The sequence below is a fragment of the Marinobacter sp. V032 genome, assembly GCF_052645435.1.
The window spans coordinates 113,040-569,230 of sequence record NZ_JBQXYE010000001.1 but is presented as its reverse complement, the minus strand read 5'-3'; the positions used below and the strand labels follow the sequence as shown (position 1 = coordinate 569,230).

422 protein-coding genes, 2 tRNA genes and 1 pseudogene (2 of these 425 cut by a window edge) are annotated in these 456,191 nt (G+C 56.9%); 246 read left to right on the top strand and 179 right to left on the bottom strand.

Annotation, left to right across the window (positions count from 1 at the left end; genetic code table 11):
• Both ACUN9X_RS02655 and ACUN9X_RS02650 read left to right on the top strand, forming a co-directional pair.
• On the top strand, positions 1-590 hold the 3' portion of the coding sequence (locus ACUN9X_RS02655) for a flagellar motor protein MotB (RefSeq protein ID WP_260039215.1). Its footprint begins 259 nt before the window's first position; only the last 590 of its 849 coding nucleotides appear in the window; its start codon lies off the left edge, out of view; its stop codon occupies positions 588-590.
• A gap of 188 nt (positions 591-778) precedes the next feature.
• Positions 779-1,096: a PA4642 family protein gene (locus ACUN9X_RS02650; protein ID WP_260039216.1), complete on the top strand. Its 318-nt coding sequence runs from the start codon at positions 779-781 to the stop codon at positions 1,094-1,096.
• A gap of 5 nt (positions 1,097-1,101) precedes the next feature.
• Here the strand turns inward: ACUN9X_RS02650 and ACUN9X_RS02645 are convergent, their stop codons facing one another.
• On the bottom strand, positions 1,102-1,653 hold the full coding sequence (locus tag ACUN9X_RS02645) for a gamma carbonic anhydrase family protein (protein WP_260039218.1): 552 nt from the start codon (positions 1,651-1,653) through the stop codon (positions 1,102-1,104).
• Positions 1,654-1,844: 191 nt separating this feature from the next.
• Between ACUN9X_RS02645 and prlC the strand changes: the two genes are divergently transcribed.
• Entirely contained in the window at positions 1,845-3,890 is a 2,046-nt protein-coding gene (gene prlC, locus ACUN9X_RS02640; protein ID WP_445472109.1) for an oligopeptidase A, read from the top strand.
• A gap of 58 nt (positions 3,891-3,948) precedes the next feature.
• Positions 3,949-4,212 (top strand): YheV family putative zinc ribbon protein, encoded by a 264-nt coding sequence (locus tag ACUN9X_RS02635; protein ID WP_445472108.1) that lies wholly within the window; start codon positions 3,949-3,951, stop codon positions 4,210-4,212.
• A 36-nt stretch (positions 4,213-4,248) separates the two neighbouring features.
• Here the strand turns inward: ACUN9X_RS02635 and ACUN9X_RS02630 are convergent, their stop codons facing one another.
• From ACUN9X_RS02630 to ACUN9X_RS02590, 9 genes are all read right to left on the bottom strand, one after another.
• On the bottom strand, positions 4,249-5,574 hold the full coding sequence (locus tag ACUN9X_RS02630) for a Na+/H+ antiporter family protein (RefSeq protein ID WP_445472107.1): 1,326 nt from the start codon (positions 5,572-5,574) through the stop codon (positions 4,249-4,251).
• Positions 5,575-5,708: 134 nt separating this feature from the next.
• A complete protein-coding gene (locus ACUN9X_RS02625) occupies positions 5,709-5,927 on the bottom strand; it encodes a DUF1653 domain-containing protein (protein WP_445472106.1) in 219 nt (72 codons plus the stop codon).
• A 107-nt stretch (positions 5,928-6,034) separates the two neighbouring features.
• On the bottom strand, positions 6,035-6,421 hold the full coding sequence (locus ACUN9X_RS02620) for a DoxX family protein (RefSeq protein ID WP_260039231.1): 387 nt from the start codon (positions 6,419-6,421) through the stop codon (positions 6,035-6,037).
• Positions 6,422-6,525: 104 nt separating this feature from the next.
• A complete protein-coding gene (locus ACUN9X_RS02615) occupies positions 6,526-6,939 on the bottom strand; it encodes a group I truncated hemoglobin (protein ID WP_347710216.1) in 414 nt (137 codons plus the stop codon).
• A 17-nt stretch (positions 6,940-6,956) separates the two neighbouring features.
• Positions 6,957-7,775, bottom strand: coding sequence for a DUF3034 family protein (locus ACUN9X_RS02610; RefSeq protein WP_260039273.1), 819 nt, complete (start codon positions 7,773-7,775; stop codon positions 6,957-6,959).
• Between the two features lie 95 nt (positions 7,776-7,870).
• Positions 7,871-10,228, bottom strand: coding sequence for a putative bifunctional diguanylate cyclase/phosphodiesterase (locus ACUN9X_RS02605; protein WP_445472105.1), 2,358 nt, complete (start codon positions 10,226-10,228; stop codon positions 7,871-7,873).
• Positions 10,225-10,893: a methylamine utilization protein gene (locus ACUN9X_RS02600; RefSeq protein WP_260039236.1), complete on the bottom strand. Its 669-nt coding sequence runs from the start codon at positions 10,891-10,893 to the stop codon at positions 10,225-10,227. The genes ACUN9X_RS02605 and ACUN9X_RS02600 overlap by 4 nt, the downstream gene beginning before the upstream one ends.
• A gap of 201 nt (positions 10,894-11,094) precedes the next feature.
• Positions 11,095-11,742 carry a hypothetical protein gene (locus ACUN9X_RS02595; RefSeq protein WP_260039238.1) on the bottom strand — a complete coding sequence of 216 codons (648 nt, stop codon included), beginning with the start codon at positions 11,740-11,742 and terminating at the stop codon, positions 11,095-11,097.
• Positions 11,743-11,917: 175 nt separating this feature from the next.
• A complete protein-coding gene (locus ACUN9X_RS02590) occupies positions 11,918-13,216 on the bottom strand; it encodes an MATE family efflux transporter (RefSeq protein WP_445473168.1) in 1,299 nt (432 codons plus the stop codon).
• A gap of 440 nt (positions 13,217-13,656) precedes the next feature.
• On the opposite strand from ACUN9X_RS02590, the gene coxB reads away from it, so the two are divergent.
• From coxB to ACUN9X_RS02570, 4 genes are all read left to right on the top strand, one after another.
• Positions 13,657-14,784, top strand: a complete 1,128-nt coding sequence (gene coxB, locus ACUN9X_RS02585) for a cytochrome c oxidase subunit II (RefSeq protein WP_445472104.1) — start codon at positions 13,657-13,659, stop codon at positions 14,782-14,784.
• A 115-nt stretch (positions 14,785-14,899) separates the two neighbouring features.
• The gene (gene ctaD, locus ACUN9X_RS02580) at positions 14,900-16,495 is read left to right on the top strand and encodes a cytochrome c oxidase subunit I (RefSeq protein ID WP_445472103.1); all 1,596 of its coding nucleotides are present in this window, start codon (positions 14,900-14,902) and stop codon (positions 16,493-16,495) included.
• Positions 16,496-16,522: 27 nt separating this feature from the next.
• Complete coding sequence (locus ACUN9X_RS02575) at positions 16,523-17,116, top strand: cytochrome c oxidase assembly protein (protein WP_260039275.1); 594 nt, start codon at positions 16,523-16,525, stop codon at positions 17,114-17,116.
• A 16-nt stretch (positions 17,117-17,132) separates the two neighbouring features.
• Positions 17,133-18,020 carry a cytochrome c oxidase subunit 3 gene (locus ACUN9X_RS02570; RefSeq protein ID WP_260039243.1) on the top strand — a complete coding sequence of 296 codons (888 nt, stop codon included), beginning with the start codon at positions 17,133-17,135 and terminating at the stop codon, positions 18,018-18,020.
• Positions 18,021-18,029: 9 nt separating this feature from the next.
• Here ACUN9X_RS02570 and ACUN9X_RS02565 read toward each other — a convergent pair whose 3' ends face one another.
• Positions 18,030-18,233 (bottom strand): twin transmembrane helix small protein, encoded by a 204-nt coding sequence (locus ACUN9X_RS02565; RefSeq protein ID WP_260039245.1) that lies wholly within the window; start codon positions 18,231-18,233, stop codon positions 18,030-18,032.
• Between the two features lie 50 nt (positions 18,234-18,283).
• Here ACUN9X_RS02565 and ACUN9X_RS02560 point away from each other — a divergent pair, with 50 nt between their 5' ends.
• The 6 genes from ACUN9X_RS02560 to ACUN9X_RS02535 all read left to right on the top strand — a co-directional run bounded on the left by ACUN9X_RS02560 (position 18,284) and on the right by ACUN9X_RS02535 (position 23,658).
• The gene (locus tag ACUN9X_RS02560) at positions 18,284-19,045 is read left to right on the top strand and encodes an SURF1 family protein (protein ID WP_445472102.1); all 762 of its coding nucleotides are present in this window, start codon (positions 18,284-18,286) and stop codon (positions 19,043-19,045) included.
• Positions 19,038-19,667 (top strand): hypothetical protein, encoded by a 630-nt coding sequence (locus tag ACUN9X_RS02555; protein WP_445472101.1) that lies wholly within the window; start codon positions 19,038-19,040, stop codon positions 19,665-19,667. Before ACUN9X_RS02560 ends, ACUN9X_RS02555 begins: the two co-directional genes overlap by 8 nt.
• 2 nt (positions 19,668-19,669) lie before the next feature.
• Positions 19,670-20,755 carry a COX15/CtaA family protein gene (locus ACUN9X_RS02550; RefSeq protein WP_260039249.1) on the top strand — a complete coding sequence of 362 codons (1,086 nt, stop codon included), beginning with the start codon at positions 19,670-19,672 and terminating at the stop codon, positions 20,753-20,755.
• Positions 20,752-21,657, top strand: coding sequence for a heme o synthase (gene cyoE, locus ACUN9X_RS02545; RefSeq protein WP_445472100.1), 906 nt, complete (start codon positions 20,752-20,754; stop codon positions 21,655-21,657). Before ACUN9X_RS02550 ends, cyoE begins: the two co-directional genes overlap by 4 nt.
• Before the next feature lie 14 nt (positions 21,658-21,671).
• The gene (locus tag ACUN9X_RS02540) at positions 21,672-22,367 is read left to right on the top strand and encodes an SCO family protein (RefSeq protein ID WP_260039252.1); all 696 of its coding nucleotides are present in this window, start codon (positions 21,672-21,674) and stop codon (positions 22,365-22,367) included.
• Between the two features lie 85 nt (positions 22,368-22,452).
• A complete protein-coding gene (locus tag ACUN9X_RS02535; RefSeq protein ID WP_260039253.1) occupies positions 22,453-23,658 on the top strand; it encodes a YbfB/YjiJ family MFS transporter in 1,206 nt (401 codons plus the stop codon).
• On the opposite strand, the gene ACUN9X_RS02530 is transcribed toward ACUN9X_RS02535, so the two are convergent.
• Positions 23,655-24,299 (bottom strand): TetR family transcriptional regulator, encoded by a 645-nt coding sequence (locus tag ACUN9X_RS02530; protein WP_260039255.1) that lies wholly within the window; start codon positions 24,297-24,299, stop codon positions 23,655-23,657. The genes ACUN9X_RS02535 and ACUN9X_RS02530 overlap by 4 nt on opposite strands.
• A 151-nt stretch (positions 24,300-24,450) precedes the next feature.
• On the opposite strand from ACUN9X_RS02530, the gene ACUN9X_RS02525 reads away from it, so the two are divergent.
• The 12 genes from ACUN9X_RS02525 (at position 24,451) to ACUN9X_RS02470 (ending at position 38,033) form a co-directional block, all read left to right on the top strand.
• Positions 24,451-25,641 carry an efflux RND transporter periplasmic adaptor subunit gene (locus tag ACUN9X_RS02525; protein WP_445472099.1) on the top strand — a complete coding sequence of 397 codons (1,191 nt, stop codon included), beginning with the start codon at positions 24,451-24,453 and terminating at the stop codon, positions 25,639-25,641.
• 4 nt (positions 25,642-25,645) lie between these two features.
• Entirely contained in the window at positions 25,646-28,819 is a 3,174-nt protein-coding gene (locus ACUN9X_RS02520) for an efflux RND transporter permease subunit (RefSeq protein WP_445472098.1), read from the top strand.
• A 145-nt stretch (positions 28,820-28,964) separates the two neighbouring features.
• On the top strand, positions 28,965-29,789 hold the full coding sequence (locus tag ACUN9X_RS02515) for a MipA/OmpV family protein (RefSeq protein ID WP_445472097.1): 825 nt from the start codon (positions 28,965-28,967) through the stop codon (positions 29,787-29,789).
• A gap of 101 nt (positions 29,790-29,890) precedes the next feature.
• Positions 29,891-30,892, top strand: coding sequence for a lipid A deacylase LpxR family protein (locus ACUN9X_RS02510; RefSeq protein ID WP_445472096.1), 1,002 nt, complete (start codon positions 29,891-29,893; stop codon positions 30,890-30,892).
• A 57-nt stretch (positions 30,893-30,949) separates the two neighbouring features.
• A complete protein-coding gene (gene hrpB / locus ACUN9X_RS02505) occupies positions 30,950-33,433 on the top strand; it encodes an ATP-dependent helicase HrpB (RefSeq protein ID WP_445473167.1) in 2,484 nt (827 codons plus the stop codon).
• Positions 33,434-33,641: 208 nt separating this feature from the next.
• A complete protein-coding gene (locus tag ACUN9X_RS02500) occupies positions 33,642-34,091 on the top strand; it encodes a hypothetical protein (RefSeq protein WP_445472095.1) in 450 nt (149 codons plus the stop codon).
• A 151-nt stretch (positions 34,092-34,242) separates the two neighbouring features.
• On the top strand, positions 34,243-34,569 hold the full coding sequence (locus tag ACUN9X_RS02495; RefSeq protein WP_445472094.1) for a DUF2834 domain-containing protein: 327 nt from the start codon (positions 34,243-34,245) through the stop codon (positions 34,567-34,569).
• A gap of 81 nt (positions 34,570-34,650) precedes the next feature.
• Positions 34,651-35,289, top strand: a complete 639-nt coding sequence (locus ACUN9X_RS02490; RefSeq protein WP_445472093.1) for a glutathione S-transferase family protein — start codon at positions 34,651-34,653, stop codon at positions 35,287-35,289.
• Between the two features lie 95 nt (positions 35,290-35,384).
• Complete coding sequence (locus ACUN9X_RS02485) at positions 35,385-35,936, top strand: YdeI/OmpD-associated family protein (protein ID WP_445472092.1); 552 nt, start codon at positions 35,385-35,387, stop codon at positions 35,934-35,936.
• A gap of 97 nt (positions 35,937-36,033) precedes the next feature.
• A complete protein-coding gene (locus ACUN9X_RS02480; RefSeq protein WP_445472091.1) occupies positions 36,034-36,378 on the top strand; it encodes a hypothetical protein in 345 nt (114 codons plus the stop codon).
• A gap of 124 nt (positions 36,379-36,502) precedes the next feature.
• Positions 36,503-36,943, top strand: a complete 441-nt coding sequence (locus ACUN9X_RS02475) for a GNAT family N-acetyltransferase (protein ID WP_445472090.1) — start codon at positions 36,503-36,505, stop codon at positions 36,941-36,943.
• A gap of 124 nt (positions 36,944-37,067) precedes the next feature.
• Positions 37,068-38,033, top strand: coding sequence for a zinc-binding metallopeptidase family protein (locus ACUN9X_RS02470; protein WP_260037324.1), 966 nt, complete (start codon positions 37,068-37,070; stop codon positions 38,031-38,033).
• Positions 38,034-38,099: 66 nt separating this feature from the next.
• On the opposite strand, the gene ACUN9X_RS02465 is transcribed toward ACUN9X_RS02470, so the two are convergent.
• Positions 38,100-38,600, bottom strand: coding sequence for a lactoylglutathione lyase family protein (locus ACUN9X_RS02465; RefSeq protein WP_445472089.1), 501 nt, complete (start codon positions 38,598-38,600; stop codon positions 38,100-38,102).
• Positions 38,601-38,694: 94 nt separating this feature from the next.
• Between ACUN9X_RS02465 and ACUN9X_RS02460 the strand changes: the two genes are divergently transcribed.
• Both ACUN9X_RS02460 and ACUN9X_RS02455 read left to right on the top strand, forming a co-directional pair.
• Entirely contained in the window at positions 38,695-39,564 is an 870-nt protein-coding gene (locus ACUN9X_RS02460) for a LysR family transcriptional regulator (protein WP_445472088.1), read from the top strand.
• A gap of 150 nt (positions 39,565-39,714) precedes the next feature.
• Positions 39,715-40,098 (top strand): DUF2750 domain-containing protein, encoded by a 384-nt coding sequence (locus ACUN9X_RS02455; protein WP_260037322.1) that lies wholly within the window; start codon positions 39,715-39,717, stop codon positions 40,096-40,098.
• Between the two features lie 56 nt (positions 40,099-40,154).
• Here the strand turns inward: ACUN9X_RS02455 and ltaE are convergent, their stop codons facing one another.
• The 4 genes from ltaE to ACUN9X_RS02435 all read right to left on the bottom strand — a co-directional run bounded on the left by ltaE (position 40,155) and on the right by ACUN9X_RS02435 (position 44,697).
• Complete coding sequence (gene ltaE, locus ACUN9X_RS02450) at positions 40,155-41,168, bottom strand: low-specificity L-threonine aldolase (protein ID WP_445472087.1); 1,014 nt, start codon at positions 41,166-41,168, stop codon at positions 40,155-40,157.
• A gap of 97 nt (positions 41,169-41,265) precedes the next feature.
• Positions 41,266-41,904 (bottom strand): Vgb family protein, encoded by a 639-nt coding sequence (locus ACUN9X_RS02445; RefSeq protein ID WP_445472086.1) that lies wholly within the window; start codon positions 41,902-41,904, stop codon positions 41,266-41,268.
• Between the two features lie 36 nt (positions 41,905-41,940).
• Entirely contained in the window at positions 41,941-43,161 is a 1,221-nt protein-coding gene (locus ACUN9X_RS02440; protein WP_445472085.1) for a helix-turn-helix domain-containing protein, read from the bottom strand.
• A gap of 111 nt (positions 43,162-43,272) precedes the next feature.
• Positions 43,273-44,697, bottom strand: a complete 1,425-nt coding sequence (locus ACUN9X_RS02435; RefSeq protein ID WP_445472084.1) for a sodium/glutamate symporter — start codon at positions 44,695-44,697, stop codon at positions 43,273-43,275.
• A gap of 535 nt (positions 44,698-45,232) precedes the next feature.
• Between ACUN9X_RS02435 and ACUN9X_RS02430 the strand changes: the two genes are divergently transcribed.
• The 8 genes from ACUN9X_RS02430 (at position 45,233) to ACUN9X_RS02395 (ending at position 53,527) form a co-directional block, all read left to right on the top strand.
• The gene (locus tag ACUN9X_RS02430; RefSeq protein WP_445472083.1) at positions 45,233-46,240 is read left to right on the top strand and encodes an HAD family hydrolase; all 1,008 of its coding nucleotides are present in this window, start codon (positions 45,233-45,235) and stop codon (positions 46,238-46,240) included.
• 220 nt (positions 46,241-46,460) lie between these two features.
• Positions 46,461-47,498, top strand: coding sequence for a thiosulfate ABC transporter substrate-binding protein CysP (cysP, locus tag ACUN9X_RS02425; protein WP_260037313.1), 1,038 nt, complete (start codon positions 46,461-46,463; stop codon positions 47,496-47,498).
• Positions 47,499-47,615: 117 nt separating this feature from the next.
• Complete coding sequence (gene cysT, locus ACUN9X_RS02420) at positions 47,616-48,488, top strand: sulfate ABC transporter permease subunit CysT (protein ID WP_445472082.1); 873 nt, start codon at positions 47,616-47,618, stop codon at positions 48,486-48,488.
• A gap of 3 nt (positions 48,489-48,491) precedes the next feature.
• Positions 48,492-49,322 (top strand): sulfate ABC transporter permease subunit CysW, encoded by an 831-nt coding sequence (gene cysW, locus ACUN9X_RS02415; protein WP_445472081.1) that lies wholly within the window; start codon positions 48,492-48,494, stop codon positions 49,320-49,322.
• A 9-nt stretch (positions 49,323-49,331) separates the two neighbouring features.
• Complete coding sequence (locus ACUN9X_RS02410; protein WP_260037310.1) at positions 49,332-50,432, top strand: sulfate/molybdate ABC transporter ATP-binding protein; 1,101 nt, start codon at positions 49,332-49,334, stop codon at positions 50,430-50,432.
• A gap of 212 nt (positions 50,433-50,644) precedes the next feature.
• Positions 50,645-51,655: a DctP family TRAP transporter solute-binding subunit gene (locus tag ACUN9X_RS02405; RefSeq protein ID WP_445472080.1), complete on the top strand. Its 1,011-nt coding sequence runs from the start codon at positions 50,645-50,647 to the stop codon at positions 51,653-51,655.
• 83 nt (positions 51,656-51,738) lie between these two features.
• Complete coding sequence (locus ACUN9X_RS02400; RefSeq protein ID WP_445472079.1) at positions 51,739-52,233, top strand: TRAP transporter small permease; 495 nt, start codon at positions 51,739-51,741, stop codon at positions 52,231-52,233.
• Positions 52,223-53,527, top strand: a complete 1,305-nt coding sequence (locus ACUN9X_RS02395) for a TRAP transporter large permease (RefSeq protein ID WP_445472078.1) — start codon at positions 52,223-52,225, stop codon at positions 53,525-53,527. Before ACUN9X_RS02400 ends, ACUN9X_RS02395 begins: the two co-directional genes overlap by 11 nt.
• A gap of 100 nt (positions 53,528-53,627) precedes the next feature.
• On the opposite strand, the gene ACUN9X_RS02390 is transcribed toward ACUN9X_RS02395, so the two are convergent.
• Together ACUN9X_RS02390 and ACUN9X_RS02385 are read right to left on the bottom strand one after the other, a co-directional pair.
• Positions 53,628-53,804, bottom strand: coding sequence for a DUF2897 family protein (locus ACUN9X_RS02390; protein ID WP_260037304.1), 177 nt, complete (start codon positions 53,802-53,804; stop codon positions 53,628-53,630).
• A 149-nt stretch (positions 53,805-53,953) separates the two neighbouring features.
• A complete protein-coding gene (locus ACUN9X_RS02385) occupies positions 53,954-55,246 on the bottom strand; it encodes a hypothetical protein (RefSeq protein WP_445472077.1) in 1,293 nt (430 codons plus the stop codon).
• Positions 55,247-55,569: 323 nt separating this feature from the next.
• On the opposite strand from ACUN9X_RS02385, the gene ACUN9X_RS02380 reads away from it, so the two are divergent.
• A complete protein-coding gene (locus tag ACUN9X_RS02380) occupies positions 55,570-57,933 on the top strand; it encodes a lactonase family protein (RefSeq protein WP_445472076.1) in 2,364 nt (787 codons plus the stop codon).
• A 6-nt stretch (positions 57,934-57,939) separates the two neighbouring features.
• Here ACUN9X_RS02380 and ACUN9X_RS02375 read toward each other — a convergent pair whose 3' ends face one another.
• Complete coding sequence (locus ACUN9X_RS02375; protein ID WP_260037299.1) at positions 57,940-58,746, bottom strand: hypothetical protein; 807 nt, start codon at positions 58,744-58,746, stop codon at positions 57,940-57,942.
• A 263-nt stretch (positions 58,747-59,009) separates the two neighbouring features.
• Here ACUN9X_RS02375 and ACUN9X_RS02370 point away from each other — a divergent pair, with 263 nt between their 5' ends.
• Positions 59,010-59,228 carry a hypothetical protein gene (locus tag ACUN9X_RS02370; RefSeq protein ID WP_260037298.1) on the top strand — a complete coding sequence of 73 codons (219 nt, stop codon included), beginning with the start codon at positions 59,010-59,012 and terminating at the stop codon, positions 59,226-59,228.
• Positions 59,229-59,267: 39 nt separating this feature from the next.
• Positions 59,268-60,491 (top strand): BamA/TamA family outer membrane protein, encoded by a 1,224-nt coding sequence (locus tag ACUN9X_RS02365; RefSeq protein ID WP_445472075.1) that lies wholly within the window; start codon positions 59,268-59,270, stop codon positions 60,489-60,491.
• 75 nt (positions 60,492-60,566) lie between these two features.
• On the opposite strand, the gene ACUN9X_RS02360 is transcribed toward ACUN9X_RS02365, so the two are convergent.
• Both ACUN9X_RS02360 and ACUN9X_RS02355 read right to left on the bottom strand, forming a co-directional pair.
• Positions 60,567-60,950 carry a diacylglycerol kinase gene (locus tag ACUN9X_RS02360; RefSeq protein WP_260037296.1) on the bottom strand — a complete coding sequence of 128 codons (384 nt, stop codon included), beginning with the start codon at positions 60,948-60,950 and terminating at the stop codon, positions 60,567-60,569.
• Positions 60,947-61,561: a phosphoribosyltransferase gene (locus tag ACUN9X_RS02355; RefSeq protein WP_445472074.1), complete on the bottom strand. Its 615-nt coding sequence runs from the start codon at positions 61,559-61,561 to the stop codon at positions 60,947-60,949. Before ACUN9X_RS02355 ends, ACUN9X_RS02360 begins: the two co-directional genes overlap by 4 nt.
• Positions 61,562-61,762: 201 nt before the next feature.
• Here ACUN9X_RS02355 and ACUN9X_RS02350 point away from each other — a divergent pair, with 201 nt between their 5' ends.
• Positions 61,763-62,329 (top strand): phosphoribosyltransferase, encoded by a 567-nt coding sequence (locus ACUN9X_RS02350; RefSeq protein WP_260037293.1) that lies wholly within the window; start codon positions 61,763-61,765, stop codon positions 62,327-62,329.
• 95 nt (positions 62,330-62,424) lie between these two features.
• Here ACUN9X_RS02350 and ACUN9X_RS02345 read toward each other — a convergent pair whose 3' ends face one another.
• The gene (locus tag ACUN9X_RS02345; protein ID WP_260037291.1) at positions 62,425-62,631 is read right to left on the bottom strand and encodes a cold-shock protein; all 207 of its coding nucleotides are present in this window, start codon (positions 62,629-62,631) and stop codon (positions 62,425-62,427) included.
• A 320-nt stretch (positions 62,632-62,951) separates the two neighbouring features.
• Here ACUN9X_RS02345 and ACUN9X_RS02340 point away from each other — a divergent pair, with 320 nt between their 5' ends.
• The 7 genes from ACUN9X_RS02340 to ACUN9X_RS02310 all read left to right on the top strand — a co-directional run bounded on the left by ACUN9X_RS02340 (position 62,952) and on the right by ACUN9X_RS02310 (position 68,084).
• On the top strand, positions 62,952-64,211 hold the full coding sequence (locus tag ACUN9X_RS02340) for a DUF2254 domain-containing protein (protein WP_445472073.1): 1,260 nt from the start codon (positions 62,952-62,954) through the stop codon (positions 64,209-64,211).
• A gap of 116 nt (positions 64,212-64,327) precedes the next feature.
• Positions 64,328-64,717: a nuclear transport factor 2 family protein gene (locus ACUN9X_RS02335; RefSeq protein WP_260037288.1), complete on the top strand. Its 390-nt coding sequence runs from the start codon at positions 64,328-64,330 to the stop codon at positions 64,715-64,717.
• A 328-nt stretch (positions 64,718-65,045) separates the two neighbouring features.
• Positions 65,046-65,642: a PEP-CTERM sorting domain-containing protein gene (locus ACUN9X_RS02330; protein ID WP_260037286.1), complete on the top strand. Its 597-nt coding sequence runs from the start codon at positions 65,046-65,048 to the stop codon at positions 65,640-65,642.
• 163 nt (positions 65,643-65,805) lie between these two features.
• Entirely contained in the window at positions 65,806-66,009 is a 204-nt protein-coding gene (locus ACUN9X_RS02325) for a hypothetical protein (RefSeq protein ID WP_445472072.1), read from the top strand.
• 137 nt (positions 66,010-66,146) lie between these two features.
• On the top strand, positions 66,147-66,539 hold the full coding sequence (locus ACUN9X_RS02320) for an acyl-CoA thioesterase (RefSeq protein ID WP_260037282.1): 393 nt from the start codon (positions 66,147-66,149) through the stop codon (positions 66,537-66,539).
• 43 nt (positions 66,540-66,582) lie between these two features.
• On the top strand, positions 66,583-67,437 hold the full coding sequence (locus ACUN9X_RS02315; protein ID WP_445472071.1) for a putative RNA methyltransferase: 855 nt from the start codon (positions 66,583-66,585) through the stop codon (positions 67,435-67,437).
• Between the two features lie 89 nt (positions 67,438-67,526).
• A complete protein-coding gene (locus ACUN9X_RS02310; protein WP_445472070.1) occupies positions 67,527-68,084 on the top strand; it encodes a C40 family peptidase in 558 nt (185 codons plus the stop codon).
• A 26-nt stretch (positions 68,085-68,110) separates the two neighbouring features.
• On the opposite strand, the gene ACUN9X_RS02305 is transcribed toward ACUN9X_RS02310, so the two are convergent.
• On the bottom strand, positions 68,111-69,202 hold the full coding sequence (locus ACUN9X_RS02305) for a transporter substrate-binding domain-containing protein (protein ID WP_445472069.1): 1,092 nt from the start codon (positions 69,200-69,202) through the stop codon (positions 68,111-68,113).
• Positions 69,203-69,491: 289 nt separating this feature from the next.
• Here ACUN9X_RS02305 and ACUN9X_RS02300 point away from each other — a divergent pair, with 289 nt between their 5' ends.
• The gene (locus ACUN9X_RS02300; RefSeq protein ID WP_445472068.1) at positions 69,492-71,285 is read left to right on the top strand and encodes a DUF4153 domain-containing protein; all 1,794 of its coding nucleotides are present in this window, start codon (positions 69,492-69,494) and stop codon (positions 71,283-71,285) included.
• A 30-nt stretch (positions 71,286-71,315) separates the two neighbouring features.
• Here ACUN9X_RS02300 and ACUN9X_RS02295 read toward each other — a convergent pair whose 3' ends face one another.
• Positions 71,316-72,173, bottom strand: a complete 858-nt coding sequence (locus ACUN9X_RS02295) for a PA4780 family RIO1-like protein kinase (protein ID WP_445472067.1) — start codon at positions 72,171-72,173, stop codon at positions 71,316-71,318.
• A gap of 197 nt (positions 72,174-72,370) precedes the next feature.
• Between ACUN9X_RS02295 and ACUN9X_RS02290 the strand changes: the two genes are divergently transcribed.
• The 6 genes from ACUN9X_RS02290 (at position 72,371) to ACUN9X_RS02265 (ending at position 79,381) form a co-directional block, all read left to right on the top strand.
• Positions 72,371-73,048 carry a FadR/GntR family transcriptional regulator gene (locus ACUN9X_RS02290; protein ID WP_260037273.1) on the top strand — a complete coding sequence of 226 codons (678 nt, stop codon included), beginning with the start codon at positions 72,371-72,373 and terminating at the stop codon, positions 73,046-73,048.
• Entirely contained in the window at positions 73,048-74,022 is a 975-nt protein-coding gene (locus ACUN9X_RS02285; RefSeq protein ID WP_445472066.1) for a bile acid:sodium symporter family protein, read from the top strand. The genes ACUN9X_RS02290 and ACUN9X_RS02285 overlap by 1 nt, the downstream gene beginning before the upstream one ends.
• A gap of 321 nt (positions 74,023-74,343) precedes the next feature.
• Entirely contained in the window at positions 74,344-75,369 is a 1,026-nt protein-coding gene (locus tag ACUN9X_RS02280; RefSeq protein WP_445472065.1) for a helix-turn-helix domain-containing protein, read from the top strand.
• 470 nt (positions 75,370-75,839) lie between these two features.
• A complete protein-coding gene (locus tag ACUN9X_RS02275; protein ID WP_260037269.1) occupies positions 75,840-77,654 on the top strand; it encodes a choice-of-anchor D domain-containing protein in 1,815 nt (604 codons plus the stop codon).
• Positions 77,655-77,760: 106 nt separating this feature from the next.
• Positions 77,761-78,567 carry a DUF6160 family protein gene (locus ACUN9X_RS02270; RefSeq protein ID WP_260037267.1) on the top strand — a complete coding sequence of 269 codons (807 nt, stop codon included), beginning with the start codon at positions 77,761-77,763 and terminating at the stop codon, positions 78,565-78,567.
• 55 nt (positions 78,568-78,622) lie between these two features.
• Positions 78,623-79,381, top strand: a complete 759-nt coding sequence (locus ACUN9X_RS02265) for a DUF1294 domain-containing protein (protein ID WP_445472064.1) — start codon at positions 78,623-78,625, stop codon at positions 79,379-79,381.
• On the opposite strand, the gene ACUN9X_RS02260 is transcribed toward ACUN9X_RS02265, so the two are convergent.
• Positions 79,314-80,747, bottom strand: a complete 1,434-nt coding sequence (locus ACUN9X_RS02260; protein ID WP_445472063.1) for an MFS transporter — start codon at positions 80,745-80,747, stop codon at positions 79,314-79,316. The genes ACUN9X_RS02265 and ACUN9X_RS02260 overlap by 68 nt on opposite strands.
• 204 nt (positions 80,748-80,951) lie before the next feature.
• Here ACUN9X_RS02260 and ACUN9X_RS02255 point away from each other — a divergent pair, with 204 nt between their 5' ends.
• The 12 genes from ACUN9X_RS02255 to ACUN9X_RS02200 all read left to right on the top strand — a co-directional run bounded on the left by ACUN9X_RS02255 (position 80,952) and on the right by ACUN9X_RS02200 (position 89,926).
• Positions 80,952-81,494 carry a DUF2058 domain-containing protein gene (locus ACUN9X_RS02255; RefSeq protein WP_260037264.1) on the top strand — a complete coding sequence of 181 codons (543 nt, stop codon included), beginning with the start codon at positions 80,952-80,954 and terminating at the stop codon, positions 81,492-81,494.
• 217 nt (positions 81,495-81,711) lie between these two features.
• A complete protein-coding gene (locus ACUN9X_RS02250; RefSeq protein ID WP_260037263.1) occupies positions 81,712-82,236 on the top strand; it encodes a MarR family winged helix-turn-helix transcriptional regulator in 525 nt (174 codons plus the stop codon).
• A complete protein-coding gene (locus ACUN9X_RS02245; protein WP_445472062.1) occupies positions 82,233-83,297 on the top strand; it encodes an HlyD family secretion protein in 1,065 nt (354 codons plus the stop codon). The genes ACUN9X_RS02250 and ACUN9X_RS02245 overlap by 4 nt, the downstream gene beginning before the upstream one ends.
• Before the next feature lie 34 nt (positions 83,298-83,331).
• Positions 83,332-84,363 carry a DUF2955 domain-containing protein gene (locus tag ACUN9X_RS02240; RefSeq protein ID WP_445473166.1) on the top strand — a complete coding sequence of 344 codons (1,032 nt, stop codon included), beginning with the start codon at positions 83,332-83,334 and terminating at the stop codon, positions 84,361-84,363.
• An 82-nt stretch (positions 84,364-84,445) separates the two neighbouring features.
• Positions 84,446-85,150 carry a monofunctional biosynthetic peptidoglycan transglycosylase gene (gene mtgA, locus ACUN9X_RS02235; RefSeq protein WP_260037260.1) on the top strand — a complete coding sequence of 235 codons (705 nt, stop codon included), beginning with the start codon at positions 84,446-84,448 and terminating at the stop codon, positions 85,148-85,150.
• A 3-nt stretch (positions 85,151-85,153) separates the two neighbouring features.
• Positions 85,154-85,573, top strand: a complete 420-nt coding sequence (locus tag ACUN9X_RS02230; RefSeq protein ID WP_445472061.1) for a GNAT family acetyltransferase — start codon at positions 85,154-85,156, stop codon at positions 85,571-85,573.
• A 45-nt stretch (positions 85,574-85,618) separates the two neighbouring features.
• A complete protein-coding gene (gene arfB, locus ACUN9X_RS02225) occupies positions 85,619-86,032 on the top strand; it encodes an alternative ribosome rescue aminoacyl-tRNA hydrolase ArfB (protein ID WP_445472060.1) in 414 nt (137 codons plus the stop codon).
• Positions 86,033-86,146: 114 nt separating this feature from the next.
• Positions 86,147-86,983, top strand: coding sequence for a YbaY family lipoprotein (locus ACUN9X_RS02220; protein ID WP_445472059.1), 837 nt, complete (start codon positions 86,147-86,149; stop codon positions 86,981-86,983).
• 27 nt (positions 86,984-87,010) lie between these two features.
• Entirely contained in the window at positions 87,011-87,991 is a 981-nt protein-coding gene (locus ACUN9X_RS02215) for a hypothetical protein (RefSeq protein WP_445472058.1), read from the top strand.
• A gap of 113 nt (positions 87,992-88,104) precedes the next feature.
• Positions 88,105-89,004 carry an aspartyl/asparaginyl beta-hydroxylase domain-containing protein gene (locus ACUN9X_RS02210; protein ID WP_445472057.1) on the top strand — a complete coding sequence of 300 codons (900 nt, stop codon included), beginning with the start codon at positions 88,105-88,107 and terminating at the stop codon, positions 89,002-89,004.
• Between the two features lie 68 nt (positions 89,005-89,072).
• Complete coding sequence (locus tag ACUN9X_RS02205) at positions 89,073-89,588, top strand: shikimate kinase (protein ID WP_260037378.1); 516 nt, start codon at positions 89,073-89,075, stop codon at positions 89,586-89,588.
• Positions 89,585-89,926: a hypothetical protein gene (locus ACUN9X_RS02200; RefSeq protein ID WP_445472056.1), complete on the top strand. Its 342-nt coding sequence runs from the start codon at positions 89,585-89,587 to the stop codon at positions 89,924-89,926. Before ACUN9X_RS02205 ends, ACUN9X_RS02200 begins: the two co-directional genes overlap by 4 nt.
• 37 nt (positions 89,927-89,963) lie before the next feature.
• Here ACUN9X_RS02200 and ACUN9X_RS02195 read toward each other — a convergent pair whose 3' ends face one another.
• The 3 genes from ACUN9X_RS02195 to ACUN9X_RS02185 form a co-directional block, all read right to left on the bottom strand.
• Positions 89,964-92,075: a 3-hydroxybutyrate oligomer hydrolase family protein gene (locus ACUN9X_RS02195; protein WP_445472055.1), complete on the bottom strand. Its 2,112-nt coding sequence runs from the start codon at positions 92,073-92,075 to the stop codon at positions 89,964-89,966.
• A gap of 109 nt (positions 92,076-92,184) precedes the next feature.
• Positions 92,185-93,876 carry an extracellular catalytic domain type 1 short-chain-length polyhydroxyalkanoate depolymerase gene (locus ACUN9X_RS02190; RefSeq protein WP_445472054.1) on the bottom strand — a complete coding sequence of 564 codons (1,692 nt, stop codon included), beginning with the start codon at positions 93,874-93,876 and terminating at the stop codon, positions 92,185-92,187.
• A 362-nt stretch (positions 93,877-94,238) separates the two neighbouring features.
• Positions 94,239-95,609, bottom strand: a complete 1,371-nt coding sequence (locus tag ACUN9X_RS02185) for a sodium:solute symporter family transporter (protein ID WP_445472053.1) — start codon at positions 95,607-95,609, stop codon at positions 94,239-94,241.
• A gap of 262 nt (positions 95,610-95,871) precedes the next feature.
• Between ACUN9X_RS02185 and ACUN9X_RS02180 the strand changes: the two genes are divergently transcribed.
• Positions 95,872-96,300 carry a potassium channel family protein gene (locus ACUN9X_RS02180; RefSeq protein WP_445473165.1) on the top strand — a complete coding sequence of 143 codons (429 nt, stop codon included), beginning with the start codon at positions 95,872-95,874 and terminating at the stop codon, positions 96,298-96,300.
• Between the two features lie 3 nt (positions 96,301-96,303).
• On the opposite strand, the gene ACUN9X_RS02175 is transcribed toward ACUN9X_RS02180, so the two are convergent.
• Positions 96,304-97,527 (bottom strand): methyl-accepting chemotaxis protein, encoded by a 1,224-nt coding sequence (locus tag ACUN9X_RS02175; protein ID WP_445472052.1) that lies wholly within the window; start codon positions 97,525-97,527, stop codon positions 96,304-96,306.
• A gap of 164 nt (positions 97,528-97,691) precedes the next feature.
• On the bottom strand, positions 97,692-99,182 hold the full coding sequence (locus ACUN9X_RS02170; protein WP_445472051.1) for a flavin-containing monooxygenase: 1,491 nt from the start codon (positions 99,180-99,182) through the stop codon (positions 97,692-97,694).
• A gap of 227 nt (positions 99,183-99,409) precedes the next feature.
• Here ACUN9X_RS02170 and rrtA point away from each other — a divergent pair, with 227 nt between their 5' ends.
• Positions 99,410-100,003, top strand: coding sequence for a rhombosortase (rrtA, locus tag ACUN9X_RS02165; RefSeq protein WP_445472050.1), 594 nt, complete (start codon positions 99,410-99,412; stop codon positions 100,001-100,003).
• A 2-nt stretch (positions 100,004-100,005) separates the two neighbouring features.
• Here the strand turns inward: rrtA and ACUN9X_RS02160 are convergent, their stop codons facing one another.
• Entirely contained in the window at positions 100,006-101,448 is a 1,443-nt protein-coding gene (locus ACUN9X_RS02160) for a hypothetical protein (protein ID WP_445472049.1), read from the bottom strand.
• 253 nt (positions 101,449-101,701) lie between these two features.
• Between ACUN9X_RS02160 and trxC the strand changes: the two genes are divergently transcribed.
• Together trxC and ACUN9X_RS02150 are read left to right on the top strand one after the other, a co-directional pair.
• Positions 101,702-102,139: a thioredoxin TrxC gene (trxC, locus tag ACUN9X_RS02155; RefSeq protein WP_445472048.1), complete on the top strand. Its 438-nt coding sequence runs from the start codon at positions 101,702-101,704 to the stop codon at positions 102,137-102,139.
• Positions 102,140-102,171: 32 nt separating this feature from the next.
• Positions 102,172-102,765, top strand: coding sequence for an exopolysaccharide biosynthesis protein (locus tag ACUN9X_RS02150; RefSeq protein ID WP_445472047.1), 594 nt, complete (start codon positions 102,172-102,174; stop codon positions 102,763-102,765).
• A gap of 22 nt (positions 102,766-102,787) precedes the next feature.
• On the opposite strand, the gene ACUN9X_RS02145 is transcribed toward ACUN9X_RS02150, so the two are convergent.
• Together ACUN9X_RS02145 and ACUN9X_RS02140 are read right to left on the bottom strand one after the other, a co-directional pair.
• Positions 102,788-103,849: an acyltransferase family protein gene (locus ACUN9X_RS02145; protein ID WP_445472046.1), complete on the bottom strand. Its 1,062-nt coding sequence runs from the start codon at positions 103,847-103,849 to the stop codon at positions 102,788-102,790.
• 137 nt (positions 103,850-103,986) lie between these two features.
• Positions 103,987-104,868: a DMT family transporter gene (locus ACUN9X_RS02140; RefSeq protein ID WP_445472045.1), complete on the bottom strand. Its 882-nt coding sequence runs from the start codon at positions 104,866-104,868 to the stop codon at positions 103,987-103,989.
• 129 nt (positions 104,869-104,997) lie between these two features.
• Between ACUN9X_RS02140 and ACUN9X_RS02135 the strand changes: the two genes are divergently transcribed.
• The 3 genes from ACUN9X_RS02135 to ACUN9X_RS02125 all read left to right on the top strand — a co-directional run bounded on the left by ACUN9X_RS02135 (position 104,998) and on the right by ACUN9X_RS02125 (position 107,444).
• The gene (locus ACUN9X_RS02135) at positions 104,998-105,966 is read left to right on the top strand and encodes a LysR family transcriptional regulator (RefSeq protein ID WP_445473164.1); all 969 of its coding nucleotides are present in this window, start codon (positions 104,998-105,000) and stop codon (positions 105,964-105,966) included.
• A gap of 103 nt (positions 105,967-106,069) precedes the next feature.
• Positions 106,070-107,158: a bifunctional DNA-binding transcriptional regulator/O6-methylguanine-DNA methyltransferase Ada gene (ada, locus tag ACUN9X_RS02130; RefSeq protein WP_445472044.1), complete on the top strand. Its 1,089-nt coding sequence runs from the start codon at positions 106,070-106,072 to the stop codon at positions 107,156-107,158.
• A gap of 82 nt (positions 107,159-107,240) precedes the next feature.
• Entirely contained in the window at positions 107,241-107,444 is a 204-nt protein-coding gene (locus tag ACUN9X_RS02125) for a DUF3185 family protein (RefSeq protein WP_260037236.1), read from the top strand.
• A gap of 33 nt (positions 107,445-107,477) precedes the next feature.
• Here the strand turns inward: ACUN9X_RS02125 and ACUN9X_RS02120 are convergent, their stop codons facing one another.
• Both ACUN9X_RS02120 and ACUN9X_RS02115 read right to left on the bottom strand, forming a co-directional pair.
• Positions 107,478-107,987 carry an MOSC domain-containing protein gene (locus ACUN9X_RS02120; RefSeq protein ID WP_445472043.1) on the bottom strand — a complete coding sequence of 170 codons (510 nt, stop codon included), beginning with the start codon at positions 107,985-107,987 and terminating at the stop codon, positions 107,478-107,480.
• Positions 107,984-108,370 (bottom strand): MerR family transcriptional regulator, encoded by a 387-nt coding sequence (locus ACUN9X_RS02115; protein WP_445472042.1) that lies wholly within the window; start codon positions 108,368-108,370, stop codon positions 107,984-107,986. The genes ACUN9X_RS02120 and ACUN9X_RS02115 overlap by 4 nt, the downstream gene beginning before the upstream one ends.
• Before the next feature lie 93 nt (positions 108,371-108,463).
• Between ACUN9X_RS02115 and ACUN9X_RS02110 the strand changes: the two genes are divergently transcribed.
• The 4 genes from ACUN9X_RS02110 to ACUN9X_RS02095 all read left to right on the top strand — a co-directional run bounded on the left by ACUN9X_RS02110 (position 108,464) and on the right by ACUN9X_RS02095 (position 112,679).
• Positions 108,464-109,498 (top strand): SDR family oxidoreductase, encoded by a 1,035-nt coding sequence (locus ACUN9X_RS02110; RefSeq protein ID WP_445472041.1) that lies wholly within the window; start codon positions 108,464-108,466, stop codon positions 109,496-109,498.
• Between the two features lie 188 nt (positions 109,499-109,686).
• On the top strand, positions 109,687-110,862 hold the full coding sequence (locus ACUN9X_RS02105) for a type III PLP-dependent enzyme (protein WP_260037230.1): 1,176 nt from the start codon (positions 109,687-109,689) through the stop codon (positions 110,860-110,862).
• Between the two features lie 89 nt (positions 110,863-110,951).
• Positions 110,952-111,884: a DUF4124 domain-containing protein gene (locus tag ACUN9X_RS02100; RefSeq protein WP_445472040.1), complete on the top strand. Its 933-nt coding sequence runs from the start codon at positions 110,952-110,954 to the stop codon at positions 111,882-111,884.
• Positions 111,885-111,938: 54 nt separating this feature from the next.
• The gene (locus ACUN9X_RS02095; RefSeq protein ID WP_445473163.1) at positions 111,939-112,679 is read left to right on the top strand and encodes a TerC family protein; all 741 of its coding nucleotides are present in this window, start codon (positions 111,939-111,941) and stop codon (positions 112,677-112,679) included.
• A gap of 76 nt (positions 112,680-112,755) precedes the next feature.
• Here ACUN9X_RS02095 and ACUN9X_RS02090 read toward each other — a convergent pair whose 3' ends face one another.
• The 10 genes from ACUN9X_RS02090 to ACUN9X_RS02045 form a co-directional block, all read right to left on the bottom strand.
• Positions 112,756-114,828, bottom strand: a complete 2,073-nt coding sequence (locus ACUN9X_RS02090; protein ID WP_260037225.1) for a TonB-dependent siderophore receptor — start codon at positions 114,826-114,828, stop codon at positions 112,756-112,758.
• Positions 114,829-115,147: 319 nt separating this feature from the next.
• On the bottom strand, positions 115,148-115,540 hold the full coding sequence (locus ACUN9X_RS02085; RefSeq protein WP_260037224.1) for an ectoine synthase: 393 nt from the start codon (positions 115,538-115,540) through the stop codon (positions 115,148-115,150).
• Between the two features lie 87 nt (positions 115,541-115,627).
• The gene (locus ACUN9X_RS02080) at positions 115,628-117,067 is read right to left on the bottom strand and encodes a GTPase/DUF3482 domain-containing protein (RefSeq protein WP_260037222.1); all 1,440 of its coding nucleotides are present in this window, start codon (positions 117,065-117,067) and stop codon (positions 115,628-115,630) included.
• Positions 117,060-118,469 carry a DUF2868 domain-containing protein gene (locus tag ACUN9X_RS02075; protein ID WP_445472039.1) on the bottom strand — a complete coding sequence of 470 codons (1,410 nt, stop codon included), beginning with the start codon at positions 118,467-118,469 and terminating at the stop codon, positions 117,060-117,062. Before ACUN9X_RS02075 ends, ACUN9X_RS02080 begins: the two co-directional genes overlap by 8 nt.
• 72 nt (positions 118,470-118,541) lie before the next feature.
• Positions 118,542-119,090 (bottom strand): DUF1415 domain-containing protein, encoded by a 549-nt coding sequence (locus ACUN9X_RS02070; RefSeq protein ID WP_260037218.1) that lies wholly within the window; start codon positions 119,088-119,090, stop codon positions 118,542-118,544.
• A gap of 74 nt (positions 119,091-119,164) precedes the next feature.
• Positions 119,165-119,983 carry a hypothetical protein gene (locus ACUN9X_RS02065; RefSeq protein WP_260037216.1) on the bottom strand — a complete coding sequence of 273 codons (819 nt, stop codon included), beginning with the start codon at positions 119,981-119,983 and terminating at the stop codon, positions 119,165-119,167.
• Positions 119,983-120,435: a hypothetical protein gene (locus tag ACUN9X_RS02060; RefSeq protein WP_260037215.1), complete on the bottom strand. Its 453-nt coding sequence runs from the start codon at positions 120,433-120,435 to the stop codon at positions 119,983-119,985. The genes ACUN9X_RS02065 and ACUN9X_RS02060 overlap by 1 nt, the downstream gene beginning before the upstream one ends.
• A gap of 24 nt (positions 120,436-120,459) precedes the next feature.
• Positions 120,460-121,704 carry a hypothetical protein gene (locus ACUN9X_RS02055; protein WP_445472038.1) on the bottom strand — a complete coding sequence of 415 codons (1,245 nt, stop codon included), beginning with the start codon at positions 121,702-121,704 and terminating at the stop codon, positions 120,460-120,462.
• Positions 121,661-122,302, bottom strand: coding sequence for a penicillin-binding protein activator LpoB (locus ACUN9X_RS02050; RefSeq protein WP_260037212.1), 642 nt, complete (start codon positions 122,300-122,302; stop codon positions 121,661-121,663). Before ACUN9X_RS02050 ends, ACUN9X_RS02055 begins: the two co-directional genes overlap by 44 nt.
• Positions 122,303-122,359: 57 nt before the next feature.
• On the bottom strand, positions 122,360-123,562 hold the full coding sequence (locus ACUN9X_RS02045) for a hypothetical protein (protein WP_445472037.1): 1,203 nt from the start codon (positions 123,560-123,562) through the stop codon (positions 122,360-122,362).
• Between the two features lie 265 nt (positions 123,563-123,827).
• Here ACUN9X_RS02045 and ACUN9X_RS02040 point away from each other — a divergent pair, with 265 nt between their 5' ends.
• Entirely contained in the window at positions 123,828-124,187 is a 360-nt protein-coding gene (locus tag ACUN9X_RS02040) for a DUF6164 family protein (protein ID WP_445472036.1), read from the top strand.
• A gap of 37 nt (positions 124,188-124,224) precedes the next feature.
• On the opposite strand, the gene ACUN9X_RS02035 is transcribed toward ACUN9X_RS02040, so the two are convergent.
• The gene (locus ACUN9X_RS02035; protein WP_445472035.1) at positions 124,225-125,103 is read right to left on the bottom strand and encodes an alpha/beta hydrolase fold domain-containing protein; all 879 of its coding nucleotides are present in this window, start codon (positions 125,101-125,103) and stop codon (positions 124,225-124,227) included.
• A 195-nt stretch (positions 125,104-125,298) separates the two neighbouring features.
• On the opposite strand from ACUN9X_RS02035, the gene ACUN9X_RS02030 reads away from it, so the two are divergent.
• Together ACUN9X_RS02030 and ACUN9X_RS02025 are read left to right on the top strand one after the other, a co-directional pair.
• Positions 125,299-126,336: a CNNM domain-containing protein gene (locus ACUN9X_RS02030; protein ID WP_260037205.1), complete on the top strand. Its 1,038-nt coding sequence runs from the start codon at positions 125,299-125,301 to the stop codon at positions 126,334-126,336.
• Positions 126,337-126,492: 156 nt separating this feature from the next.
• Complete coding sequence (locus ACUN9X_RS02025) at positions 126,493-128,061, top strand: sensor domain-containing diguanylate cyclase (RefSeq protein WP_445472034.1); 1,569 nt, start codon at positions 126,493-126,495, stop codon at positions 128,059-128,061.
• Here the strand turns inward: ACUN9X_RS02025 and ACUN9X_RS02020 are convergent.
• Positions 128,022-128,846, bottom strand: a complete 825-nt coding sequence (locus ACUN9X_RS02020; protein ID WP_445472033.1) for a M90 family metallopeptidase — start codon at positions 128,844-128,846, stop codon at positions 128,022-128,024. The genes ACUN9X_RS02025 and ACUN9X_RS02020 overlap by 40 nt on opposite strands.
• A gap of 183 nt (positions 128,847-129,029) precedes the next feature.
• Between ACUN9X_RS02020 and ACUN9X_RS02015 the strand changes: the two genes are divergently transcribed.
• The gene (locus ACUN9X_RS02015; RefSeq protein ID WP_445472032.1) at positions 129,030-130,319 is read left to right on the top strand and encodes a serine hydrolase domain-containing protein; all 1,290 of its coding nucleotides are present in this window, start codon (positions 129,030-129,032) and stop codon (positions 130,317-130,319) included.
• A 6-nt stretch (positions 130,320-130,325) separates the two neighbouring features.
• Here ACUN9X_RS02015 and ACUN9X_RS02010 read toward each other — a convergent pair whose 3' ends face one another.
• A complete protein-coding gene (locus ACUN9X_RS02010; RefSeq protein ID WP_347710200.1) occupies positions 130,326-130,670 on the bottom strand; it encodes a hypothetical protein in 345 nt (114 codons plus the stop codon).
• A 298-nt stretch (positions 130,671-130,968) separates the two neighbouring features.
• Here ACUN9X_RS02010 and ACUN9X_RS02005 point away from each other — a divergent pair, with 298 nt between their 5' ends.
• Entirely contained in the window at positions 130,969-131,262 is a 294-nt protein-coding gene (locus tag ACUN9X_RS02005; RefSeq protein ID WP_260037195.1) for a hypothetical protein, read from the top strand.
• Positions 131,263-131,310: 48 nt separating this feature from the next.
• Here the strand turns inward: ACUN9X_RS02005 and ACUN9X_RS02000 are convergent, their stop codons facing one another.
• Positions 131,311-132,276: a hypothetical protein gene (locus ACUN9X_RS02000; RefSeq protein ID WP_445472031.1), complete on the bottom strand. Its 966-nt coding sequence runs from the start codon at positions 132,274-132,276 to the stop codon at positions 131,311-131,313.
• Positions 132,277-132,442: 166 nt separating this feature from the next.
• On the opposite strand from ACUN9X_RS02000, the gene ACUN9X_RS01995 reads away from it, so the two are divergent.
• The 3 genes from ACUN9X_RS01995 to ACUN9X_RS01985 are packed head-to-tail and all read left to right on the top strand — an operon-like array spanning position 132,443 to position 136,998.
• Positions 132,443-136,003 (top strand): response regulator, encoded by a 3,561-nt coding sequence (locus ACUN9X_RS01995; RefSeq protein WP_445472030.1) that lies wholly within the window; start codon positions 132,443-132,445, stop codon positions 136,001-136,003.
• Between the two features lie 5 nt (positions 136,004-136,008).
• Positions 136,009-136,539 carry a hypothetical protein gene (locus tag ACUN9X_RS01990; RefSeq protein WP_260037192.1) on the top strand — a complete coding sequence of 177 codons (531 nt, stop codon included), beginning with the start codon at positions 136,009-136,011 and terminating at the stop codon, positions 136,537-136,539.
• Positions 136,540-136,584: 45 nt separating this feature from the next.
• Positions 136,585-136,998, top strand: coding sequence for a response regulator (locus tag ACUN9X_RS01985; RefSeq protein ID WP_445472029.1), 414 nt, complete (start codon positions 136,585-136,587; stop codon positions 136,996-136,998).
• 120 nt (positions 136,999-137,118) lie between these two features.
• On the opposite strand, the gene ACUN9X_RS01980 is transcribed toward ACUN9X_RS01985, so the two are convergent.
• Positions 137,119-137,388 carry a hypothetical protein gene (locus tag ACUN9X_RS01980; RefSeq protein WP_260037189.1) on the bottom strand — a complete coding sequence of 90 codons (270 nt, stop codon included), beginning with the start codon at positions 137,386-137,388 and terminating at the stop codon, positions 137,119-137,121.
• Between the two features lie 973 nt (positions 137,389-138,361).
• Between ACUN9X_RS01980 and ACUN9X_RS01975 the strand changes: the two genes are divergently transcribed.
• Complete coding sequence (locus ACUN9X_RS01975; protein WP_445472028.1) at positions 138,362-138,607, top strand: hypothetical protein; 246 nt, start codon at positions 138,362-138,364, stop codon at positions 138,605-138,607.
• A gap of 35 nt (positions 138,608-138,642) precedes the next feature.
• Here ACUN9X_RS01975 and ACUN9X_RS01970 read toward each other — a convergent pair whose 3' ends face one another.
• Entirely contained in the window at positions 138,643-139,176 is a 534-nt protein-coding gene (locus ACUN9X_RS01970; RefSeq protein ID WP_260037185.1) for a 3'-5' exonuclease, read from the bottom strand.
• A gap of 168 nt (positions 139,177-139,344) precedes the next feature.
• On the opposite strand from ACUN9X_RS01970, the gene queC reads away from it, so the two are divergent.
• Both queC and queE read left to right on the top strand, forming a co-directional pair.
• Positions 139,345-140,010: a 7-cyano-7-deazaguanine synthase QueC gene (gene queC / locus ACUN9X_RS01965; protein WP_445472027.1), complete on the top strand. Its 666-nt coding sequence runs from the start codon at positions 139,345-139,347 to the stop codon at positions 140,008-140,010.
• Positions 140,010-140,681, top strand: coding sequence for a 7-carboxy-7-deazaguanine synthase (gene queE, locus ACUN9X_RS01960; protein WP_445472026.1), 672 nt, complete (start codon positions 140,010-140,012; stop codon positions 140,679-140,681). Before queC ends, queE begins: the two co-directional genes overlap by 1 nt.
• 27 nt (positions 140,682-140,708) lie before the next feature.
• On the opposite strand, the gene yfbR is transcribed toward queE, so the two are convergent.
• The 5 genes from yfbR to proV form a co-directional block, all read right to left on the bottom strand.
• A complete protein-coding gene (yfbR, locus tag ACUN9X_RS01955; protein WP_445472025.1) occupies positions 140,709-141,305 on the bottom strand; it encodes a 5'-deoxynucleotidase in 597 nt (198 codons plus the stop codon).
• Positions 141,306-141,335: 30 nt separating this feature from the next.
• Positions 141,336-144,317 carry a DUF748 domain-containing protein gene (locus ACUN9X_RS01950; RefSeq protein WP_445472024.1) on the bottom strand — a complete coding sequence of 994 codons (2,982 nt, stop codon included), beginning with the start codon at positions 144,315-144,317 and terminating at the stop codon, positions 141,336-141,338.
• A 237-nt stretch (positions 144,318-144,554) separates the two neighbouring features.
• Positions 144,555-145,544: a glycine betaine/L-proline ABC transporter substrate-binding protein ProX gene (gene proX, locus ACUN9X_RS01945; protein WP_445472023.1), complete on the bottom strand. Its 990-nt coding sequence runs from the start codon at positions 145,542-145,544 to the stop codon at positions 144,555-144,557.
• A 36-nt stretch (positions 145,545-145,580) separates the two neighbouring features.
• Positions 145,581-146,714, bottom strand: a complete 1,134-nt coding sequence (gene proW, locus ACUN9X_RS01940) for a glycine betaine/L-proline ABC transporter permease ProW (protein WP_445472022.1) — start codon at positions 146,712-146,714, stop codon at positions 145,581-145,583.
• A 2-nt stretch (positions 146,715-146,716) separates the two neighbouring features.
• On the bottom strand, positions 146,717-147,907 hold the full coding sequence (gene proV, locus ACUN9X_RS01935) for a glycine betaine/L-proline ABC transporter ATP-binding protein ProV (protein WP_445472021.1): 1,191 nt from the start codon (positions 147,905-147,907) through the stop codon (positions 146,717-146,719).
• 354 nt (positions 147,908-148,261) lie between these two features.
• On the opposite strand from proV, the gene pdxH reads away from it, so the two are divergent.
• The 4 genes from pdxH to ACUN9X_RS01915 all read left to right on the top strand — a co-directional run bounded on the left by pdxH (position 148,262) and on the right by ACUN9X_RS01915 (position 150,384).
• Positions 148,262-148,897 (top strand): pyridoxamine 5'-phosphate oxidase, encoded by a 636-nt coding sequence (gene pdxH / locus ACUN9X_RS01930; RefSeq protein ID WP_445472020.1) that lies wholly within the window; start codon positions 148,262-148,264, stop codon positions 148,895-148,897.
• A gap of 43 nt (positions 148,898-148,940) precedes the next feature.
• Positions 148,941-149,546, top strand: a complete 606-nt coding sequence (locus ACUN9X_RS01925) for a DNA-3-methyladenine glycosylase I (protein ID WP_445472019.1) — start codon at positions 148,941-148,943, stop codon at positions 149,544-149,546.
• Positions 149,547-149,614: 68 nt separating this feature from the next.
• The gene (locus tag ACUN9X_RS01920) at positions 149,615-149,941 is read left to right on the top strand and encodes a DUF6482 family protein (RefSeq protein ID WP_260037169.1); all 327 of its coding nucleotides are present in this window, start codon (positions 149,615-149,617) and stop codon (positions 149,939-149,941) included.
• The gene (locus tag ACUN9X_RS01915; RefSeq protein ID WP_260037168.1) at positions 149,938-150,384 is read left to right on the top strand and encodes a DUF3429 domain-containing protein; all 447 of its coding nucleotides are present in this window, start codon (positions 149,938-149,940) and stop codon (positions 150,382-150,384) included. Before ACUN9X_RS01920 ends, ACUN9X_RS01915 begins: the two co-directional genes overlap by 4 nt.
• Before the next feature lie 216 nt (positions 150,385-150,600).
• Here ACUN9X_RS01915 and ACUN9X_RS01910 read toward each other — a convergent pair whose 3' ends face one another.
• From ACUN9X_RS01910 to ACUN9X_RS01880, 7 genes are all read right to left on the bottom strand, one after another.
• Positions 150,601-152,043, bottom strand: coding sequence for an aspartate kinase (locus tag ACUN9X_RS01910; protein ID WP_445472018.1), 1,443 nt, complete (start codon positions 152,041-152,043; stop codon positions 150,601-150,603).
• Between the two features lie 112 nt (positions 152,044-152,155).
• Positions 152,156-153,424, bottom strand: coding sequence for a diaminobutyrate--2-oxoglutarate transaminase (gene ectB / locus ACUN9X_RS01905; RefSeq protein WP_260037165.1), 1,269 nt, complete (start codon positions 153,422-153,424; stop codon positions 152,156-152,158).
• A 135-nt stretch (positions 153,425-153,559) separates the two neighbouring features.
• Complete coding sequence (gene ectA, locus ACUN9X_RS01900) at positions 153,560-154,081, bottom strand: diaminobutyrate acetyltransferase (RefSeq protein ID WP_260037164.1); 522 nt, start codon at positions 154,079-154,081, stop codon at positions 153,560-153,562.
• Positions 154,082-154,383: 302 nt separating this feature from the next.
• Positions 154,384-155,328, bottom strand: coding sequence for a hypothetical protein (locus tag ACUN9X_RS01895; RefSeq protein WP_445472017.1), 945 nt, complete (start codon positions 155,326-155,328; stop codon positions 154,384-154,386).
• The gene (locus ACUN9X_RS01890; protein WP_445472016.1) at positions 155,325-156,728 is read right to left on the bottom strand and encodes a sodium:solute symporter family transporter; all 1,404 of its coding nucleotides are present in this window, start codon (positions 156,726-156,728) and stop codon (positions 155,325-155,327) included. Before ACUN9X_RS01890 ends, ACUN9X_RS01895 begins: the two co-directional genes overlap by 4 nt.
• 39 nt (positions 156,729-156,767) lie before the next feature.
• On the bottom strand, positions 156,768-157,730 hold the full coding sequence (locus ACUN9X_RS01885; RefSeq protein ID WP_445472015.1) for a radical SAM protein: 963 nt from the start codon (positions 157,728-157,730) through the stop codon (positions 156,768-156,770).
• Positions 157,731-157,732: 2 nt separating this feature from the next.
• Complete coding sequence (locus tag ACUN9X_RS01880; protein WP_445472014.1) at positions 157,733-158,557, bottom strand: DUF547 domain-containing protein; 825 nt, start codon at positions 158,555-158,557, stop codon at positions 157,733-157,735.
• A gap of 237 nt (positions 158,558-158,794) precedes the next feature.
• On the opposite strand from ACUN9X_RS01880, the gene ACUN9X_RS01875 reads away from it, so the two are divergent.
• The 6 genes from ACUN9X_RS01875 (at position 158,795) to ACUN9X_RS01850 (ending at position 164,247) form a co-directional block, all read left to right on the top strand.
• Complete coding sequence (locus ACUN9X_RS01875) at positions 158,795-159,427, top strand: RNA polymerase sigma factor (RefSeq protein WP_260037155.1); 633 nt, start codon at positions 158,795-158,797, stop codon at positions 159,425-159,427.
• On the top strand, positions 159,421-159,672 hold the full coding sequence (locus ACUN9X_RS01870) for an anti-sigma factor family protein (protein ID WP_260037153.1): 252 nt from the start codon (positions 159,421-159,423) through the stop codon (positions 159,670-159,672). Before ACUN9X_RS01875 ends, ACUN9X_RS01870 begins: the two co-directional genes overlap by 7 nt.
• Before the next feature lie 373 nt (positions 159,673-160,045).
• Positions 160,046-161,071 carry an amino acid ABC transporter substrate-binding protein gene (locus ACUN9X_RS01865; RefSeq protein WP_260037152.1) on the top strand — a complete coding sequence of 342 codons (1,026 nt, stop codon included), beginning with the start codon at positions 160,046-160,048 and terminating at the stop codon, positions 161,069-161,071.
• A gap of 96 nt (positions 161,072-161,167) precedes the next feature.
• Positions 161,168-162,349, top strand: a complete 1,182-nt coding sequence (locus tag ACUN9X_RS01860; RefSeq protein WP_445472013.1) for an amino acid ABC transporter permease — start codon at positions 161,168-161,170, stop codon at positions 162,347-162,349.
• The gene (locus ACUN9X_RS01855) at positions 162,346-163,431 is read left to right on the top strand and encodes an amino acid ABC transporter permease (RefSeq protein WP_260037149.1); all 1,086 of its coding nucleotides are present in this window, start codon (positions 162,346-162,348) and stop codon (positions 163,429-163,431) included. Before ACUN9X_RS01860 ends, ACUN9X_RS01855 begins: the two co-directional genes overlap by 4 nt.
• Before the next feature lie 105 nt (positions 163,432-163,536).
• Positions 163,537-164,247: an amino acid ABC transporter ATP-binding protein gene (locus tag ACUN9X_RS01850; protein WP_445473162.1), complete on the top strand. Its 711-nt coding sequence runs from the start codon at positions 163,537-163,539 to the stop codon at positions 164,245-164,247.
• Positions 164,248-164,324: 77 nt separating this feature from the next.
• Here ACUN9X_RS01850 and ACUN9X_RS01845 read toward each other — a convergent pair whose 3' ends face one another.
• The gene (locus ACUN9X_RS01845) at positions 164,325-164,948 is read right to left on the bottom strand and encodes a YbhB/YbcL family Raf kinase inhibitor-like protein (RefSeq protein WP_445472012.1); all 624 of its coding nucleotides are present in this window, start codon (positions 164,946-164,948) and stop codon (positions 164,325-164,327) included.
• A gap of 295 nt (positions 164,949-165,243) precedes the next feature.
• Positions 165,244-165,798: a carboxymuconolactone decarboxylase family protein gene (locus ACUN9X_RS01840; protein WP_260037146.1), complete on the bottom strand. Its 555-nt coding sequence runs from the start codon at positions 165,796-165,798 to the stop codon at positions 165,244-165,246.
• Positions 165,799-165,966: 168 nt separating this feature from the next.
• On the opposite strand from ACUN9X_RS01840, the gene ACUN9X_RS01835 reads away from it, so the two are divergent.
• The 3 genes from ACUN9X_RS01835 (at position 165,967) to ACUN9X_RS01825 (ending at position 169,096) form a co-directional block, all read left to right on the top strand.
• Positions 165,967-166,587 carry a TetR/AcrR family transcriptional regulator gene (locus ACUN9X_RS01835; RefSeq protein ID WP_260037145.1) on the top strand — a complete coding sequence of 207 codons (621 nt, stop codon included), beginning with the start codon at positions 165,967-165,969 and terminating at the stop codon, positions 166,585-166,587.
• A 150-nt stretch (positions 166,588-166,737) separates the two neighbouring features.
• A complete protein-coding gene (locus ACUN9X_RS01830; protein ID WP_445472011.1) occupies positions 166,738-168,063 on the top strand; it encodes an NAD(P)/FAD-dependent oxidoreductase in 1,326 nt (441 codons plus the stop codon).
• A gap of 94 nt (positions 168,064-168,157) precedes the next feature.
• Complete coding sequence (locus ACUN9X_RS01825; RefSeq protein ID WP_445472010.1) at positions 168,158-169,096, top strand: sterol desaturase family protein; 939 nt, start codon at positions 168,158-168,160, stop codon at positions 169,094-169,096.
• Here ACUN9X_RS01825 and ACUN9X_RS01820 read toward each other — a convergent pair.
• Positions 169,062-169,135: transfer RNA gene (locus ACUN9X_RS01820), tRNA-Gly, on the bottom strand. The two genes, ACUN9X_RS01825 and ACUN9X_RS01820, sit on opposite strands and share 35 nt — an antisense overlap.
• Positions 169,136-169,310: 175 nt before the next feature.
• Here ACUN9X_RS01820 and ACUN9X_RS01815 point away from each other — a divergent pair.
• From ACUN9X_RS01815 to ACUN9X_RS01795, 5 genes are all read left to right on the top strand, one after another.
• The gene (locus ACUN9X_RS01815) at positions 169,311-172,055 is read left to right on the top strand and encodes a sensor domain-containing diguanylate cyclase (protein WP_260037140.1); all 2,745 of its coding nucleotides are present in this window, start codon (positions 169,311-169,313) and stop codon (positions 172,053-172,055) included.
• Between the two features lie 119 nt (positions 172,056-172,174).
• Positions 172,175-173,905: a potassium/proton antiporter gene (locus ACUN9X_RS01810; RefSeq protein WP_445472009.1), complete on the top strand. Its 1,731-nt coding sequence runs from the start codon at positions 172,175-172,177 to the stop codon at positions 173,903-173,905.
• Positions 173,906-173,949: 44 nt separating this feature from the next.
• Positions 173,950-174,933 (top strand): CobW family GTP-binding protein, encoded by a 984-nt coding sequence (locus ACUN9X_RS01805; RefSeq protein WP_260037136.1) that lies wholly within the window; start codon positions 173,950-173,952, stop codon positions 174,931-174,933.
• 86 nt (positions 174,934-175,019) lie between these two features.
• Positions 175,020-175,577, top strand: a complete 558-nt coding sequence (locus tag ACUN9X_RS01800; protein ID WP_260037134.1) for a L,D-transpeptidase family protein — start codon at positions 175,020-175,022, stop codon at positions 175,575-175,577.
• 208 nt (positions 175,578-175,785) lie between these two features.
• Positions 175,786-176,070: an Lpp/OprI family alanine-zipper lipoprotein gene (locus ACUN9X_RS01795; protein WP_260037133.1), complete on the top strand. Its 285-nt coding sequence runs from the start codon at positions 175,786-175,788 to the stop codon at positions 176,068-176,070.
• Between the two features lie 123 nt (positions 176,071-176,193).
• Here ACUN9X_RS01795 and ACUN9X_RS01790 read toward each other — a convergent pair whose 3' ends face one another.
• Positions 176,194-177,243 carry a L,D-transpeptidase family protein gene (locus tag ACUN9X_RS01790; RefSeq protein ID WP_445472008.1) on the bottom strand — a complete coding sequence of 350 codons (1,050 nt, stop codon included), beginning with the start codon at positions 177,241-177,243 and terminating at the stop codon, positions 176,194-176,196.
• 294 nt (positions 177,244-177,537) lie between these two features.
• On the opposite strand from ACUN9X_RS01790, the gene ACUN9X_RS01785 reads away from it, so the two are divergent.
• Complete coding sequence (locus tag ACUN9X_RS01785; RefSeq protein ID WP_260037131.1) at positions 177,538-178,470, top strand: mechanosensitive ion channel family protein; 933 nt, start codon at positions 177,538-177,540, stop codon at positions 178,468-178,470.
• A gap of 54 nt (positions 178,471-178,524) precedes the next feature.
• On the opposite strand, the gene ACUN9X_RS01780 is transcribed toward ACUN9X_RS01785, so the two are convergent.
• A complete protein-coding gene (locus ACUN9X_RS01780) occupies positions 178,525-179,103 on the bottom strand; it encodes a TMEM165/GDT1 family protein (protein WP_260037130.1) in 579 nt (192 codons plus the stop codon).
• Positions 179,104-179,521: 418 nt separating this feature from the next.
• Between ACUN9X_RS01780 and ACUN9X_RS01775 the strand changes: the two genes are divergently transcribed.
• Genes ACUN9X_RS01775 through fhuB form a run of 4 tightly spaced genes read left to right on the top strand, consistent with a single transcriptional unit; the run spans position 179,522 to position 184,011 of the window.
• Entirely contained in the window at positions 179,522-180,298 is a 777-nt protein-coding gene (locus ACUN9X_RS01775) for a siderophore ferric iron reductase (protein WP_445472007.1), read from the top strand.
• Complete coding sequence (locus ACUN9X_RS01770; RefSeq protein ID WP_260037127.1) at positions 180,282-181,049, top strand: ABC transporter ATP-binding protein; 768 nt, start codon at positions 180,282-180,284, stop codon at positions 181,047-181,049. Before ACUN9X_RS01775 ends, ACUN9X_RS01770 begins: the two co-directional genes overlap by 17 nt.
• 17 nt (positions 181,050-181,066) lie before the next feature.
• On the top strand, positions 181,067-181,987 hold the full coding sequence (locus ACUN9X_RS01765) for an ABC transporter substrate-binding protein (RefSeq protein ID WP_445472006.1): 921 nt from the start codon (positions 181,067-181,069) through the stop codon (positions 181,985-181,987).
• A gap of 14 nt (positions 181,988-182,001) precedes the next feature.
• The gene (fhuB, locus tag ACUN9X_RS01760) at positions 182,002-184,011 is read left to right on the top strand and encodes a Fe(3+)-hydroxamate ABC transporter permease FhuB (RefSeq protein WP_260037123.1); all 2,010 of its coding nucleotides are present in this window, start codon (positions 182,002-182,004) and stop codon (positions 184,009-184,011) included.
• 54 nt (positions 184,012-184,065) lie between these two features.
• Here the strand turns inward: fhuB and ACUN9X_RS01755 are convergent, their stop codons facing one another.
• A complete protein-coding gene (locus ACUN9X_RS01755; RefSeq protein ID WP_260037121.1) occupies positions 184,066-184,497 on the bottom strand; it encodes a MarR family transcriptional regulator in 432 nt (143 codons plus the stop codon).
• Positions 184,498-184,677: 180 nt separating this feature from the next.
• Between ACUN9X_RS01755 and ACUN9X_RS01750 the strand changes: the two genes are divergently transcribed.
• Positions 184,678-184,890 carry a DUF3565 domain-containing protein gene (locus tag ACUN9X_RS01750; protein WP_260037119.1) on the top strand — a complete coding sequence of 71 codons (213 nt, stop codon included), beginning with the start codon at positions 184,678-184,680 and terminating at the stop codon, positions 184,888-184,890.
• A 38-nt stretch (positions 184,891-184,928) separates the two neighbouring features.
• Here ACUN9X_RS01750 and ACUN9X_RS01745 read toward each other — a convergent pair whose 3' ends face one another.
• Positions 184,929-186,215: an MFS transporter gene (locus tag ACUN9X_RS01745; RefSeq protein ID WP_260037118.1), complete on the bottom strand. Its 1,287-nt coding sequence runs from the start codon at positions 186,213-186,215 to the stop codon at positions 184,929-184,931.
• A 345-nt stretch (positions 186,216-186,560) separates the two neighbouring features.
• Between ACUN9X_RS01745 and ACUN9X_RS01740 the strand changes: the two genes are divergently transcribed.
• Positions 186,561-187,424 carry a helix-turn-helix transcriptional regulator gene (locus ACUN9X_RS01740; RefSeq protein ID WP_445472005.1) on the top strand — a complete coding sequence of 288 codons (864 nt, stop codon included), beginning with the start codon at positions 186,561-186,563 and terminating at the stop codon, positions 187,422-187,424.
• 20 nt (positions 187,425-187,444) lie between these two features.
• Here ACUN9X_RS01740 and ACUN9X_RS01735 read toward each other — a convergent pair whose 3' ends face one another.
• A complete protein-coding gene (locus ACUN9X_RS01735) occupies positions 187,445-187,852 on the bottom strand; it encodes a hypothetical protein (protein WP_260037115.1) in 408 nt (135 codons plus the stop codon).
• A 76-nt stretch (positions 187,853-187,928) separates the two neighbouring features.
• On the opposite strand from ACUN9X_RS01735, the gene ACUN9X_RS01730 reads away from it, so the two are divergent.
• The 6 genes from ACUN9X_RS01730 (at position 187,929) to ACUN9X_RS01705 (ending at position 195,044) form a co-directional block, all read left to right on the top strand.
• On the top strand, positions 187,929-189,659 hold the full coding sequence (locus tag ACUN9X_RS01730; protein ID WP_445472004.1) for an ExeM/NucH family extracellular endonuclease: 1,731 nt from the start codon (positions 187,929-187,931) through the stop codon (positions 189,657-189,659).
• A gap of 112 nt (positions 189,660-189,771) precedes the next feature.
• Positions 189,772-190,695: an alpha/beta fold hydrolase gene (locus ACUN9X_RS01725; protein ID WP_260037111.1), complete on the top strand. Its 924-nt coding sequence runs from the start codon at positions 189,772-189,774 to the stop codon at positions 190,693-190,695.
• A 130-nt stretch (positions 190,696-190,825) separates the two neighbouring features.
• Positions 190,826-191,896 carry an AraC family transcriptional regulator ligand-binding domain-containing protein gene (locus ACUN9X_RS01720; protein WP_445472003.1) on the top strand — a complete coding sequence of 357 codons (1,071 nt, stop codon included), beginning with the start codon at positions 190,826-190,828 and terminating at the stop codon, positions 191,894-191,896.
• 155 nt (positions 191,897-192,051) lie between these two features.
• Positions 192,052-192,645: an ATP-dependent zinc protease family protein gene (locus ACUN9X_RS01715; RefSeq protein ID WP_260037108.1), complete on the top strand. Its 594-nt coding sequence runs from the start codon at positions 192,052-192,054 to the stop codon at positions 192,643-192,645.
• Positions 192,646-192,972: 327 nt separating this feature from the next.
• Positions 192,973-193,788 carry an SDR family NAD(P)-dependent oxidoreductase gene (locus tag ACUN9X_RS01710; RefSeq protein WP_445472002.1) on the top strand — a complete coding sequence of 272 codons (816 nt, stop codon included), beginning with the start codon at positions 192,973-192,975 and terminating at the stop codon, positions 193,786-193,788.
• 131 nt (positions 193,789-193,919) lie between these two features.
• Positions 193,920-195,044, top strand: coding sequence for a GGDEF domain-containing protein (locus ACUN9X_RS01705; RefSeq protein ID WP_260037106.1), 1,125 nt, complete (start codon positions 193,920-193,922; stop codon positions 195,042-195,044).
• A 9-nt stretch (positions 195,045-195,053) separates the two neighbouring features.
• Here ACUN9X_RS01705 and ACUN9X_RS01700 read toward each other — a convergent pair whose 3' ends face one another.
• Positions 195,054-195,629 (bottom strand): DJ-1/PfpI family protein, encoded by a 576-nt coding sequence (locus ACUN9X_RS01700; RefSeq protein ID WP_260037104.1) that lies wholly within the window; start codon positions 195,627-195,629, stop codon positions 195,054-195,056.
• A 159-nt stretch (positions 195,630-195,788) separates the two neighbouring features.
• Positions 195,789-196,682: a metal-dependent hydrolase gene (locus ACUN9X_RS01695; RefSeq protein ID WP_260037102.1), complete on the bottom strand. Its 894-nt coding sequence runs from the start codon at positions 196,680-196,682 to the stop codon at positions 195,789-195,791.
• Between the two features lie 280 nt (positions 196,683-196,962).
• Between ACUN9X_RS01695 and ACUN9X_RS01690 the strand changes: the two genes are divergently transcribed.
• Together ACUN9X_RS01690 and ACUN9X_RS01685 are read left to right on the top strand one after the other, a co-directional pair.
• A complete protein-coding gene (locus ACUN9X_RS01690) occupies positions 196,963-198,069 on the top strand; it encodes a helix-turn-helix domain-containing protein (RefSeq protein ID WP_445472001.1) in 1,107 nt (368 codons plus the stop codon).
• 78 nt (positions 198,070-198,147) lie between these two features.
• Positions 198,148-198,549 carry an NINE protein gene (locus ACUN9X_RS01685; RefSeq protein ID WP_445472000.1) on the top strand — a complete coding sequence of 134 codons (402 nt, stop codon included), beginning with the start codon at positions 198,148-198,150 and terminating at the stop codon, positions 198,547-198,549.
• A gap of 65 nt (positions 198,550-198,614) precedes the next feature.
• Here the strand turns inward: ACUN9X_RS01685 and nirD are convergent, their stop codons facing one another.
• From nirD to ACUN9X_RS01645, 8 genes are all read right to left on the bottom strand, one after another.
• The gene (nirD, locus tag ACUN9X_RS01680; protein WP_445471999.1) at positions 198,615-198,980 is read right to left on the bottom strand and encodes a nitrite reductase small subunit NirD; all 366 of its coding nucleotides are present in this window, start codon (positions 198,978-198,980) and stop codon (positions 198,615-198,617) included.
• 59 nt (positions 198,981-199,039) lie between these two features.
• Positions 199,040-201,556 carry a nitrite reductase large subunit NirB gene (nirB, locus tag ACUN9X_RS01675; RefSeq protein WP_445471998.1) on the bottom strand — a complete coding sequence of 839 codons (2,517 nt, stop codon included), beginning with the start codon at positions 201,554-201,556 and terminating at the stop codon, positions 199,040-199,042.
• 26 nt (positions 201,557-201,582) lie between these two features.
• Positions 201,583-202,794, bottom strand: coding sequence for an NAD(P)/FAD-dependent oxidoreductase (locus ACUN9X_RS01670; RefSeq protein WP_445471997.1), 1,212 nt, complete (start codon positions 202,792-202,794; stop codon positions 201,583-201,585).
• A gap of 257 nt (positions 202,795-203,051) precedes the next feature.
• Positions 203,052-203,987 (bottom strand): ABC transporter ATP-binding protein, encoded by a 936-nt coding sequence (locus tag ACUN9X_RS01665; RefSeq protein WP_445471996.1) that lies wholly within the window; start codon positions 203,985-203,987, stop codon positions 203,052-203,054.
• 82 nt (positions 203,988-204,069) lie between these two features.
• The gene (locus tag ACUN9X_RS01660; RefSeq protein ID WP_445471995.1) at positions 204,070-205,047 is read right to left on the bottom strand and encodes an ABC transporter permease; all 978 of its coding nucleotides are present in this window, start codon (positions 205,045-205,047) and stop codon (positions 204,070-204,072) included.
• A gap of 28 nt (positions 205,048-205,075) precedes the next feature.
• Entirely contained in the window at positions 205,076-206,443 is a 1,368-nt protein-coding gene (locus tag ACUN9X_RS01655) for a CmpA/NrtA family ABC transporter substrate-binding protein (protein WP_445471994.1), read from the bottom strand.
• Between the two features lie 314 nt (positions 206,444-206,757).
• Complete coding sequence (locus ACUN9X_RS01650; protein ID WP_445471993.1) at positions 206,758-207,888, bottom strand: ABC transporter substrate-binding protein; 1,131 nt, start codon at positions 207,886-207,888, stop codon at positions 206,758-206,760.
• 84 nt (positions 207,889-207,972) lie between these two features.
• Entirely contained in the window at positions 207,973-208,599 is a 627-nt protein-coding gene (locus ACUN9X_RS01645; RefSeq protein ID WP_445471992.1) for an ANTAR domain-containing response regulator, read from the bottom strand.
• A 436-nt stretch (positions 208,600-209,035) separates the two neighbouring features.
• On the opposite strand from ACUN9X_RS01645, the gene ACUN9X_RS01640 reads away from it, so the two are divergent.
• Positions 209,036-211,744 carry a nitrate reductase gene (locus tag ACUN9X_RS01640; RefSeq protein WP_445471991.1) on the top strand — a complete coding sequence of 903 codons (2,709 nt, stop codon included), beginning with the start codon at positions 209,036-209,038 and terminating at the stop codon, positions 211,742-211,744.
• On the opposite strand, the gene ACUN9X_RS01635 is transcribed toward ACUN9X_RS01640, so the two are convergent.
• A complete protein-coding gene (locus ACUN9X_RS01635) occupies positions 211,738-212,451 on the bottom strand; it encodes a hypothetical protein (RefSeq protein WP_260037086.1) in 714 nt (237 codons plus the stop codon). The two genes, ACUN9X_RS01640 and ACUN9X_RS01635, sit on opposite strands and share 7 nt — an antisense overlap.
• 165 nt (positions 212,452-212,616) lie before the next feature.
• On the opposite strand from ACUN9X_RS01635, the gene ACUN9X_RS01630 reads away from it, so the two are divergent.
• On the top strand, positions 212,617-213,825 hold the full coding sequence (locus ACUN9X_RS01630; protein ID WP_445471990.1) for an endo alpha-1,4 polygalactosaminidase: 1,209 nt from the start codon (positions 212,617-212,619) through the stop codon (positions 213,823-213,825).
• A 47-nt stretch (positions 213,826-213,872) separates the two neighbouring features.
• On the opposite strand, the gene ACUN9X_RS01625 is transcribed toward ACUN9X_RS01630, so the two are convergent.
• Positions 213,873-214,571: a DUF3592 domain-containing protein gene (locus tag ACUN9X_RS01625; protein WP_445471989.1), complete on the bottom strand. Its 699-nt coding sequence runs from the start codon at positions 214,569-214,571 to the stop codon at positions 213,873-213,875.
• 267 nt (positions 214,572-214,838) lie between these two features.
• On the opposite strand from ACUN9X_RS01625, the gene ACUN9X_RS01620 reads away from it, so the two are divergent.
• Positions 214,839-215,765 carry a formylglycine-generating enzyme family protein gene (locus ACUN9X_RS01620; RefSeq protein WP_445471988.1) on the top strand — a complete coding sequence of 309 codons (927 nt, stop codon included), beginning with the start codon at positions 214,839-214,841 and terminating at the stop codon, positions 215,763-215,765.
• 4 nt (positions 215,766-215,769) lie between these two features.
• On the opposite strand, the gene ACUN9X_RS01615 is transcribed toward ACUN9X_RS01620, so the two are convergent.
• The 9 genes and pseudogenes from ACUN9X_RS01615 to ACUN9X_RS01575 form a co-directional block, all read right to left on the bottom strand.
• The gene (locus ACUN9X_RS01615) at positions 215,770-218,217 is read right to left on the bottom strand and encodes a LysM peptidoglycan-binding domain-containing protein (protein ID WP_445471987.1); all 2,448 of its coding nucleotides are present in this window, start codon (positions 218,215-218,217) and stop codon (positions 215,770-215,772) included.
• Positions 218,204-219,259: a DUF4123 domain-containing protein gene (locus ACUN9X_RS01610; RefSeq protein ID WP_445471986.1), complete on the bottom strand. Its 1,056-nt coding sequence runs from the start codon at positions 219,257-219,259 to the stop codon at positions 218,204-218,206. Before ACUN9X_RS01610 ends, ACUN9X_RS01615 begins: the two co-directional genes overlap by 14 nt.
• 376 nt (positions 219,260-219,635) lie before the next feature.
• Complete coding sequence (locus ACUN9X_RS01605; protein WP_445471985.1) at positions 219,636-220,028, bottom strand: hypothetical protein; 393 nt, start codon at positions 220,026-220,028, stop codon at positions 219,636-219,638.
• Positions 220,029-221,142: 1,114 nt separating this feature from the next.
• Positions 221,143-223,239 (bottom strand): annotated as a pseudogene (locus ACUN9X_RS01600) (type VI secretion system Vgr family protein); the annotation flags it as partial.
• 273 nt (positions 223,240-223,512) lie between these two features.
• On the bottom strand, positions 223,513-224,031 hold the full coding sequence (locus tag ACUN9X_RS01595; RefSeq protein ID WP_260037079.1) for an Hcp family type VI secretion system effector: 519 nt from the start codon (positions 224,029-224,031) through the stop codon (positions 223,513-223,515).
• A gap of 209 nt (positions 224,032-224,240) precedes the next feature.
• A complete protein-coding gene (locus ACUN9X_RS01590; protein WP_445471984.1) occupies positions 224,241-225,014 on the bottom strand; it encodes an energy transducer TonB in 774 nt (257 codons plus the stop codon).
• A complete protein-coding gene (locus ACUN9X_RS01585; RefSeq protein ID WP_445471983.1) occupies positions 225,011-225,424 on the bottom strand; it encodes an ExbD/TolR family protein in 414 nt (137 codons plus the stop codon). Before ACUN9X_RS01585 ends, ACUN9X_RS01590 begins: the two co-directional genes overlap by 4 nt.
• 6 nt (positions 225,425-225,430) lie before the next feature.
• The gene (locus ACUN9X_RS01580) at positions 225,431-225,838 is read right to left on the bottom strand and encodes an ExbD/TolR family protein (RefSeq protein ID WP_445471982.1); all 408 of its coding nucleotides are present in this window, start codon (positions 225,836-225,838) and stop codon (positions 225,431-225,433) included.
• Positions 225,825-226,613, bottom strand: coding sequence for a MotA/TolQ/ExbB proton channel family protein (locus tag ACUN9X_RS01575; protein WP_445471981.1), 789 nt, complete (start codon positions 226,611-226,613; stop codon positions 225,825-225,827). Before ACUN9X_RS01575 ends, ACUN9X_RS01580 begins: the two co-directional genes overlap by 14 nt.
• A gap of 182 nt (positions 226,614-226,795) precedes the next feature.
• Between ACUN9X_RS01575 and ACUN9X_RS01570 the strand changes: the two genes are divergently transcribed.
• Positions 226,796-229,159 carry a diguanylate cyclase gene (locus tag ACUN9X_RS01570; RefSeq protein ID WP_445471980.1) on the top strand — a complete coding sequence of 788 codons (2,364 nt, stop codon included), beginning with the start codon at positions 226,796-226,798 and terminating at the stop codon, positions 229,157-229,159.
• A gap of 12 nt (positions 229,160-229,171) precedes the next feature.
• Here the strand turns inward: ACUN9X_RS01570 and ACUN9X_RS01565 are convergent, their stop codons facing one another.
• Positions 229,172-229,462, bottom strand: a complete 291-nt coding sequence (locus tag ACUN9X_RS01565) for a ferritin family protein (protein WP_260037070.1) — start codon at positions 229,460-229,462, stop codon at positions 229,172-229,174.
• Positions 229,463-229,613: 151 nt separating this feature from the next.
• Here ACUN9X_RS01565 and ACUN9X_RS01560 point away from each other — a divergent pair, with 151 nt between their 5' ends.
• Positions 229,614-230,522, top strand: coding sequence for a DMT family transporter (locus ACUN9X_RS01560; RefSeq protein ID WP_260037068.1), 909 nt, complete (start codon positions 229,614-229,616; stop codon positions 230,520-230,522).
• On the opposite strand, the gene ACUN9X_RS01555 is transcribed toward ACUN9X_RS01560, so the two are convergent.
• Both ACUN9X_RS01555 and ACUN9X_RS01550 read right to left on the bottom strand, forming a co-directional pair.
• Positions 230,499-231,266, bottom strand: coding sequence for a sulfite exporter TauE/SafE family protein (locus tag ACUN9X_RS01555; RefSeq protein ID WP_445471979.1), 768 nt, complete (start codon positions 231,264-231,266; stop codon positions 230,499-230,501). The two genes, ACUN9X_RS01560 and ACUN9X_RS01555, sit on opposite strands and share 24 nt — an antisense overlap.
• 50 nt (positions 231,267-231,316) lie before the next feature.
• Complete coding sequence (locus ACUN9X_RS01550) at positions 231,317-232,468, bottom strand: lytic transglycosylase domain-containing protein (protein WP_260037065.1); 1,152 nt, start codon at positions 232,466-232,468, stop codon at positions 231,317-231,319.
• Positions 232,469-232,690: 222 nt separating this feature from the next.
• Between ACUN9X_RS01550 and ACUN9X_RS01545 the strand changes: the two genes are divergently transcribed.
• Positions 232,691-234,172 (top strand): amidase, encoded by a 1,482-nt coding sequence (locus ACUN9X_RS01545; protein WP_445471978.1) that lies wholly within the window; start codon positions 232,691-232,693, stop codon positions 234,170-234,172.
• Between the two features lie 242 nt (positions 234,173-234,414).
• Entirely contained in the window at positions 234,415-235,035 is a 621-nt protein-coding gene (locus ACUN9X_RS01540; RefSeq protein ID WP_260037061.1) for a hypothetical protein, read from the top strand.
• Between the two features lie 85 nt (positions 235,036-235,120).
• Here ACUN9X_RS01540 and ACUN9X_RS01535 read toward each other — a convergent pair whose 3' ends face one another.
• The 4 genes from ACUN9X_RS01535 to ACUN9X_RS01520 are packed head-to-tail and all read right to left on the bottom strand — an operon-like array spanning position 235,121 to position 239,243.
• Positions 235,121-236,248, bottom strand: coding sequence for a HupE/UreJ family protein (locus ACUN9X_RS01535; protein ID WP_260037059.1), 1,128 nt, complete (start codon positions 236,246-236,248; stop codon positions 235,121-235,123).
• The gene (locus ACUN9X_RS01530) at positions 236,245-237,474 is read right to left on the bottom strand and encodes a tetratricopeptide repeat protein (protein ID WP_260037057.1); all 1,230 of its coding nucleotides are present in this window, start codon (positions 237,472-237,474) and stop codon (positions 236,245-236,247) included. Before ACUN9X_RS01530 ends, ACUN9X_RS01535 begins: the two co-directional genes overlap by 4 nt.
• Positions 237,443-237,700: a hypothetical protein gene (locus ACUN9X_RS01525; protein WP_260037055.1), complete on the bottom strand. Its 258-nt coding sequence runs from the start codon at positions 237,698-237,700 to the stop codon at positions 237,443-237,445. The genes ACUN9X_RS01530 and ACUN9X_RS01525 overlap by 32 nt, the downstream gene beginning before the upstream one ends.
• Positions 237,701-237,710: 10 nt before the next feature.
• Positions 237,711-239,243 carry a DUF4331 domain-containing protein gene (locus tag ACUN9X_RS01520; protein WP_445471977.1) on the bottom strand — a complete coding sequence of 511 codons (1,533 nt, stop codon included), beginning with the start codon at positions 239,241-239,243 and terminating at the stop codon, positions 237,711-237,713.
• A 213-nt stretch (positions 239,244-239,456) separates the two neighbouring features.
• On the opposite strand from ACUN9X_RS01520, the gene ACUN9X_RS01515 reads away from it, so the two are divergent.
• From ACUN9X_RS01515 to ACUN9X_RS01495, 5 genes are all read left to right on the top strand, one after another.
• Complete coding sequence (locus tag ACUN9X_RS01515) at positions 239,457-240,011, top strand: sigma-70 family RNA polymerase sigma factor (RefSeq protein ID WP_260037052.1); 555 nt, start codon at positions 239,457-239,459, stop codon at positions 240,009-240,011.
• On the top strand, positions 240,008-240,712 hold the full coding sequence (locus ACUN9X_RS01510) for an anti-sigma factor (RefSeq protein ID WP_445471976.1): 705 nt from the start codon (positions 240,008-240,010) through the stop codon (positions 240,710-240,712). The genes ACUN9X_RS01515 and ACUN9X_RS01510 overlap by 4 nt, the downstream gene beginning before the upstream one ends.
• A 195-nt stretch (positions 240,713-240,907) precedes the next feature.
• On the top strand, positions 240,908-241,915 hold the full coding sequence (locus ACUN9X_RS01505; RefSeq protein WP_445471975.1) for a methionine ABC transporter ATP-binding protein: 1,008 nt from the start codon (positions 240,908-240,910) through the stop codon (positions 241,913-241,915).
• Positions 241,915-242,580: a methionine ABC transporter permease gene (locus ACUN9X_RS01500; protein WP_260037365.1), complete on the top strand. Its 666-nt coding sequence runs from the start codon at positions 241,915-241,917 to the stop codon at positions 242,578-242,580. The genes ACUN9X_RS01505 and ACUN9X_RS01500 overlap by 1 nt, the downstream gene beginning before the upstream one ends.
• A gap of 122 nt (positions 242,581-242,702) precedes the next feature.
• Positions 242,703-243,488 (top strand): MetQ/NlpA family ABC transporter substrate-binding protein, encoded by a 786-nt coding sequence (locus ACUN9X_RS01495; protein WP_445471974.1) that lies wholly within the window; start codon positions 242,703-242,705, stop codon positions 243,486-243,488.
• A gap of 108 nt (positions 243,489-243,596) precedes the next feature.
• Here ACUN9X_RS01495 and ACUN9X_RS01490 read toward each other — a convergent pair whose 3' ends face one another.
• Together ACUN9X_RS01490 and ACUN9X_RS01485 are read right to left on the bottom strand one after the other, a co-directional pair.
• On the bottom strand, positions 243,597-244,250 hold the full coding sequence (locus tag ACUN9X_RS01490) for a peroxiredoxin (RefSeq protein WP_445471973.1): 654 nt from the start codon (positions 244,248-244,250) through the stop codon (positions 243,597-243,599).
• A 206-nt stretch (positions 244,251-244,456) separates the two neighbouring features.
• A complete protein-coding gene (locus ACUN9X_RS01485) occupies positions 244,457-245,818 on the bottom strand; it encodes an alanine/glycine:cation symporter family protein (RefSeq protein ID WP_260037046.1) in 1,362 nt (453 codons plus the stop codon).
• Between the two features lie 312 nt (positions 245,819-246,130).
• Between ACUN9X_RS01485 and ACUN9X_RS01480 the strand changes: the two genes are divergently transcribed.
• A complete protein-coding gene (locus tag ACUN9X_RS01480) occupies positions 246,131-247,051 on the top strand; it encodes an alpha/beta fold hydrolase (protein ID WP_445471972.1) in 921 nt (306 codons plus the stop codon).
• Between the two features lie 7 nt (positions 247,052-247,058).
• Here ACUN9X_RS01480 and ACUN9X_RS01475 read toward each other — a convergent pair whose 3' ends face one another.
• On the bottom strand, positions 247,059-247,499 hold the full coding sequence (locus ACUN9X_RS01475) for a VOC family protein (RefSeq protein WP_445471971.1): 441 nt from the start codon (positions 247,497-247,499) through the stop codon (positions 247,059-247,061).
• A gap of 207 nt (positions 247,500-247,706) precedes the next feature.
• The gene (locus ACUN9X_RS01470) at positions 247,707-247,868 is read right to left on the bottom strand and encodes a hypothetical protein (protein WP_260037042.1); all 162 of its coding nucleotides are present in this window, start codon (positions 247,866-247,868) and stop codon (positions 247,707-247,709) included.
• A gap of 447 nt (positions 247,869-248,315) precedes the next feature.
• Here ACUN9X_RS01470 and ACUN9X_RS01465 point away from each other — a divergent pair, with 447 nt between their 5' ends.
• The 4 genes from ACUN9X_RS01465 to ACUN9X_RS01450 all read left to right on the top strand — a co-directional run bounded on the left by ACUN9X_RS01465 (position 248,316) and on the right by ACUN9X_RS01450 (position 253,259).
• A complete protein-coding gene (locus ACUN9X_RS01465; RefSeq protein WP_260037040.1) occupies positions 248,316-248,747 on the top strand; it encodes a CBS domain-containing protein in 432 nt (143 codons plus the stop codon).
• Positions 248,748-248,972: 225 nt separating this feature from the next.
• Positions 248,973-250,085, top strand: a complete 1,113-nt coding sequence (locus tag ACUN9X_RS01460) for an S-(hydroxymethyl)glutathione dehydrogenase/class III alcohol dehydrogenase (protein ID WP_260037362.1) — start codon at positions 248,973-248,975, stop codon at positions 250,083-250,085.
• Positions 250,086-250,188: 103 nt separating this feature from the next.
• Positions 250,189-251,025 (top strand): S-formylglutathione hydrolase, encoded by an 837-nt coding sequence (gene fghA, locus ACUN9X_RS01455; protein ID WP_445471970.1) that lies wholly within the window; start codon positions 250,189-250,191, stop codon positions 251,023-251,025.
• A 149-nt stretch (positions 251,026-251,174) separates the two neighbouring features.
• Positions 251,175-253,259, top strand: a complete 2,085-nt coding sequence (locus ACUN9X_RS01450; RefSeq protein ID WP_445471969.1) for a bifunctional metallophosphatase/5'-nucleotidase — start codon at positions 251,175-251,177, stop codon at positions 253,257-253,259.
• 35 nt (positions 253,260-253,294) lie between these two features.
• On the opposite strand, the gene ACUN9X_RS01445 is transcribed toward ACUN9X_RS01450, so the two are convergent.
• The 4 genes from ACUN9X_RS01445 to ACUN9X_RS01430 all read right to left on the bottom strand — a co-directional run bounded on the left by ACUN9X_RS01445 (position 253,295) and on the right by ACUN9X_RS01430 (position 256,317).
• On the bottom strand, positions 253,295-254,194 hold the full coding sequence (locus tag ACUN9X_RS01445) for a DUF6279 family lipoprotein (RefSeq protein WP_445471968.1): 900 nt from the start codon (positions 254,192-254,194) through the stop codon (positions 253,295-253,297).
• A gap of 58 nt (positions 254,195-254,252) precedes the next feature.
• Positions 254,253-254,933 (bottom strand): type 1 glutamine amidotransferase domain-containing protein, encoded by a 681-nt coding sequence (locus tag ACUN9X_RS01440; protein WP_445471967.1) that lies wholly within the window; start codon positions 254,931-254,933, stop codon positions 254,253-254,255.
• A gap of 66 nt (positions 254,934-254,999) precedes the next feature.
• Positions 255,000-255,854, bottom strand: coding sequence for a phosphotransferase (locus ACUN9X_RS01435; protein ID WP_445471966.1), 855 nt, complete (start codon positions 255,852-255,854; stop codon positions 255,000-255,002).
• Between the two features lie 4 nt (positions 255,855-255,858).
• Complete coding sequence (locus tag ACUN9X_RS01430; protein WP_445471965.1) at positions 255,859-256,317, bottom strand: acyl-CoA thioesterase; 459 nt, start codon at positions 256,315-256,317, stop codon at positions 255,859-255,861.
• A 229-nt stretch (positions 256,318-256,546) separates the two neighbouring features.
• On the opposite strand from ACUN9X_RS01430, the gene ACUN9X_RS01425 reads away from it, so the two are divergent.
• Entirely contained in the window at positions 256,547-257,584 is a 1,038-nt protein-coding gene (locus ACUN9X_RS01425) for a GGDEF domain-containing protein (RefSeq protein WP_445471964.1), read from the top strand.
• Here the strand turns inward: ACUN9X_RS01425 and ACUN9X_RS01420 are convergent.
• Entirely contained in the window at positions 257,511-258,911 is a 1,401-nt protein-coding gene (locus ACUN9X_RS01420; protein WP_260037026.1) for an MATE family efflux transporter, read from the bottom strand. The two genes, ACUN9X_RS01425 and ACUN9X_RS01420, sit on opposite strands and share 74 nt — an antisense overlap.
• Positions 258,912-259,126: 215 nt before the next feature.
• Between ACUN9X_RS01420 and ACUN9X_RS01415 the strand changes: the two genes are divergently transcribed.
• The 7 genes from ACUN9X_RS01415 (at position 259,127) to msrA (ending at position 266,166) form a co-directional block, all read left to right on the top strand.
• Positions 259,127-260,038 carry an alpha/beta fold hydrolase gene (locus ACUN9X_RS01415; RefSeq protein WP_445471963.1) on the top strand — a complete coding sequence of 304 codons (912 nt, stop codon included), beginning with the start codon at positions 259,127-259,129 and terminating at the stop codon, positions 260,036-260,038.
• Positions 260,039-260,201: 163 nt separating this feature from the next.
• Positions 260,202-260,927: a GTP cyclohydrolase I FolE gene (folE, locus tag ACUN9X_RS01410; protein WP_260037023.1), complete on the top strand. Its 726-nt coding sequence runs from the start codon at positions 260,202-260,204 to the stop codon at positions 260,925-260,927.
• 52 nt (positions 260,928-260,979) lie between these two features.
• Positions 260,980-261,858 (top strand): DMT family transporter, encoded by an 879-nt coding sequence (locus ACUN9X_RS01405; protein ID WP_260037022.1) that lies wholly within the window; start codon positions 260,980-260,982, stop codon positions 261,856-261,858.
• Between the two features lie 276 nt (positions 261,859-262,134).
• Positions 262,135-262,497, top strand: coding sequence for a pentapeptide MXKDX repeat protein (locus ACUN9X_RS01400; protein ID WP_445471962.1), 363 nt, complete (start codon positions 262,135-262,137; stop codon positions 262,495-262,497).
• A gap of 98 nt (positions 262,498-262,595) precedes the next feature.
• Positions 262,596-263,300, top strand: coding sequence for a response regulator transcription factor (locus ACUN9X_RS01395; protein ID WP_260037019.1), 705 nt, complete (start codon positions 262,596-262,598; stop codon positions 263,298-263,300).
• Positions 263,301-263,304: 4 nt separating this feature from the next.
• Complete coding sequence (locus tag ACUN9X_RS01390; RefSeq protein WP_445471961.1) at positions 263,305-264,795, top strand: sensor histidine kinase; 1,491 nt, start codon at positions 263,305-263,307, stop codon at positions 264,793-264,795.
• Positions 264,796-264,996: 201 nt separating this feature from the next.
• Positions 264,997-266,166 carry a peptide-methionine (S)-S-oxide reductase MsrA gene (gene msrA, locus ACUN9X_RS01385; protein WP_445471960.1) on the top strand — a complete coding sequence of 390 codons (1,170 nt, stop codon included), beginning with the start codon at positions 264,997-264,999 and terminating at the stop codon, positions 266,164-266,166.
• A gap of 106 nt (positions 266,167-266,272) precedes the next feature.
• Here msrA and ACUN9X_RS01380 read toward each other — a convergent pair whose 3' ends face one another.
• From ACUN9X_RS01380 to ACUN9X_RS01365, 4 genes are all read right to left on the bottom strand, one after another.
• Positions 266,273-267,583: a TRAP transporter large permease gene (locus tag ACUN9X_RS01380; protein ID WP_260037013.1), complete on the bottom strand. Its 1,311-nt coding sequence runs from the start codon at positions 267,581-267,583 to the stop codon at positions 266,273-266,275.
• Positions 267,580-268,122, bottom strand: a complete 543-nt coding sequence (locus ACUN9X_RS01375) for a TRAP transporter small permease subunit (protein WP_260037012.1) — start codon at positions 268,120-268,122, stop codon at positions 267,580-267,582. The genes ACUN9X_RS01380 and ACUN9X_RS01375 overlap by 4 nt, the downstream gene beginning before the upstream one ends.
• A gap of 90 nt (positions 268,123-268,212) precedes the next feature.
• A complete protein-coding gene (gene dctP, locus ACUN9X_RS01370) occupies positions 268,213-269,259 on the bottom strand; it encodes a TRAP transporter substrate-binding protein DctP (RefSeq protein WP_260037010.1) in 1,047 nt (348 codons plus the stop codon).
• A gap of 279 nt (positions 269,260-269,538) precedes the next feature.
• Positions 269,539-270,993: an amidase gene (locus tag ACUN9X_RS01365; RefSeq protein ID WP_445471959.1), complete on the bottom strand. Its 1,455-nt coding sequence runs from the start codon at positions 270,991-270,993 to the stop codon at positions 269,539-269,541.
• A gap of 152 nt (positions 270,994-271,145) precedes the next feature.
• Between ACUN9X_RS01365 and ACUN9X_RS01360 the strand changes: the two genes are divergently transcribed.
• Positions 271,146-271,886 (top strand): enoyl-CoA hydratase-related protein, encoded by a 741-nt coding sequence (locus tag ACUN9X_RS01360; protein ID WP_260037006.1) that lies wholly within the window; start codon positions 271,146-271,148, stop codon positions 271,884-271,886.
• A 47-nt stretch (positions 271,887-271,933) separates the two neighbouring features.
• Here ACUN9X_RS01360 and ACUN9X_RS01355 read toward each other — a convergent pair whose 3' ends face one another.
• On the bottom strand, positions 271,934-273,529 hold the full coding sequence (locus tag ACUN9X_RS01355) for a class I adenylate-forming enzyme family protein (protein ID WP_445471958.1): 1,596 nt from the start codon (positions 273,527-273,529) through the stop codon (positions 271,934-271,936).
• Positions 273,530-273,728: 199 nt separating this feature from the next.
• Here ACUN9X_RS01355 and ACUN9X_RS01350 point away from each other — a divergent pair, with 199 nt between their 5' ends.
• From ACUN9X_RS01350 to ACUN9X_RS01295, 12 genes are all read left to right on the top strand, one after another.
• Positions 273,729-274,514, top strand: coding sequence for an SDR family NAD(P)-dependent oxidoreductase (locus tag ACUN9X_RS01350; RefSeq protein WP_260037002.1), 786 nt, complete (start codon positions 273,729-273,731; stop codon positions 274,512-274,514).
• Positions 274,514-274,960: a PaaI family thioesterase gene (locus tag ACUN9X_RS01345; protein WP_260037000.1), complete on the top strand. Its 447-nt coding sequence runs from the start codon at positions 274,514-274,516 to the stop codon at positions 274,958-274,960. The genes ACUN9X_RS01350 and ACUN9X_RS01345 overlap by 1 nt, the downstream gene beginning before the upstream one ends.
• Before the next feature lie 106 nt (positions 274,961-275,066).
• Entirely contained in the window at positions 275,067-276,290 is a 1,224-nt protein-coding gene (locus ACUN9X_RS01340) for an acyl-CoA dehydrogenase family protein (RefSeq protein WP_260036999.1), read from the top strand.
• Positions 276,291-276,304: 14 nt separating this feature from the next.
• Positions 276,305-277,072 carry an SDR family NAD(P)-dependent oxidoreductase gene (locus tag ACUN9X_RS01335; protein ID WP_445471957.1) on the top strand — a complete coding sequence of 256 codons (768 nt, stop codon included), beginning with the start codon at positions 276,305-276,307 and terminating at the stop codon, positions 277,070-277,072.
• Between the two features lie 7 nt (positions 277,073-277,079).
• Positions 277,080-278,153: a phosphotransferase gene (locus ACUN9X_RS01330; protein WP_445473161.1), complete on the top strand. Its 1,074-nt coding sequence runs from the start codon at positions 277,080-277,082 to the stop codon at positions 278,151-278,153.
• The gene (gene surE / locus ACUN9X_RS01325; RefSeq protein WP_445471956.1) at positions 278,150-278,932 is read left to right on the top strand and encodes a 5'/3'-nucleotidase SurE; all 783 of its coding nucleotides are present in this window, start codon (positions 278,150-278,152) and stop codon (positions 278,930-278,932) included. The genes ACUN9X_RS01330 and surE overlap by 4 nt, the downstream gene beginning before the upstream one ends.
• A gap of 47 nt (positions 278,933-278,979) precedes the next feature.
• On the top strand, positions 278,980-280,644 hold the full coding sequence (locus tag ACUN9X_RS01320; RefSeq protein WP_445471955.1) for a long-chain fatty acid--CoA ligase: 1,665 nt from the start codon (positions 278,980-278,982) through the stop codon (positions 280,642-280,644).
• Positions 280,645-280,960: 316 nt separating this feature from the next.
• Positions 280,961-281,824, top strand: a complete 864-nt coding sequence (locus tag ACUN9X_RS01315; RefSeq protein WP_260036992.1) for a branched-chain amino acid ABC transporter permease — start codon at positions 280,961-280,963, stop codon at positions 281,822-281,824.
• A 2-nt stretch (positions 281,825-281,826) separates the two neighbouring features.
• A complete protein-coding gene (locus ACUN9X_RS01310; RefSeq protein WP_445471954.1) occupies positions 281,827-282,870 on the top strand; it encodes a branched-chain amino acid ABC transporter permease in 1,044 nt (347 codons plus the stop codon).
• Entirely contained in the window at positions 282,863-283,630 is a 768-nt protein-coding gene (locus tag ACUN9X_RS01305) for an ABC transporter ATP-binding protein (RefSeq protein WP_445471953.1), read from the top strand. Before ACUN9X_RS01310 ends, ACUN9X_RS01305 begins: the two co-directional genes overlap by 8 nt.
• Positions 283,617-284,324: an ABC transporter ATP-binding protein gene (locus ACUN9X_RS01300; RefSeq protein ID WP_260036987.1), complete on the top strand. Its 708-nt coding sequence runs from the start codon at positions 283,617-283,619 to the stop codon at positions 284,322-284,324. The genes ACUN9X_RS01305 and ACUN9X_RS01300 overlap by 14 nt, the downstream gene beginning before the upstream one ends.
• A gap of 60 nt (positions 284,325-284,384) precedes the next feature.
• Entirely contained in the window at positions 284,385-285,533 is a 1,149-nt protein-coding gene (locus ACUN9X_RS01295; RefSeq protein ID WP_445471952.1) for an ABC transporter substrate-binding protein, read from the top strand.
• A gap of 93 nt (positions 285,534-285,626) precedes the next feature.
• Here ACUN9X_RS01295 and ACUN9X_RS01290 read toward each other — a convergent pair whose 3' ends face one another.
• From ACUN9X_RS01290 to ACUN9X_RS01280, 3 genes are all read right to left on the bottom strand, one after another.
• A complete protein-coding gene (locus tag ACUN9X_RS01290; RefSeq protein WP_445471951.1) occupies positions 285,627-286,082 on the bottom strand; it encodes a MaoC family dehydratase in 456 nt (151 codons plus the stop codon).
• A 185-nt stretch (positions 286,083-286,267) separates the two neighbouring features.
• Positions 286,268-287,413 (bottom strand): acyl-CoA dehydrogenase family protein, encoded by a 1,146-nt coding sequence (locus ACUN9X_RS01285; protein WP_445471950.1) that lies wholly within the window; start codon positions 287,411-287,413, stop codon positions 286,268-286,270.
• A 9-nt stretch (positions 287,414-287,422) separates the two neighbouring features.
• Complete coding sequence (locus ACUN9X_RS01280; RefSeq protein WP_260036979.1) at positions 287,423-288,619, bottom strand: acyl-CoA dehydrogenase family protein; 1,197 nt, start codon at positions 288,617-288,619, stop codon at positions 287,423-287,425.
• Between the two features lie 353 nt (positions 288,620-288,972).
• On the opposite strand from ACUN9X_RS01280, the gene ACUN9X_RS01275 reads away from it, so the two are divergent.
• Positions 288,973-290,271, top strand: coding sequence for a DcaP family trimeric outer membrane transporter (locus ACUN9X_RS01275; protein WP_445471949.1), 1,299 nt, complete (start codon positions 288,973-288,975; stop codon positions 290,269-290,271).
• A 134-nt stretch (positions 290,272-290,405) separates the two neighbouring features.
• On the opposite strand, the gene modC is transcribed toward ACUN9X_RS01275, so the two are convergent.
• From modC to ACUN9X_RS01255, 4 genes are all read right to left on the bottom strand, one after another.
• Positions 290,406-291,500 (bottom strand): molybdenum ABC transporter ATP-binding protein, encoded by a 1,095-nt coding sequence (gene modC, locus ACUN9X_RS01270; RefSeq protein ID WP_445471948.1) that lies wholly within the window; start codon positions 291,498-291,500, stop codon positions 290,406-290,408.
• Positions 291,497-292,195 carry a molybdate ABC transporter permease subunit gene (gene modB / locus ACUN9X_RS01265; RefSeq protein ID WP_445471947.1) on the bottom strand — a complete coding sequence of 233 codons (699 nt, stop codon included), beginning with the start codon at positions 292,193-292,195 and terminating at the stop codon, positions 291,497-291,499. Before modB ends, modC begins: the two co-directional genes overlap by 4 nt.
• 17 nt (positions 292,196-292,212) lie before the next feature.
• Positions 292,213-292,992 carry a molybdate ABC transporter substrate-binding protein gene (gene modA / locus ACUN9X_RS01260; RefSeq protein ID WP_445471946.1) on the bottom strand — a complete coding sequence of 260 codons (780 nt, stop codon included), beginning with the start codon at positions 292,990-292,992 and terminating at the stop codon, positions 292,213-292,215.
• A gap of 294 nt (positions 292,993-293,286) precedes the next feature.
• The gene (locus ACUN9X_RS01255; RefSeq protein ID WP_445471945.1) at positions 293,287-294,492 is read right to left on the bottom strand and encodes a 3-oxoadipyl-CoA thiolase; all 1,206 of its coding nucleotides are present in this window, start codon (positions 294,490-294,492) and stop codon (positions 293,287-293,289) included.
• A 233-nt stretch (positions 294,493-294,725) separates the two neighbouring features.
• Between ACUN9X_RS01255 and ACUN9X_RS01250 the strand changes: the two genes are divergently transcribed.
• The 8 genes from ACUN9X_RS01250 (at position 294,726) to ACUN9X_RS01215 (ending at position 305,734) form a co-directional block, all read left to right on the top strand.
• The gene (locus tag ACUN9X_RS01250; protein ID WP_260036969.1) at positions 294,726-296,072 is read left to right on the top strand and encodes a hypothetical protein; all 1,347 of its coding nucleotides are present in this window, start codon (positions 294,726-294,728) and stop codon (positions 296,070-296,072) included.
• Positions 296,073-296,436: 364 nt separating this feature from the next.
• The gene (locus ACUN9X_RS01245) at positions 296,437-297,210 is read left to right on the top strand and encodes an IclR family transcriptional regulator (RefSeq protein ID WP_260037359.1); all 774 of its coding nucleotides are present in this window, start codon (positions 296,437-296,439) and stop codon (positions 297,208-297,210) included.
• A 264-nt stretch (positions 297,211-297,474) separates the two neighbouring features.
• Entirely contained in the window at positions 297,475-299,568 is a 2,094-nt protein-coding gene (locus ACUN9X_RS01240) for a 3-hydroxyacyl-CoA dehydrogenase NAD-binding domain-containing protein (protein WP_445471944.1), read from the top strand.
• Between the two features lie 98 nt (positions 299,569-299,666).
• Positions 299,667-300,851, top strand: a complete 1,185-nt coding sequence (locus ACUN9X_RS01235; protein WP_445471943.1) for an acetyl-CoA C-acyltransferase — start codon at positions 299,667-299,669, stop codon at positions 300,849-300,851.
• A gap of 14 nt (positions 300,852-300,865) precedes the next feature.
• Positions 300,866-302,668: an acyl-CoA dehydrogenase gene (locus ACUN9X_RS01230; protein WP_445471942.1), complete on the top strand. Its 1,803-nt coding sequence runs from the start codon at positions 300,866-300,868 to the stop codon at positions 302,666-302,668.
• A gap of 37 nt (positions 302,669-302,705) precedes the next feature.
• On the top strand, positions 302,706-303,815 hold the full coding sequence (locus ACUN9X_RS01225) for a zinc-binding dehydrogenase (protein WP_445471941.1): 1,110 nt from the start codon (positions 302,706-302,708) through the stop codon (positions 303,813-303,815).
• 44 nt (positions 303,816-303,859) lie between these two features.
• Complete coding sequence (locus tag ACUN9X_RS01220; RefSeq protein ID WP_260036960.1) at positions 303,860-305,275, top strand: aldehyde dehydrogenase family protein; 1,416 nt, start codon at positions 303,860-303,862, stop codon at positions 305,273-305,275.
• A gap of 27 nt (positions 305,276-305,302) precedes the next feature.
• On the top strand, positions 305,303-305,734 hold the full coding sequence (locus ACUN9X_RS01215; RefSeq protein ID WP_260036958.1) for a hotdog fold thioesterase: 432 nt from the start codon (positions 305,303-305,305) through the stop codon (positions 305,732-305,734).
• A 98-nt stretch (positions 305,735-305,832) separates the two neighbouring features.
• Here the strand turns inward: ACUN9X_RS01215 and ACUN9X_RS01210 are convergent, their stop codons facing one another.
• A complete protein-coding gene (locus ACUN9X_RS01210) occupies positions 305,833-306,447 on the bottom strand; it encodes a QsdR family transcriptional regulator (RefSeq protein WP_260036956.1) in 615 nt (204 codons plus the stop codon).
• 148 nt (positions 306,448-306,595) lie between these two features.
• On the opposite strand from ACUN9X_RS01210, the gene ACUN9X_RS01205 reads away from it, so the two are divergent.
• The 4 genes from ACUN9X_RS01205 to ACUN9X_RS01190 all read left to right on the top strand — a co-directional run bounded on the left by ACUN9X_RS01205 (position 306,596) and on the right by ACUN9X_RS01190 (position 311,008).
• A complete protein-coding gene (locus tag ACUN9X_RS01205; RefSeq protein WP_260036955.1) occupies positions 306,596-308,188 on the top strand; it encodes a GGDEF domain-containing protein in 1,593 nt (530 codons plus the stop codon).
• A 168-nt stretch (positions 308,189-308,356) separates the two neighbouring features.
• Positions 308,357-309,337 carry an NAD(P)H-dependent flavin oxidoreductase gene (locus ACUN9X_RS01200; RefSeq protein WP_445471940.1) on the top strand — a complete coding sequence of 327 codons (981 nt, stop codon included), beginning with the start codon at positions 308,357-308,359 and terminating at the stop codon, positions 309,335-309,337.
• 17 nt (positions 309,338-309,354) lie between these two features.
• Positions 309,355-310,263, top strand: a complete 909-nt coding sequence (locus ACUN9X_RS01195) for an SMP-30/gluconolactonase/LRE family protein (protein ID WP_445471939.1) — start codon at positions 309,355-309,357, stop codon at positions 310,261-310,263.
• Positions 310,264-310,384: 121 nt separating this feature from the next.
• Positions 310,385-311,008 (top strand): outer membrane beta-barrel protein, encoded by a 624-nt coding sequence (locus ACUN9X_RS01190; RefSeq protein WP_445471938.1) that lies wholly within the window; start codon positions 310,385-310,387, stop codon positions 311,006-311,008.
• Positions 311,009-311,061: 53 nt separating this feature from the next.
• Here the strand turns inward: ACUN9X_RS01190 and ACUN9X_RS01185 are convergent, their stop codons facing one another.
• The 3 genes from ACUN9X_RS01185 to ccoM all read right to left on the bottom strand — a co-directional run bounded on the left by ACUN9X_RS01185 (position 311,062) and on the right by ccoM (position 313,633).
• The gene (locus ACUN9X_RS01185; protein WP_445471937.1) at positions 311,062-312,750 is read right to left on the bottom strand and encodes a phytoene desaturase family protein; all 1,689 of its coding nucleotides are present in this window, start codon (positions 312,748-312,750) and stop codon (positions 311,062-311,064) included.
• 80 nt (positions 312,751-312,830) lie between these two features.
• Positions 312,831-313,418, bottom strand: a complete 588-nt coding sequence (locus ACUN9X_RS01180) for a tRNA-uridine aminocarboxypropyltransferase (protein WP_445471936.1) — start codon at positions 313,416-313,418, stop codon at positions 312,831-312,833.
• A gap of 104 nt (positions 313,419-313,522) precedes the next feature.
• Entirely contained in the window at positions 313,523-313,633 is a 111-nt protein-coding gene (ccoM, locus tag ACUN9X_RS01175) for a cytochrome c oxidase subunit CcoM (RefSeq protein WP_279307060.1), read from the bottom strand.
• A 248-nt stretch (positions 313,634-313,881) separates the two neighbouring features.
• Between ccoM and ACUN9X_RS01170 the strand changes: the two genes are divergently transcribed.
• On the top strand, positions 313,882-314,793 hold the full coding sequence (locus ACUN9X_RS01170; protein ID WP_445471935.1) for a cation diffusion facilitator family transporter: 912 nt from the start codon (positions 313,882-313,884) through the stop codon (positions 314,791-314,793).
• Between the two features lie 81 nt (positions 314,794-314,874).
• On the top strand, positions 314,875-315,195 hold the full coding sequence (locus tag ACUN9X_RS01165) for a potassium channel family protein (RefSeq protein WP_445471934.1): 321 nt from the start codon (positions 314,875-314,877) through the stop codon (positions 315,193-315,195).
• 18 nt (positions 315,196-315,213) lie between these two features.
• On the opposite strand, the gene ACUN9X_RS01160 is transcribed toward ACUN9X_RS01165, so the two are convergent.
• Positions 315,214-317,001, bottom strand: coding sequence for a mechanosensitive ion channel family protein (locus ACUN9X_RS01160; RefSeq protein WP_445471933.1), 1,788 nt, complete (start codon positions 316,999-317,001; stop codon positions 315,214-315,216).
• Positions 317,002-317,304: 303 nt separating this feature from the next.
• Between ACUN9X_RS01160 and ACUN9X_RS01155 the strand changes: the two genes are divergently transcribed.
• Positions 317,305-318,990: a methyl-accepting chemotaxis protein gene (locus ACUN9X_RS01155; RefSeq protein ID WP_260036941.1), complete on the top strand. Its 1,686-nt coding sequence runs from the start codon at positions 317,305-317,307 to the stop codon at positions 318,988-318,990.
• Positions 318,991-319,331: 341 nt separating this feature from the next.
• The gene (locus ACUN9X_RS01150; RefSeq protein WP_445471932.1) at positions 319,332-320,399 is read left to right on the top strand and encodes a BMP family ABC transporter substrate-binding protein; all 1,068 of its coding nucleotides are present in this window, start codon (positions 319,332-319,334) and stop codon (positions 320,397-320,399) included.
• Between the two features lie 118 nt (positions 320,400-320,517).
• Here the strand turns inward: ACUN9X_RS01150 and ACUN9X_RS01145 are convergent, their stop codons facing one another.
• A complete protein-coding gene (locus ACUN9X_RS01145; protein ID WP_445471931.1) occupies positions 320,518-321,882 on the bottom strand; it encodes an amidohydrolase family protein in 1,365 nt (454 codons plus the stop codon).
• Between the two features lie 725 nt (positions 321,883-322,607).
• Here ACUN9X_RS01145 and ACUN9X_RS01140 point away from each other — a divergent pair.
• A complete protein-coding gene (locus ACUN9X_RS01140) occupies positions 322,608-323,627 on the top strand; it encodes an ABC transporter substrate-binding protein (protein WP_445471930.1) in 1,020 nt (339 codons plus the stop codon).
• Positions 323,628-323,631: 4 nt separating this feature from the next.
• Positions 323,632-324,627, top strand: coding sequence for an isopenicillin N synthase family dioxygenase (locus ACUN9X_RS01135; protein WP_445471929.1), 996 nt, complete (start codon positions 323,632-323,634; stop codon positions 324,625-324,627).
• A gap of 117 nt (positions 324,628-324,744) precedes the next feature.
• Here ACUN9X_RS01135 and ACUN9X_RS01130 read toward each other — a convergent pair whose 3' ends face one another.
• The 7 genes from ACUN9X_RS01130 to xdhA are packed head-to-tail and all read right to left on the bottom strand — an operon-like array spanning position 324,745 to position 332,921.
• On the bottom strand, positions 324,745-325,953 hold the full coding sequence (locus ACUN9X_RS01130; RefSeq protein ID WP_445471928.1) for a urate hydroxylase PuuD: 1,209 nt from the start codon (positions 325,951-325,953) through the stop codon (positions 324,745-324,747).
• The gene (gene guaD / locus ACUN9X_RS01125; RefSeq protein ID WP_445471927.1) at positions 325,934-327,325 is read right to left on the bottom strand and encodes a guanine deaminase; all 1,392 of its coding nucleotides are present in this window, start codon (positions 327,323-327,325) and stop codon (positions 325,934-325,936) included. The genes ACUN9X_RS01130 and guaD overlap by 20 nt, the downstream gene beginning before the upstream one ends.
• Entirely contained in the window at positions 327,325-327,666 is a 342-nt protein-coding gene (gene uraH / locus ACUN9X_RS01120; protein WP_445471926.1) for a hydroxyisourate hydrolase, read from the bottom strand. Before uraH ends, guaD begins: the two co-directional genes overlap by 1 nt.
• Entirely contained in the window at positions 327,663-328,163 is a 501-nt protein-coding gene (gene uraD / locus ACUN9X_RS01115; protein WP_260036930.1) for a 2-oxo-4-hydroxy-4-carboxy-5-ureidoimidazoline decarboxylase, read from the bottom strand. Before uraD ends, uraH begins: the two co-directional genes overlap by 4 nt.
• Positions 328,164-329,042: a xanthine dehydrogenase accessory protein XdhC gene (gene xdhC / locus ACUN9X_RS01110; RefSeq protein WP_445471925.1), complete on the bottom strand. Its 879-nt coding sequence runs from the start codon at positions 329,040-329,042 to the stop codon at positions 328,164-328,166.
• Positions 329,027-331,405 (bottom strand): xanthine dehydrogenase molybdopterin binding subunit, encoded by a 2,379-nt coding sequence (xdhB, locus tag ACUN9X_RS01105; protein WP_445471924.1) that lies wholly within the window; start codon positions 331,403-331,405, stop codon positions 329,027-329,029. Before xdhB ends, xdhC begins: the two co-directional genes overlap by 16 nt.
• Positions 331,398-332,921, bottom strand: a complete 1,524-nt coding sequence (gene xdhA / locus ACUN9X_RS01100; protein WP_445471923.1) for a xanthine dehydrogenase small subunit — start codon at positions 332,919-332,921, stop codon at positions 331,398-331,400. Before xdhA ends, xdhB begins: the two co-directional genes overlap by 8 nt.
• Positions 332,922-333,196: 275 nt before the next feature.
• On the opposite strand from xdhA, the gene ACUN9X_RS01095 reads away from it, so the two are divergent.
• The 10 genes from ACUN9X_RS01095 to ACUN9X_RS01050 all read left to right on the top strand — a co-directional run bounded on the left by ACUN9X_RS01095 (position 333,197) and on the right by ACUN9X_RS01050 (position 343,233).
• Complete coding sequence (locus ACUN9X_RS01095) at positions 333,197-334,741, top strand: ABC transporter ATP-binding protein (RefSeq protein WP_260036923.1); 1,545 nt, start codon at positions 333,197-333,199, stop codon at positions 334,739-334,741.
• Positions 334,725-335,846, top strand: a complete 1,122-nt coding sequence (locus ACUN9X_RS01090; RefSeq protein WP_260037358.1) for an ABC transporter permease — start codon at positions 334,725-334,727, stop codon at positions 335,844-335,846. The genes ACUN9X_RS01095 and ACUN9X_RS01090 overlap by 17 nt, the downstream gene beginning before the upstream one ends.
• 1 nt (position 335,847) lies before the next feature.
• On the top strand, positions 335,848-336,774 hold the full coding sequence (locus ACUN9X_RS01085) for an ABC transporter permease (protein ID WP_260036921.1): 927 nt from the start codon (positions 335,848-335,850) through the stop codon (positions 336,772-336,774).
• A gap of 147 nt (positions 336,775-336,921) precedes the next feature.
• Positions 336,922-337,701 carry an outer membrane protein OmpK gene (locus ACUN9X_RS01080; RefSeq protein ID WP_260036920.1) on the top strand — a complete coding sequence of 260 codons (780 nt, stop codon included), beginning with the start codon at positions 336,922-336,924 and terminating at the stop codon, positions 337,699-337,701.
• A gap of 57 nt (positions 337,702-337,758) precedes the next feature.
• A complete protein-coding gene (locus tag ACUN9X_RS01075; protein ID WP_260036919.1) occupies positions 337,759-338,445 on the top strand; it encodes a TetR/AcrR family transcriptional regulator in 687 nt (228 codons plus the stop codon).
• Positions 338,446-338,447: 2 nt separating this feature from the next.
• Positions 338,448-339,374 carry an allantoinase PuuE gene (puuE, locus tag ACUN9X_RS01070; protein ID WP_260037356.1) on the top strand — a complete coding sequence of 309 codons (927 nt, stop codon included), beginning with the start codon at positions 338,448-338,450 and terminating at the stop codon, positions 339,372-339,374.
• A 34-nt stretch (positions 339,375-339,408) separates the two neighbouring features.
• A complete protein-coding gene (alc, locus tag ACUN9X_RS01065) occupies positions 339,409-340,425 on the top strand; it encodes an allantoicase (RefSeq protein ID WP_260036918.1) in 1,017 nt (338 codons plus the stop codon).
• Entirely contained in the window at positions 340,422-340,913 is a 492-nt protein-coding gene (locus tag ACUN9X_RS01060; protein WP_260036917.1) for an ureidoglycolate lyase, read from the top strand. The genes alc and ACUN9X_RS01060 overlap by 4 nt, the downstream gene beginning before the upstream one ends.
• Before the next feature lie 7 nt (positions 340,914-340,920).
• The gene (locus ACUN9X_RS01055) at positions 340,921-342,270 is read left to right on the top strand and encodes an amidohydrolase family protein (protein WP_260036915.1); all 1,350 of its coding nucleotides are present in this window, start codon (positions 340,921-340,923) and stop codon (positions 342,268-342,270) included.
• Between the two features lie 9 nt (positions 342,271-342,279).
• The gene (locus tag ACUN9X_RS01050) at positions 342,280-343,233 is read left to right on the top strand and encodes an isopenicillin N synthase family dioxygenase (RefSeq protein ID WP_260036914.1); all 954 of its coding nucleotides are present in this window, start codon (positions 342,280-342,282) and stop codon (positions 343,231-343,233) included.
• Between the two features lie 7 nt (positions 343,234-343,240).
• On the opposite strand, the gene ACUN9X_RS01045 is transcribed toward ACUN9X_RS01050, so the two are convergent.
• A complete protein-coding gene (locus tag ACUN9X_RS01045) occupies positions 343,241-344,212 on the bottom strand; it encodes an ornithine cyclodeaminase family protein (RefSeq protein ID WP_260036913.1) in 972 nt (323 codons plus the stop codon).
• 335 nt (positions 344,213-344,547) lie between these two features.
• Between ACUN9X_RS01045 and ACUN9X_RS01040 the strand changes: the two genes are divergently transcribed.
• Positions 344,548-344,727, top strand: coding sequence for a DUF1127 domain-containing protein (locus ACUN9X_RS01040; RefSeq protein WP_260036912.1), 180 nt, complete (start codon positions 344,548-344,550; stop codon positions 344,725-344,727).
• 220 nt (positions 344,728-344,947) lie between these two features.
• Here ACUN9X_RS01040 and ACUN9X_RS01035 read toward each other — a convergent pair whose 3' ends face one another.
• Positions 344,948-345,772 carry a DUF3750 domain-containing protein gene (locus tag ACUN9X_RS01035; protein WP_260036910.1) on the bottom strand — a complete coding sequence of 275 codons (825 nt, stop codon included), beginning with the start codon at positions 345,770-345,772 and terminating at the stop codon, positions 344,948-344,950.
• Between the two features lie 195 nt (positions 345,773-345,967).
• Positions 345,968-346,615, bottom strand: a complete 648-nt coding sequence (locus ACUN9X_RS01030; protein WP_260036908.1) for a DUF642 domain-containing protein — start codon at positions 346,613-346,615, stop codon at positions 345,968-345,970.
• Positions 346,616-346,882: 267 nt separating this feature from the next.
• Between ACUN9X_RS01030 and mltF the strand changes: the two genes are divergently transcribed.
• Both mltF and ACUN9X_RS01020 read left to right on the top strand, forming a co-directional pair.
• Complete coding sequence (gene mltF, locus ACUN9X_RS01025; RefSeq protein ID WP_260036906.1) at positions 346,883-348,292, top strand: membrane-bound lytic murein transglycosylase MltF; 1,410 nt, start codon at positions 346,883-346,885, stop codon at positions 348,290-348,292.
• Positions 348,285-348,482, top strand: coding sequence for a hypothetical protein (locus ACUN9X_RS01020; protein WP_260036905.1), 198 nt, complete (start codon positions 348,285-348,287; stop codon positions 348,480-348,482). Before mltF ends, ACUN9X_RS01020 begins: the two co-directional genes overlap by 8 nt.
• Here the strand turns inward: ACUN9X_RS01020 and ACUN9X_RS01015 are convergent.
• A complete protein-coding gene (locus tag ACUN9X_RS01015; RefSeq protein ID WP_260036903.1) occupies positions 348,479-349,429 on the bottom strand; it encodes an HAD-IIA family hydrolase in 951 nt (316 codons plus the stop codon). The genes ACUN9X_RS01020 and ACUN9X_RS01015 overlap by 4 nt on opposite strands.
• A gap of 539 nt (positions 349,430-349,968) precedes the next feature.
• On the opposite strand from ACUN9X_RS01015, the gene dctP (ACUN9X_RS01010) reads away from it, so the two are divergent.
• The 15 genes from dctP (ACUN9X_RS01010) (at position 349,969) to ACUN9X_RS00940 (ending at position 364,715) form a co-directional block, all read left to right on the top strand.
• A complete protein-coding gene (gene dctP, locus ACUN9X_RS01010; RefSeq protein ID WP_260036901.1) occupies positions 349,969-351,090 on the top strand; it encodes a TRAP transporter substrate-binding protein DctP in 1,122 nt (373 codons plus the stop codon).
• Positions 351,091-351,179: 89 nt separating this feature from the next.
• Positions 351,180-351,884, top strand: coding sequence for a TRAP transporter small permease subunit (locus ACUN9X_RS01005; RefSeq protein WP_260036899.1), 705 nt, complete (start codon positions 351,180-351,182; stop codon positions 351,882-351,884).
• Entirely contained in the window at positions 351,881-353,419 is a 1,539-nt protein-coding gene (locus ACUN9X_RS01000; RefSeq protein WP_260036898.1) for a TRAP transporter large permease, read from the top strand. Before ACUN9X_RS01005 ends, ACUN9X_RS01000 begins: the two co-directional genes overlap by 4 nt.
• Before the next feature lie 99 nt (positions 353,420-353,518).
• Positions 353,519-353,944 carry a GlcG/HbpS family heme-binding protein gene (locus tag ACUN9X_RS00995; protein ID WP_260036897.1) on the top strand — a complete coding sequence of 142 codons (426 nt, stop codon included), beginning with the start codon at positions 353,519-353,521 and terminating at the stop codon, positions 353,942-353,944.
• A 66-nt stretch (positions 353,945-354,010) separates the two neighbouring features.
• The gene (locus ACUN9X_RS00990) at positions 354,011-355,462 is read left to right on the top strand and encodes an FAD-linked oxidase C-terminal domain-containing protein (RefSeq protein WP_445473160.1); all 1,452 of its coding nucleotides are present in this window, start codon (positions 354,011-354,013) and stop codon (positions 355,460-355,462) included.
• A 1-nt stretch (position 355,463) separates the two neighbouring features.
• Complete coding sequence (gene glcE, locus ACUN9X_RS00985) at positions 355,464-356,546, top strand: glycolate oxidase subunit GlcE (RefSeq protein ID WP_445471922.1); 1,083 nt, start codon at positions 355,464-355,466, stop codon at positions 356,544-356,546.
• 10 nt (positions 356,547-356,556) lie between these two features.
• Complete coding sequence (gene glcF, locus ACUN9X_RS00980; protein ID WP_260036892.1) at positions 356,557-357,792, top strand: glycolate oxidase subunit GlcF; 1,236 nt, start codon at positions 356,557-356,559, stop codon at positions 357,790-357,792.
• A gap of 144 nt (positions 357,793-357,936) precedes the next feature.
• Complete coding sequence (locus ACUN9X_RS00975) at positions 357,937-358,830, top strand: bile acid:sodium symporter family protein (protein ID WP_445471921.1); 894 nt, start codon at positions 357,937-357,939, stop codon at positions 358,828-358,830.
• Positions 358,831-359,089: 259 nt separating this feature from the next.
• Positions 359,090-359,953, top strand: coding sequence for an SMODS domain-containing nucleotidyltransferase (locus ACUN9X_RS00970; RefSeq protein WP_445471920.1), 864 nt, complete (start codon positions 359,090-359,092; stop codon positions 359,951-359,953).
• A complete protein-coding gene (locus tag ACUN9X_RS00965) occupies positions 359,946-360,764 on the top strand; it encodes a hypothetical protein (RefSeq protein ID WP_445471919.1) in 819 nt (272 codons plus the stop codon). Before ACUN9X_RS00970 ends, ACUN9X_RS00965 begins: the two co-directional genes overlap by 8 nt.
• A 144-nt stretch (positions 360,765-360,908) precedes the next feature.
• Positions 360,909-362,480 carry a transposase gene (locus ACUN9X_RS00960; protein WP_445471918.1) on the top strand — a complete coding sequence of 524 codons (1,572 nt, stop codon included), beginning with the start codon at positions 360,909-360,911 and terminating at the stop codon, positions 362,478-362,480.
• 155 nt (positions 362,481-362,635) lie between these two features.
• Positions 362,636-363,322 carry a hypothetical protein gene (locus tag ACUN9X_RS00955; RefSeq protein ID WP_445471917.1) on the top strand — a complete coding sequence of 229 codons (687 nt, stop codon included), beginning with the start codon at positions 362,636-362,638 and terminating at the stop codon, positions 363,320-363,322.
• Between the two features lie 91 nt (positions 363,323-363,413).
• Positions 363,414-363,791 (top strand): hypothetical protein, encoded by a 378-nt coding sequence (locus ACUN9X_RS00950; RefSeq protein ID WP_445471916.1) that lies wholly within the window; start codon positions 363,414-363,416, stop codon positions 363,789-363,791.
• Between the two features lie 183 nt (positions 363,792-363,974).
• A complete protein-coding gene (locus ACUN9X_RS00945) occupies positions 363,975-364,328 on the top strand; it encodes a DUF1428 domain-containing protein (protein ID WP_260036882.1) in 354 nt (117 codons plus the stop codon).
• Positions 364,329-364,463: 135 nt separating this feature from the next.
• Positions 364,464-364,715: a hypothetical protein gene (locus ACUN9X_RS00940; RefSeq protein ID WP_260036881.1), complete on the top strand. Its 252-nt coding sequence runs from the start codon at positions 364,464-364,466 to the stop codon at positions 364,713-364,715.
• 51 nt (positions 364,716-364,766) lie between these two features.
• On the opposite strand, the gene ACUN9X_RS00935 is transcribed toward ACUN9X_RS00940, so the two are convergent.
• Complete coding sequence (locus ACUN9X_RS00935) at positions 364,767-365,021, bottom strand: hypothetical protein (protein ID WP_445471915.1); 255 nt, start codon at positions 365,019-365,021, stop codon at positions 364,767-364,769.
• A 234-nt stretch (positions 365,022-365,255) separates the two neighbouring features.
• On the opposite strand from ACUN9X_RS00935, the gene ACUN9X_RS00930 reads away from it, so the two are divergent.
• Positions 365,256-366,221 carry a LysR family transcriptional regulator gene (locus ACUN9X_RS00930; RefSeq protein ID WP_445471914.1) on the top strand — a complete coding sequence of 322 codons (966 nt, stop codon included), beginning with the start codon at positions 365,256-365,258 and terminating at the stop codon, positions 366,219-366,221.
• A gap of 15 nt (positions 366,222-366,236) precedes the next feature.
• Here the strand turns inward: ACUN9X_RS00930 and ACUN9X_RS00925 are convergent, their stop codons facing one another.
• From ACUN9X_RS00925 to ACUN9X_RS00910, 4 genes are all read right to left on the bottom strand, one after another.
• On the bottom strand, positions 366,237-366,878 hold the full coding sequence (locus tag ACUN9X_RS00925) for a TetR family transcriptional regulator (protein WP_445471913.1): 642 nt from the start codon (positions 366,876-366,878) through the stop codon (positions 366,237-366,239).
• 13 nt (positions 366,879-366,891) lie between these two features.
• Positions 366,892-367,653, bottom strand: a complete 762-nt coding sequence (locus tag ACUN9X_RS00920; RefSeq protein WP_445471912.1) for an SDR family NAD(P)-dependent oxidoreductase — start codon at positions 367,651-367,653, stop codon at positions 366,892-366,894.
• A gap of 105 nt (positions 367,654-367,758) precedes the next feature.
• Positions 367,759-368,994 carry a response regulator gene (locus ACUN9X_RS00915; RefSeq protein WP_445471911.1) on the bottom strand — a complete coding sequence of 412 codons (1,236 nt, stop codon included), beginning with the start codon at positions 368,992-368,994 and terminating at the stop codon, positions 367,759-367,761.
• Positions 368,995-369,155: 161 nt separating this feature from the next.
• On the bottom strand, positions 369,156-371,405 hold the full coding sequence (locus tag ACUN9X_RS00910) for an NADP-dependent isocitrate dehydrogenase (protein WP_260036875.1): 2,250 nt from the start codon (positions 371,403-371,405) through the stop codon (positions 369,156-369,158).
• Positions 371,406-371,983: 578 nt separating this feature from the next.
• Here ACUN9X_RS00910 and ACUN9X_RS00905 point away from each other — a divergent pair.
• The 7 genes from ACUN9X_RS00905 (at position 371,984) to ACUN9X_RS00875 (ending at position 381,679) form a co-directional block, all read left to right on the top strand.
• Positions 371,984-372,448: an META domain-containing protein gene (locus ACUN9X_RS00905; protein ID WP_260036874.1), complete on the top strand. Its 465-nt coding sequence runs from the start codon at positions 371,984-371,986 to the stop codon at positions 372,446-372,448.
• A gap of 86 nt (positions 372,449-372,534) precedes the next feature.
• A complete protein-coding gene (locus ACUN9X_RS00900; protein ID WP_445471910.1) occupies positions 372,535-374,496 on the top strand; it encodes an ATP-binding protein in 1,962 nt (653 codons plus the stop codon).
• Positions 374,497-374,723: 227 nt separating this feature from the next.
• Positions 374,724-375,707, top strand: coding sequence for a TAXI family TRAP transporter solute-binding subunit (locus tag ACUN9X_RS00895; RefSeq protein ID WP_260036872.1), 984 nt, complete (start codon positions 374,724-374,726; stop codon positions 375,705-375,707).
• Between the two features lie 96 nt (positions 375,708-375,803).
• A complete protein-coding gene (locus tag ACUN9X_RS00890) occupies positions 375,804-377,987 on the top strand; it encodes a TRAP transporter permease (RefSeq protein WP_445471909.1) in 2,184 nt (727 codons plus the stop codon).
• Between the two features lie 95 nt (positions 377,988-378,082).
• Positions 378,083-379,921 carry a sensor histidine kinase gene (locus tag ACUN9X_RS00885; RefSeq protein ID WP_445471908.1) on the top strand — a complete coding sequence of 613 codons (1,839 nt, stop codon included), beginning with the start codon at positions 378,083-378,085 and terminating at the stop codon, positions 379,919-379,921.
• Complete coding sequence (locus ACUN9X_RS00880; protein ID WP_445471907.1) at positions 379,918-381,270, top strand: sigma-54-dependent transcriptional regulator; 1,353 nt, start codon at positions 379,918-379,920, stop codon at positions 381,268-381,270. Before ACUN9X_RS00885 ends, ACUN9X_RS00880 begins: the two co-directional genes overlap by 4 nt.
• 112 nt (positions 381,271-381,382) lie before the next feature.
• The gene (locus tag ACUN9X_RS00875) at positions 381,383-381,679 is read left to right on the top strand and encodes a YebG family protein (RefSeq protein WP_445471906.1); all 297 of its coding nucleotides are present in this window, start codon (positions 381,383-381,385) and stop codon (positions 381,677-381,679) included.
• 25 nt (positions 381,680-381,704) lie between these two features.
• Here ACUN9X_RS00875 and ACUN9X_RS00870 read toward each other — a convergent pair whose 3' ends face one another.
• Positions 381,705-382,247, bottom strand: a complete 543-nt coding sequence (locus tag ACUN9X_RS00870; protein WP_445471905.1) for a YaeQ family protein — start codon at positions 382,245-382,247, stop codon at positions 381,705-381,707.
• A gap of 168 nt (positions 382,248-382,415) precedes the next feature.
• Here ACUN9X_RS00870 and ACUN9X_RS00865 point away from each other — a divergent pair, with 168 nt between their 5' ends.
• Together ACUN9X_RS00865 and ACUN9X_RS00860 are read left to right on the top strand one after the other, a co-directional pair.
• Positions 382,416-383,207: an SDR family oxidoreductase gene (locus ACUN9X_RS00865; protein WP_260036864.1), complete on the top strand. Its 792-nt coding sequence runs from the start codon at positions 382,416-382,418 to the stop codon at positions 383,205-383,207.
• Positions 383,208-383,264: 57 nt separating this feature from the next.
• Positions 383,265-383,828: a nucleoside 2-deoxyribosyltransferase gene (locus ACUN9X_RS00860; protein ID WP_445471904.1), complete on the top strand. Its 564-nt coding sequence runs from the start codon at positions 383,265-383,267 to the stop codon at positions 383,826-383,828.
• 60 nt (positions 383,829-383,888) lie between these two features.
• Here the strand turns inward: ACUN9X_RS00860 and ACUN9X_RS00855 are convergent, their stop codons facing one another.
• On the bottom strand, positions 383,889-384,830 hold the full coding sequence (locus tag ACUN9X_RS00855; protein WP_445471903.1) for a ketopantoate reductase family protein: 942 nt from the start codon (positions 384,828-384,830) through the stop codon (positions 383,889-383,891).
• Between the two features lie 443 nt (positions 384,831-385,273).
• Between ACUN9X_RS00855 and ACUN9X_RS00850 the strand changes: the two genes are divergently transcribed.
• Positions 385,274-386,782 (top strand): BCCT family transporter, encoded by a 1,509-nt coding sequence (locus tag ACUN9X_RS00850; RefSeq protein ID WP_445473159.1) that lies wholly within the window; start codon positions 385,274-385,276, stop codon positions 386,780-386,782.
• Positions 386,783-386,871: 89 nt separating this feature from the next.
• Here ACUN9X_RS00850 and ACUN9X_RS00845 read toward each other — a convergent pair whose 3' ends face one another.
• Positions 386,872-388,284 (bottom strand): alanine/glycine:cation symporter family protein, encoded by a 1,413-nt coding sequence (locus tag ACUN9X_RS00845; RefSeq protein ID WP_260036859.1) that lies wholly within the window; start codon positions 388,282-388,284, stop codon positions 386,872-386,874.
• Positions 388,285-388,501: 217 nt separating this feature from the next.
• Between ACUN9X_RS00845 and ACUN9X_RS00840 the strand changes: the two genes are divergently transcribed.
• Positions 388,502-388,870 carry a gamma-glutamylcyclotransferase family protein gene (locus tag ACUN9X_RS00840; RefSeq protein WP_445471902.1) on the top strand — a complete coding sequence of 123 codons (369 nt, stop codon included), beginning with the start codon at positions 388,502-388,504 and terminating at the stop codon, positions 388,868-388,870.
• 5 nt (positions 388,871-388,875) lie between these two features.
• On the opposite strand, the gene ACUN9X_RS00835 is transcribed toward ACUN9X_RS00840, so the two are convergent.
• Positions 388,876-389,853 (bottom strand): ribonuclease Z, encoded by a 978-nt coding sequence (locus tag ACUN9X_RS00835; protein ID WP_445471901.1) that lies wholly within the window; start codon positions 389,851-389,853, stop codon positions 388,876-388,878.
• A 22-nt stretch (positions 389,854-389,875) separates the two neighbouring features.
• Entirely contained in the window at positions 389,876-391,339 is a 1,464-nt protein-coding gene (locus ACUN9X_RS00830) for a patatin-like phospholipase family protein (protein WP_260036856.1), read from the bottom strand.
• A 114-nt stretch (positions 391,340-391,453) separates the two neighbouring features.
• Between ACUN9X_RS00830 and ACUN9X_RS00825 the strand changes: the two genes are divergently transcribed.
• Positions 391,454-391,669, top strand: a complete 216-nt coding sequence (locus ACUN9X_RS00825; protein ID WP_445471900.1) for a hypothetical protein — start codon at positions 391,454-391,456, stop codon at positions 391,667-391,669.
• A gap of 67 nt (positions 391,670-391,736) precedes the next feature.
• On the opposite strand, the gene ACUN9X_RS00820 is transcribed toward ACUN9X_RS00825, so the two are convergent.
• The 5 genes from ACUN9X_RS00820 to ACUN9X_RS00800 are packed head-to-tail and all read right to left on the bottom strand — an operon-like array spanning position 391,737 to position 396,876.
• A complete protein-coding gene (locus ACUN9X_RS00820; RefSeq protein WP_445471899.1) occupies positions 391,737-392,744 on the bottom strand; it encodes an aldose 1-epimerase in 1,008 nt (335 codons plus the stop codon).
• Positions 392,745-392,755: 11 nt separating this feature from the next.
• Complete coding sequence (locus ACUN9X_RS00815) at positions 392,756-393,391, bottom strand: 2-dehydro-3-deoxy-6-phosphogalactonate aldolase (protein ID WP_445471898.1); 636 nt, start codon at positions 393,389-393,391, stop codon at positions 392,756-392,758.
• Between the two features lie 32 nt (positions 393,392-393,423).
• Complete coding sequence (locus ACUN9X_RS00810) at positions 393,424-394,386, bottom strand: 2-dehydro-3-deoxygalactonokinase (protein ID WP_445471897.1); 963 nt, start codon at positions 394,384-394,386, stop codon at positions 393,424-393,426.
• The gene (locus ACUN9X_RS00805; protein WP_445471896.1) at positions 394,383-395,147 is read right to left on the bottom strand and encodes an SDR family NAD(P)-dependent oxidoreductase; all 765 of its coding nucleotides are present in this window, start codon (positions 395,145-395,147) and stop codon (positions 394,383-394,385) included. The genes ACUN9X_RS00810 and ACUN9X_RS00805 overlap by 4 nt, the downstream gene beginning before the upstream one ends.
• A gap of 1 nt (position 395,148) precedes the next feature.
• Complete coding sequence (locus tag ACUN9X_RS00800) at positions 395,149-396,876, bottom strand: IlvD/Edd family dehydratase (RefSeq protein WP_445471895.1); 1,728 nt, start codon at positions 396,874-396,876, stop codon at positions 395,149-395,151.
• Between the two features lie 268 nt (positions 396,877-397,144).
• Between ACUN9X_RS00800 and ACUN9X_RS00795 the strand changes: the two genes are divergently transcribed.
• The 4 genes from ACUN9X_RS00795 (at position 397,145) to ACUN9X_RS00780 (ending at position 401,661) form a co-directional block, all read left to right on the top strand.
• Positions 397,145-397,930, top strand: coding sequence for an IclR family transcriptional regulator (locus ACUN9X_RS00795; protein WP_445471894.1), 786 nt, complete (start codon positions 397,145-397,147; stop codon positions 397,928-397,930).
• 16 nt (positions 397,931-397,946) lie between these two features.
• Complete coding sequence (locus tag ACUN9X_RS00790; RefSeq protein WP_445471893.1) at positions 397,947-398,834, top strand: SMP-30/gluconolactonase/LRE family protein; 888 nt, start codon at positions 397,947-397,949, stop codon at positions 398,832-398,834.
• Between the two features lie 152 nt (positions 398,835-398,986).
• Positions 398,987-400,582 carry a solute:sodium symporter family transporter gene (locus tag ACUN9X_RS00785; protein WP_445471892.1) on the top strand — a complete coding sequence of 532 codons (1,596 nt, stop codon included), beginning with the start codon at positions 398,987-398,989 and terminating at the stop codon, positions 400,580-400,582.
• A gap of 233 nt (positions 400,583-400,815) precedes the next feature.
• Positions 400,816-401,661 carry a hypothetical protein gene (locus ACUN9X_RS00780; protein ID WP_445471891.1) on the top strand — a complete coding sequence of 282 codons (846 nt, stop codon included), beginning with the start codon at positions 400,816-400,818 and terminating at the stop codon, positions 401,659-401,661.
• 69 nt (positions 401,662-401,730) lie between these two features.
• Here ACUN9X_RS00780 and ACUN9X_RS00775 read toward each other — a convergent pair whose 3' ends face one another.
• The 6 genes from ACUN9X_RS00775 to ACUN9X_RS00750 all read right to left on the bottom strand — a co-directional run bounded on the left by ACUN9X_RS00775 (position 401,731) and on the right by ACUN9X_RS00750 (position 407,478).
• Positions 401,731-402,168, bottom strand: a complete 438-nt coding sequence (locus tag ACUN9X_RS00775) for an Rrf2 family transcriptional regulator (protein ID WP_445471890.1) — start codon at positions 402,166-402,168, stop codon at positions 401,731-401,733.
• A gap of 94 nt (positions 402,169-402,262) precedes the next feature.
• Positions 402,263-402,478, bottom strand: a complete 216-nt coding sequence (locus ACUN9X_RS00770; RefSeq protein WP_445471889.1) for a hypothetical protein — start codon at positions 402,476-402,478, stop codon at positions 402,263-402,265.
• 207 nt (positions 402,479-402,685) lie between these two features.
• Positions 402,686-403,867 (bottom strand): NO-inducible flavohemoprotein, encoded by a 1,182-nt coding sequence (gene hmpA / locus ACUN9X_RS00765; protein WP_445471888.1) that lies wholly within the window; start codon positions 403,865-403,867, stop codon positions 402,686-402,688.
• Between the two features lie 121 nt (positions 403,868-403,988).
• Positions 403,989-404,972, bottom strand: coding sequence for a hypothetical protein (locus ACUN9X_RS00760; RefSeq protein WP_445471887.1), 984 nt, complete (start codon positions 404,970-404,972; stop codon positions 403,989-403,991).
• A gap of 228 nt (positions 404,973-405,200) precedes the next feature.
• Positions 405,201-406,262, bottom strand: a complete 1,062-nt coding sequence (locus ACUN9X_RS00755) for a hypothetical protein (protein ID WP_445471886.1) — start codon at positions 406,260-406,262, stop codon at positions 405,201-405,203.
• A gap of 100 nt (positions 406,263-406,362) precedes the next feature.
• Positions 406,363-407,478: a hypothetical protein gene (locus ACUN9X_RS00750; protein ID WP_445471885.1), complete on the bottom strand. Its 1,116-nt coding sequence runs from the start codon at positions 407,476-407,478 to the stop codon at positions 406,363-406,365.
• A 383-nt stretch (positions 407,479-407,861) separates the two neighbouring features.
• On the opposite strand from ACUN9X_RS00750, the gene ACUN9X_RS00745 reads away from it, so the two are divergent.
• On the top strand, positions 407,862-409,604 hold the full coding sequence (locus ACUN9X_RS00745; protein WP_445471884.1) for a 7TM diverse intracellular signaling domain-containing protein: 1,743 nt from the start codon (positions 407,862-407,864) through the stop codon (positions 409,602-409,604).
• Positions 409,605-409,736: 132 nt separating this feature from the next.
• Here ACUN9X_RS00745 and ACUN9X_RS00740 read toward each other — a convergent pair.
• Positions 409,737-409,813: transfer RNA gene (locus tag ACUN9X_RS00740), tRNA-Arg, on the bottom strand.
• 200 nt (positions 409,814-410,013) lie between these two features.
• On the opposite strand from ACUN9X_RS00740, the gene ACUN9X_RS00735 reads away from it, so the two are divergent.
• The 4 genes from ACUN9X_RS00735 (at position 410,014) to ACUN9X_RS00720 (ending at position 414,247) form a co-directional block, all read left to right on the top strand.
• Positions 410,014-410,220, top strand: coding sequence for a bacterioferritin-associated ferredoxin (locus ACUN9X_RS00735; protein WP_260036845.1), 207 nt, complete (start codon positions 410,014-410,016; stop codon positions 410,218-410,220).
• Between the two features lie 144 nt (positions 410,221-410,364).
• The gene (gene bfr / locus ACUN9X_RS00730) at positions 410,365-410,841 is read left to right on the top strand and encodes a bacterioferritin (RefSeq protein WP_445471883.1); all 477 of its coding nucleotides are present in this window, start codon (positions 410,365-410,367) and stop codon (positions 410,839-410,841) included.
• 514 nt (positions 410,842-411,355) lie between these two features.
• Positions 411,356-412,822: a mannose-1-phosphate guanylyltransferase/mannose-6-phosphate isomerase gene (locus tag ACUN9X_RS00725; protein ID WP_445471882.1), complete on the top strand. Its 1,467-nt coding sequence runs from the start codon at positions 411,356-411,358 to the stop codon at positions 412,820-412,822.
• Positions 412,823-412,882: 60 nt separating this feature from the next.
• Positions 412,883-414,247: a phosphomannomutase gene (locus ACUN9X_RS00720; protein ID WP_445471881.1), complete on the top strand. Its 1,365-nt coding sequence runs from the start codon at positions 412,883-412,885 to the stop codon at positions 414,245-414,247.
• 76 nt (positions 414,248-414,323) lie between these two features.
• On the opposite strand, the gene ACUN9X_RS00715 is transcribed toward ACUN9X_RS00720, so the two are convergent.
• Both ACUN9X_RS00715 and ACUN9X_RS00710 read right to left on the bottom strand, forming a co-directional pair.
• Positions 414,324-415,439: a phospholipase A gene (locus ACUN9X_RS00715; RefSeq protein ID WP_445471880.1), complete on the bottom strand. Its 1,116-nt coding sequence runs from the start codon at positions 415,437-415,439 to the stop codon at positions 414,324-414,326.
• Positions 415,440-415,477: 38 nt separating this feature from the next.
• Positions 415,478-415,804: a hypothetical protein gene (locus ACUN9X_RS00710; protein WP_445471879.1), complete on the bottom strand. Its 327-nt coding sequence runs from the start codon at positions 415,802-415,804 to the stop codon at positions 415,478-415,480.
• Between the two features lie 181 nt (positions 415,805-415,985).
• On the opposite strand from ACUN9X_RS00710, the gene ACUN9X_RS00705 reads away from it, so the two are divergent.
• The gene (locus ACUN9X_RS00705) at positions 415,986-416,402 is read left to right on the top strand and encodes a c-type cytochrome (protein WP_445471878.1); all 417 of its coding nucleotides are present in this window, start codon (positions 415,986-415,988) and stop codon (positions 416,400-416,402) included.
• A 78-nt stretch (positions 416,403-416,480) separates the two neighbouring features.
• On the opposite strand, the gene rep is transcribed toward ACUN9X_RS00705, so the two are convergent.
• Positions 416,481-418,499 (bottom strand): DNA helicase Rep, encoded by a 2,019-nt coding sequence (gene rep / locus ACUN9X_RS00700; RefSeq protein WP_260036834.1) that lies wholly within the window; start codon positions 418,497-418,499, stop codon positions 416,481-416,483.
• A gap of 299 nt (positions 418,500-418,798) precedes the next feature.
• Between rep and ACUN9X_RS00695 the strand changes: the two genes are divergently transcribed.
• From ACUN9X_RS00695 to rmf, 4 genes are all read left to right on the top strand, one after another.
• A complete protein-coding gene (locus ACUN9X_RS00695; RefSeq protein WP_445471877.1) occupies positions 418,799-420,544 on the top strand; it encodes a putative bifunctional diguanylate cyclase/phosphodiesterase in 1,746 nt (581 codons plus the stop codon).
• A 146-nt stretch (positions 420,545-420,690) separates the two neighbouring features.
• Complete coding sequence (locus ACUN9X_RS00690; RefSeq protein ID WP_445473158.1) at positions 420,691-423,048, top strand: Tex family protein; 2,358 nt, start codon at positions 420,691-420,693, stop codon at positions 423,046-423,048.
• A 67-nt stretch (positions 423,049-423,115) separates the two neighbouring features.
• Entirely contained in the window at positions 423,116-424,675 is a 1,560-nt protein-coding gene (gshA, locus tag ACUN9X_RS00685) for a glutamate--cysteine ligase (RefSeq protein ID WP_445471876.1), read from the top strand.
• A gap of 170 nt (positions 424,676-424,845) precedes the next feature.
• The gene (gene rmf / locus ACUN9X_RS00680; protein ID WP_260036829.1) at positions 424,846-425,052 is read left to right on the top strand and encodes a ribosome modulation factor; all 207 of its coding nucleotides are present in this window, start codon (positions 424,846-424,848) and stop codon (positions 425,050-425,052) included.
• A gap of 72 nt (positions 425,053-425,124) precedes the next feature.
• Here the strand turns inward: rmf and ACUN9X_RS00675 are convergent, their stop codons facing one another.
• Positions 425,125-425,568 carry a flagellar basal body-associated FliL family protein gene (locus ACUN9X_RS00675; RefSeq protein WP_445471875.1) on the bottom strand — a complete coding sequence of 148 codons (444 nt, stop codon included), beginning with the start codon at positions 425,566-425,568 and terminating at the stop codon, positions 425,125-425,127.
• A gap of 188 nt (positions 425,569-425,756) precedes the next feature.
• Between ACUN9X_RS00675 and ACUN9X_RS00670 the strand changes: the two genes are divergently transcribed.
• Both ACUN9X_RS00670 and rsd read left to right on the top strand, forming a co-directional pair.
• On the top strand, positions 425,757-426,269 hold the full coding sequence (locus ACUN9X_RS00670; protein ID WP_445471874.1) for a disulfide bond formation protein B: 513 nt from the start codon (positions 425,757-425,759) through the stop codon (positions 426,267-426,269).
• A 79-nt stretch (positions 426,270-426,348) separates the two neighbouring features.
• The gene (gene rsd / locus ACUN9X_RS00665; protein ID WP_260036823.1) at positions 426,349-426,831 is read left to right on the top strand and encodes a sigma D regulator; all 483 of its coding nucleotides are present in this window, start codon (positions 426,349-426,351) and stop codon (positions 426,829-426,831) included.
• Positions 426,832-426,968: 137 nt separating this feature from the next.
• Here rsd and ACUN9X_RS00660 read toward each other — a convergent pair whose 3' ends face one another.
• The 3 genes from ACUN9X_RS00660 to ACUN9X_RS00650 all read right to left on the bottom strand — a co-directional run bounded on the left by ACUN9X_RS00660 (position 426,969) and on the right by ACUN9X_RS00650 (position 428,821).
• Positions 426,969-427,703 carry an FKBP-type peptidyl-prolyl cis-trans isomerase gene (locus ACUN9X_RS00660; protein WP_260036821.1) on the bottom strand — a complete coding sequence of 245 codons (735 nt, stop codon included), beginning with the start codon at positions 427,701-427,703 and terminating at the stop codon, positions 426,969-426,971.
• A 201-nt stretch (positions 427,704-427,904) separates the two neighbouring features.
• On the bottom strand, positions 427,905-428,288 hold the full coding sequence (locus tag ACUN9X_RS00655) for a DUF4124 domain-containing protein (RefSeq protein WP_347710196.1): 384 nt from the start codon (positions 428,286-428,288) through the stop codon (positions 427,905-427,907).
• Positions 428,285-428,821, bottom strand: coding sequence for a DUF2390 domain-containing protein (locus tag ACUN9X_RS00650; protein WP_260036819.1), 537 nt, complete (start codon positions 428,819-428,821; stop codon positions 428,285-428,287). The genes ACUN9X_RS00655 and ACUN9X_RS00650 overlap by 4 nt, the downstream gene beginning before the upstream one ends.
• A gap of 67 nt (positions 428,822-428,888) precedes the next feature.
• On the opposite strand from ACUN9X_RS00650, the gene ACUN9X_RS00645 reads away from it, so the two are divergent.
• Positions 428,889-430,841 (top strand): ATP-binding cassette domain-containing protein, encoded by a 1,953-nt coding sequence (locus ACUN9X_RS00645; protein WP_260036817.1) that lies wholly within the window; start codon positions 428,889-428,891, stop codon positions 430,839-430,841.
• Between the two features lie 19 nt (positions 430,842-430,860).
• On the opposite strand, the gene ppx is transcribed toward ACUN9X_RS00645, so the two are convergent.
• On the bottom strand, positions 430,861-432,369 hold the full coding sequence (ppx, locus tag ACUN9X_RS00640) for an exopolyphosphatase (RefSeq protein ID WP_260036815.1): 1,509 nt from the start codon (positions 432,367-432,369) through the stop codon (positions 430,861-430,863).
• Positions 432,370-432,703: 334 nt separating this feature from the next.
• Between ppx and trxA the strand changes: the two genes are divergently transcribed.
• Entirely contained in the window at positions 432,704-433,030 is a 327-nt protein-coding gene (gene trxA, locus ACUN9X_RS00635) for a thioredoxin TrxA (protein ID WP_260036813.1), read from the top strand.
• 152 nt (positions 433,031-433,182) lie between these two features.
• Positions 433,183-433,767 (top strand): molybdenum cofactor guanylyltransferase MobA, encoded by a 585-nt coding sequence (gene mobA, locus ACUN9X_RS00630; protein ID WP_260036811.1) that lies wholly within the window; start codon positions 433,183-433,185, stop codon positions 433,765-433,767.
• A 6-nt stretch (positions 433,768-433,773) separates the two neighbouring features.
• Here mobA and moaE read toward each other — a convergent pair whose 3' ends face one another.
• The 4 genes from moaE to moaB are packed head-to-tail and all read right to left on the bottom strand — an operon-like array spanning position 433,774 to position 436,334.
• Positions 433,774-434,271: a molybdopterin synthase catalytic subunit MoaE gene (gene moaE / locus ACUN9X_RS00625; protein ID WP_260036810.1), complete on the bottom strand. Its 498-nt coding sequence runs from the start codon at positions 434,269-434,271 to the stop codon at positions 433,774-433,776.
• 1 nt (position 434,272) lies between these two features.
• Positions 434,273-434,548 carry a molybdopterin converting factor subunit 1 gene (gene moaD / locus ACUN9X_RS00620; RefSeq protein WP_260036809.1) on the bottom strand — a complete coding sequence of 92 codons (276 nt, stop codon included), beginning with the start codon at positions 434,546-434,548 and terminating at the stop codon, positions 434,273-434,275.
• A gap of 2 nt (positions 434,549-434,550) precedes the next feature.
• A complete protein-coding gene (locus ACUN9X_RS00615) occupies positions 434,551-435,765 on the bottom strand; it encodes a molybdopterin molybdotransferase MoeA (RefSeq protein WP_260036807.1) in 1,215 nt (404 codons plus the stop codon).
• Positions 435,762-436,334, bottom strand: a complete 573-nt coding sequence (gene moaB, locus ACUN9X_RS00610) for a molybdenum cofactor biosynthesis protein B (RefSeq protein ID WP_260036806.1) — start codon at positions 436,332-436,334, stop codon at positions 435,762-435,764. The genes ACUN9X_RS00615 and moaB overlap by 4 nt, the downstream gene beginning before the upstream one ends.
• A gap of 348 nt (positions 436,335-436,682) precedes the next feature.
• Here moaB and rho point away from each other — a divergent pair, with 348 nt between their 5' ends.
• The 3 genes from rho (at position 436,683) to ACUN9X_RS00595 (ending at position 440,561) form a co-directional block, all read left to right on the top strand.
• Positions 436,683-437,945 (top strand): transcription termination factor Rho, encoded by a 1,263-nt coding sequence (gene rho, locus ACUN9X_RS00605; protein ID WP_260036804.1) that lies wholly within the window; start codon positions 436,683-436,685, stop codon positions 437,943-437,945.
• A 134-nt stretch (positions 437,946-438,079) separates the two neighbouring features.
• Positions 438,080-439,552 carry a 4-hydroxy-3-polyprenylbenzoate decarboxylase gene (gene ubiD, locus ACUN9X_RS00600; RefSeq protein WP_445471873.1) on the top strand — a complete coding sequence of 491 codons (1,473 nt, stop codon included), beginning with the start codon at positions 438,080-438,082 and terminating at the stop codon, positions 439,550-439,552.
• Complete coding sequence (locus ACUN9X_RS00595) at positions 439,542-440,561, top strand: 2Fe-2S iron-sulfur cluster-binding protein (RefSeq protein WP_445471872.1); 1,020 nt, start codon at positions 439,542-439,544, stop codon at positions 440,559-440,561. The genes ubiD and ACUN9X_RS00595 overlap by 11 nt, the downstream gene beginning before the upstream one ends.
• A gap of 52 nt (positions 440,562-440,613) precedes the next feature.
• Here the strand turns inward: ACUN9X_RS00595 and ACUN9X_RS00590 are convergent, their stop codons facing one another.
• The 6 genes from ACUN9X_RS00590 to ACUN9X_RS00565 all read right to left on the bottom strand — a co-directional run bounded on the left by ACUN9X_RS00590 (position 440,614) and on the right by ACUN9X_RS00565 (position 446,712).
• Positions 440,614-441,852 carry a heme biosynthesis HemY N-terminal domain-containing protein gene (locus ACUN9X_RS00590; protein ID WP_445471871.1) on the bottom strand — a complete coding sequence of 413 codons (1,239 nt, stop codon included), beginning with the start codon at positions 441,850-441,852 and terminating at the stop codon, positions 440,614-440,616.
• A complete protein-coding gene (locus ACUN9X_RS00585; protein ID WP_445471870.1) occupies positions 441,849-442,988 on the bottom strand; it encodes a uroporphyrinogen-III C-methyltransferase in 1,140 nt (379 codons plus the stop codon). Before ACUN9X_RS00585 ends, ACUN9X_RS00590 begins: the two co-directional genes overlap by 4 nt.
• 54 nt (positions 442,989-443,042) lie before the next feature.
• Entirely contained in the window at positions 443,043-443,840 is a 798-nt protein-coding gene (locus ACUN9X_RS00580; RefSeq protein ID WP_260036797.1) for a uroporphyrinogen-III synthase, read from the bottom strand.
• Positions 443,821-444,762: a hydroxymethylbilane synthase gene (hemC, locus tag ACUN9X_RS00575; protein ID WP_445471869.1), complete on the bottom strand. Its 942-nt coding sequence runs from the start codon at positions 444,760-444,762 to the stop codon at positions 443,821-443,823. Before hemC ends, ACUN9X_RS00580 begins: the two co-directional genes overlap by 20 nt.
• Before the next feature lie 101 nt (positions 444,763-444,863).
• Positions 444,864-445,604 (bottom strand): LytR/AlgR family response regulator transcription factor, encoded by a 741-nt coding sequence (locus ACUN9X_RS00570; RefSeq protein WP_260036794.1) that lies wholly within the window; start codon positions 445,602-445,604, stop codon positions 444,864-444,866.
• Positions 445,605-445,647: 43 nt separating this feature from the next.
• Positions 445,648-446,712, bottom strand: a complete 1,065-nt coding sequence (locus ACUN9X_RS00565; RefSeq protein ID WP_445471868.1) for a sensor histidine kinase — start codon at positions 446,710-446,712, stop codon at positions 445,648-445,650.
• Between the two features lie 134 nt (positions 446,713-446,846).
• On the opposite strand from ACUN9X_RS00565, the gene argH reads away from it, so the two are divergent.
• Positions 446,847-448,265 (top strand): argininosuccinate lyase, encoded by a 1,419-nt coding sequence (argH, locus tag ACUN9X_RS00560; RefSeq protein WP_445471867.1) that lies wholly within the window; start codon positions 446,847-446,849, stop codon positions 448,263-448,265.
• A gap of 30 nt (positions 448,266-448,295) precedes the next feature.
• Here argH and ACUN9X_RS00555 read toward each other — a convergent pair whose 3' ends face one another.
• A complete protein-coding gene (locus ACUN9X_RS00555; protein WP_445471866.1) occupies positions 448,296-450,740 on the bottom strand; it encodes an EAL domain-containing protein in 2,445 nt (814 codons plus the stop codon).
• A 147-nt stretch (positions 450,741-450,887) separates the two neighbouring features.
• On the opposite strand from ACUN9X_RS00555, the gene ACUN9X_RS00550 reads away from it, so the two are divergent.
• The 4 genes from ACUN9X_RS00550 to dapF all read left to right on the top strand — a co-directional run.
• A complete protein-coding gene (locus ACUN9X_RS00550) occupies positions 450,888-453,752 on the top strand; it encodes a class I adenylate cyclase (protein WP_445471865.1) in 2,865 nt (954 codons plus the stop codon).
• A 117-nt stretch (positions 453,753-453,869) separates the two neighbouring features.
• On the top strand, positions 453,870-454,040 hold the full coding sequence (gene lptM / locus ACUN9X_RS00545) for an LPS translocon maturation chaperone LptM (RefSeq protein WP_260036789.1): 171 nt from the start codon (positions 453,870-453,872) through the stop codon (positions 454,038-454,040).
• Between the two features lie 11 nt (positions 454,041-454,051).
• On the top strand, positions 454,052-455,302 hold the full coding sequence (lysA, locus tag ACUN9X_RS00540) for a diaminopimelate decarboxylase (protein WP_445471864.1): 1,251 nt from the start codon (positions 454,052-454,054) through the stop codon (positions 455,300-455,302).
• A gap of 5 nt (positions 455,303-455,307) precedes the next feature.
• A protein-coding gene (gene dapF / locus ACUN9X_RS00535) for a diaminopimelate epimerase (RefSeq protein WP_445471862.1) crosses the window boundary here: on the top strand, positions 455,308-456,191 show its 5' portion. 67 nt of this gene lie beyond the right edge of the window; only the first 884 of its 951 coding nucleotides appear in the window; the start codon lies at positions 455,308-455,310; the stop codon falls past the right edge of the window.

Genomic DNA, 456,191 nt, shown 5'->3' with positions numbered 1-456,191 from the left:
TCGCATCACCGACGCCTGCCCCGATTCCAGCGTCGACGCCGGATCTGATCGACGATTCGCCTCGCGGTGGCGATGACGTCACAACGGTGCCGCAAGGCATTACCCAGCTGGCCAGCAGGCTGATCAGCGAACTGGAAAGCGAAGTCGCAAGTGAAGCCCTCAATGTCAGTTACGACACTCACCGGGTGGTGATCCGCTTTGCCGAGGATGCGACCTTCCAATCCGGTCGTGCGGAACTGAAACCTGAGATGGGGTCGATCATTGGTCGTGTCGTGGATGTCCTGGCCCAGTGTCAGGGGGATGTGGTGGTTGCCGGCTATACCGACGACCGACCGATAGTCAGTGATCGCTATCGATCCAACTGGGATCTTTCGGCGGCGCGAGCGGTATCCGTTGTACACGAGCTGGTGCTGAACCGCACCGTACCTGCGGATCGGGTGGTGGCTGCGGGGCGCGCTGAAACCAACCCGCTGGTGCCCAATGATTCACCGGAAAACCGCGCCCGCAACCGACGTGTCGAAATCAGTGTGCGTGATCCCCAATGCAATGGCGCGGATCCAGATTTTCAGCCAATCGAAGTGATGCCCTGAACGAGCTACGGAGTGCAGCATGCGCCTTATGACTGAGCTGAAGGCGCTCATGCCCTATTCATATAACACCCGGCGGACAACATCGTTATACTGACGCCCTTTCTCAAAGCCGGCCTCGACCTTGAGTCCTGCGCCAGGCAATGCCGGATTGCGGCAAATAATCACGAACTGAGTTGATGAGGGTAACTATGAGCGGACCGGATAAGCCAAAGGTCATCGGGGAAGAGTGGAGCGACGAGCGGGTCAAGAGCTTCCTGTTCATTACCCCCTATGACAAGAAACTGAACCCGGACTATCAGGTTCTCATTAAAGCCTATCAGGCCATGCGAGCGGGTGATTTCGACCGGTTTCTGGCCTTTTTCACTGAAGCCGGTCGTGACCTGAACGCGCTGGGCACGGATGGCCAGACCATGCTTGATCATGTGTCCGAGCATCGCCGCAGTGGGGATTACCTCGAAGCACTGAAGAAGTATGGCGCCCAATCCGCCGCGACCAGCCAGGCATAACGCCATCAGCTTTCTGAATGACTGGCGTCGATACGGTACTCGTCTTTCAGCCGAACGTAGTTCGAAGCGGTGTAACTGAAGAAGCTGCGCTCTTTATCACTGAGCGCACGCGCCTGGCGGGCCGGGCTGCCGACATACAGGTAGCCTGATTCCAGCGTTTTACCCGGTGGCACCAGACAGCCGGCCCCGACGATCACCTCGTCCTCCACCACTGCGCCATCCATGATAATGGATCCCATGCCCACCAGAACCCGGCTACCAATCGTGCAGCCATGAAGCAGCGCCTTGTGGCCGACCGTTACGTCGTCGCCCAGCGTGAGCGGCCAGCCGTCAGGGTTAAAGTCGCTGGCATGGGTGATGTGCAGTACCGAGCCATCCTGAATACTGCAGCGCGCGCCAATCCGGATCTGGTGCATATCGCCGCGAATGACCGTCAGGGGCCAGACCGAACAGTCATCGCCCAAAACCACGTCGCCAATCACCACAGCACTGGGATCAATCCACACCCGATCACCTGTTTTTGGGGTCACCCCCTTGTGAGATCGCAATTGCGCCATTACATAGTTCCTATAGTCTATGACCGTGTTGTTATAAACGGATATAAAGGCCGTTTAATCTGTTGCGTGTCGCCACCGCGTATTATTGACGGCAATGTGAAGACAAGTATGGCAGGCTCGCCCTGTTTTAAGCGACACCTGACACGGACGAAGATGCAACCAAAGACGCGACTAACCCCATGAGGAGCGCCATGAACAACCCCTTGCTGAGTAATGATTTGCTGCCCCGCTTTGAACACGTGCGGACCGAACACATGGAAACCGCGATAGATCAGATCCTCAGCGATAACCGCATGCAGATCCAGCAGCTCGCGACGCAGGAACAGCCAACCTGGGATACGCTCGTGCAGCCAATGCAGTCACTGGATGACAGGCTCAATAACGCCTGGTCGGTGATTTCGCACCTTAATGGGGTGATGAACAATGACGAGCTGCGCGAAGTCTACAAGCGTTGCCTCGCCAAGCTCACGGAATACGGTACCGAACTGAGCCAGAACTCGACCCTGTGTGATGCCTATAAAAAGGTGTCTGAAGACGATGCTTTCAGCTCGCTGAGCGAAGCCCAGCAAAAAGCCATTCACAATACCCTGCGCGACTTCCATCTGGGCGGCGTTGACTTGCCTGAAGGTCAGAAGCGTCAGTATGCCGACTTGTCCCGTGAGTTGTCCGAGCTCACCAGCCGTTTCAGTGACAATGTACTGGATGCCACCCAGCACTGGTTCAAGCACATCACCAATGCCGAAGAGCTCAAGGGCTTACCGGAATCGGCACTTGATGGCGCTCGCCAGGCTGCTCAACAGCGTGATCTGGACGGCTACGCGATCACGCTTGATTTCCCCAGCTTCCACCCCGTCATGACCTACTGTGACAACGCCGCATTGCGCCGCGAAGTCTACGAGGCGTTTGTGACGCGGGCATCGGATGTGGGGCCGGATGGCGGCACCTGGGACAACACCCCGGTGATGGCCGAAATTCTCAAGCGCCGGCACCAGATGGCCCAGTTGCTGGGGTTTGAAAACTACGCCGAACGTTCGCTGGCCACCAAGATGGCCCGCAGTCCGGCCGAAGTCATGGCATTTCTGGAAGAGTTGGCGCAAAAATCCCGGCCCATGGCCGAGCAGGAATTTGCCGACCTGAAAGCCTTTGCGAAGGAACACAGTGGTGTCGATACGCTGGAAGCCTGGGACATTGGCTACTACAGCGAGAAAATGAGCCAGGACCGTTACGATATTTCACCGGAAACCCTGCGTCCCTGGTTCCCGGTAAACCGTGTGGTTGACGGTCTGTTCGCGGTCACCGAACGGTTGTTCGACCTGAACATCGAGCAGGTGGAGGACGCTGAAACCTGGCACCCTGACGTCAAGGCTTACCGTATCAGCCGCAGCGGCGAAGCGATCGCTTACTTCTACCTTGACCTGTTCGCCCGCAAAGGCAAGCGTGGTGGTGCCTGGATGGCCGATTGCCGGGTGCGCTGGCGTAACCTGCGGGGCACGCTCCAGTTGCCGGTAGCGTTTCTGACCTGCAACTTCACTCCGCCGGTGGGTGACAAACTCGCTCTGCTGACTCATGACGAGGTCACTACCTTGTTCCATGAGTTCGGTCATGGCCTGCACCACATGCTGACCAAGGTCGAAGTCGCGGACGTGTCCGGTATCAACGGCGTGGCCTGGGATGCAGTCGAGCTGCCCAGCCAGTTCCTCGAAAACTGGTGCTGGAACCCCGAATCACTGAACCTGATCGCCCGGCACCACGAGACCGGCGAGCCGCTGCCGCAGGATTTGCTGGACAAGCTTTTGGCAGCAAAGAACTTCCAGGCCGGTATGCAGATGGTGCGTCAGCTGGAGTTCTCGATCTTCGACTTCAGGCTGCATTCGGAGTTCAAGCCGGTCAGCCCGGTTAACCCGCTGGATATGCACCGCGAGGTACGGTCTGAAATCGCGGTTACCGAGACGCCGGAGTTCAACCGTTTCCCGAACGCCTTCTCGCACATCTTTGCGGGTGGATACGCGGCCGGTTATTACAGCTACAAGTGGGCTGAAGTGCTGGCGGCCGATGCCTTCTCACTGTTCGAGGAGCATGGCATCTTCGATCCGGAGACTGGCCGTTCTTTCCTGGAGAATATTCTCGAGCGCGGTGGTTCGCAGGAACCGATGGAGCTGTTCAAGGCGTTCCGCGGCCGTGAACCCGCTGTCGACGCCCTGTTGCGGCAGTGCGGGATCGTCACCCAAGCCGCCTGATCGGCAACTTGATAAGGCGGTAGCACAACCGTGCTGCCGTCACTGAACTGGAGAAATGATGGGCAGGCCCAAGCGATTTATAGCCGGCGCCGTGTGTCCCCGCTGCGGCGAGATGGACAAAATTATGATGTATTCGACGGACGAAGGACAGTTCCGCGAGTGCGTTGCCTGCGGGTTTGAGGACAAGCAGTCGGAAGAGAGCGACACGTCGGGTGAACTCACCACCCGCGTCAATCAGCGCAAAAACGAAGACGACCACACGGTGAAACAGGTGGTGTTTTTTAAATCCGCCGCAGACGATGACGAGGAGTCCCAGCACTGAGCCGCATGACATGCGGCCCAGAGAGTCTTTATCGGGTCAGAGCACCATCGCTGCAATCCAGCCAAACACCAGCAGTGGCAGGTTGTAGTGCAGGAAAGTCGGCACCACCGTATCCCAGATATGGTTGTGCTGGCCGTCAGCGTTCAGACCTGCGGTCGGCCCAAGCGTGGAGTCGGAGGCCGGTGAGCCGGCGTCGCCCAGGGCACCTGCGGTGCCAACCAACGCAATAATCGCCAGTGGGCTGAAGCCCAGTTGCAGTGCCAGCGGCACGTAGATGGCCGCAATAATGGGTATGGTCGAGAACGACGAGCCTATCCCCATGGTAATCAGCAGCCCCACCACCAGCATCAACAGCGCAGCCAGTGCCTGGCTGTCGCCGATAGCGCCAACCGAACTTTCCACCAGCGAGCGGATATCACCGGTTTCCCGCATCACTTCGGCAAAGCCGGAGGCGGCAATCATGATAAAGCCGATCATCGCCAGCATTTTCATGCCTTCGGTGAACAGGTCATCGGCTTCTTTCCACTTCACAACGCCGGAGACGTTGAACAACACAAAGCCGGCCAGAGCACCGAGAATCATCGAGTCCAGGGTCAATTGGACAACGAAGGCCACGACGATCGCGGCCAGTGCCATGATCAGTGTCCACTTGGTGTAGCGGATGTCGACGCGCTCTGTGCTCTCAATGACGCTCAGATCATATTCCCGCTCGCCGCGGTAACTGAAAAACACCGCAATCAACAGGCCGATGAGCATGCCCAGCGCCGGCAGCGCCATGGCTTGCATCACGTGCAGCCCTTCAACACTGACCCCGTTGGTCTCAATTTTGGCCAGCAGGATCTCGTGCAGGTAAATCCCGCCAAAGCCGATCGGCAGAAACATGTAGGGCGTGATCAGGCCGAAGGTCAGCACACAGGCCACCAGCCGACGGTCCAGCTTCAGCCGCGCCATGACATAAAGCAGTGGCGGCACAACCAGCGGAATAAACGCGATGTGGATGGGCAGCACGTTCTGGGAGGAAATGGCGATTGCCAGCAACAGACCGATCATCATGAACTTGATGGCTGTGCTGCTGCCGCCGGCGCTGTCCTGACGCCCGACAATGGCCAGTGCCCTGTCGGCCAGCGCGTGGGCCAGGCCGGATTTGCCGATAGCAACGGCGAAGGCACCGAGAGTGGCATATGACAGCGCCACCGTGGCGCCGCCACCGAGGCCGTTGTTAAATGCCGCGATGGTTTCATCCAGCGAGAGACCGCTGATCAGGCCGCCGGCCACCGCGCCGATGATCAGTGACACAACGACGTGGATACGACAAAGACTGAGAATCAACATGATGCCAACGGCGGCAACAACAGCGTTCATAGCGCACTCCGGAGTATTCTGGGGGTCGGAAAAGCGCGCTAATGTGCAGTAAATGGCCAGCGGAGTCAAAACGAAAGCCGGGAACCCCGGTAAGCTACTGAATTCCGGTCATGCCGGCTGGCGGCGGGGTGGGGTCAGTCGTCGATAAAGCTGAATCGGGGAACGGTTTCGCCGGCTACTTCGACGGTTTCGCGGAACATCTCAAGCGGCCTTACCCAAATGCTGTAATCACCATAGAGACACCGGTAGACCACCATTTTCTCTTCAGTTTCACTGTGACGGGCAACGCCAATCACTTCGTAGTCTTTGCCTTTGTAATGCCGGTAGCGACCGGGCTTTACAGGTTGGGCCATCAGGGAGTCTCCTTTTGCGGCTCAAACGCCGGGATGCAGGACAGTGTAGTTGCCGTTTGCCTGACATGCCGGCGCAGTGATGCATTCCGGCATGTCAGGCTGTCAGATCAGGAGTGGAGTTTGTAGCGGCCCGGCCCGAGGAAAACTACGGCCAGTGCAATAAACAGAAAGAAGCCTTGCAGCTCCAGCGCCCAACCGCCATTACCCGACAGCGACATCAGCTGATTGGCGTGCACCAGGGCTATGGCGACCACCATGTTGACCACCACAATCAGCGCTCCGATTTTGGTCTGGTAGCCCAGAATCAGCATCAGCGGCGCGATGACTTCGCCAATGTAGACACCGTAAGCCAGCACTGCGGGCAGGCCGTGGCTCACCAGTTGCGACTCGATGAAGCCAATGCCATTGAACAGCTTTGAGATTCCGTGGAATAACAACAGGCCACCCAGTGTCAGGCGGACGATCAGTTTGCCAAGGTCGGCGTTTTCCAGCATGGCGAGATTCCTTTGTAGTGGTTTTGCAGATGGCCCGAGAGCTTAGCGATTCTGACGGCCGGGTCAATTAATCTGATGCCGGGCGAGCGTCACGCGGCTGCCAATCAATGGCCCACGATGTCACCATGCATCGGCGCCAACAGCGATAGCAGCTCATTTTGGGCACCCACCGGAATATCATTCTTTTCCATCGCCAGAATCAGGTCCTCGACCAGTGCGTTGAACCCGGTTTCCGAGATATCGAGACCGGTATGGGCCTCACGCATATCCCGACCGGTGTAGGCACAGGGCCCGCCGCTGATATTGCAGACCTGGTCCGTCAGATGCTGATGTAACTGGGCAATGTCGACGCCCTTGAACTGTTTGGCGATGCGGGGGTCATCCACAATGCGGTACAGCATGTCTTCGACAATGGTTGCGATTCCCTGTCGTTCTCCAAGCGCTTCATACAGGCTGGCTTTTTCTGCGGCGGGTGCGGGGTGATAACCGATCAGCAGTGCGAACAGCATCACGAGCATTGAAAGTGTCCTCATCGTTAAAAGCTGCCCTGTATTGAAAGGTAGGCTCCCTGTTGGTCATCAAGGCCGGCGACGCTGCCGAGATTTACCCAGGCCGCTGTCACCGACAGGCTGCGGCTGGGTACCCAGGCAACAAAGACGTCGTACCAGTCGTCTTCTTCTGCGAATCCCAGATTGTCCGGCTTCTGGCGGTATTCCACACCGGCCAGCCAGCTGCGGTTGAAAAACAGGCCGGCACTGCCTTCGAAGACGGCCTCGTAGCTGTTATTGCGATCACCACCGAAGCCCAGTAGCCCGCCTTGGTTGGCCTTGGTGCCGCGAACTAGGCCATTCACCAGAATATTGCGGTCGAAAAGAGCGGACAGAAAAACCTTCGATCCGGCCAGGTAGACATCGGTGCCGCTATCATCTTTGGCACCGACAGCGGAAGGCACGTCAAAGGTGCGGTTGCGTTTGTGCTGAATCCCCAGCGACCATTGGCCGAAGCGGTTGTAGAGCACGTCACCGTAGAGGCGAATCTTGGCGCTGAAAATGTCCTGCTGCAGGTCATCCTGATTCAGCGCAGCGCCCAGCGTGTCCAGGTCGAGTGTCTGGCGGGCGACGCTCAGTTCGATCCGGTTGTGATAGTTCAGCGATGCCGCCATCACGTCCAGAGTGTAGTCGTCGACCGGTGCATGAGACAGCGCGACCGAGCCGCCCCATTCGGTATCGCTGGCATAGCCGCTGAGCACTGCCATCGGGACCAGTCCACCGCCGGCACTGCCTTCTATTGTGGTGACGCCGCCGGTGGCCCATAACCTGCTGCCCGGCTCTGCCTGTGCGGCCATGCTACTCATCAGCAGCAGTGTCGATATCGCCAACCGAGTTTTCAATGCGCATGCTCCATCATGTTCAAGGCCATCATCAAAGTGGACTGACGGTGCCAGTCGGTTTACTGGATCAGCGGCGCTGCGGCCAGCAACCCGCCAGACTTCTGCTGGAACTCGACATGCCAGTCCACCAGACCCTCGGGTGACATGGGACGGCCGAGAAAATAGCCCTGCGCCATTTCACAGCCCCAGCTTTGCAAGAGTCGCCAGCTGTCTTCGTTTTCAATGCCCTCGGCAACCACTGTCAGACCGAGGCCGTGGGCCATATCCACTGTCGATTTGACGATTAGTTGATCCTGGGGCGTTGAGTCCAGCTTCATTACAAATGACTTGTCGATCTTGAGTTCCTGCACCGGCAATTGGCGCATCTGCGCCAGCGATGAATAGCCGGTACCAAAATCATCTACAGACAGCTTAGCTCCCAACTGGCGCAAGCGCTCAAGTGTTCGGGCGGATGCCTGCATATCGACCATGGCGGCGGTTTCTGTAATTTCGAATGTCAGCATGTTGAGCGGCCGTGGCCAGTCAGCAAAAATGGTGCTGATCAGCGCCGGCAGGTTGGCATTGGTCAGGTCTAGTGTGGACAGGTTGATGGCCACGCCGATTCTGGGCATGCCCCGGCCATACCACTCGCGGCCGTCGCGTTCGACGCTGCGAATGATGTAGTCCGTTAATTGGTGGATCTGTCCGGAACGCTCCGCCAGCTGGATAAATTCTTCCGGATTCAGAAAGCCCAGCTCCGGGTGTTGCCAGCGCACCAGCGCCTCGACCTGGGTCAGGGTTGCGGTATCGAAGCGAATCTTCGGCTGATACACCATCCGGATTTCCCGGTTGGCCATCGCCGGCTGCAGGTCGCGAATGATCCGCAGTTCGCGTAAGTGGTGTTCTTCGCCGCCCTCCAGGTAGGTTGCTGTGCGGGTTTCGTGCTTGCGGGCACGCTCAAGGGTGAGGCTGGTGCGCCGTCGTACGTCATCGACGGTGTGAGCGTGCTTCGGCAGCTCCAGTAATGCGGCAGCGAGCTCAACGGAAACCGGCGTATCCTTGATCGTGACGGCGCTCTCGAGCGCGGCGCGCAACTTGGCAAGGGTCTCGCGAATGGTTGTTTCGTCTGTGTCAGGGGCCACCACCATGAACTCGTTACCCCCTGTCCGGGCGAGCATCTGGTGAGGCGGCAAAGTGCCGCGCAAGCGCAGCCCGGAGGCAATCAACACATTGTCGCCGAACTCGAACCCCAGCGTTTCGCTGATTTCCTTGAGACCCGTGATACTTAGCGTGAGCAACCAGCCCTGCTGGTTATTGGCGAGCTGCTGCCTGACCTGTCGCTCCATTGCCCGGCGATTGGGTAGCCCGGTGAGGGAATCGTGGTTGGCGTCGTGGCGGATCCGGTGCTCCCGGTGGCTTATGCGTTGCTGCATCGAGACCAGCGACTGCTCCAGTGTTTTCAGCTCGCCCCGTGTACGGATACCGGGGGGCGCTGCCGCTTTACCATCACCGATGGAGCCGGCGAAACCGGCCAGCTCCAGTACCGGCCGGCCCAGTGCACGGGCCAGAGCCAAGGCGATCAGACCAGCCACCGTCAGAGCGCCGATGACCACCCACAACAGATCAAACGCCAGTCGATAGTAGGCCGACAGCGCCGTCTTTCGATCGAGCAACAGTAGCGCCTGAACCGGCGTCGTATCCTGGCCCCCAAGCTGCGCGATGCGAATGAAATAGCGTTGGTTACCGATCATGCCGGTGGTGGCGGGCATGACGTCTGCAGACCCCATAGCCTGCTCGAGCGTAACAGTATGGCCGTATATTGAAGGTGCGCCGGTGCCATTGCTGGTAGATCGGAAAATAACATCGACGCCGGTGAGGCGGCTGATGGTTTCGGCGAAGCGATCATCGAGCGACTGCCCCATCACCAGCCAGGCCCTCAGCCCCGGCGCTTGAACCGGCACCATCAAGGCCTGGAAGGCCTGATCATTCCAGTTTATCAGTGCGGTGGCGGCGCCGGTGCGGTTGGCTTCTTCCATCAATTGAGGAAACGGCAGCGCGCTGCCCGGTGGCAGCCCCTGCAGATTAGCCAAAATATGGCCGTTGCGGTCGGTGACGATAGCCAGCGGTGAGTTGAAACGCTGGCTATGGTTCTCCAGCATGCTGCGCATGGTGGGTTCGTCCTGGGTCGCAATGGCCGACTTGAAGCCGAAATCCTCAACCAGCACATTCAGTGAAGTAAACAGAATCGCGGCGCGGCGAGCCAATACTTCCTGAACAACGTCCCCTGCCACATTGAGGCGTTCGTGGGCGCGGCTTTCCTCTTCCTGAAAAGCAGACACCATAAACGCAGCCGCAATACTGAAACTGGTGCCCAGCACCAGCGCCAGCATGGCCGTCAACAGACGGCCGCGAAATCCGACCCGACGCCCTGCAATCATTGAGCGTTAAACCGCTTCTGCAAGTCGGAGAACGGATTCTTGCTGGCGGCCGGTGCGGTCACGTCAAGCGCAATCGTGGCAGCGGTCTGGTCTGCAGGCTCGATACTGATGGTTTTCATGGTGCGGTTGTCGGTCATCGTCTCGTGCCAGACCTGAATTGTGCCAGAGTCTGACAGGCTTACCTCCGCCTGCCCGTCATCGCCGGTGACAGCGGTTTGGGCTGCATCGGTGACGACAATAAAGGCTCGCATCTGGTCGTGAATGTTGCAGCCAAGTTCGACGACACCGGTTTTATCGAATAGCACCGGAGCCTCCGGTCGGTCGGCGAACAGTTCCAGATTGAAGGGTTTCGCCGGTGAGAACGAGTAAACGTGATGCTGGGTGTTGTCGTGGTTGGGAAAATCGACCGAAGTGCCCTTTGGAATGGTCACCAGGTGTGGCACAAACTGACGGTTCTCCTGGGCTACTGCAACCGGCTCCGTCAAGGGGGGCTGGAGTGTCTCGCCAGCGACAGCCACGACTGCATTGGCCAGCGGCTCGCCAGTGGCTGCGTCGGTGACTGTCAGCGTAATCGCCTGTGTGACGCCGGAAGCTCCTGTGAATAGCAGCAGTGCCAGCGTGGCGCGCAGGCGGATTGAGTGCGGTGCAGAAAACAGGCTTGTCATAAATGGCTGCTCGAAATACGGGTTGAAGGCTGCACGGCGCTGTCAGTATCCGTTATTGCCTGCGTTGCGGTTAAATCAGCCTGAAACAGTCCATGTTTTCTATTTACATAGCATTTGAACATTATACGTAGTGTGGTTCTGTATCAGTCCTGTTGTTTTTATAGACTTTTACATTAGTGTCCGGCCTCTACAAATCACTTGTTAAAGACCGGAGTTGAGCGAAAAGCGGATCTGGTTTCTCACCAGCAGTTTTTGCCAGTATTCACGCATCCAGTCCCATGCGGCGTCTCTTGCTTTGTCGACAAATGGCGACAAGTTGAGTTCGTAGTAATCCGGCGAGCCGGCAATCTGAATGACCGTGATGGCAATGGATTGGTCCAGTTCGTTGGCAAAAGGCTCTCCTACCAGATGGTGAGCCAGCAGGTTGGCCTGCGTGGCCTTCAGATCCACCAGTTCGCTGTTACGAAAACTGTGATTGTTCTCGTACATTTCTTCCATCAGCCGATGGCACAGGTACGCCTTGATCAGTAGCCCGTCCAGCCCGTCATACTGGCTCAGTAGCACAGAGGGCTGGGTGAAATAATGGATAGCAGCGGCTATGAAAGGCGCGAACAGCGCCTCGGCGCCGGCTTCTTTGGCGCAGGTTTCAACACAGTCGATCAATCGCGGTGCCATTTCGATATATTCCACCGCGAACTGGAACAGGCAGGTTGCCGGTTCGCCTCCGCTGACGGAAATACTATCGGGCAGGTTTTGGGCACGATCGTCCATCTGCTTCAGGAAGACCCCTGAACGGGCTTCCTGTCGGCGGGCCTGCTCAACAATGTGAAGGACAGCTGACGGTGTCATCTTTGAAACTGCTCGTACCGTTCCAGAATAAGGTTGCAAGACGCCTCCCAACTTCGTGCAGGCGGGATATAGCGGCGCCTGATAACCCATAGAGACTCGAAACCATGACTACAGAAATCAATTTCAGTGTAGTTGAGAATTTCGGCCGGCGAGGCAAAGGTCCCGTCTCTAATTGTTAAGTCTGGTTAATTCCGGTAGTGGGATTGCTCCGGGTGAACCAGCGATCGTGACGGCTGTGGCGGAAGAACAGCCAGCCCATGCCGGCTGCCCGGGCCAGCATCAGGCTCAGCATCGCAAACCAGAGCCCATGATTGCCCCAGCTCTGGGTGAGCCACCAGACGGGCAAAAACACGCCGATGGTGGCAAGCAGCATGGTGTTCTGCATGTCGCGGGTGCGGGTGGCGCCAATAAAGATGCCATCCAGCAGAAAGCCCCAGACGGCTGCGAACGGCATGGCCCAGATCCAGGGTATATAGACCTTGGCGGTGACAACCACCTCCGGAATGCTGGTCAACAGGCTGATGATCAGGTCGCCACCGACGACGAAAATAAAGGTGAACAGCAATGCCCCCCATAACGACCAGCGCAGTGCTGTTCGGCAGACCTCGCCAAACTGCTCCCGGTGTCTCTGACCAATGGCTTCGCCCACCAGGGCTTCAGCCGCGTTGGCAAAGCCATCCAGGCCATTGGATATCAGCATCAGAAACGTAATCAGCACCGCATTGGCGGCCAGCACGGTGTCACCCTGCTGGGCTCCCTGAGCCGTGAAGAAGGCAATTGATAGTAGCAGGAGCACCGTGCGCACCAGGATGTATCGGTTGACCTGCAGGATTGCGAGGTAGTCGGCTATCACGCCCAGAAGCTGGCGATCAAAGCGCAGGTCGAGTGGCCGTCTGCGCCACACCAGCCAGAGCCCCAGGCCGGTAGCGGAGTATTCAGCCATCACTGTTGCCACGGCAACCCCCTGACTGTTCCAGCCCCAGACGGTAACAAACAGAATATCGAGCACCATGTTAAGACTGTTGGCCAGTATCAGCATCAACATGGGACCGCGAGGATACTGGGTGCCAATCAGCCAACCCACCAATGTGTACTGACAGAGCACCGCCGGCGCGCTCCAGATTCGGATACTGGCGTATTCGCTCGCCAATCGGGTGACATCCTCACTTGCGCCCATCAGGCTCAGGCCAATTCGGATCAACGGCTGTTGCAGCAGGATAAGGCCCAGGCCAATAGCGGTGGCCATCAGCAGTGAACGCACCAGCAAAGCACTCTGGGCGAAAGCATCACGGCGTCCGAATGCCTGTGCCGCAAGGCCGGTAGTGCCCATCCGCATGAAGCCGAAGGTCCAGTAAAGAATACTGAACAGGTTACCGCCTATCGCCACCGCGCCCAGGTATTCGGGACTTTCAAGATGGCCCAGCACAGCGGTGTCCACCAGACCGAGCAGCGGCACGGTAATGTTGGTCAGCATCAGGGGCCAGGCCAGTTGCCAGAGCCGGTAGTCCAGTGCGTTAATCCGCAAAACACGAGCCTCTAATTAGTTGGTTATGCTAACCGGGAATAAAACGATATTTTTAATGCGTCTAAATTTTAAGCAATCTTTTGAGACTTTTCTCAACCTCTGTCTATACTGACCCTTGGAGTCATCGAATAAGCCCTGAAGTATCGTTAGCTTACAGGATCTTCCCTGACTTCTTATCCGTGAAAAGACTTCCAGCTCAATGTTGCGCGTACGTGCGAGGTCGCGCAAACCGGAGGGCAAGGGAAGCAACGCTTCCCACAGGAAGTGTCACGCAGAACATGCAGGCCGCCCACGCAGGCAAGGTCGTGTATCGTGTGCCCAAAGCTCACGGAACACGGCTTCAGGCGAGGTCGTGTCGACGACAAGAACAAACTCTGTGGAGACACGGTATGCGCAAGAAGGCATTGCGAGTCGGTTCCCTGATGGCCGGACTCACGCTGTCTCAGTTGGCTCTGGCCGACTGGGAAGTCAACATGACCCCCGGGGTCACCGGCGTAAGCCGCGATATTTTTGGTCTTCATATGACCATCTTCTGGATCTGCGTTGCCATCGGCATCGTGGTATTCGGGGTGATGTTCTGGTCGATCTTTGCCCACCGAAAATCCAGAGGCTACAAGCCCGCCAATTTCCATGAGCATACCTGGGTGGAAATTCTCTGGACCATTATTCCGCTTGCCATACTGGTTGTCATGGCGATTCCGGCCACCATCACGCTGCTTGATATGTACAACACCGATGAGTCGGAAGTGGATATCAAGGTCACCGGTTATCAGTGGAAGTGGCGTTACGATTTCATCAACGAAGAGTTTGGCTATTTCTCGACACTGTCGACCCCGCGTGACGAAATCTATAACCGTGCCGAGAAGAACGAAAACTACCTGCTTGAAGTGGATAAGCCGCTGGTGTTGCCTGTTGGCAGAAAAGTGCGTTTCCTGATGACCGCCAACGACGTCATCCATTCCTGGTGGGTGCCGGCGCTGGGCGTCAAGAAAGACGCGATTCCCGGTTTTATCAATGAGACCTGGACCCGTATCGACGAGCCCGGTATTTACCGCGGCCAGTGTACGGAGCTATGCGGTAAGGATCACGGCTTTATGCCGATTGTGGTGAAAGCGGTGCCGCAGGAGGAATACGACGAGTGGGTAGCGGAACAGGTCGCGATGGCCGAAAAGGAACGGGAGCTCACCAGCAAGGACTGGACACTTGAAGAGCTGATGGCGCGCGGCGAAAAAGCCTACGACACCACTTGTGCCGCCTGTCACCAGCAGGACGGTTCCGGTTCACCGCCGGCATTCCCGGCTCTCAAGGGCAGCGCTGTGGCCACCGGACCGGTTGAGGAGCACATGGATATCGTGGTCAACGGTGTCTCCGGCACAGCGATGCAGGCTTTCGGAAAGCAGCTGAGCGAAGTGGATCTGGCGGCAATCATCACCTACGAGCGGAATGCCTGGGGTAATGACACTGGCGAAATGGTGACGCCCAAGCAGATTCTCGACTACAAAAACGCGCAGCAGTAACCGGCAGTGTGGATAACAATTGAATCAGGAGGCCACAGACAGAACCGGTTTCTGTTTGTGGTCCGGACGACATTAAACGCCAAGAATAACAACAGGCGGCTTACGGGGGTTCACCATGAGTGCGGTCATTGATACCCACGATCACAGTCACGACCAGGACCATCACCACGGTCCGGCGAAGGGCTTCAAGCGTTGGTTGCTGACAACCAACCACAAAGATATCGGGACTATGTACCTGATATTCAGTTTCACCATGTTCCTGCTGGGCGGCACCATGGCGATGGTGATCCGGGCCGAGCTGTTTCAGCCCGGGCTGCAGATTGTCGAGCCGGCCTTCTTTAACCAGATGACCACCATGCACGGCCTGATCATGGTGTTTGGCGCGGTGATGCCGGCCTTCGTTGGCCTGGCAAACTGGATGATTCCGTTGATGGTTGGTGCGCCCGACATGGCGCTGCCGCGAATGAACAACTGGAGTTTCTGGATTCTGCCAGCCGCGTTTGCGCTGCTGATCTCAACCCTGTTCATGTCGGGTGGTGCCCCCAACTTCGGCTGGACCTTCTACGCGCCGCTGTCGACGACCTATGGGCCGCCGAGTACCACCTTCTTTATTTTCGCCATCCACATGATGGGGATTTCCTCGATCATGGGCGCCATCAACGTGATCGCGACCATTCTTAACCTGCGGGCGCCGGGCATGACCCTGATGAAAATGCCCCTGTTTGTCTGGACCTGGCTCATCACAGCCTTCCTGCTGATTGCGGTTATGCCGGTTCTGGCCGGTGTGGTCACCATGATGCTGATGGATATCAACTTTGGTACCAGTTTCTTTAACGCCGCGGGCGGTGGGGATCCGGTGCTGTTCCAGCATGTGTTCTGGTTCTTCGGTCATCCCGAGGTGTACATCATGATCCTGCCGGCGTTCGGTGCCGTGTCCGAGATCATTCCTGCATTTTCACGCAAGCGCCTGTTCGGTTATGCCTCGATGGTGTACGCAGTAGGTGCGATAGCCCTGCTGTCATTCGTGGTCTGGGCCCACCATATGTTTACCGTGGGCATGCCGGTGGCCGGTGAAATCTTCTTTATGTACTGCACCATGCTGATCGCCGTGCCGACAGGGGTGAAGGTCTTCAACTGGGTTGCCACCATGTTCCGTGGTTCAATGACCTTTGAAGCGCCCATGCTGTTCTCCATTGCCTTCGTCATCCTGTTTACCATTGGTGGTTTCTCCGGTTTGATGTTGGCCATCGCTCCGGCTGATTTCCAGTATCACGACACCTACTTTGTCGTAGCTCACTTCCACTACGTGCTGGTGCCAGGTGCTATCTTCGGTATCTTCGCCTCGGCCTATTACTGGTTGCCCAAGTGGACCGGCAACATGTACGACGAAACGCTGGCCAAGACCCACTTCTGGATGTCATTTATTGGTATGAACCTGGCCTTCTTCCCGATGCATTTCCTGGGGCTGGCGGGCATGCCAAGGCGGATACCCGATTACGCGCTGCAGTTTGCCGATTTCAATATGGTCTCGAGCATCGGCGCGTTTATGTTTGGCAGCACCCAGTTGCTGTTCCTGTTCATCGTGGTGAAGTGCGCACGGGGCGGCGAAAAAGCCGCCGCCAAACCCTGGGATGGTGCAGAGGGACTGGAATGGACGGTGCCTTCGCCGGCGCCTTACCACACCTTCTCAACACCGCCTGAAGTCAAATAGAGCAGCGCGGCGCGCCGGAGGCTAATGATGACGACGGCAAAACGGTCCAACACCAAGGTAGTCGGCTGGTGTATTGCGGGGGTGTTCGGCATGTTCGCCTTCGGTTTCGCGCTGGTCCCGCTGTACAACGTGTTCTGCGACATTACGGGGATCAACGGTAAAACCGGTGGGCGCTATGAAGGAACCACAACCGCTGAGGCGGATATGAGCCGGACGGTTAAAGTCCAGTTCATCGCCCAGAACGGTCCCCATATGCCCTGGACGTTCCGGCCAGCGCAAACCAGTATCACGGTGCATCCCGGCGAATCGACTCATGTCACCTTCGTCGCGCAGAACAACACCGGTAGGGGAATGACCGCCCAGGCGGTACCAAGTCTGGCGCCTTCAGAAGGCGTGCTGTTTTTCCACAAAACCGAGTGCTTCTGCTTCAACCAGCAGACACTGGCAGCCGGCGAGTCTATTGATATGCCGCTCGTTTTTATCGTGGATCGCGATCTGCCCGAAGAGATCCACACCCTGACCCTGTCCTACACGCTATACGATCAGGAACGGATGGGAGAAGAACCGAAAGACGCAAAACAAGTCAGCACAACGACAACAAAAATGACGAATAACGGATAAGCCGTCGGAGGCTGCCATGGCAACAGAGCAGACATATTACGTTCCGGAACAGAGCAAATGGCCGATTATTGCCACCGTCGGCTTGCTGGTCACCATGTACGGCCTCGGTTCCATTATGGTGGATGGCTCAGCGGGCGAATCCACCACCACGGCCTGGGTGATATTCATGATCGGGTCGCTGATCATGGCCTACATGTTGTTTGGCTGGTTTGGCAGTGTGATCAAGGAAAGTCGCGACGGCTTGTACAGCCCGCAGATGGACCGCTCCTTCCGCTGGGGGATGAGCTGGTTTATTTTCTCGGAAGTCATGTTCTTCGCCGCATTCTTCGGGGCCCTGTTTTACGCCCGGACCTTCGCCATACCCTGGCTCGGTGGCGAAGGCGACCGTGGCAGCAGCAACATGCTGTGGGAAGGGTTTCAGGCAACCTGGCCGCTGCTGCAGAATCCGGATGCGGAGGCCTTTCCGGCCCCCTCTGGCGTGATTGATCCCTGGCACCTGCCGCTGGTGAACACCATTTTGCTGGTGACGTCATCGTTCACCGTAACGGTGGCGCACCACGCGCTCAAGAAAGACAACCGCGTTCGTCTCAAAATCTGGCTGGCGGCGACCATTGTGTTGGCCATCGCCTTCGTCGCCTTTCAGGCCGAAGAATACGTCGATGCCTACACCAATCTTGATCTGACCCTGCAATCAGGGATTTACGGCAGCACCTTCTTCATGTTGACCGGCTTTCACGGCGCGCACGTTATTCTGGGAACGCTGATGCTCACCATCATGCTGATCAGAATCACCAAGGGGCACTTTACTCCGGAGAAGCACTTCGGGTTTGAGGCGGCCAGCTGGTACTGGCACTTTGTGGATGTGGTTTGGCTGGGGCTGTTTGTATTCGTCTACATCCTCTAACGAATGCGGCTATGGCGTGGGGTTAAGGGATATATCTCCATGCCACATGGCGATAATGATCAACGCCACCAGCGCCAGGCTGAGACCAACCCGGACAATAAGCGAATTGAGCACCCGGGTTGATTTGCCTTCGTCTTTAATCAAAAAAAACAGACCGCTGAACAAGCTCACGACGACCGCCAGTAGCAGGATTACTATCAACACTTTCAGCATGGCTACCACTCCGCAACTCAATATCCGCAATGAGGTCACTATAGCAAAGCATGTCTGAGGGGACAGTACCAAAGCGGGTAGTACGACAATGGCGCCCGGACTGGCGTTTATGGTTGTTTGCAGGGATATTTTTCCCGTTGCTGGTCGGGCTGGGCAGCTGGCAGATCAGCCGTGCACACGACAAGGAAAAACTGCTGACGCAGTGGGAGCAGCAGCTCGATTCTCTTCCCTGGGCCACTGCCGTCAGTCGCGGGATAACCCCCGGCCAACCCGTTCAACTCGAAGGGCGATATCGCGCAGGTCATGACTGGCTCTTGGATAACCGGACCCGCAATGGGCAAAATGGCTACGAAGTTCTCACTGTTTTTGATCCGGTTGCGGGACCGCCGGTGCTGATCAACCGGGGTTGGGTTGCAGCGCCACGCTTGCGGCGCGATCTACCGGAGATCACAACGCCGTCCGAATCCGTTATTGTCACGGCCCGTGCGGCTGCCTACCCGACGCCACCTGTTCTCGCGGAAACCCCGGATGAAGCCGGCTGGCCAAGGCGGGTACAATCTTTGAAGCCGAATGTTGTCCAGCGCGAGGTGCCAGGCGCGACCGACATACTGCTGAAACTCGAGGGTGATGATCAGCCGGGCGCCTATAGTGCTGACTGGACACCCGATTTCATGGGGCCCGCAACGCATTACGGTTACGCCGTGCAATGGTTCTCGCTGGCGGCCGTATTGACTGTACTGACACTCATCGCCAGTTTTCGTAAGCCAGAACAACAAAAAATGGATCAACAGGATGACCAACACAATGGCTGAACAGCGTTCAACAGACGGCGGAAGATCATCTGATGCGCCAACACCGGCGCAGGTCCGACGCGGTCGTCGTACTGCACTGCTACTGTTTGCAGTTGGCTTTGGTCCACTGGTTCTCGCCACCGTGATGTACTACACCGGCTGGTTGAATCCCGAGGGCATTAGCAGTAACGGAATCCTGGTGGAGCCGCCTGTTCCGGTGTCGTCACTGGCACTGACGGAAGCGGACGGCCAGCCGTTTGCAGATCGCTTCGGACCGGATGTCGAAGCGCCGACCTGGATGATGGTAGTGGCTGCGGGCGATTGTCAGCAGGATTGTGAACAACTGATTTATCTGGCCCGACAAGTGAACATCGCGTTGGGCAAGAACCAGGAGCGCATGCGGCGGGCAGCTTATCTGAAAACGCCACCAGCGGATCTTTCCGGTTACCCGGAAATGCCGTTGTTGCGCTCCGGAGCGACCGGCCCTGAAAGCTGGCCGGGCGGCATCAGTATTGAACAGACGCCGCAACTGTATGTAATTGATCCGTTTGGCAATATCATGCTCCGGTATGGTTCGGAGTACGAAGGCAAAGCCATTCTGAAAGATCTTAAACACCTGATGAAACTGTCACAGATAGGTTAACGATGACCGAAACACAGGCGCGAGCAGCACAGCATCGTCGATTCATGGGCCGGCTGGCACTGATCGCGACGTTGCTGACGGTGGTTGTGGTAATGCTGGGCGCCTGGACGCGACTGGTTCATGCCGGCCTGGGATGCCCCGACTGGCCCACCTGCTACGGTTTCCTCAGCGTGCCGCAATCAACCGAACATATTGCGATCGCAGAAGCCCGTTTCCCGGAAGCGCCGGTGGATACCACCAAGGGCTGGCCGGAAATGATCCATCGCTATGCGGCGGCATCATTGGGCATGCTGGTGTTTGCGATAGCCGGCTATGCCGTTTGGCATCGCCGGGAGAAACTGCCGCTGAAGCTGCCGTTGTTTATTGCCGGCTTTGTGGTGCTGCAGGGGGCGTTCGGGATGTGGACGGTCACCCTCAAGTTGTGGCCCCAGGTGGTGTCGCTTCATCTGCTGGGTGGTTTTACCACGCTCAGTCTGTTGTGCCTGCTGGCTTTGCGCCTGCGAGGCAAGGTGCTACAACCGGATGTAGCCAAAGCAAGGGCGCTGGCCCGTTTCCGTCCTTGGTTGTTCGGTGGTTTGGCTCTGGTGATTATGCAGATTGGTCTGGGTGCCTGGACCACGTCCAACTATGCTGCGGTGGCCTGCACCGATTTGCCGACCTGTCAGGGCCAGTGGTGGCCCGATATGGATTTCCGCCACGGTTTTGATGTGACTCAGGCAGTGGGCCCCAATTATCTGGGCGGCCAGCTCAATGCTGATGGCCGGGTGGCGATCCATGTCAGTCACAGAATCGGGGCAATGACCGTTCTGTTGTATCTGGGGGCGTTACTGGTATTGCTCTGGCGACAGGCCCGTCAGACATCCATCGGCCCTTGGGTATTGCTCAGTGGCGGCGTATTGTTGACGCAGGTGATGTTGGGAATGGCGAATATCCTGTTTCACATTCCATTGGGCGTTGCGGTGGCGCACAATGCGCTCGGCGCCGGTCTGCTGCTGACCGTGATCAATCTTTTATGGCGCCTGCACCCGCTTCGGCTACCGCGCCGCGCCCCCGCCGGGCAAACACTCGATCAGGAGGTTCCTGCATGACCGATACGACTCACAACGGCGCTGCTTCGGTTTCCCAGCCAGTCACATGGCGAGATTACCTGGAGTTGACCAAGCCCAAGGTGGTCGCATTGATGATGCTGACAACCGTTATCGGCATGCTGTTGGCACGCCCCGGAATTCCCCACTGGACGGTATTTGTGTTCGGTAATATGGGGATCGCCTTCCTGGCGGGCGCGGCTGCCGTGGTCAACCACGTGGTGGATCACAAAATCGATACCATCATGGCCCGTACCCGCAAACGTCCGGTTGCGACTGGCAAGGTATCCTCGGTCGAGGCGCTTGTTTTCGCCCTTTCACTGGCCCTTGCCGGCATGCTGGTGCTGGTGTGGCAGGTGAATGCCCTGACCGCCTGGCTGACGCTGGCGTCACTGGTGGGGTATGCCGGTGTCTATACCCTGTTCCTCAAGCGCGCCACACCGCAGAACATCGTAATCGGCGGCATTGCCGGCGCCATGCCGCCGCTGTTGGGCTGGACTGCCGTCACCAATCAGGTTGAAGGACATGCGCTGTTGCTGGTGCTGATCATTTTCGCCTGGACGCCCCCGCATTTCTGGGCGCTGGCGATTCACCGCAAGGAAGAGTATGCCAAGGCCGGTATTCCGATGCTGCCGGTCACCCACGGTGAGCGCTACACCAAGCTGCACATTCTGCTCTACACCCTGATTCTGCTGGCCGCGACCTTGTTGCCGTTCGTCACCGGCATGTCCGGCGGCATCTATCTGGTGGGCGCGGTGGTTTTGGGGCTGCGTTTTCTGCATTATTCGATTCGTCTTATCCGGGAAGACAACCGCAAGCTTGCGATGGATACGTTTAAATATTCCATCAGCTATCTGATGCTGTTGTTTGTCTTCCTGCTGGTTGATCATTACGTCTATTTCTAGATCGCGAGGAACGCATGGCTCAGACACCACCGGGAACGTCGAAACGCGCCATCCGGCGCACACTGATCATTCTGATTATGGTGGTGGCGGCCGTCATTGGCATGATGGTGGCCCGGCAGGTGCTGCTGGTTCCGGAGGCCGAGGCGCCAGAGCCGGCGCCCGATCTGAGCACTCTGAATGCCTACGTCTACGACGAAGCACGTCCGATAACCCCGTTCACGCTGACCGATGATCAGGGCAATACGGTCCACGAAGATGCGCTCAAGGGGCACTGGACCTTCGCCTTTATCGGCTATACCTATTGCCCGGATATTTGCCCCGCTACCCTGTCGATGCTGAACCGTGCAGACAAGGCTATCCCTGATGACCTGCCCGATCCGGCGTACCTGCTGATTTCCGGTGATCCGGAGCGGGATACCCCCGAGCGCCTGGAGGAATACCTCAATTTCTTCGGTGAGCCGTTTATGGGCTTAACCGGTGATATCGATACCCTGCGCGCGCTGGCGCAAGACCTGAATGGGGTATTTGTTCACCGTGAAGGGGCCAATGGCGAGGTGTTGGTGGATCACAGTGCCCATATCGCATTGATTAACCCTGAGGGCAAAATGACGGCTATCCTGCAGCCGCCGTTCAAGCCTGAAGCGGTCGCTGAAATCTTCGAAAAGATTTATGCCTGGGCGCTGGAAAATCGCCAGCGCACATCATCCTGATACCGGGTCGGTAGTATCGCTACTTTTAAACCCAGCGCCGGGTGCTAGACTTGCGGGCCGATTGAATAACCAACACAGGTTCTCCATGGCAGCCCCCACCCCTTCAAAAGCATCGTCCCGTGAATTGTTGATGGTGATCGCCGCCGGCGCGGCCATCCTGTTGGTGGTGCATACCCTTGGGCGGTTCATCTACACCCCGCTATTACCCTATCTGGTAGATGACGGCCTGGTGAACGCCCAGCAGGGCGCAGCGCTCGCCACCTGGAATTATCTCGGTTACCTGATGGGCGCGATTCTGGCGATCCGCTGGCATCGGGTTGATCACATCCGCTTCATGTTGCCGCTGGCCCTGTGTGTCCACGTCATCACCACCTTATTGCAAACCCAGATTGAAAATGTGGCAGTGCTGGACACCGTGCGCTGGCTCAATGGTGTGGCGAACGGAACAGTGTTTGTGCAGGCACCTGCGCTGATTCTGGAATGGCTGGTGCTGCGTAATCGCGCTTCGCTGAGCGGGTTGGTGTATCTGGGTGTAGGCCTGGGGTTGCTGGTTTCGAGCGCTCTGGTGTCGTTTACGGCGTCGTGGCTGAGCGGTCCTGATCGCTGGTGGCCTGCTGCCCTGCTGTCCATACCGCTGGCCTGGTGGGGCTGGCATCGCCTGAGCAAACTGGATGTGCCGGTCAGGCAACAAAACGACGATGGCACGGATATCGTCAAAACACCCCTGTTTGATCGCGCCAGCACCCCCTTGTTCCTGTCATACGCTGGCGCCGGACTGGGCTACATCCTGCCGATGACGTTCCTGCCGCTGCTGGCCAAAATGCAGCTCCCGGCCGGTGACTGGCTGATTGACGGCTCCTGGCTGATCGTGGCGCTGGTGACCATTCCTTCGGCCTACATCTGGAATCATCTGGGCGCCCGGATCGGCGATGTGCTCGCGATTCGGATCAACTATGGTATTCAGTTGCTAGGGGTGCTGGCCGCAGTGGTGTGGCCGGGGCCTGTGGGTATCGTGCTGTGTGCCGCACTGGTTGGCAGCACCTTTCTGGGGACTGTGCTGCTTACCCAGCGACTCGCCCGGGCATTGCATCCGCATCAGGGGCCGCGATTGTCGGCGGCGACAGTCGCACTCTATGCCTTCGCGCAGATGGCGGGGCCCTGGTTGGCCAAGCAGTGGCTGGATGTTGGCGGCACGCTGGAAAGCGCATTCTGGATTGGTGTGGGGGCGTTGGTCTGGGGGCTGTTCTTCGTCTGTCTGGTGCCGCGACCGGAAGACTGGCACCAGCGTTAGTGCGAGGCGCCTCCGCTTTTGCTGAAGCAGCAGGGCAGAGAGTAAAAGTAGGTTTCGATCGCCCGCTCGGATTCCTGTTCCATGTCAAACGAGTCGGGCAGCAACAGCCACATATAAATCAGACCGGTAAGCTGAACGTGCAGATGCACGATGGCCCGGTCGATCTCCAGGTCCGCCGGCAACTGGCCCCGCCGAATCGCATTCTGCATGATCGTGCTCAGCCGGGCGGCCCCTTCGACAAAGTTTTGCCGGTGACGAGTCCCCAGTGGCTCGTTGGCTTCAATCAGCTCACACTTCTGAAAAATGATCTCGCAAACCCGGCGGCGGCGTTTGTCGCGTGCAATTTCCCGCGTAATGAACAACAAAAAGGACTTCAGCCGACCCAAAGGGTCGGGGGCTTCTGGGTCTTCGACCATGGATCGCATCATGTCGAGTGGCATTTCCTGCCGGCTGATCATGGCCTCGAAAATGTCGTGCTTGTTCTTGAAGTGCCAGTAAATTGCGCCACGGGTGACGCCGGCTTCGTTGGCGATGTCGTTAAGCGAGGTGCTGGAAACGCCTTTGGCGTGGAAGACCGTCTCGGCAGCATCAATAAGCTGTTCCCGGGTTTTATTTGCGTCTTCTTTCGTGCGGCGCGCCATCACTGCTCCTACTATTAATGATCATACTTTTGTCACTATACATACATTCTAGAATGTATGTATGATTGCAGTCATCCCTTTTGTGTTGCCCCCGGTTTTGGCTGAAGTGCTCCGGCCTGACCTGCACCTGTTGATATAGAGGTTTCTGCCCATGCGATATGCCTTCCTGCCCCCCTTGATCACGCTGACTTTGGCAGCCCTGCTGGCAGGTTGCAGTGATTCTGAAGCGCCAGCCCAGAGTGGCGGTGCTCGCCCTGCTCCGGAAGCCGGCTACATCACCATCGAGCCTGAAGCCTTTACGCTGGTAAACGAGTTGCCGGGCCGTACATCGCCTTATCAGGTGGCTGAAGTCCGGCCCCAGGTCACCGGTATTCTGGAAAAGCGGTTGTTTAACGAAGGCAACACCGTAGAAGCCGGCGATGCCCTTTACCAGATTGATGACAAGCTCTATCAGGCCTCACTGGCGAGCGCCAAGGCAGATCTGGCCTCGACACAGGCAACCCTCAAGACCGCGCAGCTGAAGTCGGATCGCTACGAAAAACTGATCAAAAGCGGCGCAGTGAGTCAGCAGGATCTGGATGAAGTGCGTTCATCCCTGAGTGAAAACCAGGCCCGGGTTGCGGCGGGAAAAGCCGCGGTGCAAACGGCCACGATCAACCTTGAGTACACCACCATCAAGGCGCCGATCAGCGGTCGTATCGGGCGCTCGGCAGTGACAGCCGGTGCGCTGGTAACCGCTAATCAGGCCACCTCACTGGTCACCATTCGTCAGCTTGATCCCATTTATGTGGATCTGACTCAGTCCTACGCTGATATGCAGGCACTGCGTAATTCAATGGAGCAGGGTCAGCTCGAAACCCTGGGTGAAGATAAGGCGGCCGTTACCCTGGTCGATGAAAACGGCAAAACCTACGACCAGAAAGGCACCTTGCAGTTCTCCGAATTTTCGGTCGACGAAAACACCGGTTCTGTCACCTTGCGGGCGCTGTTTCCCAATCCGAATGGTGAATTGCTTCCCGGCATGTTCGTACGCGCGCGATTGCCTCAGGGTGAACAGCAACAGGCTATTCTGGTGCCGCAGCGGGGGATTTCCCGCGATCCCAGTGGCCAGGCTACAGCAATGGTCATCGGCGAAGGCGATAAGGTTGAAAAGCGTAAGGTCGTGACCGAGAAAGCAGTCGGCAATCGCTGGCTGATTCGTGACGGACTGGCAAAAGGCGATCGCCTGATTGTGGATGGCCTGCAGAAGATCGGCCCGGGCGCACAGGTAAAGCCGGTTGATGTGAACGCGCAAAAGACCGGGACCGATTCGTCCGCACCGGCAGACGCAGGGCAGGGCTGATCTGATGGCGCATTTTTTTATCGACCGACCGATCTTTGCCTGGGTTATCGCCATCATCATGATGATGGCCGGTGGCCTGGCGATTTATTCCCTTCCGGTGGAGCAGTATCCTACCGTTGCGCCGCCTGAAGTCAGCATATCGGCGAACTATCCCGGTGCTTCGTCCGAAGCGGTGGAAGACTCGGTAACCCAGGTGATCGAGCAGGAAATGAACGGTATCGACAACCTGCTCTACATGGCCTCGACCAGTGATTCCTCGGGCAACGCCTCGGTGACACTGACCTTCGCCGCAGGCACCGATCCGGATATTGCCCAGGTACAGGTGCAGAACAAGCTGCAACTGGCAACGCCCCGCCTGCCGCAGGTTGTGCAGCAACAAGGTGTGCAGGTAACCAAATCATCTGACAGCTTTTTGATGGTGGCGGCTTTTACCGACAAAAACGAAACCATGACAAGGGCTGACCTGTCGGACTATGTCGCCGCCAACATTCAGGATGCTATCAGTCGAACCCAGGGCGTGGGCCAGGTGCAATTGTTCGGTGCCCAGTATTCGATGCGAATCTGGCTTAACCCGAACAAACTGACCGAGTTCAACCTCACTCCGGCGGACGCGATCGGCGCGATCCAGGTTCAGAACAATCAGGTCGCCGGTGGCCAGTTGGGGGGGACGCCCTCAGTCGACGATCAGCAACTGAATGCGTCCATCGTGGTCCAGACCCTGATGGAAACGCCGGAAGAGTTCGGCAACATTCTGCTGAAAGTCACAGCTGATGGCTCAAAGGTGCTGTTGAAAGACGTCGCGCGCATCGAGCTGGGTGCCGAGAACTACGCGGTACAGGGCCGCTTTAACGGCCAGCCGGCGGCGGGTCTGGGGATCAACCTGGCGACCGGTGCGAACGCGCTGGACACAGGCAACGCCATCCGCGCCCGTATCGACGAGCTCAGTGCCTATTTCCCGGAAGGGATGCAGGTGAGCTACCCCTACGACACCACGCCGTTCGTCAGAATCTCGATTGAAGAAGTGGCAAAGACCCTGTTTGAAGGCATCATCCTGGTGTTCCTGGTCATGTACCTGTTCCTCCAGAACTTCCGGGCTACGCTGATTCCGACCATCGCGGTGCCGGTGGTTCTGCTGGGCACTTTCGGTGTTCTGTTCGCCTTCGGTTTCACAGTGAACACCTTGACGATGTTCGGCATGGTGCTCGCCATCGGCTTGCTGGTGGATGATGCGATTGTCGTAGTTGAGAACGTTGAACGGGTAATGTCTGAAGAGGGGCTGGGGCCGGTAGAGGCCACCCGTAAATCCATGAGCCAGATTACCGGCGCACTGGTTGGCATCGCGCTGGTGCTGTCGGCAGTGTTTATTCCCATGGCCTTCTTCCCCGGCTCAACCGGCGCTATCTACCGCCAGTTCTCGATCACCATTGTGTCGGCGATGGTGCTGTCGGTACTGACGGCGATGATCCTGACGCCGGCCCTGTGCGCCACCATGCTCAAGCCACACAAGGGCGACCACCACACCAAGGGTGGGTTCTTTGGCTGGTTTAACCGCAGCTTTGAGAGCGCCAGCGGACGCTATCAGGGGCGGGTGGAAAAAATCCTCGGACGTCGTGGCCGCTACCTGTTCATGTATCTGCTGATAGTGCTGGCGCTGGGCTACAGCTTTATGCGTCTGCCCACCGCCTTCCTGCCGGATGAAGATCAGGGGATTCTGCTGGCCCAGGTCCAGTTGCCGGTGGGGTCTACCCAGGAGCAGACCATCGACGTGCTCAAGAAAATGGAGCATCACTTCCTGGTAGAAGAATCCGACGTTGTGGAGTCGATGTTCTCGGTAGCAGGCTTCAGTTTTGCAGGCCAGGGCCAGAACTCCGGCCTCGCCTTTGTGCGTCTGAAAGACTGGGAGGATCGGGATCTGACCGAGGATGGCGTCGGTGCCATTATCGGCCGGGCCATGGGTGCTTTTTCGCAGGTGCGTGAGGCCATCATTTTTGCCCTCAACCCGCCGTCGATTCCGGCGCTGGGTGTCGCCAGTGGTTTCAACTTCCAGCTACAGGACCGGGCGGGTCAGGGGCACGACGCACTGGTTGAAGCGCGCAACACCCTGTTGGGCAAGGCCAACCAGGATCCGGCGATGGTGCAGGTGCGCTACAACGGCCTGCCCGATGCCCCGCAATACCGGCTGGATGTAGACCGCCAGAAAGCCAAGGCAATGGGCGTTTCGCTGGAAGACATCAACACCACGTTGGCGGTGGCCTGGGGTTCCAGCTACGTCAACGATTTTGTTGATCGCGGCCGGATCAAGCGGGTGTATATGCAGGCCGATGCACCCTACCGAATGCTGCCGAACGACATCAACAACTGGTATGTCCGTAACGGTGAGGGCGATATGGTGCCATTCTCCAGTTTCTCCACGGGCGAGTGGACTTATGGCCCGCAGCAGCTTCAACGCTATAACGGCGTCTCATCGGTGAATATTCAGGGCAACGCCGCACCGGGGTTCAGTACCGGTGACGCAATGAATGCGTTGGAGCAACTGACCCGCGACTTGCCTGAAGGTTTCGGCTTCGAATGGACCGGCCTCTCCTATCAGGAGCGTGAGTCCGGCAACCAGGCGCCCGCGCTCTACGCCCTGTCGTTGATGATCGTCTTCCTGTGTCTGGCAGCCCTGTACGAGAGCTGGTCGATCCCGTTTGCGGTGTTGCTGGTGGTGCCTCTGGGGGTTCTCGGTGCGGTACTGGCGGCCACCATGCGCGGTCTGGATAACGATGTCTTCTTCCAGGTGGGCCTGCTGACCACCATCGGCCTGTCAGCGAAGAACGCGATCCTGATCGCCGAATTTGCATTGGAGCTTGAACAAAAAGGCCGGGGCCTGCTCAAGGCCACTCTGGAAGCGGTGCATATGAGGTTGCGGCCGATCCTGATGACCTCCCTCGCCTTCATGCTGGGCGTCACGCCACTGATGATCAGCACAGGCGCGGGGTCTGGTGCGCGTAACGCCATCGGTACCGGGGTATTTGGCGGTATGTTGACGGCCACGGTGCTGGCGATCTTCTTCATCCCGCTGTTCTACGTGGTGGTGCGGCGGATTTCGGGGGTGCCGCTGGTCAATGACAGTGATCACGACAACAGCGACCATCAGGACGTACCCGTTCTGGACGATCCGGCCCGGCGATCGTAATCACAATGCCCGCCTTGCCATGCCCCGGCGGGCAGTCGACATCCGCCCCGCAATGCCGGGGCGGCCTCTTTAATACAATTTGAATACGCGTCGTATAACCTCGGACATCGGGTGTTTGGATACGTGAACAAGTAAGGATAGGGTAATGATATTACGTAATTGGATGCCGCTGGCGCTGGTGGCAAGCGTCTGTCTCATGACCGGCACTGCGGCCGCCCAGAGCGAAGATGCCGACAATGAAAAACCCCGTGCCAGCAAATCATCCCAGAGCGCCAGCGCTGAAGATGACTGGCAGGTGATGGCCGGATTGGGTGTTGGTATTGCCCCGGAATATCGCGGTGCTGACAGCTATGCCGCCATACCGCTTCCCTATTTCAGCGTGAGCAAAGGGCGTTTTTTTGCGGATATACTCAGAGGCATCGGCTGGAAGGTCATCCAGACTGAAAACTGGACCCTCGCACCGACCATCTCCTATGCCCGCGGCCGGGACAACGAAGGCGCGATCAGTGCCTTTGATGATGTCAGCGACAGCGCTATGGCCGGCGTGTTACTCAACTGGCAGTCGGGCCACTGGGAGCTGGATTCCGATCTGGCCACCCCTGTCACTGGCGATCTCGAAGGTTGGCGCCTGCGGAGCTACGTCCGCTACCGTGCCCGCATAACCGAGCGTCTGAGCTATGCCATCGGACCCGGCGCAACCTGGGCTGACAGCGACTGGAACGACTCGCTCTACGGTGTTTCGGCAGCGGATGCCGCGCGATCAGGCCTCGACGCCTACCGTGCGGACGACAGCCACTTCAGAACCAGTCTGAACGGTCGTCTCAGTTATTACCTCACCCGCAAGCTCAACGTCTCGCTGATCGCCCGCTACAGCCGGCTCTACGGTGACGCGGCAGACAGCCCGATCGTCAAAGACGTGGGCGACGCCAATCAGTTGTTTGGCAGTGTGCTGGCAACGTACAAGTTCTAATCATTTGCCTGTGCCCAACCGGGCAGCGGTGCTCCAATACAGATAGCCGCTGCCTGCCCCGAATCTGAAAATATGATGTGACATCGGAACCATTTGCCCCTATGAGTCAATCGTCCTCTGCGTTACGCGCAGGCATTTTCTTTTTTCTGGTGGGGGCTCATACGGTGCAGGCCGACACGCTCAACCTGTCCTGGGACAATGACCTGCTGGCGGCTTCGGACAAAGGCTATACCAATGGCCTACGTTTCTCTTACCTGACGGAAGCGGCCAGCGGCGGCCCTGACCGCTGTCATCTATGCCTGGCAGACCATGCGAGCGAGGGGTTGGCATGGCTGCCCGGCATTGGCGACGTCGGTAACCATCACGGGGTCGCTTTCAGCCTGAGTCAGTTGATGTTTACTCCCGAAAACATTGAGGCGACGACGCCCCAATATGATGACACTCCCTATGCGGGCTATCTGTCAGGCGTTGCCATGCTCTGGAGCTGGAATGATCGGAGCATTACCGGTTACGGCTTAATCGTCGGCGTAGTGGGCCCGGAATCCGGCGCCGAAAATGCCCAGAAGTGGGCGCATAAACTCACGGGTAGCGATAACCCCAAAGGCTGGGACAATCAGCTCGGCAACGATGCCATTGGCGGTATCCAGGCATTACACGCCGAGCGACTGCTCCGCGCCACCAGTGCTGATGACTTTACTTCCGAAATAACCTGGGGCACCGGCGTGCGCTTGTCCAACTTCATCACCAATGCCGAACTGGGCGTCGCATGGCGTATAGGCACCCATCTGCCCCACAATTTCATTCCCGACTATTCCGGTGCATCATCAACCATCGGCTTACCGGGTGCGACAGACGCGACTGCTGCCGGCTGGTCTTTGTTTGCCGGGCTGGGCACGGAGTGGGTGCCCTACTCCTATCTGGATGACCGCTCAGGCCCCTACACGTTCGAACAAAGGCCATTTGTAGGATATGCGGGTATTGGTGTTGGCTGGCATTTTCCGGGCTTCCAGGCTGCCTTCACGCTGAAGGCCTCCACCAGCCCTGATAAAACCAGCAAAGAGGCGTTACGCTTTGGCACTCTATCGGCCAACTGGCAGCTTTAACGCTTCATACTGACAGTGCACTAGGCGTTGGCGTCGTTTCCCGGCATCATCGTGACCATGCTACCGATCGACGCCCTGTTACCCGACCTGCTCACCACCCTCGCCGACCACACCACCGTGCTGTTGCAGGCGCCACCGGGGGCCGGTAAAACCACTCGTGTGCCACTTGCCCTGCTGGGTGCAAACTGGCGCGGCGATGGCCGCATTCTGATGCTGGAACCGCGCCGTATCGCCGCCCGTGCGGCAGCCACCTTCATGGCGAAGCAACTGGGTGAGAAGCCTGGCGAAACCGTCGGCTACCGCACCCGGCTGGATACCCGCGTATCAGCCCGCACCCGCATTGAAGTCGTCACCGAAGGTATCCTGACCCGGATGATCCAGCAGGACCCGGCGCTGGAAGACTATGCCGCCATCCTGTTTGACGAATTCCACGAGCGGTCTTTGCAGGCGGATCTGGGCCTGGCGCTGGTACGGGAATCCCAGCAGGCCCTGCGGGATGATCTGCGCGTCGTCGTCATGTCCGCCACGCTGGACACCGCGCCCCTGGCCAAATTGCTCGACGACGCGCCAGTGCTCACCAGCGAAGGCCGCGCCTACCCGGTCGACGTGCACTATCGGCCGTTACCGCCGTCATCCCATCGGCCACCCCGGTTACCGGATCACGTGGTTGCAGTGATCCGCGAGGCGCTGGCGGCTCAAACGGGCTCAATCCTCACTTTTCTACCCGGCGCGGGCGAAATCCGGCTGGTGGAGCGCCTGATTCGCCCCCATTTGCCACCCAACACCCACCTGACACCACTTTATGGCCAGTTGAAAGGTGAAGAGCAGGACCGCGCCATCCAGCCTGCACCGGAAGGCCAGCGCAAAATCGTACTGGCCACTGCCATCGCCGAAACCAGCCTGACCATCGATGGCGTGCGGGTTGTGATCGATGCAGGCCAGGCACGCCGTGCCGTGTTCGACCCCAACAGCGGCATGACCCGCCTGACCACCGGCCGGCTCTCCCAGGCCGCCGCCGAACAGCGCAAAGGGCGCGCGGGCCGAATCGAACCGGGTGTCTGCTATCGGCTGTGGAGTGAGTCCGAACAGCAAGGTCTCGCGGCCTTCACCGCGCCGGTAATCCTCGAAGCCGATCTGGCACCGCTGGCGCTGGAACTGGCGCAATGGGGCGCGCGTGATCCGGCAGATCTGGAATGGCTCAATCCGCCGCCGTCTGCTCACTGGGCCCAGGCCGTGACGCTGTTGCAATGGCTAGACCTGCTGGATAACGAAGGTGCGATCACCGAACACGGCCGGGCCGCACGGGAGCTGGGTATTCATCCGAGACTGGCGCACATGGTGCTGCTGGGACGCGAAATGGGGTATCCGGTGACGGCTGCCCGCTTGGCCGCCTTGCTGGGCGAGCGGGATTTTCTCGGCCCCCATGCCGGCGCTGATATGACGCACCGGCTGCAACTGCTGACCGGCGAGTACCGTGCCCCCAATCTCGATCGGGGCCGGCTCGATGCACTGAAGCATGCAGTCGATAAACTACTGCCAGACCGCAAAGCCCAAGACCGGGACGATAGCCTTCCCGCCGGACGTTTGTTAGCGCTCGCATACCCGGATCGCATTGCGCGGCGACGCCCCGGTGATGCCAGCCGTTATCAGCTGAGTAATGGCCGTGGCGCGCGTTTGCGAGATGAAGACGGGCTCGGCCAAAGCCCCTGGCTGGTGGCCGCCGAACTTGATGGCCAGACCCGCGAATCGCAAATTTACCTTGCAGCATCTGTGGATCTGGCAGAACTGGAAACCGATCTCGCAGCCCACATCACCCTCACCGACGACGCCCGCTGGGATGACGCCCGCGGCACCGTCACCGCTCAACGGGTAAAACGCCTCGGCGCACTTATACTCGAACAAAAAGCGTTGCCTGACCCTGGTCCGGAACAAATCCAGCTCGGCCTGCTCACCGCCGTGCGGGAAAAAGGCATCCACAGCCTTCCCTGGACCGACACCGCCCGCCAGTGGTGTGCCCGCGTACAGCACATGCGCACCCTTGAACCGGAACACTGGCCCGACACCCGCGAACACGCCCTGCTCGAAACTGTCGAAAACTGGCTGGCCCCATACCTCGCCGGCGTCCGTAACTGGAAAGGGCTGCAACAGATCAACCTGCATGACGCACTCAACACCCTGCTGGATTACCCCCGCCAACAGACCCTGAACCGTGAACTGCCTACCACTCTGGAAATCCCGACAGGCCAACGTGTCACGCTGGACTACACTACCGACAATGGCCCGGTACTATCGACCAAACTCCAGACCCTGTTCGGCTGGACCGAAACACCCAAACTGGCAAACGGACGCCTGCCCGTCGTCATCCACCTGCTGTCCCCGGCTCAACGCCCTCTGGCGGTAACGGCAGATCTCGCAAGCTTCTGGACGCAAGCCTACCCGGAAGTAAGGAAGGAACAACGCGGGCGGTATCCAAAACACCCGTGGCCGGAAGATCCGCTAACGGCGGAGGCGAAGGTGGGTACCAAGAAATCGGGACGATGAGCACTACCGTCATAGTGCGGTTGTTTATACAGTGTTATTGAAAGAGCAAATAATAGAGGCAGCGCGATTGCAGGATGGTGATGCCTGATATTCGTAAGTTGTTGTTTGAAAAATAAGAAAGATGGCGTTCGATGTTTGTCAGTAATAATGAAGCGGTCAGGTTTGTGCAATATCGAAGCGTTCTATCTAACCACTGTTAAGCACAAAAATGGATATAGAGACAGTTTCCCATCTAATAGAAGGTTACCTACTTGCGCTTAGAAGATTGAGTGGGAATCGGTGCGACTTTTGGTCGCTAACTACACCGCTGAAAGATGATGTTGAGAACAGCTTGAAGGCCTATTTTTCAGGTATCGATGCGGAGACAACGATTATCGGCAAAACCGCAATTGGATACGCCGAGCTTGAAACTCATCTGGATCAACATCTTTTCTCAAGGCTAGAAGGCGGTGAGGAAATCCATCGCGAGCTTTTTGGTTGGGACATTGTTGAGTTCATCCAAATGTCCTATCGAGAACTAGAGCCGGAAATTGATCCTCTGCGCTCGCGGCAAGCAATGTGTTTTGATGTTAGTTCGCGATTCTATGGCGAGCATTTTTACCTTGCCGTTCCGGTCAAGGAAACAGTCTTGATCATCGGTCTAGGTGCACGAGCTTAACAAGGCCATCAAATTCGCTATGCACTTCCCCCACTTCAATAGACACGCATCGATAACTGCGCGCTTGGATGTGTTTTGTATTGCGATCGAAGCTCAAAAACTTAAAAAACGCGTCAATTAGGGCGTGGATATCCCCCAATCAAGGAAGATTATGAGAGTCTCGAAGTTCCCGCTGATTATTCTGTGCCTGTTTATGGGCTTCACCTTTTGGGTTATGGCAGGCGCAGAGCAGTCGCTCTTGGCGTTTGGCTTCCAGCTGATGTCCAGTCCGGACACCGCTCAGGTTGTCATTGATCTCTATATCCTCGCCGTCTTGGCCTGTGTCTGGATGTACCAGGATGCGAAAAACCGAGGCAAAGGCTTGGGTTATCTTGTGCCATTTTTCATTGTGACAGCGGTGTTTGTTTCTGCAGGGCCGCTGCTATATTTAGTGCTGCGCGGTGAACGGAATGCTGAAGCTGCAACCAGCAACATATAACAAACTACAAAAGTGGATTTAAGGATGGTGGGGCGTATGCCCAGCATTGGATACGTCGCTGCCTGGAAATGGTGACACTGAATGGCGGATTTAATTCTCACTACTTTTGATTGGGTTCCGGAACTGCCGAGGGGCTATGTGCGCGACATGCGTGTGCGCTGGGCACTGGAAGAGGCTGGACTCGACTATCGCGTCGAGAGCGTGCCGTTCGGCGACAGGGGTGCGGAACATTTTGCGCATCAACCTTTCGGACAAGTCCCTTGGCTGACCAATGGCGACCGGTCCATCTTCGAAAGCGGCGCGATTCTGCTTCACTTGGGTGAGCGCAGTGACGCGTTGATGCCTGCCGATCGGAGTGCGCGCACAGAAGTGATCGAGTGGCTCTTCGCGGCGCTCAATTCTGTCGAGGCGGCAAGCCTGCCCTGGACTATATTCAAGTTCTCTGGCGACGTCACTGAAACGCCGGGGCGGGCGCATCTGGACGAGTTTCTCAAGGCCAGGCTCCGGCACATGGAGACGGTTTTGGCAGGCCGCGAATGGCTAACCCCAACTTTCTCCATCGCCGATATAATGATGGCTGACGTTCTGCGCCTGATCGACCGCTTTGAGGGTCTGCTGGAATACGCTGCTTGTCGTGACTATGTTGAGCGCGCTACGTCTCGCCCGGCTTTTCAGAAAGCGTATGCAGACCAGATGGCGCACTTCGCTGCGGCAGACTGAGAGTGACGATGTCTGTGCGAGGCCGATGGACGGCAGGGCTTCCTTGTCGGGCAGATGTTGAATCCAGCACCCCCGGATTTCTGAGGTGGAATAAAATGACGCAGAACGACACGAAATCCAGCTTTGATGCAAAATTGCTTCGCCCTGCTAACCCGGGCGACGATGCCTCGTGGGCCTTTGTGGTTCTACCTGAAGGTGCAAGCGCCAAGCTTCCCCGGCGAGGTCGAACAAGCGTAGAGGGCACGATTAACGGCCATGGTTTTCAGGCGACACTCGAGCCCGACGGTCAGCTCAGTCACTGGCTGCGGGTAGACGGCGCGCTACTCGAAGCAGCCGGTGTGAAAGTAGGTGATGTGGCGACGTTTGAGATCATGCCGGTGGAGCAGGAACCCGAACCTGAAGTACCGGCTGACCTGCTAGAGGCGTTAGCAGCGTCGCCAGAGGCTCGGGCGGTCTGGGATGATACAACGACCATCGCACGTCTGGACTGGATACATTGGGTCACTTCAGCCAAGCAACTCAAGACCCGTGACAAGCGAATTGGCGATGCCTGTGACATGCTGGCATCGGGCAAGCGGCGAGTGTGCTGTTTCGATCCCTCGGGTTACTACAGCAAAGCCCTTAAAGCACCCAAGGCGGCGGATTAAGCTCAACCGCTATGCGCTGGTCGTATCAATCAGAAACCCGAGCGGATATTTTTCGAAGGCACGCCCCGTTCAGCATTTAGCCCACAGAGAAGAGAATATGACGAATCAGATTAACAGCGAAAGCGCGGAACAGATCGGGCGGCCAATCATCGAGCGCATTATCAAAGCGCATTCAGATGCAGATTACGGCCAGCTTGTTGAGCTCATTCCCGACATGGAAGGGAAGTTACTGGAGGAAGAATTTATAGAGGCGGCGACAAGCCTGGAACCCCTGGGCACGGTCGCGTCGATTGAATACCTGGGGCATTTCAGTAAGGTGAAAGAGCACCTTGTGCTCTGGCGAGTCCGATACGAACTGGCGGAAGAGGATGTGCTCTGGCACCTGTATCTCTCAGATAATGAAGGTGAAATTAAGGCCGTCGGCTTGTTTTTTGATCTCTAGAGATGCTTTTTAGCAGGTATGCCCAGGCGAGTGCCAATGCGTGACCCTCGATTCTGCTGGAAGGCAACGATTCGAGACAGGCTTTTACCTGCATCCAACAGTATCAACAGGCAGTACCGACCCCATGCGTTACACCCTTCGACAGTCGCGTGCAGACGACATTGACTGGCTCTATGAATTGAACTGTGCGGCTTACCGTGAAGTTGTGGTGCGTCAGTTTGGTGGCTGGGATGACGCCTTACAGCGGCAGATCTTCTTCTCCAGATGGCAGGAGCCACGTGCAGCCCGGATCATTCAATCCGGAACGGAACGAATCGGTGTTCTGATTCTGGAGCAACGCGACGATTACGATTGGCTTCAGGAGATCCAGATCAGCCCGTATCACCAGGGCCAGGGTTTGGGATCGTCACTGTTGCGCGAATTGATTGCCGATGCGCGCTCACGAGGCGTGCCGGTTCGCCTCCAGGTGCTGCACGCTAACGAGGGTGCGCGGCGTTTATACGAGCGCTTGGGCTTTGTGGTGATACAGAAACTGGACAACCATCACCTGATGGAAATCGCATAGTGGCGACCTGTTCGCGATAACCGGGCGGCACCGGTTTCAGAATCGTCACCGATTTACGTTTCTAATAGGCCGATAGAGGCGTAGTGTCGGTAGTCGGTTTCCTTATCTGACAGAAGGCCTTTGTATGCGTGTCTTCGCCAATCCCGTTGGTTCTGGTTCACTTTGGTTCGACAACCTGGCTACTGCCGACGGCACTCCTGTGGCTTACGATCCTCAGGCTCGGGCTTTTCTTCCCATGCCGCCTTTCTGCGCGAACCGTGAGGTGATCGGCTGCAACTGGATCGCGCCGGAACAAGGCGCGTTCTGCCGCTCCTGTGCAATGACAGCGCTGGCCCCGGACCCTTCGATTCCCGATGCGATTCCCAACTGGGCCAATACAGAAGCCGCCAAACGGTGGGCGCTGGATAATCTCGGGCGCTGGCACTGGTTCCGTCCCGAAGATCCCGGCGTTCGCCCGGTCTTTCACATGCTGGCGGAAGGTGAGACGCCGGTGTTTATGGGCCATGCCCAGGGCGTTGTAACTATCAGTGTGGCCGAAGCTGAACCCGTGCTGCGCACTACGCGCCGCCAGGCACTTCACGAGCCCTACCGGACCATGATCGGTCATATGCGTCATGAAGTGGCCCACATGCTCTGGTGGCGGTTGAGTTTGCGCGACGATTTCCTCGACAGCTTCCGTGCCATGTTCGGCGACGAGCGTGCGGACTACACGGCGGCTCTCAAGCAACACTATGAAAATGGTCCGCCGCCCAACTGGAACCAGAACTTCCTGACCAGCTATGCCTCCACACACCCGCACGAAGACTGGGCCGAAACAGCCGCGCACATACTGCACCTGACGGATATCAGCGACAGTTTCGTGGCAGCGGGTCTGACTTCGCCAGAACTGCCCAGTCAAAACTGGGATCCCTATTCGGAACCGGATGCCGAGCGGCTGATACAAGTTGCCGCCACACTGGCGGTGGGGATCAATCACGTTAATCGCGCGATGGGGTTGTCGGATCTATACCCCTTCGTGCTGTCGGACGTTGCGCGCCGCAAGCTCGCCTTTGTGCATGACTGGCTGCGCCGGGGCGCCCAGGGGCGATGATGCAATGAGAAGGGGCGGACCGCTTGTGCCCGCCCCTGACCGGATAAACGCCGGTTGGCTTCAGCCTTAGTAGGCGCCCTCGCTGTATACCAGCTCGTAGCTGTGGCTGTAGATCTCCAGAATATTGCCGAACGGGTCTTCCATGTAAATCATGCGGTAGGGCTTCTCGCCGGGATAGTAATAGCGAGGCTTCTCCATCCGCTTTTTGCCGCCGGCTGCCACAATGCGCTCGGCCAGTTCTTCGACGTTGGGGTCTTGTACACAGAAGTGGAATACGCCGGTTTTCCAGTACTCAAAGTTGTTCTCGGGGTTTTCCTGGTTCTTGAACTCAAAGAGCTCAATGCCAATCCGGTCGCCGGTAGACAGGTGGGCGATACGGAAATTGCCCCAGCCTGCCCCGAACACGTCAGTGCACATTTCCCCAATGGGGCTGTCGTCTTCAATGACGTCGGTGGGTGCCATGATCAGGTACCAGCCCATCACTTCCGTATAGAACTCAACGGCTTTTTCCAGGTTGGGCACTGAAATGCCAATGTGTGAGAAGTTTCTCGGGTAGACGTTGCTCATAACCTTTCCTCCTGTATTAACGTTGAAGTCAGGTTACAAAGACTTGATGATTACGTAAAATTATCGTTTGTCATGTTAATGAGTATATTTTGTTATGATCAATCCGGTTTTGCTGCGCAGTTTTTGCACGCTTGTTGAAGTCGGGCATTTCACTCGTACTGCAGAGCGCCTGTTTATGACGCAATCTGGCGTCAGCCAGCATGTACGCAAGCTCGAACAGCTGCTGGGGCGACCGTTGCTGGTACGGCAGGGCAAGCAGTTCACACTCACGGATGCCGGTGAGCGCCTGTACCGTGAGGCGCGGCAAATCATCCGGTCATTGTCAGATCTTGAGCAGCGGGTTGGAGACGATCCGCCATATGAGGGGGCCGTGCGGGTGATGTCGCCGGGCAGTGTGGGCCTCAAGCTGTATCCCCATCTACTGGCGCTGCAGCAACAGCATCCGAAACTGACGATCGATTACCGGTTTGCACCGAACGCCGATGTGGAAAAAGCCATCGCCGGTGACAGCGTGGATATCGGGTTCATGACAAGTCTCTCCACTGTAGATGAAGTGAACTGTCAGCCCATCGCCCGGGAAGCGCTGTTTCTGGTGACGCCGTCGACAGTGAGAAACCCGGATTGGGAGACGTTGTTGCGGCTAGGGTTCATCGATCACCCTGACGGCGCCCATCATGCTGCCTTGTTGCTCGGCGCGAATTATCCCGAGTTCCAGCACAGTAACCTGTTTGCCAGGAAGGGCTTTTCCAACCAGATCAGCCTGATTCTCGAACCGGTGAGTATGGGGATGGGGTTTACGGTATTGCCAGCCCACGCAGTCGATGCATTTCCGAAACCGGAACTGATTACATGCCATCAGCTCCCTCATCCGGTCAGCGAAACGTTGTATCTCGGTATTAACCGCAACAGGTTCACGCCTGGCAGGGTGAATACGGTGATTGCCGAGGCCCGAAGGTGGCTTTAGTGTGTTGTTGTGTTCAGCGGGCGCGCCAGACGAGACACTGACGCCGCTAGCGAATAGGATAGCGGTCTACCCTGCCGATGGCATTGATCAGGCGTTGAGTCCACCAAATGCCACAGCGGCGAGGCAAAAATTCGATAAGCGAGTTAAACCATGAGTGATGACCAGCTACAAAGTGTGCTCGAATTGAATGGCGAAGAACGCTACGACTATTTTCTGAGCGAAGTCGCCGAAGATCGTGAGATCTGGATACTGGTAAATGCCGAAAACCGCTTCCTGAAAATCGTATCGGAAGACGGTGATGTTGAGTATCTGCCAGTTTGGCCACGCTCGGAGTTTGCTCTGGACTATGCCGAAGGTGCGGGGGACTTGAAGCCAAAGAGCATTTCCCTGCCGGAGTTCTTCAAGAAATGGGTGCCCGGGCTTGAGAGCGATGGTCTGGAAGTTGGTGTATTCCCGGGGCTGGACAAGACCCTGTGGATAACAGAGCCATCAGAACTGAAGAATGACCTGCAGGATGAAATGTCCCCGATGTGAGGGCCTGGCTCGCCCTGCTTTGGTCAGCCTGTTTCGAGGGGCGTCGTTACCGAGGATTATGCGCCTGAATAAAACTGTTTGATGGCGACAACGAGCTGATCGACGTCTTGTCGGCTTATATCCCGGTGGGTCACAAACCGAATTGGATCGCCCGCCGTGATCAGGATGCCCTGCCCGGCCAGCGCGTCACGTAATGCCACGGCGTGACCGGATCGGCAGCGGGCGTAGATGATGTTGGTCTGGGTTAAGGCCGGGTTGATGTCCAGCTGCGGAAGGTCGGCCAGGCAGGCCGTCAGGTACTCGGCGTTGTCGTGATCTTCATGCAATCTCAGTGGCCCCTGTTCCAGCGCGATGCGCCCTGCTGCCGCCAGAATGCCCGCCTGACGCATACCGCCGCCGAGCATCTTGCGCAGGCGTGTGGCCCGCTTGATAAATGCTTCCGAACCCAACAGCAGTGAGCCTACCGGCGCGCCCAACCCTTTTGACAGGCAGACGCTCACCGAGTCGTAGTGCTGGGTTATCTCCGTGACATCACAGCCGGTTTTGACTGCTGCGTTAAAGACCCGGGCGCCATCAAGGTGCAATAGAAGCTGATGATCGTCGCAAAAGGCACGTGCCTTTTGCTGGTAATCCAGCGACAGCACTTTTCCGCCGATGGTGTTTTCCAGTGATAGCAGGCGGGTCATGGCGAAATGGAAGTCGTCGGCCTTGATGGCGGCGCGCGCCTTGTTCAGGTCGATGCTGCCATCGGGCTCGTTCTCAATAGGCTGCGGTTGAACACTGCCGAGCACCGCCGCGCCGCCGCCTTCGTAGCGGTAGTTGTGAGCGGATTGGCCACACAGGTACTCGTCGCCACGACCACAGTGGCTCATGATGGCCAGGAGGTTGGCCTGGGTGCCGGTTGCGGTAAACAGTGCAGATTCAAAGCCGAACCTGTCAGCGGCGTAGGCTTCCAGGCCGTTGACGGTCGGGTCGTCGCCATACACATCATCGCCGACTTCCGCGCTGGCCATCGCCTGGCGCATGGCCTGTGTGGGGCGGGTAACGGTGTCACTGCGAAAATCGATCATGGTGGCGGCGCCTTTTGAGTCACGAGATGCACTCTATTCTACAGGGCGCCGCCAGGCAGGGAATGGGGTGAGCTGAAACGACCGTGAACTTACCGGGCTAACCGGTTCTTCCAGGCCGACGAACGACTCTCAGCTTGCCACTGCCGCCACCGCCGCAGAAGAATCGGTCGCCGCCGTTGGACTCCAGCCCGGAAACTCCCACGCCGGCTGGCAGGGTGATACTTTCCAATACTTCGCCGGTATCCTGCCTGATGTGCCTCAAGTCACTCTCGCTGTTTTCCCAGGTGCCGTGCCAGAGCTCACCATCAACCCAGGTCACGCCGGTTACAAAACGGTCGGAGTCCAGGGTGTTGAGCACCTTTCCGGTTTCCGGATCCAGCTGCTGGATATTGCGGTTTTCGTAGCCGCCCACCCAAAGCGCGCCTTCGGCCCAGGCAAGGCCTGAACAGGCCTCACCGGGTGCCGGGATAGTGGCAATCACCTGGCCGTTATCCGGGTTAATCTTCTGGATGCGATCGCCGGCGATCTGGAACAGGTGTCGGCCATCGAAAGCCGTGCCGGCATTGGCGGTTACGTTGAGCGATCTGACGGTTTTGCCACTCTCCGGATCAAGGGCGTTGAGCTTGTCTCCCGACGCAAACCAGACATGCTGGCCGTCAAAGCTCACGCCATGCACGGCATCGGCTTCATTGAATGGCCCGTATTCGCACAGAATCTCTGCTGCTGTTTGTTTCATGTTCGTCTCCCGGTTGATGGACTGCATGGACCAAGTCTAGCCATCGGGCAAAAGGCCAGGGAGTAACAAAGTTGTCGTGAATCCCGGAACCGGGGTCGCCATCCAGCAGCGGGCTCTCCCCTGGCCGAACGATTGCACCTTGCCTGCTTCCACGAGCGCATCAAGTGCACGTTGCACCGTGCGTTGGCTGACTCCAAGGGCAACCGCAATAGCCGAGCTGGGCCATGAGTCGCCGTCAGCCAGCAGCGCGAGCAAGGCGCCATGTCGTTCATCAACGGGCCGGGCCAGCACGGCAACGTCGATGTTCTGGTGAGGCTCGATGATAAAGCCAGTGCTGGTGGCGTTGATTCCGGCCAGCGGGCTGATGGCTTTGCGGAGTCGGCCAATTTCGACTCGCAAGCGGGCTCGATGAGAGTCTTCGCCGCCTTTCAACCTGAAGACCTGGGCGATAAGCGTGTCCCGGGACACGTCATGGGGCCAGGCCTCGGCCAGCGTGCGCGCAAGGGTAAAAAGAACCGGCCGGGTGGTAAGCGAAATGGTGCTGCTCTGATTTCGCACGGCATAGCGACATGCGTCGACGATGAGGGTTTTTGATGCCACCAGGGCTTCGACGTCTTCAAGCAAAAGGAGGCGTTGGGTGCCACGGGACATCAGTCTTGCTGCGGGAGAGGTCAGTAAGCCTTGAGTGCTTTCAACTTCGGCTGCGAGCGAGGGAATGCCGGCCTGGCCTGCGCTGCTCCGCGCGCGGGCGAGCGCCGCGCGTGCGGTGTCGGTTTGCAAACGTCGTATCGCGATTCCGGCGATGACCAGCTCATGTGCCGTTTTGAGCGCTGGCGGAAAGCCCGCGGGGTTAACGCTGCAAAGTGCGTGCTCGGCGTCGTCAAGACGCCCGATCAGGAGCAGGCGCCGTATTTCGAGATGGCGAGCATGGGCGGCATTAATCGAGTCGCCGTGGTGCTCAAGTGTTTGCCATGCAGAGGTGAGTGTCTCGGCGGGCCAGCTCAGATCTCGGGAAACCAGTGCGATTTCCGCCTCGGCAACCCGGCATCGTGCGCGGGAGACTGCCCGCTTTGGGCCGAAGGCGCGGGCGGCACGCTTTAGCAGCCCCTTGGCCCGAACGAGATCGCCAAGCTGTGCCATGGCAATACCCCGAAGGGCGAGGCCTGGTGCGTCGCCCCGCAGGGCGACAAAATTAAGCGCATCCAGCGGTTTGCCCTGAGCCAGCGCCTGTGCTGCCGTTGCGATAATCGGATCCATCGGTGCCCGGTGACTCCTTTTTACTCTCACCGAACACCCTTTGTCCGGAAGCCTTTTCAGAATAGCTGACGCGCCAGCGTTGGGGTGCTTTCAGGCATCATCGCTTAGCCCCTACTCTTTTAGTTTGCCGAAATAGAGCAGTCCCGAGCCGATACCGAGCACCACCAGCGCCAGCATCACGCCGAACAGCGGCCAGGGCCCGAAGTTGTAGATAACGGGCAAGGCGATGCCGGTGATGAGGCCACCACCGAAGAAGGGCTCGAACACCATCTGTTTGTAGCCAAAGGCCTCGTAGGCCGGGGTCTTGTTGTCGGGATCTGCGATTTTCATCAGGATCAGACCGGTTGCCGTGACCCCCATGGATTGGCCAATGTCACCGATGCCGCGCTCGAACCAGTATTTCGGGATAACGCGCGGGGCAAGCCAAAGAAACAGGCACACGTTCCAGGCAATGCCGGCAACGCCCAGCAGAATGAAAGGCATGAGGTTGGATGCGATGACCGCCAGCGACAGACTGGCAATTGCCGCGGCAATCAGGATGTCCAGAGCAAGCCCCTGAATGCGGACCATGGTGGCGCGATCAAGCAAATCGTTCTTGTCGAAACGTGTGAGCAACTGCTGCACGACCAGGCCACCGATCATGGCCAGCGGAAACAGCGGCACCGCCCCCAGCAGCTCGATACCATTCTCACCGCTGCCCCAGGTATGTTTCTCAATCCAGACCAACCCTTCAAGGATGCCAATGCCCACCAGTATGGCCATGGCAATGAAGGCGAAGTGCAGGGTCAGAGGTTCAATGGATTCTGATCGAACGGTCATGCCGCCGGTGGCTACAGGGCGGTCCTCTTTGTCCACAAGTCCGCGCTGCTGGCTGGGGGGAATCGTGCCGACATTTTTATCCAAGACGGCGCTTTTGCCGTTGCGTACGCCCCAGTTGATCAAAATGATGCCGCCGACAATACCGGAGATAACGCCAACGGTGGCCATGCCAACCGCGAGGTCTGCGCCTTCGGGGAAATTCAGGTCGGTGAAGACTTCCTGCAGACCCGCCGCAGTGCCGTGTCCGCCCTCAAAGCCAATCTCGATGAGTGCACCGGCCATCAAGGGCAGGCCGAAAAAGGGCGTCAGGATAAGTGCGGCGATCAGAATCCCGATCACGTATTGGCCCGCACCCAGCGAGACACCAAAGGCGAGCTGCGGTCCGGCGAGGTTCCAGACGTGTTTCCATTTCGGTAGCGGCACGCCCAATAGCAGGGTGGCAAACACCACGTTGATCAGCAGGCCCGGCAGCTCACTCCAGAGCTCGAGCATGGATTCCGGTATCGCGCCCTGGGCCAGCGCTGCATCCGGCCCTGCGGTTGAACGAACGACCAGGCCCAATACGCCGGGACCCAACAGCAAGCCGATTGCACCGGCAAGAATGGAGGCCGGCAGGAAAAGCTTCTGCGCGGGCCGCCAGTGCATGCGTACCCATTTGCCCAGAAACAGCAATACGGCGAGTATCAGGAGGGCGAAACCAATCTGGTCAGCGGTCATCGGGTCACCTTTTCAGCCATTTGTGAATGCGGCGGGCGAAAGCCTGGCTGCCCGGGATGTTTGCTCTGGGTATTTCGTTTGTATTCGTGGACGGCTACATATTGGAGAGTTGTTGCGCTGTCGGAAGCAGAGCGCAGGCCGATCTCTCTGGCTATGTTGTTAATCTATATAAGATTATAAGAAGAAACTCAAGATCTTCTCCTCAGTTGGTAGTCTTTCTCTTCCGCTGTCTATACTGGTTGTGTTGGCGTTTCATGACATCGTGTCGTGTCGTCGTTTTGCCCGTCAGCAGGACGCCACTCATTCACTTTAGCTGCGTGGTTCAAGAGGGATTCTGCTCATGGATATTCATCTTCTTATTCCACATCGCTGCATCGGTAATGCCGCTGTTGCGGTCCTGCTGGCGGCCGACGTATCAGAAGCTGTTGTCGCCGAATCCATTCTGTAACGAGAATTGGACTACATTTAAAAGTCGACGCACGCACGGGCACTCAAAGCAGTGTTTCTGAATTTAAAACAGTGGAGGTTCTCCCAAATGAGAAAACAATGGATCCGCTTGATCGCCGTTCTGGCGCTGTTCACTGTGAGTGCTCTGGCCTCGGCTGAGAATGATCCGTTGCCATCATGGAATGAAGGGCAGACGAAGACCTCGATTGTCGATTTTGTCCAACGCGTGACGGATAAAAACTCATCAGATTTTGTGCCGGCTGAAGCCCGTATCGTGACGCTGGACAACGACGGTACGCTCTGGGCGGAGCAGCCGGTTTATTTCCAGGTCTACTATGCGCTGGATCGGCTTCGCGAAATGGCGCCGAATCATCCCGAGTGGAAAACCACAGAACCGTTCAAAAGCGCACTTGCTGCTAATGCCAAGGGTTTGAAAGCCACTGGTATGGAAGGTGTGACGGAAGCCCTGCTGACGGCCCACTCGGACATCTCTGGTGAGGCATTCAAGGCGTCGGTAAGTGAATGGTTGGCGACGGCCAGGCACCCCACCAGGAACATGGCCTACAACCGAATGGTCTATCAGCCCATGCTTGAATTGTTGGATTACCTCCGCGCCAATGACTTTAAAACCTATATTGTGTCTGGCGGTGGCATCGATTTTATTCGGGCGTTTGCGGAAGAGACTTACGGCATTCCTCCTGAGCAGGTTGTTGGCACCACGAGCGATGCCCGATATGACATGCAGAATGGGGTGCCCAGGATCATCAAGACCGGGAAAATGGTGTTGGTGGACGACAAAGAAGGCAAACCTGTGGGTATCTATCGTCATATCGGTCGCCGGCCCATCATGGCGGTAGGCAATTCTGATGGCGATCTGCAGATGCTGGAGTACACCACGATTCCCCGGGAAACCGGGGACAAGACTGCCCGTTTGGGCGTGTTACTGCATCACACCGATGCCGAGCGGGAATGGGCCTATGACCGGGACTCCGCCATAGGTAAATTCGACAAGGGGCTTGAAGAAGCACCGGGGCGAGGATGGGTCGTCATTGATATGAAAAAGGACTGGAAGCAGGTATTTCCTGACAGCAAATGATGTGCAGCTCCGATAAATGAAAAGCGCTTGATCTTGTCCCTGAGCAGGGCATTCTACGCCAGCGTGATGCCCTTGCTCCTGCCTTTATAACTGTTGGTTTCAACGACAGTCTCAAATGGTCTACACCCCCCTATTGTTGTTTTTAGTTCGTTCGCTTATTTTATGGTTCTAAACTAACGATATTTTATTCTCATTTCGAATATAGGATCTTCTGGCCGCTATGTTGAACTCTTCGCTGTCTGCAAGTCGCACCCGTAAGGGGCTTTGGGTCGGTGCTCTGGCGCTGGCTTTTTCACTGTTTACCGGTCCGGCGTCGGCTCAGGATCGCGAGATGCTGAATTCATCCTACGATATTGCCCGTGAACTGTTCGCCGACTACAACGAACTGTTCGCCAAACACTGGCAGGAAGAGGCCGGCGAGACGGTCAATATCAAGCAGTCCCACGCCGGTTCGTCCAAGCAGGCTCGTGCGATCATGCAGGGCCTGAGCGCTGACGTGGTGACCTACAATCAGGTTACGGACGTCAACGTACTGGCTGAACGTGGCAAGTTGATCCCTGAAGACTGGGCATCACGCCTGCCAAACAACAGTTCCCCCTACTACTCCACCATGGCGTTTCTGGTACGCGATGGTAACCCCAAGAATATCCACAACTGGGATGACCTGGTGCGGGAAGGTGTCGAGCTGATCATGCCCAATCCGAAGACCTCCGGTAACGGCCGCTACACGTATCTTGCGGCGCTCGGATACGCACAGGAAAAGTACGGTGACGATCAGGAAAAAATCGATGCGTTCATGAGTGAGCTGCTGGGCCACGTGAAGGTTTTCGACTCCGGTGGCCGCGGCGCAACCACGACCTTTGTTGAGCGTGGTCTGGGCGATGTTCTGCTGACTTTCGAGTCCGAGGTCAATAATATCCCTGCCCTCAACCCGAGCAAGAACCTGCAGGTTGTGGTGCCCAAAGTGAGCTTCCTGGCCGAGTTCCCGGTGGCTTGGATCGATAAGAATATCGAGAAAAATGGTACCGAAAAGCTGGCCAAAGAGTACCTCCAGTACCTCTACTCTGAAGACGCACAGCGCCTGCTGGCCGGCTTCAACTATCGTGTCCACAACGAGACGGTAAAAGCCGAGAATGCGGACAAGTTCCCTGAAGTGAAGTTGCTTTCGATCAAGGAAATTGCCGGTAGCTGGGACAATGCGATGAAGACCCATTTCGCCAGCGGTGGTAAGCTCGACCAGCTTCAGCGCCAGCGTTAAGGAGTGCAGCCTCTGATCAGGTCCATTGGCGATTCTGGCTTTCAGGGGAAATGCCTCCGGGCAAGGTCTCAAGACTTGCAGAATCGCCAATAGACTTGATCACAGGCTTCTTAGTTAATGTCTACCACTGACACCTCCGGGCGCCCGGCCAAACGGCTGAGCGCTTCGGGTACCAAACGCGTATTGCCGGGGTTCGGTCTGAGCCTCGGCATTTCGCTCTTCTTCATCAGCCTTGTTCTATTGCTGCCGATCACCGGTTTGGTGATCCGGGCGGGTGGTATGGGCTGGGAGCAGTTCTGGTTCGTTGTGACTGACCCACGTGTGGTGGCGTCCTACAAAGTCACGGCGCTCGCGGCACTGGCGGCTTCGCTGTTCAACTGTGTATTCGGCCTGCTGATGGCCTGGGTGTTGGTGCGCTATGAATTCCCCGGCAAGCGCTTTCTGGATGCCATCATGGATCTGCCGTTTGCGCTGCCGACAGCCGTGGCCGGTATCACCCTGGCGACGCTCTTCTCCGAGAATGGCTGGTATGGCCAGCTCCTGTCGCAAATAGGAATTGAGGTCGCATTTACGCCATTGGGTATTGTGATCGCCATGGCGTTTACCAGCGTTCCTTTTGTGGTGCGCACTGTTCAGCCCGTGCTGGAAGAACTTGCCCCGGAAGACGAGGAAGCTGCCGTGAGTCTGGGCGCCTCCGACGCCACGGTGTTCCGCCGTATCCTGTTTCCCACACTCTGGCCGGCGATCGTCACGGGTGGCGCCTTGTCATTCGCCCGTAGTCTGGGGGAGTACGGCGCGGTGATCTTTATTGCCGGCAACTCGCCCTACGTCAGCGAAGTCATCAGCCTGATGATTTTTGTTCGGCTTGAGGAATACGACTTTCCTGCAGCCAGCGCGATTGCCGCGGTGGTCATGGTGACGTCGTTGATATTGCTGCTTGTCATCAACGTCTGGCAGGGGCGCTATCTCAAGCGCCTGAACGGAGGCTAGCGCATGGCCACTCCCAAACATCGTCGCGTTGGCGACAGCCCAATGGTACGCCGCCTGCTGATCGGCACCGCTGTTTTGCTGACGGTCCTGCTGCTGTTTATGCCACTGGTGCTGATCTTTGTTCAGGCGCTTTCCGAGGGCTGGACGGGCTACGCAGGCAACATCCTTGATGATTACACACTGGATGCCATCGGCCTGACGCTGGTGGTTGCCCTGATGACCGTGCCGCTGAATATGGTGTTCGGGGTTTTCCTCGCCTGGCTGGTGACCCGTTTCCGGTTCCCTGGCCGCAAGGTGCTGACCACTTTAATCGATATCCCCTTTGCCGTGTCGCCGGTGGTGGCCGGGCTTCTCTATCTGTTGTTGTACGGCAGTAACGGCTGGGCCGGTCAGTGGCTGGGTGAGTATGATATTCAGCTGATGTTCTCCTGGCCGGGCATCGTCATGGTGACGGTTTTTGTAACCTGCCCGTTTGTTGCGCGTGAGCTGATTCCGCTCATGCAGCAGCAAGGCAGTGAGGAGGAAGAGGCCGGTGTTGTTCTGGGCGCCTCTGGCTGGCAGTTGTTCCGCCGCATTACCCTGCCCAATATTCGCTGGGCGTTGCTTTACGGCGTGATCCTGACCAATGCCCGGGCGGTTGGCGAGTTTGGTGCGGTGTCGGTGGTATCCGGCAATATCCGTGGAGAGACCAACACCCTGCCTTTGCACGTTGAACTGCTGTATCAGGATTACAACATCGTGGGCGCCTTCGCTGCGGCGTCCCTGCTGGCTGCTATCGCACTGCTGACACTCGTTGCCAAAGCTATTGTGGAGTGGCGCCAGAGCCGCGTTTAAGGATTGTCCATGAGTATCGAAGTTCAGGGTATCAACAAGTTTTTTGACACGTTCCAGGCGCTGCACGATATCGACCTGACGATTCCCGATGGTCAGCTGACAGCATTGCTGGGGCCTTCCGGGTCCGGTAAGACGACCTTGCTGCGCATTATCGCCGGGCTCGAAAACCCTGAGCAGGGCCGCGTGCTGTTCAATGGCCGCGATGTCACGCAGCTGCATGTGCGCGACCGCCGGGTCGGGTTTGTGTTTCAGCACTATGCGCTGTTCCGCCATATGACCGTGGCACAGAATGTGGCTTTCGGGTTGGACGTGCTACCGCGCAAGGAGCGTCCGTCCAAGCCCGAAATTCGCAAGCGGGTGGCCGATCTGCTTGAGATGGTGCAGCTGGACCATCTGGCCGGTCGCTATCCTGTCCAGTTGTCCGGCGGCCAGAAACAGCGTATTGCCCTGGCCCGTGCGATGGCTATGCGCCCGGAGATACTCCTGCTGGACGAACCCTTTGGCGCGTTGGATGCCAAGGTTCGAAAAGACCTGCGCCGCTGGTTACGTAACCTGCATGACGAGCTGCATTTCACCAGCGTATTTGTCACCCACGATCAGGAAGAAGCGCTGGAATTGTCGGATCAGGTCGTGGTGATGAGTAATGGGCGCATCGAGCAGATGGACTCACCGCTGGAACTCTACGCCCGGCCTGACAGCCGCTTTGTATTCGAGTTTCTCGGCCAGGTGAACGTCCTGAGCGGCAAGATCAGCGAAGGCACTATCCGTCAGGGCAATGCCTGGGTGCGGTTGCCGGACAGCTGCGACAATGACGACGCCCAGCTTTACCTGCGCCCCCATGAAGTCCGCCTGACCCAGGCGCCCACTGAAGAGGCGCATCTGCCGTTCCAGATAGAAGCGATCAGCGTCATTGGCGCTGAAGTGCGTATCGAACTGAAACCGGACGGCTGGGCCTGCGATGAACTCTGGGAAGTCGGCATCAGCCACACCGAGTTCAATGCCCGCAGACCCCAGCGCGGCGATCGCTGCTATGCCGTGCCGGAAGTCGGGCACCTGTTCTGCGATCATCAGGCTGTGCCAAAGACACTGGACTGGTCTGTGGCGCGCTAACCAGGCAGCGCTCGCCTGCCGCATATTCAGTGTGCCCGGTGACCTGGCTTCTTCGCCGGGTCATCTCCTTAAATATGTGATTATCATATAAACAACAACGGCTTAGCCGTTACGCTTTGCGTCGCGACAGACCCCCTCCTATAATCGCTTGTTGCCGCTGTTTTTATCTACCGCGCAGTGGCCTGGATCCCCCCAATAAAAAGGATAACGAGATGTTGAAACGCTGCACGTTTATGGCTGCTGCTGCCGCTACCCTGCTGTTCAGTTCTGCGACCTTTGCCCAGTACAAAGATGAGTACACGGTGTCGACCGTGCTGCCCTCAGCATTCCCCTGGGGACAGGCGGCGGATAAATGGGTCGAGCTGGTAAAAGAGCGCTCAGAAGGGCGCATCAACATGAAGGTTTACAGCAATTCCCAGCTGGTTTCGGGGGATCAGACCAAAGAATTCTCGGCGATGCGTTCCGGTCTGATTGATATGGCGGTTGGCTCCACCATCAACTGGTCGCCTCAGGTGCCGGAGCTGAATCTTTTCTCGTTGCCTTTCCTGATGCCGGATAATGCCGCAATCGATGCGATCACTCAGGGTGACGCCGGTGAAGCGATCTTCGCTGCCATCAAAAAGCGCGGTGTGACTCCCCTGGCCTGGGGTGAAAACGGGTTCCGCGAGCTGTCCAACTCCAAACGCGAGATCAAGGCACCGGCTGATCTCGACGGCCTGAAGATTCGTGTGGTGGGTTCGCCACTGTTTCAGGACACCTTTACCGCGCTGGGCGCCAACCCGACCCAGATGAGTTGGGCCGATGCCAAGCCTGCGCTGACTACCGGTGCAGTGGATGGCCAGGAAAACCCGCTGTCAGTGTTTGATGTGGCGCGTATTGATCAGGTGGGCCAGAAGTACCTGACCCAGTGGCATTACATGGCCGATCCGCTGGTCTTTGCCATCAGCAACCGTGTCTGGGGGCAGTTCAGCCCGGAAGACCAGAAATTGCTGAAACAGGCGGCTATTGATGCCGGTAAGTGGGAAATCGAAAAATCCCGTTCTGAGCTGGCGGATACGTTGGCTGCCATCAAGGAGCGCGGTGTAAAGGTGACGGATCTGACCCAGGCGCAGCACGATGCGTTTGTTGAAGCGACTCAGTCCGTATACGGGAAATGGACCCCTCGTATTGGTGAAGATCTGGTCAAGCAGGCTCAGGACGCTGTTGCTAACCGTCAGCAGTAACCCCTGCTGCTTGTTGTTCAGAACGCCCACCGGTAAAGGCGGGCGTTCTGCCTCACAGCATGCCATTGTGAACCGGAGTAACCATGTCGTCCCGACCCCCGAAGTGCCGGCCTGAAGCCTGGCTGGCCTCCCTCGCCCTTATTGCAATCTGTATCATCAGCCTGGGCAATGTCATTGTCCGTTATGCCACCGATGCCTCATTTGCCTTCACCGAAGAGTTTTCAGTGTTCTTTCTGGTGCTGCTTACCTTCGCCGGTGCCGCTGTGGCCGCGCGCCGCAACCAGCATATTCGGATTGAGCTGATCGAACACCACCTGCCGCCCGGGGCCCGCAAGGTAGTGTTTGTACTCCAGTGGCTGGTGGGGATGCTCGTGTTTGGCATCACGGTCTGGTACGGCAGCACCTTCGCTCTGCAGGAGTATGACTGGGAGTCGTTGTCGCCCGGCCTGGGGTTGCCAAACTGGATGTACGTCATCTGGCTGCCGTTCTTGTCGGTCGCCATCATGATTCGTATGACCCAGAACCTGATTGATCGTCTGCGGGGCAAGGAAGAGCCGGAGGTGGTTCATGAGTCCTGATCTGTTGATGATCGGCAGCTTCCTGGTAGCCCTTATGCTGGGGGTGCCGGTGGCCGTTGCGCTGGGGCTGGGTGGCGCTGTTGGCATTTTCGCGGGGCTGTCGCCCGATATGCTGGCGACCTTTGGTACCAATACCTACAACAGTGTCGCCAAGTATCCGTTGATTGCGATTCCGCTGTTTATCCTGACGGGGCTGATTTTCGAGCGTGCAGGCGTGGCAGCCAGCCTGGTGCGGTTCGCCCAGGCGATTATCGGGCCACGTCACGGTGGGCTGACCGTCGTCGCCGTGCTGGTGTGTCTCATTATGGGTGGCATGAGTGGCTCGGGCCCGGCGGATGCTGCGGCAGTGGCGATGGTGATGTTGCCAAGCATGCGTAAGGCGGGCTATCCCCAGCCTTTTTCGGCGACGCTGATTGCCGCTTCGTCCTCTACCGCTATTCTGATTCCGCCCTCTATCGCGCTGATTCTCTACTCTATTGTGGTGCCCGGTGTCGATTTACGGGCGTTGTTCGCTGCGGGTGTCTTTCCCGGCATTCTTGCGGGCGTCTCATTGCTGGCGCCGGCACTCTACTTTGCCCGTAAATACCGCTGGGAAGACCCGGAAACAGTGGAGCGACCACCACTCTGGCCGAGCTTCAAGGCTGCGATACCGGCGTTGTTTGCACCGGTGATCATATTGGGCGGGCTGCGCTCCGGGTTGTTCACACCGACAGAGGCCGCTGTGGTGGCCGTGGCCTACGGCGTTATCGTCGGCAGTCTGATCTATCGCAATCTGAGTATTCGTGACCTGTTTGATCTGATGACCGAAGCCGCGGTGACGTCCGGCGTGGTGATGTTGATTATCGCGCTGGCCGGCATTTTCGCCTGGGCGGGCACCACTCTGGGCACCTTCCAGCATCTGGCCGATGCCCTGCTGTCGTTATCAGACAATGGCTGGGTGCTACTGGGGCTGGTGATGGTACTGGTGCTGATTGCCGGCATGTTGCTGGACGCCATATCGATCTATCTGATTCTGATCCCGATTGTGTTGCCGCTGATGAATCACTTCGGCTGGAACCCGGTCTGGTTCGGTATCCTGCTGGCGATGAATATCGCCATCGGCCAGTTCACGCCACCGGTCGCCGTTAACCTGATGGTCACCACCCGTATTGCCAATATCCGGTTGGAACACACGCTCGGCTGGGCGTTGGTGTTTATTGCGGCAATGGGCGTCAGTTTGCTGTTGGTGATGCTGTTGCCCGGTATAGCGCTCTGGCTGCCGGACAAGCTGGGATACGTGGTCGGGAAGTGGTAACAGCGGTGTGCAAGCGTGCCCGTGAACCGGGCCGCTGAAACACGTCCTGGCAGGATTGAAACATCGCTCAGTGGGCGCCCGGATTATCGGGCGTCAATGCTCACCACTCCTTGTCTTCCGCGGCCTCTTCCGCTTCGACTTCGGCCTTGCGGGCCTGAATCTTCTTCATCTTCTCTTTGGAAATTTTCATGCTGCCGGCGTTGTCGCGCAGGATGAACAGCATGCCGACGATCAGCACCATCGCAAGTATGACGAATACCCATCCGATAATTGGCATAACGTGCTCCCTGAAAGGTTGGGTTTCCTCCATAGTGAACCAGTCAGCGCCGGGTCAGCAACCGGATTTCTCTGAAATCCGGGCTCAGGGTATATAAACGTCAAAGGATGCGCAGCAGCGTCTGCGGGGCCTCTCTGGCTTGAACAGGGTTACCGCAGGGTGACGGTTTTCACTTCACCCAGGGCAACGGGAACGACCATGTTGCCGCCGTGAAGCTGACGCTTGAGCTGCAGGGTCTGGCCCTCTACGCCTTCGATGCGTCCCTTGAGCACACGGCCACTGTTCAATCTGATCGTCACATCCCGGTATAGATGCTGGTCCAGATTGGCTAGGGCAAGTTGCCCGGCCGGCCGGGCTGAGGCTTTACCGGTCTTGGTGCTGCCGGTGCTGGCCTGAGGCGGCTGCTTTTGCGTAGCGCTCTCAATTACCTGCGTGTCGGTATCGGCAAGGGCCTGTTCGCTTGGTGCGATGCTCACGGGCTGCATGCCGGTCACTTCGGTACCCATTTTCGGGTTCAGCCGCCCGCTCAGATAAACCGGATCAGGACTGAGGTAATTGCTGCCGAGATCCAGTGCCGGGAAGGGCTCCATCTCGAATGTCAGGGTGCTGCCGGGGTTGGTCGCGTAATCGCGATAGATATCCACAAGACTGTCGCTCGGTTCCAGTCCAAGGTTGTGCCAGGCGTCGAGCCAGGCAGCCAGGTGGTGCTCGCGGTAAGCGGCGGTATCCATTCCTGTTTCATCGGCACAAAACGCCAGGCTGCGTTCAAGATAGCCCAGGTCTTCTATCCGGATGGTGGCGTTGGTGAGCTGTGAGGCCTTGGCCAGATCACCGCCAGCCATACCCGCAATGCTCGGCGCGTATGGCAGTCGCGAGGTCATTTCCAGATCAACCGCCATCTGGTCGCGCGAGATCACGTCAAGCGTCAGCACGAGGCGGTTATCGCCTTTCGCCAACTGGTACCCCATTTTCATATCAAGGGTGAGCATGTCGTAGCCCATATCCTTGAGGTCACTGCGATCAAAGAACCGGCGTTCACCGCAGCCTGCGGTATCGAGGCGGCTCATGGGATTCGCTTGCCCGGCATTGTTGAACAGGGCAGCATCCGCCAGCAGGCCTTCTACAGACACTGCAAGGTGCTCGGGGATTTCGTTGTTTTTAAAGGTGTCTTCAAGCGTTAGCAGTTGCCACAGGCTGCCGGTGATCAGTGCAATTTTGTCCGCATGGATTGCCTGACCTGCAGGCGATGTGAACTGCACGTCACTAATTTCAATATCGCCCGACAGGGTCGTCGAGACATCGCTGTAATCGAACTGCGCATGGCCTCTCATTGCCCGCTTGGCGGCATCGAGCCCATCGGCTACCGAACTGGATATTTTGTATTGTGCAGTCGCAAGACCGGCGACCAGAAGGACGACAAGAACAATCAGAAGGCGCTTCATAAAATTCCCTTTTACAGCAGTCCATTTCGGAACAGGGGTGATGGACACTAGCCCGCCTGAAAGAAGCGGATGAGCGGGATATTACCTTAACGCTATGTAATGTTTAAAGCGGCGATCGCCAATTACGTGCGGGAGGCACGCTTATCGCTGCGCGCACTTGTGGGCGCATCCGGAGGCCGGATACCTTTCGTGAGCTACACTGTACAGAGCGCCGGCACCCTGCCGGATGGCAACAGGCGCGAACTGACCGGGCACCGGTCCTGACCCTTTTGTGCGCTTATAAAGATACTCTCAGACCAGACAATGTGAATCAGAGGCGAGTTATGCTTGAGAACATCCGAAATCTGCCGTTTTCGATTATCCATCGGTCCGGCACCAAATCCTGGTTTGGTCTTGGCCTGGCGTTGTCTGTGGGATTGGGGCTTTCAGGTTGTAGCAGTGACGGCGATGGCGATGCATCCACCCGATTCACGGTAGGAGGCGACGTATCCGGGCTGGACGGTATGCTGGTGCTGCAGAACAACGACAAGGATGATCTGAGCCTGACTGCGGATGGCGGGTTTATCTTCTCTGAAGCGCTGGCAAAAGATGCCAGTTACGCGGTCACCATCAAGACCCAGCCTGCCGGCCAACGCTGCACGGTCAGCCAGGGTAGCGGAACACTGACGGCCAATGTGACCGATGTGGCGGTTGCCTGCGTGACCCCTGTGGCGTCTGCTGCTTACGTCACCAACAACACCGATGGCACGGTCAGTACCTTTAGTGCTGACGCCACAACCGGTGCGTTAACCGGGACAGGATCGGCGATTGCGGCGGGCGCCTTGCCGCAAGCTATTGCGGTGGAGCCGACGGGGCGGTTTGCTTATGTCGCGAATACTAACGATCCGATCCGGACGTTTGCGATAGATTCGGATACGGGTGCGTTGACGAAAGTTGACGACTTAAATCCGACGGGAAACCAGCCCAAAGCGGTTGCAGTGGACCCGTCAGGGCACTTTGCCTACATGGCGAATGCCACGAGCAACAATATAAGCATCTACAGCATTGATGGGGATACCGGAACACTTACAAGCGTCGGATCGCCCGTTCCAACCGGATCTTCGCCCAGTTCGGTTGCTGTGGATGCCAGCGGGCGCTTTGTTTATGTTACAAACCGCGGTAGCAACATGTTGAGTGTCTACAAGCGAGATCCGGCCGACGGTACTTTGACCCCTGTTCCTGATTCGCCTTACTTGACTGGCGGGCTTCCGGCTGCAGTGGCTGTTGATCCGGGTAGCCAGTTTGTCTATGTGGCCAACAACGGCTCAAACGATGTCAGTATTTATAAGATTGAGCCGATTACCGGCACGTTGACGGTTTTTGCCGGGCTGACGTTTCCAGCCAGATCAGACCCCACCGGAATTGCAGTGGATCCGACCGGTCGTTTCGTCTACGTCACCAATGGCGGCGACAGTAGTATCAGCCAATACACCATTGATCCTGTAGACGGTGAGCTGGCCGAAATTGGCGTGCTGACGAACATCGGCCTGAACCCTGATGCCGTGTCGGTCGATCCGAGCGGTCGTTTTGTCTATGTGGTCAATCGTGGTGGCGACACGATCGGTACGTTTAGCGTCGATCAGACAACCGGTGCGCTCTCGGTGGCGGGCACTGCAGTAGCCGCCGGCGACGGCCCGAATTCAATAGGCCTCAGCCCTCTGAAGCGCTTCGTTTACACCGCAAACAGTGACGACGACAGCGTCTCCGTTTATGCCAGCGATGCAGCCAGCGGGGCACTTACATTCATGGGCAAGACCGAGGTGGGTGATGAGCCCGGCTCGGTAGCCGTATCATCGACCGGGCGTTTTGCCTACGTTGCCAACAGTGATGACGATACGGTAGCGGCCTACACGGTGGATCGGGTCAACGGTAACCTGACGGCCGTAGGAATGGCGATACCGACGGGTTCCCATCCCCAGGCAGTGACCTTTCATCCGGACAATCAGGTAATTTATCTGGCGAACCGGGATGAGAATACGGTGGCAGCCTACAAAATTGATGACGTGGGCGCTTTGACTGCGCTGGGCTCAGCTCTGGCGACTGGACCGTTGCCTTCGGCTATTGCCGTCAGCCCTGACGGATCAACCGTTTATGTAGCGAATAGCGGCGGGTTAGGGGGTGTGTCAGTGTTTAAGGTTGTGGCAACGACCGGTCAGCTGGCATTTTTTAGGAGTGCTTCGACAGGCTCGGATCCCCAATCGATTACAGTAGATCCCACAGGGCGTTTTGCTTACGTGGCAAATTCAGGTTCCAACAATGTCACCGTTTATCGAATCAATGCGGCAAACGGCGACCTGACATTCCAGACGCCTCCGGTAACCACAGGCGCGAGCCCGCAATCCATCACCATGGATCTCACAGGCCGTTTTGCTTATGTGGCCAACAAAGACAGCAATTCGATCAGCACGTTCAGTATTGCCCAGGACACAGGTTATCTGACCGTAACCGGGAGTCCGGTACCCACGGGGCGTGAACCGGTTGCGATTCGGCTCGATGCGACAGGTCGCTATGCCTATGTGACCAATAGTGGTGACGACACCATCAGCACCTACAGCGTCGATTTGGAGACGGGTGCCCTGACTGAGGTGGGAGATCCGGTTGCGACAGGGCGGGAGCCGGCAGGGTTGAGCCTGACAGGCTCCCGCTAAAAGGGATCAGTTCAGGAACTGCATGTTGAAGCCCAGAAAAATCTGCCATTCCGGTTGGCCGGGGCCATCATCGGCAACCGAGAACTGGGGTTCGACAAACAGGTTATAGACGGTTTTATCCTGCTTGAAGACCTGGCCGACACCCACACCCAACGGCATGCTGTAATTGCCGTTCTCGAGGTTATACAGCCATATCGGCGCGGCCCTCAGATAAGTGCCGCCGCCGAGCTGGTAGAACGCAAAGGGCTGGAAAGCCGCCGAGTTAACATCTTCCCGGTCGTCTTCACCGGCAAAACTCTCCTGCCAGGTCAGCAGGTAGCCGTACTGGAAGGTCGGTGAACTGGCATTGAACAGCACGTTCGCGACGCCACCCGACCATTTTTCGCTACCCAGCTCATCCTTGCCGGCGGTGGGCGCAGTGATTTGCGGACCAAAGCCGAAACTGACCGCCGGGTTGCCGGTATCGAACAGGTAGGCGGCAAACATGTTCAAATCACCGATACCGGTTTCCTTGTCGCCATCCGGTGCAGTGGGGAAAGAGTTGATCGGCAGGGATGCACGGAATATCCAGTCAGTGTCGGAGACCGAAAAGGGCTTGGCGAATCGAAGCCAGGCCTGATTGGCGGACTCGTCTGACTCGGTCAGGTCACCGATATAATAATCCTGGATGTTGAAGGCGGTCATGTCGGCCAGCGGGTTGTTGGCCTGTGCTGCGGCATTACCGGCCTGCTGGTCTTGTGCGAAGGCAGCATGATGCGACAGAAGCGCACACCCGCCGAGTAACAGTGAACGTGTCAACGCTGGTGCTTTCATACCCTGTTCCTTTCTTTTAAGAGACCCGGGAATTGTGAATGTGAGGCCGTTCTGATGGGATCTGATGCCCTTGTTCAGCAAAGCGATAGCCTGTTAAACCGGTGTTTCAGGCGTATTTTCAAGTGTCAGGTAATGAATTCGGACATACGGAAAATATAGGTGAGGGTTGAGAGTAGTGCCAATCCGCAATGTCCTTCTATAGTGTTAGTGAACCGCCGGGCGGCTTGGAGCGCCGGTGTATTGTCAGATTCGAGGGCTGACCCATGAACCAATGGCTGGTCGACAATGGTGTGCCGGATGTCAGGGATGGTCTGACCCGCACGGAAAGACTTGTGTTGACGGTACTGCACGAGACGCAGCAGGAGCGCAACGGGCGGTCCGTGCCCACCGCCATGCTCTATGGTCGGGTGCTTGAACACATCAACCTGAGTGAAGCGGAGCTGCACGTCACACTCAACCGGCTGGGTGTAAGAAAGTTCTGATCTGTGCCGGGGCTGGCGGGCAACAGGGAGAAACCGGGGATGAACGGAAAGATGAACCGAAAGCAGGGCAAACGAACCGGATGGGCCACTCTTGGCCTGGCCCTTATGGCTATATCGTGGTCCGTTATGGCAACGGCTTCTTTCTTTGAAGACTACATGATTGATGAGCAGGACGGCATGCTGGACGCCAGTCGCTTCCTGTCGGAGGTTCCGGCGGGGTTTCTGCCAGTCCCCATACTGATTACGGAGCCCGCGGTGGGCGCCGGTCTCGGTGTAGCCGGAGTTTTCTTTCATGAGTCAGACCAGCAGGCAACAGCCAAGGGCGCCGGCAAAGGCGCGGTGCTCCCTGAAAATATCTCAGTGATTGGGCTGGGCGGCACCCGCAACGGCACCAAAGGGGTCGGTCTGGGCCACATGGGGTTCTGGCTGGATGACAGTCTGCGTTACCGGGGATTCGTTCTGTACGGTGACATCAACCTTGATTTCTACTCGCTGGCCGATCGCCAACTCAATCGGCCTATAGAGCTCAATATCAAGGGCCCGGCTGTGATTCAGGAACTCAAGGCCCGAATGGGGAGCAGCGACTGGTTTGTCGGGGCCCGCCAGGTCTACCGCAAGGTTGAAAGCGAGCTCGAAAGCAGGATTACACTACCGAATCCGACGCTGGACGATCGCATAAATGCCTTTCTTCAGAATCAGCTAGGCCGGGATTCCGTAACATCCGGTCTGGGGTTGCTGGCAGAGTACGACACGCGGGATAACCCGCTGGACCCGCAGGCAGGCTACAACCACCACTTCAATTACGTGATATTCGATGATGCTATCGGAAGCGATGTGAATTACGACAGCTACCAGTGGGTGGGGCTGAATTACTGGAAGCTGTCAGATAGCTGGAACCTGGGGCTGCGCCTTCAATATGACGGCGTCTCAGCCGACGGCGATGAAGAGCTGCCACCCTATGTTCCGCCTTCTGTCGATCTGCGCGGGGTGCCTGTTAACCGTTATCAGGGGCGAGCCGTCGCCGTTGCCGAGGTTGAGTTGACCTGGCGCTTCTCCCGACGCTGGAGCGTGAACACCTTCACCGGCGGTGGTCGGGCCGCAGACAGCTTCGGAGATCTGCACGACGATGCCCAGTCGGCCAATAGTGTCGGTGCAGGCTTTCGCTATCTGATCGCCAGCCGGTACGGCCTCCATATGGGGGCGGATATTGCGCGGGGGCCTGAGGATACTGCTTTCTATATTCAGGCAGGCGCGGCTTGGTAAGTCATCAAGGCGCCGGTTCGGATTGCGATTTGGCACGTGGCTTGCGAATCCGGCCGCTGCTTTGAATGCTGCTGATCAGATCAGAATAACGAACCAGCAGACCGAAATAATGGCCAGCCCGACAAACTGGGCGGCGCTGCCCATATCCTTGGCGTGTTTTGACAGCGGATGCAGCTCCATGGACACCCGGTCCACCAGGTTTTCGATAGCCGAGTTCAGCAATTCAATGGCCAGTGACAGCAAGGGGGCTGAAATAAGAATGGCGCGCTCAGCCGGGGTGACGTCAAGCCCGCAGGCAATCGGGATCAGAATCACGTTGATCAGAACCAGCTGCCGGAATGCGGCCTCGTTGATAAATGCCGCCTTGAACCCCTGCATGGAATAACGGGTGGAATTGAGAATCCGGGCCAGGCCCTTGCCGCCTTTGAGGGTGTGAGCAGAATTGTGTTTGGATTTCATTTCTTGTTTGCTACCACGCTGTCCAGAATCGGGCCCAAAAACGGCTTGTGGGCACTGATCTCTTCCCGGCTGAGGCCGTTCAGCTCGTAGGGGAACACCAGCCAATCGTCAGAAGTATGCAGGCAGTAGTCGGGATTCAGGCCTGTTTTGTTGGCGCCGGGCCGCTGATAAAGAGTGGCGATACGGGTATCTGTCGGCATGTTGCGTTTCAGTTGTTCGTTCAGTCGCTTCAGAACAGCAGCGACGCTGAAGCCGGTGCTGAACACATCATCGACAATGAGCAGGCGATCGCTCTGGTTCAGGTTATCCAGCAGATAGTGGGTGCCATGAACCCGGATGTTGGCTTCAGGTGAAGCGACCATGGCGTCGTAATCGTCCATGCCCCGATAGGAGGTGCGCAGCGCGATGTGGTCAGTGGCAACGCCAAGTGTTTGCAGGCATTCCTGAACATAGATGCCAATGGTGCTGCCCCCACGCCAGAGGCCGACGATAAAGTTGGGTCGAAAACCGCTCTCGTAGACCTGAACCCCGAGTCGGAAGGCATCTTCAATCAGTTCCTTTTCGTCGAGAAACCGCCGGGTACGGGTGAAGGAATCGGAAGTATCGGTCATGAGGCTGCCAGACTGTAGTTGAGTTTGCGTCCCCTGTTTGATGGGACAGCCGGTTTAGTGGGATTATAACGCGATTGAACCTGTGCCGGCTCGTATGCCAGCGGCCTGTTGCCGTTTTCAGCGTCTGTTGCGGGCGCAATCGTCGCCGTCATTAAAGCGCGTCACGTTCCAATACATGACCTCCAAAACAGTAGTGATCTTATGGCCGATAAACAATACATCAGTGCGCAGAGTTTGCTTGAAGATGCCTTCCGGCTGGGAGCGCAGGTACTGAACTCCGGCTTTCGCCCGACTTTCATGATAGCGGTCTGGCGAGGGGGAGCCCCTGTCGGTATTGCTGTGCAGGAGTTTCTGGATTATCACGGTGTGCATACTGATCACATTGCGATCCGGACGTCGTCTTATCATGGCATCGATCAGCAAAGCCGGACAGTGCGGGTTCACGGCCTCAACTATCTGGTGAAGCATGTGACCCATGAGGATTCACTGCTGATTGTGGATGACGTGTTCGATACCGGGCGTTCAGTTGAGGCGATTATCGGCGAGCTGAAACAGCGGGCCAGGTTGAATACTCCGAATGATATTCGGGTCGCGGTGCCCTATTACAAACCGGATCGAAACGAGGTGGGATGGGCGCCGGAATATTATGTCCACGATACGGCAGCCTGGCTGAAATACCCGCACTCGATGGAAGGTCTGACCGCTGAAGAAATCGCCCACCACCGGCCTGAACTCTACAGTATTCTGGCACCGCATCTGGCGTCGTGAACCAAGGTGGCAGGCGCGTCATTGCCTGCCGTCACTTTATTACAGGCAATAAAAAAGGGCAGCCTAAGCTGCCCTTCTTACGTGCTGTCTGTTAATTACAGAGCAACTACGTTTTCCGCCTGAGGACCTTTCTGGCCGTCAGTTACGGTGAATTCTACTTGCTGGCCTTCTGCCAGAGTTTTGAAGCCGTCACCCTGGATAGCGCTGAAGTGAACAAAAACGTCAGGGCCGCTTTCGCGAGTGATAAAGCCAAAGCCTTTTGCTTCGTTGAAGAACTTAACAGTGCCGGTAGTAGTAGACATAATAAACTTCCTGATCTCATAACTTTTAAATGCCGCCAGATCATCGACATGATGGCTGGTCAGCGTTGTGCGGAAACAAAAAACACGCGGAATCAAAAACAGGACGGTGCACTACTAACTACAACTGAGAGACGTCTTATTCGTGAACGGCTTTGCTAGATCTTTCCAACGACGATTACTTTACAACGAAGTGTGTCTGTTTGCCAAACTTATTTGTGTAGGCAGTTACCGGCATAACACGCTTATACTCCAAAGCGTGTGCTGACGATCGGAAATAGCGACCTGATCGTGTGATTTTCCGGTGTTTTCAAGGGGGTCTTATGCCGGGTATTGAGTCTCTGGATCGGTTGCGGTTTCTGGTGAATCGGGTACGGGAGCGGCTGTGGGTCAAGCCGTTGGTCAGTTCGCTGCTGTCGGTGGGAGCGGTGTTTCTTGCCAAGTCTGCTGATTATAGCGGGCTGGGGGATCTGATGCCGGTGATGACCCAGGATTCGGTCGAAACACTGCTGTCGGTGATGGCTTCCAGCATGCTGGTTATCGCAACACTGGCGGTAGCGTCCATGGTATCGGCTTATGCCTCAGCCAGTAACACCGCAACGCCTCGATCATTCCGGCTGATTATCGCGGATGACGTCTCACAGAACGCGCTGTCGATTTTTATCGGTGCGTTTATTTTCAGCATCGTCGCCCTGACTGCGGCAAAGAATAACTACTATGCCAACGCGGGTCTGTTCACGCTGTTTGTAATGACCGGGTTGGTGTTTGTTGTAGTCGTACTGACCTTTGTGCGATGGGTGGACCGTATCGCCCGGCTTGGTCGCATCGGCGCGACCATCGAGTCAGTTGAAAGTGCAACCGAAGCGGCATTGCGGCATTACCGCGAGATGCCGCGCACCGCGCATCGAGGGCCGGAAAGCGATAATGGCATCGAGATCACGGCAACCGCAGTCGGGTACGTCCAGCATGTGGATCTGGCAGCGCTGCAGGCTTATGCCGAAGAACAGAACGGCAGCGTGCGGGTGCTGACGCTGCCCGGCACCCTGCTGATGCCGGGGCGGGTGATGGCGTGCGTCAGTCATGTGTCGAATGTAGACGACGCCCGTGTTCGGGAGGCCTTTGCTGTCGGCAGTCAACGTCGCTTTGACGACGACCCCCGTTTCGGACTGGTGGTGCTGTCGGAGATTGCCAGTCGGGCCTTGTCTCCTGCGGTCAATGATCCCGGCACCGGTATTGATATCCTCACCCGACTTGCCGGACTGTTTCAGCTGTGGTGTGAAGAACCGGACGAACGCAGTGACGATGCGCCGGATTACAGCCGCGTGTCGATGCCGGAGATTGATGTGCGTGATATGTTCGATGATGCGTTTGGCGCGATCGCCCGGGATGGCGCCGGCATGGTGGAAGTCTGCCAGCGATTGCAGAAAGTGCTGGGGCATCTGGCAGGTTCCGGGCTTGCGGATGTGCGCGATGCGGCGATTGCCCATCAGCGTCTGGCGCTTAAATACGCCGAGAGCGGGCTGGTGCTGGAGGAAGATCTGGAGCGGGTACGGCAAGCAGGTGGCGATAGCTTGCAGGAATAATCCTGAACACGGGTTTTGCGTGAGTTGGCGAAACCCGGTAGCTTTCTGTTTTTAACGGCGCTCTGCCTCGGTGCACAAGGCGGGCGCTTTCATACCCGTTTGCAGAGTGATAGCCGATGATTGAAACAACAATAAAGCAATGGCATGCCCTGGTTGATGCCAAAGACCCCAAAGCACTGGATGATCTGCTGGCAGAGAATGTGGTGTTCCATTCGCCGGTCGTTCACACCCCCCAGCAAGGTAAAGCCATCACCCGAACTTACCTGATGGCGGCACTGTACACACTCAACAATGAGCACTTCCGTTACGAGCGCGAGATCCTTGACGGTCACAATGCCATGCTGGAATTCACCACAGAGCTGGATGGTATCAAACTCAATGGTGTCGATATTATTCATTGCGATGCCGAAGGCCGGATTGATGACTTCAAAGTTATGGTGCGTCCGCTCAAGGCTGTCAACAAGATCCACGAGATGATGGGTGCGATGCTGGAGAAGTTGAAGTAACCCCCAGTTTTTCTGACGAGGGCCTGACTCCTGTTCTGGAGTGAGGCCACTTGCCCTGCACCACTTTGGGCCCCCGAAATGGATGCCGCAAAGCCGTCGTTACCGCTCCATTCCTTATCAAAGCGTTATTTTTATTACCTTAAGTGATGAGTGTTCGCGGGAAAATGTCAGCTAAATTTACAGCTCGACATCTTCTCGGCGAGGCCCTGTTTTCATTCATATGAAAAGTAAGGACTTTAAAAGTTGGCCTTTTAAATGCAGTGGAAATCAGTGGAGCTGCACTTGCAGTCGCAGAGCTTCCATAACGGAACTGATTGGAGGCATTACAATGAAAAAATCACTATTGGCTATGACTCTGGCGCTGGGGATGACTGGCGCAGGAAGCGCATCTGCGCTGATGATCGAGACAGATGGTACGTCAGTTGCGGGGCAAATTGGCCCTGTTACTCTCAACAGTGTCTTCACCAGCACGAACTTTGATGGCTTTTACAAGGGCAACCTGTCCAGCGGCGTTGGTATGCTGAAGGTTGAGTTTTTGGGTAAAGAAGCCGGCTACGTCAACACATTTGAAATGGATGGCCAGTCGCTTTCAACCGAAAGCACGGTGGGCGATACCATCTACGTCAACAATGCGGTTGCGGGCTTGCTGAACTTTATCATTCAGATTAACAGTGGCGCGGGTTCGGTTGCGAACGGATCCAATAATAACCATACCTCCGCGGGTACTCCTGATTTCTGGCTGGGCTACGACCCACTCGGCAATGGTGTACTGCTGGCGCTGGATGACGGTGGTGCAAACCCCGACGATGACAACCACGATGACCTGGTACTCCGTATTACAGAAGTACCGGAGCCTTCCACTCTGGCACTGATCGGGCTTGGTCTGGTAGGTGCTGGTGTTGCGGCGCGCCGTCGTAAAGTTTGAATAGCCCGTTGTATAGGGACAAAGGCCTGTTGCTCATCGCGATGGGCCTTTTTTTGTGCCCTTTTTTGACCCCAATCAACCTTCCTAATGCCCTCGTTTCTTGACGTTGCTGCCGTTCTGCCGCTAGAACAATAGCAGGTACCGCAAATGGTGAGGCACGCACATGAAGTGGATTATTCTGATTATTGTGGTGGTGGCTTTTGGTTTCTGGTTATCCCGTGGGCGCCAGAAAAATGCCCCTTCTGATCCAGACGCCAAAACCGTCGAACAAAAGGATTACTACCTGTCACCGGAAGAAGAAAACGAACGTCGCAACACCTCAGACGTGCAGGAGCAGAGCCAGCGTGATGACGATAAAAGGAACTAGCGTCTCTGCAATTGAATGCCCCGGGAGCACAGTTTCGACCAGAGTCGACTTGGCCTGATGGGGCTCTTGGCGTTATGTTGCTTGCCCCGAGGCGGGTCAGGCGATCCGCTGCTTTACTCGTCAACAGAGGCTAGCGGATGTTTTCACTGACAATTGAGCCGCGTTTTAATGACACGGATGCCCTGGGGCACATCAGCAATACGGCATTTCCCGTCTGGTTTGAGCAGGCCCGGACGCCGGTTTTTGAGCTCTTCCACCCGACTTTGACGATGCACGACTGGCCGCTGATTCTGGCGCGAATGGAAGTGGATCTGAAAGCACAGACGTATTGGTCAAAGCCGGTCGAAATCCGCACCTGGCTGGGGAAGATCGGCAACGCCTCGGCCCAGGTACTGCAGGAAGCCTGGCAAGGCGATAGTCTGGTGGCAAAGGGAATCGCCACGCTGGTGTATTTCGATTACAAAGCCGAACGGTCAATGCCGATTCCGGATGCAATTCGTGAGAAACTCGCGCCGCATCTGGCAGAATGAGGCCGGCTCGCTTCATCCATTTCCTCTTCAGGAACCCGCCTGCATGACGATTTCCGCTTTTAATCATCTGGCTTGCCCGCTGGATGGTGGCCCGTTACTGAGACAGGACGCGAACTGGACCTGCGCAGCAGGCCACAGTTTTGACATCGCCCGCCAGGGCTACGTGCATCTGCTACCGGTGCAGAAAAAACGGTCGCTTGATCCCGGCGACAGCAAGGTGATGGTGGCGGCCCGACAACGGTTCCTGAATGCCGGTTTTTATCAGCCGATAGCTGATGCCGTGACCGCAGCGACCCTCGAAGCTTTGCCGGCGTCTGCCAGTTGTCTGGATGCCGGCTGTGGCGAAGGCTATTACCTGCGCCGACTGGCTGCGGCGGTTCCGGATGAGCAAACGCTGGCGCTGCTGGGCGTGGATATTTCCAAGTGGGCAGTACTGGCGGCGGCCAAGCAGGACAAACGGCCGGGCTGGACCGTGGGTAGCAATGCCAACCTGCCGGTTCAATCGGCAACGTTGGATCGCGTGTTGAGCATGTTTGGCTTTCCGGTATACGCCGAGTTTGCAAGAGCTATCAAGCCTGGCGGTATGCTGATCGAAGTCGATGCGGGCCCAGATCACCTGCGCCAATTGCGGGAGATCGTCTATCCCAGCCTCAAGCCTGAGCGCGCCGAGGAACGGGCGGCGCCTGCCGGCTTTACTGGCCTGCCGCCACAAACAGTAAACTTCCCGCTTGAAATCAATGGTGCCGAACAGGTTGCCGACCTGCTGGCGATGACGCCCCATGGCTATCGCGCCAGTGCGGAAGGGCGTGAAAAGGTAGCGGCTCTGTCTGCCTTGTCGGTAACTGTGGACGTGCGCATTCGCCGCTGGGTCCGCGACGATCAGGTCACTTCAGAATAGTATATAAAACGACCAATAATTAACCTGACAATCAGATCCTTGGGGCATAAAGTACAGGTAAATTCTGAATACTGAACCGGTTGTACCCCATGCGCTGGCTGATGCTCCCTTCACACATCGAAATTTCCTCCATTTGGGCCTTGCTCCACCTCCCGCATCGTCAGTTACGTTATCTGGGGCTGTTGGTATTGGTAGCACTGGGACTGGCGGGTTGTGCGAGCAGCCAGTCGGTTGATCGCACCTATACGCCGCCCGGGCCAATCGAGGACCCGCAAGACGCGGCGACGGCTGATCAACTCTGGCAAGTATTCGAGCGCTATCAGGGCGCGCCCTACGAGTATGGTGGCATGTCAGCCGATGGCTTTGACTGCTCCGGTTTTATTGTGACGGCCTATCAGGAGGCGCTGGGGCGGCAGTTGCCCCGCACAACCGGCATGATGCTGAGGGCGGGGATTCCGGTGGATCGCCGCCAGGTGCGGCCGGGCGATCTGGTGTTTTTCCGGATTGAGGGCAAAGAGCAGCATGCGGGAATCTACATGGGCGACAACCGCTTTATCCATGCCTCAACGTCGGTCGGTGTTACGCAGTCGCAACTGAACGGCTACTACTGGCGCGACCGGTTTTCCCAGGTGCGGCGTTTCGAATAACGCCTACCCGGGCACCCTGTGATGTTTTACTCGTTGCCCAGATACTTGTCGACAATGCCTTTCCAGGCAGCGGACTCTGTGACTTCAAGCACTTTCTCTGAAACCGGCCCCCTGAGCGGGCTGCCTTCCGGCATCGCCAGTGCGTAGAGTTGTTGCTGAAAGGTGCCGGGCAGAATCGTTAGGTGATCGCCCTGTTGCTGATTCCGGTATTGCATCAGTGCACGATCATAGACAGCGGCATCGGTTTCACCCCTGGCGGTGGATTCCAGCGCGGCGCTCAGATCCGGGTAGAGCGTATGCCGCACTCTGTTCTCTTGCAGATACTCTTCGCTTGCGGTCTTGGCGATGGTGGCCACGTTGGCACCGGGCAGATCCCGTGGGCCCTGAATCTGGTTTTGCAGATTGCTGACGGTCAGTGACGAGGTGATGGCGGCGGTGAAACTGGCGACCATTATCAATCCGGCAAACATCCAGACCAGCCCTACCAGGCGCCCTGCCAGGGTAACCGGGGCCTTGTCACCGTAGCCAACGGTCGTCATGGTCACCGCTGCCCACCAGAAGCTCGATCCAATGCCCTGCGCCGCACTGCCGCCGAACTGCTCGGGGTTACGCTTGCGCTCAAACAGCCAGACCGCAAATCCGACGGCCAGCAACAGGCCTGCCAGCCCGGCAATCACACTCACAAAACGCCAGCTGAGTAGCGCACCCAGACTGCTGAGCAGGCTGGGATCTTTGACCTTGGGCACGGCGATCGACAGACCGGTCTGGTAAAACGGGTGGCTGAAATCGAACCGGGTTTCGCGGGCGGATGTCATGGTCAGGGCGCCGACCGCCACATCAATGTCACCGTTCTCGACGCTTTTCAGCAGTTCCTGAAATGACAGGGGCACCAGTTCAAAATCGCGACCCAGCCCGGCGGCCACCTGGCGCCAGAGATCCACGCTGATGCCTTCCCACTCACCGTTTCCGGCTTTCATGACAAACGGTGGCACTGGCGTAATGCCCACTCTCAGGGTTTGATCCTGGGCCGATGCCAGGGAACTGAAGATCAGAATGAACGTGATAGCGAGCAGCTGCAGTGATCGGGCTACGGGGCTTTTAGCGATAGAACGAGGCATGGGAATAGTGAGGCCCGGATGTTAACCGGCTCCTGTGTGGTGGCTTTTTGTTAGCAATCTGAAGTAATAACGATACGGTGGTCGCAAGGGTGTTGCAAAAATGCGCCAATCTCCCCGTTATATGGGGGGTTACGTAGCAAATGCCGGAAATGATGAAAACCCGTCGATGATTCCCGTCTGTACCTGCATGGCGCCGCCGATTACTATGACGACGACCTGATGAGCAGGATGAAATGGCTCGGCATTGGATAATTCCGGCATCGAAAACTTGGCAATGGACAGCACTAAAGTGAATGACTCAGCAAACCCCCGCCTTGATAACGCCACCCGTTACGGCATCGTTGGTATTGCCTTGCTTCAGGGCATGGTGCTCTATGGCTTGTACTGGACGATAGATCACGACATTTGGCCCGCGACAGACCCCAGTTGGCTCACCTCGTTGTATACGGTTGCGATCGCCTTGCCATTATTTTTCTACCTCGGCATGGAGCGACTACGGGACTACCGAAACCTCATCGTGCTGCTGCCACTAACCGGGTTGTTGTTCTGGATGGGGTGGCACCTGAGTTGGGTGTTATACGGTGTGGGCGACCAGTCGGTGACCTCTGGACCTCATTTCATGGTGTTCATTCCCGGGCTGGGTGTCGGGCTTTTTATTCTGGCGCTTTTCTTCCGCGTCTGGTGCATAGGCGGTCGTGAACGATTTGGTTATGAAACGCTGCTTGAACACTCCTGGCAGCATGCGTTGATGTTGGCAATGGCAGGGTTGTTTTTGCTGGTGTTCTGGCTGCTTTTGTTTCTCTGGGGAGCCTTGTTTAACGTCATCGGGATTTCGTATTTCCAGGATCTGTTTGAAGAGGCGCTCTTTATCTATCCCGCCACGGCCTTGGTTGGCGGTTGGGGGTTGGTGCTGATCCGCGAGCGCATCCGGGTTATGACGACGATGCGAACCCTGTGTGAAGCGCTTATCTCCGCACTGTTGCCTCTGGTGGCGCTAATTGTGGTGCTGTTTCTGGGCGCGTTGCCTTTTACCGGGCTGGAAAAGATCTGGCAGACCGGAAAGGCCGGTTTCCTGATGATGTCATTGGCGGTGGTATTCCTGTTTTTCTTTAACGCGGTACTGAGCAACAACGCCCGTTTTTCGGATAAATCACGTGGTGTGCGGGGGCTGGTCATGGCAGCACTCGTCATTCTGCCGGTTTACACCGCGCTGGCGGCCTGGGCGCTTTGTCTGCGGGTGGATCAATACGGATTAACCTATGATCGCCTCTGGGCCGGCGTTATCCAGTTACTGATGGCCAGCTTCATTCTGACCTACAGCGTGTTGATCGTGCTGAGGCAAGCTCGCGCCGTGACGGCTATCCGTGAGGCGAACAAGTGGCTGGCGATCGTGGTTGCGGTTGTGCTGATTCTGGTCAACACACCGGTGTGGGACTTGCGAAGCTGGTCAGCTAGTAATCAGGTGGAGCGATTGATTAATGGCGAGGTGACACCCGCTGATTTTGATTATGACTACCTGCGATTTTCGCTGGGTAGCTACGGCGTGCAGGCGCTGAAGGAGCTGCAAACCTCGGACTTTGTCAAAGAGCACCCGCAGGTGTCAGACCGGATCAGCGCAAGCCTGAAACAGAAAAACCGCTGGCACAAAGAGCCGATGGTCGACAAGAACGACCGCGCGGCGGTTGTGGACATGTTAAGGCGCATACCCGGTGATCTGGCTCTACCTGCAGCACTGGTGGACAGGGTCTCGGAGAGCATGCCTGCATGCTTGAACGTGCCAGGCAACTGCTGGATTGGTCAGGCTCGTTCGCAAGAGGGCGTGAGCTATTGGCTGGTTTTCACACAACATTATGCTCACTACGTTTCCGGCAATGCATTTGTGCAACACAGCAACGTTTGGCAAATGGCGGGCGATCTTGCGACCCCCGGCTGCCTTGGAGACCGTAAAATCACCCTTACTGACAGCATGGTATTTGAGCCCGTACCCGGGCCCTTTGTCGCGTTCAGGTCTGGAGGCTGCTTCTATCGGGTCGACGCCAATGCCGAGTATCTTGGCTTGCAGGCACCCTTACGGGCGAATTGAATCGCGCTCGCTTGATGACGACTGTCGACTTCAGTCGTCATCCTCATCGCCCCGCATCCGTTCCAGCCGTTCTGATTCCTCTTCTTTGGCGGCATCAATCACCGCGAGCAGCTCGTCGACGTTGGCGCTTTCGGTGTTGTGTTCAAAGCAACCGGTCAGCCTGGTTTCGGCGTGCAGGTCGCCGGCTTCGTACAACGCCCAGATTTCCTTGCCGTAGTCGGTGTTGAGCAGTTCGGGCGCAAAGCGGCCGAAGTAACGGCGCATGTTATCGACGTCCCGCTCGAGCATGCGTTCAGCGTTGTTGTTACCCGAGGCATTGACGGCCTGAGGCAAATCGATGATGACCGGGCCCTCTGCGTCGACCAATACGTTGAATTCCGACAGGTCGCCGTGAATCAGGCCGGCGTCGAGCATACGTACCACATCGGCAATGACTTTGGCGTGGTATTCCCGGGCCACTTCAGGCGTGAGCGTCACATCGTCCAGGCGCGGAGCGGCTTTGCCTTCGGCATCTGCAACCAGTTCCATCAGTAACACGCCATCCACGAATCCCTGAGGCTCAGGAACGCGTACGCCAGCAGAGGCTAGCCGGTAGAGGGCATCAACCTCGGCGTTGAGCCAGGCGTTTTCCTGCTCCTTCTGGCCATAGCGGGTTTTCTTGCTCATGGCCCGGGCGCGGCGGCTGTTACGTACCTTGCGGCCTTCCTGATATTCCACCGCCTGTTTGAAGCTGCGCTTCTGGGCTTCTTTAAAAACCTTGGCACAACGGATCGTGTCGCCACAGCGCACGACGTAAACCTGTGCTTCCTTGCCGCTCATCAGCTGATAAAGCACGGCATCGACCATGCCATCATCGACAAGAGGCTGTAATCGCTTCGGTATTTTCATAGAACCCTGATAGTGGCCCGTGGCCGTCTGAAGTGTCCGGCTCGGGCCGGTGCGATGGTGCAATGTTAACCGATCGTGTCGCCCTTGGCGTCGAAACCGTGTGGGATTCAGCACAATTCCGGATTTTCTTGCGGAAGTGCCTTTGACGGGTTTTCTAATTCATGGGATGATCCTATCTAAATTCATGGGATGATCATATGAATACACAAAAAATAGCCCGCCGCTCGCTGGTAGACAGTGCAATCGATCAGTTAAGGGCAACGGTTGAATCAGGTGAATGGCCGGTTGGTGAGCGTATTCCCAATGAGAGTCGACTCTCCGAGTTGCTGGGCGTAGGTCGTAATACCGTCCGTGAAGCGGTGCGTGTGCTGGTACATGCCGGCTTGCTGGAAACCCTTCAGGGGGACGGCACCTATGTTCGGGCACGTCTGGATCCGGCAGAGACCATGCGGCGTATCGAGCGCTCGGCTCTGCGGGACCAGTTGGAAATGCGGATTACCCTGGAAGCGGAAGCGGCTCGCCTCGCGGCCTTGCGTCGTGATCAGGATGATCTCGATGAACTGCGCGCAGCGCTGGCTGCCCGGGCGGCGGCTGGAGACGATATTGATGAGCGTATTGCCCAGGATGAGCGTTTCCATGTGGCGATTGCCGAGGCGTCGCACAATCATGCGTTGATGGCGATGTACGCGTATTTCCGCAGCGCCGTTTCGGCGACGATCGAACGCACCGAACGGGATGCGGATCTGCCCGAGCCGTCCCACGCTGATCACGAGTATCTGCTGGCAACCATCATCATGGGAGATGCCGAGGCTGCATTTCGCGTCGCCCGCACCATGCTGATGCCGGCTCTGGACGCGTTGTCGGAGGCCATGTGATGCGTATTCGTCTCGATCCGTTCACGCTGATCCTGCTGGGTGCGGTGGTATTGGCGTCAGTTTTGCCGGCCCAGGGCAGTATTGCCCGTGTGTTGGGTGTGGTGGCTTCTGCGGGGGTTGCCTTGCTGTTTTTTATTCATGGTGCGGCCCTGTCGCGGGAGCAGATTCGGGCCGGCTCGACCCATTGGCGACTGCATCTTTTGATCGCATCGCTCACGTTTGTTGTATTCCCGCTGGTGGTCTTGCCCATCGGTGCGCTGGCGCCGGTTTTGATTCCGGAAGATCTGGCGCTGGGCTTTCTGTATCTGGGGGTGCTGCCCTCGGCGGTTTCCTCTTCCATTGCATTTACCGCGATGGCTAAGGGTAATGTTCCTGCGGCGATCTGCAGCGCTGCCGCCTCGAATGTGTTCGGCATGATGCTGACGCCGCTGTTGCTGGTGCTGCTGGTCAGTACCACCGGCGACGGAGGCTTTGATGTGCTGGGTGCTTTGCGGGATATCGTGCTGCAACTGCTGTTGCCGTTTGCGATCGGCCATCTGTTGAGGCCAAAGCTGGGTCCCTGGCTGGATCGTCACCCCGGATTCTCGTCTCGCTACGATCAGGGGGTCATTCTGTTGATCGTCTATGTCGCCTTTTCCCAGTCAGTGGTGGGAGGACTGTGGGACCAGTTGCCGGTGACGGCGATTCTGATTGCAATCGCACTGTGTCTGTTGCTGCTGGGGCTGGTGATTGGCCTCGCCATGATCTTGTCGAGACGCCTGAAGTTGCCGCTTGATGATGAGATTGCGGCTGTGTTTTGCGGTTCGAAAAAGAGTCTGGCATCGGGGTTGCCCATGGCGAAGGTGCTGTTCGCCGGTCATCCCGGTTTCGGTATGATCGTGCTGCCCATCATGTGCTACAACCAGATTCAGATCATTGTTGGCGCAGTGCTCGCACGGCGCTACTTGAAGCACGCATCACGCCTCAGGGGCTGACCGCTTCTCAGGCCGGCAAGTCCGTTGGGCTTGCCGGCTTCCTTCCTGCATGCCTGCCCTGTCGTACTTTTAGTTGTGTCGCTTAAGGCGCGTGATGAAAAGTGCCGAAACGCGAACCCCGTCTTGTCATTTTCGGCCATAACGCCATTTGTGGGATGCCATTTCAAAACGTCCGATTACTGGGTGCCTATATTCTGAAATGGGTGTTGTAGTACCCGCTTAGAACGCGGAGTCGTTGGCAGTGGCTTCGTGAAATGCCGACTATTGGTGCGCACAAGCAGTGGTGCGCGAGTCGGGACTCTCGCCTCATGGATGATTGAAATGGGTCAGTCTGAACACTTGGCTTACGACATGCCGTTGGTGTCAGCCCGCTATGCGCGCCGATTTGTGCGCTTTATGGGCGGCAAGGGAATTGGGCAACAAACGTTGCTGGATGGCAGCGGTCTTGATGACGCGGTGTTGAATAATCCGGATGCGTTTCTGTCGATGAAGCAGGTAACGGCGATTCTCAAACAAGCGGACTGGCTGGTTCAGGACGAGCGCGCCGCATTCCAGTTCGGCCAGGAGCTGAACCTGCCCGCCCATGGCCTTGTCGGCTATGCTTTTCTGGGGCAGCGGGATCCGAAGAAACTGATTCATGCCATTGTGCAGTACCTGCGGGTCAGTTTGCCGATTATGGACATCGAGCTGACCTCCCAGGGTGAGGGAATGGCAATCCGCCTGCATGACACCTGGCGGCTCGGGCCACTTCGGGCGTTTATGTCCAAAATCTACATGGGCAGCATCTACGCGTTGTCCCTGCCTTTGTGCCGTCACTTCATATTCGAATTTGATTTCCCGACCGCTCGCCCTGTCAGTGACTGGAATGCGTTGGTGTCAGATTCGGAAATGCATTTTGATAAGGCGCATACGCAGGTGTTAATGCCGCTTTCCGGACGAAAGGTGCCGGAGGACGATGTGGGGCTGGCCTATGCGATAGCCCGCACCCGACTTGAGGAGCAGCTCAAATCAGCAATCCACGGTGAACTGGTCACGCAGGTCCGGGAGCAGATCATCAATAATCCCGGCCGCGGCAGCTCGCTGGAAAAGATAGCGATGAGATTGGGTATGAGTACCCGGTCCGTCCGCAATCATCTGGTCGAGTCCGGGTATTCGTTTCGGGAGATTCGCAACGATATCCGCGAAACCTTTGCCACTCTGTATCTGACGGACACCTCGGTTGCCCTCGATGTGATCGCCGACAAGCTCGGATTCAGTGACCAGGCCAGTTTCACTCGCGCTTATCGGTCGTGGACGGGTAAAACACCTGGCGACGTCCGCCGCAACGGTCCCGCACAATCCTCCTGATCAGGACGCACGCTGTCGTTGGCGGCTCTTCCTGATCGCTTCGGGCAATTCCTTACTGTATACAGCTGTACTCTTCTATTTGTTTGTGTCGAGCTCAAGCTGCCCCTTTATTTTTTTGATCAAAAATTGTCCATAGGGGCCATTATCGCGATATATCGCTGCTTTGTAAGACAGTTTCCCAGTTTATGAAGGGCTTCACGAAATTTGAATTAGGCGCACAGTTGTTCCTTTTTTATCAAAAATATTGCCGATAAAGGCAATGACCTCCTTGTGTATTCGGACGCTTAATGGATACAGACCCTCATCGGCATGCCGGTGCTGGTCGTCGAGGTTCACCATCTGTTCCTGACGAATGCGGATGGCGCCTTTCAGATGACAAGGAAAGTCGCAAGATCGATATTTACTCACGCTGTCGATGATGTCTGCGAATCCTATAAAAACACAAAAAGCTTTTTGTAGAGGACGACAACATGAGTTCGACGAAAAACAACCGGAACGCACGTACATTGCGTTCGGCCATCGCCGGTACGGCGCTCTTGGCTGCGAGTGGGGTGGCTTCCGCTGCGCCTGTTTCCCTGAATCTGGATTTCGTATGTCCCTTGCCATTGATTGGCAACCAGCCCATTTCAGCCCAGATCAGCGCAGATTTCCCGCCTGAAGCGCAAGTTGGCGACACGTTTGGACCGTTTGCCATTGAGGCAACCACTACAGTCAACAATGACTCCCGGCTAGGCCTGAAGCTGGTGGGCTCTGCCACGATCGAAGGGTCTGCGACAAACCTGTCGACCGTCCGCACCGCAGGCCGTGATCTGCCACTGGATGTACCTCTGACAATTCCTCAAAGCCCGATTCCGGATGCTGAAGGTCCGTTTACTGTTCCCGCTTCAGGTGAAGCACCGGCAGTGACCTTTACCATGGCAGACGTAGGTCAGGGCACGGTAACCGTTGATGACCTGACCCTGAACATGGTGGCACGGACGGCTGACGGCGCTATCGCCCCGCCGCCAATTGGTGAATTCACCGCCGACTGTACGTTGGTTGAAGGCCAGAACAACGTATTGCACACCTTTGAGGTCACAGGCGAAGCCGTACCTGATCCTGAAATCAGTGTGGGCGCTGAGAATGTCGATTTCGGCAAGATTACGTCAGGCACCAGTGCTGAAGAAGTCATCACTGTTTCCAACACCGGCGGCGCCGATTTGGGCATCAACGCGATCACCCTGAGCGGTGCCAACGCGGATGCATTCATGCAGACCAACGACTGCACCACTGTTGCACCGGGCGAAAGCTGTGGCGTTACCGTGACCTACATCGCAAGCGGTGAAGGCGTAAGCAGCGCGGCATTGGCAATTGAATCAACCGATCCGGCGACACCTTCTGTTGAAGTCGCGCTGACCGGCGAAAGCATCATCACGCCAGTACCTGAAATCAGCCTGGACGCGACTGAAGTCAGCTTCGGCAAGATCGACGTGGGTACAAGCGCTGATCGCCAGGTCACGGTTACCAACGCAGGCGGTGCTGCTCTGACCATCAACGCTATCAGCCTGTCCGGCGACAACGCGGGTGATTTCTTCCAGACCAACGACTGCTCTACTGTTGCCGCTGAAGGCAGCTGTACCGTTTCACTTACCTACACGGCGAATGCAGAAGGTGCCAGCAACGCGGTACTGAGCATCGAATCTGATGACCCTGAAGCTGCAACTGTTGAAGTGGCACTGTCTGGCGAAGGCAAAAGCAATGACACTGGCGGTGGCGTTGACTTCCTGCTGGATCTCCAGGGCACAACCGGTATTGCTGCCTCTGATAGCTCCCTGCCACTGAGCGGCACCATCGATGCTGTGCTGGAACTGGCCACCGGCATGTTCACTGCTGATCTGGCGCTGGATGACACGGAAGGTTCCTTCCGGGTAATCAAGTTCTTCAAGCGCTTGAAAGCCACTGCCCAGGTTAACTTTGAGCAGACCCAGCAGACCACCGGCACACTGGTTAACGGTGTTCTGACCGCTGACTCGCAGATGTACATCAACATCCCCAAGGTCACCGTGAAACTGTTCGGCTTCAAACTGCCGATTGGTGGTGGCTCTGAGTGCCGCACCATGGATCCGGTGAACATCTCGCTGAAGACACCAGAAGGCGAGAGCTTCGCACCGCTTGAAGGCGGCAAGGTGGTCGGTACTTACGATCTGCCTGCACTGTCTAACTGTGGTCCTCTGACCGATATCCTCAACCACTACATGGCAGGACCGGGCAACACCATTGACCTGGATCTGACCCCTAACCTCTAACGCTGATGAACTCGCGGGTGCTTCTCCTCTGGAGGAGCGCCCGCTCTAACGGCCGTTGTGGTCTGACGGCAAAGCAGTACTGCAACAAACGGAAAGGACTATAACAATGAAAAGCCTGAAAAAATCACTGCTGATGCTGGCGATTTCCGGGATGCCTCTGATGGCACAAGCGGAACTCAAGGCACTCGACGACTCCTCGATGGGCAGCATTACCGGCCAGGCCGGTGTCACCATTGAACTGGAGACCAAAGTTAACATCGGCGAGGTTCGCTACATCGATGAAGGCACACTCGCAATCAGCGACGTGTTCATCGGTGGTGCAAACCGCGACGATATGTTCCAGGAACTGGGGTTTGCCATTCCAAGCAGCGCCAGCGACCTGATCGATAACATCAAGATCAATATTGACGTACTGGCGGATGGCGATGCGGTCATTCAGGTACTGCCGCTATACGGCTCACCGATCGACTTCGCGGTCCGCACCGGTGCCTGGGAATTGCGTGGCAACACCGACAGCACAACGGTGATGGATAATCTGTCTGTTGAGGGTATTTTCGGTTCGATGATGGTGACCGTCGATACCGCAACCGACAAGATGAACATCAATACCCGCTTTGCGATCGATGATCTGGATGTGGATGTACCGTTCATGGCGGTCGGTATCCGCGATCTTGAACTGACCGGCGCAGGTTACGACGATAACCCGAACGTGGTCAGCGTGTTCGCACTGGCGGATTTTGATGTCTACAAGGCGCCCAATGCGGCAGGCAATGACAGCCTGGCGGTCGATATCGATACCTTCAATGCCGACATGAACATCGGTGGCGTGTTGATCGGTGGTACATCCATCGGCTCGATCGCCCTGGATGACATGTCGATCCAGAACACACAGATGCGGATTTACGGTCACTGATCACCCGCGATCTGAACGCAGGCCCTTGTCATTTTCGAATGGCAGGGGCTTTTTTATGGGTGATTGTTTACACTTTTCTGCCCCACAAATAAGACGTTGGCAGGCGGGTATGCGGGTAAAAGGAACACTGGTGCAGTGGCACGGTGAAAAAGGTTTCGGGTTTGCGGCGCCAGTTAGCGGCAGCGATAAAATATTCGTCCACGTAACCGATTTTGAGAACCGGTCACGGCGGCAGCCGCACAAGGGCATGAGCATCAGTTACGTTGCCGGTCGCGACAAACATGGGCGTCCCTGCGCGACGGCAGTTCAAATCAATGGCGACCGCTCGCCTGCCCGCCCTTCACGACGCCCGGCTTCACTTGCCCTGCCGGCTGCTGCAATGTGGGCGATTGTTGTGGCCGGAGCCTGGCTGGAGGGCAAGCTCCCGCTGATTATTCCCCTGTTTTATCTTGCTGCGAGCGTCGTGACGTTCTGCGTTTACGCCTGGGACAAGCGTGCTGCCCGCCGCGATGCCTGGCGTATCCAGGAAAATACCCTGCACATCCTTGCACTTATCGGCGGCTGGCCCGGCGCGGCCCTCGCGCACCAGCTGCTACGGCATAAATCCAGCAAGCGCGCCTTCCGCAATGTGTTCTGGCTGACGGTTATAGTGAACTGCGCCGGCCTGATCTGGCTGCTATTACCGGATGGCGCTGCATGGATGAATCTCGTGATAGCGAAAGCTCATCTCGACTTTGATCTGCCCGTTATTCTGTTTCGGTTGCAGGAGCTGTGGTCGCAATTGATGGGCTTACTGGCCGGCGTTGTGCGATAAGGAGCGCAAGGAATCCCATAAACGCCAGAGTCGACAGCATGATGACCCCGGTGCGCACGCCTGCAACGCCTCCGCCGCTACTGCTCCAGGCAAAAGCGGCCAACGCCGGGCCAAGGGTTGAGCCGGCCATTCGGGTCACGCTGGCGACGCCGCTGGCGGTGCCGGTCTGATCCCGCGGTGCTGATTCCAGAATGGCTGACATGACAGGCGCATTGAAAATCGCCATTCCGATGCCGGCAACCGCCGCGCGCCACACCAGGTCCAGCGTGGTGGCCTCTGCAGTCAGGGTCGCAAGCGTCAGCAATCCGGCTGTTGTCAGCAGTGCGCCGATAGCGGCCACGTTCAAGGCACCAAAACGATCGGCAAACATACCTGCAATGGGCGACATGACGGCTGACGCGACCACAAATCCCAGCATGGCGTAGCTCAGCACCTCCGGACTACGCTGCATCACCTCAGCAACGAAGAAAGGCAGCGAAAAGGCCATCAAGCCGATGTTGGCCGCAATCAACATCAGCGCCAGCGCCGGCAAGCCGAAGCGTGGCTGCATCAGCAGGCAGACTACCGGTCGGGCGGAACCAAGCCGGGCCCAGGCTACCAGCAGCCCAAGCGCCAGTATGGTGAGGCCAGCGGCGAAAGACGGCTGCTCCTGAAGTTGCTCAATACCGATCAGCAAGGCCGTCATCGCGGCCCCAATCAGCAGCCCTTCAAGAAGCATGGTGCGGGTGATGGCTGGCAACGCCGGACGTGGCGCCGGTGCTGCACTGCGCAGCGTATGAAAACCAAGCGCCAGCACCAGCCCGATCAAAGGCAACTTGATCAGAAACACTGCCCGCCAGCCCCAGTGCTCGGCTACCAAGCCGCCGAGAGGCGCCAGTGCGACACTGCCCAGCATCATGATCGAGGAGATAATAGCGATTGCTTGCCCACGTTGCGCAGGTTTCACTGTGGTCGCGACAACCGGCATATAAACGGCAAGGTAAAACGACGCAGCCAGCCCCTGCAGCACCCGTGCGGTCATCAGCATCGCAAACGAGGAGGCCAGCGAAACCAGAATGCTGAACAGCCCGAACCCGAACAGTGACAGCAGAAACACCCGCCGCACATCGGCGCGGTCGGCCCAGCGGCCAGCGGGAATCGCAATGGCAATGAGCGGCAGCGTGAATGAAAGCAAGACCCAGGCAGTGGCACTTGATGGCATTTTGAGTTCAGCGCTGATCAAAGGCAGCGCGAAGGCACTCAGCGTCAGTTCGCTGGCAATAATCAAAGTAGCCAGGGCCAGAGTGACCACCGCACTCCAGCGGGTATGGGTGATAACCGGCGTTTTGTTGCTATCGGCCGAAGCGGTGGGTGTCGTGTGAGCCATTATCCGGTTCCTTGAACGTATCTGGGGCAGCCTCCGGGCGTGCGCCGCGACAAAGAGAATAGCAGACCGCCTGAGCGACTTTCGCTAAACCGCGCCACAGCCTGACGCAGCGGATCAAATTCTCAAAGAACCCCGTGTTGGCGTTGCCATTGGCGGCGTCGATTGTCGATAATGCGATCAGATGAATTTTCTCTGAGGCGAAAGATGGCGAAATCTCTGCAGGAACAGTTACTCCAGGCCGGTCTGGCGGATGAAAAAAAGGCCAAGCAGGTCAAGCAGGAGAAACACAAGGCCCGGAAACAAAAGCGGCCTGTGGATGCCGACGCCGAGGCCCGGCGCCAGGCGGCGGAAAAGGCGCGTGCTGACAAGGTGGCCCGCGATCGCGAAATGAACCAGCAGCGTCTGGCCGAACAGCGTCGGCAGGAGCATCGCGCTCAGGTAAAGCAAATGGTCGAGCAGCACGGCATCAGCCGGGGGGACGGTGACACGCCCTATCAGTTTGTTGTCGACAAGAAAGTGCACAAGATTTATGTGAATGCGGAGCAGGGTGAGCACCTGTCCCGTGGCCGTTTGGCGATTGTTGTGCTGGGAGAAGACAGCTTCCACGTGGTGCCCGGCAATGTTGCCGACAAAATCCGTCAGCGGGAAACTGAAATCCCGGTGATCCAGCATGAACCATCGTCCAGCGAGATTGATGAAGATGATCCCTATGCGGATTATCAGATTCCCGATGATCTGATGTGGTAACTCCCCTCAGGTTCCTCATAAAACGCCCTTCGGGGCGTTTTTTTGTGTCTCTCGTCCCTTCTTCAGAGACCGTGACCGCCACAGGCGGTGGCTGGTAAGTAGAATTACCTAACCATAGGTAGCTGGCTAATCAAATGTCAATCTGTAAAATGGCTGATTAAATTAGCCTGCTAAATAAATAGCGGATGCCATCCCATTGCCAACAGGGAGTCGCCCCGTGTCACCGCACGACCCAGCCACACCGTCTGTCGAACCTTTTCTCTCGCTGCATCAATCACTGAAGCCGTCGCTTGGGGCCGCCCTTGGTCGGGTCCACCGGCTGTGGCGGGATGCAATAACCGCCGCCGTGGCGCCGCTCGGGATGACGGAAAGCCGCTGGGCAGTGATGGTTCATCTCGCCAAGATCGGTGAAGGCGCAACCCAACAGGCGCTGGCAAAGGCGCTGTGTATCGAGATGCCGTCGCTGACCCGCACGCTTAATCAACTTGAACAGCAGGCACTGATCGAGCGCCGCCGCGATCCCGAAGACGGCCGGGCTCATCGGCTCTGGTTTACCCCTGAGGGCAAGCAGGTTGTCGTGCAACTGGAAGATCGCATTCACGGCGTTCGCTTCGATATTTACGACGGGTTGTCGGATATCCAGCTGGATGCTTTTGCTGAAGTGTTGATTCATATGGAGGCCAACCTGCGGGAGCATTTGCAGATCCCGGGTCTGGATAACGGGGAGAGCGGCACCCAATGACACCGGATCAGAGTTTTGCCCGCTGGGTACACGTCTCTCTTGTTGTATTTGCCATCCTGTTTGGCTACTTCCTGATTGCCGATATGTGGATGCCTGTTACGCCGCAATCCCGCGTTATGCATTCGGTTGTCCGGGTGGCGCCGCAGGTTAGCGGACAGGTCACGGCAGTCCATGTACGCGACAATCAGCATGTGAAGGCAGGTGATGTCCTGTTTACGTTGAATCAGGCGCCCTTTGAACTGGCTGTCAGCAAGGCTGAGTTGGCGCTGGAAGAAGCAAAAATGCAGAACGACCAGATGGATGCGTCCATTGCCGCTGCGGAGGCCGGTGTGGTGGCTGCCAAAGTGGATGCCGCCGAGATGTCGCGAGAGCTCAAACGGCTGGGCCACCTTTTGGGCCGGCACAGCGTTTCCCAGCAACAGTATGACCAGACCCGGGCGAGATCCCACGCTGCTGACGCAACAGTGCAACAGGCTCAGGCGCAGTTGCATCAGCTGAAGGTTCAGCGTGGCCAGTCCGATGACAGCAATCTGCGGTTGCGACAGGCCCGCAACGCGCTGGAGAGTGCCCGGCTGAATCTGGGGTACACCCGCGTGCTGGCAGATGCGGATGGCACCCTGTCCAACCTGCAGGTCAAACCGGGTACTTTTGCCCAGGCGGGTGTTTCCATCGCGGCGTTGGTGGAGGATGAGGCAGACGTCATTGCCGACTTTCGTGAGAAATCCCTGTCTCGCGTGACCGTGGGCGATTCCGCCGCAGTCGTATTCGATGCGCTGCCTGGGGATGTTTTCCAGGCTCGGGTGGAAGCCGTCGATGCAGGCACCCGTCAGGGCCAGTTGGCTGCGGACGGCACGCTGGCATCACCCGAGGCCACCGATCGCTGGGTGCGGGATGCCCAGCGCCAAAGGCTGCACCTGTCACTGAACGACGACGCTGAGGTGCTTGAGCGTCTGCCGTCGGGTGCTCGGGCGACTGTACAACTCTACCCTGCCGATGGTCTGGCGGGTTGGTTGGGTGCGCTGCAGATCCATGCGATCAGCCTGATTCACTACGTTTATTAAGGCTGCTGGCATGCCCCGCTTTTATCCCATCCTGATGGTTCGCAAGCGTGAGCTTAATGGCAATGATCTGCGCCAGTGTCTGCGGATTGCCTTTGGTGGCACGCTCGGCTTTATGCTGTGCAAGATCATGGGCTGGAACTACGGTGCATTCTTCACCGTTACGCCGATACTGCTGCTGGGGCTGGTGCCGAGGCTCAACGGCCATGTGATTCGCCAGTTTCTCGCCAACATGACGTTGGTCAGTGTGGCCGTTCTGTTACTGCAGGGACTGTTTGGTGACAAGCCGATCCCCATGACGCTGGTGGTGATCGCGCTCTTTGCCCTGCTGTTTCGGGAGATGGCCCGTGGCCCTAACTTCCTGTTCGGGGCGATGTCGATCGTTAACCTGTCGATGCAAATGCACTTTGCCAGTTATCCGCAGGCCGATGTGTTCGATATCGTCACCTCCAACATGATGGCGGTGCTGCTGACTCTTTTTATTGCCGGTCTGATGCAGAGTCTGTTTCCCGATGTAGAGCCGCGCCAACCCCGGCAAATGCCGAAGAAGCCCCTGTCCAACCAGCGCCATGAAGTAATTCTGGCGACCACCGTGGCCACCCTGTCGTTCGTCGGATTTCAGGTGATGGACCTTCAGGGGTCGCTGTCCGCCCAGGTGGCGACCATTCTGGTACTGTTCCCGATGAACTGGAAAGGTGCCGGGCCTGCCGGCTGGAATCGCGCTATCGGTACGCTGGTAGGCTGTAACTTCGGGCTCCTGATTCAGTTTGTTTTGATGAACCATTTCAGTGTGTTGCCGTTTATCGCGCTGGGCCTGTGGTTGAGTCTGATGCTGTTTGCCCGCTACCACATGCTTGAAGGCGGCATGTCCGCGGCCGGTTTCAGTGCCTTGACGACCATGGCAATTCTGTTCGGGCAGTATGTGTCGCCGCAGCAGGATCTGATCTACAGCGATCTGTATCGCTTCAGTTCGCTGGCGGTTGCGGTATTGCTGGCATTGATGGCGGTGTACCTGATGCATCATTTGCTTAACCGGTTCCAGAGTACCCGTCTGCAGCCGTTGAGTTAGATTTATCAGATGATTAATTCGCCGAACCAATAGGTTATGGTATGTCGTATTCTGGACTGTCACTTTTAACCGGGGCGCTGGCGTGGCGAAGACATCACGAACGAAATCCATACTCAAGGGACTGGCCTGGATACTGGGCGGTCTGCTGCTCTTCGTGGCGGCGATTATCCTCCTTTTCCGTTTCGTAGATCCGCCCACCTCGGCATTTATCATCGCCGACCGCTTGCAGCACCCTGAACGGGCGCCCCGGCAGCAGTGGGTGGATATCGACGCTATTTCCCCCTGGATGCCACTGGCGGTAATTGCCAGTGAAGATCAGCGCTTCCTGACCCACTGGGGCCTGGATATGAATGCGATCGCCGCCGCGGTTGAGGATTATCAAAGGGGTGATTCGTTGCGCGGTGCCAGCACCATTTCCCAGCAAACGGCCAAGAACCTGTTTCTGTGGAATGGCCGCCAGTTTGTCCGCAAAGGACTGGAGGCGGGGCTGACGCTTGGTCTGGAAGCCCTCTGGTCAAAACGCCGGATTATGGAGGTGTACCTCAATATTGCGGAATTCGGGAATGGCATTTTTGGTGTTGAAGCCGCAAGCCAGGCCTACTTCGGAGTGAGTGCCCGCTACCTTTCCCCTGGCCAGGCAGCCCGCCTGGCTGCGGTCTTGCCCAACCCCAAAGTGATGAATGCCGCAAAGCCCAGCGGCTATGTCTGGGAACGGGTGGACTGGATTACCCGCCAAATGTATCAACTGGGCGGCACTCGTTATGTACGTTCGCTGACGGGACGCTAGCCAATGGATATTCGCGGTTTTCAGGTTGAAGAGCAGGATCAGGTCGTTACGCTGTGGCGGGCCTGTGGTCTGGTTGTGCCGCACAATGATCCGGACAAGGATATCCGGCGCAAGCTGGAGGTCGATCCGGATCTGTTCCTGGTCGGTACGCTGGACGGTCAAGTCGTGGCGTCAGTGATGGGTGGTTATGAAGGGCACCGTGGCTGGATCAACTACCTGGCGGTGTCGCCGGATCATCAACGTAAGGGGTTCGGGCGTCAGATGATGGCCGCAATCGAGCGCGCAATTGCAGCCAGAGGCTGCCCCAAAATCAATTTGCAGGTGCGTGAAGGAAACGACCAGGTGGTCGCCTTCTACAAGGCGTTGGGATATTTCCCAGACCATGCCATCTGCCTGGGCAAAAGGATCGAACATGATGTGTAAGCGCTGCGCTTTCGACGCGGTATGTGGCCACAAGGCGAGCGTGCTGTGCTGAGTATTTCCAATGCCGTCTCGATACCGGACGAAGAAATTGAGCTGACTGCGATCCGCGCCCAGGGTGCGGGCGGACAGAATGTAAACAAAACCTCATCGGCCATTCACTTGCGCTTCGACGTGGTGTCGTCCTCGCTGCCTGAGTTCTACAAACAGCAGCTGCTGAAACTCAATGATCAGCGCATCAGCAAGGAAGGGGTAATCATTATCAAGGCGCAGCAGCATCGTACCCAGGAGAAAAACCGGGACGACGCCCTGAGCCGGCTCGGCGATATGATCAAGGGAGCTGTGGTGTTCGAAAAACCACGGCGACCAACGCGCCCCAGTAAAAATGCCCGACGCAAACGAACGGACAAAAAGAAGCAGCGCGGCAGAACGAAGCAGCTGCGGGGCAAAGTCTCCGATTGACGGGAGTGTCGTCAAAAAGAAACTGAAAATACCGACTGCGGCTGTAACTCAACCGTTCGAATGCTATTTTTATCTGAAGATACTGAAACAAACTCAACCGGGAGTAGCCACATCATGCAAAGGATTTATCGCATTGCGACGCTGGGAATACTGTTTTTACTGTCAGGCATGCTGGCAGGCTGCGCCGGTTTCGGAGGCGGTATGGAGGAGAGCAGAATTGAGGGCAGCGTCTGGTACAAGGAGCGGATGATGATTCCGCCCGATGCCACGGTGACCGTATCGCTGGAAGATGTCTCCCGTGCGGATGCACCCTCGGTGACCATTGCCAGCAAGGAGTTCAAGCCTGAAGGTGGTCCTCCGTATGCGTTTTCCCTTGCCTACGATGCGGACCGTATCCTGAAGCGCAATCGCTATAGCCTGCGCGCCAAGATCATGCGTGATAACAAACTCCTGTTCATCAGCACCCAGGCGGTGCCTGCCTTTGCCAATGATTCGGGCACACCGGTCAAGATTCTCGTATCGCGGGTCAATGCCTCGATCAGCAGTGATAACGGCCCCGGCGGCGTATCAGCTGCCGCAGCAGCGCCTGGCCAGGTGAAAATGACCGAAACCTTCTGGAAACTCGTGGAGCTGAACGGTAACGCCATCAAGAATGACGTCGGTGTTCGTGCCAAAGAGATCAATATTGTGCTGCACGAGGAAGGCACCCGTGCGGTAGGCTTTGCCGGCTGCAATAATTTCAGCGGCAGCTATACCCTGAGCGGTAACGATATAAGCTTTGGAGCGCTGATCTCGACCCAGATGGCCTGCCTTGCGGGTATGGATGTTGAAGACAGCTACCTGAAAATGCTTCAGGAAACCACGCACTTCAAACAGGAGCGCGGTGTGCTGACCTTCTTCAATGACAGTGATGAGGCTGTTCTGAAATATAACGCTGATGACATGATGTAAGCCCTGAGCGGATCGCGGAGCAACGCTATGGCGCAGGCCACGGAAGGCATTCTGAACATTACCAACGGCGACTGTGCTGTTGAGATCATGAGCAGCGCCAGCCTGCCAGGGCGTTATCTGCCCTGGCGGGATATCCTGCACGAGGGGCCTGTGCCCGCTGGCTTGACGCTTGAGGCCTTGTCCGATGTGCGTGCGGCCGCGATCGCCGGGCGTGGCTGGGGCGACGGCGAGGCTATCCGTACAAGCTTCGCGGAGCGGGACGCAATCCTGCGGAACGCGGGGCACTATCAGAAGATCCGTCTCTGGTTTGAGCACGATCTGTACGACCAGTTGCAGCTTCTGCAGTTGCTTGCCTGGTTTGCGGAGCATCCCGACGAGGTGACGGCACTCAGCCTCATCTGCACGGATCAGTACCTTGGGTTAACGACGCCTGCGAGCCTGACGGCTCTGCTGGCATTTGAGGCACCGGTGACGGCGGACCAGCTTGCACTTGGCTCTGATGCCTGGGCAGCATTCTGCGCGGATTCACCTGAGCCTTGGGCCGGTTTGCTGCAGCGTGATACTTCGGCTCTGCCCTTTCTTGAAGGCACCGTCCGGCGCCTGCTGGAAGAATACCCGGATCCCCGCACAGGCTTGCCTCGCACGGCTTACCAGGCCTTGTGCCTGATTGCTCAGGGGGAGCAGGGTTTCAGCCAACTATTCTCCGAATATCAGCGCACTGAATCCCGGCGCTTCATGGGTGATCTGGGTTTTTGGGGACTACTGGTTGATATGACCCGCGCCGCATTGCCTTTGCTTACAGTGGGTGACCGATTGCTTCCCAGCTCCATTCTGGCGGATCAGCCTTTTATGCTCACTGAGTTTGGTCGAGCCGTGGTGGCCGGCCGGGATACGGCACTGAACCGTGTGCTGCCTGATCGTTGGCTGGGTGGCGTTCATCTCACAGCGGATAATAGCTGGTGCTGGGACAGCGCCGCGCAGCAGTTATCCCGCTGTGATCCGTCCTGATGAGATTTGGCGGAGCGGCATACTTCGGTTTTTCGCTACGGACGGTGAGTAGTGTGCTAATCAATAATGTAGGGATTGTTGGCTGGTAAAGGTGTTAAGGACGATTAATCACCATGGGTCTGATAATTCTCGCTATTTTTATTCTCTGTGCCCTCTATGTGCAGCACCGGGGTGTTGTTCAGCATGCGAAACTGAGCCGCAAACTCACCGATCATTCGAATTTTCTGGCACCGCTGAACTGTCTTTTTTACGCGACCTCAAAGCAGCCGAATACGCCGTTTATTGATGTGGCCTCCTTCCCGCAGCTTAAGGTGCTGCAGGATCACTGGGAGATCATCCGTGATGAAGCGATCGGCCTCAATGATGCCGCCGCCATCAAGGCATCAGACGATCTGGATGATCTGGGCTTCAACTCGTTTTTTAAAACCGGCTGGAAGCGCTTTTACCTGAAATGGTACGGCGCCACTCTGCACTCGGCCAACCAGCTGTGTCCCCGCACGGTGGCATTGATAGAGGGTATTCCCGATGTCAAAGGTGCGATGTTCGCCATGCTGCCACCGGGGGCGCGTCTGGTGATTCATCGGGATCCCTATGCCGGGTCACTGCGCTATCATCTGGGGCTGGTGACGCCCGATTCGCAGGACTGCTATATCAGTGTTGATGGCCAGCGCTATCACTGGCGAGATGGTGAGGCGGTCATGTTTGACGAGACCTTCCTGCATTATGCTGAGAACAGAACGGACTGTAATCGGATTGTGCTGTTTCTGGATGTCAGACGCCCGGTAAAATTACGTCTGGTGGATGGCATAAACCGGGCATTTTCCCGTCTTGTCATGTCGGCCACCGCGACCAAGAACACAGACGGTGATAAGGTCGGCGCGCTCAACCGGCTATTTGGTTCTGTATACCGGGTCCGGACGCTGGGCAAGAAAATAAAGCGCTACAACCGCACCCTTTACTATGCACTGCAATATGGCCTGTATGCGCTTCTGATTTATCTGATTTTCTTCTGATGCTCTGTGGGCCAGTTGCAGGCTGACAGGCGGGAGGTATTCCCCTGACTAACATTGTGCTGATTGGCATGCCCGGCTCCGGTAAAAGCACGGTGGGCGTGTTGCTTGCCAAGCGTATTGCCCGCAATTTTGTCGATACAGACCTGTTGATTCAGGCGGCGGAAGGCCGGAGCCTGCAGGAGATCGTCAACTCCGAAGGCTATGCCGCGCTCCGTGGGATTGAAGAGCGGGTGCTATGCGAGGTCGAGCTGGATCATCATGTCATCGCCACCGGCGGAAGCGCGGTATACAGTGATAAGGCCATGCGCCATCTGAACGCCCGTGGCCAGGTTGTCTTTCTCAACGTCACGCTTGATACGGTTAAAACGCGGATCGGCGATTTCAGCCTTCGGGGCATCTCAAAGCGCCCGGATCAAACCCTCGACGATCTGTTTGACGAGCGATATGCGCTCTATACCCGGTACGCGGATATCACCATCGATTGTGATCGGCTCAGCCACGATCAGGCCTGCGATGAAATAGAAGCAGCACTCAAGCGGGTAGCAGACGCCAATAACCGATCGGACAAGGACAATAGCCAATGAAAGCAGTCACCATGACTTTGCGTGCGGTAATGATTGCCACCTGTCTGGCCGTGGTGTCGGCCTGCCAGAGTGTACCGAGCAACAATGAGGAAATCGGCGAAATGGTGCAGGCGGTCGAGGCGGCAATTGATGCGCCAGAGCAGTCCGCCTCACTGCGCACGATTGTGGAATATGGCACCGACAGCCGCTACTACGTGATGATTCGCGGCTGGCTGGTGCAGGAACTCAAAGGCGTCGAAAGCCAGCGGGATGTAACCCGTGATCCGACCCTCAAATCCCAGTTTGAAGTCAAAGCCGCCTTCCTCCAAACGGCCATTCGCCGAATTGATCTGGAGTAGGCCGCCAACAGGGCTGGCGGCCTATTGAGTCGAGCCTCTAATCAGGAATGCGAACCTCACCGGCTTCGAAGGTGATGCGGTCTGCCGCATCAGGTGAGGACGCGATTGGCGGTACATTCGCCGCTGTCAGTGCCGGCGCGCCAGTGCCGCGAGGTGTGGTACGCACGACCTGACTGGGCGGTAGCGCACTACCTTGTTTCAGGTGGTCGTACATCAGATCCAGTGCCTGAATGTAATACCGGTGCAGCGGGACATAGCGCGCATCAAAGCCGGGAAACGCATTGAACGCGTCCAGGTGATGGGCGTTAAGCACCTCGTAGTAACGCAGGCCGCTACTGCCGCCTTCAATCTTCTGATTCAGCCCGTAGTAGGGCCGTGAGGTGTGATTGATGGGCAGTATGGCGTCGGCACGACCGGTGACGACAATCGCCGGCTTGCCCTGCAGGTCACCGGTAGCTCTCACCTTTTCAATACCATCCGCAATCCTTGTCGCGTTGGCGGCAGCAGTACCTGACAGGGCCGCTCTGGATACCGCATCCCTGTTCTGAGCAAGACTGCGCAGGCAAAGCAAAGCGTCCAGGCCATAGTCCTGCAGGCCGCTGCTGGGCGACGTGCTGAGCGAAAGATTGGTCGGCATGCCGGTCGCATCATCGAACACCAGATTCACGCCTGCGGTGGGCGGGATGCCGTTGCTGGCGGAAAACAGCGCGGCTTCCTGCGTGGCCGACAGCGGCATAACGCTGCCATCACTGGCGTTGGTCGCCGCAAAGCTGAGCCCGCACAAGCGGTCCTCGACACCGAACCGGCCGTAAGCGTTGGCGTAGGTCATCGCAATACTCTGGGCGACATTGGCACCGAAGTGGCTGGGGGCGACCAGATTCTGCTCCGGCTGAATGCCGTAATCCTGCTCCAGAATGCGCTGGGCGTCGGCGGCGCGGGCATCAAGGTCGGCACCGGTCACCAGCCCTTTGGCGGCGAGCGCTGCGCAGGCGTTTTCATTGGCGGGCACATTGTTGAGCGCTGCGTTAAACGGCGCATCATCCCGCACATTCGGCGCCCGGTTGGCGCAGCCCTGATAAACCGCAATCGCAGTGGTGTAGTCAAACAGGCTGCGGCTGTGACCGGTAATTGCCGGCTGGCTGCCCTGACGAATCGACAGGCTGCTGTCCACTACTGGATTGACGTTGGGCTCGGATACGGCAACGCCGTCGATCAGGCCTTCGCTATCCTGCTCCGCTGCCCGCACCGAGGCACCGCCGCCGTTGGATACGGATGAGGCAATCACCAGTGTGTTGGCCGGTGTTACGGTTATTTTGTGCCCGCCCTCGGGTGTCTCCTCGCCAAACTGTTCGTTGAGCACGTAGAAACCGAACTGGATGGACTGCAGCACATGCTGCCCCCAATCGGCTTCAGGATTCACCTTTGAATGGGCGTGCTTGAACGCAAAACGGTCGGGAGTGGCAGTATTGAACGCCGCCCTCTCGGCTGCACTGAGATCGCTACGGAACTGCACCGGCTCACGGGTATCCATAGTCAGTGTGCCGTCGATCCGCTGGGTCGTGCCGGTCGCCATATTATCTGCGCCGGTGCCGCTGCCCTTGTCAGTATAGACCACAGCGCAGCCCTTTTTCAGCCCCCACTCGCCGGCCGTGCCAATAGCACCGTAAATCCCCCGTGAACCGGACGATGGCGCGGTGACCATGCAGGCATTTGCGGGATCAAAACTGTCGGGAATCTGAACCATCGCGGTGACGGGTACGCTTTCGTTGTCGCCAACCGTCATAAAGGCGAGGTATTCATCACCAGCGACGCGGCCTTCACTGTCCTGAGCATCCACCTGTGGACCAAAAAGGGTGCCATAGCCACCGTTTGTAGAGGTATCCACCAGCGCCCGGTAGTTGTTGTAGATCGCCAGCGTACGCAACTCTTCTGGCGAAGGATTTAGCGGATCGGCAAATGCAGGTGCAGCCCCGGCCAGACCACTGGCACCGAGCCCTGCGGTTAGCAAGTCATTGCTGCTGCCATCGTACCGGTTGTGGTGTACCTCGCCGCTGAGGAACGCGGGCGGTTGGTTGAGTGCCGCATTGTCGTCGTCTTTATCACTGTCATTGCAGGCGCTCAGACCGAGGGTCGAGGCCGTTATGAACAAATATAAAAGCGTCCTTTGCATGGTTTAGTCTCCGGAATATTGTTGTTATTGGACGGTTGTTAAAACACCACACCCGCGAGAAAAGGACACGGGTGTGGTGAGATTCAGGTTATGGGCACTGACCGACGCGATACTCCCCGGGTGCCGCCTCGTAGACCCAGTTGTAGCCGCCGGATATAGCGCCCAGCGCATCGTCACCACCGACGGTGAAATATCCCATCTGGTAATAGGCGCGGTTGGCGTTCTGGTGCTGAAGGTTGCTGCCGTACCACTCTTCGCATGGCTGACCACCCCCATTATTGCCACCGCCAGTGCGGCATGCCTCAGGCTCTGCCGCGTACCAGGTGCCGGGCTCGCCTTCATGCAGAGTGACGGATGACCAGGTGTCGTAGGATGCCCCTATGTCCTGCCGGTCAGTCAACGAAAGTGCGCGCAAGTTGAAGCTGCCACCTTTCTCGGCACGTCCTGCTGTGACGTGAGCACTGGGCGACGCAATTTCGGTGGCACAGGACGCTGTGGGTGCGGACGGATCGGTTACCCGGACCGTGCGCGTGCGGGCCACTGTATTGCTATCGGAGTCAGTTGCGGTGTACTGGCAGGTGTAATCTCCTGTCTGAGAAGTGTCGACTGAGCTGCAATCAGCGTTGACGCTGAGATTGCCGTCTTCAGGATCGGTTGCGGTTGCGCCGGGATCGCTGAAACTCTGGTCCAGTGTCAGATCGAGTGGGTTGTCGCCCAGCACGGTTATTGTCGGCTGGCCATTGCTGACGGAGCCAGTGCGGCTGTGGCGGTTGAAGAAATCCCAGATAATATCCGGATAGCTGGGCCCGGCCCTTACGGCCCATGGACCTTCGCTGCCGTTAACACCACCGACCCAGAAGTGGCCGTGGTTTGTATCGGTTGAATTGGCCGTATTGATCGGACCGTCAAAGAAAACGGTTTCAACCACCGAACGACCGTCGCCATTGCCGTAGACGGTGTGCACACACTGGTAGTCATTCTGATAGGCGGGCGAGCAGTCGGACTCGCTCTGGCGCGCTGTGATCGGAGTGTCATGGCTGCTGTCTCCAAACACCCGCAAATGGGCATCGCGGATATTGCGGCCCGCGGGCTGCACTACTGTGCAGTCGTTTTCACTTTGCAGCACCATCATTGGAATGGGGTAACTGTCGTTCAGCTCCTGTTCAATGTCGCTGGCGACACGGCTGACACCGTGAAACGTCGCACTGCCCGGACATTGGCCGGACAATGATACTGAGCTGGCATCTTCGCCATAGGGGAGGCCGGAAGCCGACGCAGCGGCAGCCCAGTATTCGTTGTGCGTAATGGCGGCTACCTCTGCCATTGCGCCACCCGATGACAAGCCTGTGATGTAGCGTCGATCAGCGTCCACGCTGTATTGGCTTTCAATGGCCTGGCCGATCCGTACGAGATCCTGTGGCTCGCCGGCACCCTCATGACGATGCTGGTCGAACCAGAATCCCCAACAGTTCTGGTTTCTAAGGCCGTCGTAGCTGGTAATGAAAGGCGTAACCAGGATGAATCCATACTGGTCGGCTGCAGCTTGCAACCCCCATTCATTCATGACGTTGGCCTGGGTCTGGCTGCAACCATGCAGGGCCATCACCATGGGCGCAGGTGTTGTTAGATTGTCAGGTACATACACTTGGTATTGACGGTCGCGGGATCCGGACTGGCTCCCCGCTGCAAGGGTATCGGAGGTAAGCGTCCCGGCATGGGACGGGTTGGTTATGGCGAGCAATGCCATGGCTATGATCGCAAGAGTGACTCGGATCGACATGTTTTTCTTCCTGTGATTGTTTTTGTATGGAACGCCGGCGCCGTTAAGGCTTGATACTGTTGACCGGTAATAAACCGAAGCGGATCTTGTGCCAGTTTAATAAAGCGTTTTAAAACAATTGGTTGTTACTGTTCTTTGGATGGCTTGTATAAAAAGTATCCGGAATTCCGGACAGTCGGCATCTACAGAGCTGATAAACGATGAGGCCGGGAGGCCCGGTAGCGGGAGGACAAGGAGGTATCTGTGACGTGTATGAAAAACTGTACAGTGTCCGAAATAGTGGACGGTTGGCGTGAGAGTGCCGTCAAAATCGGACCGGGTCCGCGACGGATGATGTCGCTATGACCCGGTAATCCTGGAGTTTAGCGCTTTTTGGGTGCCACCAGCGCAACAGCAACGCTGACAAGAGTCGATGCGCACAGAGCGCCCAGATAAGGCGCAAGCGTGGGAATGCCGCCGGGGAAACTGGCAGCTTCAAGCCCGGCCATCATGCTACCCGTGCTCACTGCGCCGGGCAGTACTGCGCCCACAAGCCCTGCCAGTGCGCCGGCAACCGCCGCCGGTGTTGTCATTCTTGACCAGAGTCCCAGCAATACCGGAATGACCGCCGTGGCGCACAGCAAGTCCGCGATCAGAAACAGACGTAGTACCGAGTACCCCTGCAAGGCAATCAGTACGACCGGAATCATCAGCAGGCAGGTGAACCAGCGGGCAGACGTTAGTGACAGGCCCTGCTTTTCGGTCACCGCCAGGGACGCCAGCGCGTTCTGTAATGTGTCGACCGATGACGCCACCAGGCAAAGCGCCAGCACCAGTGCGACTATCCCGAGCCAAGCCGGTGCCTGTGTCAGCAACGCAAAGAACGGGATTGGCGGTGTGCCGATGTCGTCCAGGCTCAGTGATGCTGCAATGCCCAGGGCGCCCACCAGTGCGACGACCAATACGGTAACGCCGCCGCCCAGCATAGCGCCCCGGCCCAGCGCAGCGTCGTCTTCGGCGGCCCAGAGTCGTTGCCAATAGCCTTGATGGAACAGGTTGGCGGCGGTCACGGCAATCACCAGCGTCAGCGCAACGCTCAGCGAGGCGGTCACAGGAATATCCGGCAGTTTGGCCGCATCGAATGCATTGGGGAGCTGCGGTAAAGCAACGAAGGCCACCACAACAAGCAACGCCAGCAACAGCAACGCCTGCCAACGATCGGTTTCAAGGCTGGCTCGCAGTCCGCCCCAGGCGGTGTAGATCAACGTGGTCACAGCGACAGCGATAACCGCGATATTGCCGTTAAGATCGGACAACAGGTTGGTAATGGCGCCGATAGCGGTCAGTTCTGCTGTCAAGAAGCAGAGCATATAAAGGACAGAGATGATCGCCACCCAGCGGCGTACGCCGTTGCCGTAGCAGGCCTGGGCAAACTCACCAATGCTGCGTCCTTCGGGCAGGTATCGGCGAATAGCCGGGCCACAAAAGGCGAACACAATAAACGGCAGCGCCGCGCCGATGGCATAGCCGGCAAGGGCGACCGGGCCGACCAGTGCGCCCACTTCCGGCGGCGCAAACAGAATCCAGGCCCCCATGCCGGAGGCAAGAAAAGACAAGCCAATGGCCTGGGCACCCTGGCTGTTGCGGGCGGTGATGTAGTCATCCAGACCGCCGTCAGCCAGACGGGCCCGCAAGCCGAGCCAGGTAAAGAGAATAAGAGCGCCTGCCAGCGCAAGCGAGGCTGTTACTATCATGTCGCACTTCCTCCGCCGGTGTTAACCGGATCAGGTTCCAGGGTTTAGGGCGGATGGCCGATCGATGCCACCGCCGCATTCTCAGACCTGCGTTAAGCAGGACTCCCCTGGCGACGTTAATGGGATTGTTTTGGTGTGAGCCATAGTGCCACAGCCCTGAATCAATGACGACGGTGAGGCCGGACACAGGTTGGTCTAAACTGGGGGCGGATAACGACAGAGTTTTCACGATCAGGCGAGGCAGCTAAACCGAATGCATTCAATTTTCACTATTTTCGCCGTTACCGGTCTGGTGGCCTCGCTGGCTATTCTGGTGCATTACCTGTGCCTGTCGTGGCTGTCACGATTGCTGGCCCGCATGGATATGTTCCATCGTTTTCGTATCGTAATTGGCGTATTTGGCACTCTTTTCGCGCATCTTGTTGAGGTTTGGATGTTCGCGCTGGCGTATTACTGGATGCACCACACACCAAACTGGGGCTATTTCGAAGGCAACTTTGCCGGCACCTTGCTGGACTGCTCCTATTTCTCGATCACGACCTTTACCACCCTGGGATTCGGTGACATCGAACCCCACGGAGCCTTGCGCTACCTCACCGGCATCGAAGCCCTGACCGGACTGGTACTGATCACCTGGACGGCGTCATTCCTGTTCCTTGAAATGCAGCGCCGCTGGAACGTCAAACGCTAGCGCCTATTGATCCACCGACACCTGTGCGGCGACAGTTTCCAGCTCGGCAATCAGCGCCTTCAGGCGCTGGCTCATGCTGGCACTGTCGACCAGCTGGTCCACCATGCTCTGGGTTGTTTCACGGATACTCTGGATGTCGTGCTGGACTGCATCTGTAGCAGCCGTTTGATCGGCTGATACGCGGGCAATGTCCTGATTGGTGTCATCAATCTGCTGCACGACGGCATTGATTTCCTGCAGCGCGATCGTGCCGGCATCGGCTTCCTCCACGCAGCGGGAAGCATCGGCGGAGCTGGCGTTCATCTGCTCAACTGCTGATCCCATGGTGGCGAGCAGGCGATCGATGGTGCCCTGAATCTGCTCGGTTGAATCCTGAACCCGGCGCGCCAGGTTGCGTACCTCGTCGGCGACGACTGCAAATCCGCGCCCCTGCTCGCCGGCTCTGGCGGCTTCGATGGCCGCGTTGAGCGCCAGCAGGTTGGTCTGTTCGGCGATGCCCTGAATCTCCGTCACCGTGCTTCCGATTTCACGGCTGTTTTCGGCCAGCGCCTCGACGCTGCTGGCAGACTGGGCAATGACTTCAGCCAGCTTTTGAATAGAGTTTGATGTGCGCGCGACCCGATCTCGGCCGGTCGTAGCCGCCAGTCGCGCCTCGCGGGACAGTTCCTTGGCGTTATCCGCCTGGCTGGCGATCCCCTGAAACCCGGTCAACATGGCGTCAACGGCATCCGCTGAGCGATCAGTTCCCTGCTGCTGGCGTTTCAGTTCATCGCGGCTGCGTTCGGTGGCAGCGGTTAATGCGGTGACTTCCGCTTCCAGCCTGTGGATGGCATCTTTCATGCTCAGCACAGCATGCCCGGTCCGCCCTTGCATGGCGTTGAAAGCTTCCGCCATCTCGCCGATCTCATCGGTGGAATCAACATCGGCCCGCAGGCTGAGATTACCGGTGCGCTGCACGTCGACCATGGTGTTCTTGAGGCGGTGTATATGCCGCTCGATAAAGCTGATCAGCAACTGGGAACCAGCCATTTCGAGCAGCATGAGCACGAGCACGATGCCGGCAAAGCCGCCGGCGTGCTCCGCAAAGGCGGCCTCAAAGGTCTCGCCGGTGGCGGCTGCAATCTCGCTTATGGCGTAGCCGGCCAGAACGACCAGTACGGTGAAAACAACAATATTGAGCAGCCAGAACTTGTACTTCAGCCTGGCGTTTTTGAGCAGAGTCATCATGGTGGTCGTGCAAATCCCTGAAAATGAAGGCATGGCGAACAAATGCCACGCTAATTATCAGTAAGATAGCACTGCGAGCGTCAGCGTGCTTTGCCTTGAGTCAAAACAGGTGGCGTTTGACGATGTTTTGCTTTGTGTTGCCAAACCCCGCCTGTCAGGACAACTCAGGCCTGTTGGTCGGCCACCTGTGTGGCGGGTTCGCCAGCCCGCCCAAAGGTCATCGCGCCGTCGGCAACCCGGCCAAACCGCATATTCACCAGATCCAGCAGGTAGTTCTGATACAGCTTCCAGGGCTTGCGATCGCCCTGTTTTGGCAGGTGGGCCTCGGCTCGGTGAACATAGCCCGAATCCAGGTCAAGAAAAGGCTCCTGCTCCACATCGGCGCTGACCACCGGTGTACAGTAATCAAAGCCCTGCTTATCCATGAAATTGATCAGCCGGCACACATACTCGCTGGTGAGATCGGCCTTGAGGGTCCATGACGCATTGGTGTAGCCAACGACTAACGCCAGGTTGGGTATATCGCTGAGCATCAGGCCTTTGTAAGTCATGGTCTCGGCGGGCTTGATCTGTTGACCGTCAACCTGCAAGTCCGCACCGCCAAGGGTGACCAGATTCAATCCTGTGGCCGATACGATAATGTCGGCTTCCAGCGTTTCGCCTGACTTGAGGCGGATGCCCTGTTCAGTGAATGCTTCGATATGGTCTGTCACGACCGATGCATCGCCGTGACGCAGCGCCTTGAACAGGTCGCCGTTGGGTACGATACACAGGCGTTGATCCCAGGGGTTATAGCTGGGGTTGAAATGGGTGTCGATGTCGAAATCCGGCCCCAGCTGGGCGCGCAGGTGTTTGCGCAGCAGTTTGCGTACAAACTTGGGATAACGCCGGCAGAGTTGGTAGAACATCGTCTGCAGGGAGACGTTTTTCCAGCGGGTCATCTGATAGGCCAGACCAGTCGGCAGCAACCGATTCAGCGTGCGGGCAATCAGATCTACATCGGGTAGCGATACGATATAGGTCGGTGAGCGCTGCAGCATGGTCACGTGAGCAGCCTGTTCGGCCATCGCCGGCACCAGCGTGACCGCTGTGGCGCCGCTGCCGATCACCACCACCCGCTTGCCAGTATAATCGAGATCTTCCGGCCAGTGCTGGGGATGAATGATCTGGCCCTTGAAGGTGTCCGCGCCCGGAAATGCCGGGGTATAGCCTTCGTCATAGCGATAGTAGCCGCTGCAATTGATCAGGAAGTTACAGGTAAAGCGGCTCGTCTTCTTGCCGGGCCCGACTTTGGCTTCCACCGTCCAGGTGGCGTCGTCACTGGACCAGTCGTAACGGGTGACCCAGTGGTTATAGCGGATCGCCTGGTCGATGCCATAGGTTCTGGCCGTGTCCCGGACATAGTCGAGAATGGAGCTGCCATCGGCAATGGCTTTGCCTTGTTGCCAGGGTTTGAAGCGATAGCCCAGGGTGTACATGTCGGAGTCGGAGCGGATGCCCGGGTAGCGGAACAGGTCCCAGGTGCCGCCAATGGCTTCCCGGCCTTCCAGAATGGCGTAGCGCTTGCCAGGGCATTTCTGTTGCAGGTGGTAGGCTGCGCCAATGCCGGATAAGCCGGCGCCGACAATGACAACGTCAAAATGCTGCGTGGTCATGGAAGTTCCTCTTCAATGAGCGGTGGCGGTTCCGGGGCAGCCGGAACTCTGACAATGACTAAAGCATTTGCTTTAGTCATTTCAACCCGGAGTGGGGTGACAATACAAGTGCGATCGGGGCCAAGTGAAAATGGGGGTCGTTTCCCGGTGTTGAGTCGCTTTGTCGCGCTATACTGGCCGTTTGAATTGACGACTTGGATATCACCTGACGGTATGTTGCTGAACACATGTTACTGACAACCCTGGTACCGCGACGATACTGGATACTGGCAGTCACGCTGCTGGCGGCCTGGACCTTGCCCGGTGCGCTGCTGGAGTGGTCACGGGCCGGGATCGTTGAAGGCGAATACTGGCGGCTGCTGACCGGTCACTGGACTCACGTGAGCCTGGCGCATCTGCTACTGAACCTGCTGGGCCTGATGGTGATTGGCGCATTGTTCAGTCACCGGGAGGGTATCTGGCAGTGGTTACTCGCGCTGATCGTCATCGCGCTGGGTGTTTCCTTGTCGCTGCTCTGGCTGATGAATGACCTGGACTGGTATCGCGGCTTTTCCGGATGCCTGTATGGGTTGCTGGCTTATCGCGGAGTTGTGTCGCTTACCGACAGGCCTGGATTTGCCGCTACGGTTCTGGTCTTTACCGGGCTCAAGCTGCTGGCTGATTCAGTGATGACAGGCGATGGACTGAGTGCTGACTGGATTGGTGCAGCGGTGATCTGGCAGGCGCATATTGCGGGCGCAATCACCGGTGCTGTTGTGGGTGTGTTGTGCCTGGCTGGCGGGCATCTCCTGGGCAGAAGACGCCCGTCAGCGGCGGATTAATCTCAGGCTGACATCCGTCTCCGCCAGATCAGCAGGCCGGTCAGCAATCCTGTGAATAGAAGCGACGTACTACCGCCGCCTCCGCCACCGCTTTGGATGCCGGTGGTTCTGCTGACGGCTTTGTCTGAAGTCGAGGTTGATGCTTGTCCTGCGATGCTGTTATCGATGCGGGCAACGCGCATGTCGACGAGATCGGAAGGCGCGTCGCCAAGGAAAGCGAGAGTCCCTACATCGAGCCCCAGCAGCTGGTATGACGAGCCGTAAACATAGTCGCCAGAATTTGACAGGGCGCGAGAGCTGGTTCCGATCATCAGTGTGTCGGCAGACGAGGATGAAGAGAGCAGCTGGTACTCTTCCAGTAAGGACACGATAACATCGACCCGTGTGTCAAAAGTCTCGCCCCCACTCAGCGTCATAGTGAGATCGGTTGTACTGTAGACATCTTCGCCAAGCCTGATGTGGCGGGGGAGTTTCAATAGCCCCTGGTGATACACATACTTGGTCTGCGAGCCATCCGTGTCGTTGATGCCTCTTTCCATTATATAAATACCATCCTCGCGACGTTCCAGGATCTCATAGCCGCCGCTGCTGTCGTTGCGGAATCGCCCCTGGGCACTCAGTGACTGACCCTCAACAGTCGCGATATAGCCATTGCTGAAGCGGTAGTCCCAATTGATGTCACCAAGTGGGTAGAAAGCAAACAGGTTCTTGCGTACAAAGATATTGGCAACATCGGGCGAGTAGCCCGAATTGATTTCCGACAGATTGGATGCACCATCGTTGTCGTAGTCCTCGAAACCGTCGTCGGCGTCGTAAGGGTCCAACGCGGCGTACTGTTGTTCAACGTCGTAGGGAATGCCGTCGCCATCAGGATCGTTCGCATCGGCAGTGGGACTGATCGTGTCGGTAAACTCGATATTGTCGATCCATACGGCATCTTCACGCGCAATAGTGACGGGGTCTTTACGGTAGGTGAATTCAACCCGTCGCGTGGGATTCGGAATCAGCACTTCAATGTGCTGCCACTGGTTGGACACACCTGTTTTCCGGAAATTATACCGCTTGCCGTTAATGCGGAGCTCCATCACGTCGCAACAGCTTTCGGTCAGTTCAAGGTAGTCGAATGAGAGTGTGCCGGCGGGCAGGTGGGTATCGAGTGCAACCGAGCTGGTCTGGTTGTGGTCGATCACGCCAGAGCGCAAGCTCAGCGAACCGGATTTCGATTGGGTCGAGTCCAGCTTCCAGGGCCGGGCACTGTCGGCTCCTTCGTGAAATCCTTCCGGCATAACGCCACTCTCAAAATCCTCGAAGTAGCTTTCATAACGGACTTCGCCGGTATCTACGGTGTTATCGAGTTCTATGGTGGCGCCGGCGCTGAAAGCCGGAACGGGCAAAACGAGAGCGAGGGACAGCGCAGCCATCAGGCTGGTGAAGGTCCGTTTCATTACTGCATTCCTTATTATTGACGTCGAACAGCGGCGTATGACTGCGTAATCAGGAAAATGAAACTGAACGTGGATGGGCAATCAGGGCAGCATCAGCAGCAGGTTCACCAGTATCCAGCGTTACAATGTGTCGTCAGAATAGGTAAATCGCCTGTCCGCTTCAGTGAGACGGTTCTCAACCAGAATCATTTCCCGGCTTGATTTTGCATAACCTGCACCCACAACAAAGGTGCTTCCACAGGAGACCTTAACCATGAGTGATCTACTGCATGTCGGTTGTCCGCACTGCAAGAAGATGAACCGGGTGCCCGCGCAGCGGCTCAGCGATGGCCCGAAATGCGGCGCCTGCAAAGGCGCTCTGGCAGAGGGGGCTGTTGCCGAGTTGAGTGACGCGGAAATGCCGGGGTATACCGGTAAAAGTGATCTGCCGGTGTTGGTGGATTTCTGGGCGAGCTGGTGTGGGCCTTGTAAGACCATGGCGCCGGAATTCCAGTCAGCCGCTAAAAGCTGGCGGGGACAGGTCGCCTTTGCCAAAGTGAATACCGAACAGGCGCAGCAGGCGTCAGCCCGTTTCGGCATTCGCAGCATTCCCACGCTGATCCTGTTCCGCAATGGCAAAGAAATTGCTCGCCAGAGCGGCGCAATGCAGGCCTCTCAGCTGACGGCCTGGCTGCGAACGCAACTGGGTTAAACAGCCTCCGGATCACAGGACAAGGCGGACGTGTGGCGGACAACAACGAACTGAGTAACCTGGAACAACTTCTCGACCGCATTGACCGAGTGGCGGTGGCGGATGAGCGAGTGTCGGTTGGCCGCATACTGGAAGCGATCGGATTACGTTCGTTCGGGCCGATTGTGCTGTTTGCGGGCCTAATTACGCTGGCGCCTTTGATTGGCGATATTCCGGGGGTGCCAACCCTGTTTGCATTGCTGGTCATCCTGACTGCCGGCCAGCTGTTGTTCCGGCGTCAGCATATCTGGCTGCCCGGGTGGATAACCTGCAGAACCATGCCGCAGGACAAGCTGCGCAAAGGCCTGAAATGGATGCGTGGCCCGGCCAGCAAAATTGATCGACTGACCCGCCCAAGATTGACCGCGCTGGTGGAAGGGCCCGGCCTGCTGGTGACTTCCGCGGCCTGCGTGGTGGTTGCGCTGGCGATGCCGGCTATGGAGATTGTGCCGTTCAGCGCTAACGGCGGCGGTGCCGCGCTCACCGCATTCGGGGTAGCCATGATTTCCCGCGACGGTGCGCTGGCGCTATTTGCGTTGGTGACGACGGCCGCCACTCTGGGCATCGTGCTGACCAATCTGATGTGACGGGTCAGCACGAGGGCCTGCCTCAGGGCAGTTGCTTCGGCTCCTGCAGAGGCGCAGGCGCGCTCCTGTCAGAGTCCATCGAGGTTTTGCGATACTGCCTGAACCAGCGAAGTGCCGGCTGTTCTATCAAGGTATGGATGCCGTAGGCCAGGGTCACCACGACCGCGATGGCCACCATCACACCGACCTGCCCCGGCAAACCGTAGTCGTAACAGAGCTGGATGATCCCGTAGCCAATATTCTGGTGAACCAGGTAGAGCGCGTAAGACAGCCGGCCCAACAGCAGCAGCGGCCGGTTGGCGAGAAAATTCAGGTAGCCCATCACCGCCATAATGAAGGTGGCGTAGCAACCGACAACAAAGAAGTTGAACGGGCTCTTGTACGCGACCAGACAGTGGGCCATCGCGACCACCAGCAGCAAACGGTCCGCCATCGACGGTGTGCCGTGTTTGTGCCAGCGGAACAGCAGCATGCCGCTGATGAACAGGGGCGCGTATTTGGTGAACAACAAATCCTTGATCAGGAATTCAAGCCCGTCAGGGATCGCTTTCCAGTAGAAGACAGCGAAGTAACTACCAATCACCCAGGCCCAGAGCACTACCCGCAACTTCTGGCCTTGCCCCAACCCGTAAAACAGAATCGCCATCCACACGTAGAAGGTCGCTTCGACCACCAGACTCCAGTAAGCGCCATCAACGTGGGGCAGCTCGAAGTATTCATGCAGCAGGGTCGCGTTCACTAATGCATCCGGGAATGACACCAGCCGGCTTTCGGGGCCTAACAAATGCACGAAGATACTGGTGAGGATGATGCCGGCCCAAAGCGACGGCAAGAGTCTGAACGCCCGCGCCAGGCCAAACCATTTGGCAGTGGGCGTACGCTCCAGCGTCATGAAAATAACGAAGCCACTTAGAATAAAAAACAGGTGCACGCCGTAACGGCCGAACTCCAGAAACGACCAGGGGGTAAAGCTGTGGCCGAAGAGTTCGTTGAAGTAGGGAATATAGTGAAACAGCATCACGCCCACGGCGGCGATGCCGCGTAAGGCGTCCAGTGCCTGTAAACGCTCGGTATTTTGTGCCATGGGCCCATCCGTATAGTTTGTAGACTTATTCTATGTGGAAACGGGCCCGGTGGGCAGCGCTCTTCACTACCATCTGATTGCGGTGAGCTTACGGTATGGCAACGAAGAGCGTAAAGGAGGGCGTCGCTGAGGGGCGGTTAGCAATTGCTTCCGGCCAGCGCGGCGCGCTTGCGCGAGGCTTTATGCTGGCGCAGGCCGATCAGCGCCAGCGGCACCACAATCATGCTGCTGCCCAGCAGGAACCAGATGTCCGGGGTTTCGCCGAACCAGAGCCAGCCCAGCGCGACGGCCCAGATCAACCCGGTATATTCGGCACTGGTGACCTGACTGGCGTCGACCTGACGATAGGCCAGCAGTACCGTAATGTTGTAACCCAGAATAAAGACGGTCGATCCGGCTGCGCTCATCAGCATGGACGGATCCCATTCGGCGCCCTCCCACAGCATCAAGGCGCCACTGGCGGGCAGTACCAGCAGATATGTCAGGAACAACTTGTGCACCATCGACTGGCCGCTGGGGAGCTTGCGAACCAACAATGCGTTAATCGCAAGTGTTGCCGCCATTACCAGCGCACTGAGCGCCATCCAGTTTACTTCGACCGGCCGCAGAATCACGACAATGCCGAGAAAGCCGCTGATGACGGCAAACACACTGCGGCCATCGAGTTTCTCGCCGTACAGGATCACGGATAGCACCATGACGATGACCGGCGCAGCATAGAAAATCGCGTTCGCGGTCGCCAGCGGCAGGGCGCCCAGCGCCAGTACCATGCAGACCACACCGACCAGGTGCACGTGGGCCCGCAGGACGTGAACGCCGAGGCCTTCAAAGAGCCGACCGGTATCGATATAGCGCCAGAACGGAACCAACAGGGCGAGCGTCAGCGCGCAACGCAGGAACACGAACTGGAACACCGGTGAGCCGGGCTCCAGCAACTTGATAAACACATCTGAAATCAGCGCCAGTGCGTTGCCGATAACCAGCAAGAGAATCGCGCTGTTGACTGTACGGCCTGACATGACTCCCTCCTGATCTGGTGCATGAATGAATAATGAGCAGTCGCCAGTGTAGGGGTTCTGATTTATCCTGTTTAATGATATTTAAGCTATCAGTATTAGTTTTATGTATAACAGGAGTGGGTCACGATGATGAAACTGCCTCCGCTGCGGACCCTGCCGGTGTTTGAAGCCGTGGCACGGCTGAACAGCTTTTCCCGCGCAGCGGACGAACTGAATATCAGCCAGAGTGCGGTCAGCCATCAGATCAAGGCGCTGGAAACCTATCTTGGCGAGGCGCTGTTTCTGCGCAACGGCCGCTACCTGACCCTGACCGACGAAGGCCGCAGTTATCAGGACAGCATCGGCTCCGCCCTGCTGCAGATCGAGCGGGCCAGTGAGGCGCTGCTGGGGGAAGAAACGGCCCGCATTCGGCTGGCGGTCTTCAGCTCGTTCGCGGTGCGCTGGGTGATCCCGCGATTGCCTGCTCTCAAACGGGCTCACTCCCAAGTGGATCTGGCACTGGAAATGACGGGTGAATCACCACAGCTGTCGGATCGGGTGGCCGATTGCTTTATCACCATCCACCCGGAATCCAGCGCCTTCACTTACGACCTGCTGTATCGGGAACGCTTGTTCCCTATTTGTAGCCGTCAGTTCTGGCAGCGGGTGTGTGAGTCGCTGGGTCTGAATGGTGCCGCTGCCGAAGACGGGCCGGACGGCGAGGCGATGACACTCACCCCCGAACAGATTGCCGGATTCCCGTTACTCTCGACTCACAGTATTTACGGGCGTGAATCCGGCGACTGGCAGGCCTGGTTTCAGGTGGCGTATCAGGGCATTCCGGCACATGCGCGGGTGCAGCATTTCAGTCACATGCTGATGGCGCTGGAAGCGGCCCGGTTTCATCAGGGCATCGCGCTGACCAATGATTACATGCTCAGTCAGGAGGACGATGAGGCGGCCTTCGTCCGGCTGCCCTGTCACACGCTCATTACCGGTGACCGTTTCTACTTTGCCCACAAGACCAGCCGGCGAAATGAGCCGGGTATTCGGCTGCTGCGGCGTTGGGTGATGGATCAGGCCATTGCCAGCGGACTCCGGTCCGCCAGTGAGGGATGACCTGCTTTTTCGAATAGGACAGCAACTACCGGAGTGAGTCGTTGGTCGCGCTGATTCATACTGCCGATGTGGGTTAAGATTGAAGCCGATGGAGGCCACACCGATGAGCATAACTGTAGCCAGATCAGATCACTTGATGCCTGAACCCGAGCAATGCTGGGCGGCGGTCTGTGACCGGGATCCGCAGGCCGATGGTCGCTTTTTCTACGGTGTGATCACAACCGGCGTCTTCTGTCGCCCGGTTTGTCCTTCCCGGCGGCCCAACCGCGAGAATGTCCGCTTTTACAGTAGCGCCGAGGCGGCAGCCGATGCCGGTTTCAGACCCTGCCAGCGTTGTTATCCTGATCAGCCTGCGCCGCAAGCTCAGCGCCAGCAGCAGATGGTCGCGGCCTGCCGCGAGATCGAAAATGCCGAGTCGGAGCCCTCCCTGTCACAGCTGGCTGCGGCCTGTGGGCTAAGCCGCTTTCATTTTCAGCGGGAGTTCAAACACCGCATTGGCCTCACGCCCCGGGCCTACTTTCAGGCCCACCGGGCCAACCGGCTGAAAGCGGCGCTGGCTTCGGGTGAAACCAGTACCCGCGCCGGTCTTGACGCGGGCTTTGGCTCCTCGGGTCGACTCTACGCGGCGACCGGCGATCATCTTGGCATGACCCCCGGGGACTATCGTGCCGGCGGCCGTGGCGAAACCATTCGTTTTGCGCTGGGTGACTGCTGGCTCGGGGTGATCCTGGTCGCGGCCACAGCACGAGGCATCTGTGCGATCGAGTTGGGTGATACTGCCGATGCTTTGCTGCAGGCCTTTCAGTCCCGTTTTCCCCAGGCTGAACTGGTGGGGGACGATCCGGCGTTTGCCCGTTGGGTGGCCGTATTGGTGGGTTACGTGAACCAGCCGGATGAGTCGGTACTGGACCTGCCGCTCGACATTCAGGGAACGGCCTTTCAGCAGAAGGTCTGGCAGGTGTTACGGGCGATTCCCTGTGGCGACACTGTGACCTATACCGATGTTGCCAACGCATTGGGTCAACCCACCGCCGCCCGCGCCGTGGCCAGGGCTTGTGCCACCAACCGCATTGCACTGGCGATCCCATGTCACCGGGTGGTGCGCAGTGACGGCAGCCTGTCCGGTTATCGCTGGGGCATCGAGCGCAAAGCCGCGTTGTTGGAGCGGGAGTCGGATCAGGCCAGCAGGTGAAGGCTGGTGGCTTTCGCTTCTCTTTGACGCTGCATGGGTGTAGGTTTTGTGCCGAAGACACCCAAAACGTAAGGAGAACGTGTTGAACGCGTCTAAAATGGTAGGGCTTGTACTGTTGGTCGTTGGTGTGATTCTGCTGTATTTCGGCTGGAACGCATCCCAGAGTGTGGGCGATCAGATCTCCGAAGGACTGACCGGCGAATTCACTGATGATACCATGCTGTATCTGATCGGTGGCGCCGCCGCGGTGGTCGCCGGTGGTTTTATGGCGTTTATTCGCAAGTAATATCCGCGAACTGACCGCGCTGGTAGCAGCCGGTCAGTTCGGCTCTTCCAGTACTTGCACACTATCCCCGTCCCGAATCTGCCCTCCGGTAATTACCTTGGCGGTAATGCCGCCGTGCCCACGCACCGCGTTGTATCCACCGGCCCCGAACGTCGTTTCCATTTTCGAGCAGGGATGACACAGACCCGTCATTTCCAGCACCACCTCGCCGATGCGAAACTGCCGTCCCTTTAATGCCAGCAGGTTGAGTCCGCTCACCACCAGATTACGTCGCAGCAGCTCCGGCCCGACAGTTTGCCGGTGCAACAACGAGGCGATGACCGGCAGGTGCTCTGCCTGAATCAGCGTGACTTGCCGTTTACTGTCCGCTCGCCCTTTGAACCGGTCACCCGCCAGCCCACCGCCGACGGTAATGGTGGATTCCGCACACCGCTGCATGAGTTCACCCCGGGCGGGACGAATGCCGATCCATTCCAGGCGCCCGGTTTGGGGCAGTTGTTGTAGCAGATGCGCAAGGCCTTTGGGAACGTTCGCTGAGGTCATGAAAACTGCTCGCTGACGTTACACGCCTGTCGCGCAGCGCTCTCTTCAAGGCGCACCTGTTCGGCGGCCAGCAGTTTGTCGACCTGGCGCAGTTGTCGGATCTGCTTGCGGATATCCAGCCGCTTCTCGGCCAGAAGCTGTGCGCCCTGGGCGCAGTCCACCTCGTTTGACTGAATGCCGTTTAGGATGGTTCTGATTTCGCTCAACGAGAAGCCGAACGACTGCAATTGCCGGATCAGCTCAACCTGCCGCACAGCGGATTCAGGGTAGTCACGATAGTTGTTGGCCCGTCGCTGAATGCCGGGAAGCAGCGCCTCCTGTTCGTAGTACCGCAGCGTATGCCGACCAATGCCGGTGCGAGATTCAAGCTGGGCAATCCGCATGATGAAAAACCTGTTGACTGTAGAGTTCACTTTACACTTTAGCATGAGTTTCCGAAGGCACCCGACGGGGTCTCATTTGAAGGAGTAAACATCATGAACATACTGGTAACCGGCGCGACTGGATTCATCGGCCGCTATCTCGTGGCGCAACTGACGGCGCGCCAGCATCAGGTGATCGCGCTGATGCGGCGGCCCGAGGGAATAGACGACTTTCGCCGGCAGATTGAGGGGCTTGGCGGTAATGGGTTGTCCCTGTCAGCACTGCAGGGTGATCTTGATCAGCCGGATCTGGGATTGGAGCATGCGCCTGAGTCACTTGATGCCGTCGTCCATCTCGGTGCCCGGTTTGCATGGAAGTTACCCACCGAAGCGGCTCGCCAGACTAACGTGGAAGGTGCGCTGGCGGTTGCCCGACTGGCGCACAAAGCCGGGGCCCGACTGGTGATGATCAGCGGTTTTATGCTGGAGAACGCTGCCCACCTGCAATCACTGGGTATTGACCCGGAACATCCGGAAACGGTGGATTGGCCGGCGGTTTACCGCCAAACCGGAGCCTATGAAGCAAGCAAACTCGAGGGTGCCTTGCGGGTACGCCAATGGGCTGATTCGATGGGTCTGGACTGGATTGAAGTGCAGCCGGCTACGGTGTCAGGCCACAGTCAAACCGGTGCTCTGGAGTCGGCGCAGCCGCTGTACCAACTCATGGATAATCTGGCCCATGGTCGCCTGACGATGATCCCCGGCACATCGGCGCATCAATTGCCGCTGGTACCGGTCGACCTGCTGGCCGGTCTGATCGTCGCGGCCTGTGAAGCGCAAACAGTGCCTCGGCGTTTGCTGGCGCTGGATGCGGAAACACCGAATCTTAACGGTGTGATCGGCCAACTGGCAAATGGGCTGGGTCGCAAACCGCCCCGGCGGCATATGCCTATTCGCGTGTTACAGGGGCTGTTGCGTATTCCCGGTGTTTCGGCGCTAATGAAGACCGCACCGGAATCGCTCCAGTTTATCCAGACCCGCACGTTCTCATCGGATCAGACACGGGAATTTGCCCGCAGCAACGGTGTCGCGTGGCCTTCGGTCATGCAGAGCCTTCGGCAGACAGCGCAGGCGTATCGTCATCTCTGAAATTTGCCAACTTTCATGCCAGAAACTACGTTTGGGATATGGGTAAATATCCTCACTAGGTGAATACGGAAAAAGGTTCTACATTCGCGAAAATGCTGGCCCGTCATATCGAACGGGCTTTTTTTCTACCCGGTAAACATTACGTTACCTGCGCAAACCGCGCCCACAGGGAGAACGCTTAAACACCCATGAACGATCAGAACAGCATCCAGATTACAGACTACTACGACGCAGAGACTTTCAAGCGCATCAAGGCTTTTGCGGATACCCAGGAAACCCCTTGTCTCGTTGTTGATACCGCCACCATTGCGAATCAATACGACGAGCTGGTTGAGAATTTCCCGTACGCAAACGTGTATTACGCAGTGAAAGCCAACCCTGCGCCGCAGGTGCTGTCGCTGCTGCGTGATCGTGGCTCCAACTTCGACATCGCGTCGATTTACGAGCTCGATAAAGTCATGGCGCTGGACGTGAGCCCGGATCGGATCAGTTACGGCAACACCATCAAGAAGTCGAAGGACATTCGTGCCTTCTACGACCGTGGTGTGCGGCTGTTCGCGACGGATTCTGAAGCTGACCTGCGCAACATTGCCAAGGCAGCACCGGGTTCCAAGGTGTATGTGCGGATTCTGACTGAAGGCACGCAAACGGCTGACTGGCCGTTGTCGCGCAAGTTCGGTTGTCACACCGACATGGCGATGGATCTGCTGATCCTGGCCCGCGATCTGGGCCTTGTGCCTTACGGTGTGTCGTTCCACGTGGGTTCGCAGCAGCGCGAAATCGGCGCCTGGGACGCGGCGCTCGGCAACGTGAAGGTTATCTTCGACCGCTTGAAGGAAGAAGACGGCATTGTGCTGCAGATGATCAACATGGGCGGTGGTTTTCCGGCCAATTACGTCAGCCGCACCAATGATCTGAAAACCTATGCTGAAGAAATTGAGCGCTTCATCCGTGAAGACTTTGGTGATGACTTCCCTGAAATCATCATCGAACCGGGCCGTTCGCTGATTGCCAACGCCGGTGTACTTGTGAGCGAAGTGGTACTGATTTCACGCAAGTCGCGTCACGGCCTGCACCGCTGGGTGTTTACCGACGTCGGCAAGTTCTCCGGCCTGATTGAAACGCTGGACGAGTCGATCAAGTTCCCGGTGTACACCGAGAAAACCGGTGAATGTGAGGATGTGGTGATCGCCGGCCCGACCTGCGACAGCGCCGATATCATGTACGAGCACTACAAGTACGGCCTGCCACTGAACCTGGCCATGGGTGACCGGATGTACTGGTTCACCACCGGTGCTTACACCACCACCTACAGCGCGGTCTGCTTTAACGGCTTCCCTCCGCTGCAGGATTACTACGTCTGATATCTGCCTCCAGTGGCCGCATGTGCGGCCACTGGTTGTCTTTGCCACTTCCTTTTACACTGACGCCCATTGATTACAGGGAGTGATCCATGGCGAGAAGTGTGTATTTCGCGTTTTTTCTATGCGTGTTGCAGCCTTTGGCGGCATTTGCCGAGATCTACCGCTATACCGACGAAAACGGGGTGGTGCACTTCGGGGATCGTCAGGTGCAGAACCAGCAGCAGGAAGCCGTCCAGTTACGCGGTGTCCGCTCTGATTGGCAGCGCTATCACATTGATGTGATCGCCGGTGACGGCGTCACCCTCACCGATACCGAGCGTGAACGTATTGAAGCCGATGTGAATCACGTTTACCGGTTTTTTGACGACGTGCTCTATTTCGATATTCACCGCACAGTGCCCGTGAATATTCTGCTACTGGCCAACAAGGCCGCCTACGATAGCTTCCTTAGCACACGCATTGAGGGTTCGTTGCCGCCATCACGCGGTATCTTTCTGGGGCGTACCAACGACATCGTGGTCTATATACGGGAAGACCGTGAAGGCACCTTCCGTACCATCAAACATGAAACAGGCCACGCGATCGTGGCGACGCTGACGCCCTATTTGCCGGCCTGGCTAAATGAAGGGCTGGCCGAGCAGATGGAAATGCTGACCCGCTCAGGTGACCGGTTAAGGATTGAATCCCATCCTGAGAATGCCGCCGATGTCCGTGATATGCGGGACAGGAACCTGATGGCGGACGTGAAAGCGTTTCTTTCAATGCAGAGTACCGATTGGCGAGGGCATTATCGCGATAAGGGGTATTCGCTGCAGTCCCAGACCGGGGAGTTTGTCTATTTTCTGCTGTCATCGCCCACCGGGCGCAGTTTTCTGACCCGTTTGACGCATCAGTATGCCCGTGGGGACCGGACGCTGGCGTCTTATCTGGTGGACGAACATTATATTGGTGGTATGCGAGTAATGCAGGACAATTGGGCCCTCTGGTTACGCGGTGCCCGCAAAGACGCCCTGATCTTTTAGCGGTTTTGGCAAACGATGCCGGTTTTATATATAGGAGAGTTTTAAATGGAGTGGCTGAGCTGGGTCAATGACCCCCAGGCGTGGATTGCGCTGGCAACACTGACGTTGCTGGAAATCGTGCTGGGGATCGACAACATCATTTTTATCTCGATCCTCGTGGGGCGCTTGCCGGAACATCAGCGCAACAAAGGCAGGGTCATCGGTCTTGGGCTGGCGATGATCACCCGTATTCTGTTGCTGTTGTCACTGGCATGGGTGATGACGCTGACAGCGCCGCTGTTTGTGGTGCTGGAGCAGGAAATTTCAGGTCGGGATCTTATCCTGATTCTGGGTGGCCTGTTCCTGTTGGGCAAAAGTGTGCATGAGATTCACAACAGCCTCGAAACCGAAGAAGGCAGTGCAAAGGTTGCGGCGGTGGCCAGCTTTGGCGCCATTCTCGCGCAGATTGCGGTGATTGATATCGTGTTCAGTCTGGATTCGGTGATTACCGCTGTCGGCATGGCAGACCATGTGGCCGTGATGATCATTGCGGTGATGATTGCGGTGGGCGTTATGATGCTGGCGGCCAAGCCAATCGGCGACTTTGTCGACTCCCACCCCACTATCAAGATGCTGGCGCTGAGTTTTCTGATTCTGGTGGGTGTCGCCTTGCTGGGTGAAGGCTTTGATATGCACATCCCGAAAGGCTACATCTACTTCGCAATGGCGTTCTCGTTCGGTGTCGAGATACTGAACCTGAGAGTGCGGAAGAAGAATCGCGAGAAGGCAGAGCTGGAGAAGCAGGCCGAGGGCTGACGTGTCAGGTTGAGTCTGCAGAAATGAGAAAGGGCTGTATGACGGATGTCATACAGCCCTTTTTTAGCGCCTGATGTTACCAGCGGTAGCTGACGCTGCCAATTACGCTACGCGACTCACCGTAGTAGCACCAGTAGTCGCAGCTGGCGACGTATTCCTTGTCGGTCAGGTTGTTGACGTTCAACTGCGCGCGCCAGTTGCGGGCAAAATCGTACTGGGCCATCAGGTCGAACAGCATAACTGACGGTACTTCGATGTCGCCGTCGACGCTCTCGCCGATGTGCCGTGCGCCACCCCCTACTTTCAGGCCCGGCACAGTGTCCAGGAACGAGTAGTCAATCCAGGTTGAGGCCATGTGGCGAGGTATCAGCGGAGCGCGCACTTCACCGGCTGAGCTGGTCTTGTTTTCCGTTTTTGAGTCACTGTAGGTATAGGCGGCTGTCAGTTGTAGCCTGTCCGTCAGGTAAGCAACGCCTTCCACTTCAAGGCCATCGGTATTGCGCTCGCCTTCCTGAACCTGATTACCCCCGGTGGCGGAGGTGACCAGTGAATTCTGCTCCTCAATGCGATAGACCGCAGCGGTGACGTAACCGTCCAGATAGTCGGGAGCAAACTTCACACCTGCCTCAAGCTGCTTGCCTTCACGTGGTTTGTACAGATCACCATTTGGATCGGTGCCTGCAATGGGCTGGAACGACTCGGTGTAGCTGAGGTAAGGCGACAGGCCATTATCCGCCAGGTACATCAAGCCACCCGACAGGGAGACCTGCTCGTCGTCTGCCTCCTGGGTTGTGTTGGTGGTGCGATTCTCGTTATCTGTTTTGGCCTGATCGTAGCGTACGCCTGCCAGCACGATCCATCGATCATCAATGCGGAGCTGGTTCTGAACATACAGACCGGTTTGGTCTTTGGTGATGTCGCGGGATTCCAGCAGGGCCGGGTCGATCGGGGTGTAGTTACCGTACTGGGGATCGAAAAGGTCAATGGAGGCGTTGCCGAAGGTGTACAGGTTGCCCTCCAGACCGTCATTCTCGAGGTTCTGGTAATCCAGCCCGATCAGCAGGGTGTTTTCGGTACGGTCGGTGAACCACTTGCCGACCATCCGGCTGTCCACAGTCCAGCTTTCGATTTCGCCGTCGCGATACGTCAGGCCCCGAACGCCGGTGCGTGGGCTATCGGCATACAGGATGTAGCTGCTACGAAGTAGAAGGTCCAGCTTGCTGTAGCGGAAGTCCTGTTCGAACGACCAGTTGTCGTTGAATGCGTGGGAGAATTCATAGCCGATGGCGGTCTGGGTACGCTCGTTGGTGTCGTAATCCGGTTCGCTGTAGCTGGTTGAAGGATCAACCTTGCCGAACGGCGTTTCTTCAACCGTACCGTAAGGCAGTTTGAAGCCGTTGTAGGGCACTGCATCGTCTTTTTGCAGGCTGGCGAGAATGGTTAGTTGCGTGCGGTCGGTAATGTCCCACTCAAGACTCGGCGCGAAGTAGTAACGTTCGTTCTCGGTATAATCTATATCGCCTTCGCCAGAGCGGTAGAGCCCTACGAGGCGGTAGCGGACGTCGCCGTCATCGGAAATCGGGCCTGCGGTGTCCACACCAAGTTGCTGATGATCATTGGTGCCGCCCTGCACCTCAATCAGCCCCTGGGGTGTTTCCGTCGGCCGTTTGCTGATGGCATTGATGACGCCACCCGGAGGTGCTTCACCATAGAGAATGGACGCCGGGCCTTTCAATAATTCAACCCGTTCCAGCCCGAAGGTTTCCGGTAGCCATTGATAAAAGCCTTCCCGGTATATGCGCAAGCCATCCTGATAGGTCGCCTGATCATAGCCGCGTATCTTGAACCAGTCGGTGTCGTTGTCTCCGCCGTACTGGCCAGACAGCACGCCTGCCCGGTAGCGGAAGGTCTCATCCAGTGACTGGACGTTGCGCTCTTCAAGCTCTTCCTGATCGACAACGGATGCAGGGCGAGGCGTCTCCACCAAAGGCGTTTCCACCTTCAGTGCGGTGTCTGACACGACTAATGTATCAAGTGTCGTGGTGTCAGACTGCGCAAGCGCAGTAGCGGGAACAAGTATCAATGCGACGGGCAGCGTGCGGCGAATGGCCGCAGTCAGGGAGCGAACGGCGTGGTTCGAAGTGGACATGCAATACCTCTGGACAGTGTAAGGGTGGCATTTCCATATGCACATCAATTTTTGCGAATGATATTGATTTAATTTAATAAACGCAAATGATTCGCAATTGGATTAGGGGAAAGAGTTGTTCAGAGTGCTGCAAAGGATCTTACACAAGGCGTGTTGGCCGGCCTGAAATCGGCGTTAATCGGATGGATAGGGCAACTTTTAGCGGGTTATATCGAAGGGGCGAGAGCCAGGGAGGTCACCGGACAGACGATAATCAACCTGTCCGGTGATGTCGTGTGGTTGCGCTTATCATGAATAAACGAACCCGCACACGGGATGCTTACTCGTCGTCAGGGATCAGGTAAGCGCCGTCTTCATCGTGTACTTCGCGGCCGGTAACCGGCGGGTTGAAGGCGCAGATCAGGCGCATGTCTTCAGTGCCACCGCGCAGAATGTGGCGGTCATGGTTATCCAGTGCGTACAGCACGCCGTCAGAAATCTGGTGAACTTCACCGGTGGCGAGGTCTTCGATGCTGCCGTTGCCAGCCACGCAGTAAACCGCTTCCAGATGGTTCTTGTACCAGAAGGTGTGTTCAGTGTTGGCCGGGATGATGGTCTCGTGCATGGAAAAACCCATTCCGTCCTTTTTCAGCAACAGGCGGCGGCTATTCCAGTTCGGTCCGTGAACATCCTGATCTGAGCCAATGATGTCATCGAGCTTTACTATTTTCATCGTCATCCCCAATTTGTTTAGTCAAACAAGCCATTAGTATAAACATGCCCCTTTCTACGAATTCAAATGCATTCCGTAGCTATCCCTTCAGACGGACTGCGCGGGCGATGTGCCGGTGGCTTCGTTTTGCTGCCATTGGCTGAAGGCATGCATGGTGTGGTTGATGGTCTGTATCCACTGATCATGACGCCGGCCGTCAGTGGTCCCTTTGCATAAGCGCTGGATCAGACTCTGAAGCTGGCGCTGGTCATCTTTGCCGAGCTGGCTGATCCAGTGCTCCCCGGTGGTGGCCAGATTGACCGGGTCGCGACCGGCATGGTTGCGATGACTGATCTGATACCAGTGATTCAGCGCCCTGCCTAATACAATATAGCCGAACTGCAGGTCGGCTGCCGGACCAAAGCGCACGCTTCGATGCCCTTGCCGGAGCGGCCCCATCGACCACTTGCCCAGCCGGTTGGCGTAATAGTAGCTGCCGGCAGCTCCGACAATGCCGCCCAGGAGTGCGCCCGCACCCAGCGAATGCCCCAGTGTCAGGGCATCCACTCCAACGCCGCTGATGGCGCCAGCGCCAAATCCGGCGGTTGCCAGATGGGTGCGGCTGACGCCCCAGAGCGCGCGACTGTGATCACCGAACAGATCATCGTCGCCTGCCCAGTGGAGTTCTGCTTCCTGCCGTTGAATCCGGTGGTGTTGATAGATCGATTCCACGCCCTGTCGAAGCTGGCGTTCACGCTTGCGCTGGCTGTCTATCCAGCGCTGCTGCAATGTTTGTTTCGCCGCGCTGCGGGATTCTGTCGGGCCGATACTACCGGTGACCTGCAGTTGCAGCATGTCACTCAGGGCGCGGGTGATCAGATCGGCGGAGTCGGTCTGTCGCTGCTGGCGTTGGTGTTCCAGATGATCGGTGGCGGCTGTGAGCGGTTGCTCCCAGCGAGCTTCCAGCTGGCCGAATCCTCGCAGCAACCCGAGGTGTTGCTCGAACGGCGCGGTGACGGCGTTAAACCGGCGCACAATCCTGAAATACTGGCCCAGTGCATTCTCCCAGCGGTCACTGTAGTCGTCGCTGCCGATGGCATTGATCAGCGCGAGGCTGGGCCGCCCGGTCCACTGAAGAATGGTCATTTCCGCTTCATTGGCGGCGCTGTAGGGCACAGACCCGTCAACCACATAGATGATGCCGGCATTCTGCTCAAGGATGGGCTTGAGCAACTCGCATTCGTCATGGAACTGCGGATCATCCCGGTGCTGGTTGTAGAATGCCTGCACGGTTTCCGGCCGGTCGGATGCGGAAGCACTATGGGCTTCAAGCCAGGCCAAAAGCTTGCGTGGGCGCTGAAAACCGGGTGTGTCGATCAGAGTGTAAAGGGTGTTGCCATCGACGGTCAGAGGGTAAGCATGGCTTTCGCGGGTGGTGCCCGGTTCCATCGCAATGGCAATACCGTCATTTTGCGACAGCGTAGCGACGACACTGGATTTGCCGCGATTAGGGTGGCCGACGACTGCGAAACTGGGCGCTTCAACCATGACGGGCCTCCGCTGAAGGTGCTGCGGGCAAGGCGCAGACCCAGAGGTTGGCATCCTGCTGGCGTTCAACAAAGCGCAGCCACTGGGCACTCTGTATGTCCGAGGCTGGTGACAGCGGCGTTTCCCCGCCAACAGGCAGTAGTGCGATTACGCGATTTGCGGGGCCTTGCTGGCGGGTGTCCCGAATAAAGTCTGCCAGCTCGCCGGTGGGCGGTTCCCACGCCCGGCACAGGATAATCGCCGGTCTGTCATGCTCTGCCAGCTGGGTGATCGTCTGCTGATCCTCGTTCAGGCTGGCAGTGCCTCCTGCCTGCAGAACCAACACCTTGGCATTCTGCTGAAGCCGGGTTCGAATGTCGGTCACTTCGGAGCCTGCGCCGGCCCAGCACACCAGCGCATCGCCGGCTGGCAGTGCATGCAGCTCCTGTTGCTGTGGTGCCGCCGGCGCCGAGCCACTGTCGGTCAGGTCGCTGCCGGTATCCAGTGTGGGGGTGGCAAACCGGTGCAGCAACGACTGGCGGCCAGGGTGGGAACGCAGCAGCCTGCGGGCCTGAAAACGCAGGTGCAGACGGGCAAAAACCAGTAATAGCAGCCGCGGAACAATGGCATAGGTCAGCCATAGCATGGCGACAAACGGCCACCAGTCACCATAGCGCGCCGGGTTATCACCCACGGCATCCGATAACCGGAAAAACTGGGTCAGCTCGACCAGCGTCAGTGATGGCACAGCAGACGGTAACCAATTGGCCCACGGCGCTGCCAGCCCCTGCACTATGCCGGTATAGGCATCGGCCGAGGTGCGCAGTGTCGTACTCCAGCCGAACGCCAGATCCTGCACCACCACCATGGCGATCAGTGTCAGCCAGCCAGCAACGGCGAAAGCCAGCGCCATCTGGTGCGCCGTGCAGGCGGCGAGCTGGGGCTGAAGTTGAGCCAGCATCGGGTGGATTTGCGACCGTTTGCTGTCGTCTCCTCGGGGAATGCTGCTGAGCAACTTGCCCCAGGGGCGCCAGCCGACCAGCGCCTGACCGGTCGTCAGCACAGCGAGCAGCAGCTGAAGTGCGACAAATCCGATAATCACGGTCACATTGATTTGCTGGTTACCGTCATAGAACAGCAGGCCAAGCATTGTCAGCATGCCCAGCAGAGCGCCAACAGGCGTAAGCAGCAGGGTCAGTCGTCGCCAGGGTTTCAGGCGGGAATCGTGATCGGGTCGGCTTGTCGCCGGAACCCGTGTCTGGACATGATCAAGCCAGCCGGCAATACCGGGCCGTTGTTGGTTGGCAAGGCAATCCAGAGCGTAACGCCGGTCGCGTCGATGGAGGAACAATGCTGTCTGGGTCTGGTCACGCCGGACCTGATCATCGAACTCCAATAACAGCGTGAGTGGGCCGTGTGGCATCCGGTTCCTCGGTTTAGTGGCGAATAGTGTGGCGCTTGAAGTGTAGCGCCTGGCCCGGGCCTTCGGCCAGTATCAGTCCTGCTTCCAGAGCGCTTGCCAGCCCGTCAGTCCCAGCCGTTGCAGAGTGTTGATATTGGCTCGGTAGATGGCGTCAGTATCGTCCATCGTATCAACCGCCCGGGTAATGCTCGATTCCCGCAACAGGTGAAGCACAGGATAAGGCGAACGGTTAGTGTAGTTCTCAATGTCGTCAGGCGCGGTGTCTGCAAACTGATAGTCAGGATGAAAGCTGGCAATTTGCAGGATGCCATCGAGCTCAAGGGTTTCAAGAAGTGCGTCTGCCACGGATAGGAAGTCATTAAAGTCGGCGAAGTCTGAAAGCCCGCGTGACAGGATCAGCAGGCTGGTCTCCCGCTCGGCGGGATCGGCCGCCATCAGGGCCTGGATTTCGTCGACCAGGTCATCAATCAACGCGTCGTTGGCGGTCGCTTCTGATACCGCAAAATGAACCTGGGCTTTGAGATAGGGGGCTCGCGCAAACGGGCACAGGTTGAGGCCGATGACGGCTCGTTCAAGCCAGCTGCGAGTGGACTGAATCACGGCGGTTTGCGACGGTATCATGAAAAGCTCCGGTGGGAATTCCGGTCATGATACCTGCGCCTCGCCAACCTGTCCTCTCCCGACCCTGGCGGGTATCAGGGTGCCAGTGCCTGCAGTGTCTGCAGCGCCAGTTCCTGACCGACGTCTTCCAGCGTAATCGGCTCTCGCTGTTTCTCAAAGCCGTTGCTGGAAGTTACCCAGCGCCCGGGGTGCTCGCTTTCCGGCGGGAGGCCACTGGCGCTCACCATGGTGCGGATCTCGCCGCTCTTGATGTCGATAACGGTAATCCGGTAGCCGCTGACACCGCTGCCTTCAAGTTGAATCATTAGATCCGTATGTTTGGCAAGGGCATGCATTTCGAGCCGTGAGTTGTCCGGTGACAGGCGCGAAAATGTACCGTCTTCGAGAGCGTTATCCGTCAGCCTCATCAGCGCATTGCGATCCATTGGCCGGGCGCCAGCCTGTTGCAGTTGGCGGATAAAGCCGGCCTGGATCTCAAAGGCCGGCGCCTGACCGCTATTGGCGTGTGCAGAGCGGTATTCCACTTGGGCTGCGGCGGTTCCCTCACCCTGCAGCGTCACAGCCCCTTCGGGGATCTTGCCGTTTATAGAACCGGCGCTGCTGACGACGGTACGGCGGGATGACATCCAGTCACTTACCTGTCCGTTAAATTTGCGATTCCAGAAAATGGCGGCCGACAGGGGCTGGCTGGCCGGATAGGCCTGGCGAAAGCGAGCAATGATGGCATCGGAAGACTCGGACCGTTCACCCGCCTCCGCTTCGATTCTGCGGTCTTCCGAGGTGACCGGTTTCACCGGGGCGGCCATCATGGGCGTTTCGGCATGATCAGTGGCAGCAAATGTGGACGGTGCGATCAGGCAGGTCGTTGCAATAGCCAGTATGGATTGACGCATTACTGCATCCCCCTCACTTCAACTCGATATTTCAGTGGCGCGGCACTGATGGACAGTTCGCGATATGTCGCCACGCTGTTGGCTGGCACGGTCATACGCTTCCAGACGGCATCGGCGTCGGCGGGTACCTCGTCACTATCGACAAAGTGAGTGCGGGCCTCGACAGGGTAGTCAAAATCGGTGTGATTACGGAGCACAACATAGACTTCTGTTGTGCCGGTGGCTGAAGTTCGCTGGCCGTGTTTGGTCACAGACAGGCGATAGCGCTTGTCGTCGCCGAAGAGGCCACCGGTCCAGCTACGGCTGAGATTGTAGTCGGTGAAAACAACGGTGTTGTAGCCGACCGGTGTCGTGCGTTCGGTCAGGTCGGTCGAGTTGCTGGGCAGACTCTGACAGGCACTGAGTGATAATGCTGCGAGAGCGGCGACAGTGAGCGATTTGATCATCTTCATTTTGGGTTCCTCATTCAGTTCCGACTATCGGGAAGAGGCGAAAGCGACGCCGTTTCCGTTGGCGTCCATGTGAACTGCAAAGCGTTTTGAAAGGCCGCCGACAGGAATGCCGTGGCTGTCCAGATAACGAATAGTCAGCCCTTCGTTTGCCGTTGCGTGCATTGGCAACAGGTGTACCGTGTCCGGCAAACCGTCCCAGTAACGAGTATCCGCGCGCACCACTGCAGAGGCGGACAGCCCCTGGGCAGCGACGCTGACCAGCGAGACCGCGGCATAGCCTGCGCCAAGCGCGCCACCTGCGGCAGCACTGGCACCGGCCAGCCAGTTGCTACGACTGACTTCGCTTAGGCTGGTGCCAAATTCGCGCGCGTTGGTCTTGAACTCGACCTGTCCTTTGACGATGCGGTCAATCGCCCGGCCACCGCGGGTTGACGCCTGAAAGTACACATCTTCGATCGGGTAAAGACGGGTCCAGCTATCATCGATTCGGACGACTGCAGCTGTATCCTTGAAGTCTTTGCCACGCCGGTAAACCAATTGGTAATGGCCAACACCATCAGCCAGCTTGCGGGGTGACGTGCCGGTTTCGGCAATCAGCAGAACATTGTCGTCAGGTCCGGGAAGCGGGGCATCGGGCCGGTAGAGTTGAAGCTCCCTGAAGTGCTCCTGTGCCAGGGTTTCGCTGCCCATCAGGCGGGCCGACCAGCCAGCCAGATACAGCAGCGAGGCAAAGTCAGCGCTGTGCTGCTCTTCTTCAGCAAACGCATCCTGCAGCAACCCGCTGATAAAGCTGGCGCGGGCGTTACCGTAGTCGCCTTCCTGAAGAAAAATCAGCCCCAGGTAGAAGTACACCATGCAGCGCTCGTAGGCCTCGCCTTTAAACTCCTTTTCGCTCTCTTCATACCAGATGCTGCGGGCTTTGCGGGCGGCGTCGTTGTCGGCATAAACGCTTTCGATATTGAGCCGCGCTTCATCAAGGGCTGACTTGGCCTCGTTGTAGAGCCCCAGACGATAGGCGGCAGTGCCTATCTCCATCAGATTGAGTACCTCGTTTCGGCGCCCCTCTGCGTAGAGATCACGGTAGTACGACTGCAACGCAGCCGGCTTGCTGGCGACCAGATCCTGTTGACCGGTATCCAGCGTTGCCCGCTCGAACTGTTTGGGACCAGTGGCACAGCCGGCCAGTAGCAAGCATGCGGCACTGGCGGCGATGACGGGCCGTAATTTACCGGTAAAGGACATTGTCTTGTGCTGCCTTGCGCATTTCATACAAGCCGCTCCAGACAATGGTGCCCAGTTCGAGATCAACCATTTCAAATGTGATCTGGCTATAACGGGATTTGGTACCGGTGCTGCGGTCGACTGCGTCCAGTGAGGTAATGCGACCTGCCAGACGGAAATCGGCGCCAGCCTGAGCCCGGGTTTTGCGAATGGTGCCGCCGTCAACCACGCCATCACGCTTCAAGTCGCGTTCCTGCTGGACCATGTCGGACAGTTCGCGGGCAACGAATACCATGCGCCCGTTGGCGGCACGGTTCAGCTCGATGCGCAGTCGGTCTGTCAACTGGTTGGTGTTAATCACCGACGAGCTCTCGTTACGCATGTACTGGTTATCGATGATGATCCGTGGCGACGTGTCACGGCCGGTCAGCATGGGATTGCTGAGCATGTCGCGCATCATCTGGTCGGTCATGCCGACGACGTCCTGGCTTTCAATACCAACGCCACTGACACGGCCGGTGGTTGACGGGTCTTCGTATACCGTAGGCTTACCTGCAGCATTTTCAATTTGTGTTGCGCAGCCCGTGAGCAGCAAGGAAGACAGCGCGAGGGCGGTGCAAATGCCGCCTTTGTAAGTCAGAGTCATGATCCGGCTCCTGAACAAATAGACGGGCAATGCAAGAGACAGCATTGCCCGGAATGATTAACGAATGTGGTTAGCCAACTCGGGATAAATCGCAACCGCGGCGTTCATCACATCCTGGTAGTTGGAGTGTCCGCCGTATTCCTGGCTGAGGTAGACGGCCATGTCGTTGAGGTTGTTGAAGGAGCGATCGGACGTGGCTCGGATATAGTCCCAGCCGCCAGACGCCTGAATGGCGCTATCACGACCCACATCCTCGCCAGCCGCCGAACCGGCGATACCACCAACCAGACCGCCCAACAGCGAGCCACCCGGTACCTGGTCGAGCAACTGTGAACCGAGGAAGCTGCCGGCTACTGCACCCAGCCCTGAGCCTGCGGTGGCGCCCATGTTGGCGTTGATCGCCTTGTCTACCCATTCAGCGGTGACGCCGTCGCTGGTCCAGGGGCACATGTAGCGACCGGTATTATTGGCGAGTACCAGTGAATGTTTTGCGGCTTCGATGGCGCGGGCGATGGCTTCCGTTTTGTCTGTCATGGCGGTGATCACGTCGTCGGAAAAGCCCATGGAAGTGAGGTGATCAATTTCTTCCAGAGTAAACGGTCGGTAGCCGCTGTCCGCGGCCTGGATGGCCACAACAAGATCATCAGACCGGGCGCCCGTTTCGATCGCATCGGCGAGTTGGAATACTTTCAATCCTTCAGGACCGACGAGGTACAGCTGGATGTCTTCGTTCAGCATCGGCACCATGTCGGGGTATTCTGCGGCCAGCGCCAGAGAGGCTTTGATGGGTTCGCCGGAAACCGCCGCACGCTCAATCATAAGCTCGTATACGTCAGCCCGGAGCGGCGTCCTCGGGTATTGCTCAAGAAACGTCTTGTACGCGGGAATGGTATTGGTCGCGCGGAAAGGTGCCAGATCTTCTTCAGTCCCTGTCACCGGAGTCAGAGTGAAGCTGATACTTGTTGGTGTACCAAGGGGAAACATGGGCTGCTGAAAAACTTCAGTATCTTCATAGCCTTCCATACGTGCCTGGAAATAGCTGTTTGACCAGCGCAGGCTCGTATTGTTGGTCATCACAGCGTTGAATGGTGTGGTCTGGTATTCAGTCAGGTTGTCCGGTGTCGGGCCTTTGTAGATAGTGGCACCGCTCGGCACGGTGGTAATGTTATAAACCGTTGTCTTTGGAGGATCGATTGCAGCGCAGCCTCCGAGCATCGTGATCAGGGCAAGGGCCCTGAAGTGTTTGACGTTTAGCAGCATGTCCAGTTCTCCAGCGAATTTCGTGGACCGACCCTCAAACGGGTCGGTTTTGGCGATAGGTATTTCAGTAGTGCGAAATCTAGGGGCAGGCTGAGAGGGGCGCTATACCTAAAATTGGGGATAGGTAAACTTTCGGTAATGTTTTGCCGGAGAAAATGAGCGCTAACTATATGAATTAATGAACCAATATTCAGTTTGTAAGGAAATGCTCCATTTTTGTGAAAAAAGTTAAAATCTTTTGATTTATCCGATAGATAGGTAACTTATGCCCCATTTCCTGATGAATCTGCGCAACGTGCCTGACGACGAGGCTGATGACGTTCGCGCGTTGCTCGACGACAACAATGTGGACTATTACGAGACGCCGCCGAGTCGCTGGGGGATCAGCATGGGTGGGTTCTGGGCGCGGGATGCGGATGAGGCGGAGCGTGCCAAAGCGTTGTTGAAGGCCTACCAGCAACAGCGCTTTACCACTCAGAAGGCCCTTTACGAGCAGCAGAAACAGGAGGGCTCGGTACTCTCTTTCGGCCAGCGGTTATGGCGCAGGCCGGTGACAGTGCTCGCGGTATTGGTTGCTGTCGTATTTATTCTCGCTTTGAGTATCGGGCCTTTTATCGGCTGGTAGCCTATTAAAACATCAGGCCCGTGCCTGAGTGAGAGACTTAGTCCCCCATACCCATCTGCCGCCCCAGAAACTGGATTCCATCGTCAATCGCGCTGCCACTGAACAGAAACGTGGTGATATGGCCTCGTAAACGTAAGATCTCCATTTCCGTTGGTATGCCTTTGGCGGCCAGGGCAGCCTGGAAATCCGTCGCATGATCCGTTGGCACCAGCGAGTCCCACGCGCCGTGATAGAGGAAGAATGGGGGCGCATCCGCGGTAATGTGAGTGACGGGCGATGCTGCGGTGTAGGCTTCGGGGTGAGTTTCAATGGTGCCGCCCAGAAACTGCTCCACCAGTTTTCCATCACCAAATTTGCGTAAATCAGAGGGTGTGCCACCCGCAACGACGGCGACCGGACGGGTTTCCGGCCCGCCGTAAGGGCTGTCGAGAGGCCCGCCTTCACTGGCGACCAATGCCAACAGGCTGACCAGATGCGCTCCCGATGAATAGCCAAAGGCGCCAATGCGCCGGGTATCAATGTCCAGCTCCGTGCTCTGCCGGTGGAGCCAGTGCATCGCCTGTTGGAGATCGTGCAGTTGCGCGGGAAAGCGATAGGCAGGCGCAAAGCGGTAATCAATGTTCATGACAGCAAAGCCTCTGGAAGCCAGGGTTTCGGCAATGCTGTCCATGTCGCCCCGCGAGCGCCCCTCCCAACCACCACCATGAACCAGCAGCACCGCCGGAGCGGATTGGACATCGTCGGGCAGATAAATGTCTGCGAACAAAGCCTGAGGCCAGTCTTCAGGTGAATATCGAACCTGTTGCTGCATATGCCAGTCTGTTTCCTCGAAATAAATGGTCTGGTCCGGAGGGTTAAGGTGGCTGGCACAGCCGCCGAGCAATAACAGGGCAACCAAACTGGCAACAGGCTTCATTCGGACTCCAAAACGTCAGCAAGAGGGCAGGCGGTTGCGCCGGAAACTCAGGCGCGCCGCGGTTACAGTTCAGACTACGTTGGCGCCCGTTATTCAGATGCCCGGCGCTGGATGACCAAGCCGCAACCTTCTGCCCCTTACCCGGCTGGGCTCACTTGCGTAGACTGGAGTGCCTGCTTTTTCGCGGTTCTGATTATGTTACTGCTCATTGCCTTTGCGGCCATATCCATAGGCTTTTCGTTTTTATGCTCGGTGCTTGAAGCCACCCTGCTTTCCGTGACCCCGAGCTATATTGCGTCCCTGCGGGAGCAGCGCCCTCGCCTGTTCGAACAGTTGCGACAGCTCAAAGACAATATTGACGATCCGCTTGCGGCTATCCTGACACTCAATACCGTGGCCCACACGGTTGGTGCCACTGGCGTTGGTGCACAGGTGGCCGTCGTGTTCGGCGAAATCTGGATTGGTGTGGCGTCAGGGGTGATGACCTTCGCCATTCTGGTGTTCTCTGAAATTATTCCGAAAACGATCGGTGCTCGCTTCTGGCGCGAGCTGGCGCCTTACCTTCCAGTCGTGCTGCGGTTCATTATGGTGCCGCTCAAGCCGTTTATCTGGTTTTCCAATATCATCACGCGACGTATTGGCGGCCAGGAACCCGATATTGATATCCGCGCCGAAATCAGCGCGCTGACCGAGATAGGCCGTGAGCATCAGGCACTGGACGAGGATGAGCGCCGGGTGATCCAGAATATTCTACGGCTGCATGAAATTACCGTCGACTCGGTGATGACGCCCCGCACGGTCTGCCGTTTTGTGGCGCCGGACCTGACGGTTGCCGCGTTCAGGGAAGACTACGAAAAGCTGCCATTCACCCGATACCCGATTGTCGACAACGAAGACGCGACGCTGGGTTATGTTCACAAATCCGATGTGCTGACGGCCGAAGGCGATGCGCTGGTGATGACGGTAGCGCGGGAAGCGATGACCACACGGATCAAAGCGGATATCGAAAGCCTGTTCTCGGATATGCTGCGCCAGCGCCAGCATATGGCGGTGGTCTACGACGAGCAAAATGTCTGGGCCGGCCTGGTGACGATGGAGGACATCATCGAAACGATTCTCGGGCTCGAAATCATGGATGAGACGGACAATGTTGCCAACATGCGTCGCTATGCCCGGACCCGCTGGAGCCGCCGTTTACGACGATTGGGACAAGGTTCGGCACGTTCGGGGTGAAATCCTGTCAAACGGGGCTGACAGGGCGCGCAATGCGCTCGACGTTGACCGGCCCAACCGCTATTGTTTGAGTCAGCATTGCAACGATTTCGCTGGAGAGCGTGATTTTCGCGTCACTTGCAGGTGATGCGCCTTCCAAGAAGGATTTAACCGTAGATGAAAATGTCCAGGGAGTCCTCCTCCCCGTTCCGCAGGGCTTTGCTGGTGGGTGTGCTCTACGGTGCAATCGGATGCCTGTGGGTTATCGGCAGTGATCAGCTTGCCGCTGCGCTTTTCAAGAATCCTGAACTCTATTCACCGGTGCAGACCTACATGGGCTGGGGCTTTGTGCTGGTCAGCAGTTTGTTGCTGTTCTATGTGGTCTATCAGCTCCTGCTCGAGCAACGTGAAAGCGAGTCTCTCAACGAAGAGCAAGCGAATGCGATTCGTGAGCTGGGTCAGTTCCAGGAGAGCGTGATCGACAATGCCACGGTCTGGATCAATGTGTTTGCGGCAGACGGAAAGGCGTTGATCTGGAACAAGGCTGCGGAGCACATCAGTGGTTACGCACGACAGGATGTGATTGGCCACAGCCGGATCTGGCGTCAGTTATTTCCCGATCGGACGTTTCATGACCAGCTTATCAAGAAGGCTGCGGATACCCTGAATATGGGGGAGCAGGTATCGGAGGTTGAAGCACCCATTGTCACCCGCAATGGGGAAAAACGCCTCATGTCCTGGAGTGGTCGCCGGTTGTATGACGCGCATGGAAAGGTCGCCGGGATTATCGTAATTGCGCTCGATGTGACGGATCGGCGTAACGCCGAGGCGGATGCCCGTGGCCGCGAACGCCAGCTGAAGACCTTGATGGGCAATATCCCGGGTATGGCCTATCGTTGCCTGTTTGACGAAAGCTGGACCATGAAGTTCGTCTCGGAAGGCTGTCGCGAGATTACCGGCTACGAGCCAGACGAGCTGATCGAAAACAATGTGGTCTCGTTTCTTGATCTGATTGAGCCGGACGACAATGACAAGAACACCCGTACCGTTGAGAACGCTATTGCGGAGGCGGAGCCGTTTGCCATCGAGTACGCCATTACCCGCCGTGACGGCAAGAGAATCTGGGTTTGGGAGAAAGGGCGCGGGGTCGATGTGGACGGCGAGCTGATGCTCGAAGGAATCATTTTCGATATCACCGAACGCAAGGCGCTGGAGCAGGAACTGTCCCGCATGGCCACCCATGATGCCCTCACCGGCCTCCTGAACCGGCGTGAGCTGGAAGCCCGCCTGGAAAGCGAAGTCCGCAGGGCGCGGCGTTATCGGCGGCCGGTGGCTCTGCTGTGGATTGATGTGGACCACTTCAAGTCGGTGAATGACCGCTTTGGTCATGCCAAAGGTGATGACGTTTTACGCCGGATAAGTGATTTGCTGCAGTCCTCTGTACGTGCGGTGGACATTGCCGCCCGCTACGGTGGTGAAGAATTTGTGGTGGTACTGCCGGAACGTGATCTGGAGGAAGCCAGCGAGACGGCGGAGCGCCTGCGCAGTCTGGTGGCCGAACAGGACATTGAGGTGGCCGAAGGTGAAAGCATCAACCTGTCGGTGAGTATAGGTGTGGCGGTTTATCCTCTGCATGGTGACAACTGGCAAACACTCTGCAGTGTTGCGGATAAAGCCATGTATGCCGCCAAAAGTGCCGGCCGTAATCAGGTCTGTTTGCCCCAGTCGGCAGGCGACAGCTGGTAAAACCCTTTCAGGCAGTCATAAAGATGCGGCTCGTGGGTCTGCAGAGCCTGCGGTGACTGGAAGAAGGCTTCAGTTGCTACCGCAAAAAATTCCGCCGGATTCGTTGCGCCGTAAGGGTCGAGCACATTGTGGGGGTTGGTGGGTGCCGCCTTGAGGCGCTCCCAGGATTCTGAGAACACGGCCTCCCAATTGCGGGCCTGCTCCCCTGAGGACAGGGGTGGCGCACCATCGGCCTGACCATCCAGTGTATCGAGTTGATGGGCAAACTCATGGATTGCCAGGTTGCTGGTAGCCTGCGGATCGGCGGCTTCCTGTTTAAGCGTGGACCATGCCAGCACAACCCTGCCATCGCCCCAGGATTCGCCAAGCCGGGCATCCGATGTCGTGGTGTGCACCATGCCTTCTGCCGTGTGGGATGGCGCCCGGTAGCCGTCGGGATACACCAGTATGGTGCGGATTCCCGAATCGTAGCCGGTCCTCATGCCGCAGGTTAGCAGTGCCCCGTGAGCTGCAATGAGTCGCTTCATGGCATCCGTGACCTCGACGTCGTTGCAGCCATAAAAACTGACCCTGTCGAGCAGAAGCAGAACACCATCCTCAAGTTTCTTGCGTAAATCTTGTGGTAAACGGGTGTAGTGCATCATGTCTCGCTCAAGCTGCTTGCGCCACTCGTCAGGAAAAGCCTGCGAGATAATGTCGCTCTGGCGCCGGCGGGGATAGAAAAACAGCCGGTCTGCAGCAAAGCCGATTACCGCGATAGCGGCCAGCAGGTAAAGTGCAATCACGTTGGCATCCCGTCCCGAGTTATCAGTGAATTGGCCCGTATTGAGTATGTCAGGCCGTCGAAGTTGGCTATCACCGCAATGTATCATTCGATTGCGTCACTGTCTCAGCCCTCAGGCTGATCTAAACTAGGGAATCCATCTCCCAGGTGGCAAACACCAACGCAGTCTGAAGGATGTCTGCCCATGAATCGTATTACCCGCCGTGCCCTGAACTCCGCCGCTATACCGCGTGATCTGGCGCCGGTGACTTCTATAGATAATGCCAGCGAAGTGCGCCCTCAAACTGTCGGATTGTCACCGGATGCCGTGGATGACATCTGGCGCAGCGCCGAGCGGCTCTACCGCACCGGCACCCATCCGGGGATGCAGCTGTCGGTTCGTCACAAGGGCGAGATTATCCTGCAGCGCTCACTGGGACACGCCGCGGGTAACGGTCCCCGGGACAGCCGGCAAACACCCAAAACGGTGATGACCAACGACACCCCGATCTGCTATTTCTCGGCATCCAAGGCGGTAACGGCGTTGCTGATCCATATTCTGGCAGAGCAGGGGCGTATCAACCTGCTTGATCCGGTCAGTCACTATTGCCCTGAATTTGCCCGTAATGGCAAACGCACGATTACCATTCACCAGATTCTGTCCCATCGAGGGGGCATACCGGCGATACCGAAAAACACACCACTGGACGTGCTTTGGGATACCGATGCGATCTGGCGCATTCTGTGTGATGCCCGGCCGGTCGAGGTCGACGGTGCCAAGGTGGCCTACCACGCCATTACCGGCGGTTATGTGCTGCAACAGGTGCTGGAGCGGGTTACCGGCGACTCGATCGAGAATTTTCTTGATCGCCATATTCGCCAACCCATGGGGATGCGTTGGTTCACCTACGGCATCCAGCGAGACAAACTCGACGCGCTGGCATGCAACTACGCGACCGGCCCGGCGCCGGTGTTCCCGGTGTCCTGGATCCTGCGCCGGGCGCTGGGGGGTGACATTGAGACCATCGAAACGGTGGTCAATGATCCCCGTTTTCAGGAGGCGGTCATTCCTGCGGGTAACCTCTGTGGTACCGCTGATGAGATGGGACGGTTTTTTCAGATGATGCTGAATGGTGGCGTCTGGAATGGTCAGCGCATCTGCACGACCGAAACGGTGCGTCGGGCGATTCAGCAGTTCGGTTCGCTGCAGATCGATCGCACGATGATGATTCCGATGCGCTTCAGTGCCGGCCTGATGCTGGGCGGCGATCCTGTGGGTATCTGGGGGCCGCACAGCCGTGAAGCCTTTGGGCACGTGGGCCTGATCAACAAATTCTGCTGGGCAGATGCCTCACGTGATATATCGGTCAGCCTGCTCAATACCGGGCTGCCGATTGTAGGGCATCATCTGCCGGCACTGGGGAAGTTCGTCTGGACGATTTGTCGCCACTGCCCGAAACTGCCCCGGACCGAATGGCCGCTCGTCGCTGCCTGATAGGTGTCAGACGTCGTCCAGCTGTGACTCCAGAATGGCCAGGACCGATGACTGGATTTCCTTGAAATCAGTCACGGTCTGGGTGCGCTGGATAACATCCTCCTGTTGTTCCTCCAGTCGCAACAGTTTCGGAATAACCCGCCGTATGCCTTCCGTGATCACCTCGTAGGGGTAGTGGTGATCCATCACGCTGAGCTTGTTCAGCTCCGCCACCTCCTGATGAAAGATGCTGATAATGTCGTACAGCATGTCCTTGTGCTGAAGGGTGCTGGCTTCCCAGTAGGCATCGTCCAGCAACTCCAGTAGTGACAGGTATTCCCGCAAGGTATCAGCGACAGAAGGGGCGATCATCATCGGCTCCGGCTTATGGAAAAGAGTGCTTCAAGAATAGCAGCCCTGTTGCAGAGTGAAACCGCCTGGGATCGCTGCAAGGGGCTGAAAAATCGTTGGTTACTGAGCGATTGTTCAAAATACTTTACCGGTAAATGAATCTTCGTTCATTGTTTGTTGCAGTTTGTCCGACAGTCATGCACAATCATTTGTATGCTTTGTGCACTATTCATGACATTGTATGTCTATACTGCAGTGCAGCAGGCGTGATACCGAGGATACGGTAATAACCCCCAACTCAAGGATGAGAGACGGATTCATGGACAGACTGATCCCCCACAACGATGTGGAAAATGGCCTCGCCGACAGGCATATGCCTTCACCTCCCCTTCAGCCCAACCTGAACCAGCACGATAGCGTGCGGGAACATCTCCAACTGCGCCTCAATCGCGAAGTGGCTGATCTGGAAGAGCGGATTGAAAGTCTGCGTCGCAGCAGTGCCCCCCATACGGCCATTATCATCGCCACTTATGAGCGCATGATTGATCGCAAGAAAGGCTTTATGAGCACCTGGGGTATGCGCGACAGGTATTCAGCAAACCCATCGCAGTAGTTCCCTGATAAAAGTCCCCTAACTGATCCCTGTTTCGGCACGTCGCGTTTACTGTCGCGATGCAACCGGTGCGGTGCTATAGGTGTTGTCCGACGCTGTTTTGGTGCCGCAATAGCCTTTCGCCTTTTGGTCAACCCCGACTGAGGTATACACAGTCGCGGTTGCCATAGGGTAATCCACCACGACTCTTGCACAATCCACTGATGCGCCCGCGAATGTGAACGGCGTATCGCTGCTCCGCGTCCAGGAATCCTGTTTATCGCTGATCAGATCCTGATCAAACCCCAACCGCTCTGTGTCGTTGCCGCCTGTGAATGAGACGGAAGCGCGATCAGGCGTGTTGAAGCCGACGCTGGAGAAATTGGTCGGGTCGTACTGTTCGGCCAGGATGATGCCATCGAGAAAGTCGTCCGCGGTGCCGACATATTGCACCACTTTCTGGATTTTATTTGAGCCCTGAGGCGCATAGACCCATCGCAGCAATGCGTAGTTGTAACGGTCGACCGGTGTGCCGGCGGGCGCTTCATCAAAACGGATGCCGACGCCGTTAGCCGAGTTGCTGTATTCGGCTGCTGTGCTCGCATCGATGCAATCGCTGATGTAGCGGCGCCCCTGATTGAAATTATCGATTTCGTTGGTACCGATCTGATTATTTATCAGGTCGGCGGGATTGCGGACGCTGGTGAAATTGTTTTGATTGGAGTCAGTGTTTTCACCGCCGTTAAAGCGGGCTGTCTCGATCATGACTGAATCGACCACCGCTGTGCTGGTGGGATCGCTGACAGCCGGCTGGATACCCCGGATAAAATCGCGGAACAGCGTGTGCTCAAGGTCGGCCGGGTCGCTGAGTTCGAACGAACTGAGCGATATAATCACGTTTGAAGCAGGGTTAAAGGCATTGCTGCAGCTGCCGCCCTTGCCACCACCACTGGCAAAATCACTGTCGCCTCCGCCACAGCCAGTCAGTGCAATGCCCAGGGTGCTGAGGATAAGGCAGGTTTTCAGAGTCGGCATGTCAGGTATCCTTGGAAAGCGGTGAAGCCGCATGCAGAGGGTGCGAAATCCTCGATAACAGGCTAAAGTATCGGGCAATGGGCGCGAACGTCTAATAAATAGAAAAGCCCAGCCAGTCGGCACCTTATCGAATTAATCCTGCACCTTCCCGCGCGGAGATCACATTTTGCGGTTCCTGGAATTGCGACCGGTATTACAGCGGGCACTCCGTCCGATCGCTGCCCTTTGCGCACTCCTCAGCCTGATCATGTTGCTGGCGGGCGGTTCCTCTGCATTGGCGGCAACCAAGGGTTGTCACGATGCGCCGATCAAGGTGGCGACCGCCGATGAACGCATCGATCTCGCTTATTGCCTCTGGTACATCGAAGACAAGACCGGGGAGCTGGCCCTGTCGGATATCCGTGATCAGAGCATGGGGCTGGTGTTTCAGAAACACGATGGCGGCGTTCTCAACTTTGGCTATACCGAATCTGCCTACTGGACCCGTTTCGATCTGGCCTATACGGGGCTCGAGCCTGCCGAGCGCGTGCTGGAACTGAATCTGCCGCTGGTGGATCACGCCTCACTCTATGTCTACCGTGACGGCATTCTGTCTGATCAGCGGGAGTTGGGTTACACCCGCAGCTGGGAGGATCGGGAGCTGATGGTGCCCAATCCGGTGTTCAAGCTGAAGCTGAATCCCGACGAAGCGGTGCGTATTTATCTCCGGGTCAAGACCACCAATACCTTTCGCCTGCCGCTGACGCTCTGGTCGGCTGATGCCTATGTCGAGAAGGTCGCGGTTGATGAAACCCTGCAGGGTATTTTTCTGGGCAGTATTCTCGCCATGCTGGCGTACAACCTGTTTGTTGCCGTGACCGTAAGGGAGCGAAGCAATATTTACTATGTGTTGTATCTGGTGTTCGCCACCCTGTTTATTGCCACGGAACAGGTGCACGGTCTGCAATTGTTCGATGAGCGGCCCTGGTTCCTCGACAAGCAGTATCTGCAATATCACATCCTGCTGGCCTGGTTCTTTGGTATCCAGATGGCCCGTGGCCTGCTTGAGTTGAGGGAGCGTTCGCCGGATCTCGACAACATCATGAAAGTGGCACTTTACGCCGTGGTGCTCACGTTTGTGATGAGTCTGTTCATGCCCTATCACATCTCGATGGAGTGGACGGTGCTGGGGTCTATCACACTGGCGCTGATGATGATTCTTGTCAGTTACTGGTCCTGGCGTCATTTCAACCCCGCAGCCCGCAGTTACTTCATGGCCTGGACCTGCACTCTCGCCGGCGTCGGCGCCTATGCGTTCACTGTTATGGGCTATCTGCCGTTGAACAGCATGACCTCGCACGCGCCGCAGATCGGCCTGACGGCGCAGATCATTCTGTTCTCGTTCGCCCTGGCCGACCGTATCAAACTGATTCAGGCCGATGCGTTGGGCTGGAGCCGGCGTGCGCTGTCCAATCTCAGCCGTTATCAATCGCTGTTCAATAACGCGGTTGAGGGCATTTTCCAGATGTCGCTGAAGCGGCGTTTTATGGCGGTTAATCCGGCAATGGCGGAACTGCTGGGCTACTCGAATCCTGACGATATGGTACGCCAGGTAAACGATGTCCTGTCGACCTGCTTCGCAGAAGAGTCATTGCGGCGCCGTGTTTTGCTGCAGCTGGAATCAGAAGGCACCGTTAAAGGCGTGGAGTCCCGCTGCTTTACGCTGCAGGGCGATGAACGCTGGTTGAATGTGTCGCTGAATACCGTTTACAACGCCGACGGTGATCCGGAGCATCTTGAAGGCACTTGCATCGATATCACCGAACGCAAGCAACGGGAGCAGATCGAAAGAGAGCGCGAAAACGAGCGAATGGAGAAAGAGCTTGCGCGTAACTCTGCAGAAGCCAAGAGTCAGTTTCTGGCCAATATGAGCCATGAAATCAGGACCCCGCTGGCGGCGATCATCGGCTATGGCGAGACCCTGCTGGATCCGGATCTGGGCAGCGCAGAAAAGCGTAGCAGCGCTGAGGTCGTTGTGCGCAGTGGTCGCCATCTGCTTGACCTGGTGAACGATATCCTCGACCACTCCAAGATTGACGCCAACAAACTGAATGTTGAGATCCTGACCGTTAACCTGCCTGAGCTGCTGGACGAAGTCCGGGCCTTCTTCGAGCCGCGGGCAAGGGAAAAAGGCGTCAATTTCAGTATTGTGTGTGAATTTCCGCTGCCTGAAACCATCCAGACAGACCCTACCCGTTTGCGCCAGATCCTGATCAATCTCTGTGGTAATGCGCTCAAATTTACTGAGAGCGGAACAATTTCGATCTCCGTGCGTTGTCAGCGGGAGACGGAGATGCTGATCGCCCGTGTGGTAGACAGCGGTATTGGAATGAAACCCGAGCAGATCAATCGCCTGTTTGATCCATTTGCTCAAGGTAGCCCGGCCATAGCGCGCCAGTACGGTGGTACTGGTCTGGGGCTGAGCATCTCCCGCCGGCTATCAGAAATGCTGGGCGGCACCATTGAAGTCAGCAGTGTGTATGGTGAAGGCAGCGAGTTTGAAGTCACCATTGCCATCGGCTCTCTGGAGGGGGTCCACCTGTTGCGGGATGCATCGGAGCTGACAGAGCGCCGTCGGTTGTTGCCCATGGTGGCCGCTCCACGGTTGAGCGGGCGTATTCTGTGCGCTGAAGATAATGACGTGAATCGCAAGTTGGTAAACCTGATGGTCATGCGCACCGGCGCCGCCATCGTGTTCGTCAAGAACGGTGCTGAAGCACTTGAGGCGGCCACTCATGACGCATTTGATCTGATCCTGATGGACATCCAGATGCCCGTCATGAATGGTCGGGATGCGACCGCTGCCATCAGGGAAGCCGGCATCAATACACCGATTGTGGCCCTCACTGCTAATGTCATGGCGGAAGATATCGAGGATTATCGACGGGCCGGGTGTACCGGTCATCTGGCCAAACCGATCGACAAACAGCGATTCTATGAAACCCTGGCCCAGTTCCTGACAATCGAGAATGGCCCCGGCGAAATTGAGGAACGTCAGTTCGAAGGGACCGTCCTGGTGGCGGAAGACAACCTGGATAATCGCCAGCTGGTTGAGCATTTGTTGAAGCGGTATGGCCTTGAAGTACTGGCCGCCTCCAACGGTCGCGAAGCGGTGCAGCTGGCAATGGCGAAGACGGTGCATCTGGTGCTGATGGACCGGCATATGCCGGAAATGGACGGCCCTGAAGCCACTGCAATGCTTCGTAAAACGGGCTTCCGACGACCGGTGATTGCCTTTACCGCCGGCAATCAGAGGGAAATCGATGAACTGGTCGATGCCGGTTGTGATGATGTCCTGAACAAGCCGATCGATCAGGGACATCTGGCGGCGTTGCTTATCCGCTATCTGGAGTCCCGACACAACAATGGCGCCGCCAGAGCCGAGCAGGAAGGCCTTCAGGCGCTGGTGAATCAATTTCTGGATGGCTTGCCGGCACGTATTGAGAGTATGGATCAGGCCAATACAGCCGGCGACTGGCAAGCCTTGCAGAGTCACGCACATCAGATAAAGGGCACCGCCGGCGCTATGGGCTATCCGCAGATGACGGCATTGGCCGCGGAACTTGAAGCGGTACTCAAACGTGCCGAGACGAACCGGGTTCCCGAGTTGTTCGATAACCTTAAAACGCAGATGAGGCAGGCCATTACCGATCACCGTGCCTCACCCGAAACACCGACAGAGGACTAACCGTTATGGGTGATAAACACAGCAGTGAACAGTCATCACTCAATACCATGTTCGGAACCTATGCCGACGTATTGTTCGTGCTGTTTCCGTTTCTGGTTATTTTTATGCAGCGACTGTGGGTGGGCGAGCTGGAGGACGTTTTGCTGCGTCCGGACCTGAGCATTGCGGCTGCGATTCTCGGGGGGTTGGCTATCGGCAAGTTTGTATTGGGGCTGGTCGTCAATCGTGAGCTGGGCGCACACAAGGAGCGCATCGTCTTTTTCATCGCGCTTACGTTGTTTCTGGTGCTTGGGCCGTCCATTATCATGATCCTCAGCCTGGTGGGCAGTAGCGACGTTCCGGGCTTTGTGGCGTTTTTACAACCCGTATTGCTGATTGTCTCGATCTCGCTCTACACCACAGCGATCAGTATCAGTAATATGTTGTCCCGGTCCAGGGGCGCTTCGGAGGCAATGGACGTTGACGAGAACCATGATCCCCAGGCGGCTTCAAAGCCGACAGCACTGGTGATACCGCGTCGTACGTCCGGGAGTTGACCTTTGTTGATGGATCACGAACAGATAAACCAAGAGGGATTTAAAATGGAAAATCTGCGGGTCCTCGTTATCGAGGATGAACCGATCATGCGTGAGCTGCTCAAGGATATGCTGTATCAGACCGGTGCCACGCTGGTTGTTGCGTGCGAGAACGCCACTGCTGCCAAGGCCCATTTCGCCGCTGAAAGTTTCCATATCATCATGCTGGATCTGGGATTGCCCGATATGGATGGCCATGAGTTGATGCAGGAGTTCAAGACAAGCAACGACAGCCAGCATATTGTGCTGGTTACCGCTGACGACTCCATCGACAGTATCCAGCGGGCGATCAGTGCTGGCGCCAACGGCTACGTGGTCAAGCCCTATTCAAAAGAAAAGATTCAGGACGTGGTCAATAATTACATCATGGTTCATAGCGACGAGGCCGAGACGCTCAAAGGCCTGACCCGCCCCCACTGATTTCGCATCGACATGCCCCGGAACCTGAGGTTCAGGGGCATACTTCAGCTTTGAGAATGGCAAAGGGCCGGGCCGGAAACCTCCGGCCCCGAACCCTGCGCCCGCCGAGATGGCTTCCGATCAGGCGACCTGACGTGCGATCCACGAGTTGTATCGGGTGGCCAGCGCGCGCACATAACGCGCCTCTGAATCGTCCAGGTTGGCAATCACTCCCTTGAAAATCCAGCCCCGCTCGTATAGGCCAAGCACACTTTGCTCGCTTTCCATATTCACGCGCTGGTTCAGTTTTTTACAGATAGCATCCAGCAGCGGCAGTTTAGCCGGGCGACGAAGAGGCCCCTGGGAAGGTGCTTTTACTTGTGGTCCAGGACGGTACGCTTGTTTTCTCATGACTCTCTCCTATGGCAACTGTTGTGCTTTCCTCGCACTTTCTGCGGAAGCCTTTTCCGGCTCCGGCGAAAGTGACCGAAAGACATAAAAAACCCCGGTCAGTGCAACCGGGGTCAGTCGAGAGACTCTTTGCCCGGTTGCCTGACGGCACCCGGGGAATGGGAACCGTCAGTAAATGGCGATCGCACGCATGGCGACAAAACGCGACACATGCAGGGCTTCTGGGCCTGCGGTCGGCTTTTGTAGAGCAACTGAGAGCTGTCGCATGGGTATCGAAACCTCTGATCACTGCTGATCGTTAGTGTGTTGTGACGTCTGTACGATGGCTTGGCAGATTGAACGCTGGCCATAAAAAAAGCCCGGAATCAGAGCGCTTCCGGGCTTTTTGCCACCGGAAGATTCGCTCCGCGAATCGCCCGGCGAGGGGGATTCGGGAATCAGGTCTTTTCAACAAATACAGGTGCAGTCACTGTCCGGTTACTCCGGGTAATAACCCGTTATTGGCAATTGAATAAGGTAGTGATCGGGGTGACTCTGATATCACTCCCGATATGGCTCAGTCTATCGGGACTGCTGTACTTTGCAAGCCCCTGCGCGGCTCTGATGACCCGCTTTTGGGGCGTCTGCGGCAATCCCGTACAGATATCGCAAGTGCCCATGAGCATAATGGCACCTGTCACGTGTTTACGTTGTGTAATTCATCCTTTTTACCGCTTTGTGGCGGGTGTGATGAATCTCTCCTTTAATAGCGCATCCTTTGGGTGCGCTTTTTTTTTTGCCTTCCGTTTCTCCTCCGGCTGTCTGCTCTCTTCGCCTGATCGCCGGTGTATCGGCTTCTTCGTACAGGCTTCTTCTTACAGCCGGGAGTGGTGTCCGGCATTATAATTCGCTTACTAACTGAATATTCCCAACCGTCTGAAGGATCTGCGGTGATGCCCCAATTAAGCCCGATGAGAGAAAAATCGAGAACGCCATGTCACACGACACCCACAGCAAGACCCAAACAGCCCGCCTGAAGTACCATGCCGTTGTCGAAACGGTACTGATTCTGGCCCTGGCGGTTTATTTTTTCCTGGCAGAAAGCCATATCGTTGGCGATGACATCGTCTTTACTGCGATTGGTGCAGCGCTCATGGTCGTGGCCACTTTCTGGACACTGACGACGACCAGCGACTTGATCGGTGTTGTTGCCGAGCGCCGGAACATCCGCGATCGCTGATCGGGAATGGCGCCACTGGGGAGTTTGATAGTGCGTTAGCGCCGGGCTGTTCGCAGGCCGAGGGGCTGATGTGCGTCGCCTAGACTGACCCGGCGCCAGGTTTCCTGCAGGATCAGGGCATCATTGGCGGCACGATGAACGGGGAGGCCGAGTGACGCAATCACCTGTTGACGCACTTCCGGCCATTGCTGCACCTGATGCGCGCCAAGAATGGACGAGACGGACTCCAGTGTGAAGGCAGCCTCTACCCGCGCGCCCCGAAACAGCCGATGTAGCCAGAAACTATCGAAGGTCCACGCATCACAGTAGACCGGGCCTTTTATCAGTGCGTTCAGTTCCTGTGCGACGTCCTGTATCTGTCGTCCTTCCCGTTTGAGTGTTTCCAGGCTGATCCCGTGGATCGCTTCGGCGCTTTCAGACCAGTCCCGCCAGAGCACATGCGGCGCAATGAGCCAGCTGTGCAATGACCCGTCAGGCATACACACACCCACTTCGATCGGATAGCTGGCTATCAGATCAAGGCTGGAGGCTTCAAAGTCTATAAATGCAGGTGTTTCGGGAACGCTCATACTGCTTATTCTGATTATGTAAGTTGGGAAGGCGGCGCCAGTGACTGCCTCCATGGAGTTTAACTGCCATCAAGGCAGGACGCGAACCCATCATCACAAGGGCCTGTTACAATTCATCCATTGATCGGCGCGCCTGATCGAAAATCATTCTATTCCGAGGTTCCCGCTATGTCCGAGAAAGTCGTGGTCATCTACTCCGGTGGCATGGATTCGTTCACTTTGTTACATCGTGCCCGGGCGGCAGGCCATGAGGTGCATGCGCTGTCGTTCGATTATGGCCAGCGTCATGTGCGTGAACTGGACTACGCCCGACGGGTCTGCAGTGCGTTGTCGATTCCACACAAGATAGTCGATATGACCCAACTTGGCAGTCTGTTGTCCGGGTCAGCACTGACTGACGGTGTCGATGTACCGGAAGGCCACTACGAAGAAGAAAGCATGAAGGCGACCGTAGTGCCGAACCGGAATATGATCCTGCTCTCTCTGGCCACAGGTTATGCGGTTTCGGTTGGCGCCCAGGCAGTCTGGTACGGTGCGCATGGCGGTGACCACGCGATTTATCCGGATTGCCGGCCCGAGTTTGTGGAGAAGATGGATGCCGTGTGTCGGGTTGCCAACTACGAGCCCGTGCGTATTGAGGCGCCTTACATGCAGTCTGACAAGGGTGAAATATTGGCGGAAGGGCTTGCCATGAATCTGGACTACAGCCAGAGCTGGACCTGTTACAACGGCCGTGAGGCGGCTTGTGGCCGTTGTGGCTCCTGTGTCGAGCGGTTGGAAGCTTTCGCGAGCCATGGCCTGCGTGACCCGCTTCCTTATGAGGTGGCGGTCTGATGTATCGGGTAAAAGAAGCCTTCTACACACTTCAGGGCGAAGGCGCTCAGGCAGGGCGCGCAGCTGTGTTCTGCCGGTTCAGCAAATGCAACCTGTGGAACGGTCGTGAAGCGGACCGTGCCAATGCTGTGTGCTCATTCTGTGATACCGATTTTGTCGGTACCGATGGTCAGAACGGCGGTCAATTTGCAGATGCGGCTGCGCTGGCGGATCACGTCGCGGCCTTATGGCCGTCAGATACCGGAACAAGCGATCGCGTTAAACCTTATGTGGTGTGTACCGGCGGTGAACCCCTGTTGCAACTGGATACGCCATTGATTGAGGCCTTCCATCAGCGTGGCTTTGAGGTGGGGGTGGAAACCAACGGCACCTTGCCTGCGCCGGCCGGATTGGACTGGCTGTGTGTGAGCCCGAAAGCGGATGCGAAGGTTGTGATTGAGCGTTGCGATGAACTCAAGCTCGTATATCCCCAGTCACTGGCAATGCCGGAGCGCTTCACAGGCATGCAGGCGCAGCATTTTTTCCTGTCACCCATGGCGTCGCCGGCTATTCCCGAGCAGAGCGCAGATCCGGTTAAACAGAGCAACACCCGTAAGGCCACTGACTACTGCCTGGCCCATCCGCAGTGGCGGCTGACGCTGCAGATGCACAAGATCATCGGGATAGACTAAACCGGCCCTGGCAATAAGCGCGTCCGGTCAGTCGCCTAGCAGATGATCCAGAGGCTGGCTGTAGCTGGGCGCAAACACCTCCAGAAAGTAATGGACCTCCGGCAGCGGATCGGTTTGGAGTCGCTCCATAATCTTGATTGCGGCCGGTTCGAACTCCGTGTTGCCTGCGTTGATCTCAGCCTGGCATTTGAACCAGGCAGACAGCCGGTCCGCTGCCTTGATAATGGCTTTGATGTCGGCAGGCCATTCCGATTCCTTGATGTACTCCGCGAAATCACCCCGCAGTCCCGATGGCAATAAATCGAGCAGCTCATCTTCGGCTTTGTGCTCGACCGTGCTGAAGGCTGCACGCATAGAGTTCGAATGGTACTTGACCGGCGTCGGCAGATCGCCGGTGATGACTTCGGTGGCGTCGTGATAGAGCGCGGCCGTTGCTATGCGATCAGCATTCACCTGCCCGTTAAATTCCCGGTTGCGGATCAGCGCCAGGGCATGCGCAATGGTGGCCACTTCCCAGGAGTGGGTGGCAACATTTTCTTCAATGGCATTACGCATCAATCCCCAGCGGCGAATCCATCGCAGCCGGGAAATGTACGCGAAGAAATGACTGACCGGAGTTGCCATATCGTGGGTAAATCCTGTGTTTTGAAACCCCTAGCGGGCGTCCATGGTAAAGGGCACTATCACCTGAATCTTGTCGGCGGTGGTCACGGTTTTGGCATCCCTCGAGGGGGCCAGCATAAACAGCTGATCGTCGGGAATATTGAACTCCTTCGCCAACCGGTCATGTAGCATCGCGCCTCGCTGTTTTGCGAGCTGGTCGAGTGCTTCCGGTGGCAGCGACACATCGGCGGTCATATCTTTAGCCAGGGTTTCCAGCCAGGTGCCATCGTCCAAACGTTCGTTGCCGGTTTTGCCTGCTGACTGTTTGAGGTTGTCCAGTGCAGCCTGACCTTGTTGCTGGCTGTACTGGCTCTCGAGCGCCGTAATCCGTTCCCGGATACTGGCGTTGTCTCTGAGGCCGACCTTGTTGAACAGTTTCTGACTTTTGAGGCCGAGTTCATCCAGTTCCGGTGCCACAGAGCCCCTGACGTTCAACAGCAGCTGCGAACGGTCGGACAAGGCTTTGGCCAGCAGTTCGAACTTTTTCTCTTCACCCGGAGCCAGCCGGGCCTCGCCGGGTACAAATGCCATTTGCCCGAGCTCTTCACCTGAGAAACCGGCCAACTCGGCGACCGAACCCAGCACATTGAATGGTGATGTGGCGACCCGTGCGAGCAGGTTCACAAAGGTGCGCATGACCACCCGGCCCACCCGGAATTCCGGATCATCGAGATCGCCCTCAATCGGCAGATCGATATCGATCACACCATCACCATCACGCAACAACGACAGCCCCAGACGAACCGGAGCATTGACCGCTTCCTCGCTCTGGACACTTTCGCCAAGCGCAAGCTGGTCCATGATCACCCGGTTATCGGCCTTGATATGACTGCCGGTGATGTCGTAATCCAGATCCAGTTTCAGCTTGCCGCTATCGACGCTGTAGCCGACGTAGCGACCGAAGTAGGGTGACAGGTCAGACATCGCCAGGTTGTCGGCATTGAGTTTGAGTTTGGTGGTGTCCTCCTCGCCCAACGTGCCGATCGAGCCGGTCACGGCCAGGCTGCCCCGCTCGCCCAGTTTGCCTTTGAGGTTGATCTTGCCTTGCTGGGGCGAGATATTGCTCAAGCCTTCGATATTTCCTTCCAGCGCGCTGAGACGGGTACTGAACACCGGTTCGATGCTGCGGTCGACAAAGTCGAAATCACCATTGGCAATGTTGATATCCTGAATGCGGAAAATGAACTCGGGCTGCTGTTCATCTGTCGTTGGCTCGTCGGCCGCTGCTTCAGTGGTGTTGGCTTGAGGTGTGGCGGTATCGGCCGATTCTGCGCCACCTGTGATCTGGTCGATGTTGGTCGTGCCGTCCTTGAACAGCACGATATGGCCTTTGGGGTCCGTCACTGTTATTCGGCCGATTTCAAGGCGTGCCGGATCCAGATTGTATTCAATGGGCTGGGCGACTACTGAGCGCCAGGCCAGCAGCGGCTCGTTGCTGCCCGGGCGTGACAGGGCCAGGTCATTGATCTGGCCGGAGCCATTGAAGGTGCCGGTGAGCGTCGGAGTCTGGTCATCCAGATCAAGCTTGCCGTTGACGGTTAACAGGCCGTTGTTGAGCTTCAGGTCCGCGCTGTCCTGCACATAAGGCTCGAAAGGCGCCAGGGCGATTTTGTCCAGTGCCAGTGACGCTTCAAGTGTAAAGGGCGACAGGGTGGTCTGGCCTTTAACCGACAGGGTGCCCTGTTCGCCGGTCTTCAGATTGAGTTCGTAGGGAACAGGGTCCTCCTGATTGCCCTTTAATTGACCGATTTCGATATTCAGGTCACTGACGCTGAGGTTGGCTGGTGTGGCAAGGCTGTTGTCCTGCCAGTTCAGCTTGCTGTCGGCCAGGGTAATACTGTTGATGTTCCAGCGGAATTCGGGGCTGTCGCTCTCTGGTTCACCTGCTCCGGCGGCGGGTTCTTCGGGTTCCTGTTCGCTTTGAGCATAGGGTTGCATCAAATTGATCGTGCCATCCTCGCTACGACTGACACTGCCGTCCAGGCCGCTCAGAGCAATGCTGTCGATCGAGAGCGCGCGTTCGGTCAGGCTGAAACCGATGTCGCTCACCGCAAGGGAGGCCAGTTTGGCGAAAGGTGTGTCCGAGTCCGCCAGGCGTGCACTGATGTTCTTGATGCTCAGTTCGCCGTTACGTGTCTGGAGATCAAACTGCTCACCGCCGTGCATGGCGTAGTCCGTTTTCAGGGACAGGCTGCCGTTATCCACTACATAGGGGGCGTATTGTTCGGCGAAATGCCAGAGCGTGGAATAGGTAATATCGGTCAATTCAACGCTGCCGTTCGAGCGGAACGGACGCAATGCCATCGAGCCTTCCCACTTTATCTGTTGCTTGTCGATCGCGGCCGACAACTGGTAGTCGCTGTCTTCGCTGCCATCATTGAAAGTAGCGAGGTCGTTCAGGTCCAGGTTGAGGGGCTGAATATCGAAGGTCTGATTTTTGTCAGTACTGAAATCCCGGAACCGGATGTGGCCTTCCTGTAGCGCAATTTCATCGAAATAGACACGAAGTGGCGAGTCGTCAGCGGTATCGTTCGGGGCATCTTCCGGCGTGTCATCCGAGTGACGGCTGTTCCAGTCCTTGGCCAGGTTGATGCCGTAATCCTGCAGCAGGTCGATACGGGTGAAGGGCCGGACCAGCGTGATATTTTCAAAGCCGACAGTACCGGTGAACAACTTGAAGTAGGCGACGTCAGTGTGCAGCTTCTCGAGAGTGACCACGTCTGTGCCGGTGTCATCTTTGGCTTTAAAGCCGGTCACATCCAGCGTGAGCAGAAAGGGATTGAAATCGATATTGTCGATGGTGGTCTCCCAGCCCATATTCTCTTTGAGCATGGGGGGCAGGTTCCGTTCAAGCCACCAGGGAACGCCAACAAATCCGACGATGACGTAGAGTACAAATAATAGCGTGAACACCAGCGCGAGCCAGAAGGTCAGCATGGTATACAAAGGCTTGCGTGTATGGGGGTTGGCCACGGAACACTCCTTGTCAGCATCGTGCAGTAAGGATAGCCGGCAATGATCGCAGGATTCGCGTTTTTAACAGACGGGTGTCCGAGCGGATTCACGGCACTGCATGGCTGAGCACAGTCGTTTTGCAATACATTGTTAAGGATAGTCTGACAGGTGGGTCTGTGTCACCGCAGTGTCGTGATCAGGGTGCGCAATGCGGGATGGGCCGGGCGCCGATATTCGGGTGCCCGGCCATTGGGATTACTCTGCTGCGTCACGTGCAGCTTTCAGCCAGTTGTCATAAGTCTCGCGGTGACTTTTGATCCATGACTGGGTGTGGGCCATGATCTGTTCCTGCGAATCTTCGCCGTCACGGATCTTCATGTTCTGGGCGCTCACGTCGTTAACCGAGAGCTCCATGACCTCAAACAGCTTGGCTGCCGCCGGATTGGCTTTGGCAAATGCCTTGTTGGCAACAATCCGCTCACTGTTGATTTCGAACCCATAGTTCTTGCCGTTAGGCAGCTTGGTATCGGCGCCATTGGGGTTGGACGAGAACGGCACTTCCAGCCAGATCACATCTTTACCCGGCACCAGGATTCCCGATACCCAATACGGCGTCCAGGTGTAGTAAAAGATCGAATCGCCGTTCTCGTAGCGGGTAATGGTATCCGAGATGATGGCCGCGTACTGGCCTTGCTTGTGGGTAATCGAGTCGCGCAGCTCAAATGCATCAAGCTGGTGCTCGATCACGCCTTCGCAGCCCCAGCCTGCCTGGCAGCCGGTTAGATCGGCTTTGCCGTCACCATCAGTATCGAAGATCTTGGCGATTTCCGGATCCTTGAAGTCTTCGATGTTGTCGATGTCGTATTTTTCGGCGGTTTTCTTGTCGATCAGGTAACCCTGGGCAGCACCGTTGATGTAGTTGCCCTTGCGGTAAAACTTGTCGTCACCCCCGGCGTTCTTGTACATGTTGTTGTGCAGCGGATACCAGTTGACGGCCATATAGGTCGCATCGCCGTTGGCGATTGAGGTGTAGCCGGCGCTGTAATCCACTTCCTGGATGGGCTGTACGTCATAACCAAGGTCCGTCAGGGCCTGGTTCACCAGCATGGTCTGGAAGGTTTCTTCCGCAATCGGGCTCTGAATCGCCTGGACGCTGACGCCCTCGCCGGGCATGTCCTGGGCCTGGGCGCCAAAGGCGACGCCGCTCGCCAGCACAATGCCGGTCAGTGTTTTTTTCATCGTCATGCAATTCTTCCTCTTTTTTATGTCGAGTTATTTAGGTCACGCGTCCCTGTTCTTGCTCACCAGCCCATAAACTAATCCGACCGGGCCGGATTGGTACCAGTGACGGGTTCCTCTTTCCCTTGAGTCCCGGCCCAAAGCCTGGGTCATGCGATCCAGGATGATGGCCAGAATAACGATGCCGATACCGCCCACCGTGGCGAGGCCGATATCGAGCCTGCCGATACCACGGAGCACCATCAGGCCCAATCCGGGTACGGCAATCATGGAAGCGATCACCACCATCGACAGGGCGAGCATCAACGTCTGGTTAACGCCGGCCATGATGGTAGGCATTGCCAGCGGCAGCTGCACCTTGAAAAGCAACTGCTGCGGGCTGGCCCCAAATGAGCGAGAGGCTTCAACAAGATCCGATGGCACCTGTCGAATGCCCAAGTTGGTCAGGCGGATAACCGGTGCTACCGCAAAAATAATGGTCACGATGACCCCCGGTACATTGCCGATGCCGAACAGCATGACAATCGGTACCAGATAGACGAACGCCGGTGTGGTCTGCATGGCATCCAGCAGAGGTCTGACCACCCGGGCAATGCCGTCACTCTTGGCCATCCAGATGCCGGTAGGAATACCAATCACCATGCAGAACATGACCGAGGTGATAACCAGCGACAGGGTTGTCATTGCCTCGTTCCAGGCACCGATTGCCCCCATCGCGGTCATGCCGATGACGGCTGCAATGCCGAGTCGCCGACCGGCAAGCTGCCATGCCAGCAACCCGAAAAGCGCAATCATGATGATCGGTGATACGCTTTGCAGAGTGGCGTCAAAAACGCCCAGAGCAAAGTCCACCGGCTGTTTGATCAGTTGGAAAAAGACCCGGAAATTGTCGACGATCCAGTCAATGCCGTGTTCGACACCCGTTTGGACATCGAACCACTCCGTGTTGAATGGTTCCAAGACAGTGTTTTGAACTGTGGCTACGGCGTCAGAATTGTCGAGCCAGCTCTCAGCGCCGGTGTTGGTGCCAGCGTCGGGTGTCGGACCGGCGCTGCCCCATGGGTCGCTCGCGGTGCCGCCACTGCCCTGCTGCGCGGAGGCATCAGCCCAGGGGTTTGAAGCGGTGTCACCGGTTGTGGCGTTGTCGCCGGTTTGCGGATTGTTTTCTTCAGCCATGATCAGTCTCCGTCCCGGTCGAGCGCCTGCAACAGCACGCCTCGTGAAATCACACCCAGGTAATAGCCTGCGTCATCGACAACCGCCAGACCGCAAGGGGCCGTGGCGACTGCGCCCATGATGTCCGTCAGCGAATCGCGTCCATTGAGCGGTGTGACATCGGGCAACAAGGCATCGCTGACACGACCGCCTTCACGTTCGGTCTGCAGGAGCGAGTCCATGGATACTGTGCCGTGATAGGTCTGGTCCGGGCTGACGACGTAACCGAAATCCCGTTCGTTCTGGCGCAGTCGCTCCAGAGCCGCGGTCACGCCGGCACCTTCCCGTTCGATGACGGTTACCTGTTTACGGCGGGCAATATCGGCTGCTGTGAGCACGCTCGACACATTGACGCCGCGGAAGAATGAGCGCACATAATCATCAGCCGGATTCTTGAGAATCTCGTCAGGGGTGCCAACCTGCACCACCCGGCCGCCTTCCATAATGGCGATACGGTCGCCAATGCGCATGGCTTCGTCCAGATCGTGGGAGATAAACACCACCGTGCGCCGGGAATCTCGCTGCAGCTTAACCAGCTCATCCTGCATCTCGGTGCGAATCAGCGGGTCGAGTGCTGAAAAGGCTTCATCCATCAGCATGATTTCAGGATCGTTCGCCAGTGCCCGTGCCAGGCCGACGCGCTGCTTCATACCACCAGACAATTCGTCAGGGTAGCTGTGTGCGTTGGCTTCCAGACCGACTTGTGCCAGTGCGCTCAGCGCTCGTTTGTGCCGTTCTTCGCGGGGAATGTTCGACAGCTCAAGGCCAAAGGCGGCGTTGTCGATCACATTCATATGGGGCATGAGCGCAAACGACTGGAAGACCATGCTCATGCGGGTGCGACGCAGCTGGTTGAGCTCTTTACGCGACAGCGCCGAGATATTCTGGTCGCCGACCCAGACTTCGCCGGAGGTGGGCTCGATCAGTCGGTTCAGTAGCCGCACCATGGTGGATTTGCCGGAACCGGACAGCCCCATAATCACGAAAATCTCGCCTTCGTAGATTTCAAAAGAGGCGTCCAGAACGCCAATGGTTTTGCCGGTACGCTCGAAAATTTCTGCCTTGCCTATGCCCTGATCTAACAGTTGCATGGCCTCTTCCGGGTTATTGCCGAAGACTTTGAAGAGGTTTTTTACAACGACTTTTGGCTTCATTCCTGGGGAATCCTGGCGGCGCTAGCCTGAATCTTGTTTTCTTTGAGTGTAGTCAACATTTACAGCTGTGAGGCGCTTGTCTGCGCAAGTCGGGCGCGATCACCTGTTTCACGCTAACAAAGCGCTTCGCAGATTGACAATAAATATGTCGTTTAACTAATCAGAACAGTTGAGCCTGATGTCCCGATCTGTCGTAAACAGTCGTGGGTTTCGGGTGATACCTGCAAAAGGTTGTTGAGAGCAACGCAATGGCTGTGCCAGTCTGCTGTTACTATTGGGTGATTGCCGCCTGGTCAGGTCTGATCATGAGTCGGGTCAGCACCATTCGGATATCGGCTAACGTGAGGAAAATAGATGGATATCAGTGATATGCGCCGGGATTTCGAGAGCGACGGTCTGGACCGTGACGCCCTCGATGACAATCCGGTGAAGCAGTTTGAAATCTGGTTCAATCATGCCCGTGAAGCCGGCGTACTGGAGCCGAATGCCCTGTCATTGGGCACAGCTCAGGCTGATGGGATGCCCGGATTACGAACGGTATTGCTGAAGTATTTTGATGACAATGGCTTCGTCTTCTTTACCAATTACGGCAGCCGCAAGGCCAATGAACTTGATGGCAATCCGCAGGCGGCCATGCTTTTTCCCTGGATTGCCCTGAACCGGCAGGTCATTGTTCAGGGCAAGGTGGAGAAAGTCAGCAAGGCAGAGTCGCTGCGGTACTTTGCATCCCGGCCGCGGGGTAGCCAGATTGGCGCCTGGGTGTCAGACCAGAGTCAGGTCATTACTTCGCGAGGGTTACTGGAGCAGAAAGTGGCGGAGATCAAGCAGCGATTCAGCGACGGTGACGTCCCCTTGCCTTCGTTCTGGGGCGGGTATCGGGTTGTACCCGAGCGCATTGAGTTCTGGCAGGGGCGTCCCAGCCGGCTGCATGATCGCTTTGAATATGTGCGCGAAGGTGATCGGTGGCGGATCCAGCGCTTGCAGCCCTGAGCGGTCTCTACATTAGTGACGATGTGTCGGAAGGAGCAATGGAATGACGGTTGATGGCGAGCGTTGCGGTTGGTGTGGCACAGATCCCTTATATGTGGACTATCACGATCATGTCTGGGGGCGCCCGGTGTCCGATGATCAGACGCTGTTTGAAAAGCTGTGTCTTGATGGTCAGCAGGCGGGGCTGAGCTGGATTACGATTCTCAGGAAGCAGGCCAGCTACGAGGCGGCTTTTGACGGCTTCGATGCTGAGAAAATTGTGCGTTACGACCAGGCGCGTATCGAGAGTCTGCTGCAGAATCCGGGCATCATCCGTAACCGGCTGAAAGTGGAGTCCATTATTCGCAATGCCCGTGGTTTTCTGGCATTCAGGGAGCAGGATGAATCCTTTTCAGAGTTCCTGTGGGGCTTTGTGGGTCACCGTCCTGCACAAAATGCCTGGCCGTCGATGGCGGATGTGCCGGTCTATACTCCGGAGGCCGAGGCCCTTTCGAAAGCCCTCAAGAAGCGCGGGTTCAACTTTGTCGGGCCGACCATCGTTTACGCCTTCATGCAGGCCGTCGGCATGGTGAATGACCACCTTGATGGATGTCCGGTGCGCGAGCCCTGCGCCCGGATGGCGGAAGGTCTGGATTTTCCTGTTCGCTGATTCTTTTCTGATCTTTTAAGCATTGGCAGTCGTAAGTCCTCCCGGTTATTTAATTGGAGGGCTCAATCATGCGTATGACGCTTGACGAGCTGCAATCGCTGGAGAATCCCCGCATCGCACTACTCGAGTTACTCTCGCTGGAAGGTCAGTTCTATATTGCGCGTCTGCATTTTGAGACGCCGCCGGACGACCATGAGGGCACGTTGCGGGTGCTATCGGATAAGAGTGGTAACACCGTGTTGTTTAAAAGCGCCTGGCAGGCTCAGAGTGCGCTGGAAGAGCTCAGGGTACTGCGGACCGATGTTGTTCACGCATCGGCGTATCACGAAATGGTGGGGCTTGGAGAAGAGCAGCCCGAACCTATGCGTATCCCGGTTCAGGGGCCACGGCGATGATTGCCGTCGCCCGACTTGCCACTGCGATTGGTCTTGCAGGACTGATTCCATTCATCCTCGGCGCACTCAGCGTGCTGCTTTTTCCGGAGGCCGAGGCGCTCTGTATCGAGCTTTTTTATACCTACAGCGCCGGCGTTCTGGCGTTTATGGCCGGTGTGTACTGGCCGATTGCGCTGCAACTTGAAGATCGCTGCTTTCCGTTGTCGCCTGTTGTCACCCTGATCATCAGCCAACTGTTTTTCGTAACGGCCGGCTTGTCACTGCTACTGCCGTTGGCAGGTCAGATGGTGGTTTATCCGCTGGCCTATATCGCACTGTATATTGTGGATGCGCGCTGGATGCGGATTTACTGGCCGGACTGGTACCGCAAGCTGCGGCTGGTGTTGACGGTTGTTGCCTGCGTTTGTCTGGTGACAGTCGCGATAGCGCTCGGCTTACGTTAATACTCGGGGACGAGTGCAGATCAATTTGGCCTGACGTGTGAAGTATAAAGGGGAGGCCAGAAGGGAAGGTTGATCGGGTACCGCCTGAATTTCGCAGTTCAGGCGGCCCGATCAGGGAGGCAAGACGTCCTCCATTATCGAAGCCCGAGCGACCGGTTCCGGCTTCGACAACTCGTTATCCCCGGGGTTGCCGGGGGTACGCTGACGTTGCCCGGATCAGGCGGCAACGATGGCGTATTCGTGGTTATGTGGCTCGATCAGTGTGGCGTGCAGCTTGGCGATCGCTTTTTCGTAATGATCTTCATCAATCACGAACTGCATATCCACCTGGCGCATACACTGGTGCAGAGCCAGCACGCTGATCTCTTCTTCAGCCAGTGACGTCACAGTCTTGGCCAGAATGCCCGGAACCTGCATGTCACTGCCGATAGCAGACACCAGCGCCACTTTACGGGTAGAGATTTCTGCGTTCGGGAACTCTTCCTTCAGTGCCCGGACCACACGCTTCACGTGCTTCAGTGTGCTGTCCGCATAATGGGTGATGGTGTTGGCGTTGGTGTCCTTGCTGATGCAGCGGATCTTGAACCGTGCCAGTACATCGAGAATCCGGCGATCGGAACCCGGGTCACCCTGCATGTCCTGATCAAACACTTCGATGGCAAATACACCCTTGCGACCGGCGATGATTTCCACCTGTGGCTTCTCGCTCACATAGTCGCGGGTGATGAGCGTACCGGTATGTTCCGGCTCGAAAGTGTTCTTGACCCGCAGCGGGATATCATTCTGGCGCAGCCCCTTTGCCGCCCGTGGGTGGATTGCTTCCATACCCAGGTTGGCAAGCTGGTCAGCGACGTCATAGTTGGTCCGACCCATCGGTACCACTTTATCTTCACCGACGATCTTGGGGTCAGCCGAACTCAGGTGGTATTCCTTGTGAATAATCGCTTCACGGGCTTCGGTAATAACCGCCACACGGCTGAAGGTCATTTCACTGTAGCCGCGATCGAAGGTGCGCATCAGCCCTTCCTCACACTGGGCATAGCCGGTACAGATCGGCATTTCCCGGGTTAGGTCAATGCTGTCAAACGCCTGCTTCAGTTTGGCATCCAGCGGCAGTAACTCGTTATCGCGCCACCCGGTCAGATCGACGAAGCGGGCGTTGATGCCTTCAGCCTGCAGTTTGAGCGTGGTGTTGAATGCACTGTGTGCTTCACCGATACCGGCGAGCATCTCACGCACTGTCAGCAGGTGTTCTTCGAGCTGGAACTGACCGTAGGAGCACAGACGCTGCAGGTCGATCAGGCAGCCACGGACGCCTTCCACGCGGTCCATAATGAACTGGTCGGCCTGCTGTTTGAGCATCGGGTCATCAAACAACTGCTTGTTGATGTCGATCAGGAACTGGGTCAGTTTGGTGAGGTCGTCCCCCCAGGCCCAATCTGACTCGGCATCTGCAAACAGGGCGTAAACGCCGGGCTCGCCGGTTTTCTTGTGCTCCAGCAACTCGTCCGTTACGCCGCTATAGGCGGATACCACAAAAATGCGTTGGTACAGTTTGTCGGCGCTGCGATCGCCAACAACGATATTGTCACGAACGGCGGTAAAGTCGCTCATGGACGTACCGCCAATTTTCTCTACTGTATGGTCTTGGCTAGTCATGATCCTGGTCTTCGGTCGCTTGAATGGGCGCCGGGAGTATTCTGAGCGGGAGAGCCGCTTGCGCCACCTGGCGTCCCGGCCGTTGGCTGGCTCTCCCCATCCTGCAACTGCCTCAGGATGCCTGGCTCATGTCTTCTTTCATGATCTCTTCAACACTTTGCTTGAGCAAGTCCAGACCTTGTTGGAGATCTTCATCGCTGATGGTCAGCGGCATCAGGCATTTGACGACTTCATCGTCAGGCCCGGCTGTTTCAATGATCAGGCCCTTCTCAAAGGCGCGAGCACAAATCTTGCCCGCCAGATCGCCATCACGACAGGCGATGCCCTGCATCATGCCACGGCCCTTGAGCTTGAACTGGCCCTTGAACTGGTCGCTGACCGCTTTCAGGCCTGCATTCAGGATACCGGCCTTCTTCTTCACTTCATCGGCGAAGCTGTTGTCTTTCCAGTAGGTCTCCAGCGCGGCCCTGGCGGTAGCGAAGGCCATGTTGTTACCCCGGAAGGTGCCGTTGTGCTCACCTGATGTCCACACGTCCAACTCGCGCTTGAACAGTACCAGTGCCATCGGCAGACCATAGCCACTCAGTGACTTGGATACGGTGACGATATCAGGCTTGATGCCGGCCTCTTCAAAGCTGAAGAACTGGCCGGTGCGGCCATTACCTGCCTGGATGTCATCAACAATCAGCAAAATGTCGTGCTTCTTGCACAGCTTGGACAGCTTCTGGAGCCATTCGGCACGGGCCGCGTTAAGACCACCTTCGCCCTGCACCGCCTCAACGATGACAGCCGCTGGCAGATCGATGCCTGATGAGTTGTCAGTCAGCATCTTGTCCATCATTTCGATGGTGTCGACATCATCGCCCAGATAACCGTCGTACGGCATGAAGCTGACGCTGCCCAGTGCGACGCCGGCACCACCGCGGTGGTGCTTGTTACCGGTAGCGGCGACCGCACCCAGCGATACACCGTGGAAACCATTAGTGAACGAAATAATGCTGTCACGACCTTTAACCTTGCGTGCCAACTTCATGGCCGCTTCAACACAGTTGGTACCGGTAGGGCCGGTGAACTGCATTTTGTAGTCCAGATCACGAGGCTCAAGAATGTACTTCTTGTAGGCTTCCATGAAGTCATGCTTGGCTGTGGTGTACATGTCGAGACCCTGGCTGACACCGTCGTTTTCGATGTACTCAAGCAGTGCCTTTTTCAGGATGTCGTTGTTGTGACCGTAGTTCAGCGAGCCTGCACCCGCCAGAAAGTCGAGGTACGCCTTGCCATCTTCAGCGTAAAGGTGCGCGTTTTTCGCGCGGTTGAAGATCACGGGGAACGCTCGTGAATAAACACGTACTTCTGATTCGGTCGACTTGAAAATTTCCATTGTCTTGCCTCTTAGCATGTCAGGTTCGAGGTTAAGGCAGTGCCAGTGAACGGATTCGGTCGCATTCAGGCGGCGGCTGCCAGTGATAGTGCCAGTCGGGTCAGGGTTTACGGACTTTGTGTAGTCGCGAAATCTCTAGCCGTTGACTGGCTTCGTGAAGGGGCCTATCCGGAGCAGGAATTCCGAGTCGTGGTTGCCACCGAAGTGGGTACCTTTCTCGAAATGCTCGGAATAGGTCAGCTCGGCGCCGAGATCACGGGCAAACGAGCGAAACAATGCCCAGGACGCCTCGTTATCTTCAGTAATCGTCGTTTCCATGTGTGTGACGTTCTGACACACATCACGGGCCACGATGGCTTTGAGCATTCGTTTTGCAAGGCCTTGGCCTCGTCCGTTTTCGTGGACGGCAACCTGCCAGACGAAAACCGTCTCGGGTTGCTGCGGGGGAATATAACCGGAGATAAAGCCGACCAAGTCACCGTTCTTTTCAGCGGCAACACCGGTTTCGGCGAAGTGGCTGCATTGCAGCAAGTTGCAGTAGATCGAGTTGGGATCCAGTGGTGGGCACTGTTCTACCAACTGGTAAAGCCGGAAGCCATCATCCTTGCACGGTGTGCGAAGGGTGATGGCGGTGGTATTTGATCCTTCGTTTGTCATAGCGGTCTTGGTCACTCAGTCATTTAGAGTTAAATTCAATTACGCGGCGTCTACTAATGCGGAGCCGCTGGATTGAAGGTCTTGCCCAAACATAACTCGTTGAAAATTAGCGAATTAAGTTATGCCGGCTTCAATCTTTAGGGTTGTAATTATATAGACCACGAAATAAAAATCAAATGGCGTTGGTTGCTACAGGCCGTTTGCGCAACCAGTTTGCGCCCCTGCAAGGGCGTTGAAACCTTCGCCTGGTCGGTATTCAGCGGCTTTAAGCGGCCCCTCTTCTCGCCGTTTTCGCTCATGTCTTACAGACGAATATCCGCAACCGTAAGTTTAGTCCCCTTCAGGATTCTTTGCCGGTAAGAAATGGCGGCATCACTGCCTGTCGGCCAGCACTGGTCAAAGCGTGCAACCCAGGCCTGGGCGTCAAACGCGACCGGCACCAGCGATACCTCAAGGTCCCCCTGGCGGGCGGATGCGAGTGCGGTGCCCGCAGGGATAGTGGAAACGCGGGTGATCAGCCCCCGGGGATCGGCATGCAGATTGCCCATGCCTGCCGAACCATTATTGATGATGGTCTGTGACAGTAAGGTGTCATGACGCTGCCACAAGGCGGGCAGGCATGTGTGGGTGCACGCCATCAGAGTTGCACCGGTTTGGGCAAACCATTGATGCAGCTGATGCTGGTGACTCGGGCGGGACAGGTTTTCGCTGGCCAGGCCCCAGCCTGCGAGGGATTCGGGATCCCCGTGGAGAATCAGCAGGGTTTCACCGCTAAACGAGAGGCAGCGCCAGCGTGGTGCTGCCCTGAGTGATGCCTGAATGTCGGGGTGCCGCGAGGCGATGGCTTGCAGGCGCGCAATGATCCGGTTCGAGCGTTCGACGGTGCCATTATCGACAAAGTCCGGGTAGGCGCAGCCGCAACCGGCATCCGGACTGGGGTTGGCAAGTTCGTATTCGACATTGCCCTGAATAATGTCGTGCGCAAGCACACGGTTGTTAACGTCGACGAAAGCGTCTTCGTCGGCATTAAACCAGTTGAAGTCGCCGTTAAACAGCAGTTTCACTCGCCGGCCGAGGGCCTGTTCGGACGCCGCCATGGCGTCAATGGCATCGAGTGCCAGCGGGTTGCCGTATAGCCCGCCAATCACGTAAAGCACGTCGGCTTTTACCGGCTCCGGATCACGGCACAATCGCTCGGGCTGATAACGATAATGGATTGGGCAGCTGCGCCCCGGTTGCTCGCTCATGCGTTGGTGGAAACGGTGTGGCGGCCACTCAGACGTTGCAGCACCAGCGGTAAAAAGAAGCCGGTCGTGCAGATCAGTATCCCCCAGGCATTCACTCCCAGCAGTGCGGCGTAATGGCCTTCTCCGATTGACCAGCTGACAGGAATTAACCCCATGGCCAGCATCAACCCGAGCACGATGCCGCTCCAGAAGCTGAGGTGGAAGCTCCAGGGCGACCAGCGGGTGAAACCGTAAAACAGGAACACCGGCGCCAGCCCCATGACCATGGTGCCGGACACGGTAGTGGCTTTGAGGATGTCAGTGCCGGCAAACATCGGCAGGTTGCCGAGTATCGCGAACGCAACCATTACCACGGCGCCTACACGCATGCTGGGCAGTTTGTCCGCAACGCTGCGGACCAGTTGGGGCAGATCGACCGCAATCGATTTCGACAGTGAGGTGAAGGTGGAGTCCAGAGTTGAGCCGGCGGACGTCATCATCACCACGCTCATAAAGAAGAGTGCGGTCATACCCAGCGCCTGTCCCACGGCAGCCGGTGCATTGCCGTTGGCTTCGATGCCGTTGAGCTGGGCGTGCACACCTACGAGGCTGAAGATGAAGACCGCTATGAAGCCCAGTAAACCGGCGACTACGAAGCTTTTCAGCATAGTTTTTTCCTTGTTCACAAAGCCCCGGTCGGTCAGCACCGGATCGTGGAACGGGTAGCTGAAAATCTGCAGACCTGCGACAAGCAGGAGATCGGCGCCGGCGTTCAGCTTGAATTCGCCGGCACTGAGTAATGCGCTGGTATCGTTGGCAGGCACAATCAGGAACAGCACCGCAGCCACAAAGAACACAAAAACCACAGCCTGAATAACATCGGTGAAGATCGAACTCCGAAGCCCGCCTTTGAGGCTGTATGCCAGTGTGAAGGCCGTAAACAGCAGCGCGGCGGTGTAGTACTGCCACTCACCCGGCAGGCCGAAGTAGCCGCCCACCACCGCGGTATTGCTCCATACTTCGTTATAAAGACGGATCAGAATGGCGGCGGCGAAGCTGACCGCGGCGAGTCGGCCAAAGCGCGATGTCAGAAACTCTTGAAGACTGCGGGCGCCGGTCTGGGTGCGGATCAGGTAAATGATGTAGCCCGCAACCGGAATGGATAGCCAGTAAGTCGCGTATGCCAGCCCTCCGGTGACGCCATAGGCGGCGCCAAGGTTCGCGGCATTGGTGACTGACTTGGCGAAAATCCAGCTGATGAATATGCTGGCAGTGAGTGACCACTGACTCACGGGCTTGCCGCTGTCATCCGCACCTTTGTAGAACGAGGCTGCATTGCGGCTGCGTGGCGAGAGGGCATACATGATGATGCCGTACACCACCAGAAATCCCCAGAATAAGCTGGCTTCAGCGAAAGACATGAGTGATGACGTCCCTGTAAGTGGTCAATAACATCAGTTTTAAACCGGCGCGCTGCAGCTGGCTCCGAAGCGATAACATGAAAAGCAGCGGTGATGGCGGAGCATGATGCGGGTGTCCATGCTTTCCTGCAGCGTGCTTCCCAGATCGTAATCCGGATCGTCGTCCACCAGCGTGCAGGCAAACACCCGGACTTTGTCGTCCCGTTTCACCAGCATGCGGGTATAGGTGCACATGAAGTGGGCCCGGCTCTCTTTGGTGGGGAATTTGTCCATGCAGCCTTCGGTAATTTCGGGGCTGCCATCTTCAGAGCCGGGAATGCCGAAATCGGGGAATGCAGTGAAAGCCAGGTCTTCAGGGATGCCCCATTCCCGGAATATCGCGCGGAAACGGGCTTCGACCTCAGACGCCACTTCGCCATCCTCTATCTGGCGGGCAATGGATACCGCAAAGCCGTTGTTGTGCAACCAGCGAATGCCTTCCAGAGCCTTGTCAAAACTTCCTTCGCCGCGATCCACGTCGTGTTTGGCCGCATCCGGGAAATCAAGACTGACCCGAAAACGAATCGGATAGGCATTGTCGCGCAACGGCAGCAGTTGGTGTGTGCGCTTCAGTAATGGATCTGTGGCATTGGTCAGCACGAAGCAGGGGCGGTGCTGGCTGGCGTAGTCCAGAATGTTGACGAAATCGCGAATCACAAAGGGCTCGCCGCCAGTAAATGAAAACTGCTCGACGCCCATGTCGATGGCTTCGTGAATAAACGGGCGCACATCATCCAGTTTCATGCCCGGAATACGGCCATCGCCGGGGTGCGAACCTTCGAGACAGAACGGACAGGCAAGGTTGCAGGCGGTGCCGGTATGGATCCACAGCTCCTTGAGCTGGTCCGCATCAATATAACCGCGCGCCTCACCCTCCCGGGTGTGCGTCCAACTATCGCGGTTGCGCGGTGTCGCCAGCTCGGCGGCCGGAATACGCTGTGCATTGGCCAAGTCAAATGCCATGTTTACTCCCTTGAATATTCTTGCGTGTTCAGTGCCCAGTCGTAGTCCAGGAACTTGATTTCAGCCTTGTTCAAAGTGGCCTTGTCAGGCACCTTCGCTTGAGCCATCAGGCCGATATGCTCATTCAGAAACGCCCTTACGCCACCGGGATAGCCGCTATCGCGATTCCAGTCATCGCCATACCAGTCAAAGATAGAGGAGACTTCGTACCGATTTGTCACAGAGAGATAACGATTGCGTGTCGAATCGGACAAGAAGCGCTCCACCGCCTTGTCTAGCTGAGCATCCAGCGAATCGCCGGTGTAGGCCGACGCGGCCAGCGCTGGGCAGCCGACAGAGGCGCAGTTCACTGCCATATGAATGCGCGGCTCGTTGAACCACTCGCGGATCATCTCGTGTTCCAGCTCATCCAGGCTGCGTTCTTTTCCCAGCAGCGTGAAAAACGAGCGTGACCAGGGCGACTGAAAAATATTGCCAATGTCGCGAATCGACTCGAGGCCCGGATAATGGTTGAGGATGAGCTTAACAGTAAAGGCGTTGTAGGCGTTGATCAGAAACGCCAGCCGCTGTTCTTCCGGCCAACCATCAAGCGTTTGCAGGGACACGGCCGAGAGCGAGCCGAGATAACGGTCGAGCGCCTTCTCGTCTTTGGCGAAGCCATCATAATCAACCGTCGACGCAATGCCGTCTTCAATATAACTGACGTGAGCTTGCAGAAGGCCATTCCAGCGACCGTGACTGTGGTCGAAGGAGGTTGCGCCGGCTGCGCCTATACTCAATATCATCAGTGCGACAGCGGTCAGGGTGGTACCGATTGCAGACGTCATCAACAGGTCTCCAGGATACGTCAGGTGTTGGTCATGCTTCTTTTGTACGTCAGCTTTTCGTTAGAGGATGCATCCATCACTGTGCATCTACTAACAGAGACGCATCGGTGGATTATTTGTTACAGGTGAACTTTTGAAGAAAAACAGCGTCCACCTCAGGCCGGTTTTCGATGGTTCGAGGCCGTATGTTGCCGCGTCAGCGTGCAGCATTTTTATAACGAGAGGAAGCGCTAGAGTATGGTGAAAACAGGTGAATCGTCAGCCAGAAGTGGTGATGAATCCTCGCTGATCAAGCGTCTGCAGGCCGGAGAGCAGGCTGCATTTGATGAGGCGGTGCGTGCCTACACGCCTTCGATGTTATTGGTGGCGCGCTTTTATCTTGATCCTGCCTCTGCCGAGGATGCTGTTCAGGAGGTTTGGATCAAGGTGGTTCAGGCAATTCAATCATTTGAGGGGCGTGCCAGTCTGAAAACCTGGCTGCACCGGATTGTGGCCAACCAGGCAAAAGACGGGCTGCGTAAAGCGGGGCGGGAGATCGCGATGGATTTTTCGGAACCGTTGGAGCCGGCACTGGATTCGCGGTTCCGGACCCGGGGCACCTGGTCCGAGCCGCCGCGCTTGAAAACTACCGAATCGGCCGAGCAATGGCTGGAAAGCGGTGCGCTCAAGGCTTGTCTCGACAAGCACCTGACGGCATTGCCGGAGCAGCATCGCTCGGCATTAATGCTATACGAGGCGCATCAGCATAAATCAGAAGACGTCTGTAACATCCTGGGAGTTTCTGCATCTAACCTGAGGGTGATACTGCACCGGGCCCGGCAGCGGATATTTTTGATGGTGGAAACGTTTCGGGAGACAGGCAAATGCTGATGTGTCGTGATCTGGCCGTCGTGGCCAGTGACTATATTGATGGGGAGCTGAGCCCAGGCCAGCGACTTTCAGTGAAGGTGCATCTGATGATGTGTCGTCACTGTCGCGCGCTTGTGAATAATCTTCGCAACAGCGCGACCGTGCTGCAAAAGCACTCCAGTCAGCAAGTTAATGAGGATTATTTCCGTCGCGTCAAACTGAATATAGCGCAGGCGCTCCAAGATAGCCGTGATAAAAATAGTTGACGATTAGACCTTTTTACTAGGCTTTGCTTCCGCCAACGTCTCCTGCCTCAGGGCTCCTTGATACCAAGGGGTTATCCAACTTGTATCATCAAATACGACATAACAAACCTCATCTGTAATGCATTCCAATTCGGTGCAAGCTGCAATTTTATTCTATGCTAGACCTAGCCCATATCACTCAGCGCGGATGGCTGGCAGGCGCACCAGAAGTGTGCAGCAACGTCGCTCATTGCATCTGGTTGAGGGCAAAAAGCAGTGGTTTTGAGCAGATAAATATCAAAAATAAAACAATATCAACAACTTGCAAAGATTGGCTTAGGCCTTGCTGTTGCCAGGTTGTTATGCACACAACCGATTTTGGAGACAACTTATAATGAAAAAACTGATTTCACTCGCTGCAGGAACCGCCGTCCTTGTCGGTACCTTTATGACGGGCACCGCGATGGCGGCTTCAACGCTTGATAGCGTCAAGGAAAAAGGTCATCTCCAGTGTGGTGTGACGTCGGGTCTGCCCGGCTTCTCTCAGCCTGACGACAAAGGTAACTGGACAGGTATTGACGTTGATACCTGTCGCGCAATTGCGGCGGCGGTTTTCGGCAAGGGCTCGGCTGTTGAGTTCACACCATTGACTGCAAAGGAGCGCTTCACCGCGCTGCAGTCCGGCGAAATCGACGTGCTGTCCCGTAACACCACCTGGACGCTGACCCGTGATGCCTCACTGGGCCTGAACTTTGCCGGCGTAAACTACTATGACGGTCAGGGCTTTCTGGTGAAGAAAGATCTGGGCGTAAAGGATGCTGAGGAATTGGATGGCGCCACAGTCTGTATTCAGGCAGGGACCACTACTGAGCTGAACCTTGCGGATTACTTCCGTGCCAAGGGCATGAAGTTCAAGCCGCTGGTATTCGATACCTCAGAGCAGACGGTTCAGGGTTTTGCTGCCGGCCGTTGTGACGTTCTGACCTCTGACCGTTCGCAGTTGGCGGCATTGCGTTCGAAGCTGACCGATCCTAACAGCGCGATCATTCTGCCAAACACCATTTCCAAGGAGCCTCTGGGCCCGGTTGTGCGCCAGGGCGACGATCAGTGGTTCAACATCGTGAAGTGGGTGTTGTCGGTGCAGATCAACGCTGAAGAACTGGGCGTGACCATGGATAACGTGGACGACATGAAAAAGTCGGACAACCCGAATATCCAGCGCCTGTTGGGCACCGATGGTGACATGGGCGAGAAGCTCGGCCTGCCGGCTGACTTTGGCTACAAAGTGGTGAAGGAAGTTGGTAACTACGGTGAAATGTACGACCGTAACGTTGGTCCGGACACGCCGCTCGGACTGGACCGCGGAATCAATGCGCTCTGGAATGATGGCGGTATCCTGTACGCGCCGCCAGTGCGTTAATTCCTGATATAGCAACCAGACACCAGCGGGCCGGTTAACGGCCCGCTGGTGATGCCGAGATTCACGTTTTCCGCATGGGTGCTTTCGGGATTCTGCATGAACCAAGTTAAACCTAACGCTGCGCAACCCAAACCGTGGAATGATCCGCGAGTGAGGGCTCTTTTCTTTCAGGCCGCGGCGATAGTCGCGGTTTTCTATGCCGGCTGGACACTGTTCGATAACACGCTGACCAATATGGAAAGTCGTGGTATCAGTACCGGTTTCGGCTTCCTTGATCAGTCTGCCGGCTTCGGCATCATTATGAGTCTGATCCCCTACGATGCCACCATGAGCTACGGGCGAACTTTCTTTGTTGGTCTGTTAAACACCTTGCTGGTGTCTGCCATGGGCATTGTAACGGCCACGATCCTGGGCTTTGTGATCGGTGTGGCCCGCCTGTCGAGCAACTGGCTGATTGCCAAATTGTCGCTGGTCTACATCGAGGTGATCCGCAATATCCCCATCCTGCTGCAGATCTTTTTCTGGTACTTCGCGGTCCTGGGCGCTCTGCCGTCACCACGGCAAAGTATGGATATGGGCGGGATGATCTTCCTGAACAATCGGGGGCTCTCGGTGCCAGAACCGATCACCCAACCGGGCTTTGGCTGGGTGATCGCAGCGATTGTTTTCGCTATCGCTGCGGTGGTTGTCATCAAACGTTGTGCCCATAAACGGCAGCTTGCGACCGGTCAGATCTTTCCGACCGTGAAAGTCAGCCTTGTGGTGCTGATTGCGTTGCCAGTACTGGCTTACCTGATAACCGGCGGACCTCTGGAGTGGAGCGTACCGGAACTCAAGGGCTTCAACTTTGGCGGTGGCTATACTGTGCTGCCGGAACTGGCCGCGCTATGGGTGGCGCTGACCCTGTTCACGGCGTCCTACATTGCTGAGATCGTTCGCTCGGGGATTCTGTCGGTCAGCAAGGGGCAGACAGAGGCCGCCCGTGCGCTGGGTCTGCATTCCGGCATGACATTGCGATTGGTGGTGATCCCCCAGGCCATGCGCGTGATTATTCCCCCACTGACCAGTCAGTATCTGAACCTGTTCAAGAACTCCTCGCTGGCGACAGCGATCGGTTATCCCGATCTGGTGTCGGTCTTTATGGGCACGACGTTGAATCAGACCGGTCAGGCGGTAGAAGTGGTGGCCATGACAATGGCGGTGTATCTCGCTGTCAGCTTGTTGATCTCCTTCTTTATGAATATCTACAACCGCGCAGTCGCGCTTAAGGAGAGATGATGAGCGAATCCATGGCACCTCCTGTACGCGCGTTCGCCCCCGTTCAGTGGGTGCGGAACAATCTGTTCAATACCTGGTACAACATTCTGTTGACCCTGGTGGTGGGCTACTTGCTGGTGACCAGTCTCTGGCCGCTGCTGAACTGGGCATTTTTCGATGCCAACTTCGCTGGCGAATCGCCCAGTGACTGCACCAGTGCGGGCGCCTGCTGGCTGTTTATCAATCAGCGCATGAATTTCTTCATGTATGGTTTCTATCCGGATGAGCTGCAATGGCGTGTGGACATCATGTTTGCACTGCTGGCGGTCGCTTTTGTGCCCCAGTTTATCGAGCGTTTTCCGGGCCGTCGCTGGTTTGGCATTTTCGGTATGACCGGCTTGCCGATCATTGGCTACTTCCTCATTCCGGGCGGCTGGTTCGGCCTGGAAGAGGTGCAAAGCAGCAAATGGGGCGGGCTGATGCTGACCCTGATTCTGGCCTACATCGGGATTCTGGGCTCACTGCCGCTTGGTGTTGTGCTGGCCCTGGGGCGACGGTCGGAAATGCCGATCATCCGTGGTTTCTGCGTTATTTTCATCGAAGTCTGGCGGGCGGTGCCGCTGATTACCGTGCTGTTTATGGCTTCGGTGATGCTGCCGCTGTTCCTGCCGGAAGGGATGAACTTCGAGAAACTGATGCGGGCACTGATCGGCCTCACATTATGGCAGTCGGCCTACATGGCGGAAGTTATTCGCGGTGGTCTGCAGGCGATTCCCAGAGGGCAATACGAGGCGGGCAGTGCACTCGGGCTGGGTTACTGGCGCAAGATGCGATTGATCATCCTGCCCCAGGCGCTGACGCTTGTCATACCGGGCATTGTTAACACCTTCATCTCACTGTTCATGGACACCACGCTGGTGCTGATCATCGGCCTGTTCGACATCCTCGGTACGGTGCAGTCGACGGTGACCGACCCGGCCTGGCAGAACGTGGCTATTGAGGGTTATGTCTTTGTCGCTTTCTGTTTCTGGGTGTTCTGCTTTGGCATGTCGCGCTATAGCCAGAACCTTGAACGCAAGTTGGATACTGGTCACAAGACCTGATGGATACGCAAAATGACTGAACAAATGCAAACACAGCAGGACCGCAGTGACGGCGATGCAGTAGGTTCCGCCAAGGCGGAGAAAACCATTATCCGCGTCGAGGATATGCACAAGTGGTACGGCCAGTTTCACGTACTGAAAAATCTCAACCTTAACGTGGCACAAGGCGAGCGGATCGTCATCTGTGGCCCTTCAGGTTCGGGTAAATCGACGTTTATACGCTGTATCAACCGGTTGGAAGAGCACCAGCAGGGTAAAATCATTGTCGATGATGTGGAACTGACCAATGATGTCCGGCAGATCGATTCCGTGCGCAAGGAAGTCGGCATGGTGTTCCAGCACTTCAATCTGTTTCCCCATATGACCGTTCTGGAAAACTGCTGCGTGGCACCAATCTGGGTGCGCAAGACGCCTCGCAAGGAAGCGGAAGCAACGGCAATGGAATACCTGGAGCGGGTAAAAATTCCGGAGCAGGCGAACAAGTTTCCCGGGCAGCTTTCAGGTGGTCAGCAGCAGCGGGTCGCGATTGCACGGGCACTGTGCATGAAGCCGAAAATCATGCTGTTCGACGAGCCGACATCGGCGTTGGACCCGGAGATGATCAAGGAAGTGCTGGATGTCATGATCGAGTTGGCAGGCAGCGGCATGACCATGATTTGCGTAACCCACGAGATGGGTTTTGCCAAAACAGTGGCTGACAGGGTGATCTTTATGGATGCGGGTGAGATTGTCGAATCGGCACCGCCCCACGAGTTCTTTGATAACCCTCGTGAAGCGCGTACCCAGAAGTTCCTGCAGCAGATCCTGCATCACTGACCGGGGTCTGATGACCGGTCATAAAAGCCGGACAGCTCACTGGGGCTGCCCGGCTTTTTTGTGGCTGGCAGGCCCGGTTAGCGCAGTTCCGGGTTCAGGGTATAGGTACCGCTGACCCTTGCGCTGTCCAGCACGTGGCCTTTCATCGCCTCTCTGACAGCGTCGCCTTCAAAGCCGTCGCTCAGTTCCAGTGAGGCAACATCCAGCGCGTAGACCTCAAAGTGATAGCGGTGCACCCGCTCGTCGTTCCAGGGCGGACAGGGGCCGTCGTAGCCGGTATAGGTGCCGGCCATATCCGGATTACCCGCGAGAAAATGAGTAAAGGTATTCACACCCGGCTTGCCGATGGAATCGCGTGCAACCGGCTTGCCTTTGGGAATCACGCCGTCGCTGTCGGTACCCTCGGCGATCTGGTTAATGTTGGGCGGAATATCGACCAGCAACCAGTGGAAAAAATCGACCCGTTCCAGGTCCTTCGGAATGGTTTTGTCTTCCTGATTGACGTCATCAGCTACGCTGGGCACGTCTTCATCAAACATCACGACCGCAAAGCTGCGCGTGCCTTCCGGCACATCTGACCAGACAAGTTCTGGGTTGCGATTGCGGCCAAAGCTCATGTGGTCTGCTTCATTGAACACGCCAAACGCGAAGATTTCGGGAATGGGTTGTTGGTCCGGGAGTCCTTTGACTTCAAGCTTCACAATTGATTCCTCTGTCGGGTGTGGATGCTAATGTTGTAACAGGGGCGTTTCGTCTGTGTCCAGTGGAGATGCAGTGGCTAAACGATTCGTCATCCTTTAAACGCGATGTCCCGGGGTTTGGGGGCGCGCGGGAGGAATCTGGCGAATAAGGGATTGCCAACTGGCTGGTAGCGCTTCTGCCACGGAGGATAAAGCGATCGTTCAGGGAGGCGAGACTGGGCGTGTTTTCGTTTGCCCTGTTGGGACGGGGCACGGCACAGTGGCCGTACCCCGGGGAGTGAGCAATAGGGCGTAATTACTTAGCCTTTTTCCACTCGAATTTTTTGAATGGCTCGTCAATTGGCGTTTGCGCAATATGATTGACGTAGTTGCTCATCACTTTTTGTGACAGGCCAAGAATGACTTCCAGTACCTGGCGCTGTGCGTAGCCGGCATCATAGAAAGCTTGCAGGTCTTGCTCGGTCACGTTGCCGCGAGTACGTACCATCGCCAGAGTGAAGGTGCGCAGCGCTTCCAGTTTGTCGCTGGGCAATGGCGTCTCATCACGCAGCGCATCAATGATGTCGTCGGAGACCTTCATCATTTTGGCGATACCGGTATGAGCCGGTACACAGTAGTGGCACTCATGCTCAACGTTGATTGTCTGCCAGACCACGGTTAGCTCGTCTGCATCAAAACTCGTGTCCTGGAACAACCGGTGAAGGGTCTGGTAGCCCTCAAGCAGTCCGGGAGATTCCGCCATAATGGCGTGCAAGCCGGGAAGTCGACCGAATGTAGCTTCAGATTTGTCGATAAGGGCTTTGGACGCTTCAGGTGCAGATGCCCGATCATGTTTCTTGAAATCGCTCATACATTGTCTCCTCAAGGTTGGCTTTGCATTTTCTTTTTGAGCGGTTGCTCAACTTGAGAGTCACCGTAACTATTATTGAATGATCACTCAAGTTAAAATTGAGTGATCATTCAGATTTGCTCAGAACCTCTCGGCTATAGATTCCGGGATGTGTCGGGAGAAGGCAGTATGCCCCGCGTTGTAAAATATGATCGCCAGCTTGCACTGGAAAAGGCCGTCGCACTGTTCTGGCAACGGGGTTATTACGCCACGTCACTGAAGCACATCGAGCAGGCGCTGGATATGCGCCCGGGTAGCCTGTATGCCGCGTTTGGCTCGAAGAGCGGGCTCTTTCTCGAAGCGCTGGATGTATATGCGGGCCGGATGGGAGTATCGCTGCGTGCTCACATCAACGCGTCTGATTCTGTTATTGGCGGTATCAGCGCTTATCTGCGTGAACTGGCACGAACCTGTATTGCCAAAAACGCACCCACTCCACCGGCTGCGGCCTGTATGATCGTTAAAACACTGCTGGAAATTAACTACCAGGACGAGGCGATACAACGCAAGGCCAATGAGCTTCTGGAAGCACTGGAACAGGGTTTGTTTGCGGTGCTAACGGAGGCGCGAGATGCGGGTGAGCTGAAACCAGGGGTCGATTGTGTCCGTCTGGCGCGCCTGTTACAGGCCCAGATCATGGGGTTACGGTCATTTGCCCAGCGCGATGTGCCGGCGCTGACCGTCGAACAGGTGGCGGATGATATGGTCAGTATACTGGATGGCTATACGCAGAAGTCGCCAGCGCATTGATCTGCCTGAACTTACCGGTTTGTTCCCCTATACCCTTCACGTTAGGATGAGTTGCTTTTCCACTGTCGCCCGGATGTAAAGGGCAAGTGAAGACAGCCAAAGGCTTTTATACCAGAGCATTTGGCTGTCTTTTCTTATGAGATGTTTGATATGGAAAATCAGCAACAGGATAAACTGCACCACATAGTGGTTGTCGGTGGCGGGGCTGGCGGCCTCGAACTGGTCACTCGCCTCGGCAATAAACTCGGCAAGCGTAAAAAAGCGCGCATCACACTGCTTGATTCAGGTTTGACCCACGTCTGGAAACCCTTGCTGCACGAAGTGGCCTCCGGCTCGCTTGATGCCAGTGCCAACGAAATCAATTACCGTGCCCACGCGCGCAAGCATCGCTACGAGTTTCAGCTCGGGCGTATGTGCGGGCTTGATCGTGAGCAGCGGGAAGTGGTGGTCGAAGCATTTCACGACCACGAAGGCGCAGAAGTCGTGCCTGAACGGCGGATTGCCTATGACACGCTGGTGATTTCGGTTGGCAGCACCGCCAACGATTTCGGCACACCGGGCGCGCAGGACCATTGCCTGTTCCTCGACAGTCTCGGGCAGGCCCATCGTTTTCATCAGCTGATGCTGAATGCCTTCCTGCGCAAGAATCACGAAGCACAGGAAGGCCGCGACCATGAGCTGCCCATCAGCATTATCGGCGCCGGCGCAACCGGGGTAGAGCTGGCGGCCGAGTTGCGTCTGGCGTCCCGTGAGCTGCCGGTGTACGGCATGAACCATCTGCGCCCGGAAGACGTGACCATTCGGGTTATCGAAGCGGCTGATCGTATTCTGCCGGCTTTGCCCACACGACTGTCAGCTGCCGCGACGCGTGAGCTGGAGCGCCATAACGTTGAGGTCCAGACTGGCCAGCCGGTTGCGGAAGTGCGCAAGCACAGTTTCGTTATGAAAGACGGAACCGAAGTGCCGTCTGAAATGACCATATGGGCAGCCGGCATCAAGGCACCGGCATTCCTGTATGAACTGGGCGGTCTGGAGACCAACCGCGGTAATCAGCTGGTCGTGAACCAGAATCTGCAGACCACGCGGGACGAGAATGTGTTCGGCCTGGGCGACTGTGTGGCCTGCCCTCAGCCGGATTCTGACCGCCCGGTGCCACCGCGAGCCCAGGCGGCGCATCAGCAGGCGGATACCCTCTATGAAACCCTGGTAAACCGTCTGCAGGGCAAGCCGCCGGTGGATTTCGTTTACAACGATCATGGGTCGTTGATCAACTTCAGCCGTTACACCACAGTCGGCAACCTGATGGGCAATCTCACCGGTCGCAGCATGTACATTGAAGGCAAGGTTGCGCGACTGTTTTACATCTCGCTCTACCGCATGCATCAGGTGGCACTGCACGGCTTCCTGCGTGTTGGCGTGATCTGGCTGATGGATCGGGTGAGTCGGGCGATGCAGCCGCGTCTGAAACTGCATTGACGCTATTTGCGAGTGGATTCGTCGGAATTCGTCAACGTTAAATCGGACAGCGGGTGGCATACTGGTTTCCATCAAAGGTTAAACCGGAGCTGCCATGTCACCCACGCCACTGACCGATTTGCTGGGGTTTGATCCCCATCTGGTCACCCTCGCCCTTGCCCCCGCTTTTTTTCTGGCGATGGCCGGCGAATGGTGGCATTTGCGGGGCAATCAGCAACGCTATCCCTCTGCCGGTTACACCTGGGTAGACACCATCAGCAATATGACGCTGGCGGGGTTGTACCAGGCCAGCGATGTCATTGCCGCCCTGCTGACCATCGTAGTCTACAACGCGTTTTTCGATGTCCGGCTGTTTGATATACCGTTCAACGGCTGGACTATCCTGATGCTGTTTGTGGTGCAGGATTTTGTCTACTACTGGTTCCATCGTGCGCACCATCGGATCCGTTGGTTCTGGTGTTCTCACGTGGTGCATCACTCGTCGGAAAAGCTTAACCTGTCGACCGCGTTTCGCCAGAGCATTACCTATCCGATTACCGGTATGTGGCTGTTCTGGCTGCCGATTGTATTGATCGGCTTTCCGCCTGAATCGGTGATTTTCGTCGTGGCCATGAGTCTGGCGTACCAGTTTTTTATCCATACCCAGGTGGTCGGCAAACTCGGCGTGCTGGAGTGGTTCTTCAATACCCCGTCCCACCACAGGGCTCACCACGGCCGTAACCCGATCTACATCGATCGCAACTATGGCGGCATCCTGATTATCTGGGACCGGCTATTCGGCACCTTTGTAGAGGAACAGGAAGACCATCAGCCGGACTACGGCATTCCCCGCCAGATCCACACCCACAACCCGGTGGCGCTTAATTTTCACGAATGGAAAGACATGTTTCGCGATGTCTGCCTGCCCGGCCTGTCATTAAAGCAGCGGCTGAGGCTGATGTTCGGTCCGCCGGAAGTGGCGAATGACGTGAGGGGGAATCGAAGCCAAGGGGAAAGTATGGAGCGGGTGAAGGGAATCGAACCCTCGTCGTAAGCTTGGGAAGCTTCTGCTCTGCCATTGAGCTACACCCGCATGAGGATTGCCTCACCCGCAATATAAGCGCCGGCCTGCCGGCTGGCAAGGGTGGTCGCAGGCAGGGTTGGCAACCCTGTGTTAGAGTTGAGTAAAACCGGCAACTCGTCTGGATCGTACTTTGGCAACAGATCCCCAGTCTGCAATGCGGCGAATACTCACTCAGGGATGGCCCGTGCTGGTCTCGCTTGTGGCCGGCTTCGTATTAACGGCCATTCTTGCGCTGAAAGCGGACGAGGTCGAACGCCAGATCGTCCAGGCGCGCTTCGAACAGGAAGCGCGCTCCCGCATTCTGTTGATTGAGGAGTTGCTACAGGCGCAGCTTCGCGAGCTGGACACCGTTCGGCGCTTTATCACGCTCAATCCGAATCTCACGAAAGATGAGTTCGATCAGATGGTGCGCTTGTCCGATCGTCTGGAGATGACGATTGCCTGGATCGAAAATATCCCCACTACCCGCCTCGCCTCTTACCTTGATCATATGCGGCTTTTTTATGGTCCGCGTTTCCATTTGCGCAAACCGCCGGCTGTGGAGCTACTTTCGTCCGGGGATGTCCAGCGCCACTTTCCGATCTCGTTTGTGAATTCAACAGCCCCCCAGCCAAGCATCGAAGGGGTTGATGTGAGTTATCTGCCCCGGCGCGTGGCGGCGTATGAGGATGCGATGGCGCAAGGCAGCGCAGTGGTGGTCAGTGATGTCAGAACCATTGACGATCCGGTCCAGAGTTCGGGGGTGCTGGTGTTTGCGCCGGTATATGCCAGAGGGGCGGTGCAGGATATTACCGATCACCACTTCGGCAATCTGCGGGGGTTTGTCGGGCTTGGGTTAAGGCTGTTCAATCTGGCGGACGTGGCTTCAGCGGCACAGGTCGGCGGTCACGACTTTAACTTCTCTTTTGTGGATACCACTGACCCGGATGCGGTTCAAACCCTGTTCAGCGGCAACGGCGCCGGCAACGACGGCAGTGGTTTGCTGTTCAGCCGTGACATGAATGTCGCAGACAGAACCCTTCAGGTATCCGCTGTGCCGACGCATTCTTCTGACTGGGAACGGCGCCCAACCGCCCTTTTTGTGTTTGTTTCCGGTGGGATTGTATCCGTTCTGGTTGCCGGCTATATCGCGCTGGTGCTGCTCCAGCGTTCCCGCGCGCGGAGAATGGTAGCCAGCAAGACAAGCGAATTGCAGTCCACGCTGAAAGCCTTGTCCGAATCAGAAGCGCGCTGGCAGTTTGCGCTTGAAGGCTCAGGTGACGGCGTCTGGGACTGGGACCTGCGAACAAATGAGGTCTTTTTTTCGGATGGCTGGAAAGCGTTATTGGGCTATAGCCATGATGAAATCGGCAATACACTTTCGGAATGGATCAGTCGCAAACATCCGGACGATGAAGATAGCAGTCAGGCCAGTCTTGAAGAGCACCTTCGGGGCGAGACGCCTTACTACGAGGATGTGCATCGCCTGCTTTGCAAAGACGGTCATTACAAATGGATTCTTGATCGGGGCAAGGTGATTGAGTGGCTGGCGCCGGGGCAACCGGCCAGGGTGATCGGTACCCATTCTGATATTGATGATGTTAAGCGGGCCGAGCTGGCCTTGCGTGAGGTTAACGGTTTCCTGTCGGGATTGCTGGCGTCTGCAGAGGATGTCTCAATTATCGCGACTGATCCTCTGGGTACGGTCACCCTGTTTAATCGAGGTGCAGAGCGGCTGTTGGGGTACGACTCAAAGGAAGTGATTGGTCGTCTGACGCCTGTGGATTTCCACCTGCCATCGGAGATAACCGCCTGGGAAGCCACGCTCAGCCGTCAGACGGGTCGTTCCATCCAGGGTATGGGTGTATTGGCAGCCTGTGTCGCCCGGCCTGATTTGCGTGCAGGACGCTGGACCTATCGGCGCAAAAACGGCGAACACCGGCAGGTTCGTCTGACGTTATCGAGCATTCGTGACGACAACGGCCTGCACTTGGGATATCTCGCGATCGGGCTCGATATGACGGATTATCTGGAGGCGGTGGCCGCACTGGAGCGCAGTGACAAACTATTCCAGGAGCTGACGGCCAGCGTACCGGGAATGATCTTTCAATATCTGTTGAAGTCTGACGGTTCAGACCGCTTTCTTTATGTCAGCAATGGCGTCAAACATTTGCTGGAGATGACGCAGGAAGAGGCTCAAGGTAACGCAGCGCTGGTGTTCGGGAGAATCGACCCGGTAGACGAGACAATGGTGCGTTCATCCGTCCGCTTGTCTGCAGATACACTGTCACGCTGGCTCTGCGAGTTCCGTGTATCGCTGCCGCGTCATGGTGAACGCTGGTTGCGGGGTGAGGCACTTCCCCGGCGGCTGGATGATGGCGCTATCCTCTGGCATGGTTATCTGAATGATATCACCGAGATTAAAAAACTGGAGTTTGGGTTGCGTCAGGAAGCCACGGTTGACCCGCTGACCGGTGCCTTCAATCGTCGCCACCTTGAGACCCATTGGGATAGGGATATGGCACGCTTCCATCGAAAGCAGGTGCCATTTTCAATTGTCATGCTGGATATCGACCATTTCAAACGCATCAATGACAGCCACGGTCATGCAGCGGGTGACGAGGTGCTGGTGCGTCTCGGGCGATTGCTCAGCAACGAAGTGCGCTCGACCGACGTTGTCTACCGCTTGGGTGGTGAAGAATTTCTGATTCTGTGTGAAGACACGGTTGCAGAGGGGGCTGTGCGTCTCGCGCAAAGCCTGCTGGAGTCGATTCGTCAGATGCCGTTGCCATTCAATGGCCATATGACGGCAAGCTTCGGTGTCGTCGAAGTACAATTGGACGAATCCAGGGAGGATGCCTTCAAGCGTTTGGATACGCTACTTTACGCTGCCAAATCAGGCGGCCGCGATCAGGTTGTCTCGATGCCAAAGGAACCTTCCGCTTACTGAGCGGTCTTTTCAGACCTTTTCCTGGTTTCACAAGCGGCGCTAAATATTTAAAATTTATAATGAAATGGGCGTTGGGCGCTGCCTGAACTGTTATTATCAGGTTAACTGGTGGAGATGATATGGACCCAACGCTTACCCTGATCGGCGCATCAATGCTGGTCATCAGCATTCTGCTTAGCCCCCTTTCCAGCCGGCTCGGCATGCCCGTGCTGTTGATATTTCTCGGCGTCGGCATGCTCATGGGCGAAGACGGCCCCGGCGGTATCCGGTTTGATAATTTTGAAGTGGCCTTTTTTGTCGGCAACCTCGCGTTGGCGGTGATTCTGCTCGACGGTGGTATGCGTACCCGGGCTGAGACTTTCCGCGTTGGCCTCAAACCGGCGCTGGTGCTGGCTTCAATCGGCGTCCTCATGACCGCTGTTATCTGCGGTGCGGTCGCGTACTGGCTGTTCGATCTGAACTGGATGACGGCGCTGCTGATGGGAGCACTGATCTCCTCCACCGATGCTGCAGCGGTATTTTCGTTGTTGCAGGGGCGCGGATTACATCTGAATGAACGAGTCAGTGCGACGCTGGAAATCGAGTCGGGCAGCAACGACCCGATGGCGATTTTTCTCACGCTGATGCTGCTGGCGCTGGTAGAAACCGGTTCCGAGAGTTCGGTATGGGGCGCCGTTCTGCTGCTGGTGCAGCAATTCGGTATCGGCGCATTGCTGGGAGTGCTCGGTGGTCGGGCGTTGGCCTGGCTGGTCAATCGTTCGCACCTGCTGCCGGCGCTTTACCCACTGCTGGTGGTGGCTGCCGGCATGGCGCTGTTCTCGGCGGCAAACGGTCTCGGTGGTAGCGGTTTCCTTGCAGTTTATCTTGCCGGTGTTGTTCTGGGTAACCGGCAGGTACGCATGATGCCCATGATTCTGCAGGCTCACGATGGGCTGGCCTGGTTTGCGCAAATGAGCCTGTTCCTGATTCTCGGCTTACTCGTGAAACCGGTCGATATGCTACCGATTGCCGGCAGCGCCTTGTTGTTGTCCTTGGTGCTGATACTGTTTGCGCGGCCGTTGGCCGTTTTTACCACGCTCTGGCCTTTCGGGTTCAACCGTCGGGAGCTGACGTTTATCAGCTGGGTGGGGCTGCGCGGTGCTGTACCCATCGTGCTGGCCCTGTTTCCGGTGATGTATGGTTTGCCGGAAGCGCAATTGCTGTTCAATATCGCCTTCTTCGTGGTTTTGATTTCGCTGGTCGTACAGGGCAGTTCGCTGGCTGGATTTGCCCGCTGGCTCAAGCTGGAAGTGCCGGCTCCCACTGAACCATACCGCCGCTTGCCGCTGGATATAGCGGCGGCCGGCGATCACGAATTGATGCTGTTTCCCCTCAGAGGGGAGCGCTGGGGTGAGCCACGGCCGCTGAACAGGCTGAACCTGCCCGAGCGGGCGGCGGTGGCGGGGATCTTCAGGGATCGTGGCTGTATCGCGCCCTCTCCTGAGCTCGAGGTGCAGGAAGGCGACGTGCTTGCGTTGTTCGCGCTGTCCGAGAATCTGGTGGAACTGGGCCATGCACTGAGCGGTCGTCAGCCGCCCCAGCATTTGAGGGAACGCGCCTTCTTTGGCGACTTCGTGCTGAACGGCGATGCCTTGCTGGGTGATGTGGAGCAGGTCTATGGGATCGAGTTTGATGAGCTGCCCCCAGATTTGTCGCTGGCCGAATGTTTCGCCCGTCGCACCAAGGGTCATCCGGTTGTGGGTGACAGGGTCACGCTGGGGCCTGTATCGCTGGTTGCACGGGCAACGGACGCCGACAGCGTCACCAAGGTGGGTCTTAAGCTGGAAGACAGCAAGCCGCCGTCTGCATAGGCCCGGTATCCATTTTCATTTGCGGTGTCTGACGGGAATCACTCATGACACGACCAATACCAACCCACCTGATTGTGGGTTTTCTCGGGGCGGGGAAAACCACCGCGATTCTCGACCTGTTGCAGCACAAGCCGGAGGGCGAAATCTGGGCTGTACTGGTGAACGAATTTGGCGAAGTCGGGATCGATGGAGCCCTGCTACGCGCTCGTGGCGCCATGGTTCGGGAAGTGCCTGGTGGCTGCATGTGCTGCGTGGCCGGCCTGCCCATGCAGATGGGGCTCAATATGCTGATTCAGCAAGCACAACCTGACCGGTTGTTGATCGAGCCCACCGGACTGGGGCATCCCGAACAGATTATGCGTATTTTGCGCGGCGAGTTTTACACTGACCTCCTATCGGTTGAGTCCACCTTCTGTCTGGTTGACCCAAGGCGGCTGGATGATTCGCGCGTCTTGAAGGACGTCCAGTTCCAGGATCAGGCAGCCATTGCGGATGTACTGGTCGCGAACAAAATCGACCTGTGCTCGGACAGCCAGCTTGCGAACTTTGATCTCTGGGCCAAAGGTTTTCAGCCACCAAAAGCCCGGATCGCGCATACCCGCAATGGCGCGCTTGATCCCGCGTGGCTGCAATTACCCTCAACTCCACGATCGCTCCAGTTTCCGACTGCTCACCACCATCACGGGCACGGTGCCGAGAGTGCCGTCGCGCAGACCGAAACAGCGACGGAGGCTGAATGGTGGTATCGGGAGAACGCCGGTGACGGACATTTCAGTATTGGCTGGCAGATGGGCCCTGAAATTTGTTTCAAAAGGTCACCGCTGATGGGTGTGGTGATGGACGCCCGCTTCGCCCGGGTCAAGGGCGTAGTAAGAACCGCTGACGGCTGGTTGGCGATCAATGCAGTCGGTGGCGATGCGGCGTCAGAGCGAATCGATCCGCAACCGGAAGGGCGGTTGGAGATCATCAGTCGTCTTGAGTTGGATGCCGGGCAGTTGGACCAGCGGTTGCTGGCGATGCTGGAGTGATCGCAAAATTACGTTTTGAAGTCGAACGTTACAGATCTCTGTGCTATACAAAGCGCATTACTTTTATGCAATCTTCCGGACGGTTTATGTTTGTGCGTATCTCGGCCCTCGTGCTTCTGACAATTTCCCTTTTTTCCGGTGCTGCTGCGGCGGAGAATCTGGCGATGGCGATCACCCAGTATCCTGAAGCGAAATCGCAGGATGACAGCACGACCGGCATTCGCGTTGATCGGGTGGAGGTGCGAAAAGGCGAGCGCCGTATTTATCTGATGTCCGATGGTGAGGCGGTGCGCAGCTACCGGATTTCACTGGGCGATAATCCGGTGGGTCACAAGTTGTTCGAAGGCGATGAGCGTACGCCTGAGGGCGAGTACACACTCGACTGGCGTAATCCTGGCAGTCAGTTCCACAAATCGATTCACGTCTCCTACCCTAATGACCGGGATCGGGAAGATGCAGCTGCCTGGGGACTCGACCCGGGTGGGCAGATCATGATCCATGGATTACCTAACGATGTTGGCGACATGGCCTTTGCCTACACGGGTCTGGACTGGACAGATGGCTGCATTGCGGTTTCCAATGCTGCAATTGACGAGATCTGGTCACTGGTCAGCGATGGTACCCCGATTAAAATCTATCCCTGAGTTTTCCTGTTTGCTCATCGCTGAGTTACGAAGCGGTAATTGGCTTAGTAAATTCAGTCGTCTATAGTTCACTAATCATGACGCAGTGTTCTACACTGACGAAGACGATTTGGATGTTTGTAGTCCAAACTCAGGTATCGACAGGATGTCGAAACCGCAGACTTCTGCAATAACAGGAAGACATAACCACCAATAAGGGGTATTTAGAATGCGCAAGTTGATGATCGCTGGTTTTGTAATGGCTACCGCTCTGACTGCTGGTTGTGCTAGCTCAGGCTCCCAGGAAGCAATGGATGATGCGGCTGCAACTGCAAACTCTGCAGAGCAGACTGCTAGCAACGCTCTGAGCACAGCTAACTCGGCTCAAAGCCGTGCCAACGCTGCATACAGCAAGGCTGAAGATGCCATGGCAGCTGCCATGAAAGCTCAGAAGTCTGCTGAAGAAGCAAACGAGCGTGCCAAGCGTATGCTGCAGAAGTCGAGCATGAAGTAAGTATTGCTCGAGCTGATGCTAAAAAGGGCCGGTTTATCCGGCCCTTTTTTGTGTCTTCAGGAAAACTTTCAGGTTTGTGTGAGCGACACCTGCTGCACCGCTCTTATCCGCCCGGGCATTTCCTTAATGGGAAACCCGCTCTTTCCTGCCTGACTCAACGCTTGCTTTGGCCACCTGCCGGGTCCGCTCGCCGACCAGGCGGGGAATGCCGTCCGCCTGATCAATCGCGTTCTCGACAGCTGCTCGCTGGAACTCGAGGCCGGGGTTGGATTCCATCAAGGTATCCATGCGCGCCATCACGGCTTTCCACAAGCGGTCCTTGGTTTGTGCGTCCAGGTCCTCTTTCGGACGATGCACTTCAAGCCAGACTTCATTGCCGTTCAGGCCCACTTTGACCGGTTGATCGACAAACGCCACCGGAGTGCCCTTGGGCACGTCAAAAACGAGTTCCTTGATATCGTTGTTGTACATGCGGATGCAGCCGTGGCTGACCTGCATGCCGATACCGAACTTCTTGTTGGTGCCATGAATCAGGTAACCCTCTGCGCTGAGCTTGAGCGCGTAGTTGCCCAACGGATTTTCGGGCCCGGGCGGGATCACCCTTGGCAGCGGTGTGCCTGAGGCTTCATATTCTTCCCGTACACTTTTCGGCGGGTACCAGGCGGGCGATTCGAGCCGCATGGTGACCTTGCTTTTGGTTAGCGGAGAAGGGTTCTGTTCGCTGCCAACACCGACGGGATAGGTTTTAACGCCACCATCCTTGTAGTAATAGAGGCGGAATTCAGCCAGATTGACCACAATGCCTTCACGTGGTGAATCCGGCAACACATGCTGCTGTGGCAGGGTAATGCGTGTGCCATCGCCCGGCAGCCAGGGATCGATACCCGGATTGGCGTGCACCAGCTCAAGATAGCCTATGCTGGTTCGCGTGCCGATATCGGCGAAGGTATCTTCGTAGCGGGTGGTCATTGACTGCATGCTGCCAATCACATCATCCTTGACGGGAAACAGCCGGTTTTCGCGCGGTGCTTCAGTGGCCTTTTCTGGCTTGGCGGATGATGCCTGGGGGCTATCTGGTGCAACGACAGGGGTCGACTGAACATTATCTGCCCTGGCCGACAGTGCAAAAAGCGCCAGACTGGTAACCATCAGACTGCGTCTGAATACTGCCATTTCTCTTCCTTTGGGCATCTATCGCCCTGACTTTCAATGATGTGTTTGCCGATGCTGGCCCTGCAGCCGCACTGTTAAAGCAAATGACGTTACCCGTTGCGCGCCAGCGCGTCCAGTGTGGACAATATGAGCACATAGTGATCGATACCGCTATTATCTCATAGAGTGACAGCGTCGCGGGATAATGGTTCGAATGGACAAACCAAGACTGCAGTTGCCCAGTGCAATACACCATACGGTGTTGCCGAAGTGTGAGGGCCGGCAATCCCGTTCAAATAAAGAGAGTGGCCTGTTGTGAATCCGGACACCATTAATGAATGGCTGAATTATTCGCTGATAACCCTGGGGGACGTGGAAATACGCGTTTCAGGTGTGTTGGCAGCGTTTGCAGCATTGATTATTACAATGCTGGCTTCGCGTGTTCTGCGGCGCGGGCTGGACGCGCTGGCGGGGCGGCGCCAGTCAATGAACGATGCGTCGATCTATACCATCAAGCGTATGGTCCACTACGCGCTGATTGCGTTGGGCATACTGGTGGCCCTGTCATTTCTCGGCCTGGATATGAGCAAGATGGCGATAATTGCCGGTGCGCTGGGTGTGGGGATCGGTTTTGGTCTGCAGAACATCGTCAACAACTTCGTCTCCGGGATTATTATCCTGTTTGATCGTACGCTGAAGGTCGGCGATTTCATGGAACTGGCGTCGGGCCTTCGGGGCGAGGTACAGGCGATTCATATTCGCAGCACGATTATCCGCACGCCGGATAATATCGAAATTATTATCCCCAATTCCGAATTGGTTAACGGCCAGGTCACCAACTGGACCTTTTCGGATGCTAATTGCCGGTTACGCATTCCGTTTGGTGTGGCTTACGGCAGTGACAAGGAGTTGGTGCGCAAATCAGTGCTGGAAGTGGTTACTGCGAATGCCTACACGGTGAGCGGCGTGACCGACCGCGATGCAAAAGTATGGATGACCGGATTTGGCGACAGCAGTCTCGATTTCGTACTGGCGGTCTGGATTCAGCCGGAAGTGCTCAAGCGCCAGTCCGATGTCATTTCCAGTTATCTGTGGGGGATTGATGATGTCTTCCGTCGCGAGGGTATCGAGGTGCCTTTCCCGCAACGGGATTTGCATTTGCGCTCTGCCGGTTCCGCTATCCAGATAGAACGCGTGGCGCCTAATGGCGAGGTTTCCGTCAGCAAGGCCGACCCGTTAAAAGACTAGAGTCCCGCCGGGCTAGTGAATCAACCCGGCGGGATGCACCCCCTGCAACGGCAATCAGCTGAGCTGGACACCGTTATAGGCGCCCCATAGCGTGATGATCCCAAGGATAATGAACAGCACGCAGGCTGCGATCCGGGCTGTTGTCAGAGGCATGCGATCCATCAGCCAGCGCCCCGCCATGATGATCGGGACATTGGCGAGCAGCATGCCCACGGTCGTGCCCAGTACCACCATCAGCGTGTTGTCGTAGCGGGCAGCCAGCACCACGGTCGCGATCTGGGTCTTGTCACCGATTTCTGCGAGAAAGAACATCACTGTGGTTGCGGTAAAGGCGCCGAATCGAAGCAGGCCCGAGTCTTCGCTGTCGTCTTTGTCGGGTATCAGCAACCAGACAGCAATCGCGATGAAACTGCCGGCGATGATCCATGGCAGCCAGCCTGCGGGAATAACTTCGGCCAACCAGGCGCCGAGCAGAGCCGACAATGCGTGGTTGAGGAGTGTTGCTACAAGAATGCCAAGCACAATAGGTGTGCGGTGGGCGAAGCGGCAGGCAAGAAACAGTGACAGTAGCTGGGTTTTATCGCCAATTTCGGCAATCGCTACAGCCAGTGTTGAGGCAAGAAAGGCGTCCATTGAATCTCCGTAGACAGGGGGCGGTTTATTTTCAGACACTGGGATAGATCGACCCCCGCCCCATGGCAGATCGATATATCCCAGGTCTCGTCAATCCTCGAATAACAGGACGTAGCGGCCATGAGGATGTGCCTCAAGTTTGTTGACCGCCACCCGGAAGGCCAAGCCTTGCCGGAGACTACTCCCCTGGAGATGCCCGCATAATAGCCAAACCTGCGTGCCGGGACAACTTTCACGGGCTGGATGTCGGGGTAAGCCGGTAACCCGTCATTGGGCTGTTTTAGTAAGCTTAATGATATAAATTCGCATTTGCGTTAGGTGGGGTGCATAGGTAGACTTGTTCTCATCACAATGGCGCTGCGGCGACGCGTTTGGACGCCCGGGGCCCTTCCCTATTCTGCTATGTCTGCATCTGCCCATGCCCCAGATTCAATCATCTGATCTTGACCGGTTTTTCCAGCTGTCTTCGCTGGTGCATCCCGCGTTAGCCGGGGAGCGGTATTCGGGGGATAGCCCGTGTGTTATCGCGGGGCAGGACAATCGGGATCTGATTGTCGCGCTGGTGGAAAGCTTGCAGGCCGGTTTTCCGGAAGCCGGTGCTCCCTACTGGTCAGCGCGATGCTGGACCTTTCTGGTCTGGCAGCCCATTGCACTTTCTATCGTTGGTGTGCACGGGGCGGGCGTATTGCCGCCGATAGATGCGCTGCGCCAGAAAACTGGTCCCGGGTACGGTTATGTCGCCGGCTACCAGTTACCCGACAGTGGCTGGCATGCGGATTCTGAGCTGGCGCTTATCGATGCCGGTGGAGCCGTTTTGCGTCAGGTGTGCGATCAGCTACTTGCCGAGTTGCGTGATGTTATCCGGTTCAAGCCCCTGAGTGCCATGCGTCTTGTGGCCGACAGTATTGTCGGCGGGTTGATGCGCTTGCCGGGCTTGCGTGACGGCGCAAATATGGATCGTCTGCAGTTTTTGGCCGACCGCTGGCTGGCCGCAGCAGGTCTTGAGGGGCAGTCGGGTCTTATTCCGGTGCAGCTGGATGACAATGTCGTCCGTCTCGGGCTCAGCAGAAAAGGTTGCTGCATGCATTATCGTTGTGCCGCTGATGACCTGTGTGCCGGTTGCCCCAAGTTCAGGCCCGCAGAGCGGTTGCAAAGCATCAGAGAAGAGTTGATGGAATATGCTGGAGCTCACTGATATTCGGGTGCACCGTGACGGGCGAGACATATTGGCGCTTGATTCCCTGACCATTAACGCCCGGGATTTTACGGTGATACTGGGTCATAACGGGTCGGGCAAATCCACCCTGATGAATCTGCTGGCCCGGCAGATGGCGCCGGATGAAGGAGCCGTCAAGCTGGAAGGCAAGCCCATCGACCGCTACTCCGCCCGGGATCTGGCCCGTAAAATTGCATTTCTTCCCCAGCGCCTGCCAGAGGTGGCCGGCTTGAATGTGCGCGAGTTGGTGCGTTTGGGGCGCTTCCCCTGGCGTGGCTTGTTTGGTCGTTGGCAGGCAGAGGATCTGGCCGCGATCGACGATGCAATGGTGCGCACAGACGTGACCCGCTATGCCGATCAGATTACCGACCAGTTGTCCGGTGGTGAGCGGCAGCGGGCGTGGATTGCAATGCTGTTGGCTCAGCAGTCGCCACTGCTGTTGCTGGATGAGCCAACGTCCGCGCTTGATTTGTCACATCAGTACGATTCCATGTCCCTGCTGCGGGATCTCAACCGGCAATCCGGTCGGGGTGTGGTGGTGATTCTGCATGATATTAATCTGGCAGCGCGCTTTGCCGATCGAGTCCTTGCGCTCAAGGGCGGACGGGTGGTGTTTGATGGCGCCCCTGATGAACTCTTGTCAGAGCCCCGTCTCAGTGAGCTCTACAGTATTGATATTCAATTGGTGTCGCAGCCGGGGCACACACGCCCGGTAGCGGTAGTGGCCTGATTTCAGAGAGGTAATTGATGGCTGTTCGTGCATTTTTTCTGACTGGGTTGTGCTGGCTGACGGTACTGTTTAGCAGCTCGGCATCGGCCGTCACCGTGACTGATAGTCGCGGCGAACACGAGTTCGACACCGTGCCTGAGCGGGTAGTCTCGATCAGCTGGGCGATGACCGAGGATGTGATCGGTTTGGGTATCCAGCCGGTAGGCGTCGCGGATATCGATGGCTACAACACCTGGGTAGTGCGTCCGGCGATACCGGATGGTGCCAGTGATGTGGGTAAGCGCGATGAGCCCAGCATTGAGCAACTGGCCGCGCTGAAGCCGGATGTGATTATCCTCTCCAACGGTCAGGAAGGTCTCATAGACAAGCTGGAGCAGATCGCGCCGGTATTGTTTTTCGATGCCTACAACAAGGATCACGACAACGCCAAAGCCGCACGCGAGATTTTCCTGGAGCTGGGCCGGTTATTCTACAAGGAGGCGATGGCCCGTCAGAAGCTGGACGCCATGGATGCCCATATCGCCAGCCTGAGTGAACAGCTCAAAGCGCATTTTGGACCGGATTTACCGCAGGTGACCGGTGTCCGCTTTGCCAGCAGCTCGGTCGTCATGGTGTATGGCCCCAACGCGATGTCGCAGGCGGCGTTGACTGAAATGGGGTTCGGCATGGCGATGGATCAGGAGTCCAACCAGTGGGGCATCGTGCAGAAGAAAATGACGGAGCTGAGCACGATCAGCAAAGACGGCATTCTGCTTTACTTCAAACCCTCACCGGGAGTTGAGAAACTGTTTGCCGCGCCCTTGTGGAAAGCCATGCCTGTCGCCCGTGCCAATCGAGTGGCGGGTGTTGAGTCGACGTGGAGCTACGGCGGCGCCCTGTCCATCGGCTACCTTGCCCAGGCCATGACGGACGCGTTGCTCACCATAGCACCCCAATGACCGCATCGGCCGTTATGTTTCGCAGCGCCCCTGACGTCAGGCGCAAGCGACTGATCCGCTACGGGCTGGCGGTTGGCTTGTTGTTGGTGGGGTTTCTGCTTCATCTCCAGCTCGACAGCGCGTTGACGTTGTCGGACCAGTGGCGCATCGCGACCGGCGCCGCGCCGGATTCCTTCGAAGAGTTCCAGTTTTATTACGCCGCCATGCCGCGCGCCCTGTTGGCGGTCATGGTCGGTGCTGTGATGGCGCTGGTGGGCAGTTTGCTTCAACAGGTCACCCAGAACCCTCTGTTGTCACCCATGACGCTGGGCGCATCGTCAGGCGCCTGGTTGGCGCTGGTGTGTGTCAGTATCTGGCTGCCGGACCTGCTGGCTGATTATCGTGCCTGGTTTGCAATGGGTGGCGCCCTTGTCTCGGTCACGCTGGTATTGTTGATTGCCGGGCGCAGTGGTCTCGGTGGTTTGCCGGTGATCCTGGCCGGTATGGCCACCCATATTCTGATGGGTGCCGTCGCCACTGCGGTTATCCTCCTGAACCCCTATTCCGCTGACAGTCTGTTTATCTGGGGAGCGGGGGATCTTACCCAGACCGACTGGGAATGGGTCAGGTGGTTGCTGCCCAAGCTTAGTGTTGCATTGGTTATCCTGTTGATTGCACCCCGCCCGCTCACACTTTTACGATTGGGAGATGCTGCGGCCAGCGCCCGGGGATTGAGCACGGGGCCTGTGTTGGCGGTTCTGTTGTTGCTGTCCTTGTGGCTGGTTTCCAGTGCAATTACTGCGGTAGGGGTTATCAGCTTTATTGGTCTGATTGCGCCCAATATTGCCCGTAATCTGGGGGCCAGAACGTCGCTCGACGAACTGGTATTCAGCCTGGTTCTCGGGGCGCTATTCCTGCTGTTTACTGACGGGTTGGCTGTCATTATCAGTCAATGGACGCCGGATATGGTGCCCAGCGGAACGACTGCTGCGCTGATCGGTGCGCCGGCGCTGATCTGGTTCGCTCGAAGCAAGCTGTCGTCCCGGGACCAGACAGCGTTACAGGTGCCGGAAGGTGCAGCACGCGTGCGCCGCGGAGTCTGGATTGGTGTGCCTGTATTGCTGACCTTGCTGACGCTTTTACATCTGGCATTTGCGCCGGCTGCGCTCTCGCCGTTCGATCTGTCGGCGCTATTCCAGTGGCCGTCGGATCTCGTGTTGTCGCTGCGCTGGCCCCGGATCGTGACCGCCCTGTGCGCGGGCGCGGGAATGGCCGTTGCAGGATTGATTCTGCAACGCCTGATTCGCAACCCGCTGGCCAGTCCGGACATTCTGGGCATGTCCGCCGGGGCGACGTTTGCGCTGGTGGCGTTCACCGTATTTGTCGGCGGCTCGATTCATGAAGGTGGCCCGTTTATCGCCTTCGCTGGCAGTGCCTCCGTGTTGGCTGTGCTGTTATTACTGGGACGTAAAACCCGGTACGCGCCGGGTATCATGATTCTGGTAGGCATCTCGCTGTCAGCGGTGATTGAGGCGCTGGTGCACTTCGTGCTCGCCAAGGGCAGCGATCAGGCCTATGCCATTATCGGCTGGCTGTCGGGGTCGACTTATCGGGTGTCTTCCGGGCAGGCGCTGTTCCTTGCGGCTGGTACGGTGTTGCTGTTTCTGTTCTCGCTGATGGCCTCGCGGGCACTCACGCTGATTTCAGCTGGTGATGCCATCGCACAGGCCCGGGGACTGAACACTCAGCGTTCCCGGTTTGTGTTGCTGGTATTGGTTTGCGGGTTTTGTGCGCTGGTCACCGCTATTATGGGGCCAATTGCCTTTGTCGGCTTGCTGGCACCGCATGTGGCGACGATGCTGGGGGCTCGAAAAGTATGGCCGCAACTATGGCTGGCGCCCGCTGTCGGCATGATGCTGATGTTGTTTTCGGACTGGCTGGGGTGGGCGCTGCTGTACCCCAAACAAATGCCTGCGGGTACGATTGCGGCTATTCTGGGTGGGGCTTACTTCATCTTTCTGCTGACTCGGCGGCGGTTGGGTTAACCGCCACCTGTCATCATTCCTGTGGGCCATCGGAGTGACCCGCGAGACTTGCTCTCAACGATTCTGTAGCTGATCGCCGTTAATCATGATGCGGTTGAACACGCTCATCGCAATGGCGAGGTCGTCGTCACTGACGCCTTCCAGCATCTCTTCGCGCAAGGTGTCTGCGCGGCTGTTCAGGTCATCCATAAACGCTTCGCCGGACGGCGTCAGGTGCAGGCGACGTGCCCGACGGTCTTTCTGGCAGGGGCGACGCTCGATCAGGTTCTGGCCTTCAAGGCTATCCAGCAAACGCACCAGCGTCGGGTTTTCAATGGCCATGAGGTTGGCCAGCTCACGCTGGGTCAGGCCTTCTCCGCCTTTTTGCAGGTAAACCATGGTGGTCCAGCGTGCCTGGGTTACGCCTAGCTCCTTCAGACGCTCATCCAGCAGTTTGCGCCAGCGACGAGTGACTCGGGCAACAGCAAAAGGAAATTGATCCTTCATTGATTCAGACTCCCAACTTTAAAATAGGAATGATTACCCGCTAGAGGCACAGGCAGGTTTACTCAGAGGTTCCCTAATAATAGTTTGCTAACATGTGTAATGGGAACAGTTTTGTTGTAAAAATCATACTCAGGGAAAACCGAAAAATCAGCAGGTCATTGATAGCGGGGCGTTTGCAGGATGATCCAGATCATTACCGGCTTTGTTCAGGATGAAGAAGGCGACTGGGTGGCGTTACTGGCCTGTGGGCATCGGCAGCATGTCCGCCACAAGCCGCCATTCGTGAACCGGCCCTGGACGACGACGGCCTCAGGTCGAGCCGGGCGAATCGGCACGACGCTGGCCTGCGTCAAATGTGACCGCCAGGAACCTAGAGATTTTGAGGCGGAATAAAGGCTCGCCCTGAGGCCTTGTCCAAGACCCGCCTATGGCTACTGATGGCGGGTTTCTTCCTCTTCTTCCATTGCTTGCACCTCTGCCGAGACATGAAAGTCTTCGTTTCGCGGATCCATTTCTGCCAGTGCGGTTGAGCTTTGCGGCATGGTCGCCACGAAATGCTCCTGCGCTTCTATCGGAATATCCTCGGTTGTAACGATGTAATAGCCGGTCATCGCAGCGAGCAGGAGCAGGAACCCGGCACAGCCCAAAAACAATCCCTGGGGTCCGATGATGGCAATCAATTCAGACATGACGACAGGGCCGATGACGCTGCCAATGCCATAGCTCAGTAGCAATGTGGCGCTGGCCGATACGATGTGGTGCTGCTCCATGCGGTCATTGGTGATGGCCACCGCGATTGGATAGAGCGCCGCCGCCAGCCCGGTAAATGCGCCGACTGCTGCGATCAGCAGAATCGGGTACTCGACGCCTAACAAAGCAGCTGCCAGCGCTGCAATTGCGCCGATAAACGACACGCTTAACATTACGCGCCGGCGATCATGGCGGTCGCAAATACGACCCAGCGGCCATGCCAGTATCATCGCCGCCACAATCGCAATCGCCATAAACAGGGAGGTTTGTTTAAGGTCAAGGCCGATCATCGTGGCGTATACCGGCCCCAACGCATAAAAGGCGCCGAGCAGCACGCCACAGATCAGCGCGCCGCCAATGCCGGTGGTGGACTGGCGCAGCAAGGTCAGCACGGACATCCGCTCAACAACCTCGATCGTCGGCGCCGGCATCCGTGTAAGGGACAGGGGCACCAGCGCGAGACTCAACAGAATGGCGGCAATGGAAAATAGCTTGAAGGACTCGGGATCACCCACGTTGACGATAAGCTGACCGCCGGCCACGGAGACAAAAAACACGATCTGGTACACGGCAAACAGGGCGCCGCGGTTGGCATTGGTGGCTCGACTGCTGAACCAGCTCTCGATCACCAGCAGCACGCCTGCCATGCAGAATCCTGAAAGAGCCCGCAGCAACGCCCAGAACACCATGGTCAGTGCCATGGGGTACAGCAGCGCCGTAACCGAGGCGAGTGCCGCGAAAGCAGCAAACGCACGAATGTGGCCGACCCGCTCAATGATCCGGTTAACGTAGAGCGTACCGACCACAAAACCGACGGAATAACACACCAGTACGCGGCCGATGGTCGCCGGATCAATAGCCTCAAGACTGAGGCGGATGCCCAGCAATGTCATCAGAAACGCATTGCCGCTGACCAGCAGCATAATGCTGAGAATCAAAGCAAACAGCGATGCGACTGTTCGGGTCATGTTTACAGCTCCGGAAAGTGGCCGGCAGGAAGTGTCCGCCTGTTTATCAGGTCAGTCCATGCCCAAACATAGCACTGCCTTGCAAACCCTGCCGAAAGGCGTTGTGTAAAACCGTAATGACGCCCGCAAAGCCGTGCCTTTTGCGGGGCGAAGAGTTTTATGGCGGAGATGTTACCTGAATGTAAGTGGTGGATTTAATTATAAACCGACAAACTGTACACATCATGTTTGACGTTATTTAACATTAATGTGCCGTAACACGCGTCGCATATGGAAAGCTGTTAGCATATTCAGCGCTGGTCAAGGAATGATCGGAATTCAATCAGTTATGAAGAGCACCAAATCATGAAAAAAACGGATTGGCCCATACGGTGGGATCTCCTTTTACGTTACCGCCTGATTGAAATTATCGCCTTGTGGGAAGGGCGTCTGACAACTAATCACATCTGTCATGCCTTTGGTATCGGCCGACAGCAAGCCTCCAAAGATATCAATACCTATCTGCGTGAAGTGGCGCCGGGCAATCTCGAGTATGACCGGCACCTCAAGGGCTATGTGCCAGCGCACCAGTTCCGTCCTGCGGTGACTCAGGGGCGGTCAGACGAATATCTGGAAGTACTGGGGCGCGATCATGCCTTGAGCGAGACTTTTGAATCGCTGGACCTGGGTTTGCCCAACACTGAAATTCTGCATATTCCCCGTCGGCTGGCGGAGCCGGATGTTGTTCGCCCGATTGTGATGGCGACACGCCAGGGGCGTCGCCTCGAAGCAGAGTATTTTTCACTGTCCAACCCGCAGGGCGAGCGTCGTGTAATTGAACCGCATACGCTGGTCTACAGTGGTCAGCGCTGGCATGTCCGGGCCTGGTGCGAATGTAACAGCGAATATCGCGACTTTGTGCTCAGTCGTTTCCGGGGCGATCCGCAGGTACTGCCTGAGCGCAGCCGCCACAAGGCTCGCAATGATGAGGCGTGGAATACTCAGGTGACCATCATATTGCGTCCGGATCAGCGCCTGACCGAGCAGCAGCAAGACATTATCGCCAATGATTATGCGATGACGAATCGTGAGCTGCGGGTTGAGACTCGTGGATCACTGGTACGCTACCTGCTTTCCCTGGCTGGACTGGGGGTCGACATGCCGAAACGCGATCCGCTTATCCAGCAGATCGAACTGGCGAATGCCGAGGCCTTGGAAGCCTGGTTGTAGAATTCGGCTGATATGAAGGGTCAGTGGCTTTCGGCATACTGCCGGCGCCACTGATCGATCCCTGCCGCCCATTGCTCTGCCCGATCCTTGCGGGTGTTAGTGGTCAGGCCAATGGATGGGCACTCCGGGTCATCAATGCTGACAACCACCTTGTAACGGTGCCGGTTGGCTTCCATTTCCTGTTCGTCAATTGTCACCCCGGTAATCTGGCTGGCGTGAAACAGCTTGAATGTGCCCGGCCACACTACCGCAAATCTGCCCGACCCTTTCTCTGTTACCAGCGACACATTGCTGTCCCAGCACTGATCCTTGATGAAGCCTTCCTGCACAAGCGCCCCCATTGCCGTCGAGGTTCGCCGTCGTTGTATCAGCATCAGGGCCGCTATTGCGCCAATCCCCAGCAGGATGTAAATCACAGTCATACTCATTGAAGTCGTCTCCGGGTTATCCTGAGCCGCTGACCGGCCTTATGCGTCGCACTGCTTTCACTTTAACAGGAGACTTATGCTCTCGCGTATCACCGCACTGCTCTTGTGCTGCTCCGCCCCGTTCGCGGTGGTCGCGCAATGTGGCGATCCCTACACGCCGGTGGCCGGGATTCAGGGCGAACAGGATGCCTCGCCGCTGGCGGGGCAATCGGTGGTTGTTGAAGGGGTTATGACGCTCGACAGCCGGTCAAAAGACGGTCTCTCCGGCTTTTATATGCAAGCGAGTGATGAGGATGTCGATGACAGTTCGCGAACCTCTGAGGCTGTGTTTGTGCACACCAAACGTGCGGGTGGCCAGGTGGGACATCGGGTACGGATCAAGGGGCAGGTGAAAGAATATTACGGCCTGACGGAAGTCACCCGCCTGTCCTCACTGATGGATTGTGGTGCCGCAGCGCTACCAGCACCGGTCATGCTGTCATTTCCCTTGCCGGGGGCTTCCCGGCTGGAATCGTTGGAGGCTATGCGGGTCAGGTTCTCGGCACCGCTGACGGTCGTTGATGTCCATGATCTGGGACGCTTCGGCGTGGTAGCGCTGGCCGCGACTGATCAGTGGCAAAAGGACAACAGCGAAGATTCGACCATGGCGGGCAACGCAATCACCCGGATTCTGCTGGATGATGCCAGCAATCGCCAGAATCCGGATGGTGCAAACTGGCTGGGTGGGCAGTTCAGGGCTGATCGTCTGGTCCGGGCGGGGAGTCAGCTTGAATCGGTCAGCGGAATACTGGATTTTCGATACAAGGCCTGGCGTATTCAGCCGGACAGGCCGCCGGTTGTCGTTGACCGTAACCCCCGACCCGCAGCGCCAAGGGCGCCGGTAGACGGCAGTCTGCGGGTGGCGAGCTTCAACGTGCTCAACTTCTTTAACGGTGACGGCAAGGGCGGCGGTTTTCCCACTGCCCGGGGAGCGGATAACAGGCAGGAGCTGTTACGCCAGCAGGCAAAACTGGTGTCGGCATTGCAGCAGTTAAAAGCTGACGTGGTCGGTTTGATGGAGTTGGAGAATGACGGCTCAGGCCCCGAGAGTGCTATCGCGGAACTGACGCAGGCGCTGGGTGTGCCCTGGACATTCGTTTACACAGGCAATCGAGTAGGGCGAGATGCCATTCAGGTTGGCATTATCTACCGTGCCGACAGGGTGACGCCGGTGGGGGATGCCGTCATCCTCAATGACGGCCCTTTCGCTCGCTTCAGCCGGCCGCCGGTCGTGCAGCGGTTTCGAGCGCAGACATCGGACTTTTCGTTTCGGGTGATGGTCAATCATTTCAAATCACGCTCCTGTCGCAATGCCAAAGGCGACAACAGCGACCAGCACGATGGCGAAGGGTGCTATGCCCCGGCACGTCGAGATGCAGCCCGCTCGCTGGTCAACTGGTTAGCCTCGGCATCGCCCCGGGAGGCAACGCTGCTGCTGGGTGATCTCAACAGTTATGCCGGTGAATCGCCGCTGACTATTCTGGCGGCCGGCGGCTATCGTCAGCCGATGCAAGGCAGCAATCCGTCGCATTACACCTACCGCTTTTTCGGTGTTAAAGGCTCGCTGGACTATGTGCTGGCAGATACTGCGTCGGCTTCTCGGTTAACCGGTGTGGGTGTCTGGCACATCAATGCAGATGAGCCGCCTATGCTGGATTACAACCTTGAGCATCATCCCGAGGGGCGGGCAGATCGCCTCTATCAGGCAGCGCCCTGGCGCTCATCGGACCACGACCCGATTTATGTGGATATCAACACCGGCCCATGAGCAGACGCCAGCACTGGCAGTTTCGCCCGCCCATCTGAGGCCATACAGCCATGTTGTCTGTCGCCATTCCCGTTAGACTCGGTATTTATCGTCGTCGACAAGGTTTTATGTCATGCCCGCAGATTCTCCCGTAGTGTCAGGTCTTCAACGTACTCTGAGCCGAATACCCGACCCCTGGCCGATGGCCCGCACCGGGCATCGCTGGCTTCAACGCATGCGCCGCCATTCAGCTGTGATCGACAACCATCGCGTTGTCTGGCTGGAATCCGGTAAGCGGAAACCAAACCGGCCTTCGTTGGTGCTGTTGCATGGGCTGGCCTCAATGAAAGAGAACTGGGGGGCCTGGCTGCCTCTTCTACCCCGCGACTGGCACGTGGTCGCAGTTGATCTGCCGGGGTTCGGCGAGAGCGACTACCGTGTGGGCGCATCCTACCGTTACCGTGATCAGGCCGATCGGATGCTGCAGTGGCTGGGTGCGGCCGGGCTTGGTGAGGTTCACCTGGTTGGCAGTTCGATGGGCGGCGCGATCGCCACCCTGATGGCTGATAAAGGCGGCGAACGTGTCGTCAGCCTGACGGTGATGAACAGTGCCGGTATTCCCGCAAATGACAAGGTTGACCTTGAACGGCCGCCGGTGTTCGACCGGTCAGTGCTGATTCCCGAGAGCTGGTCGGGTGTCTTCCGCATGTTCAATCAGGTTGGCAATGGCAAGGTTACTGCGATGGGGGTTGCCATGACCGGATTATTGGGTGGCGATCTGCTGAAACGAGCAGGTCAGCACCGGCATGTGTTCTCTGATATGGCCGCCGACCCCTATGCGCCTGCGCAGGCGTTACCAGAGCGAACCGGACCAACGCTGGTGATCTGGGGCGATCGGGATCGCATCACGCCAACCGGTTGTGTGGATTTCTATCGACAGCATATGCGCCACGCAGAAATTCATGTGATGCGAGGTGTCGGTCACCTGCCGATGGTTGAAAATCCGAAACGGTCGGTGGCGCTGTTGATCGATTTTCTGGCGCGTCAGGGGCGCTAGCACTTGCCAGTGCATGCCACGCACTTGGCCCGATCATCCTGTTGACGCGTCATTCCAGTCATGGGTTTTGTCAGCGATCGGTCCATAATCGATCGTATTACAATAATACATCCCCTTGAGGAATGCCGTCATGGCTGCCGCTGCTGCACAAGTTCAGGACTTGGGTCTACCTGCCATATATCTCCATACCATCGCAGAGCTTCTGCGCGAACGTGGCGTTGACGATCGGGCGATTCTGACGCGTGTCGGTCTTGATCCGGCTTGTCTGACCGATGATGACGTTCGGGTCTCGATGAACCAGGCCGGTGAATTCGTGACCCGGGCGGTCATTGAAAGCGGTGAGCCCGGACTGGGCATTCTGCTGGCCGGCGAACTGGTGTTGCCATTGCATGGCCCACTCGGTGTTGCCGCCATGAACAGTCGAACACTGGGCGAGGCCATGAGTCTGCTGGTGCGCTATCTCAAGCTGCGAGCACCCCACCTTGGCATTTTTCTGGAGACCGAAGGCAATTACACCGTGTTGCGTTTTACCGGCGGCAGCGAGCTGGGCATGCTGCAGAGTTTTATCATGGATGCCGTACTGTTTGGCTGCATCAAGATGAGCCTGCAGCTGTTGGGTAAACCGGTTGATGGCACCTTTGTGCGCCGACGGGGACGTGAGCCCAACTATTACCAGCGTTTCCGCCAGCGGATTCCGGTACCGGTCGAGTTCGAAGCAGTAGATGATGCTATCGTGATTCCAAACGCAGAACTGGCGGCACCAACGCGATTCAGTGATGAGCAGATGGCGAACATCTCCCGGGCCCAGTGCGAGCAAGCCTTGCAGCGGCTAACCGAAGATGCCTGTTTTGCGGCGAGAGTGCGTCGGGTAATCGAAACCAGCCATCCATTCCCACCGAAGCTGGCCCGCGTAGCCGCCACCCTGTTTGTATCCGAACGCACATTGAAGCGTCGCCTGCAGGAAGAAAACATCAGCTTTCAGGCGGTTGTGGACCAGGTTCGGCTGGATCGGGCGTCAGAATTATTACGCAGTACCTCCATGAGCCTGAGTCAGATTGCCGACGGTTTGGGCTACGCTGACGCCGCCAACTTTACCCGGGCATTCAAGCGCTGGACGGGGCTGAGCCCTAGCGCTTACAGGAGCGAACAGGCAAACCGTGACAGCGCACCCCGGCTTGCCCACCCTGTGTCAGGCCGTTGATTTCGGGGCATTCAAAACCTGTACATAATAATTGCACACGCATTACCTTTCGTTCAGATCCGTAGATCGATCAGCCGGGTTTCTGGCATGATTCTTTGCCATATACGGGGCGGATGAGATCGCCCCCGGATTCACTGAACGGAGGATCTACCTGCATGAAAACCTGGTTAACCCTGTGTTTTGCGACGAGTCTGGCGTTAACGACGCCGTTTGCCCTGGCCGCCGCCGATGACAACACCTCTGCCAGCTCTGCAGATGCGGAGCAGCTCGGATTTGTCGAATGGGTGGTTTTGCAGGATACCGGACTACGCATGAAAGCGCGTCTGGATACCGGTGCGAAGACCTCATCACTGCACGCTGTCAATGTTGAACCATTCGAGAAGGATGGCGAGGAGTGGGTCAGATTCGATCTTCCGCTGGATGACCATCTCGATCCGGAAAGTGAAGAAAATGCAGGTGTGGTGCTTGAGTTTGAGCGCCCTGTCACCCGCACGGTGCTGATCAAACGCAAGGGAGCCGAATCCCAGCGTCGTTATGTCGTCAAAATGGATTTCTGTATTGCCGGCAAGACCCACGAAACCCAGTTTTCCCTGACCGATCGCGGGCACTTCAGCTATCCGGCACTGCTGGGGCGTCGTTTCATGAAGGATGACAACGTGCTGATTGATTCTTCAGACAGTTTTCTGGCGGAAAAAGAATGCGGGCATCTGAGCCTGAGCGAGCTGGCTGAAAAGTACAAACAGGACTGAGCCCTTCCCGTGGCTGCCATGACAGCCCTGTCCTGGCGTAACACGTCTTAGAAACGGAGCACCTTGTGTGCTCCTTTTTTGTGGTGTCATCACAGGCCAATGTGGTGCCCGCGCAACGCGCCGATTGCTGTCCGATATGCCTCTTCGGGAACCTGACTCTAGTGCCGCGCCAGATTGTCGTTTGCTGCCATTAAAGGATGTGCAGTTGCTGATAAAGTGCTATTTAAAGTAAGTGCTTTAACGCGGCGCCGGAGTGTTGTACTCCGGCTGTCTGGTGGCAATGCAGATGCCGGGCTGGGCCATATACGTCAGGATGGAGAGGGATTGATGAAAGACTTAACCAACAAGGTTGCGGTTGTTACGGGTGCAGGCTCGGGTATCGGGCGTGCGCTGGCGTTGAAACTGGCAGAAAAGGGGTGCCGGCTGGCGCTGTCTGACGTCAACAAGGCGGGCCTGAAGCAGACTGCGGCCGCCTGCAAGCACGTCGGCGTCAAAACCTACGTGCTGGATGTGGCGGATCGCGATGCTGTCTATGCCCATGCCGAGGCTGTCGCCAAAGACTTTGGTCAGATCAATCTGATTATCAACAATGCGGGTGTGGCCCTGTCCGCCTCGGTGCGGGAAATGACAGATGAAGATTTCAAATGGGTGATGGATATCGACTTCTGGGGTGTTGCCCACGGTACCCGGGCGTTCCTGCCGCACCTGATTGCATCCGGCGACGGCCATGTTGTGAATATCTCGAGCGTGTTTGGCCTGATTGGTGTGCCCAAACAAAGCGCCTATAACGCGGCAAAATTTGCAGTGCGGGGGTTCACTGAAGCCCTGCGCCAGGAAATGAGCCTTGAAAATCTGCCGGTGCAGGTCAGCTGTGTGCATCCCGGTGGTATCCGCACCAACATTGCGAACTCGGCGCGAATGGGCAAGTCGGAAAACGCTGAAGCCCAGCGCAAGGGCTTTGACAAGCTGGCGGTGACCACTCCGGAGAAGGCGGCCCAGACGATTATAAAAGGCATCCTGAAAAATGATTCCCGTATTCTGGTAGGGCCTGATGCCTGGGGGATCGAGATGATCAACCGGCTGTTGGGCGCGGCTTACCAGCCGCTGGTCGAGCGCTTCTCGAAAAAGAATCTCTATATCTGAGACTCGACGGGCTGATCGAGGGCGTCAGGCAGGCGGGCTGTGCCGTTCAGTATTGCGCCGGTGGTCTATACTGGGCAAATAACGAGAAGAAAGGCTGCACTCGGCATAGCCTGTGATTCAAGGATTGGCCCATGAAACTCCTGAACCTGGACGGTTCGCGGCGCGACGACGCGATTGCCGATCTTGGTAAGCGTCCGTCTGCGCTGCGGGATGCGCACCGCCGCGCGCTGACGGGCATGATGTTCATGTGCACCGGCATTGTCCTGTTGGTTTTCGGGGTCATTCAGATCTTCAACCACAACCTGATGCTCTCGGTTTTTGAGTTTTGCGCTGCGGCAGCCCTCATCGTTTCGGCATTGAGGATCGAGAAAACCCAGCGGTTGATGCTCTGGACCTATGCCTACCTGATCTCCATTTTCAGCTTTCTGATTTACATTATTGTGATGCCTGATGCGTCGACGACGGCGTTTGTGTGGGTATTCATCATGCCGGTGTTTTCATATCTTTTGTTGGGTCGAATGGCCGGCTTCCTGGTGGCTGCGCCTTTTATGGCGGTAGGCGGCATTGCCTTTTTTGTGCAACTGGAAGCCATTAACAGTGCGAGGGTCGTTATTGATTTTCTTAACCCGTTTTTCTGTGCGGTGATGATGCTGTTGTTTGTGCAGGTTTATGAAACGCGCCGCGCTGACGCGGAGAATCGTCTGGTGATGCTGGCCGAGACTGATGCACTCACGGGGCTGGATAACCGGCGCAGATTCCAGTCGACGCTGGATCGCACACTGAGCGAGGCGAGGCGCAGCCAGGCCAGTTTTGCGCTGGTTATCATGGATATCGATCACTTCAAGCGCGTTAATGACAGTCTGGGGCATGATGCCGGCGACCGGGTGCTGCAGCGGATTGCGGTATGCCTTTCAGAGCGGTTGCGTACCACCGATTCTGTGGGACGCTTGGGTGGTGAAGAATTCGGGCTGTTGTTGCGGGACGTGAACCGCGCCAGCGCTCTTGAGCTGGTCAATGATCTGCGCCAGCGGATTGCCGGATTGGCGATGACGTATGATCAGCAAGTGCTGCACATCACGGCGTCGTTCGGGATCGCTTACTGGCCGGCGGATGCGGATCGGGCCAGCGAACTGTTTCAGGCGGCTGATCGCCGGCTTTATGATGGCAAGCATGCGGGGCGCAATACCGTGTTCGATCGGGATGACACCGCTCAGGCCGACGTGGCGATTTACTCCGATACGCCACCACCGGCCTGATGGCCGCGATTACAGCTTGATCTCGGCGCCCAATACTTTGAGAAATGCGGCAATCCACGCCGGGTGGGCGGGCCAGGCAGGTGCCGTGACCAGGTTGCCATCCACGTGAGCCTGATTAACCTCAATGTCTTTGAACGTGCCGCCCGCGCCCGTAACTTCCGGACCACACGCAGGATAGGCTGAACACTCCCGACCTTTGAGTACGCCGGCTGCAGCGAGCACCTGTGCACCGTGGCAAACCGCTGCGATGGGTTTGTTCTTGTCCGCAAAATAGCGAACGATGCTGAGTACGTCCTGGTTCAGGCGCAGGTACTCTGGCGCACGACCGCCGGGTATCACCAAACCGTCGTAGTCAGCGGGATTGATGGAAGCAAAGGTAGCGTTGAGCGCAAAGTTGTGGCCCGGCTTCTCGGAATACGTCTGATCGCCCTCAAAATCGTGAATCGCGGTACGGACGATTTCGCCGGATTTTTTGTCCGGGCAGACAGCGTGAACTTCGTACCCCACGGCCATCAGGGCCTGAAAGGGGACCATGACCTCGTAATCCTCAACGTAATCACCGACCAGCATCAATAATTGCTTCATCGTTACCCTCTCCTTTTGAGCCCATACGGAAGTATGTCTATAGCATTGATGATTGGCGGAGAATATCAAATGAACAATTAGTCGATAGGAATCCTGGCGCCGTCATGTAAAACGCAGAAGGCCCGCATGTGCGGGCCTTTGTTCAAGGTAGGCGTCAGATCACTGCAGGGTCCGGTTGCTGCCCTTTTGGTATTGCGGGGCAATGTGGGCACTGATCTGCTCCTTGAAGCTGGCGATCAGTTCACTGTTGTCATGCTGCCAGGGGTGGAAGCCCGGTTTAAAGTATTCAAGCCAGGTCGGTATCAGGCTTGAGAAGGCACCGTTTTTACCCCACATGCGCCAGAGTCCTTTGGCACTGTCTTTAAGGGAAAAATTCTTGCGGTCATTCAGCATCATTCGAGTGGTGAAGTAGGTGGCCATTACGCCGAGCGCCGCCGTGCTGAATGCCAGGTAAAAGGTGCGTTCCGCATAGGTGCCGCCTACCTGCTCAAAAACATCATAGGTCACCGCCTTGTGTTCGGTTTCCTCAATGGCATGCCACATCCACAGCGGGCGCATGGTTTCGTGCATGTCATCGCGGATGTCCGACCGCTCCAGCAGCATGTCAGCCATCATCGCGGTCATGTGCTCCAGGCCGCAGGTGATCGCCAGTTGGTGACGCTTGGGTAGCTTTTTCGATAGATTCAGGACCACCTCGAGGTGTTTCTCGAGCGCCTCAACCGGCATGCCCTGATCACGAACGTGCTGGTTCATTGCTTTGTGTTCCAGCGAGTGCATGGCTTCCTGCCCAATAAAGCCGCGCATTTCTTCTTTGAGTTCGGGGTCGGTTATATCGTCCCGATAGGCGCGGACCGCATCCACAAAGAACTGCTCGCCCTGGGGAAACAGCACGGAAAGCGCATTCATCATATGGCTCAACAGGTAGTTGTTGTCCAGCCAGTAATGGGGAACCTGTTCGTTAAACTCGAACCCCATGCGTTGGGCCTTGATTTCAACGTGATCGGGTTTGCGGGCGGATGTCGCCTTCTTGCTGTCTGTTGACGTGTTCAGCATTACTCCTCCTATGCGCAGGTTGCGCCTGAGCCGATGTCATAGGACCAGTTTCCCGGTTACAAGCATTAACCACCATGCGTAAAGAGGACGTTGGCCGTGGACCTTGGGCCATCAGTCTCATAAATTGACCTCAACGACCGGTATCGCTGGGCGCTGCACCAAATAGGGTGAGGGCGTCATCTGGTAGCATCTGTATGAGGCGTCGCCAAACAGCTACGCCTTGAGTGCTGTTCAGCGTCTTCCTATCCAGACCGACGAAACGGATCTAAAAGGACATAACATGGCCAAGCCTTCTCCCGATAAAGAACGCCAGATGCTGGGGCTGTTTTTGCTGCCCGGCGTTTATTTGCGTGTGCTGGCGGATACGGTCAAGCGTTTGGGTCACGACGACCGGCGGCTATATGAAGGGCTTAGTTTTGCACCGGACGAGCTGCAGGCAGCCGATAGTCGGGTGTTTGTGACAGATGCCATCATTTTCGCGGACCGGGCGATGGCAATGGCCGGTAAGGACGGGTTGAGTTTTCTGCTGGCCAGAGAGCTGCGGGTGACGATTCACGGCACGCTCGGTTTTGCCGCGCTGACCAGCCCGACCGTTGGCGGTGCGCTGGATTCCGTGCGCCGTTATCTGCAGTTGCGGGCACCCTTTCTGAGTCTTGTCATGCGCGATACCGGGGAGCATATGCTGGTGCAGCTCAGAAGTGAGTTCGAGGTGCCCGGGCTCTATCACTTTCTGGCCGAGACGGTGATGGCGACACTGGTGATGCTGGCAGAGCAGCTGGTCGACCGCGACAGTGCTTCGGAGCTTGGCTTTACGCTGGAAAATGGCAAGCTGCCCGGCGTGACGGCGCGGCTGAGCTGCCCTGAACCGGCGTATTACCCTCGCTTTGCGGCGCAGCTACCGGTCAGCTTCGAGTATGGTGCTGAAGCGGAAATGATGGTGTTTCCTGTAAAATTCATGGATATCCGCATGCGGCTTGCGGATGCCGATGCGTCCGAGATGGCGCGCAGCCAGTGTGAGTTTGAACTTCAGAAAGCGCTGAAGGAACAGGGCGATATTGTGCTGGCGATCCGCAATATGTTGCAGCTGACGCCAGGGCCTCTGCCCTCACTTGATGTCATGGCGGAGCGCTTTTGTGTGTCCTCCCGTACCCTGAAGCGGCGGCTGGCGGATCGTGACACAACCTATCGTGAGATTGTCGAGTCAGTGCTCAAGAACCGGGCGATCCAGTTACTGCGTTATACCAATCAATCGATTAGCGAAATTGCCTACGAGCTGGGTTATGCTGATCTTTCCAATTTCAGTCGCGCCTTTCGCAAGTGGACTGGCAAATCAGCCAGTGAGTTCCGCGAAGACGGGCCGGATCCTGCGCCCGAACTGGGGCCATAGGCTGTCAGTCCGCACGGAGTGATGGGTGCCGGGTGAAAGTGCGAAAGACAGTTCGGATTAACTGCTGGAGATAACGGCATGCCTCACACGGACACGCACAGTAAAGCGTTTGGATACCTGCTCTGGATTTTCGGATTTCTGGGCGCTCATCGTTTTTACTACGGGAAGCCTGTAACTGGGACGATCTGGTTCTTTACGCTCGGGCTGTTTTTTATTGGCTGGATTATCGATTTCTTTCTGATCCCGGGGATGGATGCTGAAGCGGATTTGAGGTTTCGCGGCGGCGATACCAGCTACAACATTTCATGGTTGCTCCTGACCTTTCTGGGGGTGTTCGGCATCCACCGGATGTACATGGGCAAGTGGATCACCGGCGTGATCTATCTGTTCACCGGCGGTCTGTTCATGCTCGGCGTACTCTATGACTTCTGGACCCTGAACGATCAGGTGTCCGTCAAGAATGCATCGTTTATAGATTAACTGCGCAACCGGTGAGTCCTGAGCGTCACCCGGTCATCGACCGATGCCGGGTGACCTTTGCTGAGTCAGGCTGCACACCCCTCAACCTGCTTTACCCTGATGCCCAGTTTGATCTCGTCTCCATCGCGTTGTACTTCGAACGTCGGGACGCTCACGGTCTCATCTTCCAGGCACTGGCCGGTGCTGAGGCTGAAGTGCTGTTTATAGAGCGGTGACGCGACTACCAGCTCCCCCTTGATGTCGCCGACAATACCCCGGGCCAGCACATTGGCCTTGCCGATTGGATCGTAGTGGCCGATGGCATAAAGCGGCTGCTTGGAGCCGGGCAGGTAGAAAAGGGCCGCGGGCCCGGCAGGGGTCCAGACGGCGATGCCGGATTCGGCGATCAGATCGCTTTGTCTTGCGACAGTAATCCACTGTAGATCAGACATGATGTTCTCCTTTTTCATGACCGGCATGGCAGCTCTGGTGGCGGCCATGCCGGTATCGGTCAGGCTGTTTCGGTTTCAGCTTTCGGTGCGGGGCGGCGCTGGCCACGTTCCTCAACCCAATGCTGCACGGGATCCTTGCGCTCATCGTTGACGAACTCACGGAAGCGCTTGCGCTTCTCGGGATCCTCAACGGTGGATTTCCACTCGCACTGGTAGGTGCCGATAATGCTGGCCATGTGCTGCTCGAGTTCTTCACCAATACCAAGGCTGTCGTTCAGTACCACATCCTTGAGGTAGTCGAGGCCGCCTTCCATGTTTTCCATCCAGACGCTGGTCCGTTGCAGGCGGTCGGCGGTGCGAACGTAGAACATCAGCACCCGGTCGATGGCGCTGATCAGCTGCTCATCGTTAAGGTCGGTCGCAAACAGATCCGCATGACGTGGGCGCATGCCGCCGTTGCCGCAGACATACAGGTTCCAGCCTTTGTCTGTTGCGATCACACCAATATCCTTGCTCTGTGCCTCGGCGCACTCGCGAGTGCAACCTGACACCGCGAACTTGATCTTGTGGGGGGAACGCAGGCCCTTGTAGCGGTCTTCCAGACGGATCGCCATACCCACACTGTCCTGCACGCCGTAGCGGCACCAGGTGCTGCCAACGCAGGACTTCACGGTGCGCAGTGACTTACCGTAGGCGTGGCCTGTTTCAAAGCCAGCGGCGATCAGTTTTTCCCAGATTTCCGGCAGCTCGCTCAAGGTGGCGCCAAACAGGTCGATCCGCTGGCCACCGGTGATCTTGGTGTAGAGGTTGTATTCCTTGGCTACTTCACCCAGCACGATCAGTTTGTCCGGCGTTATTTCGCCGCCCGGTACCCGTGGCACGATGGAATAGGTGCCGTTTTTCTGCATGTTGGCCATGAAGGTATCGTTGGTGTCCTGCAAAGGCACGTGATCGGTGGCCATGATGTGTTCGTTCCAGCAGGTGGCCAGAATCGACCCCACGGTCGGTTTGCAGATATCGCACCCATGTCCTTTGCCGTATTGCTCTATCAGGCTGTGGAAGGTGCGGATGCCGTTCACTTTGACCAGGTGGAATAGTTCCTGACGGCTGTACGCAAAGTGTTCGCAGATATCTTTGCTGACTTCGACGCCGCGTTTTTCCAGCTCGGCATCCACCACGTTTTTGAGTAGTGCCGAGCAGCCACCGCAACCGGTACTGGCTTTGGTTTGTGATTTGACTGCACCAAGGTCAGTGCAGCCGGCGTCAATCGCACAGCAGATATCACCTTTGGTGACGTTATGGCAGGAGCAGATCGACGCTGTTTCGGGCAGTGCATCCGGTCCCAGCGTCGGCGCGCCACCTTCGCTGGCGGGCAGAATCAGAACTTCCGGGTTGGCCGGCAGGTCGATGCCATTCAGCGCGTATTGAAGCAGGGTGTCGTAAGGGCCGTTATCGCCCACCAGAATGGCGCCCAGCAGTTTCTTGCCATCTTCGCTGATTACCAGACGGCCGTAGGTGCCCGCCTGTTCGTCGTTGAAACGAATGTTGCGAGCACCCGGTGTGGAGGCGTGCGCGTCGCCGATCGAGCCCACATCAACGCCAAGCAGCTTGAGCTTGGTGCTCATGTCGGCACCAACGAAGGAGGCTTCTGTATCCTGATTCAGTCGCGCAGCGGCGGTGCGTGCCATGGTGTAGCCGGGAGCGACCAGGCCGAAAATACGGTTACTCCAGAGCGCACATTCGCCGATAGCAAAAATCTGGGGGTCGGAGGTGGTGCAGTAATCGTCAATCACGATACCACCACGTTCACCGATTTCGAGACCGCAGCTGCGGGCCAATGTGTCCTGCGGACGGATACCCGCCGAGAACACGATCAAGTCGGTTTCCAGATGGGACTCGTCACTGAAGTTCATTCGCAGACGGTGTTCGTCACCGGCGACGATTTCGGTTGTGGCTTTCTCGGTATGGACCTGTACGCCCAGTTCTTCGATTTTGCGACGTAACAGCGTGCCGCCGTCTGAATCGAGCTGCACCGGCATCAGACGTGGGGCGAACTCCACCACATGCGCTTCGAGCCCCAGGCATTTAAGCGCGTTGGCAGCTTCCAGACCGAGCAGGCCACCACCGACAACAACGCCGCGTTTGACGCCTTCGGAGCTGGCACGGATAGCGTCGAGATCGGCCAGTGTGCGATACACCAGACAATGCGGCTGATCGTTGCCCTGAATGGGGGGCACAAATGGATAGGAGCCCGTGGCGAGCACGACGGCGTCGTAGCGGTAGCGGCCTTTCGGCGTAATGACTTCCCGCTGGTCACGATCAATGTCCGTTACCTGTTCATCCAGGTGAAGCTGGATCTGCTTTTCCGTGTACTGGTCGGCAGTGCCCATCGCCAGATCGGCGTGCGTTGAGCCCCCGAAATATTCGGACAGATGAACGCGGTCATAGGCGATCAGTGGTTCTTCACCGAACACGTGAATGGTGTAATCCGCAGCCGCAGGGGTGTCGGCAAACTGTTCAAGAAAGTGATGGCCAACCATGCCATTACCAATCACGATCAAATTTTTCTTAGCCATGGTGTTGTCTCTCTCTTTTATCTGGTTCAGGCGGTGCAGTAAGCAGCGCCAAAGGCCAGTTGCTGCCGGTGGGCCGACAGATCACGCTGTTGCTGTAGTTGGTCGAAATACCAGGGACCGTCTTGTGTTTCGCCGAACAACACAGCGCCGGCGAGGCGGTTATTCCTGAGAAGAAGGTGGCAGTAACGCGCGGTGTCGTGGTCCTGCCAGATAACGGATTCTGTGTCGGGACCCGGTACCGGGTGGCCGCACGAAAAAATGGGAATGCCACTGATCTTCAGGCGCGTGGCGACTTCGCCCGGCTTGAAATGACTGTCGTTATGGCACAGCACCTGTGCGAGCGTGTCGGCCTGTTGGTAGCCGGGCTCAACCAGTCCGAAGGTCTGCTTGCCTAGCTGGCAGCACTCGCCGACAGCGAAAACAGAGGGCTGGTTGGTGCGTAACTGGCTATCGACGAGAATGCCGCGATCACATTCGATGCCGGACTGTTCGGCAATTTCACGGTTGGGTGTTATGCCGGTGGCGAGCACCACCAGATCAGTGCTGATCAGTGTTTCGTCAGTTAGCTCAACGGCTCTGACCCGGCTCTGGCCGACCAGACTGAGTGGTGAGGAATGGGTTGCCACGTGAATGCCACGGGTGACGAGGGCATCTTCAAGGAGCTTGCCGGCGGTCGGGTCGAGCTGGCGATTGAGCAGGTGCTCACCACGGTGAATAACGGTGACGGACATGCCCTGTTGACGCAGACCTTCGGCGGCTTCCAGGCCGAGGAAACCGCCGCCGATTACAACGGCGCGGCGATGATTGCGGCTCATTTCAAGCAGCTTTTCAGTGTCGTCGACATTGCGAAAGTTGACGACACCTTCCAGTGTTTCACCCGGCAACTTCAGTGAAGCAGCCCGGGAGCCGGTTGCCAGCACAAGATCATCGTATTGCATGACCTTGCCGGAGGCTGTCATAACGGTTTTGGCTTCGGTATCTATGACCGTCGCGGGCTCGCTTGAATGAAGCCGGATGCCATGTTCACGGAACCAGTCTGAGGATTGCAGGGCGATGCCCGCCATGCTCGCGTCGCCGGCCAGTACCGACGACAGCAAAATGCGGTTGTAGGCTGGAACGGCCTCCGCATTCAGCACGTCGATCTCGGTGTAGGGATTGGCAGGTTCGGCCACCAGCCGCTCCAGCAAACGCTGGGCGACCATGCCGTGACCAATCACTACGAGCTTCCGGTTGTCCATTTTTCACCTTTCTTGAAGCAAAAAAGCCGGAGCACCTTCCCCTCGCGGAAATAGGTGGCCCGGCATCAGTGCCAACAACGATGTGTAATGTCCGGTCAGTCCTTGACCGGGAGTTCGTCCTGTATAGGCTAAAGCGATAACTGTGCCAGGCTTTAAACTATCCTTAAATCAATTGGTTAAGCCTGATTTTGAAATAAGGCTAATCAGGTTTGTGCCCTGCGGTGGTTCGCCGGCCCCCGGTTTTGCACTGAAAGGGTTCAGGAATGTTCGATAACGGCCGCTTTCTCCTTGTCGGTGTGGGCGGATGAATCGATGCTGCCAGGCTCACGCTGAATAACTTCTGCAACTGCAGGCTGTTCGGTTGGTGTAGACACTTCGTCACCGGCTTCAGCTTTTTCGCTTTTGCCGGGGAAGCGCTGCTTTTCATACAGGAACCGCAAAACCGCCTGGCGGTAGTGGACATATTCGGGATCGTCTGCCAGCGTGACGCGGTTGCGTGGCCGGGGCAGATCAATTCGCAGTTCTTCGCCCACGGTTGCTGCCGGGCCGTTGGTCATCATGACGATGCGGTCGGAAAGCAGCACCGCCTCGTCCACATCGTGGGTAATCATGATCACCGTACTGTTGAGGTCCTGCTGAATATTCATCAGCGCATCCTGCAGATGGGCACGGGTCAAGGCATCAAGCGCGCCGAAGGGCTCATCCATCAATAACACCCTTGGTCGCATGGACAGTGCACGGGCAATGCCCACTCGCTGGGCCATACCGCCGGAGATTTCCCCGGGGCGCTTGTGGGCGGCGTGAGCCATATTGACCAGCTCAAGATTGTGTTGAATCCAGTCGCGCCTTTCCTGTTTGCTCATGGTTTTACGGAAGACCTGCTTCACTGCCAGTTCGACGTTTTCGTAGACCGTTAGCCAGGGCATCAGGGCATGATGCTGGAATACAACGGCACGTTCCGGTCCGGGTGAGTTGACTTCCTGGCCGTCCAGGATGCAGCCACCTTTGCTGGCTTGCAGCAGGCCCGCCACAATGTTCAGCACGGTAGATTTACCGCATCCGGAATGGCCGATCAGGGAAACAAACTCACCCTTGGCGATTTTCAGGTTGATCGTATCCAGTGCCTGAAAGCTGCCCTGCGGTGTATCAAAAGACATGCTGACGCCGGTCAGTTCAAGATGCGGCTTGCTCATGTGACATCTCCTTGCTCCGTCTATGGAACACTGGTCATAAAATAGGGTGTTGAGTCAGAATTCGGTCTGCCAGGACGCTGGTTTACTCATCCCAGGCAACTTTGCGCTGGATCAGCAGCATGACACGGTCCAGCAGGTAGCCGATCAGGCCGATGGTGATCACGGCCACCATGATGCGGCTGAGTGAGGCACTGCTGCCGTTCTGGAATTCATCCCACACAAATTTGCCGAGACCGGGGTTCTGGGCCAGCATTTCGGCTGCAATCAGCACCATCCAGGCAATCCCCAGCGATACCCGAAGGCCGGTAAAGATCATCGGCACCGCGCCGGGCAGGACGACCTTGCGGGCGTGCGTCCAGAACGGCAGTTGCAGCACCTTGGAGACATTAACCAGATCGGGGTTGACCTGAGACACGCCGGTTGCGGTATTGATCAATGTGGGCCAGAGGCTGCAGAGAGTGACGGTAATCATCGAGGTAATGAACGCCTTCTCGAACATGGGGTCGTCCGAGACATAGGTGGCCGAGACCACCATGGTGACCAGCGGCAGCCAGGCGAGCGGCGAAACCGGCTTCAGAATCTGGATGATCGGGTTGGTCGCCGCTGCAAAGTAACGATTCAGACCAATCAGGATGCCCAGTGGCACCGCAATGACAGTGGCCAAAAGAAAGCCTGCGAGTACTGTCACAAGGCTGGTGCCGATCTGGTCGATGAAGGTGGGCGCACCCGGATAGGACCGCATGCGGGTTTCCGCCTCGGGATTCTCTGCCAGAATGCGGGCGTTGCGGGCTTCCTGCATGTCCATGAATTTGGCAGCCCGTGCTTGTTCGCTCTCGTGTTCGTCCCACAGTTGGCCGGCCTGTTCCCAGACGTTGGCCGGTGTCGGGAACTGACCGAGCGAGGTATCGATTTGCGGCGCAACCAGGTGCCATAGCACCAGGAAGACGGCGATGCCCAATGCTGGCAGCGTGATCGACTGAAGAAGTGATTTACCTGTTATATCCGGATAGCGCCGGCGTAATAGCTGCATCAGCGGATTAGGTGTGGTCAGCGTGCTCATAGTCAGTTCTCCGGCGTAGCCCTCTGAATCAGAGGGTCTCGTTACCTTTCAGGCCAATGTCGAAGCTGTCGATATAGGCGTTGGGTGCTTTCGGGTCGAAGGCGATGCCATCAATCAGCTCTCCCTGGTGGGGGCGGGTGAAGTTTTCCGCGCCCAGATCAGGAAAGGCGTCAGCGGGCAAGGTGCCGTCGTCAATCAGAGACTGGGCAGCCTGAGCGTATATATCGGCGCGATAGACCTTTTTGGCGGTGTCCATGTACCAGCTATCGGATTTGGGCTCGGCAATCTGCCCCCAGCGACGCATCTGGGAGAGATACCAGATGGCATCAGACGGGTACGGATAAGTCGCGAAGTAGCGAAAGAACACGTTGAAATCGGGCACTTCGCGCACATCGCCTTTTTCATACTCAAAGGTGCCGGTCATGGAGTTGGCGATGACATCTTCATCGGCGCCAACATAGTTCGGGCGTGACAGCATTTTCACTGCGGCAGCACGGTTGGCATTGTCGTTTTCGTCCAGCCATGCTGCCGCTCGGATCAGTGCCCTTAGCAGGTGCAGGTGAGTGTTGGGGTTTTTCTCGGCCCAACCTTCGGTCACGCCAAATACTTTTTCCGGGTTGTTCGGCCAGATCTCGTAGTCGGTAATGACCGGCACGCCGATCCCCTTGAATACGGCCTGCTGGTTCCAGGGCTCGCCGACGCAATAACCCTGGATGGTGCCTGCTTCCAGAGTGGACGGCATCTGGGGTGGCGGGGTAACGGAAAGCTGAACGTCTGCTTTCAGGGTGCCGCTGGAATCGCCTTTGTGTGGCGCGTAGTAGCCCGGGTTCAGACCGCCGGCGGCCAGCCAGTAGCGAAGTTCATAGTTGTGTGTGGAGACTGGAAATACCATGCCCATCTTGAACAGTTGTCCGGCATCACGCTGGGCTTCGACGACCGGTTTCAGAGCTTCGGCACTGATCGGGTGCCGGGGTTTGCCGTCGGCGTTCTTGGGAATGTGTGGCACCATCTGGCTCCACACATCGTTGGAGACCGTAATGCCGTTGCCGTTCAGGTCCATACTGAATGCGGTAATGATGTTGGCTTGAGTACCGTAGCCGATGGTGGCGCCTAACGGCTGACCTGCCAGCATGTGGGCGCCGTCCAGTTCGCCGGTGATCACGCGATCGAGCAATACCTTCCAGTTGGCCTGGGCTTCAAGTTCAACAAACAGGCCCTCATCAAGGAAAAAACCCTGCTCCCAGGCGACGGCCAAAGGGGCCATGTCGGTCAGTTTGATAAAGCCCAACTTCAGATCGCTCTGCTCAGGCGGACCGATTTTGTCTGCGGCAAAGGCCGCGCCCTGTGTCAGGCTCAATGCCACCGTTGCTGCTGCGGTGAAAGTCCGGATTGCCATGCATTTCTCCTTGATCGTCATTTTGTCAGGCCAAAAAAAACGCCCACCCCCGATGTCGGGGATAGGCGCCAATGCCTGCAGATCGTCTGGATCTTGATGTGTGGCTTGCTGACAGGTGTCAGTAAGCGTTGAAGCTAATAGGGTGTTTGCATTGCGCGTGCCAACTTGTAAAAGGCAGTAAAAACAAGGGGTTATTGATTTTACAGATTTTCGTTCTGTTCAGGATCGAATCTAATTGGGTCGCGCCGGCGAATTTCGCACCAGTGGCGGGCAATGCAGTAAGGAGGGGGTAATCAGGTTGGAGTGGGCTGTATTTAGCCCGGCCAGCGATGCAGTTGCTCGCCGAGCAGACTGTCGCCAGCAATACTGACGGGGCCATCGCCACCTTCGATAACGTGCGGCAGGCGATGACGCCCTTCGGTTTTGGCGTCAATCAACGGGGCATCAATACCGATTCGGCTTGCAGCTTTGCGGAACAGGTCGGGTTTGACCACTGCCCGGATATCTTCGGTACTGAAACTGCCGAGCTGATTCCAGCGTGCCAGACGAGAGGCTAGCCAGTGTGCCTGGGACAGCCATGGGAAATTGGCACTGTCACGGAAAAAGTGCTGATGCAGTCGTGGATGGAACAGCGAAAATGGATGACCATCCAGCGCCTGAACCTGATTTCCCAGATAGCGCTCATCTGCAAGAATGTCGCGAAGTGTGTCGTGGTGGGCCGGGTTGTCCAGCCATTCGCAGGCGCGCAGCAGAACCCGGATCAGTCGCTCATGAATTTCAGGGTGCTGTTCGGCCCAGTCCTGGCGCATGCCCAGCACTTTTTCCGGTGCGTTCTGCCAGATCTGGTGGCCGGCATGGAGCAACACACCAAGGTCCTGCCACTCCAGCAGACTGTTCCAGGGTTCACCTACGCAGCAGCCTTCAATCGCACCGGCACGGAATGCATCCACCATTTGTACCGGCGATACCGGCACGATACGTAAATGGTGCCGGGCTTCCGGGCCTGCGCTGGCAATCCAGTCACGCAGTTGAAGGTCGTGGCTTGACCAGGGCGCGACAGACGCCAGCTGGATCGGGGCGCCCCGTTTCTGGGCCACTTCGATCAATGCCTGGGCGGAGGCCAGTGGATTGGCGGGATCGGCGCCACATGCCTCCAGCTCGGGATAGAGTGCAGATGATACGGTAATGCCGTTGCCATTCCGGCTTAATACCATACCGGTGACAATCGGCGAGCGAGGTCGGTCGTTAGCGAGCGACATGGCCAACGGCATTGGGGCCAGCATGTGGCCGCCGTCCAGTAAGCCGAAGGTGATTTTGTCCCGTAGCGAGGCCCATGAGGCCTCGCGCACGAGCTCTACTTCCAGCCCTTCCTGAAAGAATAGCCCCAGTTCATGGGCAATGATCAGTGGTGCGCTGTCCAGCAATGGGACGAATCCGAGTCTCAAGTGAAACCCCTTGTGGCGACGCATTGGTATCGGGCTGGCAGTCATGGCATATCGGGTTCGTCAGTGCATTACCTGATCGCTTTATCAGGACGCGCGCCGCAACTTGCCGGCGCTTTCATGGTCGCTTGTCTGCAACATATCGATGACCCGCTGAGCGATCTGGCCCATGCGCTGGCTGTGATCCATGGCTGATTTCTGCAGCACACGGTAGGCCTGGTCTTCGTTGCAATTCTCGCGCTTCATGATCAGGGCTTTGGCGCGATCAATCAGTTTGCGTTCTTCCAGCGCAGTGCGGGTTTCTTCCAGTTCATTGCGCAGCGACTGGAAGGCCTCAAACCGGGCTACAGCGGTATCGATAATACTGCGCACGTGTTGTGGCTGAAGGCCGTCTACAACGTAGGCGCTCACGCCGGCACGCACCGCTGCCTGAATGGTGTTGCGGTCACTCTGCTCCCGGGCGAAAAAGACGATCGGCCGGGGCGCATGGGCATTCAGTGTGCTCATGTTTTCCAGCGTGTCGCGATCAGGCAAGTCCATGTCGATGATGACCATGTCCGGTTCGTCACGGGCGACCGCAGCTGTCAGGCCGGTGGCATCCGGGCGCTCACTGATGACTTCATGTCCCTCGGCAACCAGCGCCTTGCGGACCACGGCAGCGCGGTCGGCATCTTTGTCTATCAACAGAATACGGAGTGGTGTAAATGAATCCATGGAAACGTCCTCGATGTCCTGAACCGGATCTAAGCAAAAACCTGACCAGAGTATCGGGTGCGAGGCTAATGGACTGAATCGTCGGGGCTTTTAGGGATGTCCCGGGTTTGAGATGAAGGCGAGAGGCCTGATTATCGCCCTGCTGTGGTTCGAAAAAAGCGCGGCTGCACTGTTTTGGTTTGATTCGGGCTGGGGTGAGTATCGGCGCACTGCCTGGTGCGGGGCTATAACGTGATGGCCCCCATATTGCTTCAAACGTTGAAATATCTTTGGAATGGTGGAACCGGGTTCAACTCCCGGCAGCGATATGTCCATTCTGTTCCATGCGCTCAGGACGCCACAGGCGTCGCCATGCGCAAGGCAATGACGCCCGATGGTTTGCAAAGCCGGTAACCGGTTTTGCGGGCTATCGGGCGTTTTTTATTGGGGAGCACCTGTGATTGAAACGTCAGACACATCTTGCAAAACCACCTGTCCGTACTGTGGCGTCGGTTGTGGTGTGGTCATACCGAAGGATCAGGGTGCGACGCCGTCGGTAACCGGCGACAAGGATCATCCAGCGAACCGGGGGCGTCTGTGTGTCAAGGGATCGAGTTTGCACGAAACACTCGGCGACGATGATCGCCTGCTGTATCCGCGGGTCCGGGGGCAGCAGGCCAGTTGGCCCGAAGCAGTTGACGCGGTTGCCCACGCGATTCGCAAGGCTGTCGACGAGCATGGCCCGGGTTCTGTCGGCTTTTACCTGTCAGGTCAGTTGCTGACGGAGGACTACTACGCCGCGAACAAGCTGGCGAAGGGCTTTATCGGCACACCGCATGTGGATACCAATTCCCGGTTGTGCATGTCGTCAGCCGTTGCTGCTCACAAGCGTGCGTTTGGCGCCGATGTTGTGCCGGCCTGCTACGACGATCTTGAACTGGCGGATCTGGTGGTATTGGTCGGGAGCAATACGGCCTGGAATCATCCGATTTTGTATCAGCGCATCAAGGCGGCCGGGCGCGAGGGCCGCCGGGTGGTAGTTATCGATCCCCGGGAAACTGCGACCAGCGAAGTGGCAGATATGCACCTGCGCCTCAAGCCGGGCAGCGATACCTACCTGTTTAACGGCTTGCTGGCCCACCTATACCGCTCTGACTCTCTTAACAGTGACTATATCGAACAGCATTGTCATGGGTTTATCGAGGCATTGGCACCTGCGCTGGCGTCCGCGCCGGATATTGAGGCGGTTGCCCGACAATGCGATATACCGGCTGAAGATCTAGCACGTTTCTTTGACTGGTTTGCTGAGAATGACCGCACGGTCACCGTGTTTTCCCAGGGCGTAAACCAGTCCGCCGCAGGTACCGACAAGGCCAATGCGATTATCAACTGCCACCTCGCGACTGGCCGTGTCGGCAAACCTGGCGCTTCGCCCTTCTCAATGACAGGCCAGCCCAATGCGATGGGTGGGCGCGAAGTGGGAGGGTTGGCCAACACCCTGGCGGCGCATATGGATTACCAGTCGCCGGAGGACGTCGATCGGGTTGCCCGTTTCTGGCAGTCACCAGGCCTGGCAAAAGGGCCCGGCTACAAGGCCATCGACTTGTTTGACGCGGTACATCGGGGTGATATCAAGGTCCTCTGGATTATGGCGACAAATCCTGCGGTGAGCCTGCCGGATAATGCCCGGGTCCGTGAGGCGCTCGCCCTGTGCCCGACGGTTATTGTCTCGGACTGTATCGCCAAAACGGATACCACGCATTTCGCCGATATTCTGCTGCCGGCAACGGGCTGGGGAGAAAAGGACGGCACGGTTACCAATTCTGAACGGCGTATCTCGCGGCAGCGGCAGTTTCTCCCCAACGCGGGTGATGCCATGCCGGATTGGTGGATTATAAGCGCTGTCGGCAGGGCTCTTGGGCACGAATCGGCTTTCAGCTTTGAAAATCCGGCTTCAGTGTTTCGGGAACACGCGCGCTTGTCGGCTTTCGAAAATGACGGACGTCGGCCGTTCAACCTGTCAGCGCTCGCGGCGTTGACCGACGATGAGTACGAGGCACTTGCACCCTGCCAGTGGCCGGTGACTGAGAAAAATCCGAACGGCCTTGAGCGGCTATTTACTGATGGCCGCTTCGCGACCGCCGATAAACGGGCGCATTTCGTACCGATTCAACCGGCGCTTCCCACCCAGCAACCTGACAGCCAGCACCCACTCGTCGTGAATAGCGGCCGAATCCGCGACCAGTGGCATACCATGACCCGCACCGGCCGGACTGCCCGGCTCTGGCAGCACCGGGCCGAGCCCTTTATCGATGTGCATCCGGATGATGCGGCCAAAGCCGATCTGAAGCAGGGTCAACTCGGACGCCTGAAAGGCCGGCTGGGGGATTTTGTTGGTCGGGTGATGGTGACCGATGCTCAGCGGGCCGGCGAGGTGTTCATCCCGATCCACTGGAACCAGCAGTTCTCCTCAACCGGGCTGGCATCCAGCCTGATGGCGCCTGATGTTGATCCGATCTCCGGTCAGCCGGAATCCAAGCATGGGGTGGCGCGCCTTGAACGATTCCCGGCGCGCTGGGAGGCGCGGTTGCTGTGTCGTGAAACTCATCCTCGTATGTGGCAGGCGGCTCAATGGTCCAAGGTGCCGCTGGAAGGATGTGAGAGTTGGTGGATTGCGGGAGAAGAGGCTGTTGATTGGTCGACAACAGCCGCACGCTGGCTCGGAGGCACGCCGCAAATCGTGATGTCGGACCCTTCCACAGGTCGCTTCCGCGCTGCTCGTTTTTATCAGGGACGCGTGCTGGCGGTCCTGCTGGTTGAGCCGCCGGAAGGCGTCCTGCCGGACCTCGCCTGGCTGGCCAGCTGCTTTGGTAAGGAGAGCCTTACCTCGGCGGAGCGCCGCGCTATCTTGGCTGGCCGGGATGCTGAATTACCGGATATCGGGCAGATTATCTGCAGCTGCTTTCAGGTGGGGCAGAAGCAGATTGAAGCCGCGATTCAGGCAGGCACTGGTTCGGTAACGGGACTTGGAGATGCATTGAAGTGTGGTACCAATTGCGGGTCCTGCATTCCGGAGCTCAAAAAGCTGATCGAAACGACCACGATTGATGCCGACAGCGCGACCAGTAAAACGGAAGAGGGTGCGGCACTGGTGACAGGTCAGTAAACGTTTTCTGCGTGGCTCATGAGTGAAACCGGCACCCGGTATCGCGTGCCGCGCCAACGCCCGGTGCCCTCGACCGTGCAGGTACGTCGATTGATGCGGATGACCTCGCCCTGCCGTTGTCGACCCTCTGTGCCAAACAGCACATTGTCACCAATGGCGAAGTGCTCCAGTCGGGCCTGGGCGTTAAAAGTGTCGAGTGAAGCGGTCGGGATCATCATGTCCTGATGCGTTGCTCGCTCCAGCAAGAACGCCCGAACCGCCATCGCCGCGCCGCTGTCGTGCATTTCTTCCAGAATCCTATAGAACGCCGCGTTATGGACCGATCCCCGCTTGCGTTTGCCGCTGGCACTTTGCAGCAGGTGAGCAAACTCATGGCAGCAGGTATGGGCTAACAGATTGGCTGTCGACACCTGGCCATCGAAATAGCCGTATTTGCGGATTTCCCGGGTAGAAAGCCAGCCGTGGGCCGATTGGGATTCGAACTTTGCTGCCACCATACGTTGGCCGTAGGTGATGACATGCTGATGGGTGGCTGGATCAAACTGATGGTAGGTCGCCTGACCACTGCCGGTGCGACAGCGCAGTTCGCTTGCGGGCAAACGCTCGCGTACCCACTCGCGTGCAGGACCCCAGAGCAGTGCTTCTGTGGCGGCGCACATCAGTTGGGAGACCTGTCGGGAGGTTTTGGAATCGGGCCGGGACGTCATGGGCAGGAATGATCGCCAGAAACCCATAACAACGCAAGCCGCTGTTCAGATTCTCGCCATGTCCGGTAACAAATCTCCGCAATATGGAACAGTCAAAAACTGTCAAATCGAACTATGATTCTTCTAAGGCTACTTAATCGACATACCCTTTTTGAGGATAGTTTGATGCGCTTCAGTCACCTGCTCGGCGCTTTCCCCCTGACACTGCTGCTCGGTTGTAGTCTTGTCTCGGCCAATATCACCGCTACGTCGAGTAGCGACGACGGCCATGTTGCCGAAAACACGCTGGACGGAAGCCGCGCCGGTTGGTCGCGCTGGTCCAGTAAAGGCGACTGGGAATGGATTCAGTACGACCTTGGAGAGCCACAACAACTGCTCGCTGTCGAGATCGCCTTTCATCGTGGTGATCAGCGACAAGCCTATTTTGATCTTCAGTCATCGACGGATGGCGTGCAGTGGGAACCGTTGATCGAAGACACCAGTAGCAGCGGCAGTACCCGCGACTTCGAAACAATCGACGTACCCGATACCACCGCACGTTATGTGCGCTATGTGGGATGGGGCAATAGCAATAATCTGTGGAACAGCATCACCGAAATCCGCTTTGTGACAGAGACTGACGTCGACCCGCTGCCGCCAGTGGGGGATTGGTGGCAGCCCGCGCAGGGCCTTACCTGGCAATGGCAACTGACCGGCACGATTAACACCGGCTATGACGCCCAGATGTATGGAATTGATCTGTTCGATTCTGATATCACCCTGATCGAATCCCTGCAGCAGTCGGGTCGTCGGGTGCTCTGCTATTTTTCCGCTGGCAGCTATGAGGACTGGCGAACGGACGGCCACCTGTTTACCAGCAGTGACCTGGGAGATCCCATGGGCGACTGGGAAGGCGAGAACTGGCTGGATATTCGCTCCGCCAATGTGCGCGACATTATGCGTGCCCGCATGGTGCTGGCGCAGACCAAAGGCTGTGATGGCGTTGAGCCCGACAACGTGGACGGCTACGCCAACAGCACCGGCCTTCCACTGACCTATGCCGATCAAATCAGCTATAACCGTTTTCTTGCTGATACCGCTCACGAACTGGGGCTGGCCGTGGCATTGAAGAACGATCTTGGCCAAGTTGAGGATCTGGTAACCTACTTTGATCTGGCCATCAACGAGAGCTGCCACAAGTACAACGAATGCTTCCTGTTGCAGCCCTTTATTACCCAGAACAAGCCGGTTCTGAATGCGGAGTACGCCTCCAAATACGTTAACGATCCGACGGCCAGAGAAACCCTTTGCAATGCATCAAAAGCCTTTGGCATGCATACCCTGGTACTGCCCCGGAATCTGCACGACGGGTTCCGGCTGGATTGCGGGATGTGAAAAGCCGGGGATTCGGTGCCTCCGGCTTTTCAGTCGTTAACTCAGGTCTATCCTGCAACCTTCGGCAAAAACGACAGATCGACGGCGTACTTGCGAGGATTATTCCGGTCAATGAATACGCGAATCGTATCCACGTTGATGTGATTCGTCGGGTCGTACCAAAGGTTATTGCTACGGAATAAATGAATCTCGGCGTTTTCGGGGTTCTGCCACTGGGTTACCACCTGGAATGGACTGCGGCCATTTACCGAAACGCCCTCGTTGTATTCAACATTATGGAACCGTGTCTCGATAATCGTCCCGTGCTTGCGCAGGTAAGCCTCCTTGCGGTTCTTCAGGGCGGGCACCACAAACAATCCCATACCCACCAGAAAAAACACGCCGCCTAGAATAGACAGGATTAATACCGGGCCCCAGAGCGACATGAAGTCGTTAATCCTGGCATTTTCAGGCGATTCCACCTCATACAGAACCGATACGGTTTCACCACGTGAGTAGGCTGGCGGGTTGCTGCTGGAAGAAGACGAAAACTCGATATGTTGTCCACGAGCATCGTTAAAGGTAACGACGGGGTAGTAAGTGGTGGAACTACTGGAACGGGATTGCCCCAACGCTATGACGGTACCTTCAGTTTCCCGTGCGCCGTCTAGAAAAGTGGTGGTGTGCTGGTATAAAAATAATGTGCCGATCAGCATGCCAGCGCCAATGAAGCTGAAAACATACTTCAGAATGGTGATAACTTTCATATTGTCGTCCTTTGACAGATTTCGCAGCACGTCACTGTGCCTTCGGGGTTCATGTTTGATTGGCTTGCCCGACTGTGTTTCGAGCGGTGCTGAATCAAGCGGGTAATGTTACCCATAAAAATGCGGAAACCAAGCATTTCGGAATGAAAATGATTACCTCTGATATCGCGGGTGATGTGGTGAGATAGTGGTCAGCCAAAATCCCTCGTTTCTGGTAGAATCTGCTGATCGCGACAGGACCGTTGCCCCCAACGAAATGGAGATTTCATGAGACGTTTTGCTCTTCTCGTTCCCTTCTTTTTAATGGCTGCCTGCAGCTCCCCTTCATTAACCAGCGAAACGCTCTCCGAAGCGGAGATTGCCGCTATTCAGTCACGCGTCAGCGATGCTTATCCGGAGCTGTCCTCTGAAAAACAGCAAGCGGTAACCGAACTTGTAGTGCGGGCGTTGGATAACATGGTGTTTGTTGAGGGTGGCAGTTTCATGATGGGTGAGTTCGGCGTGCCTTGTGAACCGGGCTCTGACGATGTCTGCATGAGTGATTTTGATAAGAGCAATGATCACGCCCACAAAGTTGTTTTGGATGACTATTCGCTGTCAGCATATGAAACGACGATTGCCGATTTTGATCTTTTTCGGGAGTTGCACGGGAAAGCACCTTATGCCGCTGATTTGAGAGCGCGCGAGGATCGGCAGGAATTGTTTGAGCCTGAGAAGCCGGCTTGGACGAAAGATTGGGAAGAGGCGCGGGACTACTGTGTGTGGGTGGGGGCTCTGGCTGAGAGGAAAGTCGATCTACCTACGGAGGCTCAGTGGGAGTTCGCGGCTCGTGATCGGGGCAAGGATGTTCTCTATCCGACAGACAACGGGCGAGTCGAAGTCGGGGAAAATTACCCACCCGATTCGGAGGATGATAGCACTCAAGTAATAGGGCAATATCCCCCGAGTCCAATGGGGCTATATGATCTGAATTTTAACGCGAGTGAATGGGTATCAGATTGGTATGGGGAGGACTATTACGAAAATAGTCCTGAGAGCAATCCGGTCGGCCCGACTCGTGGAGATAGTAAAGTAATGAGAGGTGGAGGGAGTTTTAACTCACCCGAGGCCAACACTACGTTGCATCGAGAGTCCCGTTCACAAGACTCTGATATATACTATGAGTTCATAGGATTTAGATGTGGGGTACGCTGACCCCTCAGCTTAGCTGTGAGGTTCTTAGCATCGATAGTCGCTGGTCAATACGATCGTTTTTCAAATTGACCGGAATTTTTTGCCATGCGAGTTCGTGCTCTGTAAAACTAAGCTTCTCGGATAAGCTTGAGACAATCCATCGTTGGAATTTACTCAGCTGACTGTTTTCACCGTCATCATCCAAAATTGCGCATATTCGGGCGAGGCTCCCCATTGCGTTGACCTTCCTGCCGTCCAACGACATGTGTTGGAGAGTCTCAATAAACTGGCGCCAGCTGTTTATTGCTGAAACGACAATTAGAATCGCGGTTTCCTGATCTTCTTCCCTACTTTCGATGAATGTTTCCGTCAGAGTGTAAAGTATCATTCCAAGCGTTTCAGGAGGTAGTCGGCTATACGGAATGCCCTTGTATTGCAAGTTCTTCGGAGAGCCTCCCGCATCTCTCGCTTGTTTTTTTATGTTTCTGGCTAAATTGTATGCCTCTGCTTTCTGCCCTTGGCGTCGTGCCCACGCTGACCTGAAAGAAACATAGTCGGATACAATTGTTTCGATGTTGTCTATGTTTGAGGATATTCCCAGAAATAAGCTTTTGGACCATTGCTGGAAGAGATCTGACTCGATATTGCTTAAGAATTGAAAATCGGATTTTTCAAGCACTTCCAGCGTTGTGGACATCAGTTGCCAAACGGTATCAGCTCCTATGGTGCTGCCGAAATTACCGCTAGCGCCAGGTCCAAACACGAGTCGACCTTTGCATTTCAATAAAATCTTGCCTTGCGAGAATCCGAGCTGAAAATCCATTCCGGCACCGATGCCAACCGCGACCGTTCCACCAGCTTCAATTTTCAAAAGCTCCTGCCAGTCCGCGTTCTTTTTAAACTGCTCATCGGGATGAACCCAGCAGAACTTACCGGCGATGGCTCCACCCGCTTCAGCGCCGGCAAAGGCATTGCCTGATACACTGAGGCCTGCTTTGGGGTCGGGTTTGATCTTCTTCTTGTCTGATAGCAAAAAGGTTGCGGCGCCGGTGCTGAGCCTGGCATTGGCTTCGCCGCTGAGTCTGCCGCCGACAAAACAGTTCAGTGTGATGTCACCGGACAGGCGAAATGCGCCAAATGCGAGATCGGTCAGTTCGCCGTTCCGGTTCTTGTAAGTGAAACGACAGTCCCAGCCCGCTTCGTTGGGCACGAAGACTTCTGCCAGCTTCGCTTCCGCTTCGGCAAGCGCCATGGAAGCACTGGCCTTCGCTCCAATATCAATTTCACCTGTGCTGAGATCGAAACTATTGACGCCAGCGCTGGCTTGCATGGCAAATCGCATGAGCTGGGCTTCGGCGCTGACTTGTAGCGTGTTTTCCGCAGGGCTTTCGCCGTTTCCGGAAGACCATGTGAGCTTGGTGTGTTCCTCGCCCAACAGATAGTATTCTTTCTTTGCTTCTGCGAATTTGACCTCGATATTGCCTACAAGGCTCTTTTTGGCATCAGAGGCAATATCGTCTTTGATCTTGCCCAGTAATTGGCCTGCCGTGCCGCTTTTGTTCTTCAGCGCCTCAGAGATGGCACGCGTTTTTTTGATGTATCGGATTGAGGCATAGGCGGCGATCAAACGCTTGTAGACACCTTTGCGAACGTAATACCAACGGCCCGGCCGACTGAACACCATGACTTCAATGATGCCGACTTCGGTGCTGTTGCTTCGTGTTGAGAAATCGCTCGCTTTGACGCCGCCACCTTTGACGCCCTGGCTTGAGGTCCCTTTCCCGAGCTGTCCTTCCAGAGATTTTCGTTCGCTTCGAAGTAATTCAAGACGCTTTTGTTTGGCTGTTGTAAGGATACTCTCTCGCTTCTCGTCATCGTCGCTGGCGAATGACCAGAAGTAGTCGGGATCGTAGTCTTCGAACCACTTGATCTGTTCATCCACAGCGGCAATCTGCGACTGGACCTGAGATACCTTGGTTGGCCCTTCATCTTCTTCCTCATCCGCTTCCGGTGCGATGACCCCTTTTTCCGCTGCCTTCTGCATCCACTTACGTTTTGGACTCGGTTGGTCGCTGGTGGCCTCCGCGTCGACAGGCTCGTCCTGAGCCTGTTTGAACTCCTTCATCAAGGCGTTCATTTCCTCTATCTCAGTATAAATCTCGTCAGCCGCGCTTTGTGGCAGGGCGACGCACCATTCGCCATCGTCGGCACCCATGACGTGAATGATCTCTGCATATTCCTCGGCACAACCTTCACAAGTGGGTTGTGTTGAGGATGTGCTCTGAGCCGATTTAGCTGGCGGCATCGAGGCAGCATTGCTGTCGTTGGCAGGGATTTTAAGCTGCCAGCCTGCTTCAATATGGTTTGCATTAGTAATTTGTGGGTTCTGAGCCTGAATATCTGCGACGGTGACCTGATGCTTTTGTGCGATAGCCGTTAGGGTGTCGCCTGGCTGAACTTTATACTGCGGCATGGTGAATCTCCGGTTCGCTTTCCATAGCGATAAATCGTTCCGTGGGAGATAAGTCTTCCCGGACCAGTAATGCTTTGAAGGGGGGGTGCAGATAAAAATCGGCGCCATGCCGAAGTGCTAAACGCAACCATTGTTCCTGATGTGCACTGTTATTAAAGCCGGCTTCGTTGGCGTCGATCAGTCGCTCCAGCGCCCAGTGTTCAGGCTCAGGCGTCGTTGACAGCACGCTGGCGTAATACTCGGCATAACCTTGTGCATCTGCCGCGAGACGGTAAGGCGTGACGGCCTCTATCTGGTTTGAGGCCACCGCAACTTCAGGCAAGGTTTCAGGGGGACTATTTGCGGGCTGGGGCGGCCGGTGTTCCCGCCATTGATGGCTGTCATGCCAGTGCCAGCTTGAAGCCGCGTTTCCGAGCAGGGCGCTTTGCTCGTTTGCCAACGCACAAAGCAAAGGGCCAAACATCCGTGGCTCATGGAAACGCAGGATCTTGCCTTCACCCTCGGTCGAACTGCACAACCAATGAGCCAAATAATCACGGAGTGCGATCGGTTGCCACTTTGACGTGATCATGAGGCCGATCGGCACTTCTGCGGCCATGGAAATCAACTGCGATTGCATTTTGGGCGCATATCGAAGGTCGACCAGTATAGGGCCGTGCTGCCAGTTTTCCTGCCAGGAAGTGCCCGTAAACAGGCTCCACCACTCGATTGTCTCGCTGGTCATACCTGCATAAATATTTTTCAGCAGGTCATCGTCGATCGCGAGATCAACAATGGCGAAGTCAACGCGGGTTGGCGCTTCAGACAGCCCCGCTTTTTGGTTAAGCGTGTTGATGTTTTTTGCAGCGTCCATGCTCATCGTACTCAAGGTCGGAAATGGTTTGGTTGCCGGGTTTCGTGGGTTCCACCCCTTTACTAGCGTGCTACCCAATAATGAGGCTGATGCACACGGCAATCCCCCCAAATAAAAACAATCCAAAAGTCGGCAGAAATCCCCATAGAAATAAGTAACGAGGGATTTCAGTATCGACGTTTCCGACATTTGCGGCTGCTCGACGGAAATGGCCCGGCACGTTGCGTATTGATAAAAACGTAAAAACCTGGGTGGTTCGGATCAGCCTGCCGAAAGGATCGCCACCCCATATATTCCGACCGGATGACGGGTTCAGAGTGGCTGCCGAGATCATTGTCTCGATCTGTCTGACTTTCGGAAACGCAATAGTGATAATGACCAGCGAACAAAGCAGAGCGCCAGCTATTCCAATGATTCCCGCATATACCGTAACTACACCGATCTCCTCAGTGACTGTAGACATTTTGGTATACCGCCTTAAAGCTTCTCCGTCACTGCCAACACCGTCGACGTTAGCCACAAGATCAAGGGGTCACAATTAATAATTCAATACCAGCCGCCCTTTTCACTCAGGCATGAATTGCCCAGCGATAAGAAAAATCACAAAGCTCAAGAACATAGTGTTCGAGGGAACCAGGGCCCATAGTCGCAAATTGAGCGGTATATCTATCTCTGGATCGCCGAAATCCGCAGCTGAGCGTTTGAAGTGCCCAAACGGTATCTTTCGCATCACCAGGTATCTCCATACGTAGCTACTGCGCATAAGCCGTCCGTACAGCCCTCCACCCCAGACCTTTCTCAACCGTAACGCAGAGTACTTAGGTTCAGGGCAAATAAATTCTTCAATTTGGCGGATTTTTGGAAAAGCAATTGTCAAGATTGCGACAAGGGATAGCCACATCAGTCCTAGCCCTCCCGCGCCACAAAAGAGCGCGATTGTTACTCCGGTATCAGTCATTCTCAACACGCCTGTAAATTTCGTCTCCAAGACCTTCGCCTGCAGTGCCCCCAGCATAACCACCGACTGCCGAGCCCGCACCTCCCAATATAATGGCGCATGCGATTCCGCCAACGCCACCGGACGTAACGGCTGCTAGCCCACACAGTGCTGCACCGGCCAATGCACCCCCTGCGCCGCCCCCCACACTGCCAGTCAGCCTGCCGCCTTCGGTGTATTTGACCTTTGTGCATTCCTGAGTTTGGCCATTGGTACACACTTCATGAATTCTCATGCCGGAAACCCCCGCATCTAAGGCTATCGCAAGGTAGCCACCGGCCCTAGCGTATTTGGCGCCAGTAGTTAGCTTGTCATAGTGCGTCGCATAGCCGGGAATACTGCCGACACCCGACTGCTTCCAGTTGTGCACAATGCTTTTAGATGACAGTCCAAGTGCGGTTTTAAGTTTCGGGTCGTCGCTCAATGACATGCCCTTGCGCGCGATTTTCCCCAGTGCAAAATCCAGCCTTTTGAAAAGACCTTGCCGTTTCTCAAAAAACTCGGTGCTATTGAGGTGGCCATGTTTTTTATAGCTATCCTGGTGCAGAACTTCCAGATCCCTGAGCACAGCTTCGATAGACTTGATCTGATTTGCGATCATTACCGAGCCTGCCCCCATGCCGGTGGAGGCATTTGAGGTCAGCGTTTCGAGTAAGTCGTAGTGATCGACCAGAAATTGTGCCTCTTGTTCGTCCAGCTTACGTAGGTCCTGGTTAACCTTACGGGCAACCTGCATTAAATCTGCTTCTTCCCGGGTGCATTCCATGCCATTTGGATCACCAAGCACGATCATCTCGCCGGGCATCACCCGGTCACCAATGTTAGGGTTCAGGCGGTCGAATGAGTCAGGCTTTGCAGAAGCGTCGCCATACAATTTTTGTAACAGCGCATTTTTATTCATGGCTGATTGAGCGACGTGAAATCCAGGCTCAGCTTGAGTGGGTGCGGGTTCTTCATTGTCCGTTTTTTCAGCCGCCGGCTGTGAACTGTCAGCGCTTGCAGGTACCGATGCGTTGCCAGTATTTGTTTTGTCTGGCGATTGGCTCAAGTTACTTGAAGCGTGTTGATGTACTTTGCAGCGTCCATGCTCATCGTACTCGCAATCTGAAACGACCAGAGCGCCTTTGTTGGCGGACTCTTTCAGTAGTGGGGTAGCTGTGCTGGCTGGGGGCGCTACGGGGCCGCCTACTGCATTCGCCCGCTGAGATGTATCACCGAGCTGCGCCGTTTCCCGAGAGCCATGGCTGGCCGGATCAATCATTTCGGGCATAGCCGGCACCACAGCGCCTTGCCCCGTCCCACTCCCCGGTGAGCCACCGGAATTCATCTTGATCATGGGCCCTGACACAGTCACGCCACTTGGGTCGACTTTGACGAAGCTGCCACCGGCTTTGAGAGTGATTTCGGCACCGGCTTCGATGACGATCTTCATGCCGGCCTTGTGGTGAATTTCGCTGCCGGCTTCGACCAGATGGGATTTACCCTGTTTGCTGTGGTGCGTTCCGCCCACCGTCAGGCTGCTGTCACCGCCAACCTTCTCCCGCTTCTCGCCATCCACCGTATGGTGATCATTGGCCTTGATGTGACTGACCCGGTCGTTGTCCACGGTGAGGTGGCTGTTGTGGTGAATCACCTCAGTGCGGTCGTTTTCGGTCAGCAGGTCCAGGTCTTTCTGGGCGTGGACGTAGATCTGTTCTTTATCGGCTTCGTCTTCAAAGCGCAGTTCGTTACTGCCTTCGCCCTTGTGGGTCTGGGTTTTCAGGGTGGTGCGGGTTTTGTGGGCCGGTAATTCATACGGCGGAGTGTTGGTGGCGTGGTAGGTGCGCCCGGTAATGATCGGCTGATCCGGATCGCCGTCCAGGAAGGACACAATGACTTCATGGCCGATTCTCGGGAGGGCCATAAACCCATAGCTGCCGCCGGCCCAGCCCTGGGAGACGCGTAGCCAGGCACTGCTGTTGTCGTCGTTCTTGGAATAGCGGTCCCAGGGGAACCGAACTTTAACCCGGCCGTGTGCATCACAATGGATTTCTTCCCCCGGGGGGCCAGTGACGATGGCGACTTGCGGGCCATCCATACGGGGACGCTGGCTGTCTTTTAACTGGGGGCGCCAGGTGCGGTCGGCCGGAATGACGCTGAAGCGGTTGTTGTAGGTGGTGGCGCCACTGCCGCCGTCTTCTTCCAATGCCTGGGGTTGTGTGCCCTTGTGGGTGACGCTGGTAATCAACCAGTCCCGGTTGAGAGACTGGGCACTGTGTTCACTCAGCGTGAATTTGGCGCCGCTGGTGAAGTCCGCCCGGTTACTGGTACCACTGGCAATCCGGCTTTGATTGCGCAGGCTGTCGAGAGTAGCCTCGGTAAAGGGTTGGCCACTGGCATCCTGTTTAAACCGGCCCGGGTAGTCGTAATGCTGGTAGTCGTCCCGATGGGGTAAATCAGCGCCACTGGTTTCGTGCATCAGGGCATAGGCCGGGTTCTTGAAGGTGTAGTCCTTCAGCGCCACGCTGGCGACGGAGACCGTATCCTGAGGTGTGAAGCTGAACACCGCCGGTTGGCGGCTGCTGCCGCCTGCGGTGGCGTTGTAGCCGGCCTCTGGCAACTCTGGCGCTTCGCGGTGGTGATCGGCCAGGATTAACGTATGCCCGCCCTGGCGGTGTTCAAAGCGGTAATGCCAGCCTTCTTCGGCGGCTAAACGGGTAGCGAAGGCCAGATCGGATTCCCGGTGCTGGACGCAGTATTCCCGTTCTTCGGAAGGGCGTTTGAGGTTGAGGGTACGGTCGACGATACCCCGCTCATCCAGCAGGGTCTGGACGATGGTTTCAGTGGTCTGCTGCTGGAAGATGCGGCTGTTGTGCATCAGCCCTAAACGCCAGAGAGCGGGCTGAACGATAGCCGAGTACTGGGTGCGGCGATGGCCGGTATCGCCCCGGCTGAAAGAGGACACCACGCCGTGGAAGCGTCGCAGAACGTCACCGTCCTGATACAGCACCAGTTCGGCATCCTGATCCAACACATCGGTCACGGCCAGATCATCAAAGGCACTGGCCAGATCCAGTTTGAGATGGAACAGGTCGGAGAGGCTTTCGGTCAGCTCGAATTCCACCACCGAGAAGGTGTCATCCGGCAAAGACCCGAGACGGGCCGTGAACTGCAGGCCGGTGGGCTGGGGCATGGTGTCGTCCTTGATTTATCCTGAGGGCATCAACCGCCAGGTCAGCGGTGGATACATCCTGCATCCTCGGGCATCCGGCCCGTTTTATGTCGTCGTGCAAACTGATCAAAGTTTAACAGGTTTGACGTCATCAGCGCATCGTCTCATTGGCTGAGATGATTGTGCGAAATAACGGTAAAGCTGTGAAACCTTCAGTGTCTTTGCAGGGATTGGCTCAATCAAAAACGGCCAGCAGAGGCTGGCCGTTTTCGGGATTCACCTTTACGTTCGGGCTTACGCTTCGAACGGTGAACGCCAGTCGTCAGCACCGGAAGTGCCAGCGATTGCGTGTTCCCAGGTCACTTTGCGGTATGCAACAGACACTTCTACCAGCTGGGTGAATTCAGCTTTTGAAGGATCCTGGCAGTGAGGCATTTTGCAGTCGATGTTGATGATAGTGGCATCTTCCAGGATGGTAGAGAAGAAGTGCTCTTGCTTACCTTCAACAGACGTGCGGTACCACTTCATTTCAACTTTCGGCAGCATTTCGCCAGAAGCCAGTGCGTTGTACATCAACGGTGTGGCTTTGTTCAGCGCAGCGGTGAACTTGAAAGGCTTGTGAACGCGCTGACCGGCAGGCTGACCAGATTGCGGGTCAGTAGGAACGGTAACGGTGTGGTCGAACTGCTGAACCAGTACCTGGTCTTCGTGACCTTCGACGTAGATGTTGCCGACTGAGTCTGAAGTGAAGGCACCAGCGGTGATGTTGCCCTGAGTTTTACCTTCGATGCTGATATAACAAGGAGTTGGCATTGTCTGCTCCATGACATGAATGAGTGAGTGGCCAGAGTCCATTCCGCTCTGGACACCAATGCTATATCAAGGTGCGTGCCAGGAATTAAAAGCAACTAATTATCAAGCAGTTAAGTATTTTGTGTGATTTCAGTGAAGTGCCGATCAAGCAAGGAGTTGCAAGGAGCGGGCGGAAACTTGCTGTCCGGGCAAGAATTCGCCCGGACGGGCTACTTCAATTCATAGCGTATGGGGATGGTATAACTGAAACGATCGCCTTTCATGCTGTCAGGTACTGGCGGCATGGGCTCGCTTTCCTTGATAAACGCAAGTGCTGCTTCATCCAGCAGACGCTCATCCGAACTTCCTGACAGATTGCTGCTGATGAGTTTGCCGTTTCTGTCGAGCTCGAATTCCACCACGGGAGTGCCTTCGATGTTGCGACGTTTGGCTCGGCGTGGGTACTTGAAGTGCTCGGACAGGTGGCGGTGCAGGCGCGATAGATAGTTGTCCATGGCGTCTGACTGACCGGCGGTCAGCTTGATATTGCTTGGTGTTCCACTGGCTGGCCCTATCGTTTTAGCCGGTTCAGCCGACGTCTTTGGCGCTGTCGCGGCGGCAGCTGTCTTTGTTTCGGGTGGCGTCGGTTGCGCTTTGGGCTCTGGTTTTGGCGTTGGTTCTGGTTTGGGCTTTGGTTCAGGTTTCGGCGTTGGCTTGGGCTCCGGCTTTGGTTTTGGTTTTGTCTTGGGCTCTGGCTCTGGCTCCGGTTTTGGTTCTGGTTCAGGTGGTTTAACTGAGGGTTGAGATTCGGCAGGCGCTGGCGTTGCTGTTTTGTCTGCTTTTGCTCTGTCTGCCAGGCTGACCGAAATCACCGCTTTTGAAGTAACCGACGCATTGCCTTTCATATGGGGGACTTCGGGTGACGACTGCGCAAACAACAGGCCGAGCCCCAAAGCACATAGCAAAGAGAAAGCCGCGAACCCTGCTCGAATAATCTGATTCACAGTGTTGGCTCCGTCAGCAGTGACAGCTTGTCGTAACCTGCTTTTTCAAGCTCCCGGAACAGCGACTCCAGTTCTTCCATGGAAATGTCCGCGTAGGCGGCGACGCGTAGTGGCTTTGCATCATCCGGTGCCGGGAGCTTCTGAGCCAGTTGATCGGCGTTCACGATTTGCTGGTTAATGAGCCAGCGGTTGTTCTCGTCGATAACAATGTCGGCAGCCGGGGCGCTTGTGTCGCCTTCGGCAGGCGTTGCCGGCAGCGGAGGAAGCGGGTCGTCGCTAAGATGCCCCACTGCAATAAAAAACAGCAACAGCAGAAAAACAAGATTGATGAGCGGCAGAATGCCGTCCTCGACCTTGTCCATCAGCGTCTTGCCACTATCGCTACGGAATGGGGGGATAAAGCTGGGCATGGTATGTCAGGGTGTCTCGGTGTCGTCGGTTACGTCGCTTCGGCTCCAGTGCGTCGTTAGTCCGGCAGACTGGAGCATGGTCAGACTTTCGGTGAACGTGCTCAGAGCCACATCCTTGTCTGTGCTCAGATTGACTTCCCTGACATCCCGGCGCCTGAGGGCGTCGACTGCTGCCGATGGCGACACCTGCTTGCCATCCAGATCAAGCTGGCCGTTGCGATGGAGAACCAGCTCCGGCAGTGGATCACCCGTTTGGGTGCCGGTGCTCGCGGTGGCGTTATCCAGTGCGAGAGAACTGGTGGGCACCAACCGGGACGTGACCATAAAAAACACCAGCAAGATAAAAACGACGTCGATCAACGGCGTAATCTTGATGGGCAGGCGCTTGTAGGGACGTGGTTCAACCAGTTGCATGGGCGAATCGCTTTTCACCGGTAGCGGTGTTAGCTTCGGTTTCGCTGTTTGTGGCGCCTGGCGCAGCCGTAACCGTCGGCGTGACGGGTTCCGGCGTATCCTGGCGCGTGGACGCGCTGAGTACCTGGACCAACAGATCGTTCATGTGAGTGTTGATGCGGCGCAACCGGAACTCCATCCATGCTGCGATAGCCGCCAACGGGATTGCAATGACAAGACCCGCAGCCGTGGTCATAAGCGCCTGATAGATACCGCCACTGAGTTGACTCGCACTGGCGCGGCCTTCTGCCGATGCCATGGCGCTAAAGGCTTCCATCATCCCCATGACTGTGCCCAGCAGACCGAGCAACGGCGCCAGTGCCGCGATCACTTCAATTATTTTCAGGGGTGATTCGAACGGCTGGAGCGCTTTTTGTGCCAGCCGGGCAACGTCTTCGCGGATCTGGGTGTCAGTCTGACCGCGCAGCAGGCCTCGCATGGTCGTATTGATCAGGCCATGCATCGGATTGAAGCGCTGGCGCGTAGTCTTCTGATCCAGAACCTCAGCGGCAGTGCGCTCACTGGGCGAGCGTTTCCAGCGATCGACGGCCGCTTTCAGTCGCCGGTCTGTTCGGGGCGCAAAAACGGCACCGACCAGCATGGCGTAGATGAAGGTTGCGGCTCCCAGCACGGCAAGCGCCAACAGGACGACCATAACCGGGCCGCCGAACTCTATAAGCTGTTGGATGGGCGTAAGCTGGTGCGTCACGTCGGAAATGGCAGTGGGATCAGGCACGAATATACTCCTCGGAACATGTGAATCCGCTAACGTTAATAGTAACGATTATTATTAAGTTTAGCTACTGGACGTAAGTGCTACAGAGGTTTCCAGGTCTGATACACTGACAAGTGACTGATGTCGCTTTAATAAGTAGTGGGTAAGAAAGAGCCGAAGGCGGCGAGAGCGGGGGACAGGATTTGTTTCAGCGGATACAGCACTGGTTTGACAGTCTGAGAAACCGGGCAGTTGGAATCGTCGTGCTATTCGTGGTGTTGATCACGGTAATTGCAACGCTGGTGGGCATTTTTGCCGGTCAGCGCGAAATTGAATCCCAGACACGCGCCCAGCTCGAAACCGACGCCGCGATCATCGCCGAGAATATTGATGACAAGCTGGAGCAGCGTTTCCGGGCGGTCTCCTCGGTTGCTCACAGCATGACAATGGATCGTGAAAGCCTTCTTGGCCGGGCTCAGCTCATGCTCAACCGCCAGGTTGCGCTTGGCGGGTTATTCCACCGTCTCTACCTGATGGATGAAAACGGGAAAGTCGCAGCCGCTTTTCCTGCGGCGGAAGATGCACTGGGTATTGATGTCTCGGACCGCCCGTACTTCAAATTGACCAGTCAGCAACTCACCACCCTGATATCTGAACCCTTCCTGACCCGAGATGAGAACGAACCGGTCGTTATCGTTACCGCACCCGTTTTCGATTTTAAACAGCGCATGATTGCGATACTTGCCGGCACCATAAAACTGGACGAAGACAGCTTTCTGGGCCAGCTCGGGACCGTGTCCATTGGCAAGGATGGCGAGGTTGGCGTTGCGACCCGTTCAGGGAAAGTTCTGGCAGGCAGTGGCGCCAGCAACAAGCTTGAGCCGCTTCCACCTGGTAACCATGCGTTCGATGATGCGCGTAAAGGTGGTGAAGGTGTGCGAATTGCTCGCGCCACAACGGGCGAGAAAATTCTCGTCGCCAATCGCCAACTGAATTCTGCGCCCTGGTTTGTCGGCGTATCCCTGCCGGTAAACGAGGCATTTGCGCCCATCGATCGACTGGTTAACGTGATGTTTTGGGTAGGGCTGGCTCTGATCGTTTTGTTTGTGCCGCTGGCGCTACATCGCTTCACTCGATTGCTTCGTCCTTTAGATCAGTTGGCACGGCAAATACCTGAGCGCGCTCTTGGGGAATTGAGTGGACCGGTAAAGGTGGGCGGTGGGCGCGAAATCCAGACCCTGGTGGGTGCGTTCAATGAAGTGATGGAAGAACGCGATCGGGTCAAAGGCGATCTGGAGCAGCAGGAAGTCTATTATCGTGCTCTCTCCGAACGGGCGCCGATTGGTATCGTACAGACTGATGTGCTGGGGCGGGTGGAATTCGTCAATGCAGCGTTTGAAGCCATTATGGGACAACCGGCCCAGAAGCTGCGCAATCGTCATCTGGCGGGAGGGGTCTACAGGGATGATCGGCCGGAAGTCATGCGCACATGGCGCAAGGTGTTACGTGAAGGTGGCGTTTCGAGCAAGGAATACCGCCTGTTTGATGCATCGGCCAATCGCGTGATCTGGGTGTCAGCGATGACCTCGGCCATCGCTACGCCGGATCGCTCGCTCGGTACGTTGACGATCATCAACGATATTACTGAGCAACGTGCAGTCGAGGCGGAACTCAAGGCCGAACGAAATCGCGCGACCAGTATTCTGGGGGTGCTGCAGGAAGGCGTTATCCTGACTGACAGCGCGGGTGTCATCAGCTACGCCAACGGCCCCGCGCATGCCTTCCTTGGTCAGACGGAAACCGTATCAAGTCTCAAATTGTTTGATCTGATGTCGGTCACGATCGGTGACCAACCCTGGACGTTGGACGAATTCCTGCAGCAGCCGCAGGTCAACAGCCTCGATGCGGTGATGACGAACGTGAATGAAACGGAATTCGAGGTTGAGCTGACCATGTTGCGGCTGGACCGTGATGAAGAAACGGATCGGCTGGTGTTTGTTCTCAGAGATGACAGCGAACGGCGCAGGCAGGAGGCCGCTCTTACCTGGGAAGCTTCTCACGACAGCCTGACCCGTCTGTCCAACCGGCGTGCCTTTAATGCGCGGCTATCAGAATTGTTACGCCAGGATGTTAGTCGACGCAACGGGTCGATTGTCATGCTGATTGATCTGGACCATTTTAAACCGGTAAATGATAACGGTGGTCACCTGCTCGGTGATGAAATGCTGCGCCAGATAGCGACGGTGCTGACACATGCTGTACGTCAGTCTGATATGGCCGCACGGCTCGGTGGTGACGAATTTGGTGTGATTTTACCGGCCTGTGGTCTTGATCGGGCTGAGGTCATTGCAGAGTCGATTCGCGCCGGCATTGAAGCGATAACGCTGGAACAGGAGGGGGCCCTCTTCAGCGTTACAGCCAGTATCGGCGTAACTGATATTGTGGATAGCGACAGTGATTATAAAAGCGTGGTTGCGCGCGCGGACGAAGGCGCTTATGACGCCAAGGGCCGCGGGCGCAACCAGGTCGTGGTTCTGTCCGGCCAGGCGTGTCCAGCACTATCCTAGCCGGGCGCTATGTCAGCCGTGATCGGCAATATCACCTTCGGTGAACAGGAATTCCCGAAGGAAGCCGTCGAAATCCGTGTTGTTCCGGCGAAACCACTCGATGCACATGGCGGCGTGCTCCATCTCTTCGCGCATGTTATGCAGCAGGATACCTTTCAGAGCCTTGTCATCGCAGTCATCCGCCCGTTGGCGATACCAGTCAACGGCTTCCAGTTCTTCCATCAGGGAGACGATGCAGTGATGCAGATGAATCGTCTCTTTGGACAGTTTTTCACGTGGTGCGTGCAGGTTTTCACTCGACATGGCACATACTCTCTCTTCAGTTGGGGTAATGACACCGGGTTGGTTTTTTTGATGAGTCCGATACGTTGATGACAATAGCATACGGCAGCGAGGCTGCCGGACATCGATGGCGCCAGAGACGCTGTTCAGCTGCTAAAAGGATGCCGTTTTCATGACCGCCACGACAAGCGATACGACGCTTCGCGCGCTCCGGATGAAAGGCTTTGCCATTGTCGGTTTTGGCGTTCTCATGCTGTCGCCGGACTCGTTGCTGGTCAAGTCGACCAGTGTCAGCCCGGTGGTGTTTCTGTTCTGGCGTGGTTTGATGCTGACGCTGGCGTTCTCGCTGATTAATGCGGTCCGCTATCGAGGGCGTGTTGTGTCCAGCATGAGAGCCTGTGGCAAGCGCGGGTTGTATTGCGGTGTCGCGTTCGCAGGCAGCACGCTGGGCTTCGTCACCGGTGTGAAGTACACCGCTGCTGGAAACGTACTGGTGATTCTGAATACAGCGCCGGTGATCGCGGCGCTGCTGGCCTGGTTGATCTGGCGTGAACGGCTGCCGCTGAGGACCTGGGTGCTGATTCTCGTCTGTGTCTCCGGCGCGATGCTGATGGCAGTGGGAGAGCTGGGCCACGGCGAGCCGCTGGGGCTGGTGATGGCCTTTGTTGCAGCTTTCTCGCTGGCGTCCAATTTTGCTGTCGCCCGATCAAGACCAGAAGCCGATATGAGTCTGATGCTGGTGTTTGGGGCGGCTCTGGTCGCGGTGGCGGCTGCCCTGGCCGGCGGTATGCAGTGGCCGGGTTGGCGTGATTTTGGTCTGATTTCACTGCTGTGCCTGGTGTTTTTGCCTACCGCGAGCATTCTGATTCAGACCGGTCCGCGATATCTGCCGGCGGCTGAAGTAAGCCTGTTTTTGTTGCTGGAGACCGTGATCGGCACGTTTCTGGTCTGGCTGATGCTGGGTGAGTTGCCTGGCGTGCTGGGGTTTGTCGGTGGCGGGATCATCCTTGCTGCGCTGCTGATCAACGGCCTGATTGAAGACTATCGGTTCCGTCGTTCAGCCAAACACACCATAGCTTGAGGCGGCCTGCCAGATCAGTCGTAGGGCCAGCACCGTCAGCAGCCAGTTGAAGCCGCGCTGGAAAGTGGCGTTGCTGAACTTGCTCAGCAGATGAAGTCCGATCCAGGTGCCGGCGAAACCGCAGATGATCATACCCGCGACAAACGGCAGCCAATCGGCAAGCGCGAATCCGGCCAGGCCGAATATCAGCGCTTTGGGGCTGTGTTGCAGGGTCATTGCGGTGGCGAAAGTCGAGACCGTTTTAAACCGGTCCTGATGGATCTGTTTAATAAACGCCGCGACCAGCGGCCCCGTCGCACCGACAAACAGGCTGACGAAACTCGTCGCCAGTGATGCAGCAAATATACCGGCGGGGTTCAGCAGAATCTTCGGCAGCGAAGGCCCCCAGCACAAATAAAGAATAAAAAGTGCGATGGTCAGCTGCCAGATCACAGGCGGCAGATTCACCAGAAGCAAAGCGCCGAGCGCAGCCCCGATAATCACACCCGGTAGAAAAGCCGCGATCACCCGCCAGTCGATGTGCCGCCAGGTCAGTGCAGCCCTGCCACTGTTCGAGCCGAGCTGGATCAGTCCGTGTATTGGAATAATAGCCGTTGGTGGCAACCACAAGGCCATCAGCACCAGCAGCAGGGCACCACCACCTGCGCCAAGGCAAGCGGTGATCAACGAGGTGACAGCGGAACAGACCAGCAGGAACAGGGCGACTTCAGGTGGCAGGACATCAGGAGGCAACAGCCAGTCCACATTCAGTCTCCGGTGTCAGTGGGATGAAGTTTTATGTGATAGCGGTTAGGTTAAAGCCCGCAAAGCACGGCCTTTTTCATTCGCCGGTCCTCGCACAAGGCTTCGGCCGCCAGCTCAACATCCACAACATAATACAGTGAAGCCAGCCCCAGGCGGTTGCGGCCCAGATTGTGGAATATCATGCCAAAGGCAATGTCGCCTGCGCTATAGCCCTGATGATGTTGGGCAAGATAGGCGGCCGGCTGCGATAGCTCTGGATCGTCAAGCAGGTCTTTCACGCGGGTGGCGCCGCCGTGATACGCCTGCACGACCAGCAAGGTGAACAGCCGGTTACGTTTTTCCTTTGGCAGGTGACCGAATAGCTTGTCGAAAGCCGGGCGCAGGTAGCGAGCGTTCTGGCTGGTCAGCCGCATGGCGCAATCAAGCTGTGCAAGCCGGTGCCAGTAATTGGGCGGGGCGATGCCGCAGTCAGACAGCACGACTGTGGACAGCTGCATGATGCCGCGGGCGTTCGCTGCCGAATGAGCCTGACGACGACCGCCGCTTTCAATCAGTAACTGCCCTGCAAGGTAACGGGGCATTTCAGGGGGCAGGTCGAGCCGGTTCTGTTGCTCCCGCACCTTGTAGATTTCTTCCAGTGCCTGATGCAATGACCGGGGGGATTGGGGGCTGCCAATCGAGAGGTCATCCCAGCTGCCCCAGATCAGGTCGCCGGCTTCACTGCCGATGTAGCGGGACATGGCTTCGTCCAGATCGACGTGCGGCTGCTTGCAGGCGAGTGCAAACGGATAGCCAGTATTGCCTGCGGAGCCTGGCACCCAATAGTCGCTGCGCCCGTCGCGGGTAAACTTCAGGCGCGTGGTGTTGAGTTTTTGCTGGGTTGCCGCGCGGGTATCAGCGTTTTCCATATAGCCCAGGAATTTGCCCCGGCGATCGAAAAAAATGTGTCGGTTCTCATCGGAGCAGTAGGCCTGACCTTCCAGAATCCAGCGCCGTACGCTGCGGATATTGGAGTAGACACCTTTGCTCTCCCAGTAGGGGGATTCGCGGATCACCGAGGTCCAGTCTTTCAGCTCCTCGGCCTGCAACGGGCCACTGAACGCAGACAGCAGGCCTGCCAAAAGACCCGTCAAGACGGAGACAATCCGGCGCCCCGGCAGTCGGGATTCCGGAATCGTCGGATTGAGGTTACTTGCCTGCATCAATATTACTCCGCCTGAAAGACTATTCTGAGAGGCTGCCGGAAGACCCGAGTGTGGCGATGCCGTCGTTCCATATCAACTGTCACTGATAGCGGGAGACGCACAAGGCCGATCCAGCCCGTTCAGTATCATGTACGTCAAAAGGACACAGAATGGCCTGTTAAACAGGTGACGCTGAGGTATTCTGGTGCGATCCAGTCAGCTCGCCAGCAGGATGAGTAAATGAAAGTCAGTGACTATCGACAGTATGATGCGGTTGGCCTCGCCGAAGGTATCCGGAAACGGGATTTCAGTGCCGACGAGGTGCGTAAAGCCGCGGTTGCCCGGGCGCAGGAGGTCAATCCTGAAATCAATGCGATCTGTCATCCCCAGTTTGATGACGAGTTGCCAGGCAGCATGTCGGACGAGGCGATGCTGTCTGGCGTTCCGTTTCTGTTGAAAGATCTGGCCCAGGAACAGGCAGGCAAACCTTGTACCTATGGCAGCCAGGCGTTGAAGAGCCAGGTCGCAGAACGGGATTCGTCATACGTAACCCGCGCCCGCAAAGCCGGGTTGGTGCTGCTGGGTCGCACTGCCACGCCGGAACTGGGGCTCAAAGGTGTCACCGAGTCCCGATTATGGGGCCCGACCCGTAATCCCTGGGATACACGCTTGACCCCGGGCGGCTCCAGCGGAGGCTCAGGTGCGGCAGTTGCTGCCGGTATCGTGCCGATGGCCGGCGCTAATGATGGTGGTGGATCAATTCGGATTCCGGCCGCTTACTGCGGTTTGTTCGGGCTCAAGCCTTCAAGGGGCCGTGTGTCGGCAGGGCCGGGGATGGGCGAGCACTGGACCGGCGCATCGGCAGATCATGTGGTCAGCCGCAGTGTGCGCGACAGTGCAGTAATGCTCGACTATCTGGCGGGACCTGAAGCGGGTGATCCGTTTGTGATTCCGCCACCAGCAGCGCCTTACGCCAGTGTGATCAAGCAAGCGCCAAAACCGCTCCGGATTGGGGTATTTACCGCGTCGCCCTACAACGGCGAAGTCGCGCCTGAATGTGTGGAGGCGGTCGAGTCTACAGCGCATGCGCTGGAAAACATGGGGCATAAAATCGAGTACGCCAAGCCGGATTTTGATGGCATGGCGCTGGCCCGCTGTTATCTCGGGCTGTATTTCGGTGAGGTCTCGGCCACCATGGCGCAGGCGGCCAAGCGTTTTGGTGCCAAAGACAGTGATTTCGAACTGGATACCCGCTTGATCGGCATGCTGGGGCGCACGTTACCGTTGCCGGATTATGTGCAGATGCGCCAGCAGTGGAATGTGTTTTCCCGGGCCCTGGGGCTGTTTCACCAATCCTATGATCTCTACTTGTGTCCTTCGACCGGTCAGTTACAGCCTGCGATCGGTGCTTTGGATACGCCAGCTCACCTTCAGGTCGTCAGTCGCCTGATGCTGTTGCTCAAAGCCGGTCGGCTGGTACACAAGAGCGGCGTGGTTGATCAGCTGGCACTGGAGAGTCTGGCGCTGACGCCGTTTACGCAACTGGCCAACCTGACCGGCACGCCGGCGATGTCGGTACCCCTGCACTGGACTGCAAAAGGCCTGCCGGTGGGGGTTCAGTTCGGTGCGCCTCATGGCGACGAAGCGACGCTGTTGCAGCTTGCTGCTCAGCTGGAGTCGGTGCTGCCCTGGTGGGACCGGTATGAGAGTGTGGCGGTTTGAACACCGGTTAGTCGGGCAGACCGGATGGTGACTGAATTACTCCGCGGGGGTTGTGATCTATTAACGTCGCCTCCACGTTTAACCTTTTGCGGAGACACGCTATGCTGTAGTCAGGACTTCAGAATTCCTGTGAAGTCCTGTGGCGATCACTGAATAGACAACTGTCTGTGGTGAGTTCCGCCAGACAGATTGCGCTGTCCAGTGTCTCCCAACCCTGATGGCATTGAGGAGACGAGCGTATCATGAACGAACCTATTGCGATCGATGAGCTGGTAAACGTAGCGCAGGGTGAAGCTATGGGAGAGCTGGACGCTCCCATGATGGCGATCGTCCTGTCATCCGACCAAAGCTATGACTTACCCATTAACTCCCTTGAAACCGAGGCTGACAAGGCCCGCTGGGCGCTGATATTGCGTGCGGCACGCGAACATGTTGAGGCGGATGCGGTTGCCGTGCTCTATCCGGCGTGGACCACCATTCGTACCAAAAAGCAGCGTGACGTTGATCAGTTTGAAGTGACGGCTGAAGAAGATGCGGCCGACGATAGCGCTGACGACACACGAGACCCCATCGACACCCTGTTCGTCCAGTTGCACACCCGTGACCGGATATACTGGCGCGGTTTCGAGCAGATCCGTGATCCTCGCCATCAGCGGATTATCGGGTTCAAGCGAATCGGTGCACTGTCTTCGGATTATGACCGGGATGAAGCGCCGGGGATTGCTGCCTGGCTGAATACCCTGTTCGAGCCATTGCCGGACGAGGGAGAGGAAACGGACGTGGATCGCGAGCTGGCGAATCTGCTGGAGGAACCGGAAGTCAGCGCCGCCCTGTATCCGCGTCAGATGCGTAGCCTGCACTGAGGCATTTAACGTTCTGATACGCGGCCTGCCCGCAGCCTCACTGTGATGAGTGAGGCTGCGGGGTTTTCTTTCTATCTCACACCTTTCACATTGCCGGTAGACCGGCGAACCGTTCCGCTGCCCAGTACAGAGCGATGGCCGATACCACCAGCGCCATGGCTGGCACAGCAGCCCTCTGATAGACGCGATGGCTTCCCATCAGATACAACAGGGGAAACACCAGCGCGACCAGTGTCAGCTGACCCAGCTCAACGCCGATATTGAAACCTGCCAGGGCGGTGACTTTCTGCGAGGTGCCGCTGGCCAGATCGCTCAATACGCTGGCAAAGCCAAACCCGTGAATCAAGCCGAAGCCAAAGGCTAGCTTCCATGTTTTACGACCCAGCACCGGAAAGAACAGGTTCAGCGCAGCGAGCGCAATCGACAGGGCAATGATGATCTCGATCCACGCGATGGGAGGCTGAACAATATTCAGTGCAGCGAGCACGAGCGTGATCGAGTGGGCGACGGTGAACGCTGATACGATACCGGCCAGTTGCCATAACCGCTGTTTTAGTGTGGTGCGACCGGCAGCACCGGTTGCGTCGTGGCGCAGGGTTGCGGGCAGTATCAGCACCAGCAAGAACAGCACGTGATCGAACCCCAGTACCAGGTGCACCACGCCCTGCCACAGGAAGTCAGCGAAGGTTTGCCACAGTGGCATGGCTGCGCCCGACAAAGACAACGTATTGCTATCCGGGCTCAGTGACGCCAGTTGCTCGCCCTCAGCACCCATGCGTTGGATCAGGCCGCGGTGCAGACTGTCTACCTCAAACAGCAACTGATAGTGCAGTGTGCTGGCGACAGTGCCCTCAGGGCAGTCAATACCATAGCGGGCGGAGGCATAGGGACCGTCGCTGTGACGGGTCATACCCCATTGGTCACCGCTGAGCCGGCAATTGCCTGCGCTGGATGAGAGCGTCAGACCCTGCTCGATATAGCGGGTGATATCAGCCCGGGCCTGATTCAGCTCAGCCCCTGTTACCTGCTGGTCCCGATTGTGGTCCAGCGCGACGACCAGTGCCAGATCCCGCACAGCCAGATCGACACGGATCGTCTGGTCGGCTTCACGCTGATCGAGATAGACAAAACCGTCGCTGGCCTTGTGGGCCATTGCCGAAAAGCTCGAAAGTATCAGCGCGACGCTGCATAAGGTTATCAGAGGCCATTTCACAAAAGGTTCTCCGGGTATCGGGCATCTTGTTGGTGACGTGCTTCAAGCCAGCGGGTGACGGTCTGGCGCGCGTCGGGTTTGTCGGCGGCAGCCGAGGCTCTCAGGATCAGGGCTGTGTCGGCCGGCTCACGTTGTGTCTGCCAGTTTTGCCAGGCGTAGGTGAAAGCGGCCTCGGGATCGTTTTCAACATCGAGCAGAAACCGGGCGAGATCACGCTTGTGGAGCAGGTTGCCGCGCCAGCGCGCTTCTTCAAAACGCTGATTCAATCTGGTTTTCAGCGCCGCCAGCTTCGGGTCGTCCAGTTGTTTGAGTGCGATGGATCGCAGCACAGCGAGGTTGTCGACCTGTTCGTAGCCTTCGGTTAATTTCAGCGCATCGTCAGGTTGCTGGTGCTGAATGAGCCAATCGGCATAGGCGGCACGGATATATAAATCATCCGGATCCAGCGCCAGTGCTTTCTGCCAGCGTATTTGGGCGTCGGGTCGGGCCTGTTGGGTTGCGATATCGGCCAGCGTGCCCTGCGCCCAGGCAATGCTGGTGCGATCGGCATGGGATTGGCTCACGCGGGTCATGGCATTGAGCCGATTATAGGCTTCCTCAGCCCGGCCCGTGCGAGCCTTAACCAGCGCATGGCAGCTGGCGGTGATCAGGCCTGCATATCGGGATTCCAGCTCGGTGCAGGCCACTCTGGCGTGATCGTAGCGGCCCTGCACTGTTTCAAGATTTGCCAGAATCAGCCAGGCCTGCGTTTTCAATGCGGGGTCTGACGGGTGGCTAATGACTTTATCAAGGTCGGCTCTGGCATCATCAAACTTGTGCAGGCTCTGGTTCAACGAGGCCCTTAGCATCAGCAGTCGTGGTGTCAGGCGAGCATCAGGCCATTCATTGAACGCCCGTTGGGCATAGCCGAGAAAGCGTGGATCGCCACTCGTGCGGGCCTGCTGCAGAAACGCTTGTATTCGGTTGGCGGCTTGTTCGGGGGTCTTGTCAGTGGCGGCGCCCTGAACATTCGAGAGGTCGGGAAGTTCGATCAGTACCTGCGCCTGCGGGATGGGCTCAATCGGCGGTGGCGCGGCGTAGCTGTGAGTCGCCACTCCCAGCAGTGCAATAAGCGGGAGCAAGGCCCGGCCCCGAAGGGCCAGACCTGCAGCGATGGTTACCCCGCCTCCGGGGTAACGGTCATCCGTGGTGCATTTACTTGAGCACATCATCGAAGGCCTGTTCATTGGTCTGGTCGTTGAAGCTGAACTCAATGTCGTTGATGGCGACCGGATCACGGTTATCCCGCGTATCCCCGATCTCGTCGCTGACAAACTGGGTAAAGCTGACTTTGCCGTCGGGAGCTGGAGCCGGATCGGGATTGTTGCTCCCGCCTCCGCTGCCACCGTCAAAGCAACCGCCCAGCGACAGTCCAATCAGGGCAAGGCCGAACATTGCAGCTATGCGTGTCATGACGGACTCCTCAAGGGGTGTTGGGGTTAGGTGAACCAGCGATCGGGGTGCCCAGATAAGGGAACTCGGCCAGCAGCTGAGTACGATCAACCACGGCACCGTCGGTCAGGGGCGCACCGCCATTGGGATCTGTTTCACCAAAGAACGGCAGAAGAGCGCCGATAGCCGCGCGTAACTCGATATCGACCACGTCATCCACCGGGCGGCGACCGTTCGGGAAACCCGAGGTTTCCAGTGCCAGCAAACCCAGATCATCCTGGTTGGCGGCTGATGGATCAGCTGCCGGAGTAGCCGTGTTCAGACGCAGCATTTCGGATGGTTTGACACCCTCGGGCTGGTTGGAAAACAGCACACCGCCACTGCCATCAGGCAGACTCACACCGGTCAGGAATGTGGCGACCAGATCCTTGCGTGGGAAAACCTGTGGCTCAGCAGTACCCGCCACAATATTGAGAAGCTTGGGCAAGGTCGGGTTGGTGGCATAAGTTGCGAACTGGCCATCAGCATCAGGCTCGGACGCATTGAAGCGATCCTTGTCCTTGAGGCCAATAATTACCTCGTTGACCAGTGGCATACCGAGACGTGAAACCTGGGTATAGGCGCCGCCTTCAACGGTTGCACCCTTGCCATCAGCCGTAGGTTCAGGGTTGATAACGCGGGCCTGGCGCACACTTGCAGTGGTCCAGCCACCAATCACGGGATCGCCCCCAGCGGTCATGGCTGTGCCGGTCAGGCAGGTGGTCGGTACTTCCAGAGCGAATGACGTGACGTTGGCGTCAGCGAGTTCATCCAGCCCTTGATCGCGTGCACCTGTCGGGTTGGCGATATTGACCAGGTCAAAAATCTCGCCAAGATTTACCGCGAAAGCCTCTTTGCGCTGACCCACAAAGACCTGCCCGTTGCCACAGCCGGGAATGGCCACGTCATAGATGTGATTGCCTGCATAGGCGGCATAGTCCGGAATGGACTTGGTGCCGATGTTATCGAGCGGCTTGCGAAACGTCTCGGTGCCGGTCGATACATTGGTTGCCGTCTGGCTGGCACCGGTTCGACGATCACCACGAATGACCTTGACGGTATATTCCTGACGTACCTGAACGCTGTCAGTGGCGTCTGCACCGGGACCGATCCCGCCGATATTTTTCAGCGGAACTGAAACCATCTGGCCACCAATGTCCAGCTGGAGGTCTTCGGTGATATCGTTGAACTTGAACTGAAAGGTAATGTCTTCTTTGGCATTACCTGAATTATCGATATGGATTTCATATATGGCATCATCATCCAGATCGAAGTAGTTCGGGCCACCGTAGGCATCCTGCAGCGGCAGATAGTTGGCGATCAGGGTAATGGTGTTTTCATGTCCCGGCTGGTAACTGCGGAACATGTAGAAGTCCGTACCATCGACTTTCGGAGTCTCCGTGATAAAGGGAGCTTCCCGATGGCTGGAGGCAAAGCTGAGGCCGGTAGTGAGACAGAGCCCGGCGATCGTAACAGCAAGCGCTGAGCGCTTGAGCGTTTTTGATCGGTTGAGAATAGCGTCCATTGTCCTTTCCTCTGCTATTTTAGTTCGGTGTTGTTGTGATGTCGGTGCAGCGAGTGATAAGTGCTGCCCTGAGTCCGTTACGGTCCCGAATCATCGAAAGTTGCACTTCGAAAATATAATTTTGTAAGCGTCACCAGGCCGCATCCCGATCATCTTCCGAGACGTAGTGATGCTGCCTGACGAATAAAAACGACTGCGACGAGAACGATTTTTATGGCGGTTGAATCAGGTCAGGAAGAGTTGATAACGCTGTTGGCAGGTGTTGCCCGGCATGACCGGAGTGCCTTCAAAAAGCTGTATGAATGCATGTCCGGCCGAATGTTCGGGGTGTGCCGCAAGCTGGCGGGGCAGCAGGAGCTGGCCGAGGAAGCGCTGCAGGATGCGTTCATTCGCATCTGGCACCATGCCGGGGAATATCACAGTGAGCGGGGGTCGCCGCTGAGCTGGATGTTGACCATTGCACGCTATCGCACGCTGGATCTGATGCGAGCGCGCAAGGTGCGGCAGACCGCCGGCGACGACATGCTCGAGACGATAGCGGATGATTCCGCCAATCCGCTCGATGAAACCCTGCGTGCTGACGGCGCATCGGCTCTTAACGGTTGCCTGGAAGAGCTCAGTGATTCCCAGCGGGACAGTGTGTTGCTGTCCTACTACAAGGGATTCACCCATGAAGAACTGGCAACGGCAATGAGTACTCCTATCGGCACGGTCAAAAGCTGGATCCGTCGGGGGTTGCTGGCGCTGAAGAGGTGTCTTGAACGATGAAAAAAACGCCTGAACGAGTTGAACGTCTTGCGGCAGAGTATGTGCTGGGCACGCTGACTGGCGGGGCCCGTCGACGCTTTGAGCGCTGGATGATGGAGTCCTGGGCGATCCGGCAGGAAGTCTGGTTCTGGGAACACAAACTGGGTGAACTGGCTGCCCGGGTACCACCGGTGGCGCCGCCGGCATCGGTCTGGACGCGCATCGAACAACGGCTGTGGCCGGAGCCAACATCAGCCAAGGCCTCCACTGGCGGGTGGAACTGGCTGTGGGCCGGCTGGAGCCTGATGGCGACCGCAGCAGTGATGGTGATGGCGGTATTGCTGATGCAGCAGCCTGAACCATCCAGGCAGCCTCTGTTGTCTGGCGCCGTGGTGCAAAAAGATACTACCGATCCGCTCTGGCTGGTTGCTGAAAGCGGTGAACCCGGCCAGCTCAGGCTGAAACCGGTCGCCGCCACGCCTGCCGAGGGCAATCAGGACTACGAGCTGTGGGTGGTGCCTGAAGGCGATGGCAATCCGATGTCGCTGGGTGTGATTCCGGTGGGCAAGGATATGCTGCAAATCCGTCTGTCGCCGGAAACCCGTGCGGCTCTCAGCGTCTCCCGTACGCTGGCCATCAGTCTTGAGCCCAAAGGTGGTTCGCCAACCGGCGCACCAACCGGGCCGATTCTGCATATCACCAAGCTGCACCCGCTGGAGTAAAAGGCCGACTGCTCTGGCTGTATCTGGCTGTAGTTGTTGGGAGGAAGGCTTGATTTAACGCCATCCTCCCAGTAGCTCACGCTTCCGCTATTATTCTCTGACAAAACGGAACCTGATTGCGGCTAGCCCCGATTCGGGTTCCGGAGCTGCCTGCTGTATACTGCGCGCTTATTTTTGCAGCTTCAGAGATGCCACGTGATTGAACTTGATCAGGTCCACAAGGCTTATGAGGTGGAAGGGCGGGCGATCCCTGCTCTGAAATCCACCAATCTGGCCATCCAGAATGGCGAAATCTTTGGCATTGTCGGCCACTCCGGTGCGGGTAAATCCACGCTGATACGGTTGATCAATATGCTCGAGCGCCCAAGCGGCGGGCGTATTGTTGTCGATAATGAGGATGTCACAGGCTACGCCTCTGACAGCTTGCGGGCGTTTCGTCGCAAAGTCGGCATGATATTCCAGCATTTCAATTTGCTGTCCTCCAAAACAGTCGCCGATAACATCGCGTTCCCGATGAAACTGGCCGGCATCTACTCCCGCGAGGAGATCCGCAGCCGGGTCGCCGAACTGGTCAAGCGTGTCGGGCTTGAAGACCACGCCAAGAAATACCCCTCCCAGTTGTCCGGCGGCCAAAAGCAGCGGGTTGGTATTGCCCGCGCTCTGGCATGCCGTCCGACCATTTTGCTATGCGATGAGGCGACCAGCGCGCTTGATCCGCAAACGACCCAGTCGGTATTGCGACTGCTGGCGGATATCAACCGCGAGCTGGGTCTGACGATTGTTCTGATTACCCACGAAATGGATGTAGTGCGCCGGATTTGCGATCGCGTGGCCGTGATGGACGCCGGAGAGATCGTCGAGATGGGCACGGTAGCGGATGTATTTCTGCACCCTGAGCATCCGACTACGCGGGATTTTGTGTTTGAGAGCGAGCACATTGATGAGCGCGAGCAGCAGGCAGACTTTGCCCACGCAGAAGGCCGTATCCTGCATCTGACATTTCGGGGCGAGTCTACCTACAAGCCGCTGTTGGGCAGCATTGCCCGTCAGACCGGAGTCGATTTCAGCATCCTGTCGGGTCGGATAGACCGGATCAAGGATATGCCGTATGGCCAGCTCACACTATCTCTGGTTGGCGGGGATCTGGAAGCCGCGGTGGCGGCGCTTGATGCGGCTGATGTACACGTGGAGGTGCTGCGATGATGGCTGATCTGTTCAGTAATGTTGACTGGCTGGAAATCGGCTGGGCCAGCTGGGATACCCTGGTCATGGTCGCGGTATCGCTGTTTTTCAGTATTCTGTTCGGTCTGCCGATAGGAGTGCTGTTGTTCCTGACCGGCAAACGCCAGCTTCTCGAACAGCCTGTGGCCTATGCCGCATTGTCGTTCGTAGTGAATGTGCTGCGCTCGGTGCCGTTTATTATTCTGCTGATCGTGATGATTCCGGTCACGGTGATGATGATTGGTACCTCTCTGGGTGTGGCGGGCGCTATTCCCCCGCTGGTCGCCGGTGGTGCCCCTTTCTTTGCGCGTCTGGTTGAGACCTCGCTGCGTGAAGTGGATCGGGGCATTATCGAGGCTACTCAGGCGATGGGGGCCACGGTACGTCAGGTGATCTTTGGTGCCTTGCTGCCCGAAGCATTGCCGGGGCTGATTGCCGGCATTACGGTGACTGCGATTACGCTGGTTTCCTACGCGGCTATGTCGGGGGTAATTGGCGGCGGTGGTCTGGGTGATCTGGCGATACGTTTCGGTTATCAGCGATTCCAGACTGACGTGATGGTGATTACTGTGGCACTACTGGTAATTTTTGTGCAGTTGTTGCAGATGGCGGGCGACCGGTTGGTGTTGCACTTCAGTCGCCGCTGATCATCAGGCTGGCGAACAGTAACGATTGCTGATGACGATAGAAAATGACACGCGATAGTGGCTGTTCCGGGGAGTGATACTCCTCGACAGGACTGTCCAAAATAATGACACGAGGAAAACCGATGAAACTGAACAAGATTCTGACGCTGGCGGCATCGCTGGTCGCATTTTCGTTCTCCGCTCAGGCGGCTGAGAAGCTGAGCGTTGCAGCAACCGCTGTTCCTCACGCTGAAATTCTGGACTTCGTCAAACCTGACCTGGCCGAGCAGGGAGTTGAGCTGGATGTGAAGGTGTTCACTGACTACGTTCAGCCCAACATTCAGGTGTCCCAGAAGCGGATGGACGCGAACTTTTTCCAGCACCAGCCGTACCTGACGTCATTCAATGAAGGCAAGGGTACCGATCTGGTGAGCGTTGCGGGTGTGCACGTCGAGCCGTTTGGCGCTTACTCCAGCAAACTTAAATCCCTGGACGAGCTCGAAGAAGGCGCGACCATTGCCATTCCAAATGATCCGACCAATGGTGGCCGTGCGCTGTTGCTGCTGCAAAAGGCTGGCATCATCAAGCTGAAAGACGGAAGCAAGATCACAGCAACACCCCGTGATATCGCAGACAACCCGCTCGACATTAAATTCTATGAGCTGGAGGCGGCCACTCTGCCGCGTGTGCTGGATCAGGTCGCAGTGGCGATGATCAACACCAACTACGCGCTTGAAGCGGGTCTGAACCCGACTGAAGATGCGCTGGTTCTGGAAGGCTCAGAATCGCCTTACGTCAACATCCTGGTAGCGCGTCCGGATAACAAGGACAGCTCGGCAATGAAGAAACTGGCGGCTGCACTGACCAGTGACAAGGTGAAGACGTTTATCAAGGAAAAGTACAAGGGCGCGGTTGTTCCGGCTTTTTGAAGCCCGAATACCGATGTTCTGATACATTAAAAAAACCCGGCTCAGGCCGGGTTTTTTAATGTCCGCTACTTTATTCCTGCCAAACAGTCTGCAGGAATGGCAACCCGATCAGTTGCCGCTCCAGTTGGATTTGGGGTCTGGAGTCATACGCAGATAAGGTTTAACCGCTTTGTAGCCTTTCGGGAACCGTTGCTTGATCTCGTCCTCGTCCTGCAGCGAAGGCACGATCACCACGTCTCCGCCGGACTCCCAGTTGCCGGGGGTCGCGACCTTGTGTTCGTCAGTCAGCTGCAGCGAATCAATGACGCGCAGTACTTCGTTGAAGTTGCGCCCGGTGCTGGCCGGATAGGTGATCATCAGCCGTACTTTCTTGTTCGGATCGATTACGAACAGTGAGCGTACCGTGAGGCTGTTATCGGCATTGGGATGGATCATGTCATACAGGGTCGATACCTTGCGGTCGCCGTCCGCGATAATCGGGAAATTAACCTGGCAACCCTGGGTTTCGTTGATATCGTTGATCCAGCTCTTGTGAGATTCGGTGTCGTCAACGCTCAGTGCAATCGCCTTGACGTTGCGCTTGCTGAATTCGTCCTTGAGCTTGGCTGTGAGACCCAGTTCGGTCGTGCAGACCGGAGTGAAGTCAGCCGGATGTGAAAAAAGAATGCCCCAGCTGTCGCCCAGCCATGAATGGAAGCTGATTTTACCTTCGCTGGAATCCTGTTCGAAATCGGGTGCAGTATCGCCTAAACGTAAACTCATTGAATATCCTCCTGATCAATGTGTAACGCCGGACCCCGTCCGGCGCGCCTGCTCTCGGTAGTGCGCTGAATCATGCGCTGCGTATCAATATGAGGGTCCTTCCGCTCACATCCAAATACTGTATTGAATCTAGCTTATAACCGGCAACCGTGACGCCTGTGATCTTCGTCGCCCAGGTTGCCGAAAAGTTCCACCTGCGGTTCCTGTTATACCGGCTTACCGGCCTGACGTGCGAAGTGCTCCCGGGTCAATCTGAAGACGACCGGGCTCAGTAGCGCCAGCGCGATCAGGTTGGGGATCGCCATCATCGCGTTCAGGGTATCGGCAATCAGCCAGATCAGCCCGAGATTGGATGTGGCGCCGACAGGAATCGCGATAATCCACAGCACCCTGTAAGGCCAGATGGCTTTCACGCCGAACAGATACTCGATGCACCGCTCTCCGTAGAACGACCATCCCAGAATCGTGGTGAAGGCGAACACCGCAAGCGCGATAGCGACAACGTAGTTGCCAAAACCGGGCAATGCATCGGCAAATGCAAGTGATGTCAGTGCCGCACCGGACTCACCATCGGTCCACAACCCCGAGGTGATGATGACCAGCCCGGTTATGGAACAGATGAGGATGGTGTCAATAAAAGTGCCCAGCATCGCCACCATACCCTGATTGATCGGGTTTTTGGTTTGGGCAGCGGCGTGTGCAATGGGCGCTGAGCCCAGCCCGGCTTCGTTCGAGAATATACCGCGGGCAACACCAAAGCGTATGGCGGCCCATACGGCTGCACCGGCGAAACCACCCTGGGCGGCAATCGGGCTGAATGCATGCTTGAACACCAGCGTCAGTGCATCGGGAATGGCCGTTGCGTTAATGGCCAGTACGAGCAGACCAATTGCCAGATAGGCAATCGCCATGAAAGGCACAAGAGCGCTGGCGACCTGCCCGATACGCTTGATACCGCCTATCAGCACCATGCCGACCAGCACCATCAGCACCAGGCCTGTAAGCCAGGTGGGCACGTTAAAGTTAGTCAACACCACATCTGCAACGGAGTTGGCCTGCACCGTGTTGCCGATGCCGAAACCGGCGATTGCACCAAATAAGGCGAACAGGGCGCCCAGCCAGGCCCATTTCGAGCCAAGGCCATTACGGATGTAATACATGGGGCCGCCCACGTATTCGCCTCGCTCGTCCACTTCGCGGAAGTTCACTGCCAGCACGGCTTCGGAATACTTGGTCGCCATGCCCACCAGCGCTGTCAGCCACATCCAGAACAGCGCGCCGGGCCCGCCGAGAAACACTGCAGTGGCGACGCCGGCAATGTTACCCGTGCCGACTGTGGCTGAGAGTGCCGTCATCAGGGCCTGAAAAGGGGGGATCTCGCCGTCCTTCTCGGAACCGGTGGCGCTGCGCCCTTGCCACATCAGGCGAAAGCCGGCGCCCAGCTTCAGAATCGGCATCAGCTTGAGGCCGATGCTCAGGAACAGCCCGACGCCAAGAATCAGTACCAGCATCGGCGGCCCCCAGACGAGGCCATTGATGGAAGTGATAACGCTGGATAGTGCGTCCATAAACCAGAGCTCCTTATTTGGGGTGGGATCTGCAGAGGCGTGCGAACCGGAGTATCGGTAACGGCATCGATGCTGACCGGGAATACGTGCAGATTCAGACCCGGAAAGTATAGACCTCTTTTTTTCGATATGCAGGAATAACTGATACTAAACAATATGATAGCTGCATATTTTTCTGTGCGTCATTGCCGCAACTTTCAATTCCTGCGTGACCTGGGTAACGGGAAAACTGCCAGGAAAAGATATGGATTATCGCCCACAATCGCGTAATCTGCTCATAACGTGAACATGCCGTGGCAGGAGTAAGAACCCGTGAACAGCGCAGTTGAACGCCATCCCCCGAAGACCCAAACGATTCAGGTCAACGGCCTGTCCTTTTTTGTGGAGACCCGGGGGAATCCTGAAGGTGAACCGGTGCTCTTCATTATGGGCCTCGGCGCGCAGATGACATTGTGGCCGGAGGCGTTGCTCAATGCCTACGCGGATGCCGGTTACCGGGTCATCCGGTTTGATAACCGGGATATCGGGCTATCAAGCCAGGTCAAGGCGCGCCTTAACGGTCATCCGCTGGCGGCCATGGCCCGGTATCGTCTGGGGCTGCCACTGGCCGCACCCTATACCCTGCATGATATGGCAAGAGACGCCTGCGGAATTCTGGATGGGCTTGATATTACCCGGGCCCATATCGTGGGTGTGTCAATGGGTGGCATGATCAGTCAGATACTGGCGGGGGACCATCCGTCTCGCGTGCGCTCGGCAACTCTGATCATGACGTCAACCAACAGTCCGCGACTGCAATTGCCCAAGTTGCAGCTGATTGTGAAGCTGGCGGGCGTCGGTGCAAAAGGACACGACGAAGAGGCGGTGGTTAATCGTTCGCTGGCGTTCTGGAAAACGATCCAGGGCACGGTGCATCCGACGCCATTGCAGGAGGTGCAGGAGCGACTGCGTTCCGATTTCAGGCGCAGCTATCACCCGGCCGGCATACTGCGCCAGACCCGGGCGATTCTCGCGACCGGCAGTTTGTCGTCAATCACCCGCCGTATTCGCGTACCCACCACGATTATTCATGGTACGGCAGACCCGCTGGTGCGCCCGGGAGCGGCTAAGCAGCTGCAATACCTTGTTCCCCATGCCCGGCTTCAACTGATTAGCGGCATGGGCCATGACCTGCCCGAGCCGGTGTTGCATGAGATTGCCAAATCCGGTCTGGCGATGATGGCGTCGGTTTGACGCTGGATTACCAGCTGCCGGTATTCTCCATATCCTGCCAGGGCGCCCGAGGTGGTAAGGCATCCCCTTTCTGCAGAAGCTCGATTGAAATATTGTCAGGCGAGCGGACAAAGGCCATATGGCCATCCCGGGGTGGTCGATTAATGGTCACACCGCCGGCCTGCAGTTTGTCGCACAGGGCGTAGAGATCGTCTACCCGATACGCCAGATGGCCAAAGTTGCGCCCACCATCGTAGTCTTCAGGATCCCAGTTGTACGTCAGTTCTACCATCGGCGCGCGATCGTCCAGAGCGCGTTGTCTGTCATCTGGTGCAGCAAGAAACACCAGCGTGAAGCGACCCTTTTCACTGTCTTTGCGGCTGATTTCTTCCAGCCCCAGCAAATTGCAGTAAAAATGCAGGGAGGCATCAAGGTCTTTGACGCGGACCATAGTGTGGAGATATTGCATAACGGATGTCCTGTGGTCAGATGAATGCACTGACCATTATGATCGGCAAATGGTGGCACAAATGAAAGCAGGGCGTTTTCTGGCGAAATAAGGCAAAAGATGAAAAGGAAGGCAAAAAAATAGCCAGCTCAAATGCCTTTGAGCTGGCTATCGGGCGGGAATACTCAAAATGAGATTCCTCCGTTTTGGTTACTCTCATACGCTGAATTAGCGCTGGCGCAGAGCAGCCTTCAGGCTACGGGACTGTGCCGGACGATTCAGCGCTTCCAGACTCAGGGTCTGACGACGCTCAACAGCTTCAACGCGCGAATGTTCTGGCATAACCACACGGTTACGACGGAAACGAACGGTCAGGTCAGATAAACGCATAATACACCTCCAGTTGAACTAGCTATCCCAGGAGTTCGAGAGAACGATCCTGTTCAACGCCTAGTAAAATAATATGTAGTAAAGACGCTGCAGTGGAGGCCACGCGCGTCACCCTGAAAGAACTCAGGGTGCGATTGGGAAGAAGTCCCTCAACGCAGGTGAAATGTACGGCATACAAGGGCTTCGGAGCAATAAGTAGTAAGCGAATATTGTGTCAGTTTGTGTGGATTTGAGTTACAACATGTGCATTCTGATGATAGTGAATGGTGAAGTCTCTTTATAGGCCATCGCCATGGTCGTTATCTGATAAATGTATTTCCCTATCGGCTGGTCTTTGCCTAGTTTTAAAGCATGGCTGAGTGTTTTGTCGGCCAGTTTGCAGCGCGGATTATCCAGCGGTTCCGGAATAATCAGTAACGCGCAGACCCAACAGGCGGGAGACGAGATATGAGATCACTCACTGCAGGCGATGTGATGTCCAACCACATTGAACCTGTGCGTTGCGGCACACCGCTGGGCAAGGTTGTGGAAACGCTCTTGCATCACCATGTCACCGGCCTGCCGGTGGTGGACGACAAGCGGCATGTTATAGGCTTTATATCTGAGCAGGACTGTATCCATTCGCTGCTGGTCACCAACTACCATTGCGAAGGCGATCCAACGGTTGATGACGTGATGTTCAAAACACCGCTGACCATTTCACCGGATGTTTCAGTGGTGGATATTGCCCAGAATCTGGGGCGAGACAAGCCAAAAGTGTATCCTGTTGTTGATGAGGGCCGATTGGTCGGGATTGTCACCCGAACCGCCATATTGACGGCACTGGCCCGCAATGGCTGCGACATGGAGTTGCCCCGCTTTGTCACGGAAGCGGACTGATCGCGTTCGTCGGTGATGCCGGCCCGCCCTGCTGATTCGGGCTCGGCTGTTTAGAGCCCCGAACGCCGCGCTTGCCGGCTATGCCGGGTTGTCCGATACAACAGACTGACAATGATCGCCCGTGCGGCTGTGCCGCGGCGGGTGTTTTTCTTTGAGCGCCGGCGTGATGCGCGTCGCGCCGGTTGCCGAATCACTGTGACTGACCTCTAACCAAATTGGAGCAGGATTATGAAATCAAGAGCCGCCGTAGCCTGGGAAGCGGGCAAACCACTGGTAATCGAAGAGATTGATGTACAGGGCCCCAAACAAGGCGAAGTGCTGGTTCGGATCGTAGCAACGGGCGTTTGCCACACGGATGCCTACACGCTGTCCGGTGCAGATCCTGAAGGGAACTTCCCGGCGATTCTGGGGCATGAAGGCGGCGGTATCGTCGAGGAAGTCGGGCCGGGGGTGACATCCGTTAAACCAGGCGATCACGTGATTCCGCTGTACACGCCGGAATGCGGTCAGTGCAAATTCTGCCTGTCTGGCAAAACCAACCTGTGCCAGGCCATTCGCAGTACCCAGGGGCAAGGGTTGATGCCCGATGGAACCTCGCGTTTTTCCATGAATGGCAAGCAGATCACCCACTACATGGGCACCTCGACTTTCTCTGAATACACGGTCATGCCTGAAATTGCGGTCGCCAAAGTCAGCAAGGAAGCCCCTCTGGATAAGGTCTGCCTGCTGGGTTGTGGTATCACGACCGGCATCGGTGCCGTGCTGAATACCGCGAAAGTAGAGCCGGGCTCTACCGTTGCCATTTTCGGCATGGGCGGCATCGGCCTGAGTGTGGTTCAGGGTGCGGTGATGGCCAAGGCTTCGCGGATCATCTGTGTGGATATCAACGAGGAAAAATTCGAGATGGCCCGCATGCTGGGCGCAACCGATTTCGTGAATCCGACTCAGTTTGACCGCCCGGTGCAGGAAGTGCTGGTGGATATGACCGACGGCGGTGTGGATTACTCATTTGAGTGTATCGGCAACGTCAATGTCATGCGCTCGGCGCTTGAATGCTGCCACAAGGGCTGGGGCGAATCCGTCATTATCGGCGTGGCCGGTGCCGGCGAAGAAATCAGCACCCGTCCGTTCCAGTTGGTGACCGGCAGAAGCTGGCGCGGCAGCGCGTTTGGTGGCGTGAAAGGCCGCACCGAACTGCCAGGCTATGTTGATCGCTACATGAAAGGCGAAATCAAGATTGACCCAATGGTCACCCACACCATGGGTCTGGATGATATCAACAAGGCCTTTGACCTGATGCACGAGGGCAAGAGCATCCGTTCGGTCATCATTTACTGAGGCCTGATCCGACATTGCCCGGGCCGGGTGACTGACACCGGTCCGGTACTGGCCGGCGGCAACCAGACGCTGCCGGACACGCTATTTACCGGAGACATCTCTCATGGAATTGCTGTCTATCAACCGGAGTTCCGGTGGTGAACACCGGCGCTACCGGCACCATTCCGACGTGCTCGACTGCGATATGGATTTCGCTGTTTATCTGCCGCCGCAGGCGGAAAACAAGGACGTGCCCGTGCTCTACTGGCTGTCCGGCCTGACCTGCACGGATGAAAACTTCATGCAGAAGGCCGGTGCCCACCGCCGCGCAGCCGAGCTGGGCATGGCCATTGTCTGCCCGGATACCAGCCCACGTGGCGTGAATATCCCCGGAGAAGACGACAGTTACGACTTCGGCAGCGGCGCGGGCTTTTACGTTAACGCGACCGAGGCTCCCTGGGCGTCACATTACCGGATGTACGATTACGTAGTGACCGAATTGCCAGAACTGGTCGAATCGAATTTCCCGGTCACGGATCAGCGCGCAATCAGTGGGCACTCCATGGGTGGTCATGGCGCACTGGTGACAGCACTGCGCAACCCAGGCCGGTACACTTCGGTGTCAGCATTTTCGCCTATCTGTCATCCCACGGCATGCCCCTGGGGCCAGAAAGCACTGGGTGGCTACCTTGGCGACGACACCGCGACTTGGGAGGCCTACGATGCGACTCTTCTGGTACCAGCGGCGGAAGAGCGCCTGCTGCTATTGATTGATCAAGGCACTGCTGATCAGTTCCTTGAAGAGCAGTTGTATCCGGAATCGCTGGTTGCAGCCTGTGAAGCGGCGGGTCATCCGATCAATCTGCGGATGCGCAAAGACTATGATCACAGCTATTTCTTTATCTCGTCATTTATTGGTGAGCATCTTGATCACCATGCCAAGGCCATTGGTCTGATTTAAGCGGCGTGAGGTTGCGATCGGGGCCGGCCTTCGCGCCCTGATCGTCCGACCCGCCCGCATAGGTGTCACTGGCCTGTCATCGTTCTGCCATTCCCCTGTCGTCTTGGTTCTCTAGCGTGTCGTTACTAAAAACACGCTGGAGAATTTTGATGAAACTGACGAAAACCCTGTTATCTCTTGCCGTCGGCGCATCGCTGCTGGCTCTCGCTGGCTGTGGCAGTGATAGTGACAGCGATGATGAAGAGGATACGTCGGATGTCTATACCCTGCAGTTACTGCATTTCGCCGACGTGGACGGTGCGCCCGGTGCAATCGACGAAGTGGACCGGTTTTCAGCGCTTGTAGAAGCCTTTCGGGGAATGGAAGACAACACCCTGCTGGTGAGCTCCGGCGACAACGTGATTCCCGGCCCGCGTTACTTCGCGGCAAGCGACAGTTCGCTCGCGGATGAGCTCGGTGTGCCGGGCAACGGCCGCGCGGACATTGCGTTCATGAACGCGCTCGGCGTATCGGCGTCCGTTATCGGCAACCATGACCTGGACGGTGGTCCCGCTGAATTTGCATCGATGCTGACCGCTGAAACCGACGGCGACAATCGGTACGAAGGCGCGGCATTCCCGTTTGTGTCTGCCAACCTTGATGTGTCTACCGAATCCAGCCTGGCGCCGCTGGCAGTCGCCGGTGGGCAGGCGCCCGCCAGCGTTGCCGGTAAAATTGCAGCTTCTGCGATCGTCACGATTGGCGGCCAGCAGATTGGTATCGTCGGTGCCTCGACGCCTGCACTGGCCTCCATTACCAGCACTGGCAATATCACCATTACACCGCCGGTGGTAGCGGACGAAAACGCGCTCTATGACGATTTGGCTGCTGTGATTCAACCGGCAGTGGATGATCTGGTCGACGCCGGCGTTAACAAAGTCGTATTGCTCGCACACATGCAGCAGATCGCCATCGAGAAAGCGTTGGCCACGCGCCTGAATAACGTAGACGTGATCGTTGCCGGTGGCTCCAACACCTTGTTGGCCGACAGCGACGATGATCTGCGCACGGGTGACGTCGCCGCCGATAACTATCCGCTTGAGTTTGAATCGCCCGCTGGCGAGCCGGTACTGGTCGTAAACGTGGATGGTGACTACAAGTATCTGGGGCGCCTGGTGCTTAGCTTCGATGAGAACGGCGTGATTGATACCGGCGCGCTTGATCCGGCCCTCAACGGAGCCTGGGCTTCAACCGATGCAATGGTACGGCAGTTGATGGGAACGGTGGACTCGCGGGTTGCGGCTGTTTCTGCAGCGATTCGCGATGTCCTGGCTGCGCGGGACGGCAATATTCTTGGCCAGACCTCGGTCTATCTTGATGGTCGTCGTGAGCAGGTCCGCACACAGGAAACCAACCTCGGTAATCTGAGCGCTGATGCCAACCTCTGGTACGCCCAAAAGTTTGATGCCAGCACGGTAATTTCGCTTAAAAACGGCGGCGGTATCCGTTCTGCGATTGGGCAGGTGGTGCAGCCACCGGGCTCTAACGATCCGGCTGATGCACAGTTTGAACCGACGGCAGCGAATGCGACCGTAGGCAAGGAAACTGGGGATGTATCCCAGTTCGATATCGAAGGTTCCCTGCGGTTCAATAACAGCCTGGCGCTGGTAACGGTAACCGGCGCAGAGTTGCGTGATCTACTGGAACACGCCGTAGCAGCGTCCGCTGATGGTGCCACGCCTGGACAGTTTCCGCAGATTGCCGGTATGCGCTTCAGCTTTGACCCGGCAATGCCGGCTAGGACGACCTCCGATACCAACACTGGAGCGTCGACAACCGGCCAGCGAATTCGTAGTCTGGTGGTTGAAACCGGCGCTGGTGATGTCGTGATCGTCCGTAATGGTGTTCTTGAAAATGGCGGTACGACATACCGGTTGGTGACGCTGGGCTTCCTGGCGGGTTGTATGCCGACAGCAACTGAAGTTGGCGCGGCGAGTTGTGGTGACGGCTATCCGTTCAAAAATCTGACTACAAATCTGCGATCAGAACTTTCTGAGGAAAGTAGCAGCAACGACCCGGGGCTGGCCGACTTTGCCGGTTATGGCTCCGAGCAAGACGCGATAGCAGAATACCTGCAGGCCGAGTTCGACCCTGCCGGTACGCTGTCTTTCAGCAAGGCTGAAACCGACGCCGCGACTGATGAGCGGATTCAGAACCTGGCAGTGAAAACTGTGGATACGGTGATCGTGCCCTGATCGTTTCAGACGTACCTTAGTGGCCCGGCGGCTGTTCAGGCCGCCGTCGGGTGACGCTGATCACAGCGTAGTGTCTCAAAATCTTCCCGCAGACTGTCGATTTCGTCCCTCAGGTGAACCCTTTGATCTGGCGTTGCAGCGTTCATCAGGTCGGTGATCAGTTGCGCCAGTGCTGGCCGGCTTTGTTTCAGCATCAGCCGGTATTCCTCGCCGCGGTAGGCGCTGCTGTTCGTGACCAGTTGACGAATGCGTCCGGGAAAGTCCGGTTCTGTTCGGTCTTCCAGCGCATCAAGCAAGGCGGCCTGCCAGCGTGCTCTGCCATCAAACCAGATTTCAGTCTGACGCCCTCTTTCAGCATTCCATTGCGAGATGATGGCGCGTTGGGTCGGCATCAGCGGCCCCAGCCAGCGTTCCGCTCTTTCCCGCACCCTTTCTTCACGTTTTTCGAGCTGCTCCTGAGGGTCTTCTGACAAGAGCTCTTCTTCCCGCTCCTGACGCTTCTCTGCCATTGTTTCGGCCAGCGCTTCGACCTGTGAGTCTGTCAGGCCTGCGAGCAGTTCGGTTGTCGCCGGGGTTATTTCGATCAATAGCCTGTCGATGGCATCAAACAGAGCGTCCTGCTGTGCCAGTACCGTTTCGGATTGAATGGGGGGTGTGGCGATGTGGTTGCGGAGCTGGTCGAGCCATTGTGTGTATTGCGGCAGCTCTGACTGGCAGTGCCAAGCCAGTAATTGATCGACCTGCTGGCTGAGGCGGTCTTCCTGAGGATCGGTCAGGGGGATGAAATCGTCTACCCACCAAACGATGGCCCAGTCCAATTGGCGGTAAGCAAGTGTGGTCGAGCTGCAGCCGCTCACCAGCAGGGCAATCAGGCCGATGATAGCGGTGTATCGGCAGCAGCGGGTGGAAGGCGGTGTCCCCTGAATGTGCGGCATAGGCCTTTCCGGTAAGTAAGATCAGGCCCCTGCCAGTGCAGGGGCCCTGGGCTCTGGTTTACGCTGTCAGGGCATTCAGTACCGCTTTGGCTGCGGCTTCTGAAGATGCCGGGTTCTGCCCGGTAATCAGGCGGCCATCGGTGACCACATAGGAAGCCCAGTCGTCGCCCTTGCTGTACACACCACCATTTTCGCGCAGCATGTCTTCCACCAGAAAAGGTACCACGTCAGTGAGCTGAACGGCTTCTTCTTCCGAGTTAGTAAAGCCGGTGACCTTACGCCCTTTCACGAACGCCTCGCCAGAGGCGTCTTTCACATTTTTGAATACGCCTGGCGCATGGCAGACGGCGCTGACGACCTTGTTCTGTGCGCTGGCGGTTTCTATCAAACGAATGGAATCACGGTCGTTGGCAAGGTCCCACAACGGACCATGACCACCAGGATAGAAAATCGCGTCGTATTCGTCAGCTACTACTTCTGACAGCCGCGTCGTGGTTGCCAGCACATGCTGGGCTTCCTTGTCATCCTTGAACCGGCGTGTGGCGTCAGTCTGTGCGTCGTCGGTGTCGCTGTTAGGATCCAGTGGTGGTTGGCCACCGGCTGGCGATGCGACTGTTATCAGCGCACCGGCATCTTTGAATGTGTAGTAGGGGGCCGCAAATTCCTCCAGCCAGAAACCGGTTTTGTGGCCGGTATCGCCCATTTTATCGTGGGAGGTCAGCACCATCAGTACTTTCATATTGCGCTCCTTATGTTCGTTTCAGCGTTTATCCGTTACATCGTCACGTCACACACTAACGTAATATTAGACCGGTCGTCTAGTTTGCTTGTGATTCGGTCTGCCACAATCTGAGTGGGCCGAGTTCAGCCAGTTATCGAGGCGCTCTGCGCTGTTGTGGGTTAACGCCGGATTGGCGGCGAACCAAACCACTTCCAGCGCGTCCATAATGCGGGCGGCGATTACCAGGTTATCTACGCTGAAACCGGTCAATTGGGCCAGTCGTTCTATCTGGCGTGGATTGAGGGCGAAGCCGTTGATAGCTGAACCCGCGTCAAGGCAGGGATCGCCAAAGCCCGCGAATTCCCAGTCCAGCAGTGTCCAGCCGGATGATGACAGGATGAGGTTACCGGGGTGCCAGTCGTGGTGGCACAGCACCCGTCGACTTGGGGGCTGGTAGTGTTCGAGCAGCTGTTCAACGGCTGATCGTGTTGCCTGGTGTTGCGGGCAGCGCGTGGCGAATCTGAGCAACAGGGTCGGGATATCGGTTTGCAGGGAAGGCACCGGCGTCGTTTCGGAACAGGCATGCACCGACGTCAGTGCATGCGCCAGCCAGTGCAGCCGGGTCAGCTCGCCACCCACGGGTGCGTCACCCCCAACCCAGTCGGTGACCATCAGGTTATTGGAGGCGTAGCGCAGGTGCGGGGCCCACGGGTTGTCGGCGATGAGGTTGAGCATGGCACGCTCGCGCTGGTGGTCGACTCCCAGAGGCTCCGGATCGGGATGATTGACTCTCAGCGCAAGGTCGCCTGACGGATGCCGGACCTGAAACAGGGTATTGCAGAGCCCGCCTTCAACCGGGCAAATCTCGGCTTCCCGCAGATGCCGCTGCCAGTGCCCCGGGAGTTCCTCAAGTGCGCGTTCCAGCGCCGTCTCATACATGGGGTTATGCCTGCTCTCCGGCGTGACTGATCATCACGCCCGGCGCACCGGTTATCAGTTTTTGGCGAATGCCATCCGGTACCGGCGTTTTTGCTGCAGCGCTGGGCTTGATCATAACGTAGGTGATCTCGGCATTTGCTACAGCGCGTTCTTCCCCGAAGGTGTGAAACGCCAGATGCACAGTGAATGAGGTATTGCCGAGCTTTCCCGGCTCGATCCTGGCGCACAGCACGTCATCAAAGTGCGCCGGTGATTGCCAGTTCAGTGTCATGCTGACCACCTGAATATCCAGATCCTGATCCAGCAAAGCCTGATAGTCACCGAACAGTGTGCGGATATATTCGTTGACCGAAATGTCCACATAATCGGCGTAGCGGGCATTAAAAACGACGCTCTGGGCATCACATTCGCCATAGCGAACACGAAAGCGAAATTCGAACGGAACAACTGCCGATGCCGACATAAAGGATTCCTTTGTATGCTGAAAAATGAAACATCACGTAAACGTTTGGCAAAATGCAGTTAAATGCCTTTAAAAACAGCGAAATGCCGAAAACACTTGATTGTAAATTTTAGTAGCTTGCACTACCTTTTTCTGATTTTCAGGTTAATCTAGATCAATACGGTTCCATAACAATAACCAAAAAACGGGGCGCACCAGAAACCGCCCGGCTCACTGGCACTCGGCAATTATGTTTTACCGGTTACGTCATGACTTTCATCTGTCGATCATTACCATGCTCGGCGCCTGCGCTGTGTTCGGTGTTACGCCGTTTGCTATTTACCGCTTGTACAGCGGTAACCTGGCTGGCGCGTTGGTTGACCTGTTTATATTGTTCACAATCTGCTTCACCGTTGCCTACGCTTGGGTTACGGGAGATAACCGCCGCAGTGGCTTCTATCTTGCGCTGCTTTCCTGCGCTGGCGGCACGGCAGTTGCCATCATGCAGGGCGATGTCGGCATTTTCTGGCTGTTTCCTGCGTTTATTACCAGTTTCTTTTTGACTGAGCCTCGGATAGCCGTGGGGTTGAACTTACTGGCTATTGGTGTACTGGCGTTTCAGCCGGTCGTATTTGACTCACAAGAGCAGATGCTGGCGTTCGTCACTACCAGCATTGTGGTCAGCTGTTGCACCTACATCTTTGCACAACGGGCAGCGCACCAGCGTAGGCGCCTGGAAATGCTCGCCACACACGATCCTTTGACAGGGGTCAAGAACCGCCGGGCAATGGAAGAGGATATGGCCGCGGCCGTTTCGCAGTTCACACGCAGCCAGATGGATTACGCGCTGATCATCCTCGATCTGGATATGTTCAAGCGGATAAACGACCGCCACGGCCATGCCGTCGGTGATGAGGTGCTGGTGGATTGCGCGCGGCTGATCCAGCGCAATACCCGGCGAAACGATTGCCTGTACCGGTTTGGGGGTGAGGAGTTTGTCATCATCATGCCGGGCGTGAAACCGGCCGGTGTGCGGGCGGTGGCCGAAAACCTGCGGCATAAGCTGGAAGCCGAGCTGGCCAGCCCGTCAGGGGCGGTGACGGCATCCTTTGGTGTGGCATCCCTGTTGGGAAGCGATAACGCTGACAGCTGGATTGCGCGGGCCGACGGCGCCTTGTATCAGGCCAAGACTGAAGGCCGCAACCGGGTTGTCATTATGGCGCGACGTCAGGATGCGTCGCCGGAAAACGATACAGGCGCGCCCCCAGAAGTAGTCCCGCTACTGTAAGCCCCACCGTTAGTCCAACCCAGAATCCGGCAGCCCCCATAACCGGCACGATCCGGTCGGTAAACGCCAGTATCCAGCCCAGCGGCAGCCCCACGCCCCAGAACGAGAACAACATGATAAACATCGGAATACGGGTGTCCTTGTAACCCCGCAACGCACTGATGCAGGTGACCTGGGTGACATCGGCGATCTGGAATATTGCCGCGTAGAGCAGTAAGGCCCTGCTCACTTCCTGCACCGCCTCATCGCCGGTGTAGAGATGGGCAATCAGGTTTGATCCGAAGAACAGCACCGAGCCGAATACCAGAGCAATCGCAAGCGCAAGCAGAAGGATGGTGCGCGCCAGTAACTGGGCGGTATCGGTCGCTCGGGCGCCGACCAGAAAGCTAATGCGCAGCGTCAGTGCCAGCCCAAGACTCAGCGGTACCATGAAAAACAGCGAGACGACATTGAGCGCGATCTGGTGGCCGGCAACGGTCACCGGACCCAGCGGCGCCAGAAACAGGGCGATGATGCAGAACATGCTGGCTTCAATGAAAATTGTGAAGCCAATGGGTACGCCAAGGCGCAGGATGGTTTTGATGGTTTCCGGGTCGGGTTTGACCCAATCCTGCAGCAAGTGAAACTGGCGGTAGGCTGCGCTGCGATTAAGGTATAAAAACATGGCAAGCGCGGCTACGCCGTTCGAGATGGAGGTGGCCCAGCCGCAGCCAATGCCGCCCATCGCCGGCACGCCCAGTTTTCCATAGATAAAAATATAGTTAAGCGGCAGGTTGATCAACGTGCCCAGTACCGAGAATGCCATGATGACTTTGGTATGGCCCAGGCCATCGGTCAGTCCGCGCAGGGCCATCATGATCATCATGGCTGGCACACCCCAGGCGAACGCGTCCAGATAGCCCTGCGTGATGTGGGCGGTGTGGGTATCCAGGTTCAGGGCATCGAGAATCGGCCGGATATTCATCAACAGGGCGATCATGAGCACCGACGATCCGATCGCGATATAGATGCCCTGCCAGGTCACGGGCATGATGCGATGCAGTTCCCGGGCGCCGCGGTGACCGGAAATAATGGGCTGCAGTGCGCCGAGCAATCCCATAAACAGCAAAAAAAGCGGCATCCACAAGCTGCTGCCGATACCGACAGCGGCCAGATCTTCGGCGCTGGCATGACCTGCCATGACCGTATCAATCACACCGTTTGCCATTTGGGCCAGTTGTGCCACCAGAATCGGGCCGCCCAGCAGGCACAGGGTCTTCCACTCGGCGAGTGTCCGGACTAGCAGACTTTGGCGCGCCTCGGGTATTGGTTGTGCGTTCTCATCCACGGTAGACAGGATCCATCGGCAATTGGGCGGGTAACAGAATAGCCGGCCAGATTAACACGAAGCCGAGCCGCTTGAGCGGATTGGCGTATCAGGGATTAACGCAGTTGATGTGCGTCACCTGGTGGTCGTCATCGCCCGCGCCTGCTGACAAAATCTGGGCATTTGTTATGGCGCCAGCTAATCTCTGGTGCGTGAACGATTGACCTGACAGAAGGATGAGTCCGATTAGCATACAGCCCGATATGGATAGCCATGACCGTTGCCTGCGGCTGCGTGATGGCCGGAAGCTCACCTATACCGATCTTGGTGATCCTGAGGGTATACCGGTATTTTTTGCTCACGGAATGCCCGGCTCCAGGTTGGAGGGCTGGTTTTTCCACCAGCAGGCGCGTCGCCATCATTTCAGGATTATTACTCCGGATCGCCCCGGTATCGGTGGTTCGACCTTTCAACCCAACCGGACATTGCTGGACTACCCGCGGGATGTGGAGCAGCTGGCGAATGCGCTGGATATCGAGCGTTTCATCCATGCCGGCTGGTCGAGTGGCGGCACCCGCACCCTGGCTTGCGGTTATGCCTTGCCCGAGAGAGTCATACAGGCAGTGGTGATGTCATCCTATACCCATTTTGAAGAATACCCGGGAACCCGGGCCTTCCTGCAGGCCACGCGCTGGCCCGGACCAAAGCTGGCCAAAATGGGCTTCAGCATCATGCGCGCCGCAGTCGCCGTTGTTGTCTGGCTGGCTCAGCGGCATCCGGGCTTTTACTTTCGGGAGGCCCGGCACATGATCAGCGAGCAGGATCGGGAACTGCTCAGCTCGTTTATGCACAATCAGCTTTTTCGGCGCGACCAGGCGCTCTGCCTTGCCAGCGGTGGTCGTGCGATAGCGCAGGATTTGCAGACCGAACTGCTCGACTGGGGGTTTGTTCTCAACCAGGTCGGGGTGCCGGTGATGTTGTATCAGGGGGATCAGGATCCATTTGTGCCAGTCGAGTATGCCCGGCACATGGAGAGTCACTTGCCTGATGCCGATCTGACGCTGATGCCGGGAAAAGGGCATCTCTATCCGTTATCGGAAGCCTTTCAGAGCACGCTATTTGAACGCCTGAGGCAAGTTGCTGGCTGATATTTGCGCTCTTTTTTTGCGCTCAGCGCCAAGGATAACGATAATCGGCATCCTGTTTGTCATCGTTCCGCCGTGGAGTGCAGAGTTGACGGGTTTCATCCATTTGCCAGTTTCCACGTAAATAGCGCTGATGCAGCCACACAATCAGGGCAGAGGATATCCCATGTCGCAGTCTTCCCAGCAGTTGTCCCCTTCGCCGGTCCCTGAGGCTCAGGTTACCGCTATTCCCAACCCGCCTGTTGCCGAGCCGGTGCTCAGCCCGGAGGCGCATGCCGTGCGGACTGCGCTGATTGAATCGGGTTTGGAAACACCGATGACCGCTAACGGCCTGTCCCGCGACCAGAAGGTCGGTCGAATCGCCGAGCTGATGACTGGCGTGGCGCAGACCTTGGGTCTGGACCTTGCGGACGACAGCCTGACCGAAACGCCGGAGCGGATTGCCCGCATGTATGTCGATGAGCTGTTCTCGGGGCTTGATTACAGCGCCTTCCCGAAGATCACCCAGATTGAGAACAAGATGGGGGTCGAGGAGATGATCAAGGTGCGGGATATCGGCCTGATCAGCACCTGCGAGCACCATTTTGTAACCATCGACGGCGTCGCCCGCGTGGCCTATATGCCGAAGAACAAAGTGATCGGGCTATCCAAGATCAACCGGATCGTCCGTTTCTTTGCCCGCCGGCCGCAGGTGCAGGAGCGTCTGACCCACCAGATTCTGGTGGCGCTGCAAACTCTGCTCGAAGTGGAAGATGTGGCGGTGCATATCGATGCGACCCATTACTGCGTGAAAGCGCGCGGCGTAATGGATGGCAGTTCGCGCACCGAGACCATTGCACTTGGCGGCCGGTTCAAATCCGACCCGGCGTGTCGTGCCGAATTTATGGCCTGATCACTTATACCAGGCTCACCTTTCCGGTTAGCTGTTAGCGCAAGGTTGTTGCATGGGACTTCTGGTTTTTGTCACGGTTCTCTGGGCCGTTTCGTTCAGTTTGATTGGCGAGTTTCTCGCCGGTCACGTCGACAGTGATTTCGCCGTACTCAGCCGTGTCGTGTTGGCGGGGCTGGCTTTTCTGCCGCTGACCCGCTGGCGGGGCGTTCGCTGGGAACTCAAAGCCGGTGTTTCTATAGTGGGCGCGCTGCAGTTCGGGATCACCTATCTGTGCCTTTACCGGTCGTTCGCCTATCTCAGCGTGCCGGAAGTGTTGCTGTTCACTATCTTCACGCCGCTTTATGTCACGCTGTTTGATGATGCGCTCAACCGCCGTTTTTCACCGATGGCGCTGGTGGCGGCTGCCATTGCCACGCTGGGCGCCGGCATTATCCGTTACGACGGGCTGAGCAACGATTACCTGACGGGCTTTATTCTGCTGCAGGTTGCCAATGCCACTTTTGCCGCCGGGCAAGTGGGCTACCGCCACCTTGTTCAGCGGTATCCGACCGATATTCCGCTGTACCGGTTCTTCGGCTATTTCTATGCCGGTGCGCTGGTGTTTGCACTGCCTTCGTTCCTGTTGTTCGGCGATATCGCCCGCATGCCGTCTACGCCTTTACAGTGGGGCATTCTGGCGTGGCTGGGGCTGGCGGCGTCGGGATTGGGGCTGTTCCTGTGGAACCGCGGTGCCTGCCTGGTAGACGCGGGCACCCTGGCCATAATGAACAATGCGCTGGTGCCGGCAGGCCTGATCGTCAACCTGCTGATCTGGAACCGTGATGCCGATCTTGGCCGTTTGATGCTGGGCGGATCGGTGATCGCCTTGTCACTGTGGCTGAACGTTCGCTTCTCCCGCCGGGCGCACCTCGGGTTGGCGGCCAAAGCCTGAGAGGGCGAGGGTCGCCTGTACCTGTAGCCGAAGTTACAGCTTTGGTGGAGCCGCAAGGCTCCAGAGTTAACCCCGCCGTATCGCGTGATACTTTTGTGAAGTCTGGTCTATAAATTCTTTACTTCCCTGTGATGCCCCTGTGAGCCCCGTCTTTCATTCTGCATGCTGTGAACTCAGGCCGTTTACCGATTAAGCAGGGCGGCTGGTTCACGACTGAACAATAACCTTTGCAATCATTCAAAGCCTTCATCACAGATGAAGCAGGGAGACATCACAATGAAACTGATCAAACCAATGCTGACCGCTATGACCGCCACCGTTTTTGCGCTGGGTATGGCGAGCGTGCACGCCGATGACATGAAAAAGTCGGACGACATGAAAACGGAATCCAGCATGTCGCGTGGTGGTATGGACAAGGACGATATGAACCATGACGGCATGAAGAAAGATGACATGATGCATGACGACATGAAGAAGGACGGCATGAAGCATGACGATATGAAAACGGAGTCCAGCATGTCACGTGGCGGTATGAAAAAGGACGATATGAAGCATGACAGCATGAAAAAAGATGACATGATGCACGACGATATGAAGAAGGACGGCATGAAGAAAGACAGCATGTCGAAGGGTAGCTGATCACACTGGTCTATGCTTCAGGCAGGATCGGCCGAATTATCGTGTTGTTTCGATCCTGACCCTGAAATCTGATCAAACTTAATGGATGTAGTAAACCGATGAGCCGAACGGTACTGATCATCGAAGACAACCCGGGCATCGCCCAACTGGTCAAAATGCACATTGAAGACCTGGGCTGCGACGCGATCCACGTCGCCCGGGGTGATACCGGGCTTGAGCGCTATCGCGAAGGTGGTATCGATCTGGTGGTGCTGGATCTGATGCTGCCGGGGCTCGACGGGCTGTCGGTCTGTCGCGAGATTCGAAGTGGTGCCGGCTATGTACCGGTACTGATGCTGACGGCCAAAAGCACCGAACTGGACCGGGTGCTGGGGTTGGAGATGGGAGCGGATGATTACCTCACCAAGCCCTTCAGCGTGGCGGAACTGTCGGCCCGTGTGAAAGCCCTGTTCCGACGGGTGGATGCCATGGCGGCACCCCAGCCAACAAGTGAAGAAGAGGCCAGCCGTATCGATATCGAGGGCCTGAGTATCGACCCGACCCGCAGACGGGTGGAAGTGAATGGCGCCGAAGTGGAGCTGACCGCGCGGGAATTTGATTTGCTGTGGCACTTTGCTCGCCATCCTGGCCGGGTCTTCAGCCGCACCCAGTTACTCGATGCGGTCTGGGGCTATAACCATGAAGGCTACGAACACACCGTGAACACCCATATCAACCGCCTGCGCGGCAAGATCGAACTGGATCCATCCGAGCCTGTATACGTCCAGACGGTCTGGGGCGTGGGCTATCGCTTCCGGGACTGACCCCATGCTGAAATCCCTTTATACCCGGCTTGCGTTGGGCCTGTTTGTGCTGCTGGTGGCTGTCGGGCTGGTGTATACCTTCATCAGTACCGTGTCGCTGCGAGAGTACAACGCCTCGGTGAATCAGGAGTTGAACCGCAATCTGGCGCGGGATCTGGTATCGGACCGCAATCTGGTTGATGAAGGCCGGCTGGACGAGAAAGCGCTGAAGGCGTTGTTCTCGCTCTACATGACGATTAATCCCAGCATCGAAATCTACCTGCTGGATATGGACGGCAAAATCCTCGCCTACTCGGCTGATCCGGACAAGATCAAACGCAATGCCGTTTCGCTTGAGCCTGTGCAAAAGCTGCTTGCCGATGAAACCGCCTATCCGGTGCTGGGGGATGACCCGCGCAGTCACGATCGCCGTAAGGTGTTTTCCGTGACCCCGGTGCCTTCTGCCGCGAATCCTGAGGGCTATCTGTACGTCGTGTTGCGGGGGGAAGAATACGATTCCGCTGAGATGATGGCCCGTGAAGGGCATTTCATCAGCATGAGCGCATGGGCAGTGGCGGTCAGTCTGCTGTTCGGTATGTTCGCGGGGCTGGCGGTATTCCGGCTCATGACCCGGCGATTAACCCGGCTGACCCGCATCGTTGAACAGTTCGAGAGTGCCGATCTGGCGATTGATCAGGCCCCGCGCTGGCGGGATCAGCGTTCCGGCAGCCGTGATGAAATTGACTATCTGGGTATGACATTTGACCGAATGGCAGATCGCATCGCCTACCAGATCGATCAGTTGCGGGAAAAGGATGCGTTGCGCCGGCGTTTGATTGCGCAGGTTTCCCATGACCTTCGCACGCCGCTGGCATCGATTCAGGGGTATGTTGAAAGTCTGCGAATCAAGCGTGCAGATCTGAGTATCGAACAGCAGGAACGCTTCCTGGATATCGCGCTGAATGAAGGCCGGCGCCTGAGTCATCTGGTGGATGAGCTGTTCGAGCTGGCCGCGTTGGAAGCCAGGGAAAAACAGCCACAGCCGGAGCCTTTCGCACCCGGCGATCTGGTGCACGACGTGGCCCAGAAACATACCCCGGAAGCCGACAAAAAACAGGTCACGCTGGCCGTCTCCGGGGATTTGCAGCTGCCGCTGGCTTACGGCGATCTGGGGATGACCGAGCGGGTGCTCGACAACCTGATACGTAACGCGCTGGACTACAGCCCGCAAGGTGGCACGATCGCGCTGGCGCTGACTGCCAGCGAGGATCAGCTCAGAGTGACAGTCGCCGATGACGGGCCCGGTATTGCAGAAAACGATCTGCCCCATGTGTTTGATCCCCTGTATCGGGGTGATCAACAGGATAGCCCCGGCCATGCCGGGCTAGGGCTAGCCATTGCACGCCGGATTATGGACATGCAGGGCGGCTCGGTCGCGGTCAGCAATCGTGATCCTCACGGTGCGGTTTTCGAGATCCGTTTGCCGTTGCGATCCGCCGAAACGGTACGTAAATAGCAGTGATCCTTTCGCCGTTATGAATTCGTAACTTTATCAAGAAATCTGTGTGAATTTTCCCCGCCAGACTGAACACTATTGAGGTAGGGCCAGCCGGATAACCGGCTGGCCCTGGGACACACAGCGAACAACGCGTTGATACCGGCCGTGTGACGGCTTTGACAGACGCGTTCCGCAGTATTCGATAACGAGGTGAGCCACATGAAACGTGTCATTTCCATTTCAACACTGGTGCTGATTGCCGCCCTGATCGGGTTGCGAGCATACGCGGATGACGATGCCAGCAAAGACCAGTACGCGCCGGATGATAAGTCGCTCAAAGTGGCCACCTTTGCCGGGGGCTGCTTCTGGTGCGTGGAGGCCGGCTTCGAGAAAATTCCGGGGGTCGTTGAGGCGGTCTCGGGTTACAGCGGCGGTGATGCCGAGAACCCGACTTACGAGGCGGTATCGTCAGGTGGCACTGGCCACACTGAAGCGGTGCAGGTGTATTACGACCCCAAGGTCATTACCTACGAAGGGTTGTTGCAGGGCTTCTGGCGCTTTATGGATCCGACCGATGACCAGGGACAGTTCGTTGACCGGGGCACCCAGTATCGCCCGGCCATCTTCTACCATAACGCGGAACAGAAGCGTCTGGCGGAAGCATCCAAAAAAGCCCTGGCGGATTCCGGTCGCTATAAAAAGCCCGTGGTGATCGAGATTGTGCCCTTCGAGAAATTCTATAACGCCGAGGGCTACCATCAGGATTACTACAAGAAGAATCCTGTGCGCTACAAGTTCTATACCTTCAACTCCGGTCGCTATCAGTTTATCGACAAGGTATGGGGCGACGACCAGAAAATCGACTTCGCCCAGTTCCGTCCCGAGGCTGCGGCTGATCAATCAAGCAGCAAAGGGGCAAGCAAAGGCTTCGATCCTGCCACATTCGTAAAACCGGACGATGCGGAGTTGAAAAAGCGGCTGACCGACATCCAGTACGCTGTTACCCAGAACGATGACACCGAGCGAGCATTTAACAACGAGTACTGGGATGAGAAACGTGAAGGCATCTATGTGGATGTGGTTTCTGGCGAACCCCTGTATTCATCACGGGACAAATACAAGTCAGGCACCGGCTGGCCGAGCTTTGTTCGTCCGCTGACGAAGGATGCCGTGGTAGAGAAGGAAGATCGCTCGTTGTTCGGGGTGCGCACCGAAATCCGTAGCCGCTACGCTGATTCGCATGTCGGGCACGTGTTTGCGGACGGCCCCAAGCCCACAGGGCTGCGTTACTGCATGAACTCGGCTGCGATGCGCTTTATTCCGAAAGCTGAGATGGCCGCACAGGGGTATGGCGAGTATCTGGATCAGGTAGGCCCGCCGCGCAGCTGATTCAAGCAGGTAAACGGTCACACCTGGGCGGCGTGACCGGTAGGCATTTGGCCAAGACACTGAAGCGCGGCGCTCGCGCTCTCAGTGTCTTTTGCGTTCAGGGCCGTTAAAAGAACAGCTCCGGCAGGTAGGTTGCGATGTCCGGGAACACCATGATGATGCCCATGCCCACCACCTGAACCAGTACGAACGGAATAATCGACTTGTAGATATCCTGCATGGTGATGCTCGGGGGCACGACACCTTTGAGGTAGAACAGGTTGAAGCCGAAAGGCGGTGTCATGTAGCCAATTTCCATATTGATCACGAACAGGATACCGAACCAGATCGGATCGAAGCCCAGTGATTCCACAATCGGGATGAACACCGGCAGGGTGATCAGCATGATACCAACCGGATCCAGAACCATCGCCAGCAGGAACACGATCAGCATCATCGACAGCACGATTCCCCAGGGGCCGCCCGGAATCATCTGCATCAAGCCTTCAATTAGCTCCTGCGCGCCCATGCTCTGGTAGGCGGCGCTGAATGCGTGGGCCGCGAACAGAATCCACATGATCATGCCGGTCAGCTTGAAGGTGCGAATTGCGGCGTCATGCAGCAGCGCCCAGGTGAACCGGCGATAGACGGCGGCAGAAATCAGCGCACCGAACACACCGACGGCAGCCGCCTCGGTTGGTGTGGTAATGCCGGCGATAATCGAACCCAGCACCATGACCACGATGGCAATTGGCAGGATCACGGCCCGCAGGGCGCGGAATTTTTCCGGCCAGGTGGCCCGTTCTTCTGGCGGCAGCGCGGGCGCCAGGTGAGGCTGGAAGTAACAGCGAATGATGATGTAAGCGGTGGTCAGCACCATCAGCAATATGCCGGGCAGAATACCGGCAGCGAACATCTTGCCCACCGATACACCGGTAATCAGCGAATACAGGATCATCAGGATGCTGGGCGGAATCAGAATGCCCCAGCCCCCGCCGGTATTGATGCAACCCAGCGCCATGTTCTTGTCATAACCGCGCTCCAGCATGGACGGCAGGGCGATGGTGCCCATGGCCACGACCGCAGCGCCACTGATACCGCACATGGCGGCAAAGAGGGCACAGATACCCAGGGTGCCGATGGCCAGACCACCGCGAACGCCGCCCCACCAGAGGTGCATCATCCGGTACAGATCATTGGCGACACCGGTGCGCTCCAGAATCATCGCCATATAGACGAACAGCGGGATGGCCACCAGGGTAAAGCTTTCCATGGTGCTCCAGATCTGGGAAGCCACCATAAAGAAGGAGTCAAAACCCCAGGTGAAATACAGAAAGACGACGGATACACCGCCCAGTACAAATGTCAGCGGCAGGCCGAGAACCAGGAAGAACAGCAGCGCGCCAAAGAATAAGAGGGTCAGGGCTTCAATACTCACGAGTGCTCTCCTGTGGTATTGGCTTCAGGCTTGTAATAGTCAAGGTTCAGGGCAATGGCGATATCCTGGAGGAGTTTGACCACACCTTGCAGGATGAGCAGCCCGGTACCTAGCGGAATGGCAACCTTCACCGGCCAGATCGGCGGGTTCCAGGCAGAATAGGTGGTTTCAAAGCTGGCGACGGATTCGCTGGCCATTTCATAGCCGAAGTAAAACAGGGCCAGGGTAAAAATAAAGAACATGGATGACGTGAAGATATCCACGCAGGCTTGAGTGCGCGGCCCAAGATGGGAATAGAGCAGATCAACATTGACATGCCCCCGGTGCGCCATGATGTAGCCGCCGGACATGATGGCGTAGACGCCAAACAGCATTTGGGTCAGTTCGTTGGTCCAGACAGTCGGCGAGTTGAGCAGATAGCGAAAGCCCACTTCCAGCAGCAGACAAACAAACATCGCGAATACAAGCAGCGAAACCCAGCGCCCAACCAAATCGTTGAGACGGGTCACTCCGTTCATAAAGGCCGTTAGCATACGCACGGTAACCTCCGGGAGGATCAGGTCGGCAAAAAAGGGGGTGCAATAAAAAGGGCCGGGAAGCGTCAGGCTTCCCGGCCCCGGCTTACTTGATTAAAGGTAGCCCAGATCGGTCAGGTAACCTTTGAGCATATCCAGTGCTTTCTTGGCGCGGTCGCTGCGCTCACCTTCTTCAGCCCACATTTTCTGTGCGGTTTTGACAAGGCGGTCCTGCACTTCTTTCGGCATGGTGTTGACCTTCACACCGTCTTCCTTGATGGCCTTGGCCAGCGTGAGGCGTTCTTTGTACTGGTACTCGTTGGTGCGGAACCAGAACTCTTCCTCAAGGGTTTGCTTGACCAGGTCCTGCAGGTCTTTGGGCAGCTTGTCCAGCGCCTTCTGGCTAACGATGATAACGTCGGTGCCGGCGATATTCAGTGCGGGTTTGACGTGGTACTTGGCCACTTCATACAGGCCCATGCTGTAAGCGCCTTGAGCGGCACCCCAGTGCGCGCCGTCAACTACACCGCTGTCCAGCGCCGGGTAAAGCTCGCTGCCAGGAACATAGGATGCTGCGGCACCGGCTTCGGTCAGGAATTTCTGCAGGGCACCGGAAGAGCGGATTTTCAGGCTGGAGAAGTCATCCCAGCTGTTGATGGGCTTTTTGACGACCATCTCGGTGGGATACACCTTGTCTGTTGCCCAGTAGACGCCGTATTGGGCTGCTTCTTCACGCAGCATCTTTTCAAAGCCCAGACCTTGGTGGAAATAGGCGGCTTCCCAGACATTGCGGAACGCAAAAGGCAGACCGGAGGCAATGCCTGCCAGTGTCATTTTGTCCTGGGCGTAGGCAGGTGAAATGGTGCCCATTTCCAGAATGCCACGGCTGACGGCATCAAACGTCTGCTTGGCTTTAAATAGTGCGCCGGCTTCATACAGCTTCAGCTCCATGCGGCCGTCACTGCCTTCTTCGATGATGCGTTTGATACGCTCAAGGCTGTCGGTATAGGAACTGCTGGAACCAGGCCAATGGGATTGTACTTTCCATACGAATTTATCGGCGGCGCTAACGCTGCTGCTGGCGAGCAAGCCACCAACACCAATGGCGAGAACCGACGCGCAGACAGTCAGTTGTTTTTTGAACCGTGAAAAGGCAGGCATGGTAGACCTCTTGTTATTGTCCAGATTGATCTTCAGACAGTGTTTGGATTCCTTCCTTGTTTCGCAGTGCGGTACAACAAACTGCAGAATGGATCCTTGTTTTCCGAATCTAGCACAAAAGTGCTGTTTTGCAATACTACGGGGGTCGAATTTAGGTGGTAACGCCTAATTACACCACCAATGGGTTCTTTGTTCGACTCCAATCAGCCGAAGTGGGAAGGGGCAGGCGATGCCTGGATGGCATTGCGCCTGCAAGTGCTCGTGCTGTTTGCGATGGTTTTAAAGAGCGGGCCAGGGAAGTCCACCGGGGTGCAAATGCCCGCCTATCAGTTGGCCGATCCGGATCAGTTCTTTCTCGCTGTAGGCCGGGCCAATCAGTTGGGCGGCCAGCGGCAACCCGCTCTCGGTAGTGCCAATCGGAATGCTGAGTGCCGGTAGGCCTGCAATGGCGGCCAGACCGGCCCAGACCGTGACATCCATGTAGACCTGGGGCTTGCCGTTGATCGTCAGTGTGCGGCTGGTGGCGGGTTGGGAATGATCATGGGGAAAGGCCGGGGTATTGACCACCGGACATATCATGAGATCGAAATTATCGAAGAAGGTAAGCCAGTTATTCTGAAGCTGGGCCCGCTTTTCGTCCTGCTTCAGCCACTGGCCGTGGGACTGGGTGGCGCCACGGGCAAAGCGGGTGCGGTAGTCGTCTGTAGTGGATGTGTTGGCCAGCTCAAGCAGCTTGTTGCGGGTTGCCTCGTTCAGACCGGCGCCCATTGAGGAGGCCAGCATGTCATAGTAAAGCGCGTGACTGCCTTCAAGGGTCATGGCGTCTGGCCGCGCTGTGTCGTCAATGTGGGCGCCTTGGTTGCGAAGCAGATCGACAACCCGGTTGAGGGCGTCTGCCATCTCGTTATCAATTTCGCAATATGGATCGCTCAGCCAGGTTGCGATCTTCAAGTCGCCCAGCCTCGACGTTTTCGCAGCAGGAAGCGTGATCGACCAGGCATCCGAGGCGGGCCTCTCAGGGCCGGCAATCAGGTCGAGCGCCTGTTCGATATCGTCAAGGTGTCGTGCCATGGGGCCCGTCACGCTGATGTCCCGTTGGCCGAGGCTGCCGGGGGCAGACGGTACGTGGCCCCGCAGTGGCACCAAACCGTAAGTGGTCTTCAAACCATAAATGCCGCAGAAAGCCGCAGGGGTCCGGATAGAGCCGGCCAGGTCGCTGCCGAGCTCCAGTGGAATCATGCCGCTGGCCAGTGCCGCCGCGGCGCCGCCCGATGAGCCGCCGGATGTCATGTCCGTGTTCCAGGGGTTATTCGTTGTGCCGTAGATCCCGTTGAAGCTTTGCAGATCGCCGGCCAACTCCGGAATATTGGTTTTGCCGACAATGATGGCGCCGGCATTAATCAGTCGCTGCACGGCGGGCGCAGTGCGGGGCGAAATGTGGTCTTTCAGTTTGCCGTGGCCGGCGGTGGTCGGCCAGCCGTTGATCTCGAAGGTTTCCTTGATGGTCATCGGCACGCCATGCAGCGGCCCTGTGCTGTCGCCTCGCTGTATTGCTTTATCGGCTTGCCGGGCCTTTTGTCTGGCCTCGTCTGCCCGCAGGATCACAATCGCATTCAATGCAGGGTTCAGGGCGTCAATACGCTCAAGAAAATGCTCGACAACCTGAACGGATGTGAACTGCTGATTGCGGATGCCCCGGGCGAGCTCGACACTGCTCATTTCATGGTAATTCAAGGTCTTCTCCCCACGTATTGTTGGTTTGTTATTCACGGCTGCGGACAGCGGTATGGATTCATGAACATAGAATAGTTGGTATTTTTGTGAAACAGTATTTCGCAAAATGAGTCAAAATGAACTGAAAACATCATGAAGTCGGGAGAAGTGACGTGATTGAAATTAACCGCGAGAACGGTCTGGTTCACCTTAATATCAATCGGCCGGAAAAAAAGAATGCCCTGACCCGGGATATGTACGAAACCCTGGGCCGGGAGGTCAATGCAGCGGCGGATGATCAGAGCGTGCATGCGATTGTGATTACCGGTGAGGGTAAAGACTTTACCGCCGGCAATGACCTTGATGATTTCAGGGCCCGGGCTGATGATCCCAATCCCCGGCCGTCAGCGGGGCTGGCATTTATCGAGTGCCTGATGAATTGTGATACGCCCGTCATCGCCGGCGTCGAAGGGCGTGCGATTGGTATCGGGACGACCATGCTGATGCACTGCGATGCGATTATCGCGGGCGAGAGCGCCACCTTCAAAACCCCCTTTGTTGATCTGGGGCTGTGTCCGGAAGCGGCTTCTACCGTGATGATGCCGTTGCAACTGGGCTATCGGGTCGCTACCCGGTTGTTGATTCTGGGCGAAGCCATAGCCGGAGCAGATGCTCTGGAGGCCGGACTGGTGAACCGCTTGGTCGCTGACGGGAGTGCAACGGAACAGGCGTTGAACGAAGCCCGCGCCCTGACCAGCAAGCCGCGTGAGGCGTTACGGGTTAGCAAGCAATTGCTGAAGGCGCCCTGGCGTGAACAGGCAATGGCAGCGCTGAATCGTGAGCGTGACCAGTTTGGTGAGCGTTTGAAGTCGGACGAGTGCCAGGCTGTGCTGGCGGGTATGAAAAAGCGGTGATGTGCATGCCCACGGGCTTTGAAGCCCGTGGGTGCCGTTGTGCATATTCAGGCGTTGTTCATGTAAGGCGCGCGCAGCTCCCGTTTCAGCACTTTGCCGATTGTGCTGCGCGGCAGTTCGTCACGCCATTCCAGGCCGCTGATTCGCTGGCTTTTACCGAGCCGCTGATTCGCCCATTCCAGAATATCTTCGATAGCGGCGTTATCGCCGGGCTTGCGAACAATCAGGCCCAGGGGCGTTTCGCCCCAGTGATCGCTGGGAATACCGATCACGGCGGCATCAGCCACGGCAGGATGTTCCAGCAGAACCTTCTCCAGATCGACGGCATAGATGTTGAAGCCGCCCGAGATGATCATGTCTTTACGCCGATCCAGGATGAACAGGAAGTTGTCGTCATCCAGCCGCCCCATGTCGCCACTGCGATAAAAGGTCAAGCCGTCCGGGCTGGTCCAGAGCATGTCACTGGTTTGCTCTTCGCGACGATAGTAGCCGCGCATCATGGCCCCGGCACGGCCGACGATTTCGCCGATTTCTCCTGCGGGCAATTCCTTTCCGTCTTCACTGATGATGCGAACTTCTGCGCCTTCGGTGGGTCTGCCGACGGAATCCCACTTATCGGGAAAGGCTGCGCAATCAAGGCTGGTTGAGATACCGCCTTCGGTCAGGCCGTAGACCTCGATTATATTGCCGGGCCAGCGCGCCATCGCCTCGCGGATCACGTCTGCTCGCAGGGGAGCGCTGGTGGATGATTTGAATTTGAAACTGGAGAGATCGAACTGGTCAAAATCGGGCTCGGCCAGAATCCGCTGATACTGAACCGGCACCAGCATGGCGTGGGTGACCCGGTGTTGCTGTGCCAGCTCGAGAAATTCACGGGTATTGAATTTGCGCATCAGTACCAGTGTGCCGCCGTAAAACAGCGTGGGCAGCGCAGAGACCAGCGTGGTGTTGGAGTAAAGCGGCGTGGACACCAGGTTGATAGCGTCGCCGTTCAGGCCATACGACCCCATGCGCTGGATCTGACGCCAGCGGAACCGGTGGTCATGGAGGATACCTTTGGGTGTACCTGTTGTGCCGGAGCTATAGATGATGTTGAACGGATCATCCAGCCCGACGTCGGCAATGCAGGGTGCGGATGGGCTGTCTGCCAGCAAGTCGTCCAGCGTCAGTGAGCTGTCAGGTGGGCGGAAGTCGAGGCCGATGCGCCACTCAGGGCTGACGTTGGTCAGCTGATCCCGGACCTCTTCCAGCAGGGCGGTGTTTTTCTCGGAAACAAACAGGAAGCGAGCGTCACAGTCATTGATCATCAGTGCCAGCGATTCTCCGCTCGCCATGCCTGACAGGGGCACCATGCAGCCACCGGCCGTCAGTACGCCAAGGTAAAGTGCCACGTAATCCGCGCTGTTCTCGGAAAGCCCCGCGACAGTGTCTCCGGTTTTCAGTCCGGCATCCTGCAGCCGGTTGGCAATGGCATTGACCCGGAATACCAGTTCGCGCCAGGTGACGCTTATGCCGTTATCGATCAAAGCGATCTTGTTGGGTTGCGAGACGGCGTAATCCTGGATTTTCTCGCCAATCGCGGTGAGCGACTCTGCGGGATTGATGGGAGCGTGAACTGGCATCGACTGCACGTACTCTTTCATTTTAAGCCTCGCTGCGATTTGTGTGTTTTGTCTAGCGAAATAACTTTCCGAATATATTGACTCAAAACTGGAATACATGACAAATTAATCACCGATTTCCTTTTTTCGTGTGATTTTTACAGGTTCAGTGGCCAGGTTCGGCTGCGCTCCGTGGATTTCCTGACAACAAATCCGGATAACAACAAAAGGAGCATTCCGCATGATGCGTTTCAAAAAAAGAGTGGCCATCGTCACCGGTGCCGGTAGTGGTATCGGGCGTGCGGTGTCTCAGCGACTGGCGCGCGAGGGAGCCACTGTGGTGCTGGTCGACCAGTCGGAAGCGGGACTGCTTGAGACTCAGGGAATCCTGGCCAACACTGCGGTCAGCCAGTTCCGTGTAATGGATGTTTCCGACGAAAGTGCGGTCAGTGCGCTGGTTGCCGACGTTATCGAAACTCATGGTCAGATTGACGTCCTGTGCAATAACGCGGGCATTGCCGGCCAACACTTACCGATCACCGATCAGGATCCGGCCCAGTGGGAGCGGATTCTGGGGGTTAACCTGATTGGGCCCATGCTCTTTATCAAGCATGTTGCCCCGCACATGCAGGCACGTCGCCAGGGGGCGATTGTGAATACCGCTTCGGTGGCGGGTATCCGCTCGGGTGCCGGCGGTAATGCATACAGTGCGTCCAAGGCCGGCGTCATCAATCTCACCAAAACGGCGGCCTGCGATCTTGGGGGCGACAATGTCCGGGTCAATGCGGTGTGCCCGGGACTGGTGGAAACCGGCATGACCCAACCCATTTTCGACTATGCCCGCGCCAATGAAAAAGCCCACAAGCTCGGCGCCCGATGTGAGTTACGTCGTTACGGAGCAGCCGAAGAAATCGCGGCTGCCATTTTGTTCCTGGCCAGTGATGACGCCAGTTTTATCACCGGACAGGCACTGCCCGTCGATGGCGGTAATACCGCTTCTTTAAATCTCCCTGGAATGAAGGTCTGATGTCAGAAACAAACGAAGCCGTTGTTATACGTGGGGGCAAGGACCTGCCCGGATTCCACAAGGTTCTCGGCTACGAGCAGGTGTCCTGGGATGAGGACGTCGCCGTTATATCAGTTGAACTGCAGCCCCATCACCTGAACCTGGCGGGTGTTATCCACGGCGGCGTCTTGACGTCACTGCTGGATATCGCCCTGGCTCAGGCCGGCACATACTGTCCTTATCCGGGCCGAATGCGGAAGGCCATTACGCTTTCGCTTACCACAACGTTTACCGGGCAATGTTCGGGCGGTGTGATTACGGTGACCGGTCAGAAACGCGCGGGCGGTACACGGATTTTCAATAGCTCCGGCGAAGTACGCGATGCGGAAGGAAACCTGCTCGCCATGGGCGAGGGCACTTTCCGTGTGCGCTCGGGCAGTGAAAGTCCCGAAGGTGTGCCGGTTTAATCGTTACCTGTCGGAATAGCGCGCGGCGTCAAGGCTGACGGCGGTCAGTAACGCGCAGCTCTCTGTCACGAATACTCAATCAGAACAACAGCAAGAGGCCAGAACGATGTTTGAACTGTCTGAAAAAGCGAGCCAACTCAGAGAACAACTGATCGCCTTTATGGATCAGCATGTCTACCCGAACGAGCACCTTCATCACGAGCAGATCGATGCGGCGGAGAATCGCTGGGCGCCGACTGCGATCCTGGAAGAGTTGAAGCTCAAGGCCAAGGCTGAAGGACTGTGGAACCTGTTTCTGCCAGAGAGTGACCTGGGTGCCGGTCTGACCAATTTCGAGTACGCCCACCTGTGCGAAATTATGGGGCGCTCCCACATGGCACCGGAGGTATTTAACTGCTCCGCACCGGATACCGGCAACATGGAAACCATTGCCCGCTACGGGAATGACGCGCAGCAGGAGCAGTGGCTGAAACCCCTGCTGGCCGGCGAGATCCGCTCATGCTTTTCAATGACCGAGCCGGACGTGGCCTCATCTGACGCCACCAATATTGCCTGTGAAATCCGCCGTGAAGGCGATGAGTACGTCATCAACGGCCGTAAATGGTGGTCCTCAGGTGCCATGACCACCACCTGCAAAATTGCGATTGTTATGGGCAAGACGGATCCGGAAGCGGAGCGTCACAAGCAGCAGTCCATGATTCTCGTACCGCTGGATACTCCGGGCGTGAAGATCATCCGTCCGCTGACGGTATTCGGCTATGACCATGCGCCGCACGGTCATGCGGAAATCGAATACAACAATGTACGCGTGCCGGTCAGCAATATGTTGCTGGGTGAAGGTCGCGGCTTTGAAATTGCCCAGGGCCGCCTCGGGCCGGGGCGTATTCACCACTGCATGCGCACCATTGGCGTTGCAGAGCGCGCGCTCGAGTCCATGTGCCAGCGCGTCAATGAGCGCGAAGCTTTCGGCAAGCCGCTGGCGCAGTTTGACTCGATCCGCAAAGACATTGCCCGTTCGCGCCTTGAAATCGAACAGTGCCGCCTGCTGACCCTGAAGGCCGCCCACATGATGGATACCGTGGGCAACAAGGTGGCCCGCCAGGAAATCGCCATGATCAAGGTGGCGGCACCAAGCATGGCGCTGCGTATTCTGGATCGCGCGATTCAGGTTCACGGCGCTGGCGGTGTGTCCCAGGATACCTTCCTGGCTTCGGCCTGGGCGCAGGTGCGTACGCTGCGGCTTGCAGATGGCCCGGATGAAGTGCATCTGGATTCCATTGCCAAGATCGAACTGCGTGACTATCCCAAAATGACATCCAAAACCCACTGATCAGGAGCCGAACCATGACCAATCCATTGTTCGATATGACCGGCAAGGTCGCCCTGATCACCGGGTCTACGAAGGGAATCGGCCGCTCCATTGCCGAGGAAATGGCCCGCAGTGGCGCGAAGGTCGTGATCTCAAGCCGCAAGGCCGATGTTTGCGAGAAGGTCGCGGGCGAGTTGCGCGAGCAAGGTTTTGAGGCGCTGGCGATTCCCTGCCACGTGGGCCGCAAGGATGACCTGCGGAATCTTGTCGACAAGACAATCGAAGCCTGGGGCCAGATCGACGTGCTGGTGTGCAACGCGGCGACTAACCCGGTTTACGGTCCGACAAGCGAAATGACGGATGAGGCCTGGGACAAGATCATGGACACCAACGTCAAGGGCACCTTCTGGCTGACCAATATGGTGTTGCCGCAAATGGCGGAACGCGGCGATGGTGCAGTTGTGTTGCTGTCGAGCATCGCCGGTATCCGCGGCAATACCACGATCGGCACTTACGGGGTATCCAAGGCGGCGGAAGCGGCACTGGCGCGCAATCTTGCGGTTGAGTGGGGCCCACGGGGCATTCGGGTCAATGCGATTGCGCCGGGTCTGGTGCGGACTGATTTCGCCAAGGCGCTGACGGACGATCCGGTTCGTGCCAAGCGGGCGGAAGAGAAAACACCGCTGCGCCGTATTGGCGAGCCCGTTGATATCGCCGGGCTGGCGGTGTTTCTTTCCACCAGGGCCAGCGCCTATATCACCGGTCAGGTGATTGTAGCGGATGGCGGCGAAACTGTGGGCTGAGGTGGTAATGAGCATGGAACCCCAACTGGTGGACGTCCTTGACGCCCACCGGATTGACCAGGCCGGGCTGTTGAGCTGGTTGCAGAAGGCGATGCCGGATTTCGGCAATCGCCTGGATGTAAAACAGTTTCAGGGTGGTCAATCCAACCCCACCTACCTGCTGGATACTGACAGTGGCCGGTATGTGTTGCGTAAGAAGCCGCCGGGAAAGGTGCTGCCTTCGGCCCACATGATCGAGCGCGAATACAAGGTGATTCGCGCGCTGTCGATGAATACCGATGTGCCCGTTCCCCAAACCCAGGTGCTGTGCGAAGACGCGAGCGTCATAGGGACACCTTTTTATGTGATGGACTATATGCCGGGTCGGGTGGTCAGCCACCCGGCACTACGCGCGCTGGATCGCGCCGAGCGTCAACCGGTTCATGAAGCCGCGATCGATACGCTGGCCGCGCTGCATTCAGTGGACGTGAATGCTGTGGGTCTCGGTGATTATGGTCGTCCGGACGGTTATGTTGCCCGTCAGGTGTCCCGCTGGAGCAAACAGTATCTCGCTTCCAAGACGGACGATATGCCGTCGATGGACAAGCTGATGGCCTGGCTGCCCGACCATCTGCCCCAGAAAGATGAGTGTGCGATTGCCCATGGTGATTACCGCCTGGGTAACCTGATGCTGGCTGAGGACCGCCCGCAGGTTGTCGCGGTTCTCGACTGGGAACTCTCGACGCTGGGGCATCCGCTGGCGGATCTTGCCTACTACTGCCTGCCTTATCAGCTTCCCGCCGAGCTGGAAGGGTCCCGTGGCCTGGTCGGTGAAGATCTCGAAGCGCTGGGCATTCTCAATGAACAGGAAACGGTGGAACGCTACTGTCGCCAGACCGGCCGTTCCGGGATTGACGACTGGCACGTGTACCTGTCGTTTTCGCTGTTCCGTCTGGCCGCAATCGTGCAGGGCGTATATGCCCGTGCTCTGCAGGGCAACGCCAGCAACGCCGATGCGCTGGACGTTGGCAAACGTGCCCGGGTGCTGGCGGACGCCGGCTGGCACATTGCCCAACAGGGTAAAAGGAGCTTGTCATCATGAGTGATCCCATCGTAAAGCGAATTCTGATTACCAACGACGATGGCATTGATGCGCCGGGGCTGCGTGTGTTGGAAGCGATCGCCCATCAGCTTGCCGAAGAAGTCTGGGTGGTGGCGCCGGAACACGATCGCAGCGGCGCAGGCCAGAGCATTTCCATTCATACCCCGCTTCGGGTGTTTGAAAAGGGATCCAACCGTTATGCCCTGTCCGGCACGCCGGCAGATTGCGTGTTGTTTGCGGTCGAGCACTGGTTTGGCGAGACACCGCCGGATCTGGTGCTGTCGGGGGTGAATTGCGGCGCCAATATCAGCGATTCGGTGCAGTACTCGGGCACGGTTGGTGCGGTGCTGGCGGCTGAGCAGCTGGGCATTCCGGCGATCGCGTTCAGCCAGGCATTCCTGAATCGTGATGGTATCGACTGGTCGCCGGTAGAGCAGCACGGGGCTGCGGTTGTCCGGGAACTGTATGCCTCTGCCGATAACGGCGGGCACTGTTGCTGGAACGTGAATTTTCCGGCTTGTGGTGCTGATGACGTCTCCGAAATGCGCTGGGCGCGTCAGTCCACAGGGTCGATTCAACGCACCAAACTGGTGGCCGGTCAGGATGGCCGGAGCCTGCCGTACTGGTGGCTGAGCTTCGAGCGAAGCTCGCAGCACATCACCGATCCCGAGATGGATGTCACGATTTTGCGCGACAAAGCGATAGCCGTTACGCCTTTGCGCAGCGAAGCACCCTTGCCCGGTGGGCAGGCGGTTCATTCGATCAAATCAGTTGTCTGATGATTTTTCCGGTCCTCAGGGCCGGATCAAAATGTGGGGAATAAGCGATGTTTACACGACACCATGGGATATGGCCGCAGTCATTGCCCAAGACCATGACCTTGCCGAAGACCAGCGTCTATACCAATCTGGCGATTTCGGCTGAGCGTTATCCAGACCATACCGCCATCATCTATTACGACACCCGTATTACCTACCGCGAACTGTTCGCTGAAGTTGAAGCGCTGGCCGGCTACCTGCACGAAAAAGGCGTAAAGAAGGGCGATCGCGTTCTGCTTTATATGCAGAACTCCCCCCAGTACGTCATCGGTTACTACGCTATTTTGCGTGCCAATGCCGCGGTTATTCCCGTTAATCCGATGAACCGCTCAGCGGAGCTTGAGCATTACATCAGTGATACGGATTCGCGGGTCTGTCTGGCCGGACAGGAACTGACCGGCTTTATCGAGCCCTTGCTTGAAACGACCCATCTCGAGCATATCGTGGTCGCCGCCTACAGCTCGTATGTGCGGGGCGAGACTGATCTGTCGCTGCCCGCCGAAGTGTCAGCACCCGCTGCGCCGCTTTCGACGCCGGGGCTCGACAGCTGGGATGAGGTGATCAAGGCAGGTCGAGTGCCCGGCGAGCATACAGCCGGACCTGACGATCTGGCTGTCATTCCTTACAGTTCGGGTACGACCGGGGCACCCAAGGGCTGCATTCATACCCATCGTTCTGTCATGGCGACCGCCGTGCACCGGGCATTCTGGAACCTCAGCACGGCTGATACAGTGCAGCTGTCAACGCTGCCATTTTTCCATGTGACCGGCATGACCGGCTCAATGAACAGCCCGATCTACAGCGGCTCAACATCCGTGATCATGACCCGTTGGGATCGCACGACCGCGTCGAAGCTGATCGAGCGTTACAAGGTGACCGGCTGGACCAATATCGTCACCATGGCGGTCGACTTCTTGTCCAACCCCGATCTGGACAAGTTCGACATCAGCTCGTTGAACACCATCGGTGGCGGCGGTGCTGCGATGCCCGAAGCCATTGCCGCTAAACTGAAAAAGCTGACAGGCCTGGATTACATCGAAGGTTACGGCCTGTCCGAAACCATGGCGGCCACTCATATCAATCCTACTGAAGCCCCCAAGGCCCAGTGCCTGGGTATTCCGGTGTTTGACGTGGATTCGCGTATTGTCGATGTGGAGACGCTTAAAGAGCTGGGGCCGGGTGAGGTCGGCGAAATCGTCAGCAATGGCCCTCAAGTCACTCAGGGGTACTGGAACAGGCCGATGGAGACCGAAGCGGCCTTTATCGAGCTGGACGGCAAACGTTTTTTCCGCACCGGTGATCTGGCGTACTACGATGAAGAGGGTTACTTCTTCATGGTTGATCGGCTCAAACGGATGATCAACGCATCGGGCTTCAAGGTTTGGCCGTCAGAGGTTGAAAGCCTGATGTACCGACATCCTGCCATTCACGAGTGCTGCATTATCTCGGCGCCTCACGAAAAGCGGGGCGAGACGGTAAAAGCCTGTGTTGTGTTGGGGCCGGATGCAGAGGGAACCGTGTCTGAAGCCGATATCATTGCCTGGTGCAAGAACGAAATGTCGGCCTACAAGGTGCCGGAAATCGTTGAATTTGTAACAGAATTGCCGAAGTCCCCCACCGGCAAGGTCATGTGGCGCGCCCTGCAGGAGCAGGAGTGGGCTGCCGAGGCCTGAGCCCTTCGCTCCAGTAAAACCGAAGTCGGTCAATAAACCGGCTTCGGTTTCAATATCCCTCCATAAGAAGTCAATATATTCCGCTATGCGGAAATTCATTTTGTATATTGACATAATCAAGTGACAGTGTAGTCTCAGATGAAAGGTGATATCACCAACTATCACCAATGCCTGACGGGCTGCGCAATCAATCCTTTGCCGTGCCTCAGGTAGTACGTCGATCACGCGACACAGCGGTGACGACAGCGCGCGAAATGTGTGCGATGCAGTACTGACAGACTTAGCAACCCAACAAAAACAATGCCCGGGGGCCGGTTTGAACCTTTTCTTTCAACAAATAATCAACGGTATGACGTTGGGGAGCATCTACGGTCTCGTAGCGCTCGGCCTGACGCTCGTATACGGCATACTTCATATTCCCAACTTTGCGCATGGTGCCCTGTACATGGTGGGTGCATTCATGACGTATTTCCTGATGGTCGATATTGGCGCCCACTACTGGGTTGCCATGGCGGGTTCCGCCATTATCGTGGCCATCGTGGCGGTCCTGAGCGAACGCCTGGTGTTCCACCCCTTGCGCAATTCACCTCCGATCCACGACAAGATCGCGGCCATCGGTATTCTGCTGTTTCTCGAAGCGCTCGTGCAGATGATATGGGGGGCGGACTTCCGTCGCATTTCATCCCCTTACACCGGCATCCTGAACTTTGACGGGCTGATAATTCCTGAGCAACGCCTGCTTATTATTGTCGGCGCGTTTGTTCTGGTTGCGGCGCTGCAACTGTTCCTGCGCAAAACCATGACCGGTGCCACCATCATTGCGATGGCGCAGAACCGTGACGGGGCCTTCCTGGTGGGTATCGACGCCAACCGGGTGGCCATGATGACTTTCGCCATCTCGGGCATCCTCGCGGCATTCGCCGCCACACTGTACGCGCCCATCAACCTGGTTTATCCGGCGATGGGGCATGTGGTCATCATGAAAGCGTTTGTCATCATCATCCTCGGCGGCATGGGCAGTATTCCCGGCGCGATCGTGGGTGGCATGATCATCGGTTTTGCCGAAGCCTTTGGTGGTTTCTACATCTCGACCAGCTACAAGGACATCATCGCCTTTGGTCTGTTGGTCGTGATTCTGTCCATTCGCCCGCAGGGCCTGTTTACCAAGGGAGCGCACTGATCATGATGTTTAAACTTGCTGCCTTACTGACCCGACCGGCGACCAAGTATGTGTTTATTCTGCTGGCGCTGTTGTTTCCGCTGTTTGCTGCCAATGAGTACCAGGTGTACGTCATGTCGCTGGCGTTCGTTTGGGCGATAGCCGTTTACGGTCTCAACATCATCACCGGCTACTGTGGCCAGTTGAACCTTGCCCACGGCGGGTTTTTCGCTATCGGTGCCTATACGCTGGGCTTGCTGACATCCGATTATGGCTGGAGTTTCTGGCCGGCTTTTGTCGCCGCGCTGCTGATGACGGCTGTGCTCGGCTTTATAACCGGTGTCATTTCCCTGCGCCTGAAGGAGCATTATTTTGCGATCTTCACGCTTTGCGTGGGGTTCATTATCTATATGCTGCTGGACAAGTGGGAAGAGCTGACCCATGGCGCTATCGGTGTTCGCGATATCGCAGCACCTTATGGTTTCGGGGTCGTCGATTTTACTGACTCGGTGCCTTTCTATTATCTGGTGCTGGCATTCCTGATTTTCTCGATCTGGTTCATCAGCCGGTTGTCAAAATCGCTTCTGGGGCGCACCTTCATTGCCATCCGCAACGGTGACGAGCTGGCTCAGTCCCTGGGCATCAACCTGATGCGCAACAAGGTGCTCGCATTTGTACTGTCGACCACCTACGCCGGGCTGGCGGGCGCGCTTTATGCGGGCATGGTGCGCTTCATTGGCCCTGAAGATGCCAACATCCTGCACACCTTCAACCTCATCACCTACCTGTTGGTGGGCGGTATCGGCACCTTGTTCGGGCCGCTGGTCGGCACCCTGAGTATTGTCTGGCTGACCCAGTCCCTGCAGTTTCTCGAAACCTACAAGATGATCCTGTTCGGGCCCTTGCTGGTGCTGCTCGTTATCTTCTTCCCGAATGGTCTGGTGGGCTCATTGCTGCTCTGGATGCGCCGCAAGGCAGAATCCATGGGGGTGGCGAAAACGCCGAAGGCAAGCCGAGTAGAGGCATCGAACAGCGCGACCGGAAAGGAGGCCGAGAACAATGCTTAAAGTCGAAAATCTGACCAAAATGTTTGGCGGTCTCGCTGCGGTCAATGATGTGTCCGTGCACTTTGAGGCCAACAAGATCAACGCGATTATCGGGCCCAACGGCGCCGGTAAAAGTACCTTCTTCAACCTGATCGCCGGCATGCACAAACCGACATCCGGTCGCATCATTCTGGATGGCGAAGATATTACGCCGCTGCGTTGTGACTACATCGCCCGGCGTGGCATTGGTCGCACTTTCCAGACCACCAATCTGTTTGAGACGGCAACGGTGCTGGACAACCTGATTGTCGGCCACCGGCTGCGTACCCAATCCGGGTTGTGGGATGTGCTGATCAATTCAAAGCGACTGCAGGCGGAAGAAAAGGAGTGCCGGGTCAAGGCCCGCGAAGCACTGGATTTCGTCGGTCTGTCTCACGTGGAAAACCGTTTGATAGCGGATATCACCCAGGAAGAGCGCAAGCGGGTCGCCTTTGCACTGGCGCTGGCTACACAGCCCAAGCTGTTGCTGCTGGATGAGCCTGCGGCCGGGGTTAACCCCGAAGAAACCGTGGGTCTGGCGGACCTGATGCACAAGATGGTCGCCAACGGCCTGACGGTCTGCCTGATCGAACACAAGATGGACATGATCATGGGCATGGCTGACAAGATCATGGTGCTCGATCATGGTGAAAAGATAGCGGAAGGCACACCACAGGAGATCCGTGAAAATCCGGTTGTCATTGAAGCCTACCTGGGGAGTGACGAAGATGCTGCAGCTTAAAAACGTTGATGTGTGTTACGGCAGCTTCAAGGCGCTGAACGAGATTTCGATGACCGTTAACAGTGGCGAGCTTGTCGTGCTTCTCGGTGCCAATGGCGCCGGTAAATCATCCCTGTTCAATACCCTTAGCGGGCTTAACAAACCAACTGCCGGTGACATTGAGTTTGAGGGCAAGCGGCTGAATGGGCTGCGGCCCAGTGCCATCGTTGATGCTGGCATTGTTCAGTGTGCCGAGGGCCGCAAGCTGTTTCCCCAGATGAGCGTTCAGCAGAACCTGATGCTGGGGGCCTATGTGCATCGTCGCGACAAGCAGGGCAACCGTCGCCGCTACAAGGAAATCCTCGAGATGTTTCCGATTCTCGAAGAGAAAGCGGAGCAGCCGGCAGGGTCGCTTTCAGGCGGTCAGCAGCAAATGGTGGCAATTGGCCGGGCGATGATGAGTCGCCCCCGTCTGCTGATGCTGGATGAGCCCTCACTGGGTCTGGCACCACTGATCGTGCGTCAGATGTTCCAGACGATTCAGCAGATCAACAGCCTGGGCACCACGGTGCTACTGGCTGAACAGAATGCGTTTGCCGCGCTCAAGATTGCCAGCCGCGCCTACGTTATGGAGAACGGACGACTGGTCATGGAAGGGGACCGGGAAGCGATGCTGGGCAACGAGAAAGTGCGAGAGGCGTATATCGGTGCCTAAGCGTGCCCGATTGATGAATGATCCAACAAAAACAGAAGCGCAATACCCAAGGAGAAAACAATGAAAACACTCAGAAAACTTGGCAGTGCGATTGCCGTAGCAACCGTCAGCATGGGCATGTCTGCCGGCGCGCTGGCAGAAGAAGTGAATATTGGTTTCACCGGCCCGCTATCCGGTGGCGCGGCCCTTTACGGTGAAAACGTCCTGTCCGGTATCAAGATGGCGGCCGAAGAAGTGAATGCGGCGGGCGGTATCGATATCGACGGCACAAACTACACTGTGAACCTGATCGCGCTGGACGACGGTTACTCGCCGGCTCAGGCGGCTACCAACGCCAAGCGCCTGAAAAAGGAATCCGGTGTTTCAGCCGTGTTTGTACCCCACTCCGGGGGTATTTTCGCGTTGCAGGATTTCAACGAAAAAGATGACTTCCTGATTATGGCCTACACCAGTGTGCCGTCGGTCACGCAAAAAGGTAACGAGCTGACGCTGCGTATCCCCCCCACATTCGATGGATATGTCACAGCGTTTACCGATTATGCAATGAAGCACGACGGCAAAAAGCTCGGCATGGGCGGTGCCACCCACGAGTACGCCAAAATCTGGGCGGGCATGATGAAAAAACAGTGGACGGCTGAAGGTGGCGAAGTCGTTGCTGATAATCCGATGGACTACAACAAATCTGCGGATTTCTATACCGGCGTCAGCCGTATCATCTCCGAAGCTCCTGATGTCATGTTCGTGGGAGGCGCATCAGAACCCACGGGCCTGGTGGTTCAGCAGGCGCGGCAGCTCGGTTTTCAGGGCAGTTTCATCGTGATGGACCAGGCGAAACTGGATGAAGTGGCGGAAGTCGCCGGTGGTCTCGAGATGATGGAAGGCGCAATTGGTGTTGTACCGCTATCAGTCTACGAGACCAAGCCGGCGCAGGACTTTATCAAGCGCTACAAGGCCAAGTACAACAAGATGCCCGGTTCTGAAGCCGCCTATAACTATCTGGCAATGCATGCGCTGATCGAGGCGATGGACGAGCAGAATACGACTGAAGCCAAAGCTCTGCGGGCCGGTGTTCCAGAAGCGCTGAAATCAATGGATGACAGCAAGAACCCGTATGAAGTGAAAGAGGTGGATGCCGGTGGTGGCTTTATTACTGAAACCACGCTGGCGGTTGTTGAGGACGGCAAGATCGTGCAGAAGCCGATTGAATAACGCCAGACTCCAGATCCATGAAAAAAGGGGCCGATTAACGGCCCCCTTTTTTTGCCACACCCCGGGATATCCGGGGTTCGGGTTGTGTGGGGATTACCGCACGTACATCACCAGACTCTCTGCCACACAGGCCGGCCGGTCTTCATCACGAATCTGCACGGTAGTTTGAAAGGTCGCCAGCACCCGGTCTTTGTCGACGGTTTTGACATCTTTCAGAATCACTTCTGTCCGTACATCCGATCCTGATTTTACCGCTGATGGAAACCGCAGTTTGTTGAGCCCGTAATTAATCGTGGCCGAGGTCCCCGTGGTGTGGATGACGCCCTGGTTCAGTTGTGGGATCAGGGAAACGGTCAGAAAACCGTGGGCCACGGGGCTGTTCCATGGTGATTCGGCTTTGGCGCGCTCCACATCCACGTGGATCCACTGGTGATCGCCGGTGGCATCTGCAAATGCCTGAATCATATCCTGTGAAATATGTTTCCAGGGGCTGTGGCCGATCAGTTGTCCTGTGTACTGGGTCAGGTCATCCAGTGCTATTTCTTTCATGGTGGCTCCGGTTTTGTTGTTGGAAGCATCGGTTAACAATGCTGTTTCATATTGATTGTAGCGCCGGGATTGTCACTCTACTTTTTTGTGCTGAAAAACAAAAAAGGGGTGGCCGAAGCCACCCCTGAACGGATCTCTCAGCAGGGCTGAAGATCCGGCTCCTCGCACAGGATTCTGTATCCGGATCAGGATGCGACCTCGAGAAGGCTGGCATAGTGTTCCAGATGAAAATCATCATCACCGAGCTGGTGATTGATCATGATCAATCGCTTGGCGTAATGGGCCAGGCTGTATTCCCAGGTCATGCCGATACCGCCATGAAGCTGGATGGCCTGTTCGGCAATAAACTGGCCTGAGCGTCCCACAACGTTCTTGGCCGCGGCCAGAATACGGCGACGCTCATCGCTTTGTTCGGCATCGGCGACATTGGCAGACAGGATGGCCATTGAACGGGCCTGTTCAAGTTCTGAACTCATGTCGACCATGCGGTGCTGAAGTACCTGGAACCGACCGATCGGGGTACCGAACTGCTTGCGGGTCTTGAGGTATTCCAGGGTCAGCTTGATGGATTCTTCCATCGCGCCAACCGCCTCTGCGCACAGTGCCGCAATTGCGCGTCCGGTCTGGTACTCGATGACATCGCCGGCCTGACCTTCGGTGCCGATCAGGGCGTCAGCATCAACCTGAACATTCGTCAGGGTGACGTCGCAGCCTTTCGCGCCATCAACGGTCGGATAAACGCGACGCTCAACACCGGCCGCCTTCGGATCAATTGCGAACAGCGACAGGCCGTCAGCATCGCGGCTATCGCCTGAGGTGCGTGCCGACACAATCAGAAGATCAGCACAGTGCCCACCGATCAGCACGGCTTTGCGACCGTTGAGGGTGTAGCCGTTGCCCGATTTTTCCGCTCGTGTCTCAACATCATTCAGGTTGTAGCGGCTCTGGGGCTCCTGGAAGCCTACAGCGACCTTTAGCGCACCGGCTGCAATCTCACCCAGCCACTTTTCTTTCTGGCTGTCACTGCCGGCCTGGGCGATCACGCCGCCACCCAGAATGACGGTCTGCAGGTAAGGCTCCAGGCACAGGCCGCGGCCGAGTTCGGTCATGACCGACTGCACTTCGACGCCGCCGCCACCGAATCCGCCCAGTTCTTCGGGGAAGGGAACCGCTGTGAGGCCGAGTTCACCCAACTGATTCCAGAAGGCTTCGCTGAACCCCAGTTCGCTGTCGCTGAACGACAGGCGCTTTTCAAAATCGTATTCACCGCGAACCAGACGCGCCACGGTGTCTTGCAACATTTGTTGCTCTTCACTCAGGTTGAAGTCCATGGGGCCCCCTTATAGTCCGAGAATCATTTTGGTGACGATGTTCTTCTGGATCTCGTTTGATCCACCGAAAATCGACAGCTTGCGCATGTTGAAGTAGTGCGCGGAGAAAGCAGCGCCGTCTTCGTCTGACAGGAACTCACCGTCGTAATCCAGATCCAGCTCTTCTTCAACGAACGGCTGGGCGTAGGGCCCGATCGCACGCCGCGCCAGATCGGTAATCGCCTGGCGGATCTCGGTGCCACGTACCTTCAGCATCGAACTCTCGGCACCCGGCACACCACCGCCGGCAACTGCGGCGATAATGCGCAGGTTGCTGATCGTGGCCGCCATGAGATCAATCTCGATCTTGGCGATACGCTGGCTGAAGGTGGCGTCCTCAATCAATGGACGACCGTTCTTCAGGTTGCGGCTGGCGATGGTCTTCAGATGGCTGAGTGCGGCTTTGGATGCGCCGATACCCGCAAGGCCTGTGCGCTCGTAGGTGAGCAGGTACTTGGCATATGTCCAGCCCTTGTCTTCTTCGCCCACCAGATTCTCGACCGGCACCTTGACGTCATCGAAGAACACTTCGTTAACCTCGTGCTCGCCTTCAATAGTGATGATCGGGCGGACGGTAACGCCTGGTGTGTCCATATCAATCAGCAGGAAAGAGATGCCTTCCTGAGCTTTGACTTCAGTATTGGTGCGCACCAGACAGAAAATCATGTTGGCGTGCTGACCCAGAGTGGTCCAGGTCTTCTGGCCATTGACGATGTAATGGTCGCCATCGCGCACGGCGCGGGTCTTCAGCGACGCAAGGTCGGAACCGGCGCCGGGCTCGGAATAACCCTGGCACCACCAGTCTTCACCGCTGAGGATCCGGGGCAGGTACTGCTGCTTCTGCTGCTCGTTGCCGAACTTGATGATGACAGGCGCCACCATGTTGACACCGAAAGGAATAGTGCGCGGCGCACCGTAAGCACAGGACTCTTCATCCCAGATGTGCTTCTGCACAGCCGTCCACTTAACCCCGCCGTACTCTTCAGGCCAGTGCGTGGCATACCAGCCTTGCTTGCTGAGGATCTGTTGCCAGCGTTCGTGATCCTCTTTGGTCATCCGGCGACCGCGTTTGACCTTCGCGGCAATATCGGCCGGCAGCTTGTCGTCAAGGAAGCGGCGAACCTCATCGCGGAAGGCCAGCTCTTCGACTGTGTAGTTCATGTTCATTGATCAACCCCTCGGATTGTCATTTGTGAAAATATATACCGCATAGCAGAATTGGGTAAGGATGAATCATAGAGAAAGGCCTGTCAATTCTCCTGCACCCTTCAAATGGGCTTCTAATTGCGAAATTCCATTAAAATCGCGCCTCAAAGGTTGTTGTTCAAAATTTGTTTGTCTATATTCGAAAATACGGAAGCGTGTATTGCTTAGCGAAACTAATTCTGTGCACGTACCGCTCAGCGGAATATGGTGTCTATTAAAGCGTAAATCCGGTCCGGCTGAAGACTCACAACAAAGTTGTACTCACAAACAATAATTGAAACGCGAGGTTTGTAATGACAAGAACAACAACGTCAATGAGAGTTCACCCTCTGACAAAAGCGGTTGCCCTGGCCGGTCTGCCATTGATTGCGCTGACATCTGTGCCTGTCGCAGCTCAGGATGCTGATTCAGAGGTTGATGCACTGCGCCAGCGGGTGGAACAACTAGAATCACGACTGTCCGGTGCGGTATCAGAAGCGCCGGAAGCCACGGCTGATAACCCGTACATATTGAAAGAAGGCGATGGTCTGAAAATCGGCGACACCACGATCTCATTTGGTGGCTTTATCAAGGCTGACATGGTCTACGGATCGGGTGGTGATGGCACACTGAATAGCTACAGCGTAGGTCTGCCCCGCAACTTTGCAAAATCAGCTGCCTCGACTGACGACTGGAAAGTCGGCTTTACGGCCCGTGAATCCCGCTTCAGTTTCGGTACTTCAACCGACGATGTCGGCGGTCACCGGCTGCAAACCTACCTGGAGATGGACTTCAACACAGCGCAGGATTCGCCGGGTAACGAAGTCGTATCCAACAGCTACAATCCGCGTCTGCGTCAGGCATATGGTCGCTGGAATGGTTGGGAGTTTGGTCAGACCTACACCACCTTTACCGACCTGGCAGCACTGCCTGAAATTCTGAATCAGGGCAAAATGGCAGCCTTCATCTATGTCACCCAGCCGATGATTCGTTACAACATGCAAGCGCCGGGCGGTAAGTTCATGGTAGCGCTTGAGAACCCCGAGGATGGATACGGCACCAATTCCTACGACGATCAATCCTATCCGGACCTGACCGCACGCTACGAGATCCGCGGCAACTACGGTTTCTACTCGGTTGCGGGTATGTTGCGTAATCTGGAAGACGACGCGTCAGGTGATGAGAAGCTGGCCGGCGCCGTGTCGCTGAGCGCGCGGATTCCGACCATCGGTCGTGATGATGTGCGTTTGCAGTACAACTACGGGGCGTTGGGCCGCTACATGGGCCTGTTTACCTATCCGGACGTTGATCTGGCTGACCAGGCCGCCGGCGAGGTGGATCCTTTGACAACCTACGGCGCTACTGCGGCGTATCGTCATTTCTGGACACCGCAATGGCGCAGCAGTCTTGTGGGTTCCTACACAGAAGTGGTTGACGACACAGCGGTGCAGGGCGCAGGTAGCCTGCTCAGCTATTTCGACGCATCCACATCGGTTCACGCCAACCTGTTGTGGTCGCCGCATCAGAATCTGACGCTGGGTCTGGAGTATTCTTACTGGAACTTCGCTTACGCAGGATCGGATGACAACGACCAATACCAGCAGGTGATGGCCTCTGCCAAAATGATGTTCTGATAGTGCCGGGCATCGTGCCCGGTGTTGCTTCCTTAACTCGGTTTTTGTTGCCGTTTGCCCCGATGCGTTTGCATCGGGGCTTTTTGTTATGTGGACGACAGAATTTCAAGGGCCTCCCGACGACGGCTCATCGGTCATTCCCTGAGTGCAAAGGCCATGGTTTTGACCAGTGCCGTCACTTCCCTGCCAACAACCAGGCCCAGCTCATCGCAGGACTTTCGTGTCAGCCTGGCGCGCAGCGATTGAGCCCCGATACCGAGCCGGATTTCCATTGCTGCAGGATCACAGGGGTGTGGTGCCGACTCCATAATGGTGGCACGCAGTTGGTTGCGGTAGCTGCAACCGTGCTGCGGCTCGAGTGATAGGGCGACATCGCGGACTGGAATGCGCAGTCGCAATCGCTGGCCGATGGCTGCATCTTCTGCCGGGATGCTGAGTTGCTGCCCGTCATCAAGTGTCACTCGGGTCAGGCCGTAGTCGGGTTCATGGCTCATGACGCGTGCATCCAGAACAGAAGCCGCATTGAAACCACCGAGATGTTCGGTGAGGTCAAATCGCATCAGCAGGGTTTCGAGATCGCCGTCCGCAATCAGGCGCCCTTTATCAAGCAAGACCAGATGCTGGGCGATTGCCAGCAGTTCGTCGGTATCATGACTGACGTAAATAATCGGTATATCAATATCGCGGGTCAGGCGGGCGATGTAGCGCAAGAGTTCGGACTTGCGGGTGCCGTCGAGACCGGTGAGTGGTTCATCCATTAACAGCAGGGATGGCTTGGTCAGCAGCGCGCGGCCAATGGCCACCCGGCGCGCTTCACCGCCCGACAGTGTAGCCGGGTAGCGATCCAGCAGATGTTCAATCCCCAGTAACCCGATAACGTGACTGAAATGCTGCGGGTCCGATCGCTTTACGCCGTAGGTGAGGTTGCCACGCACACGATAATGGGGAAACAGGCGGGCATCCTGGAACACGACCCCAAAGTTTCGATGGTGGGCGGCAACTGACACGCCCTTCCGGGAATCGGTCAGGGCTTTGCCCTGAAAATGAATAGAGCCTTCGTCTGGTGAGTCCAGTCCGGCAATCAGGCGTAGCAGCGTGGTTTTGCCGCTGCCGGACTTGCCGAAAAGACCGGTAACGCCAGATGGGGCAATCGTCACGCAGGCATCAAGTCTGAAATGCCCCTGCTGTTTGCGAACATCGATGACCAGCGCATCCTGAGGCAGCGTCATGGGGTATCTGCTCCCTGCAGCCGGCGACGGGATCGCTTCGCAAGCCATTCAGAGGCGAGCAGCGACAGGATCGCAATCACAATCGACAGAACGCACAGCCGCGCTGCGGCGGCTTCTGAGCCTGGCGACTGGATCAGCGTGTAGAGTGCGAGCGGCAGTGTGCGGGTTTCACCGGGAATATTGGACGCAAAGGTGATCGTCGCACCGAATTCGGACAGCGCCCGGGCGAATGCCAGCACGGTGCCGGTAATCAAACCGGGGAGGGCCAGTGGCAAGGTGATGGTTAACAGCACGCGCCAGCGATTGGCCCCCAAGGTTCTGGCGGCCGCTTCAATGCCGGGGTCGACAGCTTCAATGGAGAGCCTGACTGCCCTTACCAGCAGTGGGAAGGCCATAACGCCGCCGGCAATGGCCGCGCCTTGCCAGGTGAAGGGCAGAGTCACGCCAAACTGACTGTCCAGCCACTGGCCGAACCAGCCATTTCGCCCCAGTGACAGCAGCAGCAAATAACCGACCACCACGGGCGGCAACACCAGCGGCAGGTGCAGCAGGCTATCAACAATGACTTTGCCCCTGAATTGCTTTCGGGCCAGTATCCAGGCGGTGGCGATCCCCGGAATCATGATCCAGCCAACCGCACTGCCGGCGATCTTGAGGCTGATCAAAATGGCGTCCCATTCGGCGTCAGACAGCATCAGGGGCAGCTCCGTCTTCAGGGTGTGGCGGCGGTGAAGCCGGCCTGGGTGAATATTGCGCGGGCTTCGGCGCTTGCCAGCCAGCGGCGGAAACGGAAGGTGGCATCACCGGCTTTCGGATTGACGATGGCGATGGGGTAGGTGATGGGCCTGTGGCTGGTTTCCGGAAACAGCCCGATTTGCTGCACCTTGTCGCTGGCCATGGCGTCAGTCCGGTACACGATTCCAAGTGGCACTTCACCCCGCTCGACCAGCGCCAGTGCCGCGCGGACGTTGTCAGCCGGTGCCAGTCTGGGCGCCAGCTCCTGCCACTCGCCAAGCGTTATCAGTGCCTGCTTCGCGTAGATACCGGCGGGCACATGTTCCGGGTCGCCCACTGATAGCCGCTCGCCCGTTTTCATCAATGACAGCAAGCGAGTGCCGCTGCCCGGAGCGATGGGTTGAAGCGGGCTCTTGCCCGGCGCAATCAGGGCCAGCCGGTTGCTGAGCAGGTCGCTGCGCTGACGGAGCGTGATCTGCTGATCGACCAGCCAGTCCATCCACTGCTCGTTGGCAGAAAAGTAGAGATCTGCCGGCGCGCCATTGGCAATCTGCCGCGCGGCTGTTGAAGATGAGGCATAGACAGTAACGATTTCCACGTTGTGGCTGGCTTCGTAGGCGGTAGCGGCCGTTTCAAGCGCATTGGTCAGGGATGCAGCTGCGTAAATCCTGACACTCTCTGCGGCTTGCAGGCAGGCGGGTAACAGTAGCAGGAACACCGCAATGGCGCGGCGGGAAGCCAGAATCAGAAATGCCATGGGTATCTGCCCCTTTTGCCGGTCCGGTGGAAGTACCGCTCTGACGGTTGGTAAGAAAGAGGTCACTATAGCTGCTGGGATGAATCGCCTCCAGCAGGCTGGCGTAAGGCTTTTCTGACGGACGTTCTGGAAGGCATTGCTAAACAGTCGCCCGTCCATTTTGAATGGCGGCAACCAGGGGAACATGCAGGCAAGTTGAGGAGGTATTCCTTTTAGCGAAAGCTCCAGCTTTCGAGCAGCCGCCTTGCGGCCCTCTCAAAAGCTGAAGCTTCGGTCACCAGGGCGGAGCCGGCTTCAGTCCGTCACGCGCTCAATGACCGCCGCAATGCCCTGGCCGACGCCAATGCACATGCTGATCAGCGCATAGCGGCCTTCGGTGCGCTCGAGCTGGCGGGTGGCGGTGAGGGCGATGCGCGCGCCGGAAGCACCCAGCGGGTGGCCGACCGCAATAGCGCCACCATTGGGGTTCAGGCGTGAATCGGTAGCATCGATGCCCAGCCGGTTGGTGCAGCCGAGCACCTGAGCGGCAAACGCCTCGTTGATTTCGATCACGTCCATATCGGCGATGGTCAGGCCGGCTCGTGCCAGGGCTTTCTCGCTGGCAGGTACCGGGCCATAGCCCATGACATTCGGGGCCACACCGGCAATCGCTGCAGACACGATGCGCGCCCGGGGCTGCACGCCCGCTTTTTCGCCGGCTTCGCGGGAGCCGATAATCAATGCCGCTGCACCGTCGTTGATGCCGGATGCGTTGCCGGCTGTCACCACGCCACCCTCGAACAGAGGACGCAGGCCGGACAGAGCATCGACAGTTGAACTTGGGCGTGGGTGTTCGTCCTTGTCAACGGCGACTGCAGGTTTCTTGCGGCCCTGAGGCACGTCAACAGACAGGATTTCTTCATCGTAGAAGCCGGCTTTGAGGGCGGCGTCATAACGGGCCTGGCTCTGGGCGGCGAAGCGGTCGACAGCGTCGCGGCTCAGGCCCTGCTCACGGGCGATGTTGTCAGCAGTCTGCGGCATGGTGTCGCTACCGAACTCCGACTCAATGCGCGGGTTCGGGAAGCGCGCGCCAATGGTGCTGTCGAAGGCGCGGAAATCACGGGAGAAAGGCGATTCGCTTTTGGCCATAACAAAGGGCGCACGGCTCATGCTCTCGGCGCCACCAGCGACAAACAGTTCGCCTTCGTTGCAGCGAACCGCGCGTGCCGCATCGATAATGGCGGCGAGGCCTGAGCCGCACAGGCGGTTGACGGTGAGCCCGCCGGTTTCGATGGGCAGGCCCGCCATCAGGCCGGCGTGGCGGGCGATGTTGCGTGCGTCTTCCCCTGCCTGGTTGGTGCAGCCGGCGATAACGTCTTCGTAAACACTGGCTTCAAAAGCATTGCGCTCAACAAGCGACTTGATGACGCTGGCAAGCAGGTCGTCAGGACGGACTTTGGCCAGTGCGCCGGCGTGGCGCCCGAATGCTGTTCTGAGACCGTCATAGATGTATGCAGACATGGTAGCTCCTGTATTCAGGCCGATTTTCGTTTGCCTGATCGCCGAATTAACAACAGTGCAGATCTGATCGCAGCCAACGGTCATGTTGGTGGAGGGTCAGGGTTGCCTGTGCATAAATGTTAATGTAGTTTCGTTAAGCGAAATTAAGTTTTGTATATTGGGCTAGATTAATGGCGGCATGCAGCAAATGCAAGCCGGCAATATGCTCTCGCATCCCTCTTGGTCGGGCTGTTATGACAACATATTTTCTTCCGCTTGCGGTGCTCGCCGAGCTGGCCGCATTGCTGACCGGTGTCGATCTGCTGAGCACGCTCTCGGGCACGATGATGCTCACCTTCTTTTTACTGCATGTCGGTCGGTTGGAGGGGTATGCCCGCTATCTGTTTCTGGTCACTGTAACTGTTGTGGGTGTTCTCGGTGCGGCTGGCCAGCTGACGGCGATTACACTTCATGATGCGGTCACCGCGGCGGCATTTTACGCTGCCTTTCTGGGTAGTCTGGGCATGATGCAGTGCCTGGTCCGGCGTTTTGAAGTCTTGCGGCGGATTCATGACGTCCTGTTGGGCGGGCCATCGGTCTGGCTCTATCCCAAGTACGCGCTCACCAGTTGCCTGATCGCGTCTGTGCTTAATTTCGGGGTTATGAATCTGTTGTGTGGCGCGTTAACCGAGACGCTGGATGATCGGCGCGTTACCGGCCAGAGTCGGTTGCGTTGGCTGCGTAGCGTGTTAAGCAGTACCTTGAGGGGGTTTGCGCTGGTGCCCCTGATTGCCCCGACCAGTGTTGCTGTCGCCATTATCACGCGCGAAGTGCCATCCTTAACCTGGGGGCAAATCCTGCCCTTCAGCCTGATGGCGGCTGCGGCCCTGATCGCGATTGGCTGGGGGCTGGAGTACCGCCGCTTTCATCTGGTCAGTCAGGAGCGCCAGGAGCTTGATGGCTGGCCTCCGGGAAGTGGGCGATTGGTGCTGGTGGTGCTCGCGGTCTTCGCCGTGATGGGGGCGCTGGTTGCTTTGACGGATCTGAATGTCTCCCGGGCGGCGATGCTGACGGTGCCGACCGTCACTTTTATCTATATGGTGTGGGAAGGCGGGCGCGTGGCCGGCGTCATTCGCGAAATGGCCGGCAATGTGTCATCCCTGACTAACGAGATGTGTATCTTCGCGTCATCTGCTGCGCTGGGTGTCACGCTTGCAGCTCAGGTGCCGCCATCGGCGATTACCGGGTTGCTGGAACATTACTCCGGCATTTACCTGCTGGCAGTGGCGGCTATGCTGATACTGCCCTTGGGTGCAGCTTTCGGAATTGCGCCGATTACGGTGCTGAGTTTTATTGCCGGTTTGCTGGGGCCAGTGGCCGCGCAGGGTTATGAGCCGCTGTTGATTGCGGTTGCGCTGGTGATCGGCTTTTCCATGGCGATGATCCTGTCACCTTTTGGTCCTTCGGTGATGTTGTTGTCGCGTTTTGGTCGCCTGTCCCGCTGGGTTGTGGCATTCGGCTGGAATGGTACTTTTGCCTTGCTTGCGCTGCCGGTGATGTTGCTATTGTTGTGGCTCTGGGTGCCTTTTACCGCAAGCTGATTCGGCCGTGTTGGCCAGGGTTATGAAAGTAAAATGGAATACCGCAAAGCGCCGGAATGTTTTTGTTCAGCTTTGATCATCAGCAGTATTTTGAAACGAAATGGAATATTGGCTCATATTTGGCACACATCTTGTTTGATCGATATTGGTAGTTCCACTGTACTCCGTTAGAATAGGCATGTTTTTGTACAAAAGTACAAAACCGGAGATGCCGCAACGTGTTGGTCACAGTCTCGTGTTCCAGGATGTCAAAAAGAACGGGCAAACCGGACTATTTTTATAATGGGGCTGTGGGGGGCACCAGAACGCTATGAATACAAAAGAAAAACTAGAACGGGAACTGGCTATCGAAACGGGTGGTGGCATGGTTGAAGGTGACGAAAAAGATCGCAAGTTTGTTGAGGCGCTTTCCCGGGGGCTGAACGTCCTGCGGGCTTTCAGTCAGGGTTCCGTTATTCTCGGAAACCAGGACATCTCCCGTATTACCGGTTTGCCGAAACCGACCGTCTCGCGGATGACCTACACGCTGACCAAACTGGGGTATCTCAGTTACAACCCGGTACTCGAGAAGTACCAGCTCAGCTCGGGCGTTCTGGCATTGGGTTATGCCTATGTCTCTAACCTGAAAGTACGTCAGCTCGCCAAGCCTTACATGGATGAGTTTGCACGACGCACCAACATGTCGATCGGTCTGACCTGCCACGATCGTCTGCATATGATTTATGTTGAAAACCGCATGCCTCCGGAAGCCACCTTGTTGCGGATGGAAATTGGACTGCGGTTGCCGATGGCGACTACCTCCGCTGGCCGGGCTTACTGCGCTGCCATCAGCGAGAGCGGCCGCAAGATTCTGATGGACGGTATGGCCAAGAAATACGGTCCGGACGCCTGGCCCGAGAAGAAAGAAGGGCTTGAGCGGGCGATGGAAGAATACAAAACCAGCGGGTTCTGCCTGTCACTGGGCGAGTGGGATCGCAATATCAATTCCGCTGGTGTGCCGGTCAGGCTGGAAGATGGTACGACCATGGTGCTGACCTGTGCCGCACCGTCTTACCTGATCTCCGCCGAAAAGCTGCGTGACTCGATTGCTCACGAGCTGGCGATGCTGGCGAGTGATATTGAATCGCTGGGTGTCTGATCGGAAATCAGAGTTGTTGCTTCTATATAGAGGGTATTGAAACTACCCTCAAAAAAACCGCACGGCGTCACTGCCCTGCGGTTTTTTTATGCCTGATGGTTTTAGAGGGGCTCCGGGGTTGGTCCTGCATTCAGGTCATCGCTCGGGTAGCGCACTGTGATAGCAATGTGCCAAATTGATGTTGAAAGATTGCTCTAACTTGTATTAAATCGTATTCAAGTTTCGCTTATTAAAACTGTATTCCATAAAATTCGAGGAGGAGATATGTCCGAGGTCGTAAATTATCAACGTCAAGGCAGCATCGGTGTGATCACCGTGAACTACCCGCCTGTGAACGCCCTCAGTCATGCCGTGCGCTCTGGCCTGCTTGACGCGCTCAAGCAGGGCCAGGCAGACGCGGATGCAAAAGCACTCCTGCTGGTTTGTGATGGCCGCACCTTCGTTGCCGGCGCTGACATCACTGAATTTGGCAAGCCGCCGCAAAGTCCGGGGTTGCCTGAAGTCGTTGCTGAATACGAAAACAGCGAGAAAACCATCGTGGCGGCCATTCATGGTACGGCACTGGGCGGCGGTCTGGAGCTGGCGCTGGGCTGTCATTACCGGGTGGCACTTGAAAGTGCGAAGGTCGGTCTGCCTGAAGTGAAGCTTGGCCTGTTACCGGGTGCCGGCGGTACCCAGCGCTTGCCACGCCTGACGGGTGCTCAGAAAGCTCTTGAAATGATCACTACAGGTGATTTCGCGAGCGCCAAAGATGCGCTGGCCAACGGTATCGTGGATGCCGTGGAAGCGGGTGACGATGTGAAGGCCGTTGGTCTGGCCTATGCCGAGAAGGCGGTTGCCGATGGCAAGGGCCCGCGCCGGGTGCGTGATGTGGAAGGCAAGGTTGCGTCCGAAAAAGGCAGCGATATCTTCAGCCAGTTCCGCGCGGGTCTGGAAAAGAAAGCACGGGGTCTGTTCTCACCTTTCAAGTGTGTGGATGCAGTCGAAGCGGCGTTTACCCTGCCATTTGACGAAGGCATGAAGCGCGAACGTGAACTGTTCATGGAATGCATGGAATCACCCCAGCGTGCGGGCCTGATTCACTCGTTTTTCTCCGAGCGCCAGGTGTCCAAGGTGCCGGGGCTGCCAAAAGATACGCCAGTGCGCGATATCAATAGTGTCGGCATTATCGGCGCCGGCACCATGGGTGGTGGTATCGCGATGAACTTTGCCAATGTCGGCATTCCGGTTCTGTTGCTCGAGCTCAAGCAGGAAGCGCTGGATAAAGGCCTGGCGATCATTCGTCGCAACTATGAAAACTCCGCTAAAAAAGGGCGTATCACCCAGGCGCAGGTTGAAGAGCGCATGGCGCTGATCAAGCCAACGCTGGCCTATGAAGACTTCAGCGACGTGGATCTGGTGATCGAAGCCGTGTTTGAAAACATGGGCGTGAAGAAGGAAATCTTCGGCACGCTGGACAAGATCTGCAAGCAGGGCGCGGTCCTGGCGTCTAACACCTCAACGCTGGATATCGACGAAATCGCCTCTGCAACAACTCGCCCGGAAGACGTGGTGGGGATGCACTTCTTCAGTCCTGCCAACGTCATGAAGCTGCTGGAAAACGTCTGTGGCAGCAAGACTTCAAACGAAGTCAAAGCGACAGTTATGGCAATTGGCAAGCGCATCAAGAAAGTCAGTGTGCTGGTGGGCAACTGCTATGGCTTCGTTGGCAATCGCATGCTGCATCAGCGCGGAGCCGAAGCGATCAAGCTGGTCAATGAAGGCGCATCGCCTCAGCAAGTCGATAAAGTGCTGACCGATCTCGGCTTCCCGATGGGGCAATTCGCGATGTCGGATCTCGCGGGCATTGATGTGGGCTACCGTATTCGTGAAGAGCGCCGGAAGGCGGGCGAAGACATTCCGGCAAGCTGGATGGACAAGCTCGCGGAACAGGGCCGTCTGGGGCAGAAAACCCAGGCCGGTACTTACCTGTACGAAGAAGGCAGCCGCAAGCCGGTTGTGGACCCGGCAGTGGACGAGCTGATTGCCGAGTTCCGCAAGGAGCAGGGCATTACACCGCGCGAGATCACTGATCAGGAAATCCTTGAGCGTTGCATGTACGTGATGATCAACGAAGGCGCCAAGATCCTTGAAGAAGGCATTGCGGCCCGCGCTCTGGATATCGACATTGTCTGGATCTACGGTTATGGCTTCCCGGCTTATCGTGGTGGCCCCATGTTCTGGGCCGATCAGGTTGGTATCGAATCCATCTACAACACCGTGCGCAAGTTCCACGACACGCTGGGCGGCGATCAGTGGAAGCCTTCAAGTCTGCTGGAGCGTCTGGCGGGTGAAGGCAAGACCTTCGGTAGCCTTTGATTTCACGTCTTTAGTGCAAGACGGCCGGTTCGTGGCGTTGGCCCCGAATCGTCCGTCGCCTCTTCAATAAACACAATATTCCCAATGAGGACACGTCCATGTCTGATGCCGTTATCGTTTCAACTGCCCGAACCGGGCTTGGCAAATCCTATCGCGGAGCGCTGAACAATACCCACAGTGTTGATCTGGCAGCGCACGTTATTCAGCACGCTGTTGAGCGTGGAGGAATTGATCCGGCCATCGTTGAAGATGTGATTCTTGGCGCGACTTTCCATGAAGGTGCGCAGGGCAAAAACATGGCGCGTCTTGCCGCGATTCGTGCGGGGCTGCCGGTCACGACTGCGGGTATGTCGATTAACCGCTTCTGCAGTTCCGGTCTGCAGGCGATCAGCCTGGCGGCCCAGCGGGTGCTGTCCGAAAAAGTACCGGCCATGGTTGCCGGTGGCGTTGAGTCCATCAGCCTTGTTCAGAATGACAAGATCAACCAGTTCCGTGCGACCAACGAATGGCTGATGAAGCACAAGCCAGAGCTGTACATGTCGATGATCGAAACCGCGGATATCGTGGCCAGGCGTTACGGCGTGAGCCGTGAAGCGCAGGACGAATACTCGCTGATCAGCCAGCAGCGCACCGCTGCGGCGCAGGAAGCCGGCAAGTTCGACGACGAAATCGTGCCGTTTGATGCCACCATGCTGGTCAAAGACAAAGAGACCGGTGATGTGAGCGAAAAAGACATCACCCTCAAGAGCGACGAATGCAATCGCCCCAATACCACGCTCGAAGGTCTGCAGGGACTTAACCCGGTGCGGGGCGAGGATCAGTTCGTCACCGCCGGCAACGCCAGCCAGTTATCCGACGGTGCGTCGGTGTGTCTGGTAATGGACGGCACCTATGCCCAGAAGCACAACATCGAGCCCATGGGCATCTTCCGCGGTTTTGCGGTTGCAGGCTGCGAGCCTGATGAAATGGGTATCGGCCCGGTTTATGCCATTCCGCGTCTGCTTGAGCGTAACGGCCTGACCATGGACGACATTGATTTGTGGGAGCTTAACGAAGCCTTTGCGTCGCAAGTCGTCTACTGCCGTGACAAGCTGCATATTCCGATGGAAAAACTGAACGTCAATGGCGGCTCTATTTCGATCGGTCACCCTTACGGGGTCACCGGTTCGCGTCTGACCGGCCACGCGCTGATTGAAGGCAAGCGTCGCGGTGCCAAATATGTGGTGGTCACCATGTGCATCGGTGGCGGTCAGGGCGCTGCGGGTCTGTTCGAAGTCGTATAAAGCGGAGCGCTGCCATGCAACAGCATGTTATCAACACTCAGGATCTGGCGTTCCAGTTATTCGAATTGCACAAGACGGAAGATCTGCTGCGGTTTGATCGTTACGCCGAACACAGCACCGAAACCTTGCAGGCGGCGCTTGATCTCGCTTTGAAGGTGGCGGTGGAGACGTTTGCTCCCCACGCCCGTCTGGTCGATGAAGAAGAGCCGCGTTTCGAGAACGGCAAAGTGGTGATGCGCCCGGAGGTCAAGCGGGCGCTGGATGTGCTTCGCGAGACGGGTCTGATCGCAGCCGGCCAGAGCTTTGAACTGGGCGGGATGCAACTGCCGGTCGCTGTTGCCCAGATGTGCAGCGGTATGCTCAAGGGCGCGAACGTGGGGACACACGCCTACGCCGGTCTGACGTTAGGTGCGGCCAATCTGATCCTCGCTCACGGCAGTGATGAGCAGAAAGCGCGTTTCGCCGGGCCCATGCTGGAAGGCCGTTTTTTCGGCACCATGTGCCTGACCGAGCCTCATGCCGGGTCATCGCTTGGTGATCTGCGCACCCGCGCCGAACCGGTCGGTGACGGCAGTTATCGTCTCAAAGGCAACAAGATTTTCATCTCCGCCGGTGATCATGAGCTGAGCGATAATATCGTTCACATGGTCCTCGCGCGCCTGCCGGATGCGCCTCCGGGTGTGAAAGGCATCTCCCTGTTTATTGTGCCCAAGGTACTGGTCAATGATGACGGGTCACTGGGGGAGCGCAATGATGTCGCACTGGCGGGCCTGATCCATAAAATGGGCTATCGCGGCACCACCTCGACCATGCTGAACTTCGGCGAGAAAGAGGGTGCAGTTGGCTATCTTGTGGGCGAGCCCCACAACGGCCTGGCCGGTATGTTCCACATGATGAACGAGGCTCGTATTGGCGTGGGTCTCGGTGCCGTCATGTTGGGTTACACCGGCTATCTGCACGCGCTCGACTACGCCCGTGATCGCAAGCAGGGCCGTCCTTTTGGTGACAAGGATCCGCTGACCGATCAGGTGCCACTCATCCGCCATGCGGATATCCGCCGCATGCTGCTGACCCAGAAGGCCTACGTTGAAGGTGGGCTGGCACTGTGTCTTGAAGGTGCGCGACTGGTGGATGAGAAGCGCTATGGCGAGAATGAAGCGGATCGTGCCGAAGCGGCTGGCTTGCTTGACTTGCTGACCCCGCTGATCAAATCATGGCCATCGCAGTTTTGTCTGGAAGCGAACAGCCTGGCGATCCAGGTGCACGGGGGCTATGGCTACACCCGCGAATACCCGGTAGAGCAGTTTTACCGCGATAATCGCCTCAACCCGATCCATGAAGGCACCCACGGCATTCAGGGTCTGGATCTGCTGGGGCGCAAGGTCACGATGGCGGGCGGAGCGCATTACCAGGCACTGATTAAACGGATGCGGCGCTCTATCACCGAAGCTTCTGAAATTCCATCGCTCAAAGATAACGCTGGTCGCCTGGCATCTGCGATTGACGATCTGGTCGGCGCCACTGATGCCATCAGTGCGGTGCGCGGCGCGGGTGAAGCGGAACGTGCGTTGGCCAACGCCTCGCTCTATCTTGAAGCCTTTGGTCACGTCGTCGTAGGCTGGTTGTGGTTGCGTCAGGCTCAGGCTGCGCAGGTCGGGCTCGATACCGGCGGGCCCCAGACGGCTGATTTTTATCTTGGCAAACTCAAGGCGTGCGATTTCTTTGCCCGTTATGAGTTGCCGAAAGTATCGTCCCTGTCCGAATTGCTCAAGGAAGTCGACGGGACCGCGCTTGATATGGCGGATGAGTGCTTCTGAATACCCTGCTCTAAACATAATAATCAGGAGATAGACAATGACGCGTGAATCGAAAGCTGTGGTCTGTCGGGAATGGGGTAAACCCATTACCGTAGAGACCATTCAGGTTGCTGCTCCCCGGAAGAATGAAATCACGATCAAGGTTGCCGCTTGCGGTGTCTGCCACAGTGATTTGTCCGCCACCACCGGCAAGATCCAGTATCCGCCTCCGCTGGTGCTGGGCCATGAAGCCTCCGGCATTGTGATCGAAGTGGGGGAAGGGGTCACCGCCTTCAAGGAAGGTGATCACGTGGTCAGTTCGTTTATCTCCATGTGTGGTAAGTGCCGCCAGTGCGTCCGTGGGCGCCCGGTGCTGTGTGAAAATGCGCGCAAGGCGATGTTCACCCTGCCGGATGGCACCGTGCGAACACAGGACAAGGACGGCAACGACCTCAACGTATTCGGTGCCTGCGGAGTCATGGCGGAATACGCGACCTTGCACGTGGATAACGCCGTCAAGATCGATCCTGCCACGCCGCTGCCGCAGGCCGCACTGGTGAGTTGTGCAGTGGTGACCGGTGTCGGCGCGGTATTTAATACCGCCAAGGTTGAGCCGGGTTCGCGCACAGCCGTGTTCGGTGTCGGAGGTGTCGGGCTCAACGCGATTCAGGGCTGTCATACCGCCGGTGCGGAAATGATCGTTGCGGTTGATACCAGCGACAGCAAGCTGCAAATGGCCAAAGAATTCGGCGCTACCCATACCGTTAATATCAATGACGTCGAAGACGCGGCGAAAGCGGTGAAAAAGCTGACGGAGGGGGGTGTTGATTACGCCTTTGAATGCGTAGGCGCCGGTGCTGTTGTGGCACAGGCATACAAGTGCCTGGCCCGTGGCGGCACGACAGTCGTGGTGGGTGTGGCTGATCCGAAAGACAAAACCCAGTTCGGTACCCTGTCGATGCCTGCTGATGAGCGCACGATCAAGGGCAGTTGGCTGGGCTCTGCCCGGCCTCAGTATGACTTTCCGCGGATTCTCGGCCTCTACAACATGGGCAAGTTGAAGCTGGATGAACTGATTACCAAGACCTACAGCATCGACGAAGCGCCCCAGGCGTTTGACGATATGGTGGCAGGTAAAAATGCACGTGGCGTGATTGTATTTGAATGAGCACCCGAGGTGTCTCACAACAATCCGCAACCAGGGAGAGAGTCATGAACGACCTAAGCAAGCTGTACATTAACGGCCAGTGGGAAGCCTGGTCAGGCGACACCATTGATGTCCATGAAGCCGGTACCGGTGAGGTAATGGCGAAAGTGCCTGCGGCTGGCCGAAGTGATATGGAACGTGCCATTGCCGCTGCCCACGACGCGTTTGATAGCTGGTCCGAGTCTACTGTTGAACAACGGACCAAAGTGCTCGAGCAGCTTTTGGCCGGTCTCAAGGAGCGTGCACCTGAGATTGCCCAGGTTATCTGCCGTGAAGTGGGCATGCCGATCAAAATGGCGGGTCAGATTCAGGCCGGCTTGCCGGTGGCGATTACCCAGTCGTATCTCGACATGCTGCCAGCCTATGAATTCAGCGAGCAGGTGGGCAACTCCGAGGTCCAGTATGCCCCGGTCGGTGTTGTGGGGTGTATCACCCCGTGGAACTACCCGTTGCATCAGGTCATCCTGAAAGTCGTACCCGCCCTGGCTGCGGGCTGCACCATTGTGCTCAAGCCAAGTGAAATTGCTCCGTCCAGTGCCTACATTCTGGCGGAAATTATCGACAAGACGGACCTGCCTGCCGGCGTGTTCAACGTGGTGTGCGGCCTGGGTGAAGAAGTGGGCGATACCCTGATCAAGCATCCGGATGTGCGGATGGTGTCGTTCACGGGGTCAACCCGCACCGGTCACCTGATCGCCCATGCGGCGGCGGACGATTTCAAGCGCTATGCGTTGGAAATGGGCGGCAAATCCGCATCCGTTATCCTGCCGGATGCGGATTTGGCGGCAGCGGTCAAAGGCACCATCAACAACTGTCTGCTCAACTCCGGGCAGACCTGCACCGCGCTGACGCGCATGCTGGTGCCTGCGGACAAGCACGATGAAGCCTGCGAACTGGCAGCTGGCGTTATCGCCAAGATGGTGCCGGGTAACCCGCTGGAAGACACCACCCGTGTGGGGCCGCTCGCCTCTGCGCAGCAGCGCGACAAGGTGCTCGACTATATCCGCATCGGTCTTGAAGAAGGCGCGACGCTGGTCGCTGGCGGCGCCGAAAAACCGGAAGGCTGCGAGAAGGGCTATTTTGTGAAGCCCACCGTATTTGGCGGGGTTAAGCCCGATAGCCGTCTGGCGCAGGAAGAAATCTTTGGCCCGGTACTCTGCGTGATCCCTTATCAGGATGAAAAAGACGCGATCCGTATTGCCAATGGCACTGACTTCGGCCTGTCCGGCGCTGTCTGGTCAGGCGATGCAGCCAAGGCGAAAGCCGTTGCCGGAAAGCTCCGCACCGGTCAGGTGTTCGTCAATGGTGGCGCGTTTAACCCGCTGGCACCCTTTGGCGGATTCGGTTACTCAGGCGTGGGCCGGGAGTTCGGTAAGTGGGGACTCGAGGAGTTTCTTGAGGTACGATCTCTTCAACTTTGATTAGTTAGCTATGGGAGCGCGCATCGAATGAGCAGTATCTGGACAGTAAAACCGACGATTGAGGCCATTACCGAACAGTCCGCAAACACCGCGGTAACGACGCTCGGTATCGAGTTTACAGAAGTAGGGGATGATTTCCTCAGGGGCAGAATGCCGGTGGATGAGCGCACCATTCAGCCTGCAGGCATTTTGCACGGCGGCGCGTCGGTGTTACTGGCCGAGACGCTGGGTAGTGTTGCTGCCAATTGCTGTCTCAAAAAGCCGGGTCAGGCAGGTGTGGGGCTGGAAATCAACGCCAACCACATCCGTTCGATGAGCAAGGGCTGGGTGTACGGCACGGCGCGGCCTCAACACATTGGTGGCACCACCCAGGTCTGGGAAATCCGGATTGAAGACGAGGCCGGCAAGCTGGTGTGTATTTCCCGGATTACCATGGCGATCATTCAGCGCCCCGGCTGATCTGGCTGCATCAGTACTGAGCCCCGGCTGGAAACACCCGGGGCTTTTTATTGTCTGGCAAAAAACGGCGGTGGCGTCAGTGAGGCATTAGCGCAGGGCTACTTCTGAACGCTGCCGCCCAGCAGGATGCGAACGGCCTTGCAGGATTCCTCAAGTTCTTCGAGTTGCGGCTCACGTCCGCAGATGACATCGCTGTAAAGGCAGGATTCCGCCAGGCGGACCATGAAGTAGGAGAGGCTTTCCAGCTTCATGGGCAGCTTGAGCCGCCCTTTGTCCTGCTCGCTCCTGAGTAGCTGGGTATTGGCATTCACGGTACGGCTATGAACGGTGGAGCTCGCTGAGGTCAGAATACGCAACGCATATTCCGGATCGTGACTGATAAATCGCCGCACGGGCTCCGCATTGAGCAGTGTCAGATTGATGGTGCGGTAAACACCCACAACGTAATCGATCCCTTCGCCGGGGGTTTCACTGAGTGCTGATTTTCGAATCGGGTCGTAAAGGGACCAGAGCACATCTCCCAGCAGCAGATCCTTGTTACCTACCCAGCGGAATAGCGTGGCCCGGCCAATATTCAGTTCCTCCGCCAGAGACGCCAGGTGAATTTTTCGTCCTTTCAGCCAGTGTTCCCGGGCTTTTCGGAAGGCGTCGTCAGGAGTAGCCCGCTGCGCACGGACGGGAGCGTCGCCGGTACTGCTCGAATATCTAGCCAAAATATCATCCCTGCAAAAACACAGTTTGGAGCTGCTTGCTATTGTTGTGGTTATATTGAGTATACATTCCTCACAAAAATTACCTATAACTCAGATCACTTCGTGTCTAGTCTATTGACGTTTTAACGTATCCGTTTTCTGGCAGGTTATGATCCTATTTATTGCGGCGTTGTTTGCTACCGGCCTGGGCACTTCCCTGATTGCCCTGTTGGCTTTTTTTCGCCGGACAAATACCTGTGCAATAGCCGTTTGTGTTCAGATGATCGCGCTGAGCTGGTGGACCTTTTGTTATGCCATGCAGCTGCTGAACTCCTACTATCCCCAATACACACTCCGTCTTTTTGAAGACCCGCTGTTCTGGTTCAAGGCGCTATTTGTTGGTGCTGTTGTCGTCCCGGCCGGTTTGCTGGTTTTCATGCTTCAATATACCGGGAGCAGGCAGAGAATCGGCCCCCGGTTCCTGCTGCTGCTCTCGGTTGTGCCTGTTCTGACGCTGGTTATGGTGGCAACTGATAGCCAGCACCATCTGTTTCTTGGCGGTTTTCAGACCGGGCACAACGATACATTTGTCGGGGGCCCGGCTTTCTGGCTGCACACGCTCTACTCTTACGCCATCAGCCTGTTCGCACAGCTGCTCCTGATACGGTTTATTTTCACCGCGTCACCGGTTTATCGCCGGCAGGCTATCCTGCTGCTGATTGCGGCCCAGATGCCACTGGTGGCCAACCTGGTCTCTATTTTCCATTTGTTGCCTGAGCCGCTGCACCGGGTCGATATCTCGTCCTTTGGTTTTCTGGTTTCAGCGATTGTGATGTTCTATTGCATTCGGCATGAGGGGCTACTGAGGCTGCTGCCGGTGGCGAGGGCCACGATAGTTGAGCGCATGGAAGACGGGGTGCTGGTCACCGATGCCCGCTACCGGCTAACTGACTTCAACCGTGCGGCGGACGGCATGCTGACGCCGATCAGCCGGCTCCGGGCCGGCATCAATATTCTCGACAGTTTTCCGTTTCTGAATACCCGCACGGGTCCGGTGCAGGCAGAGCGCATGGACGTTACGTTGCAGGCAGCTGACAACTCGGACCTGCATTTCAGTGTCCAGCAAACAGCGCTCACAGGGTGGCGGGGAGAGTTGAAGGGTCACATATATGTATTTCGGGATGTGAGTGATCTCAAACGGGTGGAAGCCGATCTGCGAGAGCAGCTTAAGCAGAACGAAGTGCTGCGCCAGACCCTGAAAGAAGAATCGATACGGGATCCTTTGACCGGGCTGTTCAACCGTCGTTTGATGGAAGAAGCGCTGGATCGCGAATTGTCCCGCTCGGCGCGAACCGATGCCGGGCTATGCCTGTGCCTGATCGACATTGATTACTTCAAGCGTGTGAACGATACCTTTGGCCATAACGTGGGTGATCAGGTCCTGAAAGCGTTCGGTGAGGAGCTACTGGCCCTGACCCGGGATATGGACGTCGCCTGTCGTTACGGCGGCGAAGAGTTTCTGCTGATCCTGCCGATGGTGCCTGTCAGCGTCGCCGTGGCTCGGCTGGAAACGCTGCGAAACACGTTTTCAGCGCGTTCCTTCGGCCCGGATGGGCCTGCAAGTGTGGGGTTTTCTGCTGGTATTGCGATCAATCCGGAGCATGGTGCCGAACGGTTGGTGCTGCTGAAAAAAGCAGACCAGGCCCTGTATCAGGCGAAATCAGCGGGTCGTAACCAAACGCAGGTATACGTCGGAGATTGAGTCGTTTTCCCCTCTTTTCACGTCTCATTGCTGCATTTCGCTAACCCTCGATCATCCCTGGCATCCGGTGTCGTCTTACTCCCATTGATTCCTGTTGCGTGCTATGAATAATGAAATCACGTTTCAATAAATAAAACATACGCGCGAAAAATCAAAACGGGGTGTCCTGTGAAAACCAGAATTACCGAGCTATTCCAGATCCAGCATCCGATTATCCAGGGTGGTATGCATCATGTTGGTTTTGCCGAGTTGGCGGCTGCCGTGTCCAATGCAGGCGGACTGGGCATCATTACCGGACTGACCCAGCCGACCCCGGAAGATCTGGCAAAAGAGATTGCGCGTTGTCGGGAAATGACGGATAAGCCGTTCGGGGTGAACCTGACGTTCCTGCCATCGTTCAATGCACCGCCATATCCCGAGTACATTCAGGCCATTATTGAGGGCGGTGTGAAGGCAGTGGAAACGGCAGGCCGCAGTCCGGAGCAGTACATGCCGAGCCTGAAAGCTGAAGGGATCAAAGTCATCCATAAGTGCACCTCAGTGCGCCATGCACTCAAGGCCGAGAAGATTGGCTGTGATGCGGTCAGTGTTGATGGGTTCGAGTGTGGCGGGCATCCCGGGGAGGATGATATCCCCAACTTTATCCTGCTGCCCCGCGCTGCCGAAGCACTTACGATTCCCTTTGTTGCGTCCGGCGGCATGGCGGACGGCCGTAGTCTGGTGGCCGCAATGGCGCTGGGCGCGGAAGGTATGAACATGGGAACCCGCTTTATTGCCACCCAGGATGCACCGGTACACCAGAACGTCAAACAGGCCATAGTGGATGCCGACGAGTTGCAGACCCGGTTGATCATGCGCGGCCTGCGCAATACCGAGCGGGTCATGAAAAATGCCGCGGTCGATGAAATCATCCGGATTGAAGAACTCAAGGGTGATGCGATAGGTATTGAGGATATTCGGCACCTGGTGACCGGTGTTCAGGGACGCAAAGTACTGCAGGAAGGCGAAATGAATGCCGCCGCCTGGAGCTGCGGCATGGTGGCCGGCCTGATTCATGATATCCCCAGTTGTGATGACCTGATCAGTCGCATCATGAGCGATGCCGAATCAATCATTCGCCAGCGTCTCGGTGGTTTTCTGACATCGTAAATGGACGGGAGCTCAGCATGACAGATTCTCCGGAATTACTGGCCGACGGCGGCACCTTTTTTGAAGGTCCGCGCTGGCACGATGGTCGCTGGTGGGTGTCGGACTTCTATCGCCAGGCGGTCTATACGCTATCGCCTGCTGGGGGTGAGCTTGAGAAAGTGTTGGACGTGCCATCCCAGCCATCAGGGTTGGGGTGGATGCCGGACGGTTCTTTGCTGGTGGTCTCAATGCGGGACCATCAGGTACTTCGCCGTTGGCCGGATGGCAAGCTGACGACCCATGCCGATATCAGCCGCTATGCGACCGGCCATGCCAACGACATGGTGGTAGCCGCCGACGGTTCAGCGTGGGTCGGCAACTTCGGGTTTGATCTGATGGGTGGTGAGGAAATGCGTCCGGCTGCACTGGTGCACCTGGATCCCGAAGGCAATGTCTCACTCGCTGCAGAAGACCTCGCTTTTCCGAACGGTATGGTGATTCTGCCCGATGCCAGCACCCTGGTCGTTGGTGAGACCTTTGGCAACCGGATGACTGCATTTACGATCGCTGAAAATGGCGAACTGACGGAGCGTCGGGACTGGGCCGCATTCGGTGACAAGCCTGAACCCGGCCCGCGGGCCGAACTGTTGAAGCAGCTTGCGGTCGGGCCTGATGGTTGCTGTTTGGATCGTGATGGCCAGATCTGGATCGCTGACGCCTTTAATCAGCGTTGTATTCGCGTTGCCGAAGGCGGCGGGATTACAGCCGAGATTAAGGCACCGGCTGGCCTGGGCGTATTCGCCTGCATGCTGGGTGGCCCCGATGGGCATACGCTGCTGATGTGTTGCGCTCCGGACTCCAGCGCCACACGCCGGATGCGGGCTAGGGAGGCCAGTCTGTGGACTGTTCGGGTGACGAGTCCTGCAGCGGTGCATGTTGCTGAATAAATTACAGGTTTTTACATTTTTCCCTGTCAGTGTGGAAGCCTCGACCTTGGCAACCCGCTAAAATATCGCCTCCCTGAATGATCAGGTTGCGATATAGCACCACACATAAAAAAGGATTCCCATGACAGGAAGAAAAATGCTGCGCGCGAGTGGTCTGGTTCTAGGTAGCCTGGCTTTTATGACGACAGCCCAGGCTGACGAAGCCAAGTCAAAAGCCATGCCTTATGCCGGGGTATCGGTAGGCCAATCAATTGCCACCGACTTTTGCGACGATCTTGAGCCACTTAGCTGTGACGACAAGTCGCTGGCAGTGCGCGCCTACTTCGGTGCATCGTTCAGCGAATATATTGGTGGCGAAGTAGGGTTTACCTTCGTCGATGACGTTGAAGCGTCAGGCTCGGCCTTCGGAGCGTCTGCATCCCTTGCCAGTGGTTATCAGGCCTTTGACGGCACAATGCTGTTCGGTACTTCGCGGGATAACGACTTCCGGCTGTTTGCCAAGGCAGGGATCGTGGCCTGGAACTATGATTCAAAAGGCTATATCAGTGGTTCCGGGATGATGATCGTCGGTGATGAAGAAGAAAGTGGTGTCAGTTTTCGCACCGGTCTGGGCGCCCTTTACAACGTGACTGATAATGTTTCAGTGCGACTGGATTGGGATTTCATCCCCGATATCGGAGATGATGAAACCACGGGTGAAACAGATTTGCACATCCTGTCAGTAGGGCCTCAATTCCGGTTCTGATGACTCTCTGCCGGAGAGGGGCGTATCAGTGCTCTCTCCGGCAGAAATCAGGATTAAACCAGGCCGGGTTCAGCTTGTGTTGTGCCTGCCTTATCCACAAATATCCGCTTTGCCAGCCCCGCACCTTTCACGCCCTGTATCGACAACGTTGTTACCAGACCGCCAATCATCGCACCCACCACGCCACAGGTCAGAATGTCCTGTCCGGTTAGATAGAGCCCCGGGATACGGGTTTTCGGCCGTAACCAGGTCTGGTCGAATCGTTCCGGCGTGTGGTCGAGGCCGTAGATTTCGCCGCGGCTGTAGCGGCAGAACCAGTCCGTCGATAGCGGCGTCGAGGCTTCTACATAGTCCACTTTACCCCGCAACTGGGGCAGTTTTTCATAGAGTTTTTCCAGCAGGCGGTCGGTGACGACCTGCTTGAGCTGCTCGTATTCCTCGCCGCGCTTGCCCCAGGTGTCGTCTTTCCACTGTGCGAACATGTCGTAGGTGGTGGGTGCGACGATTTCGACGGTAGCGGTATCGGGATAGCGGCTCAGATAACTCGGGTCCTTGGCTGACGGAAACGAGATGTAGACCACCGGGAACTCGGAGTTGGTGTTATCCAGAAAACGTTCGACGTTGCGGTCGTGGTGTTCGTCCGGATAAATCCAGAAATTGGTTTTCGGCAACCCCAACTCCGCTGCCGTGCCTTTGAAGCCAATATACAACCCGATATGGGACATCGACGGCTGTATCGTCTGGCGCGTGCGGGGGTAACCGCTTTTACGCACGGCGGCTTCAGGTAACAGGGTTTCAAAGGTATTGATGACGCCGGCATTACTGATGATCAGCTCGCTGCGAATCTCGTGGCCATCGGCCATGCGAACGCCACAGGCGCGTCCGTTTTCGACCAGAATATTGGTGACATCGGCGTAGGTGAAAACATCGCCGCCGCCCTGCTGAGTCACCGGAATAATAGTGTTGGCCATCTCCGATGCCCCGCCGACCGGGTAGTAGCCGCCGTGAACATAATGTTTGGCGATCAACGCATGAATCAGGAAACTTGATTGCTTCGGGGTGACACCACAATCGCCCCATTGGCCGGTGATCGCGCCGATCAGGGCTTGGTTATCGGTCAGTCCCGAGAGTACCTCGTAAGTGGTTTGATTGAAGTAACGGGGCAGGGCGAGGCTGACGGCTTTGCCGACCAGCGGAGCTGTCATTGTGGGTGCCAGCTTGGACATGGTGTAGATCTGCATACCCGACGACACTTTACCCAGCAACCGAATGTACGCATCTATGGCTTTTTCTTCTTCCGGAAAGGCCTCGACCAGCGATGCCCGAAATTGTTCTTTGCCTGCTTTCAGGTTGACGATTTTATCGCCGAGATAGAACCGGTCGTAGGTTTCGTCCATTGGTGCCCACTTGAGCTGGCCGTCCGTAATGTAATCGAACAGTTTGCGAGCCAGTGTGTTGGGCGATCCCATATCGCCGATGTAGTGCACGCCCACATCCCACTCATAGCCGTTCCGGGCATAGCTGTGGGTAAACCCGCCGGCCGTGTAGTGTTGCTCCAGCACCAGCACCTTCTTGCCGGCCTTTGACAGGCAGGCCGCTGTGGTGAGGCCTCCGATGCCGGAACCAATCACGATGGCATCATAATCGTCGTCAATACGGCTGGCACGATAGCGGCGACCGATGCGGATGGTGCTGGGCTTGAGGCCTGCGCTGGTGTTTTTTTCAGGAGTGCTCGTGGTCATGTCGAGGTGCCTTCTGTCTCGTTATTATTGTGTTGTACGGGTCACGGCAGTATAGCGCTATCAGAAACGCAATAGCGTAATCAGTCGTACCGCTGCCGGACTTTAGGCGGCATCTGCGCGAGTTGGCGTTTGACTAACGTGTCCAGCGCGGCATACAGCGGATCGTAATCGCAACCGGGCGCGACCTGGGACAATAGATGGGCGATGGCCTCGACGGTGGAGACGCTGTCATCCCGGGAGGCTTTGCGGATGCGGTAGCGTGAAGGCGGTGCGGCATTAAAGTGGAACTGCGGCAGCGCGTTGAGCCAGGGGTTGCTGAGAAAAATACGGGACGCCTTGCGCCAGGTGCCATCCAGAATAATCCATTCCCGCACCTGTGCGACGGGGGCGGATTCCAGCGCGGCGCTGGCGGTGGTGGGATAAATCAGCCCCATGGGAATCTGTTGGCTGCGAATGGCGAGCGGTTCGAAATCAGCCGGTGTTTCGCCCACCAGTACCCTTAAATCGGGCAGACACGCGGTGGCGATCCTCAGTGTCCCCTTGTTTTGTGCCACTTCTGATGGATGCTGTAATACCCAGAGCGGCGGAGCTCCGCTGATCGGCTGACAGGCATCGCAGACACAAATGTTGGGATGAACCCCGCAACGGGGACAGGGTGCTTGTCGCATGGAGCTCCTGACACTTTTTCGGCGCAGCCATGAGCGGCCGCCCCGAACCGGCTCCATCATAGCGCCGACCGGTGGCAGGTGAAACTCCCGGGATATCGCTCGGGCTATTTGTGCTTGTGGGAGTCCTTGTAGATGAAGTAACCCACGCCCCCAAAGAATACGAACAACAGTGAAACAGTGGCCATGCCGGCGATAACAACAGTGTCCAGATACATGATGAGTACCTCCTGATATAAGTTGATATGACAACTTTATCCCGGCTGGTGGGCCGCCTGTTTGACCTGAATCAACTGCGACCTCGATAAAATTTGATCTGGATCAGTAAAGCGCGCGATAGCGGTTTTGCCGTCACCCGACCCGATGGGTACTAACACGGATAGCGCGGCGCCGGGGCTGCTCTATGCTTGCCGCGATTGCTGGTTGCTACAGGGTTGTAGCAGGGCATCTCTGAATGAGGTTTGCGATGAATAAAACGTCCCGTCTTGAAAGCCGGCTACTGCAGATATCGGTCTGGGGTGCGCTATTCGTCACGGTTCTGGGATTGTTCTGGGGCCTGGCCATCAAATCCAGCGTGATCCTGTTTGACGGCATCTATTCGGGCGTCAGTATTTTTCTGTCGATCCTCTCGATAGTGGCGCTGTGGATGGTCAATCGTCCCCATGACAACACCTTCCAGTTTGGCCGGGTCGCGCTGGAGCCGTTGATCGTATCGCTCAAGGCGATCGTCATTATCGGTGTCTGTATCTATGGTGTGGTGACCGCACTGGTTCTGATTCTGGATGGAGGCAATACCGCCACCAGTTCGTTGTCGGGCATGCTCTATGCGTTGATTTCGATGCTGACCTGCCTGGTGGTGTGGCTCTATCTCAAAAGCAAAGGCGCGGACCTGCCGGATCTGGTGCAGGCAGAATCAGAGCAGTGGATGGCCGATCTGGTTTTCAGCACCGTGGTGCTGGCCAGTTTCTGTCTGAGCTTCGGTCTGTCCTATACCGACTGGCGCGCGATTGTTCCCTACATCGACCCGGGGATGGTTGTCGCGGCGTCCGTTTTCTTTATCAGGGTGCCGGTGAGCCGATTGGTCTATAGCGTCCGCGAACTGTTAATGATGGCGCCTTCAGAAGATCTGCAGGAAGACCTGCGGACGCGGATTGACGCAGTAGCGGCCAATCATCGGCTGCCCAATGCGGTTATTCGGATGGCCAAAGTCGGGCGGGAGCTGGCAGTGGATATCACGTTCATTACGCCAAACGACTTCGGGCCGGTTGATATCGGTGAGCTGGATAACGTGCGTGAAGAGCTTTACGGATCGCTGTCGGAAGCGGGCTTCAAGCTCTATATGAATATCGTCTTTACCAAGGAGAGACGTTGGGCCTGACCCTTCAGGTGCGTTCCGTGACAGGCTGAAGCCTGATGATTATGATTCAGATACCGTCACTGCCCGGATCCCGGAATTGTTATGGCGTTTACCTCCCAGTTTGTTGTGTTGTTTTTTGAGCGCTTGCTGCAGGCATCGCCGGTGCTTACGTTCCTTGCTGTGCTGATTCTTGTACTCGGTTTATGGGCCGGCCGGATTGAAGGCTGGCGCTGGCAGGACGCGCTCTACTGGGCCTGCATCACCGGTACCACAGTCGGCTATGGCGACCGTGTGCCCAAGCGCAGCATACCCCGTTTTCTGGCGGTGGTGATCGCGCTGGTCGGGCTGGTGCTGAGCGGGCTGGTGGTCGCGATTGCCGTCAGCGCAGGGACCGAGGTGTTCAGTCACCTCGGCCGCCACTGACCGCAATCGCGCGTGCCCTTACGATGACCTGTCTTTTGGCAGATTAGGTTTGGGTGACTTGTTGTCCTGAGATCGGGTTTCTTCCGGATCGTCCCCGTTGCCCGTCTTATCGCCGCCGGCTGTGTCGGCAGGCGGCGCAGCCGGAGCCGCGTACCAGGCTTCTTTGGGCACCAGTTTGGGTTCTTCCGGGTCAGCAATATAGGATGGCGTCATAATGGCCACGCCATATTCGTTGAACACGTCCAGTATGTTGCGATGCAATTCGGCATAGCGATGGAACCTGTGCGCCGGCTTGTCGACATACACATTCAGTTCATACACCACGGCGAAGTCGCCCAGCTCCTTCTCTAGCACGAAGGGAGCGGGTTTGTTGCGGATGTTGCGGGTGCGCCCGGCGGCCTCTTTCAGCATGGCTTCGACCTGCCGCCAGGGTGTTTCGTAGCCGATACCGACGGTGGTGTGCAGTACCAGACCATCGCCGGATGATGACCGGCTCAAATTGTTGACCGGGCTGTTCAGAATCAGCGCATTGGGAAGCACAATTTCCTCATTGCGCACGGTGCGCAAATGGGTCACCAGCAGCCGCGTTTCCTCCACTACACCAGTGTATTCACCCACCGAAATCAGATCGCCGATCCGGAATGCCCGCCGATAAGTCATGGCATAGCCCGCAACGATGCTTGATACCGCCGAAGACGCGCCCAGTGAGACCATAATACCGAGCAACAGCGACAGCCCCTGGAATGCGGCGCTGCCGGAGCCGGGAATATAGGGATAAGCCAGCACCGCGGTAAGCAGAATGACGAAGAAGCGCAGCAACTTGAATGTGGGCTGGGCCCATTCAGGGTCAAACTCGCCGAGTTGAACGCGCCCGCGCTCGACGCCTCTGAAAAACAGGTGCATCAGCTTGATCAGGTAACGGGCGACGGCAATCAGAATGATCAGGAAGATCAACTGCGGCAGATAGTTGATGAATGCCACCGTAATGGAGGTCAGCGGATCGACCACCATATTGAGCAGGATATTGGCGGTGGACCGGGTCCAGGGGAACTGGTACAGCACAAACTCGACACACAGGTAGGCGAGTATCAAAACCGTTGCCGTGCGGATGAACCTGAGCAGGCCGGTGACAGCGCCCCAGATGTTTTCTGCCCGAACCACCTCGAACGACTCGATCTTCAGGTCTTGTACCCGCCGCTTGTATCGGGCTTCAAGAAAGGCCAGCAGACGCCGGAACAGTACAATAATCGCCCAGATAAGCACGCCGGCGATCAGCACTGCCGCGCCGGCGTATAGCAGGGCCTGAAACAGGTACGCGGATGTCCGGTGGCTGCGATAAGCAGTAATGGCGCTGGCAATCCGGGTTTTGAATACTTCACTTACTTCTGCAATCGGTGCGCCTTCGATACTTGCATCGATGGGGAAAATCACCAGCAACCGGCGTTCACCTGCCATGATGTTGACGCGGTTGTCGCCGCTGACCAGCTTCACGTCCTCCGGCGCGATCCCGTCATCTCTGGCGGCTTCAGCGATGCGGCTGGCGACGTTGCCGGCCCGTTCTGTCGACGGGAAGGAGTTGGTGCCGGCGAGGCGAAACAGGACTTCACCGTCAATGGTGACCGGTGAGACGTCGGTTTGTGCTGGATCTATATCGTCATCCTGAGCCTGCGCCGGCGTTACCAGACCGATCAGTCCGAATAACAACAGACACATCGCCAGAAGTTGTCTGGTGTGACGCAAGAGTTTGGGGGTGGAGGTGCGACGCTGCGCCTCAGGGCCTTGAGGCGTTGGCTTGTCTGGATACATCCTGAATAAGGTCCTTGCTGAGATGCGAATACCTTAACTATGGCCCGAAATTGAGAATTTTCCTGCCTTTTTACCAGAATCTGTCGCATTCGCGGATCACAGCGCGTGCCTCGCTCAGCAGGGACGTTAAACGGTTTTGTTATGACTGTGTAACTTCGGCTGAAGAAATCTGCGCAATGGCCGCTATAGTATGTGGTGTTTGCATCTATCTCGCCCCAGCGCCCCACAACTTGGCGCAATGGGGCCCGTGATACCACCACGGATAACAAAAAACTGTTTAGCCATACCTACGGGATCCTGACAATGACAATACTGAACCGGCTGCGCATTCGCTCACGTCTGATGCTGGCGACAATCGTACCCGTACTGCTGACCGCAGTTGTAATGAGCTGGATGACTGTGAACCAGTTAAAGACCAACGGTGACCACGAAGTCGAACGACTGCGTGAACAGATCATGGAAGCTCGCCAGGAAGGTCTGAAGAATGTAGTCGAGGCAGCCCGATCGGCGGTACTTCAAGCCAAGAGCGATCCCTCGCTAGCCGAATCAGAAGCAAAGACGCAGGCCCGGGATAGAATCCGGGCGATCGGCTTTGGCAACAACAATTATGTGTTTGCCTATAGTCGCGACTTGATCAATCTGGCATACCGCCCCGACCCGACTAAGGAAGGGCCTGCATTGTTGCGTGACAATGCGACCGTTCGGAAACTGGTTTTGACGCTGTTTGATGCGGCCGAAAAGGATGGCATACATGGTTATGAGTGGGCGAATCCAGCGTCGGGTAATACGGAACCCAAGGTGTCCTATTCCGTCGTTATTCCCGGCTGGGACTGGTTGCTGGGTGCGGGTGTCTATGTCACGGACATAGACCAGAAAGTTGCAGCGGCCCGGGAAGAAATCGATGCCGAAGTGGTCAGTGCCATGACATCCATTTTGTTGGCGACACTGGTGATCGTCGTTATCGCTCTGATACTCGGCGGTTTCGTGGGGCTGAGTGTCACACGTCCGATCCAGGCTGTAAGCCAGACCATGCGCGAAATTGCCGAAGGCGAGGGTGATCTGCGTCAGCGGTTGCCGGATGAGGGTAACGACGAGCTATCGGAGCTTGGGCGCCGCTTCAATGCCTTTACCATCAAGATCCAGAACACAATCCGTGAAGTGGGCTCGACGACCGATCAGGTTGCATCGGCGGCTGAAGAACTGAGCAGTGTGGCCAGCGAAACCCGCTCATCGGTGCAGGAGCAGGGTTCTGAAACGGATCAGATTGCCTCGGCGATCCATGAAATGTCGGCCACGATTCAGCAGATTGCCGGCAATGCCAATTCCGTAGAATCGGCCGCATCGGATGCTGACCGCCTGGCGAAAGACGGCGGTGAAACCATTACCCACGCCCAGTCGGCAGTGAACGCTCTGTCGCAAGAGATCGCCCAGACCGCCAGTAACATCGACAAGCTGGCGGAGAAGACGGATGACATCCAGCAGGTGCTGGACGTGATTCATGCGGTGACCGAACAGACCAACCTGCTCGCGCTGAACGCTGCGATTGAGGCGGCCCGTGCAGGCGACCACGGTCGGGGATTCTCGGTGGTTGCAGACGAAGTGCGCCAGCTTGCCCGGCGCAGTGCGGAATCGGCCGACCAGATTCGCGAGATGATCGATGGCTTCACGACCGAATCGCGGGCTGCAGTTGAACGGATGCAGGCCTCCCGGGCACGTTCCGGTGAAACGGTTGAGCGCATCAACCACGCAACGGACACCCTGCGTACAATCGAGAAATCGGTCGGGCAGATTCACGATCAGGTGACCCAGATCGCCACTGCTGCTGAGGAGCAGAGCCACGTTTCTGAAGAAATTAACCAGAACGTCGTGCGAATTGTTGAAGCGGCTCAGCGCAGTGATACCGGCGTCACCCAAACGACTGAAGCGAGTCAGGAACTGGCACGACTCAGCGAAAACCTGCGCGGCCTGATCAGCCAGTTCAAAGTCTGAGGGCGTATACCGCTCGCCATACCGTTCCACGCCCTGCCTGCAATATAAGCAGGCAGGGCGCCTTCTTTATGCTCACTTTTGGTGCTGCTCGTCATACTCTCTGGTATTTTCTGCTACCTTAAAATAGCTAACTGACTCTATATCAGTGGTTTACTCGATTTCCTGAACATTTGGCCAGCTTTTTGCTCGATGCAAAGAGTAAAGAGTGATGACAATGCCAATTCACGTTCGGTGCTGGTCACCGGTCGGGAACAGGTCCTAACGGCTCCGGGGTGGAGGCACGCTGCTGCCGTAACGTGGATAAGTACTAAAAAAGTAATTCATAACAGGAGAGTGCACGTATGCGATTGTTTAAAAAGCTGGCGCTGGTGGCCGCACTGGTTCTGCCGATGCAGGCCTTTGCTGAAGACCCGATGAAAGTCGGTTTCGTTTATGTCGGACCGGTGGGTGACCACGGCTGGAGCTACCAGCATGATCAGGGGCGTCTGGCTCTTGAAGAGCACTTCGGCGATAAAGTGCAGACCACCTATGTAGAAAATGTCAGTGAAGGGGCTGATGCAGAACGTACCATTCGCAAGCTGGCGCAGGCCGGCAACGACATTATCTTCACCACGTCGTTCGGTTTCATGAACCCGACCGCACGGGTAGCAAAAGAATACCCGGATAAAACCTTCCTGCACGCGACCGGCTACAAGCGGTCAGAGAATATGGGAACCTACCTGTCCACAACCTACGAGGGCCGTTATGTTTCCGGTACGGCTGCGGGTATGGTTACCAAGACCAACAAGCTGGGATTCATTGCATCCTTCCCGATTCCTGAAGTGATCCGCGATATCAATGCTACCTTCCTGGCAGCCCGCAAGATTAATCCTGATGTTGAGCTGAAAGTGGTCTGGGTCAGCACCTGGTTTGACCCTGCCAAGGAAGCGGATGCCGCCAATACTCTGATGGATCAGGGCGTTGATGTGATTATCCAGCACACAGACAGTCCGGCTGCGATGCTGGCAGCCGAAAAACGCGGCATCTGGGCAGTAGGCCAGGCATCGGACATGTCCCGTTTCGGGCCCGAAGCGCACCTGCTGTCGGTAGTGGATGACTGGGCGCCGTACTACATCCAGACAGTTCAGCAAGTTATGGACGGCACCTGGAAATCTGAAGACTACTGGGGCGGCATCCATGAAGGCGATATCAAAATCGCCAGCATCAGTGATCGTCTGACTGACGAACAGCGCAAGAAGATTGACGACACCATCGAAGCCATTGGTAACGGTTCACTGCATCCGTTTGCCGGCCCGTTGAAAGACCAGTCAGGCAAGCTGCGAGTGCCTGAAGGCAAGGACATGACGAAGGAAGAGTTGGCCGGTATGAATTGGTATGTCGAAGGTATGACATCGACTCTGCCGAAGTAAGAGGTTTCAAGGGCAATGACCGCGGGAGATCGCACTTCCGCAGTTATTGCTGTCTCCCTTGGCCCGACGCATCTCTGCGCCGGGCTTTTTTGTGGGTGTTAAATTGGTCCCGGAGTGGTTAGCTGACCCGCGCCAGCAGAGTGTTCACGCTGGCCTGCACACTTGCCACCAGCTCGGCCTCATCCAGCCCCTTCACCTGCCCGTCCCGCACTACCGGTTTGCCATTGATAAAACTGTGCTTGACGGCGGTGGGCTCGGCACAGAGCAAGGGCGCCATCAGCGGAGTGTGAACACCTGAAAAGCGGGGTTTACGAATATCGTACAGCACAAGGTCAGCAGCCTGACCGACTGCGATCTCGCCCAGGTCGTTGAGTCCCAGCAACCTTGCTCCGTCCCGGCTGCCCCAATGGAGAACAGTTTCCAGATGGGTCGCGTCAGGCCCGTGAACGGCGCGGTGAAGCAGCCAGGTCAGGTTCAGCTCCTGCAGCATCGACCCGGACTCGGACGAGGCTGAGCCATCAACGCCGATACTGATGGGCGCGCCTGCCTGCTGCAGTTCAATCACCGGCGCGACGCCGCTGCCGAGTCGGCAGTTTGAGGTGGGGCAGTGGGCAATGCCCGTGCCGGTAGCTGCCAGCTTGCTGATGGCGTAGTCGTCGGCCTTTACCAGATGAGCAAACCAGACGTCCGGGCCCAGCCAGCCGCAATCAGCTGCGTAATCAATAGCCTTCATGCCATATTTTTGCAGCGACTGCTGCTCGTCATAGTCCACTTCCAGCAGGTGGGAGTGACGGCGGATACCGTGCTGGCCAGCCCATTCGGCAATCGTTTTCAGGCTTTGGGGTGAACTGGAGTGAATCAGGCTGGTGGGCGCTGCAACCAGCTTGCGCATGGCATTGCCGCCTTCCTGATGGTAACGGGTGCGACTGTGTTCCATCCGGCTCATTACCTGATCCAGTGTTTCCGGCACAACACCGCCCCGTGCCATGCCCTTGTGGCTGCCCTGCTCGGTTGCACTGCCCCGGCACAGCACCAGTCGAATGCCGAGATCGTCCGCCGCCTGCCAAACGGCATCTTCCAGTTCCTGCGACGTGTCCCGGTGATAGAGATAGTGATGATCAGCGCAAGTGGTTGCGCCCGAGCGGAGCAACTCGTAAAGGCCCAGGCGGGCGGCGTGGTACATCAGATCAGGTGTGATATGAGGCCAGAACCGATAAGGCACGGAGGCAAGCCAGTCACCCAGGCCCTGGTTAATACCGCCCGGAATCCCCTTGAGGATAGATTGCGCCAGATGATGGTGGGTGTTGACCAGCCCGGGGTAAATGACACACCCACGGGCGTCAATGATCTGCTCCGGGTAATCGTTGGTTGGCGTGAGTTGGCGGCCGATTTCGGTGATCCTGCCGTCGGCGATCCGAATGTCTGTGGCACTGGGGTGCTGTTCTGAAAACAGCGCGATGGCATTGCGAATCAGGTAGTTCATGGTCATTCCTCTACTGATCGGACCCGGTAAGGCCCGAATCTGAAAAAAAGAGCAATGTCCCGGTGCCCGATAAGCTGGCTGCAAAACGTTGTGGGGCAGTCGTTCTGCAGTAGCCTCTTCAACTTGAAGGCGGGGTAACCTGACCGCTTCTACTCTTGAAAACGATGGATTAAGTGCTGCCTCATTTATGTTGCAGCGCTCTGCACTCTTGAGCACTTATGCAAAGCAATAACCTTTCCATTTCTCTGAAGCCCGGCCCGTCCGGTCTACCGTGTTATCACCGCCCGTAATCCGGTGCTTTATTTCGCAGCACGGTCGCGTGATTGTGGATTATCTTGGTGCAGTTTGAAAAGCTGTCCGGTTGGTCAGGGTGGGGTGCTTTCCTGTCAATGCTATGTGGCGCGCGGGTTCTTCAGTTCTGGCATGTCGGATGCTTTGTTGAAGTCAGGTGATGGACCCCTGAGAAGGCTCGGTGCGCAAACGCATTGATCGCCCGGGGTCCTGCCTGAACGTGACTGAGTAGAAGCGGTCAGGTTCCTTCACATTCAGGAACCCGGGCATTGCTCATCGCGCGACCGGCTTGCTATAGGGCAATGGCGGAGCGTGATGGCAAGGGTGATCCGGTTCCGACCTCCACTTGCTGTGTGCTCTTCGACTGTCGCCACGCCAGACCGGTTTCATTGATGGCGCGTGATGCGCTGATTCTGACACTCGGAGACTAGCAAATGACAAGCATGAAAAAGGCATGGGGATTTATCCCGAAAACACTGGTGCTGGCGGGGATGATGATGGGCTCGTCAACGCTGCTGGCGGCAGACAAGGTCACCTTCCAGCTTGACTGGCTGCCAGGCGGTGACAAGGCGCCGGTTTATGTGGGGCTGGAGAAGGGCTTCTTTGCAGAGCAGGATCTGGATGTCAGCATCTCTCAGGGTCGGGGTTCAACCGATGCCCTGACCAAGCTGATGACCGGTCGTGCCGATGTGGGTCTTTCCGACCTGGTTGCATTGCTGCAGGCGCGAGCCAACGACAATATCCCGGTAAAAGGCATCTATTCGGTCTTCAGCGAAGCGCCTCATGCGTTCTACACCTTGAAAGGATCGGGTGTCGACAGCGTAAAGGATATTGCCGGCAAGACTGTAGCGACCTCGCCGTTCACCTCGTCAAATGTTTTCCTGCCCCTTTTGCTTGATATTAATGGTGTCGATAAGGACAGCGTCAAACTGGTCAAAACCGACCCGGGGGCACTGAACCCGATGCTACTCACCGGCCGCACTGATGTGGTGATCAGCTGGATTACCGATAAGGAAAAGTACGCCGCTGTGGCGAAGACTGCTGGCAAGGAATTGCAGGTGTTGCCCTGGTATGACGCGGGGCTGAAGTTCTATTCAACTTCGGTTATCGCCAGCGAAACATTTCTCAATGAGCGTCCCGATGTTGCGCGTCGATTTGTAAAGGCCTACGCAAAAGCCGTCGAGTACACCTGGGCTCACCCCAATGAAAGCGGTGAAGCTGTGCATAATGTCGTGCCGGAAGTGGATGCCGCGCTGGCAGCCGATACCATTCGCTCCATCGAATCGCTGGTGTATAACGAGGCCAGTTCAGAGCAAGGTATGGGTGTTTTCAACCCGGAGCGCCTTGCGACCACCTGGAAGTGGACGGCTCGTGCACAGGGTATTGATGTCGCATCGTTTGATCCGGAAACCGCGGTGGATCGTTCCTTCATGCCTGAGCCTGCGGCGGAGTAAGACAATGAAATACGGGATGAAAGAACTCGAATTCGAAAGCACACTTGGCGGTGAAGGCATTGAAACCGACCGGCGCCAGATTCCATTGATCGACCTGAGCGATTTTGCGAACCGCCGCGAAGCGATCACCGAGCAGCTTTGGCAGGCAGCGAGCGACGTTGGATTCTTCCAGCTGGTGAATCACGGCCTGGATATTGAACGGGTTCGCGAAGCGTTTGCGGCAACCGAAGCCTTCTTTGCGCTGGATCAGGACACCAAAGGCCGGTTCCCGCTCAAGCAGGGGCTCAATGCCGGCTGGGAGTTCATGTCGCAGGTGCGCCCCTCAACCGGCACGGCTGACCAGAAAGAATCCTATCAGGCGACGCTGCCTCATATGGATGATCTCTGGCCGGGCCAGACGACTTTGCCGGAGTTCCAGCGAATTATTCTGAATTTTGAACACAGTGCCTGGCAGGTGGGCATGGCGATTCTGTCGTGCTTCGCTGACAAACTGGGCTTTGAACGCGACTTTTTCACCAGGGCCCATGATCGCAGCTCACCGGAATATCAGAGCACCCTGCGCCTGTTGCATTACCTGCCGATGGCGGACGACGCGCAAGCGGAGCCGGGCATCTGGCGCGCCGGTGCCCACACCGACTTTGACTGCCTGACGATGGTGTTCCAGAAAGAAGGCCAGGGCGGTTTGCAGGTATGCCCCGGCAAGGACGCACGTAGCAGCGATCAGCAGGAGTGGAGCAGCGTGGTGCCCCGTGATGATGTCATAACCTGCAACATCGGCGACATGCTGATGCGCTGGAGCGACGACAGACTGAGATCCACACTGCACCGCGTGCGGATGCCCAGGGCCGGTGAATACCGTGGCCCGCGCTACAGCATGGCGTTCTTCTGCCAGGCCAATAAAGACGTCATGATTCAGGGGCCGGAAAAGAAATACCCGCCGATTTCGGCCCGGGATTATCTGTTGCAGCGGATCAACGCGAACTTTGCTGCGAAGATGTGATGGCGGCCAGCCATTGAACTGGCAATTAAAAAGCCCGCAAGTTCGTGAGAACCTGCGGGCTTTTTAGCGAGCACAACTTGGTGGGCACAACCCTGTCATGGGCCCATAGCCCGTTAATTACTGAGTGGGTTGCTGTAACCAGCGGCCCAGCATCTTCCGCTCCTCCGGTTTCATTCCGGTCATGTTCCCCAGCGGCATGTACTGACTGTTTACCGCCGCCTGCAATACCTTCTCCCGGTGCTGCTTCACCGCTTCCAGAGAATCAAACGCGATGCCGGCAGGGGGTGCCTGAAAGGCGGGGCTTGAGGGCACTTTTGCATGGCAGCCGGTGCAGTGGGTGTCGATCAGCGACTGAATATCGGCGTCGGTCACTTTGGTATCAGAGCCGGATGGGGTTGCCGGAACGGATGTCGGCGATGGCGCCAGCACGCCGATCAGGATGACCGTCATGATCGCAGCAATCAGCAGGATCGATGGCCGGTAAACGCCCCTGTGTCGAAGGTTGAAAAAGTGCCGGGCGAAAGCGGTGATAAAACCAATCGCTGCCAGCACAGCCCAGCCGTATTCGTGGCCGTAGAACATCGGGTAGTGGTTGCTGATCATGATGAAGATGATCGGCAGAGTCAGGTAGTTGTTGTGGGTTGATCGCAGCTTGGCCTGTGCCGCCAGTCGCGCGACTTCAGGCCCCGGCGTCTCGTTGTTCTCGACTGCACGTACCAGTGCCCGCTGGGACGGCATAATACCGAGAAACACATTGCCCACCATCAGTGTGCCAATAACCGCACCCACATGGATAAACGCGCCACGACCGGCGAAGATATGAAACAGCGTCCAGTCCACCGCAACCAGCAGGGCAAACAACACCAGCCCAAAGGCTTTGCCGTTGCGCGCCAGTGGGCTGCGTATCAAGGCTTCGTAAAGCACCAGCATGCCGCCAATAAAACCGAGCCCGATTGCGGCCGCCGCCAGGGGTGTCAGGTCCGCGCGGCTGGCGTCGACCAGGTAGCCCGGCGAGCCGAAGTAGTACACGGTGAACAGAAGCGCCATGCCGCTGAGCCAAGTGCTGTACGCTTCCCACTTGAACCAGTGCAGCACGGGTGGCATTTCTTCCGGGCCCAGCTCGTACTTGGCGACTTCGTAAAAGCCGCCGCCGTGCACCGCCCAAAGATCACCTTTTATGCCCTTTTTAACCTTCCACTCCGGCGGCTTGCGCAGGTGGTTGTCGAGCCAGATGAAGTAGAAGGACGCGCCTACCCAGGCAACCCCTGCAATCACGTGAAACCAACGGATGATCAGACTCAGCCATTCACTGAGGTAGGCTGCCATGGGCGACTGCTCCTGTGGTGAGTTCAGGGATGGCGGCATCCCGATCAAACCGGCATTCGCCGGCAACATAGGTACGGCGAATCACCCGGTCATCGCCAAGAATCATCAGATCGAAAAGCTGTTCACTGAGCGTTTCACTCTGGTCTTGTTTGAGGCCGAGCATTGGCGTCGCGCTGCGATCCAGAATCAGGAAGTCCGCAAACTTGCCGGGCTCGAGGCTGCCGGTTTCATCTGCCTGATGCAGTACCCGGGCGTTTCCGAGCGTGGCCATATAGAAAGCATGAAACGGCGTCAGTGACTCGCCCCGCAGCTGGCATACCTTGTAGGCCTCGGCCATGGTGGGTAACAGTGACAGGTTGGTGCCGCCGCCGACGTCGGTGGCCAGCCCTACGGGGATACCGGCATCGTGGGCACTTTTGAGATCGAACAGGCCGCTGCCCAGGAACGTATTCGAGGTGGGGCAGAAGGCGATGCGGGCGCCACTATCGACCATACGCTGGCGGTCGTCGTCATCAATGTGAATGCCGTGGGCCAGCACGCTGTGGTCGTTCAGCAGGCCGTAATGCTGGTAGACGTCGAGGTAGTCTTCCCGTTCCGGAAACAGTGAACCGACCCAGTCGATCTCGGCCTTGTTTTCAGCCCAGTGGGTTTGCATCAGCACGCCGGGGTTGGCTTTCACCAGCTCGCCGGCCAGTTCCAGCTGGCGCGGTGATGAGGTGGGGGCGAAACGAGGGGTGACGGCGTAGCGCAGGCGCCCCCTGTTGTGCCAGCGATCAATCAACGCCTGGCTGTCGCGGGCACTGGTTTCGGCCTCGTCGCACAAGCCTTCGGGTGCGTGACGATCCATCATCACCTTGCCGCCCACAATGGCCTGCCCGCGCTTTTCGGCAGCCTGGAACAGTGCATCCACCGATCCCGGGTGAGAGGTGCAGAACACCAGTGCCGATGTGGTGCCGTGGCGGAGTAGCTGGTCGAGAAACAGTTCAGCCTGGCTCTGGGCCCAGTCGGTTTGCTCGAAGCGCATTTCCGCGGGAAAGGTGTAGGTTTCCAACCAGTCGAGAAGCTGCGTGCCGTAGCTGCCAATCACTCCGAGCTGTGGCAGATGGACGTGAGTATCGATAAAACCGGGCACGATAAGCGAGTCTGGCCAATGTTCCGGCTCACAGTCCGCTGGCAATTGGTCGAGTAGCTGATCGGCCGGTCCAACCGCGCTGACCTTTTGGTTATCAATAACGAGTAGCCCGTCCGGCAGCCAGACGTAACTGTCCTGATCCGGTTCGCCCAACCCGGGATCGTCTACGAAGTAAAGTAGCGGGCCACGAAACGCCTTTACGCGCTGCTCCGGCGCCGATGTGGTTGTCTGTTCTGGCATCAGCTCCCCCGATAGGTCGAGTAGCCCCATTGATTGAGTAGCAGTGGGACGTGGTAGTGGCTGTCAGTGTCGCTGACTTCAAAATCCAGCGTGACTTGCGGGTAAAAGCAGGCTTTGTCCTGTGCGCCGAAGTAACTGGCAGTAGCGAACTCAAGCCGGTAAAGGCCGGGCGATATCGGGCCTTCAAACCAGTCAGTGATGCGGCCGTCGGCATCCGTGGTCCCTTCTGCGATCAGCGTCCAGTTGCCGTTGTCGCCGGTGCTCAGGCTGACGGCAACATTGGCCGCCGGCCGGCCGGTACCCAGGTCGAGAATATGGGTGGTAATCGGGCTTTTACTCATGCCAGTTTATCCAGTCGTATGTGGGTGATTTTGGCCTGCTCGCGGGCGGCATTTTCGATTTCCTGCGCCCGGGTATTGGGCAAGCGGGCTTCGAGAAGCGCCAGCATCTCATCGGCGGACTTGCCGGTAGCGCAGACGATAAAAATAAAGCCAAACTTGTCAGCGTAGGCGTCGTTGCCGTTTTTCAGTCGTTGTAGCACCGATTCGTCGGCGGCGGCGGTAGCGGATTGTTCGCCACTCGCCAGGCTGTGGGTATTGGCGTATTTCTTTTTCAGGCTGGTGACATCGCCGATTTTAGGGTGGGCATCAAATGCCTGCAGCCAGTCTTCATCGCTCAAAGTAGCCCATAGTGTCGCGGCTCTGGCGTGCAGTGCCTCGCTGCTGGGGAAGGGGCGGGCGGCTACCATCCCGTTGATCCAGCGGTCAGCCGCGCAACAGGTTTGCAGAGCGTGGCGGGCCTCGGCTTCGCTCATCCGGTTAAGGGACTCAAGAGACATTCATTTCTCCGTGGTGTCAGTTTCAGTCGCGACCGGTGTCTCCTGCATCAGGGTTTTCAGCCCTGACCAGGATAGCCCGCGTCTTGCGGCTTGCGTGCCGTTGCCATCGTCTGCCGCAAGGGCCAGGAGCTCCGCGACAATCGATACAGCGACTTCCATCGGTCGCTTGCCCGGAACGTCCGGATGGCCGACAGGGCAGCGGATTCTGCCAATGGCCTCGTCGCTGAAGCCGCGGTGTACCAGTCGCTGCACAAAGCGGTTGGCTTTGGTTTGCGAGCCGATCAGCCCTATGGACGCAGCCGTATCAGCGGTCAGCAGCGTGCGGCAAAGATCAAAGTCCAGCTGGTGATTATGGGTCAGGATCAGGCAGTGAGCGTCAGTGGCCAGATTCGCAGCATCACCAACCGGATCATCCGTCAGATGCCGGCGAACGTTGATCGGGAGCGCTTCGGGAAAACATTCTTCGCGACTGTCGACCCAGGTCACCTGCCAGGGAAGCTGGCCCATGATGCTCATCAGCGCCTGTGCCACATGGCCGGCGCCGAACACAACCAGTCGGGCATCGCTGCCGGGCTGGCCCTCAAGCATCACCGCCACGCTGCCACCGCAGCACTGGCCGAGGCTGGCGCCCAGTGGAAAGTTCGCCATCTCGTAGCCGTACTCTTTCGCTGCAAGCCTTTCACGGGCGCGGGCGATGATGCGGTATTCCAGATGCCCGCCACCAATGGTGTCGTGGCTCTGGTCGCCGGTGACCACCATCTTGCTGGCGGGTTCACGGGGGACGGATCCGGTCACACCTAATACGGTGACCAGCACATAGGGTTCGCCCCGCTTTTCGCAGTCGGCGACCGCCTGATACCAGTTCATGCGCTTTTGCATGGTGCGGCTCCTGATGCGGTGTCGTCCAGGCCGGCGAAGCGGCGGGTTGCGGTGACCGCGCCCAGCACACGCTCCGGCGTGGCCGGGGTGTCCAGTGGCGGACTGAAGCGGTAGTCCGCAATGCTGGAAACAGCGTCGCGCAACGCGCTCCACACCGAAATGCCCAGCATCAGTGGGGGCTCTCCGACGGCTTTGGAGCGAAACACTGTGGCCTCGCGGTTCGGGCTGTGAGGCAGCAGCGCCACGCGAAAATCAAGCGGGGCGTCAGACACGGCGGGGATTTTGTAAGTGGCCGGGCCGGTCGTCAGCAGTTGCCCTTCGTCGCTGAAGACCAGTTCTTCGGTGGTGAGCCAGCCCATGCCCTGAATGAAGCCGCCTTCGATCTGGCCGATATCGATTTCCGGATTTAGCGATTGCCCCACGTCATGCAGAATATCGGTGCGGATGACGCGGTACTCGCCGCTGAGAGTGTCGACCACCACTTCCGAACAGGCCGCACCGTTAGCGTAGTACAGGAACGGATGGCCCTGTCCGGCTTCCCGGTCATAGTAAATTATCGGCGTTGCGTAGAAGCCGGTGGATGAGAGTGACACCCGCGCCATATAGGCCTGCTGGACAAACTCGGCCCAACCGAAAGCCTGTGCGCCCACATGGACCTGATTGTTGCTGAAGGTCACGTTACCGGGTTCGACTTTATAGGTCTGGACTGCGAAATCCACCAGCCGTTGCTTGATGGTTTCACAGGCGTCCAGCGCGGCCATGCCGTTGAGGTCCGAACCTGATGATGCCGCTGTCGGCGAGGTGTTGGGCACTTTGTCAGTGCGGGTCGCGGATACCTTGACGCGCTCCAGATCCACCTGAAAGGCTGCGGCCACCACCTGCGCCACCTTGATGTAGAGGCCTTGCCCCATCTCGGTTCCGCCATGGTTCAGGTGAATGCTGCCATCGGTATAGACATGCACCAGCGCGCCCGCCTGATTCAGGTGCTGAGCGGTGAATGAAATGCCGAACTTGACCGGCGTCAGCGCGATGCCCTTTTTGATGACCGGGCTGCGCCTGTTAAAGGCGGTGATTGCGGTTCGGCGCTCCCGGTAATCTGAGCTGGTTTCCAGCGAATCGATCAGTTCCGCCAGAACGTGTTGTTCAACAGTCTGGCCGTAGTGGGTCTGGTCGCGTCCGGGCCGATACAGGTTGCGCTTGCGCACATCCAGTGGATCAGCACCGATGTGGCGGGCGATATCATCCATCGCACGCTCGATAATCATCATGCCCTGCGGACCGCCGAAACCGCGAAAGGCGGTGTTGGACACCGTGTGGGTTTTGCAGCGATGGCCGGTTACGCGGGCCTGATCGAGATAATAGGCGTTGTCGGCGTGGAACATGGCCCGGTCGACAATCGCGTCGGACAGGTCGGGAGAGAAGCCGCATCGACCCGCCACCATGATATCGGCGCCCTGCATCAGGCCGTTGTCATCAAAGCCGATATCGTAGGTGTTGTAGAAATCGTGGCGCTTGCCGGTCTGGATCATGTCATCGGCCCGGGCCATGCGGAATTTCACTGGCCTCCCGGTGGCGCGCACCAGCAGTGCGCTGATGCAGGCCAATGGCGCGGCCTGGGTTTCCTTGCCGCCGAAGCCGCCGCCCATCCGGCGCACCTCAACCTGAATCTCGTGAATCGGCAGATCCAGCACCTCCGCGACCAGTTTCTGTACTTCAGATGGATGCTGACTTGAGGTGTGCACGAATACGCCGGCGTCCTCAGTGGGTTCCACCAGACAGGCCTGACCTTCCAGATAGAAGTGCTCCTGCCCACCCACATGCATGTCGGCCTGCAGGCGATGCGGGGCATTGGCTAGCGCCGTGTCCGGATCGCCACGTAACTGGGAATGACTGGGGCGCACGAAGAATTGCTTGGCCAGCGCGGCTTCAGTCGTCAGCACCGGTTCGAGCTTTTCGTACTCGACTTTCGCCAGTCGGGCCGCCTGTCGGGCGGCGCGCATGCTGGTGGCGGCTACCGCGAAAAGAGGCTGGCCGATGTATTCCACAATATCGCCGGCCAGTACCGGATCGCCGGGAAAGACCGGTCCGATATCAGTATGGCCGGGGACGTCATCTACCGATACGACGGCGACAACACCGGGATATTCGCGCACGGCGCTAAGATCCATCGACAGGATGCGGGCATGGGCTTCACTGCTCTGGCCGACAGCAGCGTGCAGCAGGTCGGCGGCTTCCGGAATATCATCGATATAGCGAGCCTGTCCGCTGACGTGTTTCCAGGCACTGTCGTGATGGGCGCTGTTGCCGGCGACGCCGCGAGCAGAAGTGGGCGTCTGTGCCGAATGTGAGGGCAGTTTACGCATAGTCGTTCACCGTTAGCGGAAGGGCCGGGTCAGTGTGAGAGCGCGTGGTTTCCAGCAGTGCACGGGTGAGCAGGTTGCCTGCCACCGTGTTGCGGTAATCGGCGGAGCCCCGTACATCGGACATGGGCTGGAAATCGCTGGCGAGCGCCGCGACCGCTGCCGCAATGCTGTGCGCGTCCCAGCTCTGGCCGATCAGTGCCTTCTCGGTTGCCTGTGCCCGTCTTGGAATAGCCGCCATGCCACCAAATGCAATTCTGCAGTCGCTCAGAGTTGTGCGGTCGGCATCGTCAAACCTTAGCCAGAACGCGCCCAGCAGGGTGGAAATATCGTCGTCCAACCGTTTGGATATTTTGTAGAGCAGCAACTGGTCATTGGCCTGTGGCAAAGGGATGGTCACGCCACGGATAAATTCACCAGGCTTGATATCCGTCTTCTTGTAGTCGAGAAAGAAGGATTCAAGCGGCAATCGCCTCACGCCTTCGGTGCTGTCCAGCTCCAGTTCGGCACCCAGGGCTATCAGCGCTGGCGGCATATCACCGATGGGCGATGCGTTACCGATATTCCCACCAAGCGTGCCTTTGTTTCGAATCTGCAAGGAGCCCAGACGTTCAAGCATGCCTGCGAAGTGGGGCCAGTATTGCGGAAGCAGCGCCTGCATTTGTCGATAGGTGACGCCGGCGCCGAGATAAAGCGCGTCAGAACGGATCTCTGTGGTTTTCAGTTCGGCGACCTGATCCACGGCAATCAGATGCTCCAGATCTTTCAGCTGCTGGGTGATTTCCAACGCCAGGTCCGTGCCGCCGGCGATCAGGCGTGCATTCGGGTGATCGGCCCGCAGGCTTCGCAGTTCATCAACTGTCAGCGGGGTGTCATAGCGGCGATGGGTGGCCTCTTCCTCGAGCCCCGAACGTTGGGTGGCCATCCGCGTCAATGCGGCGGTCATGTCCGGCGCTTGCAGCCAGTCCGGTCCTGACAGGGGCCGCGGCTGGTCTGCTGCGGGGCTCCATGTTTCCACACAGGCCTTGCGGCCGGCAGCAATTATCGGGCGATAACCGGTACAGCGACACAGGTTGCCGGCCAGCGCTTCCAGCAGTTGATTGTCCGGAACCGGCTGCTGCGCCAGCAACGCATCGCTATGTCGCGCGGTGTGCAGGGTAAACAGCGACATGATGATGCCGGGGGTGCAGAACCCGCACTGGGCGCCATGACAGTCGATCATCGCTTTCTGGACCGGATGGACAGGTTCCTGTTTCAACGCATCGACCGTTACCAGGTGACAGCCATGCAGACTGCCGACCAGCCCGATGCAGCTGTTGATGCTGTCATAGCGCAGGCGCTCCGGCCGGGTTGGATCCGGTGAGCCTATGCTGACGGTGCAAGCGCCGCAGTCGCCGGAGGCACAGCCTTCTTTGGTGCCGGTAAGCCGCATTTTGGTGCGCAGCCACTCGAGAATGCTCAGATTTGGGTCGGCATTGGTCAGGGTTTGATGTTCGCCGTTCAGAAAAAATTCAATCACAAGGTGCCTCGCAACGCTTGATTTCGTACCCTTAACACCGCGATTGCTCCGCGCTGTTGGCCCTGATGTTCAGGTTCGCTCAGAAGTCGGGGCGACGGCTTGGTCAGGGAGTTGTCCCGACACAATCACAGTATAGATAGTCGCATGTTTTGCAATTTTCTGACCAATTAGTCCAGATTGTGTGTTTTTAGATTTTTATTGCCAGTTGGCAAGCAAATTGCTCTGATTCAAATGTTGATTATTTGGTCAGTTTATTAAAGCCAGAGGTTGCAGGAATGACGGCAGTGGCACGGCTCACGCTCGAGAACATCGTCAAGCAGTACCCGGGGTGCCGGGCAAACGACGGCGTAGACCTGGTGGTCAACGCGGGCGAAATTCATGCCTTGTTGGGGGAGAACGGCGCCGGCAAAAGTACCTTGATGAAAATTATCTACGGCGTTATCCAGCCCGATGAAGGTACGATTTACTGGGAAGGAAAAAAGCTGACCCTTCAAGGCCCCGCCCATGCGAGGCAGTTGGGTATTGGCATGGTGTTTCAGCACTTTTCCCTGTTTGAAACCCTGACCGTTGCCGAGAATATTGCACTGGCCCTGCCAGCGGCTGAGGCCCGTGACCGGCGCGCGTTGGATGAGCGTATTCGCGAGGTGTCGGCCCACTACGGTATGGCGCTTGATCCCCGCCGTTTTGTGCACACCCTGTCGACCGGTGAGCGCCAGCGCGTTGAAATTGTCCGTTGTCTGATCCAGAACAGCCGGTTGCTGATTCTGGACGAACCGACATCGGTGCTGACTCCGCAGGAAGTGGCGGATCTGTTTTCCACACTCAGGCAACTCGCCAGCGAAGGCTGCAGTATCCTGTTTATCAGCCACAAGCTGCAGGAAGTGCGGGACCTTTGTCATACCGCTACCGTGCTGCGCCATGGCAAGGTCACTGGCGCCTGTGACCCCACGATTGAAACCACCGATGCGATCGCCCGCCTGATGGTCGGCGAGGGTACGCCTTTATCTACCGATGTGCCGCCGGCTGATCCGGGCGAGTCGCTGCTGCAGATGCATTCACTGAGCTTTCGTAGCGAAGATCCTTTCGGCACCAGCCTTGATCGTATTTGCCTGAATCTGCGCGCCGGTGAAATCGTGGGTATTGCCGGAGTGGCCGGTAACGGTCAGGACGAATTGTTGCGGGCGCTGTCCGGCGAAATCACGGTGCCTGCCGAACACCTGACCTTTCAGGGCACGCCGGTGGGTAATCTGGGGCCTGATGCCCGTCGCCGTCAGGGCATGGCGGTTGTGCCGGAAGACCGGCTTGGCCGTGGCGCGGTGCCGGACCTTTCGCTGGTTGATAACACCCTGCTGACCGCCTCCGCACAGGGAATGGTCCAGCGAGGCTGGGTGTCTTACAACAAGGTGCGCGACTACGCACAGCGCATACGTGAGCGCTTCCAGGTGAAAGCCTCCGGGCTTGATGCCACCGCCCGCAGCCTCTCCGGCGGTAACCTGCAAAAATTCATAATCGGCCGCGAAGCCCTGCAAAAACCCACGTTGCTGGTGGCGTCTCATCCAACCTGGGGTGTGGATGTGGGCTCAGCCGTGGCCATCCACCAGGTATTGGTGGAACTGCGCGACCAGGGCGCGGCTGTCCTGCTTATTTCGGAAGATCTCGATGAACTGTTCCAGCTTTGCAATCGCATGGGTGCGATCTGCGGTGGCCGCCTGTCACCGCTGTTGCCCACACCGTCGCTTACTATTGAACAACTGGGGCAGTGGATGGCCGGCGATTTTGCCGACAGCGCTGATGCGGAGGTGAATCATGCTGTCGCTTGAGCGTCGGGGCGTTGACTCCAGACTGATGCGCTATGGCTCGCCGGTGCTGGCACTGGTGCTGACCGTGGTGACCGGTTTTCTGGTGTTTCTGCTGCTGGATCGCGATCCGGTGGAAGGGCTGCGCTACTTCTTCATAACGCCGATCAGTGACCGCCACGGGTGGGCCGAGCTGGGCTTGAAAATGGCGCCACTGCTTCTCTGCGCCGCTGGCCTGACGGTGTGCTATCGCGCCAAACTCTGGAATATCGGTGCCGAAGGCCATTTCCTGATGGGCGCTGTCGGCGCCAGTATTGTGGCGCTTCAGTTCAGCGAGTCGACCGGTTTCTGGGTGTTGCCGCTGGTATTGCTGGGCGGCGTGGTGTGTGGAGCCTTGTGGTCGATGATCGCGGCGTTGCTGAAAACGCACTTTCACTGCAATGAAATCCTCACCACCATCATGCTCAATTACATCGCGCTCAACCTGTTGCTGTTCGCGGTGCATGGTCCGCTCAAAGATCCTTTCGGATTCAGTTTCCCCCAATCTGCCATGTTTGCCGATTCGGCACTGCTACCGATGCTGATTCCCGGTACCCGGCTGCACATTGGCCTGCTGTTCGCGCTGCTTGCTGCAGTGGCAGTCGGCGTGATTTTCTCGCGCACATTTATCGGTTTTCAGCTCAAGGTGCTGGGTGAAGATCCGCAAGCTGCTGCGTTTGCAGGTTTTCCCCAAAAACGCCTGGTGTGGTTTGCATTTCTGGTGGCCGGTGGTCTGGCGGGTCTCGCCGGTGCGTCGGAAGTAACCGGTCCGATCGGGCAGCTGGTGCCGCAGGTTTCGCCGGGTTATGGCTACACCGCAATTATCGTGGTGTTCCTCGGTCGCATGCAGGCGGTCGGCATTATTCTGGGCAGCGCATTGCTGGCACTGACGTTCCTTGGCGGCGAAATGATGCAGATTGCAATGAATCTTCCCAAGGCCATGACAGGTCTGTTCCAGGGGCTGCTGCTGTTTTACCTGCTGACCTGTGATGCGTTTATTCATTACCGGCTGCGCTGGAATGCGAAGGCCGCAAAACCGGTGGCGCCCGCGTCTGCTGCAAACACCACGCTGGCCGGACAGGAGCGCTGAAATGAGCATGGACCTGATTATCAATATTCTGTCTGCCACTCTGGTTGCCGGCACGCCCTTGCTGCTGGTCGCGCTGGGCGAACTCATTTGCGAACGCTCGGGCGTTCTGAATCTCGGGCAGGAAGGCATGATGCTGGTGGGGGCAATGGCCGGCTTTATCGGTGCGCTCACAACCGGCAGCCTGATGTGGGGTGTTGTGGCGGGCGTAGCGGCTGGCGTTGCGATGTCACTGCTGTTTGCTCTGATGGCCGTCACGCTTGCCGCGAATCAATATGCCGCCGGTCTGGCACTGACCATTTTCGGCACGGGGCTGAGTGCATTTGTCGGGTCGGACTATGTGGGCCATACCGTTGATGGGTTTACTCGCATTGCGATTCCGCTACTCAGCGACATTCCGGTGCTGGGCCCGATCCTGTTCAATCAGGACCTGCTGGTTTACGCCTCTCTGGTGATGTTTGTGGTGGTGTACGTTTTCCTTCGGTATAGCCGCGGAGGTCTTTTGCTTCGTGCTGTCGGCGAGTCGCCTGAAGCTGCAAACGCCAATGGCATGCCGGTGCTGCTCATCCGCTATCTGGCGGTAGGATTTGGCGGGGCCATGACGGGGCTTGCTGGCGCTTACCTGTCACTGGCCTATACCCCGATGTGGTCCGAAGGTATGAGCGCAGGGCGGGGCTGGATCGCGCTGGCGCTGGTGGTTTTTGCGACCTGGCGCCCGGGGCGTGTGTTGTTTGGCGCTTATCTGTTTGGTGTCGCCAGTATTCTGCATCTGGTGCTGCAGGGATTCGGCTGGGATATCTCGCCCGAACTGCTGGCGATGCTGCCGTATCTGGTGACGATCATCGTGCTGGTGTTGCTGTCGAGCAACCCGACCCGCACGCGACTGAATACCCCTTTATCAATTGGCCAGCCGTACCGGCCAAGCCGTTAGCAGGCGTTGCAAGGCGCCGCCTGCGTGGCCGCTTTGCAATACCTTCGACAGGGTGTCCGATGGCCGTCTCTGCGGACCCCGACAATAAAAAAAGAGTGTGTCAATCACGCCGACCGATGGACAACATAACGTAACCGAGGATGTACCATGAAAGCGCTAAAAAAGACCCTGCTAGCCAGCTGTATTGCCGTTGCCTGTATGCCTGTCGCTCACGCCGAGAAGTTCTTTGGCGATTCCAGTATCAGTGTGCTTCACAGCGCCGATTATGAAACATTCGGCGATCGGCAGATTGAGGACACCGTATTCACATTCGAAAATGCCACCGGCCATAACTGGGGCGGCACTTTCTTCTTCATCGACCGTAATCACGGCCGCGGCGCTTCCGGTAGCGGCGATGACAACGTTTACGGTGAGTTCTCCCCCACACTGAGCCTGAGCTGGGCAACGGGCCAGACCCTGAGCTTCGGTCCGGTCAAGGACGTGCTGCTGGCAGCCACCTACGAATTCGGTGGAGCGCCGCAGCAGAATAACTACCTGACCGGTGCGGGCCTGGCCTGGAATGTACCTGGCTTCCAGTATTTCAATACCTTCGGATTTTATGCTGCCAATAACTCGGATGCGCCCGGCTTCGAGAATCCTGACAACGACCTGCAGCTGACCATTACCTGGGGTGCACCGTTTGAACTGGGTGCGAACCGCTTCCTGTTTGATGGTTACATCGACTGGTCAACTGCGGAAGATGATCACGCGTCAGATTTCCACTTTAACCCGCAGTTCAAGCTGGATCTGGGTAACTATGCGGGTAACCCGGGCATGCTGTATGCCGGTATCGAATACTCTTACTGGAACAACAAGTATGGTGTGGGCGATGACGACCTCATGGCCACAGAGAGCGCGGTCAGTGCGCTCGTGAAGTTCCACTTCTGATCCATTCCGGGAGTCCGGCAGGTGTCGGGCTCCCGGACCTGGGGCGAGGCAACAAAGATGACTCTCCAGCCTGAAAGCGAAACAGCTACGGAACGGCAGGAAGCCGACTCCCGCGGGCGGCGATACCGCCCCGGCCGGATTCGTGAACGCAACCGAGAGTGTATTATCGTGGCCGCCGAGCAGGAATTTGCCCAGCATGGTTTTCGCGGCACCACGATCCAGAATATTGCAGAGCGCGCCGAGCTACCCAAGTCGAACGTGCTTTATTATTTCAGTAGCAAGAAGCGAATTTATCATGCGCTTTTTGATGACATCCTGACCCGCTGGAACGCGGTGTTTTCCGAAATCAGCCCGGAGGACGACCCGGCCGAGTGTCTGGCCAGCTTTATCCGCACCAAGGTCGAGCTGTCACGTTCCCATCCACTGGTTTCCCGCCTGTTTGCTATGGAGATCATTCAGGGGGCACCTTTCCTGAAAGATCACCTGCGAACCAATATGCGGGAGTGGGTCCGGGGCAGGGCTGGCGTGATTCAGCAATGGATCGACGAGGGCCGGATGGCAAACGTTGATCCGGTACAGCTGATCTTTCTGATCTGGTCATCGACCCAGCATTACGCCGATTTTCAGGTGCAAATCCTGATGGTCGAAAACAAGGCCGAGTATGAGCAGCGTGATTTTGACCATGCTGCCGATTTCCTTATCTCGGTTATTCTGAGGGGATGTGGTCTGGAGCCGCCCAAATGAGTATGACACCGGAATACCCGCGGGACCTGATCGGGTACGGCGCTAACCCGCCAAAGGCCAACTGGCCCGGTGACGCCCGCATTGCCGTGCAGTTTGTGCTGAACTATGAGGAAGGTGGCGAGAACTGTGTGCTCCACGGCGACAGCCATTCCGAAGTCTTTCTGTCCGAAATCATTGGCGCGCAGGCCTATCCCGATCGCCACATGAGTATGGAGTCGATCTACGAATACGGCTCCCGCGCCGGTGTCTGGCGGGTGCTGCGCGAATTCAAAAAGCGCGGTCTGCCGCTCACCATTTTTGGCGTCGCCACCGCATTGCAGCGCAACCCCGAAGTCACGCAGGCTTTTCTGGCAGAGGATCATGAAATCGCCTGTCATGGCCTGCGCTGGATTCACTATCAGGACATGAGCGAAGCCGACGAGCACGAGCACATGCGCGAAGCCATCGCGATCCACACCGAACTTACGGGCCAGCGGCCACTGGGATGGTACACCGGGCGCGACAGCCCCAATACCCGGCGGCTGGTGGTGGAAGAAGGCGGCTTTGAGTATGACAGTGATTACTACGGTGACGATCTGCCATTCTGGACGACTGTTGAGACCCAATACGGCGATCGGACGCCGCATCTCGTTGTGCCTTATACCCTGGACACCAATGACATGCGGTTCGCCTCGCCCCAGGGCTTCAATTCCGGCGAGCAGTTTTTCCAGTACCTGAAAGATGCGTTCGATGTGCTCTATCAGGAAGGCGCCGAGACGCCCAAGATGTTGTCGATAGGTCTGCACTGTCGCCTGATTGGAAGGCCCGGCCGCTTCCGGGCATTGCAGCGTTTTCTTGACCATATCCAGCAGCATGAACAGGTCTGGATCTGCCGGCGCATTGATATCGCCCGCCACTGGAAAGCGGAACACCCCTATACACCTGAGTGACCGTCAATCGAGTCAGTCCGAAGAGAGAGCGAATATGAGTGATGTGCAGGTTGCCCCGATTGTTGATGGCCCGGCGTTTACCCGGGATTACCTGAACCTGGCGGATGCCAGTCTGGGAGCGGCTGTAAGCTGGGTGACAGATGAGTTTTTTGCGCCCCGTGAACGCATGCTGAACCCGGAGCCCGCACGTTTTTATCCCGACAAGTACGACGATCACGGCAAGTGGATGGACGGCTGGGAAACCCGCCGTCGCCGGGATACGGGCCATGACTGGTGCATCCTGCGTCTTGCGATGCCCGGTGTGTTGCATGGGGTGGATTTTGATACCAGCTTCTTCACCGGCAATTTCGCGCCTGCGGCGTCCATCGAAGCTTGCTGGTCGCCGGAATCCGATCCGGGTAATGACGCCGACTGGCAGGAAATTCTGCCCGCGGTTTCGCTCGCTGGTAACGATCACAGTTTCCAGGCCCTTGCCGCATCCGGCCCCTGGACACATCTGCGCCTGCACCTGTGGCCGGATGGGGGCATGGCCCGTTTCCGCGTTTATGGTCAGCCGTTCTGCGATTGGAACAATCGTGACCTGAACCAGCGGCTCGACCTGTTGGCGCTCGCTAATGGCGGCGATCAGGTGGCCTGGAGCGATGCCCATTATGGTGAACCCCGCAAATTGCTGCGTCCCGGCCGGGGCCTCAATATGGGCGATGGCTGGGAAACCCGTCGGCGCCGCGAACCCGGCAATGAGTGGTGTATTCTGAAGCTGGGCCACAAGGGTGTGGTCGACGGTATTGAAATCGACACCGCACACTTCAAAGGCAATTTTCCTGCCCGTTGCTCAATTCAGGCCGCTTGCGTCGAAAAGGGCACGACCCAGTCCATAACTACCCAGAGCATGTTCTGGGAAACCTTGATGGATGAGCAGCCCCTGACGGCTGATGCCATTCATGAATTCAGCCAACTCAAAGATGTCGGGCCCATTACCCACATTCGGGTGAACAGCATTCCGGACGGTGGCATCAGTCGTGTTCGTCTCTGGGGGAAGCCGGTTAAATGAGCACGCCGCGCACGATTGCCAGCCAACCGCTGACCCGGGAAGCCTTTGCACCTTTCGGTGATGTGATCAGTGCTGAAGGGGCTGATTCCTTCCCGATCAATGATGGGCGAACCGAGCGCTTTCATGCGCTGGCGGCGGTAGAAACGCTGGGAGAAAATGCTGATGCCATTATCTCTATATTCCGGGGGCAGCCGCTGGAACCGCTGGTGATCGAACTGATGGAACGTCACCCGCAGGGCAGTCAGGCGTTTATGCCGCTGGGCGATACGCCCTATTGGGTGGTGGTCGCGCCACCGGGCGAGTTTGATCCGGCCCGGATTTGTGTGTTTCGGGTAGAAGCCGGGCAGGGGGTGAACTACCGTGCCGGCACCTGGCATGCGCCCTTGCTGCCGGTCGGGCGCGACGCTGATTTTCTGGTAGTTGATCGCCGGGGTGCCGGTGACAACTGCGATACCGTGAACCTTGAGCCGCCGGTTTTACCGGCCTGAGTAAGCTATGACGCTATTTGCCATTACCCACGTCGCCATTTTTACTGTGGATCCCCGCAACCGGGTGATTCCCGATGGCACAGTGGTGGTCGAAGATGATCGCATTGTGGCCGTGGGGCCATCCGCTGAGGTTGCGATCCCTGAAGGAGCAAAGGTCATTGATGGCGCGGGCAAGCATGCGCTGATGCCGGGGCTGGTCGACAGTCACTCTCATTCCAGCCTGATGCGCGGTGTGACCGAGAATATGCCGCTGATGGAATGGCTGCCCCATTACCAGCTCGAGCACCGGGCGCTGACCGAAGAGGATGCTTTTCACTCGGCGCGGCTGTGTTATCTCGAAGCCCTCAAAAGCGGCACCACCTGTGTGATGGACATGTTCCGCTTTATGGATCGCTGCGCAGATGCAGCGGGTGAAATCGGCTTGCGAGTGAATCTCGCACCTTATGTCGCGGATCAGCCGGGCAAGGATTTCTTCGCCACCCGGGATGAAAACAAGCGCCTGATCAAAACCCGTCACGGCAGCCAGCAAGGTCGGATACAGGTCTGGATGGGGCTGGAGCACCTGTTCTACTGCAGTGAAGATGCCTATCGCGATGCCGTGCGCTGCCAGCAGGAATACGGCGTCCGTATCCATACCCATGCCTGCGAGCAGAAAGAAGAGGAGGCCGCCGTGCTGGCCCACTTTGGGCGGCGCTCTATTGGCATGCTCGATCACTATGGCCTGCTGGGTGAGAACACGCTGCTGGCTCACTGTGTATGGCTCAATGATGATGAAATCAAACGGCTTGCAGACACCGGCACGGCGATTGCCCATTGTCCTGTCAGCAACGCCAAGCTGGCGAGTGGTGTGGCCCGCACGCCGGAAATGCTGGCCGCAGGCATTACGCTGGGCATTGGCACTGATGGCCCGGTCTGCAATAACAGCCTCGATATGTTCGAGGAAATGAAGTTTGCCTCGCTGATCCAGAAAGCAACACGGCTTGACGCCACAGCCCTGCCGGCTGACCAGATCCTGCGTATGGCCACCATCGGCGGCGCCAAAGCGCTGGGGCTGGACAAGGACATCGGGTCAATTGAAGTGGGCAAGAAGGCCGACCTGGTAATGCTGGATCTGGCCATGCCCAATCTGACGCCCCATGAAGTCACAAACGACGGCGGTAACCTGCTATGGAACCTCGTGTTCGCAGCCCGAGGCAGCAACGTGAGCCGGGTTTGGGTTGATGGCCGCTGCCTGATCGAAAACGGGCGCTCAACGCAGGTCGATGAGGCCCGAGTACTTGAAACCGCTCAACAATGCGGTGTGTCCCTTTATGAACGATGCCGGGCGATGTCCCATCTTCGTGTCGATATGGTTTAGGAGTTGTACATGAATCAAATCCCCCTTATCTCCATCGCAGGCCTGCGCAGTGACGACGCCAATGTGCGCAGAAAAACCGCAGCGGAGCTGGGCAAAGCCTGCCGCGAAGTGGGGTTTTTCTATGCGGTGGATCACGGGATTCCCCAGGCGGTAATCGACACGGCGTTTGCAGAGGCCCGTCGTTTTTTTGCGCTCCCGGTTGAAGACAAGCAGGCGCTGTCCATCAAGCGCTCGCCCCACAATCGGGGCTATGTTGCCATGGCGGATGAAAAGCTCAATCCGGAATCCGGTGCCGATATGAAAGAGGCCTTCAATCTGGGCGCCGAGATGCCGGCAGACCACCCGGATGTGCTGGCCAATAAGCCGTTCCGGGGCGTCAACTTCTGGCCTGAGCTGCCTGAATGGCGCGAGCACATGTTGGGCTACTTCGATGCCTGCCTGGATCTGGGGCGGGTGATTCACCGTGGTTTCAGTCTGGATCTGGGGGCGGACGAGCAGTTCTTCGCCCAGCACCTGAACGAACCGGTCGTGACACTGCGGATGCTGCATTACCCGGCAACAGCCGGCCAGTCAGATCGGCAGGATGGTGGCGCCGGTGCGCATACCGACTATGGCAACGTGACCCTGCTGGCCACCGATTCAGTGGCCGGTCTCGAAGTGCTGAACCGGCAAGGGGAGTGGGTCGATGCGCCTCACGTGCCCGGCGCTTTTGTCTGCAATATCGGCGACTGTCTGATGCGCTGGAGTAACGACACCTACGTCTCGACACCTCATCGCGTGCGCCCGCCGGAGCAAGAGCGCTACTCCATTGCGTTCTTTCTGGAAGCCAATCCGGATTCGGTTGTTGATCCACGGGATATCTACCCGGATCAAGCGCCCAAATATGAGCCGATCACCTTTGCCGACTATCTCAAATCACGACTGGATGCGACCTACGAACACCGGGTTGCCGACAAGGGCTGAGATCCGTCTACTCGGACGTGCGGTTCTCCCATACCAGAATCGCCGCCGCGAGATCCTCCAGTGATACGCCCACCGATTTGAACAGGGTAATGGCATCATCCCGGGATCGTCCGGGGTGTTCGCCACGGCTCAGTTCAGCCAGTTCTGCGTGAACATCGTCCATATTGAAGCGCCCTTCGTTTACTGCATGATGCAGATCGCCGGCTTCACCTTTAGCCCCGGCGTAGGAATCAACAAACACCTCCGCACGGGCGACGCATTCACTGTCGGTTTCGCGCATATTGGGGCGGAAAGCGCCGACCAGATCAACATGCGTGCCTGGCGTTAGCCATTCGCCATGAATAATCGGTGCTGTTGACAGCGTGGCTGCGCTGACAATATCGGCCCCGCGAACGGCGCTCTCCAGATCGGAGGTCGCTGTGACGTCTTCAAATGGCACCTGACCGGCGGCATAGCCGAGGTAGGCGTCGGCAAGGGCGCGGGCCTTGTCGAGGTTACGACCGTACACGATAACCTTGCGGATCGGGCGGACTGCAGCATGGGCTTCAATCAGCATTGGCGCCAGCTTACCTGTACCTATAACCACCAGCGTTTCGGCGCTCTCACGGGCCAAATAGCGAGCCGCCAGTGCAGAGGCACCAGCGGTGCGCCGTCGTGTCAGTTCGCTGCCATCAATACAGGCCAGCGGCTGACCGTTCGCTCCATCACTCAGCAGGTAGACCCCGGCAATGGCTGGCATGCCTTTGTCGGCATTCTGGGGAAATACGTTGACCATCTTGACGCCAAGGTAGCCCGGCTGAGTGTCAGCGGATTCCCACGCCGGCATCAGCAACATGGTGGCCTCGCCATCAGGGCGCTCAATGGCGTGGTGATGACGGGGCGGCGTTTCGATGCCGCCCCTGAAAGCCTGATCCAGTCTGTCGACCAGAGAGACCCAGGGCAGGGCCTGGGCAACATCGTTTTTTGACAGAATCTGCATGGTGAGTCCCGTTGGCAATGTCAGGTATTCACGCTACCAGTGAGCAGGGCAAAGTGGCCAGCAGAAAACCCGGTAATGTGTCGCTTTAATAGGATGAAGTTAATTCCGTCGGCAGTGAGGTTGGCAGTGGAAAACCACAAAAGTAAGTACAATTACAGGCATGAAACAGGTCGCATGCTAACTGTACTGGTCATAAATTGACCTCTCTGTATCTGCCGAAAAACCGCTCAATCTGTGACCATAGGCTGACGCTGTAACCGATTCTCTGAAGGCTATTTGGAGATAGATGGTTGCATAAGCGACACAGTCATTAATCACAGAGAGTGGTGATCATCATGCCCGCAAAATCGTCAGCATTTGTCCGCACATTGAAAGTCTGGAATCAGCGTTCGGCTGAACGTCGTTCCCTTCGCCGCGATATCAATCGGGATAACGTCGCAATGATTGAACGCGATATCGGTCTTGCGCCGGGTAGTTTGTTGCGTGAAGCCAGCAAGCCCTTCTGGCGGAGTTGATGTTGATTTTATCTGGCTCAGGTCCGATGCAGCTGCATCTGACGGCAACCCGATACTGTTCAGCAAACAGCGCGCTGTGCCTGTTGCCAGGGGCAGCGCCCATCACTCTTCCGGTTTGATTTACCCGGTTTCTGCCTGACTCGTATCTGGCATTTCAGTCCCCTTGATTCCCCGTCCTGAAGTACCTGGCACTATTGAATCTGGCACCCGTTTTTACCGGTCATTCGGCAGTAGCTGTGTTCGTCGTGCTGTCCGGTTGCCAGGGCTCCAGCAAACTCAGTTCACCGATGCCCGGCAGTTTGATGCCCAGCGCAATTGGGTCCACGCCCAGAGACAAGCCCAGCAGGTTCAGTTCGATGCCTTCGCGCACACTGGCTAGCACGCCGGCATAGCCAAGTAAGGACAGTTGCAGACCGGAATTGCTGGGCGTGGTGGCGACCAGTCGTGGGCCGAGGTAATCCTTGCCGATGGCGGTATTGGGGAGCGCCACCGACAGCTCGGGTACCTGGCGGATCACCCAGGAGGTAAAGGTATTACTGTTGGGGCCGGGCCAGGCCTGATAGCGATCGGCATAAGGGTAGGCTTCCACCGCTGCCAGTATCTTCGGAATCGCAACCTCAGCCTGCGAGCCCCGGATATCAGCAATCAGCGTGGGTGGATTGCCATACCAGGCAGTGTCGGGCTCTGCGGCATAGGATCGCATGGTCCGCTGGCGCCAGCCGGTTACATCGTGAACCCAGTAGCTGTTTGCCCCTTTCTCTTTGGTGGCCAGCCAGGTGTGAACTGCAAAATAGCCCCGCCATCCAAATGCTCTGGCGTGGTAAACCTGCACAATCGCCTCTTCGGCAGCGCTTGGGAGTGGCGCTATCTTTGCGCTTGAGCGATCGGTGTCGTACCAGTTTTGCTGGCTCTGAATACCACTGCAGGCGGCCATCATAAGCGGGCCTGCCAGCAAGGCGAGCAACAGCACAAGGCTGCGTAACGCCCAGCGGAAGAGACGGCGGGTTATGGTGTGCTTTGGAAGTGTTGATTCTTTGAATGTCATGGCCGTTGATCATTCTCGCAAGACTGAGTCGGAATCGCTGCACAAAGCAGGCCAAACTGATTACGGACTCAATCTGTCACCGTATCACTATAGATCGGACATGAGAGGCAGGATACATGGAAGGGGCGAATTGGGAGCGGTAAAACAAAAATGCAGCGACTGGCGCTGCATTTTCTGAAGGGCTGAATGCCGGGATTAGTTCTTGCGGCGGGTCGCCCCGAGACTCAGCAGGCCCAGACCCATCAAAGCCAGCGTAGCGGGCTCGGGAACTGAGGCTACGGCGTTTACTCTAACGTTGTCGATGAAGTTGCCGTAGGTGCCAGTTGCCGGTGAAACAGTGGTAAAGGCCAAAGTGGTTGAGTCAGACGTTGCCAGAAAGCTGCCACTGAATAGTGACCATTCCTGAGTGGTGTGATCGCTCAGTGTGGTGTCGAGGCCGGCTACGCTTACGTTAAAGGCTTCGTTGTCGTTTGAGCGCGCGCGGTAGGCAAACGAAATGTCGTACCAGTTGCCAGCTGTGGTGACGAACGACTGGAAGATACCGAATACGGTGTTTGTGTTCGGGTGCGCATTCAGTTCTGCGAACTGGCTGCCTTCGGCAGCGGTGACACCATTGTAGTCATTCCAGATTTCGATGTTGCTGCCATCCCAGCCCGGTACTTCGCTGGAAGTGAAGTGCTGCCATGTGCCTGCTTCAATAATCGGGTCTTCAAAGCTACCGTTGATCAGAAGATTTTCCGGTAAATCAGGAATACCGATAATGCTGGCACTAGCCGCTGAAGTGCCCAGGGAAAGTGCAATAGTGATGAAGCTTGTCGATATTAATTTGTTGAATGTAAGCACAGGAAGATTCTCCAGAAGACGCTAATAATAAATGAAATTGTTAGCTTTCCATCAAGCAAAAATCGGGCCTTAAATTAAATCTCATATAAAACAGTAGTTTGAGTGTAAGAAAAGGCTCCGATTTTTGATTGTGTAAAAAAAATAGACGCATACGGAGTTCTGGGTTTTATCTAACGGTGTACGCTTGGATACCGAAACAGTCTGGATAAGCCGGGCGCAGCCTGTTAAATGTATCTATACAAGAAAGATATTCCGGGAGATCCTGATATGCCGATAAATCTTCCCTTTGGACTGGTGCTGGTCCTCACATTTTTTATGACAGGGTGCAGCGATGCCTCCTCCCCATCGGTATCGGAAACCGGTGATACAAGCGATAAGCCCCAGACCGAACCAGGCAAGGCTTTTCCGCCACCAGATGAGACGGGCGTCCTCAAGGTTGTCACCCGCAATGGTTCAACCACCTACTACCTCAATCGCAATGAAGAGCCGGTTGGACCGGAGTTTGCGCTGATAAAAGCCTTCGCCAAGGCGAAAGGCTGGAAAGTGGAATGGGAGGTGCTGGACTCAACCTCGGCTGTGCTGGATCGGTTGGCCGACGGGAATACCCATATCGCAGCAGCCGGCCTGACGTTTTTGCCGTCTCGTGATGACAGGCTTACGCGTGGTCCCTCCCACACAGAAATTACCGAGCAGTTGGTCTGTCACCGGGATTTGCGCCCCTTTGCAGAACGTCCCGAAGAATTACGCGACCTGAACATTCGGGTGACCGCCGGTTCCAGTTACGCCGAAACCCTCACGGCGCTGGCGGAGGTTAACGACAAACTCAGGTTTTCCGAAGACACGGACATGAGCACTGAGCGTCTGCTGGGTGAGGTGGCTGACGGCAAACTCGATTGCACGGTGGCTGACTCGAATATCGTGCAGGTCAACCGCCGGTACATGCCGCATCTTGCCATCGCCATGGATCTGAACGAGCCGCAACCGATGGGCTGGTACCTGCCGAAAGGACGCGACGATCTTGCTAAAACCGCGACCGACTGGATGAAAAGTGAAAAGGGTCTGGTGGCGATCAGCGCAGTCGACTATCGCTACTACACCTATATCGGCGAGTTTGATTTTGTGGATGTGCGGGCGCTGAATCGCCGCATTGATGCCCGTCTGCCCAAGTTCAAAGAGCATTTTCTGACGGCGGAGGAGCAAACCGGCATGCCCGCCGACCTGCTTGCTGCCCAGGCGTATCAGGAGTCGCACTGGGATCCGCATGCCAAAAGCCCGACCGGCGTGCGTGGCATGATGATGCTGACGCTGAATACGGCCAAGTCACTGGGCGTCGAAAACCGACTGGACCCGGTACAAAGCATCGATGGCGGCTCACGTTATCTGGCGGACCGGCATCGTCGTCTGCCGGATACCATTCCAGAACCGGATCGGACTTTTCTGGCGCTGGCCAGCTACAACATCGGCCGTGGGCACCTGCTTGATGCACGCACACTGGCGCGCAAGCTGGGCAAGAATCCGGATTCCTGGATCGACATGCGCGAAGTCCTGCCTCTGTTGTCTGACAAGCAGTACTACTCAACGCTGCGATACGGCTATGCCAGGGGGTACGAACCGGTGCAATACGTGTCCCGAATCCGCAACTACCGGGATGTGATTGTGGGGGCTTTTCATGAGTGATCATCACGCAGCGGACAGCCGGAAAAACCGCAAGTATGCCGTATCAGCCAACCGGGACCGCAGCCATCAACGCGTACGCTATGTCGAAACCGGCGGCGCTGCGGTGGATACCGAGGAATGTGTCTTCTGCGAGGTGACGCCCGTGGTTGATGTCAAAGAGGACGATAAGGCCGGGGCAAGGTCGCGTTAAATCTCCGGCGCAATATAGTGCGGATAAATGCCGGAGCGTTGCATGCAGGTGGCGACGTCCAGCCCCTTGAGTGCGCCGTGAGCTGTGACCAGCAGGGTGTGCACGCCGGCGTTCTGGCCGCCGAGGATGTCGGTATGCAGGGTGTCGCCCACCATGAGAATCCGGTCTCTGGGAATGCCTTCCAACCGATCAAGCGCAGCGTGATAGGCCGGTAAAAAAGGTTTGCCGTAAAACACCGGGGTGACGCCGGTTTTGTCCGCCAGGCGATGGGCGAAAAAACCCGGTTCAAGTGACAGTTCAGTCGCGCGTGGTGCGACTATGTCCGGATTGGCCACTTCCACCGGTCGCGGGTATTCGGCCAGACTGGCCTCCAGCAAAGCCTGATGGGCGGTGTCCCAGCCCTGACTGCTGAGCAGTATGAAGCCGTCACAACGGTCCATCTGTTCGCGCATGCCGGCATCAGGCCGGCCCTGAATCAGGGTGTAGTTGACGGGGAGTGTTTGCGGGTTGGCTTCCAGTGGCGCGATCACGCCCCACAATCCCGGCTTTTTCGCAGTCTCCAGCGACTCTTCCAATAGCCAGCGGCTGGAGATCAGCTGGTCTTCCTCGAGCGCAAACCCCATCGTCTGGTATTTCAGCAACAAAGCCTGTGTGCTCGCTGTCGCTGCATTGGAGAGGATCAGGCAGCGTTTGTTGATTGCCAGCAGATGTTCAACCCGGGCAAGTGCGCCAGGCAGCGCCTGCTCTCCAATGTTCAGAACACCAAACGCATCAAAAATAAACGCATCGAAGAACGGCTCAAGGGCTGCCAGCGAGGGCACCTGCTCAGGCACGACCGCATGGGTGGGCGGGGCAGGAAGCCGGTGCCTCACGCGTTCGTATTCAGAAAACGCCCAGCGCGGCGTGGGACCCATCCCGAGATGAATGTTGGTGTCTGCTTTTGACATGCAAAGATCTCGAAATACCGCTTTTTCTCAAGGTCGCGTGAGTGGGGCAGCTGCGAATACGCGGGTGGCGAAAACAGGGGGGCAGAATGCATCCCTGTGCAGAAACCACTGCCAGACGGCCTGATCGGCGCTGTTACCGCCCTCCATGGAGCTAATCCGAAGCTTGGCGATAAAAGCAGCCAAGCGCAAGCCGCAGACTGTTTTTTCATGTTATCCGCAATGTTACCGGCGCTATTTTGTGTCACAAAAAGCGATGCTTTAAATGTGTCGCTGCGAATTAGTTTTGTTTTCGAAGTTGTTATGGTTTCAATTTGTTAGCCGGGATTGATGCGAGAAGAGGTTAAAAACCTTCGACGTTTAGCTAGTGGTTAGTTTCTAGACGAATCGGCAATTGGTGACGATGCTCTCAAATGCTTCGGGCAATTTTTTGCCCGGTGCAAGGTGCGGGCTCCGAAGGAAGCAAGTCTCGCTGCTCTCATGGAATTCAGCACCAGTACTCAGTTCAAGCAAACAACAAAAACGAAACTGGAGACTTGTCGATGAATACCCATTTGACTGAACACAAGATCAGGCCCGCGCGTTCACGCCGGGGATTTTTGAGATCCCTGGCTGTTGCGACCTCGCTGATAGGGACGTCCCTTTTCTTTGCGGCACCGGCGCAGGCCGCGACCACCTGGAAAATCCAGTCCGTCTGGGATGCGGGCACTGTTGGCTACTCCTTGTTTGAGGAGTGGTGCAACGACATGGAAAAGAAGTCCGGTGGCGAGCTGATTTTCAAACCCTTTCCGGCCAAAGCGGTAGCTGCCGACAACAATGCCCTGTTTGACGCGGTCCGCAATGGCGTGCTGCAGGGAATGAATCCGTTTACCCTTTACTGGTCGGGCAAGATTCCGGCGTCTGTATTTCTCTCCTCATACCCCGCCGGCCCGGATCAGCCGCATCAGTGGGACACCATGTTCTACTCATTGGGCATGCTCGAGAAAACCCGTGAGATCTACAAAAAATTTGGTCTCTTTTACGTCGGGCCGATTCAGCACGATGCCAACATCATCCACTCCAAGAAGCCGGTCAGCAGCCTTGATGACCTCAAAGGCATGAAAATCCGTGTGCCTGGCGGCATGGTGGCCGAAGTGTTCCAGCAGTTTGGTGTGTCGACCGTCAGCCTGCCGGGCTCGGATATTTTCCCTGCGCTGGAAAAGGGCACCATCGATGCGGCGGATTACGTTGGCCCTGCGGTGAATTACGAACTTGGTTTCGCCCAGGTCACAGACAATATCCTGTTCGGACCTCCGGGGGTGATGTCTATCTACCAGCCGGTCGATCTGATGGACCTGACCGTAAACCTGCGCGCCTGGAACAAACTTGATCCTGAACTGCAGCAGCTGGTCGAGGATGAAGTACGGATCTACTCCCAGAAGCATTACCTGACCATCCAGAAGCGCAATATCGAAGCGATGGAGAAGTTCAAGCAAGCCGGAAGCAAGGTGTCGCGTCTGAGTCAGGATGACCTCAAACGTTTCCGTCAGGCGGCGATTCCAATCTGGTTCAAATGGGCCAACAAAGACGAGGATGCGAAGGAAATCTTCCAGCTTCAGCTTGATTACATGATGAACGACATAGTCGGCTACGTGAACGAAGACGATATCAAAGGCATGAAATAGCCCTGTATCGCTTTGTTGTTGTCACGCTGCGGAGGGAGGGGTAACGCTCCTTCCGCACCTATTGGGCATAGGTAGTCAGAGGTACCGGCATGTCGGATCTGGAAGGATTTGGTTTTGTGTTGCCCCATTGGGCGTATTGGGGTTGGTTAGCGGTAATGCCGCTCATAATGATGGCGCTGGACAGGCGCAAGCAACGTAAGGATGGTGCCGCAGAGGCCGAATCCCATCCGGTGATGGGCGAGCTTCAGGCCGAGGAAGACCCGGTAATCAACAGCGACGTCGGGGCCAACGCCTTTACCCGAACGATCGACTGGATCAGCGAGAAATCGGGCGTTTTTGTCTCCTTCTGGACCGTCAACGCGGTCTGCTTTTACTTCTTCGAAGTGGTCATGCGTTACCTGTTCAACATGCCGACGATCTGGGTGCATGAAGCCAGCTATTTGCTGCTGGGAATGCAGTACCTGTTGGCAGGTGCCTTTGCGATGCTGCATGGCGCCCATGTACGGGTTGATGTGCTCTACAACCTCCTGCCTGCGCGGGGCCGCGTTGGAATGGATATTTTCACGTCCATGTTCTTCTTTATCTTTGCGCTGGCGCTGGTCATTACCTCCTGGACCTTCTTTATGAATTCCTACTCCATGCATGAGACCACGGTTGAGACCTGGGGCATCCAGCACTGGCCGGTCAAGGCCATGATGTTGCTGGGCGCTGTGCTGATTTTGCTGGCGGGTATTTCCAAGCTGATCAAGGACATTGCCCTGTTTGTCCGGATGGGACAGGAGCCTGCGCAATGATGACCTCGTCAGGTAATGCCTCACCCTTGAACCCTGTGATCGGCAAGTTGGGCACTGCACTGATGGTCATCTGCACCCTGGTGCTGGCGTTCATCATCTGCGTTGAAGTGATCAATATCCTGTTTTACGACCCCTATGAAGAGGAGGTGTTCCTGTTCCGGCTGGCCGGCAGTTTGGATGGCGTCGAGATTGGTCCGTTGACCTATCTGATGTTTGGATCCCTGCTGGTGGCCCTGATGATGGGCTTGCCGCTGGCGTTTGTGACCGGCGGCCTCGGGGTGGCCTTTATCTATCTGGTGGGGGACAGCCTGATGTTGAACATTGTCCCCAGCCGCATCTTCCCGATGATGACCAATTCCGATCTGGCTGCAATTCCGCTGTTTATCTTTATGGCGTCTATGCTGGAGCGGGCGGGGCTGATCGAAGAAATGTTCAACGTGGTCTACAAGTGGATGGGCGGCTTGAGTGGTGGCCTGGCGACAGCCACGATCATCGCTTCCACTATCCTGGCGGCGATGGTGGGCGTCATCGGTGCGGCCGTTGTGACGATGGGGATTATTGCGCTGCCAGCGATGCTGAAGCGGGGTTATGACCATCAGATCGCTCTCGGCTCGATTATGGCGGGCGGTACGCTGGGAATCCTGATTCCGCCCTCGATTCTCGCAATCCTCTATGCCGTTGTTGCCCAGCAGTCAGTGGGCGAGCTGTATCTGGGGGCCGTGATTCCGGGGCTGATGCTGTCCGGCATGTACATCGCCTATGTATTGATCCGCACCTGGATCAACCCGGAGCTGGGGCCGCCGGTCGCGGAAGATGAGCGGATTTCTATTGGCGCCAAGCTGCTGCTTTTGAAAGATCTGATCGCGCCGTTGATTCTGGTTGCGTTGGTGCTGGGGTTGCTGTTCGGCGGTATCGCGACACCGGTGGAAGCCGCAGGCATTGGCTCGTTCGGCGCGATTCTTGTGGCCTGGAAGCATGGCGCCTTTTCTGTCGCGACCCTCAAGGATGCATCGGTAACAACTGCCAAGGCCTCCGCGATGGTGCTGTGGATCATGTTCGGTGCCTCGGTGTTTGTAGGCTTCTATATTTTGCAGGGCGGCCAGGACTTCATCACCGAAGCTATCCTCGGCACCGGTCTGTCGGCCTACGGCATTCTGTTCCTGCTGATGTTCCTGCTGGTGGTGTTGGGCATGTTCCTGGACTGGGTGGGCATTCTGCTGCTGGCTGTGCCGATCTTCATTCCGATCGTGCAGGCACTGACCTTTGAGGGTCTGTTCGGCTTGCCGGCAGTGCCGGGCGACGATGTGGTGCTGTGGTTTGGGGTGTTGTACCTGGTGAATATGCAGATGTCGTTTCTCAGTCCGCCGTTTGGTTATGCGTTGTTCTATATTCGGGGTGTATGCCCGCCGGAAATTTCCATGGCGACGATTTTCAGATCCTCGCTGGTGTTTCTCGCATTGCAGTGTCTGGGGCTGATCCTGTGCATCCTGTTCCCGGCAATTATCACCTGGTTACCCAATATGGTGTACGGCTAGCGGGCAGGGGTTGATAGCGTTACCGATGAAAGTCGCATGGTCATGATGCGGCTTTCACCGTTATAACAATTGGATACTCAACGAATAGGGTGGACAACCATGCTCACGATGAAACGATTGGATCTGGCGGATGCCCGCCTGCTGATAGAGGGCGCTGCCCGCAAATCACAGGAAATCGGCGTGCCCATGTGCATTGCGATTACCGATGAATCCGGCAACCTGGTGGCGTTTGAACGTATGGATGGCGGCAAGACATCCAGCGTGATTGTCGCTCAGGACAAGGCCTACACAGCCGCTGCGGCACGCAAGGCCACGCACGACTACAATAAAGTCTGCGTGCCGGGCAATCTTGCGTTTGGCATTCACACCGAAGTGGGCGGTCGGCTGTCGACGGTTGGCGGCGGCTTGCCGGTGACGGTTGATGGCGAAGTAGTGGGCGGTATTGGCCTCAGTTCCGGCACGCCCCAGCAGGATATGGATTGTGCCCAGGCGGGAATCGATCACTTTATGGCGGCGCGGGGCTAGGTCTCTCCGGGCGCCTTTATCACTCTCCATCACTCTCCGAATCATTTCGGCCGGAGCCTATTGATGATGCAGTCTCACAGCCACAAACGGGATGCTCTCGCTCGCCGGTTTCGAACGTTTATCGATCCTGATTTTGTGATCGCTGACGAAGAAACCATGAAGCCCTACGAGTGCGACGGCATGTCGATGTTCTGCGAAATGCCGCTACTGGTGGTGTTGCCGGAAACCGTGGCCCAGGTGCAGGAAGTCATGCGGTTGTGCCACAGGGAAGGGATTGCGGTAGTGGCACGGGGTGCGGGCACCGGGCTGAGTGCTGGCGCAATGCCTCATGCAGACGGCATTGTGCTGTCGTTGGCGCGTTTCAATCGCATTGTCCATATCGATCCGCTGGCGAGAACGGCCCGGCTGCAGCCCGGCGTGCGCAACCTTGCGATCAGCGAGGAAGCCGCCCAGTACGGTCTCTATTACGGGCCGGATCCGTCCTCCCAGATCGCCTGCACGATTGGCGGCAATGTCGGCAATAATTCCGGCGGCGTGCACTGCCTCAAGTACGGCCTCACCGTTCACAATATCCTCAGTGTCGAGATGATCACGATTGAAGGCGAGCGGGTGGTGATTGGCAGCGACGGGCTGGATAGCTGTGGCATGGATCTGCTGGCCCTGATCACCGGTTCGGAAGGTTTGCTGGGGGTTATCACCGAAGTCAAAGTGAAGTTGCTGCCCAAGCCGGAAAAAGCCCAGGTGGTGATGGCCGGGTTCGACGATATCCAGAATGCCGGCGATGCGGTCGGCGGCATTATCGCCCAGGGCATTATTCCTGGCGGTCTCGAAATGATGGACAGTTACGCGATCATTGCAGCCGAAGATTTTGCTCATGCGGGCTACCCAAAAGAGGCCGCCGCGCTGTTGCTGTGCGAAGTGGATGGCACGGCAGAAGAGGTGCAGGAGCACATCGAGGCGGCGGAGAGCCTGTTCCGGTCTTTTGGAGCGACCTCGATACGCACGTCCAAGAATGAAAACGAACGGGCACTGCTCTGGAAAGGCCGGAAATCGGCTTTTCCTGCGGTCGGTCGCCTGTCGCCGGATTATTACTGCATGGATGGCACCATTCCCCGGGGCCAGCTGGCGCACGTGCTGCTGGAAATGGAGAAAATGTCGAAGGAATATCAGCTGCGGGTCGCCAACGTATTTCACGCCGGCGATGGCAACCTTCACCCGCTGATTCTGTTTGACGCCAACGTGCCCGGCGAGTTTGAGCGCACCGAAGCCTTTGGTGGGGCGATCCTGACGCTTTGCGTTGAGGTCGGCGGCTGCATTACCGGCGAGCACGGCGTAGGCATCGAAAAAATCCGCTACATGACGACCCAGTTTGGAGATCTTGAACTGGCCCAGTTCAACGCGATCAAGGCGGCATTTGATGCCAATGGCCGGCTGAATCCGGGCAAGGGCGTGCCAACACTACGCCAGTGTCAGGAATACCGGGCGCTTGAACGCAAACCCGCCAAGGTGGAGGCCTGATATGTCTGACCAGACAGCGCGTCTGATTGAGCAGGTCAACGCTGCGATAGCCGACGGCCAGAAACTGAATATCACCGGTGCGGGCAGCAAGGCCTTTATGGGGCGTGAGACGGATACCCGCCACGCGGCGGTACTGGACTTGAAAGACCACACGGGTGTGGTGAATTACCAGCCCGTCGAACTGGTACTGACCGTGCGTGCCGGCACACCACTCGACGAGATTGATGCGGTGCTGGCAGAGCATAACCAGATGCTGTCATTCGAGCCGCCCCGGTATGCCGCAGGCGCCACAATCGGCGGCACGCTGGCGTGCAACCAGTCAGGTCCGGGTCGGCCCTGGACCAGCTCGGTGCGGGATCAGGTGTTGGGGATCAAGCTGATCAACGGCAAGGCCGAGCATCTCCGTTTTGGCGGTCAGGTGATGAAAAACGTGGCCGGCTATGACGCCTCCCGCCTGCAAGCGGGCGCGATGGGCACGCTGGGGGCCATCACCGAAGTCAGTCTCAAAGTACTGCCGCGCCCGGCGGCCACTACAACCCTGGCGCAGGCGATGCCGCTGGCCGACGCCATTCCGTTTATGAACCAGCGTGCGGCTCAGCCGAAACCGCTATCCGGTGCCTGCTGGCTTGATGGCTCGCTCTATTTGCGGCTTTCCGGCGCGGCCTCCGCTGTTGATGCAACGGCTCATCAGTGGCAGCAGCAAGGGGCGCAGGTGCTTGATGCTGACTCCAGCGCCTGCTTCTGGCAGCAACTGCGGGATCACCAGCTGGATTTTTTTGCCGGTGATGCACCGCTATGGCGATTCTCCGTTGGGCCAACCGAACCGAATCCTGACCTGAGCGAACCCTGGCTGATCGACTGGGCCGGGGCGCAGCGCTGGTACCGGGGCGACGAGTCCATGTCCGATATGGAAAGGTTGGCAACTCGTGCCGGTGGACAGGTGAGCCAGTTTCGGGGCGGCGATCGGCACGGCGATGTGATGCATCACCAGCCCGCCGTACTCAGGCAGTTGCAGCAGCGGCTCAAACACGCTTTTGACCCGGATGCGCTTTTTAATCCCGGACGCTTATACAGCTGGATGTAACAGGACCCCTATGCAGACCAATCTGGTTGAACAGTTTGCCAATACCGCTGAAGGGCAGGAGGCGGAAGCCATCCTTCGTAGTTGCGTGCACTGTGGTTTTTGCACCGCGACCTGCCCCACCTATCAGGAACTGAATGACGAGCGTGACGGCCCCCGGGGCCGCATTTACCTGATGAAAGAGTTTCTAGAAGGGGGCGAGGTCACCGACAAAACCCAAACTCATCTGGATCGCTGCGTATCCTGCCGCAGCTGTGAAACTACCTGTCCGTCCGGGGTCGAGTACGGTCGTTTGCTGGATATCAGCCGAGGGCTGATTGAGCAGAAACTCGAACGCCCGAAGCAGGCCCAGCTACTGCGCTGGCTGCTGCGCAAAGTCGTACCCAATACCCTGCTGTTCCGACCCCTGCTCCGCATGGGGCAGTTGTTCCGACCGGTATTGCCACCGGCGCTGAAAACCAAAGTGCCGCCCCACCGGTCGGCGGGCCCGTGGCCGGACCGCAAACATGAGCGTGTTGTGCTGGGAATGGCGGGTTGTGTCCAGTCAGCCGCCACACCGGATACCAATGCCGCAACTGCGCGGGTGCTGGATCAGCTCGGTGTATCGCTGGTGGAAGCGCCGAAGGCCGGCTGCTGCGGCGCTGTTAGTTACCACCTGTCAGCCCACGAAGAAGGTCTGGATTACATGCGCCGAAACATCGACGCCTGGTGGCCCTCTATTGAGGCGGGTGCCGAAGCCATTGTCATGACCGCGTCAGGCTGCGGTGCGCAGGTGCAGGACTATGGCCACCTGCTGAAAGACGATCCAGCCTACGCCGACAAGGCGCATAAAGTATCCGCTCTGACGATGGATCTGGGTGCATTCCTGCTGGGTGAAGACCTGTCCCGCCTGAAGCTTGACCACAGGCCCGAGAAAGTTGCCTTCCATTGTCCCTGCACGTTGCAGCATGCCATGAAGCAAAGTGGCGTGGTGGATCAGGTACTGACCAGGGCCGGCATAAAACTGGCCGACACCCGTGACAAACACCTGTGCTGCGGCTCGGCTGGCACCTATTCCATCCTGCAGCCTGAGCTTAGTCAGCGTTTGCTGACCAACAAACTGAAGGCACTTACTGTCGATCACCCGGAACGTATCGTCACCGCAAACATCGGCTGCCAGCTCCATCTGGCGACGCGCGCCGAAGTGCCGGTGCAGCACTGGATTGAGTTGCTGGACCCTGACAATCAGCCATTGCCCGACCAGCATTGACGTTTTAGGATAACGTCTCAACTGTCGGAACTGGTGCAGTTGTCTCGAAACAATAACAATAACCCGCACGGACCCTGCGGGCTTTGACCCAATAGGCGAGGCTGGCGCGGGACGGAATCACTGCCGGTATACGCGGAGTTGTAGATGACCAGCAGTGTGTTTTCCCAGATCGTTCTTCCCGTGTGCCTGTTTATCATCATGTTCGGGATGGGCCTGTCCTTAAGAATCGCTGACTTTACCCGTGTGGCGCGTTTTCCCAAGGCTGCAATACTGGGCACCGTCGGGCAGATGATCGTATTGCCGCTGGCTGGTTTTGCGCTCGCAGCCTGGCTGATGCCGACGCCCGCGTTGGCGGTGGGGCTGGTCCTGATTGCAGCGTGTCCCGGTGGCATCACCTCCAACCTTGTGGCTTATCTGGCGAGAGCCGATCTGGCCCTATCTATCAGCCTCACAGCGATCAGCAGTTTGCTGACCACGATCACGATACCCCTCATAGCCGGTCTCGCGCTGACGACCTTTGCGGGCGAAGGTGTCGTGTTTGATGTGCCGGTGGGCAAGATGATGGCCGCGCTGTTTGCGATTACTCTGCTGCCGGTGCTGATCGGAATGGTGATCAAGGCAAAATCCGAACGCATGGCGCTCTGGCTGGAACCCAAGATCAATCTTTTCGGGGCACTGTTTCTGGTATTCCTGATCATCGTAATACTGATCGAGCAGGGCGAATCGGTGATCACACAGGTATCGGACAGTGGCGTTGCCGCCCTGGCACTCAACGTCGTCATGATGACCGTTGGCCTGCTTATGGCCCGGGCATTTCGTCTGAATTCAGCCCAATCCACCTCCATTACCATCGAAATCGGCATCCAGAACTCCACCCTGGCCATGATGGTCGCAACGACATTTCTGCATGACCCCGCAATGGCCGTCCCCGCCGCAGTCTATTCCATCATGATGTACCTCACCGGATCAGTGGTGATCGGTGTGCGTCGCTGGCAGTTGAAGTCAAACCGGCAACAAACGGCGGCTGATCTGGCTTAGAGTGTTTGATAGTTGAAACATGGTGCGGCGTAACCAAACCGGGCAACGCAGTGTTTTTATACAGTATTATTGAATAAGCAAATTGTGGAAGTCACGCGATTACGTGGAGGCCTGTGAATGGCTGAACTAAGATGTTGAAAAATAAATCATCTGTGATTGAGGGATGCGAGAAAAAAGTGGAGTTATCGAGAACGCACTCTTCTGCAATATCGCGGAATTCGGTCTAACTGCTGTTATATGCTCAAGGAAGGAATAAAGAGTGCCGTACACTGTTGCAGTCTCATTTGACACTTTTTATCAAAATATAAATCTATCTGGCGATCACAGAGATACAGCTAATCGCCGTAGAGATGATATTGTAAGCACGCTAAAGAAGAAACTTCATGTTATAGAGTCTTTTTCGTCTGGCTCCATCCCTCGGTATACAGCTTTAAAAGATCATGCTGATTTGGATGTAATGGTAGCGCTCCATTATACGAAGCATATAAAAGGCAAAAAACCTTCTGAGGTGTTGCAAGAAGTAAGAGATACGCTATCTGAATATAGAACTAATGTCAGAAAGAATGGGCAGGCGGTAACTCTCTATTACAAGACTTGGCCTAACGTTGACATAGTACCGTGTAGTCGAGTTGTTAATGATGACGGGATTGTTACTTCATATTCCATACCTGATATGAACACAGAGCAATGGATTACAAGCAAACCAAAGAATCATACAGCTAACATGACATCGAGGGCAGGAACGTGCGGCTCGAATTTCAGAAAATCCATTACCATGATCAAGCATTGGAATCGGACGCACAGTTCTTATTTGCAGTCTTATCATATTGAGGCAATGGCCTTAAGGATATTTGATTCTTCGATGAATGATATTTCATGGGACATTTTTAAATTTTTTGAAGAGGCGGCTAATTTAGTAGATAGCCCCCTTTGGTATGAAGGCGCATTTGCCGATGACTATTTAACCTATTTGACAAGATCTGAAGCCAAAAAGCGGCTAGAAACCGCACGAGACAAAGCTAGGTCTGCCTGGGCTAAGACTTATGGTCATGACAATGACCACGAAGGTGCAATAGCTATATGGCGCCAAATATTTGGAGACAAGTTCCCTGCTTATGGATGATATTAAATTACTAGGACTACAAAGGTCTGAATTTCAAAGAGCTGAAAAGCTTCAAATCTGGGCAGGTAGGGTTCAGGTTATCATCGTTATTGTATCGATTTTATGCCTAGTGATTCAAGAAATTAATATTATTCATTCCCTATCGATTGTGAGCATCTTACTAGCTCTCGCTTGGTTTTATATTTCCGAGGAATCGAAAACCTCTCATAGCACTGCGGAGCGTGCACGGCGGGCAATTGTCATCAGAAATGGCTTAGGTATACAGTTAAGTGCCAAGTCCTACAGTGACTTAATATTGTGTTTTAAGGCAAGCAGTGATAGTGCAGAACAATGGGAAGATGAAGAGTATTTCAAATCAGAGTCGGAATATGGGAATCAAAAATTAGCCGAGATTATAGAAGAGAGTGCATTTTGGTCGAAATTTCTTCTTAGAGAGTATGCCAAGAAAACATGGCTCATTTTTTCTTGCGTGTTAGCAATATCGGTTTTTTCCCTCTTTTTAATAACTTTTTTTGATTCTTCTGATTTTAGTAAAACTGTTGGCCAGATATTGTGCCTCGTATTAATGTGGTTAATCACGGGCAGTCTTTTTTCTAAGTCAATAAAGTTGACCTCTTCATCCAATGCAGTCGACTCCATAGAGGAGAGGCTCAACAGTATTATTCAGGTCGGAAATATAAAAGATGACATACTTATATATATGTGCGATTACAATTCGATTATCGAGGGAACCCCTGTCATTCCTTCGAAAATATACCTAAAAAACAAGGATAGGCTAAATTCTCTTTGGAGAGAACGTGCTGAACGATAGACCTGCATATAACAAAGCGCTGCTGTCGGACAATTTTTCCGCTGCGCTCCAAATTTGCCGCAGAGCGCGGCGTTGAGGCTGTAGAAAAACCCCAAATCAGACTGGTTTTGGTAGCATTGGGCAAACAGACAAGGAGCCGTCGGCATGCCTCGTTTCAAGCACTACAACTACGACCAGGACGCCATGGTCGTGATCAACTACCAGGAACAGCTCCAGCCCGGCACCTTTGAACACGCGGTGCATTATCTGATCGAACACAAGCTGGACCTGACCATTTTCGACCCGAAGTACAACAACGACGCCACGGGTCGCGTTGCCTACGATCCCGCCATCCTGCTGAAGATCATCCTGTTCGCCTATTCCAAAGGCATCACCTCCAGTCGCGAGATCCAGTGGTGTTGCGAGACCAATATCATCTTCAAAGCCCTGTCCTGCGATACGGTGCCGCACTTCACCACCCTGGCTGCGTTCGTGAGCCGCCATGCCGACGAGATCGAAGCACTGTTCGAGCAGGTGCTGCTGGTGTGCCACGAACAGGGTTTGCTAGGCAACGAACTATTCGCCATCGACGGCTGCAAAATGTCCTCCAACGCCGCCAAAGAGTGGTCCGGCACCTTCAAGGAACTGGGCGAGAAGCGCACCAAGTTACGACATCTGATTCAGCACCACCTCAAAGAACACCACCAGCGGGATGAGGCAGAAACCGAAGCCGAACTGGACCGGGATATCCGGCGAGCCAAAACCACACTCTCCCTGGATGAGTCCCTCAAAAAGGTGGACCGCTTCCTAAAGACGAGTAGCCCAAGGATGGGCCAGGGGAAACGACGCAAGGAAGTGAAGAGCAACATCACCGATAACGAAAGCGGCAAGATGACCACCAGCAAAGGCACCCTTCAGGGCTATAACGGTGTGGCCACTGTGGACAAGAAACACCAGATCGTCATCGATGCTCAGGCCTTCGGCGAAGGGCAGGAACACCACACCTTAAAGCCAGTGTTGGAGACGGTTCAGCACCGCTATAAAAAGCTAGGCATCGCTGACGACATCTATCAAACGGGCACCAATGTCACCGCCGACACCGGCTTCGCCAACGAAGCCAACATGCAGTACCTGTACGAACAAGAGATCAACGGCTACATCCCGGACAACCGCTTTCGCAGCCGCGATCCCAAGTTCGCGCAACAGAAAGACAAATACGGCAAGCGGCATCAGAACAAAGCGTCATCAAGCTGGAAAAAGGTCATCCCCGCCAGTGAGTTCCAGTTCGATCCGATGACCATGACCTGTGTCTGCCCGGCGGGCGAAACCATCAGTTACCAAGGCCAACGCGAAGCGGAGAACGGCAAGACCCGAGTGCACTTCGAAGGCCGTCTTCTCCAGTGCCGACATTGCCCCAAGAAACATCAGTGCATGCAGAATCCGGCTTCTGCCGACCACCGAAAAGGCTCGGGAAGGCAGGTCTCGTTCACCATCGAGAACAAGCGCCAGCCCAACTACACCGACTGGATGAAGCACCGCGTCGACAGCCCGCAAGGCAAAGCCATCTATAGCCATCGCATGTCAGTCGTGGAACCGGTGTTCGGCAATATCGGCACCAACAAAAAGCTGAACCGCTTCAGCCTCAGAGGCAAAAAGAAAGTACAGGGTCAGTGGCAGCTCTACTGCATGGTGCATAATATTGAAAAGCTGGCGAATTACGGACAAATGGCCGCATGAGGTGTGGGTCTTGTAGATCCACGAAACGGTGCCGCTGAATGCGCTATAGGTGACATGGCGGCGACCACCCGAAGTAAGTGGCCACTGCCGCCGAATAAACCCATGCATCCGTCGATGACGGATGAACAAAAGAACAACTGAAATGGCGGGTGAGAATGGCTCAAAATGGGTTTTTCTACAGCCTCGTTAGCCAAGGGGAAGGACATTTGGATTTGATCGAAGTCGGAAAAGTTCTCTTACTGCTGATTAGCGGGATTGCAGGTTTTTTGGTAGGGCAAGCTAATGGCTTTTTTGACAGACGGAACGAAAAAAGAAAGGCATTCAGTCGTGCTCTAGCCGAATTGTTAGAAATTCGGCATCGGTTTAAAGGAGCCATCTATCTACTTCGACGGCTTGGAACCGACCTGAATGTTCCGCGAGAATATCTTGACGACATAATTCAGGGGCTGCCAGACGGTTTGCTCTGGGACCCAAGCGTCTCTGTTCGCTACGCTGATGCCATCAATACGCTGTCAGCCTACTCTCCGTTGTCTGCCTATGTTTTAAGATCAAAGGACATCGTCGGCCTTTTTGTGAACGGGAGTTCGGTAACTTTTGGCTCTGATGAAATCACCCACTCCTTAGCCCTGAAAAATCTAAAAATAATTGAGAATGCCACGCTTCCGGCTTTAGAGGAATCTATTGAAGCTGTCTCAGAATTCTTAGGTAAGAAAACAAAGAAACTGACTCAAGATATCCTCGATGGTAGCCGAGAGGTTCTTCCTGAGGTAAAAAGCATTGCTGATGAGTTAATCGCAAATGTGAACGCTACGATCGCGACAGGAGCTAACCAGTCGCTGTAGTACGCGGCCGATGGCCGCCGACGCCCTTTTCATTGCGGCTTCGCCTCCATTACAAGGTGGCCGCTAAGCTTCTCGTTATGCGTGGTAGAGCATGAAATATCTACTCAGGGCAGAAGACGTGGCAGATGACCCAGAGTTTTTGGTCGCGTTAATGAAAGCCGACTCAGACAAAGATGTGTATCCCGACTCTGAGGAAGATTCGGTCTATGTCCCTGAGAGAGTGATGGAAAGGATTCTGGGTGTAGGCAGCGCTTATAACCTGCAATTCACCAAGCATGCGCCAAACAACCATTCTGATCGGTGGGCCTATAGCTACGCTCAGCTTGAATGGATCATCGATGAACTTGGATTTCTTCAATCGTTGCTGAACGATCAGCTGCTAAACGACTACCTTTCAAAAATTTTGGGTTTGGCGGCAAAAGCACGACACAAACTTAATGAGCTGGAGCTAATTTTTGAGGGGCCGTAAATCGCATAACAAGTGACTGTGGTGTCAATCCCATAAATTAAGTCACTCATGCCCGCCCCGGTTTTACGGACATCCACCCAAGAGACAGCCAGCCTCTCTGTATAAAAAAAGTTGAGCCCCTGTCGATTTGAGCTTCACCGGTTCGACTACCTTTCGAAACACCCACAATGAAAGGAGAACGTGATGTCTTATATCGATGGATTTGTCGCAGCGGTACCGAATGCCAACAAAGAGGCTTACATCAAGCTGGCCAATCAGGCTGCCGATATTTTCAAGTCGCATGGCGCGCTGGAAGTGGTAGAAGCCTGGGGTGATGACATACCGGAAGGCAAGGTCACGTCATTCCCGATGGCGGTGCAGTGCAAGGAAGAGGAAACCGTCGTGTTTTCCTGGATTACCTGGCCATCGCGGGAAGAGCGGGATGCGGGGATGAAAAAGTCGATGGAGGACCCGCGGATGGATATGGATATGAACAACATGCCGTTTGATGGCAAGCGCCTGATTTTCGGTGGCTTTAAAGTGATCGTTCAGCAGTAGCCCGGCAACTCGAAGGTAGAGATGGCGTGCAGCATTCAGGATTTTTTAACGCCAACGTCAAAAAGCTTTCGATGGATTCAGGCCGGGCGCTGGGTTTCCATATCGGTACCCACCCAGTGATTCGGAGGTGCCGAAATGAATCCACGTACTGTGTTGAATGCGCGACGTCGTCAAACACCTGAACTTCGTTTGGAGGCGCTATACCTCAATCAGGGCACGCCTGATGACCGGACCCGGCAGGCCAGAGTGATCATGCTGAAGCAGTGCTGGCAGCATGCGAAGGTCACGTTCGTCAGGTTGCGTATAGGCTTGAAGCGGAAGGCGAAGAACGAGTGTGCAAGCTGTGGTGAGCGTATCGCGCGTCAGCGTCCGGTGTGTCGGGGCTGAGCGTCAGGGCAGGGATGGCGGTGTGCTGTCATCCCTGCCGTTTACCGTTCATTATTCTGACCAGAAAGGTTTCTGCATTTCATCTTTCAGTGTGCCGGGTTCCAGCCCGATGTCCCGCTCTATCCGGGCGAGCCATTGCGGGCTGGCACCGTGGAAGTCATGACGTAGCGCTTGCCGGTTGCTCCAGCGGCGTTGCCAGATCCGCAGCATCCCGAAGCCAAACCCTGCAAGCCCCAGACGTGAAACCAGTGACGGGTGTTCCCGAAGCGGGCGTTTCAGCAAGAGTGGTGAGTGTGTTGTGTTCATGACGCTGTCCTCCTGTCAGTCATGCAGCCACGCTGGTTTGTGCGGCTGAGAGTTGATAGTAGGAAGCCCCGCCGGCGGAATGAATCTAGTAATTTTTCACGGACCGTTCACCATTTCTGAACACAAAACTGTGCTGTTTGAGCCGCCAGCAGACTGTGCCTGTCGGATTGGCAAAACCCGTAGTATGCTTTTGGATTGATGGTCATCGCCGATGCCCAGGGAGGGCCGGACGCTATGAATATCCAGATCGAAAAGTTGCGGTCCTTCGTGCTGATTGCCGAAGAGAAAAACCTGACCCGTGCGGCGGAACGTCGGTTCTCCACACCGGCAGCCGTGAGTGCCCAGTTGAAGCAGCTGGAAGACACCCTGTCACTCCAGCTTTTCGAGCGCACCAGCAAAGGCATGCTGCTGACGGACGCCGGCTGCAAGTTGCTGCCGATGGCCTATCGTGTGCTGGGTAATCTTGCGGAGCTGGAAACCACCGCCCGGGCGATTGCCGGGCAGGCTAAAACCCGCCTGCTGCTGGGGCTGAACGCGTTGCCCGAGTTGTTACGAATCGAGTCGGTACTTGAAGCGTCAGGAGAAGAGCTGCCGGATGTCTCGCTGGTGGTTAAATCCAGTAACTCGGCAGACAACCAGATCGACGTATTGGCCGGCCAGCTGGATGCAGGCTTTGTCTACGGCGGTCGTGATCACGAAGATCTGGTGCGTACCGAACTGGGGTACATCAATGTGGTGACCATTGCGCCTGCCAGAATGAGTCTTCCGACACTTCCTGAGGCGCCCCGTGAACTGGCTTACCTGCCCTGGATTACGCCGTCGCCGGAATGCCCCTACATTGAACTCATGCGCAAAACCATGGGCGTGCATTACGGTGCCATGAACAGCGTGGCATCGTCTGATGAAGAGTATTCTACGATTGCCATGGTTAAAGCGGGATTAGGTCTGGGGCTGGTCGAAGAACACCTTGCAGAGATGGCGGCGGCCCGGGGCGACGTCACGGTGTTTCCGGAAAGCGGTGCGCGGGTGCCACTGTTTCTGGTGATGCGAAAAGACCGGCGTAAGGCCCTGGCCGAGTTGGAAGTATTTGCGCAGCTGGTTGAAGATCAGTGGGCGTGCGGTGATCAGCGGCGTGATGTGGCGGGGGATGTCGCACCGGCAACTGCAACCGACTCGATGTCGGTGATTCGCAGCTTTTAACCGGCAGTTGAGAGGCTAGCGGGCGGCTATAAAGGCGTCGGTGAGTAGTCTCAAATGCCGGCTGAGTGTATCCGCGAAGTTCAGCTGAAATACCGACAGGGGTTCATCCTGAATCGCATCGCGCACCGCCTCTGATGGATGGCTGAGGTGCCAGCAGCCAATCAGCGCCTGCTGGCACAGAATCAGATACTCGAAGCAGGCGGCTTCGTCCTGTCCGGTAACGCTTTGGATCGGAGCGCCAAGCCGCCGGGTCTGATCCAGCAGAAACAGTTTGAACTCACGCGCTTCGGCCGTGCTCAGGCCGGTTTCCAGCACGGTATGCAGAATGGCGGTGAGGCCACAGTAGGTTGTATGTGACAGCAACGCCTGAATAAACCGGTCAGGAAAATCCTCTGCTGACAGCGCCTCGATATCGGTTGCCAACGATTCAAAAGCACGCCGGTATACCGCAAGAAACAGCACTTCCTTGCTGCGGAAATAGCGATAGAGTGCGGCCTTGGTGAGCCCGGTTTCCGCGGCGACATCGGCCAGTTTGAGGTCGTTAAACCTGCGACTGGTGAACAGCGCTTCGGCCGCATCCAGAATCTGTTGCTCACGCAGTGCCTTGTCGGCCTCACTGCGCGCGCGCTGTTTACCGCCGCATAGAATGGTTTTCACTCGACCCCTGTCCTCATGCTTGCAACCAGCCGGCCAATCGCCGGGTAATCAATCGGGGTGAGAGTTTACCAGACCAGACCATCAACAGATTTTTAAGGCCGGGAATAACGATCGCTTTGTGGCGCCCGGCCAGCGCTTTTCTCACCACCGCTTCCGCCGACATGGTGCCGGACCGGAACAGCAGCGTATCGGTCATGTGGGCCTCGGTGGCGAATTCGGAATCCGTCGCGCCAGGGCACAGGGTGCTGACGCGAACGCCGCTTTCCCGAAGCTCCTCGTGGAGCGCTTCCGAAAACGACAGCACGAATGCTTTGGTGGCGTAATAAATGGCCATGTTGGGGCCTGCCTGAAAGGCGGCAGTTGAGGCGACATTGATAATAAAGCTGTCAGGTTGCGACTTGAGCGCAGGCAGCAGGCGCCAGGTCAGCGCGACCAGAGACGTAATATTGACCTGAATCATCGCCAGCTGGCGCTCCAGCGCGAGTTCGCTGAAGTGGCCCCGGTCGCCAAAACCGGCATTGTTAATCAGGCCGTTAATAGCCCAGCCTGCCTTTTTGATGGCTTCCACCAGCAAGGTCGGTCCTTCGGGATCGGCCAGATCCGATGCGATCACTTCGACCTCGACACCGTGCTGGTTCTTCAGCTCGTTTGCCAATGTCTGCAAGCGGTCTTCCCGGCGTGCGACCAGAATCAGGTTCTGCCGCTCCGCAGCCAATGCCCGGGCAAATACCTCGCCGATACCTGCGCTGGCACCGGTAATCACAACATATGACATAGCGGTATTTCCTTTAAGTAAACAGGGGTCACTTAAAGTAGTGTGTTATGGCTCGAGTGTAAATAACTGAAGGTTACTTATTTTCGGGTAATTTTTGAGAATGGCCTATTCTGCCTCCTTGCTGAATAGCGCTGCGTTCTGCCTGGCGCGCTGGGCGAGTGCCTGCAGCGTGGCCTCAAGCTGGTCAGCGATTACCGGCTTGGTCAGGATGAACTCCGCGCTCAGGCCCGAAGCCTGAATCTGACGCCATTGACTGAGCTCACCGGAGAGAAACAGGATGGGCAGAGAATTCGTGGACTCTGTCTCCCGCACAATCGTGGCAAGTTCCGGGCCCGATACATCCGGCATGTAGACATCCAGTACCAGAACATCAGGTTTGAACGCTTTGATGTGGTCGAGGGTGGTAAGCGGCTGGCTGACTTCTTTCACATCGAACCGTTTGATACGCAGGGTTGCGGCCATTGCAGCCAGCACCTGCTCATCATCATCTACCAGCAGGATACGATAGGGGGTTTGGCTCTCGGGGTGGCTGAAGGTTTCGACCAGGTCCAGGAACTTGTCCCGGGCGATAGGCTTTGTCAGGTAGCGCGAGGCGCCTGCGCGCAGTGCGGTAAGCCGAGCTTCAAGGCTATCCATTACAGAAATGAAGACGACTGCGGGAAAATCCTCGTGGTTGCGCTGGAGTCGGCGCAGATAATTTGCTCCCGCATACTGTTCACCGTCAAAGCGCATATCCATCAGTATGAGATCGGGCTTTTTGAGGCTTTGATAAAGGTCATAAAAAACACTGACAGAGGTGAATATCTCTGTGGTGTAACCCGCATCTGACAGCCATCTCGCCAGCAGTTGTGCCTGATCGGCGTCATCGTCCACCACATGAATTAACTGGGAAGTGGAGGGGATTTGAGGCCGCTGCGGGATCGCAATCGAGTGCTCTGGTGGCTGGTTTCGAATATCCGCCATTTGCTGGGCGAGATATATCATTTTACTCCAGGGAGCTGAATCGACCCCCTGGGAGCCCCATAACCAGGTGTTCAGCGTTTTATTCATCTCGTCTGCGATATTGCCGACGGCCAGATAGCCAAAGGTACCGGCGGTGCCGATGAGGTTGTGAAGTTGGTCTTTCAATTCGTCGATGGCGCGAGACAGTTGCTCAACGCTGACATCGGATGTGTCATTCTGCAGAGCGAATCCCAGCATACGAAAGGCTTCAAGCAGGTCGTCGATTCGCTGGGGGAATTTTTCAATCACGGTGTCCTGCAGGCGTTGCAGCGCTTCTTCCGGGCTGACGCCTGCTTTGGTCGTTTGCTCTCTCAAGTCGGGCTCCTGTCCGTTCGTCATTTTGCAGTCCTGTCTCTGTTTAGAGGTTCCCTGGAACTACTAACTGTAATTGAGAAAAGCGGAGTTTGCGCGGGATGGCGACAAATATCCTGCAGAAAGCAGGGGCACAAAAAAGCCCGGCAGGGTTTCCCCGGCCGGGCGGTTTTATCTCACCTGAGTGTTCAGGTTGAGGCGGCTGCTTCCCGTGCTTTCTCGAGAATGCCGTTCAGGGTCTTGCTGGGCTGCATGATGGCGCAGACCTTGTCTGAAGGCGGATGGTAATAGCCGCCGATATCGGCAGGACTGCCCTGGATAACGCTCATCTCTTCCAAAATGGTGTCAGCGTTGTCTTCCAGTTCCTTCGAGAGTTTGGCTGCAAAGGCTTTCAGATCGGGATCTTCGTCCTGATTTGCCAGCTCTTCTGCCCAGTAGCGGGCCAGATGGAAGTGGCTGCCGCGGTTATCCAGTTCGCCGGTGTTGCGCGACGGTGACTGGTTGTTTTCCAGCAGCCGCTCGGTCGCCTTATCCAGCGTCTGGCCCAGCAGGCGTGCCCGCAGGTTGCTCTCTTTGTCGCCCAGTTCCTCAAGCGACACGGCGATTGCCAGGAACTCGCCCAGCGAATCCCAGCGCAGGTGGTTTTCCTGCAGCAGTTGCTGAACGTGCTTGGGTGCAGAGCCGCCGGCGCCCGTCTCATACAGGCCGCCGCCATTGAGCAGTGGCACGATAGACAGCATCTTGGCGCTGGTGCCCAGTTCCAGAATCGGGAACAGGTCTGTCAGGTAATCACGCAGGACGTTACCGGTGACCGAGATGGTATCCAGGCCGCGGATCAGGCGTTCCATGGTCCAGCGGATCGCCCGAACCGGCGACATGATCCGGATATCAAGTCCGTCGGTATCGTGATCTTTGAGGTAGGTTTCGACCTTGCTGATCAGCTGCGCATCGTGTGCGCGCTCGTCGTCCAGCCAGAACACCGCAGGCATGCCGGTGGCGCGGGCGCGGTTAACAGCCAGCTTGACCCAGTCGCGGATCGGCAGGTCTTTGGTCTGGCAGGCGCGCCAGATATCGCCTTTCTCGACCTTGTGCTCGGTCAGGGTGTTGCCGTCGCCATCCAGGATACGGACAACGCCGTCTTCCTTGATTTCGTAGGTTTTGTCGTGAGAACCGTACTCTTCGGCTTTCTGTGCCATCAGACCGACGTTGGGAACGGTGCCCATTGTTGTCGGGTCGAAAGCGCCATGAGTCTTACAGAAGTTAATCGCTTCCTGATAGATGGTGGCGTAGGTGCTTTCCGGCATGACGGCCTTGGTGTCTTTCAGTTTGCCATCGCGCGCCCACATTTTACCGGAGTTACGGATCATGGCCGGCATTGAGGCATCGACGATGACGTCACTGGGTACGTGCAGGTTGGTAATGCCTTTAACCGAATCCACCATCGCAATTTCAGGGCGGTGTTCGTAACAGGCGTGCAGGACTTCCTGGATTTCTTCCTGCTTGGACTCGGGCAGCGACTTGATTTTCTCCAGCACGCTGGACAGGCCGTTGTTCGGGTTAACGCCGATTTCCTTGAACAGGTCGCCGTATTTCTCGAACAGATCATCGTAGAAAATCGTGACCGCATGACCGAAGACAATCGGGTGCGAGATTTTCATCATGGTCGCTTTGACGTGCAGCGAGAACATCACACCTGTGTTCTGGCAGTCTTCAATAGCGTCACTGAAGAACTTGCGCATGGCCTTGCAGCTCATGAACATGCCATCCAGTACTTCGCCTTCCAGCAGTGGCAGTTCGCTTTTCAGAACGGTCTGCTCGCCTTTTTTGTTTTCAAAGACGATGCGGGCGGTGGTGTCTTTGTCGAGCGTCAGGGATTGCTCGCTGGAGTAGAAGTCACCCCCTTTCATGTGCGCGACGTGCGTGCGTGAAGCAGGACTCCACTCGCCCATTGAGTGCGGATACTTGCGGGCAAACGCTTTGACCGCAGAGGGCGCACGACGATCCGAGTTGCCTTCCCGGAGCACCGGGTTGACCGCGCTGCCGAGTACCTTGGCGTAGCGGTTTTTGGCGTCTTTCTCTTCGTCGGTCTCGGGGCTTTCCTTGTATTCGGGAACCTCGTAACCCTGCTCCTGCAGTTCCTTGATCGCGGCGCGCAGCTGCGGGATCGAGGCACTGATGTTGGGCAGTTTGATGATGTTGGTTTCTGGCTTGAGGGTCAGTTCACCCAGCTCAGCCAATGAATCCGGAACCTGCTGATCCTCAGTCAGGTAATCGGGGAAGGTCGCCAGGATACGGGCGGCCAGTGAAATATCGCTGGTTTCAAATTCGATGCCCGCAGGCTTCGCGAAAGTTTCCAGAATAGGAAGAAGAGAGCGGGTGGCCAGCGCAGGCGCTTCGTCCGTGAGCGTATAGATGATTTTAGATTTGGATGCTGTCATTTTATCTTCAGGTCGCCGTATGTTGTTCAGGACGGATTAATTGCAGGCTATTAAATTCGCGCGAGGAATAACCAGGAATAGCCCACCCCCATGGATACCATATTTATTCACAGTCTATTCGTTTTCGCGAACCTCGTAGCCAAATGTATATGTATCTTATGGCTACATGCCGGCGGCTCACAATACTGATGGAGCGTCGTTGCTCTTTTTCGAAGGCGCTACCCGCGATCAGGTACGCCAGCCTGTAAAACGTGGAGCCAGTACAGTGCTCTCACCGAGACAGGCTTTGGGGGAGATAGTTCGCGTCAACGACCCGATCGCATATTGATACGCTGCGCTCAGGCGTGAACGTCGATCGCTATTATAGTCAAAAAACCGCCTCGTCGTCCGCCCCGGTTTTCACTTATTCCTTGGACATTGGTCGACGACCCATGACTTGAATCATCTGCATGTGTTCCCGGCAACGTATCGTCGTCTCAAAAGAGGCGCCCGCTTCATAGGGCGTGATCGTTGCAAAAGGCAAGGGTATAGTCCTACCTTTAAGTCATCCTTATTTCAGGCCGATTCCGAGGTTTACCATGCTTGCGACCCCCAGCTCATCCGCTACGATTTTGCGTTGTTTGTTGATGATGGCCAGCCTGTTTGCACTGACGGCCTGCGTGACCGTAACGGAAGAGGGGACACCTGAAAGTACTGAAGTCACCTTTACCAATACGGACTGGAAACTTCAGCATGTTGGTGGCCAGTCTGTAGACAGTGACAAGTATCTGCAGGCGCCGTATGTCATTTTTATGGATGACGGCCAGGTCACCGGGTTTTCAGGCTGCAACAGTTTCATGGGCCGTTACGGGACGGTTGAGGGGCAGTTTCGCTTCCTGTCGATGGCGTCAACGCGCAAGGCCTGCGCAGAGGGCACTGTGGAGTTACCTTTCCTGACAGCGATGAAGCTCACCGTCAGTATTGAAATGGACGATGACGAGCTGGTGCTGCTGAATGATAAAGGCGAAGCACTCGCGATCTTTCGGGCAAGCAAGTCCCAATAGCCATCGCCTCGCATGAACCGGGCAGGGTGTGACGTCGTGATTCTCATAGCGCCAGGTAAAGAATGCCTCACAAAAGCAGCATGTGGATGACCGGCAGACGTACATTTTCACCCGGCATTGCCGGGCACTGGATCATTCGGTGCGCCGTTGTGCTTGTGACGGTGCTGGCAGGTTACGTCATTGATCGCGCCAACTATGAATCCTATCTCGATGATACCCGTCAGGACGTCACGCAGGGTCTGGCGACGGTTCGCACAGAGCTCGAGGGTACGGTCAGCGAGAACATGCAAACCGTCCGGGGGCTGGTGGCCGCCATCGCGACCGAACCGGACATGAATCAGGAGCGCTTTGCGGCGCTGGCCAGCGTTATTCTGGACGATCGCGATGAGCTCCGGAATATTGGAGCCGCACCGGATATGGTGATTCGGCTGATTCACCCGCTGGAGAAAAATCGTGCCGCGCTGGGTCTGAATTTTCGCGAGAATGCCGAGCAATGGCCGGAGGTCAAACGCGCGGCTGAATCCGGCAAGCTGGTACTGGCCGGCCCGGTTAATCTGGTTCAGGGCGGGGCGGCCTTTATTGGTCGTGTTCCGGTCAAACTATCCGCCCGCCCCGGCGAGCCTTACCGGCTCTGGGGGCTCATTTCCGTTGTTATCGATATTGACACCCTGTTTGATAAAGCCGGCTTAACACGGGTTGATCACCTGACGCTGGCGTTAGGCAAAGTTGAGGATAACGGCGAGCCCGGGCCGATTCTCTTTGGTGACGCGGATGTGTTTGACCGCGACCCGGTCGAGATGAGGGTAAACGTGCCCGAGGGGCAGTGGATACTGGCAGCCACACCAAAAGGAGGCTGGCCGTCTCGGGCTGCCAATGCGGTCGCGCTCCGGATGCTACTGGTTGCAGTCGGCCTGTTGATTGTCGTGCCGGTGTTGCTGCTGTCCTGGTCGATGTTGCGGGAGCGGGTTGCCCAGGGGCGATTGCGTTCTCTGTATGAGCTCTCGCCCAGTGGTATCGGGCTCTACGATTTTTCCGAGGGCCGTTTTATTCGCTGCAACGATGCGTTCCTGCGTCAGAGCGGATACGCGGCTGAGCATATTCTGGCCCTGAGTATCGACGATATTGTCGTCGAGCCACTGCACGTGGAATTGCAGGCGCAATTGGAAGCAAGCGGAAGGTTCGGCCCGGTTGACCGGCAATGCCGGCGGCAGGACGGCTCGCAGTTTCTCGCGCTGATCACCGGCGCGTTGATGGCCGAAACCCGTGAACGCACCTTGGCCTGGCTCGTGATTCAGGATATCTCCGAGCGCGAGCGTGTCGAGCGGATGAAAAGCGAGTTTGTGTCGGTTGTCAGTCACGAGTTGCGCACGCCGTTAACGTCAATCGCGGGGGCGCTGAAACTGGTGGCATCCGGTGCTTTGGGTGAACTGCCCGAAAAGGCCCGACCGATGATTGAAATTGCCAGCCAGAACGGCGATCGGCTGACTGCACTGATTAACGACCTGCTGGACATGGATAAGCTGATTTCCGGCAAAATCCACGTCGATATGACCTTCCATGCTCTTAAGCCGCTTCTGGAAACTGCGCTCAGGCAGAATCAGCACTATGGTCAGAACGCCGGCGTCAGTCTCGTGCTGGCGGCTTGTGAGGAGACGCTTGAGGTTAACGTGGATGAGCGCCGTTTCTTGCAGGTCATGGCGAACCTGCTTTCGAATGCCATCAAGTTCTCTCCACCGTCAGGGCAGGTCACGGTAAGCGCCGTTCAGCGGAACGGGATGGTTGAAATCTCGGTAAAGGATGAAGGGCCGGGCGTACCTCAAGCCTTTCGCGAGACAATCTTCGAAAAATTCACTCAGGTGGATTCGTCAGACGCCAGACAGAAGGGGGGAACGGGCCTGGGCCTGACGATTACCCGTGGTCTGGTCCAGATGATGAGCGGCCAGGTCGTGCTGGCCGATTCGCCTTCGGGTGGCGCACTGTTTGTGGTGACGCTGCCGACGGTGTCGAGTGATCATCGGATCGACGATGAAGGCCTGTCCGCCGAATAGCGATCATCGGCTTCGGGGGTATTTCACCCATTTCGCGTGATGTGATGGGTGGGTCTCCACCCATTTTCTGATTGACCGTTATCCTCAATAGCGGATCAAGCCCCTCCCTGAGCCAATCTCCGGCTTCTGGCCTATCCTTTGCTCTGTATCCCATTACGAATCCAGTTGGCTGGGTTCGACCTGGAAAAGATCCCAACAAATATAACGATACATTGGAGCCTGAAATAATGAAGACCTCTCGTGCCTTCGCTTTGGCGACGCTGGCGGCGTCCGCCCTCTTCTCGACAGCCACACTTGCAGAAACCGATCGCTCTGACTGGCCGACCAATTTCACGGTCGGTACCGCGAGTCAGGGCGGCACCTACTTCGCGTATGGTTCCGGCTGGGCCAACTTTGTTGCTGAAAACCTGGGTGTTTCGGGCGGCGCTGAAATTACCGGCGGCCCGATGCAGAACATGGCGCTGGTGCATACCGGCGATCTTAAATTTGGTCTTACCACCATGGGGCCTGCCCGTGAATCCATGGATGGCAACAGCCCGCTGGCGCCTGGCATGAAGATGGACAACGTTTGCGCGATGTTCCCCATGTACCAGACGCCTTTCTCGGTAACAGCGCTGGCCAGCTCCGGCATCAAGTCCATTTCCGATATTCCGGATGGTGCACGCATCGGTTTCGGCCCTGCCGGGTCAACCTCTGACACCTACTTTCCGAAAATGATGGAGACCCTGGGGGTCAAATTCGACCGTCGCAACGGCAGCTGGTCGGATCTGGGTGGTCAGTTGCAGGATGGTCTGATTGACGTGGTGGCGTTTGCCGCAGGTATTCCGATTCCGGCCGTCAGCCAGCTGGAAGTGCAGACCAAGGTCAACATCATTGCGCTCAATGACGACGAGGCGAAGAAGATTGTGGATAGCTATCCGGTCGCCGAATTTGTCATTCCCAAGAGCACCTACAGTTCACTGAAGGAAGATTCACGCGTGGTCTCGATGTGGAACTTTGCCATGGTGAACTGTGATGTGTCGGAAAGCTTCGTTTATGAGATCACCAAGCTGACGATGGAAAACAACGACAAGATGATGTCGATCCACAAGGCTTCCCGCAGCTCCATTCCCGAAAATTACACCAAGAACAATGTGCTGCCATGGCACCCGGGTGCGGCAAAATGGTTCAACGAGAATGGTTACAAAATCGAAGACAGCATGATCAAGTAATCACTGCGGGGCTGGCTGCTGCCGGCCCTGATTGAACGATTTTGTATATTGGCCGGCCTGCGGGCCGGCGCTCATTCTTGCTGCATCAGGTGCACCATGACCCTACCCGAATACGAAACAACCAAGCCGGACGACGATCATATTCTCGCTGAAGGCGTCGATGAGGAGCCGGTAGAAGCCAACCGCCGACTGTTTCATCGCTGGACCTTGCACGCCTTTACCGTGCTGGCGATTGCTTACTCTACGTTCCACCTCTACACCCTGAATATTGCGCCGCTGGAAACCTGGTCATTCCGGATTGTTCACGTCTGTGGTGCGCTGATTCTGGGTTTTATCCTTTTTGCCGGTAGCCGTTTCAGTGAGGGTGACCGGGTGCCGGCCATGCAACGCTGGACCACTGTCGCAGCCCTGATCCTGATGGTGCCGGCGGTCTATGCGCTGGTCCAGACCGGACTGATGTATCAGATGGTGCTGGACGGCACGATGCGTATTCCGCCGGATATCGAAACCTGGCATTTCGGCTGGCCCCTGCTGGCGGCGACCACCTTCGGAATTATTGTCAGCTGGTTTCATGTGCGCCCCCGTTCCTTTTTCAGCTTGCCGGATCTTGTGCTGGTGGTGTGCTCGATTGCCGCCGCAGCTTATTTTCTGGTGATCTATAACACGCCGGTGAGAATGAGTACCGGCACTTCTTTTGCCCCTATCGGTATTTCCTTCGCTGCCATTGCCGGCATCGCGCTCATTATGGAGCTGACCCGGCGCGTGGCAGGCCTGGCTCTGGTTATTATCGCGCTGATTTTTCTCGGCTACGTGTTTGCAGGCCCCTATCTGCCGGGCTTTCTGGGCTATCCGGGGCTGACAATCCAGCGCTTTTTCAGTCAGGTCTATACCGACGCGGGCGTACTGGGTCCGACGACTGCGGTATCGTCTACCTACATCATTCTGTTCATTATCTTCGCGGCCTTTTTGCAGGCATCAAAGGTGGGGGACTATTTCGTCAATTTCGCTTTTGCTGTGGCAGGGCGTTCCCGTGGTGGTCCGGCCAAGGTATCGATCTTTGCATCGGGCCTGATGGGCATGATCAACGGCACCAGTGCCGGCAACGTAGTGTCGACGGGTTCCCTGACCATTCCGCTGATGAAGAAGGTCGGCTACGACAAGCGTTCAGCCGGTGCGGTTGAAGCCGCAGCTTCTACTGGTGGGCAGATCATGCCGCCGATCATGGGCGCAGGCGCCTTTATCATGGCGGAGATTACCGGTATTCCCTATACCGAGATCGCCATTGCCGCGATTATTCCGGCCATCCTGTACTTTGCTTCGGTCTATTTCATGGTGGACTTTGAGGCGGCCCGCACCGGGATGCGCGGCATGCGTTCGGAGGAGCTACCGAAGTTCAGGAAACTGGTGAAACAGGTCTATCTTTTCGCGCCGATTATCATTCTTGTGGTCGCGTTGTTCATGGGGTATTCGGTGATCAGGGCCGGCACTCTGGCCACGGTATCGGCTGCTGTCGTCAGCTGGATCTCGCCCAACAAGATGGGTGTTCGCGCCATTTTGAGAGCGCTGGAGTTGGCCGGCATCATGTCGATCCAGATTATTGCGGTGTGTGCCTGCGCCGGTGTAATCGTGGGTGTGATTTCCCTGACAGGTGTTGGTGCGCGTTTCTCCTCACTGCTGTTGGGTGTGGCGGAAACCAGCCAGTTGCTGGCACTTATCTTCGCCATGCTGATTTCCATCCTGCTCGGTATGGGGATGCCGACAACGGCGGCTTATGCCGTGGCGGCCTCGGTGGTGGCGCCGGGTCTGGTGCAACTGGGGATTGATCCGCTGACGGCGCATTTCTTTGTATTCTACTTTGCTGTGGTGTCGGCGATTACACCACCTGTGGCGCTGGCATCCTACGCGGCGGCGGGCATCTCCGGTGCCAATCCGATGGAAACGTCGGTTGCTTCCTTCCGTATCGGCTTGGCGGCCTTCATCGTGCCCTTCATGTTCTTCTACAACAGTGCGTTGTTGATGGATGCAAGCGTGATGGAGATCGCCCGGGCGCTGATTACGGCCACGTTTGGTGTCTATCTGCTGTCCGGTGCCGTGCAGCGCTGGTTTATCGGGCGTCTGGCGCCCTGGTACACCCGCATCCTGATGATGGCGGCGGCGTTGATGATGATCGAAGGCGGGTTGATCACCGATCTGGCCGGTATCGGTATCGCGGTGGTGGCGTACCTGCTGCAAAAGCGTGCAGGTGATGGTTCGCAGGGCGAGCCGGTCACCTCGAACTGAGGGCTTTGACCTTTCAACTGAAAGCCGGCAACCTGCGGAAACACAGGTTGTCGTGCTGACAGTCAGCAACCCGAGTTTCATCACAACGAGACGTCATGACCTATCGCGTCTGGGCCCTTATTCTGTTCCTGGTCACTGCTGCCTGCTCGTGGTGGGTTGGCGGCTGGGCCGGATTTCGACTGGTAGAGCAGGAGAGCCTTGAAGAATCCTTTCGCTACAGTCAGCTGGTGGCCAACGAGCTGAAACGCTATCGGCCAATTCCCGAGCTGATGGCCGAGCACCCGCTGCTCGAATCTGTCCTCAAATACCCGCAAAGTGAAAACCTGATCCTCCAGGCCAATGAAGAAATGAAGCAGATGGCAGCGATCGTCGGCAGTTCTGACGTCTACCTGATGGATCGCACAGGCCTCACGATCGCGGCCAATAACTACCAGCTCAAGAGCAGCTTTATCGGTCGAGTCTTCGATTTCAGACCCTATTTTCAGGATGCCATGCGCACCGGTAAGTCGGCGGTCTATTTCGCGCTGGGCACAACCACCGATGTGCGCGGCCTGTATTTCTCACATCCGGTGAAGTCTGCCACTGGCAAGGTATTGGGTGTGATTGCGGTAAAAGTTCAGGTCACTGAACTGGAATCGCAATGGCAGCGCCCGGTGCCGTTCAGTGATGCCGAGATGGTGGTGCTGGACGGCGACGGCATCAGCTTTCTCGCCAGCCGTCCGGGCTGGTTGTACCGTGACTTTCAAAGCGGAACTGAAGCTGAAACCAGTCAGTTGGACGGCATCGATAAAGCTAAGCGAGGTAATCTGCGTTATCCGGGCCGGGATCTGGCGCCCATTTCGGTGGTAACACTGGGGCAGCCGTTAGGTGTTTCCGAGCGTTCGCAGCGGATCAGAATCAATGATAACGGCGGCACCCGTGAGTATCTGAGTGTGCAGACGCCCCTGCCGCAACTGGATTGGAAACTGCAGGTAATGGTGGGCACCCAGTCAGTGCTCTGGACCCGTATCCAGTTCCTGATCGGCGGCGCGGTATTGTTTTTGGGCGGTTTTCTGACCTGGCTTTATTTGCGGGAGCGCTACCGCCGGGAAGCGGAACTGGCGTTGCGGGGCGAGCAGCTGGAGCGTCGCGTGGCAGAGCGCACCGCTGATCTGGAAAGTTCCAATGCCCAGCTGCTGGAAGAGATCCGGCAGCGGGAAGAGGCCCAGACAGAACTCAGGGAAACCCAGCAGGAGCTGATCCAGGCGGCCAAGCTGGCGGTGCTGGGGCAGATGTCGGCCGGGCTGAATCACGAGATGAACCAGCCGCTGACCGCTATCCAGACCTATGCCCGCAATGGCCGGCGCTTTCTTGAGCGGGGTACCCATGAGATGGTGGATGCCAACCTGAACGAGATCGTCACGCTGTGCGACAAAATGGCCGAGCTGACCCGTCAGTTCAAGGTATTCGCCCGCAAATCAGAAGGGCCGCCTGCTCCGCTGGATCTGCGTTTGCCGATTGATGCCGCGCTCAAAATTATCAGCGCTCAGGAACACCGGGAGGGTATCCGTATCGACTGGCGTAGGCCGGATGCACCGGTGATGTGTCATGGCGACCTGATCCGGATCGAGCAGGTCATGGTCAATCTGGTGGCCAATGCCGTTCAGGCTGTGGAATCTTCGGAGCAGGCAGAAATTACCATCGATATCGTCGATCAGCCGGCTCACTGGCAGTGTCGGGTAAGAGATAACGGCCCGGGGCTGACAGGTGATACCGAGCAGATTTTTGAACCCTTTTTCACCACCAAATCCATGAAACAGGGATTGGGGCTGGGGTTGTCTATTTCGCGTCAGATAATGGATGCCCTGGGTGGGCGACTGACCGGCCACAACAGGGCCGACGGCCCCGGTGCCGAATTTGTACTGACGCTGAACAAGCGAGGAACTGCGGAATGAACGAAACCGCCGTCGTGTTTATTGACGATGATCCGGATATACGGCTGGCCATGGCGCAGACCCTTTCGCTGGAGGATTTGCCGGTTGAGTGTTACAGCGATGGTGAAGCCGGACTGGCCGCGTTGACCGCGCATTATGAAGGGGTCGTGCTGTGCGACTACAACATGCCGGGGCTGGATGGCGTGGCCGTGTTGAAAAGGATTCAGGCGATTGACGACGCCATTCCGGTCATCATTCTTACTGGTCAGGGGGATATCAGCACGGCTGTTTCTGCAATGCAGCAGGGCGCATACGATTTTATAGAGAAGCCGTTTGATCACGACGAGCTGATGGAGTTATTGCGGCACGGGCTGGAGAAGCGCCATCTGGCGCTGGAGAACCGTCGGCTCAAAGCTCAGCTGAAACTGCTCGGCCGACCGGGCCCGAGGATTCTGGGTGACTCTCAGGTGATGCAGAAAGTGATCGCCACCATTGATCCGCTGCTGGATATTTCCGCCAACATCATGCTGTGTGGTGAAACCGGCGCCGGCAAGGATGCGATTGCCCGCTATATCCATGAAAACAGCCCGCGTAGCGCCCACAACTTTGTGGCGATCAATTGCGGAGCCGTGCCTGAAAACCTGATCGAGAGCGAACTTTTCGGGCACGAATCCGGCGCCTTCACCGGCGCTGATAAACGCCGTATCGGCAAGTTCGAGCACGCCCACGAAGGCACGCTGTTTCTTGATGAAGTGGAAAGCATGCCGCTGCCGCTGCAGGTCAAACTGTTGCGGGTACTCGAAGAACGCATGGTTGAGCGATTGGGGAGTAACGCCCAGTTTGAGGTGGATGTGCGGGTAATCGCCTCCAGCAAATCGGATCTCAAACAGCTCAGTGAAGCGGGGGAGTTCCGTTCGGATCTGTATTACCGTCTCAACGTGGTGCAGGTTGATATCCCGCCGTTGAGAGAGCGAAAGGAAGACGTGCCGCTGCTGTTTCACCACTTTGCGCTGATAGCAGCAGCCCGTTATGACCGCGAGAGTGTGCCGCTGGACGCCGGGCAGGCGGCGCGGCTGATGCAGCACAGCTGGCCCGGCAACGTGCGGGAGCTGCGCAATCTGGCAGAGCGCTACGTGTTGCTGGGGCCGGTCGCGCTGGACGAAACCGAGGAGGTGCAGGGGGCCAATATTTCAGGGCGACAGACCCTGTCGGAGATGATCGAAGCCTTCGAGCGTTCAGCGATTGTCAGTGCGCTCAATGCCTGTCAGGGCAGCATCAAGGGCACCATGGTGCAGCTCGGTATCGCCCGCAAGACCCTCTACGACAAAATGAAAAAATACGGCCTGGATAAAGCCGAGTTCAAGGACTGAGCAGCAGGAGCCACTCGGAAGTTGCATAAGGCCAATAACTGTTTTTATATACAGTATTCAGTGTTATGCTGCTTCCCGTCAGATGCGCGGATACCCACAGGAGATCAGATTCATGGCAGTGACGGCGCTGTATTTTTCAGAGAGGGATGGTCAGGACATGGCACTCAGCAACCCCGATAAAATGCTGTTTACATCCAAGGCAGACGCGGATGCGCGGGATAAAATGCTGGAGTTGTCAGAAGAAATTCTGGTGTTCCTGCAACGCCGTGTTGACGGCCTTTCAGACGAGTTGGCCGAACAGTGCGCGCTGGCCATCGCAGAAGATAAAGACCTGTTCCAGAAGGCGCTGAAAAAGCCCGAATTGCTGAACCAGGCGCCGGAGCAGCCAGCAGAAAAACAGGACGCCTGAAAACGATTTCAGGCGTTAGCGGGATTCACTGAGGGTAGAGGGTGACCGGTTCGATCGTGACATGGGATTGCTCATCCCCGATGCCCACCTGGCCATCCTGAATGGTGCACTGCAGTGTCATGGCTTTCTGTGCCAGTGCGGCCAGTGCCTGGGTTTCGTCCCCGGGTAGCTCGATGACCCGCAGATTATCAAACCTGCTGACCTTGCTCTTCAGCTTCTCCCACCAGACCGGGACTGCCCGGGCGCCGTAGGCATATACCACCACCTGTTTTGCCCGGTTGCAGGCCTTGCGGATGCGGCTCTCGTCCGGCTGGCCCAACTCGATCCACAGTTCAATTTCGTCAGTCAGGTTCTTTTCCCACACGTCCGGTTCATCGTCAGTGCTCAGGCCTTTGGTGAACTGGAGGCTTTCGCTGGCATTGAGTGCGAATGCCAGCAGTCGCACCATCAAACGCTCGTCATTCTCGGACGGGTGCTGGGCCACGGTGAGCATATGATCCGCGTAATAGTGGCGGTCCATATCCGCAACGTTAAGAGATGCTTTAACAATCGTCGCTTTAAGCGCCATGAGGTTTGCTCGCAGTGGGGGTCGCGGATAAGTGAAGGGCTGTGGGCCGGCGGACATTCTCTGTGATTCCGCAGGCCGGGTAAAGCAACCCGGAATCAGAGGGTCGGGACAGACGTGCTGTCATCAGGTAAATTGTCTGCCTCATTCAAAACCTGATAAGGAGCCTGCATGCCTGCCCCCATCATCTGGATTACCGGAGCCTCCTCAGGCATTGGCGAAGCGCTTGCGGTCGGTTTTGCCCGCAAAGGTGCTCGCCTGGTGCTGTCAGCCCGTCGCGAAAGTCAGCTACAACGGGTCAAAGCCCGCTGTGTCGGGGCGGATCTGAGCAATGATCAGGTGCTGGTACTCCCTCTGGATGTCACCGACTGGGCAGCCTTGCCCGGGGCAGTGCAAACCGTGCTCGACCACTTCGGTCAGATCGATGTGCTGATCAACAATGCCGGCATGTCCCAGCGTTCGCTGTGCAAAGAGACTGACATGGCGGTCTACCAGAAACTGATGGATGTGGATGTGATGGGGCAGATCGCGGTCACCAAGGCGGTGTTGCCCCATATGCTGGGGCGGGGCGCCGGGCACATTGCTGTTACGGCCAGTGTCGCCGGCAAAGTCGGTGTACCCCAGCGCACCGGTTATTGTGCCGCCAAGCATGCGGTGATGGGTTTCTTTGATGCGCTGCGGGCGGAAGTTGAGGACTCCGGCGTGCATGTGTCCACCATCGTGCCCGGCTTTATCAAAACGGATGTTTCCCGCAACGCACTGTCCGGTGATGGCACGCCGTTTGGCGAAGAAGATGACGATATCGCCGGTGGCATGGACGTGAACAAATGTGCGGATGTGGTAATCAAAGGCCTGGAAGCCAGAAAACGGGAGATCCCGGTGGGCAAGGGCAAGGAAATGGCCGCACTCTGGATCAAACGGATTGCGCCCGAGATGCTGTTCAAAATTACCAAGCGCCGCTGAGCTTCTGACAGGTAAATCCGTAACGCCATTCATGAGAACAGGAGACAGGAGAACCTAATGAGTGATCGACCGTCGGTCTATCTCGCCGGCCCCGAGGTCTTTTTTCCCGATACGCTGCGGATCCACATTGACGAGCGCAAGAAGGCGATTCTCGCCGATGTCGGGCTGCAAGGGCTGTCACCCTCCGACAATCAGCTTGATCTTGAAAACGCCGCAGATCCGGGGCAGTTGATCTACGATGCCAACAAGCAATTGATGGATGAAGCGACTGCGCTGATCGCGAACCTGACACCTTTTCGTGGTCCCAGTGCTGACGCCGGCACTATTTTTGAACTGGGTTACATGATTGCCGCAGGTAAGCCTTCCGTAGGGTTCAGCGTTTGCGAGACCCCCTACAATCAGCGCGTTAAAGGCAAGGATGGCGTGGACAGTAACGGTGCTGCGATCGAGCCGTTCGGGTTGTGCGATAACCTGATGCTGGACTGCGGGCTGGTTCGCGCCGGCGGACATATGGTGCACGGTGCCCGGCCTTATCTGGAAAGGGGATTTGCGCCGGAAGATTTCTTCGACGAGGCGCTCTTTATCCGCGCCGTCCAGCACCTCCGGTCTGCGCTGTTATAACGCAGAGACCGAAGGTGTGGGATCAAAGTTCTACATTTACAGCAATCGCGTCGGGCGGCCTCAGGCCGATTCCGCCTGTTTGAGTCGCTCGCGCATACGCAAGGTAACCAGCACGGTATTCAGGTGCGGCACTGAAACCTTATGTTTTTGTGCGATGGCGACGACGTTGCCGATGACCGCGTCCAGCTCAATCGGCCGGTCGTTCAGGTAGTCCAGCGCCATGCTGTTCTTGTAAGGCGGCATCTTGCGGGTGCCGGCAATGTTCTTCTCGATCAGGTTCTCGTCCATCGGGTAACCATCGGCCGCGGCGACCGCCATTACTTCACGGATCAGTTCCCGTATCAGGTCAGCACCGCCTTCGGTGTCGAGAATGGTGGCGGTGTCGGCACCATTTGCCAGCACCGACAGAGGGTTAAACGGCGTATTCCACAGGCATTTACGCCAGCGCTCGCCGACCACTTCCTCGGTCAGGTCGATTTTGATGCCGCCCTCGACAAACAGATCTGCCAGTGCTCTGGTTTCGCTATCGATACCACTGGGGAAACTGCCCATCACCAGTCGGCCATAAGCCTTGTGATCGACCACTCCCGGTGCAACACGGCTGGCGGCAATAAACGCCAGGCAGCTGGTCACCGGGTTGGCGGGAAAGGCGTCAGCCAGTTCGCGTTCAATGTCCAACCCGTTTTCGATCAGCACAATACGGGTGTTGTCGCCCATCCAGGGGCGGATCATTGCGGCGCGGTCGACACCGGGGAGCACTTTGACGCAAAGGATCAGATAATCGGGCGCGCTTTCCGGCGTGTCGCCATCACGGTAAACATGATCCGGCCGGTAGGAGAGCTCACCCAGCTCGCTGTTGATTTGAATGCCATTGGCCACCACCGCGTCGTATTCCGACCGCATGACCACACTTACCGCACTGCCTGCGCGCTTGAGAATGGCGCCATAGAAGCTGCCGATGGCACCGGCGCCGACAATCAGAATGCTGGACTTGGCTGACATTACATACTCTCCTCATTGAAAAAAGGTGGTGATTAACCTCGGTAACGGCGGTGAGGCTGGCCGTGGTGGCGACAGACATTGAGGTCAGTTGTTCGTGAAGTCTAATTTACCTTTAGCGTACCGAAAATAATATATTAAGCTATATATTTTGGTATCCAGTATCGCAAAGCGGAATATAAAACGAGTCCTATGCTGCAAAAACGATTGCGAATATCCTGAGCCGGCAATGCCTCGAAACCGCCGCCACAATTGATAAGACCGCCTGTCAACCGCTCAGGGAGTGGATTGGGTGGATACATACCGCAATATCTATCCTCTCTCAGTCTGGTAGGGTATGCGGCCGTTTTTTATTGTGGATTCTTAAATTGATGTCTTCTTCGAGCTCAAATGCCTCGAGCGCGCAGCGTTCAGACGGCCCGTCTTCTTCTGCCCCCAAGCGCCGTATGGGCGATCCGATTGTGCTGTCCCTCACCATGGGGTTTATCGCGCTGTTCGTGTTTTTCTCTTTGTTCGATGCCTCAGCAACAAAGACGTTGATCGGCGACGGTTTCACCTGGACAGCAAAGTACCTCGGGTCGTTCTTTCAGGTTTTGCTGCTGCTGACGTTTTTTGTGGCTATCGGTGTTGCGGTTTCACGTGCGGGCGCAGCGCGCATTGGCGATCTGAAAACGCCGGAAATCAGTACATTTCGCTGGCTTTCGATGATTATGTGCACCCTGTTGGCGGGTGGTGGTGTCTTTTTTGCCGCGGGCGAGCCCGTGTACCACTTCGTCGTTTCGCCTCCGGCATTTGATGCAGAAGCGGGAACGGCGGCTGCGATCGCACCGGCGCTGGCCCAGTCATTCATGCACTGGGGTGTCCTGGCCTGGGCTGTCCTGGGTTCATTGACAGCGGTGGTTCTGGCGCATGCACACTATTCCGAAGGCAAGCCACTTCAGCCGCGAACGCTCCTGTATCCGGTATTTGGCGATACCGTAATCAAAAGCAAACTGGGCAGTGTGGTAGACGCTTTTTGCGTGATTGCTGTCGTCGCGGGCACTGTCGGCCCCATCGGCTTTCTGGCGACGCAGGTCAGTTTCGGTTTGCATGAACTCTTCGGTTTTGCCGACGGCTATGGCTCCCAGATCACGATTCTGGCAATTCTGGCCGGTATCTACATGACGTCCGCGCTGACCGGGCTCCACAAAGGTATTCAGCTGCTGAGCCGCTTCAATGTCATCCTGGCACTGGTCATTGCGGCGATCCTTTTTGTATTTGGCCCGACACTGTTTCTGGTTGATACCTATGTTCAGGCAATGGGCCAATACGCGTCTTCGTTTTTCAGCATGGCGACAATGACGACCAACACAGCGCCGGATTGGTGGATGAAATGGTGGACGGTTTTCTTCTTCGCCTGGTTTATCGGTTACACACCATTGATGGCGGTTTTTGTGGCCCGGATTTCTCGTGGACGTTCGATCCGGGAAATGATTCTGGCGGTCGCCGTTCTCGCGCCGGTTGCCACCACCATCTGGTTCACGCTGCTGGGGGGATCGGGCATCTACCACCAATTGCAGGGCACGTTTGATCTGACCGAGGCGCTGGGGAACTTCCAGTTTGATGTTGCGACATTGACGGTGGCCCAAGCATTGCCCGGTGGCTCGTTTATGGCGGCGGCGATCCTGCTGTTGACTACGATTTTCGTCGCCACCACGGGTGACTCCATGAGCTACTCGATTGCAATGGTCGGCGCCGGACACGATGAGCCGAACCGCTGGGTGAGAGTTTATTGGGGCGGTGCCATGGCATTGATGGCCGCCATACTCTTGTCGATGGGGTCCGGCCAGATCGGTGTGCTCCAGCAGTTCATCGTGCTGACGGCCATTCCGGTATCGCTGGTGATTCTGCCCTCACTCTGGACCGGCCCCAAGGCAGCCGTGGCGCTCGCAAGAGCGCAGAAACTGATCGACTAGCCGGGCCATTGCAGGCTGGCTTTCAGAGCACAAAAAACCCGCGCAAGCCTTAGGCTGCGCGGGTTTTTTATGTGCGACGCGATGAAATCTTAACGCCAGATTGTCGCGTCTATCTTGTCTTTTAACTCAGGATAGTCCGCCGCTTTGAAGGTGGGCACAACGCCCTGTTTGCGTTGCTCCAGGTAGTCTTTGGTCAGTTTTACGACCGTGCCGGATAGCAACACAATGGCAATCAGGTTGATGGTGGCCATCAGCCCCATGGAGGCATCAGCGGCGTTGAATACGGTGACAACCGCTTCATAGGCACCCCAGATCACCATGCCCAATGTGGCTGAACGCAATAACATCAGGGCTGGGGTGTTGTCGCCGCCGAGGTAGATCAGTGCGTTTTCGGCGTAGCTGTAATTGGCGACGATGGAGGTGAACGCAAAGAACAGAATGGCGATTGCGACAAAGTAGGCGCCAAAGCTGCCCATGTGGAACTCCAGCGCTTCCTGGGTGAGCTGGGTGCCGGTCAGACCCGAGCCCGGCTCAAGCGTGCCGGAAAGCAGAATCATGACAGCGGTGGCGGTACAGATCACCAGCGTATCCACAAACACGCCAAAGGCCTGAACCAGCCCCTGTGATGATGGATGGTGGGGCGCCGGTGTTGCGGTGGCCGCGATATTCGGCGCCGAGCCCATGCCCGCCTCATTTGAAAACAGGCCGCGCTTGATGCCGTTCAGCATGGCAGCGGTGACCGATCCGGCAACGCCGCCGGCCGCTTCATTGAGCCCGAAAGCGCTCTCCACAATGTTGATCAGTACGCCGGGGACTTCGGTAATGTGGATGACCATAATCCCAAGCGCGATCAGCACATAGATGCCGGCCATAAAGGGCACCACATATTCAGCAAAGCGCACAATGGAACGCAGCCCGCCGAAGATGACGAACCCGGCGAATACCGCGACCACGACGCCGACCCAGATCTTCGGCGCGCCAAACGCACCTTGCATGGAATCGGCAATGGAATTGGCCTGCACGGCATTGAATACCAGCCCAAACGAGATAATCAGGCAAATCGCAAAAATGCCCCCGGCCCAAGGCGCTTTCAGTCCTTTCGCCATGTACACGGCCGGGCCGCCGCGGTATTGGCCTTTGCCGTCGCGCACTTTATAGAGCTGCGCCAGGGTACTTTCGGCGTAACCGGTCGCCATGCCGACCAGCGCGACCATCCACATCCAGAAAATCGCGCCTGCGCCGCCCAGATAGAGAGCGACGGCGACACCGGCGAGGTTGCCGGTACCGACCCGGGAAGCAAGACTGGTACACAGGGCCTGGAACGGCGATATGCCGTTTGCATCACTTTCCCGGGAGCCGCGAATAGCGCGGATCATCTCGCCGAAGTGAAGAATCTGCAGTAACCGCAGTCGGATGGTGAAGAATACGCCCACCCCGAGCAGACCGTAGATCAGTACGTAACCCCAGAGTATGGAGTTGAGGAAATCGATTATCGCAGTCATGGCTATCCCTATCCTTGGCGGCGCGCGCCTTTGTGGCTGAGAATGGTGATTCAAAAGGAAGACGGTAATCTGTGGCTCTTTATTCTGGCGTTGCTATCAGTCTAGCATCGCAATACAGCGCTGCAGGGTAGGGGGCCGAGGGTGTTGGCACAATTGTTCGTTTGGCTTACGTGGTCTGCGATGGTATTCAGCGGGTTTATTCCAACAGTTTCTGCGCATGATGTTTGAATCCGGCCGCGTTCTGGTGGCGGTCTATGGCAGCCTGAAAAGAGGCTACAGCAATCACCGTTTTCTGCGGGGCGCACGTTTTGTCGGCCATGATCGACTCGACTGCCTGACGCTCTATGATCTGGGATCCTATCCGGGAGCAAAACTGGAGCCGTCCCGGGGTGTTGTCGTGGAGCTTTACCGGGTAAACCAGGCGGTCTTCAGGAGACTGGACTTGCTGGAGGGTTACCGTCAATCGGAGCCTGCGCGGGGGCTCTACGATCGACAGCAGCTCAATACGCGGTTTGGCCCGGCCTGGGTCTATGTCTACAACCGGCCTGTAAAGGGACGTCGGCGAATAGCGCGCGGCAACTGGTGATGGTGTTATGGCTGGCCGTTGCGACCAGGCCGTGTCAACGTCAGGTCTTTGTGCAATTCAAACTCGGCAAAGTCATCCGCAAGATTGAGATGGCCGTTGTAGTACTGACGCGCCTCATCCGCTATTTCGCTGATCAGGGTATTGCCTTGATGGTATTGATAGCGGGCGCTGAAGTGGGTCAGTACCAGTGCTGGCAGTTGTGCCGATTCGGCAAACGCTGCCACCTGAGCGGCCGAGCTGTGCTGCGGCGCAGGCCCCACCCGGTCTGAGACCGCCTGGGTGTAAGTGGCTTCGTGAATCAGGACCTGCGCGCCCGCGCAGGCGTCGCGCAGCAGTTCAGGTGTGTCGTTGTCACCGGCGACGATCAGCCGGCGGGGCTGCCGGTTGACCGCCGTGTAAGCGTCGCTTTTCAGTTCGGTCCCATTCTCGAGTACCACATCCTGACCCTGTTGAAGCTTGCCCCAGACCGGGCCGGCCAGGATCCCGTCGGCTTTCAGTTTGTCGCTCAGCAGGCTGCGCTCCAGATTGCGCTCGGTAAACACATAGCCGTAGCAGGGCACCCGATGGGACAGGGGCACACGCTCAACTTGCAGGTAATCGTCACGCCATTCAAAGCTGTCCTGCTCCACATCAATAAACTCAATGGGATAGCTCAGCGTCGAATCACAGGCTGCCAGTGCAGTTTCGACAAAGGCCCTCACGGGCGCCGGTGCGATTAACGGCAGGGGCTCGGTCCGGCCGGCCATGGAAGCACTGGAGAGCAGGCCCGGCAGGCCAAAGGTGTGGTCGCCATGCACATGGGTAATCAGTATCGCCCGCAGTTGCAGCATCGAATATCGGGTACGCAACAGCTGATGCTGTGTGCCTTCACCGCAATCCACCAGATACCAGCCTTTTGGTCCACCGTGCTGCAGTGCCAGCGCGGTGACATTGCGGGCGGTAGTGGGAGTGCCGGCTGAGGTGCCGAGAAAGGTGAACTTCATGGTGCGGCTCGCAGTTGAGGGGTCATGCTTTCAGTTGTCCGGTTTCGACCTGTGCGGTCAGCTGCCGGATGCAATCGGTAAAAGTCCGGCTGATCAGTGTCTGGTCGTGGATCAGCGCCATGCGTGGCCAGGTGGCCTGTTCCCCGAGACGGATATACATCTCGAGGTCCTCCGGGCTTGGGTTCGACAACACCTTGCGATAGAGCAGGGGGCTGAAGGGAAACTGGATGTTGATATCCCCGAGATAGGCCTGGGTTGCCATGGCGTGGGCTTGCTGGAGATAGGGGCGCAGTAGCGACGAGTTCCAGCTGTCGCGGGTCAGTTCAAGTACGGTGGCCACCTGGGCGTGCAGCACTGATGCGGCTGCCTGTTTCAGAGCGGCTTTGGGGCCGCGCTCATGGTGATGGGTGATAAACGGCAGCACATGAGGGTTGGCCTGACTGACAATGGTTTTATTGACGTTATGCAGGCGGGCAAGGCGCATCATCGGCAAATCGCCCTGCACGCTGCCGTCGATCCAGTGCTCCGTCGGCATATAGGGTATTTCAGGGTTGCCGCCGGTTTTCTTGTTCCGCGACTTGAGTGTAACCGAAGGAAAAATGCCCGGCACCGCGCAGGAAGCCAGCACTGCGTAGTCGATCAGTACGTCGGGTGATGCCAGTTCGTTCAGCAGTCGTGGCTTCTGACGGGTGCGGGTGGGCGAGACCGAAATGTTCAGCGTTCGCCCGCTATGCAGATAAGCCTCGCGAAAACTCATGCTACCGACATTGCTGCGAATGTGTTCATGCAGCTGGGTCTGATCCATGGCGTGGCCCTGCTGCACCATTCGGTCCAGGCGTAACCAGCGCAGGGCATCAAGGTGAACCTGGTGGGGCTTCTCAAAGAATGCCGCCAGTTCGGTATCGTTTCGGCAACAGATACTGGCTGCGATGATTGCGCCCATGCTGGAGCCTGCCACTACATCCGGCAGCAGATCCCGCTGCCAGAGCGCGCGGGTGACGCCCAGATGATAGATGCCGAAAGCCGCACCACCACTGAGCATCAGGGCCGGGCGGCCAAACACGCGCTCAGCCCGGTGAAACAACTGCAACTTCTGTTCAGCGGATACGCCGGGCATCGGTTGGTCGCAGACAAACCGCATCGAACGTTCGACTTCCTGCAGAAACTCGGTCACCAGCAGCTTGGTGCCGGTGCGTGCAACGCCGTACAGGTCGGGGTTGGAGAGTTCGCCGAGATGGCGATAAAGGCTTTCCTGCAATACCCGGGGCAGGTTGACGGTGTCGCCCTCCTGCCGGTAGTGCGCCATCTGCCGGATATGTTCACGAATCAGGTCGCTGTGAAGCATGCCGGTGTCGCCATCCTCGCGCCACGCCAGCAGTCCATCCATCTCATCCAGCTTTTCTGCCGCATCAAACCATTGCTCGTAGCTGTTCGCGTTAGCGAGTTGGCACTGCAACTGTTTGCGACGTTTACGGTGGTTTTTCATGGTCTTTACGATAACCCAGATGCGGAGGAACCCAAAACGTGCGTTGCCATATACCGTTTTCGGCAGACGTCTTGTTGATCAGGGATGGGGTGTTAACCCGGCTGATCCGCGGGAATGAGATTTTTCCGGATGGTGCTGGTCAACGATGTCGGGTGTTGCTGGCGGCCCAGTCTGTTCGGCTACGCCATCAACAGTCAGGAAGGTTTGTATCTGGTGAACCGGGTACTGCTGGGCACGGTATTGATGTTCGTGGTGATGGTCGCGCGCCCGCAAGGTATCTGGCCGAGAAGGCGTCGCCCGGAATCAGTACCAACGAAACGACGTGACTAACGCTTGATAGTATCGGGATCAGTTTCGGTGCTCTGCGGGCTCTGCACAGGAGTCTGGCCGGCAAATGTTACCGTCCTCTGTTGACGCCCTTGCCCGCTGCGATGCGACAGCGAAATACACGTTGTTGTCCCGCCTCGAGGCGCACATCTTCCACCAGTTCCGGGCGATTAAATGCATTGGGAATAAACTCGTTGGGTTCCACGGCAAGGCCTTCACGTTGTCGTGTGGGCAGGCTGTGAGATGTGTAAATGTGCACGACGCCGCGTTCCTGTTGTATCTCCAGGCGTACATCCGCGACGGGATCGTAGAGCCAGCTGCGTAGCCATTCACCCGTGGCCGGGCCGGTGTAGCACTGATCAATATTCTGAGGGCCAATCACCTTGGCCTTCGTGCAAAAATCATCCGTCTCATCGCTGAGTGATACGTAGGCTTGCTCGCCCGGCAAAGGAATCAGCCGACTATCCACAGCAATGGCACAACGATGGGGCAAGGATACCAGGCAATCATCGATATTGCCGGATGGTGGCAACAGGTAAGGATGCCAGCCGCAGCCAAACGGGGCATCACTGTTGCCGACGTTTTGCGCTTCAAGTGTCAGTGAGAGGCATTCTGCTGTCAGACGGAAGGTGGCTTCCAGGTGGATGTTGAAGGGGTATTCCGGGTGTTGTTGGGCATTGATTTCGTCGGTGGTGAGCACTACGTTCGCCTGCGTGTCGTCAGCCGAGAGGTGGCTGATACGCCATTCGCAGTCAGTGACGAATCCGTGGATGGCGTTGTCGTTTTTATCCCGCTTTGGCAGGCGATAGTTTTTGTCGTTAAAGCGGTATTGTCCGCTTTCGATACGATTACTGAAAGGCGCCAGAATGGCCGAGCGGGCGCCTGTCAGTGTGTCGAATTCGGTTGGGCTCTGATAACCGCCGATGACATTCACCAGGCTGTCTTCAACGGGCAGCGTGAGGGACAAAAGCGTGGCACCCCGTAATGCTATTTCTGCACTGGCGCCAGTCTTCAGGTCATTTAAACGTACCGTCGTGTAAGGCCCAAAGGCGCCGGGTGCCGCGGTAAATCGGGGCATGTGAGGTCCTGTTAACCTATGCGCGATTTCCATGCCTGCACGAATGCCTGGGCATTTACTTTGACGTCATCGGCCTGCATTCCAGGGCGATAAAGCGCTGACCCCAATCCAAAGCCTTGAGCGCCTGCCTGGTGGTAATCGCCAAGATTTTCGGGCGAGATGCCGCCGGTAGGGGCGATCGCCACATCGGGAGGCAGTATTGAACGCATTGCTTTAAGCCCTGCGACGCCAACCAAATCGGCGGGGAACAGCTTTAACGCATGGGCGCCCGCAGCGAGTGCTGAGAAGGCTTCGGTCGGTGTCATGAATCCGGGTACAACGGTCATGCCCGCTGCCACGCCAGCGCGGATGACCTCAACATCGGAATGAGGCATCACCATGAGCTGGCCACCGGCATCTTTCAGTGTCTGTACCTGCTCTACCCGTGTCACTGTCCCAGCGCCAATGAAGGCCTGATCACCAAACCGCTCGGTGAGTGCTGCGATACTGGCAAAGGGATCAGGTGAGTTAAGTGGTACTTCAATCAGACGGAATCCGCTCTCGACCAGAGCCGACACAATCGAAATGACTTCTGTCGGTTTAACGCCGCGGAGAATAGCGATTAGCGGCAATTCCGAGAAACAGGTATCAAAGTCAGCGTTCGCCACGCAAGTCTCCTTCAAGTGTCGGTGTGAACAAGTCAGTGTCCTGAGGTGGTCAGGCCCGCGTGAGAAGCCAGATAGTGAAGGCCGGCAACAGCTGCCTGGTCGCCATCAATACGACGCGTGTCATGACCAAAGGCACTCAGTGCCTCGGCGTAAAGTTCGGTGAGTCGGCCATCGCCAATAAGAGTGACGGGCCCTTGAGTGTTAAGTGCTTCCAGCATGGAGCGGACTTCTTCGCCGATCAGGATGCCCGAGAGATAGGCAGCATCAGCATCAGCCGCCAGTCCACCGAGCAGTACTTCCGCACGGGCGCTGAAAAGGTGATGCAATAGTCCGCCGGGTTGTTCCGCTAGCGCGATGCCTCGGGCGAATGCTTCAGGGTTATGTTCACCTTCCCGGGCAAAACGACTGAGTATGGTGTGGTTGCGCAAGGCAGCAAAGACATCGCCCGTCATGCTGGTGCTGAAGTGCATGACCCGGCGCCCGTCCAGCGCGACCCATTTTGAATGGGTGCCGGGGAGGCAGAATGTCTGCATTTCGCTGGCGTCGTCATCAATAGCGCCGAGGATCTGTATTTCCTCGCCTCGCATGACGTCGTGGGTGCCTGCAGTCGACTGGCTGCGCAACCCGGGGACGATAAATACGGGCCGATCAAGGTCTACGTTGGGGATTTGCACCAGCGCATCCGCAACATCATCGAGTCGGGCCGGACAGGGTAAATAGGGCACCTCGAACAGGCCATCTGCGCTACCCACCATGCCCGCCATCAGGATCGGCACCGCGGGCAAGTGCGGCAACCAGGGGGCGAGTAACTCCTGCAGCGCCGTTGGGAACTCGCCGGCTGCCAGATGCAGTATTCCCCGGGGGGCCTGAATTCTGTCGATCACATGACCGGCATCATCCAGCAAGGCGGAGCGGAAATTACTGGTGCCCCAGTCAATGGTAATGAGTCGTCCGCTTTTCAGTGCCTCGATTTCAACGATTGCGGCGCCGGTCATACGCGCCCTCCGTCAATCACGTGACTCTGGCCGGTAATCAGGGCGCTGTCGTCTGCCGCGAGAAACAGGGCAAGCCGCGCGACATCAGCAGGGTCGATTTTCTGTTTGAGCGCCTGTTGCTGCATCAACTCGCGCTCACCTTCGTCAGTCAGCCACAGCTTGATCTGACGATCGGTCATCACCCAACCAGGTAACACCGCGTTGACGCGAATGCGTTCTGGTCCAAGCTCCCGTGCAAGGCTTTTGGTCAGTCCGATAATGCCGGCCTTGGCGGTGACATACCCCGGATAACCTTCCAGTCCCAGCAGGTAGCTGTTGGAGCTCATGTTGATAATGCTGCCCCCACCGGCTTCACGCATGGCGTCACGTACGGCCTGAGTCGAGAAGAAGTGCGGGCGCAGGTTGACCGACTGACCTTCATCCCAGGATTCAGGCGTCACGTCTTCCAGCTTGTGGCGATCATCCCGCGCCGCGTTGTTCAGGAGTACGCGAATCGGCCCCAACTCATCGCTCACCTGCGCGATGGCGGTTTGTAACGCATCGACGTCGCGAATATCACACGGCACAAAAACGGGCGCGGCATCGCCATCTTTTAGCTTTGCCGCCAATGCTTCACCTGCAGTTGTATCCACATCGAGAAAAGCGACACAGGCACCTTGCCCGACAAAGGCTTCGACAAGCGCGGCGCCAATACCAGTGGCGCCACCGATGATCAGCGCGACACGACCTGTAAGGCTGGGATACTGGGCATAATCCGTCATATCAATGAGACTCCCGCGTCACGACATGGCCGCTGCTGCCGACCAGAAAGTCCAGATCGGCGCCATCTTCAGCCTGCATGACGTGATCGATGTAGAGACGGTAGTAACCCCGCTTGTGGGGTGACTCGGGCGCTTGCCAAGCCTGTTTGCGCCGGGTGAGTTCTTCGGCGGAGACATCCAGGTGGAGTCGGCGGGATTCGACGTCCATCTCAATCCAGTCGCCGTTCTCGACCAGTGCCAACGGGCCGCCCTCGTTGGACTCGGGGGAAATGTGCAGGACCACGGTGCCAAATGCCGTGCCGCTCATGCGGGCATCCGACAGGCGCACCATATCGGTGACGCCTTTCTCCAGCAGTTTGGGCGGCAGCGGCATGTTGCCCACTTCCGGCATGCCGGGGTAACCCTTGGGGCCGCAGCCTTTCAGAACCAGAACGGAGTTTTCATCCACCTCCAGTGCGGGATCATCAATACGCGCCTTAAACTCCTCGATGGTCTCGAAGACTGCCGCCCGGCCCCGGTGCTTGAGTAGCGATTCGCTGGCGGCGGAGGGCTTGATAATGGCGCCGTTGGGGCACAGGTTGCCTTTGAGTACGGCTATACCCGCGGCGGGACGAACCGGGTTATCCAGCGGGCGGATAACATCATCGTTGAAGCACTCTGCCTGATCCAGCGCTTCGCCAATCTGACCGCCGGAAATGCTGGGAGCGTTCAGGTGTAGTTGGTCAGATAGACGCTTGAGGACTACCGGCAGGCCGCCGTTGTAATGGAAGTCTTCCATCAGGTATTGGCCTGAGGGCATCAGGTTGACCAGTAGCGGAACGTCGCGGCCGAGGCGGTCGAAATCTTCCAGATCGAGATCCACGCCAAGACGGCCGGCAATAGCCAGCAGGTGCACGATAGCGTTGGTGGAACCCCCAATAGCAGCGTTGACTTTGATGGCGTTCTCGAAGGCTTCGCGGGTGAGAATTTTAGAAATCGTCAGATCTTCATGAACCATCTTCACCATGCGCATGCCGGTCAGGTGGGCGAGCACCTTGCGACGGGCATCCACGGCCGGAATGGTCGCGTTGAGCGGTAAGGCCATGCCCATGGCTTCCATAAGAGATGCCATGGTAGAGGCTGTACCCATCGTCATGCAGGTGCCAGGACTACGGGACATGCAGCCTTCGGCATCAAGGAATTCCGGCAGGCTCATGGAACCGGCGCGAACCTGCTCGCTGAACTTCCAGACATCCGTACCGGAACCGATATCACGCCCCCGGTATTTGCCGCTGAGCATCGGACCGGATGAGATAACGGCGGTGGGCAAATCCACACTCGCGGCTCCCATTACCTGGCCCGGCGTCGTCTTGTCGCAACCACCCAGCAGGATAACGCCGTCCAGCGGGTTAGCGCGGATGGACTCTTCCACATCCATGCTCAGCAGATTGCGGAACAGCATGGCGGTCGGTCGCATCTGGGTTTCGCCGAGTGACATGGCGGGGAACTCCAGAGGCACGCCACCCGCTTCCCAGACGCCTTTTTTGACGGACTCGGCAATGTCGCGCAAATGCGCGTTACAGGGCGTGATCTCCGACCAGGTATTGCAGATGCCGATAATAGGGCGGCCATCGAAGGCATGGTCCGGGAGGCCCTGGCTTTTCATCCAGCTGCGGTGAATGAAACCGTCGCGATCGTGCTTGCCATACCATTGCTGGCTGCGAAGCGTGGGGCGTTTGTCATTGCTCACGAATCATCTCCAACGAAATAACTGAGACAGGATCATGCCGTGCATAAACTCGGCATATTATTGTTCCGTATAATGGAACTATTGTTCCGAATATTAATAAGTCTCGACCTCTACAACATGTTCTGTCAAGCAAGTCGGTTTTTATTACGGCGCTTTAAGGTTTGCCAGTCGATGCTTGACCCCGCAATTGTTTGTGGTCCATATTCCGGAACATGAGTTCAAAAATATGGAACAATTAAGGACTTTGAATGAACAAGGTGGGGCAGTAATGGCGTCGATTGATAAAGCGATGCAGGTGTTGGAAGCGGTCTGCGAGCACGATGGGCCGGTTCGACTGACAGATCTGGTGTCGCAGTTGGGGTTGCCGAAATCGACCGCCCACCGGTTGCTGGGGTCTCTGTTGGAACAGGGGCTGGTGCGTTACGACACTGATGGACAGCGCTATTCTCCCGGCTACCGCCTGCTCAGCCTGGCCCAGCGGACCTGGGACAGTCTCGATATTCCACGGGCAGCACGCAAACACATGCCGAAACTGCTGGAAGAGGCGGGCGAGACCATTCACCTCGCTGTCGTCGACGGTCATGAAATCATCTATGTCGACAAGCTTGAAAGCCCCAAAACGATTCGCCTCTACTCGGCTGTCGGCAAGCGGGGGCCTATTTACTGCACGGGTGTCGGCAAGGCCATTCTGGCATTTCTTGATCAGGCCCAGCAGGAAGACATTATCAGGCATACCGCGTTCGTACCCCACACCGCCCACACCATTCCAGATGCCCGTGCCCTTCGTCAGGCGATTGCCGAGATCCGTGTGCGGGGCTGTGCATTGGACATGGAAGAGCACGAAGAAGGTATTCGTTGCGTGGCAGCGCCTATTTTCAATTTTCGCGGGCAGGTGGTTGCCGGCATCAGCGTGACGTCGGTGGCGTCGCGTATGACGACCACCCGTCTGCAGGACCTGCAGCCGATCGTGTTGGAAACGGCACGCCATATTTCCCGCGAGTTGGGATTTGTGGAGCCTGAATCAAAGCAGCGCAAGGTTCCGGAAAGAACCTGAGGAGAGATGAGGCAGGATGAATTTCAAACCCGTCATGGCCGATCGATTCATCCTCGGAGAAGCGCCCCACTGGGATGCTGACGAGCAGGAAATGCTCTGGGTCGATATTGCTGGCCGCGCCGCTTACGCGTATCACACCGAGTCGACTCGACTTCGGCAATGGCATTTCGATGAGCCAGTCAGTGCGATTGTTCCCCGCGCTGGCAATCACTATCTGGTGGCAACCGGGCGCGGTGCCTACGGACTGAATGCTGATACTGGCGCGATCAGCCCGATTGCAGAACCTGCTGGTGAACCGCCTGGCAATCGCACGAATGAGGCCCGGGTTGATCCCCAGGGTCGATTCTGGATGGCCAGCATGGAAAACAACATTGGACCTGACGGCGGTGATATTCCGGTCGCTGAAAGCACTGGCATGCTCTGGTGTATCGACACCGATCATAGCATCCGTCGCGTCGAATCCGGGATTGGCATCAGCAACAGTCTGGTCTGGAGCCCGGATCAAACACGCATGTACTTCGCCGACACCCTGCAGCGCGTGATCTGGGTCTATGACTGGGACGCCACGAGCGGCGAGGCGAGCAACAGGCGCGTTTTTGCGGCAACCGAAGGTTGCGGTAACCCCGATGGCTCAGCGATGGACGAAGAAGGCTGTCTGTGGAATGCCCGCTGGGGTGCAGGCTGCATTATCCGTTACCGGCCGGATGGCAGTATTGACCGCATTGTCGATGTGCCTGCCCGTTGCCCCAGTAGTTGCGTGTTCGGAGGGCCTGACCGGAAAACACTTTACGTGACCACCGCTTTTTTCGGCATGCCGGAGTCGGAACGGGGTGAGTATGACGGTGCGCTGCTGGCTGCGGCAACCGATATCAGGGGGCAGGAATGCACGCCATATGGCGGTTAGCTCTGCGGACATGGCGCCTTGCGTGCATCCGGATGTCCGACCATCTGGTGTTCCGCTGACGTTCTGTCGCCGTCCATAACATTTTCCGTTCGCCGGGCTGGCGAGCCGATGTGTACAACCAACAATAATCACGCAAGGACAAAGGATTCGAAATGCATGCTATCACGCTAATATCGTTCCTCTTCTTCACTGGTCTGGTGGCATTTATCACCTGGCGAGTGACCCGCAATGATGACCACCGCAGTACCGGCGGTTACTTCCTCGCCAGCCGGAGCCTGACCTTTCCATTGATCGCCGGCTCGCTGTTGATGACCAACCTGTCCACAGAGCAGATGGTCGGGCTCAACGGTGCCGCGTTCACCGATGGCCTGAGCGTCATGGCTTGGGAAATCGTGGCGGTGATTGCACTGGTCATGCTGGCGCTGTTCTTCCTGCCGCGCTTTTTGCGAAGTGGTATTGCAACCGTGCCGCAGTTGCTGAAAATCCGCTTCGATGACACGACGCAGTTGATCTGTAACATCATCTTTTTGATGGCGTACGCAGTCATTCTGCTGCCGATTATTCTGTACTCGGGTGCGGTGGGTTTGCAGGGCATGCTGGACCTGCCGGGCCTGACCGGTATTCAGTCGGATACCGCGCTGCTGTGGGGAACCGTCTGGATCGTAGGCATTATCGGCTCAGTCTACGCCCTGTTCGGTGGTTTACGGACGGTTGCAGTCTCGGACACGCTGAACGGCGTCGGCCTGCTGGTTGGTGGCTTCGTGATTGTCTACTTCGGCCTGCAAGCGGTCAGTGATGGGGGCGGCGTTATGGCCGGATGGGATGCCCTCAAACAGGCCAATCCTGACAAGCTCAACTCAATTGGCGGCAGTGACCAGCAAGTGCCCTTCGCCACACTGTTTACCGGCGTCTTGTTGATCAACGTTTTCTACTGGACCACCAACCAGCAAATCATCCAGCGTACCTTTGCGGCCAAGAACCTGGCAGAAGGCCAGAAGGGTGTTCTGCTGACGGGCCTGTTCAAGTTGCTGGGGCCTTTGTACTTGGTACTGCCCGGCATCATCGCCTTCAATCTATATGCTGACGATGGTATCCGTGCCGACGAAGCCTACGGTCACTTGGTCTTTAATGTACTGCCACCGTACCTCACCGGTTTCTTCGCTGCGGTCATGGTGGGCGCGATTCTGTCGTCGTTCAACTCGGCGCTTAACAGTACAACGACGCTGTTCAGCCTGGGGCTATACAAGGACGTGATCAACAAGGACGCCACTGAAGAGCAGGTGGTCCGGGTCGGTAAAATATTTGGTTGGGTCATGGCCGCAGCCGCGATGACCATTGCACCTATGCTGGCGGGTCAGGAAAGCCTGTTTGGCTATCTGCAGAAGATGAATGCGATGTACTTCATCCCGATTCTCGCCGTGGTGTTGGTTGGCCTGCTGACCAAGCGCGTGCCGTCGAGTGCAGCCAAAATTTCGCTGATCGGTGGTTGTGCGATCATCGGGCTGGTTTACTTTGTACCGCCATTCACCGGCCTGCTGGACGTCATCCACGACTTCCACTTTGTCTCACTTGTGTTCGTGCTGCTGGTGGCCTTTATGTTGATCCTCGGCAAAATCAGCCCACGGGCAACCGCCTGGGTGCATGAAGACAGCGGCAAGGTTGATCTCACGCCGTGGAGGTATGCAGTTCCATCCGGTGCAGTGCTGGTGGTGCTGGTAATCGCGATTTACGCCGCCTTCGCGGGGTGAGTGTTCACAACGAGGACTGAAGAACTCTCGTGATTGAAAACGCGGGCTGCCGGGGAATAAGACCCTGTCAGCCCGTTTTTTGTTTCAGGGACGCAACTTGAGTTTCTCCATAGCAATGCCGGTAGCGCGCCCGCCCGACAAAAATTGACGGTTCTTTGAAAGCGCCGTAGCCTGCCTTGATAAGCCGTAACCGGCACTTTTGCCGCCCCGGTCGTTCACAAGGTATTTGTACAGTGACCTGTGCTTCAGCTGTTATTTCCGGATATGTAAGGGCATGCACGTTGGTGCTGCTGGGTATGGCGCCAGTCGTCAGTCAGGCGGCACCTCAGTGCCAGCCGCAAACCGAATACGAAAAACTCTACTGCCAGATCAAAGCCAAAGACGCGAACGTGGCGTTGCCGTCGTTTGAAGATTTTCGGCGTAATGACCCGCAGGTGCAGGCGCTCTTGCTCAAGCGTCCAGCGGCGCGCTGGGGACTTGCAGTGCCTTCGCCGAAAGTGGCTCCAGAGCCTGAAACCTCCGCTGCGCCAAAGGCATCTGCACAGGTGACCCCGCCCGCCACTGAACCACCTTCGAGAAAAAGTCCTGCGTTCGGCAATACGGGGTTGGGGGAATGCACTCTGCAAGGGGACAGCATTCGCTGTCCCGGCCGCCAGTTTGAACTTGTATCCAATCAACCTAACCGGGCGTTGCCCAATGGCGTGCTATCGGAAGAGAACAAGCTGGGGTTGCCGTCATTTACCGGCGACCTGAAGGATGAAGTGTCCGTCCGCCGGTATCTGTCGACTGCCTACGATCGCTATATCGTCAAAATGCTGGAGATCGGTCTGGGTGGCGCCACTATGAGCTTTACCCGGTTTTATAACGGATTCTGGCGTCATCAGTCGCAGGGCGTGGACTATGCGCAGCGGATGGAATCAACCTACCACTACCTCAAACAGGACAAGAAAACCCTGGCGGTGAAGGCGCGATTGCACAGCAAGCTGCCGGCGAATCTCGACAATTGCAGCGCCGTTAACGGTGACATTCTGGTCTGTGATGATGTGGCAACGAGCTGGGTGTTTGTGCGGGCAAGGTAAGGGTGAATATCGAACAGGAAGGCGGACGGCCTGATACCGGGTATGACGGACACGTTGGCCGTGGGTCGGTCAGGAAATCTGCAACAACCGCAGCAGCTGGCTGTGATGTTTCTCGGGCACCAGGTCGGCCAGGGTGTATTCGTCCAGTGTTGCAAGGAAGCTCTGCAATGCCTTGGCAAGAATGCCTTTCAAGCCGCAAACCGGCGTAATACGGCACTCGTTGGCTGATCCCATGCATTCGACCAGATCCATATCCTGCTCCGTTTCGCGGACCAACACACCAATATTGATCTCTTCTGGTGGCAGCCGCAGTCTCAAGCCACCGTTTTTGCCCCGGACACTTTCGATATAGCCTTTGAGATTGAGCTGGTGCACAACTTTCATCAGGTGGTTCTTCGAAATGTCATAGCTGTCGGCAATTTGCTGGATGGTCGTCAGCTCCTCACCGTGGCTTGCGAGGTAGATCAGTACCCGCAACGAATAGTCGGTGTATCGGGTGATACGCATTAATAGCCAACTCCTGATTCAGGGCTCTCGCGGACAAAAACCACCAGCTGGTTATCCGCCGTTGGGTGGCCATCATATCGCAATCAGCGATCTCTTAGTGAACAGGCCTGCCCAATGCTTTCAGGCAGACCAGTCGGGCAATGTAGGAGAGCTTCACCATAATGGCGAAAAACAGGATGCCGAGATGGGCGCCGATTTGCTGGGGCATGGTGAACTGATCCGCAAAGGGGTAGGAAATCAGAGTAGCCGCGATCAGAGCCAGAATAGCTATAAGGAGAGTTGTGTTGGATGCGCCGAGCATTTTTTCCATGATGCACCTCTTAAACATTTATTTAATTTACATGTTTATAGTATGCCGGGTATTCAAGCTGTTCAAGTCACCGTGTGTAAATTTTTAATTCTCTTTGAGGGCCCGTGGTGTGTTGCATCTTACGGAATTCTGGTGCCAGACAGACTGACCATCGGGTAAGGGTCAGCCTGTCTGTAAAAGCACTGCTTCCATAGTGTCGAAGGCTTGTTATCCGACTTTTAGATCTTCAAGCGGCCCGAAAAACTCATACCGGATTTGCCGCTCGGGTATCCGGAGATCACTCGCGATCGACCAGACCAGCTGCATAAACGGCTTGGGGCCCAGAAAGTAGAGATCCACGTCGCTGTCATCCGGCAGGAGCTGACCGACTGTTTCGGCGTCGATAAAGCCCTCGCCGTGCGCGCGGTCGTCGTTTAGTGGATGGCTGTAGATGTAGTGGGGTTCAACATTCTTGTGCTGATCCGCAATAGTATCGACGTGATCGCGGAAAGCGTGAACACGGCTGTTCAGCGCACAGTGGATAAAGTGAACCTTGCGGCCGGTATCGGCGATGGTTTCCAGCATGCTCACGGCGGGTGTGATGCCAACGCCTGCTGTCAGCAGCACCAGCGGACGAGTGCTTTCGGTCAACGTGAACTCGCCGGATGGTGGCAACAGATCCACTTCAGTACCCACTTCAACCTGATCATGCAAAAAGTTTGATGCCACCCCGTTGGCTTCACGTTTTACGCTGATGCGATAGTGGTTGTTGCCTGAAGCACTGGACAGCGAATAGGTGCGGCGCAGGGGCTGATTGTCCACTTCCAGCAGTATCGTGATGTACTGGCCCGCCTCGAATGCCATGATGGCTTCACCGTCTACAGGTTCCAGATAGAAAGATGTAATCACATCGCTCTCGGGTGTCTTACGTGTGACCCGGAAGCGCCGAGGCCCCCGCCATCCACCTGGCCGGGATTCATGCTCGGCGTAAATGGATTCTTCTGCCTGCGTCAGAATCCCCGCGAGGTGCCCATAGGCCTCCGCCCAGGCATTCATGACGGCATCTGTTGCGGCCTCACCGAGAATTTCCCGAATCGCCTTGAGCAGGCATTCACCCACGATGGGGTAGTGTTCCGGACGAATATCCAGCGCCACGTGTTTCTGAATAATACGCGGGAGGGCTTCGCTCAACGCTTCCAGCCGGTCGATGTTTTCGGCATAGGCCAGCACGCTGTTGGCCAGGGCACGTGGCTGGGTGCTCTGGGCCTGATGCGCCTGGTTAAAGTAGGCTTTCACCTCCGGATAGTCCCGGAACATGATCTGGTAAAAATGCGTGGTGATGGCTTCGCCGTGTGCCCTGAGGGCAGGCACTGTTGCTTTGACTGTGGCAATGGTGTCGTTTGTGAGCATGAGTCTCTCCGGTTGCTTAAACATATATATATAATAAATGTTTAAGCGTGCACTTCAATCTCTTCCAGCCGGGTGAGTCAATTTGTCCATATGTGTTGCGGGGTGGAGAAGAGCGAAGGTGTCAGTCAATGCCCGGGCGGTACTCAACGCCGATGCTGAAAAAGAGATCAGAATCAATCGGCGTATCGGCCTGTTCGAAATCGGAATCTTCCCAACGAAAGCCCCGTAATCCGCCGACGCCCAGTTTGAGGTGACCCCAGAGGTTTCCTGTCACACGTTGGTTAAGCGATGCGCCAAAATCCCAGCCATCAAGGTCAATCGCTACATCGCCGTCACCCTCATCAACAGTCCAGGATGCGCCGGAAAGCGAAGCGCCAACGCTGATAAAGAAGTCTCTGGTGGGGGCCCAGGTGATATCCGGCCAGGGCATGATGGCACTCACCGACCACTCGGGCGTCATTGCCCAAGAGGCGCCGATATACGGCAAGTAAAGGTCGCCATCGGCCGCATGATCGGCAAAGAAACCGAAGGCCCACCAGAGCTGCTCGTTCTGTACATAGCGTGAAAAAATGCCGCCCATGGTTTGCCAGTTGTCAGTATTGGATTTGATGGTGCTGTGGTGCAGCATCGGCATCACGAAGGCGGCGATCTGCCAGTCGGGATTTACCTGTCGTAACCAGCCGATGGGCAGGCCAAGAGAGGTAACAGAGAAATCATCGACATTGCCGGTGTCCACCAGAAAACGGGAATAGTTGACGTACTCGCCCAGGATCAACACATCGCGGTCGCTCAACACCAGCGGTAAACCGGCTGCCTGTGAAGTGTTGAATAACCGGTAATTCAGCCTGTCGCCCGCACGGGTATCTGTTTCGGTGTCGCCGTAGGCGCGTGTGTCCAGATAGACCATGGGTATAAAGGGTTTGTTTGAGGCGGTGTTCCCAAGCTTGATGTCACTGTTTTTGAAGCGATCAATCAGCTTGTCGACATAGCCGCTATTTTCCTCAGCTGCGGAGAGGGCTGATGTGCTGAAAAGACTGCCTGCAACCAAGGTCGCCAGCATCCGCCGTCGGGCATTGTTGTGACTGCGTGTTGAAAACCAGGGCATAGCCGGCACCGGGCGAAATGGTTTGAGCTGAACGTTTTTGGCGCGCTCAGGCCTGAGTCCATTTTAGGCGCTCTCCTGAAGGTTTGCCTTGTTCGCGGAGGGGCTTTCGTGAGGCAAACGGAGTGGGGGATTCTGCGAGTGCTGGCGTTTGCCGGGACCCTGGCTAACGGCGCGGCGGGATGCCGCGCCAATAAAGGCTGCGCAAGTGCGGGTGCGCAGCCGATGTCGTCAGTTGTTCAGGGTCTCATATACCACCCGGGACAGGTTGTACTGTGATCCCCAGTTGCCGTTGAAGCGAACCCAACGTACTTGCTTGCCGTTACTCCACCACTTCTTCTCGGTGCGGGTGGATAGGTCTACGGTAATGCCGTTGCGGGTAAAGTTGTTTTTCACCGTAGTGAACTCGCTGCCGGTTGAAGTATTGATCGTTCCACCATGATTGGTTTTTTCGCCCATGATCACCGGAAAGTAGTTGTACCAGATTCCCGATGGCGACTTGCTCACGGTTTTGAGTACGCCGTTGTTGGCTACGTTGCGGTTGCAGGTGTCATAAGCTCCGATCGATGACGCACCGCATGCACTGTGCAGTGGCACCACGCTGTCATCCATGCCGGGCAGGAAGGGTTTGGTGGCGCCTCCGTACTGCCAGCCGGTGCCGACGAAACGCAGGCGCGGCACACTGCTGCTGGAGGTCGCGATATTGCGGGCTCTGCTCGGCTGAAGATCGGTCAGCACGCCGAGTTTGCCTCGCTCCGGGGTGAACCCGAGAAACGTCCGGATGGCGGACCGCTGCGCGCTGTTCACCCAGCCCTGCCCCTCAGAGACGCCAACAGCCACGTCGGCAATCTCGGTGCCGCCGCCTGCTCCGGCGAAATCGAGCACCGCCAGAACCTTGATTTTATTGCTCAGCCCCCAGGCGCCAAGATTCCGCAGTGCGTAGCGCGTAACCAGATCGCCCGTGGAATGGGTGACAAACACGCAGCCGTTGCTGCATGTGCCGGCATTAGCTAATCCGTTGAGCTGGTTGCGAATATCATCCTTGATGCCGCCGGTAATCCGATCGGCTGACGACCAATACAACACCGCTTCGGCACGGGATGATTTGTTCCAGTAGGCAGACCAGTAACTGTTGGCCAGATTCTGCAGTTGGCTATTGCCGGGTTTGTTCTCGATATCACTGGCCCTGAAGCCGTGTATGAGCACTACATTTTTACCCGCTAACTGGGCCTGGCTAACACTGGCCAGAGCCATTAAGGCTACAGTGACCAGAACTTTCTTTATTGTTGTCATATTCGTCCCTTGTCTTGTTTTTGGAGTGGATTATCAGGCGCATCCTGCGCGTTACAGCTCCTGTCACCGGGCACATCAGCCATTTCAGTCGCGACAGCCACTAAAGTCGTCCCAGTGTTTTTAGAAATTCCAGTCGCTCTTGCTGGAGCGGGTCTTCGTAGGGCACTTGCTGGTAAAGGCCGAAGTCAAAACCTTCGACGTGAAAGCCTGGTTTGGCAGCGCGGCCGTAGAGGTCGTAGTTTTCGCCCTGCTCGGACGTTCTGACGATGGCCACGTCCCGGAGCTCGTAGGGTCCTTCGTCTCCGCTCAGCTGCAAGGCGGCAATGTGGGCCCTGAAGTCCATCGCATCATGTGGTCCTGCGAGAGGGCCTTCTGCTTCGAGATGCACCAGCGCGTTACCGGTTTCTGCACTGTAAAGATTGCCGCTGAGGAAATAGTACCCATCCCTTTCGACATCAAATTCGAGGGGGATCGTCAGATACTCGCCGTTCACATCGCTGTAATTCACTGCGACCAGTTCGGCGACCGATTGCTGATAACGCAGGGGGGCGGACATGAAAAGGGATTCGCCATTGACCGTGACTCGCGCCTGAACCTGGAGTTCGATCGGCCAGTCACCGGTGCTTGCCGTGTGGGTGTCAAAAGCCGTTAGCCACTGCTTCTGGTAGTCCGACGTCACGTGGGACATCAGCTCCTGTCCCTGATCGCCCACCAGTCGCACTTCCATTGCCGATGCCGATAGCCCCTTGTCGGATATCACCGAAACCGCCACCGGTATGACTTCGTTGCTGAAATAAACGTAGCGATCCAGGTCGATGCTCAGTTTGACGCTGTCGCCGTTCTCCAATTCAAATGGCAAGCCGGTATGGGAGGGCGTGTGATTGGGCTGGAACTGTCGCAGCTGTTCAGCCGATCTTATTGGCTGGGAGAAAGGTGGATACGCCATATTGGCGTCATACATATCCGCCACCTGGAGGATTTGCGAGTTAAGCGCAGCATCGGCGTAGGGATTGGGTTCGCTTTCGTCCGGATCGGTATTCTGCGCAGGCGCGGGAGCTGCAGGTGGAAATGCGGCAGTTCCCGCTGTTGTTTCGGTCGTGGTATGCCGGCGATCTGACCGATCCGGATCAGAGCCACTGGCGACTGCCCATAGCAGAACCGACAAACCGACGATCAGACCAGCGCCGAGGGCGAGGTATCGAAAAGAGTGCTTCATTGCGTGCCGCCGCATTTATTGTTTTTGTTGCTCTGGCCTGTCTCGATGGTGTCGCCGAAAGCTGGGCTTCATAGACACGGAGTTGGACAGGCCATGATCTGCTGACGCTAGAAAATGCAGCCACGGCATACAATGTCAAAAAAGGTAAATGTTGGGTAAGATATTGTTTTTAATTATTTTATCGAGATGCGCTGTTGATGCATTTGAAAGGCTGGGAAATGGCTGGTGTTGAATAGTGGCGGACCGCTGTCAGGGCGTTTCACGGCCTTGCAGCTTAATTGTCATGACGTGAGCCACGCCATAGAACGACGGGTGTGAGCCTGTCATAGTCGCTGTTCGGTCAGCACGAGCCAACAACAACGATAAGTGCCGCTGGTTACAGTATGCAGATCCTGAAACGCTTATTTTCGAACAGTCTGTTCCTGTTGCTTATCCTGCTGATGCCTGGCAGCCCGGCGGTGTATGGCGCGGAAACGGCCTCTATTGATTTGCGCGACAAACAATGGGGCGCAGGCCAGGTCTTCTCTCTGGATGGCACCTGGCGCTTCACCCGGGGAGCCTTTCTGGCGCCGGCCAATCCTGCAGCTGACCCGGCGGCTTCTGACAGCCCTTTTCCCATACCTGGCTTCTGGAACGACGCTCCGCTGAGTCAGCAAACGAATGGCTTTGGCACGCTTCATACGCAGGTTCGGGTACCTGCTGGAAAACCGCTTTATATGGCGCTGTCAGATGTCCCGGCAGCGTACCGGCTGTTCATTAATGGCGAACTCTCTGCCACTGTTGGTACGCCTGCAGCATCCCCTGATCTTGAGTCCCCTCACTTCCTCCCGCAGCTGATTTCAATCCCCGCCACTGATGGCGTCATCGAAGTGGTGATTCATGTTTCAAACTTCCATTACAAGCAGGGAGGTGTGCGGCGCAGTATTCTGATTACAGATGAAAGTGGCTATTACTGGCTCAAAGACTGGCCCATGCTGTTCGATATTTTCTTCAGTGGAGTGCTGATCACCATCGGGTTATCACTTCTTGCGCAGAGGCTGATTGATCGCGATGCCCGCGCGGCGACTTTCCTTGGTCTGTTCTGTCTGGTGATCGGAACCCGAGCCTTGCTGGTTGGCGAGCGTATTCTGTATCAGGTGGATGGGTTGCCATGGAGCGTCTTACAGAAAGCTGAGCATATCTTTCTGTACTTCGGCATGGCCAGTTTTGTGTATTACCTTTATGAGCTGTTGGAAGGCCAGATCAGTAAACGGCTGCCTCAGCTTGTGGGTGCGTACTGTGTCGTGTTGTCGCTACTGACCCTGATATTCCCGGTGAAAACCGGAACCCTGACAGTGATCCCCTTCAAGGTAGGCGCATTGGCGATTTCGGTGTTTGTGGCCGCCCGGTATGTCCCCCGACTGCGACAGTTTGGACCAGGCGTTCAATGGTTTCGTCTCAGTGTTGTTGTTCTGGTCAGTGCGCTGGTGATTGATCTGCTGATGAACCAGTTGCAGATTCACAACCGGCCTGTCGTGCATTGGGGGCTGATACTGTTCGTCGTGCTTCAGGTGACCTATTTGTGGCAGCTGAGGGCCAACCGACTCAAACAGCTAGGGCCACTGACAGATCATTCATCCGGTGTTGCGCTGAGCGGTTTGTTACCACGGTCTACTCCACTTTTTGAGGGGCTCTACCGGGAACTGGGTGACAGTCGCAAACGCATCCGCGATCTGGAAAGCCGTCTGCGTGGCGAACATGGCCAGCTCGCAGGCCAGCAGACGTTAACTTACCCCTCATCCTCGGCTGCCGTGCATCGACACGAAGCGCACGACGACCGCCGCGATAGTCGCGCACTGTTGACCGAACTCTTGCGGTTCACGCTCAATCTTTGGGAGCGCCACACCGGCAAGAGTAAGGTGCAGTTGGCCGAACAGAGTGGTTGCTGGCGGGTCTATATGGATGGCAGTACACCGAAAACCCGTACCCTGGACAAATACCTGAACCCGAAGACCCTACCCAAAAATCCCCGATGGCGGCTGGTCGTTCGCACCTCTCACTACGTCATCGCCCACTGCGATCTCTCAAAGGACGAGCGCACCCGGCTGGATCGCATGATTCAGGGTGTCGAGCACGCCCTGTCCTGAAGGCCCCGGTTAGCGTGTGAAGCACGTCACATATTGCGTTCGCAATTTGTCGAACTGAGGTTCTTTATCTGCCCTCCGGCAAACCACGATTCCACAAAAAAGCCCACGCTAGGTGGGCTTTTTTGTGGAATATGGCGCGCCCGAGAGGATTCGAACCTCTGACCTCTGCCTCCGGAGGGCAGCGCTCTATCCAGCTGAGCTACGGGCGCATTCGAGCTTGACGGTGGTACGTCAATTTCGAGTGCGCAATCTTACGTGTGAGGGCGGTTTCTGTCTAGTCTTCTGGATTAAGAGGGTGAGATAGGTAGTGGCAAACCGTTACACAAAAACTGAACAGGAAGGGTTGCAATCATGCTTGCGAATGACAATAATTATCATCATCGTTTAATCAGTCAGGTGCGAGGCGTTTATGTACGTTTGCCTTTGTCAGGGAGTTACCGATACCCAGATTCGCCAAGCGGCGGAAGAGGGTTGTCGCTCCATGCGTCAGCTGGGAAAGGAAATGGGCGTTGGCCGTCAATGCGGACGCTGTGCCTCCACTGCACGTGAAATTCTGCGTGAGTGCCAGTCAAACGACTACCTGAACATGGCCGGATTGCTCGCCCACCCTGCCTGACCAATCCCTCCGTTTTACCTGCCTTCCGGCACCAGGCTGAATGCGCCTCTGGTGCCACTGGGAATCATTTTCCGTTGCGATTTTTTATTGCTGGCTTTAGGTCTATCCTTGTTGTTCATATGGAACGGACAAGGTGCGTCAGTAATGAAAGGTGATAAGAAGGTCATCCAGTTTTTGAACAAGGTACTCGCCAACGAGTTGACGGCGATTAACCAGTACTTTTTGCATTCTCGCATGTACAAGGATTGGGGCATCACTCACCTTGCGGCGAAAGAGTACGAAGAATCCATTGACGAGATGAAGCACGCCGATCAGCTAATTGAGCGGATTCTGTTTCTCGAGGGGCTGCCGAACCTTCAGGATCTCAACAAGCTGATGATTGGCGAGAACGTCAAGGAAATGATCGAGTGCGATCTCAAGCTTGAGCATATTGCTCACAAGGACCTGAAAGAGGCGGTTGTGTACTGCGAAGAGGTGAAAGATTTCACCAGTCGTGCACTATTCCGCAGCATTCTGGACAGTGAGGAAGATCATATTGACTGGCTTGAGACTCAGTTGGATATGATCGAGCGCATGGGCGAGCAGAACTACGTTCAGCTTCAGAGCACAGCGGCCAGCTAAAATTGTCGGCTCTGGCGGTGGCGGCGTGCTTTCAAGGGCGTCGCCCGCTGTCGTTCTTTTGTTGAGAAATTTGTGTTTCGTTTTGACTCCTCCGTTTGATTCTCGCCTGTTTTTCCTCGGTTTTTCCAGATTTTCCCAAACGCTAATTTTCGGTAACCAGCTTTTAACCTGTTAATGCGATAACGTCTGCGCCTGATGTTGAAAATCCCTGGTATTGAAGATCGGTATTGAAGATCGGTATTGAAGATCAGAGTACGGCGCTCGTTCGTCCTATCATCAGGTATCATGCGCAAGCTGGCACACATTGTGTTTGTTTTGTTTATCAGATCGTCCGTTACAGGCAGGCTGTTGCAAGCAGCAGTGCCTGATAGAGCGTGATGCGGGCAGCGTGGTCATGGATAGCACGATTGTTGGTGCTAAAAGACAGTGCTCATGGATTGGAAACCTCGCAGAGGTCGGATGCCCGAAAACAGGGCATTCCAGGCGAATACTCATTGAGGATAAGGAGCGGGTGATGATTCCAGTAATTCTTTCAGGCGGCACGGGCTCCCGGCTCTGGCCGTTGTCGCGTCAGGCATATCCCAAGCAGTTTCTTCCGCTGGTTGGCAGCCAGAGCATGTTTCAGGACACGCTCACGCGCTTGCCCGAGGGTATGGGCGCACCGTTGATTGTTGCCAACGATGAACACCGGTTCATCGTGAAGGAGCAGCTAGAGGCCATTAATCTCAAGTCTCGCTCGATTCTGCTCGAACCCTTTGGCCGCAACACCGCGCCTGCGGTGGCACTGGCGGCGATGGAAATCGCTCGGGAGAACCCTGAAGAGATCATGCTGGTGTTGCCAGCCGATCATGCAATTGATCAGCCCGCGCTTTTTCACCGGGTGCTGGCCGCAGGGCAGGTGACCGCGAAGAAAGGTGCGCTGGTACTGTTCGGTGTGACACCGGATCGCCCCGAAACGGGATATGGCTATATCGCCAGTGGCGAACAGGCGGACGCCGCGACGGGCGCACTCAAGGTCAGCCGGTTTATTGAAAAGCCTGACGCCCGAACCGCGACCGCGCTTCTGCAGGAAGGGGGCTATTTCTGGAATAGCGGGATGTTCATGTTTCGTGCTGATGCTTATCTGGAAGAGCTGAAAAAGCACAGTCCTGATATTTACGATACCTGTGCCTTGGCCGCCAGTAACTACACGCGGGATCTAGGGTTCACCCGCATCCCTGCTGAAATATTCGAGCATTGTCCGGATGATTCCATTGACTACGCAGTGATGGAGCACACGAATCGCGCCGTTCTGGTGCCACTTGATTCCGGTTGGAATGATGTGGGCTCCTGGTCAGCCTTGTGGGACATTAATGAGAAGGACGACAGTGACAACGTCATCATCGGTGATGCCTGCCTCGAAGACTCCCGCGGCTGCCTTGTTCACTCAAAGGACAAACTGGTGACCATGCTGGGTGTTGAGAACCTGGTTGTTGTCGATACCAAAGATGCCGTGATGGTCGCGCACCGCGACCGGGTACAGGACGTCAAAAAACTGGTGAATCAGCTTAATGGTTCCCAGCGCACCGAGGCGATTTGCCACCGCGAGGTCTATCGTCCCTGGGGCAGTTACGACAGTATTGATATGGGCAGTCGCTTCCAGGTGAAGCGGATTACCGTCAAACCGGGCGAGAAACTTTCGCTGCAGAAACATCACCATCGTGCCGAGCACTGGATCGTGGTCTCGGGCACGGCTGAAGTCACCCGTGGTGACGACACCTTTTTGCTGGCGGAGAATGAGTCGACCTATATTCCGATCGGCACTGTTCATCGGCTGGCGAACCCGGGAAAGATTCCGCTCGAGCTGATCGAGGTACAATCCGGCACTTATCTGGGTGAGGACGACATCGAGCGACTGCAGGACAACTACGGACGTACAGAGACGGAATCAGAGCCTGCCCGCGAGCAGGATGAGATTCCGGTGGCGTCAGTAAAAGCCTGATAAACCTATTGCAAGGACGACCGGCAGTGGGCTGACCGGTCGGATGACAAGGAGAATTGAATGAGTTATTCATGTTTTAAAGCGTATGATATTCGCGGCCGGATTCCTGATCAGCTGAATCCGGAGCTTGCCGAACGTATCGGTCGCGCTTATGTGGCCGTCACCGGTGCCAAAAAAGTGATCACCGGTTATGACATCCGGTTGTCGAGCCCGGAAATGGCCGATGCGCTGAATCGCGGGCTGCAGGCCGCCGGTGCCGATGTTTACGACATCGGGCTTTGCGGTACCGAGCTGGTTTATTTCGCTACCAGCCATTTCAAGATGGATGGCGGCATTATGGTGACCGCGAGCCATAACCCGAAAGACTACAACGGCATGAAGCTGGTACGGCAGGAGTCGCGTCCGATCAGTAATGATACCGGGCTGCGGGATATCCACGACCGGTTGGATGAGCCGTTTGAAGATGCGCCAAAAGCGGGTACCTATCACACCCTGAAGGCAGAAGACGCCTATCTTGATCACCTGATGGGATACATCAACAGCGCAGATCTCAAGCCGCTGACGATTGTCACCAATGCCGGCAACGGTGGTGCGGGTCTGATCATGGACAAGCTGGAATCGCGGCTGCCATTCAAGTACGTCAAACTGCAGAATGACCCGGATGGCGAGTTCCCGAACGGCGTGCCCAATCCGATCCTGGAAGAAAACCGGGCGGTAACGGCCGAAGCGGTCATTGCTAACAACGCTGATATGGGCATTGCCTGGGATGGCGACTATGACCGTTGCTTCTTTTTTGATGAAACAGGCCGCTTTATCGAAGGCTACTATGTAGTGGGTTTGCTGGCTGATCAGTTCCTGCGCAAGGCTGGTGGCGGTGCGGTCATCCACGACCCCCGTCTGGTCTGGAATACGCTGGATCTGGTAGAAGCTGCTGGCGGCCGAGCGGTCGAGAGCAAAACCGGCCACGCCTTTATCAAAGAGCGTATGCGTGAAGAGGACGCGCTCTATGGCGGTGAAATGAGCGCTCACCATTACTTCAAGGATTTCTCCTACTGTGACAGCGGTATGATTCCGTGGCTGCTGGTGGCAGAGCGTCTTTGTCAGTCCGGTCAGAGCCTGTCATCGCTGATTGATGCACGGATTGATGCCTACCCGGCCAGTGGTGAGATCAATCGCACTATCGATAATCCGCCGGCGGTCATCAAGGCAATCGAAGAGAAGTATGTGCCCGATGCCGAGTCGGTGAGCCACGTTGATGGTCTGAGTGTCGCGTTTGCAGAATGGCGCTTCAACCTGCGGATGTCGAACACCGAACCCGTGGTGCGCCTGAACGTGGAGTCACGGGGTGACAAGGCCTTGATGGAGGCCAAGACAGCGCAGTTGCTCAAGGAAATGGACCAGCTCAACAAGGCTAACGTTGCCTGAAACTGAGTGTCGTTCAGTATTAAAAAGCCCCGCATTTGCGGGGCTTTTTTGTTTGCCGCGGGGCTGACGACCGGTTTTAGAGCCAATCGTTCAGCATGATCCCCACGCTGACCCGCTGGATGCGATAGTTGTAGTCGATCAGACTCTCGCCGTAACCGTTGAAATACTGCACATAGCCTTTGATGGTATCGCCCATCGGAAAGCTGTAGCCCAGCTCGACCGAGGTTTTGTTGTCAGTCGTTTTCAGGTTGTTGCGCAGTTTGAGCGAAAGCGTCCGGTCGTTATCCAGTTTATAGACGGCCCAGTAATCCGCGTAGCCCAGGTAGGACTCGATGTCGGGGTTATCGTCTTCGTCCTCGTCTTCCGGGATCCGGTACCAGGGCTGAACCATGAACAGCCAGCGGTTGTAGGTGTAAGTCACGCCGCCCAGGATCCGGTTCCAGCTGCGGGATTGGGGCTCAGACTGGCCATTTGATTGATGGTTGAGGCTCAGGCTGAGGGCTTCAAGACGACCGGGGCCAACGTCCCATTGTGCCGCGTATCGCGCAAAGATTTCCGGCTGATAGTTGGTTTCGCGGAAAGGCTTGGAGGCATCCGAATTGAACAACTGCCAGAAAGAAAGCTGGGTATAACCAAACCACAAGGTGGTTTTACGGTCGAACATGCCCGTTAGTAGCGGAACCTTGAAGCTGATCTGGTACTTGGCCTCGTCATGATCCAGCTTATTGTCATAACCGGTCACGCCGGTGCGCGGACTGACAGGGGTCTGATTGGGGGAGTGCATGTAGGTGTAAGGCATGATGTACGTTGGCCGGTGGGTCACAAAACTACCGGAGAACGAAAAAAGCGCCTGTTCAGCTGCAAAATAGCGGTCGACCATCGAGTTGGCGTCTGCTGTTTTGCTTTCTTCAACCTGGCCATTGGAAGCGGGGTCGGTATCCGCGTTTTGGGTGGACTCGAAGTTCAGGTTTTCGGCGGCGTTATTGGCCTTTTCCTGCTCTGAGTCGGTGGCGCTTTCGCGTGCGTCAACGGGATTGGTAATGGCGTCATAGCAGGCCAGACGCTGAACACCGTTTTTGACCAGCGCACATTCGTCCAGTGTTACATCGGTATAGTCAGGTTCGTTGGTCGTGTTCTGGGCAAAAAGAGCGGGTGCCGCCAGCGTCAGGCCAAGCGCGGTCAGTATTCGCATGATTCAGTCCGTGTAATAGAGAAAGATCCCTGTTGCTGTTAAAGGCTTTGCCAGGTGCGGGCGATGCTGTAGGCCCAGATGCCGATTAATGTCAGGGACAACAAGCCAAATATCAGTTTGTGTTTAAAGGCTGCGCCGCCTTCAACATTGACGACCCAGCGCAGGTACATAAGCCCGATAAAGCTCATGAAGACCGCCAGGCTGGCGAGGGCAGGAACCAGTAGCCAGGCAGGGCTGATGGTGCCGTCAGTGCCGGCGATGCGGCTGAATAGCGCCATTGACCCGATCAGCAGCGCCAGGGCGCCGAACTCGGTTATGAGAAGGGGTTTTCGCCAGCGATGGGCTTTCGGGTAATGTTCGGGCATGCAAAGCTCCAGTTCAGTCTGTATACATGGTACCGATATACGAGGATCGGCGTCATGTGAATCAGTGAAATTTACCGATGTTTCATGGCGGTCTGATGATGCTGTTTTGTTTGAAGCCGTCCTGCCGCTATAATGCGGCACTATAAAATAATCACATACAGGTGAGGTGCGCACTGTGAAAATGATGAGAGTCCTGGCGACCGCGCTATTTGGTAGCGTATTGATGGCGAGTGTTGCGCAGGCGAGCGTGGAAGACGATATTAGTGCCCGGATTGAGCCTGTTGGTACCGTGTGCGTGCAGGGCGAAGATTGTGGCGATATCGCGACGGCTGCTGCCCCCTCCGCATCAGAAGGGCCACGTTCGGGTGAAGAGGTTTACACCGCAGTGTGCTCCGCATGTCATGGTTCGGGTGTAATGGGCGCGCCTAAATTCGGCGATGCCGGTTCCTGGGCGCCCCATGTTGCGAAAGGGATCGATACGCTGATTGATAATGCGATTAACGGGATTAATGCCATGCCTGCAAAAGGCGGTTGTGCAAGCTGCCCGGATGAAGAGATTGAAGCAGCGGTTCACCATATGGTCGATAACAGCAAATAAGCTGGTTGACGCTGTATCAAAACGCCAGGCACCTGCCTGGCGTTTTACGTTGTGGCGAAGCGCGCGCCATGCCGTTGGCTACAAGCCCAGATCGCCCAGCAGCGCGCTGAGTGTTGCCTTGCCTTTGCGCTGGTTGGCGGCTTCGTCCAGATCGCCCGTGCCCTCCCAGATCACATCATCCTCTGGCAGTTCATCAAGAAAACGGCTGGGAATCGTCTCGATTTTCTCGCCGTACTGTTTGCGCTGAGCGGCGAAGGTGAGCGCGAGGGTTTCCCTGGCCCGGGTAATGCCGACATACATCAGGCGCCGCTCTTCTTCGATGGCATTCTCTTCAATGCTGGAGCGGTGGGGCAGGATCTCTTCCTCAAGCCCCATTATAAAGACGTGGGGAAACTCCAGACCCTTGGATGCGTGCAAGGTCAGGAGTTGCACCTTGTCGCTGTCGTCTTCCTCTTCCCGTTGCTCCATCATGTCCCGCAGAATCAGTCGGGTGATGGCATCTTCAATACTCATTTCATCCGCGGTGCCCTTGTCGTTGTCCAGCATGCGCTGAATCGAATCGACCAGATACCAGATGTTTTCCATCCGCCGCTCCGCCTGCTTGGGCGTGCCGGCATGCTGATGCAGCCATTCTTCGTATTCGATATCGGTGAACAGCTGCTTGATCACGGGGATCGGGTCTTCCTCGAACAATCGCTGGCGAGTGCGGTCAGCCCAGTGGACGAAACGGCGCAGGCGATCGAGGCCCCGCTCACTGACGTGCTCGCCGGCTCCCATGTCACTCACCCCACGAAACAGGCCGACTCTGCGGCTGCGCGCGTAATGGCCGAGTTGCTCAAGCGTGGACGGACCGATCTCCCTTCGCGGCACATTGACCACCCGCAAAAATGCCGCGTCATCATCCGGATTGATCAGCAGACGCAGATAACTCATCGCGTCCTTGATTTCGTTGCGGGAGAAAAAGGATTGGCCGCCGGATATCCGGTAGGGAATCTGATACGCCTGTAGTTTGACCTCCAGCAACCGGGACTGGTGGTTGCCCCGGTATAGCACGGCGTAGTCGCGAAATTCCTTACCTTTCTTGAGTTTGTGATCAATGATCTCGGTGGCAATCCGTTCGGCTTCCGCGTCTTCGGAGCGGCAGCGGATAATCCGGATTTCGTCTCCCGTGGCGTGCTCGCTCCACAGCGCCTTTTCGAAAACGTGTGGATTGTTGGCGATCACAGTGTTGGCGCAACGCAGGATGCGTGACGTTGAACGGTAGTTTTGCTCCAGCTTGATGATGTTGAGGCTGGGGAAATCCTCTTTGAGCTGAACCAGATTCTCCGGTCGGGCACCACGCCAGGCATAGATGGACTGATCATCGTCGCCCACCACGGTAAAGGCGGCGCGCTCAGCGACCAGCTGTTTGACCAGCTCGTACTGGCAGATGTTGGTGTCCTGATACTCGTCCACCAGCAAGTAACGGATTTTGCGCCGCCACTTGGCCAGGACCTCGGGTTGCGTGCTGAATAACTGGACCGGTAGCAGGATCAGATCATCAAAATCCACCGCATTGTAAGCCTTCAGATACTCACAGTAGCGCTGGTAGATCAGTGCGATCCGCTGCTCTCTTTCATCGGCAGCTTTGCTTAGCGCCTGGCTGGGCGCGCGCATCGCGTTTTTCCAGCTGGAAATGGTCATCTGGATATCCGATAGCTCGTCCCCGGCATCGGCGCCGGCTTCTCGCATCATCAGATCCTGTAGCAGAGCCTTGGCATCTTCGGCATCAAAAATTGAGAAGCCCGGGTGATAGCCCAGATGCTCGTGTTCTTCCCGAATAATGTTCAGGCCGAGGTTGTGAAATGTAGAGACCGTCAGCCCGCGTGCCAGCTTGCGATCAACCAGCCGGCTGACCCGCTCCTTCATTTCGCGCGCCGCTTTGTTGGTGAACGTCAGTGCCGCAATATTGCGCCCGGGAATGCCGACCTGTTCGATAAGGTAGGCGATTTTCCGGGTGATCACGCTGGTCTTGCCACTGCCGGCGCCAGCCAGTACCAGAAGTGGGCTATCCACATAGCGGACAGCTTCGCGTTGACGGGGATTAAGTTGTGACACTAATGTTGCCTGTTCTGGACGACTGTTCTGAAAAGTACACGGGGACAATCGTCGGCGATAGAAATAGAATAGGCGTCATTCTACACCCTCAAGACCCAAGCCGTGATGGGTGGAATCCACTTCAGTACGGTTCTGCAGATTTCTCGTGCAAATGGCGGTGCATGGCAAACGTTAGTCGACTATGCTTCTTTATGCACTGCGTTAATGTAGTGACAGGAATTGACAAAAAGCTGGCAGGGATTGTTCCGGAGCAGCCTCCGGTGCCAGCAGGTAACACACCAGGGAGTTGAGCGCAGTTAATGAACGATGACCAGGATGCATGGAGTCAGACCAATATCCGGTTGCTGATTCTGATGCCGGAACTTAGCGAGTACCTGTGGCTTTGCCATTTCTTCCGGCAAAACCCTGAAATTACTGTGGACATTACCTGGTGCCCGGATCTCGCAGACTGTGAAGACCTGATCAGCAACGCCCAGTTTGATGTGGTGTTGTGGGACAGTGCCATGTTTGTGACCTCCCAGACAGTCTTCCTCCAGTACCTTTCGGTTGCAGGTGATAACCGCCCCGTGGTGGCGCTCGGTCCTGAGCCTGAAGCCTTTGGCCTTCCTCCTGCCCGGGTGAACGGCGCGGCAGATTACCTGTGCAAGGGTAACCTGGATTGCTGGAACCTTGGTCGGGCGCTGCTGTGTGCGATGTTCCGGCAGAAAGTAGGGGACCTGGTCCAGGGCCAGTTGGGCCGGGATGTTGCGCGTGGCTTTATCAATCGCGACCTGTTTTTCGATCGTCTGCAGCAGGCGTTGCTGCGAGCAGAACGCCAGGGTCAGCGCGTGGCTTTGTTGCATATCAATCTTGATGATTTCCGTTCCGTTAACGACAGCCTTGGGTATCAGGCTGGTGACCAGTTGATAATGGCGCTGGCTGAACGGCTGCGTGAGAAACTGCGACGAGTGGATTCGCTGATGCGGATCGGTGGGGATGAATTCGCCATTATTATTGAACGGGTCGAAAACTCACTGGATGTCACCCAGATTATCCGCAAACTGATTAGCGGTCTGAATGAACCGGTGGTGATTGAGGGCAAGCCGGTGGCCCTTAGTGCCAGCGTTGGTATCGCGACCTTCCCGGAAGCGGGCAATACGCCGGAAATGCTGCTACGCCAGGCCAACCGCGCGATGTTCGAGGCTAAACGGGATTCGGGCACCAGTTACAGGTTCTATAACCAGCAACTGCATCTGACGGTTGGCCGACAGCTCACACTGGAAGCCGACCTTCGCAGCGCCCTGCGGGGGCGACAACTGGAGCTGTATTACCAGCCCCGGATCGATCTGGTTACCGAGGAAGTGCGCGGGGTTGAATGCTTGCTGCGCTGGAACCATCCCGAGCGAGGTCTGGTTGGGCCGGACGACTTCATTCCGGCGGCCGAGCGCAGTGGTCTGATTGTGCCGATCGGCTACTGGGTGATAGAGCAGGCCTGCGAGCGACTTAAAGAAGCTGCCAGTCTCGGTTACCCGGGGATGGTGTTCGCCGTCAATCTGTCGTTCCGGCAGTTTCACGACCGCAAGATGACCGAGACCATCTTCCGCATTATCTACAATGCCAGTGTTGATACCAGCTTGCTGGAGCTGGAGTTGACTGAAAGCGCGATGATGCACGACCCGGAATATGCCCAGCGTTGCCTGCGCGAACTTAACCAGCTGGGGATCAGTTTTGCGCTGGATGATTTCGGCACCGGATTCTCATCCCTCAGCAATCTGCAGCACCTGCCTATATCGCTGGTTAAAATCGACAAGTCGTTTGTGCAAAAGCTGGGCGAGAGCGGTGATGCTGAACATATCATCCGGGCCATCATCAGCCTTTCACACAGTCTGCAGATGAGCGTGGTGGCTGAGGGCGTTGAGACAGCCGGTCAGCTGGAATTTCTGCGCCAGCATCATTGCGACGAGGTACAGGGATATTTTTACGCAAAGCCGATGCCCTGGAGCGACCTGGTGACCTTCCTCGAAAACCGCAATGCCATGGCGCTAACCGGACCGGATGCCCTGTAGTGTTTGGTTAACCCAACACAAGCAGTGAAATCCGTCGCCACGGCGCTATAATGCCCCGCTTTCCTATCAGCGCTTTCGCTTGTTGTACCGGGCCCTAAAACCCGCAACAATCGGAGCCGGATATGACGCATACAAAGCGAGGTGGCATGAACAGTATTTCTCAGCGTATCGCCGATGAACTGGGTGTTCGGGAGCAGCAAGTCAGCGCAACCGTGGCCATGCTCGACGAAGGGTCGACGGTGCCGTTTATCGCACGTTACCGCAAGGAAGTGACCGGGTCTCTGGACGACAGCCAGTTGCGGACACTTGAAGAGCGCTTGCGTTATCTTCGCGAGCTGGAAGACCGTCGCGCAACTATTCTCACCAGTATCGCCGAGCAGGATAAGCTGACGGACGAGTTGCGTGCTGCGATTGAGTCGGCGGACACCAAGAACCGGCTCGAAGATCTTTACCTGCCGTATAAACCCAAGCGTCGCACCAAGGCCCAGATTGCCCGTGAAGCCGGTTTGGAACCGCTTGCTGACAGCCTGTTTGATAATCCGGATCAGGATCCTGATAGCCTCGCTGCGGACTATGTCAACGCTGAGGCTGGGTTCGGCGATGCCAAGGCAGTCCTGGATGGTGCCAAGTTTATCCTGATGGAGCGATTTGCCGAGGACGCGGAATTGCTGGGTGCACTTCGCGAGTTCCTCTGGGAGCAAGGTACGCTGCGCGTTGCCGTGGTGGATGGCAAGGAAGACGAGGGTGCCAAGTTCCGTGATTACTTTGATCACAGCGAACCGTTGAAGAAAGTGCCGTCGCACCGGGCGCTGGCCATTCTGCGCGGTCGTAACGAAGGCGTGCTCAACTACAGTATCGTGGTCGACGGCGATGATGACCGCTCCCGGGTGGCCGCTGGCGAGCAGAAAATCGCCGGTCATTGGCGCATCAAGGATATGGGGCGCCCGGCGGATCGGTGGCTGGCGGAAGTGGTCCGCTGGACCTGGCGAGTCAAGCTGTCCACGCATCTGGAAACCGAGTTGATTTCACAGGTGCGGGAATCAGCGGAAGCCGAAGCGATTCAGGTATTTGCCTCCAATATCAAGGATTTGTTGCTGCTGGCACCTGCTGGCCCGCGCCCGACGCTCGGTCTTGATCCGGGGCTGCGTACCGGTGTCAAAGTCGCGATCATTGACGGCACAGGCCAGGTTACCGGGCATGGCGCCATTTTCCCTCACGCGCCGCAGAACAAATGGGACCAATCGATCGAGCAACTGGCCAGGTGGTGTAAAGAGCATGCCATTGAGCTGATCGCGATCGGCAACGGTACTGCATCACGGGAAACCGAGAAGCTGGCGGCCGAGCTGATTCGCCGTTATCCCGATCTCAATCTTGCACGCATTGTGGTCAATGAGTCCGGTGCTTCTATTTACTCGGCTTCAGAGTTTGCTTCTCGAGAGCTGCCGGACCTGGATGTGACGATCCGCGGCGCGGTATCGATCGCACGCCGTCTGCAGGACCCGTTGGCTGAGCTGGTCAAAATCGAACCGAAATCCATCGGCGTTGGTCAGTACCAACACGATGTGTCTCAGGTGCAGCTTGCTCGCAGTCTGGATGCGGTGGTTGAAGACTGTGTAAATGGCGTGGGTGTTGATATCAACACGGCGTCAGTGCCGCTATTGGCCCGGGTCGCTGGCTTGAGCCAGGTCACGGCGCAAAATATTGTCGATTACCGCAGTCAGCACGGTATTTTCCGCAACCGCAAGCAGTTACTGGATGTCGCTCGTCTGGGGGCCAAAACCTATGAGCAGGCAGCCGGCTTCCTGCGCGTTGCCAGCGGTGACAACCCGCTGGACCGCTCGTCAGTCCACCCGGAGGCGTATGGCGTGGTAGAGGCGATTGCCAAAGCCAGCAATCGGTCAGTCAGCGACGTGATTGGTGATGTGGCGTTTCTGCGGAGCCTCGATCCAAAACAGTTCGTGACCGAACAATTCGGCCTGCCAACAATTAAAGACATCATCGCCGAGCTTGAAAAACCCGGCCGCGACCCCAGACCTGAGTTTCGGTTCGCTACTTTCGAGGAAGGTGTCGAAACCCTGAAGGACCTGAAGCCCGGCATGATGCTGGAAGGGAGTGTCACTAACGTCACCAATTTCGGTGCGTTCGTGGATATCGGGGTGCATCAGGACGGTCTGGTGCATATCTCGGCACTGTCGCACCAGTTCATCAAGGATCCCCGTGAAGTGGTGAAAGCGGGTGATATCGTCAAGGTCAAAGTCATGGAAGTGGATATTCCGCGTAAGCGGATCGCACTTACCATGCGCATGGATGACCAGCCAGGCGAGGCACAATCAGGTAAGGGCGATAGAGCCGAGCGTGGTCGTTCCAGAGGCGATGCCCGTGGCAGCGGTAATAGTGGTGCCGGGCAGGGTGGCCGAAAGAATGAAGGCAAGGCCGCGCCTCAGGGCGCAATGGCCGGTGCGCTGGCACAGGCGATGGCTTCGGCACGCAAAAACGACCGCTAATTCACAGCTATTCAATACCGGCTCAGTGCGCGACTGACCGGTATTTTTGCACCCAAGGAGTCCGACCATGGGCGATTCCCGCAAAGGGTTATTCCAGCACATTTCTGCGCAGGACTGGTCCGGCTTCCGAAAGGGGCTGGAGAAAGAAGGGTTGCGGGTTGATAGTGAGGGCTTCATCGCGCAAACGCCTCACCCGCAGAGCCTGGGCTCAGCGCTGACACATTCCCGCATCACGACGGATTACTCCGAGTCGCTGCTTGAGCTGATTACGCCGGTGTGCAGCAGCACCAGCGAATTGCTTGAATCGTTGCGGGACACCCATCGCTTCGTCCAGTCGCAACTGGGTGACGAGGTTTTCTGGTCGGCCAGTATGCCCTGTCGGCTGGATGGTGATCCCAGCATCCCCATTGCCGAATATGGCACCTCGAATAGCGGGCGCCTGCGGCACGTCTATCGTCAGGGGCTGGCGGTGCGTTACGGGCGCATGATGCAAAGCATTGCCGGCGTCCACTATAACTTCTCGATGCCGGATGATTTCTGGCGTCGTTGGCAGGCGCTATTGGGCGACACCCGGTCGCTGCAGGACTTCAAATCCGACCAGTACTTCTGGCTGATTCGCAATTTCCGTCGCCGTAGCTGGCTGCTGATGCTCTTGTTTGGTGCTTCACCGGCACTGGATGCGAGCTTTGTCGATGGCATGAGTCATCATCTGGAGCGCTATTCGGACGACACCTGGGTAGGTGAAACGGCCACGTCGTTGCGGATGGGTGATCTGGGCTATCACAACAACGCCCAGTCATCGCTGGATATCTGTTTTAACGAGCTGAGCACCTTCACCAATACGCTTTACCGGGCGATCCACACACCCTGGCCGGCGTACGAAAAGCTGGGAACCCGCAACGCAGACGGGAAATTTATCCAGATCAACACCAATGTGCTGCAGATCGAGAACGAGTACTACAGCGCTGTGCGTCCCAAGCGCACGACCTGCCGGGGTGAGAAGCCGATTCAGGCACTGGAATCCCGCGGCGTTGAATACATCGAAGTGCGTTGCCTCGATCTGGACCCGTTTGAGCCTCTGGGTATCGGTGCCGAACAGGTCGATTTCCTTGATTTGTTCCTGCTGGATTGCCTGTTAAGCGACAGCACCGCAATTGGTGATGATGAATGCTCCAGGCTGGATGGCAGCTATAAGGACGTTGTCAGCAATGGTCGCAAGGACGATCTGAACATCTGTTTTGACGGCGCGATGACGCCGGTTAAAGATGCCGCGTCCACCATGCTTTCACGGCTTGAGGCTCTGGCTGTTCAGTTGGACGGTTTCAACGGAGACAGCTCAGTTTATCAGGATGCACTGGCAGCACAGCGCACGGCGCTCTCGGCAGATGGTCAGGTCAGGTCGTCGAAGGTGCTGGCCTCGATGAAAGCCAGCGGCATGGGGCATCTGGAATGGACGCTTGAACAGTCGAGGGGGCATCAGGCTGCATTGCGGGATGACCCGCTAAGTGCCGAGATGCTGGCCGAATACCGCAAGATGACAGAGGACTCATTGGCTGAGCAGCGAGAACTGGAAGCGGCGACTGACCAGAGTTTCGAGGACTATCTGAGTGCCTACCGGGCGGATTGATCACCTGTGTCTCAGCTGATACGGACCTGTCGCACAAAATCTGAACAGCTACTTGTCTAAATCGTAAGCTGCTGTTAATTTTTGTTACAGGTTCGGCTGATATAGTGAAAGCACACCGTCGGCATTTGCCGCAATTGGAATGTGTATTCACGTCATGGGAGAGCACCGGGATGGCCAGGGACATAAAGCTGGGTTGGGATGTTGAATCGCTCAACAAGGCCTATCGGCAGGGGTATATGGCGTCGGTTATGGGCATGCATCGTGAACGCTGCCCTTACCGTGGCGATGTGGTAATCGCTGCCTGGGAAGCCGGCTGGGAGGACGGTCAGGCAGCGTTGGCCAGTGAACCATCAAGGCTTGAAGGACGCATCGCCTGACGATCAAGGTGTTGATGTCTACTGTTCTGAACCGACATGACCAGCTGTTCGCTGCAGCAGTTCCCTTGTGCTTTATTTTTGGACCACAAAAGACGTAAACAGTACGCCTCTGATCTCGGCGTTGGTGTGCTCATCTGTTAAAACGCCGTTGAATGCCTCTAGCGCTTTGCTCCGAAGCGTATCTTGCCCTTGGGTTGTCGACAGCGTATCTCTACTCTCTGAGCTTAATAGCATGACCATTTCATGGCGCAGGCGCGGTTCGTGCTCCCGTACGGCTGTTTCTGCCTCCGGTGACGAGACTCTGAGAGTGAGTTCTGCCTTGACGTAACTTAGCCGGCTGCCCGATGACCCGACGTTGGTGACAAAAGCTGGCGGCATTTCCACGTATATGGATTGCACGGGTTCGGCTTCAGCCTCGGATGCCTCTTCGTCGGGTGCCTCATCTGCCCGCGCAGGAAGATTCACAGAGCCGAGCAGAACGAGACTTGAAAGAAAAAATAAACCGCGCAGAGTCATGAGCTTGCAGTTCTCCAAGATATCCTGTTTGATCGCACTTAAGGTAACCGCTCGCTATTCTGGCCACCTCCACTTGGTGACCAGAATAGCAGGCTGAAAACACAGCGCCCACCTGAAACTGAGAACGGCTGTCTTCAATGCCTCCTCAGGATGGTGAGCCGTCTTATTCGCTTTGCCCAGAGGATGCCATGCCAGCCCGACGTCTTGTCTTTCTGATGATTTTTCTGATTTGCGCCGCACTGATGTCGGTCGCCTTTTACATGGAATACGTGATGGGGCTCGAGCCTTGCCCTTTGTGCTGGCTGCAGCGCATTGCCATTTCGGTGGTCGGGATTCTGTCGTTGATTGCAGCATTGCACGGGCCGACGGGCTGGGGTGGCCGTGTGTATGGTCTGCTGCTTGCCCTGTCTTCCGCGGGTGGGGCTGCATTGGCAGGCCGTCAGCTTTGGCTTCAGAGTCTGCCTGAGGATCAGGTGCCGGCTTGTGGTCCGTCAGTGGACTATCTGCTGGATGTCATGCCGATTTTCGACGTTTTCAGGATTGCGTTGCACGGTACCGGGGATTGCGCCAAGGTTGCCTGGCGCTTTCTGGGGCTCAGCATACCCGGATGGACCGGGCTCTTTTTCGTGGCTTTGGCGCTGGTAGGCGTCGCGATTCTGTGTGGTGCCTTCAATGCCCGTCGCTCAGCCGGAGCCGCTTAATTAATCGCTTGCCCGGGCTGGTGGGCATGGGGTAAGTTCCGTAGGATAACGATAAGAACGCAGAGATTCAGGAGGAGTCATGCTCGACAATTTGCAGAATGCCCGTGAGCGCTGGGGCGGCGTGAGTGATCTGATTGATCGGTGGTTGCGCGATCGGCAACAGCTGATTGTTCAGTATTGTGACATCAGTGGCACCACAGACTTTGAAGACAGCGAGCAGGTGCGCAATAAATTCGGCAAGTTGTGCGATGCGCTGGTGGACTATGTGTCCGCCGGGCATTTCGAGATTTACGAAAAGCTGATTCGCGAAGCCAAAGAATTTGATGATGGCGGCGTTGAGTTGGCCGCGAAGGTTTACCCTCGCATTGAAGAAACGACAGAAGTCGCACTGGCATTCAATGACAAGTTAAGCGCCGATGCGATGAGTGAAGAGGCGTTGCGCGGCCTGATGGGGCCGCTGTCAGAGCTGGGTGAGCAGCTGGAGACGCGTTTTTCACTGGAAGATTTTCTGATTGAGCATTTGCACAACGTGCATGCGGACCAGATGGTGTCTTCTGCCTGAGTAGTGTCGATGGCCGATTGGTTTTGATGGGGTGTCATCGTCCATCACTGGTCGTTGTATTAGAGCTGATACAAAGGCCGGGATAAAAAAAGGGAGTGCGATTAATCGCACTCCCTTTTTTGTGCCTGAAGCTGGGGTTATTCGCCAGCTTTGGCAGCGTCGCCTGCTTCCGGGGCAACCTTGATCAGCTCAACGTCAAAAACCAGTGTCTCGTTGGGGCCGATCGAGCGGTTACCGCCTGGGCCGTAGGCCAGATCAGACGGAATATAGAACTTGTAGCGACCGCCTTCTTCCATCAGTTGCAGACCTTCAGTCCAACCAGGAATCACCTGCGACAGCTGGAATGTGACCGGCTCGCCACGCTCCCGTGAGCTGTCAAAAACGTCGCCATTGAGCAGTTCGCCTGTGTAGTGGACCGTTACGCTGTCAGACTCGCTTGGCTTGGGGCCATCGCCTTCTTCGATGACTTCGTACTGAAGGCCGGAATCTGTGGTTTCAACGCCGTCACGCTTAGCGTTCTTGGCCAGATAGTCCTCGCCCTTTTTCTTGTTTTCTTCGGCCATCTTTTCAACTTTGGCCATTTGTTCCTTCTGCAGCTTCTGCTGGTATTCCTGAAGTGCAGTCTGGATTTCTTCACGCGTCATGCGGGCTTTGTCGCCGCCTTCATGACCGTCCTGAATACCCTGGAGGAACTGATCCATTTGCAGGTCCGGCAAGTCGTTCTTCATGCGCTCGCCCAAAACCAGCCCCATACCGTAGCTGACCTTCTGGTCCTGGTTGTCCAGTGCCGGCTCAGCGGAGACATTAACAACGCTAAATGTCGCGGCAGCAACAGCGCCGACGAGTGCGATCGAGATCAGGGTTTTCTTCATGGATTATCCTTAGCTTTTCAGGAGAGTCTGAAACCGGAATGCTTCGGCTGAAGGGCTTGTTTAAAAGCAGGTTTCAGTGAGTTCCCGGTGCATTTTTATCAATGAAGGAGCAAAGGTAACGCTTTTGGCGACAGGGTGCCAATGACCGTTGTTTAAGAATCGCCATAAGAAGAGGGTAAAGCCGTCACAATGTGAATTGTGTCAGGGTGTGGCGGCATTCCGCATCGGGCGGTTGTTGTAATCGAGGGAGTAAGGTGCGTCGTAGGGCGATTGCCAGTCATTCTCGGGAGGCGTCGAGAATGTGGATGCCTGGGACTTGGCCGGATCAACTGCCAGGGCGTTCCAGGCGCCATTGGCCGGCGGTTTGTCAGCGTAATGCCAGTTGCCACTGGTGTCCTGCCATTTAAAGACGATATCCGGGCCGTCATCCGCAATCGGGGTGGGCACCACGCCTTCAAAAGCTGTTACAGGTTCAGGATTGGCGGAATTTTCGGGCACAGGCTCTTTGATGCCGATAAACATCAGCACAATAAGCATGCCCAGCGCAGGAAATGCGAGCCTGAAGCCCCAGCGGCGCAACATCATGATGGCGTTACCCCATTCACTGGTTCCGGACTGAGGTGAAGACCATTTTTTGCAAGTGATTGTTTCAAAAGGGTCATGCCTACTTTGGATTCTGCCGGTGTACTATTCAATGGAGCCGCGGCGCGAAGGTTACAGCTTAACAGATCGTCATTATAGCCCGAAAAACCAGACATGTTATTACAATCGAGGCTGTGGGCGTGGCAAATCCAGGCGAGCTCAACTTTTTCAGCGGCCAACTCAGCTGCTTTGACCTGTTCTCTGAGCTCGCGGCATGGGCCTTCTTTATCCAACTCTTGCCTTAATTCGCGCAGGCGGGTGGTATGGCGATGGCGCCAGTCTGGGAGCCCTTCAGGTTCACTGCCATCCCAGCTCTGGTTCATCGTTGCCAGCCAGATGGCGGTCAGTATGCGAGATACCGACCAGCCCGATTGCTGGAGTTGCAGGCAGGCGTCCGCGATCTGCGGATCGCGCCAGAGTGTCAGGGCGGTGTGCCATAGCGGATTGTCGAGAACGAGGTCGCGGGGCAGCGTCATGCTTATCGGCATCAAAGGTGTGAGCGTTGGATGACGCAGACAGGGCAAGCCCTGATAGAATACCGCCATGCTGACATTAACGAACCTTAGTTTACAACGTGGCGGACAGTGGTTGCTAGAGACCGTGTCCGCGACGATCCAGCCAGGCCAGCGGGTCGGGGTTATCGGTGCCAATGGTGCCGGCAAAACCAGCCTGTTCAATCTGGTATTGGGCAATTTATCTCCTGAAGCTGGCAGTATTGATTTGCCCGGCGGGTGCCGTGTCGCCCATATGGCGCAGGAAGTCGGGGCGACCGAAAGGAGTGCCCGGGAATTTGTGCTCGACGGCGATGTCGAGTTACGGGAGCTCGAGGCGGCGCTTGCCGAGGCGGAGGCCCGCAATGACAATACTGCTCAGGCCCGAATTCACGGCGAGCTGGATATTCGGGAAGCCTGGGCTGCGCCGCGCCGCGCCGAGGCGCTGATCCGCGGGCTGGGGTTCTCCGATGCCGATGCGGATAGGCCCGTATCCTCATTTTCCGGCGGTTGGCGTATCCGGCTGAATCTTGCTCAGGCATTGATGCGGCCCTCGGATCTGTTGCTGCTGGATGAACCCACCAACCACCTTGACCTGGATGCCTGTCTCTGGCTCGAAAACTGGCTGCGGCGTTATCCCGGTACCTTGCTCTTTATTTCCCACGACCGGGATTTCATGGATCGCGTAGCGACGCATGTCATGCACTTTGAACAACGCAAACTGACGATGTATACCGGCAACTACTCGTCGTTCGAGCAGCAGCGCAGTGAGCGACTGGCTCAGCAACAGGCCGGTTATGAACGGCAGCAGGCGCGCATCGAAGAGATCGAAAAGTTCATCACCCGCTTCAAGGCGAAAGCCACCAAGGCGCGTCAGGCCCAGAGCCGGATCAAATCGCTGGAGCGTATGGAGCGAATCGCGCCGGCACACGTGGATTCGCCGTTTGAATTCACTTTTCCTGAGGCCGACAAAATCAGCAGCCCGCTGCTGACTATTCGCAATGGGGTGGCGGGGCATGGTGAAAAGGTCATTTTGCGCAACATCAGCCTGAACCTGCTGCCGGGTAGTCGGATTGGCTTGCTTGGGCCCAATGGTGCGGGTAAGTCGACGCTGATCAATGCCATGCTCGGGGGTAGCAGTTTGCTGAGCGGTGATCGGGCTACCGGCGAGCATCTTGCGGTGGGTTATTTCGCGCAGCACCAGCTCGAATCGCTCGACCTTGATGCCAGCCCTTTTCTGCATTTGCAGCGAGCGGCTCCGAAGGCATCAGAACAATCCATTCGCAACTTTCTGGGCGGCTTTGGTTTTCATGGTGATGAGGCGCTGTCGACCATCCGGCGTTTCTCCGGTGGTGAGAAGGCGCGGGTTGCGCTGTCGCTGATCGCCTGGGCAAAGCCGAATATGCTGCTGCTTGACGAGCCAACGAACCATCTGGATCTGGAAATGCGCCAGGCGCTTACCATGGCGCTGCAGAATTTTGAGGGCGCGGTGGTCGTGGTGTCTCACGATCGTCATCTGTTACGGAATACCGTGGATGACTTCCTGATGGTCAACGATGGCCAGGTTGTTGAGTACGATGGTGATCTGGACGACTACGAACGCTGGCTGGCGGATCGTCGGGTCGATGAAACCAAAGCGCCCCAGCGGGAGACGGCGTCGGCCACTAATGCAGCCAATGGTGCCGGAGCAAGCGCTGGTCTGGTCGGTGAAAGTGCCGATGATCGCAAAGCGCGCAAGCGTGTGGAGGCTGAGATAAGGCAAAAGATGAGTCCTTTCCGCAAGCGACAGCAGACGCTGGAGGCGGCTATGGCGAAACATCAGGCCACGCTTGCCGCGCTGGAGGCTTCGCTGGCCGATGCGACGATCTATGAGCCGTCCCGAAAGGAGGATCTGAAGCGGGCGCTGGGCGAGCAGGCAGAGGTCAGACGCGCTCAGGAGGAACTGGAGATGGAGTGGCTTGAAACTACTGAAACCCTCGAGGCTATGGAGGCCGAGCTGTCCTGAATGAGGTATCAGAAGCTGATCAGGTTACGATCAGCTTGAAGTCCTGCTTCGCCAGATAGTCGATTTCATTGTGAAGATCAGCACGGGTTAACGGACGCTCCTCCAGCCAGCCGTCAGCAAAGCTGATGGTCATGCCATTCGCTTGCGGTTCAACGCTGAATCCTGCTGGCTGTTCCATGTTCCGTGGGTGTTGCAAAAGCACGCCCATTCTCAGCAGCACGCACAGCAGCCGCAGGCGAGGTACATCTTCCGGATCACAGCTTTCAAAAACAGCCGTCGAGAATTTGCGACGGTGCCCGCGAACCAGTGTTGCAAGATCTTTCTTTGCCTGCTGAGAGAACCCGGGAAGATCGGAGTAGCGCAGCATGTAGGCGCCGTGTTTGTGGTACTGGGTGTGGGAGATCGTCAGGCCGATTTCATGGAGCCGGCAGGCCCATCGCAGAATGTCTTCATCGTATTCGCTATCAATTTCCCAAGCCTTGGCAACCTGCCGGAATGCGGTCATCGCCGTTTCTTCTACCGCCGATGCCAGGCTCGTATCGATATCATAGCGGCCCTGTAGTGCCTGAATCGTCCGTTCGCGGACATCTTCATGCTGGATTCTGCCGACAATGTCGTACAACAGGCCTTCACGCAGTGCGCCGTCGGTATAGGTCATGGTTTCGATGCCCAGTGATTCGAAAGCCGCCAGCAAAATCACCAGTCCGGAAGGAAAGATGCTTTGCCTGTCCGTGCGAACGCCCAGTTCCGACAGGCGATCAGTGTGGCCCATATCGATCAATCGCTGGCGCAATTCCCGCAGCGCATCAATCGTAATGGTGCCGTTGGTCAGCTTGAGTGTAGCCAATACTGAGGATATGGCTTTGATCGAGCCGGAAGATCCGACCGCGCTTTGCCAGCCAAGCTGTCGAAAACGATAGCGAATGTTCAGCAATTCCTGGGAGGCGTGGGTCATGGCCTTGTCGAATTGCTTGCGCTGAATGCGGCCATCGGGGAAATACGCATTTCTGAAAGACACGCACCCCATGTGCAGGCTATCCAGCACCTGGGTTTCAAAGCGCTCGCCGATAACAAATTCCGTGCTGCCGCCACCGATATCGATGACCAGGCGGCGGCCGGTGTCGTCTGCCAGGGTATGGGATACGCCGAGATAAATAAGGCGGGCTTCTTCCCGGCCGGCAATTATTTCTACCGGAAATCCGAGTACCTCTTCGGCCCGGGCCATGAATTCGCTGGCATTTCGGGCCACCCGCAGAGCGTTTGTGCCGACAATCTGCACCGCCGCTGGCGGCATGCCCTGCAAGCGCTGAGCGAAGCGGCTCAGGCAGTCGAGGCCGCGTAACTGGGCTTCTTCGGTGAGGTTGTTGTTCGCATCGAGACCTGCGCCAAGCTGGACCTTTTCTCCCATTTTCTCGAGAGTACGGATCTCGCCATGAATCAGGCGGGCTATCACCATATGAAAGCTGTTAGAGCCCATATCAATGGCTGCAAACAGTTCCGGTGATGTGGCGGAATTCGGAGCCGTCACGTGTCTTGAAATCCTCTTTTCGGGCCGTATATTGTGTCAGGCTCGTCGCGGGAAACTGATCTGCGGGTTACTATAAGCGAAACCGCGCGGCGATGTCAGTAATGGATCAGAGGTTGCCCGGAGTCTGACGTCATCGCCGGGGCTTTTCGGGCAATAGTGAGATCGCGTAAGATGTGCGGATCTGATCGGCACATCTGGGCCATAGCTCCGATGGCCGGGCAGGCTTGACCTGAAGTCCGGCAGGCCAATATTCAAGTGATCTGTCCCGCGGGCGGGTCTTTATCGTGTCATAGTAGTGGTCCATTCCGGGCGCTGCCAAAAGCAGGAAATTGTAATGAGCGGAAATATCGTAAACGTTACCGACGCATCGTTTGATGATGACGTACTGAAGTCCGATACGCCGGTTCTGGTGGATTACTGGGCAGAGTGGTGTGGCCCCTGCAAAATGATTGCGCCGGTGCTTGAAGAAATTGCTGAAGAGTACGAAGGCAAGCTCAAAATCTGCAAGCTCAACATTGATGAAAACGAGCAGACGCCACCCAAGTTCAATATTCGTGGTATTCCAACATTGATGCTGTTCAAAAACGGCAATGTTGATGCAACCAAAGTAGGCGCGCTTTCCAAGTCTCAGTTGGCTGCGTTCCTCGATAGCAATCTCTGATCCGTATGCTGGCAATGACGGCTACCGTGTTGACGGTAACTGCATTGTGAACGGATTCTGAAAGCCACTCCCGCGGGAGTGGTTTTTTTATGGCGACGTTAAAACGCAAGTGAGGTCGCGGGATAGCGTGGTCGTTCGCAAGGGGCAGTGAAATGGGTGAGTTGAAGCTCTGTGGGTTGATCCTCGCCGGCGGGCAGGGGCGCAGGCTCGGAGGTGTGCAGAAGGGATTGCTGGAGTGGCAGGGGCGGCCCTTGGTGAGCTACGCCCGTGAGGCCTTGTCGGCAACTTGTGACCACCTTGTTATCAGCGCCAATACCCAACTGGCGGACTATCAGCCCTGGGCCGATGCGATAGTGACGGATGGCGGCTGGCATGATGCCGGGCCACTTGCCGGTTTGCTGGCGGGGCTCCACTACGCCGCCGGGCGCCATTTTGACGGGGTGTTGGTAATGCCATGCGATACGCCCGGTGTCACTCCGGCCCTGATGGCGCAACTGGCCCGCGAAGCCGCCGCGCAGCCACATCAAGCGCTGCTTTGCAGTTGCAAGGGCGACCCGCATCCGCTGCACGGCTATTATCCGGTATTGCTGGATCGAGAGCTTGAAGCGTTTCTGGCGCAAGGAGGGCGCAAGGTCCAGAACTTTGTGACAGCGCACGCTGGCGCCTATTGTTCACTTGAGGCCCCGGCGGCTGCCTTCCGCAATCTGAATACGCCCGAGTGCTGGGTAACGGGTTGAGCCCGGTCAGGCGGGGTTCTGCCGATTCCAGCGATCGGCCTGTTCCCGGTCGCTTGCTTTCTGTTCGACCCACTGGGCGCTGCCGTCGGTCGCGATTTCCTTTTTCCAGAATGGCGCATCGGTTTTCAGGGCATCCATCAGAAACTCGCAGGCTTTGAAGGCATCACTTCGATGAGCGCTGGCTACGCCAACGAAGACAATCTGCTCTCCCAGCGCCAACTCGCCCACCCGGTGAATCACGCAGACATGCTGAATCTGCCAACGCTGTCGAGCCGTCTCTACCAGGCCTTCAATGACCTGTTCTGTCATGCCGGGATAGTGCTCTAAAAAGAGTGCGCGCACATCGTTTCGGTCGCCGTGCGCCCGCACCAGCCCGGTAAACGTGCTGATAGCGCCGGTCTCGCCTTGTCCTGCCGCTCGTAATTGGCGGCACTGCTCGCCGGTATCAAAGTCAGCCTGCTGAATGCGAATGTCTGTCCGTGGCGTTGGTGCAGCGGTTTCCACATCAACCTCCGGTTACTGGCGGAAAAAGCGCGACCTCATCGCCATCAACAAGCGGATGGCTGGCGCGTGCCATTGTCTGGTTGACCGCAATCATCACCTGCGCCGAGCCTTTCAACTCAGACCACTGATCACCTTTTGCGGCGAGCGTATCAATCAGGTCGCTGACCCGGCTGGCAGAAGGCAGGCTGAGCGATAGTGATTCGGTGGCAAGCTGCTCTCGCAGGCGGGCGAAGAAGCGCACTGTAATGCTAATGGTTGCAGTGTTGTCGTTTGCCATGGCTAGCTCGTCAGGGTGCTAAATGAATAGAAGGCCACTGGTGTGCGGGGCGTGATCGTCGTGTTTTCCGGGATCATCGCCAGGCCATCTGCCCAGCAGGCAGAGCTTAGCATGCCGGAGCTCTGGTTCGGGTGAGGGCGCAGCGTCGTGGTGTCCGCTTCGTTGACCTGCTGAACACGGATGAACTCCCTGCGCGGCGAACTACGTGTTATGGCAAAGCCGGCAGGTAAATAAACCGGTTTGACGGTGGCCGCATTCAGCCCCTGAAGCCTGCGAATAACCGGTGCGCCAATCATCAGGAATGTCACCAGCACGGCGGCCGGATTGCCGGGCAAACCCAATATCGGTGTTGTGCCGATGCGGCCAAAGGCCAGAGGCTTGCCTGGCTTCAGCGCGAGCCGCCAAAGTGCGACCTGGCCGATGGCCTCAAGCGAGGTGCGCACGTGATCTTCTTCGCCTACTGATACACCACCGCTGGTAATCACCAGGTCAGCCGTTTCTGCCGCTGCAGCAAGTGCCTGTTCTGTGGCTTCCCGCGTGTCGGCGATGGTGCCGGGGTCGATAACGACGCAACCCATGGCGTGCAGCAAGCCGTGCAGGGTGTAGCGGTTGGTGTTGAATATCTTGCCCGGAGCGGGCGGTAGGCCCGGGTCGATAAGCTCGTCGCCAGTCGTCAGAATCGCGACTCTCATGGGACGCCTGACGTGCACGCGGTCAATGCCCAGTGACGCGAGTAATCCAAGTTCCTGCGCTCGCAACCGAATGCCGGAATGCAGCGCAATGTCGCCGGCGCAAATGTCCTGGCCCTGAGGGCGGATGTTCTGGCGACTCTCGACCGGGCGTTTGGTGCTGATGCCTGCATCCGATGCGTCAACGTATTCCTGCATCAACACAGCGTCGGCACCTTCGGGAATGCTGGCGCCGGTAAAAATGCGCGCCGCTGTTCCGGGTAACAGGGGCGGGGGCGCTTCGCCGGCCGGAATGCGCTGACTGACCGGGATTGGTGCGCCGCCAAGATCCGCTATACGGATCGCATAACCGTCGACGGCGCTGTTGTCCGTTGGCGGGACATTGATGGATGCCTCGGCGTCCTGCGCCAGAATGCAGCCGAGTGCGCTGGTGAGGGTGCGCACCTCGGTTTCTTCAACGCTGCTGACCTGTTCCAGAATGCGAGGTAATGCCTCGTCCAGCGATGTCAGGTTTGCCAGAGGAGTCATGACTGCGTGCTCAGACCGGTTTCGAGAGGCGCGTCCAGTTGGGCCATCGGCTTGTCCGGCTTGCGGCTAACCAGAGCCGAGAAATTGCAGGGCCGGTGACGGCTGTCCAGTTGGTAGCAGAGTATGCCGTCCCAGCCGGTCTTGCAGGCCCCGGTTGATCCGGGGAGGCAAAAGATGACGGTGTGATTCGAGAGGCCGCCGAAAGCCCGTGACTGGATGGTTGAAGAGCCGATGTCTTCAGCCGACAGACGTCGGAACTCCTCGCCGAAACCATCGATGGTTTTGTCGAATAGCGGGCGCACGGCTTCCGGCGTGCTGTCGCGTTCGTGAAATCCGGTGCCACCGGTGATGACCACTGCCTGTATCCCGGGATCGGCAATCCAGCGGGCAACCAGTGCGCGTACCAGATAGATATCGTCAGGTAGCAGGCGTCTCTCAATGACCCGGTGTCCGTCAAGATTGGCCTGATCGGTCAGGTATTGGCCGGAGCTATCCTGGTCAGGGCCACGGGTGTCAGAGACTGTCAGAATCGCGATATTCAGTGGCGTCAGGGTACTTGATGCGGTCATGAGGCAGGTGTTGCTCCGGTTAAACAGGCGGTTAAAACAGGAATGCGCATTCGAAATTTGAACGAATGCACCAAAAAGTGTGCTTGCTAGTGGGTGAAAAACACGCTATACCGTAACTCGTGCTAACCAGTATCCTGTTGTCACCGCAATTTTGGAAGGGGTGGTAATGGTCATTTTAGTTGTTATAATGGCCGGCACGTTTAATAACGCTTCCATTTAGATCAGCCGTATTGGCGCCCGCCACACGGTATCTGTCCCGATTTTAAAAGCATCACGTTATACGTTCAGGGGTTTTCTCCTGTCTTCGCAAACCTGATTGATTTTCCATTCCGAATCGCCAAACAAAATATGAATCTTACTGAACTCAAGCAGAAACCCGTTCCAGAACTGCTCGATATTGCTCAGCAGATGGGACTCGAAAACCTCGCCCGCTCACGCAAGCAGGATGTTATTTTCTCCATCCTCAAAAAACACGCGAAGAGCGGTGAAGACATTTACGGTGATGGCGTGCTGGAAATCCTCCAGGACGGCTTCGGCTTCCTCCGTTCCGCGGATGCGTCTTACCTGGCAGGCCCAGACGATATTTACGTCTCGCCCAGCCAGATCAGGCGATTCACCCTGCGAACGGGCGATACTGTTGCAGGCAAGATTCGCCCTCCCAAAGATGGTGAGCGTTACTTCGCGCTACTCAAGGTTAACGAGATTAACTTTGACAAGCCTGAAGATGCCCGCAACAAGATCCTGTTTGAAAACCTGACTCCGCTGTTCCCGGACGAGCGCCTGACGCTGGAAATCGGTAACGGCAGTACTGAAGATCTGTCTTCGCGGGTTCTGGATCTGGTCGCGCCGATTGGTAAAGGTCAGCGTGGTCTGATCGTATCGCCGCCGAAGGCTGGTAAAACACTGCTGATGCAGAACATCGCACAGGCGATCACCCGGAACAGTCCGGAATGCCATGTGATGGTGCTGTTGATTGACGAGCGGCCAGAAGAAGTAACCGAAATGCAGCGCACTGTGCGCGGCGAGGTTATCGCTTCGACCTTTGACGAGCCGCCGGCCCGTCACGTGCAGGTTGCCGAAATGGTGATCGAAAAAGCCAAGCGCCTGGTAGAGCACAAAAAGGACGTGGTGATCCTGCTGGATTCCATTACCCGTCTGGCCCGCGCTTACAACACGGTGATCCCTTCCTCCGGCAAGGTACTGACCGGTGGTGTTGACGCCCACGCCCTTGAAAAGCCCAAGCGCTTTTTCGGTGCGGCCCGGAATGTTGAGGAAGGTGGCAGTCTGACCATCCTCGCAACCGCGCTGGTCGATACCGGCTCCAAGATGGATGAAGTCATCTACGAGGAGTTCAAGGGTACCGGTAACATGGAGGTTCATCTGGATCGCCGTATTGCCGAGAAGCGCGTTTACCCGGCGATCAATATCCGCCGTTCCGGCACGCGCCGGGAAGACCTGCTGATGGCAGAAGCTGATATTCAGCGCGTCTGGATTTTGCGCAAGCTTCTGCACTCCATGGACGATGATGGTGCCGCGCTTGAGTTCCTGTTGGACAAGCTGCGTGATACCAAGACCAATGATGAATTCTTCCTGTCCATGAAGAAGCGTTGATCGTCTGAATGATCCCCCGACCGTACCAAGCGGCGGGGGATTTTTTGCTTAGAAGGCTGCACTGATCATCATTGTGGTCTGTATTTTTTGCCTTTCCGTAAACCTGTCCCTCGCTCCAGACCCGGGAACCTGTCATGAATTACCACGATCTCCGTGATTTTATCGAACAGCTGGAAAAGCTGGGCGAACTGAAGCGCATCACCGCCGAAGTTGATCCTCATCTGGAAATGACGGAAATCTGTGACCGTACATTGCGAGCGGGTGGGCCTGCGTTGCTGTTCGAAAACCCCAAAGGCTATGCCATGCCGGTACTGGCAAACCTGTTTGGCACGCCAAGACGCGTTGCACTGGGGATGGGGCAGGAGGATGTCGCGAGTCTGAGGGAAGTGGGCAAGCTGCTCGCTTTTCTGAAAGAGCCTGATCCGCCGAAAGGATTCAAGGACGCCTGGGAGAAACTGCCGATTTTCCGGCAGGTGATGCAAATGGGCCCAAAGGTCCGGCGATCGGCACCCTGTCAGGACGTGGTCATCGAGAAGGATGACGTGGACCTGTCAGTGATTCCTGTTCAGCATTGCTGGCCGGGTGATGCAGGCCCGTTGATTACCTGGCCACTGGTAATTACCAGGGGCCCCCATAAAGAGCGCCAGAATCTGGGCATATACCGCCAGCAGGTGATTGGCCGAAACCGCTTGATCATGCGCTGGTTGAGTCACCGGGGCGGTGCATTGGATTTTCTGGAGTGGCAGAAGGCACATCCTGGAGAGCCTTTCCCGATAGCGGTGGCGTTGGGTGCTGACCCTGCGACGATTCTGGGAGCGGTGACGCCAGTGCCGGACAGTTTGTCGGAATATGCCTTTGCCGGCTTGTTGCGAGGGAGTCGCACCGAACTGGTGAAAGCCGGGCTATCTGAATTGCAGGTGCCTGCCAGCGCCGAGATTGTGCTCGAAGGCTTTATTTATCCGGACGACATGGCCCCCGAAGGCCCCTTTGGCGACCACACCGGCTATTACAATGAGGTCGAGTCGTTCCCGGTCTTTACGGTCGAGCGCATCACGCATCGCAAGAATCCGATTTATCACAGCACCTATACCGGCCGTCCACCCGATGAGCCCGCCGTTTTAGGGTTGGCGCTCAACGAAGTGTTTATTCCGATTCTGCAAAAGCAGTTTCCGGAAATTGTGGATTTCTATCTGCCGCCGGAAGGATGTTCCTATCGCATGGCAGTGGTGACCATGCGCAAACAGTACCCCGGCCATGCCAAGCGGGTGATGATGGGCGTATGGTCTTTTCTGCGCCAGTTCATGTACACCAAGTTCGTGATCGTAACGGACGACGATGTGAATGCCCGGGACTGGAATGATGTGATCTGGGCGATCACCACGCGCATGGATCCCGCCAGGGACACAACGCTGGTGGAAAACACGCCGATAGATTACCTGGATTTCGCCTCGCCGGTTGCCGGCCTCGGCTCCAAAATGGGGATGGATGCAACCAGCAAATGGCCTGGCGAAACCGACCGCGAGTGGGGCGCGCCGATCACCATGGATCCGGCCGTCAAGCAACGTGTTGACGAGATCTGGTCCAGTCTCGGTATTGATGAGCCCTGATGATGCCCCCATTTCGCCGGTAAGTGTTTGCATCACACCGGCGGATATCCGCTTTGAGGCCAATCCGGATGAGGATTTACTGACGGCTGCCCGCAGGGCTGGCGTCGCGGTGCGCTGGGCGTGCCGCAATGGTGTTTGTGAGTTGTGCGAAGCGCAGCTGACCGGAGGCAATGTGTTCAATACCCGCTCCGGTAAAACTGAATGTTCGCCCGCGACGATTATGCTGTGCCGATGCCAGCCGTGCGGGCCTGTCGAGTTGGAGATAAAAGCCGTTATGGCATCAGGTAAGCACGTACCACAGCAGTTACTGGCGAAGGTCTCGGATATCACGCCGCTGAGTCATGACGTTCATCGCGTGACGCTGCAACTGCCCCGGCGGCGCGAGCTGTCTTTTCATGCGGGCCAGTATCTGTCGGTTCTGCTGCCAGATGCTCCGCCTGCCTACTTTTCGATTGCCAGCAGTCCGGAGCAGGATGCGCTTGAGCTGCACGTCCAGGCTGCAGCTAACTGGGAGTCGGCGCAGCGGATCATCGAAGTCCTGCGTGACGAGGGGCAGGTTATGCTGGAAGTGCCGCACGGTCAGGCCTGTCTGGCGTCCGTCCCGCAAGCGCCATTGATTCTGGTGGCGGCCGGCACCGGCTTTGCCCAGATGAAGAGTATCGTCGATTATCTGAACGCCTCCGGTTGTCATCAGCCTGTCTGGCTCTATTGGGGGGTGCGTCGGCATGAGGATATGTACCTTCGCTCCATGGCCCAGCAGTGGCACGATGCCAGTGATCGGTTTTCGTTTGTGCCGGTTGTGGGCGACGATGAGGATAATGACTGGAGCGGGCATCACGATCAGTTGGTGCGCGCTGTTCTTGCGGGCGGTCACGACTGGGCGGCGGTTAATGTTATCGCCAGTGGCTCACCGCCGATGGTCTACACCCTGATGGACGCACTGGCTGAAGCCGGTATGCCACAGCAGGTATTTCACTCTGACGTTCTGGAGTATGCCCCGAGGGGGTAGATGATGCACAAACAGGTAGCTGACATTTGTCGGCTACCTGTTTGTGTCAGGGTCATGCTTTCGGCATCGGCAGGTCGGGCAGGCCACTGTCCTTGAGCAGGCTCTGGATCAACAGCCGGCTACTGGCCTGTTCGTCACCAAAATAGGCATTCAAACGACCCAGCTCGGCCATGGTTTCACGACTGCGTTTCAGGCGCAGGCTGGTCTCGAAGTACTCTTTGGCTTTACCCCACAGCTCATTTCGAAGACTTAAACGGCCCAGGGCGAGCAGCAGTTCCGCGTTGTTGGGGCGATCCTGAAGCCAGCGCTCGGCTGCGAGCAGTTGCTCGTCAGGTTCGGTGCCCTTGATGCGACCGTAGAGGTTGATCAGGTCGTCACTCCAGTGATTCTTCAGTACCTTCCGTAACAGGGTTTCAGCCTGTGCGTCATCGCCGAGTTCCGACAGGTGTCGGGCGTACTCGTAGATCGTAATTTCATCTTTGCGCATTGAACCCGGCAGCTCATCCCACAGGCGGGTCAGCGGCGTAAGCGATTGCGGTTCGCTCTGCCCTTGCTTGCGGATGTCGTCGGCTGCCCGCTGCAACAGGTTGTGCCAGGTTTCCCGCTCAAGCTGGTGAAGCTCGGTGGCTTCAATCAGGTCCCGCTTGCGCAGCTCCGGCAGCAGAGCCGCCAGCTCGCGCCAGTCTTCCAGGCGCAGATAGACCGTCTTCAGTAGCTTTAAAATGAAAGGGTGATGAGGTGACTGCTTGCGCAGTCGCAGCAGGGTAGCGAGGCATTGTTCCAGCCTGTCGCCCGCCAGCTGCAGCTGAGCCTGAGTGATGCCCACCGCAAGATCAGATCCCGGGGTGCTTTCAAATGCCTTGCGGAGCAGGTCGTCAACCGCGTCATAATCGCCACACTCGAAGGCCGCCTGTGCGGCAGCGAGGTAGTTGATCAGCGGCGTATCGGCATTGTGGGCTGATGCCTGCAGCAATTTGCGGGCTCGCGGCCAGTTGCCTTCCGCCAGCGCCAGCAGCCCCTGCGTGGTGCGGCGACGGGCGCGTCGCTCGGCGCTTTGATTCAGCCAGGTGCTGACGATGCCGGATCCACTGCGAAGGCGGCGTATCATAGACAACGTGAACTGCAGCGCCAGTATTACCACCAGAATCAACAATACGCCGATCCAGAAATTGGTCTCAATCAGGTAGTTGCCAAGGCTGATCCGAATGTAGCCGGTGTCATACTGAAAGCCTAGGCTTAACAGCGCACCTATCAGCAGTGCGCCCAGTAGTAGCAGGAATAGGCGTCTCATGAGGCGTCGCCTGCCTCGGCGTCGTCAGGCGCCGCGTTATTCTGTTTGTCTTTGGCTTCGCCGGTCGTTGCATTGAGGCGACCTTCCATGCGGGCTTTGAGCAAGTTCAGTGAACTGCTGATATCCGGCAGCTCGGGGTTGATGTTCTTTTTGCTCAGCTCACCAATATCTTCGCGCAGGGCAACAACAGCCGAGTGGCTGCTGTCGTACCAGCTCGCAAGCCAGCCGTCTGCCTTGAGCAGTGCGCGTTCGTACAGCGTTTGGTTCCCCCGCAAGACCGCCATTTCGGCTTCTTCGAGCATCAGACGCATATTCAGCCGGGCGTAAGCGCTCTGGTCCGGTGATAGCAGGGGTTTGACCGGCTCATCCAGGCGGCGTATCGAAATCGCTTTGCTCAGGGTTTCCTTGATCACCGCCCAGCCGACGGCCAGTGCGCCGCGTTCCTTGAGCTGCTCCGGATCCTGTTCCAGTTGTTGTGTGAAGGCCGTGCTGGCTTCAATTGACAGCGCCCGATCGGTCAGGTTGCCGACAACGTCGATGGCGGCTTCGAGTTGCAGGTACAGGCCGGTGCGATCGACATCTTCAATGCTCTTCAGTGCGAGAACTTCCCGGGCGACCTGCTTGCGGATCGGATAGACTCCGGCGTCTTCAGTCTCTTTCAGTACCGTATCAGCTGCCTGCAATGCCGAGAGTGCGCCGCGATAATCCTGTTCGATTTGCAGGCGCTGGTTGCCAATGCGCAGCAGATACTCCGCCTCCGCGAGCAACCAGTCGGTCCGGGTTCGGTTGCCGGCTTCCAGCAGGGCGCGCGCGTTGTGGTCAATCTGGCGGCCATGCTCGGATGTCAGCGTTTGCTGGGCGCCAATTTCGGCGCGGATCGCCTGCATCTGACTGTTCAGCTGGCCACCGGTTTGGCTATAGGTTCGGTCAAGCTTGTCTGTGGCGGATTCCAGGTAGGCGATGCTCTTGTTGATCGCCTGTTGCTGTTGCCATTGATAGCCTGCCCAAAGGCCGAGCAGAATGACCGCAACCAGCGCGAACACAGCAATAAGCCACAGAGGCCAGAGGCGTCGGGGCTGCTGGGTTTGCGGCGGCACCGGGGCTGGCAGGTTTGTTGTAGAGTCAGTCACAGGCATCCTTACTCAGTTAACGGAATTCCAGTTGTGATCAATATACCCGCCGAACGGACGTCAGTATGTGTGCTGAGTTCCGGAAGGTAATGCTGTCAGGCATTGGGTAAGCCCTTCGGGCGTGAGCTGATCCGGCACCAGGGCCCGGGCAAACCCCGCTTTTCGGGCCTGTTCGGCCACCTGGGGTACAGGGACCACTAATGTGCGTTGCATCAGTTGCTTATCGGTATTCTTACCCAGTGCAATCAGATTGTTCAATGTTTCTGCGGACAGCACAATAATGGCGTGCGGATCAAAGTCTGTCAGCGCTGCGGTCATGGTGGCAGCATCATGCTCGGGGCAGGTGCGTTGATACAGCACCATGTCATCCACCCGTGCGCCACGTTCCCGCAACGTGCGACCCAGCAGCTCCCGACCTCCCGCCCCTTTTGCAATCAGCACGCGTTCGCCGGCGGGTGCTGCCAGTGCCGGCACTGACAGCAAGTGCTCGCTGGTGTAGCCGTTGGCTGGCGTCGTAACCGTCAGTCCTGCATGGCGCAGAATCTCGGCTGTACCGCTTCCTACTCCATACCAGTGTAGTCCGACTGGCCACTGCGGCCACCAGTCATCGGCATATTCCAGAAACGCACGGGCGGCGCCGGGGCTGACGGCGATAACGTGCTGGTACTCCGCCAGCTCCTGAATCCGGCTGCGGCGCTCCGGTGTATCGGGTGTCGGTGCCAGAGTCAGCATCGGCAGGCAGTGGGTTTCTGCTCCTGCTGCCTGCAGTGCCAGAGCGACACGATCGGCATCCGGCTGGGGGCGGCAGATGAGAATACGCATCCCCGCAAGCGTTGCGTTACTTGACGTCGAAGCCATAGATGTCAGCCAGAATGCGATTGGCACCTAACGACAGCAGATCTTCGGCGAGTTCGGTGCCCAGGCGTTCACCCTCAATCCGGGGGGCGCGACCTTCTACGCGATAGATTTCGGTGCCATCCACTGAACCGACCAGGCCGCGCAGCCAGATCGTGTCGTCGTCTTCAAGCAGGGCATAGGCCGCAATCGGCACCTGGCAACCGCCTTCGAGTCTGCGGTTCAGTGCCCGCTCGGCGCGGACCCGGTCGGACGAATCCTGATGGTTTAGCGGCTGGAGCAGCGCAATAAGATCGGCGTCGTCGGTGCGACATTCAATGCCGAGCGCGCCCTGGCCTACCGAAGGCAGGGAGACGGTGTCCGGCAATGCGTAGCGGATACGGTCATGAAAGCCGAGGCGCTTGAGGCCTGAGCTGGCCAGTACGATCGCGTCATAGTCACCGGCATCCAGTTTTGCCAACCGGGTGTTGACGTTGCCTCTGAGTGTGCGGATCTCCAGATCAGGGCGGTAGGCCCGCAGCTGGGACTCACGCCGCATACTGGCGGTGCCGACGATAGCGCCCTGGGGCAGTGCATCGACATTATCGAAATGATTGCTGACGAATGCGTCAGTGGGATCTTCCCGCTCGCAGATGGCGACCAGATCGAGGCCGTCCGGAAAGGTCATCGGCACATCTTTCATGGAGTGCACGGCCAGGTCAGCCCGGCCGTCGAGCATGGCTTCCTCGAGTTCTTTGACGAACAGACCCTTACCGCCAATCTTGGCCAGCGGGACGTCGAGTATTTTGTCGCCCTGGGTTTTGATGCCGAGCAGCTCCACAGTGATGTGGTCGTGCAGACGCTCAAGCTCCGCTTTGATGAATTCGGCTTGCCAGAGGGCCAGGGCACTATTGCGGGTTGCAATGCGCAGCGTACGTTTGGACATGATGGATGCTGTTCACTACTCGTTGGATGAAGCCGATAGCCTAACGCGAATGGCTTCAAATGTCGTGGTTGACCGTGTTGTTTTGTCTGCTTGAAGCGGGGCTAGCGGCCCTGTTGCTGCAACCATTCCCGGACGGCGCCAGCGTGACGGCGGCTGACCTGCAGCGATGCCGAGCCATCGTTGAGCTGAATCTGGTATTGGCCAGCCGGGGTGCGGGTCATGGCCTCGATAAAGCGTTTGCCGACCAGTGTGTGGCGGTGAATCCGAATCAGCGCTTCAGGGAAGCTGCTTTCCAGCTCTTTGAGCGTGTGATCGGTGACGGTTTCGCCGTTGCTGTGGCGCAGAGTTACGCACTTCTGATCAGCTTCACAGCTACGAATGCTGCTGACGTCGATCAGCACTGTGCCGCGATAGGTGCGCACGGCGAGCTTGCCTGGCTGGGGCCGCTGCTCGGCTTCCAGTGCCTGCAGCTGTACCCGGTTGATTCGTCCGGCGCGTGCCAGTGCGTCGGTCAGTGTTTCCAGTCGCACCGGCTTTAGCAGGTAAGCGATCGCCTGCACATCAAAGGCATTGATGGCGTACTGGTCGAAAGCCGTGCAGAAAATTACCGCAGGCGGCCGGCTGAGCTGGGTGATCTGGCGCGCCACATCCATGCCATCAAGTCCGGGCATGCGAATGTCGAGCAGCACGATATCCGGTTCGCATTCTGCGATGGCTTGCAGAACGTGGTTGCCATCGGCGGCTTCACCGCAGACGTCATAGTCGGGAATGGAGTCAACCAGGCGTTGCAGGCGCTCCCGGGCAAGAGGCTCATCATCTGCAATCAGGATGCGCTGGGGCATAAAGAAATTCCTGAATTCTGTTGTTGTATCGGTGGTTCCATACTCACTGAGTGGTTGTCCGCCAGGGCAGGCGCAGCGTAACAGTATAGCGGCCATCGTGAACGCTGTGCTTGAGCACCGCATACTCGTCGAACAGGGCATCCAGCCGGGCGCGGATGTTGGCAAGCGCAATCCGGTTGCCCTGGTGGCGGTCCAGTTTCTGGTCCGGCTCAGGGTTCTGGATCTGGATATAGACCGCGTTGCGCTTACGATAGGTCTCGATCCGGATTTCACCGCCCTCCGGACGTGGTTGGATACCATGGTAGATGGCGTTCTCGATCAGTGGCTGCAACGTCAGTGGCGGAATCGCTTGCGCGCCGAGGTCGTCATCCAGCTGCCAGGTCAGGGTCAGACGATCACCCAGGCGCAGCGCTTCAATGGCCAGGTAGCGCTGGCAGAGCGCCAGTTCCTCTTTCAGGGTGATCAGGCGATCCTGGGTGCGCAGGCTGGCGCGAAAGAGTTCCGACAGATCCAGCACCGCGTCTTCTGCTTGCGCGGGCCGGCTGGCGATCAGGCTGGCGATGGTGTTCATGCTGTTGAACAGGAAATGCGGATGAATCCTCGCTTGCAGCGCTGTAACCCGTGACTGCATTTCAGCCTGCTTCTGGCAGCGCCATTGATGCTGGAGATAGAAATAGCGCAAGGCCATCAGGGTGATAATCAATGCTGCCAGCATGTTGCGCCCGACCATATGGACCGAAAGAGAAGCGCTGGTCATGGGCAGCAGCTGGGCGGCGATCACAGTGAATACCAGCACGTCGGTCAGGACGACAGCGGTGATGATGAGGACGACCTGGGTGGTTGAGAAACGGCTCAGCCAGTGCCTGATGCTGCAGATCAGTGCGGCGCTGCTCAGCACCGTCCACTGGACGAATAACGATACCAGCCCGAAATAGTTCCAGTCGATCCAGCCCGATTCCGCCTGCAGAATGGATAGCAGCACGACGATCAGCTCGCTGATCATCAGCAACATGAATACTGCGCGCACACGGCAAAGGTCCGGTACGAAGAAATCGGTCGTCGTGTTTTCCTCCACCGGATCGGTTTTTTTGGCAGAGGTCAGGGACATCCGGGCACCTGTTGGGTAGACAGTGGTACAATCCCGGCAATTTTCAAAATCCGGGGTGTGCGCCCGTATAGGCGGCGCGTGTCCTGTATCCCGCCTTTGGCGGGAACACATTCAGTTAGCAGGAAAGATAGACCATGACTGACCAGAACAAGACCTCCGAAAAACCCTGGGGTGGCCGTTTCAGCGAGCCGACCGATGCATTTGTTGAACGCTTTACCGCCTCCGTAGGCTTTGATCAGCGCCTGTATCACCATGATATTACGGGATCTATCGCTCATGCGACCATGTTGGCGAAAGTCGGTGTGCTGACCGATGCCGAGCGTGATCAGATTATCGAAGGCCTGCGTGGCGTCAAGGCGGATATCGAGTCCGGCGCATTCCAGTGGTCGGTGAGTCTTGAAGACGTGCACATGAACATCGAAGCACGGCTGACGGACTGCATTGGCATTACCGGCAAGAAACTCCACACCGGACGCAGCCGAAACGATCAGGTTGCCACGGACATCCGCCTGTATCTGCGTGATGAAATCGACGTGATCCACGAAGAGCTGGTGCGCCTGCGTCAAGGACTGCTGGATCTGGCAGAGCGCGAAGCCGACACCATCATGCCGGGTTTTACGCATCTGCAGACCGCGCAGCCGGTGACCTTTGGTCATCACCTGATGGCGTGGTACGAAATGCTGGTGCGTGACACTGAACGTCTGCTCGACTGTCGCAAGCGGGTCAACATCATGCCGCTGGGCGCCGCAGCGCTGGCGGGCACCACCTATCCGATCGACCGGGCCTATACCGCCGAACTGCTGGGTTTTGACCGGCCTACAGAGAACTCGCTGGATTCAGTCAGTGACCGCGACTTCGCGATTGAATTCGGCAGTTTTGCCGCGCTGCTGATGACGCACCTGTCACGCTTCAGTGAAGAATTGGTGCTCTGGACGTCTTCCCAGTTCGACTTTATCGATCTGCCAGACCGTTTTTGCACCGGTTCATCCATTATGCCCCAGAAGAAAAACCCGGATGTGCCAGAGTTGGTGCGCGGCAAGACCGGCCGGGTGAATGGTCACCTGATCAGCCTGTTGACCCTGATGAAAGGCCAGCCGCTGGCTTACAACAAGGACAACCAGGAAGACAAGGAGCCACTGTTTGATATGGTGGATACCGTTAAAGGCTGCCTCAAGGCATATGCCGACATGGTGCCGGCCATTGAAGCCAAGGCTGACAATATGCGCATCGCCGCCAAGCGGGGGTTCTCCACCGCAACGGATCTGGCCGACTATCTGGTCAAGAAAGGCATGCCGTTCCGTGACGCGCACGAAGTTGTGGGCAAAGCCGTGGCCTTCGGTGTGGCTGAAGAGCGCGACCTGTCTGACATGACGCTGGAAGAGCTGGCGGTATTCTCGGATGTGATCACGGCTGACGTTTTCGACGTGCTGACGCTGGAAGGCTCGGTTCAGGCGCGTGATCATCTGGGCGGCACCGCGCCGGATCAGGTGCGCGCGGCTGTCGGGCGAGCCGGTCAATCTATGAAGACGGCTATGAAAACAGCCGTGAAGTAAGCTGTGACCATTGAGCACCGGGCCCGGCGGCTAGCCGATTTTCCCGGTGCTCAGTTCAACCGTTGCCGGTGCGAGATTCTCCAGCGGCTGCGGCATCGATAATCTGAATCCCTGCCCGAAATGAATCCCCAGCTTGCGTACCTGTCGCAGCGTATCGTCATTCTCGATAAAGGTGGCCACCGTGGTTTTGCCAGCGGTTTCGGCAATTCTGTGCAGTGCTTCGACCATCACCTGTTGTACCGGGTCTTCGTCCAGATCCTTCATCAGGCTGCGGTCCAGCTTGATCAGGTCCACCGGTAAGCGCGCGGCCAGCGTATAGCTCTGCACTGACGCCCCGGCGCCATCAAGCGCGACCCGGCAGCCCACCTCATGCATGGCATCGCAGAACACCGTCACGGCGTCAGAATACTGGGTCGCGTCGCTTTCACGGATCTCAAAGCAGAAGCGTTCGGCGGAGAACATTGAGTCGGTCAGCTGTTGGCCGACAAAGGCCGGGAAGCTGTCATCGAGCACGCTGGCCAGCGACAGGTTGAAACTGCAATGTTTCAGTCGCGGTTCCAGCAGCTTGTGTTGAGCCAGCCAGCTCAGGGTTTTGCGAATGACCCGGCGATCAATGTCGCGGGCCACATCAAAGCGCTCAGCGATGGGCAGGAAATCGTCTGGCAGCCAGACACCTCCCTCTTCGTCTCCATTGCCCAGTCGCGCCAGAATCTCGATGTGCTCGCCCCAGGTGGCGCTGGTGACCGGTCGCAAGGACTGATACATCAGGTTGATGCGGTCTTCGCTGACATACTGTTTCAGCCGGGCAAGCAACGCCTGCGCCTCGCTTTCCAGCAGAATTGAGCCTTGGTCCCGGTGTACATGAACGCGGTTCCGGCCGGCATCCTTGGCGGTCTGGCAAAGGTCGGCCGACAGTGCCAGCAAGGCCTCAGCCCCTTCAATGCGACTGCCATTGCCGAATGGCACCAGGCCGCCGCTGGCCGTGGTCTGCAACGAGTTGCCCTGCCACTCAAATACAAAGCCGCTTATTTTGTCACTCAGGTTGCGAGCGATTTTTCGGGCTTCAACTTCCGAACACTGATCCAGCAGCAGCGCGAATTTGTCCGCTGAGATGCGTGCCAGAGCGTCGCGCTGCCGCACGCGTGTGGACAGCATGCCGGCCAGTTCCCGTAAATAGCGATCGCAGGCACCGGCGCCCGCGGTTTCGTTGAAGCGGGTGACATGGTCCAGATCGATATAGAGCAGGGCATGGCCGGGCTTGCCCTCGCCAACGCTTTTAAGCGCTCTGTTGAGGCGGTGCAGCAGTTCGCGTCGATTGAGCAGGCCGGTCATTGGATCGTGACTGCTCAGGTAATTCAGGTTATCGCCGGTTCGCATCCGGTGCGTGATGTCCTGCGCAATATGGACGGCGCCGATCGTATGGCCCTGGGCATCACGCAACCGCTGATAGCGAATTTCAAAAACCGGTAGTTCCCGTTCCTGTCGGGCCAGTGGCATTTCCACGGTGAAGTGATCGCGCTGCATCGCGCGTTCCCACAACCGCTGGCCCAACCGGCGTTCATTGGGGAAGTCGGCGAGTAGTCGGGTCAGGTTGTCGCCGACCCGGGGGCGTTGGCTGAAGGTGCGTTCGAACTGATGCACCATCGGGCTGTTCACCGCCAGGATCTGCATGTCGGGGGCGACCGCCATGATCAGATTGTCAGAGGCGGCAAGCACCCCTTGCAGGATCTGTTCGATTTCAGTGCGGGCCTCGCGCTGTTGCAGGCGATCGGACAGGTCAACCAGTGTGCCGGCGATAGAGGTTATCTTGTCGCCTGTTTTCAATGCTCGGCCCGTCATGCGGACGTGGCGCAGGCGCTGTTGTGCCGTCAGGATATGAAGATCGCGACTGAATGCCTTGCCGGAGCGCAGGCAGCGACGAAACAGCGCGCGCACCCGATGCTGGTGTTCCTGAAAGTAGAAGAGTGCATGTTCAGGCGAGATGTCGGTACCGGGGCGCAGATCGAAGAGCTTGTAAAGGCCGTCAGACCAGCTGATGTTGTTGCTCTTGGTGTCCACCTGCCAGATGCCCAACTGGCCGGAGTTTTCAGTCAGTTTCAGCAGACGTGGATCGAGAGGTTCTTCACCGCGTGGCAAGATGGAAGCTGATGCCACCTGATCGGCGTCCGCAACATCAACCCTTACGCTGAATCGGGCGGTAAAGAAGAAGCCTTCACGATGACGCAGTGTCAGCATGATCGGCTCGCCACTGTCGAGCGATTCGCGATGGGTTGGGCTCAGTGGGTTGTCTTGTGGCGTGGCGGCCAGAGATGCAATCGCGACACCGGTCAGCTCGTGGGCGTCATAGCCCAGCACGGGATCGGCGTAAGTATCGGCATAGGTAATGATGCCGGCATCGTCGATACGCACGAGCGCGCGCCGCTCCTCGGGGGATGATGCCTCGCGACGATAGCGGCTGATGAAAAATTCCTTCACGCTGGATCCGCACCCTGTAGGTTATTATCGTTGTGGTTTTGAGTGGAGGCTAACATGATACTGCTAATGCCGCAGCGAGACACGACTGAATTAGAGCCGCTGCTGTGGTCATCTTTTGACTGATTAATCTCGAGGATAGCGCCGTCCGTGGCCTCTGCATTTCCGATCCTGCTCGACTTTGCCGATGGCATTGATCGCAAAACCCTGAAGCGCCTTTGCGACCGGTTCCTGAAGGTGAATCAGGCCCGTTGCGATCGCGCCCGAATGGCGTTGGCGACCCGCCAGCAGGTTGTGCTCGATCTGTTGCCGTTGCTGTTCCACCTCAATCATCCGGCGCTCCCCGGCTATCTTGATCACGCCTGCCCGCACGGCATTGCCCATTACACGCCCGACCCATCCGCCCTGGATGCGGCGCAGCGACTGGCCCGGTCGTTCCGGTCGCGCTCATCCGGTCGCAGGCTTGCCGATATTAGCGCCCTGTTTCTGATGGGAAGTCCCGGTACTATCGGTCATTCGGTGGCCAGCGACCTTGACGTCTGGCTTTGTTACCGGCCGGATCTCGCGCCGGAGGGTGTGGCTCAGCTGGAAAAGAAAGCGGCCGCGATATCCGACTGGGCCGCGACCCTGGGACTGGAGTTGCACGTGTTTGTCTTCTCGGCCGAAGACTTTCGCACCGGGCGGCAGAATGTTGAAGTGAATGGTGAGAATTGCGGCAGCGCTCAGCACTATTTGCTGCTCGATGAATTTTATCGCACAGGGATATATCTGGCGGGTTGTTATCCGCTCTGGTGGCTGATCCCGGCGGATCAGGAAGAACAATACGATGTGCTGGTGCGCCAGTTGCAGGATTGTCGCTTTATCCGACCGGATCAGTATATCGATTTTGGCGCCGTTACGCGGGTGCCGTCAGCGGAGTTTCTGGGCGCGGGTGTCTGGCAACTCTACAAAGGCATTGATGCGCCCTGGAAGTCTATCCTCAAGCTTTTGTTGATCGAGTGTTACGCCCGTGACGCTGATCAGCCGCTGTTATCTCGCGTGTTCAAGGAGCAGGTATACGCTGGTGTTACGGAGACCAACGCCCTTGATCCTTATGTGCTGCTTTACCAGCGCCTTGAACAATGGCTGTTGTCGCTGCAAACGCCCGAGCGACTGGCGCTGGTGCGCCAGAGCCTGTACCTCAAAAGCGGGCTACCGCTGAGCCGCCTTGAACGAAGCGACCGGTCCTGGCAAGGCGCCTTGCTGTCTGAGCTCACGCAGCAGTGGGGCTGGACATCTGCGGATATAAAGCAACTGGATGACCGGGAGCGATGGCGGATCAATGATGTGCAGATCCTGCGTCGCACCATTGTCGCTGAGCTTACGCACAGTTATCGCTTCCTGTCCCGAATGGCACGGAGTCATGCCGTCCGTGCGGCGATTCGTCCGACTGACATGAGCCTGCTGGGGCGCAAACTTTACGCGGCGTTTCAGCGCAAAGCGGGCAAAGTTGAACTGGTAAACCCCAACATTGCGCCGTCATTGGCAGAAGAGAACCTGTCGTTTCATCATCAGTCCACCCAGCCGGGAACCACCCAGTTAGCGGGCTGGTTGCTGTATCGCGATCTTGAAAGTCCCGCAGATGCGCACTGGCAACCCGTGATACGCCGCAGCGCCAGCCTGGTTGAGTTGCTGGTCTGGTGTCATTGCAACGGACTGCTGACCAGGGCGACCCGGCTCAATCTCCGCAGCGGCACCAGCCCGCTGACTATGGCCGGTCTGAGAACAATGATTGAATCTCTGCAGGCAGCTCTGCCGGTGCCATTAGCGCCAGCATCCCGGGACGCGTTGATGGCCGGCAGCTCGCTATTGCGTGTGGTTCTGATCGCCAACGTGGCGGTTGACCCGCAAGCGCCGCTTTCGGAAAAAGGCTTGCATAAACTGAGCGCCCGACACGATTCCCTCGGTTTCAGTGGAGGTCGGGAAAATCTGGTGCTGACGCTCGATCAGGTCGTGCTCAACAGCTGGCACGAGGTCTCGGTTCATCGCTATGAAGTGGGCGATATTCTGATTCAGTGTTTGAAGAACCTGCTGGCTGCGCGGGCAAAGGCGCCTGCGTTGAAACCCGAGTTGAGCGTTTGTTGCCCGGGCCTCGGGCACGCGGTATCCATCGAGCGTCGCTTGGCGATCTTGTTCGATGACGTTCAGAACCGCTTCTTTGCAAATGGCCGCGGCCCTAACTCCCTGCGCTATGTCATTGAAATGGGCCGGCGCTATTTTGTGCTGCAGTTTACTGATGGCGAGCCCGGCTTTGTGGCACTTGAGTCTTCAGAGGCGTTGCGTGAGCATTTGCAGAAACCCCAGCACACTTTCATGCCGATTGTGCTGGATCGGCATGCGTTGGAAGAAGATGCCGCCTTGCGGCTGATTTGTGATGCCAGTGAGCCGGACAATATCCAGGTGTTCTACCTGTTGAATGATACTGACGCTGAAGTGTGGGTGATCGATGAGCGGGGGTCCCTGAGCCATTGGCGCCAGCTTTGCAGTAATCGTCGACACTTGCTGGCGCCGGTGTTTCGCTTTCTGGGGAACCTGGCAGAGCGTCGCCAGCTGCGTGGTGCGCTGGTGGATGCAGGCGGCGAGCTTGCCATTCGCTGTATGGAATTGGTGCGGTCCCGAGGCCAGTGGCGCCTTGAACCCCGCTCTTTCTCGCCCGATGAGCAGCCGTTGGATGGCTTTGAGGTGCAGGCGGTGGGAGTCAGTGAGGGCGATCAGCCGCTGCGATTTGATCTGTTCTGTGATGAGCAGGAATTCACTGAACTGGATCATGGCGATCAACTTGCACGCGCTGTGGCCCATTACGTGACATCCCGGCGTCGGGGGCAGGGTAACTATCCTATTTATCTCACTGATGTCTATCTGCCCCACGACATTGACCCGCAGGCATATCAGCACGATCTGCAAACCTGCCAGTACCTGCACTACCGCATTGCGCTGGAAGCGGAACTGAACGCGGCGCTGAAGACTCCCGGATGATCTCGCACGGTTTAACCGCAGTGGGTATACTGCCCTCCTAATCCAATGAGGCTGTTGCAAAGCGTGGCGAGCGCTGTCGTTTTTGCCGCAGCCTCAATACCGCCGGAGCCTGATCTGATGATGGGTCGACGACTGATAATAGGCCTTGCCGCGCTGATGCTGGCCGGTTGTGGCCAGAAAGGACCGTTGTTCAAGGCGCCTGAGCCAGAGGCTGCGCCGGTCCAAAGTGAGCAACCGGCTGCTGCGCCGGAGAATGACAAGCCCGACGAACAGGGCGCTGCTGAATAACAGGAATCTGAATGGATCATTTTAATACCCGCGACGGCGCGCTTTACGCCGAAGATGTGGCACTGAGCGACATCGCCAGCCAGTTTGGAACGCCGGCTTATGTCTATTCCCGTGCAACGCTGGAGCGCCACTTTCGGGCTTATGATGAGTCCCTCGCTGATTGCCCCCACCTGATCTGTTATGCCGTCAAGGCCAACAGCAACCTGGCGGTGTTGAATGTGCTCGCCCGCCTGGGTGCCGGCTTTGATATTGTATCAGTAGGCGAGCTAGAGCGGGTGCTGCGCGCCGGTGGTCGGGCCGATCGTATCGTATTTTCTGGGGTTGGCAAGCAGGAACACGAGATGCGCCGCGCCCTGGAGGTGGGGGTTCGCTGTTTCAACGTGGAATCTGAAACCGAGCTTGATCGGCTGAATGAAGTTGCTGCGGCAATGGGTGTTACCGCGCCGGTGTCCTTGCGGGTTAATCCGGACGTGGATGCAGGCACCCACCCGTATATCTCCACTGGCCTGAAAGAAAACAAGTTTGGTATTGATATCGCTGATGCCCGGCGGATCTATGGCCACGCTGCCAGCTTGTCGAACCTTGATGTTCAGGGGGTGGACTGCCATATCGGATCCCAGTTGACCACGGTGGCGCCGTTTATGGACGCGCTGGAGCGGGTGCTTGCACTGGTTGATCAGCTTGCGGAAGACGGCATCTGCATTCGGCATCTGGATATGGGCGGTGGTCTGGGTGTGACCTATGACCAGGAGAAGCCGCCGTCGCCTGCCGATTACATGATCAAGGTGCGTGAGCGGCTGGCGGATCGCAAGCTGGAAATCATTCTGGAGCCGGGGCGTTCGATTGCGGCCAATGCCGGTGTTCTGCTGACCCGTGTCGAATTCCTCAAGTGCACTGAACATCGCAACTTCGCGATCATCGATGCGGCCATGAATGATCTGATCCGGCCCGCTCTCTACAGTGCCTGGCAGGCGATTGTGCCTGTATCGCCACGAGATGATGTGGAAGAGAAGGTTTACGATCTGGTTGGTCCGGTCTGTGAAACCGGTGATTTTCTGGGTAAGGACCGTCGACTGAGTCTTGCACCGGGTGATTTGCTGGCGGTTCGCTCGGCTGGCGCTTATGGTTTTGTGATGAGCTCCAACTACAACTCCCGCAACCGGCCCCCGGAAATCATGGTCGATGGCGCAAAAGCGCATCTGGTTCGGGAACGCGAAACCCTGGATGACCAGTTGCGGCTCGAATCCTGTTTGCCAGAGTGAGTGATATGAGCGATACGAAGCGCGGTGGTGCTAACCTGCAATTCACCAAAATGCACGGTTTGGGCAATGACTTTATGGTCGTTGACGCCATCAGCCAGCCATTTCGTATGCGCCCGGAAATAATAAAGGAGCTGGCGGATCGTAATTTTGGTATCGGATTTGACCAGTTGCTGGTGGTTGAACCGCCCGGATTGCCCGATGTTGATTTCCGCTACCGGATCTTCAACGCTGATGGCTCCGAGGTCGAACAGTGTGGCAATGGCGCCCGTTGTTTCGCCCGGTTTGTGCGGGACCAGCGGTTGACCAATAAAAAAGTCATTCGGGTCCAGACGGCAGGTGGCGTGATTGAGCTGCGGGTGGGCAAAGAAGGTTGGGTCACGGTGAATATGGGCGTGCCCGAACTTGAGCCTGAGCGGATTCCCTTCAATGCCACCGGTCGCGCACTGACTTATAAGGTGCAGGTGGGGGATGACAGTGTGGAGCTGTCTGCTATCTCCATGGGCAATCCACATGCCGTATTGCTGGTTGATGATATTGATACGGCGCCAGTGGAGGTGTTGGGGCCGGTGCTGGAATCTCACGATAATTTTCCCAAGCGCGCCAATATCGGATTTCTCCAGATTGTAGATCGCCAGAATGCCCGTTTGAGGGTGTTTGAACGGGGCTCGGGCGAAACCCTTGCCTGCGGCTCTGGCGCTTGCGCTGCTATGGTGGCGGGCCGTTTGCGCGGGTTACTGGACGAACGCGTCCGGATAGAGTTGCGTGGCGGGCCGCTTACCCTTGAATGGCAGGGCGAAGGGGCGCCTGTTATGATGGAAGGTCCTACCGCCCGCGTATTTGATGGCCAGGTGCGGGTGCCGGCAGACCCTGCCCGCAGAGTGCCGCGTTC

Excerpts from the sequence above, each read along its gene's own strand:
- ctaD (WP_445472103.1), top strand. The coding sequence starts at position 14,900 with ATGAGTGCGGTCATTGATACCCACGATCACAGTCACGACCAGGACCAT.
- glcF (WP_260036892.1), top strand. The coding sequence starts at position 356,557 with ATGCAGACCAATCTGGTTGAACAGTTTGCCAATACCGCTGAAGGGCAG.
- ACUN9X_RS01765 (WP_445472006.1), top strand. The coding sequence starts at position 181,067 with ATGGCTGTTCGTGCATTTTTTCTGACTGGGTTGTGCTGGCTGACGGTA.
- ACUN9X_RS01690 (WP_445472001.1), top strand. The coding sequence starts at position 196,963 with ATGGCCAAGCCTTCTCCCGATAAAGAACGCCAGATGCTGGGGCTGTTT.
- ACUN9X_RS01000 (WP_260036898.1), top strand. The coding sequence starts at position 351,881 with ATGATGACCTCGTCAGGTAATGCCTCACCCTTGAACCCTGTGATCGGC.
- ACUN9X_RS01300 (WP_260036987.1), top strand. The coding sequence starts at position 283,617 with ATGCTGCAGCTTAAAAACGTTGATGTGTGTTACGGCAGCTTCAAGGCG.
- ACUN9X_RS02380 (WP_445472076.1), top strand. The coding sequence starts at position 55,570 with ATGCTTGAGAACATCCGAAATCTGCCGTTTTCGATTATCCATCGGTCC.
- ACUN9X_RS02400 (WP_445472079.1), top strand. The coding sequence starts at position 51,739 with ATGTCGTCCCGACCCCCGAAGTGCCGGCCTGAAGCCTGGCTGGCCTCC.
- ACUN9X_RS01045 (WP_260036913.1), bottom strand. The coding sequence starts at position 344,212 with ATGCAGATTCTGTCAAAAAACGATGTTGCCCAGGCCCTGCCCTGGGTC.
- ACUN9X_RS02215 (WP_445472058.1), top strand. The coding sequence starts at position 87,011 with ATGGCGCAGGCCACGGAAGGCATTCTGAACATTACCAACGGCGACTGT.
- ACUN9X_RS01485 (WP_260037046.1), bottom strand. The coding sequence starts at position 245,818 with ATGGACGCACTATCCAGCGTTATCACTTCCATCAATGGCCTCGTCTGG.
- ACUN9X_RS01415 (WP_445471963.1), top strand. The coding sequence starts at position 259,127 with ATGAGTCCGATTAGCATACAGCCCGATATGGATAGCCATGACCGTTGC.
- ACUN9X_RS01705 (WP_260037106.1), top strand. The coding sequence starts at position 193,920 with ATGAAACTCCTGAACCTGGACGGTTCGCGGCGCGACGACGCGATTGCC.
- ACUN9X_RS01255 (WP_445471945.1), bottom strand. The coding sequence starts at position 294,492 with ATGTCTGCATACATCTATGACGGTCTCAGAACAGCATTCGGGCGCCAC.
- ACUN9X_RS01295 (WP_445471952.1), top strand. The coding sequence starts at position 284,385 with ATGAAAACACTCAGAAAACTTGGCAGTGCGATTGCCGTAGCAACCGTC.
- ACUN9X_RS01825 (WP_445472010.1), top strand. The coding sequence starts at position 168,158 with ATGTCACCCACGCCACTGACCGATTTGCTGGGGTTTGATCCCCATCTG.
- ACUN9X_RS02390 (WP_260037304.1), bottom strand. The coding sequence starts at position 53,804 with ATGCCAATTATCGGATGGGTATTCGTCATACTTGCGATGGTGCTGATC.
- ACUN9X_RS02375 (WP_260037299.1), bottom strand. The coding sequence starts at position 58,746 with ATGAAAGCACCAGCGTTGACACGTTCACTGTTACTCGGCGGGTGTGCG.
- argH (WP_445471867.1), top strand. The coding sequence starts at position 446,847 with ATGACTGACCAGAACAAGACCTCCGAAAAACCCTGGGGTGGCCGTTTC.
- ACUN9X_RS02280 (WP_445472065.1), top strand. The coding sequence starts at position 74,344 with ATGGGTCAGTCTGAACACTTGGCTTACGACATGCCGTTGGTGTCAGCC.
- queE (WP_445472026.1), top strand. The coding sequence starts at position 140,010 with ATGTATCGGGTAAAAGAAGCCTTCTACACACTTCAGGGCGAAGGCGCT.
- ACUN9X_RS00860 (WP_445471904.1), top strand. The coding sequence starts at position 383,265 with ATGAGTGATCGACCGTCGGTCTATCTCGCCGGCCCCGAGGTCTTTTTT.
- ACUN9X_RS02385 (WP_445472077.1), bottom strand. The coding sequence starts at position 55,246 with ATGAAGCGCCTTCTGATTGTTCTTGTCGTCCTTCTGGTCGCCGGTCTT.
- ACUN9X_RS00865 (WP_260036864.1), top strand. The coding sequence starts at position 382,416 with ATGCCTGCCCCCATCATCTGGATTACCGGAGCCTCCTCAGGCATTGGC.
- ACUN9X_RS01515 (WP_260037052.1), top strand. The coding sequence starts at position 239,457 with ATGGCGGTTGAATCAGGTCAGGAAGAGTTGATAACGCTGTTGGCAGGT.
- ACUN9X_RS01400 (WP_445471962.1), top strand. The coding sequence starts at position 262,135 with ATGAAACTGATCAAACCAATGCTGACCGCTATGACCGCCACCGTTTTT.
- ACUN9X_RS02555 (WP_445472101.1), top strand. The coding sequence starts at position 19,038 with ATGGCTGAACAGCGTTCAACAGACGGCGGAAGATCATCTGATGCGCCA.
- ACUN9X_RS02040 (WP_445472036.1), top strand. The coding sequence starts at position 123,828 with ATGCCCCATTTCCTGATGAATCTGCGCAACGTGCCTGACGACGAGGCT.
- ACUN9X_RS00750 (WP_445471885.1), bottom strand. The coding sequence starts at position 407,478 with ATGAAGCACTCTTTTCGATACCTCGCCCTCGGCGCTGGTCTGATCGTC.
- ACUN9X_RS02310 (WP_445472070.1), top strand. The coding sequence starts at position 67,527 with ATGCGCTGGCTGATGCTCCCTTCACACATCGAAATTTCCTCCATTTGG.
- ACUN9X_RS02485 (WP_445472092.1), top strand. The coding sequence starts at position 35,385 with ATGACGCAGAACGACACGAAATCCAGCTTTGATGCAAAATTGCTTCGC.
- ACUN9X_RS02430 (WP_445472083.1), top strand. The coding sequence starts at position 45,233 with ATGAGAAAACAATGGATCCGCTTGATCGCCGTTCTGGCGCTGTTCACT.
- ACUN9X_RS01285 (WP_445471950.1), bottom strand. The coding sequence starts at position 287,413 with ATGGACTTCAACCTGAGTGAAGAGCAACAAATGTTGCAAGACACCGTG.
- ACUN9X_RS02035 (WP_445472035.1), bottom strand. The coding sequence starts at position 125,103 with ATGAAGCCTGTTGCCAGTTTGGTTGCCCTGTTATTGCTCGGCGGCTGT.
- ACUN9X_RS02255 (WP_260037264.1), top strand. The coding sequence starts at position 80,952 with ATGGCGAAATCTCTGCAGGAACAGTTACTCCAGGCCGGTCTGGCGGAT.
- ACUN9X_RS01180 (WP_445471936.1), bottom strand. The coding sequence starts at position 313,418 with ATGCGACAAGCACCCTGTCCCCGTTGCGGGGTTCATCCCAACATTTGT.
- ACUN9X_RS02645 (WP_260039218.1), bottom strand. The coding sequence starts at position 1,653 with ATGGCGCAATTGCGATCTCACAAGGGGGTGACCCCAAAAACAGGTGAT.
- ACUN9X_RS01805 (WP_260037136.1), top strand. The coding sequence starts at position 173,950 with ATGACACGACCAATACCAACCCACCTGATTGTGGGTTTTCTCGGGGCG.
- lysA (WP_445471864.1), top strand. The coding sequence starts at position 454,052 with ATGGATCATTTTAATACCCGCGACGGCGCGCTTTACGCCGAAGATGTG.
- ACUN9X_RS00855 (WP_445471903.1), bottom strand. The coding sequence starts at position 384,830 with ATGTCAGCCAAGTCCAGCATTCTGATTGTCGGCGCCGGTGCCATCGGC.
- ACUN9X_RS02650 (WP_260039216.1), top strand. The coding sequence starts at position 779 with ATGAGCGGACCGGATAAGCCAAAGGTCATCGGGGAAGAGTGGAGCGAC.
- coxB (WP_445472104.1), top strand. The coding sequence starts at position 13,657 with ATGCGCAAGAAGGCATTGCGAGTCGGTTCCCTGATGGCCGGACTCACG.
- ACUN9X_RS00650 (WP_260036819.1), bottom strand. The coding sequence starts at position 428,821 with ATGACGCTGCCCCGCGACCTCGTTCTCGACAATCCGCTATGGCACACC.
- ACUN9X_RS00825 (WP_445471900.1), top strand. The coding sequence starts at position 391,454 with ATGAGATTTTTCCGGATGGTGCTGGTCAACGATGTCGGGTGTTGCTGG.
- xdhC (WP_445471925.1), bottom strand. The coding sequence starts at position 329,042 with ATGCAAAAGCGCATGAACTGGTATCAGGCGGTCGCCGACTGCGAAAAG.
- ACUN9X_RS00960 (WP_445471918.1), top strand. The coding sequence starts at position 360,909 with ATGCCTCGTTTCAAGCACTACAACTACGACCAGGACGCCATGGTCGTG.
- ACUN9X_RS01005 (WP_260036899.1), top strand. The coding sequence starts at position 351,180 with ATGTCGGATCTGGAAGGATTTGGTTTTGTGTTGCCCCATTGGGCGTAT.
- ACUN9X_RS01330 (WP_445473161.1), top strand. The coding sequence starts at position 277,080 with ATGAGCATGGAACCCCAACTGGTGGACGTCCTTGACGCCCACCGGATT.
- ACUN9X_RS00905 (WP_260036874.1), top strand. The coding sequence starts at position 371,984 with ATGCTTGCGACCCCCAGCTCATCCGCTACGATTTTGCGTTGTTTGTTG.
- ACUN9X_RS01720 (WP_445472003.1), top strand. The coding sequence starts at position 190,826 with ATGGCTGCCGCTGCTGCACAAGTTCAGGACTTGGGTCTACCTGCCATA.
- ACUN9X_RS01915 (WP_260037168.1), top strand. The coding sequence starts at position 149,938 with ATGATTGCCGTCGCCCGACTTGCCACTGCGATTGGTCTTGCAGGACTG.
- ACUN9X_RS01660 (WP_445471995.1), bottom strand. The coding sequence starts at position 205,047 with ATGAGCACGCTGACCACACCTAATCCGCTGATGCAGCTATTACGCCGG.
- nirB (WP_445471998.1), bottom strand. The coding sequence starts at position 201,556 with ATGGCTAAGAAAAATTTGATCGTGATTGGTAATGGCATGGTTGGCCAT.
- ACUN9X_RS02335 (WP_260037288.1), top strand. The coding sequence starts at position 64,328 with ATGATTGAAACAACAATAAAGCAATGGCATGCCCTGGTTGATGCCAAA.
- ACUN9X_RS02305 (WP_445472069.1), bottom strand. The coding sequence starts at position 69,202 with ATGCCTCGTTCTATCGCTAAAAGCCCCGTAGCCCGATCACTGCAGCTG.
- ACUN9X_RS02410 (WP_260037310.1), top strand. The coding sequence starts at position 49,332 with ATGAGTATCGAAGTTCAGGGTATCAACAAGTTTTTTGACACGTTCCAG.
- ACUN9X_RS02060 (WP_260037215.1), bottom strand. The coding sequence starts at position 120,435 with ATGAAGATGATCAAATCGCTCACTGTCGCCGCTCTCGCAGCATTATCA.
- gshA (WP_445471876.1), top strand. The coding sequence starts at position 423,116 with ATGGGCGATTCCCGCAAAGGGTTATTCCAGCACATTTCTGCGCAGGAC.
- ACUN9X_RS01780 (WP_260037130.1), bottom strand. The coding sequence starts at position 179,103 with ATGGACGCCTTTCTTGCCTCAACACTGGCTGTAGCGATTGCCGAAATT.
- ACUN9X_RS00950 (WP_445471916.1), top strand. The coding sequence starts at position 363,414 with ATGAAATATCTACTCAGGGCAGAAGACGTGGCAGATGACCCAGAGTTT.
- ACUN9X_RS01160 (WP_445471933.1), bottom strand. The coding sequence starts at position 317,001 with ATGTATCCAGACAAGCCAACGCCTCAAGGCCCTGAGGCGCAGCGTCGC.
- xdhB (WP_445471924.1), bottom strand. The coding sequence starts at position 331,405 with ATGCGTAAACTGCCCTCACATTCGGCACAGACGCCCACTTCTGCTCGC.
- ACUN9X_RS01725 (WP_260037111.1), top strand. The coding sequence starts at position 189,772 with ATGCCCGCAGATTCTCCCGTAGTGTCAGGTCTTCAACGTACTCTGAGC.
- ACUN9X_RS01655 (WP_445471994.1), bottom strand. The coding sequence starts at position 206,443 with ATGGCAATCCGGACTTTCACCGCAGCAGCAACGGTGGCATTGAGCCTG.
- ACUN9X_RS01910 (WP_445472018.1), bottom strand. The coding sequence starts at position 152,043 with ATGACTAGCCAAGACCATACAGTAGAGAAAATTGGCGGTACGTCCATG.
- trxA (WP_260036813.1), top strand. The coding sequence starts at position 432,704 with ATGAGCGGAAATATCGTAAACGTTACCGACGCATCGTTTGATGATGAC.
- ACUN9X_RS02625 (WP_445472106.1), bottom strand. The coding sequence starts at position 5,927 with ATGGCCCAACCTGTAAAGCCCGGTCGCTACCGGCATTACAAAGGCAAA.
- ACUN9X_RS01710 (WP_445472002.1), top strand. The coding sequence starts at position 192,973 with ATGAAAGACTTAACCAACAAGGTTGCGGTTGTTACGGGTGCAGGCTCG.
- ACUN9X_RS01170 (WP_445471935.1), top strand. The coding sequence starts at position 313,882 with ATGAATAAAACGTCCCGTCTTGAAAGCCGGCTACTGCAGATATCGGTC.
- ACUN9X_RS02270 (WP_260037267.1), top strand. The coding sequence starts at position 77,761 with ATGAAAAGCCTGAAAAAATCACTGCTGATGCTGGCGATTTCCGGGATG.
- ACUN9X_RS01195 (WP_445471939.1), top strand. The coding sequence starts at position 309,355 with ATGACAGATTCTCCGGAATTACTGGCCGACGGCGGCACCTTTTTTGAA.
- rho (WP_260036804.1), top strand. The coding sequence starts at position 436,683 with ATGAATCTTACTGAACTCAAGCAGAAACCCGTTCCAGAACTGCTCGAT.
- ACUN9X_RS01970 (WP_260037185.1), bottom strand. The coding sequence starts at position 139,176 with ATGAGCGTTCCCGAAACACCTGCATTTATAGACTTTGAAGCCTCCAGC.
- ACUN9X_RS00975 (WP_445471921.1), top strand. The coding sequence starts at position 357,937 with ATGACCAGCAGTGTGTTTTCCCAGATCGTTCTTCCCGTGTGCCTGTTT.
- ACUN9X_RS00805 (WP_445471896.1), bottom strand. The coding sequence starts at position 395,147 with ATGACGGATTATGCCCAGTATCCCAGCCTTACAGGTCGTGTCGCGCTG.
- ACUN9X_RS01055 (WP_260036915.1), top strand. The coding sequence starts at position 340,921 with ATGACGCTATTTGCCATTACCCACGTCGCCATTTTTACTGTGGATCCC.
- prlC (WP_445472109.1), top strand. The coding sequence starts at position 1,845 with ATGAACAACCCCTTGCTGAGTAATGATTTGCTGCCCCGCTTTGAACAC.
- ACUN9X_RS01205 (WP_260036955.1), top strand. The coding sequence starts at position 306,596 with ATGATCCTATTTATTGCGGCGTTGTTTGCTACCGGCCTGGGCACTTCC.
- ACUN9X_RS02285 (WP_445472066.1), top strand. The coding sequence starts at position 73,048 with ATGCGTATTCGTCTCGATCCGTTCACGCTGATCCTGCTGGGTGCGGTG.
- ACUN9X_RS00795 (WP_445471894.1), top strand. The coding sequence starts at position 397,145 with ATGGCGTCGATTGATAAAGCGATGCAGGTGTTGGAAGCGGTCTGCGAG.
- ACUN9X_RS01990 (WP_260037192.1), top strand. The coding sequence starts at position 136,009 with ATGGGTGATAAACACAGCAGTGAACAGTCATCACTCAATACCATGTTC.
- ACUN9X_RS02105 (WP_260037230.1), top strand. The coding sequence starts at position 109,687 with ATGAACGATCAGAACAGCATCCAGATTACAGACTACTACGACGCAGAG.
- ACUN9X_RS02615 (WP_347710216.1), bottom strand. The coding sequence starts at position 6,939 with ATGCTCGTGATGCTGTTCGCACTGCTGATCGGTTATCACCCCGCACCC.
- alc (WP_260036918.1), top strand. The coding sequence starts at position 339,409 with ATGAGTGATGTGCAGGTTGCCCCGATTGTTGATGGCCCGGCGTTTACC.
- ACUN9X_RS01130 (WP_445471928.1), bottom strand. The coding sequence starts at position 325,953 with ATGGCAGCCTACCTCAGTGAATGGCTGAGTCTGATCATCCGTTGGTTT.
- ACUN9X_RS01310 (WP_445471954.1), top strand. The coding sequence starts at position 281,827 with ATGATGTTTAAACTTGCTGCCTTACTGACCCGACCGGCGACCAAGTAT.
- ACUN9X_RS01740 (WP_445472005.1), top strand. The coding sequence starts at position 186,561 with ATGAAAAAAACGGATTGGCCCATACGGTGGGATCTCCTTTTACGTTAC.
- ACUN9X_RS02530 (WP_260039255.1), bottom strand. The coding sequence starts at position 24,299 with ATGGCGCGCCGCACGAAAGAAGACGCAAATAAAACCCGGGAACAGCTT.
- ACUN9X_RS00790 (WP_445471893.1), top strand. The coding sequence starts at position 397,947 with ATGAATTTCAAACCCGTCATGGCCGATCGATTCATCCTCGGAGAAGCG.
- ACUN9X_RS00895 (WP_260036872.1), top strand. The coding sequence starts at position 374,724 with ATGAAGACCTCTCGTGCCTTCGCTTTGGCGACGCTGGCGGCGTCCGCC.
- ACUN9X_RS02210 (WP_445472057.1), top strand. The coding sequence starts at position 88,105 with ATGGGTCTGATAATTCTCGCTATTTTTATTCTCTGTGCCCTCTATGTG.
- ACUN9X_RS01530 (WP_260037057.1), bottom strand. The coding sequence starts at position 237,474 with ATGAACAGGCCTTCGATGATGTGCTCAAGTAAATGCACCACGGATGAC.
- ACUN9X_RS01920 (WP_260037169.1), top strand. The coding sequence starts at position 149,615 with ATGCGTATGACGCTTGACGAGCTGCAATCGCTGGAGAATCCCCGCATC.
- ACUN9X_RS01510 (WP_445471976.1), top strand. The coding sequence starts at position 240,008 with ATGAAAAAAACGCCTGAACGAGTTGAACGTCTTGCGGCAGAGTATGTG.
- ACUN9X_RS01275 (WP_445471949.1), top strand. The coding sequence starts at position 288,973 with ATGAGAGTTCACCCTCTGACAAAAGCGGTTGCCCTGGCCGGTCTGCCA.
- glcE (WP_445471922.1), top strand. The coding sequence starts at position 355,464 with ATGTCTGACCAGACAGCGCGTCTGATTGAGCAGGTCAACGCTGCGATA.
- folE (WP_260037023.1), top strand. The coding sequence starts at position 260,202 with ATGTCGCAGTCTTCCCAGCAGTTGTCCCCTTCGCCGGTCCCTGAGGCT.
- ACUN9X_RS01610 (WP_445471986.1), bottom strand. The coding sequence starts at position 219,259 with ATGTCGGAAACGTCGATACTGAAATCCCTCGTTACTTATTTCTATGGG.
- ACUN9X_RS02015 (WP_445472032.1), top strand. The coding sequence starts at position 129,030 with ATGAATCGTATTACCCGCCGTGCCCTGAACTCCGCCGCTATACCGCGT.
- ACUN9X_RS02320 (WP_260037282.1), top strand. The coding sequence starts at position 66,147 with ATGTTTTCACTGACAATTGAGCCGCGTTTTAATGACACGGATGCCCTG.
- surE (WP_445471956.1), top strand. The coding sequence starts at position 278,150 with ATGAGTGATCCCATCGTAAAGCGAATTCTGATTACCAACGACGATGGC.
- ACUN9X_RS02200 (WP_445472056.1), top strand. The coding sequence starts at position 89,585 with ATGAAAGCAGTCACCATGACTTTGCGTGCGGTAATGATTGCCACCTGT.
- ACUN9X_RS02160 (WP_445472049.1), bottom strand. The coding sequence starts at position 101,448 with ATGAAACGGACCTTCACCAGCCTGATGGCTGCGCTGTCCCTCGCTCTC.
- ACUN9X_RS00785 (WP_445471892.1), top strand. The coding sequence starts at position 398,987 with ATGCATGCTATCACGCTAATATCGTTCCTCTTCTTCACTGGTCTGGTG.
- ACUN9X_RS01830 (WP_445472011.1), top strand. The coding sequence starts at position 166,738 with ATGGAAAATCAGCAACAGGATAAACTGCACCACATAGTGGTTGTCGGT.
- ACUN9X_RS01135 (WP_445471929.1), top strand. The coding sequence starts at position 323,632 with ATGAAATACGGGATGAAAGAACTCGAATTCGAAAGCACACTTGGCGGT.
- ACUN9X_RS01645 (WP_445471992.1), bottom strand. The coding sequence starts at position 208,599 with ATGGATTCATTTACACCACTCCGTATTCTGTTGATAGACAAAGATGCC.
- ACUN9X_RS00755 (WP_445471886.1), bottom strand. The coding sequence starts at position 406,262 with ATGACAACAATAAAGAAAGTTCTGGTCACTGTAGCCTTAATGGCTCTG.
- ACUN9X_RS01150 (WP_445471932.1), top strand. The coding sequence starts at position 319,332 with ATGCGATTGTTTAAAAAGCTGGCGCTGGTGGCCGCACTGGTTCTGCCG.
- ACUN9X_RS01020 (WP_260036905.1), top strand. The coding sequence starts at position 348,285 with ATGAGTGATCATCACGCAGCGGACAGCCGGAAAAACCGCAAGTATGCC.
- ACUN9X_RS02330 (WP_260037286.1), top strand. The coding sequence starts at position 65,046 with ATGAAAAAATCACTATTGGCTATGACTCTGGCGCTGGGGATGACTGGC.
- proX (WP_445472023.1), bottom strand. The coding sequence starts at position 145,544 with ATGACGATGAAAAAAACACTGACCGGCATTGTGCTGGCGAGCGGCGTC.
- ACUN9X_RS01735 (WP_260037115.1), bottom strand. The coding sequence starts at position 187,852 with ATGAGTATGACTGTGATTTACATCCTGCTGGGGATTGGCGCAATAGCG.
- ACUN9X_RS02220 (WP_445472059.1), top strand. The coding sequence starts at position 86,147 with ATGCAAAGGATTTATCGCATTGCGACGCTGGGAATACTGTTTTTACTG.
- ACUN9X_RS02070 (WP_260037218.1), bottom strand. The coding sequence starts at position 119,090 with ATGATACCGTCGCAAACCGCCGTGATTCAGTCCACTCGCAGCTGGCTT.
- ACUN9X_RS02500 (WP_445472095.1), top strand. The coding sequence starts at position 33,642 with ATGGATATAGAGACAGTTTCCCATCTAATAGAAGGTTACCTACTTGCG.
- ACUN9X_RS00590 (WP_445471871.1), bottom strand. The coding sequence starts at position 441,852 with ATGAGACGCCTATTCCTGCTACTACTGGGCGCACTGCTGATAGGTGCG.
- ACUN9X_RS01490 (WP_445471973.1), bottom strand. The coding sequence starts at position 244,250 with ATGAGTTTACGTTTAGGCGATACTGCACCCGATTTCGAACAGGATTCC.
- ACUN9X_RS01665 (WP_445471996.1), bottom strand. The coding sequence starts at position 203,987 with ATGAGCAAGCCGCATCTTGAACTGACCGGCGTCAGCATGTCTTTTGAT.
- ACUN9X_RS02455 (WP_260037322.1), top strand. The coding sequence starts at position 39,715 with ATGAGTGATGACCAGCTACAAAGTGTGCTCGAATTGAATGGCGAAGAA.
- ACUN9X_RS02190 (WP_445472054.1), bottom strand. The coding sequence starts at position 93,876 with ATGTCGATCCGAGTCACTCTTGCGATCATAGCCATGGCATTGCTCGCC.
- ACUN9X_RS01425 (WP_445471964.1), top strand. The coding sequence starts at position 256,547 with ATGTTTTACCGGTTACGTCATGACTTTCATCTGTCGATCATTACCATG.
- ACUN9X_RS01165 (WP_445471934.1), top strand. The coding sequence starts at position 314,875 with ATGGCGTTTACCTCCCAGTTTGTTGTGTTGTTTTTTGAGCGCTTGCTG.
- ACUN9X_RS02520 (WP_445472098.1), top strand. The coding sequence starts at position 25,646 with ATGGCGCATTTTTTTATCGACCGACCGATCTTTGCCTGGGTTATCGCC.
- ACUN9X_RS01040 (WP_260036912.1), top strand. The coding sequence starts at position 344,548 with ATGCCCGCAAAATCGTCAGCATTTGTCCGCACATTGAAAGTCTGGAAT.
- ACUN9X_RS01190 (WP_445471938.1), top strand. The coding sequence starts at position 310,385 with ATGACAGGAAGAAAAATGCTGCGCGCGAGTGGTCTGGTTCTAGGTAGC.
- ACUN9X_RS01580 (WP_445471982.1), bottom strand. The coding sequence starts at position 225,838 with ATGCAACTGGTTGAACCACGTCCCTACAAGCGCCTGCCCATCAAGATT.
- uraH (WP_445471926.1), bottom strand. The coding sequence starts at position 327,666 with ATGAGTAAAAGCCCGATTACCACCCATATTCTCGACCTGGGTACCGGC.
- ACUN9X_RS01685 (WP_445472000.1), top strand. The coding sequence starts at position 198,148 with ATGCCTCACACGGACACGCACAGTAAAGCGTTTGGATACCTGCTCTGG.
- ACUN9X_RS00810 (WP_445471897.1), bottom strand. The coding sequence starts at position 394,386 with ATGACCGGCGCCGCAATCGTTGAAATCGAGGCACTGAAAAGCGGACGA.
- ACUN9X_RS02575 (WP_260039275.1), top strand. The coding sequence starts at position 16,523 with ATGACGACGGCAAAACGGTCCAACACCAAGGTAGTCGGCTGGTGTATT.
- ACUN9X_RS01430 (WP_445471965.1), bottom strand. The coding sequence starts at position 256,317 with ATGTCGGCATCGGCAGTTGTTCCGTTCGAATTTCGCTTTCGTGTTCGC.
- ACUN9X_RS00690 (WP_445473158.1), top strand. The coding sequence starts at position 420,691 with ATGAACAGTATTTCTCAGCGTATCGCCGATGAACTGGGTGTTCGGGAG.
- ACUN9X_RS01290 (WP_445471951.1), bottom strand. The coding sequence starts at position 286,082 with ATGAAAGAAATAGCACTGGATGACCTGACCCAGTACACAGGACAACTG.
- ACUN9X_RS02560 (WP_445472102.1), top strand. The coding sequence starts at position 18,284 with ATGTCTGAGGGGACAGTACCAAAGCGGGTAGTACGACAATGGCGCCCG.
- ACUN9X_RS02595 (WP_260039238.1), bottom strand. The coding sequence starts at position 11,742 with ATGACACCGTCAGCTGTCCTTCACATTGTTGAGCAGGCCCGCCGACAG.
- cysP (WP_260037313.1), top strand. The coding sequence starts at position 46,461 with ATGTTGAACTCTTCGCTGTCTGCAAGTCGCACCCGTAAGGGGCTTTGG.
- dctP (WP_260036901.1), top strand. The coding sequence starts at position 349,969 with ATGAATACCCATTTGACTGAACACAAGATCAGGCCCGCGCGTTCACGC.
- dctP (WP_260037010.1), bottom strand. The coding sequence starts at position 269,259 with ATGCCTGCCTTTTCACGGTTCAAAAAACAACTGACTGTCTGCGCGTCG.
- ACUN9X_RS02010 (WP_347710200.1), bottom strand. The coding sequence starts at position 130,670 with ATGATCGCCCCTTCTGTCGCTGATACCTTGCGGGAATACCTGTCACTA.
- ACUN9X_RS00705 (WP_445471878.1), top strand. The coding sequence starts at position 415,986 with ATGATGAGAGTCCTGGCGACCGCGCTATTTGGTAGCGTATTGATGGCG.
- ACUN9X_RS00670 (WP_445471874.1), top strand. The coding sequence starts at position 425,757 with ATGCCAGCCCGACGTCTTGTCTTTCTGATGATTTTTCTGATTTGCGCC.
- ACUN9X_RS02340 (WP_445472073.1), top strand. The coding sequence starts at position 62,952 with ATGCCGGGTATTGAGTCTCTGGATCGGTTGCGGTTTCTGGTGAATCGG.
- ACUN9X_RS00675 (WP_445471875.1), bottom strand. The coding sequence starts at position 425,568 with ATGACTCTGCGCGGTTTATTTTTTCTTTCAAGTCTCGTTCTGCTCGGC.
- ACUN9X_RS02465 (WP_445472089.1), bottom strand. The coding sequence starts at position 38,600 with ATGAGCAACGTCTACCCGAGAAACTTCTCACACATTGGCATTTCAGTG.
- ACUN9X_RS02030 (WP_260037205.1), top strand. The coding sequence starts at position 125,299 with ATGTTACTGCTCATTGCCTTTGCGGCCATATCCATAGGCTTTTCGTTT.
- ACUN9X_RS02395 (WP_445472078.1), top strand. The coding sequence starts at position 52,223 with ATGAGTCCTGATCTGTTGATGATCGGCAGCTTCCTGGTAGCCCTTATG.
- ACUN9X_RS01245 (WP_260037359.1), top strand. The coding sequence starts at position 296,437 with ATGGTTGAAGGTGACGAAAAAGATCGCAAGTTTGTTGAGGCGCTTTCC.
- ACUN9X_RS02230 (WP_445472061.1), top strand. The coding sequence starts at position 85,154 with ATGGATATTCGCGGTTTTCAGGTTGAAGAGCAGGATCAGGTCGTTACG.
- ACUN9X_RS00920 (WP_445471912.1), bottom strand. The coding sequence starts at position 367,653 with ATGTCATATGTTGTGATTACCGGTGCCAGCGCAGGTATCGGCGAGGTA.
- ACUN9X_RS02145 (WP_445472046.1), bottom strand. The coding sequence starts at position 103,849 with ATGGCACAAAATACCGAGCGTTTACAGGCACTGGACGCCTTACGCGGC.
- ACUN9X_RS01875 (WP_260037155.1), top strand. The coding sequence starts at position 158,795 with ATGGTGAAAACAGGTGAATCGTCAGCCAGAAGTGGTGATGAATCCTCG.
- cyoE (WP_445472100.1), top strand. The coding sequence starts at position 20,752 with ATGACCGATACGACTCACAACGGCGCTGCTTCGGTTTCCCAGCCAGTC.
- ACUN9X_RS00830 (WP_260036856.1), bottom strand. The coding sequence starts at position 391,339 with ATGAAAAACCACCGTAAACGTCGCAAACAGTTGCAGTGCCAACTCGCT.
- ACUN9X_RS01880 (WP_445472014.1), bottom strand. The coding sequence starts at position 158,557 with ATGACGTCTGCAATCGGTACCACCCTGACCGCTGTCGCACTGATGATA.
- ACUN9X_RS01565 (WP_260037070.1), bottom strand. The coding sequence starts at position 229,462 with ATGTCGAGTGAAAACCTGCACGCACCACGTGAAAAACTGTCCAAAGAG.
- ACUN9X_RS00660 (WP_260036821.1), bottom strand. The coding sequence starts at position 427,703 with ATGAAGAAAACCCTGATCTCGATCGCACTCGTCGGCGCTGTTGCTGCC.
- ACUN9X_RS02055 (WP_445472038.1), bottom strand. The coding sequence starts at position 121,704 with ATGAAATGCGCAAGGCAGCACAAGACAATGTCCTTTACCGGTAAATTA.
- modA (WP_445471946.1), bottom strand. The coding sequence starts at position 292,992 with ATGGCATTTCTGATTCTGGCTTCCCGCCGCGCCATTGCGGTGTTCCTG.
- ACUN9X_RS00745 (WP_445471884.1), top strand. The coding sequence starts at position 407,862 with ATGCAGATCCTGAAACGCTTATTTTCGAACAGTCTGTTCCTGTTGCTT.
- ACUN9X_RS00990 (WP_445473160.1), top strand. The coding sequence starts at position 354,011 with ATGCAGTCTCACAGCCACAAACGGGATGCTCTCGCTCGCCGGTTTCGA.
- ACUN9X_RS01520 (WP_445471977.1), bottom strand. The coding sequence starts at position 239,243 with ATGGACGCTATTCTCAACCGATCAAAAACGCTCAAGCGCTCAGCGCTT.
- ACUN9X_RS01980 (WP_260037189.1), bottom strand. The coding sequence starts at position 137,388 with ATGAGAAAACAAGCGTACCGTCCTGGACCACAAGTAAAAGCACCTTCC.
- ACUN9X_RS01695 (WP_260037102.1), bottom strand. The coding sequence starts at position 196,682 with ATGCTGAACACGTCAACAGACAGCAAGAAGGCGACATCCGCCCGCAAA.
- ACUN9X_RS02050 (WP_260037212.1), bottom strand. The coding sequence starts at position 122,302 with ATGACTCTGACTTACAAAGGCGGCATTTGCACCGCCCTCGCGCTGTCT.
- ACUN9X_RS01585 (WP_445471983.1), bottom strand. The coding sequence starts at position 225,424 with ATGCCCAGCTTTATCCCCCCATTCCGTAGCGATAGTGGCAAGACGCTG.
- ACUN9X_RS00935 (WP_445471915.1), bottom strand. The coding sequence starts at position 365,021 with ATGAACACAACACACTCACCACTCTTGCTGAAACGCCCGCTTCGGGAA.
- ACUN9X_RS00870 (WP_445471905.1), bottom strand. The coding sequence starts at position 382,247 with ATGGCGCTTAAAGCGACGATTGTTAAAGCATCTCTTAACGTTGCGGAT.
- ACUN9X_RS01855 (WP_260037149.1), top strand. The coding sequence starts at position 162,346 with ATGATGAGCGAATCCATGGCACCTCCTGTACGCGCGTTCGCCCCCGTT.
- ACUN9X_RS00720 (WP_445471881.1), top strand. The coding sequence starts at position 412,883 with ATGAGTTATTCATGTTTTAAAGCGTATGATATTCGCGGCCGGATTCCT.
- ACUN9X_RS00945 (WP_260036882.1), top strand. The coding sequence starts at position 363,975 with ATGTCTTATATCGATGGATTTGTCGCAGCGGTACCGAATGCCAACAAA.
- ACUN9X_RS02325 (WP_445472072.1), top strand. The coding sequence starts at position 65,806 with ATGAAGTGGATTATTCTGATTATTGTGGTGGTGGCTTTTGGTTTCTGG.
- ACUN9X_RS02275 (WP_260037269.1), top strand. The coding sequence starts at position 75,840 with ATGAGTTCGACGAAAAACAACCGGAACGCACGTACATTGCGTTCGGCC.
- ACUN9X_RS00775 (WP_445471890.1), bottom strand. The coding sequence starts at position 402,168 with ATGCGTATCACCCGATACACCGACTATTCGTTGCGGGTACTGATCTAC.
- trxC (WP_445472048.1), top strand. The coding sequence starts at position 101,702 with ATGAGTGATCTACTGCATGTCGGTTGTCCGCACTGCAAGAAGATGAAC.
- ACUN9X_RS01185 (WP_445471937.1), bottom strand. The coding sequence starts at position 312,750 with ATGACCACGAGCACTCCTGAAAAAAACACCAGCGCAGGCCTCAAGCCC.
- ACUN9X_RS01550 (WP_260037065.1), bottom strand. The coding sequence starts at position 232,468 with ATGCAGGCAAGTAACCTCAATCCGACGATTCCGGAATCCCGACTGCCG.
- modB (WP_445471947.1), bottom strand. The coding sequence starts at position 292,195 with ATGCTGTCTGACGCCGAATGGGACGCCATTTTGATCAGCCTCAAGATC.
- ACUN9X_RS02405 (WP_445472080.1), top strand. The coding sequence starts at position 50,645 with ATGTTGAAACGCTGCACGTTTATGGCTGCTGCTGCCGCTACCCTGCTG.
- ACUN9X_RS02525 (WP_445472099.1), top strand. The coding sequence starts at position 24,451 with ATGCGATATGCCTTCCTGCCCCCCTTGATCACGCTGACTTTGGCAGCC.
- proV (WP_445472021.1), bottom strand. The coding sequence starts at position 147,907 with ATGAAGCCAAAAGTCGTTGTAAAAAACCTCTTCAAAGTCTTCGGCAAT.
- ACUN9X_RS02350 (WP_260037293.1), top strand. The coding sequence starts at position 61,763 with ATGGCCGATAAACAATACATCAGTGCGCAGAGTTTGCTTGAAGATGCC.
- ACUN9X_RS01345 (WP_260037000.1), top strand. The coding sequence starts at position 274,514 with ATGTCAGAAACAAACGAAGCCGTTGTTATACGTGGGGGCAAGGACCTG.
- ACUN9X_RS02065 (WP_260037216.1), bottom strand. The coding sequence starts at position 119,983 with ATGCGTCAATCCATACTGGCTATTGCAACGACCTGCCTGATCGCACCG.
- ACUN9X_RS01230 (WP_445471942.1), top strand. The coding sequence starts at position 300,866 with ATGCAACAGCATGTTATCAACACTCAGGATCTGGCGTTCCAGTTATTC.
- ACUN9X_RS01895 (WP_445472017.1), bottom strand. The coding sequence starts at position 155,328 with ATGAGCGAGCAACCGGGGCGCAGCTGCCCAATCCATTATCGTTATCAG.
- ACUN9X_RS01215 (WP_260036958.1), top strand. The coding sequence starts at position 305,303 with ATGAGCAGTATCTGGACAGTAAAACCGACGATTGAGGCCATTACCGAA.
- ACUN9X_RS01405 (WP_260037022.1), top strand. The coding sequence starts at position 260,980 with ATGGGACTTCTGGTTTTTGTCACGGTTCTCTGGGCCGTTTCGTTCAGT.
- ACUN9X_RS02605 (WP_445472105.1), bottom strand. The coding sequence starts at position 10,228 with ATGATTGCAGGGCGTCGGGTCGGATTTCGCGGCCGTCTGTTGACGGCC.
- ACUN9X_RS01240 (WP_445471944.1), top strand. The coding sequence starts at position 297,475 with ATGTCCGAGGTCGTAAATTATCAACGTCAAGGCAGCATCGGTGTGATC.
- ACUN9X_RS00725 (WP_445471882.1), top strand. The coding sequence starts at position 411,356 with ATGATTCCAGTAATTCTTTCAGGCGGCACGGGCTCCCGGCTCTGGCCG.
- ACUN9X_RS00835 (WP_445471901.1), bottom strand. The coding sequence starts at position 389,853 with ATGAAGTTCACCTTTCTCGGCACCTCAGCCGGCACTCCCACTACCGCC.
- ACUN9X_RS01050 (WP_260036914.1), top strand. The coding sequence starts at position 342,280 with ATGAATCAAATCCCCCTTATCTCCATCGCAGGCCTGCGCAGTGACGAC.
- uraD (WP_260036930.1), bottom strand. The coding sequence starts at position 328,163 with ATGTCTCTTGAGTCCCTTAACCGGATGAGCGAAGCCGAGGCCCGCCAC.
- ACUN9X_RS02075 (WP_445472039.1), bottom strand. The coding sequence starts at position 118,469 with ATGCCACACGGCCCACTCACGCTGTTATTGGAGTTCGATGATCAGGTC.
- ACUN9X_RS02260 (WP_445472063.1), bottom strand. The coding sequence starts at position 80,747 with ATGGCTCACACGACACCCACCGCTTCGGCCGATAGCAACAAAACGCCG.
- cysW (WP_445472081.1), top strand. The coding sequence starts at position 48,492 with ATGGCCACTCCCAAACATCGTCGCGTTGGCGACAGCCCAATGGTACGC.
- ACUN9X_RS01775 (WP_445472007.1), top strand. The coding sequence starts at position 179,522 with ATGCCCCAGATTCAATCATCTGATCTTGACCGGTTTTTCCAGCTGTCT.
- ACUN9X_RS02345 (WP_260037291.1), bottom strand. The coding sequence starts at position 62,631 with ATGTCTACTACTACCGGCACTGTTAAGTTCTTCAACGAAGCAAAAGGC.
- ACUN9X_RS00875 (WP_445471906.1), top strand. The coding sequence starts at position 381,383 with ATGGCAGTGACGGCGCTGTATTTTTCAGAGAGGGATGGTCAGGACATG.
- ACUN9X_RS00735 (WP_260036845.1), top strand. The coding sequence starts at position 410,014 with ATGTACGTTTGCCTTTGTCAGGGAGTTACCGATACCCAGATTCGCCAA.
- ACUN9X_RS00585 (WP_445471870.1), bottom strand. The coding sequence starts at position 442,988 with ATGCCTGTGACTGACTCTACAACAAACCTGCCAGCCCCGGTGCCGCCG.
- ACUN9X_RS00645 (WP_260036817.1), top strand. The coding sequence starts at position 428,889 with ATGCTGACATTAACGAACCTTAGTTTACAACGTGGCGGACAGTGGTTG.
- ACUN9X_RS00850 (WP_445473159.1), top strand. The coding sequence starts at position 385,274 with ATGGGCGATCCGATTGTGCTGTCCCTCACCATGGGGTTTATCGCGCTG.
- ACUN9X_RS01465 (WP_260037040.1), top strand. The coding sequence starts at position 248,316 with ATGAGATCACTCACTGCAGGCGATGTGATGTCCAACCACATTGAACCT.
- ACUN9X_RS02135 (WP_445473164.1), top strand. The coding sequence starts at position 104,998 with ATGAAACTGCCTCCGCTGCGGACCCTGCCGGTGTTTGAAGCCGTGGCA.
- ACUN9X_RS02435 (WP_445472084.1), bottom strand. The coding sequence starts at position 44,697 with ATGACCGCTGACCAGATTGGTTTCGCCCTCCTGATACTCGCCGTATTG.
- ACUN9X_RS00770 (WP_445471889.1), bottom strand. The coding sequence starts at position 402,478 with ATGGAAAAAATGCTCGGCGCATCCAACACAACTCTCCTTATAGCTATT.
- ltaE (WP_445472087.1), bottom strand. The coding sequence starts at position 41,168 with ATGATCGATTTTCGCAGTGACACCGTTACCCGCCCCACACAGGCCATG.
- ACUN9X_RS02480 (WP_445472091.1), top strand. The coding sequence starts at position 36,034 with ATGACGAATCAGATTAACAGCGAAAGCGCGGAACAGATCGGGCGGCCA.
- ACUN9X_RS00580 (WP_260036797.1), bottom strand. The coding sequence starts at position 443,840 with ATGGCTTCGACGTCAAGTAACGCAACGCTTGCGGGGATGCGTATTCTC.
- ACUN9X_RS00570 (WP_260036794.1), bottom strand. The coding sequence starts at position 445,604 with ATGCCCCAGCGCATCCTGATTGCAGATGATGAGCCTCTTGCCCGGGAG.
- ACUN9X_RS02140 (WP_445472045.1), bottom strand. The coding sequence starts at position 104,868 with ATGTCAGGCCGTACAGTCAACAGCGCGATTCTCTTGCTGGTTATCGGC.
- ACUN9X_RS01450 (WP_445471969.1), top strand. The coding sequence starts at position 251,175 with ATGAAACTGACGAAAACCCTGTTATCTCTTGCCGTCGGCGCATCGCTG.
- ACUN9X_RS01730 (WP_445472004.1), top strand. The coding sequence starts at position 187,929 with ATGCTCTCGCGTATCACCGCACTGCTCTTGTGCTGCTCCGCCCCGTTC.
- ACUN9X_RS01605 (WP_445471985.1), bottom strand. The coding sequence starts at position 220,028 with ATGACTGATACCGGAGTAACAATCGCGCTCTTTTGTGGCGCGGGAGGG.
- queC (WP_445472027.1), top strand. The coding sequence starts at position 139,345 with ATGTCCGAGAAAGTCGTGGTCATCTACTCCGGTGGCATGGATTCGTTC.
- ACUN9X_RS01715 (WP_260037108.1), top strand. The coding sequence starts at position 192,052 with ATGAAAACCTGGTTAACCCTGTGTTTTGCGACGAGTCTGGCGTTAACG.
- ACUN9X_RS02620 (WP_260039231.1), bottom strand. The coding sequence starts at position 6,421 with ATGCTGGAAAACGCCGACCTTGGCAAACTGATCGTCCGCCTGACACTG.
- ACUN9X_RS01545 (WP_445471978.1), top strand. The coding sequence starts at position 232,691 with ATGAAAGTCAGTGACTATCGACAGTATGATGCGGTTGGCCTCGCCGAA.
- ACUN9X_RS01095 (WP_260036923.1), top strand. The coding sequence starts at position 333,197 with ATGACGGCAGTGGCACGGCTCACGCTCGAGAACATCGTCAAGCAGTAC.
- ACUN9X_RS01755 (WP_260037121.1), bottom strand. The coding sequence starts at position 184,497 with ATGAAGGATCAATTTCCTTTTGCTGTTGCCCGAGTCACTCGTCGCTGG.
- lptM (WP_260036789.1), top strand. The coding sequence starts at position 453,870 with ATGATGGGTCGACGACTGATAATAGGCCTTGCCGCGCTGATGCTGGCC.
- ACUN9X_RS01700 (WP_260037104.1), bottom strand. The coding sequence starts at position 195,629 with ATGAAGCAATTATTGATGCTGGTCGGTGATTACGTTGAGGATTACGAG.
- rrtA (WP_445472050.1), top strand. The coding sequence starts at position 99,410 with ATGTTACTGACAACCCTGGTACCGCGACGATACTGGATACTGGCAGTC.
- ACUN9X_RS01335 (WP_445471957.1), top strand. The coding sequence starts at position 276,305 with ATGACCAATCCATTGTTCGATATGACCGGCAAGGTCGCCCTGATCACC.
- mobA (WP_260036811.1), top strand. The coding sequence starts at position 433,183 with ATGGGTGAGTTGAAGCTCTGTGGGTTGATCCTCGCCGGCGGGCAGGGG.
- ACUN9X_RS01630 (WP_445471990.1), top strand. The coding sequence starts at position 212,617 with ATGCGCTTCAGTCACCTGCTCGGCGCTTTCCCCCTGACACTGCTGCTC.
- ACUN9X_RS00955 (WP_445471917.1), top strand. The coding sequence starts at position 362,636 with ATGGCTCAAAATGGGTTTTTCTACAGCCTCGTTAGCCAAGGGGAAGGA.
- guaD (WP_445471927.1), bottom strand. The coding sequence starts at position 327,325 with ATGCCAGAACAGACAACCACATCGGCGCCGGAGCAGCGCGTAAAGGCG.
- ACUN9X_RS02535 (WP_260039253.1), top strand. The coding sequence starts at position 22,453 with ATGGCAGCCCCCACCCCTTCAAAAGCATCGTCCCGTGAATTGTTGATG.
- ACUN9X_RS02245 (WP_445472062.1), top strand. The coding sequence starts at position 82,233 with ATGACACCGGATCAGAGTTTTGCCCGCTGGGTACACGTCTCTCTTGTT.
- ACUN9X_RS00845 (WP_260036859.1), bottom strand. The coding sequence starts at position 388,284 with ATGACTGCGATAATCGATTTCCTCAACTCCATACTCTGGGGTTACGTA.
- ACUN9X_RS00595 (WP_445471872.1), top strand. The coding sequence starts at position 439,542 with ATGAGCCCTGATGATGCCCCCATTTCGCCGGTAAGTGTTTGCATCACA.
- ACUN9X_RS01250 (WP_260036969.1), top strand. The coding sequence starts at position 294,726 with ATGACAACATATTTTCTTCCGCTTGCGGTGCTCGCCGAGCTGGCCGCA.
- ACUN9X_RS01155 (WP_260036941.1), top strand. The coding sequence starts at position 317,305 with ATGACAATACTGAACCGGCTGCGCATTCGCTCACGTCTGATGCTGGCG.
- ACUN9X_RS02510 (WP_445472096.1), top strand. The coding sequence starts at position 29,891 with ATGAGTCAATCGTCCTCTGCGTTACGCGCAGGCATTTTCTTTTTTCTG.
- pdxH (WP_445472020.1), top strand. The coding sequence starts at position 148,262 with ATGGATATCAGTGATATGCGCCGGGATTTCGAGAGCGACGGTCTGGAC.
- ACUN9X_RS01470 (WP_260037042.1), bottom strand. The coding sequence starts at position 247,868 with ATGCGTTTATCTGACCTGACCGTTCGTTTCCGTCGTAACCGTGTGGTT.
- ACUN9X_RS02100 (WP_445472040.1), top strand. The coding sequence starts at position 110,952 with ATGGCGAGAAGTGTGTATTTCGCGTTTTTTCTATGCGTGTTGCAGCCT.
- ACUN9X_RS01075 (WP_260036919.1), top strand. The coding sequence starts at position 337,759 with ATGACTCTCCAGCCTGAAAGCGAAACAGCTACGGAACGGCAGGAAGCC.
- ACUN9X_RS01620 (WP_445471988.1), top strand. The coding sequence starts at position 214,839 with ATGAGACGTTTTGCTCTTCTCGTTCCCTTCTTTTTAATGGCTGCCTGC.
- cysT (WP_445472082.1), top strand. The coding sequence starts at position 47,616 with ATGTCTACCACTGACACCTCCGGGCGCCCGGCCAAACGGCTGAGCGCT.
- ACUN9X_RS02315 (WP_445472071.1), top strand. The coding sequence starts at position 66,583 with ATGACGATTTCCGCTTTTAATCATCTGGCTTGCCCGCTGGATGGTGGC.
- ACUN9X_RS01860 (WP_445472013.1), top strand. The coding sequence starts at position 161,168 with ATGAACCAAGTTAAACCTAACGCTGCGCAACCCAAACCGTGGAATGAT.
- ACUN9X_RS02000 (WP_445472031.1), bottom strand. The coding sequence starts at position 132,276 with ATGCCGACTCTGAAAACCTGCCTTATCCTCAGCACCCTGGGCATTGCA.
- ACUN9X_RS02265 (WP_445472064.1), top strand. The coding sequence starts at position 78,623 with ATGGGTGATTGTTTACACTTTTCTGCCCCACAAATAAGACGTTGGCAG.
- ACUN9X_RS02600 (WP_260039236.1), bottom strand. The coding sequence starts at position 10,893 with ATGACAAGCCTGTTTTCTGCACCGCACTCAATCCGCCTGCGCGCCACG.
- ACUN9X_RS01340 (WP_260036999.1), top strand. The coding sequence starts at position 275,067 with ATGTTTGAACTGTCTGAAAAAGCGAGCCAACTCAGAGAACAACTGATC.
- ACUN9X_RS01615 (WP_445471987.1), bottom strand. The coding sequence starts at position 218,217 with ATGCCGCAGTATAAAGTTCAGCCAGGCGACACCCTAACGGCTATCGCA.
- ectA (WP_260037164.1), bottom strand. The coding sequence starts at position 154,081 with ATGACAAACGAAGGATCAAATACCACCGCCATCACCCTTCGCACACCG.
- rmf (WP_260036829.1), top strand. The coding sequence starts at position 424,846 with ATGGCCAGGGACATAAAGCTGGGTTGGGATGTTGAATCGCTCAACAAG.
- hemC (WP_445471869.1), bottom strand. The coding sequence starts at position 444,762 with ATGTCCAAACGTACGCTGCGCATTGCAACCCGCAATAGTGCCCTGGCC.
- ACUN9X_RS02005 (WP_260037195.1), top strand. The coding sequence starts at position 130,969 with ATGGACAGACTGATCCCCCACAACGATGTGGAAAATGGCCTCGCCGAC.
- ACUN9X_RS02475 (WP_445472090.1), top strand. The coding sequence starts at position 36,503 with ATGCGTTACACCCTTCGACAGTCGCGTGCAGACGACATTGACTGGCTC.
- ACUN9X_RS01840 (WP_260037146.1), bottom strand. The coding sequence starts at position 165,798 with ATGAGCGATTTCAAGAAACATGATCGGGCATCTGCACCTGAAGCGTCC.
- ACUN9X_RS00910 (WP_260036875.1), bottom strand. The coding sequence starts at position 371,405 with ATGACAGCATCCAAATCTAAAATCATCTATACGCTCACGGACGAAGCG.
- ACUN9X_RS02540 (WP_260039252.1), top strand. The coding sequence starts at position 21,672 with ATGGCTCAGACACCACCGGGAACGTCGAAACGCGCCATCCGGCGCACA.
- ACUN9X_RS00840 (WP_445471902.1), top strand. The coding sequence starts at position 388,502 with ATGATGTTTGAATCCGGCCGCGTTCTGGTGGCGGTCTATGGCAGCCTG.
- ACUN9X_RS02610 (WP_260039273.1), bottom strand. The coding sequence starts at position 7,775 with ATGAGTAGCATGGCCGCACAGGCAGAGCCGGGCAGCAGGTTATGGGCC.
- ACUN9X_RS00890 (WP_445471909.1), top strand. The coding sequence starts at position 375,804 with ATGACCCTACCCGAATACGAAACAACCAAGCCGGACGACGATCATATT.
- ACUN9X_RS01320 (WP_445471955.1), top strand. The coding sequence starts at position 278,980 with ATGTTTACACGACACCATGGGATATGGCCGCAGTCATTGCCCAAGACC.
- ACUN9X_RS01355 (WP_445471958.1), bottom strand. The coding sequence starts at position 273,529 with ATGAAAGAGTACGTGCAGTCGATGCCAGTTCACGCTCCCATCAATCCC.
- ACUN9X_RS02290 (WP_260037273.1), top strand. The coding sequence starts at position 72,371 with ATGAATACACAAAAAATAGCCCGCCGCTCGCTGGTAGACAGTGCAATC.
- ACUN9X_RS01745 (WP_260037118.1), bottom strand. The coding sequence starts at position 186,215 with ATGACCCGAACAGTCGCATCGCTGTTTGCTTTGATTCTCAGCATTATG.
- ACUN9X_RS02495 (WP_445472094.1), top strand. The coding sequence starts at position 34,243 with ATGAGAGTCTCGAAGTTCCCGCTGATTATTCTGTGCCTGTTTATGGGC.
- ACUN9X_RS02110 (WP_445472041.1), top strand. The coding sequence starts at position 108,464 with ATGAACATACTGGTAACCGGCGCGACTGGATTCATCGGCCGCTATCTC.
- ACUN9X_RS02630 (WP_445472107.1), bottom strand. The coding sequence starts at position 5,574 with ATGAACGCTGTTGTTGCCGCCGTTGGCATCATGTTGATTCTCAGTCTT.
- ACUN9X_RS01495 (WP_445471974.1), top strand. The coding sequence starts at position 242,703 with ATGAAACTGAACAAGATTCTGACGCTGGCGGCATCGCTGGTCGCATTT.
- ACUN9X_RS01435 (WP_445471966.1), bottom strand. The coding sequence starts at position 255,854 with ATGTATGAGACGGCGCTGGAACGCGCACTTGAGGAACTCCCGGGGCAC.
- ACUN9X_RS01925 (WP_445472019.1), top strand. The coding sequence starts at position 148,941 with ATGACGGTTGATGGCGAGCGTTGCGGTTGGTGTGGCACAGATCCCTTA.
- ectB (WP_260037165.1), bottom strand. The coding sequence starts at position 153,424 with ATGGAAATTTTCAAGTCGACCGAATCAGAAGTACGTGTTTATTCACGA.
- ACUN9X_RS00995 (WP_260036897.1), top strand. The coding sequence starts at position 353,519 with ATGCTCACGATGAAACGATTGGATCTGGCGGATGCCCGCCTGCTGATA.
- ACUN9X_RS02635 (WP_445472108.1), top strand. The coding sequence starts at position 3,949 with ATGGGCAGGCCCAAGCGATTTATAGCCGGCGCCGTGTGTCCCCGCTGC.
- ACUN9X_RS01395 (WP_260037019.1), top strand. The coding sequence starts at position 262,596 with ATGAGCCGAACGGTACTGATCATCGAAGACAACCCGGGCATCGCCCAA.
- ACUN9X_RS01800 (WP_260037134.1), top strand. The coding sequence starts at position 175,020 with ATGTTTGTGCGTATCTCGGCCCTCGTGCTTCTGACAATTTCCCTTTTT.
- ACUN9X_RS01890 (WP_445472016.1), bottom strand. The coding sequence starts at position 156,728 with ATGTCTTTCGCTGAAGCCAGCTTATTCTGGGGATTTCTGGTGGTGTAC.
- ACUN9X_RS02490 (WP_445472093.1), top strand. The coding sequence starts at position 34,651 with ATGGCGGATTTAATTCTCACTACTTTTGATTGGGTTCCGGAACTGCCG.
- ubiD (WP_445471873.1), top strand. The coding sequence starts at position 438,080 with ATGAATTACCACGATCTCCGTGATTTTATCGAACAGCTGGAAAAGCTG.
- fhuB (WP_260037123.1), top strand. The coding sequence starts at position 182,002 with ATGTTTCGCAGCGCCCCTGACGTCAGGCGCAAGCGACTGATCCGCTAC.
- ACUN9X_RS02460 (WP_445472088.1), top strand. The coding sequence starts at position 38,695 with ATGATCAATCCGGTTTTGCTGCGCAGTTTTTGCACGCTTGTTGAAGTC.
- ACUN9X_RS02115 (WP_445472042.1), bottom strand. The coding sequence starts at position 108,370 with ATGCGGATTGCCCAGCTTGAATCTCGCACCGGCATTGGTCGGCATACG.
- ACUN9X_RS01540 (WP_260037061.1), top strand. The coding sequence starts at position 234,415 with ATGAACGAACCTATTGCGATCGATGAGCTGGTAAACGTAGCGCAGGGT.
- ACUN9X_RS01390 (WP_445471961.1), top strand. The coding sequence starts at position 263,305 with ATGCTGAAATCCCTTTATACCCGGCTTGCGTTGGGCCTGTTTGTGCTG.
- hrpB (WP_445473167.1), top strand. The coding sequence starts at position 30,950 with ATGCTACCGATCGACGCCCTGTTACCCGACCTGCTCACCACCCTCGCC.
- ACUN9X_RS00915 (WP_445471911.1), bottom strand. The coding sequence starts at position 368,994 with ATGACGAACGGACAGGAGCCCGACTTGAGAGAGCAAACGACCAAAGCA.
- proW (WP_445472022.1), bottom strand. The coding sequence starts at position 146,714 with ATGGCTGAAGAAAACAATCCGCAAACCGGCGACAACGCCACAACCGGT.
- ACUN9X_RS00965 (WP_445471919.1), top strand. The coding sequence starts at position 359,946 with ATGGATGATATTAAATTACTAGGACTACAAAGGTCTGAATTTCAAAGA.
- ACUN9X_RS01305 (WP_445471953.1), top strand. The coding sequence starts at position 282,863 with ATGCTTAAAGTCGAAAATCTGACCAAAATGTTTGGCGGTCTCGCTGCG.
- ACUN9X_RS02175 (WP_445472052.1), bottom strand. The coding sequence starts at position 97,527 with ATGATGACTCTGCTCAAAAACGCCAGGCTGAAGTACAAGTTCTGGCTG.
- ACUN9X_RS01795 (WP_260037133.1), top strand. The coding sequence starts at position 175,786 with ATGCGCAAGTTGATGATCGCTGGTTTTGTAATGGCTACCGCTCTGACT.
- ACUN9X_RS02365 (WP_445472075.1), top strand. The coding sequence starts at position 59,268 with ATGAACGGAAAGATGAACCGAAAGCAGGGCAAACGAACCGGATGGGCC.
- ACUN9X_RS01625 (WP_445471989.1), bottom strand. The coding sequence starts at position 214,571 with ATGAAAGTTATCACCATTCTGAAGTATGTTTTCAGCTTCATTGGCGCT.
- ACUN9X_RS00900 (WP_445471910.1), top strand. The coding sequence starts at position 372,535 with ATGACCGGCAGACGTACATTTTCACCCGGCATTGCCGGGCACTGGATC.
- ACUN9X_RS00820 (WP_445471899.1), bottom strand. The coding sequence starts at position 392,744 with ATGCCCCGATTTACCGCGGCACCCGGCGCCTTTGGGCCTTACACGACG.
- ACUN9X_RS01080 (WP_260036920.1), top strand. The coding sequence starts at position 336,922 with ATGAAAGCGCTAAAAAAGACCCTGCTAGCCAGCTGTATTGCCGTTGCC.
- ACUN9X_RS02025 (WP_445472034.1), top strand. The coding sequence starts at position 126,493 with ATGAAAATGTCCAGGGAGTCCTCCTCCCCGTTCCGCAGGGCTTTGCTG.
- ACUN9X_RS01865 (WP_260037152.1), top strand. The coding sequence starts at position 160,046 with ATGAAAAAACTGATTTCACTCGCTGCAGGAACCGCCGTCCTTGTCGGT.
- puuE (WP_260037356.1), top strand. The coding sequence starts at position 338,448 with ATGACACCGGAATACCCGCGGGACCTGATCGGGTACGGCGCTAACCCG.
- ACUN9X_RS02120 (WP_445472043.1), bottom strand. The coding sequence starts at position 107,987 with ATGACCTCAGCGAACGTTCCCAAAGGCCTTGCGCATCTGCTACAACAA.
- ACUN9X_RS01770 (WP_260037127.1), top strand. The coding sequence starts at position 180,282 with ATGCTGGAGCTCACTGATATTCGGGTGCACCGTGACGGGCGAGACATA.
- ACUN9X_RS02445 (WP_445472086.1), bottom strand. The coding sequence starts at position 41,904 with ATGAAACAAACAGCAGCAGAGATTCTGTGCGAATACGGGCCATTCAAT.
- modC (WP_445471948.1), bottom strand. The coding sequence starts at position 291,500 with ATGACGCTGCCTCAGGATGCGCTGGTCATCGATGTTCGCAAACAGCAG.
- ACUN9X_RS01750 (WP_260037119.1), top strand. The coding sequence starts at position 184,678 with ATGATCCAGATCATTACCGGCTTTGTTCAGGATGAAGAAGGCGACTGG.
- ACUN9X_RS02355 (WP_445472074.1), bottom strand. The coding sequence starts at position 61,561 with ATGACCGATACTTCCGATTCCTTCACCCGTACCCGGCGGTTTCTCGAC.
- ACUN9X_RS01085 (WP_260036921.1), top strand. The coding sequence starts at position 335,848 with ATGAGCATGGACCTGATTATCAATATTCTGTCTGCCACTCTGGTTGCC.
- rsd (WP_260036823.1), top strand. The coding sequence starts at position 426,349 with ATGCTCGACAATTTGCAGAATGCCCGTGAGCGCTGGGGCGGCGTGAGT.
- ACUN9X_RS00715 (WP_445471880.1), bottom strand. The coding sequence starts at position 415,439 with ATGCGAATACTGACCGCGCTTGGCCTGACGCTGGCGGCACCCGCTCTT.
- ACUN9X_RS02370 (WP_260037298.1), top strand. The coding sequence starts at position 59,010 with ATGAACCAATGGCTGGTCGACAATGGTGTGCCGGATGTCAGGGATGGT.
- msrA (WP_445471960.1), top strand. The coding sequence starts at position 264,997 with ATGAAACGTGTCATTTCCATTTCAACACTGGTGCTGATTGCCGCCCTG.
- ACUN9X_RS00695 (WP_445471877.1), top strand. The coding sequence starts at position 418,799 with ATGAACGATGACCAGGATGCATGGAGTCAGACCAATATCCGGTTGCTG.
- ACUN9X_RS02590 (WP_445473168.1), bottom strand. The coding sequence starts at position 13,216 with ATGCTGACCAACATTACCGTGCCGCTGCTCGGTCTGGTGGACACCGCT.
- ACUN9X_RS01035 (WP_260036910.1), bottom strand. The coding sequence starts at position 345,772 with ATGACATTCAAAGAATCAACACTTCCAAAGCACACCATAACCCGCCGT.
- ACUN9X_RS02565 (WP_260039245.1), bottom strand. The coding sequence starts at position 18,233 with ATGCTGAAAGTGTTGATAGTAATCCTGCTACTGGCGGTCGTCGTGAGC.
- ACUN9X_RS00655 (WP_347710196.1), bottom strand. The coding sequence starts at position 428,288 with ATGATGTTGCGCCGCTGGGGCTTCAGGCTCGCATTTCCTGCGCTGGGC.
- ACUN9X_RS00880 (WP_445471907.1), top strand. The coding sequence starts at position 379,918 with ATGAACGAAACCGCCGTCGTGTTTATTGACGATGATCCGGATATACGG.
- ACUN9X_RS01235 (WP_445471943.1), top strand. The coding sequence starts at position 299,667 with ATGTCTGATGCCGTTATCGTTTCAACTGCCCGAACCGGGCTTGGCAAA.
- ACUN9X_RS02470 (WP_260037324.1), top strand. The coding sequence starts at position 37,068 with ATGCGTGTCTTCGCCAATCCCGTTGGTTCTGGTTCACTTTGGTTCGAC.
- ACUN9X_RS01145 (WP_445471931.1), bottom strand. The coding sequence starts at position 321,882 with ATGAACTACCTGATTCGCAATGCCATCGCGCTGTTTTCAGAACAGCAC.
- moaD (WP_260036809.1), bottom strand. The coding sequence starts at position 434,548 with ATGGCAAACGACAACACTGCAACCATTAGCATTACAGTGCGCTTCTTC.
- ACUN9X_RS02550 (WP_260039249.1), top strand. The coding sequence starts at position 19,670 with ATGACCGAAACACAGGCGCGAGCAGCACAGCATCGTCGATTCATGGGC.
- ACUN9X_RS01560 (WP_260037068.1), top strand. The coding sequence starts at position 229,614 with ATGACCGCCACGACAAGCGATACGACGCTTCGCGCGCTCCGGATGAAA.
- ACUN9X_RS01835 (WP_260037145.1), top strand. The coding sequence starts at position 165,967 with ATGCCCCGCGTTGTAAAATATGATCGCCAGCTTGCACTGGAAAAGGCC.
- moaB (WP_260036806.1), bottom strand. The coding sequence starts at position 436,334 with ATGACCGCATCAAGTACCCTGACGCCACTGAATATCGCGATTCTGACA.
- ACUN9X_RS01790 (WP_445472008.1), bottom strand. The coding sequence starts at position 177,243 with ATGGCAGTATTCAGACGCAGTCTGATGGTTACCAGTCTGGCGCTTTTT.
- ACUN9X_RS02080 (WP_260037222.1), bottom strand. The coding sequence starts at position 117,067 with ATGGTTGAAGCGCCCAGTTTCGCAGTCGTCGGCCACCCTAATCGCGGC.
- ACUN9X_RS02085 (WP_260037224.1), bottom strand. The coding sequence starts at position 115,540 with ATGAAAATAGTAAAGCTCGATGACATCATTGGCTCAGATCAGGATGTT.
- ACUN9X_RS02090 (WP_260037225.1), bottom strand. The coding sequence starts at position 114,828 with ATGTCCACTTCGAACCACGCCGTTCGCTCCCTGACTGCGGCCATTCGC.
- ACUN9X_RS01500 (WP_260037365.1), top strand. The coding sequence starts at position 241,915 with ATGGCTGATCTGTTCAGTAATGTTGACTGGCTGGAAATCGGCTGGGCC.
- ACUN9X_RS01635 (WP_260037086.1), bottom strand. The coding sequence starts at position 212,451 with ATGACGTCCCGGCCCGATTCCAAAACCTCCCGACAGGTCTCCCAACTG.
- ACUN9X_RS01060 (WP_260036917.1), top strand. The coding sequence starts at position 340,422 with ATGAGCACGCCGCGCACGATTGCCAGCCAACCGCTGACCCGGGAAGCC.
- ACUN9X_RS01220 (WP_260036960.1), top strand. The coding sequence starts at position 303,860 with ATGAACGACCTAAGCAAGCTGTACATTAACGGCCAGTGGGAAGCCTGG.
- ACUN9X_RS01350 (WP_260037002.1), top strand. The coding sequence starts at position 273,729 with ATGATGCGTTTCAAAAAAAGAGTGGCCATCGTCACCGGTGCCGGTAGT.
- ACUN9X_RS01015 (WP_260036903.1), bottom strand. The coding sequence starts at position 349,429 with ATGTCAAAAGCAGACACCAACATTCATCTCGGGATGGGTCCCACGCCG.
- ccoM (WP_279307060.1), bottom strand. The coding sequence starts at position 313,633 with ATGTATCTGGACACTGTTGTTATCGCCGGCATGGCCACTGTTTCACTG.
- ACUN9X_RS00565 (WP_445471868.1), bottom strand. The coding sequence starts at position 446,712 with ATGTCCCTGACCTCTGCCAAAAAAACCGATCCGGTGGAGGAAAACACG.
- hmpA (WP_445471888.1), bottom strand. The coding sequence starts at position 403,867 with ATGCTCACAAACGACACCATTGCCACAGTCAAAGCAACAGTGCCTGCC.
- ACUN9X_RS02360 (WP_260037296.1), bottom strand. The coding sequence starts at position 60,950 with ATGAAATCCAAACACAATTCTGCTCACACCCTCAAAGGCGGCAAGGGC.
- ACUN9X_RS01810 (WP_445472009.1), top strand. The coding sequence starts at position 172,175 with ATGGACCCAACGCTTACCCTGATCGGCGCATCAATGCTGGTCATCAGC.
- ACUN9X_RS01140 (WP_445471930.1), top strand. The coding sequence starts at position 322,608 with ATGACAAGCATGAAAAAGGCATGGGGATTTATCCCGAAAACACTGGTG.
- ACUN9X_RS02515 (WP_445472097.1), top strand. The coding sequence starts at position 28,965 with ATGATATTACGTAATTGGATGCCGCTGGCGCTGGTGGCAAGCGTCTGT.
- ACUN9X_RS01525 (WP_260037055.1), bottom strand. The coding sequence starts at position 237,700 with ATGACACGCATAGCTGCAATGTTCGGCCTTGCCCTGATTGGACTGTCG.
- ACUN9X_RS01870 (WP_260037153.1), top strand. The coding sequence starts at position 159,421 with ATGCTGATGTGTCGTGATCTGGCCGTCGTGGCCAGTGACTATATTGAT.
- ACUN9X_RS01595 (WP_260037079.1), bottom strand. The coding sequence starts at position 224,031 with ATGCCAACTCCTTGTTATATCAGCATCGAAGGTAAAACTCAGGGCAAC.
- ACUN9X_RS02170 (WP_445472051.1), bottom strand. The coding sequence starts at position 99,182 with ATGACCACGCAGCATTTTGACGTTGTCATTGTCGGCGCCGGCTTATCC.
- ACUN9X_RS00615 (WP_260036807.1), bottom strand. The coding sequence starts at position 435,765 with ATGACTCCTCTGGCAAACCTGACATCGCTGGACGAGGCATTACCTCGC.
- ACUN9X_RS00760 (WP_445471887.1), bottom strand. The coding sequence starts at position 404,972 with ATGCCCTGGTTTTCAACACGCAGTCACAACAATGCCCGACGGCGGATG.
- ACUN9X_RS01850 (WP_445473162.1), top strand. The coding sequence starts at position 163,537 with ATGCACAAGTGGTACGGCCAGTTTCACGTACTGAAAAATCTCAACCTT.
- bfr (WP_445471883.1), top strand. The coding sequence starts at position 410,365 with ATGAAAGGTGATAAGAAGGTCATCCAGTTTTTGAACAAGGTACTCGCC.
- ACUN9X_RS01975 (WP_445472028.1), top strand. The coding sequence starts at position 138,362 with ATGTCACACGACACCCACAGCAAGACCCAAACAGCCCGCCTGAAGTAC.
- ACUN9X_RS02205 (WP_260037378.1), top strand. The coding sequence starts at position 89,073 with ATGCCCGGCTCCGGTAAAAGCACGGTGGGCGTGTTGCTTGCCAAGCGT.
- ACUN9X_RS00885 (WP_445471908.1), top strand. The coding sequence starts at position 378,083 with ATGACCTATCGCGTCTGGGCCCTTATTCTGTTCCTGGTCACTGCTGCC.
- ACUN9X_RS02570 (WP_260039243.1), top strand. The coding sequence starts at position 17,133 with ATGGCAACAGAGCAGACATATTACGTTCCGGAACAGAGCAAATGGCCG.
- ACUN9X_RS01885 (WP_445472015.1), bottom strand. The coding sequence starts at position 157,730 with ATGGCATTTGACTTGGCCAATGCACAGCGTATTCCGGCCGCCGAGCTG.
- ACUN9X_RS01440 (WP_445471967.1), bottom strand. The coding sequence starts at position 254,933 with ATGAAAGTACTGATGGTGCTGACCTCCCACGATAAAATGGGCGATACC.
- ACUN9X_RS00940 (WP_260036881.1), top strand. The coding sequence starts at position 364,464 with ATGAATCCACGTACTGTGTTGAATGCGCGACGTCGTCAAACACCTGAA.
- ACUN9X_RS00710 (WP_445471879.1), bottom strand. The coding sequence starts at position 415,804 with ATGCCCGAACATTACCCGAAAGCCCATCGCTGGCGAAAACCCCTTCTC.
- mltF (WP_260036906.1), top strand. The coding sequence starts at position 346,883 with ATGCCGATAAATCTTCCCTTTGGACTGGTGCTGGTCCTCACATTTTTT.
- ACUN9X_RS02295 (WP_445472067.1), bottom strand. The coding sequence starts at position 72,173 with ATGAAAATACCGAAGCGATTACAGCCTCTTGTCGATGATGGCATGGTC.
- ACUN9X_RS01670 (WP_445471997.1), bottom strand. The coding sequence starts at position 202,794 with ATGGACAACCGGAAGCTCGTAGTGATTGGTCACGGCATGGTCGCCCAG.
- ACUN9X_RS02045 (WP_445472037.1), bottom strand. The coding sequence starts at position 123,562 with ATGCTGCTAAACGTCAAACACTTCAGGGCCCTTGCCCTGATCACGATG.
- ACUN9X_RS02440 (WP_445472085.1), bottom strand. The coding sequence starts at position 43,161 with ATGGATCCGATTATCGCAACGGCAGCACAGGCGCTGGCTCAGGGCAAA.
- ACUN9X_RS02185 (WP_445472053.1), bottom strand. The coding sequence starts at position 95,609 with ATGATAGTAACAGCCTCGCTTGCGCTGGCAGGCGCTCTTATTCTCTTT.
- ACUN9X_RS01280 (WP_260036979.1), bottom strand. The coding sequence starts at position 288,619 with ATGAACATGAACTACACAGTCGAAGAGCTGGCCTTCCGCGATGAGGTT.
- ACUN9X_RS02240 (WP_445473166.1), top strand. The coding sequence starts at position 83,332 with ATGGTTCGCAAGCGTGAGCTTAATGGCAATGATCTGCGCCAGTGTCTG.
- yfbR (WP_445472025.1), bottom strand. The coding sequence starts at position 141,305 with ATGGCAACTCCGGTCAGTCATTTCTTCGCGTACATTTCCCGGCTGCGA.
- ACUN9X_RS01225 (WP_445471941.1), top strand. The coding sequence starts at position 302,706 with ATGACGCGTGAATCGAAAGCTGTGGTCTGTCGGGAATGGGGTAAACCC.
- ACUN9X_RS01475 (WP_445471971.1), bottom strand. The coding sequence starts at position 247,499 with ATGCAATATCTCCACACTATGGTCCGCGTCAAAGACCTTGATGCCTCC.
- ada (WP_445472044.1), top strand. The coding sequence starts at position 106,070 with ATGAGCATAACTGTAGCCAGATCAGATCACTTGATGCCTGAACCCGAG.
- ACUN9X_RS01985 (WP_445472029.1), top strand. The coding sequence starts at position 136,585 with ATGGAAAATCTGCGGGTCCTCGTTATCGAGGATGAACCGATCATGCGT.
- ACUN9X_RS00930 (WP_445471914.1), top strand. The coding sequence starts at position 365,256 with ATGAATATCCAGATCGAAAAGTTGCGGTCCTTCGTGCTGATTGCCGAA.
- nirD (WP_445471999.1), bottom strand. The coding sequence starts at position 198,980 with ATGTCTGATCTACAGTGGATTACTGTCGCAAGACAAAGCGATCTGATC.
- ACUN9X_RS01445 (WP_445471968.1), bottom strand. The coding sequence starts at position 254,194 with ATGCCGCACATTCAGGGGACACCGCCTTCCACCCGCTGCTGCCGATAC.
- fghA (WP_445471970.1), top strand. The coding sequence starts at position 250,189 with ATGGAATTGCTGTCTATCAACCGGAGTTCCGGTGGTGAACACCGGCGC.